This window comes from Halomonas sp. HL-93, assembly GCF_900086985.1.
Lineage (GTDB): Bacteria > Pseudomonadota > Gammaproteobacteria > Pseudomonadales > Halomonadaceae > Vreelandella.
Map to the genome: position 1 here is coordinate 458,462 of NZ_LT593974.1, position 457,804 is coordinate 916,265.

At 56.3% G+C, this 457,804-nt stretch carries 408 protein-coding genes, 7 tRNA genes, 3 rRNA genes and 2 pseudogenes (2 of these 420 cut by a window edge); 246 read left to right on the plus strand and 174 right to left on the minus strand.

Annotated elements, in window-relative coordinates; translation table 11 throughout:
- The 7 genes from GA0071314_RS02010 to GA0071314_RS02045 form a co-directional block, all read right to left on the minus strand.
- On the minus strand, window positions 1-410 hold the 5' end (the start) of the coding sequence (locus GA0071314_RS02010; protein ID WP_074395075.1) for a helix-turn-helix domain-containing protein. The gene continues 535 nt to the left of window position 1, outside the view; only the first 410 of its 945 coding nucleotides appear in the window; its start codon is at window positions 408-410; its stop codon lies off the left edge, out of view.
- A gap of 123 nt (window positions 411-533) precedes the next feature.
- Window positions 534-1,718 (minus strand): MFS transporter, encoded by a 1,185-nt coding sequence (locus GA0071314_RS02015; RefSeq protein WP_074395076.1) that lies wholly within the window; start codon window positions 1,716-1,718, stop codon window positions 534-536.
- Complete coding sequence (locus GA0071314_RS02020) at window positions 1,715-2,989, minus strand: metal-dependent hydrolase family protein (RefSeq protein ID WP_074395077.1); 1,275 nt, start codon at window positions 2,987-2,989, stop codon at window positions 1,715-1,717. Before GA0071314_RS02020 ends, GA0071314_RS02015 begins: the two co-directional genes overlap by 4 nt.
- Window positions 2,989-3,714: a type 1 glutamine amidotransferase domain-containing protein gene (locus GA0071314_RS02025; protein WP_074395078.1), complete on the minus strand. Its 726-nt coding sequence runs from the start codon at window positions 3,712-3,714 to the stop codon at window positions 2,989-2,991. The genes GA0071314_RS02020 and GA0071314_RS02025 overlap by 1 nt, the downstream gene beginning before the upstream one ends.
- A 3-nt stretch (window positions 3,715-3,717) precedes the next feature.
- Window positions 3,718-4,500, minus strand: a complete 783-nt coding sequence (locus GA0071314_RS19305; RefSeq protein ID WP_082934178.1) for a cupin domain-containing protein — start codon at window positions 4,498-4,500, stop codon at window positions 3,718-3,720.
- Between the two features lie 11 nt (window positions 4,501-4,511).
- Window positions 4,512-5,864 (minus strand): pyridoxal phosphate-dependent decarboxylase family protein, encoded by a 1,353-nt coding sequence (locus GA0071314_RS02040; protein ID WP_074395079.1) that lies wholly within the window; start codon window positions 5,862-5,864, stop codon window positions 4,512-4,514.
- Window positions 5,857-6,378 carry a hypothetical protein gene (locus GA0071314_RS02045; RefSeq protein WP_074395080.1) on the minus strand — a complete coding sequence of 174 codons (522 nt, stop codon included), beginning with the start codon at window positions 6,376-6,378 and terminating at the stop codon, window positions 5,857-5,859. The genes GA0071314_RS02040 and GA0071314_RS02045 overlap by 8 nt, the downstream gene beginning before the upstream one ends.
- A 75-nt stretch (window positions 6,379-6,453) precedes the next feature.
- On the opposite strand from GA0071314_RS02045, the gene GA0071314_RS02050 reads away from it, so the two are divergent.
- Window positions 6,454-7,446, plus strand: a complete 993-nt coding sequence (locus GA0071314_RS02050) for an IS30 family transposase (protein WP_074394883.1) — start codon at window positions 6,454-6,456, stop codon at window positions 7,444-7,446.
- A gap of 59 nt (window positions 7,447-7,505) precedes the next feature.
- On the opposite strand, the gene GA0071314_RS02055 is transcribed toward GA0071314_RS02050, so the two are convergent.
- Window positions 7,506-7,961 carry a hypothetical protein gene (locus GA0071314_RS02055; RefSeq protein ID WP_074395081.1) on the minus strand — a complete coding sequence of 152 codons (456 nt, stop codon included), beginning with the start codon at window positions 7,959-7,961 and terminating at the stop codon, window positions 7,506-7,508.
- A gap of 369 nt (window positions 7,962-8,330) precedes the next feature.
- On the opposite strand from GA0071314_RS02055, the gene GA0071314_RS02065 reads away from it, so the two are divergent.
- Complete coding sequence (locus GA0071314_RS02065) at window positions 8,331-8,789, plus strand: nucleotide triphosphate diphosphatase NUDT15 (RefSeq protein ID WP_074395083.1); 459 nt, start codon at window positions 8,331-8,333, stop codon at window positions 8,787-8,789.
- A 23-nt stretch (window positions 8,790-8,812) separates the two neighbouring features.
- Here GA0071314_RS02065 and GA0071314_RS02070 read toward each other — a convergent pair whose 3' ends face one another.
- On the minus strand, window positions 8,813-9,265 hold the full coding sequence (locus tag GA0071314_RS02070) for an Lrp/AsnC family transcriptional regulator (protein ID WP_074395084.1): 453 nt from the start codon (window positions 9,263-9,265) through the stop codon (window positions 8,813-8,815).
- Between the two features lie 132 nt (window positions 9,266-9,397).
- On the opposite strand from GA0071314_RS02070, the gene GA0071314_RS02075 reads away from it, so the two are divergent.
- The 3 genes from GA0071314_RS02075 to GA0071314_RS02085 all read left to right on the plus strand — a co-directional run bounded on the left by GA0071314_RS02075 (window position 9,398) and on the right by GA0071314_RS02085 (window position 11,941).
- Window positions 9,398-10,339 carry a hypothetical protein gene (locus GA0071314_RS02075; RefSeq protein WP_074395085.1) on the plus strand — a complete coding sequence of 314 codons (942 nt, stop codon included), beginning with the start codon at window positions 9,398-9,400 and terminating at the stop codon, window positions 10,337-10,339.
- A gap of 143 nt (window positions 10,340-10,482) precedes the next feature.
- Entirely contained in the window at window positions 10,483-11,022 is a 540-nt protein-coding gene (gene abiEi, locus GA0071314_RS02080) for a type IV toxin-antitoxin system AbiEi family antitoxin (RefSeq protein ID WP_074395086.1), read from the plus strand.
- On the plus strand, window positions 11,009-11,941 hold the full coding sequence (locus tag GA0071314_RS02085) for a nucleotidyl transferase AbiEii/AbiGii toxin family protein (RefSeq protein ID WP_074395087.1): 933 nt from the start codon (window positions 11,009-11,011) through the stop codon (window positions 11,939-11,941). The genes abiEi and GA0071314_RS02085 overlap by 14 nt, the downstream gene beginning before the upstream one ends.
- 137 nt (window positions 11,942-12,078) lie before the next feature.
- On the opposite strand, the gene hpxO is transcribed toward GA0071314_RS02085, so the two are convergent.
- On the minus strand, window positions 12,079-13,299 hold the full coding sequence (hpxO, locus tag GA0071314_RS02090) for an FAD-dependent urate hydroxylase HpxO (RefSeq protein ID WP_074395088.1): 1,221 nt from the start codon (window positions 13,297-13,299) through the stop codon (window positions 12,079-12,081).
- 318 nt (window positions 13,300-13,617) lie between these two features.
- Between hpxO and GA0071314_RS02095 the strand changes: the two genes are divergently transcribed.
- Together GA0071314_RS02095 and GA0071314_RS02100 are read left to right on the plus strand one after the other, a co-directional pair.
- Window positions 13,618-14,079: an Hsp20/alpha crystallin family protein gene (locus GA0071314_RS02095; RefSeq protein ID WP_074395089.1), complete on the plus strand. Its 462-nt coding sequence runs from the start codon at window positions 13,618-13,620 to the stop codon at window positions 14,077-14,079.
- Between the two features lie 36 nt (window positions 14,080-14,115).
- On the plus strand, window positions 14,116-14,514 hold the full coding sequence (locus GA0071314_RS02100; protein WP_074395090.1) for an Hsp20/alpha crystallin family protein: 399 nt from the start codon (window positions 14,116-14,118) through the stop codon (window positions 14,512-14,514).
- Window positions 14,515-14,617: 103 nt separating this feature from the next.
- Here GA0071314_RS02100 and GA0071314_RS02105 read toward each other — a convergent pair whose 3' ends face one another.
- Together GA0071314_RS02105 and GA0071314_RS02110 are read right to left on the minus strand one after the other, a co-directional pair.
- Window positions 14,618-15,484 (minus strand): PhzF family phenazine biosynthesis protein, encoded by an 867-nt coding sequence (locus GA0071314_RS02105; protein WP_074395091.1) that lies wholly within the window; start codon window positions 15,482-15,484, stop codon window positions 14,618-14,620.
- Complete coding sequence (locus tag GA0071314_RS02110; RefSeq protein WP_074395092.1) at window positions 15,471-15,683, minus strand: DUF1127 domain-containing protein; 213 nt, start codon at window positions 15,681-15,683, stop codon at window positions 15,471-15,473. The genes GA0071314_RS02105 and GA0071314_RS02110 overlap by 14 nt, the downstream gene beginning before the upstream one ends.
- Window positions 15,684-15,845: 162 nt before the next feature.
- Here GA0071314_RS02110 and GA0071314_RS02115 point away from each other — a divergent pair, with 162 nt between their 5' ends.
- The 3 genes from GA0071314_RS02115 to GA0071314_RS02125 all read left to right on the plus strand — a co-directional run bounded on the left by GA0071314_RS02115 (window position 15,846) and on the right by GA0071314_RS02125 (window position 19,022).
- Window positions 15,846-17,297 (plus strand): aminotransferase-like domain-containing protein, encoded by a 1,452-nt coding sequence (locus tag GA0071314_RS02115; RefSeq protein ID WP_074395093.1) that lies wholly within the window; start codon window positions 15,846-15,848, stop codon window positions 17,295-17,297.
- Between the two features lie 32 nt (window positions 17,298-17,329).
- Window positions 17,330-17,947 (plus strand): class I SAM-dependent methyltransferase, encoded by a 618-nt coding sequence (locus GA0071314_RS02120; protein WP_074395094.1) that lies wholly within the window; start codon window positions 17,330-17,332, stop codon window positions 17,945-17,947.
- A 103-nt stretch (window positions 17,948-18,050) separates the two neighbouring features.
- A complete protein-coding gene (locus GA0071314_RS02125; RefSeq protein WP_082934179.1) occupies window positions 18,051-19,022 on the plus strand; it encodes a zinc-dependent alcohol dehydrogenase family protein in 972 nt (323 codons plus the stop codon).
- 8 nt (window positions 19,023-19,030) lie between these two features.
- Here GA0071314_RS02125 and GA0071314_RS02130 read toward each other — a convergent pair whose 3' ends face one another.
- The 3 genes from GA0071314_RS02130 to pcsA are packed head-to-tail and all read right to left on the minus strand — an operon-like array spanning window position 19,031 to window position 20,806.
- A complete protein-coding gene (locus GA0071314_RS02130) occupies window positions 19,031-19,435 on the minus strand; it encodes a VOC family protein (protein WP_074395096.1) in 405 nt (134 codons plus the stop codon).
- Window positions 19,436-19,463: 28 nt separating this feature from the next.
- Entirely contained in the window at window positions 19,464-20,066 is a 603-nt protein-coding gene (locus GA0071314_RS02135; RefSeq protein ID WP_074395097.1) for a DNA-3-methyladenine glycosylase I, read from the minus strand.
- 14 nt (window positions 20,067-20,080) lie between these two features.
- Window positions 20,081-20,806, minus strand: a complete 726-nt coding sequence (pcsA, locus tag GA0071314_RS02140) for a phosphatidylcholine synthase (RefSeq protein WP_269449424.1) — start codon at window positions 20,804-20,806, stop codon at window positions 20,081-20,083.
- A 160-nt stretch (window positions 20,807-20,966) separates the two neighbouring features.
- Between pcsA and GA0071314_RS02145 the strand changes: the two genes are divergently transcribed.
- A complete protein-coding gene (locus GA0071314_RS02145; protein WP_074395098.1) occupies window positions 20,967-21,416 on the plus strand; it encodes a GNAT family N-acetyltransferase in 450 nt (149 codons plus the stop codon).
- A 23-nt stretch (window positions 21,417-21,439) separates the two neighbouring features.
- Here GA0071314_RS02145 and GA0071314_RS02150 read toward each other — a convergent pair whose 3' ends face one another.
- The 4 genes from GA0071314_RS02150 to GA0071314_RS02165 form a co-directional block, all read right to left on the minus strand.
- A complete protein-coding gene (locus GA0071314_RS02150) occupies window positions 21,440-21,916 on the minus strand; it encodes a YbaK/EbsC family protein (protein WP_074395099.1) in 477 nt (158 codons plus the stop codon).
- Between the two features lie 52 nt (window positions 21,917-21,968).
- On the minus strand, window positions 21,969-23,222 hold the full coding sequence (gene codA / locus GA0071314_RS02155; RefSeq protein ID WP_074395100.1) for a cytosine deaminase: 1,254 nt from the start codon (window positions 23,220-23,222) through the stop codon (window positions 21,969-21,971).
- A 16-nt stretch (window positions 23,223-23,238) separates the two neighbouring features.
- Window positions 23,239-24,504, minus strand: a complete 1,266-nt coding sequence (codB, locus tag GA0071314_RS02160; protein WP_074395101.1) for a cytosine permease — start codon at window positions 24,502-24,504, stop codon at window positions 23,239-23,241.
- Window positions 24,505-24,570: 66 nt separating this feature from the next.
- Window positions 24,571-25,194, minus strand: coding sequence for a TetR family transcriptional regulator (locus tag GA0071314_RS02165; RefSeq protein ID WP_074395102.1), 624 nt, complete (start codon window positions 25,192-25,194; stop codon window positions 24,571-24,573).
- 95 nt (window positions 25,195-25,289) lie between these two features.
- On the opposite strand from GA0071314_RS02165, the gene GA0071314_RS02170 reads away from it, so the two are divergent.
- From GA0071314_RS02170 to GA0071314_RS02180, 3 genes are all read left to right on the plus strand, one after another.
- Window positions 25,290-26,447, plus strand: a complete 1,158-nt coding sequence (locus tag GA0071314_RS02170) for an efflux RND transporter periplasmic adaptor subunit (protein ID WP_231896499.1) — start codon at window positions 25,290-25,292, stop codon at window positions 26,445-26,447.
- A gap of 1 nt (window position 26,448) precedes the next feature.
- On the plus strand, window positions 26,449-29,493 hold the full coding sequence (locus tag GA0071314_RS02175) for an efflux RND transporter permease subunit (RefSeq protein ID WP_074395103.1): 3,045 nt from the start codon (window positions 26,449-26,451) through the stop codon (window positions 29,491-29,493).
- Window positions 29,494-29,929: 436 nt separating this feature from the next.
- Window positions 29,930-31,609, plus strand: a complete 1,680-nt coding sequence (locus GA0071314_RS02180) for a methyl-accepting chemotaxis protein (RefSeq protein ID WP_074395104.1) — start codon at window positions 29,930-29,932, stop codon at window positions 31,607-31,609.
- A 128-nt stretch (window positions 31,610-31,737) separates the two neighbouring features.
- On the opposite strand, the gene preA is transcribed toward GA0071314_RS02180, so the two are convergent.
- The 4 genes from preA to GA0071314_RS02200 are packed head-to-tail and all read right to left on the minus strand — an operon-like array spanning window position 31,738 to window position 36,860.
- Window positions 31,738-33,072: an NAD-dependent dihydropyrimidine dehydrogenase subunit PreA gene (preA, locus tag GA0071314_RS02185; protein ID WP_074395105.1), complete on the minus strand. Its 1,335-nt coding sequence runs from the start codon at window positions 33,070-33,072 to the stop codon at window positions 31,738-31,740.
- Complete coding sequence (locus GA0071314_RS02190; RefSeq protein WP_074395106.1) at window positions 33,069-34,448, minus strand: NAD(P)-dependent oxidoreductase; 1,380 nt, start codon at window positions 34,446-34,448, stop codon at window positions 33,069-33,071. The genes preA and GA0071314_RS02190 overlap by 4 nt, the downstream gene beginning before the upstream one ends.
- Window positions 34,449-34,506: 58 nt before the next feature.
- Window positions 34,507-35,946 carry a dihydropyrimidinase gene (gene hydA, locus GA0071314_RS02195; protein ID WP_074395107.1) on the minus strand — a complete coding sequence of 480 codons (1,440 nt, stop codon included), beginning with the start codon at window positions 35,944-35,946 and terminating at the stop codon, window positions 34,507-34,509.
- 47 nt (window positions 35,947-35,993) lie between these two features.
- Window positions 35,994-36,860, minus strand: coding sequence for a nitrilase-related carbon-nitrogen hydrolase (locus tag GA0071314_RS02200; RefSeq protein ID WP_074395108.1), 867 nt, complete (start codon window positions 36,858-36,860; stop codon window positions 35,994-35,996).
- Between the two features lie 532 nt (window positions 36,861-37,392).
- Between GA0071314_RS02200 and GA0071314_RS02205 the strand changes: the two genes are divergently transcribed.
- Window positions 37,393-38,913: an NCS1 family nucleobase:cation symporter-1 gene (locus tag GA0071314_RS02205; protein ID WP_074395109.1), complete on the plus strand. Its 1,521-nt coding sequence runs from the start codon at window positions 37,393-37,395 to the stop codon at window positions 38,911-38,913.
- 79 nt (window positions 38,914-38,992) lie between these two features.
- Here GA0071314_RS02205 and GA0071314_RS02210 read toward each other — a convergent pair whose 3' ends face one another.
- The gene (locus tag GA0071314_RS02210; protein ID WP_074395110.1) at window positions 38,993-39,895 is read right to left on the minus strand and encodes a LysR family transcriptional regulator; all 903 of its coding nucleotides are present in this window, start codon (window positions 39,893-39,895) and stop codon (window positions 38,993-38,995) included.
- A 160-nt stretch (window positions 39,896-40,055) separates the two neighbouring features.
- Between GA0071314_RS02210 and GA0071314_RS02215 the strand changes: the two genes are divergently transcribed.
- Window positions 40,056-42,746: a bifunctional diguanylate cyclase/phosphodiesterase gene (locus GA0071314_RS02215; protein ID WP_074395111.1), complete on the plus strand. Its 2,691-nt coding sequence runs from the start codon at window positions 40,056-40,058 to the stop codon at window positions 42,744-42,746.
- Here GA0071314_RS02215 and GA0071314_RS02220 read toward each other — a convergent pair.
- The 5 genes from GA0071314_RS02220 to GA0071314_RS02240 are packed head-to-tail and all read right to left on the minus strand — an operon-like array spanning window position 42,743 to window position 47,466.
- Window positions 42,743-43,765 (minus strand): CobW family GTP-binding protein, encoded by a 1,023-nt coding sequence (locus GA0071314_RS02220; protein WP_074395112.1) that lies wholly within the window; start codon window positions 43,763-43,765, stop codon window positions 42,743-42,745. The two genes, GA0071314_RS02215 and GA0071314_RS02220, sit on opposite strands and share 4 nt — an antisense overlap.
- Window positions 43,765-44,757 carry a GTP 3',8-cyclase MoaA gene (moaA, locus tag GA0071314_RS02225; protein ID WP_074395113.1) on the minus strand — a complete coding sequence of 331 codons (993 nt, stop codon included), beginning with the start codon at window positions 44,755-44,757 and terminating at the stop codon, window positions 43,765-43,767. Before moaA ends, GA0071314_RS02220 begins: the two co-directional genes overlap by 1 nt.
- Window positions 44,754-46,001: a molybdopterin molybdotransferase MoeA gene (gene moeA, locus GA0071314_RS02230; RefSeq protein ID WP_074395114.1), complete on the minus strand. Its 1,248-nt coding sequence runs from the start codon at window positions 45,999-46,001 to the stop codon at window positions 44,754-44,756. The genes moaA and moeA overlap by 4 nt, the downstream gene beginning before the upstream one ends.
- Window positions 45,998-46,609, minus strand: coding sequence for a molybdenum cofactor guanylyltransferase MobA (gene mobA, locus GA0071314_RS02235; protein ID WP_074395115.1), 612 nt, complete (start codon window positions 46,607-46,609; stop codon window positions 45,998-46,000). Before mobA ends, moeA begins: the two co-directional genes overlap by 4 nt.
- A complete protein-coding gene (locus tag GA0071314_RS02240; protein ID WP_074395116.1) occupies window positions 46,606-47,466 on the minus strand; it encodes a formate dehydrogenase accessory sulfurtransferase FdhD in 861 nt (286 codons plus the stop codon). Before GA0071314_RS02240 ends, mobA begins: the two co-directional genes overlap by 4 nt.
- A gap of 109 nt (window positions 47,467-47,575) precedes the next feature.
- Between GA0071314_RS02240 and GA0071314_RS02245 the strand changes: the two genes are divergently transcribed.
- From GA0071314_RS02245 to GA0071314_RS02295, 11 genes are all read left to right on the plus strand, one after another.
- A complete protein-coding gene (locus GA0071314_RS02245; protein ID WP_074395117.1) occupies window positions 47,576-48,016 on the plus strand; it encodes a DUF3305 domain-containing protein in 441 nt (146 codons plus the stop codon).
- Window positions 48,013-48,657: a DUF3306 domain-containing protein gene (locus GA0071314_RS02250; protein WP_074395118.1), complete on the plus strand. Its 645-nt coding sequence runs from the start codon at window positions 48,013-48,015 to the stop codon at window positions 48,655-48,657. Before GA0071314_RS02245 ends, GA0071314_RS02250 begins: the two co-directional genes overlap by 4 nt.
- A 250-nt stretch (window positions 48,658-48,907) precedes the next feature.
- Window positions 48,908-50,665 carry a 4Fe-4S dicluster domain-containing protein gene (locus GA0071314_RS02255; protein ID WP_074395119.1) on the plus strand — a complete coding sequence of 586 codons (1,758 nt, stop codon included), beginning with the start codon at window positions 48,908-48,910 and terminating at the stop codon, window positions 50,663-50,665.
- A gap of 3 nt (window positions 50,666-50,668) precedes the next feature.
- Window positions 50,669-51,283, plus strand: coding sequence for a TorD/DmsD family molecular chaperone (locus tag GA0071314_RS02260; RefSeq protein WP_074395120.1), 615 nt, complete (start codon window positions 50,669-50,671; stop codon window positions 51,281-51,283).
- 98 nt (window positions 51,284-51,381) lie between these two features.
- Window positions 51,382-51,582: a twin-arginine translocation signal domain-containing protein gene (locus GA0071314_RS02265; RefSeq protein ID WP_082934180.1), complete on the plus strand. Its 201-nt coding sequence runs from the start codon at window positions 51,382-51,384 to the stop codon at window positions 51,580-51,582.
- Between the two features lie 24 nt (window positions 51,583-51,606).
- Window positions 51,607-54,462, plus strand: a complete 2,856-nt coding sequence (locus GA0071314_RS02270; RefSeq protein WP_074395122.1) for a formate dehydrogenase subunit alpha — start codon at window positions 51,607-51,609, stop codon at window positions 54,460-54,462.
- A gap of 65 nt (window positions 54,463-54,527) precedes the next feature.
- Window positions 54,528-55,142, plus strand: coding sequence for a formate dehydrogenase FDH3 subunit beta (gene fdh3B / locus GA0071314_RS02275; RefSeq protein ID WP_074395123.1), 615 nt, complete (start codon window positions 54,528-54,530; stop codon window positions 55,140-55,142).
- An 11-nt stretch (window positions 55,143-55,153) separates the two neighbouring features.
- Window positions 55,154-56,248, plus strand: a complete 1,095-nt coding sequence (locus GA0071314_RS02280; RefSeq protein ID WP_074395124.1) for a formate dehydrogenase subunit gamma — start codon at window positions 55,154-55,156, stop codon at window positions 56,246-56,248.
- An 89-nt stretch (window positions 56,249-56,337) separates the two neighbouring features.
- Window positions 56,338-56,661: a DUF1244 domain-containing protein gene (locus GA0071314_RS02285; RefSeq protein WP_074395125.1), complete on the plus strand. Its 324-nt coding sequence runs from the start codon at window positions 56,338-56,340 to the stop codon at window positions 56,659-56,661.
- 4 nt (window positions 56,662-56,665) lie between these two features.
- Window positions 56,666-57,187 (plus strand): molybdenum cofactor biosynthesis protein B, encoded by a 522-nt coding sequence (gene moaB, locus GA0071314_RS02290; protein ID WP_074395126.1) that lies wholly within the window; start codon window positions 56,666-56,668, stop codon window positions 57,185-57,187.
- Window positions 57,180-58,385, plus strand: a complete 1,206-nt coding sequence (locus GA0071314_RS02295) for a molybdopterin molybdotransferase MoeA (RefSeq protein WP_074395127.1) — start codon at window positions 57,180-57,182, stop codon at window positions 58,383-58,385. The genes moaB and GA0071314_RS02295 overlap by 8 nt, the downstream gene beginning before the upstream one ends.
- Before the next feature lie 86 nt (window positions 58,386-58,471).
- On the opposite strand, the gene GA0071314_RS02300 is transcribed toward GA0071314_RS02295, so the two are convergent.
- Window positions 58,472-59,857: a GGDEF domain-containing response regulator gene (locus GA0071314_RS02300; protein WP_082934181.1), complete on the minus strand. Its 1,386-nt coding sequence runs from the start codon at window positions 59,855-59,857 to the stop codon at window positions 58,472-58,474.
- Between the two features lie 506 nt (window positions 59,858-60,363).
- Here GA0071314_RS02300 and GA0071314_RS02305 point away from each other — a divergent pair.
- A complete protein-coding gene (locus GA0071314_RS02305; RefSeq protein ID WP_074395128.1) occupies window positions 60,364-61,959 on the plus strand; it encodes a solute:sodium symporter family transporter in 1,596 nt (531 codons plus the stop codon).
- 80 nt (window positions 61,960-62,039) lie between these two features.
- On the opposite strand, the gene GA0071314_RS02310 is transcribed toward GA0071314_RS02305, so the two are convergent.
- From GA0071314_RS02310 to dctP (GA0071314_RS02330), 5 genes are all read right to left on the minus strand, one after another.
- The gene (locus GA0071314_RS02310) at window positions 62,040-63,563 is read right to left on the minus strand and encodes a malonate--CoA ligase (RefSeq protein WP_074395129.1); all 1,524 of its coding nucleotides are present in this window, start codon (window positions 63,561-63,563) and stop codon (window positions 62,040-62,042) included.
- Window positions 63,560-64,915, minus strand: coding sequence for a malonyl-CoA decarboxylase (locus GA0071314_RS02315; RefSeq protein ID WP_074395130.1), 1,356 nt, complete (start codon window positions 64,913-64,915; stop codon window positions 63,560-63,562). Before GA0071314_RS02315 ends, GA0071314_RS02310 begins: the two co-directional genes overlap by 4 nt.
- Window positions 64,916-64,928: 13 nt before the next feature.
- On the minus strand, window positions 64,929-66,263 hold the full coding sequence (locus tag GA0071314_RS02320) for a TRAP transporter large permease (RefSeq protein WP_074395131.1): 1,335 nt from the start codon (window positions 66,261-66,263) through the stop codon (window positions 64,929-64,931).
- Window positions 66,264-66,265: 2 nt separating this feature from the next.
- On the minus strand, window positions 66,266-66,787 hold the full coding sequence (locus GA0071314_RS02325; RefSeq protein WP_074395132.1) for a TRAP transporter small permease subunit: 522 nt from the start codon (window positions 66,785-66,787) through the stop codon (window positions 66,266-66,268).
- Window positions 66,788-66,853: 66 nt separating this feature from the next.
- Window positions 66,854-67,849, minus strand: a complete 996-nt coding sequence (gene dctP, locus GA0071314_RS02330) for a TRAP transporter substrate-binding protein DctP (protein WP_074395133.1) — start codon at window positions 67,847-67,849, stop codon at window positions 66,854-66,856.
- 157 nt (window positions 67,850-68,006) lie between these two features.
- On the opposite strand from dctP (GA0071314_RS02330), the gene GA0071314_RS02335 reads away from it, so the two are divergent.
- The 5 genes from GA0071314_RS02335 (at window position 68,007) to GA0071314_RS02355 (ending at window position 71,908) form a co-directional block, all read left to right on the plus strand.
- Complete coding sequence (locus tag GA0071314_RS02335) at window positions 68,007-68,690, plus strand: GntR family transcriptional regulator (RefSeq protein WP_074395134.1); 684 nt, start codon at window positions 68,007-68,009, stop codon at window positions 68,688-68,690.
- 96 nt (window positions 68,691-68,786) lie between these two features.
- Entirely contained in the window at window positions 68,787-69,791 is a 1,005-nt protein-coding gene (locus GA0071314_RS02340; RefSeq protein WP_074395135.1) for a GlxA family transcriptional regulator, read from the plus strand.
- Window positions 69,782-70,966 (plus strand): MFS transporter, encoded by a 1,185-nt coding sequence (locus tag GA0071314_RS02345; RefSeq protein WP_074395136.1) that lies wholly within the window; start codon window positions 69,782-69,784, stop codon window positions 70,964-70,966. Before GA0071314_RS02340 ends, GA0071314_RS02345 begins: the two co-directional genes overlap by 10 nt.
- Window positions 70,967-70,979: 13 nt before the next feature.
- Entirely contained in the window at window positions 70,980-71,558 is a 579-nt protein-coding gene (locus GA0071314_RS02350) for a YgjV family protein (RefSeq protein ID WP_074395137.1), read from the plus strand.
- An 83-nt stretch (window positions 71,559-71,641) separates the two neighbouring features.
- Window positions 71,642-71,908 carry a DksA/TraR family C4-type zinc finger protein gene (locus tag GA0071314_RS02355; RefSeq protein ID WP_027336913.1) on the plus strand — a complete coding sequence of 89 codons (267 nt, stop codon included), beginning with the start codon at window positions 71,642-71,644 and terminating at the stop codon, window positions 71,906-71,908.
- 8 nt (window positions 71,909-71,916) lie between these two features.
- Here the strand turns inward: GA0071314_RS02355 and GA0071314_RS02360 are convergent, their stop codons facing one another.
- From GA0071314_RS02360 to GA0071314_RS02400, 9 genes are all read right to left on the minus strand, one after another.
- The gene (locus tag GA0071314_RS02360; protein ID WP_074395138.1) at window positions 71,917-72,201 is read right to left on the minus strand and encodes a YrhK family protein; all 285 of its coding nucleotides are present in this window, start codon (window positions 72,199-72,201) and stop codon (window positions 71,917-71,919) included.
- 154 nt (window positions 72,202-72,355) lie between these two features.
- Window positions 72,356-73,036 (minus strand): RES family NAD+ phosphorylase, encoded by a 681-nt coding sequence (locus tag GA0071314_RS02365; RefSeq protein ID WP_074395139.1) that lies wholly within the window; start codon window positions 73,034-73,036, stop codon window positions 72,356-72,358.
- Entirely contained in the window at window positions 73,033-73,434 is a 402-nt protein-coding gene (locus GA0071314_RS02370) for an MbcA/ParS/Xre antitoxin family protein (RefSeq protein WP_074395140.1), read from the minus strand. Before GA0071314_RS02370 ends, GA0071314_RS02365 begins: the two co-directional genes overlap by 4 nt.
- A 95-nt stretch (window positions 73,435-73,529) precedes the next feature.
- Window positions 73,530-75,368 (minus strand): DNA helicase RecQ, encoded by a 1,839-nt coding sequence (recQ, locus tag GA0071314_RS02375; protein ID WP_074395141.1) that lies wholly within the window; start codon window positions 75,366-75,368, stop codon window positions 73,530-73,532.
- A 64-nt stretch (window positions 75,369-75,432) separates the two neighbouring features.
- On the minus strand, window positions 75,433-76,275 hold the full coding sequence (locus GA0071314_RS02380) for a carbohydrate ABC transporter permease (protein WP_074398396.1): 843 nt from the start codon (window positions 76,273-76,275) through the stop codon (window positions 75,433-75,435).
- The gene (locus tag GA0071314_RS02385) at window positions 76,275-77,159 is read right to left on the minus strand and encodes a carbohydrate ABC transporter permease (protein ID WP_074395142.1); all 885 of its coding nucleotides are present in this window, start codon (window positions 77,157-77,159) and stop codon (window positions 76,275-76,277) included. The genes GA0071314_RS02380 and GA0071314_RS02385 overlap by 1 nt, the downstream gene beginning before the upstream one ends.
- 60 nt (window positions 77,160-77,219) lie before the next feature.
- On the minus strand, window positions 77,220-78,503 hold the full coding sequence (locus GA0071314_RS02390; RefSeq protein WP_074395143.1) for an ABC transporter substrate-binding protein: 1,284 nt from the start codon (window positions 78,501-78,503) through the stop codon (window positions 77,220-77,222).
- Between the two features lie 11 nt (window positions 78,504-78,514).
- The gene (locus GA0071314_RS02395; RefSeq protein ID WP_082934182.1) at window positions 78,515-79,666 is read right to left on the minus strand and encodes an ABC transporter ATP-binding protein; all 1,152 of its coding nucleotides are present in this window, start codon (window positions 79,664-79,666) and stop codon (window positions 78,515-78,517) included.
- Window positions 79,667-79,778: 112 nt separating this feature from the next.
- Entirely contained in the window at window positions 79,779-81,197 is a 1,419-nt protein-coding gene (locus tag GA0071314_RS02400) for a sigma-54 interaction domain-containing protein (RefSeq protein WP_074395144.1), read from the minus strand.
- 220 nt (window positions 81,198-81,417) lie between these two features.
- Between GA0071314_RS02400 and speB the strand changes: the two genes are divergently transcribed.
- The 7 genes from speB to hpaI all read left to right on the plus strand — a co-directional run bounded on the left by speB (window position 81,418) and on the right by hpaI (window position 89,960).
- The gene (gene speB, locus GA0071314_RS02405) at window positions 81,418-82,368 is read left to right on the plus strand and encodes an agmatinase (protein ID WP_074395145.1); all 951 of its coding nucleotides are present in this window, start codon (window positions 81,418-81,420) and stop codon (window positions 82,366-82,368) included.
- A gap of 145 nt (window positions 82,369-82,513) precedes the next feature.
- Complete coding sequence (locus tag GA0071314_RS02410) at window positions 82,514-83,896, plus strand: YjiH family protein (protein ID WP_074395146.1); 1,383 nt, start codon at window positions 82,514-82,516, stop codon at window positions 83,894-83,896.
- A 10-nt stretch (window positions 83,897-83,906) separates the two neighbouring features.
- On the plus strand, window positions 83,907-85,565 hold the full coding sequence (locus GA0071314_RS02415) for a 5-guanidino-2-oxopentanoate decarboxylase (RefSeq protein ID WP_074395147.1): 1,659 nt from the start codon (window positions 83,907-83,909) through the stop codon (window positions 85,563-85,565).
- On the plus strand, window positions 85,555-86,865 hold the full coding sequence (locus GA0071314_RS02420; protein WP_074395148.1) for a purine-cytosine permease family protein: 1,311 nt from the start codon (window positions 85,555-85,557) through the stop codon (window positions 86,863-86,865). The genes GA0071314_RS02415 and GA0071314_RS02420 overlap by 11 nt, the downstream gene beginning before the upstream one ends.
- Window positions 86,862-87,596, plus strand: a complete 735-nt coding sequence (locus GA0071314_RS02425; RefSeq protein WP_096300227.1) for an MBL fold metallo-hydrolase — start codon at window positions 86,862-86,864, stop codon at window positions 87,594-87,596. The genes GA0071314_RS02420 and GA0071314_RS02425 overlap by 4 nt, the downstream gene beginning before the upstream one ends.
- Before the next feature lie 13 nt (window positions 87,597-87,609).
- Window positions 87,610-89,088: an aldehyde dehydrogenase family protein gene (locus GA0071314_RS02430; protein ID WP_074395149.1), complete on the plus strand. Its 1,479-nt coding sequence runs from the start codon at window positions 87,610-87,612 to the stop codon at window positions 89,086-89,088.
- A 104-nt stretch (window positions 89,089-89,192) separates the two neighbouring features.
- Window positions 89,193-89,960: a 4-hydroxy-2-oxoheptanedioate aldolase gene (gene hpaI, locus GA0071314_RS02435; RefSeq protein WP_074395150.1), complete on the plus strand. Its 768-nt coding sequence runs from the start codon at window positions 89,193-89,195 to the stop codon at window positions 89,958-89,960.
- 18 nt (window positions 89,961-89,978) lie between these two features.
- Here the strand turns inward: hpaI and GA0071314_RS02440 are convergent, their stop codons facing one another.
- From GA0071314_RS02440 to GA0071314_RS02450, 3 genes are read right to left on the minus strand one after another with little or no spacing between them, the layout of a single operon-like run.
- On the minus strand, window positions 89,979-91,403 hold the full coding sequence (locus GA0071314_RS02440; protein WP_074395151.1) for an FAD-binding oxidoreductase: 1,425 nt from the start codon (window positions 91,401-91,403) through the stop codon (window positions 89,979-89,981).
- On the minus strand, window positions 91,403-92,704 hold the full coding sequence (locus GA0071314_RS02445; protein ID WP_074395152.1) for an L-fuconate dehydratase: 1,302 nt from the start codon (window positions 92,702-92,704) through the stop codon (window positions 91,403-91,405). Before GA0071314_RS02445 ends, GA0071314_RS02440 begins: the two co-directional genes overlap by 1 nt.
- Before the next feature lie 52 nt (window positions 92,705-92,756).
- A complete protein-coding gene (locus GA0071314_RS02450; protein ID WP_074395153.1) occupies window positions 92,757-93,920 on the minus strand; it encodes a fumarylacetoacetate hydrolase family protein in 1,164 nt (387 codons plus the stop codon).
- A 215-nt stretch (window positions 93,921-94,135) separates the two neighbouring features.
- Here GA0071314_RS02450 and GA0071314_RS02455 point away from each other — a divergent pair, with 215 nt between their 5' ends.
- The 8 genes from GA0071314_RS02455 to nanR all read left to right on the plus strand — a co-directional run bounded on the left by GA0071314_RS02455 (window position 94,136) and on the right by nanR (window position 101,176).
- Window positions 94,136-94,900 (plus strand): SDR family NAD(P)-dependent oxidoreductase, encoded by a 765-nt coding sequence (locus GA0071314_RS02455; protein ID WP_074395154.1) that lies wholly within the window; start codon window positions 94,136-94,138, stop codon window positions 94,898-94,900.
- The gene (pdxA, locus tag GA0071314_RS02460; protein WP_074395155.1) at window positions 94,897-95,916 is read left to right on the plus strand and encodes a 4-hydroxythreonine-4-phosphate dehydrogenase PdxA; all 1,020 of its coding nucleotides are present in this window, start codon (window positions 94,897-94,899) and stop codon (window positions 95,914-95,916) included. Before GA0071314_RS02455 ends, pdxA begins: the two co-directional genes overlap by 4 nt.
- Window positions 95,913-96,068, plus strand: a complete 156-nt coding sequence (locus GA0071314_RS19460; protein WP_156524087.1) for a hypothetical protein — start codon at window positions 95,913-95,915, stop codon at window positions 96,066-96,068. Before pdxA ends, GA0071314_RS19460 begins: the two co-directional genes overlap by 4 nt.
- A 162-nt stretch (window positions 96,069-96,230) precedes the next feature.
- Window positions 96,231-97,232, plus strand: coding sequence for a sialic acid TRAP transporter substrate-binding protein SiaP (locus GA0071314_RS02465; protein WP_074395156.1), 1,002 nt, complete (start codon window positions 96,231-96,233; stop codon window positions 97,230-97,232).
- A 56-nt stretch (window positions 97,233-97,288) separates the two neighbouring features.
- Entirely contained in the window at window positions 97,289-97,831 is a 543-nt protein-coding gene (locus tag GA0071314_RS02470) for a TRAP transporter small permease (protein WP_074395157.1), read from the plus strand.
- A gap of 42 nt (window positions 97,832-97,873) precedes the next feature.
- A complete protein-coding gene (locus GA0071314_RS02475; protein WP_074395158.1) occupies window positions 97,874-99,253 on the plus strand; it encodes a TRAP transporter large permease in 1,380 nt (459 codons plus the stop codon).
- Window positions 99,254-99,309: 56 nt separating this feature from the next.
- Complete coding sequence (locus tag GA0071314_RS02480; RefSeq protein WP_074395159.1) at window positions 99,310-100,386, plus strand: Ldh family oxidoreductase; 1,077 nt, start codon at window positions 99,310-99,312, stop codon at window positions 100,384-100,386.
- Between the two features lie 64 nt (window positions 100,387-100,450).
- Window positions 100,451-101,176: a transcriptional regulator NanR gene (gene nanR, locus GA0071314_RS02485; protein WP_074395160.1), complete on the plus strand. Its 726-nt coding sequence runs from the start codon at window positions 100,451-100,453 to the stop codon at window positions 101,174-101,176.
- A gap of 103 nt (window positions 101,177-101,279) precedes the next feature.
- On the opposite strand, the gene GA0071314_RS02490 is transcribed toward nanR, so the two are convergent.
- From GA0071314_RS02490 to GA0071314_RS02515, 6 genes are all read right to left on the minus strand, one after another.
- Window positions 101,280-102,914: a UxaA family hydrolase gene (locus GA0071314_RS02490; protein ID WP_074395161.1), complete on the minus strand. Its 1,635-nt coding sequence runs from the start codon at window positions 102,912-102,914 to the stop codon at window positions 101,280-101,282.
- Window positions 102,915-102,935: 21 nt separating this feature from the next.
- Window positions 102,936-103,781: a fumarylacetoacetate hydrolase family protein gene (locus GA0071314_RS02495; RefSeq protein WP_074395162.1), complete on the minus strand. Its 846-nt coding sequence runs from the start codon at window positions 103,779-103,781 to the stop codon at window positions 102,936-102,938.
- Between the two features lie 84 nt (window positions 103,782-103,865).
- Window positions 103,866-104,615, minus strand: a complete 750-nt coding sequence (locus GA0071314_RS02500) for an SDR family oxidoreductase (protein WP_074395163.1) — start codon at window positions 104,613-104,615, stop codon at window positions 103,866-103,868.
- Window positions 104,616-104,940: 325 nt separating this feature from the next.
- Entirely contained in the window at window positions 104,941-106,224 is a 1,284-nt protein-coding gene (locus tag GA0071314_RS02505) for a TRAP transporter large permease (protein WP_074395164.1), read from the minus strand.
- A 3-nt stretch (window positions 106,225-106,227) separates the two neighbouring features.
- Window positions 106,228-106,821 (minus strand): TRAP transporter small permease, encoded by a 594-nt coding sequence (locus GA0071314_RS02510; protein ID WP_074395165.1) that lies wholly within the window; start codon window positions 106,819-106,821, stop codon window positions 106,228-106,230.
- Window positions 106,822-106,904: 83 nt separating this feature from the next.
- Complete coding sequence (locus GA0071314_RS02515; RefSeq protein WP_074395166.1) at window positions 106,905-107,993, minus strand: TRAP transporter substrate-binding protein; 1,089 nt, start codon at window positions 107,991-107,993, stop codon at window positions 106,905-106,907.
- A gap of 329 nt (window positions 107,994-108,322) precedes the next feature.
- Between GA0071314_RS02515 and GA0071314_RS02520 the strand changes: the two genes are divergently transcribed.
- From GA0071314_RS02520 to GA0071314_RS02535, 4 genes are read left to right on the plus strand one after another with little or no spacing between them, the layout of a single operon-like run.
- Window positions 108,323-110,125: an IlvD/Edd family dehydratase gene (locus GA0071314_RS02520; protein WP_074395167.1), complete on the plus strand. Its 1,803-nt coding sequence runs from the start codon at window positions 108,323-108,325 to the stop codon at window positions 110,123-110,125.
- A 1-nt stretch (window position 110,126) separates the two neighbouring features.
- Window positions 110,127-111,074 (plus strand): DMT family transporter, encoded by a 948-nt coding sequence (locus GA0071314_RS02525; RefSeq protein ID WP_074395168.1) that lies wholly within the window; start codon window positions 110,127-110,129, stop codon window positions 111,072-111,074.
- 31 nt (window positions 111,075-111,105) lie between these two features.
- Window positions 111,106-111,876: a FadR/GntR family transcriptional regulator gene (locus GA0071314_RS02530; protein ID WP_074395169.1), complete on the plus strand. Its 771-nt coding sequence runs from the start codon at window positions 111,106-111,108 to the stop codon at window positions 111,874-111,876.
- 36 nt (window positions 111,877-111,912) lie between these two features.
- Window positions 111,913-112,839, plus strand: coding sequence for a Gfo/Idh/MocA family protein (locus GA0071314_RS02535; RefSeq protein ID WP_074395170.1), 927 nt, complete (start codon window positions 111,913-111,915; stop codon window positions 112,837-112,839).
- Between the two features lie 19 nt (window positions 112,840-112,858).
- On the opposite strand, the gene GA0071314_RS02540 is transcribed toward GA0071314_RS02535, so the two are convergent.
- The 3 genes from GA0071314_RS02540 to GA0071314_RS02550 all read right to left on the minus strand — a co-directional run bounded on the left by GA0071314_RS02540 (window position 112,859) and on the right by GA0071314_RS02550 (window position 116,566).
- Window positions 112,859-114,433 carry an aldehyde dehydrogenase (NADP(+)) gene (locus tag GA0071314_RS02540; RefSeq protein WP_074395171.1) on the minus strand — a complete coding sequence of 525 codons (1,575 nt, stop codon included), beginning with the start codon at window positions 114,431-114,433 and terminating at the stop codon, window positions 112,859-112,861.
- Window positions 114,434-114,477: 44 nt separating this feature from the next.
- Entirely contained in the window at window positions 114,478-115,464 is a 987-nt protein-coding gene (araD1, locus tag GA0071314_RS02545) for an AraD1 family protein (protein WP_074395172.1), read from the minus strand.
- 160 nt (window positions 115,465-115,624) lie between these two features.
- Window positions 115,625-116,566 (minus strand): LysR substrate-binding domain-containing protein, encoded by a 942-nt coding sequence (locus tag GA0071314_RS02550; protein ID WP_074395173.1) that lies wholly within the window; start codon window positions 116,564-116,566, stop codon window positions 115,625-115,627.
- Between the two features lie 168 nt (window positions 116,567-116,734).
- Here GA0071314_RS02550 and GA0071314_RS02555 point away from each other — a divergent pair, with 168 nt between their 5' ends.
- The 6 genes from GA0071314_RS02555 (at window position 116,735) to GA0071314_RS02580 (ending at window position 124,267) form a co-directional block, all read left to right on the plus strand.
- Window positions 116,735-117,976: an aldose epimerase family protein gene (locus tag GA0071314_RS02555; protein WP_074395174.1), complete on the plus strand. Its 1,242-nt coding sequence runs from the start codon at window positions 116,735-116,737 to the stop codon at window positions 117,974-117,976.
- Window positions 117,977-118,041: 65 nt separating this feature from the next.
- Window positions 118,042-119,037 carry an arabinose ABC transporter substrate-binding protein gene (locus GA0071314_RS02560; RefSeq protein WP_074395175.1) on the plus strand — a complete coding sequence of 332 codons (996 nt, stop codon included), beginning with the start codon at window positions 118,042-118,044 and terminating at the stop codon, window positions 119,035-119,037.
- A 44-nt stretch (window positions 119,038-119,081) separates the two neighbouring features.
- A complete protein-coding gene (gene araG, locus GA0071314_RS02565; protein WP_074395176.1) occupies window positions 119,082-120,575 on the plus strand; it encodes an L-arabinose ABC transporter ATP-binding protein AraG in 1,494 nt (497 codons plus the stop codon).
- 62 nt (window positions 120,576-120,637) lie between these two features.
- On the plus strand, window positions 120,638-121,654 hold the full coding sequence (gene araH, locus GA0071314_RS02570; protein WP_074395177.1) for an L-arabinose ABC transporter permease AraH: 1,017 nt from the start codon (window positions 120,638-120,640) through the stop codon (window positions 121,652-121,654).
- 52 nt (window positions 121,655-121,706) lie between these two features.
- Entirely contained in the window at window positions 121,707-123,452 is a 1,746-nt protein-coding gene (locus GA0071314_RS02575) for an IlvD/Edd family dehydratase (protein ID WP_074395178.1), read from the plus strand.
- A gap of 38 nt (window positions 123,453-123,490) precedes the next feature.
- Window positions 123,491-124,267, plus strand: a complete 777-nt coding sequence (locus GA0071314_RS02580) for an SDR family oxidoreductase (RefSeq protein ID WP_074395179.1) — start codon at window positions 123,491-123,493, stop codon at window positions 124,265-124,267.
- A 47-nt stretch (window positions 124,268-124,314) separates the two neighbouring features.
- On the opposite strand, the gene GA0071314_RS02585 is transcribed toward GA0071314_RS02580, so the two are convergent.
- Window positions 124,315-125,541, minus strand: coding sequence for an ROK family transcriptional regulator (locus GA0071314_RS02585; protein ID WP_074395180.1), 1,227 nt, complete (start codon window positions 125,539-125,541; stop codon window positions 124,315-124,317).
- A gap of 202 nt (window positions 125,542-125,743) precedes the next feature.
- Between GA0071314_RS02585 and GA0071314_RS02590 the strand changes: the two genes are divergently transcribed.
- From GA0071314_RS02590 to GA0071314_RS02670, 17 genes are all read left to right on the plus strand, one after another.
- Window positions 125,744-127,255: a sugar ABC transporter ATP-binding protein gene (locus tag GA0071314_RS02590; protein ID WP_074395181.1), complete on the plus strand. Its 1,512-nt coding sequence runs from the start codon at window positions 125,744-125,746 to the stop codon at window positions 127,253-127,255.
- Entirely contained in the window at window positions 127,248-128,264 is a 1,017-nt protein-coding gene (locus GA0071314_RS02595; RefSeq protein WP_074398398.1) for an ABC transporter permease, read from the plus strand. The genes GA0071314_RS02590 and GA0071314_RS02595 overlap by 8 nt, the downstream gene beginning before the upstream one ends.
- 82 nt (window positions 128,265-128,346) lie before the next feature.
- Window positions 128,347-129,300: an ABC transporter substrate-binding protein gene (locus GA0071314_RS02600; RefSeq protein WP_074395182.1), complete on the plus strand. Its 954-nt coding sequence runs from the start codon at window positions 128,347-128,349 to the stop codon at window positions 129,298-129,300.
- A gap of 75 nt (window positions 129,301-129,375) precedes the next feature.
- On the plus strand, window positions 129,376-130,428 hold the full coding sequence (locus GA0071314_RS02605; protein WP_074395183.1) for a sugar phosphate isomerase/epimerase family protein: 1,053 nt from the start codon (window positions 129,376-129,378) through the stop codon (window positions 130,426-130,428).
- Window positions 130,429-130,443: 15 nt separating this feature from the next.
- Window positions 130,444-131,607, plus strand: coding sequence for a Gfo/Idh/MocA family protein (locus GA0071314_RS02610; protein ID WP_074395184.1), 1,164 nt, complete (start codon window positions 130,444-130,446; stop codon window positions 131,605-131,607).
- Between the two features lie 50 nt (window positions 131,608-131,657).
- On the plus strand, window positions 131,658-132,428 hold the full coding sequence (locus GA0071314_RS02615; protein WP_074395185.1) for an SDR family NAD(P)-dependent oxidoreductase: 771 nt from the start codon (window positions 131,658-131,660) through the stop codon (window positions 132,426-132,428).
- A 266-nt stretch (window positions 132,429-132,694) separates the two neighbouring features.
- Complete coding sequence (locus GA0071314_RS02620) at window positions 132,695-133,054, plus strand: hypothetical protein (protein ID WP_096300278.1); 360 nt, start codon at window positions 132,695-132,697, stop codon at window positions 133,052-133,054.
- A gap of 409 nt (window positions 133,055-133,463) precedes the next feature.
- A complete protein-coding gene (locus GA0071314_RS02625) occupies window positions 133,464-133,766 on the plus strand; it encodes a hypothetical protein (protein ID WP_082934183.1) in 303 nt (100 codons plus the stop codon).
- A gap of 556 nt (window positions 133,767-134,322) precedes the next feature.
- Window positions 134,323-134,583: a hypothetical protein gene (locus tag GA0071314_RS02630; protein WP_074398401.1), complete on the plus strand. Its 261-nt coding sequence runs from the start codon at window positions 134,323-134,325 to the stop codon at window positions 134,581-134,583.
- Window positions 134,584-134,776: 193 nt separating this feature from the next.
- The gene (gene opgC, locus GA0071314_RS02635; RefSeq protein WP_231896500.1) at window positions 134,777-135,913 is read left to right on the plus strand and encodes an OpgC domain-containing protein; all 1,137 of its coding nucleotides are present in this window, start codon (window positions 134,777-134,779) and stop codon (window positions 135,911-135,913) included.
- Between the two features lie 22 nt (window positions 135,914-135,935).
- Window positions 135,936-137,033 carry a serine hydrolase gene (locus tag GA0071314_RS02640; RefSeq protein WP_231896501.1) on the plus strand — a complete coding sequence of 366 codons (1,098 nt, stop codon included), beginning with the start codon at window positions 135,936-135,938 and terminating at the stop codon, window positions 137,031-137,033.
- Window positions 137,034-137,123: 90 nt separating this feature from the next.
- Window positions 137,124-138,065, plus strand: coding sequence for an ABC transporter ATP-binding protein (locus GA0071314_RS02645; RefSeq protein WP_074395187.1), 942 nt, complete (start codon window positions 137,124-137,126; stop codon window positions 138,063-138,065).
- The gene (locus GA0071314_RS02650) at window positions 138,062-138,823 is read left to right on the plus strand and encodes an ABC transporter permease (RefSeq protein WP_074395188.1); all 762 of its coding nucleotides are present in this window, start codon (window positions 138,062-138,064) and stop codon (window positions 138,821-138,823) included. The genes GA0071314_RS02645 and GA0071314_RS02650 overlap by 4 nt, the downstream gene beginning before the upstream one ends.
- A 53-nt stretch (window positions 138,824-138,876) precedes the next feature.
- The gene (locus GA0071314_RS02655) at window positions 138,877-139,881 is read left to right on the plus strand and encodes a nucleoid-associated protein (protein ID WP_074395189.1); all 1,005 of its coding nucleotides are present in this window, start codon (window positions 138,877-138,879) and stop codon (window positions 139,879-139,881) included.
- 36 nt (window positions 139,882-139,917) lie between these two features.
- Window positions 139,918-140,382: a tellurite resistance TerB family protein gene (locus GA0071314_RS02660; RefSeq protein WP_074395190.1), complete on the plus strand. Its 465-nt coding sequence runs from the start codon at window positions 139,918-139,920 to the stop codon at window positions 140,380-140,382.
- On the plus strand, window positions 140,375-140,968 hold the full coding sequence (locus tag GA0071314_RS02665) for an exopolysaccharide biosynthesis protein (RefSeq protein WP_074395191.1): 594 nt from the start codon (window positions 140,375-140,377) through the stop codon (window positions 140,966-140,968). The genes GA0071314_RS02660 and GA0071314_RS02665 overlap by 8 nt, the downstream gene beginning before the upstream one ends.
- A gap of 27 nt (window positions 140,969-140,995) precedes the next feature.
- Entirely contained in the window at window positions 140,996-141,553 is a 558-nt protein-coding gene (locus GA0071314_RS02670) for a YqhA family protein (RefSeq protein WP_074395192.1), read from the plus strand.
- A 3-nt stretch (window positions 141,554-141,556) separates the two neighbouring features.
- Here the strand turns inward: GA0071314_RS02670 and GA0071314_RS02675 are convergent, their stop codons facing one another.
- Complete coding sequence (locus tag GA0071314_RS02675) at window positions 141,557-142,591, minus strand: serine hydrolase domain-containing protein (RefSeq protein ID WP_074395193.1); 1,035 nt, start codon at window positions 142,589-142,591, stop codon at window positions 141,557-141,559.
- Window positions 142,592-142,941: 350 nt separating this feature from the next.
- Entirely contained in the window at window positions 142,942-143,247 is a 306-nt protein-coding gene (locus GA0071314_RS02680; RefSeq protein WP_074395194.1) for a hypothetical protein, read from the minus strand.
- A gap of 213 nt (window positions 143,248-143,460) precedes the next feature.
- Between GA0071314_RS02680 and GA0071314_RS02685 the strand changes: the two genes are divergently transcribed.
- From GA0071314_RS02685 to GA0071314_RS02710, 6 genes are all read left to right on the plus strand, one after another.
- The gene (locus GA0071314_RS02685) at window positions 143,461-144,783 is read left to right on the plus strand and encodes a UDP-glucose dehydrogenase family protein (protein WP_074395195.1); all 1,323 of its coding nucleotides are present in this window, start codon (window positions 143,461-143,463) and stop codon (window positions 144,781-144,783) included.
- Window positions 144,784-144,980: 197 nt separating this feature from the next.
- A complete protein-coding gene (gene fliD, locus GA0071314_RS02690) occupies window positions 144,981-146,312 on the plus strand; it encodes a flagellar filament capping protein FliD (RefSeq protein ID WP_074395196.1) in 1,332 nt (443 codons plus the stop codon).
- Between the two features lie 174 nt (window positions 146,313-146,486).
- The gene (gene fliD / locus GA0071314_RS02695; protein ID WP_074395197.1) at window positions 146,487-147,857 is read left to right on the plus strand and encodes a flagellar filament capping protein FliD; all 1,371 of its coding nucleotides are present in this window, start codon (window positions 146,487-146,489) and stop codon (window positions 147,855-147,857) included.
- 138 nt (window positions 147,858-147,995) lie between these two features.
- Window positions 147,996-148,877, plus strand: a complete 882-nt coding sequence (locus GA0071314_RS02700; RefSeq protein ID WP_074395198.1) for a flagellin N-terminal helical domain-containing protein — start codon at window positions 147,996-147,998, stop codon at window positions 148,875-148,877.
- Window positions 148,878-149,208: 331 nt separating this feature from the next.
- Window positions 149,209-152,640: a glycosyltransferase gene (locus GA0071314_RS02705; protein WP_074395199.1), complete on the plus strand. Its 3,432-nt coding sequence runs from the start codon at window positions 149,209-149,211 to the stop codon at window positions 152,638-152,640.
- 11 nt (window positions 152,641-152,651) lie between these two features.
- The gene (locus tag GA0071314_RS02710) at window positions 152,652-153,602 is read left to right on the plus strand and encodes a glycosyltransferase family 2 protein (RefSeq protein WP_074395200.1); all 951 of its coding nucleotides are present in this window, start codon (window positions 152,652-152,654) and stop codon (window positions 153,600-153,602) included.
- Window positions 153,603-153,763: 161 nt separating this feature from the next.
- Here the strand turns inward: GA0071314_RS02710 and GA0071314_RS19955 are convergent, their stop codons facing one another.
- A complete protein-coding gene (locus GA0071314_RS19955) occupies window positions 153,764-153,994 on the minus strand; it encodes an integrase core domain-containing protein (protein WP_074395201.1) in 231 nt (76 codons plus the stop codon).
- A 256-nt stretch (window positions 153,995-154,250) separates the two neighbouring features.
- Here GA0071314_RS19955 and tnpB point away from each other — a divergent pair, with 256 nt between their 5' ends.
- Together tnpB and tnpC are read left to right on the plus strand one after the other, a co-directional pair.
- Window positions 154,251-154,607: an IS66 family insertion sequence element accessory protein TnpB gene (gene tnpB / locus GA0071314_RS02720; RefSeq protein ID WP_074395202.1), complete on the plus strand. Its 357-nt coding sequence runs from the start codon at window positions 154,251-154,253 to the stop codon at window positions 154,605-154,607.
- 45 nt (window positions 154,608-154,652) lie between these two features.
- Window positions 154,653-156,146 (plus strand): annotated as a pseudogene (gene tnpC, locus GA0071314_RS02725) (IS66 family transposase).
- Between the two features lie 33 nt (window positions 156,147-156,179).
- Here the strand turns inward: tnpC and GA0071314_RS02730 are convergent.
- The 13 genes from GA0071314_RS02730 to rfbB form a co-directional block, all read right to left on the minus strand.
- The gene (locus GA0071314_RS02730) at window positions 156,180-156,608 is read right to left on the minus strand and encodes a DDE-type integrase/transposase/recombinase (RefSeq protein WP_156524088.1); all 429 of its coding nucleotides are present in this window, start codon (window positions 156,606-156,608) and stop codon (window positions 156,180-156,182) included.
- A gap of 26 nt (window positions 156,609-156,634) precedes the next feature.
- Entirely contained in the window at window positions 156,635-156,946 is a 312-nt protein-coding gene (locus GA0071314_RS02735) for a DUF1153 domain-containing protein (protein WP_074395203.1), read from the minus strand.
- Window positions 156,947-157,046: 100 nt separating this feature from the next.
- Entirely contained in the window at window positions 157,047-158,057 is a 1,011-nt protein-coding gene (locus tag GA0071314_RS02740; RefSeq protein ID WP_074395204.1) for a cyclase family protein, read from the minus strand.
- Window positions 158,050-159,402 carry a class-II fumarase/aspartase family protein gene (locus GA0071314_RS02745; protein ID WP_074395205.1) on the minus strand — a complete coding sequence of 451 codons (1,353 nt, stop codon included), beginning with the start codon at window positions 159,400-159,402 and terminating at the stop codon, window positions 158,050-158,052. Before GA0071314_RS02745 ends, GA0071314_RS02740 begins: the two co-directional genes overlap by 8 nt.
- Before the next feature lie 55 nt (window positions 159,403-159,457).
- Window positions 159,458-160,690 (minus strand): ATP-grasp domain-containing protein, encoded by a 1,233-nt coding sequence (locus GA0071314_RS02750; protein ID WP_074395206.1) that lies wholly within the window; start codon window positions 160,688-160,690, stop codon window positions 159,458-159,460.
- Window positions 160,691-160,721: 31 nt separating this feature from the next.
- A complete protein-coding gene (aepY, locus tag GA0071314_RS02755; RefSeq protein ID WP_074395207.1) occupies window positions 160,722-161,858 on the minus strand; it encodes a phosphonopyruvate decarboxylase in 1,137 nt (378 codons plus the stop codon).
- Between the two features lie 19 nt (window positions 161,859-161,877).
- Window positions 161,878-163,233 carry an MmgE/PrpD family protein gene (locus GA0071314_RS02760; protein WP_082934187.1) on the minus strand — a complete coding sequence of 452 codons (1,356 nt, stop codon included), beginning with the start codon at window positions 163,231-163,233 and terminating at the stop codon, window positions 161,878-161,880.
- A gap of 36 nt (window positions 163,234-163,269) precedes the next feature.
- Window positions 163,270-164,220, minus strand: coding sequence for an aldo/keto reductase family protein (locus tag GA0071314_RS02765; RefSeq protein ID WP_074395209.1), 951 nt, complete (start codon window positions 164,218-164,220; stop codon window positions 163,270-163,272).
- Window positions 164,220-165,113: a peptidase gene (locus tag GA0071314_RS02770; RefSeq protein ID WP_074395210.1), complete on the minus strand. Its 894-nt coding sequence runs from the start codon at window positions 165,111-165,113 to the stop codon at window positions 164,220-164,222. The genes GA0071314_RS02765 and GA0071314_RS02770 overlap by 1 nt, the downstream gene beginning before the upstream one ends.
- 52 nt (window positions 165,114-165,165) lie before the next feature.
- Window positions 165,166-166,308, minus strand: a complete 1,143-nt coding sequence (locus GA0071314_RS02775) for an HpcH/HpaI aldolase/citrate lyase family protein (RefSeq protein WP_074395211.1) — start codon at window positions 166,306-166,308, stop codon at window positions 165,166-165,168.
- Window positions 166,305-167,399: a DegT/DnrJ/EryC1/StrS family aminotransferase gene (locus tag GA0071314_RS02780; RefSeq protein ID WP_074395212.1), complete on the minus strand. Its 1,095-nt coding sequence runs from the start codon at window positions 167,397-167,399 to the stop codon at window positions 166,305-166,307. The genes GA0071314_RS02775 and GA0071314_RS02780 overlap by 4 nt, the downstream gene beginning before the upstream one ends.
- Window positions 167,400-167,440: 41 nt before the next feature.
- Complete coding sequence (gene rfbA / locus GA0071314_RS02785; RefSeq protein ID WP_074395213.1) at window positions 167,441-168,310, minus strand: glucose-1-phosphate thymidylyltransferase RfbA; 870 nt, start codon at window positions 168,308-168,310, stop codon at window positions 167,441-167,443.
- A complete protein-coding gene (rfbB, locus tag GA0071314_RS02790; RefSeq protein WP_074395214.1) occupies window positions 168,307-169,377 on the minus strand; it encodes a dTDP-glucose 4,6-dehydratase in 1,071 nt (356 codons plus the stop codon). The genes rfbA and rfbB overlap by 4 nt, the downstream gene beginning before the upstream one ends.
- Window positions 169,378-169,454: 77 nt before the next feature.
- Between rfbB and GA0071314_RS19465 the strand changes: the two genes are divergently transcribed.
- Window positions 169,455-169,640: an adenylyl-sulfate kinase gene (locus GA0071314_RS19465; protein WP_197668823.1), complete on the plus strand. Its 186-nt coding sequence runs from the start codon at window positions 169,455-169,457 to the stop codon at window positions 169,638-169,640.
- Window positions 169,641-169,939: 299 nt separating this feature from the next.
- On the plus strand, window positions 169,940-170,548 hold the full coding sequence (locus GA0071314_RS02795; protein WP_156524089.1) for a hypothetical protein: 609 nt from the start codon (window positions 169,940-169,942) through the stop codon (window positions 170,546-170,548).
- An 87-nt stretch (window positions 170,549-170,635) separates the two neighbouring features.
- Here the strand turns inward: GA0071314_RS02795 and GA0071314_RS02800 are convergent, their stop codons facing one another.
- Complete coding sequence (locus tag GA0071314_RS02800) at window positions 170,636-171,052, minus strand: helix-turn-helix domain-containing protein (RefSeq protein ID WP_074395216.1); 417 nt, start codon at window positions 171,050-171,052, stop codon at window positions 170,636-170,638.
- Window positions 171,049-171,198: a type II toxin-antitoxin system HigB family toxin gene (locus tag GA0071314_RS19960; RefSeq protein WP_074398403.1), complete on the minus strand. Its 150-nt coding sequence runs from the start codon at window positions 171,196-171,198 to the stop codon at window positions 171,049-171,051. Before GA0071314_RS19960 ends, GA0071314_RS02800 begins: the two co-directional genes overlap by 4 nt.
- 162 nt (window positions 171,199-171,360) lie before the next feature.
- On the opposite strand from GA0071314_RS19960, the gene GA0071314_RS02810 reads away from it, so the two are divergent.
- The 20 genes from GA0071314_RS02810 to GA0071314_RS02905 all read left to right on the plus strand — a co-directional run bounded on the left by GA0071314_RS02810 (window position 171,361) and on the right by GA0071314_RS02905 (window position 190,607).
- The gene (locus GA0071314_RS02810) at window positions 171,361-173,019 is read left to right on the plus strand and encodes a methyl-accepting chemotaxis protein (RefSeq protein ID WP_074395217.1); all 1,659 of its coding nucleotides are present in this window, start codon (window positions 171,361-171,363) and stop codon (window positions 173,017-173,019) included.
- Between the two features lie 11 nt (window positions 173,020-173,030).
- Window positions 173,031-173,849: a hypothetical protein gene (locus tag GA0071314_RS02815; protein ID WP_156524090.1), complete on the plus strand. Its 819-nt coding sequence runs from the start codon at window positions 173,031-173,033 to the stop codon at window positions 173,847-173,849.
- Window positions 173,850-174,016: 167 nt separating this feature from the next.
- Window positions 174,017-174,787, plus strand: coding sequence for an amino acid ABC transporter substrate-binding protein (locus tag GA0071314_RS02820; protein WP_074395219.1), 771 nt, complete (start codon window positions 174,017-174,019; stop codon window positions 174,785-174,787).
- A gap of 69 nt (window positions 174,788-174,856) precedes the next feature.
- Window positions 174,857-175,525 carry an amino acid ABC transporter permease gene (locus GA0071314_RS02825; RefSeq protein WP_074395220.1) on the plus strand — a complete coding sequence of 223 codons (669 nt, stop codon included), beginning with the start codon at window positions 174,857-174,859 and terminating at the stop codon, window positions 175,523-175,525.
- On the plus strand, window positions 175,522-176,277 hold the full coding sequence (locus GA0071314_RS02830; RefSeq protein ID WP_074395221.1) for an amino acid ABC transporter ATP-binding protein: 756 nt from the start codon (window positions 175,522-175,524) through the stop codon (window positions 176,275-176,277). The genes GA0071314_RS02825 and GA0071314_RS02830 overlap by 4 nt, the downstream gene beginning before the upstream one ends.
- Before the next feature lie 85 nt (window positions 176,278-176,362).
- Window positions 176,363-176,818, plus strand: coding sequence for a helix-turn-helix domain-containing protein (locus tag GA0071314_RS02835; RefSeq protein WP_074395222.1), 456 nt, complete (start codon window positions 176,363-176,365; stop codon window positions 176,816-176,818).
- Complete coding sequence (locus GA0071314_RS02840; RefSeq protein WP_074395223.1) at window positions 176,818-177,390, plus strand: PIN domain-containing protein; 573 nt, start codon at window positions 176,818-176,820, stop codon at window positions 177,388-177,390. The genes GA0071314_RS02835 and GA0071314_RS02840 overlap by 1 nt, the downstream gene beginning before the upstream one ends.
- Window positions 177,391-177,674: 284 nt before the next feature.
- Window positions 177,675-177,941, plus strand: coding sequence for a 30S ribosomal protein S20 (rpsT, locus tag GA0071314_RS02845; protein WP_074395224.1), 267 nt, complete (start codon window positions 177,675-177,677; stop codon window positions 177,939-177,941).
- A 79-nt stretch (window positions 177,942-178,020) separates the two neighbouring features.
- Complete coding sequence (gene murJ / locus GA0071314_RS02850) at window positions 178,021-179,598, plus strand: murein biosynthesis integral membrane protein MurJ (protein WP_074395225.1); 1,578 nt, start codon at window positions 178,021-178,023, stop codon at window positions 179,596-179,598.
- Window positions 179,599-179,689: 91 nt separating this feature from the next.
- On the plus strand, window positions 179,690-180,727 hold the full coding sequence (gene ribF / locus GA0071314_RS02855; RefSeq protein ID WP_074395226.1) for a bifunctional riboflavin kinase/FAD synthetase: 1,038 nt from the start codon (window positions 179,690-179,692) through the stop codon (window positions 180,725-180,727).
- A gap of 7 nt (window positions 180,728-180,734) precedes the next feature.
- Window positions 180,735-183,566: an isoleucine--tRNA ligase gene (gene ileS / locus GA0071314_RS02860; protein WP_172822081.1), complete on the plus strand. Its 2,832-nt coding sequence runs from the start codon at window positions 180,735-180,737 to the stop codon at window positions 183,564-183,566.
- The gene (gene lspA / locus GA0071314_RS02865) at window positions 183,559-184,122 is read left to right on the plus strand and encodes a signal peptidase II (RefSeq protein WP_074395228.1); all 564 of its coding nucleotides are present in this window, start codon (window positions 183,559-183,561) and stop codon (window positions 184,120-184,122) included. Before ileS ends, lspA begins: the two co-directional genes overlap by 8 nt.
- A 4-nt stretch (window positions 184,123-184,126) precedes the next feature.
- Complete coding sequence (fkpB, locus tag GA0071314_RS02870) at window positions 184,127-184,573, plus strand: FKBP-type peptidyl-prolyl cis-trans isomerase (protein WP_074395229.1); 447 nt, start codon at window positions 184,127-184,129, stop codon at window positions 184,571-184,573.
- Between the two features lie 64 nt (window positions 184,574-184,637).
- Window positions 184,638-185,630, plus strand: a complete 993-nt coding sequence (ispH, locus tag GA0071314_RS02875; protein ID WP_074395230.1) for a 4-hydroxy-3-methylbut-2-enyl diphosphate reductase — start codon at window positions 184,638-184,640, stop codon at window positions 185,628-185,630.
- Between the two features lie 81 nt (window positions 185,631-185,711).
- Window positions 185,712-186,116, plus strand: a complete 405-nt coding sequence (locus GA0071314_RS19855; RefSeq protein ID WP_074395231.1) for a type IV pilin protein — start codon at window positions 185,712-185,714, stop codon at window positions 186,114-186,116.
- Window positions 186,117-186,119: 3 nt separating this feature from the next.
- Window positions 186,120-186,683 (plus strand): pilus assembly FimT family protein, encoded by a 564-nt coding sequence (locus GA0071314_RS02885; RefSeq protein WP_074395232.1) that lies wholly within the window; start codon window positions 186,120-186,122, stop codon window positions 186,681-186,683.
- Window positions 186,680-187,102, plus strand: coding sequence for a type IV pilus modification PilV family protein (locus GA0071314_RS02890; RefSeq protein WP_074395233.1), 423 nt, complete (start codon window positions 186,680-186,682; stop codon window positions 187,100-187,102). The genes GA0071314_RS02885 and GA0071314_RS02890 overlap by 4 nt, the downstream gene beginning before the upstream one ends.
- Entirely contained in the window at window positions 187,099-187,737 is a 639-nt protein-coding gene (locus GA0071314_RS02895; RefSeq protein WP_074395234.1) for a PilW family protein, read from the plus strand. The genes GA0071314_RS02890 and GA0071314_RS02895 overlap by 4 nt, the downstream gene beginning before the upstream one ends.
- Window positions 187,734-189,524, plus strand: a complete 1,791-nt coding sequence (locus GA0071314_RS02900; protein ID WP_074395235.1) for a DUF7305 domain-containing protein — start codon at window positions 187,734-187,736, stop codon at window positions 189,522-189,524. The genes GA0071314_RS02895 and GA0071314_RS02900 overlap by 4 nt, the downstream gene beginning before the upstream one ends.
- A gap of 60 nt (window positions 189,525-189,584) precedes the next feature.
- Window positions 189,585-190,607 carry a tryptophan--tRNA ligase gene (locus tag GA0071314_RS02905; protein WP_074395236.1) on the plus strand — a complete coding sequence of 341 codons (1,023 nt, stop codon included), beginning with the start codon at window positions 189,585-189,587 and terminating at the stop codon, window positions 190,605-190,607.
- 102 nt (window positions 190,608-190,709) lie between these two features.
- Here the strand turns inward: GA0071314_RS02905 and GA0071314_RS02910 are convergent, their stop codons facing one another.
- Entirely contained in the window at window positions 190,710-191,558 is an 849-nt protein-coding gene (locus GA0071314_RS02910; protein WP_074395237.1) for a Tim44 domain-containing protein, read from the minus strand.
- 131 nt (window positions 191,559-191,689) lie between these two features.
- Between GA0071314_RS02910 and GA0071314_RS02915 the strand changes: the two genes are divergently transcribed.
- Window positions 191,690-192,265 (plus strand): isochorismatase family protein, encoded by a 576-nt coding sequence (locus tag GA0071314_RS02915; protein WP_074395238.1) that lies wholly within the window; start codon window positions 191,690-191,692, stop codon window positions 192,263-192,265.
- Between the two features lie 8 nt (window positions 192,266-192,273).
- On the opposite strand, the gene yaaA is transcribed toward GA0071314_RS02915, so the two are convergent.
- Entirely contained in the window at window positions 192,274-193,053 is a 780-nt protein-coding gene (gene yaaA / locus GA0071314_RS02920) for a peroxide stress protein YaaA (RefSeq protein WP_074395239.1), read from the minus strand.
- Window positions 193,054-193,147: 94 nt separating this feature from the next.
- Window positions 193,148-194,179, minus strand: a complete 1,032-nt coding sequence (locus tag GA0071314_RS02925) for an NADP(H)-dependent aldo-keto reductase (RefSeq protein ID WP_074395240.1) — start codon at window positions 194,177-194,179, stop codon at window positions 193,148-193,150.
- A 250-nt stretch (window positions 194,180-194,429) separates the two neighbouring features.
- On the opposite strand from GA0071314_RS02925, the gene GA0071314_RS02930 reads away from it, so the two are divergent.
- On the plus strand, window positions 194,430-194,918 hold the full coding sequence (locus tag GA0071314_RS02930) for a tetratricopeptide repeat protein (RefSeq protein WP_074395241.1): 489 nt from the start codon (window positions 194,430-194,432) through the stop codon (window positions 194,916-194,918).
- A gap of 34 nt (window positions 194,919-194,952) precedes the next feature.
- On the plus strand, window positions 194,953-195,453 hold the full coding sequence (locus tag GA0071314_RS02935; RefSeq protein WP_074395242.1) for a hypothetical protein: 501 nt from the start codon (window positions 194,953-194,955) through the stop codon (window positions 195,451-195,453).
- A gap of 18 nt (window positions 195,454-195,471) precedes the next feature.
- Here GA0071314_RS02935 and GA0071314_RS02940 read toward each other — a convergent pair whose 3' ends face one another.
- The 5 genes from GA0071314_RS02940 to GA0071314_RS02960 all read right to left on the minus strand — a co-directional run bounded on the left by GA0071314_RS02940 (window position 195,472) and on the right by GA0071314_RS02960 (window position 197,865).
- Window positions 195,472-196,014, minus strand: coding sequence for a TIGR00730 family Rossman fold protein (locus GA0071314_RS02940; RefSeq protein ID WP_074395243.1), 543 nt, complete (start codon window positions 196,012-196,014; stop codon window positions 195,472-195,474).
- 11 nt (window positions 196,015-196,025) lie between these two features.
- Window positions 196,026-196,547, minus strand: coding sequence for a DUF501 domain-containing protein (locus GA0071314_RS02945; RefSeq protein ID WP_074395244.1), 522 nt, complete (start codon window positions 196,545-196,547; stop codon window positions 196,026-196,028).
- A 36-nt stretch (window positions 196,548-196,583) separates the two neighbouring features.
- Window positions 196,584-196,877, minus strand: a complete 294-nt coding sequence (locus tag GA0071314_RS02950; protein ID WP_066316720.1) for a hypothetical protein — start codon at window positions 196,875-196,877, stop codon at window positions 196,584-196,586.
- A gap of 39 nt (window positions 196,878-196,916) precedes the next feature.
- Window positions 196,917-197,324 carry an acyl-CoA thioesterase gene (locus GA0071314_RS02955; protein WP_074395245.1) on the minus strand — a complete coding sequence of 136 codons (408 nt, stop codon included), beginning with the start codon at window positions 197,322-197,324 and terminating at the stop codon, window positions 196,917-196,919.
- Between the two features lie 109 nt (window positions 197,325-197,433).
- A complete protein-coding gene (locus GA0071314_RS02960; RefSeq protein WP_074395246.1) occupies window positions 197,434-197,865 on the minus strand; it encodes a hypothetical protein in 432 nt (143 codons plus the stop codon).
- A gap of 39 nt (window positions 197,866-197,904) precedes the next feature.
- Between GA0071314_RS02960 and GA0071314_RS02965 the strand changes: the two genes are divergently transcribed.
- The gene (locus GA0071314_RS02965; protein WP_074395247.1) at window positions 197,905-199,068 is read left to right on the plus strand and encodes a MalY/PatB family protein; all 1,164 of its coding nucleotides are present in this window, start codon (window positions 197,905-197,907) and stop codon (window positions 199,066-199,068) included.
- A gap of 4 nt (window positions 199,069-199,072) precedes the next feature.
- Here the strand turns inward: GA0071314_RS02965 and GA0071314_RS02970 are convergent, their stop codons facing one another.
- Complete coding sequence (locus GA0071314_RS02970; RefSeq protein ID WP_074395248.1) at window positions 199,073-200,017, minus strand: co-chaperone YbbN; 945 nt, start codon at window positions 200,015-200,017, stop codon at window positions 199,073-199,075.
- Between the two features lie 251 nt (window positions 200,018-200,268).
- On the opposite strand from GA0071314_RS02970, the gene GA0071314_RS02975 reads away from it, so the two are divergent.
- Together GA0071314_RS02975 and GA0071314_RS02980 are read left to right on the plus strand one after the other, a co-directional pair.
- A complete protein-coding gene (locus GA0071314_RS02975) occupies window positions 200,269-201,480 on the plus strand; it encodes a YeeE/YedE family protein (RefSeq protein WP_074395249.1) in 1,212 nt (403 codons plus the stop codon).
- A gap of 179 nt (window positions 201,481-201,659) precedes the next feature.
- A complete protein-coding gene (locus GA0071314_RS02980; RefSeq protein ID WP_074395250.1) occupies window positions 201,660-203,339 on the plus strand; it encodes an NAD-dependent malic enzyme in 1,680 nt (559 codons plus the stop codon).
- Between the two features lie 71 nt (window positions 203,340-203,410).
- Here the strand turns inward: GA0071314_RS02980 and acnA are convergent, their stop codons facing one another.
- On the minus strand, window positions 203,411-206,143 hold the full coding sequence (gene acnA, locus GA0071314_RS02985) for an aconitate hydratase AcnA (protein WP_074395251.1): 2,733 nt from the start codon (window positions 206,141-206,143) through the stop codon (window positions 203,411-203,413).
- 265 nt (window positions 206,144-206,408) lie between these two features.
- On the opposite strand from acnA, the gene trxB reads away from it, so the two are divergent.
- Window positions 206,409-207,362 carry a thioredoxin-disulfide reductase gene (gene trxB / locus GA0071314_RS02990; protein WP_074395252.1) on the plus strand — a complete coding sequence of 318 codons (954 nt, stop codon included), beginning with the start codon at window positions 206,409-206,411 and terminating at the stop codon, window positions 207,360-207,362.
- 26 nt (window positions 207,363-207,388) lie between these two features.
- On the opposite strand, the gene GA0071314_RS02995 is transcribed toward trxB, so the two are convergent.
- On the minus strand, window positions 207,389-207,937 hold the full coding sequence (locus GA0071314_RS02995) for a GspH/FimT family pseudopilin (RefSeq protein WP_074395253.1): 549 nt from the start codon (window positions 207,935-207,937) through the stop codon (window positions 207,389-207,391).
- 127 nt (window positions 207,938-208,064) lie between these two features.
- On the opposite strand from GA0071314_RS02995, the gene thiO reads away from it, so the two are divergent.
- Window positions 208,065-209,159 carry a glycine oxidase ThiO gene (thiO, locus tag GA0071314_RS03000; RefSeq protein ID WP_074395254.1) on the plus strand — a complete coding sequence of 365 codons (1,095 nt, stop codon included), beginning with the start codon at window positions 208,065-208,067 and terminating at the stop codon, window positions 209,157-209,159.
- 6 nt (window positions 209,160-209,165) lie between these two features.
- On the opposite strand, the gene GA0071314_RS03005 is transcribed toward thiO, so the two are convergent.
- Window positions 209,166-209,450: a PP0621 family protein gene (locus tag GA0071314_RS03005; protein WP_074395255.1), complete on the minus strand. Its 285-nt coding sequence runs from the start codon at window positions 209,448-209,450 to the stop codon at window positions 209,166-209,168.
- A 120-nt stretch (window positions 209,451-209,570) separates the two neighbouring features.
- Between GA0071314_RS03005 and GA0071314_RS03010 the strand changes: the two genes are divergently transcribed.
- On the plus strand, window positions 209,571-211,205 hold the full coding sequence (locus GA0071314_RS03010; protein WP_074395256.1) for an NAD+ synthase: 1,635 nt from the start codon (window positions 209,571-209,573) through the stop codon (window positions 211,203-211,205).
- A gap of 16 nt (window positions 211,206-211,221) precedes the next feature.
- On the opposite strand, the gene GA0071314_RS03015 is transcribed toward GA0071314_RS03010, so the two are convergent.
- The 3 genes from GA0071314_RS03015 to GA0071314_RS03025 form a co-directional block, all read right to left on the minus strand.
- Window positions 211,222-213,378 (minus strand): putative bifunctional diguanylate cyclase/phosphodiesterase, encoded by a 2,157-nt coding sequence (locus GA0071314_RS03015; RefSeq protein ID WP_074395257.1) that lies wholly within the window; start codon window positions 213,376-213,378, stop codon window positions 211,222-211,224.
- Between the two features lie 104 nt (window positions 213,379-213,482).
- The gene (locus GA0071314_RS03020; RefSeq protein WP_074395258.1) at window positions 213,483-215,198 is read right to left on the minus strand and encodes a methyl-accepting chemotaxis protein; all 1,716 of its coding nucleotides are present in this window, start codon (window positions 215,196-215,198) and stop codon (window positions 213,483-213,485) included.
- Between the two features lie 255 nt (window positions 215,199-215,453).
- Window positions 215,454-216,260, minus strand: coding sequence for an outer membrane protein assembly factor BamD (locus GA0071314_RS03025; RefSeq protein ID WP_074395259.1), 807 nt, complete (start codon window positions 216,258-216,260; stop codon window positions 215,454-215,456).
- 159 nt (window positions 216,261-216,419) lie between these two features.
- On the opposite strand from GA0071314_RS03025, the gene rluD reads away from it, so the two are divergent.
- From rluD to GA0071314_RS03075, 11 genes and pseudogenes are all read left to right on the plus strand, one after another.
- On the plus strand, window positions 216,420-217,379 hold the full coding sequence (rluD, locus tag GA0071314_RS03030) for a 23S rRNA pseudouridine(1911/1915/1917) synthase RluD (protein WP_074395260.1): 960 nt from the start codon (window positions 216,420-216,422) through the stop codon (window positions 217,377-217,379).
- Window positions 217,376-218,131 carry a peptidoglycan editing factor PgeF gene (gene pgeF, locus GA0071314_RS03035; protein WP_074395261.1) on the plus strand — a complete coding sequence of 252 codons (756 nt, stop codon included), beginning with the start codon at window positions 217,376-217,378 and terminating at the stop codon, window positions 218,129-218,131. The genes rluD and pgeF overlap by 4 nt, the downstream gene beginning before the upstream one ends.
- Window positions 218,132-218,279: 148 nt before the next feature.
- The gene (gene clpB / locus GA0071314_RS03040; RefSeq protein ID WP_074395262.1) at window positions 218,280-220,874 is read left to right on the plus strand and encodes an ATP-dependent chaperone ClpB; all 2,595 of its coding nucleotides are present in this window, start codon (window positions 218,280-218,282) and stop codon (window positions 220,872-220,874) included.
- Window positions 220,875-221,331: 457 nt separating this feature from the next.
- Window positions 221,332-223,056: an acetolactate synthase 3 large subunit gene (locus GA0071314_RS03045; RefSeq protein ID WP_074395263.1), complete on the plus strand. Its 1,725-nt coding sequence runs from the start codon at window positions 221,332-221,334 to the stop codon at window positions 223,054-223,056.
- Window positions 223,056-223,547 carry an acetolactate synthase small subunit gene (gene ilvN / locus GA0071314_RS03050; protein ID WP_030074339.1) on the plus strand — a complete coding sequence of 164 codons (492 nt, stop codon included), beginning with the start codon at window positions 223,056-223,058 and terminating at the stop codon, window positions 223,545-223,547. Before GA0071314_RS03045 ends, ilvN begins: the two co-directional genes overlap by 1 nt.
- 233 nt (window positions 223,548-223,780) lie before the next feature.
- Window positions 223,781-223,909 (plus strand): annotated as a pseudogene (locus tag GA0071314_RS19470) (ketol-acid reductoisomerase); the annotation flags it as partial.
- A gap of 135 nt (window positions 223,910-224,044) precedes the next feature.
- The gene (gene pssA / locus GA0071314_RS03055) at window positions 224,045-224,917 is read left to right on the plus strand and encodes a CDP-diacylglycerol--serine O-phosphatidyltransferase (protein WP_074395264.1); all 873 of its coding nucleotides are present in this window, start codon (window positions 224,045-224,047) and stop codon (window positions 224,915-224,917) included.
- Window positions 224,918-225,372: 455 nt separating this feature from the next.
- Window positions 225,373-226,905: ribosomal RNA gene (locus GA0071314_RS03060) — 16S ribosomal RNA — on the plus strand.
- A gap of 310 nt (window positions 226,906-227,215) precedes the next feature.
- Window positions 227,216-230,207 (plus strand): 23S ribosomal RNA (locus GA0071314_RS03065).
- Between the two features lie 131 nt (window positions 230,208-230,338).
- A 5S ribosomal RNA gene (gene rrf, locus GA0071314_RS03070) occupies window positions 230,339-230,454 on the plus strand.
- Together the 16S, 23S and 5S rRNA genes form the textbook arrangement of a ribosomal RNA operon.
- Before the next feature lie 363 nt (window positions 230,455-230,817).
- The gene (locus tag GA0071314_RS03075; protein ID WP_074395265.1) at window positions 230,818-231,009 is read left to right on the plus strand and encodes a hypothetical protein; all 192 of its coding nucleotides are present in this window, start codon (window positions 230,818-230,820) and stop codon (window positions 231,007-231,009) included.
- Window positions 231,010-231,087: 78 nt separating this feature from the next.
- Here GA0071314_RS03075 and GA0071314_RS03080 read toward each other — a convergent pair whose 3' ends face one another.
- Window positions 231,088-232,113, minus strand: coding sequence for a Fe(3+) ABC transporter substrate-binding protein (locus GA0071314_RS03080; RefSeq protein ID WP_074395266.1), 1,026 nt, complete (start codon window positions 232,111-232,113; stop codon window positions 231,088-231,090).
- Between the two features lie 199 nt (window positions 232,114-232,312).
- Here GA0071314_RS03080 and GA0071314_RS03085 point away from each other — a divergent pair, with 199 nt between their 5' ends.
- A complete protein-coding gene (locus GA0071314_RS03085; protein ID WP_074395267.1) occupies window positions 232,313-233,434 on the plus strand; it encodes an ABC transporter ATP-binding protein in 1,122 nt (373 codons plus the stop codon).
- A 15-nt stretch (window positions 233,435-233,449) separates the two neighbouring features.
- On the opposite strand, the gene GA0071314_RS03090 is transcribed toward GA0071314_RS03085, so the two are convergent.
- The 4 genes from GA0071314_RS03090 to dctP (GA0071314_RS03105) all read right to left on the minus strand — a co-directional run bounded on the left by GA0071314_RS03090 (window position 233,450) and on the right by dctP (GA0071314_RS03105) (window position 238,308).
- Window positions 233,450-235,063: an ABC transporter permease gene (locus GA0071314_RS03090; protein ID WP_082934190.1), complete on the minus strand. Its 1,614-nt coding sequence runs from the start codon at window positions 235,061-235,063 to the stop codon at window positions 233,450-233,452.
- A 236-nt stretch (window positions 235,064-235,299) separates the two neighbouring features.
- Entirely contained in the window at window positions 235,300-236,634 is a 1,335-nt protein-coding gene (locus GA0071314_RS03095) for a TRAP transporter large permease (RefSeq protein ID WP_074395269.1), read from the minus strand.
- Window positions 236,631-237,134 carry a TRAP transporter small permease subunit gene (locus tag GA0071314_RS03100; RefSeq protein ID WP_074395270.1) on the minus strand — a complete coding sequence of 168 codons (504 nt, stop codon included), beginning with the start codon at window positions 237,132-237,134 and terminating at the stop codon, window positions 236,631-236,633. The genes GA0071314_RS03095 and GA0071314_RS03100 overlap by 4 nt, the downstream gene beginning before the upstream one ends.
- A 70-nt stretch (window positions 237,135-237,204) precedes the next feature.
- Window positions 237,205-238,308 carry a TRAP transporter substrate-binding protein DctP gene (gene dctP / locus GA0071314_RS03105; RefSeq protein WP_074395271.1) on the minus strand — a complete coding sequence of 368 codons (1,104 nt, stop codon included), beginning with the start codon at window positions 238,306-238,308 and terminating at the stop codon, window positions 237,205-237,207.
- A 324-nt stretch (window positions 238,309-238,632) separates the two neighbouring features.
- Here dctP (GA0071314_RS03105) and GA0071314_RS03110 point away from each other — a divergent pair, with 324 nt between their 5' ends.
- Together GA0071314_RS03110 and GA0071314_RS03115 are read left to right on the plus strand one after the other, a co-directional pair.
- Window positions 238,633-240,810: a tRNA(Met) cytidine acetyltransferase TmcA gene (locus tag GA0071314_RS03110; RefSeq protein ID WP_074395272.1), complete on the plus strand. Its 2,178-nt coding sequence runs from the start codon at window positions 238,633-238,635 to the stop codon at window positions 240,808-240,810.
- Between the two features lie 32 nt (window positions 240,811-240,842).
- Window positions 240,843-242,306, plus strand: a complete 1,464-nt coding sequence (locus GA0071314_RS03115; protein WP_074395273.1) for an aminoacyl-histidine dipeptidase — start codon at window positions 240,843-240,845, stop codon at window positions 242,304-242,306.
- Between the two features lie 74 nt (window positions 242,307-242,380).
- On the opposite strand, the gene GA0071314_RS03120 is transcribed toward GA0071314_RS03115, so the two are convergent.
- Window positions 242,381-242,857, minus strand: a complete 477-nt coding sequence (locus GA0071314_RS03120; RefSeq protein WP_074395274.1) for a Dps family protein — start codon at window positions 242,855-242,857, stop codon at window positions 242,381-242,383.
- 162 nt (window positions 242,858-243,019) lie between these two features.
- Window positions 243,020-244,156 (minus strand): glycerate kinase, encoded by a 1,137-nt coding sequence (locus GA0071314_RS03125; protein ID WP_074395275.1) that lies wholly within the window; start codon window positions 244,154-244,156, stop codon window positions 243,020-243,022.
- Between the two features lie 92 nt (window positions 244,157-244,248).
- Here GA0071314_RS03125 and GA0071314_RS03130 point away from each other — a divergent pair, with 92 nt between their 5' ends.
- The 4 genes from GA0071314_RS03130 to GA0071314_RS03145 all read left to right on the plus strand — a co-directional run bounded on the left by GA0071314_RS03130 (window position 244,249) and on the right by GA0071314_RS03145 (window position 246,783).
- Window positions 244,249-244,794: a hypothetical protein gene (locus tag GA0071314_RS03130; protein WP_074395276.1), complete on the plus strand. Its 546-nt coding sequence runs from the start codon at window positions 244,249-244,251 to the stop codon at window positions 244,792-244,794.
- Window positions 244,791-245,150 (plus strand): hypothetical protein, encoded by a 360-nt coding sequence (locus GA0071314_RS03135; protein ID WP_074395277.1) that lies wholly within the window; start codon window positions 244,791-244,793, stop codon window positions 245,148-245,150. Before GA0071314_RS03130 ends, GA0071314_RS03135 begins: the two co-directional genes overlap by 4 nt.
- 77 nt (window positions 245,151-245,227) lie before the next feature.
- Window positions 245,228-245,818 carry a DUF1007 family protein gene (locus GA0071314_RS03140; RefSeq protein ID WP_231896502.1) on the plus strand — a complete coding sequence of 197 codons (591 nt, stop codon included), beginning with the start codon at window positions 245,228-245,230 and terminating at the stop codon, window positions 245,816-245,818.
- A gap of 38 nt (window positions 245,819-245,856) precedes the next feature.
- A complete protein-coding gene (locus tag GA0071314_RS03145) occupies window positions 245,857-246,783 on the plus strand; it encodes a nickel/cobalt transporter (RefSeq protein ID WP_231896503.1) in 927 nt (308 codons plus the stop codon).
- A 4-nt stretch (window positions 246,784-246,787) separates the two neighbouring features.
- Here the strand turns inward: GA0071314_RS03145 and GA0071314_RS03150 are convergent, their stop codons facing one another.
- Complete coding sequence (locus tag GA0071314_RS03150) at window positions 246,788-247,204, minus strand: HIT family protein (protein ID WP_074395279.1); 417 nt, start codon at window positions 247,202-247,204, stop codon at window positions 246,788-246,790.
- 145 nt (window positions 247,205-247,349) lie between these two features.
- Between GA0071314_RS03150 and GA0071314_RS03155 the strand changes: the two genes are divergently transcribed.
- Both GA0071314_RS03155 and GA0071314_RS03160 read left to right on the plus strand, forming a co-directional pair.
- Window positions 247,350-247,481 (plus strand): entericidin A/B family lipoprotein, encoded by a 132-nt coding sequence (locus GA0071314_RS03155; protein ID WP_074395280.1) that lies wholly within the window; start codon window positions 247,350-247,352, stop codon window positions 247,479-247,481.
- Window positions 247,482-247,567: 86 nt separating this feature from the next.
- On the plus strand, window positions 247,568-247,924 hold the full coding sequence (locus tag GA0071314_RS03160; RefSeq protein WP_074395281.1) for an I78 family peptidase inhibitor: 357 nt from the start codon (window positions 247,568-247,570) through the stop codon (window positions 247,922-247,924).
- On the opposite strand, the gene GA0071314_RS03165 is transcribed toward GA0071314_RS03160, so the two are convergent.
- Window positions 247,921-248,526: a LysE family translocator gene (locus GA0071314_RS03165; protein ID WP_074395282.1), complete on the minus strand. Its 606-nt coding sequence runs from the start codon at window positions 248,524-248,526 to the stop codon at window positions 247,921-247,923. The genes GA0071314_RS03160 and GA0071314_RS03165 overlap by 4 nt on opposite strands.
- A gap of 97 nt (window positions 248,527-248,623) precedes the next feature.
- Here GA0071314_RS03165 and GA0071314_RS03170 point away from each other — a divergent pair, with 97 nt between their 5' ends.
- Entirely contained in the window at window positions 248,624-250,018 is a 1,395-nt protein-coding gene (locus GA0071314_RS03170) for an aminotransferase-like domain-containing protein (protein WP_074395283.1), read from the plus strand.
- Between the two features lies 1 nt (window position 250,019).
- On the opposite strand, the gene GA0071314_RS03175 is transcribed toward GA0071314_RS03170, so the two are convergent.
- The 7 genes from GA0071314_RS03175 to GA0071314_RS03205 all read right to left on the minus strand — a co-directional run bounded on the left by GA0071314_RS03175 (window position 250,020) and on the right by GA0071314_RS03205 (window position 257,096).
- Complete coding sequence (locus tag GA0071314_RS03175) at window positions 250,020-251,024, minus strand: hypothetical protein (RefSeq protein ID WP_074395284.1); 1,005 nt, start codon at window positions 251,022-251,024, stop codon at window positions 250,020-250,022.
- Between the two features lie 45 nt (window positions 251,025-251,069).
- Entirely contained in the window at window positions 251,070-251,591 is a 522-nt protein-coding gene (locus tag GA0071314_RS03180; protein WP_074395285.1) for an acyl-CoA thioesterase, read from the minus strand.
- A 77-nt stretch (window positions 251,592-251,668) separates the two neighbouring features.
- A complete protein-coding gene (locus GA0071314_RS03185; RefSeq protein ID WP_074395286.1) occupies window positions 251,669-252,979 on the minus strand; it encodes a short-chain fatty acid transporter in 1,311 nt (436 codons plus the stop codon).
- Window positions 252,980-253,075: 96 nt separating this feature from the next.
- Window positions 253,076-254,365 carry an MATE family efflux transporter gene (locus GA0071314_RS03190; protein ID WP_074395287.1) on the minus strand — a complete coding sequence of 430 codons (1,290 nt, stop codon included), beginning with the start codon at window positions 254,363-254,365 and terminating at the stop codon, window positions 253,076-253,078.
- Between the two features lie 9 nt (window positions 254,366-254,374).
- Window positions 254,375-254,623 (minus strand): YfhL family 4Fe-4S dicluster ferredoxin, encoded by a 249-nt coding sequence (locus tag GA0071314_RS03195; RefSeq protein WP_074395288.1) that lies wholly within the window; start codon window positions 254,621-254,623, stop codon window positions 254,375-254,377.
- A gap of 71 nt (window positions 254,624-254,694) precedes the next feature.
- Window positions 254,695-255,213, minus strand: a complete 519-nt coding sequence (gene coaD / locus GA0071314_RS03200; RefSeq protein ID WP_074395289.1) for a pantetheine-phosphate adenylyltransferase — start codon at window positions 255,211-255,213, stop codon at window positions 254,695-254,697.
- Complete coding sequence (locus tag GA0071314_RS03205) at window positions 255,213-257,096, minus strand: beta-ketoacyl synthase (RefSeq protein WP_074398405.1); 1,884 nt, start codon at window positions 257,094-257,096, stop codon at window positions 255,213-255,215. The genes coaD and GA0071314_RS03205 overlap by 1 nt, the downstream gene beginning before the upstream one ends.
- Before the next feature lie 303 nt (window positions 257,097-257,399).
- Between GA0071314_RS03205 and trmB the strand changes: the two genes are divergently transcribed.
- Genes trmB through GA0071314_RS03235 form a run of 6 tightly spaced genes read left to right on the plus strand, consistent with a single transcriptional unit; the run spans window position 257,400 to window position 264,195 of the window.
- Window positions 257,400-258,065: a tRNA (guanine(46)-N(7))-methyltransferase TrmB gene (gene trmB, locus GA0071314_RS03210; protein WP_074395290.1), complete on the plus strand. Its 666-nt coding sequence runs from the start codon at window positions 257,400-257,402 to the stop codon at window positions 258,063-258,065.
- Window positions 258,062-258,391: a DMT family transporter gene (locus GA0071314_RS03215; protein ID WP_074395291.1), complete on the plus strand. Its 330-nt coding sequence runs from the start codon at window positions 258,062-258,064 to the stop codon at window positions 258,389-258,391. Before trmB ends, GA0071314_RS03215 begins: the two co-directional genes overlap by 4 nt.
- Before the next feature lie 10 nt (window positions 258,392-258,401).
- The gene (gene dacB, locus GA0071314_RS03220) at window positions 258,402-259,877 is read left to right on the plus strand and encodes a D-alanyl-D-alanine carboxypeptidase/D-alanyl-D-alanine endopeptidase (RefSeq protein WP_074395292.1); all 1,476 of its coding nucleotides are present in this window, start codon (window positions 258,402-258,404) and stop codon (window positions 259,875-259,877) included.
- 24 nt (window positions 259,878-259,901) lie between these two features.
- The gene (locus GA0071314_RS03225; RefSeq protein ID WP_074395293.1) at window positions 259,902-260,273 is read left to right on the plus strand and encodes a diacylglycerol kinase; all 372 of its coding nucleotides are present in this window, start codon (window positions 259,902-259,904) and stop codon (window positions 260,271-260,273) included.
- Between the two features lie 22 nt (window positions 260,274-260,295).
- Window positions 260,296-263,250 (plus strand): bifunctional [glutamate--ammonia ligase]-adenylyl-L-tyrosine phosphorylase/[glutamate--ammonia-ligase] adenylyltransferase, encoded by a 2,955-nt coding sequence (glnE, locus tag GA0071314_RS03230; RefSeq protein WP_074395294.1) that lies wholly within the window; start codon window positions 260,296-260,298, stop codon window positions 263,248-263,250.
- A gap of 51 nt (window positions 263,251-263,301) precedes the next feature.
- The gene (locus GA0071314_RS03235; protein WP_074395295.1) at window positions 263,302-264,195 is read left to right on the plus strand and encodes an AEC family transporter; all 894 of its coding nucleotides are present in this window, start codon (window positions 263,302-263,304) and stop codon (window positions 264,193-264,195) included.
- 45 nt (window positions 264,196-264,240) lie between these two features.
- Here GA0071314_RS03235 and GA0071314_RS03240 read toward each other — a convergent pair whose 3' ends face one another.
- Window positions 264,241-264,615, minus strand: coding sequence for a hypothetical protein (locus GA0071314_RS03240; RefSeq protein ID WP_074395296.1), 375 nt, complete (start codon window positions 264,613-264,615; stop codon window positions 264,241-264,243).
- Between the two features lie 160 nt (window positions 264,616-264,775).
- On the opposite strand from GA0071314_RS03240, the gene GA0071314_RS03245 reads away from it, so the two are divergent.
- Window positions 264,776-266,401: a BCCT family transporter gene (locus tag GA0071314_RS03245; protein ID WP_074395297.1), complete on the plus strand. Its 1,626-nt coding sequence runs from the start codon at window positions 264,776-264,778 to the stop codon at window positions 266,399-266,401.
- A gap of 27 nt (window positions 266,402-266,428) precedes the next feature.
- On the plus strand, window positions 266,429-266,575 hold the full coding sequence (locus GA0071314_RS19610) for a hypothetical protein (RefSeq protein WP_172822082.1): 147 nt from the start codon (window positions 266,429-266,431) through the stop codon (window positions 266,573-266,575).
- 53 nt (window positions 266,576-266,628) lie between these two features.
- On the opposite strand, the gene GA0071314_RS03250 is transcribed toward GA0071314_RS19610, so the two are convergent.
- Genes GA0071314_RS03250 through GA0071314_RS03260 form a run of 3 tightly spaced genes read right to left on the minus strand, consistent with a single transcriptional unit; the run spans window position 266,629 to window position 269,406 of the window.
- Window positions 266,629-267,894, minus strand: a complete 1,266-nt coding sequence (locus tag GA0071314_RS03250; protein ID WP_074395298.1) for a GGDEF domain-containing protein — start codon at window positions 267,892-267,894, stop codon at window positions 266,629-266,631.
- Window positions 267,891-268,613 (minus strand): substrate-binding periplasmic protein, encoded by a 723-nt coding sequence (locus GA0071314_RS03255; protein ID WP_082934193.1) that lies wholly within the window; start codon window positions 268,611-268,613, stop codon window positions 267,891-267,893. The genes GA0071314_RS03250 and GA0071314_RS03255 overlap by 4 nt, the downstream gene beginning before the upstream one ends.
- A complete protein-coding gene (locus GA0071314_RS03260; protein ID WP_082934194.1) occupies window positions 268,603-269,406 on the minus strand; it encodes a substrate-binding periplasmic protein in 804 nt (267 codons plus the stop codon). Before GA0071314_RS03260 ends, GA0071314_RS03255 begins: the two co-directional genes overlap by 11 nt.
- A gap of 213 nt (window positions 269,407-269,619) precedes the next feature.
- On the opposite strand from GA0071314_RS03260, the gene GA0071314_RS03265 reads away from it, so the two are divergent.
- The 4 genes from GA0071314_RS03265 (at window position 269,620) to GA0071314_RS03280 (ending at window position 273,964) form a co-directional block, all read left to right on the plus strand.
- Window positions 269,620-270,900: an MFS transporter gene (locus tag GA0071314_RS03265; protein ID WP_082934310.1), complete on the plus strand. Its 1,281-nt coding sequence runs from the start codon at window positions 269,620-269,622 to the stop codon at window positions 270,898-270,900.
- Between the two features lie 65 nt (window positions 270,901-270,965).
- Complete coding sequence (locus GA0071314_RS03270) at window positions 270,966-271,145, plus strand: PLDc N-terminal domain-containing protein (RefSeq protein ID WP_074395300.1); 180 nt, start codon at window positions 270,966-270,968, stop codon at window positions 271,143-271,145.
- Between the two features lie 444 nt (window positions 271,146-271,589).
- Complete coding sequence (locus GA0071314_RS03275; RefSeq protein ID WP_074395301.1) at window positions 271,590-272,348, plus strand: winged helix-turn-helix domain-containing protein; 759 nt, start codon at window positions 271,590-271,592, stop codon at window positions 272,346-272,348.
- 20 nt (window positions 272,349-272,368) lie between these two features.
- Window positions 272,369-273,964, plus strand: coding sequence for an ATP-binding protein (locus GA0071314_RS03280; RefSeq protein ID WP_074395302.1), 1,596 nt, complete (start codon window positions 272,369-272,371; stop codon window positions 273,962-273,964).
- On the opposite strand, the gene GA0071314_RS03285 is transcribed toward GA0071314_RS03280, so the two are convergent.
- A complete protein-coding gene (locus tag GA0071314_RS03285) occupies window positions 273,927-274,865 on the minus strand; it encodes a LysR family transcriptional regulator (RefSeq protein ID WP_027336751.1) in 939 nt (312 codons plus the stop codon). The two genes, GA0071314_RS03280 and GA0071314_RS03285, sit on opposite strands and share 38 nt — an antisense overlap.
- A 99-nt stretch (window positions 274,866-274,964) precedes the next feature.
- Here GA0071314_RS03285 and metE point away from each other — a divergent pair, with 99 nt between their 5' ends.
- Window positions 274,965-277,262, plus strand: a complete 2,298-nt coding sequence (gene metE, locus GA0071314_RS03290; protein WP_074395303.1) for a 5-methyltetrahydropteroyltriglutamate--homocysteine S-methyltransferase — start codon at window positions 274,965-274,967, stop codon at window positions 277,260-277,262.
- A 63-nt stretch (window positions 277,263-277,325) separates the two neighbouring features.
- Here the strand turns inward: metE and ppk1 are convergent, their stop codons facing one another.
- Both ppk1 and hemB read right to left on the minus strand, forming a co-directional pair.
- A complete protein-coding gene (gene ppk1 / locus GA0071314_RS03295) occupies window positions 277,326-279,518 on the minus strand; it encodes a polyphosphate kinase 1 (protein WP_074395304.1) in 2,193 nt (730 codons plus the stop codon).
- 139 nt (window positions 279,519-279,657) lie between these two features.
- Window positions 279,658-280,671: a porphobilinogen synthase gene (hemB, locus tag GA0071314_RS03300; RefSeq protein WP_074395305.1), complete on the minus strand. Its 1,014-nt coding sequence runs from the start codon at window positions 280,669-280,671 to the stop codon at window positions 279,658-279,660.
- Between the two features lie 160 nt (window positions 280,672-280,831).
- Here hemB and elbB point away from each other — a divergent pair, with 160 nt between their 5' ends.
- On the plus strand, window positions 280,832-281,491 hold the full coding sequence (gene elbB / locus GA0071314_RS03305) for an isoprenoid biosynthesis glyoxalase ElbB (protein ID WP_074395306.1): 660 nt from the start codon (window positions 280,832-280,834) through the stop codon (window positions 281,489-281,491).
- Between the two features lie 116 nt (window positions 281,492-281,607).
- On the opposite strand, the gene tatC is transcribed toward elbB, so the two are convergent.
- The 13 genes from tatC to GA0071314_RS03370 all read right to left on the minus strand — a co-directional run bounded on the left by tatC (window position 281,608) and on the right by GA0071314_RS03370 (window position 293,897).
- On the minus strand, window positions 281,608-282,393 hold the full coding sequence (tatC, locus tag GA0071314_RS03310) for a twin-arginine translocase subunit TatC (protein WP_074395307.1): 786 nt from the start codon (window positions 282,391-282,393) through the stop codon (window positions 281,608-281,610).
- Window positions 282,390-282,812, minus strand: coding sequence for a Sec-independent protein translocase protein TatB (tatB, locus tag GA0071314_RS03315; RefSeq protein WP_074395308.1), 423 nt, complete (start codon window positions 282,810-282,812; stop codon window positions 282,390-282,392). The genes tatC and tatB overlap by 4 nt, the downstream gene beginning before the upstream one ends.
- Before the next feature lie 3 nt (window positions 282,813-282,815).
- Window positions 282,816-283,091 carry a Sec-independent protein translocase subunit TatA gene (gene tatA / locus GA0071314_RS03320; RefSeq protein ID WP_074395309.1) on the minus strand — a complete coding sequence of 92 codons (276 nt, stop codon included), beginning with the start codon at window positions 283,089-283,091 and terminating at the stop codon, window positions 282,816-282,818.
- A 42-nt stretch (window positions 283,092-283,133) separates the two neighbouring features.
- Complete coding sequence (locus tag GA0071314_RS03325; protein ID WP_074395310.1) at window positions 283,134-283,496, minus strand: phosphoribosyl-ATP diphosphatase; 363 nt, start codon at window positions 283,494-283,496, stop codon at window positions 283,134-283,136.
- A 21-nt stretch (window positions 283,497-283,517) separates the two neighbouring features.
- A complete protein-coding gene (gene ubiB / locus GA0071314_RS03330) occupies window positions 283,518-285,140 on the minus strand; it encodes a ubiquinone biosynthesis regulatory protein kinase UbiB (protein ID WP_074395311.1) in 1,623 nt (540 codons plus the stop codon).
- On the minus strand, window positions 285,137-285,775 hold the full coding sequence (locus GA0071314_RS03335; protein ID WP_074395312.1) for a ubiquinone biosynthesis accessory factor UbiJ: 639 nt from the start codon (window positions 285,773-285,775) through the stop codon (window positions 285,137-285,139). The genes ubiB and GA0071314_RS03335 overlap by 4 nt, the downstream gene beginning before the upstream one ends.
- A 22-nt stretch (window positions 285,776-285,797) precedes the next feature.
- Window positions 285,798-286,553 carry a bifunctional demethylmenaquinone methyltransferase/2-methoxy-6-polyprenyl-1,4-benzoquinol methylase UbiE gene (gene ubiE / locus GA0071314_RS03340; RefSeq protein WP_074395313.1) on the minus strand — a complete coding sequence of 252 codons (756 nt, stop codon included), beginning with the start codon at window positions 286,551-286,553 and terminating at the stop codon, window positions 285,798-285,800.
- Between the two features lie 121 nt (window positions 286,554-286,674).
- Entirely contained in the window at window positions 286,675-287,058 is a 384-nt protein-coding gene (locus GA0071314_RS03345) for a gamma-butyrobetaine hydroxylase-like domain-containing protein (protein ID WP_074395314.1), read from the minus strand.
- Window positions 287,059-287,136: 78 nt separating this feature from the next.
- Window positions 287,137-288,459 carry an ATP-dependent protease ATPase subunit HslU gene (gene hslU, locus GA0071314_RS03350; RefSeq protein WP_074395315.1) on the minus strand — a complete coding sequence of 441 codons (1,323 nt, stop codon included), beginning with the start codon at window positions 288,457-288,459 and terminating at the stop codon, window positions 287,137-287,139.
- A gap of 11 nt (window positions 288,460-288,470) precedes the next feature.
- On the minus strand, window positions 288,471-289,004 hold the full coding sequence (gene hslV, locus GA0071314_RS03355) for an ATP-dependent protease subunit HslV (RefSeq protein ID WP_074395316.1): 534 nt from the start codon (window positions 289,002-289,004) through the stop codon (window positions 288,471-288,473).
- Window positions 289,005-289,139: 135 nt separating this feature from the next.
- On the minus strand, window positions 289,140-289,868 hold the full coding sequence (locus tag GA0071314_RS03360; RefSeq protein ID WP_074395317.1) for an SPOR domain-containing protein: 729 nt from the start codon (window positions 289,866-289,868) through the stop codon (window positions 289,140-289,142).
- Between the two features lie 3 nt (window positions 289,869-289,871).
- Complete coding sequence (argS, locus tag GA0071314_RS03365; RefSeq protein WP_074395318.1) at window positions 289,872-291,557, minus strand: arginine--tRNA ligase; 1,686 nt, start codon at window positions 291,555-291,557, stop codon at window positions 289,872-289,874.
- Window positions 291,558-291,674: 117 nt separating this feature from the next.
- Window positions 291,675-293,897: a primosomal protein N' gene (locus GA0071314_RS03370; RefSeq protein WP_074395319.1), complete on the minus strand. Its 2,223-nt coding sequence runs from the start codon at window positions 293,895-293,897 to the stop codon at window positions 291,675-291,677.
- A 143-nt stretch (window positions 293,898-294,040) separates the two neighbouring features.
- Here GA0071314_RS03370 and rpmE point away from each other — a divergent pair, with 143 nt between their 5' ends.
- The gene (gene rpmE, locus GA0071314_RS03375) at window positions 294,041-294,256 is read left to right on the plus strand and encodes a 50S ribosomal protein L31 (protein WP_074395320.1); all 216 of its coding nucleotides are present in this window, start codon (window positions 294,041-294,043) and stop codon (window positions 294,254-294,256) included.
- Between the two features lie 318 nt (window positions 294,257-294,574).
- Window positions 294,575-295,846: a malic enzyme-like NAD(P)-binding protein gene (locus GA0071314_RS03380; RefSeq protein ID WP_074395321.1), complete on the plus strand. Its 1,272-nt coding sequence runs from the start codon at window positions 294,575-294,577 to the stop codon at window positions 295,844-295,846.
- Between the two features lie 125 nt (window positions 295,847-295,971).
- Here GA0071314_RS03380 and GA0071314_RS03385 read toward each other — a convergent pair whose 3' ends face one another.
- Entirely contained in the window at window positions 295,972-296,787 is an 816-nt protein-coding gene (locus GA0071314_RS03385) for an acyl-CoA thioesterase (protein WP_074395322.1), read from the minus strand.
- 85 nt (window positions 296,788-296,872) lie between these two features.
- Here GA0071314_RS03385 and tadA point away from each other — a divergent pair, with 85 nt between their 5' ends.
- On the plus strand, window positions 296,873-297,364 hold the full coding sequence (tadA, locus tag GA0071314_RS03390) for a tRNA adenosine(34) deaminase TadA (protein ID WP_269449432.1): 492 nt from the start codon (window positions 296,873-296,875) through the stop codon (window positions 297,362-297,364).
- Here the strand turns inward: tadA and GA0071314_RS03395 are convergent.
- Both GA0071314_RS03395 and mltF read right to left on the minus strand, forming a co-directional pair.
- Window positions 297,342-299,300 carry a sensor domain-containing diguanylate cyclase gene (locus tag GA0071314_RS03395; RefSeq protein ID WP_074395323.1) on the minus strand — a complete coding sequence of 653 codons (1,959 nt, stop codon included), beginning with the start codon at window positions 299,298-299,300 and terminating at the stop codon, window positions 297,342-297,344. The genes tadA and GA0071314_RS03395 overlap by 23 nt on opposite strands.
- A 12-nt stretch (window positions 299,301-299,312) precedes the next feature.
- Window positions 299,313-300,776, minus strand: coding sequence for a membrane-bound lytic murein transglycosylase MltF (gene mltF / locus GA0071314_RS03400; protein ID WP_074395324.1), 1,464 nt, complete (start codon window positions 300,774-300,776; stop codon window positions 299,313-299,315).
- Between the two features lie 184 nt (window positions 300,777-300,960).
- Between mltF and purL the strand changes: the two genes are divergently transcribed.
- The 8 genes from purL (at window position 300,961) to nadA (ending at window position 311,094) form a co-directional block, all read left to right on the plus strand.
- On the plus strand, window positions 300,961-304,896 hold the full coding sequence (purL, locus tag GA0071314_RS03405; protein ID WP_074395325.1) for a phosphoribosylformylglycinamidine synthase: 3,936 nt from the start codon (window positions 300,961-300,963) through the stop codon (window positions 304,894-304,896).
- Between the two features lie 46 nt (window positions 304,897-304,942).
- Complete coding sequence (locus GA0071314_RS03410; RefSeq protein ID WP_096300400.1) at window positions 304,943-306,751, plus strand: DEAD/DEAH box helicase; 1,809 nt, start codon at window positions 304,943-304,945, stop codon at window positions 306,749-306,751.
- A 109-nt stretch (window positions 306,752-306,860) separates the two neighbouring features.
- Window positions 306,861-307,859 (plus strand): segregation and condensation protein A, encoded by a 999-nt coding sequence (locus tag GA0071314_RS03415; RefSeq protein WP_074395327.1) that lies wholly within the window; start codon window positions 306,861-306,863, stop codon window positions 307,857-307,859.
- Window positions 307,856-308,674, plus strand: coding sequence for an SMC-Scp complex subunit ScpB (scpB, locus tag GA0071314_RS03420; RefSeq protein WP_074395328.1), 819 nt, complete (start codon window positions 307,856-307,858; stop codon window positions 308,672-308,674). Before GA0071314_RS03415 ends, scpB begins: the two co-directional genes overlap by 4 nt.
- On the plus strand, window positions 308,661-309,524 hold the full coding sequence (rluB, locus tag GA0071314_RS03425) for a 23S rRNA pseudouridine(2605) synthase RluB (protein WP_074395329.1): 864 nt from the start codon (window positions 308,661-308,663) through the stop codon (window positions 309,522-309,524). Before scpB ends, rluB begins: the two co-directional genes overlap by 14 nt.
- 103 nt (window positions 309,525-309,627) lie before the next feature.
- Window positions 309,628-309,703: transfer RNA gene (locus tag GA0071314_RS03430), tRNA-Lys, on the plus strand.
- A gap of 40 nt (window positions 309,704-309,743) precedes the next feature.
- A tRNA-Lys gene (locus GA0071314_RS03435) sits at window positions 309,744-309,819 on the plus strand.
- 246 nt (window positions 309,820-310,065) lie between these two features.
- Complete coding sequence (nadA, locus tag GA0071314_RS03440; protein WP_074395330.1) at window positions 310,066-311,094, plus strand: quinolinate synthase NadA; 1,029 nt, start codon at window positions 310,066-310,068, stop codon at window positions 311,092-311,094.
- A gap of 60 nt (window positions 311,095-311,154) precedes the next feature.
- Here the strand turns inward: nadA and GA0071314_RS03445 are convergent, their stop codons facing one another.
- Window positions 311,155-312,612: a M48 family metalloprotease gene (locus GA0071314_RS03445; protein ID WP_074395331.1), complete on the minus strand. Its 1,458-nt coding sequence runs from the start codon at window positions 312,610-312,612 to the stop codon at window positions 311,155-311,157.
- A gap of 150 nt (window positions 312,613-312,762) precedes the next feature.
- On the opposite strand from GA0071314_RS03445, the gene GA0071314_RS03450 reads away from it, so the two are divergent.
- Window positions 312,763-313,026: a sulfurtransferase TusA family protein gene (locus GA0071314_RS03450; protein ID WP_074395332.1), complete on the plus strand. Its 264-nt coding sequence runs from the start codon at window positions 312,763-312,765 to the stop codon at window positions 313,024-313,026.
- Window positions 313,023-314,126, plus strand: a complete 1,104-nt coding sequence (locus GA0071314_RS03455; RefSeq protein WP_074395333.1) for an AI-2E family transporter — start codon at window positions 313,023-313,025, stop codon at window positions 314,124-314,126. Before GA0071314_RS03450 ends, GA0071314_RS03455 begins: the two co-directional genes overlap by 4 nt.
- 59 nt (window positions 314,127-314,185) lie before the next feature.
- On the opposite strand, the gene GA0071314_RS03460 is transcribed toward GA0071314_RS03455, so the two are convergent.
- Window positions 314,186-314,659 carry a peroxiredoxin gene (locus GA0071314_RS03460; RefSeq protein WP_074395334.1) on the minus strand — a complete coding sequence of 158 codons (474 nt, stop codon included), beginning with the start codon at window positions 314,657-314,659 and terminating at the stop codon, window positions 314,186-314,188.
- A 252-nt stretch (window positions 314,660-314,911) separates the two neighbouring features.
- Between GA0071314_RS03460 and dapA the strand changes: the two genes are divergently transcribed.
- From dapA to purC, 3 genes are all read left to right on the plus strand, one after another.
- A complete protein-coding gene (dapA, locus tag GA0071314_RS03465; RefSeq protein WP_074395335.1) occupies window positions 314,912-315,796 on the plus strand; it encodes a 4-hydroxy-tetrahydrodipicolinate synthase in 885 nt (294 codons plus the stop codon).
- Between the two features lie 82 nt (window positions 315,797-315,878).
- On the plus strand, window positions 315,879-316,874 hold the full coding sequence (bamC, locus tag GA0071314_RS03470; RefSeq protein WP_074395336.1) for an outer membrane protein assembly factor BamC: 996 nt from the start codon (window positions 315,879-315,881) through the stop codon (window positions 316,872-316,874).
- 32 nt (window positions 316,875-316,906) lie between these two features.
- Window positions 316,907-317,623 carry a phosphoribosylaminoimidazolesuccinocarboxamide synthase gene (purC, locus tag GA0071314_RS03475; protein WP_074395337.1) on the plus strand — a complete coding sequence of 239 codons (717 nt, stop codon included), beginning with the start codon at window positions 316,907-316,909 and terminating at the stop codon, window positions 317,621-317,623.
- On the opposite strand, the gene tsaA is transcribed toward purC, so the two are convergent.
- The gene (tsaA, locus tag GA0071314_RS03480) at window positions 317,620-318,357 is read right to left on the minus strand and encodes a tRNA (N6-threonylcarbamoyladenosine(37)-N6)-methyltransferase TrmO (RefSeq protein ID WP_074395338.1); all 738 of its coding nucleotides are present in this window, start codon (window positions 318,355-318,357) and stop codon (window positions 317,620-317,622) included. The genes purC and tsaA overlap by 4 nt on opposite strands.
- Window positions 318,358-318,473: 116 nt before the next feature.
- On the opposite strand from tsaA, the gene GA0071314_RS03485 reads away from it, so the two are divergent.
- On the plus strand, window positions 318,474-318,995 hold the full coding sequence (locus GA0071314_RS03485) for a GNAT family N-acetyltransferase (protein ID WP_074395339.1): 522 nt from the start codon (window positions 318,474-318,476) through the stop codon (window positions 318,993-318,995).
- Window positions 318,996-319,005: 10 nt separating this feature from the next.
- On the opposite strand, the gene nadC is transcribed toward GA0071314_RS03485, so the two are convergent.
- On the minus strand, window positions 319,006-319,860 hold the full coding sequence (gene nadC / locus GA0071314_RS03490; protein WP_074395340.1) for a carboxylating nicotinate-nucleotide diphosphorylase: 855 nt from the start codon (window positions 319,858-319,860) through the stop codon (window positions 319,006-319,008).
- 83 nt (window positions 319,861-319,943) lie between these two features.
- On the opposite strand from nadC, the gene ampD reads away from it, so the two are divergent.
- From ampD to GA0071314_RS03525, 7 genes are all read left to right on the plus strand, one after another.
- On the plus strand, window positions 319,944-320,546 hold the full coding sequence (gene ampD, locus GA0071314_RS03495; protein WP_074398409.1) for a 1,6-anhydro-N-acetylmuramyl-L-alanine amidase AmpD: 603 nt from the start codon (window positions 319,944-319,946) through the stop codon (window positions 320,544-320,546).
- A 351-nt stretch (window positions 320,547-320,897) separates the two neighbouring features.
- On the plus strand, window positions 320,898-323,570 hold the full coding sequence (gene aceE, locus GA0071314_RS03500; protein WP_074395341.1) for a pyruvate dehydrogenase (acetyl-transferring), homodimeric type: 2,673 nt from the start codon (window positions 320,898-320,900) through the stop codon (window positions 323,568-323,570).
- A gap of 57 nt (window positions 323,571-323,627) precedes the next feature.
- Window positions 323,628-325,667 carry a pyruvate dehydrogenase complex dihydrolipoyllysine-residue acetyltransferase gene (aceF, locus tag GA0071314_RS03505; protein ID WP_074395342.1) on the plus strand — a complete coding sequence of 680 codons (2,040 nt, stop codon included), beginning with the start codon at window positions 323,628-323,630 and terminating at the stop codon, window positions 325,665-325,667.
- Window positions 325,668-325,906: 239 nt separating this feature from the next.
- Window positions 325,907-326,560, plus strand: coding sequence for an adenylate kinase (adk, locus tag GA0071314_RS03510; protein WP_074395343.1), 654 nt, complete (start codon window positions 325,907-325,909; stop codon window positions 326,558-326,560).
- A 114-nt stretch (window positions 326,561-326,674) separates the two neighbouring features.
- The gene (tsaB, locus tag GA0071314_RS03515; protein ID WP_074395344.1) at window positions 326,675-327,373 is read left to right on the plus strand and encodes a tRNA (adenosine(37)-N6)-threonylcarbamoyltransferase complex dimerization subunit type 1 TsaB; all 699 of its coding nucleotides are present in this window, start codon (window positions 326,675-326,677) and stop codon (window positions 327,371-327,373) included.
- Window positions 327,370-328,077 carry a class I SAM-dependent methyltransferase gene (locus tag GA0071314_RS03520; RefSeq protein ID WP_074395345.1) on the plus strand — a complete coding sequence of 236 codons (708 nt, stop codon included), beginning with the start codon at window positions 327,370-327,372 and terminating at the stop codon, window positions 328,075-328,077. Before tsaB ends, GA0071314_RS03520 begins: the two co-directional genes overlap by 4 nt.
- 21 nt (window positions 328,078-328,098) lie before the next feature.
- Window positions 328,099-329,220, plus strand: a complete 1,122-nt coding sequence (locus GA0071314_RS03525; RefSeq protein WP_074395346.1) for a phospholipase D-like domain-containing protein — start codon at window positions 328,099-328,101, stop codon at window positions 329,218-329,220.
- Here the strand turns inward: GA0071314_RS03525 and GA0071314_RS03530 are convergent, their stop codons facing one another.
- Window positions 329,221-329,883, minus strand: coding sequence for a YecA/YgfB family protein (locus GA0071314_RS03530; RefSeq protein ID WP_074395347.1), 663 nt, complete (start codon window positions 329,881-329,883; stop codon window positions 329,221-329,223).
- Window positions 329,884-329,931: 48 nt separating this feature from the next.
- On the opposite strand from GA0071314_RS03530, the gene GA0071314_RS03535 reads away from it, so the two are divergent.
- The 3 genes from GA0071314_RS03535 to GA0071314_RS03545 all read left to right on the plus strand — a co-directional run bounded on the left by GA0071314_RS03535 (window position 329,932) and on the right by GA0071314_RS03545 (window position 333,550).
- Window positions 329,932-330,492: a SprT family zinc-dependent metalloprotease gene (locus GA0071314_RS03535; protein ID WP_231896504.1), complete on the plus strand. Its 561-nt coding sequence runs from the start codon at window positions 329,932-329,934 to the stop codon at window positions 330,490-330,492.
- Window positions 330,493-330,672: 180 nt separating this feature from the next.
- The gene (gene acs, locus GA0071314_RS03540; RefSeq protein ID WP_074395348.1) at window positions 330,673-332,622 is read left to right on the plus strand and encodes an acetate--CoA ligase; all 1,950 of its coding nucleotides are present in this window, start codon (window positions 330,673-330,675) and stop codon (window positions 332,620-332,622) included.
- Window positions 332,623-332,887: 265 nt separating this feature from the next.
- Window positions 332,888-333,550, plus strand: coding sequence for a LuxR C-terminal-related transcriptional regulator (locus GA0071314_RS03545; protein WP_066318388.1), 663 nt, complete (start codon window positions 332,888-332,890; stop codon window positions 333,548-333,550).
- Between the two features lie 123 nt (window positions 333,551-333,673).
- On the opposite strand, the gene GA0071314_RS03550 is transcribed toward GA0071314_RS03545, so the two are convergent.
- From GA0071314_RS03550 to GA0071314_RS03565, 4 genes are all read right to left on the minus strand, one after another.
- Window positions 333,674-337,618 carry a hybrid sensor histidine kinase/response regulator gene (locus GA0071314_RS03550; RefSeq protein WP_074395349.1) on the minus strand — a complete coding sequence of 1,315 codons (3,945 nt, stop codon included), beginning with the start codon at window positions 337,616-337,618 and terminating at the stop codon, window positions 333,674-333,676.
- Between the two features lie 106 nt (window positions 337,619-337,724).
- Window positions 337,725-338,240: a hypothetical protein gene (locus tag GA0071314_RS03555; protein WP_074395350.1), complete on the minus strand. Its 516-nt coding sequence runs from the start codon at window positions 338,238-338,240 to the stop codon at window positions 337,725-337,727.
- A 106-nt stretch (window positions 338,241-338,346) separates the two neighbouring features.
- Window positions 338,347-340,128: a sodium:solute symporter family protein gene (locus tag GA0071314_RS03560; protein ID WP_074395351.1), complete on the minus strand. Its 1,782-nt coding sequence runs from the start codon at window positions 340,126-340,128 to the stop codon at window positions 338,347-338,349.
- 6 nt (window positions 340,129-340,134) lie between these two features.
- Entirely contained in the window at window positions 340,135-340,395 is a 261-nt protein-coding gene (locus GA0071314_RS03565; protein WP_074395352.1) for a DUF4212 domain-containing protein, read from the minus strand.
- A 662-nt stretch (window positions 340,396-341,057) separates the two neighbouring features.
- On the opposite strand from GA0071314_RS03565, the gene GA0071314_RS03570 reads away from it, so the two are divergent.
- From GA0071314_RS03570 to ttcA, 3 genes are all read left to right on the plus strand, one after another.
- The gene (locus tag GA0071314_RS03570) at window positions 341,058-342,887 is read left to right on the plus strand and encodes a putative nucleotidyltransferase substrate binding domain-containing protein (RefSeq protein ID WP_074395353.1); all 1,830 of its coding nucleotides are present in this window, start codon (window positions 341,058-341,060) and stop codon (window positions 342,885-342,887) included.
- A complete protein-coding gene (locus GA0071314_RS03575) occupies window positions 342,884-343,525 on the plus strand; it encodes a DNA polymerase III subunit epsilon (protein ID WP_074395354.1) in 642 nt (213 codons plus the stop codon). The genes GA0071314_RS03570 and GA0071314_RS03575 overlap by 4 nt, the downstream gene beginning before the upstream one ends.
- A 77-nt stretch (window positions 343,526-343,602) precedes the next feature.
- Window positions 343,603-344,526 (plus strand): tRNA 2-thiocytidine(32) synthetase TtcA, encoded by a 924-nt coding sequence (ttcA, locus tag GA0071314_RS03580; RefSeq protein WP_074398411.1) that lies wholly within the window; start codon window positions 343,603-343,605, stop codon window positions 344,524-344,526.
- Here ttcA and fnr read toward each other — a convergent pair.
- Window positions 344,523-345,263, minus strand: coding sequence for a fumarate/nitrate reduction transcriptional regulator Fnr (gene fnr, locus GA0071314_RS03585; RefSeq protein ID WP_074395355.1), 741 nt, complete (start codon window positions 345,261-345,263; stop codon window positions 344,523-344,525). The genes ttcA and fnr overlap by 4 nt on opposite strands.
- Before the next feature lie 62 nt (window positions 345,264-345,325).
- Window positions 345,326-346,744, minus strand: a complete 1,419-nt coding sequence (gene hemN / locus GA0071314_RS03590) for an oxygen-independent coproporphyrinogen III oxidase (RefSeq protein ID WP_074398412.1) — start codon at window positions 346,742-346,744, stop codon at window positions 345,326-345,328.
- Between the two features lie 133 nt (window positions 346,745-346,877).
- On the opposite strand from hemN, the gene GA0071314_RS03595 reads away from it, so the two are divergent.
- The 6 genes from GA0071314_RS03595 (at window position 346,878) to GA0071314_RS03620 (ending at window position 348,308) form a co-directional block, all read left to right on the plus strand.
- On the plus strand, window positions 346,878-347,603 hold the full coding sequence (locus GA0071314_RS03595; protein ID WP_074395356.1) for an alpha/beta fold hydrolase: 726 nt from the start codon (window positions 346,878-346,880) through the stop codon (window positions 347,601-347,603).
- A 107-nt stretch (window positions 347,604-347,710) separates the two neighbouring features.
- Window positions 347,711-347,786, plus strand: a tRNA-Val gene (locus GA0071314_RS03600).
- A gap of 63 nt (window positions 347,787-347,849) precedes the next feature.
- A tRNA-Asp gene (locus GA0071314_RS03605) sits at window positions 347,850-347,926 on the plus strand.
- 41 nt (window positions 347,927-347,967) lie between these two features.
- Window positions 347,968-348,044, plus strand: a tRNA-Asp gene (locus tag GA0071314_RS03610).
- A gap of 44 nt (window positions 348,045-348,088) precedes the next feature.
- Window positions 348,089-348,164 (plus strand) — tRNA-Val (locus GA0071314_RS03615).
- Between the two features lie 67 nt (window positions 348,165-348,231).
- Window positions 348,232-348,308: transfer RNA gene (locus tag GA0071314_RS03620), tRNA-Asp, on the plus strand.
- 116 nt (window positions 348,309-348,424) lie between these two features.
- Here the strand turns inward: GA0071314_RS03620 and GA0071314_RS03625 are convergent.
- The 4 genes from GA0071314_RS03625 to glcD form a co-directional block, all read right to left on the minus strand.
- A complete protein-coding gene (locus tag GA0071314_RS03625; RefSeq protein WP_074395357.1) occupies window positions 348,425-348,826 on the minus strand; it encodes a heme-binding protein in 402 nt (133 codons plus the stop codon).
- 77 nt (window positions 348,827-348,903) lie between these two features.
- On the minus strand, window positions 348,904-350,133 hold the full coding sequence (gene glcF, locus GA0071314_RS03630; protein ID WP_074395358.1) for a glycolate oxidase subunit GlcF: 1,230 nt from the start codon (window positions 350,131-350,133) through the stop codon (window positions 348,904-348,906).
- Between the two features lie 14 nt (window positions 350,134-350,147).
- Entirely contained in the window at window positions 350,148-351,248 is a 1,101-nt protein-coding gene (glcE, locus tag GA0071314_RS03635) for a glycolate oxidase subunit GlcE (RefSeq protein ID WP_074395359.1), read from the minus strand.
- Window positions 351,249-351,281: 33 nt separating this feature from the next.
- Window positions 351,282-352,781 carry a glycolate oxidase subunit GlcD gene (gene glcD, locus GA0071314_RS03640; protein WP_074395360.1) on the minus strand — a complete coding sequence of 500 codons (1,500 nt, stop codon included), beginning with the start codon at window positions 352,779-352,781 and terminating at the stop codon, window positions 351,282-351,284.
- Window positions 352,782-352,970: 189 nt separating this feature from the next.
- Between glcD and glcC the strand changes: the two genes are divergently transcribed.
- A complete protein-coding gene (gene glcC, locus GA0071314_RS03645; RefSeq protein ID WP_027336690.1) occupies window positions 352,971-353,750 on the plus strand; it encodes a transcriptional regulator GlcC in 780 nt (259 codons plus the stop codon).
- 11 nt (window positions 353,751-353,761) lie between these two features.
- On the opposite strand, the gene GA0071314_RS03650 is transcribed toward glcC, so the two are convergent.
- Entirely contained in the window at window positions 353,762-354,442 is a 681-nt protein-coding gene (locus tag GA0071314_RS03650; protein WP_027336689.1) for a GntR family transcriptional regulator, read from the minus strand.
- A 236-nt stretch (window positions 354,443-354,678) separates the two neighbouring features.
- On the opposite strand from GA0071314_RS03650, the gene GA0071314_RS03655 reads away from it, so the two are divergent.
- The 9 genes from GA0071314_RS03655 to GA0071314_RS03695 all read left to right on the plus strand — a co-directional run bounded on the left by GA0071314_RS03655 (window position 354,679) and on the right by GA0071314_RS03695 (window position 365,193).
- Complete coding sequence (locus GA0071314_RS03655) at window positions 354,679-355,140, plus strand: GlcG/HbpS family heme-binding protein (protein WP_074395361.1); 462 nt, start codon at window positions 354,679-354,681, stop codon at window positions 355,138-355,140.
- 359 nt (window positions 355,141-355,499) lie between these two features.
- Window positions 355,500-356,420 carry a TRAP transporter substrate-binding protein gene (locus GA0071314_RS03660; RefSeq protein WP_442905971.1) on the plus strand — a complete coding sequence of 307 codons (921 nt, stop codon included), beginning with the start codon at window positions 355,500-355,502 and terminating at the stop codon, window positions 356,418-356,420.
- 86 nt (window positions 356,421-356,506) lie between these two features.
- Window positions 356,507-357,025 carry a TRAP transporter small permease gene (locus tag GA0071314_RS03665; RefSeq protein ID WP_027336686.1) on the plus strand — a complete coding sequence of 173 codons (519 nt, stop codon included), beginning with the start codon at window positions 356,507-356,509 and terminating at the stop codon, window positions 357,023-357,025.
- Window positions 357,022-358,302 carry a TRAP transporter large permease gene (locus tag GA0071314_RS03670; protein ID WP_027336685.1) on the plus strand — a complete coding sequence of 427 codons (1,281 nt, stop codon included), beginning with the start codon at window positions 357,022-357,024 and terminating at the stop codon, window positions 358,300-358,302. The genes GA0071314_RS03665 and GA0071314_RS03670 overlap by 4 nt, the downstream gene beginning before the upstream one ends.
- A 29-nt stretch (window positions 358,303-358,331) precedes the next feature.
- Window positions 358,332-359,117, plus strand: coding sequence for an enoyl-CoA hydratase/isomerase family protein (locus GA0071314_RS03675; protein WP_074395363.1), 786 nt, complete (start codon window positions 358,332-358,334; stop codon window positions 359,115-359,117).
- 24 nt (window positions 359,118-359,141) lie between these two features.
- Window positions 359,142-360,329 (plus strand): CaiB/BaiF CoA transferase family protein, encoded by a 1,188-nt coding sequence (locus GA0071314_RS03680; RefSeq protein ID WP_074395364.1) that lies wholly within the window; start codon window positions 359,142-359,144, stop codon window positions 360,327-360,329.
- A gap of 78 nt (window positions 360,330-360,407) precedes the next feature.
- Entirely contained in the window at window positions 360,408-361,619 is a 1,212-nt protein-coding gene (locus GA0071314_RS03685) for a pyridoxal-phosphate-dependent aminotransferase family protein (protein ID WP_074395365.1), read from the plus strand.
- Between the two features lie 19 nt (window positions 361,620-361,638).
- On the plus strand, window positions 361,639-364,641 hold the full coding sequence (locus tag GA0071314_RS03690; protein WP_082934195.1) for an FAD-binding and (Fe-S)-binding domain-containing protein: 3,003 nt from the start codon (window positions 361,639-361,641) through the stop codon (window positions 364,639-364,641).
- Between the two features lie 27 nt (window positions 364,642-364,668).
- A complete protein-coding gene (locus tag GA0071314_RS03695; RefSeq protein ID WP_074395366.1) occupies window positions 364,669-365,193 on the plus strand; it encodes a gamma carbonic anhydrase family protein in 525 nt (174 codons plus the stop codon).
- Window positions 365,194-365,267: 74 nt separating this feature from the next.
- On the opposite strand, the gene GA0071314_RS03700 is transcribed toward GA0071314_RS03695, so the two are convergent.
- Window positions 365,268-366,959: an L-lactate permease gene (locus tag GA0071314_RS03700; protein ID WP_074395367.1), complete on the minus strand. Its 1,692-nt coding sequence runs from the start codon at window positions 366,957-366,959 to the stop codon at window positions 365,268-365,270.
- Window positions 366,960-367,334: 375 nt separating this feature from the next.
- Here GA0071314_RS03700 and GA0071314_RS03705 point away from each other — a divergent pair, with 375 nt between their 5' ends.
- Entirely contained in the window at window positions 367,335-368,030 is a 696-nt protein-coding gene (locus GA0071314_RS03705) for a glutathione S-transferase family protein (RefSeq protein ID WP_074398414.1), read from the plus strand.
- 128 nt (window positions 368,031-368,158) lie between these two features.
- Window positions 368,159-368,515: a phasin family protein gene (locus tag GA0071314_RS03710; protein WP_074395368.1), complete on the plus strand. Its 357-nt coding sequence runs from the start codon at window positions 368,159-368,161 to the stop codon at window positions 368,513-368,515.
- Window positions 368,516-368,616: 101 nt separating this feature from the next.
- Here GA0071314_RS03710 and uraD read toward each other — a convergent pair whose 3' ends face one another.
- Window positions 368,617-369,162 (minus strand): 2-oxo-4-hydroxy-4-carboxy-5-ureidoimidazoline decarboxylase, encoded by a 546-nt coding sequence (gene uraD / locus GA0071314_RS03715; RefSeq protein WP_074395369.1) that lies wholly within the window; start codon window positions 369,160-369,162, stop codon window positions 368,617-368,619.
- Window positions 369,163-369,271: 109 nt separating this feature from the next.
- Between uraD and uraH the strand changes: the two genes are divergently transcribed.
- The 3 genes from uraH to GA0071314_RS03730 are packed head-to-tail and all read left to right on the plus strand — an operon-like array spanning window position 369,272 to window position 371,576.
- Window positions 369,272-369,625 carry a hydroxyisourate hydrolase gene (uraH, locus tag GA0071314_RS03720; protein ID WP_074395370.1) on the plus strand — a complete coding sequence of 118 codons (354 nt, stop codon included), beginning with the start codon at window positions 369,272-369,274 and terminating at the stop codon, window positions 369,623-369,625.
- Window positions 369,626-369,640: 15 nt separating this feature from the next.
- Entirely contained in the window at window positions 369,641-370,843 is a 1,203-nt protein-coding gene (locus GA0071314_RS03725; RefSeq protein ID WP_074395371.1) for a urate hydroxylase PuuD, read from the plus strand.
- Window positions 370,844-370,859: 16 nt separating this feature from the next.
- Window positions 370,860-371,576 carry a GntR family transcriptional regulator gene (locus GA0071314_RS03730; protein ID WP_074395372.1) on the plus strand — a complete coding sequence of 239 codons (717 nt, stop codon included), beginning with the start codon at window positions 370,860-370,862 and terminating at the stop codon, window positions 371,574-371,576.
- Window positions 371,577-371,631: 55 nt separating this feature from the next.
- Here GA0071314_RS03730 and ilvY read toward each other — a convergent pair whose 3' ends face one another.
- Window positions 371,632-372,510 (minus strand): HTH-type transcriptional activator IlvY, encoded by an 879-nt coding sequence (gene ilvY / locus GA0071314_RS03735; protein WP_074398415.1) that lies wholly within the window; start codon window positions 372,508-372,510, stop codon window positions 371,632-371,634.
- A gap of 191 nt (window positions 372,511-372,701) precedes the next feature.
- Between ilvY and ilvC the strand changes: the two genes are divergently transcribed.
- The 3 genes from ilvC to GA0071314_RS03750 all read left to right on the plus strand — a co-directional run bounded on the left by ilvC (window position 372,702) and on the right by GA0071314_RS03750 (window position 375,918).
- Entirely contained in the window at window positions 372,702-374,174 is a 1,473-nt protein-coding gene (gene ilvC, locus GA0071314_RS03740; RefSeq protein ID WP_074395373.1) for a ketol-acid reductoisomerase, read from the plus strand.
- A 109-nt stretch (window positions 374,175-374,283) separates the two neighbouring features.
- Window positions 374,284-375,786 (plus strand): molybdate ABC transporter ATP-binding protein ModF, encoded by a 1,503-nt coding sequence (gene modF / locus GA0071314_RS03745; protein ID WP_074395374.1) that lies wholly within the window; start codon window positions 374,284-374,286, stop codon window positions 375,784-375,786.
- A 63-nt stretch (window positions 375,787-375,849) separates the two neighbouring features.
- The gene (locus GA0071314_RS03750; RefSeq protein WP_231896540.1) at window positions 375,850-375,918 is read left to right on the plus strand and encodes a CopG family antitoxin; all 69 of its coding nucleotides are present in this window, start codon (window positions 375,850-375,852) and stop codon (window positions 375,916-375,918) included.
- A gap of 157 nt (window positions 375,919-376,075) precedes the next feature.
- On the opposite strand, the gene GA0071314_RS03755 is transcribed toward GA0071314_RS03750, so the two are convergent.
- The 3 genes from GA0071314_RS03755 to GA0071314_RS03765 form a co-directional block, all read right to left on the minus strand.
- Entirely contained in the window at window positions 376,076-377,548 is a 1,473-nt protein-coding gene (locus GA0071314_RS03755) for an NCS1 family nucleobase:cation symporter-1 (protein ID WP_074395375.1), read from the minus strand.
- Between the two features lie 54 nt (window positions 377,549-377,602).
- On the minus strand, window positions 377,603-378,973 hold the full coding sequence (locus GA0071314_RS03760; RefSeq protein WP_074395376.1) for an NCS1 family transporter: 1,371 nt from the start codon (window positions 378,971-378,973) through the stop codon (window positions 377,603-377,605).
- A 120-nt stretch (window positions 378,974-379,093) separates the two neighbouring features.
- A complete protein-coding gene (locus tag GA0071314_RS03765) occupies window positions 379,094-379,852 on the minus strand; it encodes an aspartate/glutamate racemase family protein (protein ID WP_074395377.1) in 759 nt (252 codons plus the stop codon).
- A 303-nt stretch (window positions 379,853-380,155) separates the two neighbouring features.
- Between GA0071314_RS03765 and puuE the strand changes: the two genes are divergently transcribed.
- The 6 genes from puuE (at window position 380,156) to GA0071314_RS03795 (ending at window position 385,117) form a co-directional block, all read left to right on the plus strand.
- Window positions 380,156-381,085, plus strand: coding sequence for an allantoinase PuuE (gene puuE / locus GA0071314_RS03770; RefSeq protein WP_074395378.1), 930 nt, complete (start codon window positions 380,156-380,158; stop codon window positions 381,083-381,085).
- A gap of 21 nt (window positions 381,086-381,106) precedes the next feature.
- Window positions 381,107-381,988, plus strand: coding sequence for a MurR/RpiR family transcriptional regulator (locus GA0071314_RS03775; protein WP_074395379.1), 882 nt, complete (start codon window positions 381,107-381,109; stop codon window positions 381,986-381,988).
- A gap of 262 nt (window positions 381,989-382,250) precedes the next feature.
- Entirely contained in the window at window positions 382,251-383,069 is an 819-nt protein-coding gene (locus GA0071314_RS03780) for a transporter substrate-binding domain-containing protein (RefSeq protein ID WP_074395380.1), read from the plus strand.
- An 8-nt stretch (window positions 383,070-383,077) separates the two neighbouring features.
- The gene (locus GA0071314_RS03785; RefSeq protein WP_074395381.1) at window positions 383,078-383,755 is read left to right on the plus strand and encodes an amino acid ABC transporter permease; all 678 of its coding nucleotides are present in this window, start codon (window positions 383,078-383,080) and stop codon (window positions 383,753-383,755) included.
- Window positions 383,752-384,408 carry an amino acid ABC transporter permease gene (locus GA0071314_RS03790; RefSeq protein ID WP_074395382.1) on the plus strand — a complete coding sequence of 219 codons (657 nt, stop codon included), beginning with the start codon at window positions 383,752-383,754 and terminating at the stop codon, window positions 384,406-384,408. Before GA0071314_RS03785 ends, GA0071314_RS03790 begins: the two co-directional genes overlap by 4 nt.
- A complete protein-coding gene (locus GA0071314_RS03795; protein WP_074395383.1) occupies window positions 384,389-385,117 on the plus strand; it encodes an amino acid ABC transporter ATP-binding protein in 729 nt (242 codons plus the stop codon). The genes GA0071314_RS03790 and GA0071314_RS03795 overlap by 20 nt, the downstream gene beginning before the upstream one ends.
- 51 nt (window positions 385,118-385,168) lie before the next feature.
- Here GA0071314_RS03795 and GA0071314_RS03800 read toward each other — a convergent pair whose 3' ends face one another.
- Window positions 385,169-386,617: a YfcC family protein gene (locus tag GA0071314_RS03800; RefSeq protein WP_074395384.1), complete on the minus strand. Its 1,449-nt coding sequence runs from the start codon at window positions 386,615-386,617 to the stop codon at window positions 385,169-385,171.
- A gap of 293 nt (window positions 386,618-386,910) precedes the next feature.
- Between GA0071314_RS03800 and GA0071314_RS03805 the strand changes: the two genes are divergently transcribed.
- The 7 genes from GA0071314_RS03805 (at window position 386,911) to GA0071314_RS03835 (ending at window position 392,899) form a co-directional block, all read left to right on the plus strand.
- Window positions 386,911-387,741, plus strand: coding sequence for a bifunctional allantoicase/(S)-ureidoglycine aminohydrolase (locus GA0071314_RS03805; RefSeq protein WP_074398416.1), 831 nt, complete (start codon window positions 386,911-386,913; stop codon window positions 387,739-387,741).
- 9 nt (window positions 387,742-387,750) lie between these two features.
- Window positions 387,751-388,242 carry an ureidoglycolate lyase gene (locus tag GA0071314_RS03810; protein WP_074395385.1) on the plus strand — a complete coding sequence of 164 codons (492 nt, stop codon included), beginning with the start codon at window positions 387,751-387,753 and terminating at the stop codon, window positions 388,240-388,242.
- 82 nt (window positions 388,243-388,324) lie between these two features.
- Complete coding sequence (gene pyk, locus GA0071314_RS03815; RefSeq protein WP_074395386.1) at window positions 388,325-389,809, plus strand: pyruvate kinase; 1,485 nt, start codon at window positions 388,325-388,327, stop codon at window positions 389,807-389,809.
- Between the two features lie 3 nt (window positions 389,810-389,812).
- Window positions 389,813-390,595 carry a molybdate ABC transporter substrate-binding protein gene (modA, locus tag GA0071314_RS03820; RefSeq protein ID WP_074395387.1) on the plus strand — a complete coding sequence of 261 codons (783 nt, stop codon included), beginning with the start codon at window positions 389,813-389,815 and terminating at the stop codon, window positions 390,593-390,595.
- Window positions 390,596-390,651: 56 nt separating this feature from the next.
- The gene (gene modB, locus GA0071314_RS03825) at window positions 390,652-391,263 is read left to right on the plus strand and encodes a molybdate ABC transporter permease subunit (protein ID WP_231896506.1); all 612 of its coding nucleotides are present in this window, start codon (window positions 390,652-390,654) and stop codon (window positions 391,261-391,263) included.
- A complete protein-coding gene (locus GA0071314_RS03830) occupies window positions 391,256-392,362 on the plus strand; it encodes an ABC transporter ATP-binding protein (RefSeq protein WP_074395389.1) in 1,107 nt (368 codons plus the stop codon). The genes modB and GA0071314_RS03830 overlap by 8 nt, the downstream gene beginning before the upstream one ends.
- Window positions 392,363-392,377: 15 nt before the next feature.
- On the plus strand, window positions 392,378-392,899 hold the full coding sequence (locus GA0071314_RS03835) for a DUF192 domain-containing protein (RefSeq protein WP_074395390.1): 522 nt from the start codon (window positions 392,378-392,380) through the stop codon (window positions 392,897-392,899).
- Here GA0071314_RS03835 and GA0071314_RS03840 read toward each other — a convergent pair.
- A complete protein-coding gene (locus GA0071314_RS03840; RefSeq protein ID WP_074395391.1) occupies window positions 392,896-393,756 on the minus strand; it encodes a DMT family transporter in 861 nt (286 codons plus the stop codon). The two genes, GA0071314_RS03835 and GA0071314_RS03840, sit on opposite strands and share 4 nt — an antisense overlap.
- Window positions 393,757-393,981: 225 nt before the next feature.
- Here GA0071314_RS03840 and GA0071314_RS03845 point away from each other — a divergent pair, with 225 nt between their 5' ends.
- From GA0071314_RS03845 to GA0071314_RS03890, 10 genes are all read left to right on the plus strand, one after another.
- Window positions 393,982-394,992 (plus strand): DctP family TRAP transporter solute-binding subunit, encoded by a 1,011-nt coding sequence (locus GA0071314_RS03845; protein WP_074395392.1) that lies wholly within the window; start codon window positions 393,982-393,984, stop codon window positions 394,990-394,992.
- Between the two features lie 72 nt (window positions 394,993-395,064).
- The gene (locus GA0071314_RS03850) at window positions 395,065-395,544 is read left to right on the plus strand and encodes a TRAP transporter small permease (RefSeq protein WP_074395393.1); all 480 of its coding nucleotides are present in this window, start codon (window positions 395,065-395,067) and stop codon (window positions 395,542-395,544) included.
- A complete protein-coding gene (locus GA0071314_RS03855; RefSeq protein ID WP_074395394.1) occupies window positions 395,534-396,841 on the plus strand; it encodes a TRAP transporter large permease in 1,308 nt (435 codons plus the stop codon). Before GA0071314_RS03850 ends, GA0071314_RS03855 begins: the two co-directional genes overlap by 11 nt.
- Window positions 396,842-397,121: 280 nt before the next feature.
- A complete protein-coding gene (locus GA0071314_RS03860) occupies window positions 397,122-398,114 on the plus strand; it encodes a TAXI family TRAP transporter solute-binding subunit (RefSeq protein WP_074395395.1) in 993 nt (330 codons plus the stop codon).
- A gap of 138 nt (window positions 398,115-398,252) precedes the next feature.
- Window positions 398,253-400,856 (plus strand): TRAP transporter permease, encoded by a 2,604-nt coding sequence (locus GA0071314_RS03865; RefSeq protein ID WP_074395396.1) that lies wholly within the window; start codon window positions 398,253-398,255, stop codon window positions 400,854-400,856.
- Between the two features lie 11 nt (window positions 400,857-400,867).
- Window positions 400,868-401,296 carry a universal stress protein gene (locus GA0071314_RS03870; protein WP_074395397.1) on the plus strand — a complete coding sequence of 143 codons (429 nt, stop codon included), beginning with the start codon at window positions 400,868-400,870 and terminating at the stop codon, window positions 401,294-401,296.
- Window positions 401,297-401,495: 199 nt separating this feature from the next.
- Entirely contained in the window at window positions 401,496-402,008 is a 513-nt protein-coding gene (locus GA0071314_RS03875; RefSeq protein WP_331710469.1) for a molybdopterin-dependent oxidoreductase, read from the plus strand.
- Window positions 401,998-404,241: an ATP-binding protein gene (locus GA0071314_RS03880; protein WP_074395399.1), complete on the plus strand. Its 2,244-nt coding sequence runs from the start codon at window positions 401,998-402,000 to the stop codon at window positions 404,239-404,241. Before GA0071314_RS03875 ends, GA0071314_RS03880 begins: the two co-directional genes overlap by 11 nt.
- Window positions 404,222-405,385 (plus strand): nitric oxide-sensing protein NosP, encoded by a 1,164-nt coding sequence (gene nosP, locus GA0071314_RS03885; protein ID WP_082934196.1) that lies wholly within the window; start codon window positions 404,222-404,224, stop codon window positions 405,383-405,385. Before GA0071314_RS03880 ends, nosP begins: the two co-directional genes overlap by 20 nt.
- On the plus strand, window positions 405,357-406,745 hold the full coding sequence (locus tag GA0071314_RS03890; protein ID WP_074395400.1) for an ATP-binding response regulator: 1,389 nt from the start codon (window positions 405,357-405,359) through the stop codon (window positions 406,743-406,745). The genes nosP and GA0071314_RS03890 overlap by 29 nt, the downstream gene beginning before the upstream one ends.
- 9 nt (window positions 406,746-406,754) lie before the next feature.
- Here GA0071314_RS03890 and GA0071314_RS03895 read toward each other — a convergent pair whose 3' ends face one another.
- The gene (locus GA0071314_RS03895; RefSeq protein ID WP_074395401.1) at window positions 406,755-407,444 is read right to left on the minus strand and encodes a LuxR C-terminal-related transcriptional regulator; all 690 of its coding nucleotides are present in this window, start codon (window positions 407,442-407,444) and stop codon (window positions 406,755-406,757) included.
- Between the two features lie 117 nt (window positions 407,445-407,561).
- Between GA0071314_RS03895 and exaC the strand changes: the two genes are divergently transcribed.
- Together exaC and adhP are read left to right on the plus strand one after the other, a co-directional pair.
- Window positions 407,562-409,082, plus strand: coding sequence for an acetaldehyde dehydrogenase ExaC (gene exaC / locus GA0071314_RS03900; RefSeq protein ID WP_074395402.1), 1,521 nt, complete (start codon window positions 407,562-407,564; stop codon window positions 409,080-409,082).
- A gap of 137 nt (window positions 409,083-409,219) precedes the next feature.
- Window positions 409,220-410,248, plus strand: coding sequence for an alcohol dehydrogenase AdhP (adhP, locus tag GA0071314_RS03905; RefSeq protein WP_172822083.1), 1,029 nt, complete (start codon window positions 409,220-409,222; stop codon window positions 410,246-410,248).
- A gap of 75 nt (window positions 410,249-410,323) precedes the next feature.
- Here the strand turns inward: adhP and dauA are convergent, their stop codons facing one another.
- Window positions 410,324-412,075, minus strand: a complete 1,752-nt coding sequence (gene dauA, locus GA0071314_RS03910; protein WP_074395403.1) for a C4-dicarboxylic acid transporter DauA — start codon at window positions 412,073-412,075, stop codon at window positions 410,324-410,326.
- A 160-nt stretch (window positions 412,076-412,235) separates the two neighbouring features.
- A complete protein-coding gene (locus GA0071314_RS03915; RefSeq protein WP_074395404.1) occupies window positions 412,236-413,129 on the minus strand; it encodes a LysR substrate-binding domain-containing protein in 894 nt (297 codons plus the stop codon).
- 165 nt (window positions 413,130-413,294) lie between these two features.
- On the opposite strand from GA0071314_RS03915, the gene GA0071314_RS03920 reads away from it, so the two are divergent.
- The 6 genes from GA0071314_RS03920 (at window position 413,295) to GA0071314_RS03945 (ending at window position 419,880) form a co-directional block, all read left to right on the plus strand.
- On the plus strand, window positions 413,295-414,305 hold the full coding sequence (locus GA0071314_RS03920) for a hydroxyacid dehydrogenase (RefSeq protein ID WP_231896507.1): 1,011 nt from the start codon (window positions 413,295-413,297) through the stop codon (window positions 414,303-414,305).
- 72 nt (window positions 414,306-414,377) lie between these two features.
- The gene (locus GA0071314_RS03925; RefSeq protein ID WP_074395405.1) at window positions 414,378-415,058 is read left to right on the plus strand and encodes an RraA family protein; all 681 of its coding nucleotides are present in this window, start codon (window positions 414,378-414,380) and stop codon (window positions 415,056-415,058) included.
- A gap of 5 nt (window positions 415,059-415,063) precedes the next feature.
- Entirely contained in the window at window positions 415,064-416,344 is a 1,281-nt protein-coding gene (locus tag GA0071314_RS03930; protein ID WP_074395406.1) for an MFS transporter, read from the plus strand.
- 334 nt (window positions 416,345-416,678) lie between these two features.
- Window positions 416,679-417,635, plus strand: coding sequence for a Bug family tripartite tricarboxylate transporter substrate binding protein (locus GA0071314_RS03935; protein WP_074395407.1), 957 nt, complete (start codon window positions 416,679-416,681; stop codon window positions 417,633-417,635).
- Between the two features lie 157 nt (window positions 417,636-417,792).
- A complete protein-coding gene (locus GA0071314_RS03940; protein WP_074395408.1) occupies window positions 417,793-418,365 on the plus strand; it encodes a tripartite tricarboxylate transporter TctB family protein in 573 nt (190 codons plus the stop codon).
- Window positions 418,366-418,374: 9 nt separating this feature from the next.
- On the plus strand, window positions 418,375-419,880 hold the full coding sequence (locus GA0071314_RS03945) for a tripartite tricarboxylate transporter permease (RefSeq protein WP_074395409.1): 1,506 nt from the start codon (window positions 418,375-418,377) through the stop codon (window positions 419,878-419,880).
- Window positions 419,881-420,014: 134 nt separating this feature from the next.
- On the opposite strand, the gene betT is transcribed toward GA0071314_RS03945, so the two are convergent.
- A complete protein-coding gene (gene betT / locus GA0071314_RS03950; protein ID WP_074395410.1) occupies window positions 420,015-422,054 on the minus strand; it encodes a choline BCCT transporter BetT in 2,040 nt (679 codons plus the stop codon).
- A 250-nt stretch (window positions 422,055-422,304) separates the two neighbouring features.
- A complete protein-coding gene (locus tag GA0071314_RS03955) occupies window positions 422,305-422,679 on the minus strand; it encodes a hypothetical protein (RefSeq protein ID WP_074395411.1) in 375 nt (124 codons plus the stop codon).
- A 139-nt stretch (window positions 422,680-422,818) separates the two neighbouring features.
- On the opposite strand from GA0071314_RS03955, the gene GA0071314_RS03960 reads away from it, so the two are divergent.
- The gene (locus GA0071314_RS03960; RefSeq protein ID WP_074395412.1) at window positions 422,819-423,751 is read left to right on the plus strand and encodes an alpha/beta hydrolase; all 933 of its coding nucleotides are present in this window, start codon (window positions 422,819-422,821) and stop codon (window positions 423,749-423,751) included.
- An 18-nt stretch (window positions 423,752-423,769) separates the two neighbouring features.
- On the opposite strand, the gene GA0071314_RS03965 is transcribed toward GA0071314_RS03960, so the two are convergent.
- Genes GA0071314_RS03965 through GA0071314_RS03980 form a run of 4 tightly spaced genes read right to left on the minus strand, consistent with a single transcriptional unit; the run spans window position 423,770 to window position 430,216 of the window.
- Entirely contained in the window at window positions 423,770-424,465 is a 696-nt protein-coding gene (locus tag GA0071314_RS03965) for a response regulator (RefSeq protein ID WP_074395413.1), read from the minus strand.
- A gap of 32 nt (window positions 424,466-424,497) precedes the next feature.
- Window positions 424,498-425,913 carry an ATP-binding protein gene (locus GA0071314_RS03970; RefSeq protein ID WP_074395414.1) on the minus strand — a complete coding sequence of 472 codons (1,416 nt, stop codon included), beginning with the start codon at window positions 425,911-425,913 and terminating at the stop codon, window positions 424,498-424,500.
- On the minus strand, window positions 425,913-429,011 hold the full coding sequence (locus GA0071314_RS03975) for an efflux RND transporter permease subunit (protein ID WP_074395415.1): 3,099 nt from the start codon (window positions 429,009-429,011) through the stop codon (window positions 425,913-425,915). Before GA0071314_RS03975 ends, GA0071314_RS03970 begins: the two co-directional genes overlap by 1 nt.
- Entirely contained in the window at window positions 429,011-430,216 is a 1,206-nt protein-coding gene (locus GA0071314_RS03980) for an efflux RND transporter periplasmic adaptor subunit (protein WP_074395416.1), read from the minus strand. The genes GA0071314_RS03975 and GA0071314_RS03980 overlap by 1 nt, the downstream gene beginning before the upstream one ends.
- Window positions 430,217-430,432: 216 nt before the next feature.
- Between GA0071314_RS03980 and GA0071314_RS03985 the strand changes: the two genes are divergently transcribed.
- Window positions 430,433-431,023 carry a TetR/AcrR family transcriptional regulator gene (locus GA0071314_RS03985; protein ID WP_074395417.1) on the plus strand — a complete coding sequence of 197 codons (591 nt, stop codon included), beginning with the start codon at window positions 430,433-430,435 and terminating at the stop codon, window positions 431,021-431,023.
- Between the two features lie 27 nt (window positions 431,024-431,050).
- Here GA0071314_RS03985 and GA0071314_RS03990 read toward each other — a convergent pair whose 3' ends face one another.
- On the minus strand, window positions 431,051-431,854 hold the full coding sequence (locus GA0071314_RS03990) for a helix-turn-helix domain-containing protein (protein ID WP_074395418.1): 804 nt from the start codon (window positions 431,852-431,854) through the stop codon (window positions 431,051-431,053).
- Between the two features lie 191 nt (window positions 431,855-432,045).
- Here GA0071314_RS03990 and GA0071314_RS03995 point away from each other — a divergent pair, with 191 nt between their 5' ends.
- From GA0071314_RS03995 to GA0071314_RS04015, 5 genes are all read left to right on the plus strand, one after another.
- A complete protein-coding gene (locus tag GA0071314_RS03995; protein ID WP_074395419.1) occupies window positions 432,046-432,933 on the plus strand; it encodes an alpha/beta fold hydrolase in 888 nt (295 codons plus the stop codon).
- Window positions 432,934-433,353, plus strand: coding sequence for a hypothetical protein (locus GA0071314_RS04000; RefSeq protein ID WP_074395420.1), 420 nt, complete (start codon window positions 432,934-432,936; stop codon window positions 433,351-433,353). It abuts the gene before it with no gap.
- Between the two features lie 160 nt (window positions 433,354-433,513).
- Window positions 433,514-435,697 carry an OsmC domain/YcaO domain-containing protein gene (locus tag GA0071314_RS04005; protein ID WP_074395421.1) on the plus strand — a complete coding sequence of 728 codons (2,184 nt, stop codon included), beginning with the start codon at window positions 433,514-433,516 and terminating at the stop codon, window positions 435,695-435,697.
- Between the two features lie 249 nt (window positions 435,698-435,946).
- A complete protein-coding gene (locus GA0071314_RS04010) occupies window positions 435,947-437,410 on the plus strand; it encodes an alanine/glycine:cation symporter family protein (protein WP_074395422.1) in 1,464 nt (487 codons plus the stop codon).
- Between the two features lie 39 nt (window positions 437,411-437,449).
- Window positions 437,450-438,472 carry an asparaginase domain-containing protein gene (locus GA0071314_RS04015; RefSeq protein ID WP_074395423.1) on the plus strand — a complete coding sequence of 341 codons (1,023 nt, stop codon included), beginning with the start codon at window positions 437,450-437,452 and terminating at the stop codon, window positions 438,470-438,472.
- Between the two features lie 13 nt (window positions 438,473-438,485).
- Here the strand turns inward: GA0071314_RS04015 and GA0071314_RS04020 are convergent, their stop codons facing one another.
- From GA0071314_RS04020 to GA0071314_RS04040, 5 genes are all read right to left on the minus strand, one after another.
- Window positions 438,486-439,418 carry a lysine exporter LysO family protein gene (locus GA0071314_RS04020; RefSeq protein ID WP_074395424.1) on the minus strand — a complete coding sequence of 311 codons (933 nt, stop codon included), beginning with the start codon at window positions 439,416-439,418 and terminating at the stop codon, window positions 438,486-438,488.
- Window positions 439,419-440,132 carry a hypothetical protein gene (locus GA0071314_RS04025; protein WP_074395425.1) on the minus strand — a complete coding sequence of 238 codons (714 nt, stop codon included), beginning with the start codon at window positions 440,130-440,132 and terminating at the stop codon, window positions 439,419-439,421.
- Between the two features lie 52 nt (window positions 440,133-440,184).
- A complete protein-coding gene (locus tag GA0071314_RS04030; RefSeq protein ID WP_074395426.1) occupies window positions 440,185-441,534 on the minus strand; it encodes a nicotinate phosphoribosyltransferase in 1,350 nt (449 codons plus the stop codon).
- Window positions 441,531-442,097: a nicotinamidase gene (locus tag GA0071314_RS04035; RefSeq protein ID WP_074395427.1), complete on the minus strand. Its 567-nt coding sequence runs from the start codon at window positions 442,095-442,097 to the stop codon at window positions 441,531-441,533. The genes GA0071314_RS04030 and GA0071314_RS04035 overlap by 4 nt, the downstream gene beginning before the upstream one ends.
- A gap of 80 nt (window positions 442,098-442,177) precedes the next feature.
- Window positions 442,178-443,113, minus strand: coding sequence for a 2-hydroxyacid dehydrogenase (locus tag GA0071314_RS04040; RefSeq protein WP_074395428.1), 936 nt, complete (start codon window positions 443,111-443,113; stop codon window positions 442,178-442,180).
- 268 nt (window positions 443,114-443,381) lie between these two features.
- Between GA0071314_RS04040 and doeA the strand changes: the two genes are divergently transcribed.
- Genes doeA through GA0071314_RS04055 form a run of 3 tightly spaced genes read left to right on the plus strand, consistent with a single transcriptional unit; the run spans window position 443,382 to window position 446,110 of the window.
- A complete protein-coding gene (gene doeA, locus GA0071314_RS04045) occupies window positions 443,382-444,581 on the plus strand; it encodes an ectoine hydrolase DoeA (protein WP_074395429.1) in 1,200 nt (399 codons plus the stop codon).
- 12 nt (window positions 444,582-444,593) lie between these two features.
- Entirely contained in the window at window positions 444,594-445,625 is a 1,032-nt protein-coding gene (gene doeB / locus GA0071314_RS04050; RefSeq protein ID WP_074395430.1) for a N(2)-acetyl-L-2,4-diaminobutanoate deacetylase DoeB, read from the plus strand.
- A gap of 8 nt (window positions 445,626-445,633) precedes the next feature.
- Window positions 445,634-446,110: an Lrp/AsnC family transcriptional regulator gene (locus GA0071314_RS04055; protein WP_074395431.1), complete on the plus strand. Its 477-nt coding sequence runs from the start codon at window positions 445,634-445,636 to the stop codon at window positions 446,108-446,110.
- Window positions 446,111-446,129: 19 nt separating this feature from the next.
- Here GA0071314_RS04055 and GA0071314_RS04060 read toward each other — a convergent pair whose 3' ends face one another.
- From GA0071314_RS04060 to GA0071314_RS04085, 5 genes are all read right to left on the minus strand, one after another.
- On the minus strand, window positions 446,130-446,780 hold the full coding sequence (locus GA0071314_RS04060; protein WP_074395432.1) for a DUF1523 family protein: 651 nt from the start codon (window positions 446,778-446,780) through the stop codon (window positions 446,130-446,132).
- 335 nt (window positions 446,781-447,115) lie between these two features.
- Window positions 447,116-448,384, minus strand: coding sequence for a DUF6638 family protein (locus GA0071314_RS04070; protein WP_074395434.1), 1,269 nt, complete (start codon window positions 448,382-448,384; stop codon window positions 447,116-447,118).
- Window positions 448,381-450,390 carry an AAA family ATPase gene (locus tag GA0071314_RS04075; RefSeq protein WP_231896508.1) on the minus strand — a complete coding sequence of 670 codons (2,010 nt, stop codon included), beginning with the start codon at window positions 450,388-450,390 and terminating at the stop codon, window positions 448,381-448,383. The genes GA0071314_RS04070 and GA0071314_RS04075 overlap by 4 nt, the downstream gene beginning before the upstream one ends.
- Window positions 450,391-450,447: 57 nt before the next feature.
- Window positions 450,448-451,539: a hypothetical protein gene (locus GA0071314_RS04080; RefSeq protein WP_197668825.1), complete on the minus strand. Its 1,092-nt coding sequence runs from the start codon at window positions 451,537-451,539 to the stop codon at window positions 450,448-450,450.
- Between the two features lie 167 nt (window positions 451,540-451,706).
- Window positions 451,707-452,789: a hypothetical protein gene (locus GA0071314_RS04085; RefSeq protein ID WP_074395437.1), complete on the minus strand. Its 1,083-nt coding sequence runs from the start codon at window positions 452,787-452,789 to the stop codon at window positions 451,707-451,709.
- Between the two features lie 390 nt (window positions 452,790-453,179).
- On the opposite strand from GA0071314_RS04085, the gene GA0071314_RS04090 reads away from it, so the two are divergent.
- Together GA0071314_RS04090 and GA0071314_RS04095 are read left to right on the plus strand one after the other, a co-directional pair.
- The gene (locus tag GA0071314_RS04090) at window positions 453,180-454,676 is read left to right on the plus strand and encodes an NAD-dependent succinate-semialdehyde dehydrogenase (protein WP_074395438.1); all 1,497 of its coding nucleotides are present in this window, start codon (window positions 453,180-453,182) and stop codon (window positions 454,674-454,676) included.
- Between the two features lie 153 nt (window positions 454,677-454,829).
- Entirely contained in the window at window positions 454,830-456,263 is a 1,434-nt protein-coding gene (locus GA0071314_RS04095; RefSeq protein WP_074395439.1) for an aminotransferase, read from the plus strand.
- Between the two features lie 69 nt (window positions 456,264-456,332).
- Here GA0071314_RS04095 and GA0071314_RS04100 read toward each other — a convergent pair whose 3' ends face one another.
- Window positions 456,333-457,804, minus strand: the 3' portion of a protein-coding gene (locus GA0071314_RS04100) for a TonB-dependent receptor domain-containing protein (RefSeq protein ID WP_197668826.1). It continues 427 nt past the right edge of the window; 1,472 of the gene's 1,899 nt are visible here — the last part of the coding sequence; its start codon lies beyond the right edge, outside the window — the gene reads right to left on this strand; it ends in the stop codon at window positions 456,333-456,335.

Consider the following 457,804-nt stretch of genomic DNA (forward strand, 5'->3'; position numbering starts at 1 on the left):
ATAACAGGGTTCGCCTGGCCAAAGCATTCAATTGCCTTTAAGTGAAGAAGTTCAGGTGACAAGTGTATTCGGCAAATACAGGGTGTTTGACTCGCTTCTCCAGAGTGCGGTTTCCAGTAAATCTGGTTTTCTAGTGCAGGCGCGATAAACCAGTCATGTTTTCGCTTTCGATAAGTACGCCAACCGCCATTATTGTACTGATACTCACCAATTTCCTCGTTAGCGCTATACAAAACGAATTGATGTTCTTCTGTGGCAGGGCGTAAGCTTTCCTCGGGATCGCGGGGCTGAGTGTGCCAGCCGACATAATAACTCCCCAATTGTGAATTGGATGAGCTAAGTGCCATTTCGCCTGGAATATATTTCTCGTAATCATCTCCGCGAACCGGACTGGAGCTGACGTTCCGCATAGTCATCATCCTTGGATCAGGACATCAACCTAAAGCCTAGCATCTTTGATTAGGATGCGTGCCAGATTATAACGCATCGAATCTGATTGCCGAGGGAAGCGCGTCACAAATATGTTGGCTGGTTCACCAGGGCGGTTGGCCAAGCCTCACAAAGCCACCGCACTGCCAAACACTGATTAGAAAAGCGGTCAGGCATAGGGCTGCTGCGGTCAGAAGCAGTATGGGGAATTGCCCCAATTGGTACAACCAACCGAAAGTAATTCCTGCCACCATGGTTCCTCCGTAGGCCACGGCACTATATATTCCCATAAGCCGCACCCGTTGCCGTTCATCGAGCTGCGTGAGAATAGAAACTAGGCAGTTGAGTCCTATCTGGTTGACGATGCCCCAAAGCATACACCCTAGTACCAAGCTCCAATATTGCTGAGCTAGGAGTAGAAACCCCAGGTAGATGCCAGCAATGGCCAGGAGGACGGTTCTGATTAATTTCTGAGGTGTCCAAATATCGAGAAGGCTCCCACACATACCAGCCAAGCCAAACCCAAGACCGTAGGCCAATACCGCAAAGCCTGCATGAGCCGCTGCTAGATCCAATCCTTGCTGAACTTGGCTTCCAAGAAATGTGTACGTGCCATAGAAGCTCACCATATATAGGAAGCTGATCATCAATGTTGATTTTGCTTCTGGGATGGCCAAGGCCTGAACCAGTGTTGTGGATCCACCCGCGACGCTTGCCCTCCCTGGAGGAAGACGAGAAAAGCCCAGAGTGGCAAGGAAGGTCAGGAGGAAGACTAAATAATAGGCGTAGCGCCATGATAGTAAGTCTGAAACAAATGCGCTCAATGGAACACCGGCCACCATAGCTAAAGACCACCCAGTGATGACCTTCCCCAGTGTGGCTGATTCATGCCCTTTAGGGGCAATAATCGCCGTCATCGAGTACAGTGTTGGCAGCATTATGCCCGCTCCCACGCCAGCCAACGACTGGGCTAAAATCAGTATCGCCCAGTCGGTTGCTAGCCCTGAGGCAAGAATGCCTGCCGCTAGAGTGCAGCCTGACAATTGAAGCGTCAGGCGATACTCGAGGCGTTGAGCTAACCCTGTCAGAAACAGCCCAGCCATTGCCGTTGAGCCGCCGTAAGCAGACACAGCCCAGGCTACCTGAGCAACGCTGGCCCTCAGTGAGTGGGCTATATCATTCAGAATGGGACTCATGAGGAACGCGTTAGAGCCAATGACTGCCACACCAAGCATAAGGACGATCGTACGGAACGTAACGTTATCCTCCAGATTCTGAGAGACCGTCATGAGGCCCCCTGGTGCCCATGTCGGAATGGTATCAGTTGAGTAAGCTCACCAGCCTTCACGACATGCTCAAGGTTCTGAGGATTATGAATAGAAGCAAATCCTTTTGCAGGATCCTTGTTCACTACGATAAGATCAGCCATATAGCCTGGGGCAAGCGCGCCTAGCTTCCCTTCCAAGCCTAAGGTCAAGGCGTTGTCGCTTGTGGCTGCCTTGATGGCCTCCTGAGGCGATAGGCCGGCATATTCCATCAGCAAGTCCATTTCCAGCGCATGGTACTTTCCGTATTGCATGATTTGGCTGTTTCCGGTGTCCGTCCCGCAAAGCAGGGTTATTCCATACTCTCTACTCAACTCGAGCATGGCGATGGCGCAGTCTCGGTTTAGTCGAACCTGATCAATGATGGGTTGGGGGATACCGTACTCTGCCCCATGGCGGCAGATCACTTCCAGAGCGGCAAGGGTAGGCATTATTGGTGTTCCCCGCTCGGCGACAGTTACCAGTTCTTCTGCACGTGCATAGTCTGCATGCATGATCCAATCGACTCCAGCTTCTGCAGCAATACGAGTTGAACCAGCGCCACGAGCGTGAATCGTTACCCGTTTGTTGCGACGGTGAGCTTCGTCCGTGATGGCTTGCAGCTCCACCAGTGAAATCATCTGTTCATTACCCCAGGGGCTATCTCCAACTTTGATGAGATCCACGCCATTTTTGGCTTGGCGTCTTACTTCCGCGACCATCTCTTCTTTGGTGTTTGCGAGAATTCCGATGCCATGTTCTGGAGTGCCGATAGAGGAAGGGTCTGGATCGGCGATGGTGTCATATGTCGAAATAAATCGCCCCCCAGCAAAAATACGTGGCCCTTGAGTTACTCCAAGATTGATTGCATCACGAACCGCGACGTCAGCGAACCAAGCACCTCCAGGAACTGAGATGCCGGTTACGCCGGAGGCCAGCACTGCCTTGGCATTTTCTATTGCCCGTAACGTACACAGTTCTACTCTCGAAGTGCTGCCATCGGGTAGAGCCTGGCCCCAGCTAGGATGCCCGAAAGTGAGATGGCAATGTCCGTCGATAAGTCCTGGCATAATCCATCGATCAGTAGCATCAATGGTATGGATTGAAGGGTTTTCTAGCATCGACTCAAGCTCAGTGGGGTGGATATCCATGCGCATGATGATACCTTGCTCAACGAGTATCCCGGTGTTATTGGTCGCGGGGTCTCCGAGTCCGTTATAAAGCTCTCCACCATATATGAATAATTTACTCATCATTAAGCTTCCTTAAGTAAGGTATAGAAAGTCTGCATCACCGCATGCGTAGACTGAGTGTTTTGGCCCGTGACCAGCTCACGATCCTTGACGGTAAAGGAACTCCAGCTCCCCCCGTTGCGGTAAAGGCAGCCAGCTTGGGTCAAAGCAGTTGGGGCATCTTGCACAATAACTCGCCCTAGCTCCGTGTCAGCTTCCTCCTGTTGGCTGAATGCAGTAACTGCATATCCTTCATACGCAAAGCCTTTTTGAGTCCTCCCCGTACTAAGTAGGGCTATTGGGCCATGGCAAAATAAAGCTGTTGGAAGCCCCCGGCAATGAAAATGCCATAACACCCTGCCTACAGATTTATTACTAGCTAAGTCGACCATCGGGGCATAACCACCAGGCACAAAAACCCCTTTGTAGGCGTTTAGATCAGTACTTGAAAGATCAGCAAGAGAAGCAAACATCCGTTCGTCCTTGAAAAGGCGGTGAAGTTGTAAGCCATACTGGAACTGATCTGGTTGTTCCCAGTTCTTGCATTCACCAGCGCCATCGACATCCAAACTGGCTGGATCAGGTACGGGGAGCTTACCGGTGGGCGTGGCCACAGTTATATCGATACCTCTTTGCGTCAGGTATTGATAAGGTAATGCAAATTCCTCTAACCAATAACCTGTCTCACGATTGAGTCCATCACTACCCTGAATATGTGTAGCTTCGCTGAGGATTATTAAAACTCGCATAAGCTATCTCTTCCTCAAGCTGGCCGTGTCATTACTATTGAGGCGATACCCATAACACCAGTGGTTCATCGAATCGCTATTGTTATGGACGGTGTGTGTAGCTCCTGCGGGTACAAATATCTCTTGCCCGGGTTCGACACGTATATATTCTCCATCAACAACAAAGACCAATGTTCCCTGGATCAGATAAACGACTTCATCGACGGGGTGAATGATAGGAGGCCAATTCTTCCCAGGAGGGTCACGCCACTCAACAAAATTGAAGCCATCTGCAGCCCAGCGTGATTGAATTTCTTTAAGTCTTGAATCGATCGTGTCACTGTCTTCTCCAAATCTTTTTCTCGAATGGGTGGGAAGGGATGGGATGGGGGTTGCAAGTTGGTCCAATATTGTTCCCAGGTCATAATAGAGGCGAATGTCGCTGATCTTCTCTTGTCGCTTCTCAATAACAATGCAAGCAGCCCAGGAGACCTTGCGGCCAGTGGCAGGTATCTTTCCATCCTCAACTATAAAGCCGCCTTGCTGGTGGCCTTCAAACAGAAGTTCACCGATGTCTACTTTCTCAGCGAAATGATGTGAAATGAGGGTTGCTCTCAGATCAGGGAATGAGCTGACCCATTGCTGTAAACTGTCCACGCTTTTTTGGATATCGCTGGTGGCATTAGAAGTAGCCATATCTTTAAAACAAACTTGGTAACCGCAGCGTGCGATGACTCCTGACCAGTCGCGAGCATTGAAGTCGTCGACCAAAGCGCGAGCAGAAGTCGCCAAAGCGATAAATGACATAAGAGTCTCCTTTATTTACTAACACAATCCATGGCTGCGCTAATGCGCTGCCATATCTCGTCGAGATAGTTGAGGTGTTCAGGCTTCATGAGGCATGCACGAAGGCAGGTGACATGGTCTATATCCCACTCCAGCTTTGGAGCTCGGATGGATACCATAGCTTTTGGAACCTGAAACAGAGCTAGGTGAATTTCCTGAGTAGCACAGCTCTGTAACAGGGCTTGGGATAACTGTGACACCTCACTAGCTTTAGCCCCTTTGGGCATCCAAACTGCAATATCCAGATCCGGTACCCAGGCAGTGAGAAATCGACAATCGGCGTGTACAAGAGATACAAGCCGCTGTGCAGCCTGCCTACTTCTGGCTAGGCGTTGACCCAATTCCCCTCCGGGTTTTAATGGAAACGCCTGCATTGTCGCGTAAAGGGCAACTGCCGAGGCCCCTGCCCGAGAGCACTCGAGGCTTATTTCTCCCAGATGTAGTTCATCTGAGCTGAAATAGGTATATGGCGATTCGTGCTGGTAGTGTCTGCCTACGAGAGGGTCTGAAAATAGAACGCACCCACAGCCGTATGGTTGCAGGCCATGTTTATGTGGATCGATGACAACAGAGTCGGTAAACTGAATGCTGCTAAAATGTCGCCTGATCGACTCATCAAGAGATTCATCGAGCATGAAGTAACCGCCATATGCGGCATCGACATGTATCCGAAAGTCATAGTGTTTCCGAAGCTGAAGCACCTCAAATAATGGATCAATGGCGCCGAATCCTGTTGTTCCAAGCGTTACTACGACAGTACCTATTGTTCCGTCGCCAAGCATTTTATCCAAGGCTTGAATGTCCATGCGCCCTATCGAGTCGCTGGGTATCTCCCTAAACTCCAATCCCAATACACCACTGATCCGCTGGTGGGTATAGTGGGCCTGATCTGACGCGGCAATAGCTTTTCCGGGATGTTCCAGGTTTGCAATCCACAGAGCCTCAAGATTGGCCATTGTTCCACCACTGGTTAGATGACCAAGGTAGTGGGTAATCTCGAACATTTCAGCTATACCTTTCACTGCCTCCTTTTCCATGGCAGAACTGGCAATGCCTCCGTCAAGTGCATGATTATTGGGATTGATGTGCAGAGCGAGCTGGTAGGCCAAACGGGCAACGTGATGTGGAGGCTTAAGCATCTGGCCTAAATAGTAAGGATGAAAGTAGGGGTAGTTATCGTGGAGTCTCTCGGCGACATCTCGCAAAATTCTTGACATATTTACAGGATCGTTTGACTCCTCTGTCTTGGGTAAGTGACTATAACCTTCTTCTAAAACCTTGAGGCTTTCATGAAGAAGTTTTGTTTCCCGAGAGAAGCTATTCATTGGGAACTCCTTCAGTTGAAAGTTTCGATAAGTCCGCATCAATAGTTGAAAGTCGCTTCCTTTTGAAATTTTTGAGTACTTCGCGGGCTGGTGATGCCGATGCCTTTGTTCGGAGGCTAGTCTGTTCTTGTACAAACTGGTCACAGACATATGCATGCGCTTCATAAGCTTTGGCTAGAGCATTATCGAAGGCCTCCTTCGCGTCTGAAAGATCGTCTGGAAGATCTAGAAAATAGGGCCGCAATGCTTTCATCTGTCTTACAAGCGCATTGTGGTCAGATGAGTCCAATCCACTGAAGCGATTTGGCATAGAGGGCCTAATCACATTTATATAATTATCACGGCTGAAATCCGCTGCAAATTTCATAGAAAACGACGAAACCTCCAAAAGCGCTGCTGCATCCAACAGCTCTCCTTTGGCCCTGGAGGTGTTTCCAGCTTTTAAGTTGTTTTCAAAGCGGGATAGACTAATAAGAGTCCCTTGAATCCTGAATTCATAGAATAACTGCAGCACTTTGGATCATACGGTAGAGGCAGGAGGGCCAGCAGCGGTACCCTCTCCGCCTTACCGACCAAAGTGAAGCAGAGTATGGGATACCGACAACTGACCCAGGCACAACGATATCAAATTTTTGCCCACAGGGATGTAGGGGTGAGCCAACGTCAGATTGCTCAACAGCTTGGCATTCACAGCAGTACCGTGAGCCGTGAGCTGAGACGTAATTCAGGTGCCAAGGGATATGAACCCGCAAAAGCGCAGCGTTACAGCGATCAGAGACGCCGCTCTGCTTGGAAGTGGACAAAGCGACTCCCTAGCCTGATCAATGCCGTAGCTGACAGGCTTAGGGAAGAATGGAGTCCAGAGCAGATTAGCGGTTTTATGGCGCCGTTGACGGGTATAGGGGTGAGTCATCAATGGGTCTATTCGTTGATCTGGGACGATAAGGCCAAGGGTGGCGATTTGTGGCGACACCTCCGCCAGCCCAAGCGTCGCAGTAAACATCGTGCCAATGCCAAAAGCGCAGGACTAGGCAAGATTCCTAAGCGTGTGGGGATAGAGCATCGGCCGCCTGCTATCGAAAGACGCCTCACCATCGGTCACTGGGAAGGCGACACGGTGCTTTATGGGCACAAGCAAGCGGGGATAGTGACGTTGGTAGAGCGACGAAGTGGCTACTTGTTGGCGGCACGTCTTCCAAAGGTAACGGCAGAACTAACGCAGAAAGCCATGGTTCGGTTACTTAAGCCTCGTCGGGGCGCGGTGAAGACGATCACGCTAGACAATGGCTCGGAGTTTGCAGACCACGAGACGGTCGCAAAAGCGGTTAGCGCCTCCGTGTATTTCTGTGATCCTTACTGCTCAGGCCAACGTGGGACAAACGAGAACACCAACGGCCTGATCAGGCAGTATTTTCCGAAAGGTACAGACTTCCGGAAGGTGACTAATGTAGAGCTGCGACGCGTTGTTCACAAGCTGAACGATAGACCCAGAAAGCGGCTGGGATACCGAACCCCAGCCCAGGTGTTCTTAGGAGAATATTCAGGAGCGCTAGAAACCGCGGGTGCTGCACTTATTAGTTGAATTCAGGATTAGAGAAATAAAAAGATGATGGCCTGTTGTCCAGCGCTTTAGATGTGTGTTCATTGGGCAAGAGCCTCCTCTTGATTGCCAGTTATGTCAGTGTTGTCTTGGTCGAGTATTTTTCCAACAATCAGGGGAAGCATTCTCATTATCTGTTGCCACTCATCATGAGGAAGCTGCGAACCATTCTGCTGAGCATCAATGATGGCGCTACGAAAAGCCAGGAGATGAGACTTTATAGCCGCCTCAATATTGCGACTTTGTATGCGGCGTATGCGGAAGTAATTATCGAAAAGAGCATAATTGGCAGCAGGTGCATATACTTCTTTTACCTCAAAAAAACTGATTTTATCGATCATGTTATTTAATGCGGCTATCTGTGCCTGGCTGCTGATTTTGTTAAATCCGCTCAGTGATTCGATAGCTATTTTTGAGGTGAGTTTTGACTGCCTGAGGTAGCAAAATGTTTTGATATCTTCAGGAAGAAATGTCTCTATATAGTCTACATTCTGCATATATGTATCCTCCTTGTGCGACGTTTATTAAAATCCTAGTTCAGTTTAAAATGGCTGAGTTGGCTAAAGTTGCTTTAGTTTTTCAGTTTGTTGCGTATTTGGCGGTTGTTTCACTTATCAATGGTCGGAGCGCCCATCAAAGATTTACATGGATTCGCAGCTTGGATTCCACCGATGAGGTCAGCTAACCGGATTAAGTCTCGCCAGAGTATGCTTATTCCTGGCGGGTAATTGCTTGAATGGATCCAGATGAACAACACCATCATTTGGCAAATGGTCGTTTGCCTAAAGACGAAATGCCCGCGTCAATGCTAATCTCAGTACGAAGAAGATCTATAACCCCTAATTTCATCAAGAGATAAAAGAAAAATGGAGAGTTATACCGGACAGCCTGTTATCGGTGTTGGCGCTATTCTTGCCCGGCCTGACGGCGCTGTGCTGCTTGGCTACCGCGATAAGCCCGGTGAATCGCCATGCTGGTGTTTACCCGGCGGCCATGTTGATGCGGGAGAATCATTTGAAGCGGCGGCTGTTCGCGAAGTTGCTGAAGAAACGGGTATTTCCGAGCTGCAGCGTCCAAAATTGCTGGCGGTTACCCAGAACTTGAATAGTGCAGCCTCTATCATAACAGGGGCAGTGCTCGCCAACGTGGAACAGGAGGCTGACGCATTGGTGCTTGAGCCGGAAGTATTTACTCAATGGCGCTGGTTCAGAGCCGGCGCGCTTCCCACGCCGTTATTCCCGGCCAGCCAGGCGGTACTTGCCCACTGGCGGGGTCATGAGCCGCCAACCGGCTGGCTGACGTATCCCATCGTTCCAGTAGCGTAAATCACGCGATGTAGAGCGAGATTTTATATCGGCACCGACGTCTCAAACTTATGCTGCTTACGCGACAGTAACGTGCGGAACTTGCGTAGGTTGTCATCGCTATAGAGCACTCGGTCAAGGAAACGGTCGTACTCATCTAAATCAGCCACCGTCACAATCAATACAAAGTCACACTCACCGGTCACTTGGTAACATTGCTTAACCTCCGGTGCGCTCAGAGCGGATGTCAAAAAGCGCTGGTAGAGCGACTTGTTATCCCGCTCCATTGTCACCTCCACCACCATATGTAGGCACTGCCCCAAGGTGTTGGGGTTGAGCAGCGCCACCTCCCGCTCGATGATTCCCGCGTCGCGCAACCGCTTAACCCGCTTTAAACAGGCAGAGGGAGAGAGCCCTATCTCATCCGCTAACGCTTGATTGGTCAGGCTGGCGTCACGCTGTAGCTGGTCAAGGATTCGTCGATCAATGGCATCCATGAAATAAAATGCTCTCCCTGCGCTTATAAAGAACGAATAGTGATCGTTAGTGCGGTATTGAAAAGAAGATTCTGCATTGCCTCTTTTACAATAACGATTATTCAGACGATGGCAATGGAGAGCCAGAGGTGTATGAGCATTTATCACCTATTAGGTAGCTTATCTAGCGTTCTCAAAGATGCGCTGCGCGTATACATGACGCTACTCAAAATCCTGATCCCGGCGTTGCTTATCGTCAAAGGATTAGAACTGCTAGGTGTGGTCGGTTGGTTGGGCGCCGTATTGGCCCCTTTAATGAGCGTGCTGGGATTGCCCGAGCAAATGGGTATTGTTTGGGCGGCGGCGCTCTTCACTAATTTGTACACCGCCATCGCGGTATTTTTCCAAGTTGCTGGTGATACGCCCTTGAGTTGCGAGCAAGTAACCGTGCTAGGTGCGTTAATGCTGGTAGGACACTCGATCCCTGTTGAGGGGGCGGTTGCCAAGCGTGCGGGTGTACCCTGGTGGGCTACGCTAGTGCTGCGTGTCGGTGGGGCTTTGTTGTTTGCTTGGCTTTTACACTGCTTCTATTCGTATTTTGATTTGTTACAAGCGCCTGCAGCATTGGTATGGCAGCCAAGTTTTTCGACAGCGCCAACGCTAAGTGGTTGGGCAGTGGCTCAGCTTGAAACGCTAACACTTGTTTTTGTCATTATTTTAGCGCTGATTGTGCTCCTGAAACTTCTGAAAAAGATTGGCCTGGAGCGCTGGATTCATCTTGGGTTGCTACCGCTACTCAAGCTATTAGGCATCGGCCGTTCGGCCGCTAATGTAACGGTGATTGGGTTCACGCTGGGGCTAAGCTATGGCGCGGGGCTGTTGATTCGTGACGTGCAAAATGGGGTGCTTAGCAAGCGAGAAAGCACATTAGCGCTTTGCTTTCTCGGCCTCTGCCACAGCGTTATAGAAGATACGCTGCTGATCTTAATGCTCGGGGCCGATATAGCGGGCATTTTGTGGGCAAGGTTGCTGTTTGCCGTTGTGGTTGTCGCGATTATCGCTCGCTGGCCCAAAGCCACGGTAACTAATAAATAAGCAAGTACGCCCTAGAGGTGCTTTGAGCTGGTCGCCTCGGTAATTATGAGAGGGATCGGGCTAACGGCTTAAGCTAGGGAAGAAGATTTGAAAATCTGTAAGTATACACCTAGACTATGAATATATAGTCCAGGTGTCTACTTATGGATCAAATGCTCGCTCGCCAACGCTTGGATGCTTGGGATCGTCGGGGGCGCACTATCTTTACGCTGCGAGATATCGCCAAGCTGTTCCACGAGGATAGTCCGAAAACGCTGCAAGAAGGCGTAAACCGACTCCGTCGTCATGGGGTGCTTGAAGGTGTTGCGCGAGGTATCTACCGCTATACCCTGTCTCGAACCCCAGATGCTTACCGGCTGGAGCGTATCGCTCGTGCCATGCGGCGTGGTGAATACAGCTATGTATCTTTAGAGTCTGCCTTATCAGAATACGGTGCTATCTCACAGATTCCGGTTGATCGACTGACCGTGATGACGACCGGCCGAAAGGGAACCTATCACACACCTTATGGCACCATTGAGTTTACCCACACAAGCCGCCCAATCACTGAATTGATGGAGCGAATGAAGGATATCGGCCGCCCCCTCAAAATCGCGACACCTGAAGCTGCCTGGGCTGATCTAAAACGTGTAGGGAGAAATACCCATCTAGTCGATATCGAGGTGCTAAATGAGCCGGATTGAGCCGGGTGATTATGAAAAGCTGGTGGCGCAAGCCATGGAGGATCCAGCGCGTAAAGCCATGCGCCCGGTGATTGAAAAGGAACTGCTCCACTTCGATATTCTATATGCCCTTGATAGAGAAGGACTGCTTGATGCACTAACGTTCCAAGGGGGAACGTGTTTGCGACTTTGCCGGGGGGCACCAAGATTTAGTGAAGACCTGGATTTCGCGGGAGACCGACACTTTAAGCGTGAAAACTTTACGCGGATCAAAGAATGTATTGAAGATTACATGAGTAGCCGCTATCGTCTTGAGGTCACAGTGAAAGCACCAAAAGAACTCAGAGACGATCCTCGATACGCTGATGTAAGAGTCGATAAGTGGCAGGTTGCCGTCGTAACCGCACCCATGCGACCAGACATTCCGAAGCAGCGAATCAAGCTGGAGATCGCGAACATTCCTGCTTATACCCGCGAGGCGCATGCCATCAAGATTCACTATCCTTTTCTGCCTGATGGGTACAGTGATCTATTGGTCGTCACTGAAAGTAACGATGAGATCATGGCAGACAAGCTCGTCTCGTTAGTGAACACCAAAAAGTATGTGCGTCACCGGGATATCTGGGATCTGCAATGGTTAAAGCAGCAAGGCGCGACACTTAAACTTGATTTACTCCAGCGCAAACTCAATGATTACAGCGTTGAGAATTACGCAATCAAGGCGCGCGGCATGATCGAGCAACTGCCCAGTATTATTTCAGGCACTGCTTTCTATTCAGAAATGACGCGATTTCTCCCCACTGACACGCTGGAACGAACGCTGGATAATCCGTTATTCGGCAACTTTCTGTCGCGAGAACTGACAACAATGCTTAGTTCGGTTGTCGCAACGCTAGACGGGCCTGAACCAAATACACCGCCTCCAGAATTTACGCTTTAACGTGCCCATCGACACCCCCAACGCTTGACGAACTACAGTTCGAAAAAAAAGCGGTGCAGTCGGTGACTTCCGTGATCTTGAGAGGGATCGGGCTAACGGCTTGAGCTGGGCAGATCCCCTCTTCAAGTCAGTTGGGGTTATCTCAGCGGTCCGCCGGTAACCGTGGTCTTCAAGCCATCAATGATGGCTTGGCCGTCTTCGTTCTTGAGCTCGTCGTACCAGGCTTGGGTGTGAGTGGCGTCGTGCCCATGGATCATCGCTGCGCGCTTGCGGGCGCGTTGGACAATTTCCCCCACCCGGTCGACGCGCGCCCTATCATACTGCGTTAAGGCGCTGGCAATGGCCGCCGACGTGTCCGCGTTTTCTTCAAGTGACCGCTGTACCGCTTGGGCAAGCACCCAGGCATCTTCCATGGCTTGGCAGCCGCCCTGGCCGAGGTCTGGCGCCATGCCATGGGCGGCGTCGCCAAGCAGTGCGACGCGGGGCGCGGTTAGCGAATCGAGCGGTGGGATATCGTAGATTTCCACGCGTGCCATGCGCGCCGGGTCAAAGCGTTCAATCAACGTCTGTACGGGCTCGGCCCAGCCTGCGAAATGCCCACGTAACTCATCGCGATAGTGATTGGCGTCGTTGGTAGTGCCAGCGGGGAGGGGCACATCAAAGAAGCAATAAAACTCCTGAGCACCTTCCTCATTACCACCGCTACCCATGGGCATAAACGAAACCCGCTTAGCGTCGCCGACATACTGGTCCCAATGGCTCAGCGGTGCCAAGGCTTCATCAGCGGGCACGCGAACATTCCAGTTCACGTAGCCAACGTATTGGCGCTCAACGGGGTGACCCACTACTTTGCCGCGTAGTTTTGAGTGTGTGCCTTCGGCCACTACCAGCAAGTCGGCATGTAGGCTTTCGCCGTCGTCAAAATGTGCCGACACGCCGTCCTGCGTTAACGTGTAATCATCGCAACGGCGGCCAAACTGGATGTGCTCGGACCCGACGGCCTCCAGCAGTGTTTGTTGAAGCGCGGCGCGGGCAATCGGGCAGGCCCGCTGGCCCACATCGCCAAACAGCGGTGCAAGACTGAAGTCGGTCAAGGTTTGCCCGGTGTGGGTGAGATAACGCATCTGGGTCATCTCACCGCTCAGGCCTTCGATGGTTTCGCCAAGCCCCAGCTGATGCATGACTTTGACGCCGTTAGGCCATAGTGAAATCGCCGCGCCCACTGGGCGGATGGTCGCCACGCGCTCGACAACCCTGACGTGGTGCCCTTGCTGCTGGAAAGCGAGGGCCGTGCTCAGTCCCCCAATGCCCGCGCCGATAACGAGAATGTTGAGAGGGGTTGGGTGTGGGCGGGGCATGACAAACTCCTTAAAACGGTAAAATAGCGCGATGTTGACGAGCAGGCGCAGTTTACGACCTCAGCCAACCGCTGTGACTAACTGTATACAAAATTGAGTCGTAATGTACAAGCATCAGCAATGCCAAGCTAAGTAGGCGTGTTGGAGAGTACTTGCTGGACAATGGCGATGCTGCAAACCAGGGCGAAAAAACCTCTAAAAAATTGCCTATGAGACCCTTGAAAGCCGCTCAAATGATCCTATTTTCAGCTTGTAGAGGCCAGTGCGACGGCATGAAGGCCTCTTACCACAATCTGCTTAACGTAGGAGGTGTTCGATATGTTCGATGATCTCAAGCGTTTTGACGTAGGCTCGCCCCAACGGCTGGATTGGTTCCGGCAGTTGTTGGACGACTTCCTGCCTAATGATGCCGCTGCGGACATTCGCGCGGTGCCGCATGGCAGCTTTCCAATGATCAACGTAGCGCGTAGCGATGAAGCCGTACACGTTTATGTGTTTGCGGCGGGGCTAGACGCTTCGGACCTCACTATTGATGTCCAAGACAATGTGCTCACGCTGCGCGGTAAGCGTGAATCTGTCATCGGCAATGGCAACAACGGCAACTCGCGTCCGGTCTTTCGCCGTGAACGCGTTAACGGTGACTTCGTGCGTGCCATTGCATTGCCGGATGGCGTGGATGCCGATCGCGCCGAAGCACGTTATGCCCATGGCGTATTCGAGATAGTACTGCCCAAGCGCGAGGAGCTTAAGCCGCGTCGCATTGATGTCCAAGCGGCTTGATCATTGTTTATTAAGCATTTTAGGAGGTGATAAGCCATGAATAAGATGGTTCGTTCATCCGATAATCAAGCGGTTCAGCAAGGTGGCGAAGAGAAACGCCGTGAAGAGACATTGTTGCCAGCGGTCGACATTGTTGAAGAGGCTGATGCCCTCAAACTGGTCGCTGATATGCCCGGCGTGACGCATGAATCGCTTAACGTAGAGCTCGACAATAACGTACTGAGCCTGGAAGGGAATATCAGCCTCAACATGCCGGAGGGGCTGAGTGCACTTCACGCCGAGGTACGTGGGCAGCGCTTTGCACGACGTTTCAACCTCAGTCACGAAGTCGACGGTGATGCCATTACGGCTCGTATCGTCAATGGTGTACTGACGGTAACGCTGCCGAAAAAAGATAGCCATCGAACCCGGCGAATAGACGTCCAAGCTGCTTGAGGGACGTGAGTATCCTTCCTCTATGTTTTGTTGAGCCTTTTAATAGCTTCAGCTAGGAGTGCCTGTGATAAAGCAGGCACTCTTTTTTATTCTCAATGAGGCTTCACTTATAGAACTCGCCTTTCCCCGCCACTACCGCGTTACCGCCAACCTGAACGAAACCGGGCTTGATATCGCCATTGGCGGCGGTGTGAATAACACTGGGGCGGTTCATTTCAACGCCTTGGTGAATCTGCCAGCTTAAAACGTTTGGTTGTATCGGTGCCAAGTAGCCAGTCAGGGCTGCTGCCGCGCTACCGGTAGCGGGGTCTTCACAAATGCTTGCGTGCATGGAAAACATGCGGCTATGAATCGTTGTGTCAATTTCGTCTCGCTGTTTATTCACATAAAGGTAGATCTGTTCCACGTTGCTCGGGGTGATGGCATTCGCCCAGCTCGCCGCCGAAATACAAACGGACTCCAAGGCGTCCTGATCGGTAAGCTCAATCAAATGAAAGGGCAGGCCGCAGGAGGCTATCACCGGGTCGCCCATCACCTGATGCTCCTTGATACCTAATAGCTCGGCGGCGGTAGCGTAATCAAGTGTGCTCGCCATCACCGAGGCAGGCTTAGCGGTAGTAAACGTCGCTCTTCCTTGCTCATAGCGTACCGCCAGTTCGCCGATAGGGGGCTGAAGCACGATGGTTTGCTCGCGATTGACGAGATTTAAATCTGCCAATAGATGCGCGGTGCCGACCGTAGGGTGGCCGGCAAAGGGCAACTCTCGGGTGGGCGTAAAGATCCTCATTGGGTAGTGGTTCGGCCCAGTGGCAGCGCCCAAAAACACCGTTTCGGCAAGATTCAGCTCGTTGGCCAACGCCTGCATGGTGTTGGTTGCTAACCCACCGGCATCTAGAAACACCGCCAAGGGGTTGCCTGCAAACGGCTGGTCGGTAAATACATCTAGCAAATAATACTCAGTGCTCTTCATTCGGTCTCCCTTTACATGACGAGTGTTGCCAAAACGGCTTATGGCCCTCTTTTTGCGCCTGGACGCGGGTAATGCCGATATCCTCCAGTAGCCGGTCATCCAGCGCCAGTAGCTGACGGCGGCTACGGCGATAGTGATGATATTGACACAGTTGATAACTTAACTGACAGCGAAGCTGGTTGAGGCTGAAACGCGGCATAACGCTCCCTCCGTGTTGTATGTCCAACCAGATTACTCAGTGCTACTATTTGAATACAGATATAGAAATTATTATTTTAAGGATACAGAGAGGCGTGTTATTCCTCTGTATGCTGGTTAAGAAGCGTATCTGTATCGTTTATGGGCTGTGGGGTAGGGTGTTATGACGCGCTATGAAGAGGTCGCCAATGTATTGCGGGAGCGTATCGAGCATGGCATTTACCGTGTAGGCGACCGCTTGCCTTCTATCCGCGCGGTGTGCCAGGAGTTGGATGTCAGTATCTCGACAGCTCAGGAAGCCTATCGACAGCTAATGGATGCGGCACTGATCGAGTCACGGCCAAAATCGGGTTACTTCGTGCTGCCGAGCAGGGTGCCGTCGGTGCTGCCGTCGGTTTCTCGCCCGGCACAACGGCCTCTGGATATTTCTCAATGGGACCAGGTGCTGGAGCTTGTTGCCACCCAGCGAGATGACATCCGACTTCTACTCGGGCGTGGCGTGCCGAATCTTGAGTATGAGACGCTGCGGCCATTGTCGAAAATCCTAGCGGGTCTGCATCGCAGTGCGGATATTAACGGGTTTAATTATGACAAGCTGAGCGGTAGCCCCGAGCTTCGCCAGCAGGTGGCGCGGCTGGCCATCGCATCTGGCTGTTTGCTGCACCCGGACGACATCATGATTACCACCGGCTGCCAGGAGGCGCTGGCCATTTCGCTGCGCACCCTCACCCAGCCCGGCGATGTGGTCGCCGTGGATTCGCCCAGCTTCTACGGCACCATGCAGATTCTTAAAGCCAACGGCTTAAAAGCGTTAGAGATTCCCACTGACCCGCAAACGGGCATCAGTCTGGAAGCCCTGGAACTGGCGTTGGAACAATGGCCGATCCGCGCCATACAAGTCACGCCAACGTATAATAACCCGCTTGGCTACACTATGAGTGAGGCGCGCAAGCGGGCGCTTTTTCAGCTCGCCCAGCGTTTTGATGTGGCGATTATCGAAGACGATATCTACGGCGACTTGTCTTTCACCCTGCCTAGGCCGCGCACAGTGAAATCCTTCGATGACGACGGGCGTGTGATGCTGTGTAGCGGCTTTTCCAAAACGGTGGGGCCTGGGCTGCGGGTGGGCTGGCTGGCACCGGGTCGTTACCGTGATCAGGCGCTGCATATGAAGTACGTCTCCACCGGCGCTTCGGCGACGCTGCCGCAGCTGGCGGTGGCGGAGTTCGTGGCTAAAGGGCACTACGAGCGCCACCTGCGTTTCGCTACCCGCCAGTATCAGCGCCAGCGGGACATCATGATCAGTTGGGTGCAGCGTTACTTCCCTAAGGGCGCGGGTATCAGTTATCCCCAGGGCAGTTTCTTGCTATGGGTTGAACTACCCGCCGCCGTGGATTGCGTGCGCCTAAATGAACACTTGGCAAAGCGCGCCATCCACGTGGCCCCCGGATCGCTGTTTTCAGCCTCGGGTAAGTTCCGCCAATGCCTGCGCTTGAACTACGCCTTTACCCTCACGCCTGCCATCGAAGATGCTGTGCGCACGGTGGGTGAGCTAGCCGCTGAGATGGTGGAAGAGGAGGAGCGGCATGCGCTGGAAGATAGGGTGATAGAGTAATATTAGCTGTTTAACACGATGGGAGAGCCATCATGCAATCCAAAGAACACTGGGAGAAGGTCTACACCAAGAAAGCGCCCACAGAGGTCAGCTGGTTTCAGGAATATGCGGCACTTTCCGTAAAGCTTATTCGCGATGCTACCGTTCCCGCGTCAGCATCAATAATTGACGTGGGTGGTGGTGCCTCAACGCTGGTGGATGACCTGTTAGCGCTTGATTATGAAAAGATAACCGTGCTGGATTTATCGTCATCCGCGCTGGCCACAGCCAAAAAACGGCTTGGCAAGCGTGCATCACACGTCCTATGGCGTGAAGAAAATGTGCTGGAGGCTGAGTTTACTGAGCATGGCTATGATGTTTGGCATGATCGCGCCGTTTTCCATTTCCTGACGAGTGAAGAAGAGCGTCATCGTTATGTACAACAAGTGATGGGGGCTGTTAAACCGGGCGGGCTTGTGATGGTGGCTACCTTTGCCGAAGATGGCCCAACTCAATGCAGTGGGCTCCCCGTGATGCGCTACAGCGCTGGCGCGTTGCACGCAGAGTTTGGTGAGCCGTTCGAGCTTATCGGTCACGAAAGAGAGTCACACCAAACGCCAGATGGCAGTGAACAAAAGTTTATATACTGTCTTTGTAAGAAAATGAAGTAACGACGCCTTTATTTAACAGACCGTTAAAACTGTTTCAGTTCCTGCTCAACATATCCTCAACTGTTTTTGCAATATTTACATTAGTTAAACGGAGTTTGTCTCTGTGTTCAAAGTACCCCTGCGGCGCCATGCTCTCATTTATCGCTCGCTCGGAGCGCCGCTGGAAACATTGAAAATGGAAGCATCGGATGTTCCAGGCCTCAGTGAAGGCAAGCTCAGGGTTCGGATGTTGTGTGCCCCGGTTAATCCCTCTGATTTGATCCCCATCACCGGTGCCTATTCGCATCGTATCAAGCTGCCCGCTGTCGCCGGTTACGAAGGTGTTGGTTGTGTTATGGATGCTCCGCGAGAGTACTCCTACTTGGTCGGGAAGCGAGTGCTGCCATTGCGAGGCGATGGTACTTGGCAGACTATTTTGGACTGTGATCCAGCGCTCGCTGTGCCCGTGCCCGATACTATTTCTGACATCACCGCAGCTCGCGCTTACATTAATCCCTTAGCCGCCCTAACCATGCTCGAAACGTGGCCTGTAAAGGGGAAGCGTGTTCTTCTCACTGGAGCCGGTTCGAACTGTGCTGAATACCTTGGAGCATGGGCATATCAGCACGGCGCCAAGGACGTCGTTGGCATATACCGTTCCGAGAGTAGAGTTGCCCGCCTGGAAAAGCTCGGTATCAAACCGGTATCTATCCAAAATATGTCCCAGATTTCGTATGTGGCCCATGAGTCGGACATGGTGTTTGACGCCTTAGGAGGGCCGGTTGCGGCAAATATATTGCAACTAATGGTATCGGGAACGACGTTTATTGCTTATGGACTATTAACGGGGCAGGCAATTCAATTGGATTCCAAACCCCGCGCTCACTTCAGAAGGTTTCATTTGCGCGATAGTTTGGCCAGGGTTTCTGCAGAAGCTTGGCAGCATAAATTCTCGGCTATCTGGAAACTGTTAGGCCAGTCAGCGATGCCTGATTATCAAGTGCTTCCAGGTCAAAAGTGGCGACAAGCTATCGAGATGGCATTTCGCCCTAGCGCTCAGAAGGTGCTTCTGAACTTCTCCACTCTTGGGCAATGAGAATTGCCTCACGTCAAATCCATAAACGGATTGTAGGCGACTTCCCAGTAGTGGCCTTCTGGATCGCGAAAGTAGCCGGAATAACCGCCCCAGAATACCTCTTCCGCTGGTTTGATCAGTTCAGCGCCTGCGGCAACCGCTTGTTCAAGCACCTGATCAACGGCATCTTGGTTGGCGACATTATGGGCAAGCGTCATACCGCTGAAACCGCTCGGCGCATCATCCGCGATGCCGATATCGCTGGCCAGTGCCTTACGTGGGAAAAGCGATAGCCAGGCACCTTCCGTTTTGAAAAATGCGACCTCCTCGCTATCCGTTGCGTGCTCCGGAAGGCCTAATCCATCACGGTAAAAGCGGATGGCGCGTTGCAGGTCATGCACACCCAGGGTGATCAGGCTGATTTTGGGCTTCATGGAAGTCGCTCCTAATTCGTTAATTATGCTAGCTGGGCCGCTGAAACTGCTGCCGCGCCTGCTCTGCGCGTTCGCGCGTGATGCAATTAAGCGAGTGATCGTTGAGCAACCCCATGGCCTGCATAAAGGCAAAAGCGGTGGTGGGGCCGAAAAATTTCCAGCCGCGCTTTTTTAACTCTTTGGCTAGGGCAATGGATTCGGGCGAGGTGGTCTGGGTTTGGGGTGCGACTAACTCGCCAGGCTCATAGCGCCAGAAGAATGCGGCCAGCGAGCCTTCCTGCTCGACCATTTCCTGCGCGCGTCGGGCGTTGTTGATTGTCGCTTCTATTTTGCCGCGGTGGCGAATAATGCCCGCATCCTGCAATAAACGCTGCACATCGTGTTCGCAAAAACGGGCGATGTGATGGAAGTCGAAGTGGTGAAAGGCGGCGCGAAAACTGTCGCGCTTATTGAGAATGGTGCGCCAGCTCAAGCCCGACTGAAAGCTCTCCAGGCAAAGCTTCTCGAACAACCGCTGGTCATCATCTACCGGGAAGCCCCACTCGTTATCATGATAGGGCAGAAACTCCGCTGCCCCGCCACACCATTGGCAGCGGGGATGTCCATCGGGGGCAATAAAATCGTTGGCCATCTGCTACTCGCCTATTAATCGAACCATTCTTGGGCAGTACGCCATAGGCACATACCGATGAAGTAGACGGACGCAATGCCCCACCCCCACAGTGCCCAGGCCGCGTGCTCGGGGCTTGAGAGCACCAATGACGTGGCACACGCACACCACACCAGGGTGACGGCGATATTGAGCGGCATGAACAGGCGCACCCGAAACGGGTGTAAAAACTTCATCCGTGTCACGGTAAGAAGGGCCAAAAAGGTGATAGTGGCAAACGTAAGGAAGGGCGGGAAATCGAGGATATAAAAATAAGCAGCGGCGATGTTCCAGGCGGCAGGAAAGCCTACGAAGTAATTATCCTGGCTTTTCATATCGACGTTGCAGAAACAGAACATCGATGACAGTAAAATGATGAAGACTGATATCAGTCCTAAATAAGGTGGCAACTCAATAAAGAAGTAGATAAACAGAGCGGGGATAAAGGCCCAGGTCAGATAATCGATGACCATGTCGAGCGTCGAGCCATCAAAATGGGGCAGTATGGCTTTCACTTCATACTTGCGCGCCAGGGTGCCATCCACGGCATCGACCATCATCGCAGCCCCCAGCCAGAGCAGACAGGCAACGGGATTATTGTCGACCAGGGCGAGCAGCGCCATGGTGCCGAGCAGCACGCCACTGGCGGTGAATACGTGTACGCTCCATGCCTTCCATATCGAGGCGCGGGAGTCTGCAGGCGAAGAAAGCGATTGAACCACGTTAACCCCATTGGGAACGTGTGTCCCCTTTGCGTTTGGTTGATAGATAAGCCTGTAAAGAACGATACACTACTACAGGACGGCACCCAGAGAACATGCTGGCCTGTCATCCCTTGCTATATAGTCTAGTGCAAGGCCAAACGTATGAAGGAGATTGCTGATGAAGAGGGTACGCACGGCCACTGTTGGTGACCTTGAGGCCTTAACCGAGCTTTTGGATGGCTACCGTCGGTTTTATGCGCAGCCGAGCGATAGGCAAGCCGCGCGTGATTTTCTGCGTCAGCGTTTTGGTCAGGCAGATTCGCGCATCCTAGTCAGTGAAGACGCTGAAGGGGCGCTCACCGGCTTTGTTCAGCTTTACCCTGGGGTTTCCACAGTGGGCTTGAATGCCCGCTGGACCTTAAACGACCTGTTTGTGCTGCCGGAATGCCGTGAAAAGGGCACCGGTAGGGCCTTAATGGAAGCCGCCACAAAGCTAGCTCGCGAGCACGGCGTTGCACGTTTGATACTCATGACGCAGGTCGAAAATGCGCGTGCCCAGCACCTTTATGAATCCCTGGGTTGGCAGCGCAACACGGCGTTTTATGGGTATCTATTGGATCTTAAGTAGGCGCTAAGAAGTGAGGTCGGCGGTTAGCTGACCTTCTCCGGCAGCTTACATACATCCAACCACTGCGCGCCGACCAGCTCGGCCAGACGCTTGGGGCTCAGGCGCACGGCGCTGTTGGGCGAGCCGGCGGCGGGCAACACTTCGTCATAAGCGTGGAGCGACTCGTCGCAGTACACCGGCAGATTGGTGGCAAGGCCAAACGGGCAGACGCCGCCCACCGGGTGGCTGGTGAGCTCCATCACCGTCTCGGCGTCGAGCATCTTGGCCTTGCCGCCAAAGGTAACGCGAATCTTACGGTTGTCGATACGCGCGTTGCCGCTGGCCACGATCAGCAGCGGTTTTTCACCGACCTTGAACGCCAGGGTTTTGGCGATCTGCCCGGGTGCCACGCCGTGGGCCTCGGCGGCCAGCGCTACCGTGGCGGTGCTGGTTTCAAGTGCCTCGATGGTGATATCCGGCGCGTGCTCGGCAAGAAACTGGCGAACGGTCTCGACGCTCATCGTGAAATCCCTTTATTGACTGAGTGGTTAGCGTAACGCGCTTTTGGCTGAATCAGCCAATCCAAGGCGGTGTGGTGATCGTTGCGGGCTCGCGCTGCATGATGACCTCGCCGTGGCGAACCGAAAGGAGCACTTCCCCCTGGGTACGCAATACGCTGTAGTCATCCTCGCCGTCCAGCAGGTTGAAGCTGGCGGGCTTGCCTACCTCAATGCCGTAACGGCCTTCAATATTAAGCGTGCGCGCGCTGTTATCGGTAATTAGTGAAAGCGACTGGCTGAAGTCCTGGTAGCCCATCATGTGGCAGATATGCAGGCCAAAATCCAGCGTGCGCAATAGCTTGCCGTTGCCCAGCGAGTACCAGGGGTCGACGATGGAGTCCTGGGCCAGGCACACGTTGATGCCCGCTTCGTTGAGTTCCTTCACCCGGGTCACGCCGCGGCGTTTGGGGTAGCTGTCGAACCGCCCCTGCAGATGAATGCTTTCGGTAGGGCAGGAGACAAAGTTGATGCCCGAGCGCTTGAGCAGTAGAAACAGCTTGGAGCAGTAGGCGTTATCGTAAGAGTGCATGGCCGTGGTGTGGCTGGCGGTAACGCGGCTACCGAGGTCATGCGTCAGCGCTTCATGGGCCAGCACTTCAAGAAAGCGTGAGTTGGGGTCGTCGATCTCGTCGCAGTGGACGTCCACCAGCCGATCGTATTTGATCGCCAGTTCGATCACCTGCTTCATGGAGGCCACCCCCAGCTCGCGGGTGTATTCAAAATGAGGAATGCCGCCGACCACATCGGCACCGATCTCAAGCGCTTCTTCCAGCAGTTTGTCACCGCCGGGGTAGGAGAGCAGGCCGTCCTGCGGAAAGGCCACCACCTGGATGTCGATTTTATCTTTCAGCTCGTCGCGCAAGGCGCACAGCGTTTTGATGCCGACGAGGCTGGGGTCGCTGGTATCGGCGTGGGTGCGCACAAATTGCACGCCGTTACTGATCAGCAAGTTCAGTGTTTTCAGCGCACGCTCGCGAATGTCGGCCTCCGACAGCATGGGTTTGCGCTCCCCCCAACGTTCAATGCCTTCGAACAGCGTGCCGCTCTGGTTCCAGTTGGGCTCACCCGCCGTCAGCGCCGCATCCAGGTGGATATGGGGCTCGATGAAGGGGGCACACAGCAGTTTGCCGCCCGCGTCGATCTGCCCTTCGCTGGGTTTTTGCGGCGCATCCTGAACGGTAATGGCGCTGATGATGCCATCTTCTATCTCGAGGCGATAAAGCGCCGGGAGTTGGCGCAAACGGGCGTTGATGATCTGCATGCTCATATAAAAAACGGCTCACTTATTGCTTGGCGGTCGAAGGAAGGCTATCGCCAAGCGTAGCGTGATTTACGCGCAGCAGCACGGCATAGCTGCCGGCGGCCACGGCCACCCCGACAAGCGGCGGCAGCAACGGCGAGAAGTAGGCAGCCCCGGCGCCCAGCGCATAGGCCGCCAAACCCCGGCGGTTGAAGTCGGGCAGTTGGGCGGTATCCAGGGCGGGATAGCGACCTTTATGTTTGAGCCAGAAGTCCGCCATGATCACCCCGCCCATGGGCGGAATAAAAGTGCCCAACAGCACCAGGAAGGGAATCAGCAGGTTATACATGCCGCCGACCGCCAGCACGGTGCCAATTGCCGCACCGCCCACGGTGACCAGGCGGCGTTTTTCGGTGCGCAGCAAATTGCAGCCCGCCACGGCGAAGTTGTAGATGGTGTTGTCCTGGGTGGTCCAGATGTTCAGAAACAGCATCAGCACGGCGATGGTGACAAAGCCCTGGGCGATCAGCACATCGACGATATCCGCCTGCTGATAGATCATGGTGCCCAGCGCGCCGGTCAGCACCATCAAACCGTTGCCTAAAAAGAAGGCCGCCATGGTGGCGATGACCGCAATTTTGGGTGTCTTGGCGAAGCGGCTCCAGTTGGTCGCCTGGGTGCCGCCGCTGATAAAAGTACCAATGATGACGGTAACCGCCGCCGCCACGCTCATGCTCTCCGTAGGCGTTTGCTGGCTTAGCCCTGTAAAGCCGCGCACATCCACCAGCCCGGTAAACAGGCTGATGAGGATAAACAGCATCATGGCGGGGACGGCAAAGCGCGAAAGCCAGTCCATTCCCTTATAGCCGATCATGGCGGTCACGCAGAAACCCAACCCAAACAGCACCATTAAGGGGATTTCCAGCCATTCAGGCATCCCGGTGGTGCGAACCAGTACCAAGGCAATCGTTGCCGTGCCCCAGGCGTACCAGCCGATCTGGGTAAAGCCCAGGATAAAATCAGACAGCTTGCTGCCCTTTTCACCAAAGCAGAAGCGCCCCATCAGCACGGACGTAAGCCCGCTTTTACATGCAATGTAGGCCAGGGCCGCCGCATAAGCGCCGAGCAAAAAATTGCCCAGCACAATGACCCACAACAGCTGGCCAATGGAGAAGGCTTGGCCCAAGGTGCCACCCGCCCACATGGTGGCGGTGAAGAACGTAAAGCCAAGTAGCACGGCAGACGTGGAAAGCAGGCCCTTGCGGGCGTTGAAAGGCACTTCCGTTAATGGGTAGTCAGAGGGGTGCATGGCAGGCTCCAGGAAAAAGACATTCACCCAGTATAGGAAGCAAGCCGTGTGCCAGTGTGGCAAATATTAGCGCTTCTGCTCTACCAACAGCCCGCGCATCAGCGTTTCGACAATACTGTCGCGGTCATCATCCAGCGAATACTGGTGGGTGTCTTGCAGCCAATCAAAGCAGGTGCCGATCAAAAAACCGTGAAACTGGCGGCGGGCGCTTGCGGGCGTCAGGTCGGCGCGTAGCTGGCCGTGGTGCTGGACCTGTTCGAAAAGCTGCTCGACCCGGGCTTCGGCATGCTCTGAAAGCCGTGTGATCATGCAGATCCGCGGGTGCTCGTCTTCCAGCTTCTCGCAGCGGTGCAGCACAATGGTGGCCGCGCGCTGTAGGGAAATATCGTGACAGATGCCCGCCAGCGAGCGCTGGGCAATGTTACGCAAACAATCCACCGGCGTCATGCCAAGTTGGTGCACGGCGTCGTCGACAATTTCATCCAGCGGAATACGCACGCGTTCAAGCAGCGCATCAAACAATGCCGCCTTGTCCTCAAAGTGCCAATAGATCGCCCCGCGGGTCACACCCGCCGCCTGGGCAATATGTGCCAGAGTGGTGCGGGCAACCCCTTGGGCGAGAAAGGTGGTTTCTGCCGCGTCCAGAATGGTTTCCCGTGTGCGTTCGGCGTCGGCCTTGCGGCGAGTCATGGCGGCTCCTGAATGAATGCGTTGTAATATTCTGGCATTGATGGATAGCAAAGTCGCCAGTAGGTGATTAGTATACACATAACTGACATTCATGAATGTCAGTGAATGAAGCCTACTTCCGTTATCTACTCTGGATGGCCGTTGCCAAGGAGCTTACCGTGCCCGTTACCCTCATTCGTTTATTGCCAGGGCTGCTGGTGCTATTGGCCCTGGCAGGCTGCGAGCCGTCTCAGGCAGAATCAGAAAGCACCGTACACCCGGTCAAGCTGTTAACGCTGGAGTCGGCCAACGCCGCGGCACAGCGACAGTTTCCGGGGCGAGTCGAGGCCACTACGCGCAGCAACTTATCGTTTCGTATGGCGGGGGAGTTGATTGAGCTTAACGTTAGCCCCGGCCAAAAGGTCTCCGAAGGAGAGGTAATCGCACAAATCGATAATCGCGACGCGCAAAGTGAGCTGGAAAGCGCGCGTTCGCGGCTGGAGCTTGCCGACGCAACCCTTGAGCGAATGCGCTATACCCTGGAGCGTGGTGCGGTCAGCCAGGCCCAGTTTGATGAAGCCGAAAGCGAAGCGCGGGCGGCGCGGTCAACCTTTGAGCAGGCCGAAGAACAGCTCACCCACACGCAACTGCGCGCGCCCTACGACGGGGTGATCGCCCAGGTGCCGGTGGATAACCGCCAGATTGTCCAGGTGCAGGAAACCGTCGCGGTCATCCAGCAGCCGGGGCAGTTGGACGTGGTGTTTCACCTGCCGGAGCAGATCGTTCAGCGCATGCCGCGTGGCGACGATCAGCCCTTTGGCGACGAACTGGCCTTCGAAGTCCGTTTTGGTAACAGCGATAAGCCCTACCTGGCCCAGCTTGCGTCTTACACCACCCAGGCCAGTGAGCAAAGTTTGGCCTATGAGGTCACGCTGACGTTACCCCAGCCTGACGATATCACCCTGCTCGATGGTATGAGCGCCAACGTGCGCCTGGATTTGAGTAGTTTGCAGTCCGATCAAACAGCGCCGCTTTGGCACCTTCCCCCGGACGCCGTCAGCTATTCAGGCGATGACCCTGACCAGGCCCAGGTATGGCGGTTCAGTGAGCCAGACCGCGTTGAGGCGGTGACCGTCGAGGTGGGCCGATTGACGTCAAACGGGCTGGAAGTCAGCGGAGAGTTGGCCGCCGATGAACGCATTGTGGCCGCTGGCGCACACCGGCTGAAGGCCGATATGCGTGTAACCCCATGGGAAAAAGAGCAGGGGCTATAACATGGTGGACTACTTTTTACGCCACCGGGCGGCCAGCTATTTAATGACCGTCGTGCTGCTGGCAGGCGGCGCGCTGGCATTTTTGGGTATGGGGCAACTGGAGTTCCCTGAATTCACCATTCGCAACGCGCTCGTGACCACTCAGTACCCGGGGGCAACGCCTGAAGAGGTCGAGCAGGAAGTCACCTCGACCCTTGAGCAGTCCATCCAGGAAATGTCATCGATCAAGCGCGTAAGCTCGGTCAGCTCAGATGGCCTCTCGCAGATCACCGTGGAGCTTGAAAGCACGGTGCAAAACGAAGAGCTCGAGCAGCTATGGGATTCGCTGCGCCGTAAAGTGGAAGATGCCCAGGGCCGTTTACCGCCAGGCGCCAGTGAATCGAACGTCAACGATGATTTTGGCGATGTGTTCGGCCTGATGGTCAACCTGACCGGTGAAGGCTACAGCATGCCCGACCTGGCCGACCATGCGGATTTTCTTAAGCGTGAGCTGGCGCTGGTGGAAGGCGTCGAAAAAGTATCGCTGGGCGGTGAGCACGAAGAGCGCATTTATATCGAAGTTGACCGCGAACGCCTGCGCGCGCTGAATATTCCGCTCACCCGCCTGCAACAGTTGCTCGACACGCAAAATGCGGTGGCCGATTCAGGCCACCTTCAGCAGGATGGCCGCCGCTTTCGCATCACGCCCACCGGCAGCGCGGCCGACATCGACGACCTGCGTGCGCTGAGTGTCAGTGAAGGCGAGGGCGAGCTGGTGCGGTTAAGCGATATCGCGGATGTATCGCGCGGGCTCGCGGAGCAACCACAGCAGCTCTACCGCGACATGGGACGGCCGGCGATTTCGCTCGGGGTCTCGTTTGAAAGCGGCGTGAACGTGGTTGAGGTCGGCGAGCGCTTGCAACAACGCCTTGCCGAGCTAGAGGAGCGCACCCCGCTGGGTATGGAGCTCAACGTGGTCTACGACCAGCCCCAGGTGGTCGATGAGGCGGTATCGGGCTTCCTGGTCAGCCTGATACAGGCGGTGGCTATCGTCATCGTGGTGCTGATGCTGTTCATGGGCTGGCGCAGCGGCCTGCTAATGGGCTTTATCCTGCTGATCACCATTATCGGCACCTTCATGATGATGCGCATCCACGGCCTGCAGCTGGAAAAGATCTCCCTGGGGGCGCTGATTATTGCCCTCGGTATGTTGGTGGACAACGCCATTGTGGTCACCGAAGGCATGCTGGTGGGCTTAAAGCGCGGCCACAGCATTCGCGCCTCGGCCCACCAGGTGATTCGCCAAAACGCCTGGCCGTTGCTGGCGGCCACGCTGATCGCGATTGCCGCCTTCGCCCCCATTGGCCTGTCGCCGGATACCACCGGCGAGTTTATCGGCTCGCTGTTTTTCGTGCTGCTTTACTCGTTGCTGCTGAGCTGGATCACCGCGCTGACGCTTACGCCTTTCTACTTCAAGCTGTTCTTTCGCAACGTGGCCCCCGGCGACGGCCAGGAAGATCCCTACAAAGGGGTCGTTTATCGGCTGTTCAGTCGCATCATTATCGTCGGCATTCGCTTTCGCTGGGTCACCATCGCCCTGGTGGTTGCCATCTTGATCGGTGCGGGTATCGGCTTTGGCTCGGTCAAAAACGCGTTTTTTCCCGCGTCGAACACGCCGATCTTTTTTGTCGATTACCGAACGCCCGAAGGCACGGACATTCTCGAAACTCAGCACCGTGTCAGCGAGCTTGAAGATAGCGTGATGGAGATGGACGGTGTCCGCCATTTGACCACCACCGTGGGCGGCGGGGCGCAGCGTTTTACCCTCACCTACTCGCCGGAAGATCGCTATGCCAGCTACGCGCAGTTGATCGTCGAAACCGATGATAAGGCCACCCAGCGCGAACGCATGGCCGAGGTGGAGAAGGTGCTAAAGCGCGACCATGGCGATATTGACTATAAAATCGCCCCGCTTGAAGTCGGCCCCGCGCCCAAGGCCAAGCTGGAAGCGCGCTTTTACGGCAGCGACCCCGAGGTGCTGCGCCAGCTTGGCGAACAGGCTGATGACATCTTCCGCGATACACCCAACATGACCAGCGTGCGCACCAGCTGGCGCAACCGGGTGCAGGCGATTGAACCGGCGTTTTTGGAAGACACCGCCCGGCGTTTGGGCGTTACCCGCCAAGACCTGGCGGATACGCTCGCCTTGAACACCAGCGGTAGCCAGGTGGGCGTTTATCGCGATGGTAGCGATTTGATCCCCATGGTGGCGCGGGCGATCCCCGGCCAGCGACACGACATCGATAACCTTGGCTCGCTGAACGTATGGAGCGAGGAGCGCGGGCGTTATATCAGCGCCGATCAGGTGATGGGTGACGTCACCACCCAGGTCGCCGACCCGCTGGTAATGCGCCGCAATCGCGAACGCATGCTGGCGGTATATGGCGAACCGGACCCGCTAAGCGGCGTCACGGCGGCCAGCGTATTGGCCGAGGTGCGCGACCGCGTGGAGGCCATTGAACTGCCCAGCGGGTATCATCTTGAGTGGGGTGGCGAGTACGAGACCGCCGGTGAGGCACAAAGCGGACTGTTTTCCTCGCTGCCGCTGGGGCTGGCGATGATGTTCATTATCACCGTGGTGCTGTTTAACAACTTCCGCCAGCCGCTGGCCATCTGGTCGCTGGTGCCGCTGACCATTATCGGCGTGGTGGGGGCGCTGCTGCTCACCGGCCTGCCGTTCTCGTTCATGGCGCTGCTCGGCACGCTAAGTTTGATTGGCATGGTGATCAAGAACGCCATCGTGCTGGTGGAGGAAATCAACGTACAACTGCCGCTGCATCAGGACCGCTACCACGCGGTGGTGCGCGCAGCGGTCAGCCGCGTAAGGCCTGTCGCCATGGCCGCGCTGACCACCATGTTGGGCATGATCCCGCTGATCAGCGATGCCTTCTTCGCCAGCATGGCGGTCGCGCTGATCGGGGGGCTTGGCGTCGCCACCTTGCTGACGCTAGTCGTGCTGCCGGTAGTCTACTGCGTGCTGTACCGGATCAAGATCCATGCGGATTAATAATCCCTAGACGCCTGTTTCATTACACCGCCTTGGCTAGCCCAGTCGAGGTGGTGTAATCCACCCGCAGAGCCTCAACCTCACGCCTTTGCTGTACCTTCATAACCATTTCTTACGCCCAAGCACTGAGCTTGGCGTAGACCCTGCTCGTAAATCTTAAAGTTGCTCCATGTAAAATTATTTAAAGCGATAACTCAGGTTAAGTTATTTAATTTTTTTCTTTTATTAATGTGAGTTTTTTAAGCTAACCGTTATTAAATAGTGCGTTAACCATAAATATTGTTAACTTAGACTAAAGTAGGTGTTTTTCAGGCCGATAATTTTTCTCGCTCACAAAAGCATGGCAATTTTAATGAATCTAAAATCGCTGGTCTGTCTCCAGCTAGGTTTTAAATTGCCACTAGCTAATATATCCAGCCTGGAGAAATACCACACGATGAACCGTCTACTTAGCAATGTTTCCGTCAAAATGGGGTTAACCCTCGTTCTCGGCATTTTCTCACTGTTAATTATCATTATCGCGTTTCTCGGTTATCAAGCAGGCGAAGAGGGTAGCTCGTCGCTTAGAGAAGTCGATCGTGGTGCAGATCAAATGCGTTCGGTCAATCGTGGACAACTGTCCATTGCGAACGCTCAACTTTTTTACGTGAATAGCTATGTTGCGGCTTATGAAGGTGATGCTCGCGCAGCGAGTGATTACCTGACTGAAGCACAGGAAATGCAGCAGCAGGCTCAGGAGTACTTTTCGCAATTTGAGTCAATCGCTATTCAGACGCCTCTTGTAGAAACGTTGATGACCAGTTTCCAGAGTTTGATAGAACAGGGAGTGAGGCCCCAGGAAGTGGCGTTGGCAGAAGGCGATGAGGAACAGTTTCGTAACTCAAGAGAAGCGGCCAGCGATTTAAATCAGCAGTTTATCGAGGCAAGCACTGCCTACAACGATTATATGGCGGACCAAAATGGGCTGATGGTTGTTGACTATGAAAGGGATATGCAGCTGATTGGCTATATCGATATCGCCGTGTTGATTTTTGCCGCGTTAATGGTGTTGTTTGTGCGTATTGCCATGGTTGGGTCGATTGTCAAACCGCTCAACGAAGCGGTTGCGCATTTTGAGCGTATTGCCCAAAACGACCTGTCGGGTAAGGTAAGAGACCGCGGACGTAACGAAATTGGCAAGCTGTTCAGTGCCATGCAGCATATGCAGAGCAATTTGGTTAAAACCGTGACGGAGGTGCGCAATAGCAGCGGTTCGATTCATATTGGCGCGCGGGAAATTGCTTCCGGCAACGCGGACCTCTCGTCACGCACCGAGCAGCAGGCGGCATCGCTGCAAGAGACAGCCGCGAGCATGGAGCAGTTAACGACGACGGTGAAACAGAATGCCGATAACGCCCGCCATGCGACGCAGCTGGCGCAGGATGCCTCCACCACGGCAAGCAGCGGCGGCGAGGTGGTGGAAAAGGTGATTACCACCATGCACGGCATCTCGGACAGCTCACAAAAAGTGTCGGATATTATCAGCGTTATTGATTCCATCGCCTTCCAGACCAATATCCTGGCGCTCAATGCCTCGGTAGAGGCAGCGCGAGCGGGCGAACAGGGGCGCGGTTTTGCGGTTGTAGCAAGCGAAGTGCGTAACTTGGCCAGTCGCAGTGCCGACGCCGCCAAAGAGATCAAGGCATTGATCGAGGCGTCATCGACCCAGGTAAAAGAAGGTTCCGTCCTGGTCGAGAGCGCAGGTAAAACCATGAGTGAAGTGGTCGCTTCCGTGCGGCGGGTGACCGATATTATGGATGAAATCTCGGCGGCGTCACAGGAGCAAAGCTCGGGCATTGAGCAGGTCAACCAGGCTGTCGCTCAGATGGACGAGGTCACCCAGCAGAATGCCGCGCTGGTCCAGGAGGCATCCTCGGCGGCCAGCTCCCTGGAAGAGCAGGCGGCACGACTTGAAAGTGTGGTGTCTGCTTTCCGCCTGGTGGAAGGCGAGAGCCGCACCCAGCATGCACCTCTGACCTCCCCCCAAACGCAGCCGGCGCTTTTGCGGCCCGCCACCCAAGGGGGTGGGAAGTCGAAAGCAGCGGCAAGCGCGGACCAAGAGTGGGAAGAGTTTTAAGGATCAATGCCGCAAGTTGTCTGATGAGCTCTTGGTTTAAGACGGCAGGCGCTGGATAACGATTCAGCGCCGACAAAAACGCCACCGCCCTCACTCTGTGGGGGCGGTGGCGTTTTGCAGGACATTAATCAAGAGGCCGCGCGGAAGGGGTTGCGCGGGTCGTCATCCCAGGCCAGGAAAGGCTTGCCGGTTTCCTGCGGCACCATGGTGATGCAGTTTTCCACCGGGCAGGTGATCTGGCAAAGGTTGCAGCCCACGCACTCTTCTTCGATCACTTCGTAGCGGCGCGCGCCGTCTTTTTCGGTGAGCTTGGCAATCGACTGGTGGGAGGTATCCTCGCAGGCGATATAGCAGCGGCCGCACTCGATACACAGGTCCTGGTCGATCTTGGCGATGGTCTTGAAGTTGATATCCAGATGTTTCCAGTCGGTGGTCTGGGGGATCGCCTTGCGCGAGAAAGCCTCGATCGAGTCGTAGCCTTTTTCCGCCATCCAGCGGGAAAGCCCGTCTTTCATCTCCTCCACGATGCGAAAACCGTTGAGCATCGCCGCGGTGCACACCTGCACGCTGCCCGCTCCCAGAGCGATAAACTCCGCCGCATCCCGCCAGGTGGATATGCCGCCAATACCGGAAATGGGCAGCGTGGGCGTCGCCGGGTCGCGGGCGATTTCCGCCACCATGTTCATGGCGATGGGTTTGACGGCGCTGCCGCAGTAGCCGCCGTGGGTGCTCTGGTGGCCGACGGTGGGCTTGGCGACCATGTTGTCCAGGTCGATGCTTGTGATCGAGTTAATGGTGTTGATCAGCGATACCGCGTCGGCGCCGCCGCGCAGCGCCGCCTGAGAACCCGCGCGGATATCGGTGATATTGGGCGTCAGCTTTACGATCACCGGTTTGGAGTAGTGCTTCTTGCACCAGTAGGTGACTTTCTCGATTAGGTCCGGGTTCTGACCCACCGCCGCGCCCATGCCGCGCTCCGGCATACCGTGGGGGCAGCCCAGATTGAGTTCGATGCCGTCCGCGCCGGTGGCTTCCACCAGGGGCAGGATATAGGCCCAGGCTTCCTCGTTGCAGGGCACCATGATGGAGACGATCAGGGCGCGGTCGGGCCAGTCCTTTTTCACCTGGGTGATTTCTTTCAGGTTGATCTCAAGCGAGCGGTCGGTAATCAGCTCGATGTTGTTAAAGCCGATCACCTCTCGGTTCTTGCCGTAGTGGGCCGAGTAGCGCGACGAGACGTTCACCGCTGGCGGTTCTTCGCCGAGGGTTTTCCACACCACGCCGCCCCAGCCCGCTTCATAAGCGCGCACCACGTTGTAGGCTTTGTCGGTGGGCGGGGCGGAGGCCAGCCAGAACGGGTTGGGGGCTTTAATACCGGCAAAGTTCACCGACAAGTCAATGCCATTGACCACGCTGGCGCCGCTGTCGTGCTTGCCCGGTGGGGTAAAGTTGAGGGTATTCATGCGGCCTCCTGCTTGGCGGTAAGCGCCTGATGAATGGCGTGGGCGGCCAGCTTGCCGTGCTGGACGGCCTGTACGGTGAGATCCTGACCGGGCTTGATGCAGTCACCGCCGGCGTAAACGTTAGGTAGCGAGGTGCGCAGCATGTCATCCACCTGGATGCGTTCGCCGTCACGGGCGAGCTCAGCAGCGGTAGCGTCGCTGAGACTTTCACCGTCAAAGCCCTGACCGATCGCCTTGAAGATGGCGTCGGCGGGAATCTCGAAGGTGTCGTCGGTGGTCGTCAATTGCCCCGCCTGTTCCCGGGTCTTGGCGAATCGCATACCCGCTACGCGTCCTTCTGAATCCAGCAGAATGTCATCGGGCTGCGCCCAGGTGATCATGCGCACGCCGTTGGCTTTGGCGATCTCCTGCTCATGATCGGTGGCGGACATCGACTCGACGCCGCGGCGGTAGACCAGCGTCACCTCGGTGGCGCCCAGGCGGGCCATTTGGGTGGCCATATCGATGGCGGTATTGCCTGCGCCAATCACGATGCAGCGCTTGGCGACTGCCAGGCTGCCCAGGTCGTCGGTTTGGCGCAGGGTCTTGATGTAGTCCACGGCGGGCATCAGGCCTGGTGCATCTTCCCCGGTGAGGCCCAAGGCGCGGCTGGCACCCAAGCCCAAGCCGAGGAATACGCTGTCGTACTGTTTGTGCAGATTAGCGAGTTCAAGGTTGTCGCCCAGGCGCTTCCCATACTGAATATCGATGCCGCCGATCTCAAGCAAAAACTCGACTTCCTTGCGGGCAAAGTCGTCGGTCATCTTGTAGCGGGCAATACCGTATTCGTTCAGCCCGCCAGGCTTTTGCTCGGCTTCAAAAATGGTCACCTGATGGCCCAGCATCGCCAGGCGATGCGCGCAGGAGAGCCCCGCTGGCCCGGCACCCACTACGGCCACATGACGGCCGGTGGTGGCCGCCCGTTTGAACGGGTGACCATCGAACTGCATATGGTCGGTGGCGTGGCGCTGCAGCAGGCCGATCAGCACCGGCTGGCACTCGGCATCGTGGTTGCGCACGCAGCTACGCTCGCAAAGAATTTCCGTCGGACACACCCGGGCGCAGCTGCCGCCCAGGATATTGGCTTCCAGGATGGTTTCCGCCGCGCCGTTGACGTTGTTTTCGCTGATCTGGCGAATGAAGCTCGGGATGTCGATCTCCGACGGGCAGGCCTCCACGCAGGGCGCATCGAAGCAGTAGAGACAGCGCTGACTTTCGATCATCGCCTGGCGATGGGTCAGCGGCGGGTGCAGGTCGCTAAAGTTGCTTGCCAGCGTATTCGGGTCGTAGGTGCCGACCTCTTTTGCGCTGGGTAGGTGGTTCAGTGGGCTAGTCACAGTAGAGCCTCCGCTGTTGTTATGGGCACAGCTGTTGGTCTTGGTCGTTCTTTATGGGTCAGCGCTTGACCGCCATCGGCGCATTCAGCTCGGCGCGTTTGGCCAACAGCTCGAAGACACCGGGGTAGGCGGGACGCTCCAGATAGCGGCCCGCACCGCGCTCGGCGCGAAGGTCGCCGTCGCGCCATACCCATTTGCCGCGGCTGACGGTATGGCGGGCGATACCGCGCACCGTCTTGCCTTCGAAGATGTTGAAGTCGACGTTCTGGTGGTGGGTCTTGGCGGAAATCGTCCGCGTGCCGTTGGGGTCCCACACCACAATATCGGCGTCGGCACCCACCTGAATGGCGCCCTTGCGCGGGTAAAGGTTGAAGATCTTGGCGGTGTTGGTCGACGTCAGGGCGACGAATTCCTGGGGCGACAGCTTGCCAGTGTTGACGCCTTCATCCCACAGTACGGCCAAGCGGTCCTCGACCCCGGCGGTGCCGTTGGGAATCTTGGTGAAGTCATCCTTGCCCGCGGCTTTCTGATCGGCGCAGAAACAGCAGTGGTCGGTGGCGGTGGTTTGCAGATTGCCCGACTGCAGGCCGTGCCAGAGCGCTTCCTGGTGGCCCTTGGGGCGGAAGGGCGGGCTCATTACGTGGGCGGCGGCGCGACCCCAGTCGGTATCCTGATAGACGCTGTCGTCGATCAGCAGGTGGCCGGCCAGGCATTCACCGTAAACCGGATGACCCTGCTGGCGGGCATAGGCAATTTCATCCACCGCATCCTTGGTGGAGACGTGCACCAGATAGATCGGCGCGCCCAGCGTGCTGGCAATACGGATCGCGCGGCTGGCGGCTTCGCCTTCCACCTGGGGCGGGCGCGAAAGCGGGTGGGCTTCAGGCCCGGTGAGGCCCTGGGCGAGCAGTTTCTGCTGCATGTGATAGACCAGCTCGCCGTTTTCGGCATGCACCGTCGGCACCGCACCCAATTCCAGGCAGCGCGAGAAGCTTTCCACCAGAATATCGTCGGTGGCCATGATGGCGCCCTTGTAGGCCATGAAATGTTTGAAGCTGTTCACGCCGTGTTCATGCACCAGGGTGCCCATTTCCTCCCGCACGCTATCGTCCCACCAGGTGATCGCCACGTGGAAGGCAAAGTCGGTGGCGGCTTTTTCCGCCCAGCCCTGCCAGGTCTCGAAGGCTTCCATCAATGACTGGCCCGGCTGCGGAATCACGAAATCGATAATCGAGGTCGTGCCGCCCGCCAGGGCCGCGGCGGTGCCGGTGTAGAAATCTTCGCTTGCCACGGTGCCCATGAAGGGCAGCTGCATGTGGGTGTGGGGGTCAATGCCGCCGGGCATCACCAGCTGGTCGCTGGCATCGATGGTTTCGCAGCCCGAGGGGACGTCCAAATCGGTGCCGATGGCGTGGATTTTGCCGTCCACACACAGCACGTCGGCGCGGTAGGTATCCGCGTGGGTGACGACGGTGCCGCCCTTGATCAATACGCTCATGGTTTGCTCCTGTTATGTTCTCTCGGCAGATGCACAAGCCGATCGCATCATTCTCCGTCGGTCAGGCGGGTATAGGTCTCGGGGCGGCGGTCGCGGAAGAACTGCCAGTTGTTGCGCACCTCACGCACCATGTCCAAATCGATCTCGTGGATCAGCAGTTCATCGTCGGTTTCGCTGGCCTGGGCCTCGATCTTGCCGCGCGGGTTGACGATATAGCTGGAGCCGTAAAAATTGCCGATATTCCAGGGGGCTTCTGTACCTACCCTGTTGATGGCGGCGATAAAGCAGCCGTTGGCCGCGGCGGAGGCAGGCTGTTCCAGCTCCCACAAGTATTGAGAAAGCCCGGCCACGGTAGCGGAAGGATTGAAAATTACCTCGGCGCCGTTGAGTGCCAGTGCCCGCCAGCCTTCGGGGAAGTGACGGTCGTAGCAGATATACACGCCGATCTTGCCGTAGGCAGTATCGAATACCGGCCAGTTGGATTTGCCCGGTTTGAAGAAGAATTTCTCCCAAAAGCCTGCAATCTGAGGGATATGCGTTTTGTGGTACTTGCCCAGATAGCTGCCGTCGGCATCGAACACCGCGGCGGTGTTGTAGTAAACGCCGGTCTCGGTTTCTTCATACACGGGGACGATAATCACCATACGGTGCTTGGCGGCCAGTTTTTGCATCATCTGGCAGGTCGGGCCTTCGGGTACCTTCTCAGCGGCGGCGTACCATTTGCCGTCCTGGCTGGGGCAAAAATACGGCTGGTTAAATACTTCCTGGAAGCACAGCACCTGTACGCCCTGAGCTGCCGCTTGCTCAATCATCGGCAGGTGCGCTTCGTTCATGGCGTCACGAATCGCCGTGGGTTCTAGGTCAGTGCTGGTTTTCAGGCCCATCTGGATAAGGCCAATTTTCATCTTCTGCATTAGAGACTCCCCCGTTATCAGTGTTAGCTCACGGCATTAGCATTCATTAATATTTAACTGATGGTGTAGAGATTTAAAGCTGACTATGAGGACAGCTTTTAAGAAAGTATCGTCAGGATGTGAGTTTTAGCAAGTCGGCTGGATGTTTTTTTAATAGATTGTTTAACTTGTTGAGTTAATTTGAATTTTTTATTTCCGAGAGGCGTTTTCACTAATGTGGTGATACGATGCACCTTTTTGATATTTTTAAATAACCTTTTTTAATCATACGCTTATATTTTATTTAGGAAGTTGCTAAGTGGTTTTTATGTTTAAAGTTGGTGCAAATATTTTTTTTGTTCTAGCCTTTTTGAGTCCACCGGGTGTTAGTTTGCCCAAAGGTCGCAAAGATGATGACAACAATAAAATTCTTGTCCTAGAAGACAGTTTTGATCAATAGGTTACATGTCATTAATGGCGTAGTCGGCATGCTTATTGCTTAAAAGCTCAGACCGTGAGTGTTTTCTGGGAACGGATGACTGAGGAGAGACCAATGACGAAAACAACCTCTCAGATGGTAGATCGAGCAGGGCTGATTGAATTGGATGTGGGGGATAATGTTCGCAATAGCTCGCGTTTTAACGAGGATATTGCGCCGACCCAAGCAAGCGAGCGAACGTGGACGAAATGGAATATTGCAGCACTGTGGGTAGGGATGGCCATCTGCGTGCCCACCTACACGCTGGGGGGCGTGTTAACCGCCTATTTTGGTTTGAGCGTGGGTGAGGCCTTGTTCGCTATATTCTTGGCGAATGTGATTGTATTGATTCCGTTAACGCTCAACGCCTTTCCGGGCACAAAATTCGGTATCCCCTTTCCCGTGGTGCTGCGCTCGTCGTTCGGGATTTTTGGCTCCAACGTCCCGTGTTTGGTGCGAGCGCTTGTCGGCTGTGGATGGTTCGGTATTCAAACGATGTTCGGCGGTTTGGCAATTCACCTGCTGCTATCGGAATTGATACCGGCGTGGGCCGCACTGGGCGGTGTCGGCGAAGTCATCGGTTTCTTTGTGTTTGGCGCGATGAACCTGTATGTGGTCATCCGTGGTGCAGAATCGATCAAATGGCTTGAGACATTTGCCGCTCCCTTATTGCTGGCGGTAGGTATCGGGCTGATGGTATGGGCGTGGCCACATACGTCAATGACCGAGTTGCTGGCGCAGCCGCCATCGCGCCCTGAAGGGGCGTCGGTGTATGGCTATTTCTTTGCCGGGTTAACTGCCATGGTAGGCTTTTGGGCCACGCTATCGCTGAATATTCCTGACTTCAGTCGCTTTGCCAAAAGCCAGAAAGACCAAATTGTCGGCCAGGTGATTGGGCTGCCGCTGACGATGTTTTTCTTTGCTGCGTTGGGCGTGGTGATGACCGCTGCCTCTGAAACCTTGGTAGGACAAACCGTGGCCGACCCCGTACGTCTGATCGGCTTTATCGATAATCCCTTCTGGGTAGTGTTGGCGATGCTGTTGATCATTATCGCCACCATTTCTACCAATACGGCTTCAAATATCGTCTCGCCCACCAATGATTTCCAGAATATTGCACCGAAGTTTATCGATCAGACTCGCGGCGTGCTGATGACCGGTGCGGTGGGGGTGCTGCTGATGGGCTACGACCTGTTGCAAAAAGCCGGGATCATTCCGCCGGGAGTATCGCTTGAACAGATGTACTCCAACTGGCTGCTGGGGTACTCAAGCCTGCTTGGGCCGATCGCCGGGATTATGGCGGTAGATTACTTCCTGATTAAAAAGCAGCGCCTGGATGTGCCCAGTCTGTATATGGATAACCATGCTTATCCGGCCGTCAATATCGCCGGCTTTATCGCGTTTGGCGTGCCCGTGGCGCTGACCTTAATAGCACTAACGACAGGTACGATGTACTGGTTCTACGATTACGGTTGGTTTACCGGTTCGGCGCTGGGGGCGATTGTTTACTATATCGCCAGCCAAGTGCTTTCTACGGTGCCGTCAGTTGGACCGTCGCCAGTAGCTGATAGGGAACCTACGGAGCAACTGCCCTAGACGATACGCTGCTGTTCGACCGTTCATCCCAACACCCGGCTATCTGTCGGGTGTTGTTATATGTGGAGGGATATTCGTGTTAAGGCGTATCGATAAAGCTTAAAAAGGCATCAACAACCCGATTGGGGCGGCGGTCACGGCGTGAAATGAGCGCAAAGGGAATACGGTAGTGTTGGCTTGTGCTATTCAGCGTTCGCATTTTGCCTGCTGAGACCCACTGCGCTGCCACATGCTCAGGGAGAAAACCAATAAAACGCCCGGTGAGAATCAAAAAAGCCGCGCCCTCGCGGTCAGAGGCAGAGGCGCGTAGGTTGAGTGCCTCGTGGGCTTGGCGTGCTGCAGCGGGTAGCGGATAGCGCGGCGATATCGCAGGATGGCGCGCAATGTCTGACAACCCTAGGCTGTCACTCTCCTCATTAAAAAGCGAGTGCCCAGACGCACAATACAAGTAAGAAGGCTCATCGTAGAGGTGCTGGGTGTCTAAGCTCGTGGGCAAATTGACTCCTGGCACTACGCCGACGTGCAAGTGGCCATCCATCACGCCGCGAATCACCGCGTCCGATGGCTCCATATGAATGTTCAGCGTGACATCGTGCTCCGGCGCGCTGAGTTTGGCCAGCGCATTGGTAACGTGCATCGCAGGCAGGGTCACCAAATTGTCGGTAATGCCGATGTTAAGTTCGCCTTTGATCGTTTGGTGCAGGGCGTTGACATCGCTTTTGAAGGTCTCAAGGGCGGAGAGGAGGGTAAGCCCTGCCTGATAAATTTCTTTACCTTCCTCGGTTAAGCTAAATCCCCCGCGTCCGCGCTGGCAGAGCGAAAAGCCTAGCCGTCCCTCCAAATCGTTCATATGCTGGCTAATCGCCGACCGGCTGATGCCCAGCGTGGTTTCTGCTGCCGTAAAGCCACCGCACTCCACTACTGTTCGAAAAATACGAATTAGGCGAATCTCATAATCGCTCATTTGACCAAGCGTTGGCATGGCAAGCTCTCATGGCTGTTAATCAGTTGATTTTATGATAAGAGAGTTGAAAAGGGCCGATATACTTTTCAAAAATAACCCTTCAATATCATCGACGTTTAGGCTTATGTTAAGGCGATTACATTTGTTTAATGCCACTTTATGACAAGGCGTCCGCGCAATGCCACAACCTGTTACTCCGTTATCGGCCGATTTGGCGAAAAAGTATCGCCAACAGCGCCATGGTGCGTTGACGCTTTACGGGGTAGCGCTTTTGCTGCTTCTAAGTATCTTCGCGTGGATACTCTACGAACAATATCGCCAAGAAATTCATGCCCTTGAAGCACGCAATGCCGCCCGAGCGGATGTCGTGGTCGAGTGGGCAAAAGGCGTCTTTGCGCAAAGTGACCAGGCATTATTGAGCATTGCAGAGCTGATCGAGCTTGAGGGTATGCCGACCCAAGGCGAATCTCAGGTGTTAATGCGTGCCTTACTCAACCGTAGCCGCTATGTGGATTGGATTGATGATATTGGTGTGATTGATGCCGAGGGCATTTTGCAAGCCAGCACAATTAGAACGGATATGGTAGGCCGCGATCTGAGCGATAGTGCCTTTTTTCAAGCCTTTCGCGACCAGCCGGAACGCACCAAGCTGGTGACGCCGCTCTACTTGGCCTCTCACGATGATCGTTACTTTCTCTATCAAGCGCGACGGTTAACACGCAGCAACGGTGAGTTTAATGGCATTGCAGTGGCGCGTATTTCCCCTGGGGTGTTCGAGCGTGCCTTGCAACGCCTGGGTATTGCGGAAGGTGAAAGCATTGCCCTGGTCGACGCTGAGCTTAAGCTGATCGCACGGTTGCCCGCGCTGGATGACCCCTTGCCATCCGGATGGCAAGTCGACAGCCCCGAAACCCTGACGATGATTGAGCGTGGCGACGAGAAGTGGTCGCTGCAATTAACCTCGCCGCTGGACCAGCGCGAGCGACTGTTTCAAATGCAGTGGATAGAAGCGCTGCCGCTGCTTGTGGTTGTCGGCGAAGACGTCCAACTGCAATTGGCCAGTTGGCGGCAACGAGCCGGCATACTGGCTGGTGTCATGGTGTTGATTGCCCTGTTGGGCGCTTGGGGGGTGCGCCATTATCTGAATCGGCTACGTTTTGAACATCGGTTGTCTCAAAGTGAAGCGGAACTGCGGATTTCTGCCACGGCGTTCCAGACCCACTTGGGCATGTTGATTGCCGATGACAAAGGGCGCATTTTGAAGGTTAACGAGACCTTCACGAGGATTACCGGCTACAGCGAAGACGATGTCGTGGGTAAGAGCACACGCATGCTCAACTCGGGTCGCCACGACGCCTCGTTTTACCGCAAGATATGGCGGCGAGTGCAGTCCACCGGCAGTTGGGAAGGAGAAATCTGGAACCGGCGCAAAAATGGCGATGTATTTCCCGAATGGTTGACCATTAGCGCCGTCTACGACCCGCAAGGCGCGCTGACCCATTACGTGGCGACCATGAGTGATATTAGTGAACGTAAAGCAGCAGAGCAGGAAATTCATCAACTGGCGTTTTACGACCCTCTCACCGGGCTTGCCAATCGCCGGCTGTTCATGGACCGCATGGAGGCCGCGCTTAAGGACGTCAACCGGTATGCGCACTGTGGTGCCTTGCTATTCATTGATATCGATAACTTCAAGCAAATCAACGACACTCTAGGCCATTTCGCCGGCGACCAGTTGCTACAGCACTTGGCACGCATAATGGGGCATATGCTGCGTGAAACCGATACCCTGGCGCGGCTGGGGGGAGACGAATTTGCCGTGCTAATCGAAGGATTGGGCAAAAATCGTGAGCATACCGCCGAGCTTGCCGAGAGTATTGCGCAAAAACTACAAGACGTGATTCAACAGCCAATTGCCGTTCAAGATGAAAGCCTAAGCGTGACGGCAAGCATTGGTATAACGGTGGTAAGTGATCATGCAAGCTCGGTAGACGATTATTTACAGCAGGCCGACATGGCGCTTTTTCAAGCCAAAAGTAGCGGCCGCAGTGCGCTGAGCTTTTTCGATCCCGCCATGCAAGCCGAACTGTTGGCACGAGTACGCTTGGAAAACGAGCTGCGCCAAGCGCTCGCTAATCAGGAGTGGCGACTGTACTACCAGCCTCAGGTCGACCAAGACGGTCGCTGCATAGGTGTCGAAGGGCTGTTGCGCTGGCAGCATTCGGAACGCGGACTGGTCATGCCCGACGAGTTTATTCCCCTACTGGAATCGACCGAACTGATTAACCCAGTGGGTGATTGGGTGCTCGAGGCTGCCTGTACGCAACTGGCGCAATGGGCCAGCCAGCCTGCGTTTGCCGAGCTGAGCGTGGCAGTTAACGTAAGCCCGCTGCAGTTCCAGCAGGCAGATTTTGTCGCCAAAGTGGAGGGCATATTGCAACGTACCGGCGCGCCTTGGCACAAGCTTAAGCTGGAGGTAACCGAATCTTTATTTGTCGAAGCGCGTGATGATGCCCGTGACAAGATGCAGCAGCTTAAACAGCGGGGTGTGCGTTTTGCGCTGGACGACTTCGGTACCGGTTACTCGTCGCTTGCGTATGTTGCGCAGTTGCCTCTCGATCAATTAAAAATCGATCAGTCCTTTGTAAAACAGGTAATTGACAGCAAGGCGAATGCCGCGATTGTGGAAAGCACCATTGCGCTGGCGCAAAGTCTGTCGCTTGAAATCATTGCCGAAGGCGTTGAGAGTGAAAAGCAGCAGGCGTGGCTGCTGACCCACGGGTGTCATACCTACCAAGGCTTTCTATATGGAAGGCCGATGCCGCTAGACGTGCTAGAGGCGTGGTTAAAAGGTGGACATTTGCCTTAAACTATCGAGGTATCCGCGAACGCGGCTATGAGGATGTCAGCGTCTGGCAGGTGCGAGGCTGACAACTCAGCTGCAATGACCTCCACACGTGAATCCTGCCGCCAGGCAGATGGCGTAACGCTCAGCGTGCCGCCCGCACGATTAAGCTGCCGCCAGCCATTATGAGTGTGAAATACCCCTTTAACACGAACATCCCCATGTAGCTCGCCAAGATAGGCCGCCAAGCGGTCAAGGTCGAAGCAATCGCTAGGGTGCCAGCGCAATCCAGTGCTGGTGTAACCCAGTGACGAGCCGGTTTCGCACTGTGGTTTGCCAGGCGCTGGCGGGAAGTCGAAAAAACCACCTTCCAAACTCGGTGGCGCAGATTGCGGCTGGTGGGCGTCCGGAGTGGTGCTGCTGCCCTGAGCGTGTCCGCCTTCCAGCAGGCGTGACAGCGGCAGATGGCCGTCGTGCACCTCATGGACCCACTTACGCGGTGGCCAGCGCTCGGCAATGAAGGCATGTGCCGCGCTGAGCTGTTCGGCGGTACATTGATTGCGCATGGTCAGAGCGACAGCGTCGGCAATTTCCAACTGGTCGCGGAAGGTCTCGTGGGCGACAACGCGGGGTTCATCCAGGCGGCGCGGGTCCAGGGTTGCGATAATATCGCGCACCTCCACGGTTCCCTGAAACGCCTCGCCGCGCAACAGGTCGACCAAACCGGCGGGGTGGCCAAGACCGGAAGGTTCGATGATCACCCGGTCGGGACGGCTGCGTGCCAGCAAATTGACCAGGGCGGCCTGGAGGACAAAGGCCAGCTGGCAGCATAGGCAGCCGCCGGGTAGGCCTTTCACTACCACGTCATCGCGGGTTTCAAACATCGCCTGGTCGATACCGATCTGGCCAAACTCGTTGACCAGAATCGCCCACTTTTCATCCACAGGCTTTTGTTCGATCAGGCTGTGGATAAGCGTGGTTTTTCCGCTTCCCAAAAAGCCGGTAATGATGTGCACCGGTACATTGGATAATTCTTGCAACATTAGCCGCCGGTCATGTTCATAAAGCGCACTACCTGCACATCGCCGTCGGTGGTGAAGTGGTGGCGCTCGGGTTTAAGCGGGAGGGCATTAATAATCGCGTCTTTCAGCGCCTGCATATTACCTGGGTGACGACGCAGTACCGCGCGTAAGTCCACCGAGTGCTCGTTACCCAGGCAAAGCAGCAATCGCCCTTCGACGGTGACGCGCACTCGGTTGCAGGTATCGCAGAAGTTATGGCTGTGCGGCGAAATAAAACCGATGCGACTGTTGCTGTCGGCCATGCGGAAGTAGCGCGATGGGCCGGGCGTTGTTTCCGGGGTGGCGATCAACGGGTAACGCGCTTCTATCAGCGCTTGAACGTCGTCGCTGGAGTAGAAGGTTTCCGCACGCGAGTGGTCGGAAACATCGCCTAGGGGCATTTCCTCGATAAAACTGATGTCCAGCGCTTCACGGCGGGCAAAGTCGACCAGATCCAGCACTTCATCGTCGTTGCGCCCTTTCAAAATGACCGCATTAAGCTTGATACGCTCAAAGCCTGCTTCTTGAGCGGCATGGATACCGTCGATCACTTTGTCCAGGTCGCCGGTCCGGGTGAGTTGCTTGAAGCGTTCCGCATCAAGTGAATCCAGGCTGATGTTAAGCCGCCGTAACCCGCCCGCGTACAGTTGCTTGGCATGCTTACGCAGGCTGGCGCCGTTGGTGGTCATCGTGAAGTCGTTAAGGCCCGGCATGGAGCCGATTTCATCAACCAGTTGGGTAATGTCACGGCGTACCAGGGGCTCACCGCCCGTCAGACGGATCTTCTCGACGCCTAGCTCGGTAAAGGCGCGGGCGACCATGGCCAGTTCTTCCAGCGTGAGAACCTGCGCGCGAGGAAGAAAAGTCATTTCCTCGCTCATGCAGTAAACGCAGCGGAAGTCGCAGCGATCGGTCACCGAGATACGCACATAGCTAATGCGGCGGCCAAAGTCGTCAATCAGTTGCTCGGTCATAGCCATTCCGTTAGTGGTTGTATGCTGACTACCTCGCCTGGTTGTACGCCGTCCTGGTCATCGGCGAGCTCAATCAAACAATTAGCTGCCACCATCGAGGTTAAAATACCCGACCCTTGGGCACCGGTGCTACGCACGTGTAGCTGTCCATTCCTATCACTATGGTAGACCCCACGAATAAAGTCTGTCCGTTGAAAGCGGCTTTTCAATGTTTCGTCGGCAATCGCCTGGAGGCGGCGGGGGGGGTGAATCGGCTGCCCTTGAAGCCGCTGTAACAGCGGTACGACAAATTGTAGAAAGGTTACCATGACCGCCACGGGATTGCCGGGCAAGCCGACGAAAGGCGTGCGTGATGCACCCAGCCAGCCGCAAGCCATGGGGCGTCCCGGTCGCAAAGCCACCCGCCAGAAGGCCAGCCGCCCCAGTTTTTCCAGTGCGGCGCGGGTAAAATCCGCATGGCCCACCGATACGCCGCCGCTGGAAATCACCAGGTCACTTCTCGCCGCGGCGTCTGCCAGCGTCTCCGTCAATGCGTTGAAGTCGTCCGGCAGAATGCCCAGGTCGACGACGTCGGCACCGTGCTCGTTGAGTAGCCCGGCCAGCGTAAAGCGGTTGGCGTCGTAAATACCGTCACCAGGCAAGGCATCGCCAGGCGCGGTGACTTCATTACCGGTCGAAAAAACTGCCACTTTTGGACGTTGGTAAACGGACACCTCAGCCCATCCCAGTGACGCTATCAGTCCCAGGGCGGCGGCGTCCAATCGCGTGCCTGCGGGCAGAGCAATGCTGCCTTTGGTAATGTCCTCGCCTGCTTGGCGCACGTTTTGGCCGCGTTTGACGCGCTCGGGGGCGTCAATCACCACGCGGCTTCCATGCTCGCTCAGCTGCTCGCGCATGATCACCGTGTCGGTCCCCGGCGGCAGCGGGGCGCCGGTGGTAATGCGCACGCACTGTCCGCTGGCAACGCGGCCTTCGAAGGCCTGCCCGGCAAAGGCATCGCCAACCAAGGCCCAGTCGGTTGGCGCGTCCTGTGTCCAGGCCAGCGCCACGCCGTCCATCGCGGCGTTGGTATTCTGCGGCACGTTGATGGCCGCCGTGATGGCCTCGGCCAGCCGTCGACCATGGGCCTCGGCCAGTGCCACCTGCTCGCTACCCACGGGGCGTTCGACCAGCGTGGCCAGCGCCGTCCGCGCTTCCTCCACGCTGAGCATCTGTTCGCCGAGTTCAAAGCAGGACAGGGTCATGGCGTCGCCGGTTTTGTCTTGGGGGCTAAAGCGGCTTCCAGGCGGAATTTCTCTTCCTCGGTGTTGAGATTGGCAAAGGCGTCCGGGCAGTCCGACATATCCACCTTGCACCACGCGTGGCGGGCGTACCAACGGTCGATCTTGCGCTCGCCTTCGCCAAGCGTCGCGGCGAGATCATCGGCAAGCGCAGTGCGTAGCAAGGCCACCACGGGGTGAAGGCGCTCGCCGTCGAAGGCAACGCCGATATCATGCTCGCCAATGCCCGCGACCATGCGTGCCACCAGGTCGTCGGGCAGGGCGGGTGAGTCGCAGGGAGCGACCAGCAGCCAGGGTGTTTTGGCGGCGCGAAAGCCGCTGTAGATGCCCATCAGTGGCCCTTTGAAGCCACTTTCGGCGTCGGCAATGACGCTGTCGGCAAACATCCTATAAGCATCGGCGTTGCGATTGGCGTTGATCAGTAACTCGGCCACGCGTCCGTTAAAGCGCTGGGCCACGTGGGCCACCAGCGGCAGCCCGGCGAAGGGCTCGAGGCCTTTGTCGCGGCCACCCATACGGCGGCCTTCGCCGCCAGCGAGAATCATGCCGGTTAGGTCATGGGTGGGAATCATGTGCGCGCCTCTTGATGGGCCGCGCGAGCGCGGGGCGGGCGCGGCGGAATGGCATCCAGGGTGAGTCGGCCTGCGGCATTGATGGCCTGAAAGTGCTTACCCTTGGCGCGGGCAATCAGCATGACGCCAAAACGCTCGGCCAGCTCGACGCCTTTCTGGGTGACGCCCGAGCGCGACACCAGCACGCTGATGCCCATTTGGGCGACTTTAAGCACCATTTCCGACGTTAAACGCCCGGTGGTGTAAAAAATATCGGCATCGGCGCTATCTGCCTGCTGCAACCATTGGCGGCCCGCCAGCGTGTCCACGGCGTTATGCCGCCCCACATCTTCAACGAAATCCAGCACGTCGCTTTGACGACATAGCGCGCAGCCATGCACCGCCCCGGCACTGCGGTAAGTTTCATTATAGGCGTTGAGGTTTTTCAGCAGTTGATAAAGCGTTGTCTGGTTCAGACGGGTATCGGGCAATGCGGTCAGGTCGGTCTGGTCGAGCAGCTTGCCGAACACCGTGCCCTGGCCGCAGCCGGTGGTCACGGTGCGCGTGCTCAGGCGCACTTCCAGATCCTCGGGCAGATGGTCGGTAACCACCACGGCGGCTTCCACCTCCCAGTCGACCTGAACGACGGACAGGTCGGCGGCGGCGCGCAGCAGCCCCTGGTTGCGCAAGTAGCCAACCACCAGCGCTTCCGGGTCGTCGCCCAGCGTCATCAGCGTGACGATTTCACGCTTGTTGAGATAAACGGTCAAGGCCCGCTCAGCAGCGATGGCCTGCCGACGGGTATCACCAAATTCGTCTACCACGTCTATCTCGGTGGTGGCCGGTAAGCGGGCTCGGCTTAACTCCAGGGCGGGCATCCGCGATCCTCATGGTGCGTACAACGTTTGAGTTGACGATGATGGCGCTCGAAAGGCTTACTTGTCTACCCGAACCTGTCTTTCCAAATAACGCATAAGGGCTAATGTGATGACCGATAATCTCCGCCCGCTAAGCATTACGCTGGTCGCCGAGACCAAGCATATTAACCGTTTTAGCCAAACGCAGTGGCGTATCGGTGAACTGACGCTAGGCGAGCAAGGCCCGTATGTGTTGTTTTTGCAGTTGTCCATGACCGAGCGGTCGGCATACCGCTTCAACCTGACCGCCGCCACGCCACGGCTATTTGTGCGCGCCGGATTTACCGGCCAAGCGCCTGAGCCTGCCGCTATTACGGCGAGTCAAGATGTCGCAGCCGGTTGGATGGACGGTGAGCAGCAGGTGCTGGAAGTGGCGATGCCGATGGCAATCCAGATATGGATCGAAAGCTACCTGGCTCGCCATGGCGAAGCGCCGATGGAAATACGCAAGAAGAAACGCAAAGGGGCAGGGCGCGCTAAAGAAACGCCCACCCAGGAGAAACCACAATGAGTCGTTTAGAGCGCTGGTCACGCATCAAACGGGGGATCGAGCCTGACGATCCGGCTCCGGACGCAAAGCGCGATGAGCCAACGCAGCGCGATGCTCCGTCGTCGCCATCGTCAGACGAACCGCAGCCTTCGCAAGAGCCCTCCTTGGAAGACGCGCTTGAAAGCCGCAACAGCGACGATGCCGACGAGTCTGACGCGCCAGCCAAAGCGCCACCGCCTCCAGGAAGCCTGGATGATACGTTGCCTGATCCTGAAACACTGGTCGCTGGCAGCGACTTCAGTGGCTATATGGTGCCCGGCGTAAGTGCAGCGCTGAGACGGCGGGCGTTGAAGCGTCTGTGGTCGACAGGCAACTACAACGTGCGCGATGGGTTGGACGACTACGACCTGGATTACCGCCAGCAGTTGAAGCCCATGGCGTCGGAGCTGGCGGGCAAGCTACGTCGTTGGGTTAAAAAAGCCGATGATAGCCTGGACAAAGCTGCCGAGGAAACACCTGTAAACGAACCAGCCGCGTCTACGGTAGCCGAGAACGAGACCCTGCCGTCAGAGGCCAGCGATGGAACAGCTGCCGCTACGTCAACGAATGAGCAGAAGGCGACACTAGACGACCAGTCTGATAACGCTCAGACCAAAGCATAAGGATAGGCGTTAGCCTAGTAGAAACAAGATGTTGTGGTGGTAGCGGGATAACAGCGTTGAAAGTGCCGGGTGCAAATGCCTTGGCAAAACCTGCTCAGTCACCATACGCTTATGAACATGAGTAACGGGGCGATCAAATGAGGACTGATCGGCTAAGCAAGTGCTAGGTATTGGCACAGCCGTTATGCCACAATAGTAAAAAAGTATGATCAACTATTATAAAAAAATGATCCTCTGACCGTGAGAATGCATGAACCAACGAATCCAGCTGGCGTCGCTAGACGACCAGCGTAACGCTGAAGCCAGAGAAGCGGTACGCCAACGCATCTCGTGGCCAGCGAACTTAACGCCAGCCAACGTGACCTATCATAGCCGAGGTCATGCGATGGTGATTGGCTCAGCTAGCGACGCTGAGCAAGCGGGTCGTGCTCTTCAGAACAGCGGGCTTGCCTCAATCACATTGCTGATGGCTAATGCCGACGACCCGGCAACGCAATCGCCAGAGGCGTCGCCGCAAACTGAAACGCCGCTAGACACATCTCCACAGGGCCACGCCCAACCGCTCGTTCGCCATGTAATGACCCCCGGCCAGATCACTGCGTTACGTATTTCAGGTCACCTGGGTGCATTTGATGTTCAGCTCGATGACGATGTTGAGGCTCCGCTCAATCTGGCCCGGGCGTTTATCGATCGTGACCACTTCGACGTGGTGTTGGATCTGAATGCCAATCCGGTGATGGCTGCCGAGCTGCCGCCCCCCGGCTACGTGCTCCTCGACTGGACGGACGTCGACCGCCGCCGCGACGCGGTGGATGCGGTCGCTGAGCTGGTCGGCGAGTTCGACAAGCCGCGTTATTTCCAGGTCAACAGCGATCTCTGCGCGCATTCCTCCAGCGGCAACACCGGCTGCACCCGCTGCCTGGACGTGTGTCCCGCCGATGCTATTAGCAGCCACCAGGGCCGCATTGAATCGCAGATCGAGATCGATCCCTACCTTTGCCAGGGTGTGGGCAGCTGTACCAGCGCCTGCCCCACCGGTGCCATTGAGTTTCGCTTGCCTGACACGCGCCGTCAGCAGGACACGCTGTCCACGTGGCTTGCTGCCTACCGCGAGGCGGGTGGCCAGGCGCCTGTGCTGCGCTTTATCACCCACGACTCGCAGGACGCTGAACAGGCGGCCGGCGTCACGCCCGCCGGGCACGTGTTAGATATCCCTTTAGAAGAGCTTGGGGCGGCCGGGCATGACCAGTGGCTGACCGCTCTGGCCAGCGGCGCTGCCGAAGTGCGCATTCAGCAGCATGCCGATATGCCCGCCCGGCTGAGTGCCTTTTTGGCTGACCAGGTGCGCCAGGCCCAGACGTTGTTGACCGCCTTGGGGCACGACCCTGATCGCGTGCAACTGCTGGCCGACGACGATGCTCAGGCACGCGACGCGTTGCCCATGCTGACGCCGTTGACCGACCAGCCGCTGGCGCTGAACGAGCCCAATAAGCGCGCCCGTCTGAATATCGTGTTGGCACGCCTGGCCGAACTGGGTGCGCCTAGCGGTCAGCGCCACGCCATGCCGCAAGGCGCGGCGTACGGGAGCATTCAGGTCGACAGTGACGCCTGTACGCTGTGCCATGCCTGTGTCAGTAACTGCCCGACGCCGGCGCTTTCCTCCGGTGGCAAAGCGCCTTCGCTGAACTTCCGCGAAGCGGATTGTGTGCAGTGTGGGCTCTGCGAGCAGGCCTGCCCTGAAGATGCCATTACGCTGATGCCGGGCTTTTTGGCCGCTGACGAGCGTGAAACGCTTCAGGTGTGTCACGAAGAAGCGCCCTTCGAGTGCATCGGCTGCGGCAAACCGTTCGCCACGGCAAGCACGGTCGCTAACATCAAGGCCAAGTTGGCCGATCACCCCTATTTTGCAGGCGATGCCATGCTGCGCCTGGAAATGTGTGAGGACTGCCGGGTGAAAGACGTGTGGAAAACCATGATCCGTGATCCTGACGCCCAGTTGAGGATATAAGCCATGACGCAAACTGCCCCAGCGCTGAATGAGGCCGATGCTTTACGCGCTGATATCTATCGGCTGCTGGCCGCGCTCCTCCGTGAAGTGCCTAGCGAGGAACTGCTCGGCTGGCTGGCCTCGCTGGACATCGAACAGGACGGAAGCCGTCTGGCCGAGTGCTGGCGCGGGCTTAGCCAGGCCGCTGACAGTGCCGACACCGCGCCTTTGAAACGCGCGCATTTCGGCCACCTGGTGGGCGTGATTCAGGGCGATGTCGTGCCCTATGCCTCCTGGTACCGCAACGGCGAATTGATGGAGGCAGCGCTGGTGGCGCTGCGTCGCGATCTTGGTGCACTGGGCTTCGAGCGCAGCGAGCACACAAAGGACCCTGAGGATCACCTGGCCGCGCTCTGCGAGGTGATGGCCATGCTGATCGACGCGACGAGCGCGGACCAGGCGCACTTCTTTATGCATCACCTTGCCCCTTGGGCAAGCGACTGTTTTAACGACCTAGGGCAGGTCGACACGGCTTTTTATGCAGCGCTCGGGCAGTTGGGTAGCGCTTTCATGGAGAGCGAAGAGGCTCGCTTAGCCATTGAGGCGAGCCATGCCCCGGTACGAATCGTAGAACCTTGACGTGACGCGCTAATGCGTAGATTCACCGTCGGGTGGGCGCGCGGCAGCCATAGCATAAGACAAAACGGCCAAAGGCCATGGCAAGAGAGGAGAACACCATGCAAAAGTCACACAATCCTGAGCGCCGCCGGTTTATGAAAACCGTGGGGTTGGGAACAGCCGCAGCGGGTGCTGCCGCTGCGGTGGGCCATGTCACCTTGGCGCAAGCCGATAGCGCACCCAGCGACGCTGAAAAACCGACAACAAATTACCGTGAGACCGATCACGTCCGTGCTTTTTACGCCACCTTGCGTGACTGACGGCGGAATGCCAGGAGAATTGCCATGCGTTTAACTCGCAAAACAGACACTCCCAAAGCGCCCGGCCTGGGTATTTCGCGCCGCCAGTTTATTCAACGCAGCGGTGCAGCGACCGGTGGTGTGGCCGCGCTAGGCTTTATGGGCGCGCCCATGATGCGGCGTGCCGAGTCGGCGGACAAAACCCCGGTGCTCGACTCGCCAGTGGAAACCAAGCGCACGATCTGTTCGCACTGCTCGGTGGGCTGCGGCGTGTACGCCGAAGTGCAAGAGGGTATTTGGACCAAGCAAGAGCCTGCCTTCGACCATCCGATCAACCGCGGTGCGCACTGCGCCAAAGGGGCTTCGTTACGCCAGCACGGCCATTCCAGCCGCCGTTTGAAATACCCCATGAAGTTGGTTGGCGGTGAATGGGAACGCATGAGCTGGGACGACGCCATTGAAGAAATTGGCGACAAGCTGCTTGAGCTTCGCGAAGAGCACGGTCCTGATAGCGTTTACTGGTTGGGTTCAGCCAAGTTCAGCAATGAGCAGGCGTACTTGATGCGCAAACTTGCTTCCATGTGGGGGACTAACAATACCGACCACCAAGCGCGTATTTGTCACTCAACCACGGTTGCCGGGGTAGCCAATACCTGGGGCTACGGAGCGATGACCAACTCGCTTAACGACATGCAAAAGAGCAAGTCGATGCTGTTCATTGGCTCGAATCCGTCAGAAGCCCACCCGGTGGCGATGCAGCACTTCCTGATTGCCAAGGAGCGTAACAACTGCGACATCATCGTCGCTGATCCGCGCTTTACCCGCACGGCGGCCAAAGCCAATAAGTTCGTGCGCATTCGCCCGGGTTCCGATGTGGCGTATATCTGGGGCCTGCTATGGCACATCTTTGAAAACGGCTGGGAAGATAGCGAATACATCAGCCAGCGCGTTTACGGCATGGATGAGGTGCGCGAAGAAGTCGCCAATTTCCCGCCGGACGTTGTGGAAGACATCACTGGCGTTAGCGAAGAAGACATGCGCGACGTTGCCAAGCGGCTGGCCGACAATCGCCCCGGCTGTGTGGTGTGGTGCATGGGCGGTACCCAGCATACTACCGGCAACAACAACACCCGCGCCTACTGCATTCTAGAGCTGGCGCTGGGCAACATTGGCAAGTCGGGTGGCGGGGCCAATATTTTGCGTGGCCACGACAACGTTCAAGGCGCCACCGACCTGGGCCTGGGTTCTGACTCCTTGCCGGGTTACTACGGCCTGGCAGAAGGTGCCTGGCAGCACTGGGCCAAGGTATGGGACGTTGACTACGACTGGCTGAAAGAGCGTTTCGACGACAGCGAATATGCTGACGGCAAGCCCATGAACACCAGCGGTATTACCGTATCGCGCTGGGTTGACGGGGTGCTGGAGGAAGACGAAAACATCTCCCAGCGCACCGCGCTCAAAGCCATGTTCTATTGGGGCCATGCGGTGAATTCCCAGACCCGCGGCGTCGAGATGCAACAGGCGATGAAAAAGCTTGAAATGATGGTCATCGTCGACCCCTACCCGACGGTTGCGGCTGTTATGCACGACCGTACGGATGGTGTGTACCTGCTGCCGGCAGCGACCCAGTTCGAAACCACCGGCAGCGTGACGGCGACCAACCGCTCACTGCAGTGGCGCGATAAAGTCATCGATCCGCTGTTCGAGTCCAAGCCCGATCACGAGATCATGTACCTGTTCGCTCGCAAGCTCGGGTTTGGCGAAGAGCTGGTGGCCAACTACGAAATGAACGGCGATGAGCCGCTGATCGAAGATATCCTGCGCGAAATTAACAGCGGCATGTGGACGGTCGGCTACACCGGGCAGAGCCCGGAGCGGCTGAAAGAGCACCAGAAAAACTGGCATACCTTCAGCTTCGAGAACCTGCGCGCCCAAGGTGGCCCGGCCGATGGCGACTACTACGGCTTACCCTGGCCCTGCTGGGGCACACCGGAGTTTAAGCACCCAGGTTCGCCCAACCTTTACGACATCAGCGTACCGGTGATGGAAGGCGGTATGGGTTTCCGTGCGCGTTTCGGTATCGAACGCGATGGGGTCAATCTGCTGGCCGAAGGTTCGGCACCGGTTGAGGGCGACATTGACGACGGCTACCCAGAGTTTACTGATCAACTGCTCAAAGACCTTGGCTGGTGGGATGATCTCACCGACGAGGAGAAAGAAGCGGCGGACGGCAAAAACTGGAAAACCGATTTATCCGGCGGCATACAGCGCGTGGCGATCGAGCACGGCTGTGCGCCCTATGGCAACGCCAAAGCCCGCGCGGTGGTGTGGACCTTCCCCGATGGCGTGCCCAAGCACCGCGAGCCGCTTTACTCAACACGCCGTGACCTGGTCGATAAATACCCGACCTGGGACGACTTTGACTCCATTATGCGACTGCCGACGATGTACAAGAGCGTACAGGATGGCGCACCCTCGGTGGATGACTATCCCATCATCCTTACCTCCGGGCGTTTGGTGGAATACGAAGGCGGTGGTGAAGAAACGCGTTCCATGTCGTGGCTGGCTGAGCTTCAACAAGAGATGTTCGTTGAGATCAATCCTGCCGATGCGAATGATTTAGGCATCAGCGACGGCGACGAGGTATGGGTCGAAGGCGCCGAAGGCGGCCGGGTGAAAGTCAAAGCGATGGTCACTCCACGCGTGGACCGCAAGGTGGCCTTTATGCCGTTCCACTTTGGCGGCATGTTCCAGGGCGAAAGCCTGGAAGGCATTTACCCAGAAGGCACAGCGCCCTACGTCATTGGCGAAGCGGCCAATACCGCGACCACTTATGGCTACGATCCGGTGACACTGATGCAAGAGACCAAGTGCACCATCTGCCGTATCGAGCGTGCCTAAGGCCCGCCCAGACCTGACAGCATCCACGGTGTGGGCGACATCCCGCACCGTATGAGGAGAACACCATGGCTCAAATGAAATTTATGTGTGACGCCGAACGCTGCATCGAATGCAACGGCTGCGTTACCGCCTGTAAAAATGCCAATGATGTCGAATGGGGCATTCAACGTCGTCGCGTTGTGACACTAAATGACGGCGAAGCCGATGAAATGTCCATTTCGGTTGCCTGCATGCACTGTGACGACGCGCCTTGCATGGCAGTGTGCCCCACTGACTGCTTCTATAAAACCGACGACGGCATCGTGTTGCACGACAAAGACCTGTGTATCGGCTGTGGCTACTGCCTGTACGCCTGCCCGTTCGGCGCCCCACAGTTCCCGCAGCAGGATGCGTTCGGCGAGCGTGGCAAGATGGACAAATGTACTTTCTGTGCCGGCGGCCCAGCCGAAAGCAAAGAAGAAGAGTACGAGAAGTACGGCTCCAACCGCATCGCCGAAGGCAAACTACCACTGTGCGCGGAAATGTGCTCCACCAAGGCGCTGCTGGCGGGCGACGCCCAAGACGTTGCCGATATTTTCCGTCAGCGCGTGGTGCATCGCGGTCACGAGGATGGCGCCTGGTCTAACAACCCTCAGGCCAGTGCCGACAACCTAGCCTATGATGCTGCCCGTAAAGGGTAAGGAGGCTTTCCATGAACCAGTTGACTGCTCAGGCGCCCGGTGGGGTGCCGCATCTGAACCTCTGGCAAGGGGTTTGGCGCTGGCTATTGTTGGCTTTTGTGCTGGTGCTGAGTCTCGGCGTGACACAGGTGGCGAGTGCCCAGGCCGACCCTGACCGGGAGATGGGCACGGCAGCGCCGGGTATCGATGCTGACCAGTGGCGGGAAGTGCGCAGCGGCGAAACCGATGCCAACTATCGCGACTCGCGTTACGAGAGTAACTACAATCTGATCAATTCTAGCGGGGAAACCTGGCGTCAATGGCGTAATCGCTGGGTGTCACCTTTCGGGTTGATCGTGATTGGCGGCATGATCGGGATCATTACGCTGTTCTACCTGATCATTGGTCGCAAGCATCTTGAGGAACCCCGAACGGGACGCAAGCTGTTCCGCTGGCCGCTTTTCATGCGTGCCTTGCACTGGTCGGTGGCATCGCTGTTCATTGTCCTGGCGCTTACTGGGCTTAACCTGCTGTTCGGCAAGTTCGTCTTCCGCGGCCTGTTTGGCGATGCCTTTTGGGGATGGATGGTTTCCTCCTCCAAGGTGCTGCACAACTATCTGGGACCAATCTTCGGTATCTTGCTGGTCATACTGCTGGTCAGTCTAATCAAAGACAACCTACCCAAAAAGCACGACCTGGAATGGTTCAAGAAAGGTGGCGGCCTTGTAGGTAAAGGGCACGTGGACGCCGGTTTTGCCAACGGTGGCGAAAAAGCCTGGTATTGGCTATTGGCCACGGTTGGGCTTCTGGTGGTTGCCAGCGGCTTCGTGCTCGACTTCCCCAACTTCGGTCAGGGACGCGACACCATGCAGTGGGCTAATCTCGTTCACGCGGTGGGCGCCCTGGGGCTGACGGCCGTGTCGATCGGTCACATCTACATCGGCACCCTGGGCACGGAAGGCTCGCTTGAAGGCATGACTACCGGCTACGTCGATGAAACCTGGGCCAAAGAGCACCACAACTTGTGGTACGAAGAGGTCAAGGATCAGGCAGTTTCCGAGCAGGATCTGGCCGATCGGAAAGCTTCAAAAGACTCCGGTGAGTCTCCCGCCACACGCTCCTCGTAAGGCGCGTTGGAATGTTGCAAAAGACACCGCCTACGGGCGGTGTCTTTTGTTATGCTGAGCTTAATTTCACTCCATAGAGGTCAAAGGCGATGGATAAGTTTGACGACACCACCCGTACCGAACTCGAAGCAGCGGCGTTTCGCCGTTTGCTGCAGCATCTTGATGACAATAAAGACGTGCAGAATATCGATCTGATGATCCTGGCTGACTTCTGTCGTAACTGTTTGTCCAAATGGCTGGTTAGCGCGGCGGAAGCACGGGGCGAGCCGCTTACCTACGAAGAAGCCCGTGAATACGTTTACGGCATGCCCTATAGCGAATGGAAAGAGCTCTATCAAGCGCCAGCGACACCCGAGCAGATGGCGGCCTGGGAAGCGCACCACGCCAAAAAGAAAGCCGCCAAACAGGGGTGATGCCATGAACGAGCTAATGATTCCGCTGCGTATCGCCGTACTGACGATTTCCGATACGCGGACCGACGAGACGGATCGCAGTGGTCAGGCGTTGGTCGAGCGACTCACCGAGGCTGGGCATGAACTGGTGGAAAAACGCATCGTGCCGGACGACGTGTATACCATTCGTGCCGTCGTAGCCCAGTGGATTGCCGATAGCAATGTGCAGGTGGTGATTACCACCGGCGGCACCGGCTTTACCGGCCGCGACTCTACCCCAGAAGCGGTAGGCGTTCTGCTGGATAAGCGCATCGAAGGCTTTGGCGAGCGCTTCCGCCAGCTCAGCGGTGAGGAAATCGGCAGCTCGACGATTCAAAGCCGCTGCCTCGGCGGGCTGGCCAACGCCACGGTGATCTTCTGCCTGCCGGGCTCGACCGGCGCCTGCCGCACCGGCTGGGACGGTATTCTGGCCGAACAGCTCGACAGCCGCCACAAGCCGTGCAACTTTGCCAACCTGGTCATCCCCGAGCGGGGCCAGCATGGCTGAGCTGCACTCAATTGAGGACGCTCTGGCCGCGCTGCTGGCGGATGTCACGCCCGTGACGGCGGAGCGTGTGGCGCTTACCGACGCGGCCGGGCGGGTGCTGGCTGAAGACGTTACCGCACAGCTTGATGTGCCGCCCTACACCAACAGCGCCATGGATGGCTACGCACTGCGCGCTGCCGAAGCCGGTCGGCGCCTTGAAGTCAGCCAGCGTATCGCGGCGGGCACGCCGGCCACCCCGCTGGCGCCGGGCAGCTGCGCGCGCATTTTTACCGGCGGTGAAATCCCCCCGGGGGCCGACTGTGTGGTCATGCAGGAGCGCGTTGAGGTGGATGGCAATGCTGCCCACATTCCAGCGGATATTCCCGCCGGCGACAATGTGCGTCTGAAAGGGCGCGATGTGCGTCAGGGTGATGTGCTGTTAAGCGCCGGTGAACGTCTGGAAGCCGCCGCCCTCGGTCACCTGGCCGGGCAGGGGGTCACAGAGGTTGGCGTACGCCGTCGGCCTCGGGTGGCGCTACTATCTACCGGCGATGAAGTGATTGATCCCGGTACACCGCTCAAGCCCGGGCAGTTGTATAACTCCAACCGCCCCATGCTCACCAGGTTGCTGGAAACCTTTGGCGCTGAGGTAGTGAGTCAGGTCAGCGTGCCCGACGATGCCGAGCGTACCCGTGAACTGCTTGCCCAGGCGGCGGAAGACGCCGACGTGGTCGTTAGCACCGGCGGTGTCAGCGTCGGCGAAGAGGATCACGTGAAAGCTTCGCTTGAGGCGCTTGGCGAACTTACGATGTGGAAACTCGCCATTCGGCCGGGCAAGCCATTGGCCCTGGGTCGCTTACCTAGGCGGGGCGGTGGTCAGGCGCGTTTTGTTGGGCTGCCAGGCAATCCAGTATCGGGGTTTGTCGGCGCGTGGCTCTTTTTACGCCCGTTGATGGGCGCGTTATTACGCTGCCACGATCTGAGGTCGCTGCCCTGCGTCACTGCACGGGCGGGGTTTTCAACGTCGACGGGTCCAAGGCAGCACTATATGCGCGTAACCCTAACGTTTGATGACCAGGGCGCGAAAGCCATGGCCTTCGACGATCAGAACTCTTCAGTGCTTTCCTCGTGCATACAGGCCAATGCATTGGCAGTGATTCCACCTCACAGTGAACTTGCGATGGGGCAGCCGGTGGCATGTCTTTGGCTTATGAGCTAAGGGGTTACGCACTTAAGGCTTGCAGACCATCGCCGGGTATCCAGCAGTGGCACCGCTGATAGTGGCTAAAAGTAAGCTTTTAGCTTTCATGGCGCTAGATCCATGTGGATAGCCACTTGATTGCGACCCTGTTGTTTGGCGCGGTAGAGCGCTTGGTCGGCGGCTAAACGCAACGACTCTGTTGCGGGGTGGTCAGGAAAATCGCTTATCCCAGCGCTGAAGGTGCAGCGAAAATGGTTGCCGTGGGCATAAAAATCAACTGACCCAAAATCCTCGCGAAGCCCGTCGATCAACTCGGCGGCACGTTGCACATCCACGCCTTTGAGCAGCACTACAAACTCTTCCCCGCCGTAGCGGCCAATAATATCCGAGAGCCGTAAGCGGCTCTTTAGTAGTCGAGCCAGGGTGATAATGACTTGGTCTCCCGCCAAGTGACCGTGGATGGCATTGACCTGCTTAAAGTGGTCAATATCGATCATCGCCATGGCGTGCTGGCTATCGTCTCGATGCGCCTGGGCGAGGGCCTTGTTGATAAAATCGGTAGTGGTGCTGTGATTGTAAAGCCCGGTCATGCTGTCGTGGCTCATTAATGAGTGCAGCATGCGCAGCCGCTCGCCCCGCAGTCGTACAGCAGAGATCAGTTCAGCGGGTTGTACTGGCTTGGTAATCAGCGCCTCGACTTCGGAGGCCATCGCCGAAAGCTGCTTTTGACTGTCGGCGCTGCCCGTTAAATAAACGATTGGTAGGCCAAGGTACTCGGGCTGATGGCGAATCATCGTCGCCAGCTCTTCACCGGAGCAGTCAGACATAAACATATCGACCAGCAGCAAATCCGGATTAAAGCGCTCCAGCGCGATGAGCGTCTCGGCGGGGTGGTGAACTTGCTGGACGATCATGCCCGCGCCTTTAAGCAGCAGCGCGTGGTATTCGGCGGCGTCGACTTCATCATCCACTACCAGCACGCGTAGTGGCTCCTTTTCTATCGGGGTGGTCAATTCGTCGATGGCCAGCATTAAGTCGAGCGGTTTAACCGGGTGTGTGAAATACCCCTGGCAGCCTGCGCGTACCGCGCTCAAACGCGATGAAAAATTGCCGTAGGCCGACAGTACGATGGCGGGCATCTGCGATCCGGTTAGCCTGTTTAATTCGGCCAGCGTATCGGTGCCATCGGTTTGGCCCTTGGGAAAGTTTACATCCATGATCACTACATCAGGGCGGCGCGTCAGCGCAGCATCAAAAAACGTCTCGGTATCTTCAAAGGACACCACCTCGTGGCCGAAGCAGTGCAAGTGATGAACTAGAATGCCGCTGTGCTCAGGGTCATCACCGCACAGGTAAATCAGCCGCTGTCGCTTGCTGCGTACTTGGCTGGAAGATGGGTTGGGAGACAGCGCTTGCAACTGTTCCTCATCGATATAACGCTGACGCCGTTGGCTCAGCTTGTGATGCGGCGGTTTGGAGGAGTGAGACATCAAGCGACCTGGGTAAGTGAGCGTGCGGGGCGAGCTATTTCAGCACTGAAGATCCCTTTCACAGCTTACAATTCACAATATACGCATCGGTATCGACCTCACCATTAATAGTCGATCTTAATAGCGTTCATATTCGCGCAATCTAGCAATGAGTGCAAAGCTGCCCAGGTTAGGGTAAGTGGCCAATCAGAGAAGCATGTCTCGGCACACACCATAGGGCATGTCTTTGCGAAGCGCTGAAGCGCCTTTGCCATACCTCAGCAAGGCGGGCGGTCACCGATCTAATCGAATTGTTCAAAGAGAACATGTTACAAATGTCTGATATTTAGAAAAATTTGTTAAGAAAACACGCCATTAGCATCATTAATTCGACTAAAGACCAATAGTAGAATCGAGTCACCCAACTACAATCCATCGCCAATCGGTAAATTTACCTAAATCCACTGCGCTGGCAATTCGTACACTTACGTACACGAGCATGCGCGACCGCCCCGAAGGATGTTCTTATGCATGCCCTCACCCTGGCGTCATTTCTATTCTTCACTTGTTTAGTGGCCTTTATCACCTGGCGCATCACGCGACGGGATGATCACAGCAGTACCAGCGGTTATTTCCTGGCAGGGCGAACGCTAACGTTCCCGTTGATTGCTGGGTCGCTATTGATGACCAATCTGTCCACCGAGCAAATGGTAGGCTTGAATGGCTCGGCATTTAGTGATGGCTTGAGTGTGATGGCCTGGGAAGTGGTGGCGGTCATAGCCTTGGTGGCGTTGGCCCTGTTCTTCCTGCCGCGCTTCTTGAAAAGCGGTATCGCGACCTTACCGCAGCTGCTGCTGATCCGCTTCGATAAAGGCACGCAGTTGATAGCCAACGTGATCTTTTTGATCGCCTACGCGGTGATTTTGCTGCCGATTATCCTTTATTCTGGCGCGGTAGGGCTTCAGGGCATGCTCGACTTGCCCGCACTGACCGGCATCGAATCATCCACCACGCTACTCTGGTTAACCGTTTGGATCGTGGGCATCATCGGTGCGGTGTACGCTCTATTTGGCGGGCTGCGCACGGTAGCCGTGTCCGACACGCTTAACGGCGTCGGTCTGCTTATCGGTGGTTTTGTCATCGTCTACTTTGGTCTGCAAGCGGTGAGCGATGGCAACGGCATCGCGGAAGGCTGGAATATCCTTAAAGAAAGCAATCCCGATAAGCTTAACTCCATCGGCGGTGACGACCAGCAGGTGCCGTTCTTTACGCTGTTTACCGGTGTCTTCTTGATCAATCTGTTCTATTGGACGACGAATCAGCAGATTATCCAGCGTACGTTTGCCGCTAAAAACCTCGCTGAAGGTCAGAAAGGCGTACTGCTGACCGGCTTCTTCAAGCTGTTGGGCCCACTTTACCTGGTGCTGCCGGGGATCATCGCCTACCACCTGTACGCTGATGACGGCATCCGTGCCGACGAGGCCTATGGCCACCTGGTTTTCAACGTGCTGCCGCCTTATCTCACCGGGTTCTTCGCGGCGGTGATGGTCGGTGCCATTCTGTCATCGTTCAACTCCGCGCTAAACAGCACCACGACCATCTTCAGTCTGGGTATTTACAAGCAGGTTCTCAATAAAGACGCTAGCGAAGAACAGGTAGTGAAGTCGGGCAAGGTGTTTGGCTGGATCATGGCAGGCATTACCATGACCATCGCGCCGCTGCTGGCGGGTCAGGATAGCCTGTTTGGTTATCTGCAGAAGATGAATGCTATCTACTTTATTCCCATTCTGGCCGTAGTGCTGGTGGGACTTTTGACCAAACGGGTACCGCCGATGGCCGCCAAAATCGGCTTGGTGGGGGGCTGTTTGCTGATCGCGGCGGGTTACTTCGTGCCGCCGTTCAACATGTTGCCGACGATCATGCACGAGTTCCACTTTGTGGCGGCGGTATTCGTGCTGCTGGTCGCAATGATGCTGGTGATTGGCAAGCTGCGCCCCCGGGAGACCGACTGGGTTCAGGAATACTCGGGCGACGTTGATCTCACTCCATGGAAGGGCGCGGTGCCTACCGGTATCGTGTTGGTGGTGCTGGTGATTATTATGTACGCCTCGTTCGCTGGGTAATGCGTTGGCTAAATAAATAACCCGCGATCGCTTAACGCCCCATGACCACTAATGCTGGCATGGGGCGTTTTCGTTGCGCCTTATGCGGGCTGATAGGTGTCGTGGAAGCGTTTGCGCAGCTCGTTTTTTTGCACTTTGCCCATCGTATTGCGCGGCAGGCTGTCGATAAAGAACACGCGCTTGGGCTGCTTGTATTTGGCAAGCCGACCCTGCAAGTGAGCCAGTACGGCGGCTTCGTCGAGGCGTGCACCCGGTTGGGTGACCACAGCGGCGGTCACACCTTCGCCAAAGTCCGGATGTGGCAGTCCGATCACGGCGGATTCTGATACGCCTTCCAGTTCGTCAATCACCTGCTCGATTTCCTTGGGATAGACGTTATACCCCCCAGAAATTACCAGGTCTTTATCCCGCCCGACGATATGCACATAGCCCTGCTCGTCGACCATGGCCAGATCACCGGTAATGAAAAAGCCATCCTCCAGCAGCTCTTCGCGGGTTTTTTCCGGCATTCGCCAGTAGCCAATAAACACGTTAGGGCCACGAATCTGTAGCATGCCAATCTCGCCGGGGGCGACCTCGGCGCCGGTTTCCCGATCGGTGATACGCATCTCCACGCCGGGCAGCGGCATACCCACCGTGCCTGCCCGTCTTGCCCCCTCATAGGGGTTAGAGATGTTCATATTGGTTTCGGTCATGCCGTAGCGCTCAAGAATGGCATGCCCGGTCTTGGCCTCGAAGGCTTCGTGGGTCTCAGCGGTCAGCGGCGCTGAGCCCGATACAAACAGGCGCATATTGGTGGTGACCTCGGGCGTCAGGCGCGGGTCTTGCACAAGGCGCGTATAGAACGTCGGCACGCCCATCATCACACTTCCACGGGGCAGTTCCTCGAAAATCACATCGGCGTCGAACTTAGGCAGAAACAGCATGCTGGCACCGGCCATCAGGGTGACGTTGCACGCCACAAACAGACCGTGGGTATGAAAAATCGGCAGCGCGTGGATCAGACGGTCGTCAGCGCTGAAGTGCCAGGCCTTGACGAGTGTTTCGGCATTGGAGGCCAGATTCTGGTGGGTCAGCATGGCGCCCTTGGAGCGCCCGGTGGTGCCCGAGGTGTATAAAATCGCCGCCAGATCACGCGCTTGAAGCTCGGCGATGTCGTTATGAGGGGTGACGCTCGCGGCTTCGTCCATCAGGCTGCCGTCGGCTGCGCTGCCCAAGGTCACAACGGCGGGGCAGCCGGTATCGCTGGCGATTTGGCGGGCCTCATCGGCTACAGCGGGTCGGCAGACAAACAGTGCCGGTTCAGCATCGCCCAGAAAATAGCGAATTTCATCGCCGGTGTAACCGGTATTGAGCGGCAAATAAGCCCCGCCAATTTGCAGGCAGGCAAGGTAGAGCAGAATAGCTTCGGGGCTTTTATCTACCTGGACCGCCACGCGGTCGCCCTGACGTACGCCAAGAGCGATAAGCGCCCCGGCCAGCCTGGCACTTTGGTTCAGCGCATCCGTGTAGGAGTAGCGCCGGCCCTCGCGGGTGGTGATAAAATCGGCCTCCCCGCGCTCATGCATTTGCGTGGCAAAGGTGGCAAACAGGTTATGGTTCATTTGGCAGTTTCTCCCTTGGCCAGCTTGCGCGCGCGCTTGGCGAGGTCACGCACATCGTTTGAGCAGGCAATGGTGCCCTTGGAGGTGTAATTTTCGTGGTTTCGCTCAATGTCATCGAGCACATAAAGGTAATTGACCATCAGCCCAGCCGCTTGTTTAAGCCCTTTATCGGATATGTCGCCAAGCCAGTTGATACGGTGCAGTTTGGCCCCATTGCCCAGGTGAAAGCGTGCCACGGGGTTGAGCGGGAGGCCATGGCGGTTTTTTTCGTCTACCAGATAATGAGCCGCCAGCGGTTGTAGCGTTGTTCTGAGCCGCTCCTGGCGGAGTTTGTCCTGGTGCCAGCCCGGTGTCTCCAGCTCGGCCAGCGTTTCACGCACGCTGGGTGGCCACTGCTCGCTATCACGCTGCTCGTTAAGCCATTGGGCGAAGCCTGGTACGGGCGAGAGGGTGACAAAATACTTGAGCTGCGGCAGTTCCTGGGAAAGCTCCTGTACCACCTGCTTGATCAAAAAGTTACCGAACGATATGCCGCGCAAGCCGGTCTGGCAGTTGCTGATGCCGAAGAAGGCGGCGCTGTCAGCGTCTTCGGGGTCGTCAACACCGCTATCTTCACCGGAGAGAATCGGTTGAATGCGGCTGGGCAGCCCCTTGTGCAACGCTACCTCGACGAAGATCAGCGGCTCATCGCCAATCGCCGGGTGAAAAAAGGCGAAGCAGCGCCGATCGCGGGCATCCAAGCGTCGGCGCAGGTCGTCCCAGTCTTGAATTTCGTGGACCGCTTCGTAGCGGATGATTTTTTCCAGAATCGATGCTGGCGTATTCCAATCGATGCGCTTGAGCATCAGGAAGCCGCGGTTGAACCAGGAGCCGAACAGGTGGGCAAAGTCGTCATCGATGGGTGCAAGTTCGGGCTGCTCGCGTAGCAGATCAAGCAAGTCCTGACGCATATTGACCAGCTCATAAGTGCCATCACTGGCAAAGTTCAACCGTCGGAAAAGCTCCTGGCGTAGCGGTTCGCAGGCTTCAAACAACTGTTGCAGTGTGCGGTTATCGCGCGTGTCGCGATAGGCGGCGTAGGCTTGGTCAATCTGCTCCGGCTCTGCTGCAAAGTCGTCTGCCAGACGCTGGAAAAAGCGTTGTTTTTCCGTGTCTGAAAGGCGCTGGTAGATGGCAAGCGCGCGGCTTGCCAGGGCAATGCTTGAGGCTTCCCCGTCGCTTGCCAGCAGCGCCTGGCAGGCCTTGATCAAGTGGTCGTGGTCAACGGCCAGGGTGCTTGGGTCGCGGCGACGCAGCAGGGCATCGCGTTGGGTAATGTTGTTAAACAGTTCCTGAAGAAAGGTCATGTTCATAGCGATGCTCCTTTTAGCCCATGATCAGGTTGGGCAGCCACAAAGCCAGGCCGGGGAACAGGCACAGCAACAAGATACCCAGCACCATGCATAGCGCATACGGGAGACTGCCCATCAGCACGTTGCGGAGCGAAATATCTGGCGCGATGCTGTTGATGATAAACAGGTTCAGCCCCACTGGTGGCGTGATCAAGCCGATCTCCAGGTTGATGGTCAGGATGACCGCGAACCAGTAGGGGTCGAAGTTCGCCGCCAGGATGACCGGCATCAGGATCGGCGCTGTCATCACGATCACCGCCACCGGGGGCAGGAAAAAGCCGGCCACCAGCAGGAAGAGGTTGATCAGGGCCATCAGCACCCAGCGGTTGACCTCCAGGTCGGCGATGCCGCCAGCCACGGTCTGGGTGATGAACAGCGACGACAGGGCATAGGCGAACACCTCCGCGGCGGCGATCACCAACATGATCATCACACTCTCGCGCAACGAGTCACGCATAATCAGCTTGAGCGGCTTCAACTGCCACATGCGGTAGATGATTATCGCCAGCGCCAGGCACATAAAGGCGCCGACGCCGGCGGCCTCGGTGGGGGTGGCCACCCCGCCGTAGAGGGCGAAGAGGATGAGGCCCACCACCGCCAGGAAGGGCAGCACGCGCACCAGCGCCTTGAGGTTGGCGTCGACGTTCTGGCGCAGCGTCTGCTTGACCGCTTCGGTGTTGATGGCCATGGGGTTCTGGTAGCCGCCTGCCAGCTTGCAGGCGATCAGCGTCCAGATCATGAACAGCCCGGCGAGCATGAACCCTGGCACCACGCCGGCGATGAACAGCCGACCGATGGAGGTCTCGGTGGCGATGCCGTAGATGATCATGGTCACCGAGGGTGGAATCAAGATGCCCAGGGTGCCGCCTGCGGCGATGCAGCCGGCGGCCACGCCATCGGGATAGCCACGGGCACGCATCTCGGGGATGCCCATCTTGCCGATCGCCGCACAGGTTGCGGGCGAGGAACCGGACAGCGCGGCAAAAATCGAGCAGGCGCCGATGTTGGAGATTGCCAACCCCCCTGGCAGCTTGCCCAGCCATAGGTCAAGCGAACGGTAGAGGTCGCGCCCGGTAGGCGACGACGCCACAGCAGCGCCCATCAGGATAAACATAGGGATGGCAATGAAGCCGAACTCGGCGATGCGATCGTAGAAGGTTTCGCCGAAGTAGGTCAGCTCCGAGATGCCGCGGCTGGCGACCAGCGCGATCAGCGAGACGCCGCCCAGCGCAAAGGCGATGGGCGTGCCGATGGCCATCAGCACGATCAGGCCGATGGCGACGAAAATACCGGCGGTAACAGGATCCATGCTCAGTTCTCCCCACGCATGATTTCGGCGACGTATTGCAACGTCAGTTGAGTGGTGCCCACGGCCATGGTCAGCACAGGTGGCCACAGAGGGGGATTCCAGACGGTGCCGGTGGTCCAGCCCCCGTGCCAGGCCTCGAACACGTAGACCCAGGCGGCGTAGGCCAGGCAGGCACAGAACCCCAGGCCAACCAGGGAGGCGACCAGGTTCATAATTCGTTTGGGCGTACCGCCAAGCTTATCGGGCAGCACGGTGACCGCCACGTGGCCGCCGGTCATCAGCACGTAGGGGCTACCCAGCAGCATGGCAGCGGTGACCGAGAAGACGGTGAATTCGGTCTGCCAACTGGTGCTGACGCCGATCACGTAGCGCATGAAGACCATCTGGCAGATCACGAAGGTGCCAGCGACGAACAGCGCTGCGGCGAGGTAGGCCATCCACCGCGAGATGCGATCCATCAGCCGGACATAGCCGTGCCGTGGTCCGCCACGGGAGTTGGCCGTGAAAGAGGGCGAGTGGGTCATGAGGCTCTCCGAGAAGGCAGGAAGGCCGCCCCGGCGGGGCGGCCGATCGTCAGGGGGCTTGCGGGATCACTCCACCTCAAGGGCGGCGTCGATGATCGCCTGACCGTTCTCGACATTCTCGGCGAAGTTTTTGTAGGAAGTCTCCTTGGCGATCTCAAGCCACGCCTCGTAATCTTCCTCGGACATGCTGACTACCTCGACGCCTTCTTCCTCGAAGACCTCGACCATTTTATCATCGAGTCCCGCTGCCTCACTGGCGAAGAACTCCTCGGCCTCCTCGGCGGCGGCGGTCAGCGCTTCCTGCTGCTCCTCGTTGAGTTTCTCCCAGCTCTGATTAGAGATCAGGATCGGCTCGTACATGAACCACAGGGCGTAGTCGCCGGGTTCGGTCAGGCACTCGACCTGCTCGAAGAGGCGGAAGGAAACGAACGACATCGAGGAGGTATTGGCGGCGTCCAGCACGCCGGTCTGCATGCCGGTGTAGATCTCTGAAGAAGGCATGGACGCGATTGATGCACCGGCTTCCTCAAGCATTTCTTCAAAGGCTGGCCCGGCGGCGCGGATGTTCTGGCCCTCCACCGTGTCCGGTGAGGTGATGCACTGCTCACTGGAGGCGAAACCGCCGGCTAGCCATGCATCAGCCAGCACCTTGGCACCGCCCTCGTCGATCACGTCCTTAATCATCTCCATGTATTCGGAGTCGTTTAGGCGCTGGGCGTGATCATGGTTACGCACCAGCCCCGGCATCAGGGTGGCGGAGAATTCCGGATGGCGGCCGCTGGCGTAATCGAGCGGCAAGGCGGTGATGTCCAGACGGCCGCGGACCAAGGCGCCCCACTGCTCGTCGGCCTTGAACAGCGACTGGCCGGGGTGGACCTCGATCTCGAGGCCGACGTCGGCCTCGGCGACCTTTTCGGCGAGCATTTGAACCATCTCGTCACGCACATCGCCCTTCCCGCCGGGGAACTGGTGGGAAGCACGCAGTACGGTATTTGCCGAGGCATGAGAAGCGGCGATCATCAGGCCCAGGGCAGTGGCGGTGATTAGATGTTTACGTTGCATGTGGCGTCTCCAACAATTGTTGTTGTGTGCTTGGATTAGCTTAATGTGTTTATCAGTCGAGCTGATATATATATCAATAGGCGCTGCGTATGCTAATGTCAACTTTATGACATATGCTTTGTGTAAAATATTGCGCTGCTAAATAAGGAGGTGACGCATGCCAGACTCAAAGCGCTCCAACGCCCAGCGGCTCAAGGATTCATTGGAAAATGACATCATTAATGGGCGCCGGGCGCCCGGCGAGCGGCTTGACCCTGAAACACTAGGCAAGCAGTTCAGCGTTTCGCGCACGCCGGTCCGCGAGGCGATTCAGCAGTTGGTGGCCAGCGGCCTGGTCACGGTATCGCCTAAAAAGGGCACCTTCGTTGCTAAGGTGGGGATTGACCAACTGATTGAAATGTTTGAAGTGATGGCTGAGTTGGAAGGCATGTGTGGGCGACTCGCCGCGCGACGCATTACCGAGCAGGAACTTGCAGCTCTGCGCGACGCCCATCAGCGCTGTGAAGCCGCCGCCCAGGCAGGTGATACCGACGAATATTATTACGAGAATGAAGGGTTTCACGACTGTATCTACACGGCGAGTCACAATAGCTTTTTAGCCAGCGAGGCGCGCCAGCTCAAGCAGCGCTTGAAGCCTTACCGGCGTTTGCAGTTGCAGGTTCGTCAGCGCATGCACAACTCGCTTAGCGAGCATCAGACGATCTTTGACGCCATTGAACGCGGCGATGCGCCGGGCGCCCAGCAGGCGCTTAGTGATCACGTACTTATTCAGGGCGAGCGTTTCAGCGACTTTGTGTCCAGCGTGCGGCGTATGGAAGCGCCCATCTCACAAACGGGATAGTACGAGTATGTCTTTATCGGTGGGGTAATGGTCCTTGCCGACATGGGGCGTAGCGCCGACACTCTCTCTATCGCTTGAGTATCGCGGAGAGAGACTGTGACTCGCCATATTGCCCTACTTGCCTATCCCGACTGCCAGTTGCTGGATGTCAGCGGCCCTTGGCAGGTGTTTGCCAGCGCCAATGCGTTGAGCCCCCACCCGTTGTATCAGTTAACGCTTGTCGCCGATGACGTCGGCCCGGTCGCCACTAACGGCGGCTTAGCGGTGCACGCCACGCACACCTACCGTCAGCTCAATCATTTAGTGCCTTTGGATACGCTTCTGGTCGCGGGCGGTAGTGGCGTGATGCAGCAGCGTGACATCGCCGCTGTGAAAGAGGTGCTGTGTGGGGTTGCGCCTGAGGTTAGGCGACTTGGTTCTATCTGCTCCGGGGCGTTTTTGTTAGCCGCCGCTGGGCTGCTGGATAGCTGTCGCGTGACGACCCACTGGCGACATGCTCAGCAATTGGCTGATGAATACCCCGCGCTAAGCGTCGAACCGGATGCGTTGTATATTGAAAGCAATGGCCGCTACACCAGCGCTGGCATAACGGCAGGCATTGATTTGGCGCTCTCTTTAGTGGAAGCGGATTATGGGGCGACGTTAGCCGGGCGAGTGGCCCGCGAGCTGGTGGTGTTTCTGCATCGCCCGGGCGGGCAATCGCAGTTCAGCGAAGCGCTGCGCCACCAGCAGGATGCAGGCTCTCTGCGTCGGCTAATTGATCAGTTGCATGCGGATCCTGCTGCCGACTACTCCCTTGAACGTATGGCCGACGTTATGGCTGTGACGCCGCGTCATCTCACTCGGCTGTTTAGGCGCCACTTGCAGATCACCCCAGGGGCGTATGTGACGCAATTACGCTTGGAACAAGCTCGCCTGGCGCTACTCAACGAGCGTGGGCAGTTATCACTTGAGCGCCTGGCGCAGCGCTGGCGCCTGGGCGGCGCTGAGCAACTGCGTCGCCAGTTCCAGCGCTACTACGGCGTATCGCCCTCGGTCTATCGTCAACGATTTGCTTCTTCCTGCGCTGACTCCCCAATGGAGCATCTATCATGCCTTTAACCGTCACTTTACTATCGCTTTGCCAAGCGTTGTTGGTCACCGGTAATGTCTTACTGATCGCCGTCTCACCACTGATAGGGGCATCTTTGGCCCCCAGTGCATCATGGTCGACCGCGCCGGTCGCCACCCAGTGGCTGGGGCTGATGTGCGCGACGATTCCCGCCTCGCTGATCATGGCCAGGCTGGGCCGTAAGCGCGGCTTTATTCTGGGCAATATCGTTGGCTTGGTGGGCGCGCTGGTCGCCGTGCAGGCGCTGATGAGCGAACGCTTTGGGTTGTTTCTGTTAGCCACGTGGCTGATCGGTATCGGCATTGGCTTTGGTCAGCTGTATCGCTTTGCTGCGGTGGAGGCCGCTCCCGCGCAGCTGCGTGACCGGGCGATTGGTTTGGTGATGGGGGGCGGTGTGCTGGCGGCGTTTGCCGGGCCGTGGTTGTCTAGGGTGAGTCGTGAGATGGGCGAGGTGCCATTTCTGGGCAGCTTTATGGGGTTAGCCGCGATCTACGCACTGGCGCTAGTGGTGCTGATGCTGACGCAACTACCGCCTGCTTCCCGCACCCATGGCGAAGGCATCGCACTGCCGCTGGGCAAGATACTCCGCCAGCCTGGATTTATTGTGGCGGTAAGCGCGGCGATGGTCGGTTATGGCGTGATGAACCTGGCCATGACCGCCACGCCGCTTGCCATGGAGGGGGCCGGGCATCACTTTAACCACGTATCAATGACCATTCAGTGGCACGTGGTGGCGATGTTTTTACCCTCGTTCTTTACTGGCCATTTGGCCACCCGCTTCGGCGCCAAGCAGGTCATTGTGGCAGGCTGCCTGCTGCTGGTGGCAAGCGCTTTGGTCGCCCAGTGGGGTATCGGGTTAGCCGGTTTCAATGTGGCGCTGATTCTGCTGGGTCTGGGCTGGAACTTTACCTTTCTGCCTGCCACCGGGCTGCTCACCGAGAGCTACCGCCCGGTGGATAAAGCGCGCACCCAGGCCGCCAACGAGTTTTTAGTGTTTGGTACCGCCGCCACGACCGCCTTGCTTGCCGGGCCCTTGGTTAACGGGTTGGGCTGGGCGACGCTTAACCTCGTGTTGATTCCTATTGCTCTGGTGCCGATCCTCGCCATCGCCTGGCAGCGGTACCGCCAGCAAGATGATAGCCTGGGGGCTCAACCCCGCCCCTAGGAGCCTAGCCGCCATGCTTGAATCGTTCAGCCAGAGTGCCCTGGCAGGCCAGTGTTTTGGTCTGGTGGCGCTTGTGCTTTGCCTGGTGGCGTTTTCAAGCAAGCACGACGATCGGCTGCTCGTGATACTCATCTCCGCCAATGTCGCCTTTGCGCTGCAGTTTGTTTTCTTCAAGAGCTGGACCGCCGCTGCGCTAACCGTACTGGTGATCGTACGTATCGTGCTGGCCCGCCGCTATCTGGGCAGCAAGCCGGTCATGGTGGGGGTGCTGGTGATCAGCGGTATCGTGGCATGGCTGACCTGGCAGAGCTGGGTGGATGTGCTGCCCTTGACTGCCATGGTGCTGGGTACCGTTGGTATGTTTCTGCTGCGCGGTATCAGTATGCGGGTATTTCTGGGGCTCGCCGCCCTGGCGTGGATGCTCAATAACCTGCTGATAGGCACCATAGGCGGCACGATGGCAGAAGCGCTCATCGTAGTGACCAATATCATCACTATCATTCGGTTGGCGCGGGCCAAGCGTAAATACCCCGAGGCGTATCAAGAACCGGAAGTGCTTGAAAACCCAATAAAGCGTGATCCTGCCAATTAGCCAGCGGTATTTGCCCGCGCTACCTTAGGTGTTGTGGCTGCTATGCTCAAAAGATGATGTGACGTTAAGCGAGGAAGACGACGATGGCCGGCGGATGGGCAAAAGACGGTGCCGAACAAGAACAGATGGAGAGCACGCTGAACGATGCGGTTCAGCGCGCCCGCAGCCAGCTTCCCCGTGGCGAGAGCCTGGAGCTATGCGAAGAGTGCGGTGACCCTATTCCCGACGCGCGCCGTAACGCCATTCCAGGCGTTCGGCTGTGTGTCGTTTGTCAGGCTGAGCTGGACAAAAAGCAGTCGGCCTTTAGCGGCTACAACCGGCGTGGCAGCAAAGACAGCCAACTGCGTTGAACGTGGGCCTAGGCGTCGTGATCGGTGTCCGGCAACCGCTTGAAATAGACATAGCGGTGAAGACGAATCGTCGGACGAATCAGTAGCTGCAGGCTGCCAATCACAAATAACCACACCCCGACGGTTTGAACGGCGCCTTGGTAAAAGAAACATACACTCCCGATCGTGAACCATATCCCCAGCAGGAAATCGTTGATCATGCTCAGCACCTCATAGCGCTGATGCACGATTAATTCACGATGCCCTATCGTGAAGATCCAGTCGCGGGTTTTTGCGTCCTGCTCTCTTTGCATGGCGTCCCTCCTGGCATGGTGATTAGGCTTAGCCTTGCAGGATATTAGCATTGATGGCGCTTGATCAGGTGTAGTGGTATCCCGCTCTACTTTACTGAATGATCCGTCTGTAGTGTCTGTTCATGCAGATTGGTGACCCGCCGTACTGGGATGGTTAACACAATACCGTTAATTCATAAACATGGCGGATACGCTGACCATCCCAGTCATAGCCGAGATGACGCCCTTGCCGTGTTGCGGAGAGCACGGGAGGGCGAAGCACCGCAGCACATTCGCCCTCCGGGTCGCGAACGCTTTGGTAAACGATACCGTCCGCTTGTTCTTCCCAGGCTTTTCTCCCCAAGGTTTGCCCGGCTGCCCAGCTATCCGGCGTTAGCAGCGGTTGGGCCGTATCCTGTTCGCGTAAATCAATCAGTTGGCCCGACAAATCCGACAGGTAAACACGCTGCTGAAGCATCATGGGCGGCTCGTTTGACTCTCCCATAAAGCGCTCTGCATGGTAAACGGTTTCGGCGATGGCCGTGGCTTCTGTTAACGCACAGTAGTAGGCGCCAAAGGTGCCATCGCTAAAACGCGAACCGGTTTTGGGGAAGTGGCAGAAGGCCGCCATGACGGGCGTCCAGCCTGGGCCGTAGCGACGGTCATCATCACGGACGAGGTGTATGGCGCCCGCTTCCTCGCGTAGCCTTGCGGAGGTTTCACCCTCGAGCTCATTGAGCAAGTCCCAGTCATCAGGGTTGCTGTTGACGCCTTCAAACAAATCAATGGGTGGGAAGCGCGAGGGAATAATGCGATAGCTGGGGTGCCACGTGACCTTGCTTATTGGAAATGTCATGCATGGCCCCCACCACGCGTGGCATCTAAATGTTGGCGAACAACGTAGAGATCGGAGACTTGTCCGTTTAACAGACGCTCCATTGGTGTATGACCGGCAAAAAGGGGATTGCGGTTGGCGCGCTGCAACCAGCTGTCAGCCGCTTCTTTACTGGGCAACAGTATATGCAGTGCTTTATAGATGCCGAGAATCAACGACATTCGCTCCAGGTGGTTAGCGTCCAGGCGGGCATTCTCTGGTGCCTGTTTCCAGCGCCGGTAGGTGGAATCAGGCACCCCGAGCAGCAGAGCGGCTTCGCTCTCTTTCAAACCCCATGCGTGTGAAATGTTAGGGTAAGTGCGCATCGCAGCGGCCCCCATTTCGCGGCGCTTGTCGGCGGTTTTGTGCTGAATGGCCATATAGTTTCCTCCTCAATGATGTATAGTTTACGCCAGTTGAGCGGTTATTGAAAATATCGACCATTTGATCTTTTTTTGAGCCCTGGCACGCTGGTTCAGCCGCTTTGCTCGGTTTGCCGATGCGCCAGAATGACGTCCAAAAACCCCTCGCCGTAATCCGCCAGCTTGCGCGCGCCGATACCGGAGATGGCGCCTAATGCCTCCAGAGTTTGTGGGTTCTGCTCGACCAGTTCGGCCAAGGTGGCGTCGTGGAAAATCACATAGGCGGGTACGCCCTGAGCCTCGGCCAGTTCCCGGCGATGCTGGCGCAGCGCATCCCACAGCGGGCCGTGGCCCTGGGGCGCAGAGGCGCTTTTGCTTCCCCGTCGCGCGGTTTTAGCTTTGCTGGGTTTGTTGCTGGGCTTGCGCAGCGTGAGGCTCTGCTCGCCGCGCAGCACCGGCTTGGCATTGGCAGTGAGCTTGATGCCGCCGTGGCCCTCCATGTCCACGCTCAAAAAGCCGCTGGCAATCAGCTGGCGAAAGAGCGCTTTCCATTCGTTGGCCGCGAGTTCTTTGCCAATACCGAAGGTGCTTAAGCGGTCGTGGCCAAAGCGGGTGATACGCTCGTTGTGCTTGCCCAGCAATACGTCCACCAGATAAGTCACGCCGAAGCGCTGCTCGGTGCGGTAGACACACGACAGCGCCTTTTGCGCCGCCACGGTGGCCTCCCAGGTCTCGGGCGGGGTCAGGCAGTTGTCGCAGTTGCCGCAGGGGGCGTCCAGGTGATCGCCAAAGTAGTGGAGCAGTGCCTGGCGGCGGCAACTGATGATCTCGCACAGCCCCAGCATGGCGTCGAGCTTCTGCTGTTCGATGCGCTTTTGCTGGTCGGCGGCGCTGGAGTCCTGCTGCATCTGGCGCAGGGTGATCACGTCCTGAAGCCCGTAGGCCATCCAGGCGTTGGAGGGCAGGCCGTCGCGCCCGGCGCGGCCGGTCTCCTGGTAATACGCCTCGATGCTCTTGGGCAGGTTGAGGTGGGCCACAAAGCGCACGTCCGGTTTGTCGATGCCCATGCCGAAGGCGATGGTGGCCACCACGACCACGCCATCTTCACGCAGAAAACGGGTCTGGTGCTGCTGGCGCTGCTCGGCGGGGAGTCCTGCGTGGTAGGGCAGTGCGGTCAGCCCCTGGCGTTCCAGCCAGGCGGCGGTCTCCTCCACCTTGCGCCGGGAGAGGCAGTAGACGATACCTGCCTCGCCGTCGTGGTGCTCGCGGATGAAGCGCAGCAGCTGTTCCTTGGCGTTGCCCTGATTTTCGGCGATATGGTAGCGGATGTTGGGCCGGTCAAAGCCGCTGTTGTACAGCGCCGCCGCCTGGAGCTGCAGATGCTCCATGATATCGCCACGGGTAGGCACATCGGCGGTGGCGGTCAGGGCGATGCGCGGCACCTGGGGGAAGCGCTGATGAAGCTGGGAGAGCTGGCGATACTCGGGACGAAAATCGTGGCCCCACTGGGAAACGCAGTGGGCTTCATCAATGGCGAATAGCGCGATCTGAGTCTGTTCCAGCAGCGTCTGCATACGCGGTGTGGCCAGCCGCTCGGGCGCGACGTACAACAGATCCAGCTCACCCGCCCGCAGGCGGTTTTCCACCTCGACCGCCTCATGGTAATCAAGGCTGGAGTTGAGGTAGGCCGCCTTGACCCCGTTCTGCTGAAGTGCTGCCACCTGATCCTGCATCAGCGCGATCAGCGGCGAGATCACAATCGCGGTGCCGTCGCGCAGCAACGCCGGAATCTGATAGCACAGCGACTTGCCGCCGCCGGTGGGCATTAATACCAGCGCATCGCCGCCGGCCATTACATGTTCGATGATCGCCTGCTGCGGGCCGCGAAAGCTATCGTAGCCAAATACCGACCGCAGCACCTTGAGGGCTGCCGGGTGAGGGTCGCCGTGCATCAATGCTCTCCTTGTCTGGTGCCTGAGGGAGGATTGTCGCACGAAAAACCCGAGGGGCGTCTGCCTAGCGAATCCCCGCCCGTAAAAACGACTGCACGAACTGGCGCTGGAAGAGCAGAAACGCCACCAGCAGTGGAGCGATACTGAGCAGCGTGGCGGCGCTTACCGTCGCCCAGTTGACGCCGGTTTCCGGTGCCGAGAAAACGCCGAGGCCAACGGTCAGCGGGCGGCTTTCCACCGAGTTGGTGACGACTAATGGCCACAGGAAGTTGTTCCAGTGGTGGCTGATCGACACCAGCCCGTAGGCCAAGTAGGTGGGCTTGGCCAAGGGTATGTAGACCTTCCAGAGGATGGCAAGCCAACCGCAGCCTTCAATGCGCGCGGCGTCCTCAAGCTCACGGGGGATGGTTTTAAAGGTTTGGCGGAGCAGGAAAATACCAAAGGCACTGGCCACGTAGGGCAGGCCAATCCCGGTGATGGTGTCGATCAATCCCAGCCCGCTGGCGATGCGGTAGTTTTCGACAATCAACACTTCGGGAAACACGAACAGCTGAATCAGCACCAGCATGAACAACACGTTTTTGCCAGGCACCGGAAAGCGCGCAAAGGCAAACGCCGCCAGGGTACACACCACAAACTGGGCCAATACCACGCCGGTGACCAGCGCAAAGGTATTGAGGTAGTAGCGGGCAAAGGGCGCCTGGGTCCAGGCGTTGACGAAGTTTTCAAGCGTCAGCGGCGCCAGGAACTCAAAATTGACCATGAACTCGCTGGCATGAAAGGCGGCCCAGAAGGCGTACAGCAACGGAAACACCCAGATGATCGCCAGCAGCCATGCCGCGACCGTATCGAGCGACGGCACTGAAAGGTAACGAGAGCGAGGCGCATAAGTCGTTGTTTGATTCATCATTGATAATGCGTCCTGCGGTCGAGAATCGTGAACTTCAGTGTGGCCACCACCGCCAGCACCAGCAGAATGACCATCGTGATGGTCGCCGCCGTGGTGCGGTCAAAGAACGAAAAGGCATTCTCGTAAACGTAATAAAGCAGTAAGTTGGTGGCGTTGTTGGGGCCGCCTTTGGTCAGGATGAACAGGTGATCCACCACCCGCACGGCGTTGATAAGGGCGTTGATCAGCACGAACAGCGTCGTCGGCATCAGCAGCGGAAAGGTGACCCGCCAGAAGAAGCTCCAGCGGCTGGTACCCTCCAGGTCAGACGCCTCTTTAAGTTCCGGTGGGATACTTTGAAGCGCGGCCAAATAGAAAATCATAAAAAAGCCGGCTTCCTTCCATACCGACATCACAATCACCGAGCCAAGCGCCACGCTTGGGTCACCCAGCCAATTCACGCCGGAAAACCCCAGTGCGCCGAGCAGCTTATTGAACAAGCCGATTTGCGGGGCGTAGAAAAACATCCAGATATTGGCCGCCGCGACCATCGGCAGAATGGTGGGCGTAAAATAGGCCATACGCACAAAGCCGCGCCCCGGCAGCTTGCCGTTGACGAACAGCGCCATGCCTAAAGCCAAGGCAATAGAAGTGGGAATAGTGCCCAGCGCATAGAGCAGATTGTTACGCGCCACCTTGCAGAATGTGGGGTCGTCAAACAGCACCTGGTAGTTCTCGACCCCGACAAATTCGGCGGGCGCACCGCGAAAGCCAGGTAAAAACAGGCTGTTGATCACGGTCATCACCGTGGGTAGGTAGGCGAACGTAGCCAAGAGCACGGCAGCGGGCAGTAACAACAGCGCGCCGTACAGCTGCATTTTGCGATGGGCAGTTAAGGTCATAGCTGAATGCCGCAAGTCGGATAAAGCCGGGGCGGGCCCCGGCAAGCATGGAAAAGTGCGTTAGCGAGCGTAGCGGCGCAGTACGCCTTCGGCTTCCTGCTGTGCTTGGCTAAGCGCTTCTTCCGGCGACATTTGCCCTGTTAGCGCGGCCTGAACAGCATTATCCAGCGCGCGGCGCACGCGGCCACCCTGGTAGGTGGAAAGCTCCGCTGTACCGTGTTCAAGCTGGTCGCGAGCGACTGCCGCTGGTGCGAATTCTTCCACATAGTCGCGCAGTGCCTCGGTCTCGTAGGCATCGGGGCTGACGCCCATGTAGCCTGTTTCGATCGACCAGGCAGCTGCCCGCTCGGGATCGGTCATCCAGCGGATAAACGTCATCGCCGCACGCTGTTCTTCTTCTGTCGCGTCTTCAAAAACATAGAAATTACCGCCGCCGGTGGGGCTGCCACGTTGGGTTTTCATCGGTAGCATGGCGACGCCAAAGTCAAAGTCGGCCTCACTGCGAACGGCCGTCAGGTTGCCGGTGGTATGCCACATCATGGCAGTGGACTCTTCGATAAAGTTCTGGCGTAGCGTGCCCCATTCAATAGTACCGTCGGGCATTGCCGCGTGCTCATCCGCTAGGGATACCCAGTATTCGAGCGCCTCCACAGCGGCGGGGTCGTCAAAGTACACCTCGGTGCCGTCTTCGCTCATCAGGCGGTGGCCGTTTTGAAACGCGAAGGCCTGAAACATCCAGTACGGATAGCCGGTGGAGGGCACCATGACACCCCACTGCTCCTCGTCGGACGCCTCTCGCACGGTGGCCGCCATCTCGGCCATTTCTTCCCAGTTTTCAGGGGGTGTCTCGGGGTCAAGGCCAGCGGCTTCAAAGGCGTCTTTGTTCCAGAACAGTACGATGGTCGAGCGCTGGAAAGGGATGCCGTAGGTTTTGCCGTCCAACTGGCCGTTTTCCATTAGCCCTGGGTAGAAGCTGTCGAGCCATTCGCGTTCTTCGTTGGTCTCAACCAGGTCATCGAAGGCCACAATAGCGTCTTGCTCAAGCAACTCGTACAGGTCGATGGAAAACAACACCGACAGCTGCGGCGTATCGCCGGCTTCAATGGCTGACATTGCGCGTACACGAGTGTCGTCGTAGTTGCCAGCGTAGATAGCGTCCACGTCGATATCGGGATGCTCGCTTTCAAATTCGTCAACCAAATCGTCAACCACATCGGTAAGCGCACCGCCTACCGAGACGGGGTAGTACATGGTCAGTTCAATCGGGTCGTCGGCGACAGCCTGGCCAGCGCTTAACAGGCCCGCGGTGAGCGCGGAAAGGGCAAACGGTATTCGTGCACGCATGGGGTAACTCCTCAACGAGGGGGGTGGAGTACAGCGTCTTGAAATGAGCTGAAGGGCGAGGCACTGGTGGCCGTCGTTTCAGCGGTGGGCATCAGGTGATAAGGCGAAAGGTCATCACGGCGCAGCCCATCGTCACCGAACAGGTGAGCGGCGTGGGCGGGCCAGCCAATCCGGCATGTCTGGCCGGTGATCGCGTGGCGACCGCTCAGCCGAATCCTCAAGGTGTGTTCGCCTACCGCTAAGTGGGCGATGGTGTCGGCGCCCAAATATTCATCGTTCAACACCCTTGCAGTGACACCGTGGGCGGCTGAGTGACGTAGTTCGATATCTTCCGGACGAACTCCCAGTTGCCCGCCGACGGCTGCCAGGGGCGCTACGGGCGTGGTCGGTTCACCCTCAATAACGGCGCCGTTGTCACCTGCCACCAGCGGTAGCAGGTTCATGGCCGGGCTGCCGATAAAGCTTGCGGCGAAGGCGCTGGCGGGGCGGTTGTAAAGCTCGTCGGGCGTACCGTCCTGCACAATGTGACCGTGCTGCATCAGAATCACACGGTCACCCATACTCATGGCTTCCACCTGGTCGTGTGTGACGTAGACCACCGTCATATTCAGGCGGCTCTGTAGTGCTTTTATTTCCCGGCGCATATCGCTGCGTAGGCGAGCGTCCAGATTGGAAAGCGGCTCATCCATCAGGCAAATCGGGTGTTCGGAAATGACGGAGCGCGCGAGGGCAACGCGCTGGCGCTGGCCACCAGACAGTTGAGCCGGTTTGCGGTGCAGGTAGTCGGTTAGGTCGACTAATTCAGCGACTTTGGCCAACCGCTCGCGCTGTTCTGCCTTGGGGACCTTGCGGCTGCGTAGGCCAAATACGATGTTGTCGGCCACGTTCAAGTGCGGAAATAGGGCATAGGACTGAAACACCATGCTCAGCCCGCGATCGCCGGGCGGTAAGCGGGTTACGTCGCGCTCACCAATATAAATATGCCCGTCGCTGGCTTCTTCTAAGCCCGCGATCATACGCAATGTGGTTGATTTACCGCAGCCCGACGGCCCCAGCAGAATGACGAACTGCCCTGGCGTCACGTCGAAAGAAATATTATCGACAGCGGCGGTCGCATCCCAACGTTTAGTGACGCGTTCCAGGCGGATACGCGATTGGTTCATAACACACATCACCGGCTGTTGATTGTTATTGGTACAGCTTGTGTTGAAGGTGTTGCACTTGCATGACACTTATATGGATGGGTTGTTACGTTAGCTGTGTCAAGCGAAATATTTACCGAGTGACTTTAATACCGTAGCGCTGCAGGCGTCGAACGACGCTGGATTGGCTGATGCCCAGCCGCTCGGCGATGGCATAGGTGCTGGGTAACGTCGCGCTGAGCTGTGTGAGCGTTTCCCGCTCCAGCCGCGCGAGATATTGCTTGAGGGTTTCGTGGGGCTCGATGGGTGCTGCGTCGGCAGTAGGCGAGGCGCTTTGCACATTCATCGACGATTGCTCGGTATAGGGGTGAGCGCCGGGAGCTTCGATTTGATCGCTAGGACTTGAAAGCCAGACTCTTTCCAACCAGTTTTCCAGCTCGCGCACATTGCCCGGCCACTCGCTTCCCATCAGCGTCGACCATACTTGATTGCCCAGAATTTTTTGTCGGCCGTAGCGCTGGTTCAGCCGGTTCAAACAGGCATCGACAAGGTCAGGGATATCCTCTCGGCGGTCGCGCAGTGGCGGTAGAGTGACGGGAATTACGTTAAGGCGGTAGTAAAGATCCAGCCTAAAGTGCCCGGCTTCGACCTGTTTGCCTAAGTCCTGATTGGTGGCCACTACCAAACGAAAATCAACCCGGCGCGGGCGCGTATCGCCTAAACGGGTCAGGCTGCCGTCCTGAATTACTTTGAGTAGCTTGGTTTGCATCAACAGCGGCAGCTCGCCGATCTCATCCAAAAATAATGTGCCGCCTTCGGCCTGTTCTAATAGGCCCGCTTTACCTTGCCTTGCGGCCCCACTGAAAGCGCCAGGCTGATAGCCGAACATCTCGGATTCGAAAAGGTTTTCGGGGATGGCTGAACAGTTGACCTCGATAAACGGGCCATCGCGTCGGCCACTCCAGCGGTGTAACTGCTTGGCAAAGGCGGTCTTACCCACGCCGGACTCGCCAAGCATCAGCACGTTGGCATCGGAAGGGGCAACCCGCTTAAGCAGCAGGGCAATTTCGCGCATGACATTACTTCTGACCTGGAGATTATCCAGTGCGTCATCTAATGCCTGTTCTTCGGCGTCGGGCGCGGCGTGGCTGCGTTTTAAGTGTTCGCTGAAGCGTTTTTGCAGCAGAGCATATTCGTCTTGTAGTAACTGCAAGTCGGTTAGGTCCCGCGAGCGGCTAATAATGCGCTCAAGTTTGCCGTCCACAAACACTGGATAGGCTTCAGCAATTACCCGGCGCCCCGTCCCGGTAACCTGCATAAGCTGCGCCGGCCTTCGCGTGCGCATCACTTCCAGGGTGATCGACGGCTTTAATATCCCTGCTTGCTGCAGTTGCTGAACCGTGCTGGAAAGCAGCTCTTCTCGGGAGACACCGTAAACCGCTTCTGCCCCGGGGCTAATATCCAGCACGCGACCCTTGCCACTAACAATGAAGAAGTGGTCGTTGGCCGTCTCCACAATCGTTTGCAGCACGCAACTGTCGATGTCGCTCACCGGCTGGCTCCTATGATGCGTTTTTGAATCGATGATTCATTATTGAATCGGCAGGCGGATTGTTTCAATGCATTTTTGCATCAAATAGCTGGCGGTAGCGCCTATTTAGCGGTTTCGGCGACTTGGCACGCTCTGTGCACTATTTATTAACAGTTAAATAGCGCTTTAAAAGCGATCGCATTGCGATTCAATAATTTCCAAGAAGATCGAGGAGAGATGCATGTCGGACTTCAACCAGCCGCTGGGTGGCAACACAATGCCCCGCTTTGCGGGGCCCACCTCTATGATGCGCCTGCCCACGCAGGAGACTGCCAAGGGACTCGACGCGGCGTTTATTGGCATTCCGATGGACATTGGTACCTCGAACCGCCCCGGCACACGTCTCGGGCCGCGCCAGATCCGTGATGAGTCACGCATGCTTCGTCCTTATAACATGGCGACCCGCGCGGCTCCCTTTGAGAGCCTGCAAGTGGCCGACATCGGTGACGTGCCTATCAATACCTTTCACCTGCCAAAAAGCGTCGACATCATCACCGCGTTTTACGATGACGTGCTCAAGCACAACTGCATTCCACTTACGCTCGGTGGCGAACACACACTGACACTGCCTGTATTGCGTTCCATTGCCAAAAAGCATGGCCCAGTAGGGCTGATCCACATCGATGCCCACGCCGATGTGAACGAGCACATGTTCGGCGAACCAATTGCCCACGGCACGCCGTTTCGCCGCGCCCAGGAAGAGGGGTTATTAGCCCATGGCAAGGTGGTGCAAATTGGCCTGCGCGGCACCGGCTACGCCGCTGAGGATTTTGACTGGTGCCGCGACCAGGGTTTTCGCGTGGTCCCGGCGGAGGATTGCTGGTACCGCTCGCTGGCGCCGCTGATGAAAGAGGTGCGCGAGCAGATGGGCAACATCCCGGTGTATATCAGCTTCGACATTGACGGGTTGGATCCGTCGGTGGCCCCCGGCACCGGAACGGTGGAAATGGGCGGGCTGACCTCTGCCCAGGGGCTGGAAATCGTGCGTGGCGCTGCGGGCTTAAATATTGTCGGCGGCGATCTGGTGGAAGTCTCTCCTCCTTATGACACCAGCGGTAACACCGCACTAATGGGGGCCACGTTGCTGTATGAAATGCTCTGCGTGCTGCCAAGTGTAAAGCGTAGCGATTAAACCGATGACGTCAGGAAATTGCGATAGAAAAGCGTCGGCTTAACAAGGCGCAGTCGATAAATAGACAAGCTAAAGCAGCGGCGCTTGTCGCCGCGACCAACGCCGCCAACTCACCTCCAATAAACCTTCAATACAGGTGAATTTTATGTCCTCCTCGCATATGCAGCTAGACGAGCCAAGCGCCGATGAGCCGATCCAACGGCGCCATCTGCTTAAATTCTTAATTCCTTCCTTGATCGGGGTGCTGTTGTTTCTGGTGCCGTTCCAAGTGGGTGACACCATTAATATCGGCATGGGCCTAATGGCCGATGGCTTGCAAACATTACTGGGCTCGGCATTGCCTGCGATTGCAGTAATTGTGCTCTGCCTATCGGTGGTGGCGACGCTTTACGTCAAGCTGGTCGATCCCAGTTGGGCGAAAGTCGGCGTACTGCAGGAGATGTTTCACGTCGGGTCGGTATGGCTTGCGATGCGCATACTAGGTGCGATATTTGCTCTGATGACTTATTTCCAGTTTGGGCCTGAGTTTGTCACTGCGTCGTTTACCGGTGGGGTGATGCTCAACGACCTGGCGCCGGTTCTACTCACCTTCTTCTTCTTTGCCGCGCTGCTGCTGCCTTTTCTGGTGGAATTCGGCTTTATGGAGTTTATCGGCAGCCTGGTGCGCAAGCCGTTCCGGATTATTTTTAATTTGCCGGGGCGCAGCGCCATCGATGCCACCGCCTCATGGATGGGGTCGGGTACCGTCGGCGTGCTGATCACTACGCAGCAGTATGAGCAGGGCTATTATAACGGTCGTGAAGCGGCGGTGATTGCCACCAATTTCTCTGTGGTATCGATTGCCTTTGCGCTGCTTGTGACCAGCTTTGTGGATATCAACCACCTGTTTGTGCAGTTTTACTTCACAGTAGTGGTTGCGGGATTAATCGCGGCGGTAATTGTGCCTCGTTTGCCGCCATTGTCTCGTAAAGCCAATGACTACTACGAGCCGGTGGGCTGTCAGCTAAGCGAAAAACGTACCGCAAAAATCGGCCTGTTTCGTTATAGCCTATTGCAGGCAACCCGCCGCGCCGCTGGTGCCCCAGGGCCTCAGAAGTTAGCGCGATTAGCGCTGCTTAACGTAATGGATATCTTCCTTGCGCTGTTGCCTCTGGTGTTTGCGATCGGCACGGTGGCGCTGATTCTAGCGGAATTTACCCCGCTGTTTACCTGGCTTTCCTACCCCATGGTGCCGGTGCTCGAGCTGCTGCGGATTCCTGAAGCGGAAGCTGCCGCGCCCGCGACGCTGGTGGGCTTTGCCGATATGTTCCTGCCCGCGGTGCTGGCGACCAACATCGAAAGCGAACTGACCCGCTTTGTGATTGCCTGCCTGTCGCTCACCCAGTTGATCTACATGTCGGAAATCGGTGCGCTGCTGCTCAAGTCGAAAATCCCCATCAAGCTCTGGGAGTTGGTGGCGATCTTCCTGCTGCGTACCGCTATCACGCTGCCGATTATTGCCTTTATGGCCCACACGTTTTTCTTCTAAGGGGGCTGTAATGAGCGATGCCAATGAGAGAACGGCAACGACCCTGACCTGCGCCGAGCTACTGATCCGTCTGCTGCGCGATACCTACGGCGTGAGGACATTGTTCGGCATTCCCGGTGTGCATACGGTGGAGCTTTACCGAGGGCTTGAAAGCAGCGATGTACAGCATGTCACCCCGCGCCATGAGCAGGGCGCGGGGTTTATGGCCGATGGCTATGCCCGGGCCAGCGGCCAGCCGGGGGTGTGCCTGATTATCACCGGGCCGGGAATGACCAATATCGCCACCGCCATGGGCCAGGCCCTGGCGGACTCGATCCCCATGCTGGTGATCTCAAGCGTAAACCGTCGCGATACCCTGGGCATGGGCCAAGGGCGGCTGCACGAGCTGCCCAGCCAGCAGCAGATGATCAGCGGCGTGGCGCGGTTCAGCCACACGCTGCTGGATGCCAGCACCCTGCCTGACGTGCTGGCCCGCGCTTTTGCCGTGTTTAACGGCGCGCGTCCAGGGCCGGTGCATATTGAAATCCCCATCGATTTGTTCAATGCGCCGGTGAGTGTGCCTGTGAGTTGGCAGGCACCTACGCTTTATCGAGCCGCCCCCGACCCAGAAGGGCTTGCCGAGGCTGCACGCTTAATAAAAGCAGCGAAGCAGCCCTTGGTGCTGCTGGGCGGTGGCTGTGTACCGGCGCCGGAGGCGGCACAGGCATTGGTCAACAAACTTGATGCCCCCACGGTAACGACCATCAACGCCAAAGGCCTGCTAGGCCGCGACCACCCGCTGGATTTAGGCGCTAACGCCGCGCTGCCACCCGTGCGTGAGTTGGCGGCCAACGCCGATGTGATTTTGGCGGTAGGCACTGAACTGGGTGAAACCGACTACGACGTGGTGTTTGACGGTGGTTTTCAGCTCAACGGCACGCTGATTCGCATGGATCTAGACCCTGAACAGTTAGTACGCAACCAGCATACAACGCTTGGACTGGTGGGCGATGCGGGGCGGAGCCTTGAGCTGCTACTGGCTTACTTCCCGGATCAACTACAGCGTAATGGCGTTGAGCGAACCGCCGCGGCCTTGAGCGCGTTGAACTTGGAACATGATCCGGCGTTTAGCGACTTTGTGCCGCTGTATACAACGCTTGCCGAGTATCTTCCCGACGCCATTCTGGTCGGCGACTCCACAGCACCGGTATATGCCGGCAACCATCTGGTCAGTCAGCCAGCGCCCAGGCGCTACTTCAACGCCTCAACTGGCTACGGCACCTTAGGCTACGGCCTGCCAGCCGCGTTGGGCGCGCAGCTGGCCCGGGCGGACCTGCCGGTGGTGGCTCTCGTCGGCGATGGCGGGGTGATGTTTACCCTCTCCGAGCTTGCCACGGCGGTAGAAGAACGCTTAGCGGTGGTCATTGTGCTGTGGCACAACGCCGGTTTTGAGGAGATTCGCCGCTATATGGACGCTAACGGCGTGGCGCGCTTGGGCGTGGATATTCAAGCGCCTAACTTTCTCACTCTGGCCGAAGGGTTTGGTTGCCCCGGCGTTCTGGTGGAAAGCCCCAAAGAGCTTGCCAAGGCACTAGCCAATCGCGCACCTACCGGACCTCTGATGATCGAAATTGACGCCGTTGCCTGGCAGAGAAATCTAATAAACTTGGGAGACACCCATGAAGACTGATCGAATTGTAGGCCAGGATACGCTGTCGGCAGACAACGTCGAGCATAGCCTCGGACTGCCCGGAACCTTCGCGCTGTGGTTGGGCGCTAACGTCGTTGTTACCACGATTCTAACCGGCATGTTTCTGGTGCCAGATCTCACCTTCCAGCATGCCATGCTGCTGATCGCGGTAGGCTCGGCGATTGGTATTATCCCACTGGTGTTGATCGGGGTCATGGGCCAGCGGACCGGTATGACCACCATGGTGCTCGCGCGCGGTACCTTCGGTAGAAAAGGCGCTTTTTTTCCCGCCTGGGTGAACCTGCTGGCGCTGATTGCCTGGAGCTGGATCCAGGCGCTGCTCGCCGGCATGAGCCTGGACTACGCGGTGGAAAGCCTGACGGGGTACTCCAATGTGGCACTCTTTACCGTCATCTGTGAGTCACTGGTGGTGCTGATTGCCCTACGTGGCCACCTGGGTATCGAGAAGGTCGAGAAAATCGCGGCGCTGTTGATGGTGGGGCTATCGGCGGTGGTGCTGTTCGCACTCAACCGTCATTACGACCTGCCAAGCATTACCCAGTTGGAACCGGAAGGCGTGCTGGGCGGCGGCGTGATTTTCGATATCGTCGTGGCCACTGCTTTTTCCTGGATACCGCTAGCGGCGGACTATAATCGCCACTGCCGTACGTTGAAGGCAGCGGTCGTCGGTACCTGGGGCGGCTATGTCACCGCCACCTTGATTGCCATGGGGCTGGGCGCAACGGTCTCGGCGCTATCCATCGCCGAAGGCATGGAGCAGACCTACGATCCCACTGCGCTGCTGAGCGGTTTTGGGTTTGGGCTGCCGGCGGCGCTGGTGATTTTCTTCTCGGTGCTGACCACCAACGTGATGTGTGTCTACAGCGCGACGCTTTCGTTCATGAGCGTGCGGCCCAAGGTGCCGTTCTGGAAGCCTGCGCTGATCATTGGCGTCGTGTCGGTGGTGGGTGCGTTGATCCCTGGCATTCTCGATCAGTTCCAGAATTTTCTGCTGATTATTGGCAGCGTCTTTATTCCTGCCTTTTCACTGATGATCGTGGACTACTTCCTGTTGGGTCGCCAACGCTACACATCGGCTCAGTTGATTCATGGCGCCGAGAGCCTTCCCGCCTTTAACTGGTTCGCCCTGGGCAGCTATGCGGTCGGGGCCATGTTGGCTTACTACTGGAACTGGGTGGCACCGCTGGACTTCGGCGCCTCGCTACCGGTGTTTGTGATTACCGGTGCGCTTTATTACGTTGTCAGTAAAGTGGCCATTAGCAAGCGGGTAACGGCATGAGGCTGACACGTATCAACGAACGGCAATGGTACCGTACCGCCACCCAGGCGGACGGTATTACGCTGATTGACGAGCCGTGGATCAAGCCGTTTTATCGCTGCAATATCTGGCATGTCCAGGGCAGCAAGCGGGGCATGGTCGTGGACTTTGGCCTGGGCGCGGTGCCGTTGCGCCAGCACGTGGCGCAGCTTGCCGAGCGTGATCTGTTAGCGGTGGCCAGCCACACGCACTTTGACCATATCGGCGCTGCCCATGAGTTTGGCTGTTGCCATGTGCATGCCGCCGAAGCCGATATTCTTCGCTCACCCGACAACAACCGTACGCTGGCAGCGCAGTTTCTCAGCGATGATATGTTTGAAGCGCTGCCTCCCGAGCCATATTCCCACGAACGATACTGCATTACCGCGCCGCAGATGGTATGCCCGTTAGAAGATGGCGAGATACTTGATTTAGGCAATCGCCAGTGGCAAGTCATTCATACGCCGGGGCATTCCCCCGGCGGTATCGCCCTGTGGGAAGCGGCTACCCAAACCTTGATCTCGGGCGATTTAATTTACGATGGCCCGTTGATTGAAGATCTATGGCACAGCAACCTCACCGACTATGCCGCCAGTATGCGACGGCTTAACGAGTTGCCGGTGCGCACGGTACACGGCGGCCATTTTCCCAGTTTTAGCGGCCAGCACCTCAAGCAACTAATCGATGACTGGCTTCGCCAACACGCCCTTTAAAGGAGTCACCCCGGTGCCTACTTCCTCAAGCGCAGACCATCCAGCGCTGTTAGATAAACAATTTATTAACAATCAATGGATTGCCTCCAAAGGCACGCGTCTGCTCGACGTGATGAATCCCTATCGTGAAGAGCGCATTGCTCAGGTCACCGCCGGAGATGCTGCGGATGTAGACGCTGCCGTTCAAGCCGCGCAAAGGGCGCAGCCTGCTTGGCAGGTGCTGGGTGGAACTGCTCGTGCAAACTACCTTGAGGGGTTTGCCGATGCGCTGGAAGCCCGTCGGGAAGCGCTCATGGCGCTTTCGGCCACCAATAACGGCAAGCCGCTGGCGGAAGCGGGCATCGACCTCGACGATGCCATTGCCTGCTACCGCTACTATGCCGGGCAGGCCAGGGCGCTGGATGATCGCCAGGGCCAGCGGGTCAGCGTGGAAATGGAAGGAGTTGAGGCGCGCACCTACCACGACCCCGTTGGCGTCGTGGGGCTGATTGCGCCGTGGAACTTCCCTCTGGTGACCAGCGCCTGGAAGCTCGCGCCTGCCCTGGCAGCCGGCTGTACCGCGGTACTCAAGCCGTCGGAAGTGACGCCGCTGCCCGAGCGTGTGCTGGCGGAGATCGCGCTGGAAATCGGCTTGCCAGCAGGCGTGCTCAACCTGCTCAACGGCGACGGTGAAGGCATAGGTGCGCCGCTGACGAATCATCCAGGCGTGGACAAAATTTCTTTTACCGGCAGCAATCGGGTCGGCGAAACGGTGATGCAGGCCGCTGCCGCACGCTCTGCCAGCGTATCCCTGGAGCTAGGCGGTAAATCACCAATTCTGGTGATGGAGGATGCCGACCCCGCCCAAGCCGCTGACTGGGTGATGGCGGGTATCTACTTCAATGCCGGACAAATCTGCTCGGCCACCTCACGCCTGCTGGTCCATGAAAACGTAGCCGAGGCGCTTTACGACGCCCTTGCCGAGCGTATGGACGCGCTAACCCTGGGTGACCCTCTCGCCGAAGGCACTGATCTTGGCCCAATGACCAGTGCCAAACAGCGCGACGCCGTGCAGCGCTATTTGGATATTGCCGAACAGGAAGGCCTTGCGGCAGTGCGCGATGTAAAACACCGCGCCTTGCCAGAAAAAGGCTACTTCCTGGCGCCCACGCTTTACCGCGATGTGCCGGTAGAAAGTCGGTTATGGAAAGAAGAAATTTTCGGCCCGGTACTTTGCGCGCGCAGCGTCGCCAGCGAAGCCGAAGCCATTCAGCTTGCCAACGACAGCGTCTTTGGCCTAGCGGCTACTGTCATCAGCGGGGACCCAGAGCGGGCGAAGCGCATTGGGCGTCAGCTTAAAGCCGGTAGCATTTGGTACAACAGCGAACAGCTGGTGCTACCCGAAACCGGTTGGGGCGGTTTCAAGCGCAGCGGGATCGGCCGCGAACTTGGCCCCTGGGGGCTAAGCGCTTATCTCGAAGTGAAGCATGTGATTGGGCCTGCAGAAGGTTAACCCGACATCATGGGTCTTTATCCTTGCATCGCGGGGTGTTTGGCGCTTAGCTGGATGCGATGTCCCAGGTATTGTCAACAGAGCCAGCATGCAAGGGAGCCCGTATGAAAATGCCGCACAACGCTTTTAAGCGACAGCTACTGGCGGGCCAACCCCAAACGGGGATTTGGATCGGGCTGGCGAGTGCCTATTCGGCCGAGATCGCCGCCACGGCAGGCTTCGATTGGCTGCTGCTTGACGCTGAACATGCCCCCAATGATGTGTCGAGCCTGCTTGCCCAACTCCAGGCGCTGGCACCTTATACAAGTCATCCGGTGGTTCGCCCGCCCACCGGCGATGCCGTGCTGATCAAGCGCTACCTGGATATTGGCGTGCAGAACCTGCTGATCCCCATGGTGGAAACAGCCGACCAAGCCGCCGAGCTAGTCGCGGCCACGCGCTACCCACCCCGGGGCAGTCGCGGTGTGGGCCATGTGCTGGCACGCGCCTCGCGCTGGGGGCAGGTGGAAGACTATCTCACCCGCGCCGATGAGGAAGTCTGCCTAATGCTGCAGGTGGAGAGCCCCCAGGCGCTGGATAACTTAGCGGCCATTGCCGCCGTAGAAGGCGTCGATGGAGTATTTATTGGCCCGGCGGATTTGTCGGCCTCAATGGGGCATCTCGGTAACGCTGACCATCCCGAGGTGACAGCGGCGATCAGCGATGCCATCACCCAGATACGCGCCGCGGGCAAGGCCGCGGGTATCGTCACGGTAGATGAGCAGGCCGCCCGCAGCTATCTCGCGGCGGGCTGCACCTTCGTTGGCGTGGGGATTGATACGCTGCTTTATGCAAACGCTCTGCGTGGGCTGGCAGAGCGTTTCAAGCGCTAATGGCATCTCAAGCCGGAGCTACTTATCAGTAGGCAAAATCCGCCCGGGGTTCATCAGTCCCTTGGGATCAAATAGTGCTTTAACGCCGCTGATCAGTTCCCGTTCAATAGGTGATAAGCGCGCCATATAATGCGTTTGCTTGGTGCGGCCAATGCCATGTTCGGCGCTGATGCTGCCGTGGAAGTCGTCGAGCACGTTAAAAAGCCGCTCCTCCAGGTCGTGTAGGTGGGCTTTTTTATCGCTATCCGCCATTGCCGTAGGCGGCAGGATATTAAAGTGCAGGTTGCCGTCGCCCACATGCCCGTAGGCAATAATTTCGCACTCGGGGGAGGCGGCCATGACGACCTCACTCGCTTGGCTAACAAAGTCCGCAATTGCCGAGATGGGCACCGAGATATCGGTGCGCAGATGCTCGCCACGCCGCCGTTGGCCTTCCAGCATGCTCTCGCGGAACTGCCACAGCTGGGCGGATTGGGTGTCGCTTGATGCCAGCGCGCCATCCAGCACCAGCTCGCGCTCCATGCCGGTTTCCAGCAGTTGCTCCAGCATTGAGCCGAGATCTACCGGCCCCGTGGCCGCCACTTCCATCAACACGTACCAGGGGTAGGCGCTGTCCAGCGGGTCGCGCAGCTCGGGCGTTGCTTCAATGGCCAGCTCAATGCAGCGGCGGGGGATCAGCTCGAAGGCGGTCAGCAGGTCGCAGCAGTCGCGGCGCGCTAGACCATACAGGTCGATCACTGCCTGAACAGAGGGCAGGCCAAGTAACGCGGTGCGGCTCTGGGTAGGGCGTGGTGACAGTTTGAGTACCGCACCGGTAACAATGCCCAAGGTGCCCTCACTGCCCAGAAACAGCTGTTGAAGATCGTAGCCGCGGTTGTCCTTATGCAGGGCATTAAGGCCATCCCAAAGGCGCCCGTCGGGGAGTACCACTTCAAGACCCAGCACCAGCTCGCGCATCATGCCGTAGCGCAGCACGTTAAGCCCACCCGCATTGGTGGCGATGTTGCCGCCAATTTGACAGCTACCTTGAGCGCCCAGCGAGAGCGGGAAATCGCAGTCATGCTCAAAAGCCGCCAGCTTAACGTTCTCAAGAATGCAGCCCGCGTCCACCGTAATGGTAAAGTTGACCGGGTCAATGGCGCGCACGGTGTTTAAGCGCTCCAGGCTGATTACCAATTCCTGCCCGCTGGCGGCGGGCAAGGCGCCTGCCACCAAGCCGCTATGGCCGCCCTGGGGCGTCATCGCTATTCCATGCGCATAACAGCGCTTGGCGACCTCGGCGACTTCCTCGGTAGTCGCCGGGCGTGCCACGGCCAGCGGCGTGCCTAGCGTATCGCCTGCCCAGTCGCTGACGTAGCGCGCCATGGCCTCTGGCTCGCGGACTAAACCCCGCTCGCCGAGCAGGGCAGTTAGCTCATTTAGAAAGGGGGTGGTGTCTGTCATTAACGCTCTTCCTGCCAGGCCGCGCCCTCGGGGAAGCGGTGCTGTGCTTGAGACTGCGCGTGCATGGCAATACTGTAACCCGGCGCTTCAGGCACCTGGTAGCGGCCACGCTTGATGACCACTGGGTCGATAAAGTGATCGTGAAGGTGGTCCACGTATTCAAGCACACGACCTTCAAGACTGCCGGAGACTGCGATGTAGTCGAACAGCGAAATGTGCTGGGTATACTCGCACAGCCCGACGCCGCCGCCGTGGGGGCAAATGGGTACGCCGAATTTGGCGGCCATCAGTACCACCAAAATGACTTCGTTAAGCCCACCCAGGCGTGCCGCATCGAGCTGGCAGTAGTCGATGGCGTCGGCCTGGAAGAACTGTTTGGACATCACCTTATTGTGGCAGTGCTCGCCGGTGGCCACGCCGATAGGCGCAACGCGGTGACGAATCTCGGCGTGGCCAAGAATGTCGTCAGGGCTGGTGGGCTCTTCGATCCACAGCGGGTCGAATTCCGCCAGGCGACGCATCTTGGTGACCGTCTCGTCGACTTCCCATACCTGGTTAGCGTCCATCATCAGCACGTTGTCCCAGCCGATCTCTTCGCGCAGCAGCGCTGCACGGCGGGCGTCCTCTTCAATATCGCCGCCAATCTTCTGTTTGAAATGCGTCCAGCCTTCGGCTAGCGCCTCCCGGGCCAAGCCGCGCACTTTTTCGTCGCTATAACCCAGCCAGCCCGCAGAGGTGGTGTAGCCGGGGTAGCCATCGCGGCGCATTTCGGCTTCGCGAGCTGCTTTGCCGGGGGCCTGGCGGCGCAGTAGGCAGATCGCTTCTTCGGGCGTCAGCGCATCGGTGACGAAACGGAAGTCGAGGCAGCGCACCAGTTGCTCCGGCGTCATATCCACCAGCAGTTTCCATACCGGCTTGCCTTCGTTTTTGGCCCACATATCCCACACGGCATTGACGATGGCGGCGGTGGCTAAGTGTATCGCGCCTTTATCGGGGCCAATCCAGCGTAGCTGACTATCGCCGGTGATCTCCCGCCAGAAATTGCCCATGTTGTCGGTAATTGAGGCAAGCGTTCGCCCTTCAATCAGCGGTGCCAGCGACTGTACGGCGGTAACCAAGATCTCGTTGCCGCGGCCGATAGTAAAGGTTAAGCCGTGCCCTTCGGGGCTGCCGTCATCGGTGTGCAGGATGACGTAAGCAGCGGAGTAGTCCGGCGCGGCATTCATGGCATCCGAGCCATCTAGCGAGCGCGAAGTAGGGAAACGAATATCCTGGATCTCGACGCGAGTAATGGTTGTCATTGTGCTCTCCTTGGCGTTGAGGTGGTTGGTGTATTGATTAACAGAAACAGTCTTAACGGTGCGATAGATGACGCATCAGTTCGCGAATGCCATACGTCCAGGGCGGCAGTTGATCGCTTCTGCCTACCTTATTGACCAAGGCGCCGAGCGCTGGCGTCGCAATGGTGACGCGGTCATTCATATGATGGGTGAAGCCCTGGCCTTTGCCGTCGCGGTCCTGAATTGGCGAGAACATGGTGCCGAGAAACAGCATAAAACCGTCTGGGTATTGATGATGGTCGCCAATGGTTTGACTTACCAAGTCGAGCGGGTCGCGGCTGATCTCGCGCATATCGCTCTCGCCCTGGAGTAGGAAGTCGTCGTCTTCGCCTTCGATCCGCAGCGAGACCTGGCAATTGCGTACGCTGTCGATATCGAAGTGGTCATCGAACAGACGGATGAACGGACCCATCGAGCAGGAAGCGTTATTATCTTTCGCCTTGCCTAACAGCAGGGCGCTGCGCCCCTCAACGTCACGCAGATTAACGTCGTTGCCCAGGGTAGCACCGCGCACTTGGCCACGGCTGTCCACCGCCAGCACGATTTCCGGCTCGGGGTTATTCCATTTTGAAGACGGGTGCAACCCCACCGGGGTGCCAAAACCCACCGATGAGAGCGGCTGGGATTTGGTAAACACCTCCGCATCGGGGCCGATGCCGACTTCCATATATTGTGACCACCCTCCGCGGGCCTGGAGCGCTTTTTTAAGCGACATCGCTTCGTCAGAGCCTGGCTTAATCTTGGAAAGATCTTTGCCGATCAGCGCCTGCAAATCGTCACGCAGCTCCGCGGCCTTGGCCGGGTTGCCGCCTGCCTGCTCCTCAATCACACGCTCCAACAGGCTGACGGCAAAGGTGACGCCGCATGCTTTAACGGCTTGCACATCGCAGGGGGCAAGCAGGTAGGGGGCTTGGGGTTGTGGTAACTGAGAGTTAGCCAGCAGCGCTTCAATACTGCCTAGATGGGGGCCCTTTGCTCGCTGCACTACCTCCAGCAAATCGTCGCGCTCTAGCAGGTCCGCCATGGTCGGGCCAAACTCGGTGATATCGATCACCTGGCCGTTGTTTACAGTAATCAGTGCGGGCCCAGGCCGTTGGCCATCCCGCCATACGCGGCCGACGAGCAGCGCTTTGTCCACGTCATCGGGAAGAGTGTCGGTGTGTGACAGTGGTTGCATGCGTGCCTCCAGAGTAGTGGAAATTAGTCATGGCGACTGGCGGTTGGTGCGCTATCGCCTATCATGTTATGGATGTTGTGTTGTATGACAGGTATGCCAGATCATGCCTTACTCTAGCGCACCGCTGTATTTCAGGTCGATAGGCAAATTTGCCTAGTTGATGGTGATTTCACTGAGCGTGGGCCTTCAAAACAAAAAGCGTTAAGGAGCCTTGCATGTTAGACGAGTGGAAAGGAAAACGAGTACTGATTACCGGTGCCAGCCGGGGCATAGGCGCGGCAGTCGCCAAGCAGTTGGGGGCGCTGGGTGCCCATGTGGCGGTGCACTACCACAGCAGTGACGCACCCGCCGAAGCGGTGGTCAAGGCGATCAACGAGGCAGGCGGCGAGGCCTTTACCCTCAAGGCCGACGTCAGCCAGTCAAGTGAAACAAAGCGGCTGGTCGATAACGCCGCCGAGCGCCTGGGCGGTCTGGATGTGTTGATCAATAACGCCGGTGACATGCTGGGGCGGGTTGGTCTAGCCGAGATGGACGATGACCAGTACGACCGGGTGATGGATCTCAATGTGCGCTCGGTGGTTATGGCCAGCCGCGCGGCGCTGCCGCATTTCCAGCGTGCGGGGGGCGGTAATATTATTCACACCACCTCGATTGCTGCGCGTAATGGCGGTGGGGGAGGTGCAGGCCTGTATGCCTCGGCGAAGGGCTTTGTGAGCACCATAACGCGCAATATGGCCAAGGAGTTGGCCGGGGATAATATTCGTGTTAACGCCGTGGCCCCCGGCACCATTGCCACCGACTTCCACGAGCGTCACTCAAGCGAAGGGCATTTGTCGGCCGCCCGTGCATCGATTCCCATGGGCCGCCTGGGCACGGCGGATGAGTGCGTGGGGGCCTATGTTTTCCTCGGCACGGATGCATTAAGTGGCTATGTCACCGGACAGATCATTGAAGTCAATGGCGGGCAGTTGATGCCATGAGTAGCTCGACACTTAATGCTGAACGTCACAACTGCTATGACATTGTTATCACCATGGGTGACCCTGCCGGTATCGGCCCGGAGATCATTTGCCGTGCGCTGGATGCCATGTCCGCCGCCGAGCGCGCCACTGCCATGGTGGTTGGTGACCCGGCGATTTATCGCCGCGCGGCGGCGAGTATTGGCGCTAAGCTTGAGTTCGTGCCGCTGGAACAGGTTGAGCGTGGCGAGGATTGTGTGGCTATCGGCGTGGTTGACGTGCCGGAGGGCGTCAATATTCCCGATGGTCGGGTTAGCGCCGGTGCTGGTGATATGGCGTTTCGCTGTGTTCAAAAAGCCGTCGAACTGGTGCAGGCGGGGCGCGCCCGTGTGATTGTCACCGCGCCGCTGAACAAGGCGGCGCTGCATGAAGCCGGGCACCACTACGATGGTCACACTGGGATGCTTGCATCGCTGACCGGTGCGCCCTCATCGTTTATGCTGCTGGCGTCAGAGACGCTCTCGACACTGCATGTTTCCACCCATGTCTCGCTGCGGGGCGCCATCGACCGGGTGACCCCCGAGCGCATCATCGCCACGGTTGAAGCCGGTCATGCGCACCTTGTGGCGCTGGGCTTGCAGGCGCCGCGCATCGCCGTTGCTGGGCTCAACCCGCACTGCGGCGAAGGCGGGATTTTCGGCGATGAGGATAGCCGCTGCATCGCTCCGGCGGTTGATCGCTTACGCGAGCGCGGCTTTGATGTGAGCGGGCCGATCTCGGCGGATACGGTGTTTTACCGCGCCGCGCAAGGCGAGTTCGATCTGGTGATTGCCCAATACCACGACCAGGGCCATATCCCCGTCAAACTGATCGCCTTTGACACTACGGTGAATGTCAGCCTTGGCTTGCCACTGCAGCGTACTTCGGTGGACCACGGCACCGCCTTCGATATTGCCTGGCAGGGCAAAGCCGATGCCACCAACATGGGATCAGCGGTTGCCTACGCCCGACGACTCGCCAGTGGCGCTAAATCATGACGGGCTGTCGATTGGTGGTTATTGCCGACGATCTATCGGGTGCGCTGGATGCTTCTGCCCCGTTTGCTGCGTACGGGGCGGATGCCTTTGGTGATCCGCAATGGCTAGTCCGCTTGCACGCCCAGCTCAGGCCAAACGGTGGAGCGCGCTAACCTCGACTAAAAACCCTTATCTGAATGGTTGCGCGATTGCAGGCGACCAACTAGGTTTGAAACTGGTGGTATGATACGTATACAGCAAGATGGTCGGTTACTTCGGCTGAAGCCACCCGCACAATGACCAACAACAAATTCAGTGGTTGTGAGGAGTACACGATGAGCCACAAACGCCAACACCGCCTAACTAAGACCCGCCTGCTGACTGCCACGCTAATTGCAGCGGGTATCGGCATTGCCGGGACCGTCCAGGCCGCTGAAGAGCTTCGCTTCGCCCACGTCTATGAAACCTCTGAGCCCTTCCACGAATGGGCACTGTGGGCTGCAGATGAAATCGAAGAACGTACCGATGGCCGCTACACCATGAAGGTGCACCCCGCCTCTTCGCTGGGTAAAGAGGAGGATATCAACGAGGGGCTGGAGCTTGGCACGGTGGATGTTATTTATACCGGCACGCAGTTTGCGGGCCGTGCCTATGGACCGATTGGCATTGCGGGGGCTGCCTATATGTTCCGCGATTTCGATCACTGGCAGGCCTTTGCCGATAGCGACCTATTCCAGGAAATTGCCCAGGGCTATGAGGATAAAACAGGCAACGTCCCCATCGCGCTCAACTACTACGGTGAACGCCATGTCACCTCCAACGAGGCGATCAATGAGCCAGCGGATATGGAAGGTCTGAAAATCCGTGTTCCCAACGCGCCGATGTATATGATGATGCCGGAAGCAGTCGACGCGAATCCTACGCCTATTGCATTTGACGAGGTGTATCTTGCGTTGCAACAAGGCGTGGTGGATGCACAGGAAAACCCGCTACCGACCATCCGTGCCAAGGCATTCCACGAAGTACAGGATTACATCAACCTGACCGGCCACATTACCGACTCGTTGATCACCATTGTGGGCGGGCCTCGCTGGGATCAGCTGTCGGAAGAGGATCGTGAGATCTTCCGGGAGGTTTTCCAGGAAGCCGCCGAGAACAATACCAAGGATATCCTCAAGTCCGAGGAAGAATTGGTCGCCTGGTTCGAGGAGCAGGGCAACACCGTCAACGAAGTGGACCGCGAGGTCTTTCGTGAGGCTGTTGTGCCTGAACATAACGGCGATGCCGCCACCTGGGACGAAGAAACCTACGAGCGACTTCAGGAAATCGGCAAGTAATCTTACTCTTCGACAGCACTCCGCTCTGGTGAGCGGAGTGCCTGGAGTCTTGTGCCATGAATGACACGCGAGACGATTCCCCGCCCATCGGCGATCCGATGATTGATTTTGAGGCTGGCTTCGACGATACCCCGTTCAGACTAAGCGACTACCGGCTTGAGGATCTGGTGACCCTGATCCTGTTTTGGGCACTGATTCTAGTCGTATTTGCCCAGTTCTTTAGTCGCTACATACTGGGTGACTCGATTGGCTGGACCGAGGAAATCGCCCGTTATCTGCTGATCGGGGTGGGTTTTCTGGGCAGTGTGATGGCCGCCCGTAATGGCAGCCATATTATGGTGGAGTTCTTCTACCACTATATGCCGGGGTGGCAGGCGCGCTTGATGGAAGGTTTGGTCAATATCGTCAGCTTGATCTTCTACATCGCGATGGCCTGGGTAACCTTTCAACTGGCATCGCGCACCAACAGCCTGATGGTTTCCATCGACCTGCCCAAGAGCATTATCTATTTCACGGTGTGTGCTGCGTTTGTATTAATGGCCATGCGCACCGTTCAGCGGCTTTATCTGAAATATCGGACGCGTCCCCATGACGTATGAGGGATGGTTTCCCGCCGTGCCATTTTAATCGAGAGGCCTGCTATGTCCCGACTTTCCGTGATGCGCTGGCAAAAGCCGCTGATATCACCACTTCTGACGGTGTTGGCGGTGCTGGGCTGCGTGATATTACCGCTGATGGGCTACCATCTTGCCTTTCTGTTTTTCGCGCTGTTTACCATGCTGGTGCTCGGGGTGCCCATCGCGATTAGCCTGGCGGGTGCCTGTTTGATGTTTGTGCTGATCACTGGGCAAATACCCAACATCGTCGTTGCCCACCGTATGATTAACGGCATCGACAGCTTCCCGCTGCTGGCGATTCCGTTTTTTATTTTCGCTGGCAGTTTAATGAACAACGGTGGCATTACCGAGCGGATCTTCAATTTCGCCAAGGCCCTGATGGGCTGGATGCGTGGTGGCCTTGGGCATGTCAATGTCGGCGCCAGCATCGTGTTCTCAGGCATGTCGGGGGCGGCAGTCGCCGATGCCGGTGGCCTTGGCATGATTGAAGTAAAAGCCATGAAAGACGCCGGGTACGATGAAGAGTTCGCGGTGGGGATTACCGCCGCTTCCTCCACTATCGGGCCGATTATCCCGCCTAGCTTGCCCATGGTGATTTACGGGGTCATGGCGTCCGCTTCGGTGGGCCAGCTGTTTGCAGCCGGGTTGCTGCCGGGGCTGCTGATGGGTGCCATGCTGATGCTGATGATCTTTATTATCTCGCGTCGGCGTGGTTATCAGCGCGACGCGGTATTCTCAATGCGCGTCCTTGGCCATACCTTCACGCGGGCTTTTTTATCGCTACTGACCCCGGTCATTATCGTTGGTGGCATTATTACCGGGGCTTTCACACCCACCGAGGCGGCGGTGGCCGCCGTGTTCTACGCGCTGCTACTGGGCGTGGTGGTTTATCGCACACTGACCTGGCGCAAGCTGCTTAAAGTCAGCATGGAAACCATCGAAACCACGGCGGTGATTCTGTTGATCGTCTCTTCAGCGTCGATCTTCGCTTGGATACTTACCAGCAATCAGGTTACTCAGAATGTGATTGCCCTGATGGGCCCCTTCGCCGACAGCAAGGTTGCGGTGCTGATGATGGCCAATATCGTGCTGATTATCGTCGGCTGCTTTATGGAAACCATTGCGGCGATCACCATTTTGGTGCCAGTACTTCTTCCGATGGCGGTAGCAGTGGGCGTAGACCCGGTTCACTTCGGCGTGATCATGGTGCTCAATCTGATGATTGGGCTGCTGACCCCGCCGGTGGGCATGGTGCTCTACGTGCTGTCCAGAGTCTCCAACGTCAGCTTTGAGCGCTGTATGCGCGGTACGATGCCGTTTTTGATTCCGCTGGTGATCTGCCTGCTATTGGTGACCTTTATCCCGGCGATCTCAATGTGGTTACCCACGCTGATCTACCGCTGATAACGGGCTTGCTTCGCCCCGATGCTCGGCATACTGCGCCAAGGAGAAATCGAACAATGACGGACACTTCGCTTGATTTTCGCGTCGCCCGTGAAGACCTCACTCGCTTTATGCAGGCAGCACTCGCCGCCGCTGGGGCTAACCAAGTCTCAGCAGATGCGGTAACCCGCGCCCTGGTAACGGCCTCGCGCATGGGCACTGATAGCCACGGCCTGCGCTTGTTGCCCCACTATTTGCGGGCGCTCCAAGGCGGGCGTATCAAAGGCACGCCCAACATGGTGTTTCATCAGCGCTTACCCGCCACGGGCTTTTTAGATGCGGACGATGGGCTGGGGCATCTGGCGGGCTACACCGCCATGGAGCACGCTATGGCGATGGCGGAAGCAGTGGGCATGGGCGCCGTTGCCGTGGGTAACTCATCGCACTTTGGCGCGGCGGGCTGCTACGCGCTAGCGGCGGCGGAGCGTGGTTATGTGGGAATGGCGTTCTGCAACTCGGATCCCTTTGTGCTGCTTCACGATGGCGCCAAACCTTTTCATGGCACTAACCCCATTGCCTTTGCGGCGCCGGTGGCGGGGGAGTTGCCCTACCTGCTGGATATGGCAACCAGCGCGGTACCCTGGAATCGCGTGCAGCAGTTTGACGCCATTGGCCGTGAGTTGCCCGATCAAGTTGCCGCTGATGCCACCGGGGAGGTCAGCCGCAATCCCAGCGAGGTGGCGGCATTACTGCCGCTAGGGGGCCGCGACTTTGGCTTTAAGGGCGCAGGGCTCGGTGGCATGGTGGAGATACTGAGTTCGATGCTGTCGGGAATGCAGCACGGTTTTAAGCTTCTTCCCATGGGGGGGCCGGATATGTCGACGCCCCGAGGAGTGGGGCACTTTTTTCTGGTTATGAAACCCGACGCATTTGTGGATGAGGGCACATTTGCGCGAGGGCTGGCTGCTTATCTGGCTGACCTGCGTGCCCAACCCGCCTCTGCCAATGCCAGGGTAATGGCGCCGGGAGATCGGGAATGGCGCTGCCAGGCAAAACGCGATGCTGAGGGGATTCCCTTGGATTCTGCCAATCAGTTAGCCTACGTCGAGATCGCTGAACAGTATCGAATATCGACGCTCTCTCGACTCGGTTGAAGGATAATGATCAGAAATGCAGTAAAATGGCGGCGAATTTCAGGTTAACCAGGGGTGACTGCCTATGAGCAGATACCGGATCGAGCGTAAAACGCTGTCCGAACAGGTGGCCGAACAGCTCGAGGCGGAGATCCTCGAGGGGCGGCTAAGTGAAAATGATCAATTGCCTTCAGAAAGAGAGTTGATGGAGCAGTTTGGTGTTGGCAGACCCGCGGTGCGCGAAGCGCTGTTTCATCTTCAACAGCTTGGGCTAATTGCCATCAACAGTGGCACTCGCGCCAGAGTGATTCGCCCCACTGCCGAGGCGGTCATGGCCAGGCTATCCGGGGTAACCCGGCAACTGCTTTCCAAACCCGATGGTCAGCAGTATTTTCAGGAAGCGCGGGCCATGTTCGAGATTTCGTTGGCTCGCTATGCCGCTCGCAATGCCAGTGACGAAGACCTGGCGCGGCTGCGCGGTGCGCTTGCCGATAACCGCGACGCCATCGGTGACGAAGCACGCTTCAAGCGTTCCGACAATGAATTCCATGGCGTCTTGGCGAGCATCGGACGCAACCCGATTTTCGACGCTATTCATGTGGCGCTGTCGGAATGGCTGGACGACCGGCGTGCCCAGGTGTTGCAACAGAAGGACGAAGACAAGGCGGCCACCGCCGCGCATACTGATATCGTCGAGGCGATTGAGTCGCGTGACCCGGATGCGGCCGAAGCGGCGATGCGCCGTCATTTGGACCGTCACTATGGCACCTATATGCAGCTCAAACAGCGCTTGGCCCCAGCCCCTGATTGACACGGTCACCACCTGCCAGTATCAAGCTAGTATGCCCTGTAGCAATACGGCCCGCCTAAAGCGGGCCGTATCGTTTCCTACCCACGTTTACGCCATAGCAGGCCTACAGCGAGACGCCGCGCTTCCAGGGAATGAAGTCATACTGAGCAAGCGTCACCGCACGTGGCCGGTAACGCCCAGACGCCGTCTCGATGCACATTTCCAACAAGCGGTCAGCCAGTTCGCCGATTTCTACCTCACCGCGAATGATCGGGCCGGCATCAAAGTCGATGATGTCACTCATGCGTGTGGCAAGCGCGCTGTTGCTAGCGATTTTGAGCACCGGCGTGACCGGGTTTCCTGTCGGCGTGCCAAGCCCAGTGGTGAACATGATCAGGTTGGCACCGGATCCGGCAAGCGCGGTGGTCGATTCCACGTCATTGCCCGGGGAGCACAGCAGACTGAGCCCCGCACGTGTTTGTGGCTCGGTGTAGTCGAGCACGTCGACCACCGGGCTGTCGCCGCCTTTCTTGGCGGCGCCAGCAGACTTCATGGCGTCGGTGATCAGGCCATCGCGGATGTTGCCAGGCGATGGGTTCATCGAAAAATCGGCACCCACCAGCGCCGCATGACGCTGATAGGCCTCCATCAGCTCGCTGAACCGCTCGGCCACCGCATCGTCACTGCAGCGGGCGATCAGCTCGTGTTCCACGCCACATAGTTCTGGAAACTCGCTGAGGATGCCGCTGCCGCCTAGCGCCACCAGGCGGTCGATCACCGCGCCAACCAGCGGGTTGGCGGAAAGCCCGGAAAAGCCGTCCGAGCCCCCGCATTCCACGCCGATGCTGAGCTTCGACAGTGGCGCGGGGGCGCGTTCGACCTGATTGGCCGTGGCTAACCCATCGAAGATAGTGGTCAGGGATTCGCGTATCAGCGCCTGCTCGCTGAGACTTGCCTGCTGCTCGAGATAGTGCACCGGGCGTAGCCCCTTGGGGTCGCGCGCATCAACGGCGGCCTTGATCATGTCGATCTGCGCTTTCTGACAGCCGAGGCTGAGTACCGTAGCGCCGGCCACGTTGGGGTGGCAGATATACCCGGCGAGCAATTGGCAGAGTGCCTGGGCGTCGCCATCCGTGCCGCCGCAGCCGAGGGTGTGGGTCAAGAATCGCACACCATCAACGTTGGGAAACAGTCGCTCGCGGGGCGACGACGACTCGCCCGCATCTCCGTGCAGTAGCTCGCGGGCAAGCTGCTTGTACTCGCGGAACGGGTCTTCGCCCAGGGCATCGGCGACGCACTGGCGCAGCACCTCGATATTGCGATTCTCACAAAACACCAGTGGAACGACCAGCCATACGTTGGCGGTGCCGACTTGGCCATCCGGACGATGGTAACCATCGAAGGTGGCGCCATGAAAATGCGAAACGTCTGGCGCCTGCCAGTTGCCGCGTTTCGCCTGAGGCACGGTGCTAGCGGTGCTGTGCTCGACATTGTCGGTAGTGATGGCCGCACCTTGGGCGATGGGCTGGGTAGCGCGCCCCACGGTAACGCCGTACATGATCACGGTATCGCCGGGCTCAAGGGGCGTGAGAGTGAACTTGTGCTTGTGGCGAACCATCTCGGTGAGCGTGATTCGCTGCCCACCGTCGATGATCTCGGCGCCGGCGGGCAGGTCCTTCAGGGCGACACGCACATTGTCGGCGGCATGGACGCGCAGGGTGGCCAGCTGGCCGCTATCATTGGCAATGGTCTGGCTCATGGCAAGGCTCCTCGCACAGCGCTAGTGATCGGCAACGACGGTCTGGTGCTGCTCGCCGAGCCCTTCGATGCCCAGGCGCATGCGTTGGCCGGGCTTGAGATAAACCGGCGGCTGTTGACCCATGCCGACCCCCGGTGGGGTGCCGGTGGAGATCACATCGCCCGGCTGCAGGCTCATGAAACGGCTTAGATAGCTGATCAAAAAGGGGACCTGGTAGACCATGGTGCGGGTGTTGCCGTCCTGGTAGCGCTTGCCATCCACCTCGAGCCACATATCGAGCTGGTGAGGGTCTGCCACCTCGTCGGGGGTAACCAGCCAAGGGCCGAGCGGTCCGAAGGTGTCGCAGCCCTTGCCCTTGTCCCAGGTGCCGCTGCGTTCGAGCTGGAACTCGCGCTCTGAGACATCGTTGACCACACAGAAGCCAGCGACGTGCTGCATAGCATCGGCTTCGTCGATATAGCGGCCGGGCTTGCCGATTACCACGCCGAGTTCGACCTCCCAATCGGTTTTCTGGGAATCGCGGGGGATGATCACCTCGTCATTCGGGCCACAGATGGCGCTGGTCCATTTGTTGAAGATCACTGGCTCCGGGGGAACCTGGGCACCGGTCTCGGCGGCATGGTCTGAATAATTCAAGCCGATGCAGATGAACTTGCCCACGCCGGCAACGCAAGGGCCGATGCGCGTATCGGCAGGCACTTCCGGCAGGCTCGTGGCGTCCAGCTCGGAGAGCCCCTTGAGGGCCTGACGGTCGAGATAATCTCCGGCGAGGTCGGTGACATGGGCCGAGAGGTCGCGGACAACGCCGTGGTCATCCAGCAGGCCGGGCTTTTCATGGCCGCGCGGGCCGAAGCGTAACAATTTCATCGGTCGGTTCCTCGATTGTCTTGATAGCAAGTGGTTTTGCGAACCTTAGCCGCGTTGGCAAGGGGCGGTTCGGCATCCAAGAGGTCAGATTAGCCAGCCGCCATCGATGATCTGGGCGGTACCGGTGGTATAGGCCGACTCGTCGGCAGCCAGATAGGTGGCAAGGGCGGCAATTTCTTCCGGGCTGCCGAGCCGACCCTGGGGCTGCCTGGCAATAAATTCGGCGTAGACATCATCTTCCAGTCGACCCTGCCGCTGGGCTTGTTCGCCAATGCGCTGGCGCAGCGAAGGGGAGTCCACGGTGCCGGGGCAGATGGCGTTGCAGCGTATCCCTTGCCCGATGTAGTCGGCGGCCACTGACTTGGTCAGGCCGAGCACCGCGGCCTTGGTGGTGCCGTAAGCGCAGCGGTTGGGCACGCCCTTGAGACTTGAGGCCACCGAGGCCATGTTGATAATGCTGCCACCGCCGTTGTTGAGCATGGCCGGTAGCAGGGCGCGAGTGATGCGCATCATGGCCATCACATTCAGCGAGAGCGACAGCTCCCAGTCGTCATCGCGGCCATCCAGCAGCGAGCCGTTGGCCACGAAGCCGGCGCAGTTGAAGAGGATGTCGACCGCGCCAATGTCGGCGGCTAACGCCTTGATGGCAGCGGTGTCCAGCACATCAAGTTGGCGCGTGGTGATGCCGGAGGTGTCGGCCAATTCAGCGAGGCTCTGGGCATTGATGTCGGTGGCAATGACCTGCGCGCCCTCGGCAGCGAAACGCAGTGCCGTAGCCCGGCCGATGCCCTGGCCGGCGGCGGTGATCAGGGCCGTCTTGTTGTTGAGTCGCATGGCGGTTCCCGGTGCTGTTGTTGTTGATCCGGTGATGATCGCTCATCGGTCTGTTGCAATAGCCACTGCGAAGGTGGCGGTCATCGCGTCACTAACGATACGTCATATGGTATGACAGGATGCTAGGATGACGTTTATCCAAGTATGGCCTAGTTACTCGCCGTTGCCAACATCCTGGGATCTGCCATAAAACGTAAAAGGGACGGCCGAAGCCGTCCCTGATAGTTCCTCTGATGATTTTCTTGAAAGCTCTCCTAAGCGTGCCGGATGACGAAGGCTTAAAGCGCGCGGATAGGCGGCGGCGTGGCTAGTATTTCGAAAGCTATCAGTTGCCGCTTACGTCAGTAAGGTTAGGCAGCCACGTCACAATACCGGGGAACGCGATCAGGATGACCATCACCACTAGCAAGGCAGCGTAGTAGGGCAGCATGGCCTTAACGAGCTGTTCCATGGAAACTCTGCCAACCCCGCAACCGACGTACAGGCAGGTGCCCACGGGTGGTGTCAAAAGACCAATGCCCAGGATAAATGCCATCAATACGCCGAAGTAGACTGGGTCGATGCCGACCGATTCGACAATGGGCGTTAGCATCGGTGCCATGATCACCATGGCGGGGGTCAGGTCCATGACAAAGCCTACCAGCAGCAGCAGGCCCGCAACGATCAGCAATAGCAGGAAGGGGTCCTGGGTAATCGCTTGCACTTGGGTGACCAGCGTTTGCGGTACCATGTTAATGGTTAAAAACCACGCGATAACGGTGGCAAAGGCCAGCAGCAGCAATACCATGCCGGTCAGGCGGGCGGTGCGGATCAGCATGCCCCATAGTTCAGTAATCTTAAATTCGCGGTAGACCACCAGTGAGATAAACAGCGAGTAAAGCAGCGCTGCGACGGCGGCCTCGGTGGCGGTAAAGACGCCCGCAATAATGCCCCCGATAACGATGAACGGTAGCACCAGCGCCAGCCACGCCGCTTTGAAGGCTTGCCATAGTACATCTAAGCGGAACTTACGGGTCTGACCGGCGTGCCCTATGCTGGCCATGATGAACGTCGTGACCATTAGCCCAAAACCGATCAATATCCCCGGCACAATGCCCGCTATAAACAGGCGGCTAATTGACGTTTCGGTCACAATGCCAAATAAAATCAATGGAATAGAGGGCGGGATAATAATGCCGATTACCGACGAAACGGTGTTGATCGCGGTGGCTTGCGGTGCGGTGTAACCCTGCTTGGTCATGGAGGGAATCATCATCGCCCCAGTGGCGGCGGTGTCGGCCACGGCTGAACCGCTAATCCCACCGAAGAACATAGAGCCAGTAATCGCCACCTGACCTAAACCGCCGCGCACGAAGCCTACCAGGGCCCCCGCTAATTCCATTAATCGGCGGGCGATACCACCGTTGCTCATTACTTCGCCGACCATGATAAAGAACGGTATCGCCAGCAGCGGAAAGCTATTGACCCCGCGAACCGACTGCTCGATCAGGATTGACAGCGGAATATCAGAGATAAAAGCCATAACAACGGCAGCAATGCCTAGACCAAACGCAATAGGCAGGCCCAGAGCTAGCGAAGCAAAAAGAATGCCGAGAAATATCCATAGCATGGTCTAACGGCCTCCATCGGGGGTAATCGCAACATCAGGCGAGCGTATTTGTTGAATGCTCTGCCAAGCGCGCCAAATCGCCACGGCGGCAATAAAGATCGCACAGAGTACTACCGAGACGTTGACCAGACTCCAGGGCACATTAAGGATGGCGGTCCGTCCAGAAGCGCGCACCATCACCAGCGAACCGCCCCAAATGATGACACCCATTAACAGCGTGATAATCACGTGCTGAAACAGATACAGCATATGTGCTGCACGAGGAGGAAGACGGCGTACTAAAATATCAACGGCAATATGCTCATAACGCGCGAAAGCCGCGGCGGCACCAATAAAAATCAGCCAAATAAACAGCATGCGGGCCAGTTCATCGGCCCAGGGCACGGAGTTATTCAAGACGGCGCGACCCACCACATTGATCGACACCGAGACGATTAACGCTAACAGCAAGGTGGCGATCACATGTTCCATGGCTAGGGTCAACCAGCGAAACAGCGCAGGCCCCCGGCGCTGCTCGGTGTCGATCTCCAGCGGTCGGCGTTGTGGGTCGTCTAAAAAGACCGCCGTATCAGGGATTTGCGTTTCGGGTATATCCATGAGTTCTCCACAGAGACAGATAACAACACGACAAGAGGCGTTAGCCTCTTGTCGTATCTAACAGCAGGAAGACAGTGCGACGCTTATTCGTCTTCGTCCGACATTGTCGATTCGACGATATCCTGTATTTCAGCGACTAGATCTTCACCGATTTCCGGTGTCCATTCGTCGTAAACTGGCTGAACAGCTTCCTGAAAGGCTTTGATTTGCTCATCATCAAGGCGGGTGATCTCCATACCTTTCTCTTCAAGCTGATCACGCGCCCATTCGTCGTACTCAGTGGCGAGCTGGATTTCATAGGCGGCTGCCTCTTGAGCGGCCTCTTCAATCAGCTCTTGGTAAGCCGGATCAAGGTCATCCCAGGTACGCATGGACATCATGATGATGAAGGGGGTATAGACGTGGCGTGTTTCAGAGCCGTAGTCCTGAACCTCGTTGAAATTGGAGGTCAGGATGGTGCTCCAAGGGTTTTCCTGACCATCAATGACGCCTTGTTCCAGGGCGGAGAAAACCTCGCCAAATGCCATCGGCGTGGGATTGGCGCCCAGTTCTTCCCAAATGCTCAATTGCACCGGGTTTTCCATGGTACGGATGGTGAGGCCGCTGACATCAAGGCCAGCCACGTCTTCAGGCGACTTGACAGGCCGCTCACTATTGGTCAACTGCCGGTAGCCGTTCTCATGGTAGGCTAACGCTTTAATGTCGGAGTCTTCGAATTTATCCAGCAAATCAAGGGCAACATCGCTTTCCAGTACCTCTATGGCGGCTTCGCGCGTGGGGAACAGGAAGGGTAGATCGAAAACGGCCAGTTCCTCGACATAGCTGGTGGCGGGTGAGGTCGATGGAATCGTCATGTCCAGCGTCCCCGTTTGTAGCATCTCCATCATTTGAGCATCGTCGCCCAACTGACTGTTTGGAAATATATCAACCGTCAGCCGCCCCTCGGTACGCTCGGAAAGGATGTCACCGAAATGCTGCGTAGAGATATACAGCGGAGAGGACTCGGCTAAGCCAATACCAACACGGATATTATGCGAACCGAGATCCTCGGTGATCACATCTCCCTCGATGTCTGGCGGGTCGGATAGGTCAGGCGTTTGCGCGTAAACGGCCGTTGAGCTGAACAGTGTGGCACCGGTCATTAACAGGGTGCGCTTCCAAAGGTTTGTCATAGTTATCACTCTCCTGGCGTGCTGCAGTCCGCTTTGCTAAGGGGATCTTTCAAGCGAGCTACAGCGTGGTGGCTATTGTTGTTGTATGTAAGCGGCACTTTCTCAGATGGGAGTAATGCCGCAACCCTTAGCTAAATGTCTAACGTTTTGGTTATATGTTCAACATATACTTTTGTATGTATCGACGTTTCTAGGAAGAAAGCGTACCGTCATAGCGACTACTTACGCGCAATTCAGTAGGCGATTAAACGACAATGTTGGCGGCGCAGCTTTAGTGGTTGATGCACGCTTTCTATCCTTTGCTTTTACTCTAGGCGTGGAGCGGCACCATGGCCAATTTTCAGCGAATAACTCCAGAGCAGTTGCGTTCACGTTATTGGTTCGACAACCCAGATCACCCCGGCACTACGGCGTTATGCATTGAGCGTTACCTTAATTACGGCATTACCCTGGATGAGCTAACCAGCGGTAAGCCAATTATTGGTATATGCCAGTCAGGTTCTGATTTAACGCCGTGTAATCGTCACCATATTGAGCTGGTTAAACGGGTGAAAGACGGTATTCGCGCGGCAGGCGGCGTGCCGTTTGAATTCCCCATGCACCCGATTCACGAGAACGTCCGGCGTCCTACCGCCGCCCTGGATCGTAATCTCGCCTATCTAGGCATCGTTGAAGTGCTGCACGGCTATCCGCTGGACGGCGTGGTATTGACCACGGGCTGCGATAAGACCACGCCCGCAGCGCTGATGGCCGCGGCAACGGTGAATATTCCTGCCATTGTGCTGTCTGGCGGGCCGATGCTGAACGGCTGGCGCGGCGCCGAGCGGGTGGGCTCGGGCACGATTATCTGGGAGCTTCGCAAGCGCCTGGCAGCGGGTGATATTGACTACGCCGAGTTTCTTTCCCGGGCCAGCGATTCAGCACCCTCCATTGGCCACTGCAATACCATGGGCACCGCCTCGACCATGAACTCCATGGCGGAAGTGCTGGGCATGAGCCTGCCAGGTTCAGCGGTAATTCCCGCGCCCTATAAAGAGCGCGCCATGGTGGCCTATGATACCGGCACGCGGGTTGTTGATATGGTCTGGGAAGACCTGCGCCCGCTGGATATTCTGACTCGTGAAGCGTTTGAGAATGCCATTGTGGCCTGCTCGGCCCTGGGCGGTTCCTCAAACGCACCGGTGCATATCAATGCCATCGCCCGCCATGCGGGCATTGAGTTGGATAACGATGACTGGCAGCGGCTGGGCCATGAAATTCCTTTGCTTGCCAACGTCATGCCGGCGGGCGCCTTCCTGTGTGAAGAGTTCCACCGCGCCGGGGGCGTTCCTGCGATTCTTCATGAGTTGCAGGCGGCAGGTAAGCTGCACGGCGATGCGCTGACGGTGAATGGTCGTTCATTAGGCGATAATCTACAGGGCCGCGAAACCCAAGACCCGGATGTGATTTGCCGTTACAGCGATCCGTTGGTGGAGCACGCAGGGTTCCTCAATCTCAAGGGCAATCTGTTTGATTCGGCGCTGATGAAAACCAGCGTCATCTCGCGGGACTTCCGCGAGCGCTTCCTGAATGATCCCGACGACCCGGACGCCTTTGAAGGCAAAGTGGTGGTATTCGATGGTTCCGAGGATTACCACGCGCGTATTGATGACCCAGCGCTCGACATCGACGCGCGCACCATTCTGGTGATGCGCGGGGCCGGCCCGGTAGGCCACCCCGGCGGTGCCGAAGTGGTCAATATGCAGCCGCCGGAAGCACTGATCAAACAGGGCATCGAATCGCTGCCGTGCCTGGGCGATGGCCGTCAGTCGGGCACCTCCGGCTCACCGTCGATTCTTAACGCTTCTCCCGAAGCCGCCACCGGTGGCGGCTTGGCGCTGCTTGAGAGTGGCGACTGGCTGCGGGTCGATCTCAAGCGCAGCGAGGTACAACTGCTGATTGAGGCCAGTGAGCTGGAGGCGCGCCGCGAGCGTTTAGCTCAGCAGGGCGGTTACCGCTACCCAGGCCACCAAACCCCCTGGCAGGAGATCCAGCGTAGTATGGTCGAGCCGCTAGATCGCGGTATGACATTGGAACCTGCCACCAAGTATCGCGATGTGGCTCGCCAACATCCGCCCAGGGATAATCATTAAAATGAGTCACTTTAGTACCTTGTCGCATCGCCAGCAGGGCCTGCTGTTAACCGGTGGCGGGGCGCTGATTATGGCACCAGATGCCCTGCTGATTAAAGTAGCCGACCTGCCCGATGCGGAGATACTGATGTGGCGCGGTTTCCTTTCGGGCCTGGGCTTTTTGCTGATTGCCCTGCTGCGCTATGGGCGTGGCACGTTGGCAGCCTATCGCCGCTGTGGTTGGACGGGTATCGCCGTGGCGCTGCTGTTCAGCCTTACCACATGCGGTTTTGTGTTGGGCAACCAGTACACCAAGGCAGGCAATGTATTGCTGATTCTGGCCAGTTCGCCGCTTATTGCTGCCGCTCTTTCCTGGGTAATACTTAAAGAGCGTTTGCCTAGGCGAACGTGGCTGGCGATTGTGCTGTGTATGGCGGGTATCGCCATGATCGCGCTGGATGACGCAGGCGCCGGCTCTTGGGTGGGCAATGGTTTTGCTTTAATGGCGGCGACGACGCTGGCGATTAATTTTACCCTTTGCCGAACCCGCCCAGGCGTGGATATGAGCCCGATGCTGGTGTTCAATGGCATTATTGTGGGTAGCGCCGCCGGGCTGTTTTGGCTGGCAGGGAGCGAGCCGTCACTCCCTACCGTCAACCAGCTAAGCGTGGTGGTCCTGCTGTGCCTGTTCATTGTGCCCTGCGGGGTGACGCTGCTGCAGCGTGGACCACTTTACTTGCCTTCCGCTGAAGTGGGCTTGCTGTTGTTGCTGGAAGTGGTGGTGGGGACATTGTTGGCTTGGTGGGTGCTGGCCGAGCAGCCAGCGCCAATGGCATTGGTCGGCGGCACCCTCGTCTTAGGTACGCTATTTGTCAAAGGGCTTTATGAACGGCGGCTGGAATTGAGACTGCGTACGGGTATCAGCGAACCGAAGCCCCAAGTAACAGTAGACCGGTCAAGTACGGTATGATTGGCAAGCATTTAAACAGGGGCCCATCTTAGTGACGTCATCTCTTAGCAAGCCACTGACTCGACCTAGCATTGCCGAATATCTCGCCGAGGAGATCTTCGGTGGGCGTTATCATCCTGGCGATTTTGTTCCTCGTGAACTGGATTTATGCGAGCGCTTCTCGATTAACCGCTCAGCGGTGCGCAGTGACCTGCGTCAGTTGGTCGATGCCGGTATTATCGAGCGTATCTCCGGCCATGGCTCCAAGGTGCGTGAGTACTCGGAGTGGCATATTCTCGACGCCCAGGTGACCGACTGGTTGACCCGTTACGCGGCGCCCAACCCGGATATTCAGCGCGAAATCCTCGCCTTCCGCCTGGATGTGGAGCCCTATGTCGCCATGACCGCCGCTAAGCGCGCCAAAGCGCGTGATCTGGTTGCCATCGAGGAGGCCTTTGAAGGGCTGGGGCAGAATCTGCGCAATGCCACCTGTGAAGAAGAGCGGCGACTGCACAGCGAGTGCGATTTCGCCTTCCATGAGGCGATCTTCAAGGCGACCCATAATATTGTCTGGGCGCAGTTATCGCATATTCTGCGTCCTTCCATCTACATGCTGATCTCGATGTCCAATGAAAATGCCGCGGATCCTGAAGAGAGTCTGGAGCGTCACCGCCAACTGATGGAGAGCATTCGGCTACGCCGCCCTCGGGAGGCGTTTTTAGCCTCCCAAGCGGTGTTGGCAGGCACTGCCGCAGCACTAGGGCTTGAGCACAGCGTCAGTTCATTGGGGCGCAGCGTTGAACTTCCCCACACCGCTCCCTAATGTCTATGTTCATTAGCAAAAAACAAAGGCAAGCGTATGTCTGACTTCACCCTCGGCTTGGTAGGCGTGGGCAAAATTGTCCGCGACCAGCACCTCCCCGCGATAGCCGCCACCTCGAACTGCCACCTTGCCGCCACGGCGGATCCCCACGCTTCGCTGCCTGATCTACCCGCCTATCAAGACCTGAAGGCGATGCTTGATGCTTGTCCAAATATTGACGCCGTAGCGGTCTGCACGCCGACGCACTTGCGCTACTCCCAAGCGCGGGCCGCGCTGATGCGTGGTAAGCACGTGCTGCTTGAAAAGCCGCCAGGGGCAACGTTAAGCGAAGTGGAAGACTTGGTTGCGTTAGCTTCCAAGCAGGGCGTTAGTCTGTTTGCTGCCTGGCACTCGCGGTTTGCCCCCGGCGTGGCGAAGGCCAAACGGTGGTTGAGTGAACGTCAGGTGCAGCGGGTTGAGATCGAGTGGAAAGAGGATGTGCGGGTATGGCATCCAGGGCAGGCGTGGATCTGGCAGCCCGGTGGTATGGGCGTTTTTGATCCCGGTATTAACGCGCTGTCGATTGCCACCGAGATTCTGCCTCAGCCGTTTTTCTTGCAACAGGCGCGGCTGCTAGTGCCAAGTAACGCGCAAACCCCGATTGCCGCCGAGCTATCGTTTACCGACCCGGAAGGCGCGGCGATTGAGGCAGATTTTGACTTTCGTCAGAGTGGTCCACCCACCTGGGATATGCATATCGAAAGCGATGGTAGCCGCTTGAGCCTCACCCAGGGTGGCTGCCGATTGATGATCGACGACGAACTTATCATCGACGCTGAAGAGCGCGAGTATCAGGGCCTCTACGCACGCTTTGCCGAGCTGATCGCAAACAAACGCAGCGAGGTGGATGTCGCCCCGCTGCGCCAGGTCGCCGATGCGTTTCTATACGGTCATCGTGAAACCACCGACGCCTTCGTTGAGTAACGGTTTGAGTGACGCGCGTTTATTCGCGCTTGCCGTCGACCAAGCGTGACACCCCATAGGGGTTACCGTCACGAATGGCCTCGGGCAATAGTCCCTCCGGCAGCGCCTGGTAGCACACCGGGCGCAGGAAGCGGAAAATTGCCGCGCTGCCCACTGAGGTAGTGCGCGAATCCGAGGTCGCTGGGTAAGGCCCGCCGTGCACCATGGCATGGCATACTTCCACACCGGTTGGCCAGCCGTTGGCCAGAATACGGCCCGCCTTGCGCTCGAGGGTGGGCAGCAGTTGCTTGGCGGTCGCCAGGTCGCCGTCATCCATGTGTAGCGTGACGGTCAACTGGCCTTCCACCTGAGAGGCCACGCGGTGCATCTCGTCCACATTGGCGCAAGCGATCACCAGCGAGGTCGAACCAAACACCTCTTCCTGGAGGGCGGGGTCGCTGAGGAACGCCTCGGCCTGGGTCACGAACAGCCCTGCCTGGCACGGGTTGGCCGAGTCACCCGCCTGGCCACGTGCGGCCTCGGTAACCTTGGCATGGTTGGCCAGTCGATCAACGCCCTGCTGGTAGGCATCGTGAATGCCCGGGGTGAGCATGGTCTGGGCGGCGCTGCCCTTGACGGCCTCACCGGCCGCCTCAACAAAGGCATCCAACTCAGGGCCCTGAACCGCAATCACCAGCCCTGGGTTGGTGCAGAACTGGCCGGCCCCCATGTTGAGCGAGCCGACAAACCCTTCGGCGATCGCTTTGCCGCGTGCCTTGAGGGCTTCCGGCAGCAGAAATACCGGGTTGATGGAGCTCATCTCGGCGTAAACCGGGATCGGCTGAGGGCGTGCCTGGGCGGTGGCCATGAGTGCCGTGCCGCCGCCGCGTGAACCGGTAAAGCCCACCGCTTGGATGCGCGGGTCGGCGACCAGCGCCTGGCCAATCTCTTTACCGGAACCAAACAACAGCGAAAAGACGCCCTCTGGCAGTTGGCATTTGGCAACGGCGCGCTGAATGGCGCGACCGACCAGCTCGGACGTGCCGGGGTGGGCGGAATGGCCCTTGACGACCACCGGGCAGCCAGCAGCCAGCGCCGAGGCGGTATCGCCACCGGCAACGCTAAAGGCCAGCGGGAAGTTACTGGCGCCAAACACTGCCACCGGGCCCAGGGCGATATGCCGCTGGCGCAGGTCGGCACGCGGCATGGGTTCGCGGTCGGGCAGTGCCGGGTCGATGCGCACATCCAGCCACTCGCCAGCCCGGACTACGTTGGCGAACAACCGTAGCTGACCGCAGGTGCGTCCCCGTTCCCCCTGCAGGCGGGCTGCGGGCAGACCGGTTTCGGCGACGCCGCGCTCGGTTAGCTCATCACCGATCGCGTCGATTTCGCTGGCGATGGTTTCGAGGAATACGGCCCGGTCCTCAAGCGAGGTTTCCCGGTAGGTGGCGTAAGCCGCTTCGGCCAATTCACAGGCGCGCTCGACCTCGGCCTTGCTGCCGCCAGCGTAGGTGGGTTCAAGCTTTTCGCCGGTGGCGGGATTAACGGCTTGAATGTCAGCCTGTTGGCCGCTGACGGCCTGCTGACCAATAAGCAGTTTGCCTTCCAGATTCATACCATCTCCTGCTGGGCTAGTTCGTTTGCGTTAGCGTGTTTGAATTAAAGAGGTTTGACGCGAATGGCGGGTGCGTCTGCTTCCACGCGCAGCGGGTTGCGTAGAGCACGGCCGAAATCGCTGATATGGATCTCAAAGCGATCCCCTTCGCGTACCTTAATGCCGTCGGCGAAGCTCAGTGTTGCGGTACCGAAAAAGTGCACATGCACATCGCCGGGGCGGCGGAAGCCTGGGTATTTAAAGTGGTGGTACTCCAGGTTGGCGAGGCTATGGGCCATGTTGCCCTCGCCGGTGAGGAAGGGCTTCTCCCACACTGTTTCGCCGCTGCGCTGGATACGGCTGGTGCCTTCCAGATGGTCAGGCAATTCGCCGATTAATAGCTCGGGACCAAAGCTGCAGGCACGAAGCTTGGAGTGGGCCAGCCACAGGTAGTTGAAGCGCTCGGTAACATGGTCAGAGAACTCGTTGCCAAGGGCGTAGCCCACCCGCCAGGGTTGACCATCGTCGCCAATCACGTAGAGGCCCGCCAGTTCCGGCTCCTCGCCTGCATCCTCGGCGAAGGCCGGAGAGGGAATCTCTGCTTCCGGTGCCACGACACATTGGCCATCGCCCTTGTAGAACCACTCAGGCTGCGCGCCAACTTTGCCGTCGCCGGGCTTGCCGCCCTCCACGCCCAGCTTGAACATGCGCATGGAGTCGGTCATATCTTCTTCCGCCGCTTGAGCTTTTGCGTGCATCGCCGAGCGGGTGTCGGCACTGCCCAGGTGGGTAAGGCCGGTACCGGTCACCAGACAGTGCGCCGGGTCGGTATGCGTTAGCGGCGGGAGCAGGCGCTTAGCGTCCACTAACTGCTGATAATTCAGGCGCGTATCGGTCAATGCTGCCGTTAACGTATTGCTGAGCGGCTGACCGGCGTTAATCGCCCGGTGGGCCAGGGTGTAGGTATCGCAGTCAAGCAGCCTGACCTGCTCTTCGCTCTCCACCAGGGCGGCGCGCACTTGGCCCTGATGGTCACACTGAATTAGTCGCATTGAGCTATTCCTAACGTTTATTGTTATGCGAGATAGGGTGGACACAATATTTTAGAGCCACATGAATCGCATAATGTTGAACATTTGCATTAATTGTTCAACATAAACTTTTGTATGGTAGCTCAAGGGTGTGGGTTTGTCGCCTAGCGGTCATTGCCCGTTAAGCATCCTGCGCAATAATCGTGCGCAGGGTGCTCATTAATGCGGCGGCCCCCGGTGAAAGTCGTTGATGGCGCAAGCTCACCAGCCCATACGGCTGCACGCTAAGCGTCTCGTTGAAAGGCAGCAGGTGAAAGCGTTGTGGGTTGCACAGTAGGTCCGCGGCTTCACGGGTGGTGACCGTGATGGTGTCCGATTTATCAACCAGCGCCAACGACAACAGCAGGTCTGCGGTGTCGACGACCTGGCGAGGTAACGCGACCTGATGATGCAGGAACAGGCTATCCACCCGCTGACGCATCAGGGCGCCGGTGGGCTGGAGCGACCACGGATAGGTCGCCATATCCGCCAGGCTTAGCGGTGTTTTATCCGCTAAAGGGTGCCCTTTGCGGCACACGAAACACAATTCCTCCTCGCCAATCTCTTCAAACACAAACCATTCGGCATCCACGCCTGCAGGTATACGCGTAATCGCGAAATCCAGCTCACCTTCGAGCAGACGCGGTACCAGCACCTTGCTGACGTCCACATCCACGCTGATCTTTAATCCCGGTCGGTCTCGGTGAACCTGCTCAATTGCACTGGTGAGTAGCGTTACCGCTGGCGCCATGACCGTGCCTACCGCCACCATACCTGCATTGCCCTTCTGTAACGCATTCAACTCCTCGCCGGTGTGGCGGAGTGCCGACAGCATGCTGTGCGCATGGCGAATCACCACTTCGCCGTACCAGTTAGGCGTGAGCCCGCGGGGGTGGCGTTCGAACAAACGAATTCCCAGGTTGGCTTCCAGATCCTTCAGTAGTTTTGACGCGGCGGGTTGGCTCATATTGAGCTGAGCGGCCGCTCGGTGCAGGTTGCGGTGCTCATCAAGTGCTAAAAAAAGCTGGAAGTGACGCAACTTTAGTCGTGCGCCGAGAAACCAGTTTTCGTCAAGAACGCCCATGGGATAAGCCTTACGGTGCTTTTGATAACCATAAGCATATCAAGATTGCAGGGTTTATGTATTGGATGGTTATGTCAGGCGTAGCTACTGTAGGGACTGTATCGGCAATGATGCCGAGCGAATAACAACAACCGAACAACAATAACGATGCCCTCAAGGAGGAATATCATGCCTCTCATAACTGCGCAGATAGATGCTCAGCGACTCCGCACTGGCTCGACGCTGCTGCTGAGTGCCGGTATCGCTCTGCTGATGGTCAGCACGGCTCAAGCACAAAGCGAGACGAAAACGACCGCCGGAAGTGATGCCGAAAACGGCACCGAGAAATCGGTGTTTGGTCAATTGCCGGATGGCCGACAGGTCGATGTCTATCGGTTGAGCAACGCCAACGGTATTGAGCTACAGGTAACCAACTATGGCGGTATCATACTGTCATTGAAGACGCCCGATGTAGACGGCGAATTCGACGATATCGCCCTGGGTTTCGACTCGCTTGAGGCCTACCTCTCCGACGAATACCGCCAGGCCAATCCCTATTTTGGTGCCATCATCGGGCGTTACGGCAATCGCATTGCGGGTGGTCAGTTCTCGCTCGATGGCGATACCTACTCACTGGCCACCAATGACGGTAACAATCATCTACACGGCGGCGATCAGGGCTTCGATAAAGTGTTGTGGCAGGCCGAGCCGTTCGAGAGCGATGCAGGTACGGGACTTGTGCTGCGCTATACCAGCGAGGATGGCGAAGAGGGCTATCCCGGTAAGCTGGAGACCGAAGTCACCTACACTTTGACCGATGATGACGAGCTGATGGTCGATTATCGGGCGGTGACCGACAAAGCCACCCCGATTAACCTTACCCAGCACAGCTACTTCAACCTCAAGGGAGAGGGTAGCGATAGCATTCTTGACCACCAGTTGATGATCAACGCCCCCGAATTTACCCCAGTGAATGATTCGCTGATTCCCACCGGCGAGCTTCGCGCCGTAGAAGGCACGCCGTTCGACTTTACTCGGGCGACCGCCATCGGCGAACGGATCGATCAGGACAACGAGCAGCTCGAATTCGGCGGCGGCTATGACCACAACTTTGTGCTTGCCCGCGATAACGCGGCGTCAGATGAGTTGGTGCTGGCCGCCAAGGTATGGGAGCCGCAAAGCGGGCGCATGGTAGAAATCGAAACCACCGAGCCGGGCATTCAGTTCTACTCGGGCAATTTCCTCAACGGCAGTCTGACCGGCAAGCAGGGCGAGGCCTATGAACACCGCTCCGGCTTTGCCCTGGAAACCCAACATTTTCCTGACTCACCCAATCAGGAGGCGTTTCCCAGCACTACTCTAGCGCCGGGCGATACCTATCGCTCCCGCACGGTGTACCGCTTTTCCGCCAAGGAAGCGTTTGACTCATAACAACACCTGTTAGCGAAACACACTTCGCAATAACAACAACCGCCAAAACGGCAGGAGATACGACCATGCAACTCACAGCGACATTCAATCGTTTAGCTCTCGGTAGCGTCATCATGCTGGCTTCATTAGGGACGGCCCAGGCGCAGGAAGACGACGTCAAGATTGGCTTTATCGTCAAGAAACCCGAGCAATCCTGGTTCATCAATGAGCAAGAAGCAGCCACCGAGTTAGGCGAAGAGATGGGCTTCGACGTGGTGCGGCTGGGCGGCGAAGACGGCCAGGAAGTGCTCAGCGCGATTGATAATCTTAACTCCCAGGGGGCAGACGGGTTTGTGATTTGCCCGCCTGATGTACGCCTCGGGTCTGCGATTATGAATCGCGCCGAAGAGTACGGCATGAAAGTGATTACCGTGGACGATCAATTTGTCACCTCCAGCGGTGAGCCTATGGAAGGTGTGCCACACCTGGGCATGTCAGGTACTAAAATTGGCCAGCAAGTGGGCGATGCCATTGCTGAGGAAATGGAAGCTCGCGGCTGGGACCCAGAAGAGGTTGGCGCACTGCGCATTACTAATGAAGAGCTACCCACCGCCGTCGAGCGAACCGACGGCGCTACTGAATCGCTGCTGGCATCAGGCTTTCCTGAAGATAATATTTTTGATGCACCCCAGAAGAGCACCGACACCAGTGGGGCTTTCTCGGCAGCGTCTCCCGTGTTTTCAAAGCAGGATGATTTCGAGCATTGGGTGATTTACGCCCTTAACGAAGAGAGTGTGCTGGGTGGCGTCAGGGCGTCTGAACAGTATGGTTTGGATGCTGAGGATGTGATTGGCGTGGGTATCAACGGCTCGGGTGCTGCCTTTGCGGAATTCTCCCGCGACAACCCCACTGGCTTCCATGGCACCGTGGCGGTGAGTTCCACCATGCACGGTCGTCAAACGGCGGAAGATCTCTATCGCTGGATTACGGAGGACAAAGAACCGCAGGCCAACACTGAGACCTCCGGTACGTTGATGACGCGCGATAACTGGGAAGAAGTGCGTGAAGAACTCGGCCTATAAAGCACGGTGTCTGTAACGGCAAGCGTCTGCGGGAGAATTGAAGCATGTCAGATCCATATCTACGTTTCGACGGTATTAGCGTCGTTTTTCCCGGCGTACGCGCACTGGATGGCGTGAGCTTTGCCGCTCACGCCGGTCAGGTGCATGCCCTGATGGGCGAGAACGGTGCGGGTAAATCCACACTGCTTAAAGTGCTAAGTGGCGTAAACCGGGTGGCTGAAGGCGCGCTGTGGATCGATGGCCAACGCCACGTGTTCAGCAACGCCCGGGAAGCGCTGGGCGAAGGGGTCGCCATCATCTATCAGGAGCTTACGCTCTCGCCCAATATGTCGGTGGCCGAAAACCTGCTGCTGGGGCAACTGCCCACGCAGCGGGGATTTGTTAACCGTCGCCAGCTGCGCGAAAAGGCGCTGGCGATTCTTGACGACCTTGGCGAGGGGGATATCCACCCCTCCACCAAGGTGCGTGAGCTTTCCATCGGCCAGCAGCAGATGATTGAGATTGGCCGTGCCTTGCTGCGAGACGCCAAGGTCATCGCCTTCGATGAGCCCACCAGTAGCCTGTCCATCCAGGAAATTCGCCAGCTTAAGCGCATCATTAAACGGCTGCGCGACGAAGGGCGGGTGGTGCTCTACGTGACCCATCGCATGGAGGAAGTGTTCGAGATGTGCGATGCGGTCACCATCTTCCGCGACGGCAAGCACATCCGCACCCACGAGGGTATGTCGACGCTGACCCACGATCTTCTGGTGAGTGAGATGGTCGGCCGCGATATCGAGGATGTATATGGCTTTCGCGAGCGCCCGTTGGGTGACGTGGTATTTGCGGTAGACGGCATTGAAGGGCGTGGCCTGAAAGCTCCTGTGAGCTTTTCCGTCAAGCGCGGTGAAGTCTTTGGACTGTTTGGTCTGGTAGGGGCGGGGCGCAGCGAATTACTGCGCTTGGTCTGCGGTGTTGAAGAACCCAAGGCAGGCAGTGTGACCTTCCACGGCGAATCGCGACGCTTCAAAAACCCTGGCGAAGCGATTCGCGCCGGTATTGCCATGTGCCCCGAGGACCGCAAGTCCCAGGGCATCTTCCCGGTCGCAAGCGTAGCTGACAACCTCAATATCAGCTGCCGACGTCTATTCAAGCGCTGGGGGCTTTTTCGCCACCCCGGGCGGGAGCGGCGCAATGCCGAGTCTTACATCCAGCAACTGAGCATTAAAACGCCAGGCCCCCGCACGCCTATCGGCACCCTGTCGGGAGGCAATCAGCAAAAGGTCATTCTGGCGCGCTGGCTGGCCGAAAAGATCGACCTGTTCGTGATGGATGAGCCGACCCGCGGGATCGATGTCGGTGCGCGGCGGGATATCTACACCCTGCTTTACGACCTGGCCGAGCAGGGCAAAAGCGTGGTGGTGATCTCCAGCGACCTGGCGGAAGTCAGCTCCATCTGCGACCGCATTGCGGTGATGCGCGACGGCGAGCTGGTGGACGTCGTACCACGCGAGTCGGCAACGGCTGAACGCCTGCTGGGGCTGGCGCTGCCGGCCTGAGCGCGGCGCTTCATAGATTTTTCAACATACCGCTCTTCGAAACAGTTTTCAGGACAAACACCATGACAACTAACAATGTAACCCAGGGTGAGGAAAATGCCGCACCTGCGCGTCCAGCGGGGCGCCAGGGACTTATCAAACCGCTACGTACGCTGCTGGATACGTCGGGGCTGATTGCTATTTTCTTGCTGCTGTTTGTGGCACTCGCGGTGCTCATCCCCGACTTCCTAACCGGCCGCAACATGGTTGGGCTGCTGCTTTCGATTACCCTGATCGGCAGCTTGGCCACCACCATGATGCTGGTGTTGGCGCTTGGGGAGGTGGATCTCTCGGTGGCCTCCACGGTGGCCTTCGCGGGGGTGGTCGCCGCGGTGGTGACCTCGACCACCGGCAGCGTCTTTATTGGCGTGATCGGCGGCATTGTCGCTGGCGGCGCGGTGGGGGCCTTTAACGGTTTAGTCATTGCCAAGTTCGGCATTAATTCCTTGATTGCCACCTTGGCGGCGATGGAGTTCGTACGTGGCCTCGCCTACATCACGGCGGGTGGTGACGCCGTAATGATTACCGTGCCGGCCTTTTTCGACCTGGGCAGTACGGCCTTTCTCGGCCTGACCCTGCCGGTTTGGACCATGCTGGCCTGCTTTTTGATCTTTGGCGTGGTGCTCAACATGACCAGCTTTGGGCGTAATGTGCTGGCCACCGGCGGTAACTCGGAAGCCGCTGCGCTTGCCGGGGTTAACGTGCGCCGTCTCAAGATTATTGTCTTCGGCCTGCAGGGCGTAGTGGCAGGCGTTATCGGCGTGCTGCTGGCCTCTCGCATGGGGCTTGGCGATCCCAATACCTCCATGGGGCTCGAGCTGGCGGTGATCTCTGCCTGTGTGCTGGGCGGCGTGGCGCTGTCGGGCGGCGTGGCGACGATCACTGGCGTCCTCGTCGGCGTGCTGATCATGGGTTGCGTGCAGAACGCCATGGGTCTGCTCAACGTGCCCACCTTTTATCAGTATCTGGTGCGTGGCGCGATCCTGTTGATGGCGGTGATGTTTGACCGTTGGAAACAGACCCGCCGTCAGGGCACCTGACGCTTCAGCCTTCTTTTATTCCCATTTTCCCGGTTTTTTACGGAGACTCATCATGTCCGAGCGCCAGCGCCCCTTACGCTCCGCCGAGTGGTTCGGCACCGCCGACAAGAACGGCTTTATGTACCGCAGTTGGATGAAAAATCAGGGCATTCCCGACCATGAGTTTCAGGGCAAGCCAATCATCGGGATCTGCAACACTTGGTCGGAGCTGACGCCGTGCAACGCTCACTTTCGCAAACTCGCAGAGCACGTGAAGCAGGGCATTCTGGAGGCGGGCGGCTATCCGGTCGAGTTTCCGGTGTTCTCCAACGGCGAATCCAACCTGCGCCCCACGGCCATGTTTACCCGCAACCTGGCCAGCATGGATGTGGAAGAGGCGATTCGCGGCAACCCCATTGACGGGGTGGTGCTGCTGGTGGGCTGCGACAAAACCACCCCGGCGCTGCTGATGGGCGCGGCGAGCTGCGATATTCCCACCATCGTGGTTACCGGCGGGCCAATGCTCAACGGCAAGCACAAAGGCAAGGATATCGGTTCCGGCACCGTGGTCTGGCAGCTTTCCGAGCAGGTCAAAGCGGGAGAGATTTCACTCCACGACTTCATGGCTGCCGAAGCGGGCATGTCGCGCTCGGCGGGCACCTGCAACACCATGGGCACCGCCTCCACGATGGCCTGCATGGCCGAGTCGCTGGGCACCTCGCTGCCCCACAATGCGGCAATTCCGGCGGTGGACTCCCGCCGCTACGTGCTGGCGCACCTCTCCGGTAATCGCATCGTCGAGATGGTGAATGAAGACCTCAAGCTCTCCAAAATCCTCACCAGGGAAGCCTTCGACAACGCCATTCGTACCAACGCCGCGATTGGCGGTTCTACCAACGCAGTGATCCACCTCAAGGCGATTGCCGGGCGTATCGGGGTAGACCTGACGCTGGATGACTGGAGCCGGGTCGGGCGCGGCACCCCCACGGTGGTGGATCTGCAACCCTCAGGGCGCTTTCTGATGGAAGAATTCTACTATGCCGGTGGCCTGCCAGCGGTACTCAAGCGCCTGGGCGAGGCCGACCGCTTGCCCTTCAAGGACGCGCTCACCGTCAACGGCAAAACGCTGTGGGAAAACGTCCAGGACGCGCCGCTGTATAACGACGAGGTCATCCGGCCGCTAGATAACCCGCTCACCGCGGATGGCGGTATCTGCGTGGTGCGCGGCAACCTGGCGCCTAACGGCGCGGTGCTCAAGCCCTCGGCCGCGAAAGCCGAACTCATGCAGCACCGCGGCCGCGCGGTGGTCTTCGAAGACTTCGACGACTACAAGGCGCGTATCAACGACCCGGACCTGGATGTGGAAGCCAACGACATTCTGGTGATGAAACACTGCGGCCCACGGGGTTATCACGGCATGGCGGAAGTCGGCAATATGGGCCTGCCGCCCAAGATCCTCGCCCAGGGGATTACCGATATGGTGCGCATCTCTGACGCCCGTATGAGCGGCACCGCCTACGGCACCGTGGTGCTGCACGTGGCACCCGAAGCCGCCGCCGGTGGCCCGCTGGCCGCCGTCCGCAACGGTGACTGGATCGAACTCGACTGCGCAAGCGGCCGGCTGCACCTGGAACTCAGCGATGAAGAGCTGGCCTCGCGCCTGGCCGAAAGCGACCCCACCGCTGCTTCAACGCTGATTGCCAGCCAGGGCGGCTACCGCCAACTCTACATTGAGCGCGTCCTTCAGGCCGATGAAGGCTGCGACTTCGACTTCCTGGTCGGCTGTCGAGGGGCTGAGGTACCGCGGCACTCGCATTGATGGCTGGCGGGCCAGCTTAAAATAAAAAAGGTAGCGCGATGACCACCAGATTAAACGCTAAACACATCCTGGTGACCGGGGCTGCAAACGGGATAGGCCGCGCCATTGCCGAGGCTTGCGTCCAGGAAGGTGCCACAGTGGCGTTGTTGGATCGGGATGGTGAAGGCATCGAACGCCTGGTGGCTCAGCTACGTGGCGAAGGCCACAAGGTCCAGGCGTTGGTCGCTGATATTGCTGACCGCGATGCAGTGGAGGCCGCCGTGACTCAGGCATGCAAGTTCGCTGGGCCCTTGACCACGCTCGTCAATAACGCAGGGATGAATGTCTTTCACGAGCCGTTAGCCATGCCGGACGAGGCTTGGCAGCGTTGCCTCTCGGTCGATCTGGAAGGCGCCTGGCACTGCAGTAGGGCGGTATTGCCGGGTATGCTCGAGCAAGGCGGTGGTGCGATTATCAACGTTGCCTCCACCCATAGCTTCTCGATCATTCCGGGCTGCTTTCCCTACCCAATAGCCAAGCACGGTTTGATTGGTTTGACGCGGGCGCTCGGCATTGAGTATGCCTCGCGTGGCGTGCGGGTTAATGCCATCGCGCCGGGCTACATTGCCACTCCGGCAGTAGAGGCGCATTGGCAGTCATTCGATGATCCTGCAGCGGCGAAGGCTCGCATCGAAGCACTACTGCCGCCTGGTCGGCTAGGGCGCCCCGAGGAGGTGGCTATGACGGTCGTTTTTCTGGCGTCGGATGAAGCGCCCTTTATCAATGCAAGCTGCTTGACCATCGACGGTGGGCGCAGTGTGGTCTACCACGATTGACGCAGCACTACTCACCCCACCTTGCTGGCTGCTGCGCGCTACGCTGATTAACTTACCGACTTGGTCTGGCTATCGAAAAGGGTCTCTGCATCGGTGGCGGTTAGCGTCATGGCGATGCCGCCCATGCAGGTCATATCGCGATCCCAGGCGCAGCTCTCGATACGGGTAGTGCCCTTCAACTCGGCTACCAGAGCGTCATCAATGGCGCCGTGCATGGCGGTTTGCATAGCCTCAAAGCCGCGCACGCCGGAGCCGGTAATCAGCACTAAATCAGGGTTGAACAGTGCCATTACATTGGCAACACCGATACCCAGCGCACGGCCCGCCTCTTCATAGATGCGCTGAGCCACGGGATCACCCTGCAGTGCCAGTTGGGTTAGCGCCTGCATTTGTTGCTCAGAAGGGTGGGCGCTGTCGCCAGCAGGCAGTGCTAAATGATCGGCGGCGGCGCGATAGAGCGCGTAGTCGCTTGCGTAGGCTTCAATGCAGCCCCGGCGCCCACAGGCGCATAGCGCGCCACCCGGCTGGTATTTGCTATGCCCAAATTCGGCCGCTGAGCCATTGGCACCCAGAAACGGCACGCCGTTAATCAGCACCGACATGCCGATGCCGTAACCCAGCATAATGACCACCAAGTTGGGGCAGTTCATATAGGCGGGCTGGCCTGCCAGCAAGCTGGCGATGCAGTTGGCATCATTCTCCAGCAGTACACTGCAGTGAAAACGTTTCGCTAATTGTGCCGATATCGGTGCGTTACGAAAGCTTAAAGCGGGCGACCAGATAATCGTACCGCTCTGCGACGACACCACCCCCTGTACCGCCAAACAGATCCCCGCCAAGTGCTGAAAACCGTTTAGCTGTTGAGCGCAAACAGCGCTGATTTTCTCTTCCAGCAGTGTTTCCAGATCGTTGGCGTCGAGCGTCAAGGTGGCCACCGCGTGGTGCTCGCTATGGCGTACCTGACCCGAAAAGTCGCCCACCACCAGTTGGATCTCATTAATAGATAGTTTGATGCACACCACGCAGGCGGCATGCGGGTTGAGCTGTATCAGGGTTTTAGGCCGACCACGCCCGCTGGGGCGGGGTGTTTCAGGAGGACGCTCCTGAATCAACCCCTGTTGAAGCAACTCGGCGCTGATGGAGGTGACGGTGGCGGAACTGATGCCGTTTAGTGTGCCCAGGTCGACGCGTGCCACTGGCCCTTGGTCGCGCAGGGTGCGAATCACCGCCAACGTATTATCGTGGCGGCTGGTGTCAGTGGACGGAAGGGGCATAGATATCGCCATTGTTGAGTAACGCAGAACAGTCGATTTGCGTTCACATCCTGGCCTGTTCGCTCAAATGTCAAAACACGACCTAAGTTGCATATGCAGGTATTTATTTTAGCGCCTAAAGTAAATAAAACATCATTCAATAAGAATGAAAAGTGGGTAAGCCCCATACGCATAATAACAACAGCAATAAAATAGGTGGCCCATGCTCTTATCGGCGCGGCGAATCTGCCGCTCGTTTGGTGAAAACCAGGTGTTATTCGACGTTGACCTTGACCTGCAGGCGGGCGAGGTGCATGCCCTGCTGGGCGAGAACGGCGCCGGTAAATCGACCCTGGTAAAAATCCTTGCTGGCTATCTTCGCCCCACCTCGGGCGAGGTGTTTCTCGACGGAAAACAACAATACTACCGTTCAAGCGGCGAGGCAGAGGCCGACGGGGTGGTGATGATCCACCAGGAGCTGGCGTTAGCGGAACAGCTTAGCGTGGAAGAGAACATCTTCCTGGGCCGCGAACTACGCTGTGGATTGCTGCTGGATCGTCGCACCATGCGTGAGCGTAGCCGGACGGTATTGGCGGAGCTTGAAACCCATGTAGATCCCCGCGCCCGAGTGAAAGATCTCAGTACTTCAGATCAGCAGATGGTCGAGATCGCCAAGGCGATCACTCGCGATGTGCGCGTGCTGATCATGGATGAGCCGACGGCCACCCTGACGGAAAGCGAAGTGAAGGTGCTTTTCGAATTGGTTGCCCGCCTGCGAAAGCGGGGCGTAGCGATTCTGTATATCTCTCACAAGCTGCGCGAAATTGAGCAGATTGCCGACCATGTAACGGTGCTGCGCGACGGCCATTTGGTGGATAGCGGGCCTATGGCCGGGCGCAGCAAAGAAGAGCTGGCGCGGCTGATGGTGGGCCGCGAAATTAACGAGATGTATCCACCGCGTACCCACCTTCCGGCCGATGCGCCAGTGGTGCTGGAAGCGCGGGAGTTTGTGGTGCCGGGCGCCGTTAAGCAGGCCAGCTTTACCCTGCGGCGAGGTGAAGTGCTGGGGTTCGGCGGGGTCGTGGGTGCAGGTCGAACGGCGCTGATCGAAGCAGTGCTTGGACTGCGCGGCAAAAGTGCCGGCCAAGTGCTGCGTAACGGGCAGCCGATAGTGTTGCGCCACCTGCGCGATGCAGTACATCAGCGTATTGCCTACCTCACCGAGGATCGCAAAGGCAAAGGTTTGGTGCTCAATATGGACTTGCGCTCCAACGTTACCCTGCTCAATTTACGCGCTCATTGCCACCCGCTGATTGACCGCCGCCATGAAGAGCAAGCCTTTCAACAGGCCATTCAGCGCTTCGATATCCGGCTGCGCACGGCGACACGCACCGCCTCCGAACTCTCCGGCGGCAACCAGCAGAAGCTACTGCTCGCCAAGGTAATGTCCATCGAGCCCGAAATCGTGATTATCAACGAGCCAACCCGGGGTATCGATGTGGGAACCAAGCACCAGATTTATCACTTTATCCACGAGCTTACCGAGGCGGGCTGCTCGGTCATTTTAATCTCTTCAGAGATGAGCGAGCTGATCGGGCTTTCCCACCGCGTGGCGGTAATGTGCGCTGGCGTGCTCACCGGGGTGCTTGAAGGCGAGCAAATTAACGAACAAGAAATCATCCAGTACGCATCCGGCATTAAGGGAGTAGGGGTAGATGAGCAGCGTCATGCCTAATAACAAAACGGCCAACAACAAAAACATCAATTCGAAGGGGTTCTCCGTTGACCTGAAAACCTGGGGGCCGTTTGTGGCGCTGGTGGTTCTAGCGCTGCTGGGCGTGCTGATCAATCCGGCATTTCTAGGGCTGGATAACCTCTCGAACATGCTCACCCGCAGTGCTTTTATCGGCATTATTGCCATTGGCGCTACCTTCGTGATTACCGCCGGCGGGCTGGACCTTTCGGTGGGGTCGATGGCGGCGTTTATCGCCGGGGTGATGATCATTCTGATGAACAGCCTGGTTGACCAGTTTGGGCCAGGGTTGACCACCGTGCTGTGTGGCGTGGGTGCCTCGCTGTTGTTGGGGCTATGCGCTGGTTTGATTAATGGCATGGTAACCACCAAAGGCAAAATCGAAGCCTTTATCGTTACTCTCGGCACCATGGGGATTTACCGCTCGCTGGTTACTTACCTGGCCGATGGCGGCACCCTGACGCTTGATTGGGCGGTGCGCGATATCTACCGCCCGGTCTATTACGGCAATTTTTTAGGCATCACCTTTCCAGTCTGGGTGTTTCTGTTTGTCGCCATTGTTGGCTACATCCTGCTTAACTACACCCGTTTCGGGCGCTACTGTTTTGCCATCGGCTCCAATGAAAAAGTCGCCGAATACAGCGCCATTCACGTTGACCGCATCAAAACCATGACCTACATGCTGCAAGGCGTTTGTGTGGCCTTGGCGACGATTATCTATGTGCCGCGGCTGGGTTCTGCATCTGGGGCTACCGGGGTGCTATGGGAACTTGAGGCGATTGCTGCGGTGATCATTGGCGGCACCATGTTGAAAGGTGGCCACGGTCGCATCTGGGGCACGGTGGTGGGCGCCATCATGCTCACCATGATCGGCAATATTCTTAATTTGACCGACGCCATTTCCAACTATCTCAACGGTACGGTGCAGGGGATCATCATCATTGTGGCCGTCTACCTGCAGCGTGCCTCGTGGAGGAAAACTGGGCCGTAGGGCCACTTAAAAACCGCAACAGCGAGTGCAACATCGAAGGCTTCAACCGCATAACAAGTACAAACACAAAAGGAGCATCATTATGCCAACTATCAAAACAGCAGTGGCAACCTTTGTCACCGCAGCCGCACTGGGGCTTTCCGGGGCCGTGGTGGCCCAGGAAGTTACCATCGGGGTCTCGATTCCGGCCGCTACCCATGGCTGGACCGGCGGGGTCAACTACCACGCCGAGGAGGCCAAAGAGCGCCTTGAGGAATTGTACCCCGATATTGAAATCACCATTTCCACGGCGAGCACGCCAGGCGAACAGGCCAACGATCTGGAGGACCTGGTGTCGTTGCGTGATATCGATGCCCTGGTCGTATTGCCGTTCGAGTCGGGCCCGCTGACCGACCCGGTGCGCCGCGTTAAAGACTCTGGCGTGTTCGTTACCGTGGTAGACCGGGGACTCAATGAAGAAGGCATCGAAGATCTCTACGTGGCGGGTAATAACCACGAGTTAGGCCGCGTTTCGGGCGAGTACATCCGCGAACAGCTGGATGGTGAAGGCGACATTGTCGTGTTGCGCGGCATTCCTACCGTGATTGACGACGAGCGCGTGGAAGGCTTCGAGGAGGCAATTGAAGGTTCTGACGTCAATATCCTCGATATGCAGCACGCCAACTGGAATCGTGACGATGGCTTTGAAGTGATGCAGGACTACCTGTCGCGTTTCGATAATATCGACGCCGTTTGGGCTCAGGATGACGACATCGCGCTTGGTGTGATTGAAGCGGTACGTCAGGCGGAGCGCGAAGACGAGCTGTTTATCGTCGGCGGCGCGGGCATGAAGGACATTATCAAGCGCGTGATGGACGGCGATGAACTGGTGCCGGTAGACGTGCTGTATCCGCCCGCCATGATCGCCACGGCCATGGATCTGACCGTGCAGCACTTCGTCTCTAATGGCCCGGTATTGGGCGAGTACATTCTAGGCTCGCCGCTGATCACCGAGGAGAACGCCGAGCAATACTATTTCCCCGACTCGCCGTTCTGAGCTGACAAAAAAGGCGCGGGTGACGCCGCCCGCGCTCCTCTATTCATATCAATTAGATTTCACAGAGAGAGTCCTATGAAAACCATCAAAGGGCCCGCGCTCTTTCTCGCCCAGTTCGCCGGTGACGACGCCCCCTTTAATAGCCTCGACAGCATTGCCGCCTGGGCGGCGGGGCTGGGGTATCAGGGTGTGCAGATTCCCAGTTGGGATGCGCGCATGATCGATCTCAAGCGTGCCGCCGAGAGCCGCACCTACTGCGACGAGATCAAAGGCACCTTGGCCAAACACGGCCTGGCGCTCACCGAACTCTCCACCCATCTTCAGGGCCAGTTGGTCGCCGTGCATCCGGTTTACGACGAGATGTTCGACGGCTTCGCGGTACCCGAAGTGCGCGGCAACCCCAAAGCGCGCCAAGCGTGGGCGGTGGATCAGCTCAAGCTGGCTGCCAAGGCATCGCAAAACCTTGGCCTTACCGACCACGGCACCTTTTCCGGGTCACTGGCGTGGCCGTTTATTTATCCTTGGCCTCAGCGCCCCGCAGGTTTGGTCGACACCGCGTTTGACGAGCTGGCTAAACGCTGGCGGCCGATTCTGGATGCCTTTGACGAGGCGGGCGTGAACCTCTGCTACGAGATTCATCCCGGCGAAGATCTCCACGACGGCATCACCTTTGAGATGTTCCTCGAGCGGGTCGGCCACCACCCGCGCTGCCACATTCTTTATGACCCCAGCCACCTGATTCTGCAGCAGCTCGACTACCGTGGCTTTCTGGACGTGTATCGCGAACATATTCAGATGTTTCACGTTAAGGACGCCGAGTTTAACCCCAGCCCCAAACAGGGCGTGTACTCCGGCTATCAGTCGTGGACGGAGCGCGCGGGACGATTCCGCTCGCTGGGCGATGGCCAGATCGACTTCAAGTCGATCTTCTCCTGGATGGCGGCTAACGACTATCACGGCTGGGCGGTGCTGGAGTGGGAGTGCTGCCTGAAACACCCGGAAGTCGGCGCCCGTGAAGGCGCGACCTTTATTCGCGACCACATTATTGAGGTCACCGAGCGGGCGTTTGACGACTTCGCCGACGGCGGCTCCGACCAAGCCGCCAATCGCCGCATTCTGGGTCTTTAAGGAGGGCAATACGACATGAGCACTCAACACGACACGCCGCGTCGGCTGCGCTTGGGCATGGTCGGCGGCGGCCAAGGGGCGTTTATTGGTGGGGTGCACCGCATCGCCGCCAGATTAGACGACCACTACGAGCTGGTCGCCGGGGCTTTCGCCTCTGACCCCGAGCGTAGCCGGGCCGCCGGCGCGGAACTGCACGTGGCGGATGACCGCGCTTACCCTGACTACCAAACCATGGCTGAGGCGGAGCGCAAGCGCCCGGATGCCATCGATGTGGTCGCCATTGTGACCCCCAATCACATGCACTTCGACGTGGCACGCACTTTTCTGGAAGCGGGCTTTCACGTCATCTGCGACAAGCCGATGACGATCACCCTGGAAGAGGCCGAAACCCTCGCCGAGCTGGTGGAACGGACGGGACTGTTCTTCGGTTTGACCCATAACTACTCCGGCTACTCGCTGGTTCGCCAGGCTCGGGAGATGGTGGCCAACGGTGAGCTGGGCGAGCTGCGCGTGGTGCAGGTGGAGTATCCGCAGGATTGGCTTTCCACCCGCCTGGAAGACAGCGGCGTTAAGCAGGCCGAGTGGCGCACCGATCCCAAGCGCAGCGGCCCCGCGGGCTGCTTGGGCGATATCGGCACCCACGCCTATCACCTGGCGCGCTATGTGACCGGCCTGGAGCTCGGATCCCTCGCCGCCGATATGCACACCTTTGTGGAAGGCCGCGCACTGGATGACAACGTGCATATGCTGCTGCGTTTCAAGGGCGGCGCACGGGGCATGCTGTGGTCGAGCCAAGTGGCACCCGGTAATGAAAATGGCCTGCGGATCCGCGTTTATGGCAGCCAAGGTGGTCTTGAGTGGCGCCAGGAAACCCCCAATCAGCTCGTGCATTCGCCGCTGGGCGAGCCACCACGCATCCTGACGCGCAATGGCCCTGGCCTGTGCGATGCAGCGCTGGCGGCGGCGCGCATTCCACCGGGGCATCCGGAAGGCTATCTCGAAGCTTTTGCGCAGCTTTATCGTGATTTCGCGGTGCAAATCCATGCTCGCCAGAACGGCGCAAGCGCCAATGCGCTTGCCGCACTAACGCCGGGGGTGTCCGATGGTGTTGATGGTCTGACGTTTATCACCCGAGCATTGGCCTCGTCCGCCGCCGGGGGGCAATGGGTAGACGTTTAGGCAAGGCGAATGGGGTTCTGTAATAACAATAAAGCGGCGTAGGAATCGACATGAATCAACATTCAGCGCGTTATGCGAGCCTAGAACAGCGAGTGGTCTTGATTACCGGGGGTGGCAGTGGCATTGGGGCTGCTCTTACCCGTGCCTTTCATCGTCAGGGCGCGCGGGTGGTGTTTGTGGATATCAACGACGAGGCCAGCCAAGCGCTGGTCGCAGAACTCAGCGACGAAACCGGCCAGGCGCCGCTTTACCACCACTGCGATATTCGCGACGTGGCAAGCCTACAGCAGGTGATCGCGGATACCGGCCAAAATGTCGGGCCGATTCATACCCTGGTGAACAATGCCGCCAACGATGATCGTCATGCCTGGCAGAAGGTGGATGTTGCCTACTGGGATGAGCGTATGTCACTTAACCTGCGTCCGATGTTCTTTGCTGCCCAGGCGGCGGCTGAACAGATGATAAAAGCAGGCGGTGGCTCGATCATTAATTTTGGCTCGGTCAGCGTGCAAATGGCGCTGGGCGGTTTGCCCCTTTACGTTACTGCCAAAGCGGCAGTGCACGGTTTAACGCGCAGCCTGGCGCGGGACCTGGGGGAGCACAATATTCGCGTTAATACGCTAGTGCCTGGCGCGGTGATGACCGAGCGGCAGTTGGAAAAATGGATCGGCCCCGACGACGAAGCCGCCATTCAAGCGCGCCAGTGCTTGAAGCTGCGTCTTCAATCCCAACACATTGCCCCCGCCGTGCTGTTTTTGGCCAGCGCCGAAAGCCAGGCCATCACCGGCCAGGAGCTGGCGGTGGATGCCGGCTGGGCTTAGATAAGCAGCCGTTAATAACGAAAGCGGGCTTGGCGTTTGCGGAATCGAGGCCAATATAGATTTGGATAGTTCCTTGATGGACGACTACATTGTTATTTGCCGTACGCGTTTATGGTGACCTTTCACCTTTTGCAGTTGAGGGGAAACTTAAATACGGCTTGGTATGACTTGACTGATACATAATCATTTACTAGTGTAAGAGTTGTACAGGTAAGGGCGGCTAGATGTTCTCACCTGGGAAGTAAAGCCAAATAGGAGATGGTATTATGATGAAGAAGGATTTTTCCAAAAAACTAGGCATTCTAGGCGTATCGTTTGCTTTGATGGCCAGCCCACTCGCCTTTGCCGACATGCATGAAGATGACGAGCCAAAGACTGGCACTAAGCAAGAGGCTGATCTGGATGAAGGTCAAGATACGGCGGGCTCTTCGGGTTCAGATAGCGGTGAGCCTGTAGCGGGTGAAGAGGAGAATGATTCAACGACGGGTACTCAAGAAGAATCTGATTTAGACGCAAGTCAAGAGTCCACGGGTTCCTCTGACTCTGACGACCCCGTTGTAGGTGAAGAAGAAAATGACGCATCGACCGGCACCCAGCAAGAGTCCGAAGTTGACGAAGATGAATAAGTCATTACGGTTTTGAGGTAACAGGTACTGTTATGTCTCAGCTGTCTTAACTCTCTCATTTCGTATATGAGCTCTAAATGCCCCGCTAATGCGGGGCATTTTCATTTAGCGATGAGCCTCAATTAAGCAACATAAGCCGCTAGATACTATTCATTTACTCAATCACTTGCCCCTCACGGCAGAGTCCCTCGGGCGCATGTGCCACGGTTAAACAGCCAAAAGCCGCTAAGTTGATCCGGGCTTGGCATGAACTGGCACGCCTTTTTTTCAGTATGATGTTGAAATTGAATAATTTTTTATTTTTATAAAAAAAATGGCATGGTGACTGCAATCATTAGGGCAAGAACGGACAGGTAGGACGACCTAACGTTCTTGTCCAGAAAGTGAAGCCAAGATAGGAGGCAGTATCATGTTGAAGAAGGATTCTCTCAAGAAGCTAGGCATCCTCGGCGTATCTTTCGGTCTGATGGCCAGCCCGTTAGCTTTTGGCATGGATGAAGAAGAGGAGCAAGAGCCTGCACCGCAAGAAGAGACGACGCAGGATGAAGATCAAGGTTCCATGAATTCATTCGACTCAGAGGAAGAGGAAGACACTTCTACTGAGTACGAGGAAGAGGAAGAAGAGAAAGACTTCTCTTACGAAGATGAGGAAGAAGAGGAAGAAGATTGGGAAACTGAGGAAGACGATTCTGAAGAAGATTCAGATTGGTAATCCCCATCTTGATGGAAGATTAACTCTTCAGTTGATGGAAGATTAACTCTTCAGATTCAAGGATGAATCTTAAATGCCCCGCTACTGGCGGGGCATTTTGCGTGTGCTTGCCTAGCGCACAGTGAATAACGGGCGTTGAATGTCACGGCGTGCCCGGCGCAGTGATGATCGAACGGCAAGTGTAAAAGTGGATCTGCCCCGACGACCAAGCGGCAATTCTCAAGCCAGGCAGCACCACAAGCTGCGTCTCAAATCTCAACATAGTGCCGCCACCTTGCTGTTAGTAGTCAGCGCCGAAAGCAGGCAATTACCGTTTAAGAATTGGCCGTGTAATGCGGGCTCATGTGCCGGAGTTAAACAGCAAAAACGTCCTTCAAGCGGTAGGTTGGCAAGCATTGGCATGACGATTAATTTTTTATCATCATGATTTTATGAGACTTTTTATTTTATTGTGAAAACTGGCATGCCAGCTGCAATTATCTGGGTAAGAACGGACAGGTAAGACGACCTAACGTTCTTACCCAGAAAGTGAAGCCATATAGGAGGCAGTATTATGTTGAAGAAGGATTCTCTCAAGAAGCTAGGCATCCTCGGCGTATCTTTCGGTCTGATGGCCAGCCCGTTAGCTTTTGGCATGGATGAAGAAGAGGAGCAAGAGCCTGCACCGCAAGAAGAGACGACGCAGGATGAAGATCAAGGTTCCATGAATTCATTTGACTCAGAAGAAGAGGAAGACACCTCTACTGAGTATGAGGAAGAAGAGGAAGAAGATTGGGAAACCGAGGAAGATGATTCAGAAGAAGATTCTGACTGGTAAGCCCGTCTTCAATGAAAGGTTAACTCTTCAAATTCAATGATGAGTCCAAAATGCCCCGCCGTTTGCGGGGCATTTTTGCGTGGGTAGATATCAAACTGTTACTAGTCTCTAGGTGTACAGCGTTGAAGCAGAAACATAAGGGTGGGTTCATATTCGAGGCCAAATAAGGTAATACCGTAAGGGTCAATGTGGGATGATCACTGGAAATAAGGATATGCCGATGGCGATTGCCTGGAACGAGACGCCCCACCTGCCCAAAACGGAAGGCCGCATTGAGGCGATCGATTTAGCTCGCGGCATCGCAATCGGGTTAATGATCGTGAGCCATTCCGTCAGTGGGCTAGTGGGCATTCCTAACGTGCCCGAGTGGGGTATGGTGCCCATTCACTTTCTCACCAAGTTTTCTTCGTCGCTGTTTATCCTGGTATTTGGTATCGCGCTGGCGGTGGCGTTTTTGCCCCACGTGCATCGCGATGGCTGGCCCAAACGCCGCCTTAAATTGTGGTTGCGCGCGGTAGAGGTCTGGTTTTGGTACAAGGCCCTGCTGATTTTTGAAATGTTGCCGTTTAACACGCCGAGCGAAATCGTCGATGCGCTGCTCTACGGTCGCTTTGGCATCTGGGTGGAAATTCTCGGGTTTTACGCCATCGCGCTGTTGTGGGTGCCGTTAATACTGCCACTTTGGGCACGAGCGCCCCTTTGGAGCCGATTGGCCGTTATCGCCGGGCTGACCTCGCTCGCAGCGTGGTTGCAAGGGCTTTCATTTGGCGGTAACGATATTCTCAAGGCGCTGCTGGTAGACCACGAGGATCACTATGCCTGGGGCCAGCTCAGTCGTGCGCCACTTATTTTGCTGGGGCTTTTGTTGGGTGAAGCGTTACTGCGCTGCGTGGGCGACCCGGCGCTAAAACGCCGTCTGATCTTTTCGCTGCTTGGCGTAGGAGCGCTACTGGTCGCTGGGTTTTATGTGCTGGCGTTGGCCGGTGGCGATGTCCATGCCGCCATGCTGGCGGTGGCCAATAACCAGGGTAAACATCCGCCGGGGCTTGCGTTTATGCTGTTTAGCCTGGGTGGCGCGCTGGTGCTATTAGCCCTTGCGATAGCCGGTGGCACCAAAGCAGCCAAAGCACTGATGCCCCTCACGCTGGTGGGCTCGGATGCGCTCAAAGCGTTTATCTTTCATATCGTGGTGATTTTTCTGATGCTGCGTTTTTTGTGGGAAGGCGAGGGTATGTATAGCTATCCACAGGCGCTTGGCGTTGGTGGCCTGTTAATCCTTGGGGCAGCCGCGTGGATTTGGCTGACTCGCTGGATGAATGCTCATCGCTAATTCAATCTTAGGAGTTGGTACGTTGCGACACTGGTTTTATGGCAGCTTGGTCGTGGTAGCGCTGCTTTTTGTGCTGCCTGCCCACGCGGGTGGATATGACGCGCATTGGTACCATGAGGTGGACAAACAAAGTGCTTGGCAAAGCAACCTGGATGCCCGAATGACCGCAATAGCAGAGCGCTTTGCGGGCAATATTGGCGTTTATGTGCAAAACCTTACCAGCGGCGAAGCCTACAGCTGGCGCGCCGATGATCCTTGGTATCTTGCTTCGCTCATCAAAGTGCCGGTCGCGGCGGAGGTGTTGGGCAAACGTGTGCCGACCAGCGAGCGGTTGACGCTGACCCAAAGCGATTATGTAGATGGTGCGGGGCCCACCAACTGGCACGACCCTGGCACGCCGATATCGGTGGGGTACTTGTTGGAGCATATGATCACCGTGAGCGATAACACCGCTACGGACATGCTGATTGAGCGCGTCGGCCTGGATAACGTCAACCAACGCGCCCGCGCCATGGTGGCGGCCAATGGCGGGGACCCTGATACGCTAGGGCCGATATCCAAATTGGTGGGTGTGCGCCAAGGCGTTTACGGCGAACTGCATTCAGAGGCGCGCTCATTGGACGGTATGGATTTTATAGCGCTGCGTGAATCCCCGGTAAGTCAACGCACTCAGGCGCTAGCCAAGCGGCTAAATGTTTCCCCTGAGACGTTCAATCAGCCCGATTACCATCGCGCCTTTGATGCCTACCAAGAGAGGGGCGAAAACGCAGGCACTTTGCGCGCGTTCGGCGATGTACTGGCGACGCTTTACCGAGGTGCCATGCCAGACCTTCAAGGTTCGCCAAGCGATGAGGTGCTCGCCTTAATGGCCAACACCCGCTCCGGCGAACAGCGGCTAAAGAAAGGCTTTGGCGAGTCAGTCAGCTACGCACACAAAACCGGCACCCAGGACCGCCGCAGCTGTGATGCCGGGTTGGTAGAGCGCAAGGAACAGCCCAACGCCGCCTGGGCGGTAGTGGTCTGCACTCAGGGCCCGGACGAGGTCAGCGACCATGAGCGCGCCCTGGTAGGCGTGGGGCTGGCGCTGCGCCGCAGCGGTGCGCTGGGGGCGCCCTGGTAGTCAGCCGTTTTTGTGTCCTCCGTGCTAAACTAGCCATCGCGCCACTCGCTATCAGCGGCCGCCCGATGGCCGCTTTTTCAGGAGCCTGCCTTGAACGACCCCATTATCGAAATCCGTGGTCTGAATAAAACCTACCAAGGAGGATTTCAAGCGCTTAACCGTGTGGATTTGCAGATTCAACGCGGCGAAATTTTTGCCTTGCTAGGCCCCAATGGGGCGGGCAAGACCACGCTGATTAGCGTGGTATGTGGCTTGGTTACGCCCAGCGAAGGTCAGGTATTGGTCGATGGCTTCGACAATGTAACCGAGTACCGCCAAGCCCGCGAGCGCATTGGCCTGGTGCCCCAGGAGCTAACCAATGAAGCTTTTGAGACGGTATGGAACACGGTTAGCTTTAGCCGTGGCTTGTTTGGCAAGCCGCCTAACCCTGATCATATCGAAAGCGTGTTGAAATCGCTGGCGCTGTGGGAAAAACGCGATAACCGCTTGATAACGCTATCGGGCGGCATGAAACGCCGCGTGTTGATCGCCAAGGCGCTCTCCCACGAGCCGCGCATCTTGTTCTTGGATGAGCCCACCGCTGGCGTTGACGTCGAGCTACGTCGAGAAATGTGGCAGGTGGTGCGCGAACTGCGCGATAACGGCGTAACCATCATTTTGACCACACACTATATCGAAGAAGCCGAGGAAATGGCCGACCGCATCGGGGTAATTAACCGGGGTGAAATCGTGTTGGTCGAAAATAAGCACGCGCTGATGAGCAAGCTGGGCAGCAAGCAACTGACGCTTTACCTCAACGAGCCGTTAGCGATGCTGCCACCTGCGCTCGACCGGCCTGAACTCAGCTTAATGGCTGAAGGTTATGAACTGGTCTACACCTACGATGGCCACCAGGAAGAGGATGGCCATGGTATTCCGGCCCTACTCACAGCGCTTGAACGTGAGGGCATCACCTTCAAGGACCTACACACTCGGCAAAGTTCGCTCGAGGATATTTTTGTTGACTTGGTGAATCCTAAGGAACACGCATGAACCTCTATCCCGTTCGCGCTATTTACATGGCCGAAATGGCGCGCACCCGGCGCACGTTGCTGCAAAGCATTGTGTCGCCGGTAATTTCCACTTCGCTCTACTTTGTGGTGTTTGGTGCGGCGATTGGTTCGCGGATTAGCGAAGTGGACGGCGTTAGCTATGGTGCGTTTATCGTGCCGGGGTTGATCATGTTAATGCTGCTGACCCAGAGCGTCTCGAATGCCTCGTTTGGGATTTTCTTTCCCAAGTTCTCTGGCAGCATTTATGAACTGCTCTCCGCGCCTATCTCGCACCTGGAAATTGTCGTCGGCTATGTGGGGGCGGCGGCGTCCAAGTCGATTTTGCTAGGGCTGATTATCCTCGCTACCTCCGGGTTTTTTGTGCCGCTGGAAGTCGCCCATCCGATATGGATGCTAACCTTTCTGGTGCTCACCGCGATCACTTTCAGTCTGCTAGGTTTTATTATCGGTATCTGGGCGGAAGGGTTTGATCGCTTGCAGTTAGTGCCGTTACTGGTGATTACCCCGCTGACGTTTTTAGGCGGTAGTTTCTACTCCATCGATATGCTGCCACCGTTTTGGCAGGGCGTCACGCTGCTTAATCCGGTGGTGTATCTGGTCAGCGGTTTTCGTTGGAGCTTTTACGGCATCAGCGATGTCAGCCTTGCGGCCAGCGTTATTATGATATGTCTGTTCCTGGCGGCTTGCCTGGCGACTATTGGCTGGATTTTTCGCACCGGCTACCGTCTCAAACCCTGATCGTGAATTAACCCGCGTCTTAAAACGTCAACTCAGGAAGCTAGTAAACCTTTATGCCGCTACTGCACAGTATCGTCCACCGCCTGGACCCGACGCTTGATGGCGAGCGCCTAACGCTGACCGCGGCTCCTGCCGAGGCCGATAACGTCGAGCCCGTGATGGAAAGCCTGGTCAGCGCGCTCAACGACACCTACAACACCAAGCCCAAAGGTTGGGGATGCTTCGCCGAAGAGGGCGAGCAAGCCGGGCCGCTGTCGGTATGGTTGCGCGACTATTTAGCTGGCGAGAAGCGCTTTGACGAGTTGGCCACCGCGCTTGCCGAAAGGCTTGCAAGCCAGCTTCAAGAGCAGCTGTCAGTGAGTGGTTACTTGGTGATCAGTCATCAGCGCCAGGGCGATACCGAAACCCTGTTTATGGGGCTTGTTCACCAGCGCGAGGGCATTGGCATTAACGATGCGCACCAGGCAGTACCCGCCGCCCAGCTCAATACCCGCCAACTGACGCTGGCGGCGCGGATTAACCTCAGCCAATGGCAAAGCGATTCGCCGGATGCTCAGTACGTGTCGTTTTTGAAAGACCGCGGCGGTAAGAAGCTAGGCGAGGGGATGATGGCGCTGCTGGGTATGGAAGAAGGCATTGACGCGCCCACCGAAACCCGCACGCTGCTTAAAGCCTTCAGTGACTACGTCGAAAAAGAAGACTTCGACGACGAGGCCAGCCGTGAAAAAACCGACACCCTGGTAGGTTACGCCAACGACCAGCTAAGCCGAGGGGAACCCATGACGCTCGACGAACTCTCAGCGCTGGTCGATGAAAAGCAGCCCAAGGCCTTTTACGAGCACATTCGTAATGCTGATTACGGCCTGTCGCCGGAGATTCCACCGGATAAGCGCACCTTGAATCAATTTAGGCGCTTCACCGGGCGTGCGGGCGGCGTGTCGATCAGTTTTGATTCACACCTGCTTGGCTCAAGCATTGAATATGATGCTGCCCAGGATCGACTGATTATCAAGCAGGTACCCAAACAGCTCAAAGAGCAGCTTACCAAGCAGGAATAAGGCCGCAACAACGGCTTGCCGCCCGAGGAGACCCCCATGCTGGATACTATCCAACAGTTTTTTCAGCGCACGCTTTCGCAACCTGAGCAGCGCGACAATCAAACTCTCACGCTGGAGTTGGCTTCGGCGGCGTTGCTGTTTGAAATCGCCCGCGCTGACCACGATACCAGCACCGCCGAGCTTGACGTCCTGCGGAGTATGCTGCTTGAGCGCTACCAACTGAGCGAAACCGATGTTGACGAGCTGATGGCGTTGGCGCGGGACGAAGTGGAAGACGCGGTCGATCACTACCAGTTCGTCAGCCTGATTAAAGAGCACTACGGCTACGATCAGCGCTGCGAACTGGTAGCGCTGATGTGGCAACTGGCATGGGCCGACGGCAGCGTGGATGCGTTGGAAGAACACCGTATTCGTCGCTTGGCTGATTTACTGCACGTCAGCCACAGCGATTTTATTCGCACCAAATTATTAACCGAGGAGCGTGTAAACCAAGATGGATGATCGCAACGAAGGCTCAACATTAATGGATCTGATTGCGTCAATGGAGCGTATGGAGCAGGAAGCTCAGCGAGTCAGCGTTGACGATGTGGTTCAGGCAATAGGGCGGCGTTCGTTTGGGCCGCTATTGCTGGTCGCTGGATTAATTACGCTTACCCCGATCATCGGCGATATACCCGGTATGCCAACGCTTATGGCTGCGCTGGTGCTGCTAGTATCGGTGCAGCTATTAGCCGGACGGGAGTCTTTCTGGTTGCCCGGTTGGATGCTCAAACGCTCTCTCTCACGCCAGAAGTTCGATAAAGGCATCAAGCTGATGACAAAGCCCGCACGTTGGATTGACGGGCTATTGAGGGTACGCCTGCCGTGGCTAACCGGCTATATTGGCATCCGGGTGACGGCGGTTGTGTGCTTGTTGATTGCTCTGGCCATGCCGCCGATGGAGTTTATTCCCTTCTCAGCCAATGGCGCGGGCTTGGCGCTGGCGCTGTTAGGCCTGGGGTTGGTAGCGCGGGACGGCTTAGTACTGCTATTAGGATTTGCCCTCATAGGCGCAACCGCCGCGCTCGTTTTGGTTAACGTACTTTAATCCGGCATTATTCATAGGAGCCTCATTATGACCGATACGCCGCCGACACCCCCAAAGCTGCCGGAAGAACAGAGCTCTTGGGAGCGCCGAGTGGAAACCGCCCTATGGAACTCGCGGTTTTTGGTCATGCTGGCTGTGGTGCCGAGCCTGTTGGGCGCGGTGATGCTGTTTGTGGTGGGCACCGCTGATATCTTTAAGGTCGTGATACGCACGCTGCATTACTATTTTGTCGACAGTAGCGTGGATATCCACGAAAGCCTGGTGCCCGATATCATCATTGCTGTGGATATCTATTTGATTGCCATCGTACTGATGATATTTGGGCTAGGCATCTACCGACTGTTTGTGTCGCGCATTGACCAGGCGGAAGCCCGAAATCCCAATCACCCCTTTAACGTTGCCTCGCTTGACCAGCTAAAGGATAAAATCGCCCGGGTGGTTATTCTGGCGGTGATTATCGAATTCTTCCGCGCGGTGGTGGATATCCGTTTTGCTACCCCGTTAGAGGCAATTTACCTGGCGCTTTCAATACTGGCGTTGGCCGCCGCGCTCTATCTGATGAGTCTGGGGCACAAAAAAGAATAGCGGCTAGCCATCAGTCAACAGGTCCTCTACTAGGTCATGCAAACGTTCCTGAAACTGCCCGCCGGGCGAGGGCGGGCTTGGGTCCGCCGTAATCACGATGGTTAACTCCCGCTCTGGGATTACGTACAACGCCTGGCCGCCGAACCCGCGCCCGTAGTAGGCCTCTTCGCCGCCCAACTGGGTAATAAACCAGCCGTAGCCATAGCCGTCGCCGGTCCAGCGCGAGGTGCCCCGTGGCGTCCACGATTGCGCTACCCAGCCTTCCGGCAGCACGCGCTGGCCGTCTCCGTTGTTATCAAAAACCATGCCATCGTTGCGATACAGCTCGCCGATTTCCACCAGCGCCCGCGGCGAAAGCTGCATGTCGTTGCCACCGAAATAAACTCCCTGCGGGTCGCGCAACCAACCAGGAATGGCAATGTTAAGTGGCTCGGCCAACAGGCGCTGGGCCAGGGCGTGGGTAGACTCGCCGCTGGTATACGTCAGCGCGGCGGAAAGCAGATGGCTAGAGCCAGTGGAATACAACATGCGCCCGCCGGGGCGGTCGACAAACGGCCGCGTCAGGGCATCCTCCACCCAATTGGGGCTGGCCACCCAGGAAGCGTAATTCTCACCAGAGGTGCGCTCAAGCCCCGCCTGCAGCGACAGCAGATGGCTCACAGTAATATCGGCGACTTCCGGGTCCGCCGACTCGGGCACGCGATCGCCAAGCAACGACACCAGCGACTGATCGGTCGACTCGATAATATTCGCCTCAATCGCAGCACCGACCAACGCCGCCAACACGGTTTTGGATAACGATTTGATGTTTGCCAGGGCATCAACGCCTGGCCCGCCCTGGTGGTGCTCGTGAATCACCTCACCCTGATGAGCGACCACAATGTTGTGCAAACGCGAATAGCCGCGGGCATCCTCGCTCAGGGTTTGTAGCGCGGCGGCGCTGGGGGCAGTGGATGAGGCTTCTTGGGCAAGTACGGGGGAGAAAAATGGCGTAGCAGCTAAAAAACTGATGCAGGCAGCGGATAACAGCGAGCGCATGACAAACCCTCAGCGAATGGGAATCCCTTTGAGCCTACCATCATCCCAGGGTTCCAGCCCCGTCATGGTAAATCGTGTAAATCAAGTAACGTCTTGAATACGCAAAGTTTGAAAAGGCCTGCTAGGCTTTAGGGGGTAAGCGATAATCGCAATACGTATTCCAACCGCGCAACACGCAAGGAGCGACGCAATGAATAGTATTATTTACATCGTAGGACTGGTAGTGGTCGTGCTGTTTATTCTTTCAATTCTCGGCCTACGCTAAAAAACACTGACTAACTTCGCGCTCATCCCGTTAATCAGGATTTTTCAAACCGTATGGGTCATCGCAAGCAGTTTTGGTACAACGACTAGGCGCAGTCCGCTGCGCCTTCCCCAAACATATCAAACATCAGCTCGCGCCCCATGGGCGTTAATACGAAGCGGCCTTGCTCATTGCGAGTGGCCGCTTGGCTGGTTTCCAATACCTGCTGGCAGGTGGCCCATCCGGGAGCGTTTTGGCTTAGCGACTGCAGTTCCTTCCGATTGAGGCCGCGCTGGGCCAGCGTAATTGTCTCCAACACATGGCCATTGTCATAAAGTAATTCGGCCACCACGGCCAAACACTGGCGTAAGCTGCGCTGAACGTGACTGGCGGTGGATATGTCGCTGGGCATTCCCTTCTCCTAATACGTTAGCTCGGCAGGGCACTGGCATCTAAAGCCTGATTGCCAATGACGATGTGTTGCAGTGCATTATAAACCAAAGTCGATATTAGACCAACGTCTAGCCTACGTTTTTCACTGGCCGCCCCGTCATCAAAACGTGGATGACGTGATAAGCTCGTCTTTATCTTCGTCACCCCGTATAGATGAGTGAGTTAACACGGCATGCATATCAGTGTTTTTGGAAGCGGTTACGTAGGATTGGTGGCAGGCGCCTGCCTGGCCGATGTAGGGCATCAAGTGACCTGTATGGACGTCAATGCCGAGCGAATCGCCCAGCTTAATGCCGGTGAGGTGCCCATCTTTGAGCCAGGGCTGAGCACCCTCGTCGCGCATAACATTGAGGCGGGGCGGCTACGCTTTACCACCAACGCAGAACAAGCCGTTCTGGAAGGCGAACTGTTGTTTATCGCCGTTGGCACTCCGCCGGATGAAGACGGAAGTGCCGACCTACGTTATGTGTTGGATGTCGCGCGTACCATTGGCCAGCACATGAACGATTACAAGCTGGTGATTGATAAATCCACCGTGCCGGTGGGCACCGCTGAGAAGGTGCAAGCGGCGATCAGCGACACCCTCGTCGCCCGCGGTGCCGATGTGCCCTTTGATGTGTGCTCTAACCCCGAGTTTATGAAAGAAGGCGCGGCGATCGAGGACTTTACCCGCGGCGCGCGGATCATCGTCGGTACCGAGAGTGAACGTGTGAAAGCCCGCATGCACGAGTGCTATGCGCCCTATAACCGCAACCACGACAAGCTGATGTTCATGAGCGTGCGCGCCGCCGAGCTCACCAAATACGCTGCCAACGCCATGCTGGCCACCAAGATCAGCTTTATGAACGAGATGGCCAATCTGGCCGAACGCCTCGATGTAGATATTGAAGACGTACGCCGGGGCATTGGCAGCGACCCGCGTATTGGCTACCACTTCATTTACCCAGGCTGCGGCTATGGCGGCTCGTGCTTTCCCAAGGATGTACAGGCACTAGAGCGCACTGCCCGCCAGCTAGGCTACACCCCGGCGTTACTTAGCGCCGTAGAAACGGTCAATTTGCAGCAAAAGCAAACGCTGTTCACCAAACTGCAAACTGTATTGGGTAACCTAAGCGGCAAAACCATCGCGGTATGGGGGCTTGCCTTTAAACCCAACACTGATGACATGCGCGAAGCGCCCAGCCGCACGCTGATGGAGGCGCTATGGCAGGCGGGCGCCAAGGTGCAAGCCTTCGACCCCGAAGCCATGGCTGAATGCCGCCGGATTTATGGCGAGCGTGACGACTTACTGCTCGCCGGCGACCGCATTCAGGCAGTGAAAGGCGCTGACGCTCTGGTGATCTGTACCGAATGGAAAGCGTTTCGCAGCGTCGACCTTGAATGGCTGGCCAACCAGTTGAATGACAGACTGGTGGTGGATGGGCGCAACCTGTTTACCCCCAGCGCTGCGGAGGCGGCGGGGCTGATGTATGTTGGGGTAGGGCGGCGCAGTTAACTTCTGCTAATAGCAAACATTCACGGTGAGGAAACACATCGTTACGAAAAAAAAGGCTATGGTAGTTAAAGTTACTTATAAATAAGCCGACGGGTTTAGGTAATACGAGAAGTAAGTGCTGCGCGAGGCTTCAAGGCGTAATAGAAGCATTGGCATGATTAGCGCAGCAAAATGCATCAGACAAGGCGCATGTTGTTATGTCTTCTATTTCTTCACTCGGTGTTGGTTCAGGCCTAGACCTGAACGGACTACTCGGCCAGCTACAAGAATCAGAGCAGGCAAAGCTTGAACCGATCCAGCAGCAAGCTGAGACGGAAGAAGCGCAAATTTCTGCCTATGGGCAATTGAAGAGCGACCTTTCGCAATTTCAAAGTGCAGCTGAAAAGCTCAATGACCCAGCTACGTTTGAAAGCCTCTCGACGGATGTTGAAGGCAGTGGTGTTAGCGCGGTTAGTAGCGATGATGCCCAGCCGGGTCAATATAACGTTCAGGTCGATCAACTTGCCTCTGCAGGCAGCTTGGTTACTGAGCGTTTAGATACTTCCGACGAAGCGGTTATTGATGGTGATCAATCGCTTTCGTTTAACTTGGCCGAAGGTGATATCGACCCTATCAGTATTGCAGACGGTAGCTCACTGGAAGACATGCGCGACGCTGTAAACACCCAAAGTGATGGCCGTCTGAATGCCTCCATCGTTAACGACGGTGATGGTTACCGTTTGGCTGTGAATTCAACCGAAACCGGTGCAGCTTCCAGTATTGAAAGCACCAACTTTTCCGATATCCTCTCAGCCGATGCGCAAACAAGCGATGCACAGGTTGTGCAGGCAGGCGAAGATGCTGCCTTTAACGTTAACGGTATTGATATCACGAGCCCTACTAACCAAGTAGAAGATGCGATCCAGGGAGTTACCCTGAACCTAACCGAAGCAGGTTCTTCAAGCACCGTAACGGTTGAGCAGGATAGCGATTCGATTCGTGAACAAGTTACTGCTTTTGTTGACGATTATAATGCTCTCAAAGGCACTATTGGCGAGCTAACCGCCTTTGATTCTGAATCTGGTGAAGCGGCTGATTTAAGTGGTGATAATGCTACCCGTGCCGTTGAGTCCTCTCTGCGTACAGCACTCAGCAGCGTGGTGGACGGTGATGGTTTCAATGTGCTGTCTGATGCGGGTATTTCGCTAGAGCTCGATGGGACGCTTGCTATCAATGAGGACGAACTAGACAGCGCGATTGCCAATCAGCCCAATGAGCTTGCCAGCTTTTTTGCCGGTGATAGCGAAAACAGCGGCTTGGCAGGCCAGGTAAGCACCGCGATTGAACAGCAAATTGGCACTAATGGTCGGCTGGAAGGCGCTATCACGTCTTCTGAAAGCCAGCTAGAGCGGCTGGGTGAGCGTTTTTCAACCACCGAGGAGCGTATCAATACAACGGTTGAGCGTTACCGTGAGGAATTCTCTGCCCTGGATAGCATGGTAGGCGACATGAACCAGACAAGCGCTTACCTGACTGAACAGCTTGGGTGATAATGGGTGCAGCTATCAGGCTGATAAATAGTTAAATATCCGCAGTAAAAAAGTCCGGCATGTAATGTCGGGCTTTTTTTTGTTCGTTCAGGAGGATTTTCCTAAAGTTATCGCGGTTGGTGCCGATTAATTAAGCCATCTACCTCAACATAAATTCACTAGGAGCTGTCCAACATGGCAACCATTACCTCACTCGGCGTTGGTTCTGGCCTTGATCTCAACGGCTTGTTGGATCAGCTCCAGTCGGCGGAGCGACAAAAGCTTACACCGATAATCGAGCGCCAAAACAATGAGCAAAGCAAGATTTCTGCCTATGGACGCCTTCAGTCCGCAATGGGCAGAGTGCAAGACGCTGTCGCCACGCTGAACGATGTTGCTTCTTTTAAGCAGCAAAAAGCCACCGTCAATGGCGACGGTGTGATAGCGACCGCAAGCGAAACCGCTAATGCGGGCCGCTATAATATTAACGTAACCCAGCTTGCCAGTGCAGGCAGCGTTGCTTCAGGTAGCGTGGCGCAAGGTACCGTGGTGGCAACTGCCGATACCACCTTGACCCTTAACTTCGGGGCAACGTATACCGGCGGCGAGTTTGACGTAAATGCTGAGCCACTAAGCACTCATACGCTCGAGGTTGCCGCAGGCAGCACGCTCGAAGATGTGCGAGACCAAATTAACGAAGATGCAGAAGCTGGTGTCACCGCCTCCATCGTTAACGATGGGTCGGGCTATCGCTTGGCGCTCAGCACAAAAGATACTGGGGAAGAGGCCTCTATCATTGGCTTTGAGGGGTTGGATCAACTCAATATGGATGATGCCACGCTTCGTGCGGGGCAAGATGCTGAGTTGGATGTAAATGGTATTACGATCACCAGTAAAACCAATCAGGTTGAAGAAGCTATTCAAGGGATAACGCTTAACCTCACAGCTGTCTCTGAAAACCCTGTTTCGCTGGTGATTGAGCGTGATGAAGAAGCGCTGAGAGGAGCCATTGATGAGTTTGTCAGTAACTACAACGAAATGAAGTCCACGGTTGGTCGAATGACCGCCTACAACGGCGAAGGCGAAACCTCGGGCGAGCTAGTGGGCGACCGCACCGTTCGTACCATTGAAGACCGCCTACGCCGGGATATCACTGAAAACTTCGGAACCAGTGATATTTCACGTCTTTCGCAACTAGGTATCGCTATTGATGAGCGTGGGCGGTTAGCCGTTGATGAAACCAAGCTAGATGATGCTGTAGCCAACAACCCTGAAGGGCTCGCCGCCTTTTTTGCGGGCGATACGGATGAAGGCGGCTTTGCAGGGCGATTAAATTCAACGCTTGAAACCATTACGGCGGATGAGGGCATCATTCAAAGCTCGTTGAGTAGTGCTGAGCTCCGAATTGAAAGCCTGGATGAACGCAAGCTGCGTATGGAAAACAGTATCGAGCGAAGCGTGGAGCGCTACCGCAAGCAGTTTGGCCAGTTGGATGGCCTCGTGGCTCAGATGAATCAAATGAGTTCCTACTTGGCCCAGCAGCTTATGGGCTTAAATACGCAATAAACGGCTGGTTACTTTATTTTACAAAAATAGCGGGCTGATACCTAAAGTATTTCCCTGACAAGCCGTTAGTTAATATAACGGCGACAACGGCGCCGCAAACAGGCCTGATTGGCCAAGTAATCCCCAAGGAGTTATCTCATGTCTGTAATCAACACGAACATTACGGCCCTGATCGGCCAGAACAACCTGTCCAACTCTCAGTCCATGTTGGCCAAATCTCAAGAGCGCCTGTCTTCTGGCCTACGCATCAACAGCGCATCAGACGACGCTGCTGGTCAGGCTATCGCCAACAAAATGAGCGCCCAGATCAAAGGTATGGACCAGGCTAGTCGTAACGCTAGCGATGGCATCTCTCTGGTTCAGACCATGGAAGGCGGTCTTGACCAAATTAACGACAACCTAGGCCGTATTCGTGAGCTAGCGGTTCAGGGTGCCAGCGACACGAACACCGATGAGGATCGTGCAGCCATTGAAACCGAAATCAATGAGCGCCTTGAAGAGATTGATCGTGTTGCTAACAGCAATAACTTCAATGGTACCGACTTGTTGAACGGAGGCGGTAGCGGTGGGTTAAGTATTCAGGTTGGTTCTAACACTGAAGATGAAGATGTTATTGAAGTGGCAACGGTTGATGCTACTGTCTCGGGCCTTGGTTTGAGTGGTGGCGGTATCTCTGGTAGTGAATTTACAGCTGGAGATTCTGATGATGCAACTGCTACCAGTGGTAGTACTGCACAACAAAACTTCCAAAGTTTAATTGATTCAGTTGATAGCGCCACTACGGAACTTGATACCAATCGTGCGACCTTGGGTGCTACGCTTAACCGCTTCGACTCGGTAATCGACAATCTATCGACAACTTCTACCAATCTTTCTGAAGCCCGCTCGCGTATTGAAGATGCTGACTACGCCGAAGAAGTATCTAACATGACGCGTTCTAACATTCTTCAGCAGGCCGGTACCTCTATGCTGGCGCAGGCTAATCAGACGCCACAGTCTGTACTGTCTCTGCTGGGCTAATGGCTTAGTCGCTAAGGTTTATAAGAAAGTAACGACGGGGCCAGTTGGCCCCGTTTTTTGTTGTTAAACCTGTCGTTAAATGAGCTTTATAACAGGCTATTAAGCTTGTTTCAGCCTCTTATCGAGCCTAATCGTTAGAATAGCTACTCAAATATGGGTGCATTCGCGCCTTTGCTGGCAGCGCAAGCAAAGTAAGCTAGGCACACTGCAAATTTTCCGTGCGAGCTGCTTCATGGTCAACAATACTTCCTCGTCTACTACTCAAAAACGCAAGCCCCGCATACTTTGGGCTAACCCTTTCTGCTTATTAGATACGTCCAGCGGTGCTAGCATGACTGTGCGCCAAATGTTGTTGCAATTGGTAGCTCGTGGCTATGAAGTTCAGGTGCTAGGTGCGACTGTTTTCGATAACCCCAAAGGAATGGGGCGGCTGAAAGAACAATTCCCTGATCTCAACGCTCATCTGCACCAGCTAGTCGAAGTTGAAGATGGCCCGTTGACGCATCAATTGGTGGTTGGCTGCAGCCACAACCGTAATCATTTTACGACACATGAGGAGGGACTTTGGCACAGCCAATACCTCTATTTGCTGGATTCCTTCAAGCCGGATGTTGTGTGGTTCTATGGTGGCCAAACTCTGGATATGTTGATTGCCGATGAAGCTCGTGACCGCAGTATTCCAGTCGCTTTCTACCTGGCCAACGGCAACTATAAAGCGCCACGCTGGTGTCGTGATGTGGATTTGATCCTTACCGACAGCCAGGCTACGGCTGATATGTACCGCAATACGACCGGTTTTATCTCCAAGCCGGTGGGCAAGTTCATCGCCCCGGAAAACTTTATTGCCGAGCACCATGAGCGTAAGCGCCTTGTGTTTGTTAACCCGAGCTGGCAAAAAGGTGCCAGCGTGTTTGTGCAATTGGCAGTAAAGCTGGAGCGGGAGAGGCCCGATATTGAGCTTGAAGTGGTAGAGGCGCGAGCCGACTGGACAGCCGTGCTGCAGGAGGCTACACGCCGAATGGGGGGGCAGCGTAGCTCATTGAACAATGTGACCGTCACTGCTAATACCAGCGATATGCGCGGGCCTTACGGTCGGGCCCGAGTAGTGGTTGCTCCTAGCCTATGGTGGGAAAGCTCCGGGCGCGTGCTGGCAGAGGCCATGCTCAATGGCATTCCAGCGCTAATTACAAATCGTGGTGGTATGCCTGAAATGGTTGGCGATGCCGGGATTACCTTTGACTTCCCAGATGCTTGCTATGAAGAACCTTATCAACACCTGCTAAGCGACGAGGAGCTTCAACCGCTCGTTGATTCAGTTATCAGTTTTTTCGATGATGAAGTACTTTACAAGGATTATGTGGCTCGTGCTTGGCAGGTAGGCGAAGACAAGCATCACCTTGATCGTGCTACTGATAGGCTGATCACCGCACTAACACCTTTGGTACGGCAACGCGCCGGTAACAAAGATTTTTCAGTCAGCCAGAAAAAACGCCACTGTCAGCGCTTAGCCAGCCGTGCGACCAAACCAGAGTTTAAAGTCGATAAATCTTTACAGCAGTTAGTTAGCGCCAATGCTGGGATCAAACAGGGCACTGAACCGCAAGCTAACCGTTTGTCGCTTACCAATGATTTTACCTGGCAAGTTAAGGGCAAGGTCATGGTGCTCGACAACCGAGCCAGTCTGATCAAAAGTGGCCTTGCCGACCAGATGGCAGCAACACAGGCATTCGGCATTGTTGCTTTCGACCCCGCCAGCGAAATAAAGGATGCCAAACAGTACGAGGGCAGCGAAAACATACAACTGTTTCAGCACGCCTTGTTAGGCGATGGGCAAGCGACAATGCTTCATGCATGTGTCGACCCAGAAATGACCAGTGTTCTCGCACCGTTACCGGCTGAAAAACTTTCCAAACGCCATCAATTGGCCGCCAAGCCGCTGGCAGAACTGCCTATTAATACTGTGGCCTTGGATAGCATTGAAGGATTGGGGAACCTCGACTGGTTGATCCTCGATGAACTGAGCGACGCCATGGCGGTGCTGGAGCATGGAAAAAAATCACTCACAGAGACGTTGCTAATTCAGTCGCGAGTTGCCTTCCAGCCAACCCATGAATGCCAACCCAGCTTTGCTGAACTACAGCACTGGGCCAGCCGCAATGGATTTCGATTCTATCGTTTCCATAATATTCAGCATCACAGCCATTTGCCGGACGAGCTGAACGCACGTGTTCCTTGCGCTACTGAGCAGGAAAGCGCCGATGTGCTATTCCTTCCTAGCCAAGGCCGGATGGCTGCCCTAAGCGACGAAAGCAAGACCAAGCTTGCTTTTATACTTAGTGCAGGTTTTGCAGCGCATGACATGGCTTTTGAGTTGATAGCCGACGTTAGCCAGGAGAAAGCGCTAGAGTTTCTAGAAGGACAGTCGTTTTTGCCTAAACTTCCAGAAAAGGCTTCTTCGCCTGTATCAACCGTTGAAAATTTAAAAGAAGAGGTATCTAAAGCGCCACTTTCAAGAATTAAAGCAAACCATCCTCTACCAGGCCACTTAATTGTATCTCTGGCCTCTTATACACCACGTTTTGAAAACCTTCACCTAACTTTGCGTAGCTTGTTATTACAGGGCATGAAGCCAGATGTTTTTATTTTGTGGCTTGCCGAGGAAGAAAAGTCAGAGATTCCTCAGGCTGTATGGCAGTTGGAAGAATATGGCTTGAGTATTCGCTTCTGTGAAGATATTCGCTCTTATAAAAAAATAATCCCCACGCTACGCGAATTCCCTAACAGTTTTATTGTTACTGCTGATGATGACCTTTACTATGAGCCCAACTGGCTTAAAGGGTTGTTGGATAGCTGGGGTGGTGATTATAAAACAGTCGTTGCACACCGTGCCCATAAAATTCGCCTTGATAATAAAGGTAATCCAAAACCCTATCGCCAATGGAAATGGGAAGTTGGGCCTGATGAGCTTTCAGATGGTTTGATTTTTCCAACTAGTGGGGCAGGTGTGTTATATCCCCCGCGAATTTTTCATCAAGATATTACTAATCAAAAGCGGTTTATGGAGATTTGCTCGACAGCAGATGATATTTGGCTATTCTGGATGGCTTCGCTGAACCGCGCTAAAGTCAAAAAAACAAAATATAATTTTAAGATAATTGAGTGGCCTTCCCTAGCTAGCGGCGAAACCGGACTTTGGAAGGAGAATATATACAAGGGAGGCAACGATCTCGCAGTCAAAAAGTTGATGGCTGAATATGGCTTTCCTGCAAGCAATTTTTTTAAAAAATCAGTTAATAAAAAAGTAAATAATGCTGCTATATTTTATGGCAATGAAGATTTTTTCTATGAGTGCTTCACACCACCGATTACTAAGAAGAAAATGAATCGCATGAGTCTTAGCGATATATGCAAAAAGTTTTCAAGGCTAAGTCCTTCGTGTGTCCAAGATGAGCGGCTCAAGCTTGAAATTATTATTAATGAGGCCGATATAATTTTTCTGGATAAAAAATGTAGCGTTTTGAACGTTTTTAATACTTTAGCTAAAGAAGGTGTAACCTGCACATTGATAATTAAGCACTTGCTTAATCAGGTTGGTGGGGATACGTTGCGTGAAATCATTGCCCATGCGAGTGAATTTGGTTTTGGTGTTTCCCATATCCACAATATTAAGAGAAAAGAAAAATTGGATTCATATCGTATGCGGTTGAGGTTTTCCGAGCACGCCGAAGAGATTTTAATAGCTTTTACAAATAAAATTAACTGAGATATATCCACATGATATCTAGTTTACCTACTCAAGATAGTGTGAAGAGTGCTTGGGAAAGTGGTCAAGTGAAAGTGACTTGCTTGGTTAGTTGTTATAATCATCAAAACTATATTTTTGACTGCCTAAAAGGGGTGATTACACAAAAAACCGATTTTGCTTTTAAAGTTGTTATATATGATGATTTTTCAACGGACGATACCCGAAATATTTTAAGTCTCTTTGAAGAGAGATATCCGGATATTATAGATATATACTATGCTGAATTTAATCATTACGGCGTTGCGATAAAAGAAGAGCATTTAAATCGGCTTGAAGGCGATTATATCGCTTTGTGTGAAGGTGATGATTACTGGATTGATAGACTTAAATTAAAAAAACAGTATGAAGAACTAAAAAAAAGTAGTGCCTTTTTTTGCGTTCATCCTGCTGTTATTTTTCTTGAAGAATCGAGTCTAGAAGACGTTTTTTGTTATTATGGAAACGAAAAAGTTGTTCTGCCTCAAAGTCTTGTTTTCGGGTTGAAAAATCAGTTTGCTCCAACTGCATCGTATTTTATGAAGCTAGAAAAATATTTTGATTATATTGATCTACGAAAAAAGCTTAATGGGGGGCCTGGTGATTTTTTCATGGAAGTTTCGGCTTCTGATAAAGGAATCTCCTATTTGCCTGATATTATGTCATCTTATCGGAGAGGTGGCGCTGGATCTTATAGTAAAAAACAAGCTGGTTTAACAGTAGATGATGTTCATAGTGAATTAAAGCGGTGGTATGGCAATCTAGATGTTTTGTTAGCATATAGGCCTCACTTAGAAAAATTTATTATAGTAAAGAAGAGCTTGGTAGAAATTGACTGTTTACTAAGAATGCATCAAAAGACTAGTCATCAAGGTAAAAGAAATGAATATGTGGATAAAGTAAATAATTTGTTAAAAGCTCTTGGGCCACTTACATATTATTAGCCTTTTAGTTAGGGCGTTTTTAGAAGATGTGCGTGTTCTGCATCATAGTGAAATTTTTAATGCTTAATTTATGTGAGGAGGGATCCGATATACTGCCCCAAAAAGAAGGTGATCATTTCCTGATTACCTTTGACTGTAATGACCCCCTGATTTTGCACACCCTACGCAGCTATTGCAGGGTGTGCTCGGGGCGCCACATAGCCTAGTGACTGATGTGGCCGCTCTTCGTTGTAGTACCACATCCAGCGCCCTAGAACCGCTCTAGCTTGGCCCAACGACTCAAATCGATGCTGCCAGATGCACTCCTCCTTCAATGATCGGAAGAAGCGCTCGACAAGCCCGTTCTGCTCCGGTGTATAGGTAAGCGCGCCATAAACCCCATCTACCCACATTAACGTTGTCTGATCACACTGATGGTCTCTTTTGCTTTGGAGATCATCATGAGCCGCGAACTCAATCCCACTCAAGCGTTTTGGTTAGGGCATCTGTCTTATGCTGCCGCGTTGCAGATGCCGTTAATGCGTATGCTGAAGCGCAAGCCGTGACACTGGCCGACCTGATGGCGTGGGAAAATCGGTTAATCGTGCAGGGCTTTCCCGTGCCACCGCGTTGTCGTCCCGCCCGGTTTGTCGCGGTGGAGGTGGTCGCATGATTCGTCCAGGCACTGACCTAAAGGTTTACCTGTGCCGAGAGCCCGTGGATATGCGTAAGCAAATCGATGGCTTGGCACTGCTGGTTCAGGAAGCCATGGCCTTGAACCCGTTCGATCAAGCGCTGTTCGTGTTCGGTAATCGCCAGCGGGATAAAGTGAAACTGCTGTTCTGGGAACGTAGCGGTTTTGTGGTGTGGTACAAGCGCCTGGAGCGTGAGCGGTTTAAATGGCCAACGCACCTTAATGGCGAGACCGTGACGTTAACCGGCCAAGAGCTTAACTGGCTGCTGGATGGCTATGATTTAAAGGCCATGAAGCCTCACAAAGCACTGAATTTTCAGCGAGTTGGCTAACAAAATCGCCTCCTATTTTGGCGGCGCTTTTGTATACTACGCGGTATGAAAAACACGGCCTCTTCCTCGACGACGGTTACCCAGCTTGAGCACAAGCTGGCCGCTGCTGACGCTGAAAATGCGCGGCTGTTGGCGTTGATGGAAAAAAGGAAGCGCAGTGGGAAGCCACCAAACAGTCGCTATTTGAACAGTTCCGGCTTGCCCTGGAGCGTCAGTTCGGCCCTTCCACCGAGAAGTACCGTGTCGACCAGCGGGATCTGCTTATCAATGAAGCGGAAGTGTCGGTTGACGAGGAAGATGCATCGGAGAGCACCACGGCTGATGACGCGACGAGCGAGACCGCCACGCCTACTAAACGTCGCACGCGCGGCGGGCGTGTTGCGCTACCGCCGGAGCTGCCGCGTATCGAGGTCGCCCATGAACTGCCCGTCGATGCTCGCCACTGCCACGATGACGACACCGCACTGAAGGTCATCGATGAAGAGGTCAGCGAGGAGCTGCATGTGGTACCCGCCCGGATCGAGGTGATCCGTAATGTGCGACGCAAATATGCCTGCCCGCTATGCGAAGAGGGCGTCAACACCGCCCCGGCACCCGCCAAACTGTTACCCAAGAGTAATGCCAGCGCCACGCTGCTCGCCTATATCGCGACCGCTAAATACCAGGACGCGCTACCGCTTTATCGGCAAAGCCAGGTTTTTGCCCGCCATGGCGCCGAGATCTCTCGTAACACCTTGGCGCGCTGGATGGTGCAGGCGGGAGAACGCATCACCCCGTTGATCGACACGTTGCGCCAACACCTCTTAAACGCCCCGCTGATCCACATGGATGAGACGACGCTCCAGGTGAATCAAGAAGTGGATCGTGCCGCCAGTGCCACCTCGTATATGTGGGTGCAGCGCGGTGGTCCGCCGGGACAACAAGTCGTTCTGTTCGACTACGCCGCCAGCCGCGCCGGGCGTGTGCCCGTTGACCTGCTGGGCGCATGCCCGGCGTAAGTTCGTCGAGGCCCAGAAGGTGCAGCCCAAAGGAAAAACCGGTAAAGCGGACTGGGCGCTGAACCAGATCCGTAAGCTGTACGGCGTGGAAAAACAGGCCAAAGCGTTTGAACCCGAGGCGCGTCACGCGCTGCGTGACCAGAAGAGCCGCCCGTTAATCGATCAACTCCACACCTGGCTCGACAAGTCACTGGCCCAGGTGTTGCCCAAAAGTGCGCTGGGTAAAGCCTTGCACTACCTGGATAACCAGTGGCCCCGGCTGACCCGGTTCCTGAAGGATGGCTTGATCCCGCTGGACAACAATCCGGCAGAGAACGCTATCCGCCCGTTCGTGGTGGGGCGTAAAAACTGGCTGTTCAGCCACACCCCGAGCGGTGCTCACGCCAGCGCGGCGATCTACAGCCTGATCGAAACCGCCAAAGCCAATGGCCTCTCGCCTTACGACTACTTGCAGTACGTCTTTGCGAAACTGCCCGCCCTCGGCGATGATGAGCTCCACAAGCTGCTGCCCTGGCAGTGGAAAGAGACATTACCGGTCTAAGCGACGCCTGCATAGATGGGGTTAGTGGAGCGCTTACTTGCTGCTGCCATTGTCCGACAATCGCCAACCGAGAATTTCTCGCGTGCAGCAATCGATGATCACCGCCAGGCTGCCCCGTCGGTCCTTACCGCACCAAACGTGCGTCAGATCGGTGGCCCAACGCTCATCCGGTCGTGTGGTCACTGAAGGCAGACTTCGGGCACGCGGCCGGAAGCCCTGCGGTCGCTTGCGTACCTGCCAGTTCTTCAGCTGCAGGATGCGCTGGATCGGTTTGCGGTTCTCACCCAGCACACACGCCAGACGACGATAGCCATAGGTGGGGAATCGCTCCAGAGCCAGCTTTACCCGAGCGGCCAGATCGGTATTGATCACCCGGCGACGCGGTTTGGGACGATAGTACAGCGTCCGCCGGGGGAGCCCCAGCCACTGGCATAGCTTGACGAGTGATACCACGTGGCCCATCTGGGCCAGTTCCGCCTACGACGACCTTACGAGTTCTCGTCCTCGTCGAGCAGGCGTTTGAACTTTTTTAATGCATAGATCTGCAGGTGAGCCTCGCCCAGCGCCTCCTTGGTTTCCCGCAGATCGGACTCGTACTGCTCGCGGATATCCTTGAGCCGGGCTCGGAACCCGTTCTCCATGTCGCGTTGGGCCTCTTCGATCCAGCCCTCGACTTCCGAGACGGTGAGGTCATGCTGTCGAGCCACCTCTGCGACGGTGGTCTTGCCCTTGAAGATATCCATGACCACAGCGGCTTTGCGCTTGGCGGTCCAGCGTTTGACTGAGGGTTCGTTGCTCATCTCATCCTCCTGAAAGCTGCACTATAGCCTATGCAGCTCTGGAGGGGGTCACTTCATGACTACCTTAAGAATTAATAAGATGGCAACCAGGATTGAGCCTTCATACAGTAGCTATTGGTGTGACGGGGGAGCCCACAGCCCCCGTCAGCCTTAATGGAGGAGCGGTCAACATAAAACGTGAACGTCCGTTTGCTTTAAGCCAGGCAGCTAGCTCTGCAAGGTGCCAAAGTTCACCTAAGTGAATACCTAGTTTAAAAAGGCAGTGCTCATGCAATGGCAGGGCAGTTGTACAACAATCCGGTACTGCCTTGCCAACATTCTCGACTGCTAGGTTGTCTGAGACAATTGCGGCAACCCCGCTGTCTATGACCCACTGAAGTAACTTCTCATCCCTGCCATCCAGAACGGCGCAAGCTTCCTTGAGCGAGGCATCCGGTTTTTTGTTCATGCTAAGGATTAACTGATCCAGGCCTGTCCAGAGGCAGAGGATGTCACCCGGCTCGACCGTCACCTTGTCCTTTTCCATTATGACCATAAGATCGTTGTAGCCAATTTCCTTTCTTGGGAATTCTCCAGCGTAAGAGTGTAAATCAATCATTACTCCTCGTCCTTGTACGCCCTGTTTGGCCATGTTCTCAATTCCAAGAGCATTGGCACCAACACCCGAATCATCCATTTTGATGTCTTCGCCAGCACGGAAGCCGTTGTAATAGACAGGGATGGCGTGGCCATCGCCGTTTACATCAAACACTGAGCCGCGATGAGCAAGGCTGTCCCACTGGGTTGAATACTGGGTATGCAACAGAACAGCATCATCTGCCGCAACATCCGTTAACTTTGGATCTTTTTTTCGCCATTCGTAGTTGTAATAGGGCTCATCATTTCGGATGACGGGACGCAATTTCGGTGGGTGTCTCACCGGGCTCAGCAAATTACCCCCCGGGTAATCCAGGGGCAGGCTCAGGCAAAAGGTTTTTCCAACCTTAACTTCCGCGACACCCTGAAGCACCTTATTGTGATCAAGAAGGTTCAGGCGGCCCAACTGATCGTTCTCTCCCCAGTCACCCCAGTTTGCCCCTTCTGGCCTGGCTTTCCAGCGTGGATTAGTCATGATTTACCCTTCCCAAAACCTTTGTAATCATTTTTTCCGTGGACCCTGTGTAGTTTGCAGGGTTTATAAGCCGATCTACATCGTCAACAGAAAGGTGCTGACGAATCCGGTCATCCGTCAGCAAGGCATCACGCAAGGTAATGCCTTGGTCCCATGCTTTACCAGCTGAGCTGTATACCAGATCATGTGCCTGGTTACGGCCAATAATGGGAGCAAGGCCCATCATAACGGCCTCAGCCATGAGCAACCCGCCACCCAAGTGAAGATTTTCCAGCATCTTCGCCCGATCTACCGTGAGCCCACTGAGCATGGTGATTGAATGCTGTAAGCTTCCGGAGAGCAATACAAAAGCTTCTGGTATCACCATCCATTCGAGGGGCATTGCGGCCACTGCCCTTTCATGCTCCTGAATCATGGCAGTCAATTGCGAGCCAACGTGCTCCCGGAGCCGGTTACCGATAGCCATGATTATCGGGCACGCCACCGGGTTCCTTTTCTGAGGCATGGTACTGCTTCCGCCCTTGCCCGGCGTGTATGGCTCGCGAACCTCATCCACTTCAGAACGCATCAGCGTGGCAACCTCGGTCGCAATTTTGGCGAGCGTTCCACCCACCATCGCCAACCAGAATACCGCCTCTGCCCAGCCATCCCGTGCGGTATGCCAGGAAATAGGCGGCTCTTCAAGCTCCAGTTCCCGGGACAGCACTTCCAGGACATCGGTACCACGGTCCCCCAGAGTAGCCAGGGTGCCGACAGCACCACCGAACTGACAAACCAGTGCGCGTCGCTTTACGTCGGGAAGCCGTTCGCGGTGCCTGAGCAGCTCATCGAGCCAGACAGCAGCCTTGAAGCCGAAGGTAACTGGCGCAGCCTGCTGCTGAAATGTCCGGCCGGCCATGACGGTTGCCCTGTGATCTTCCGCAAGTTTCGCGACAGCATCAATCACTTCGTCCAGCTGCCGGGCCAGTATGTCGAAAGCTTCTTTCATCTGCAGAACCATGCCCGTATCGACAATATCCTGAGTCGTCGCTCCCCAGTGGACCCAGCGGGCGCTGTCTTTATCACAGGCGTTCGCCAGTTGATGCACAAGAGGGAGTATTGGAAACCCAACCTTCTGGTATTCCTCAGACATGGCCGCAATATCGAGGTTTTCGACTTTGGCCGCCATCGTTATTGCTTCTGCTGCTTCTTCCGGAATCAGTCCCAGCCGCGCCTGTGCGCGAGCCAAGCCGGACTCTACGTCCAGCCATGCCGCGAAGCGGCTTTTATCCGAGAAGATGTCGTGCACTACAGAGTCGCGAAAAGTGCTGCCGAAGTAGGCGGAATCAACGATAGATGAAGTCATAATCAGAAGTTTCTTTTAGAAAGGTCGGAATTTGCCAGGTATGCAGCTAAAACGATCAGTAGATTTCTCGTCGGAAAATGGATTGCCCATGGATATCAATGACATCTATATTTTCCAGTGCATCGCGAGTAATTGTTTCAATTTCTTCAGGTTTCCCTGATCGCACGATAATGGCACCAACGCGGTTGTTACTGGAAAGTTCGCTGCCAATAGCCATTCCCGCTGTTTTATAGGTATTCACACATACAACGTTACTATTCTGATGAACAATTTCTGGGTTGTATACAATTTTTCCAAACGCACCCTGGCTTGCATAGAGGAAGGTTTCAGCATAGGTTTCCTGGCATTGGTCAACTAATACTGTGGGAGGCACCTCACCAAGAAACGAATTCACCGAAATCTCAATAATGTCAACGCCTGTCATTGCTTCGATAATGGTGCAGCTTTCCCCACCACCAAAACGTGCAGCAAATTCAATTACACTTATCTTGTCGTCGTGAACGATTGCCTGAATCATCAACGGGCAACTTGTGATCCCCAGTGACGTTGCAATACTGGATGCCACACGCTGTATTTCCTGCTTAACACTATCAGAGACTTTGGCAGGCCATGTGCACCCATATATCTGCTGAGCCGAATCCTTCTCTGCGGGAATTTTTCGACGCTGTTTCGTCATCAAAACAGACGCCCTTTGCGCTTGTACAAAGCAATCAATGCCGATCTCTACACCTTCTATAAATTCTTCAACTATGGCTACCCCCGATCGGCTCAGAGCCAGGGCATCCGCTACCGCAGACTTGAGTTCGTCTAAGCGATCAATACGCCTGACACCCTTGGAGCTATTGCTATCGGAAGGCTTTACGATCAATGGAAAGCAAAGATTTTCCGGCACATTCTCAACCGGGACCTGAACAGAGATGAAACGAGAAGTTGGAATTCCATTCGCCAACATGAACTTTTTCATCAACGATTTATTAGTGACGACGTTGGCTGTTTCAGTACTGTAGGGGTGAGGAAGTCCAAGCTGCTCGGAAACGCTACATGCTATTACATTGGCTTGGTCTACACAGGAGCTAATGACCAGAGACGCTTCCCTTGTTCGGGCTATTTGCAGAACTTTTTCAACATCCAGTGTACTCGCGCGGATGTGCTCATCCGCGAGGTCAGCGGCGTAGGGGCGCTCATGGTAGTCGATAAGGAGAGTTCGATATCCACGTGCTTTAAGATTCTCTATTAGTCTTCTGTGGGGAAACGTACCCCCCAGAACAACGGCTACATCTTGGTCCATTCGTCTACTCACAAAGCTATGAATATTCGGATCAACAAGTCATATCTTTGATGAAACGATTTTTTTCGTCATTGGTATCAACGCGAAGAACAGGCATATCACTACGCATCCCTTTGCGAACGCGAACCTCAAGGAACGCCGGCCCTAAGCTGGAAGTAAGTTGCAAGAAAGTGTTTTTAAGTTCTTCACGGCCTGCCACGAAACTGCTAGCTGTCTGGTAGCCGGCGCCTTTACCTATTGCTGTTAGGTCTGCTGCATAGCCTACACTGTTCTGGCCCCCAACAGACTCATGAGCTCCGTTGTTGAGTATTACTTGTAACAAATTGGGTAGCTCAAGGTGGGCGGTAACAGGCATGCTTCCCATATGCATAAGTACAGCTGCATCACCATCAAGACAGATCACTAGCCGTTCAGGTTTAGCTGCCGCAATTCCAGAGGCGATGGAAAGCGTGTGCCCCATTGCACCAACATTGAGAAAATCGCAATTATGTGGCTGGTCGAGCGACTCGCGAATAGCATGAAGTTCCCGAGTAATTCTGCCGGTAGAAGCAATAAAAATGGCGTTGTCGGGCGCATTTTTAAGCAGCTCACGTATTGCATCTTCGCGGCTCATTGCATATTGCTGCTCGTCAGCGTCAAAACCGGCCTTTTCTTTTCGGGCCAGCACGTTCTTGCGAACAAGAAGTGCAGTAGGCTGGTTCAATTCCCGGGCACGAGAAACCGCCCACTCGATTGCATCTGATACAGTTTCCTCATCTTCATCCAGGACTTTGAAGGGGATATTCAGTGCATCAAGCAGAACCGGTGATAATTCCCCCTGTCGCTGGTGCTGAGGCCAATCACCGCTGCCCGGCTCACCGCGCCAACCAATCATCATCACAAGCGGGATGGAGTAAACGCATTTGTCAGTAAGAGAAATCAAGGGGTTCATGGCGTTGCCCATACCGGAGTTTTGCATATAAACCAACGGTACGGTGTTGGTGGCAAGGTGATAGCCTGCGGCTAGAGCAATTGCATTTCCCTCGTTCGCTGCAAGAACATGTCTGTTCTTATCCCATGAGGTATCGAGTCCAAGGCAGAAATCATTCAACAGGGTGTCAGGCACACCACTAATAAATTCGACACCATTTTGTTTAAGAACTTGATAGACATTTTTAAGATCGATCATGAAAAGCCTTTAGAAGTACTTAATTTTGTAGTAAGCGGTGGAACGCTTTGAGGTCTTGAGGCAATTGCCATACTTCATTTTTCAGCAAATCACTTTTCTCTACAGCTACACCTCCATAACCGGCGAGATTCGTAAATTTTTCCTCTAGTTCCGCATCTGTAAGCGGATTTTCGGGCTCTCCTTTCGGGAAGGTCACTAACTCCCTATATACGGTGCCATCATTTGTTTCAAGCCGCAGCTCAGCTGCCCGTTGATCAGGGACACGATCCGTATACTTTTGATCTGCTGAGATCGTCACCTTTCGTGCCAAGGCACGAATTTCGGCGTCGTCAACGGTCTCCTGAGTAAATTCATTGATACCTGCAGAGCCCGTTTTTATTGCCAGGGCCACACTAAAGGGAACACTCATTCGCGCAGCCGAAATATCTGAAACTTCCTTGTGATCATGGCGTCCTGCCAGGCCGTGGTAGGTGGTGATATGTATGTTCTTTATATCCACAGGAAGCACATGGGCCTTCTCCAGTATACGAATCGTACCTTCAATTGACGGATGAGCATGTCGGCATGCTGCGTAAGGCTTTACGTATACGCTGTGAATCCAGTAGCCGCTCGGGCCGTTTGCAAGAATTAACTCCTCCCTGTATTCATCTGTCGTCATTCTCAGAAATCCGGTGTCTCCGTTTAATGCGTCCTCCGGAGCACTAAAGCCAGCACGCGCCATGATCGCAGAGTGGACAGCTAAAACAGCCGCTCGCCCTACACTGTAGGGTTTTAACTCAGATCCTTTGTCGACAACTTTAAGGCTACCAGTTGCAGACACTGACGCTGCCGCCAAAGCATTCTCCATTTCCTGAGCATTGAACCCCAGCATCGCAGCAATGCCCATGGTTGCGCCAATGGCTCCACAAGTGGCCGTCGGGTGATAGCCTCGCCTGTAGTGTGTTGGCTGCATGGCGCTGGCTAACCGAAGGGCCGCATCGTAGCCCACCAACACCCCACGAATAAAGTCGTTCCCGGTCACGTTTAACTTTTCAGTCATTGGAATTAGGGCTGAAAATATAGGAGCGCCTGGGTGAATCATGCCGAAGCGAACACCATCATCCATTTCGGCAACATGGGAACTCAATCCGTTTATCAGTGCGGCGGTTTCTATACCGATTTTAACCGAGCTGCCAATAACGCCGACACCATCCTTATTTTCGCCCGCCATGCCAATGATTTTGCCAACCCGCGGCTCAAGAACCCTGGCACCGGCCAGTGCAGCACCCAGGTAATCAAGTAGGCACCGTTTAACCTGATGCCGGGCGGCTTCATCCGGCTCTTGAATCATGATCCGCTGCAAGTCTGCGACTAACCGTTGAGTCAAATTACTCATTATTTATGCTTGAACTGTCGTGGAGTGAAGTAGGTTTCAGCCTGTCGTTCTGAAGTACGGAGGAGCCTCCGACCTTGCATGGTGCCAAGCCGACTCAAAAGCGTCGAGTACCGCTGGAGGAAGAGCGCCACGCTTGAGAATATCAAGGTTTTCCTGCAACTGACTGAGGCTTGAAGCACCAATGAGAAGGCCATCGCCCTTTTGAGAGTCCAGGGCTGAGTGTTCAGATAACCATCTTAATGCGCCTTCCACCATTGTAATGCCCGTATCATGGCACGCATCCTGGAGCACCTGCAGCGCATTGAAGAACTCTTTCTTCCAATAACGCTGCTTGTAATTAGGGCGGTGAGTGAACCGGCCCGGGCTTGGTTCAGAGTCGAAATTTGAATAATTACCCGCCAAGATGCCACCAGCAAGAGGATTATAAGCGTAGAAACTCATATCCAGTTCCCGCAGCGCGGGAATGAGTTCACTCTCAACGTTCCGGCTTAGGCCATTATATAGCCCTTGATAAACTGAAGGGAGCGTCCAGCCATTTCTATCGCATATATGCCAGATATGAGCGACTTCCCAAGCGGCGTAATTACTGAGCCCTAACTTCTCAAAGTAACCCTGCTGACGTAATTCAGCACATGCTTTCAGCGTTACTTCCAAGGGCGTACTCGGATCAGGAAAATGAAGATACAGTGTTTCTACAGAAGGCTGTTGTAGTCGTTCAAGTGAAGTAAGCAATTGCTCTTTGATCGATTTTTCGTCCAACTTCCCGGTCACTCGTGGATTGACCTTCGTGGCTATTTTCAGTCTTTGTTCAGTTAGCTGTTTGCATGCCTGTCCCAAAAATTTCTCACTATCACCGGAGTTGTATACATAGGCCGTATCCAATTCATCATTACCCCGGCTTGTGAAGTGCTCAGTCATTTCAACACTTTCATCTAGAGTAACCTGGGGGCCAAATGTCATAGTGCCCAGGATTGCCTTAACAGGCATTATTTACCCTCCGCTTTAGGTGAGCGCTTTGCTTCCGGATAGTACTGATCAATCATTCGCTGAACTAAATGAACCTGTTTTATCCGTTTTTTTGCATCCTCTGAACTGGTGTCCCATGAGTGGGTTTTAGCGACTGATCCCCCAGTTTTGAGATATATGGGCGACGCGACCCTAATCATCTCTGGAACTTCGTAATGACGAATGAATCCACCAGTGGAGGCTGGGTTCTCAGTATGAATGTCTACCGGAACGTTAATTGTTTGGCGAATGGCTGCCAGCATCTGGAGCTGGATATCGCGCACCGGATTGATTGAATCGGCACCATTAAGTTCCAACAGCCTTGCTGAGCATGGGTTGCCATGTCCGGTATGGGCCGAAATTTTGAATCTACAGGCTTCCGGGATTTCCCCAGCTTTGCGCATTTCATTTAATACCCAGAGATGGCCTTCGTCATAGAGCAGGAACGATCGGCACCCGAGCATTGCCGCGCGCTTTATGTCTTCAATAGCCCGTACGATTTGATCCTGCCCACGAAGGCGGTAGCCCATGCGTTGACCTTCTGGGGTGTTTACTGAGGCGCTGGTGTCGTATGTTGCCCTGGGGCCAACCGATAGCACCAAGTCCACCTTATGCTTGCCAGCGAGTGAAACCATCTCACTGATTTCCGCATCCGACAGCAACATGATGCCTTTGGTTTGCGTCACTCTGTGGATGACCGCTCCTGTCTCTTTCGCTTCTTCGAGTAAGGTTTTCATTACACCTGGCCCTTGAATGCCGGGAACTTCGAAGCGATATTGGCCACCATCGGGAAAGCGTTTTTCAGAAGAACTCAGAGCGAAATCATCTCCCTGCGGCAGACCTATTTTTTTGAGGAAGTCCTGCGTTGCTTTCATGGTATCTTTCTCTTGGTGGCAATCGTTAGAAAATCAGGTGGTGAAGTCAAGTTTAATGCTTGAACAGTTTCAGATAGCATGACTCTTCTTCAATTACCCCGAACGCCTTGGCACACTGAACGACCTTCTGGGCCCAATTTCGGTGTGGGTTTATTTCATTCATTTTGTTGGATTTTTTACTCTTTATCACCCCACCGCTGGCATCAAGAACTTGCAAAGCGTCCTCGTACTCTTCTAGCGTCACGGCCTGCATCGCATTTACATACTTTAGATGCGAAGGATGGATAATGGTCTTTCCGATAAATCCATTTGATTTATCCAGAATCACCTCTCTGAGCAGGCCGTCAATCGCATCATTTACAATAGGCTGGCGATTGACCAATGAATGGTGAATATTCTGCTCGATAATATCGTCGATATTGTCGCCTGAAGAGGCAAGGAAATACTCCCATACCGGAGCAGAAACGATGTAACCATCGGTGGCGCGATTAAAAAAGTTCAATATGTCTGAAAGACAATCTCGAACCACAAGAATGTCGTAAATAGATGAATTCATGCCCCTACGGACACCAAACAACGATGAGAAATCCGTAGCACCCACGCGAATGTTGAGAATAAGGTCCCGGAATGGTTCTAGCGTGTTCTTGAGCAGTCTGAGCTCCATTGTTCGGGTTTCATGAAAGGCTATTGCCGAGCCTTCCAGAATGGGCATGCCGTATAACCTTACGCCAAGACGCTGGTTCAACTTTGCCAAATGATTCAGAAACAGAAGGCTGTTTTCGGAGCTGAATTTTGGAAAAACAAATCCTGTTAGTAGGTCAGCCTCTTCCGCTATCAAACGATCAGTAAAACTAATGAAGTGTTTTTCGTTTCTAACCCTAAGAAAAATTAACGGGATGTCTGACTGACCAATTTTCCCTGCCCGAATCGCTCCAGCAAGCGACCGAAGATGCCTGAGAACATTATCTTCCGCTTCCGGCAAGTTTTCTTCAGTAATCGCATCCTCGAAGCACATAACCATGGACGTAAGATCATTAAGGTCTTGGCTCAACAGCTTATTAATTACTTGCCTGGTTGCTGGCATATATAAAGTGCCACCAAGACAATACTGGAGAAGATTTTTTTCGGTATATTTGTCAAACTCGACTGGAGTGTGGACAAATGGGAAGTCTGGCTTGTGTCTGTGATGCTTCATGCAACGCTTCTTATCAGATCAATGATACGTTGAGATGCTGATGGTGTTATGCCTACGTAGAGGGGTAGGCAGATAATTCTATTTGCTAAATTTTGTGAATTGATACAAGTTTTTTGACAACTTGATTGAAGTTGGGCCAATTGGTTGAGCGAAGGATAGAAATACCTTCTGGCCAGTATGTCTTCACCCGCCAATACGTCCAAGAGCTCTTTCAGTTGAGTTTCGCTTTTTAATGCTAAGGGGAAGTAGGCACAGTTTTGTGTCGCATGCGGGCTCCAGGCCTGAAGCTGCCCGCATGGCTTCAAGCCACGCTCATACGCCTTCCAAACTGCCACTCTCGCGTCATGGTTACTTTCCTTTTCATCCAGTACACAAAGCCCCATCGCCGCATGTAGCTCGCTCATTTTAGCGTTGATGCCTAGTTCTTCGATTGCCTCTGGCCCAGTGATGCCGAAATTGATCATTTTCTTGGCACGCTCGAGGTCTTCTTTCTTCTTGAATACAATCGCGCCGCCTTCACCGGTGTGAAATAGCTTGGTGGCATGGAAGCTAAGCGTAGCTGCATCCCCATGTTTGAGAAGGCTTTCGCCTTTGTAGTTCACACCAAAGGCGTGGGAGGCGTCGTATATTACTTTCAGGTTATGCTGGCTTGCAATTTCGTCAATGGCTTCCACGTCACAGGCGTTGCCAAAGACATGTACGGGAACAAGGGCGCGCGTGCGTGGGGTAATGGCCTCTTCGATGAGGCTTGGATCTAAACACCAGGTATTCGGGTCAATATCTGTAAAGGCAGGATACACGCCTTCCCATTTTAGCGAGCTTGCGGTAGCTACAAAGGTGAATGGCGTGGTGATCGCCTCGGTAAGCTCGCTACGACCACTAATATCCAGTGCTCGGTAAGCAATCTGCAAGGCTAAGGTGCCGTTGGCGACAAGCAAGAGGTTTTCTACCCCGAGGTATTCTTCCAGGCGCTGAGTAAGTTGTTGCACTAATTCGCCGTTGTTCGTGAGCCAAGCGCGCTCATAAATGCCATCTATATAGCGGTCGAGCTTTTCACGGCTAGGCAAGTAGGGCTTGGTCACAGGTATCATAGTAGGCCTTTCATCACGCATGAATGATGCGACAGGGTTGCTTATGCATCACTCACCAATTGCTGTAAGTAAGCGCCGTAGCCGCTCTTTTCCAATGCCTTGCTTAGGTCCATCAACATCTCTTGGTTGAGCCAGCCTTGATTGAAGGCGATTTCTTCAAGGCAGGCAATTTTGTAGCCTTGGCGCTTTTCAATGGTTTCAACAAACTGCGCAGCTTCCAATAAGCTGGCATGAGTACCTGTATCCAACCAAGCAAAGCCGCGACCAAGCAGTTCAACGTGTAAATCTCCGCGCTCCAGATACGCTTGGTTAATACTGGTGATTTCAAGCTCGCCTCGAACTGAGGGCTGCACCTGCTTGGCAATATCAATTACATCATTATCGTAAAAATACAAGCCTGTTACGGCATAGTGTGAGCGCGGTTTTTTGGGCTTTTCTTCGATACTCACCGCACGTCGTTCTGAGTCAAACTCCACGACTCCGAAGCGTTCCGGGTCTTTTACTTGGTAGCCAAACACAGTTGCTCCGCTATCTCGAGCAGCCGCTTGACGAAGCTTGGGTGTAAAACCTTGACCATAGAAGATGTTGTCGCCGAGCACGAGGCAGACATTGTCGCCACCGATAAATGTTTCTCCGATGATAAATGCCTGTGCTAAACCTTCTGGATTGGGCTGTACTGCATAATTTAGGTTAATGCCAAAGCGGCTGCCATCGCCGAGCAGGCCCTGAAAGCTCGCCTGGTCATGGGGTGTGGTGATAATCAACACATCCCTAATGCCTGCCAGCATCAGTACTGACAATGGGTAATAGATCATCGGTTTGTCGTAAATTGGCAGCAACTGTTTGGAAACGCCCATGGTGATAGGGTAAAGCCGGGAGCCGCTGCCCCCTGCTAAGATGATGCCTTTCATGCTTTGCCCTCGCCCAATACTGGTATTGGCTTATCGGCCAACAGCGAAGGTTCTTTATCTTGGTGATTCGCTGCGGCATGCAGTGTCCACAGGACTGTCTTGCGTAACCCGCTACCAAAGCTTTCCAGAGGGCGCCAGCCTAACTCAAAAGTGATTTTGCTGTTGTCGACCGCGTAACGCAGGTCGTGCCCCGGACGGTCTTCCACGAAGGTGATTTGTTCGATATATGAGTTCTGACCACGGGGTGCTAGCTCATCCAGCAATCCGCAAATTCGGCGAACTGTTTGTATATTACTATGCTCGTTGTTGCCGCCGATGTCGTACGTTTCTCCCAGGCGACCTTTGGTCAGCACCAAGTGCAAAGCGCGAGCGTGGTCTTCCACATAAAGCCAGTCACGGATCTGCGTACCGCTGCCGTATACCGGTAGCGGTTTGCCACTTAGCGCGTTTTTTATGGTGAGGGGAATGAGCTTCTCTGAGTGTTGCCAGGGGCCGTAGTTGTTGGAGCAATTGGTGATCACTACGGGCAAGCCATAGGTGCGGTACCAGGCGCGAACGAGATGGTCTGAACTGGCTTTGCTGGCAGAGTAGGGCGAGCTAGGTGCGTAAGGAGTCGTTTCATTAAATGCAGGTGCGTCGGGGGTTGCTAAATCACCGTACACCTCATCGGTAGAAACGTGATGAAAGCGGAAGTACTTACGTTTTATTTCAGCAAGCCCTTGCCAGTAGTCCCGGGCGGCTTCTAAAAGCGTGTAGGTGCCCACAATATTGGTTTCTATAAAGGCGGCTGGTCCACGAATTGAGCGGTCAACGTGGCTTTCAGCGGCTAGATGCATGATGGCATCGGGGTGGTGTTGTTGAAACAGCCGATCAATCGCTTGCCGGTCGCAAATATCTACTTGTACGAGTTGGTAGCGTTCACTTTGCGCTGCACCTTCTAGCGCGTTGAGGTTGGCGGCATAGGTGAGCTTGTCAGCATTGATGATGTCCCAGTCAGTATTCGCCATCAAAAAGCGTATAACGGCGCTGCCAATAAAACCTGCACCGCCAGTGATGAGTAGCTTCATCTAAATGCCTTAGAATAGTTTTATCACGTTAGGTACAGTGTGCCTGAGATTTCTGCAGCAAAACGCTTGAAATGCGCATGTTTTTGTTCACAGACGCATCAATTAAAAGTTTTGATGATGGGAAAAGATCACAAGCCTCGTTAGGGGAAGCTGATTGTTCTTGTCCTCACCGCGATTTAGGCTTCACCGATGCTGACCGTGTTGAAAACGTACGCCGGATAGCGGAAACCGCCAAGCTTGCGGGATATTCATCTCAATACTGAGATGATGAACCCTGAAGCTGCCGCTGATACAGTAATGGAAGCGTTACGCGAGCGTGGAATGATTGGCTAGGCAATACTGGATATAGTCGACAGGGCCGTGAAGTATCAACATGTGCAAACACGAGTAGTGCCAGGAGCATAACAGTTGTAGTCTTCCCCTCTCACACAGGTCTGTCCTATGGATAGAAGCAGGGCGAGTAACTTAGTGTATGATTTTCGTCTGATGTATACTTGTTGGCTGCGCAGTTCAGGCGGCTCGCAAGGCAGCGCTCACCACACTAATTAGAAGAGAACCGGCAGTGGATTCCACAGACTTGATACTCATGATCGCCATTTTGTCGGTCTGGTTCAGCCTTAACTGTGGCTTGGTGTTGTTGTATTTGCTGCTCAACGGAGAAGCTCCGAAGTTCAGGTTCCGCTCTGCTAAGCGTTCTAAATCCTTGCCTGTTGCCCCGTCCAATTCAGCAGAGCCAGATGATGCGCCGGTTCTTGTGGATGAAAACGCTAGTGCGTGGGGGCTGTTTGTGATGTTTGATGAGCCGACGATGGCTAGCAATGAGCGCTTAAGCATCGTGCTTTTATCTTCTGGCGCGGTGTATGAAAGCAGCACTAAGTCTTTCACCCTGGCGGGAGACTCACCCCGCAACCCGATTCATATTGCTAACGCCTACCCACCTGCCTCACTGCCTTCCTTCAACCAGGATAACGGTCAATTCCCTGTGAAGGGCGTGGCGTTGAAAATGATCAAGAAATCGCGTAGTGCCACGCCCAACAAACTTCAGCTGGTGCGCTTGGTAAAGTTAGCCAAAGAACTCGCACGGATTGGCGGAAAGGTCGTGGATGCCGACAAGCAACCAGTGACCCCCAGCGGTTTTCAAGCAGTGATCGACGGGAAGGCGAAAGTGTAGGTGTTTCTCAGAAGTGGAGCAGTTGCTTAGAGTAGAGAGACAGCGCCTTATTTACCTGATTTTGTATGCGCTGTATGCCCCAAAAGCTCAATGGAAAAAGAGGGCAGGGCTCACGCCAAAGCGTTTGGCGAGCGCCTCGATATGGCGGCGGGTAAGGTCGCGTCCCTTGCGGTTGAGTATTCTGGAAACCAGCGACTTGCTGCCTATTTCGGGTAGGTCTGCGACACCAAGCCCGTGCTGGTCCATCAGGGACCTGAGCATATCCACCGCATCCTGAGACTGAACACCGGCATTGAACTCGGTAAATTCTTTGGAGGCATTTTCCCACTCCTCAATGGCATCGGTAAGGCGCTCAATAAGGGCGATATTGTTATCGACGTCGTCAATCAGCTCGCCGACCATGGTCAGCGCCTCTTGATACTCCGCCTCAGAGTGGATATGAGACAAGAACGGTACGGCGTGGAAAACAGCCTTGGCCTCTTCGAGGTAGGGGGTGGCATTCATTTATCGGCCTCCTTGGCATACCGACGACAAAGCTTGTCGTATTCGGAATGCGTAGTAATGTGCTTCACGTACAGAATCTGTTGCTCGAACGAGATAAACGCAATTAGTCTCAGGCCTGAGAAGATTGCCAAGCCACTAGCTTTCACGCGACCACTGAGCGAGCCGCCAGCTTTTATTGTATGCAATATTACTCGCCCCTGTGCCTCAAGCCCTTCCCCCCGCAGCCGATACTATAAAAGATAGGATGCATCTTAATCCCGCCAGGGTCGGCTTCACCATTATAAGTATTACAATCAGCAGGTGATGCAATGCTGGAGAAACTCCACAAGATCAATGTGAAATACACCCTGGCGTTTATCCTGGTGGCCTTGTCGCTGCTGGGCGTTGTAGTGGTCGATAGCCTGCTAGTCCAATCCATACGCGAGCGCATGACGGCGTTCAGCGGCTCGTTTAATCCGGCGGTGTCAGCGGTGCTCAATGCGGACCGTGATTTGTATCAGTCGCGGGTAGCAGAGCTTGAAGTGCTGCGCGAAGAATCGGGTAGTCAGGCGGCTAGCGCCCAGTACGACGATTACCTTGAAAATGCCGAGCAGGCGTATGACCGGATGCATGACTTCCTCACGTTACTGGACGCGTATCCGCAGGTGAGCGAGGGGCTTGAGCCGTTCGAGGATCGCTTTACGGCCTGGGAGGCGGCGTCCCTGCGTGTCTTTGAGCTTCATGCGGACGGCGAAGTTGACGCCGCTGAGGAGCAACTGGAAGGTGACTCGCTGACGGCCTTTAACTCCTTGCGTGAGCTATACAACATCGCCGGTGAAAGTGCTGATGCGCGTGGCTTGGCCCTTGAGGAAGAAACGCTGGCCCAGGTGGCCGTGCAGCAGCGCTGGGTGATGGGCTTCACCGCCTTGGTGCTCCTTGCCACATTGGTTATTGCCTTGATGGGGCCGAACCTGATGTCCCGGGCACTTCGTCAAGTCAGCGGTCGCATTCGCGATATTACCCAGGGGGAGGGCGACCTGACGGCGCGCATTAATAGCCAGCGTCGCGACGAGATCGGCGAGCTGGCCCGCGAGTTTGATGGCTTCATTGCCCGTATGGATGTCAGCTTCCAGGCGGTGCGAGATGGCGCCCGCAATGTCAATGTGGCATCGAATGAGATTGCCACCGGCAGTGAGGATCTCGCGTCGCGAACGGAAGAGCAAGCTTCGGCGCTGCAAGAGACGGCGTCCAGCATGGAGGAAATGTCCTCTATCGTCCGCCAGAACAGCGAGTCGGCCAGCAATGCCGATACGCTTTCCAGTCAAGCCTCCGAAAAAGCCGAGAAGGGTGTCAAAGAGGTCCAGCACTCGGTGGCCTTGATGCGCGAGCTTGAGACCAGTTCGCGCCAGGTGGGTGAAATTGTCGAAGTCATCGATTCGATTGCCTTCCAGACTAATATCCTGGCGCTTAACGCCTCGGTCGAGGCGGCGCGTGCGGGCGAACATGGCCGTGGCTTTGCGGTGGTGGCCAGCGAAGTGCGCAACCTCGCCAGCCGCAGCGCGGACTCATCCAAAAAAATCCGTGAGATGATTACGGATATTAGTCAGCGCATCGCCAGCGGGGCCGAGCAAGCGGTACGCAGCGGCGAGGGCATTCAGGATACGGTAGAAGCCATCCGCCAAGTCTCGGGACTAATGAACGAGATTTCGCTGGCCGTACGCGAGCAGGAATCTGGTATTCAGCAGGTGGGCACGGCGCTAACACAGATGGATTCCGCCACGCAGCAGAACGTCACGCTGGTGTCGCAAACCAGCGGCTCGGCGGCCTCCCTTCAGCAGGAGGCCAACCGCCTCACGCGCCTGGTGGATGCGTTCAAGCTGAGTGGCGATAGCTCAGATACCGCTTCTTCAGCGCTACCCAAGCCGGCTTCCCAGCAGGTAGCGCAGCGCAACCCGATGAAAAACGAACCTGAGTGGGAAGCTTTTTAGATGAGTTGTCAGTGCTCGACCCGTCACGGGTCTGGGCCAAAATTGATTTTCCTGGTTTTTGTTCGATAATGAGAGGCTTTACATGGCGCCCCTGGGGGATGGGGCGCTCAGTTCCTCTTTCAGCAGGGAATCAACGCATGGACCCGCATAAACTGGCGGTAGCCTTGGCCATTGCAGCAGGCTGGCTAAGTTTTAACAGTCTTATCCTCTCAATGTATTTCATACTAAGTAAAAGAGGGATATTGGAAGTCGACGGTTGGAAAATGGGCGAGTGGCTGAAGCTTGGGCGACGATTATCACCTGTTGCCGAGCGGGACGTATTGCCATCCCGGTCGCCTGTCGCGGATATAAAGGTGAACACCTCCTCTACGCTACCTAGCCATGAAGATAGTGTAGAGGAGGTGGCTCCTGAAAAGGGCAAGGCTGGCGAATACAGCGCTGTGCATGTGCTTTTTGTCATGTATAGCCAGCCCAATATCGCAATCAATAAAAAACTCCAGCTGTGCTTACAAAACTGGGAGGCCCACTACGATGCCGATCTTAAGGTTTACATCGTGCCTGGGGTTACCCCGCAGAACCCGTTACGCATTGCCAACGCTTACCCGCCTGGGGAAATGCCTTCCCTGGAGGCTTTTCAGCAGACGGAAAACCTGATTAGCGGCGTGAGCGTGATACTCGAAAAGCCGAAGCGTAAGCGTGGTTTTGATAAGGTCCAGTTGGAAAAGCTTATCATCTTTACGCAACAATTAGCCGCCTTAGGCGGCGAGATACTCGATGCCCAGCGCCAAGTCGCTACGCTTAAAACGTTCAACGCTATACGGTACAAATAGTCCACCAACGAGGCTGGCTGTATATTCAATAAAAGAATAAAAAGTGGCTTTAATATTCTTTTGTTCGCTTTTTTCGATGCGCTTAAAATAGCCATCATCAACGCCACATGGCTTTCTGTGCGGCTATTTGAATCGTCGGAATATCGACCTAACGAGGTAACAGATTCATGCGACTAACACGCACGCTGAATATGACCCTGGGCGCGTTTGCATTAAGCATTGCCAGCGGGTTATTTGCCGCCACTACCCAAGCCGATACGCTGAAGGTTGGCATGTCGGGCGGTTATTTCCCCTTTACCTTTGTGGAGCAAGACGAACTCAAAGGGTTTGAAGTCGATGTCATGAACGCCGTAGGTGAGATAACCGGCGATGACATCGAGTTCGTGACGGCAAGCTTTTCTGGCTTGGCCGGTATGCTGGAATCTGGACGGATCGATACGATTGCCAACCAGATTACGATAACTGAAGAGCGCCAAGCGAAGTATGCATTCACCTCACCGTATGTTTACGATGGTGCGCAGGTAGTGGTTCGGGCAGGTAACGACACCATTCAAGGCGTTGAGGACTTATCCGGTAAAAGCGTCGCCGTGAACCTCGGGTCTAATTTCGAGCAACTGCTACGTGAACTGCCCAATGCTGATGAAATCGATATCCGCACCTACGAGTCTAACGTCGAGCAGGACGTGGCGGTTGGCCGGGTGGATGCCTTCGTGATGGATCGAGTGAGTGCCAGCCAGGTCATTAGCGAGCGCAATTTGCCGCTTGAGTTGTCTGGGCAGCCATTCAATACCATCGAAAATGCGCTACCGTTCCGTGATGATGAAGAAGGCCGTGCCCAGCGCGACCGTGTTGACGCAGCGCTCGAAGAACTGCGCGATAACGGAACGCTAGCGGATATATCGCAGAAATGGTTCGATACTGACATCACCCAACCATAATCGAGGCTCTCGCCTGTTGATGGCGGCCGTGGCAATGCCACGGCCGTTTTGCTTATAAGCGACGTAACTATGCTGAATGTGGAGTATATGTGGGGCCTGCTGCCGGTCCTGTTAAGGTATTTACCGTTAACGCTGCAGATGGCGACTATCGCCATGCTGTTTGCGCTGATTATCGCCTGTCTGTTAGCGGTAGTTCGAGTCTCGCGGATACCGGTGCTGAATGGTGGGGCACTGCTGTTTATTTCGTTCTTCCGCGGAACGCCGCTGCTGGTGCAGCTGTTTCTGTTTTACTACGGCCTACCGCAACTGATTGATGCGCTCATTTCCATTAATGGCGTGACCGCTGCCGTGCTGGGTCTAACGCTGCATTTCTCCGCGTACATGGCGGAATCCATTCGTGCGGCCATTGTAGGTATTGACCGGAGCCAGACCGAGGCGGCGCTTTCCATCGGCATGACCCAGTCGCAATTGATGCGCCGTATTATCCTGCCCCAGGCAACCCGTGTGGCAACGCCGACGCTGATGAATTATTTCATCGATATGATCAAGGCCACCTCGCTGGCGTTTACCCTGGGTGTCACCGAGCTAATGGGCGCTACCCAAAAAGAGGCCTCAGGAAGCTTTCTCTATTTGGAAGCGTTCTTGCTAGTGGCGATTATTTACTGGGTGGTGGTGGAGGTACTCTCATGGGGCCAGCGCCGTCTGGAAACGTATCTGAATAAGGCGTATCAGCGATGATCACTCTGGAATCTGTCAGCAAGCGATTTGGTCAGCAGCCAGTGTTTACAGACATCAATTTGCATTTAGACCAGGGTGAAATCATTGTCATTATCGGCCCATCGGGGACCGGTAAATCAACTCTGCTGCGCTGTATTAACTTTCTTGAACGCCCGGAAGCGGGGCATATCACGGTAGGCAACTTACGCGTCGATGCACGCCAAGTGAGCCGCGCCGATATTCTGGCACTGCGGCGAAGAACCGCCTTTGTGTTTCAGAACTATGGTCTGTTTGCGAACAAAACGGCGTTGGAAAACATTAGCGAAGGCATGATTGTGGTAGACAAGCTGCCCAAGGCTCAAGCCGACGCGCGGGCGAGGGATATTTTGGCGCGGATTGGCTTGGCGGATAAAGCGGATGCCTACCCGGCGTCGCTTTCCGGTGGCCAGCAGCAACGGGTTGGTATTGGTCGGGCGATGGCGGCCAATGCCGATGTGATTCTGTTTGATGAGCCTACTTCGTCGCTTGATCCCCAATGGGTAGAGGAAGTGTTAAGCTTGATGAAGCAGTTGGCGGTAGAGCGGCAGACGATGATCGTCGTCACCCACGAGATGCAGTTCGCCCGTGACGTGGCGGATCGCGTGGTATTTATGGACGAGGGTGGTATTGTCGAGCAGGGCCCGCCCGAGGAACTGTTCACGGCACCCAAGGATGAGCGCACTCGCCACTTCCTGCGCAAGATTTTGGCGCCCATGGGGCAGACAGTGCCGTGAGTGTCGATAGCATTATGGTTTGCGAAAATTTCGAATAATGCTACTCTGAAGGGTAAGTCCCTTGTGTTTTTTAGGAGGAGAGGCAATGGTCTCGCTTACCGCCATGCTGCCCAGCCAAGAAGAGGCCGCGCTTGCTAAGCTATCAAGCCGGGAATTAGCTGCGTCTGTGGAAACAAAAGCCTCCACGCAGCAGGTAATGCTTTCCGGCAAGGATGGTCATGCGCATCACGTTGAAGTGCCCGTAAGCGCGCTTCGTTTGTTGGTAGATATTCTGACGGAGCTAGGTGAAGGTAATACCGTAAAGCTGATCCCTGTTCATGCAGAGATGACCACCCAGGAAGCGGCCGATTTGATGAATATGTCGCGTCCGACGTTTATCAAGTTATTGGACGAAGGAAATATTCCTTACCATCGAGTCGGGAATCGTCGCAAAGTTAAGTACACGGATGTGATGGCTTATAAGCAAGAGGTTGATCAGCAGCGGCTTGAAGCCCTTGATGAGCTGTCATCGCTGGATCAGTCACTCGGTCTGGGCTATTGATGAGTTCGTATTACACAGTGGTTTACGATGCCTGTGTCCTTTATCCGGCGCCGTTAAGAAGCTTTCTCATTCATTTGGCAATAACCGATTTGTATCGTGCTCGTTGGTCGCGTCAAATACATGAGGAATGGATGCGAAACCTGCTGGCTCAGCGTGATGACCTGTCATGGGAAAAGCTTGAGCGCGTTCGTGAGCTAATGGATAGGCACACACGCGATGCAGTCGTGGAAGGTTTTGAGTCTTTGATTGATGGGTTGACGTTGCCAGACCCAAATGACCGCCATGTGCTTGCTTGCGCTATTCATAGCGGGGCTGAGGCGATTATTACCTTTAATCTCAAAGACTTTCCAGACGCTGTTCTGGCTCAGTACGATATTAGATCGATACATCCTGATGAGTTTTTATCGGACATGTTGGCGTTAAGTCCAGGTGATGTTATCCAGGCAGCTCAGCGCCATAGACAAAGCTTGAAGAGCCCACCCTTTAATGCCGAAGAATATCTTGATTTGCTATTAAATCAGCGGCTTCCTGAAACGGTCAGTGAGCTTAGGCGCTATCGTCTAATGCTTTGATGCTTAGCGTGGTGTGTTGGCGGCGGACTTTTTACGCTGTTGAAACACCCTAGCAAGCCCGCATTCTGCGTGATAGACTATGCCATCCTCTCAGACAAGACCCGTGAGCGGGCAGCTGAAATGAACTGCTCGCTACACTAATTTGGCCGGGCTATTGCACAAAAATAGCTGCCAAATCAATTGGTTGTTACGGAAGCGTCGTATTGTCCGAGTCGGCGTGCGACGAACACATAGTTAATCCGTTGCCCTTTAATCGGCAACCTTATTCTCCAAGGAGATACCCAGTGGCGAACAGCAAGCAAGCTCGCAAGCGCGCCCGTCAGGCCGAGAACCGTCGCGTCCTGAAAGCTAGCCAACGCAGCATGGTCCGCACCTACATCAAGCGTGTGATCAAAGCGATCAACACCGGTGACCATGGCAAGGCGATGGAAGAGTTCAAGGCAGCGCAGCCGGTCATCGACCGCATTGCGGATAAAGACGTGCTTTCCAAGAAGAAAGCCGCGCGTCTGAAAAGCCGCATGAACAAGCGCATTAAAGCACTGGCGGCGTAAGCCGGCAGGCGCCTTAAAAAACCGGCTGCGGCCGGTTTTTTTGTGTCTGTGGATTGCCAATGGAAGGGTGACGAGGGCGATGACCACAAATTCGCAGCCGGAAGTCCACGAGCAGCCCCCCCGGCGTGGGTTGATGCGCTCGGGGTTGATTGTCAGCGCCATGACCATGCTCTCGCGGGTCATGGGCTTGGTGCGCGATGTGGTAGTGGCCGCATTGCTGGGCGCGGGTGACGGGGCCGATGCGTTTTTTGTGGCCTTCAAAATCCCCAATTTTCTGCGTCGCTTGTTCGCCGAGGGAGCGTTCAACCAGGCGTTTGTGCCGGTGCTTTCCGAGTACTCGACCCAGCGTGACAAGCAGGAAATCCGCGAGTTGCTCAACGCCGTGGCGGGCAGTTTAACGGCCATTCTGGCACTGATTTCGGCGCTTGCCATGCTGGGAGCACCCTGGCTGATTTGGCTGTTTGCACCGGGGTTCGGGCGAGACCCGGAAAAGCTCGCCATGACGGCGGACATGCTGCGGTTAACCTTTCCCTATTTATTGCTGATCTCGCTCACCGCCTTTGCCGGTAGCGTGCTGAACACCTGGAACCGCTTTGCAGTGCCAGCGTTCACCCCGGTATTGCTCAATATATCGCTGATTGGCGCGGCCGTGCTGCTAACGCCGTTGATGCAAGAGCCCGCCATGGCCCTGGCCTGGGGGGTGTTAATCGCCGGCGTCGCCCAGTTGGTGTTCCAGGTGCCGTTTTTGCTGCGCCTGGGGTTGATGCCGACCCCATGGCCCAACCTGGCCCATGAGGGCGTGCGGCGGATTTTGAAGCTGATGGGCCCGGCGCTGTTTGGCGTGTCGGTGTCGCAGATCAATCTGCTGCTGGACACCGTATTGGCTTCTTTGCTGGCCGCAGGCAGTGTCTCGTGGCTGTACTACTCGGATCGTCTGGTTGAACTGCCGCTGGGGGTATTTGGCGTGGCGATTGGCACGGTGATCTTGCCAGCGCTTTCCAAACGGCATGCTGACCAGTCAAACGTGCACTTTGCCGCCATGCTGGACTGGGCGATCCGCATGGTGCTGTTGCTGGGGTTGCCCGCCGCCCTGGCGCTGGTGGTGCTGGCCGAGCCGCTGTTGATCACGCTGTTTCACTATGGCGCGATGACCGATACCGATATACAAATGGCGGCGATGAGCCTGCGCGCCTACGCCGTGGGGCTGGTGGCCTTTATGCTGATTAAGGTGCTTGCGCCGGGCTTTTTTGCCCGCCAAAACACTAAAACGCCGGTCAAGGTGGCCATTTTTGCCATGGCCGCCAACATGCTGTTCAACCTGATACTGGTTTGGCCGCTGGCCCATGCCGGGTTGGCGTTAGCCACGGCGCTGTCGGCGTTTTTGAATGCTGGGCTGCTGGGTTACCTGCTTTATAAAGAGGGTGTGCTGGTGTTTCAGCCGGGCTGGGGGCGCTTTGCGGTGCAACTGGTGGGCGGCTGTGTCCTGATGAGCCTCGCGCTGTATTTTGTCGCGCCCGAATGGACGGCATGGCTTGCCATGAGCCTATGGCAGCGGGTCGCCTGGGTGTCAGGGCTGGTGGCGCTGGGCGCGGGGCTGTACTTTACCTGGCTGGGGGCGTTGGGTTTACGAATACGGCATTTGAAAATGCGTGCCTAACGCTGCACGGCAGCGGCTAGGTTCGTTATAATCAAGGGCTTTGCTGCCTGCTTCTTGGGCGGGTAAGCGGGCTAGCAACGGCTGAGGTGCCATGCGGGTCATTCGAGGTTTGCACAATTTAACGGTGTCTTCGCGGGGCTGCGTGGCGACCATCGGCAATTTTGATGGTGTGCACCGTGGCCATCAGGCGATTTTGCAGCAGTGCCGCGAGCACGCTGCCCGCCTGGGGGCGCCGTTAACCGTGGTGGTGTTTGAACCCCAACCGCGTGAGTTTTTTGCCGGCGACCAGGCACCGCCAAGGCTTACGCGGCTGCGCGAAAAGGTCCGCCTGCTGGGCCAGCACGGCGCCGAGCAGGTGCTGTGCCTGCCGTTTAACGATGCGCTGCGTAGCCTCACCGGCCGTGAGTTTATCGATCAGGTGCTGATTGACGGGCTCAACGTAAAACATCTGGTGGTCGGCGACGACTTCCGCTTTGGCTGTGATCGGCGTGGCGATTTTACCCTGCTGGAAGCCGTGGGCCGGGAGTACGGTTTTGGCGTTGAGCATACCCGTACCTTTACCGTTGACGACGAGCGCGTGTCCAGCTCGCGGGTGCGCACGCTGTTGGCCAGCGGCAATTTTACCGCCGCCGAGCGCCAGTTGGGTCGGCCCTATTCAGTCGATGGCCGGGTGGTGCGCGACCAGCAACTGGGGCGTACCATCGGCGTTCCCACTGCTAATTTGCCGATGCTGCCCCAGCCGCTCACGCTACGCGGCGTGTACGCAGTGGTGAGTGAGCTGGAAAACGGCAAGCGCTACTTCGGCGTAGCCAACGTTGGGTTTCGCCCCACGGTAGGCGCCAAGCGGCCGACCTTGGAGGTGCACCTGTTCGATTTTTCAGGCGACCTTTACGGCCAGCGCATGACGGTAGTGCCTTGCGCACGGCTGCGGGGCGAGGTGAAGTTTGACGATATTGAGGCACTGAAAGCGCAGATTGAGCGCGATCAGCGCCAGGCGCGGCGCTATTTTGCGGCCGCCGCCGCTGGCAAAAGCGCAACATTACCGCTGGCCTCGGCCCCGCTCGGGCGAGAGACCGCTTCTTCTGATTCTTCCTTGGCGGGCGATTCCGCCGATGATAACGACGGCTGACCGGATTATGGATTATAAGCACACGCTAAACTTGCCAGAAACCGACTTTCCCATGCGAGGTATGCTGCCTAAGCAGGAGCCAGGGCGCGTGTCCGCATGGCAGGATATGAACCTTTACCAGCGCCTGCGCGAAGCACGCGCGGGAGCGCCGCTGTTCGTGCTGCACGATGGCCCTCCGTATGCCAATGGCAGCATTCATATCGGTCACGCCGTTAACAAAATTCTTAAAGATATTATCGTCAAATCGAAGAACCTGGCGGGTTTTGATGCGCCCTACGTGCCGGGCTGGGACTGTCACGGCCTGCCCATTGAGCACAAGGTGGAAACCACCCACGGCAAGCATCTGGCGCCAGATACTGCCCGCGAGCTATGCCGCGAGTACGCCGCCGCACAGATTGAAACCCAACTGGCTGACTTTGTGCGTCTGGGTGTAATTGGCGATTGGGACCACCCCTACCGCTCGATGGATTTCGCCAACGAAGCGGGCGAGATCCGCGCGCTGGCCGAGATGGTCGACGCGGGCTACGTCTTCAAGGGCTTGAAGCCGGTCAACTGGTGTTTCGACTGTGGCTCGGCGCTGGCTGAAGCCGAGGTCGAGTACGCCGATAAAAAATCTGACGCCATCGACGTGGCCTTCCCGGTGGAAGACGCAGACAAGCTGGCCGCGGCCTTTGGTTTGAAGGCGCTGCCCAAACCCGCCGCCGTGGTGATCTGGACCACTACGCCCTGGACCATCCCGGCCAACCAGGCGCTCAACGTTCATCCCGAGTTCACCTACGCGCTGGTCGATACCGGCGAGCGCCTATTGCTGTTGGTGGAAGATCTGGTCGAAAGCTGCCTGGAACGCTATGAACTGACTGGCGAGGTGATCGCCACCACCAAGGGTGAGGCGCTGGATTTAATCAATTTCCGCCATCCGTTCTATGATCGTCTCTCGCCGGTATACCTGGCCGATTACGTCGAGTCCGAAGTGGGCAGCACCGGTATCGTGCACTCTGCGCCGTCCTACGGTATGGACGACTTCATTACCTGCCGCGAGCATGGCATGGAGTTCGATGACATGCTCAACCCGGTGCAGGGCAACGGCGTGTATGCGGACGACCTGCCGTTCTTCGGCGGCCAGATGATCTGGAAGGCCAACCCGCATATCGTCGAGAAGCTGCGTGAAGTGAACGCCTTGATGGCCCACACGCCGATCAAACACAGCTACATGCACTGCTGGCGGCATAAAACGCCGGTGATTTACCGTGCCACCGCCCAGTGGTTTGTGGGCATGGATATCCAAGGTAAGGACGGCAAAACCCTGCGCGAACGTGCGCTGGAAGGCATCGAGGCGACGCAATTTACCCCTGCCTGGGGCCAGGCGCGCCTGCACAGTATGATCGCCAATCGCCCGGACTGGTGTATTTCCCGCCAGCGCAACTGGGGCGTGCCAATCCCGTTCTTCCTGCACAAGCAGACCGGCGAGCTGCACCTGCGCACCGTGGAATTGATGGGGGAGGCTGCCAAACGCGTCGAGCAGCAAGGCATCGACGCCTGGTTTAAACTCGACCCGGCGGAGCTGCTAGGCGCGGAAGCCGACGAGTACGACAAAGTCACCGATACGCTGGATGTGTGGTTCGACTCCGGCACCACTCACCGCCACGTGCTGCGCGGCTCGCACCCGCATGGCCACGAGAGCGGCCCGAGGGCGGACCTGTACCTGGAAGGCTCCGACCAGCACCGCGGCTGGTTCCATTCGTCACTGTTGACCGGCTCGGCCATCGACGGCCACGCGCCGTATCGCCAGCTGTTGACCCATGGCTTCACCGTGGACGCCCAGGGTCGCAAGATGTCCAAGTCGATCGGCAACGTGGTTGTGCCGCAAACGGTGATGGATAAGCTGGGCGCCGACATTTTGCGCCTGTGGGTGGCGTCCACCGATTACTCTGGTGAAATGGCGGTCTCCGATGAGATTTTGAAGCGCACTGCGGATGTTTACCGGCGTATCCGTAACACCGCGCGCTTCCTGCTCTCTAACCTTAACGGCTTTGATCCCGCGAAGGACCAGGTGGCGTTTGGCGACATGCTGGCGCTGGATCAATGGGTGGTCGACCGCGCCGCGCAGTTGCAGGGGCGTATCGACACCGCTTATGACGAATACCGCTTCCTGGATGTCTACCAGCAGGTGCACGGCTTCTGCGCCCGTGAACTGGGCGGCTTCTACCTGGATGTGATCAAGGATCGCCAATACACCACGCAAGCCGATTCGCTTGCCCGGCGCAGCGCGCAAACGGCGCTGTACCATGTGGTGGAAGCGCTGAGCCGCTGGGTGGCGCCGATTCTGTCGTTCACCGCCGAGGAGATTTATGAGCATATCCCCGGTGAGCGCGGCGACAGTGTCCTGCTGGAAACCTATTACACCGGCCTTGATACCCTGGATGATAACGCCAAGATGGGTCGTGATTTCTGGGAGCAGGTGCTTGAGGTCAAGCACGCGGTTAACAAGTGTCTGGAAGATGCCCGCAACGCCAAGGTGATCAAGGGCAGCCTGGCGGCCGAGGTGACGCTTTTCGTGAGTGACGAGCTCAACATGACGCTGACCAAACTGGGCGATGAGCTGCGCTTTGTGATGCTGACCAGCGAGGTGCACTTGAAACCGCTGGCCGAGGCCGAAGATGCCGAAGCCACCGAGCTTGAAAGCCTGAAGGTCGTGGTCTCTCAAAGTGAGCACACCAAGTGCGAGCGCTGCTGGCACCATCGTCCGGATGTGGGCACCCATGCGGCGCATCCCGATTTATGCGGCCGCTGTATCAGCAACTTGCCCGAAGGCAGCGGAGAGATTCGTTACTATGCCTAATGATACAAGCCCAGCAAACGCCCACCCCTTACAGCGGCCGCCGATGCACCGGCCGCTGCGCTGGTTGTGGTTGGCGGCGGCGGTGATCGTGCTCGACCTGGCCACCAAGTACCTGGCGACGAGCATGTTGAACTACGCCCAGCCGGTCGAGGTGCTGCCGTTTTTCAATCTCACGCTTTTACACAACACGGGAGCGGCGTTCAGCTTTTTATCAGAGCACCCGGGCTGGCAGCGTTGGTTCTTTGCGATTGTTGCGATTGGGGCGAGTATTGGTCTGAGCATTTGGCTGTCGCGTATCAGGGCCGATGAAAAGCTGCTGGCTGTCGCGCTACCACTGATTATCGGCGGCGCGCTGGGCAATCTTTATGATCGGCTTGTTCACGGCTACGTGGTCGATTTTCTGTCTTTTCATGCGGCGGGCTGGTACTACCCTGCATTTAATGTGGCAGATATAGGCATTACCCTAGGGGCGGTCGGGCTAATTTGGGAATCGGTAATGGGCGAGCGGCGGCGCAAAAAAGCCCAGCGGACTTCGTCTACCTCCAACAGCGAGTAACGCAATGAGCGACTATTTAATTGATGACGGCATGGAAGTGACTCTGCACTTCACGCTCAAGCTGGAAGACGGCACCGTGGTGGACTCGACCAAAGAGAAAGTGCCCGCTACCTTCCAGTATGGAGATGGCAACTTGCCACCCGGTTTTGAGCATCCGATTAAAGGCATGGCGGCGGGTCAAGAGGGCAGCTTCGAGATTACCCCCGAACATGCCTTTGGTCAGCATAATCCGCAGAACATTCAAACGCTGAAGCGTGATGACTTCGGCGATGAAGTGCCGGAGATTGGTATGGTCATGTCATTTGCCGATAAAGCGGGAACGGAATTGCCAGGTGTGGTCAAAACCATTGAAGGTGATCGGATTGAGGTCGACTTTAATCATCCCTTGGCGGGGCGTACCCTTACGTTTGAGGTTGAAGTGCTCGACGTGAAGCCGGTCACGACGCACTGAGAGATCACTTACTGACAGGCGGCTGAATTCATCCAACGGTGCTCTGTACCAAGGCGCGAGACTCATGTTGTCAAAACCGCAATCACAGCAGCAAACACACCCCATCGAAATCAAGCTGGCCAACCCGCGTGGCTTTTGCGCAGGGGTCGACCGGGCAATCGATATTGTTAACCGGGCGCTGGATGTGTTTGGGCCGCCGATCTATGTCCGTCATGAAGTGGTGCATAATCGCTTCGTGGTTGAAACCCTGCGTGAGCGCGGCGCGGTATTCGTCGAGGAACTGCACGAAGTGCCCGACGATGTGATTGTGATTTTCTCGGCCCATGGGGTTTCCCGTGCAGTCCAGCAAGAAGCCGAGCAGCGCGGCCTGAAAGTGTTTGACGCTACCTGCCCGTTGGTCACCAAGGTGCACATTGAAGTGCTGCGATATGCCAAGCGCGGCCAGGAGTGCATCTTGATCGGCCATCAGGGCCATCCGGAAGTTGAAGGCACCATGGGGCGTTACGATACTTCCCACGGTGGCCGTATTTACTTGGTGGAAGACGAGCACGATGCCGCCAACCTGGACGTCAAGGACCCTTCGCAACTGGCCTTTGTGACGCAAACCACGCTGTCGATGGACGACACCGCCAAGGTGATCGACGCGCTGCGCGATAAATTCCCCGCGATTCAAGGCCCGCGCAAAGACGACATCTGCTACGCCACGCAAAACCGTCAGGATGCAGTGCGTGAACTCGCCGCCGACAGCGATCTGCTGTTGGTGGTGGGTAGTCCTAATAGCTCCAACTCGAATCGTCTACGCGAGCTTTCCGAGCGCATGGGCACGCCCGCTTATCTGATCGATAACGCCGAGCAGATCGTTCCCGAGTGGCTGGACGGCGTCAGCTGCGTAGGCGTTACCGCCGGTGCCAGTGCCCCGGAAGTACTGGTCAAAGGTGTGATCGAGCGCCTTCAATCCATGGGCGCGACCGTGCCACAAGAGCTTCAAGGGCGTGAAGAAACGATTACCTTTTCGATGCCCCGTGAACTGCGTGAACGGGTGATTGCCAGCGGCTAAACAAAGACTTCGTGATGCAAAGCGTATGGGTTTACGACATACTGAAATAGTATGAGTTAACCAATACAGGAGCAGAGCCGCGTGTCTTATGTTTCTCATCCTTCCTCCGGCCGCATTTCATCAGGCGGCCAACGCGGCTTTACCCTAATTGAACTGATGATTGTGTTGGCCATCATCGGCATCGTGGCGGCCATTGCCTACCCCAGCTATACCCGCTACGCACAAAAATCGCTGCGAACGGATGCCCATGCGGGGCTCATGCAAGCGGCATCTGCGCTTGAGCGCTGTAACACTCAGTCCTATACCTACGACAATTGCGATGACGTACCGGCCACCTCGCCAGAAGGGCACTACACCATTGAAGTGTCGACCGGCAGTCAGAATGGCGGCTATACGCTAACGGCCGAGACCGACCGAGACGATGGCTGCGGCGAGCCGTTGATCCTGGATGCCAGGGGCAGACAATCACCCGATGGATGCTGGTAGCCTATGCGTCAACGCGGTTTTACCCTTATTGAATTGATGCTGGTACTGGTTATCGCGGCGTTGTTAATGCTAATCGCCGTGCCCTCCTTTTCTACGTTTATGGCCCGCCAGCAACTGGCCGGTGATGTTAACCAACTTCAATCGGTGATGACCTTTGCGCGCAGCGAAGCCATCAAGCAACGCCAGCCGATCACCGTCAACTTCTCACCGCCTGACACAGCAACCTCGATACGCCGTCCTGATGAATGCCGCGACGAAGAGCGGATTGATGAAAGTGGCGACGATGGTCCCCGGTACGTTTACAACGCTTGGTGTTACTGGGCCGAAAGCCCGCAGAATGGCGGCGAGGCGGCTGTTATGCGAGTAGGGCAAACGGCCAATATTACCAAGCCCCAAGGCAATTTCTCGTTAGTGTTTGAAAGCCTGGGCGACGCGGATATCAGCGATTGTGACGATGGTGAGGGCCAATGCGAGATTACGCTCGCGCCAGCCGACTCGGAAGACGATATTGACCCGGTGACGATCCGTGTTCGTGAAACCGGCAGCCTGCGCAAGGTGACCTCATGACGTCGCAGCGCGGCTTCAGCCTTGTCGAGGCACTGATTGCGCTACTGGTGCTGTCGCTTGGCCTGGTGGGCGTGGCAGCCATGCAGCTGAAAGCACTGCAAAGCGCCTCGCTTGGCTACCAACGCTCAGTGGCAAGCGTGGCCGCCGCCGATGCACAGGAGCGCCTGTGGGCAACGCTTGAGCCTGGACAAGGCTGCGATGCTATTGACGTTGGGGCGGTTCAAACAGACTGGCGAGATCAATGGTTTGAGGATAGCGACCACACCCCCTTGCGTAATGCCATTGAAAGCGACAGCGGCATCGAGAAAGACAGTGATGAAGGTGCGTGTCGGTTTACCGTCACCCTTGCACTTAGCGAAGACGCTAATGACCAGCTTGACTATACCTTCCGCCTGCCCAGCCTGGAGGGAGTGCAATGAGGCATTCCCAACGCGGGTTTACTCTGGTAGAGCTGATGGTGGCGATGGTGATCGGCACCATCATCATCCTGGGGGCGGGGCAGCTGTTCTTGACGACCTTTCAAACCTTCCAAAACGTTGACACGATTAGCCGTAAGCAGGAAAACCTGGTGTTTATCGCCCAGCGCGTGACAAGTGAGATTCGCCAGAATGGGCCAGGGCGCTACACGCTTGAATGCGAGACAGAGCAGGTGCAGGAAAAAGACCAGTGCACCTGCACCGTGGCCGATACCGACGAAGGCAATCAGCCGCTGGTCAGCTTTCCCAAGGGTAGCTCCGGTGGTGACAGCCATTGCACGGAAGACGCTCACGAGTTGGGTGATCCCGTTCTGGATAACAACGCCCTTTATCGCGTGTCACTGCCGATTGAAAATAACGGTGAGTCGATTGTCTTCCATGTCACCCACCGCACTGCTGTGCTGGGTACTGAGCAAAATGGCGACGATAATGATGGCAACGATGATAATGACACCCGGGACCCCGACCCTAATAACCCCGGTTACTACATGAATGGTGACCAGATGTATAACGATCGGTGTTATGTTCCCGGGAATGGAAATTTGAACACCAATCGAAATGGATGTAATGCACCATGAAACAACAAGGCGCGGCGCTAGTGATCGTTATGGCGCTGCTCGCCGGTGCCATGACGCTGGGCCTTTCGGGCATGCAAACCGCGCTGGTGGATGAGCGCTTGGCGGGTAATTATCGTGCTTCGACTCAGGCGCAGATGACCGCAGAAAATACCTTATCAGCGTTGGTCGACCCAGATAACACAACGCGCCGCAACGAATATCTTAATGATCTATTAGCTAATAACGAATTAGTTTCTGTCGGGCAAACCAAAAGTCTACGCGGGCGAGAGGTGGAAGCATTGCTCGAAGAAGGTGCATTGGATGATTTTTTCAAACAACTGCTGCCCAACAATTATGAGGAGCTAAGCTCAGAAGACCAAGCCGAAATACACGGTACGCTGGTGGAAAATTTTGTATTGGAATTTGAGCGACTAGAGGGCGATCAAATTGCTATTACCGCCTTGGATGATGGGTTACGCCAAAGTGCGCGCGGTCAATCGAGATTAGTTTATGCCCTAGGTGAAGGTTCGGGCAACCCAACGCCTTTTCAATCTCCTGTAGTGGGTTGTGAGGGGGTATCATCAGGAGGTGGCTCCATCATTAGCAGCTATCGTTCTAGCGATGGGGGATGGAGTGGGGAGCCGGGGCGGTTTGCCAGCGATGATTTACCACTACTAAGAACGACCACTGAAAACGCCAATGTTGAACTGGGCGGGAATGAACAACTTCACGGTGGAATAGAGGCCTTGGGCAGCGTGACAATGACTGGTTCGTCCCAGGTGTTTGGTAGCATATTGGCCAACCAAAATGTCAATCTGAACGCTGGGGGTGGGCGCGTCAGAGGGAACGTTGACAGCTTGTCCAATGTATTGTTCGGCAGTAGCACGCGGGTGGATGGGGAAGTTCGCGCTGAACAAGACATTAGGTTTAGCAATTATGCTGCTAGCGTAGGAGAGGCTATTTACGCTGGGGGCGATATTATATCTAGCCGCGACCCCGTTTCGGACCACTTAGATGCCGCCAATCGGCAGAATTTTATGACCAATGCCGAACTTTCTTTAACGCCGATAGCCGAGCAAGACTGCGATCCCATCGATTTTAACGGCAAGAGTCTCAAAGATGAGATCGTTCGCTATCAAGATGAAATACCCACTATTGGTGATGTCACAGTTGGTAGTTATCCCAATGAACAATGGCGCTTCACGCCAACTGCCATGTCACGTTTTGATAAAACATGGAACGTTAATCGCTGGGTTGAGCATGCTGAACCAACTTCAAATACGCTAATGGAAGAACCGACAAGTTTCTATCGAGTTAATCATCTTCGTCTAACGAGCTCACCATCCTTGCGCGTCAGCGGTGGTGATATAGCGGTCATTGTGGATGGTGACTTTACTATGGACGGCGGTGGTGCAGGCTTAGTGATTGATGACGACAGTAGCTTGACTATTTTTGTCTCTGGCCGGGTTGATTTTGGGAGCGTATTAAATATGCCCGAAGCGAACTCGCTGAATAATCAAGGTAACCCAACGTTTTCGATATTTTCAGGCTACTCCGGCAATCAAACTGGAGTGAACTTTAGTGCCAGTAATCGCGTAGTGGCCAATGTATACGCACCCTACACCGATATATCAGTAAACTCGGGATCCGATTTTTTCGGGAGTCTAAGAGGTCAGCGTGTAACGGTGAGCGGTAGTGGTAGCATTGTTTATGATGAATTGTTAGCTAGCGCCTTTTCAGAATCTATATCTGGGTCAGGATCAGGGGACAGTACTCGCTCAGGGTGGCAGCTTGTCGATTGGCAGTAGTGACCACTGACACAAGGCCGCGTTATCATAGCGCTATTTGCCCAAGAGCTTGAATGCCTTATGAGTCAGTCACCCAAAACCCGTGTTCTAACCGGTATCACTACGTCCGGTACGCCCCATCTGGGCAACTACGTGGGGGCGATCAAACCCGCCATTGAGGCGAGCCAGGATCCCAGCGTTCAGTCGTTCTACTTTCTGGCCGATTTCCACGCGCTGATCAAGTGCCAGGATCCCGAGCGCGTTCAGCAGTCGCGCCTGGAAATCGCCGCGACCTGGCTGGCCCTTGGGCTGGATACCGATAACGCCATTTTTTACCGCCAGTCGGATATTCCAGAAATCCCCGAGCTAACCTGGATGCTTTCCTGCGTATGCGCCAAGGGGCTGATGAACCGCGCCCACGCCTATAAAGCCGCTGTGGCTGAGAACGAGGAAGCAGGTAATCAGGATCCGGATAAAGGCATCACCATGGGGTTATTCGGCTACCCCGTGCTGATGGCGGCGGATATTCTGATGTTTAACGCCAACAAGGTGCCTGTGGGCCGCGACCAGATTCAGCATATCGAGATGGCGCGGGATATCGCCGGGCGCTTCAATCACCTATATAAAGGCGAGTATTTCATCCTGCCCAACGCGGTGGTGGATGAAAAGAGCCAGGTGCTTGGCGGGCTGGACGGGCGCAAAATGTCCAAGAGCTACAACAACACGATTCCGTTATTCGCGGCTGAGAAAAAGCTGCAAAAGCTGGTGCGTAAAATCAAAACCAACTCGCTGGAGCCCGGCGAGCCAAAAGACCCTGATACCTGCACGCTGTTTCAGATTTATGCGGCCTTTGCCTCGGCCGAGGAAACCGCGACCATGCGCCAGCAGTACGCCGAGGGCATTGGCTGGGGTGATGCGAAAAATCAGGTGTTTGAGTATCTCAACGCCCATCTTGAAAAACCCCGCGAGCGTTACAACGCGCTAATGGAAGACCCTGGGCATATTGAAACGGTACTCCAGCGCGGGGCAGAGCGCGCACGCGAGGAAGCCGCGGTGACGATGGATAAGTTGCGTACCGCTGTGGGTCTGGGGCGCTTTATTTAAGCTCTCATCTTCGCCCCTTTCGTGGTATTGCTACTAAAACGCCCCGCTTTATTTAAAAGCAGGGCGTTTGTTTTTTAACGCTATCCGTTATGGCCTGAGTGGTTAAGCACCCGGATTTTGCTCGATGCCTTGCAGGTACCAGGGGGCATCGTCGCGCATCGCCCGGGTTAAGTGCCAGGTCTCGTTGAACTCGGTTTGTTCTCCGTTTTCTTCCAGTAGGCCGTGGAAAATGACCGTCGCTTCGGCCTGGTCGCCCACTTCGGCAACATTACCCAACTCGGCGAATAAGCGCACAATCTCGGTACGGTTATTGGCGGGCTGCTGGGCGCGTTCTTCGCGCAGCACGTTGTAATATGCGGGCGTTACGTACTCCTGAATGCGGCTGAAGTCGTTATTGTCCCAGGCGCGCTGCAGGGTCATGAAATGCTCTTTGGCGCCACTCAAGAAGCGTTCTTTATCAAACCACTCAGGCGTTGTTGCGCCTGAGTGGCTGTCGGTTGCAGCGCTGCTGCCTTCTTGCGCGTCGAAACGTGGTGCAGAGGTGGGGCCGCTCGACCGTGCATGACCCGAAGACGAGGGTGCGGGCGCTCGCTGCTGGCGCATTGCCCGGAAGGCCATGACTGCCAGCAGAGCGACGCCTGCCATGACCAGCAGATCCATCAAGCGCAACTCATCAAAGGCGCCGCCAAAGAACAGCGCGGCCAAAAGTCCGCCGGCCAATAAGCCTCCGAACATGCCGCCCATTCCGCCGCGACGGGCCGCTGCTGAACCTGCTTGGCCCTGGTCGTTGCGCTGTGCCTGCTGTTGCTGGGTAGCCGCCGGACGATCTGCCGAGCGCGACATGCTGCCGCTGCTGGCGCCGCCACCGAAGCGTCGTGCGTCGGCGGACTCGACCGCCAGGCCAAAGCCCATTGCGCCTACCAATAAGATGACGAAAAACTGTCGCAACATTGTGTGTCTCCGGATTAACAAGCGCCGCTGGGGCGCGAAGGTGATGCAATGAACCAAGTTTAACGCCTATACGCATCGTGCGTCGTCTGTTTCAATCTGTCTTTGTATAAAGACAATAATGAGGTGGCATCGTGCGCTTGCAACGCGATAAAAGTTTACTGCTGATGGTCGATTTCCAAGCGGGCTTACTGCCAGCGATTGACGGCGGTGAGGCCGCTATAAGCGAGGCTCATTGGCTGTTTGGCGTAGCCGATGCGCTGGCAGTGCCCGTATGGCTAACTGAACAAATGCCCGAGAAACTTGGGGGCACGGCACTAGCGTTACTGGAAGCCCGACAAGCGCCCACGATATGGCAAAAGCAGCACTTCGGGATTATGGAGGAAGCCGTGTTTCGTGAGGCGCTGCATGCGTCGGGCAGGCATCAGGTGGTGTTGTGCGGCACCGAGGCGCATATTTGCGTACTGCAAACGGCACTCGGGCTATTAGCCGAAGGCTATGCGGTCTATTGGCTCAGCGAGGCGACGGCAAGCCGCCGGGCCGAGGAAGCGATGCTGGCGCGCGAGAGGGCCTGTGCCTTGGGGGCGCAGGCGGTCTCGGCGGATATGGTGGCCTACGAGTGGCTTCACCGCTGTGATACAGCGTCTTTCAGCGCGGTCCACCAGCAGTTTTTGAAGCCTCGTGCGGCGAAAGCAGTGCGTTTTTTCTAGGCGTGTGTTTAACGCTCGGCTTCGCGCCGGGTGAAGACAAAGGTATCGCCTTGTGACGCGGCGGCATCGAAGCGGTAACCGGCAACATCAAATGCTTTTAGCGCCTCGGGGTCGTTAATGTTCTGACGAATTATCCAGGCGCTCATCAGGCCGCGCGCCTTTTTGGCGTAGAAGCTGATGATCTTGAAGGTGCCATTTTTTTCATCTTTAAATACCGGCGTGATGATCCGGGCATCCAGTTTCTTGGCATCAACGGCTTTGAAATACTCGTTGGAAGCCAGGTTAACCAGCACCTTTGAACCGCTTTCGGCAATAGCTGCGTCCAGCGCTTTGGTTAGCGTGGGCTTCCAGTAGGCATAGAGATCCTTGCCTGCCGAGTTAGCTAGTTTGGTGCCCATCTCAAGCCGGTAGGGCTGGATCAGATCCAGCGGGCGCAACAGGCCATAAAGACCTGAGAGAATACGCAGGTGCTGTTGAGCAAAGCGATTCTCACTGTCGCTGAACGTGTCAGCTTCAAGCCCCGTGTACACATCACCCTGAAAGGCCTGGGCGGCGGGCTTGGCGTTTTCCAGCGAAAACGGCGGCTGCCATTCGGTAAAGCGGGCCGCGTTCAAGCCTGCCAGTTTGTCGCTAATGCCCATGAGGTCGCTGATCTGCTGCGGTGAATAGTCGCGCAGGATATCGATGAGTGCTTGGCTATCAGCCAGAAAATCCGGCTGACTGACGTCTTGGGTGGTTGACGGGGTTTCAAAATCCAGCGTTTTGGCCGGTGAAATAACGCTCAACATGGCAGCTTCCTTGGGACATCGTCGATGTAATGGACCACATTATACCAAGCCTCGGCGATGGCCGAGGCTATGAGATCGATAGCGTAATCTTCTATCAAGGGCAGGGGTTGGGCATGCGGTGATGGATATCGTCGATTGCTTCCAACAGGTCGTCGTCAAGCTTGAGACTTTCGCTGGCTAAGTTGCTTTCCAACTGTTCCATGGTGGTGGCGCCAATGATGTTGCTGGTCAGAAAACTGCGCGAATTGACGAACGCGAGGGCCATTTGCGCTGGGTCGAGGCCGTAATCCCGCGCCAGCGCTACATAGGCGTGGGTGGCGGCTTCGGCTTCTGGCGATGTGTAGCGCTTGAAACGTTCGTACAAGGTGAGGCGCCCTTTAGGCGGCCGTGCGCCATTCAGATATTTACCCGAGAGCACGCCAAAACCCAGCGGCGAGTAGGCCAGTAGCCCGACGTCTTCGCGGTGGGCGATTTCCGCCATACCCACTTCAAACGAACGGTTGAGCAGGTTGTAGGGGTTTTGGATCGAGGCAACCCGCGGTACATCGAGCTGGTCGGCAAGCTGAAGGGCGCGCATGGTGCCCCAGGGGGTATCGTTTGACAGGCCGATAGCGCGAATTTTACCGGCGTCGACGAGCTCTTTCAGGGCGCTCAAGGTCTCCTCAAGCGGTGTGGCATCTTCTTCTTCGTTATGCGTATAGCCCAGCTTGCCGAAAAAGTTGGTGCTGCGATCGGGCCAATGCAGCTGGTAAAGGTCGACGTAGTCGGTTTGCAGGCGCTCAAGGCTTGCGTCGATCGCCTTGAAGAGGTGTTCGCGGGTCAGACGCGGCCCACCGCGTATATGGTCAAGCCCGGGGCCGGCAGCCTTGGTGGCGATAATGACGTCGTCGCGTTCGCCGCGCTGCTTGAGCCAGCTACCGATATAGTGTTCGGTTAACCCCTGGGTCTCGGCCTTGGGCGGCACTGGGTACATTTCGGCAGTATCAATAAAGTTGATGCCAAAGGCGACGGCGCGATCAAGCTGTTCGTGGGCCTCGGCTTCGCTGTTTTGTTCGCCAAACGTCATGGTGCCCAGGCAAAGACGGCTGACGTCCATCCCGGTTCTGCCCAATGGTCGCGTTTGCATGATGGTCTCCTTGTATGAATACGATTACCAGCGGGATGCACACCGATTTCAGTGCATCGCGACGGGGGTTGTGTGGCATGTTAGCGAGGCGTTCGCCAAGCAGCAAATCAGAGGGGTTGAGTCGTTGCCACGGCAGGCGTATGCTTGCCAGCCCATTGACCGGCCAAGGGCCGGTTTATCGCGTGGTTGGTTGTCTCATAGGGAGTGACGGCTAGCCCAATGTTTCAACAAACAGGCAGAGTCGTTTGCCATGACACAGGCATCATCTTTGTTTACTCGGCTGGAGTTTCGGCTAGCCGAGCGGCTGTTTCAAAATCGTTGGTTATTGCCACGCTCGCCGCGTACCCAGCGGTTAACGCTGCGCTTGTTTAAGCGCTGCGCCGAGGCGGGCCATCCCGATGCACTTTCCGTTTACGGCCACATGCTGTTTCAACGTAGCTTATCGCCCCAGGATAAAGCGCGTGGTGCACGCTATGTGCTGGAAGCTGCCCATGCAGGCGATGTAAAGTCTCAGTATCAGGCAGCAAAAATTTACGAGCACGGCTGCGTGCAGTATCCGCGCCGTGATGATTATGCGGTCACCTGGTATGCCCGTGCGGCGCAATCCGGCCACTCGTTAGCGGCTGAGCGTCTTGCGCATGCTTACCGGGTTGGTGAGCTGGGCTTAACGGCCGATGCCGACCAGGCCGCTTACTGGCAAAGTCTGGTGCGTCAGCCGTCCGACCCTGTCGCGGCATGATGTGCCGTTGCCTTTTTCGCAAGTGAGGCCGTCCGTGTCCGAGACGCTACCTACCGTGTTGGATATTGAAGCGTCCGGTTTCGGGCGCGGTAGCTACCCGATTGAGGTGGGAATTGCCCGTGCCGACGGCACCAGCTGCGCGTTTCTGATTCAACCGCTTGAAGAGTGGACGCACTGGGACCCCAAGGCTGAGTTGCTACACGGCATTGCGCGCGAGCGCTTAATGCGTGAAGGCTATCCGGTGCGCCAAGTGGCGCGCTGGCTTAACGACGAGCTAAGTGGCGAGGGTAAGGCGTATAGCGATAGCTGGGGGTACGACAACACCTGGCTTTCGCTGCTGTTTCATCACGCGGGGATGCTGCCGGGTTTTCGTCTGGAAGCGTTGAGAATCTTGCTTAGCGAAGACCAGCAGGCGCTGTGGAGCGATACCAAGGAAGCCGTCATTGCCGAGCGCGGTATTCACCGCCACCGCGCCGGTGAGGATGCGCGGCTACTGCAGTTGACCTACCAGCGAACCCGCCAGCTTTGCCAGTAGATGGCTCGCCGCGCCCCTCTATCCTTGTGCTTCTAGCGCCTCAAGCAGCGCGTCGGGGGTCTCGGCATCAAGTAGCATGTCACGGGTTGCTTGTGCCATGAACCCTTGCTCGACGGTGCTATTCAAAAATGTCAGTAGCGGCGTATAGAAACCCTCAATATTGAGCAGCCCCAGCGGTTTTTCATGTAAGCCCAGATAGCCCCAGGTCCACGTCTCGAACAGTTCTTCAAAGGTGCCAATGCCGCCGGGCAAGGCGATGAAACCATCGGCGTTAGCGGCCATGGTGGCCTTGCGTTCGTGCATGTTGGGTACGCGGATTAACTCGCTGAGGCCAAAATGGGCCTGCTCGCGCTCTACCAGATGGTCCGGCATGACGCCGATAACTTCGCCGCCCGCCTCCAGTGCCGCATTGGCTAGCACGCCCATCAAACCAACCCGGGCGCCCCCGTAAACCAGCGTGTGTCCGCGAGCCGCAAGGGTTTGTCCAAGTGTTTGGGCGGCATGACGGAAGGCGGGGCTGTTACCTTCCCGCGAGCCAAGGTAAACGCAAATTCGAGACATCTCACTTCCTTTTAAGCTAGGCAGGTGTTGACGTGATGGTGGGTATCCAGCCATTGGCCAATGACATTATTGCCGCACAGGTGGTGCGCGTACTGGGTGTGTAAACAACGTACCTGATGCCAGTTGCTAATGCCGCCGATGCCGCGCTTGGTGAGTACGTCCGTGTAACCGCGCTCAGCGACCTCGGCGCGCTGTGCCTCACTCATCAACGCCCAGCGCGTCTCAACATAGTCACGGTGGCTTTGCTGGTAGGCGGCCAGGAAGTCAGGCTCGTCCTGTAACTGCTGTTCCAGTGACTTGATGACGCCCACGGCTTCGATGCGCGAAATCTCGACTTTAAGTACATCGGAGCATAGCCAGTAAAGCGTCGGGAAAGGTTTGCCTTCGACAATCGGTGCCATACGCAGCACCAGCGGCGTGTTGTTGCTATCCACGGCGGCCACGGCCTCAATGCCTTTTGGTGGGCGGCCAAGCTGTTGGGTAATAATCGCCAGTTGGCGCTCGTCTGGGGCATGATCGGTGCGAATCACCATGGGCGGGTCTCTTACTGGCAGTATTGTTGTGCAGGATTATTCCCGAACAAACTTGGTGGAGCGGCCAACGGCGCGAAAAAAGCAGCGGTTGAGCTGTTCCGGAGACGCGACATAATGCCAGGTACGTTCACAGTATTCAGCCGCTCGCGCCATTAGCACATCGTAAAGTCGGTTGAACGGCGCATCATAATCGTAGGGGTCGGCACCGAACAAGCGGATATGCGGATAGTCTGCAAAGCGCTCCATAAAATAGCGCTCAAGGTCCGCCTCAACGGCGCGGTGTTGGGCAGTGTTGTCCGGGTCTAGCCATAGATTGTAGCGGATCGCCATGGGGCACTCCTGGCCGCCCCGTTGCCGGGGCGTAGCGGTTCAGGCGGGGGCGGGCGCTTCTTGCAGATGGGCTTCGAGCGCTTCCCGCAAATCGCCTTCAATGGGCACGGTGCATTTGGCATGATGATCGTATTGCACCAGGATCGTATGCCCAACATTGGTTAACTTGCCGTGCTGGCGCGCCTCCTGGGTGACGGTAAATGAGCTGTTGCCCAGGCGCGTCAGGTACGTACGTAATTCGATATCGTGACCGTAAAACAGTTCAGCACGGTAGTCGACCTCCATCCGCGCCATGATCAGCCGCCACGCTTTAGGGTTCAGGTCGGGGGTGAATAACCTGAACAGGTCGTTGCGAGCTAGCTCAAACCAGGCGGGAAGACGGGTGTTATTGATATGGCCAAGGGCATCGGTGTCATAAAACGCCGGTTCGATGATACGGGTAAACATTGGCGCCATCCTTTAATTTTATTAGCAGCGTAGGGGATAAACCAGAAGGTTGGTTAAGCGCTCAAGGATTACCCCAAGCAAGCGCTTGGTCAAGTCTAGGCGGTGCGCATTACACTAAACGAAGCCCTTGCTGGTCACGCCAGGCAGCTGCCAGCGCGCTTTTCAGGGGTGCCTGCAAATGCGCGGGCAACGCCCGTTGGGCATCTTCCAAGTGGTCAAAATGGCGGTTGCGCAGCCAGCAGTAGGCCCAGGCGCAGGCTTCAGAGTCGCTGTCTGGTAGCGGCTTGGCCGGCATCTGGTTTAGCAAGAACACGGCCGTGCGTGGTGCCCAGAGCGGGATATCGACGTTCTTGGCCTGGCTCCAGGCATCCAGTGTGGCCCCGGTGGGCGTCTCGCTGGGTTCGCCGATTTTAGCGACCCGCGCCGTCTCGGCAAGAATCAGCGCGAGGCCGTCGGCATCGGCCTGTCCGAGCGCTCGCCATTGGCGCAACAGCGCCGGACATCCCTCGCGCACCTTGGTATAAAAGTCATCTTGCGGCATGCTCTATAGCACCCCCGTATTAGATAAGTGAGAGCAATAATGGCATTTGATTTTGCCACGCCCATTGAGCGACGCCACCCCGCTGAGGGTTGGGCATCGCAAAAATGGCACCGCTATGGTGACGACGTGCTGCCCTTGTGGGTCGCAGATATGGACTTTCGATCGCCGCCTGCGGTGATTGACGCCCTGCACGCTAGGGTGGCGCACGGCGTTTACGGCTACGGTGAAGTGCCTGCCACGTTAACAGAAACCCTATGCCAGTGGAGCGCTAACCACTACCAGTGGCCGATCCAGGCTGAGTGGCAGCAGTGGCTGCCGGGCGTGGTGCCGGCGTTGCATCTGGCGTCCTTGGCGCTGACCGCACCAGGGGACGGCGTACTAACCGTCACGCCGATCTATCCGCCGTTTCTGGCCGTGGCCGAGCGCACCGGCCGGTTGCCCCAGCAGGCGGCATTGGCCACACCGATCAGCTCAGACGATAGCTGGCGGCTGGATATCGGTGCGCTGGAGGCCGCCGTCACCCCGCAAACCCGTTTGCTACTCTGGTGTCACCCGCATAACCCCACCGGCCGCGTGTGGTCGCATGGTGAGTTGGCCGCGCTTGCTGCGTTTGTCGAGCGTCACGATCTATGGGTCGTGTCGGATGAGCTGCATTGCGATTTGCTGCTTGACGAAGGGGCGCGTCACCAGCCGCTGGTGGCGGCTTTCCCTGAGTTGGTCAAGCGCACCATTACCCTCTGGGCGCCATCGAAGACGTTTAATCTGGCGGGCCTTACCACTGCCTGCGCGGTGGTCCCCGACCCGAGCCTGCGTAAGCGTTTCGCCCAGGCGACCAAAGGCCTGCTGCCCGATGGCAACGTGCTTGGGTTGGTGGCAGCGGAGGCCGCCTACCGCGATGGCGAGCCATGGCGTCAAGCATTGTTGCAGGTGCTGCGAGAGCATCGAGCAACGCTTAAGGCACATGTCGCTACTTGGCCTGGGGTCGACATGAGCCCGCCGTCGTCGACCTACCTAGCGTGGTTGGATATGCGCCAAGCCAGCCTTGGTGAATCGCCGCAGGCGGCGCTGCTTGAACAGGCGGGCGTTGCTCTGTCAGACGGCGCGGCCTTCGGTCATCCTGGATTTGTGCGGCTCAATTTTGGCACTACCGCCCCGCAGTTGGAGGCGGCGCTAGCCCGGATGGATGCGTTACTGGCTCGCTGAGCAATTAGTAAAGCAGGGCGAATAGCTTGCGGCGATAGGCGACGGTGAGCGGGTGGTCGGCGCCCAGCGCGTCGAATGCCTGCAACAACGTCTTGCGCGCGGCATCGTCGTTATAGGCACGGTCCTGCTTCATCAGCGCAAGCAGGGCATCGAGTCCGGCTTCGTAGTGGCCATCTGCTACTTGGCGTAGGGCGCGCTGGTATTGTGCTTCGCTATCAGTGCGATCGCCAAACGCGGCAATTTCTTCGCCGGAAAGTGCTTGTTCGCCAAACTCGATGCTGGCCCGAACGCCGCGAGCGGGGGCTGCATCGCGTTCTTCCGGCGGCAGGTTATCCAGCAGGCTGCGGGCTTCGTCGCGGCGCCCTTCGGCGACCAGCGCACGGGCGAGGCTGACCTGATAGGGGTAGTGGTCCGGGTATTGGCTGATCAGCGTTTGATAAATTTCCCGTGCCCCGGCTGGGTCGCCAGCGTTGAGTGCCGCTTCGGCCTGTTCTTCGGGGCTGGGGGGTGCGTCTTCGGGAGCAGGGAAATAGCGGTTTAGCCACTCACGGATCTGTTTTTCAGGCAGCGCGCCTTGGAAGCCGTCTACCAAGCCGCCCTGGCTGATCAGTTTGACGTCAGGAACCGATTGCACTCCCAGCTGACTGGCGATTTCCGGGTTGGCCTGAGTATCCAGTTTGGCGAGCAAGAACGCCCCACCGTACTCGACCACCAGCGTTTCCAATACCGCCATGAGCTGCCTGCACGGCTCGGAGTCTGGTGTCCAGCAATCCATCAATACCGGGACTTTCATTGAGGCTTCAAGAACTTGCTGGATATTGCCCGCATTAAGGTCAATGATGACCTCTTCGGGGCGAACCGGTGGCCGGTCAGCGTTCGCTTGCCCGTCGTTACCAGCATCAGGGGTGGTTAATGCTTCACCGGTGCGAGGATCAATAATGGACGACATAAACGTGCTCATGAATGAGGAAATTTAGCTATTGATATGCAGCCGAACGCGCGAGGATTCAAGGTGGACTGGCTAAAAAAGCGGTCATGCCGCGCCGTAAGTTTCTTATATATGCCATAATGATATAAAAGGCGATGAATAAAGCATTTCACGCTATCTTTTGCCAGCGGTAGGCTTACCGCTGTTGTCCATATCGTCCAAAAGCGCCTGTTGCCCCGACAGGCGTTTTTGGTGTTGCTGAAGGTGAGTGTATGTCTACAACGACTGTAACCCCGTCCGCTAGCAATCGCGTGCCACTCATTGTGGCGGCGGCAATTGTACTGGGTGCGCTGGTCATCGGCGTGGTATTTGAAGCCAATACCGGCCTGTTAATGATCGTCGGTGGGCTGTTTGGCATGGTGCTTTATCACGCCGCGTTTGGCTTTACCTCCGCCTGGCGTGTCTTCATTAAAGAGCGGCGTGGGCGTGGCCTTCGAGCACAAATGATCATGCTGGCGCTGGCCGTCATATTGTTTTTCCCGGCGCTTGGCGCCGGCACGCTATTCGGCCGAGAGGTGGCTGGGTTTGTGTCGCCAATTGGTATCTCAGTGCTGGTTGGCGCGTTTCTGTTCGGCGTGGGCATGCAGTTAGGCGGCGGCTGCGCCTCGGGCACCTTGTTTACAGCTGGGGGCGGGAATGCGCGCATGGTCATTACCCTGGTGTTTTTCATTGTCGGGTCGGTAATTGGTACCGCGCACTTTGCCTGGTGGCAAAGTCTGCCTGCCTTCCAGCCAGTGTCTCTGGTGAATGTGGCGGGCGCCGGTGGTGGTATCGCCATCAGCTTGGTGCTATTTGCGGCGATTGCAGCGTTTACTGTGGTGATGGAAAAAGGCCGTCATGGCAAGTTGGAAAAAGCGCCGTTGGTTGAGAAGCACGGGTATCAACGCTGGTTAACCGGTCCGTGGCCGCTGGTAGCCGGGGCGGTAGCGCTGGCGGTGTTGAACTTTGCCACCTTGGCGCTGGCAGGTCGACCTTGGGGTATTACCTCGGCATTTGCGCTGTGGGGCGCTAAAGGCTTCGAATTGGTCGGCGGCGATGTTTCCCAGTGGGGCTATTGGCAGTCTGCAGGCAACGAGGCGGCTCTGGCATCCAGCGTGTGGGGCGATGTGACCACGGTGATGAATGTGGGCATCATGCTAGGAGCGTTAGCGGCTGCCAGCCTGGCAGGGCGGTTTGCGCCAAACTTCAAGATCCCGCTGCGCTCGGTGCTGGCGGCAATTATTGGCGGCCTATTACTTGGTTATGGCGCGCGGTTAGCGTTTGGCTGCAATATTGGCGCGTATTTCAGTGGGATCGCCTCGGGCAGCCTCCACGGTTGGGTGTGGCTAGTTGCGGCGTTTGCGGGCAACATAGTGGGCGTTAAACTACGTCCGTTATTTTTTACCGGTGAGGCGGCTAAGCAGCCTACTGCTAAAACCTGCTAATTAACCTCGCTTTTAGGTCATTTTACTCTTTGCGCCTCAACTTCGGTTGGGGCGTTTTTGTCGCTTTAAAACGCCTGTTTGCTACCTTTGTCGAACGAGCATGTTACATTACGCCCAATGACTGCAGACGCGCTATGTTGCTGCATTGCAATAGAAATTTGCGAAAAAAGAGAGTGCTTATGACCACCGCGAGCAAACGCCCCTTATACCTTCCTTATGCCGGTCCTTCCCTTCTTGAAATGCCGCTATTGAATAAAGGCAGTGCGTTTACTCAGCAGGAGCGGCTAGCGTTCAACTTGATCGGCCTATTGCCCCAAAAGGTCGAGACCATCGAGGACCAACTCGAACGCGCCTATCGCCAGTACCAGCAGTGTCATAGTGACTTGGAGCGCCACATTCACCTGCGCGCCATTCAGGATGATAACGAAACGCTGTATTTCCGCCTTGTGTCGCAGCATCTAGAAGAAATGCTGCCGATTATCTACACGCCTACGGTGGGCAAGGCGTGTCAGGAATTTTCCAATATCTATCGCAACCACCGCGGGCTGTTTATCAGCTACCCCGACCGCGAGCACATGGATGACATTCTGCGCAGTGCCACCAAGGATAACGTCAAGGTGATCGTGGTGACCGACGGCGAGCGGATTCTGGGCCTGGGTGACCAAGGCATCGGCGGAATGGGTATTCCCATCGGCAAACTAGCGTTATATACGGCCTGCGGCGGCATTAGCCCAGCGTACACGCTGCCCATCATGCTTGATGTGGGTACTAACAATAAGGCTTTGTTGGATGACCCTATGTATATGGGTTGGCGGCATGAACGGGTCAGCCAGGACGAATACAATGAGTTCATGGCGACGTTTATCGCTGCGGTCAAGCGTCGCTGGCCCAATGTATTGCTGCAGTTTGAGGATTTTGCTCAGGCCAACGCAATGCCGCTTTTAGAGCAGTACCGCGACCAGCTGTGCTGTTTTAACGACGATGTACAGGGGACCGCCTCGGTGGTTGTCGGTACGCTCATGGCTGCGTGTCAGGCCCGCGAGCAAACGATTGCCGATCAGCGGGTGGTGTTTGTGGGTGGCGGGTCTGCCGGTTGCGGCATTGCCGAGCAGGTCGTGGTGGCGATGCAGGCCGAAGGCTTGACCGAAAGCGAAGCCCGCGCGCGCATTTATATGGTGGATCGCGAGGGCTTGATGACTACCGACCAGCCCTGGCAACGCGATTTTCAACGCCGCTTGGCCCACGATGCTGCCTTGGTAGCCAACTGGAACGGACAAGGGCTCGAGGAGACCATCGCGCAAATCAGTCCGACGGTATTGATTGGGGTGTGCGGCCAGCGGGGGATTTTCACCGAGCAGGTGGTGCGCACCATGCACGCGAGTTGTGAGCACCCGGTGATTATGCCGCTTTCCAACCCGACGTCTCAGGCGGAAGCGGTACCGGAAGATGTCATCCGCTGGACGGAAGGTCAGGCATTAGTGGCAACCGGCAGCCCGTTTGCACCTGTGGTGTTCAACGGCCGCACCTATCCCATCGCGCAGTGTAATAACGCCTATATCTTCCCAGGTATTGGCTTGGGCGTGGTGGCGGCTAAAGCAACCCGGGTGACCGATGAAATGCTGATGAGTGCCTCGCGGGCGCTGGCTCGGGAAGCTCCGCTGGTAAAAGAAGGCAAGGGCGCATTGCTGCCGCCGCTATCGCGTATCCGCGATATTAGCAAGTCGATTGCCTTTGAAGTGGCGGCTCAGGCGCAACAGAATGGTGTGGCCCTCAAAACCGGTGGTACTGAGTTGCGCGATGCTATCGAGCGCGCTTGCTGGGCTCCAGATTACCGTGTCTACCGGCGTCGTGCCTTTTAGTAACGCCGACCGTCCGCGCAAAAAAAAGCCCCCACCAAGTGGGGGCTAGCAAGCATTGGTCGGTTTCCCGATTAGGCTGCGCCAATCATATTACGCAGCACGTAATGAAGGATACCACCATGACGGAAGTACGCCAGTTCATTTACCGTGTCAATTCGGCACTTGGCATCAACGGTTCTTTCGCCATCGGCATTTTTTATGGTCACTTTGACGTTGCCGCCCGGCGTTAAATCGCTCAGCCCGGCAATGGATACCTCTTCATCACCCGTGAGTCCCAGTGTCTTACGGCTCTCACCTTCGGGGAACTGCAACGGCACCACCCCCATGCCGATCAGATTGGAACGGTGGATGCGCTCGAAGGACTCGGCGATTACCGCGCGCACGCCGAGCAGGCGCGTGCCCTTGGCGGCCCAGTCCCGCGAGGAGCCGGTGCCGTACTCTTTACCGGCGATCACCACCAGCGGCTTGTCTTCCTCTTTATATTTCATTGCCGCGTCATAGATGGCCATTTGCTCGCCGCTGGGGACGTGGCGGGTTTCGCCGCCGACCACGCCGTCGAGCATTTCGTTTTTGATCCGCACGTTGGCAAAGGTGCCGCGCATCATCACTTCGTGGTTACCACGGCGCGAGCCGTAGGAGTTGAAGTCGACCGGTTTAACGCCGTGCTCTTGAAGGTAACGTCCAGCGGGGCTATCGGGTTTGATGGCACCGGCCGGTGAAATGTGGTCGGTGGTTACCGAGTCGCCCAGCATGGCGAGCACGCGGGCGTTGTGCACATCCTCAATGGCGTCCGGCTTGCGGCCCATGCCTTCAAAAAATGGCGGATGCTGGATGTAGGTCGATTCGGGCCACTGGTAAACCTTGCTTTCCGGCACCTTGATGGCCTTCCAGATATCGTCGCCTTCAAAGACGGCACCGTACTCCTTGTGGAACATCGCGGTATTGACCTGCTCAACGGCCGTGGCAATTTCCGCTTGGCTTGGCCAGATATCCTTGAGGTAGACCGGGTTGCCGTTGTCGTCCTCACCGAGCGGGTCGTTGCTCAGGTCGCACTGAACATTGCCGGCCAGGGCGTAGGCCACCACCAGCGGGGGCGAGGCCAGCCAGTTGGTCTTCACCAGCGGATGCACGCGCCCTTCAAAGTTACGGTTACCCGACAGCACCGAGGCGACGGCCATGTCGCCGTCGGAGATGGCCTTTTCGATCTCATCGGGGAGCGGACCGGAGTTGCCGATACAGGTGGTGCAGCCATAACCGACGAGGTTGAAGCCCAAGGCGTCCAGGTCGTCGTTCAACTCGGCGGCCTCCAGGTAATCGGTGACCACCTTGGAACCCGGGGCAAGGGAGGTTTTTACCCAAGGCTTGGTGGTGAGGCCTTTTTCGCGTGCTTTACGGGCGAGCAGGCCGGCCGCCATCATCACGCTGGGGTTAGACGTGTTGGTGCACGAGGTGATAGCCGCAATCACCACCGCACCTGGGTCGAGACTGAAGTCGTGGTCATCAAGCTTCACGGCCTGACTGGTGTCATGTTTAAAGCTGCGCGCAATCCCCACAGCGGTTTGGCCGCCTTCAGAAGACAGTTTTCCCTTGGCGGTCGGGTCCGCTTTGGTATCTTCCTGCAGGAACTTATCAAAGGCAGCGGCCATATCCTTGAGGGCAACACGATCCTGGGGACGTTTGGGCCCTGCGAGGCTGGCTTCCACCTCGGTCATGTCGAGGTGCAGCATGTCGGTGAAGACTGGCTCGTCGCCCGGCTCGCGCCACAGGCCCTGAGTCTTCGAATACGCCTCGACGAGGTCGATTTGCTCGTCGTCCCGGCCGGTCAGGCGCATGTAGGTAAGTGTTTCGTCATCAACCGGGAAGAAGCCGCAGGTGGCGCCGTATTCGGGGGCCATGTTGGCGATGGTCGCGCGGTCGGCCAGCGGCAGGTCCTTCAGGCCGTCGCCGTAGAACTCGACAAACTTGCCGACCACGCCTTTCTTGCGCAGCATTTCAGTGACGGTCAGTACCAGGTCGGTGGCCGTGATGCCTTCGCGCAGCTTGCCGGTCAGCTTGAAGCCGATGACCTCGGGAATCAGCATCGAGACCGGCTGGCCGAGCATCGCCGCTTCGGCCTCGATACCGCCAACGCCCCAGCCGAGGACGCCCAGGCCGTTGATCATGGTGGTGTGGGAGTCGGTGCCCACCAGGGTGTCCGGATAGGCGAGGGTGCGGCCGTCTTCTTCCTTGGTCCACACGGCTTTACCCAGGTACTCCAGGTTGACCTGGTGACAAATGCCGGTGCCGGGCGGCACGACGCGGAAATTATCGAAGGCCTGCTGCCCCCAACGCAGGAACTCGTAGCGTTCCCGGTTGCGCTGCATTTCAATGTCGACGTTTTCCTGGAACGCGGCGGCATTGCCGAATTTGTCGACCATCACCGAGTGGTCGATGACCAGGTCCACCGGCGACAGCGGGTTGATCTTGGCGGGGTCTTCGCCGAGTTTTTCAACGGCGGCGCGCATGGAGGCAAGATCGACCACGCCGGGTACGCCAGTGAAATCCTGCATCAGTACGCGGGCAGGGCGGTAGCCAATCTCACGGCTTGATTTGCCTTCTTTTTGCCAGTCGACCAGCGCTTGCATGTCATCCTGTGAAACGCTTTCATCGTCGGCAAAACGTAACTGGTTTTCGAGCAGAATTTTGAGCGTCTTGGGTAGCCGGTCGATGGTGCCGAGGGTCTGGGCAGCGTCGGGCAGGCTGAAGTAGTGGTACTGTGTGTTGCCAACCGTTAAGGTCCTTTCCGTATCGGGAAGCTTGCTCATGCGATTCTCCTCTATTGCTTGGCATTGCGCGTTGCGCGCCGGTCACGGTCTTTTTTTCGTATAGCTAATATTAGTATGGCTCATCTGAGTCGCTACACCCGAACATCATGACCTCCAACTATTACGAGAGATGGGTATGTGAGGGCGGGGTTTCAAGTTAGGCCCGTCTTTTTGCGCCAAGTTGGCCTTGCAATCTCTTGTACTTGACGCCATTTCAGGCAGACTCTGTGCAAAATTATCAGCCGACTCTTTACAAGGTGGTGTCATGCAAACACGTCACGAGCGCTTAATCATCCTGGGATCTGGCCCGGCGGGCTACACGGCAGCTGTCTATGCGGCGCGGGCCAATTTGAAGCCCTTACTGATTACCGGGATGCAAGCGGGTGGGCAGTTAACCACCACCACCGACGTGGATAACTGGCCCGGTGATGCGCAAGGCGTGCAGGGGGCCGAGCTTATGGAGCGCATGAAACAGCACGCCGAGCGTTTCAATACCGAAGTGCTTTTTGACCATATTCACGAGGTTAGCGTAGGCGATAAACCCTTTACCTTGAAAGGCGACAATGGTGTATATACCTGTGACGCCTTGATCGTTGCCACCGGCGCCAGCGCTCGCTATCTCGGTTTGCCTAGCGAACAGCAGTTTATGGGCCAGGGGGTGTCGGCCTGTGCGACCTGCGATGGGTTCTTCTACCGTAATCAAGAGGTTGTGGTCGTCGGCGGTGGCAATACGGCGGTCGAAGAAGCGCTTTACCTGTCGAATATTGCTTCCAAAGTAACCCTGGTGCATCGCCGCGACACGCTGCGGGCCGAGAAAATTCTGCAAGATAAGCTGTTTGAAAAAGTTGAGGCAGGCAAGATCGCGCTGGAATGGTTCCAGCAGGTAGAGGAAGTGCTGGGTGACAACACCGGCGTGACCGGCGTGCGGGTCAAATCAACCAAGGACGGCTCGGTTAAAGATATCCATGCGCCGGGTTTGTTTATTGCCATCGGCCACAGCCCCAACACCGGGATCTTTGACGGCCAGTTGGATATGAACGGCGGCTATATCAAGGTGAAGTCCGGCTTGGAAGGTAACGCTACGGCGACCAGCGTGCCCGGCGTCTTTGCCTGCGGCGATGTGATGGATCATATCTATCGCCAGGCGATTACCTCCGCGGGAAGTGGGTGTATGGCTGCGTTGGATGCTGAACGTTATCTGGACGGCATCGCGGGCTGAGCGGCAATGCCAATCAGCTTCTCAGCTTAGTGTGGGCATTCGGCGGGTGCGTTAGCCATCCGCCAGCGCCCAAGCTGGCTGAGCACCAAGGTGCTGCCCTTAGCGCGAGACGTATCGCTTGGTGGGCAGAGAGTGAAACGCCCGTTGAAGCCGCTGGTGTGGCCTAGCGCATCGTAGCGTATCCGCCGCCATCCCCTGCTGTAGTTAACGTCGACGCGTTCAGTGGCTGGGAAGCTGCGTAGCACGTCGGCCGATGAGATACCCTCCGTTTGATCCCCACGAATCACCATCAGCGTCTGGTTCCATTGGTCGCCGCAGCGCGTGGTATCTTGTGGACCGTGGATTGGGCAAAGCGTGATGGGGTGGCGCTGGCTAATTGCCGTTTGTCGAGCGAAACCCAAAGCTGTTTGCAGACGGCTGGCTTCCCCGGTGCGTGCGCTACGCTCGCCCAGCGCCTGAAAGCTGGGTATGCCCCAGGCAGCGATGATCCCCATGATGAGTAGCGTGACCAATAGTTCTAAAAGAGTAAATCCCTGTGCCTTAGCGCCGCTCACGCAGCGTGTTGACTGATGCATCTTGCCTCCTTGCGCTTGACCCCTTCGCTCCCACCGTTATGCTCATTGCGTGCTTGGCATGCGTTTGAGTGTCTTTATCCTAGGCGCTGCTGATATTTTTTGATGTAAGCCATAGTGGACAAAACGTGTGAGCGATTTCTTAATTGTGGGGGGCGGTGTTATCGGTATGATGACCGCGCTCCAGCTAGCCGACGCCGGGCAGCGAGTCAGTCTGGTCGAGCGTGGAAACTGTGGCCAAGAGGCTTCATGGGCGGGGGGCGGCATCGTTTCGCCACTGTATCCGTGGCGCTATGCCCCGCCGATTTCTCAGCTATCGCGCTGGTCGGAAGGCGCTTACCCCAGCTTGTCGCTACGTTTGTTGGAAGAGACAGGTATTGACCCTGAGTACCGTCAAAAAGGGCTTTTGTACTTAAGCGTGGATGACCCAGAGGCGGCGCTTACCTGGGCGCGGCAAATGGGCAAGCCGCTTGAGCGAGTGAGCGCCGATATGGTGCGCGCTAAAGAGCGTTCCCTGCCACCCGCCGATGGAGCGCTTTGGATGCCGACGCTTGGGAGTGTGCGTAATCCTCGCCTCGGCAAAGCGTTGCGCGCCAGGCTGTCCGCGATGCCTCAGGTGACACTGCATGAGCAATGTGAGGTGAATGGGTTTATCCGCCATGGCGAGCACATTCAGGGCGTACACACTCCCCAGCGGACGATCACCGCGGGGCATACGATTATTTGTGGTGGGGCGTGGGCGGGGACGTTACTTGAAACGCTGAATGTTTCGCTGCCGGTGCGGCCGGTAAAAGGTCAGATGATTGCCTATCAAACGCCGCCTGACTTGGTGCGGCGGGTAGTGCTCAAGGCAGGCCGTTACGTGATTCCTAGGGCCGATGGTGTGTTACTAGTGGGGTCGACGCTTGAGGAGTGCGGCTTCAACAAAACCACCGATCAAGAGGCCTTGGCGTCACTACGGCAAAGCGCGGAGGATATTGTGCCAGCGCTTGCCAACTATCCGGTGGCGTACCACTGGGCGGGCTTGAGACCAGGCTCACCGGATGGTGTGCCGTTCATCGGCGAGCTGCCCGGCTGGCAGAATATATCGGTAAACGCGGGCCATTACCGTAATGGGTTGGTACTTGCACCGGCGTCAACCCATCTGCTGGTGGATCAGTTGCTTGGGCGCCCGCCGTTGATCGACCCGACACCTTATCAAATGACGCCGGAGCGGCTCGGCTAGATTAGGCTAGGCATCCTTATCATTGTCGCGCGGGTCTTGTTTTTGTTCCTGAAGGAAACGATCGCGATGTGCGCTGGAGCAAAACCACTGCTCCGCATCGCGTAGCGCTTCGTCTTCCGGTAGGTGCACCTCGCACCAGCGACAGCGCACCATATGGCCGCCGTTTTGTTGTTGCTCTTGGCGTTCTTGAGTCAGGCGGTCACGTTGCCGCTGTCGGTACATGCCGTAAAGCTTGAGCCCTGCATAAAGCAATACCGCGAAAATGAGTAGCCGAATAATCAAAAGGTTCATCCTGTTGTCGCCCCCATGCAATATGCAAGCGCAGCCTTTGCCTGCGAGCGGCCCTTGCGGGACAATGCGGGTTGATGGTGTGCATCTATTCTAAAAGATTCTCAAGAGATTTTATCGCCCATGCAAGATTTAACCCTGGTCATGGCCCAACTCGACCCCTTGGTCGGGGATATTCCCGGCAATGCCGCGCGCGCTATTGAAGCCGTGCGCGAAGCGCGCATCGAGCACGGTGCTGACATTGTGGTATTTCCTGAGTTGTTTTTATCGGGCTATCCACCGGAAGATCTGCTGCTGCGCCCTTCCATGGAAACGCGCCTGCGTGAAGCACGCGCCACTATGGCCGAGAAAATGGTACGGGACGTCTTGGTGATCATCGGCTATCCCGGCATGCGTGAAGGACAATGCTACAACCTGGCCGGTGTGCTGTATAACGGCCAGTGGGAGGCCGAGTACGCCAAGCAGGCGCTACCCAATTATCAAGTATTCGACGAGCAGCGTTATTTCGCGCCGGGCACCGAACCGCTGGTGTATGAGCACAAGGGCGCTAAGCTGGGCCTGTTAATTTGTGAGGACTTATGGGAAGGCGCACCGGTGCAAGCGGCGACCGCGGCGGGTGCCGAAGTGCTGATCAGCCTGAATGCCTCGCCCTATCATCAGGACAAGCCCAGCGAGCGTCTGCGCTTGCTCGAGCAGCGCGCTCAGGATGTCGAGCGGCCGATCTTTTACGTCAATACCATTGGCGGCCAGGATGAACTGGTGTTTGACGGCGGCTCATGCTGCGTTAATGCCCAGGGGCAATTACAGGTATTGGCGCCTTATTGGCAGGTCGGCTTGATGCCGGTGCAGTTACTGCAAACCAGCGCCGCCACCTGGGAGCCTCAAGCCGGGGAAATCGAACCCGAGGTTGAGCCCGAGGAGAGCCTCTATTGCGCCTTGGTCACCGGTGTACGTGATTACGTCAACAAAAGCGGCTTTGACGGTGTCGTGCTGGGGCTTTCCGGCGGCATTGATTCGGCCCTGTCATTGGCGATTGCCGTGGACGCGCTGGGGCCGCAGCGCGTTCAGGCGGTGATGATGCCCTATCACTACACCGCCGATATCTCCAAACAGGACGCCGCCGAGCAGGCCAAATTATTGGGCGTGCATTACGACATCATGCCCATTGAGCCGATGGTGGAGGCGTTTATGGGCACGCTTTCGGAAAGCTTTGCGGGTACTGAGCGCGATACTACCGAAGAAAATTTGCAGTCCCGCTGCCGTGGCGTGCTGCTGATGGCAATCTCCAATAAAAAAGGCCTAATGGTGTTAACCACGGGCAATAAAAGCGAAATGGCGGTGGGCTATGCCACGCTGTACGGCGATATGGTGGGCGGCTACAACGCCATCAAGGACGTTTATAAAACCTGGGTGTACCGACTGGCCCGCTGGCGTAATACGCAATCAGCGGCTATTCCAGAGCGCGTGATTGAGCGTCCGCCCAGCGCCGAGCTGGCACCCGATCAGCAGGATAGCGACTCATTGCCTGACTATGATGTACTTGACGCCATCCTGGCGCGCTATATCGAAGGCGATATGAGTGCCGAGGCGATCATTGCCGCAGGCTTTGCCCGTGAGGATGTTTATCAGGTGGTTAAGCTTGTTGACCGCTGCGAATACAAACGCCGTCAGGCACCCGTAGGTGTGCGGGTCACGCCACGCGGCTTTGGTCGCGACCGTCGCTATCCAATTGTTAACGGCTGGCAGCCCGGCGAATAGCCGGGCACTGCGAGGCCTAGGTCAGCATCGGTGGCGGCGTCAGGCTACGCTTTACCATCTCGACTGCGGATAACGGTTTGCAGAAATAATAGCCCTGGTAAGCGTGGCACTGGTGATCATTGAGATAACGCCAGTGTTCGAGGGTTTCGACTCCCTCCGCTATTACGTTTAACCCCAGCGCCCGCCCCATGGCAATAATGGTCTGCACAATGGCCATATCATCTGGGTTTTGATGAAGATCGCGCACAAAGGACTGATCAATTTTGATTTGATCTAGAGGAAGCCGCTTCAGGTACTGCAGTGACGAGTAGCCGGTGCCAAAATCATCCATCGCGAAACTGATGCCAAGGGCCTTGAGTTGATGCATGCGAGCAATGGTGTCGTCTACGCTGCCGATCACGGTGCTTTCGGTCAGCTCCAGCTTCAATCGTTGCGCCGAAGCTCCGCTATTGGCCAAAGCGCCGCGGACGGTGTCGACAAAATCGGGTTGTTGGAACTGTTTGGCGCTGACGTTTACTGCCAGTACAAGATGGTCAGTGCTGGTGTCGTTGGCCCAGGCAACCAGCTGCGCGCAGGCCGCTTCAAGTACCCACTGGCCAATCGGTACGATTAGCCCAGTTTCTTCCGCCAAGGGGATAAACGTACCTGGCGAGATAAAGCCTTGTTGAGGATGCTGCCAGCGAATCAATGCTTCCGCGCCAATCGCCCGTCCTTTGCTGTCTACCTGTGTTTGGTAAACCAGTACAAACTCCTGTCGCTCGATGGCCAGGCGCAGGTCACGCTCTAACTCGGTTTTGGCTTCAAGTTCAGCCTGCACCGCCGGGTCGTAAAACCGGAGGCCGTTGGGGGCTGACTGCTTGGCAAGGTTGGCGGCGGCGCTGGCGTATTGAAATAGGTTGTCAACGTTATGTTCAGAGTCCCCGAACAACGCAATGCCGATGCTGGCGCTAAGATAATGTTCCTTTTGTCCCCATTGGTAAGGTTGGCCGAGGGAGTGTTGTAGTTGTTCAGTCAGCCGTTCGGTTTTCTCGGCCGCTTTTAGCAGGTCTGCTGGCAAGCCATCGACAATCATCACAAACTCATCCCCGCCCACGCGACCTAACGTTGCGCCGTCGATGTTAAGGGCTGATAGCCGCTCGGAGAGTTCCTGAAGCAGGCAATCACCCGCTCGGTGGCCGCAGCTGTCGTTGATGCGTTTGAAGTTGTCTATATCTAAGTATACGAGAGCGCCAAACGTATCGGTTTGCTGATTGGTGTCAATGGAAAGCTGTAGGTGTTCTTTCATCAGGCGCCAGTTGGGCAACTGGGTCAGCGTATCGTAGTAAGCTAGTCGATGTACCTTACGCTCGGCCTCGCGGCGCTTTTGTTCGGTTTTCCGAAACGAAAGCAGAGCGGTGGCAATATGTTTTAAAGGACCACTATGGCGCTGGCTTATGCGCTGGATATCGTCAAAGTCAGGAATAGTCTGGTGGGAGGTGGATAAGTCGAGGATGGCATCGCCGATTATCATTAGCCGTCGATTGATACGCCAAGATGCAAAGGCGGCGCCGCCGATGAGGACGCATACTAATCCCAGTCCAAACCATACCAAGGTGCCGATGGACCGGCTTAAGGCTTGAAAGGTTTGTTGATGGCGCTCGTTAGCTCGTTCGGTGAGCGCTTCAAAGGTGCGCTGGGTAAATATGATGAACCGGTTGAAGTTGGCCTCCGCTTCTTGCATGAAGTCACCGACGTTGTTCTGGTTCAACGTTGCCGCCTCGTTTGCCATGTCAATAAAGCGCCGGTATTCCTGGAAGGATAAGAGCAACGTTTCAGCGTTGTCGGCATGTAAATCGTCAATCAGGCCGGATCCGGCTAAATGTTCAATACGCTCGCCCATTTCGTCCAGCTGTAGGTCGATATAACTGTATTCGCTGTAGCGATCCAATTTGCTGGGGTGGTTGTTTTTTGACTCATTAAGCGCTTGGGTCAGGCTTTCATGTAGGTTGCCGAGGCGGCGCTCAAAATTGGCCATTTCAACTAGCGTCGCAAGGTCGGCTGACTGTATGCGGTAACTGTCGAGTGCTTTTTCCCTGGCAATGGTTAGCGCGAAGGCGCCGAGTATTAGCGCAGGGACAATGATCATTAGAACAGGCAACAGAAAAACCATGAGTAGGCTTTGGGTGGGCTTCATAATCGCCTCAATACAGAGGGGCTAAAGTAGTGGCTCCCTTCCACTCGGGAGCCTTCCTTTTGGTGAGCGCTTATCATGTGGCAATGAAGAGTAGCGTTGTGTGCTTAGAAGCTTTCCCACTCGGGTTCTGGCTGCTGTTGTGTTGTGGCAGGTCGAGGTTTTGTGAGGGAGCTAGAGGTGGTGGCAGATAAGCCTGCCAAGGTGAGGGCATGTTCACGGCCGCTGCTGGGCAGTTTGAAGACCGCCATTGAATTGATTAGCTTATGTGCATTGTCGCGCAGGTTATTGGCCGAGCGAGCGCTTTCCTGCACCAAACCGGCATTTTGTTGGGTAACTTGATCCATCTCGGTGACTGCTTTGCCAACTTCTTGAACCCCCTTGCTTTGCTCAGCGCTGGCATAGCTGATTTCTTTCATGATGTCGGTGACTCGGCTGATAGCTGCCACAATCTCTTCGGTTGATTTACTAGCCTCAGCAGCGCGCTCGTTACCATGATTGACACGCTCCAGGTTGCTGGAAATCAGGTTGTTGATTTCGCGTGCGGCATCGGCGCTGCGTTGGGCAAGTTTGCGGACTTCTTCGGCTACCACAGCGAAGCCACGGCCATGCTCCCCAGCGCGTGCGGCTTCCACCGAAGCATTCAGCGCCAAAATATTGGTCTGGAAGGCGATGGAGTCGATGGTCGAGATGATGCCAGCAATTTCCTGAGAGCTTTTGTTGAGATCGTTCATAGTGGCGACCACCTGGTGAACCGCTTCGCCCCCTTGTGTGGCGGTAGTGGATGCGCTGGAGGCTTCCTGGCTGGCCTGTTCGGAATTGTCGGCGTTGAGCTTGACCGTGCTGTTTAGCTGTTCCATTGCCGAGGCGGTTTCCGCCAGTGCGCTGGCCTGTTGTTCGGTACGCGACGATAGGTCGTTGTTACCTTCGGCAATTTGCTCACTATTGCTGGCGACGGCCTCGGCTGACGCGCGTACCTCGGCAACGATACCTTGTAGCTGGCGTGCCATTTCCACCTGAGACGCCATGATGCTGCGCTTATCACCCTTCTTTAAGCGTCCTTGGCTGTCCAGTTCGCCACGGCCGATGGCTTCCGCGAAAGCCTTGACTTCATGGGGCTCAGCGCCGAGCTCACGCAGGAGTTGACGAGTAAGGAACACGGCAATGATCCCGCCAACGACTAAGGCGAAAAGGGTTAAACCAAGCATCTGTATTTGGAAGCCGGAAGCTGTGTCTCGCGCGGCAGCTGTCACCGCGTTGTTTTGCTGTTCTTGAAGATCGATAAACTGGTTAATGCGGTTAAGCCACTCAGCATAGGCAGGCCCGGCTTCAGCCAGCAGTAACTCTTGAGCCGATTGATAATTTCCTTGTGCATGGGCGCTTAATACCTCGTCGGTGAGCGCTCGAGTCGAATCTGCTTGCTCTTCAATACGGCTGAGTATTGATTGTTCGTCGTTAACGTTTTGGCTTTGACTATTGTCTGCATTATCCGCAATAACCGTCTGCATACCTTCTGAGGCGCTTGCGTAGTTATCCTGCAATTGCTGCATGGTGTCTTGGAGAGGGGTAATGTCGCCTTCGCCTGTCATCACGATGTCGCGTAACGCAATGGCTCGATCGTGGACGCTGCCGCGCCAGTCAATCGCGTGGCGCTGTTTTTCGCCGTTAACATCGTTGATGGTGGTAAGGCCACGATCGATTTGGTTGACCTGATAGATACCGATGCCCGTCAATATCACCAGAAGGGCGAGCAGTGCCGAAAAGCCAAGGGTAAGGCGCGTACTTATCTTGGTTCCCGAGAACCGTGCGCTAGACAAGAACATTATATTTCTCCTTAGGCACCGTTCAGGTGCTTTATTATGTCGATATTAGGATTCTAATCATCGGTATAGTTTTTGTACAACTTTATTTTGGTTCAAGGGGCGTGCGATTATTCATAAACAAGCATGAATATCCCGTAAGAATCTGATATAAAATAAAAAAGCCACGCTCGGGCGTGGCTTGAAGAAAAATCTTCTTTTGTGAAACTTGTACAAGCTAGGCGCTATGCTTAATGCTCATTTAGCGAAGTCTCAGCGTTAGTCGAGATGTTTTGGTGCAAATCGATTGCCATCAAGTTGGTCATGGTCGGGAGCATTTTCACGCAGCACGGCGAGTACTTCCTCTGCGCGGTCATCCATTTCCAGTCCCTGGTAGCCCTCAACCATAGTGGCAAGCGCGTCGTGACTGGCATTGGATTCGGGATAGTTCTCGACTACCCAGCGTCCGCGTTCAACGGCGGCGAGGTAAGCGCCACGCCGCAGGTAGTAATCAGCAACGTGTAGTTCGTGGCGAGCAAGCAATTCGCGCAGATACACAATCCGCTGCTGCGCGTCGGGGGCGTACTCGCTTTCCGGGTAGCGTTGAATCAGCTCGCGGAAATCGCTGTAAGCGTCTCGTGTTGCGCCAAGATCGCGCTTGGAGATATCAATCAAGCGAAGACGCTCAAGGCTGAAACGCCCTGCCTGCCATGCTGATAAACCGCGCAGGTAATAGGCATAATCGACCTGTGGGTGGTCGGGGTGCAGGCGAATAAAGCGGCTGGCTGCGGCGCGAGCCTCTTCCCAATCGCTATTTTCGTAGTAGGCGTAGATGATCTCTAACTGAGCTTGCTCAGCGTGTTCGCCAAACGGGTAGCGTGTATCCAACGCTTCTAACCGTTCGATCGCAATGTTAAAGCGATTATCATCTAGGGCGTCGCGAGCTCGGTCGTATAGCTCACGTTCATCGACGCCAGCGTATTCATCCTCCTCTTCGGAGGTCGTATCGTTGCTGGCACAGCCGGCCAGCAAGGCAAAGCTTAAAGCTAACACGCCAAAGCGATTGGCAGCGGAAAAAACGCGCATCATCATCCTCGTTGCAAACAAGCCTCAATCATCGAAAAGCGACGATGGCCATAAGTAGAAATGGTAGAATAGGTCGCAGTTCGTCCACTATAAATCACCTCGGCGCAAAACGCAGGCTTCGCATTACGTTGTCGAGGTGTCGTCAAAGGAAATTATCCCATGCCTCGCAGTGTTGAAGCTACGCAACGCGTGCCGACATCATTGGCAGGTGCCCGCTTGGACCAAGCGGCGGCCGAGTTGTTCAGTGATTACTCCCGTGAACGTTTAAAAGCGTGGATCAATACCGGCGAATTGACCGTAGACGGCAAACCAGCCAAGCCGAAAGTCAAGCTCCACGGGCATGAAATGCTGGTGTTGCAAGCGACACTCGAAGAGGATACCCGTTTTGAGCCGCAGGCCATACCATTGGATATCGTATTTGAGGATGATGCGGTGATGGTGGTCAACAAGCCGGCCGGTATGGTGGTTCATCCGGCGGCGGGCAACCCAGATGGCACCTTATTGAATGCGCTCTTGCATCATCACCCTGCGTTGGCTGAAGTGCCACGAGCTGGCATTGTGCATCGGCTTGATAAAGACACCACCGGGTTAATGATGGTGGCAAAAACGCTGCCTGCGCAAACCACTCTGGTCGAGCAATTGCAGGCGCGCAGTGTTTCCCGTCAATACGATGCAGTGGTGATTGGCAAGCCGATCGCCGGTAGCACTATCGATGCGCCGATTGGACGCCACCCCAAAGACCGTAAGCGGCAAGCAGTCAACGCTTCGGGAAAGCCCGCGGTGACCCATTTTCGTGTGGTGGAGCGTTTCCGGGCCCATACGCACGTTCGCTGCCAGTTGGAAACCGGGCGTACCCACCAAATTCGTGTGCATATGGCGCATGCCCGCTACCCGCTAATTGGCGACCCCTTGTACGGTGGCCGGGCCAAGCTACCGCCGGGAGCTGCTGGGCCCTTGAAAGAAATTCTGCGTGAATTTCCCCGTCAGGCGCTACATGCGCGCAAGCTGCGTTTCGTTCATCCCGTTAGCGGCGAAACGCTTACTTTCCACGCTGGTCTGCCCGATGATCTACTACTGTTATTGGACTACCTGCGTGACGATAGCGAGACCATGCAATGAGCGATGCCATCGACCTGAGGCCCACGTTGCTGCTACCCGACTGGCCGGCGCCGAGCAATGTGCGGGCGTTTGTCACCACGCGTGAAACAGGGCCAAGCCAAGATAATTTTGCTGCTTTTAACCCAGCGTCTCATGTGGGCGATAACGCTGATCACGTGGCGCTGTGTCGGCGGCTTATGGGAAAAGAAATTGGCGATGAGCGCCCGTTTTTGTGGCTTAAGCAAACCCATGGCGCGCGGGTGCAACAGGCCTTCCAGGCCGATGTTCCGGAAGCAGATGCGTCGATTGCTAACGGTAATGACTATGCTTGCGTGGTGCTAACCGCCGACTGTTTGCCGGTATTGTTTTGTAATCGCCAGGGCTCCCAAGTGGCTGTTGCCCACGCGGGTTGGCGTGGTTTAGCAACCGGTGTGCTGGAAGCCACCGTGGCGGCGATGAACAGCGACCCGGATGATATTCTGGTTTGGTTGGGACCTGCGATTTCCAATGCTCAGTTCGAAGTAGGGCCGGAAGTGTATGGCGCGTTTGTCGCCGTTCAGCCTGAAACGGCTGAAGCGTTCGATCACAGCCCTTACCGCTTAGGTCATTACATGGCTGATCTTTACCGGTTGGCTCGCTTTCGCCTTGAGGCGTTGGGAATTCATCAGATCAGCGGTGGCCATTTCTGTACTGCCTGTGAATCACGTTTTTATTCCTATCGTCGTGATGTTGGCAATACCGGAAGGATGGCGAGCGTGATCTGGATCAAATAAACCGGCTGGCTGCTACCACGTCCCCTTGAAACCTCCTGGAATTGACGCCATTTAACTTGTCAAGCTAATCGTGATTAGCACGTTTAACAGACAGGTTGTCGGGATACGCCGCGCGTCCAAACGCGCGGTCACCCCCAGGAGGAACTGCATGAGATTCGATAAATTTACCGCCAAGCTCCAGGCCGGCATTGCCGAAGCGCAGTCGCTTGCGGTAGGCCGTGGGCATAATCAGCTTGAGCCTGCTCACCTGCTGCTGGCGCTGCTGGACACTAAAGATACCGGCATCAAAGCGCTGATTGAAAAAGCCGAGGGCAGCAGCTCACGTCTGCGCGATGGTTTAGTGCAACAGTTGGATGATTTGCCCAAGGTGGGCCAGTTCGATGGCGAAGTGCAGCCATCGCGGGAGTTCATCAAGCTATTTAACTTAACTGACCGCGAAGCGCAGAAGCGCGGCGACCAGTTCATCGCCAGCGAATTGGTGCTGCTGGCAGCATTGGAGATGAATTCGGCGGTCACCAAGCTGCTCAAAGCAGCAGGGATTGATCGAAAGTCACTTGAGGCTGCGATTAACAGCTTGCGTGGTGGAGAAACCGTCGATGATCCTAATGCGGAAGATCAGCGTGAAGCGCTTAATAAGTACACACTGGATCTGACCCAGCGCGCCCTGGACGGCAAGCTTGATCCGGTAATCGGCCGTGACGACGAAATTCGCCGTACCATCCAAGTGCTGCAGCGGCGTACCAAAAACAACCCTGTTTTAATTGGGGAACCCGGTGTTGGTAAAACCGCCATCGTTGAAGGTCTGGCGCAGCGGATTGTCGATGGCGAGGTACCCGAAGGCCTTAAAGACAAACGCGTGCTGTCGCTGGACATGGGCTCGCTGTTGGCGGGCGCTAAATTCCGTGGGGAATTTGAAGAGCGCCTAAAAGCGGTGCTTAAAGAGCTTTCCCAGGAAGAAGGTCGGGTCATCCTGTTCATTGATGAGCTCCATACCATGGTGGGCGCCGGTAAGGCGGACGGTGCCATGGATGCGGGTAATATGCTCAAGCCGGCGCTAGCGCGGGGCGAATTGCACTGCGTCGGTGCCACCACGCTGGATGAATACCGCAAATATATTGAGAAGGATGCCGCGCTTGAGCGCCGCTTCCAAAAGGTGCTGGTCGATGAGCCCACGGAAGAAGATACCGTAGCGATTTTACGCGGTTTGAAAGAGCGCTACGAAGTGCACCATGGCGTGGATATCACCGACTCGGCGATTATTGCCGCAGCGAAGCTCTCTACGCGCTATATCACTGATCGCCAACTGCCCGACAAAGCTATCGACCTGATCGACGAGGCGGCTTCTCGTATCCGCATGGAGCTGGATTCCAAGCCCGAAGAGATGGACAAGCTCGATCGCCGCTTGATTCAGCTCAAAATGGAGCGCGAAGCGCTTAAAAAAGAGACGGACGAGGCGACCAAAAAGCGCTTGGAAGCACTCAATAACCAGATCCATGAATTGGAGCGCGAGTACGCGGATCTGGATGAAATATGGAAAGCCGAAAAGGCCAGCATTCAAGGCGCTGCGCAGTTCAAAGCCGAGCTGGAGCAAGCCCGGATTGATCTTGAGCAGGCCCGCCGCCAGGGCGACTTAGGCCGCATGTCGGAAATCCAGTACGGCAAGATTCCCGAGCTAGAGAAGAAAATTGCCGAAAGCGGCGAAGGCGAAGCAGATACCTCAAGCCATCAATTGCTGCGCTCCAACGTGACAGAAGAAGAAATCGCTGAGGTTGTCTCCCGCTGGACCGGTATTCCCGTCTCCAAAATGCTGGAAGGCGAGCGCGATAAGCTGTTGCGCATGGAAGAGGCATTGCACGAGCGGGTGATTGGGCAAGATGAAGCGGTCGGGGCGGTAGCCAATGCGGTACGTCGCTCTCGGGCAGGCCTTGCCGACCCCAATCGTCCCAACGGTTCATTCCTGTTCCTAGGCCCCACCGGCGTAGGTAAAACCGAGCTATGTAAGTCACTGGCTAACTTCCTGTTCGATACCGAAGAGGCCATGGTACGTATCGATATGTCCGAGTTTATGGAGAAGCACTCCGTGGCTCGCTTGATTGGTGCGCCCCCTGGCTACGTCGGCTATGAAGAGGGAGGTTATTTAACCGAAGCCGTGCGCCGTAAACCCTATTCGGTGATGTTGCTGGATGAGGTAGAGAAAGCCCACCCGGATGTGTTCAATATCCTGCTACAGGTGTTGGAAGATGGCCGCCTAACCGACGGCCAGGGCCGTACGGTGGACTTCCGCAATACTGTGATCGTCATGACCTCGAACATGGGCTCGGATATTATCCAGCGCATGGGCGGTGACGTCAGTGCTGATAAGGATAGCGACTATGAGTCGATGAAGAGCATGGTCATGGAGGTGGTGGGTAACCACTTCCGACCTGAGCTGATCAACCGCATCGATGAAGTGGTGGTCTTTCACGCGCTTGGTCAGGAGCAAATTCAAGCGATTGCCGGCATCCAACTGGAACGCCTTAAAGCGCGCCTGGCTGAGCACGAGCTAAGCCTGGAGGTGAGCGACGACGCCATGGCGCAGTTGGCCGTGGTAGGCTTCGACCCTGTCTATGGCGCAAGGCCACTCAAGCGGGCCATTCAAAGCCGTATTGAGAACCCCTTGGCGCAGGATTTGCTAGCCGGTAAGTTCTCGCCGGGTGACACTATCCATATCAGTGCACAAGACGGCAAGTTAGTGTTCAGTTAATACCACCGCCGTGTTGTTAAGCTCCGTTGGGCGTTGCCAGCGGGGCTTTTTTTATGCAAGTACTAGCCGTTTATGGCCTTTAACCTGATCGGAGGTTGACAGGCTGAGGATGCTAATGGAATCTTGTGGGTTCCTGATTTGCGGGCGCGGAACCAACGGGTAACCCCCAATCCCCGCGCGAAGGGTAGGCGAAGACCTTTACCCGCCGAAGGATTTCCGGGCTTGGGCTAACCGCCCGAACCTGGCCAACGCCCCGACACGGCAAACCGCCGTGAAAGGGGATCGCTGATTTGTGCTCGCATAAATCAGGGTTCCCGATGAGAGTGCAGGCCCTAACCGGGCCATATGCCAGGGTTTGGCATCAGGTGCCGGCATGGACCGGCAGCGGCATACCGCCGCACTCGACACCGCAGAATCGTCTGCGGATCGCACTCGAGACCTCCAGGGGAGAAATACAGTGGAATTGCTTTCCGGCGCAGATATGATCGCCCGCTTCTTGCAAGATGAGGGCATCGAATATATTTATGGTTACCCCGGCGGTGCAGCGCTGCATATTTATGATGCGCTCTTCCGTCAGGACAAAGTGAAGCACATTCTGGTGCGTCACGAACAAGCGGCAACCCACGCTGCCGATGGTTACGCCCGTGCCTCGGGTAAGCCCGGCTGCGTGCTGGTCACCTCTGGCCCTGGTGCGACTAACGCCGTGACCGGCATAGCCACCGCCTACATGGACTCGATACCCATGGTGGTGCTATGTGGTCAGGTGGCTAGCCACCTGATCGGTGAAGACGCTTTCCAGGAGACTGATATCGTCGGTGTGACGCGGCCTATCGTGAAGCACAGCTTCTCGATACGTCACCCGTCTGAAATTCCTGAAGTGCTGAAAAAAGCCTTCTATTTAGCCGCAACGGGTCGGCCTGGCCCGGTAGTGGTCGATATTCCAAAAGATATGACCGCGCCCACCGAGCGCTACGAGTACGTCTACCCGAAAAAGGTCAAGATGCGCTCGTATAACCCGGTCACCCGGGGGCATACCGGCCAGATCAAAAAAGCCGTTGAGATGATGCTCAAGGCCAAGCGTCCGGTGTTTTACACCGGCGGTGGTGTGGTGACAGGCAGGGCAAGCGAGGGCTTGACCGATCTGGTCAAACAGCTGGGTTTTCCGATCACGACCACGCTGATGGGGATCGGCGCCTATCCCCAGAGCGACCGGCAATGCCTGGGATGGTTGGGTATGCACGGCTCGTATGAGTCAAACATGGCCATGCATCATGCGGATTTGATTATTGCCGTTGGCGCGCGCTTTGATGATCGTGTGACTAATAATACATCGAAGTTTTGCCCTACGGCGAAGATTATCCATGTGGATGTCGACCCGAGCTCGATATCCAAAACCGTGCGTGCCGACGTGCCGATCGTTGGGCCGGCTTCGAGCGTTATTAACGAAATGATTAGCCTGGTGCAGGGGCAAAGCATTGCTAACCCTGAAGCGCTGACCGACTGGTGGCAGAAAATTGACGGCTGGCGTGCCGACCGTGAAGGCAAGCTTTACGAGCCAGCCAAGCCCGGTGAGCCGCTCAAGCCCCAGGAAGTGGTAGAGGCACTGTGTCGCGTGACGCGTGGCGAAGCCTACGTCACTACCGATGTTGGTCAGCACCAGATGTTCGCAGCGCAGTACTACAAGTTTGAGAAGCCCAACCGGCTGATTACCTCGGGTGGTTTGGGCACCATGGGTTTTGGCTTTCCTGCCGCCATGGGTATCAAGCAGAACTTTCCGGATGATGATGTGGTGTGCGTCACCGGTGAAGGCAGTTTCCAGATGATGATGCAGGAGCTCTCAACCTGTAAGCAGTATGGTATCGGCGTCAAGATCGTCAACCTTAACAATGCATCACTTGGTATGGTGCGCCAGTGGCAGGACTTGAACTACAAGTCTCGCCACGCCCACTCCTACATGGAGTCGCTGCCTGACTTCCATATGTTGATCGAGGCCTATGGATTTACCGCGATCACCGTTAATACCTTGGATGAGTTAGAGCCAGCGCTAGAACGGGCGTTTGCCGACAAGCATGAGCTGGTATTTCTTGACGTGAAGGTCGACCCTTTTGAGCACGTCTATCCGATGCAGGTGCCGCTGGGTGCCATGCGCGACATGCTGCTGTCTAAAACGGAGCGTACCTGATGCGTCATATCATCTCGATTCTGATGGAAAACGAACCGGGTGCGCTGTCGCGTGTGGTCGGGCTGTTTTCCCAGCGAAATTTCAACATCGAAACGCTTAACGTGGCACCCACAGAAGACCCGTCGCTCTCGCGTCTGACGGTGACCACCGTGGGCGACGACCGGGTGATTGAGCAAATTACCAAGCATCTTAATAAGCTGATTGATGTGGTCAAGCTGGTGGATCTCACCGAAGGCAACCATATTGAACGTGAGCTCATGCTGGTGAAGGTAAAAGCGCTAGGTGCTGCCCGCGACGAGGTGAAGCGCACGGTGGATATTTTCCGCGCGCAAATCGTCGACGTTACGCCGAGCCTCTACACCGTGCAGATCACCGGTGATGCCTCGAAGCTGGATGCTTTCCTGCAGGCGATGGCGCCGGTGGGCATCCTTGAGGTCGCCCGTACCGGGGTCTCTGGCATTGCTCGTGGCGATAAAGTGCTATCTCTGTAAGTCGTTGACTTAATCTAAGAAGGCCGCCCTTACCCAGGGCGGCTTTTTTATATGCGAAGGCTTTTCTAGCGCGCTAACGGTTGCCAAAAAAACACTAACGGTGAGCGCTTGAGCGATTTAAAGGCCAGCGCACTTGGCGGTATACGCGATACGCGGGCGAGGTTATTGCCATATCGTCAGCGCCATCCAGTACGCGGGTCATGACATCGGCGGGGTCGCCGGTGTGTAGCTATAGTAATTACCCATCGATGACCGCACGCCGCCTCAACGCAGAGCATGAAATCGGGCAGGTAGGTGCTAAGCTGCGCGGCATAATGCCTTGGATTGCGGCCAACCAGCTGGTTGATAAATCTAAGAACTAAGTGGTCACTTAGTTTAACGGGGCGCGCCTCGTTGCGTTTGGTAGGTACGTCGGTAATTGACTGGCTGAGTGCGTCACACCGTGTAGAATGAAATAGACGCTTTGCATGTCACTTCATATTCAACGGATGACTTCTATGACTCAGGATGCTCGTGATCAAGAGCACGAATCTACCTCGCGGCCAGATGGCCAAGAGGGCCGCAAAGGCGAAAGCAGTGAGGCGGTTGGTAATGAAGATTTGGCCGCTGCTTTTCTGCGAGAAACCGAAGTGGTTGAAGAGGCGGTAGAGGATGGTAAGAAAGTCCGCCGCAAGGGAATTTATCTACTGCCTAATTTATTCACCACTTCAGCACTGTTTTCAGGGTTCTTTGCTGTGGTGGCGGGTATCAATGGCGACTTTACGGCGGCGGCTGTTGCCATTTTTATTGCCATGGTGCTCGACGGTTTGGACGGCCGAGTTGCGCGAATGACCAATACGCAAAGTGCTTTCGGTGCCGAATACGACAGCCTGGCCGATATGATCTCCTTTGGCATGGCGCCGGCCCTGGTGGCCTTTACTTGGATTTTACAAGATATCGGTAAAACCGGCTGGGTCGTGGCGTTTCTCTATGTTGCCTGTGCGGCCCTGCGCTTGGCGCGTTTTAACGTGCAGATTGGTAGTGTGGACAAAAAATGGTTTATCGGCTTGCCCAGTCCTTCTGCGGCAGCCTTAGTGGCAGCCAGTGTATGGACATTTCACAGCTTTGACGCGGATGCCTTCGGCTTCAAATTGTTGATGCTGGTCGTGGTGGCGGCGGCAGGCGTCCTTATGGTGAGTAATATCCGCTACTACAGCTTTAAAGATCTCGACTTTAAAAAGCCGGTGCCTTTCGTTGTATTGTTGGCGGTGGTGCTAGGCTTTGTGATGATCTCCGTTGAACCATCTGTCATGCTGCTTTTGCTGTTCGGCGCCTATGTGCTCTCGGGGCCTGTACTGGCTGTTATGCGCAAGGCAAAGCCGAAAAGTTAGAATTTTATTGCCGAGGTTCTTGCTAACCTGTCTTTAAAACCGTAAAGTACGCATCCGCTGCCGGGGACGCCAAGCGTTGCTGGCGGTGGAAGGGGTTAAAAACCCTCGGTTTGTCAGTGAGTTAGGTTGCTGATGGTGACAGTGGGTTTGCATCACCTCGCGCCAATTAGTCATTGACAACCACCTGGAAGTACGTAGAATACGCCTTCCTCGCTGAGGCCAAACCGTTCACCGGTTGGCCGGTTTTGTAAAGCGAAACGCTCTTTAATAATTTGATCAGGTAATTCATGTGGGCGCTTGCCGATGAGGGTGATAAATCACCTATTATCAAGGCAAGCGACTCAAGCACTACGGCTTTTCGAAGCCGATATTGAATGAATTCGTTTGACCCTTGAGCCAAGTTTGGTTCGCTTTTGCTGCCCTTCGGGGTAGTGAGTAAGAATCACAATGATTTTAAACTGAAGAGTTTGATCATGGCTCAGATTGAACGCTGGCGGCAGGCCTAACACATGCAAGTCGAGCGGTAACAGATCCAGCTTGCTGGATGCTGACGAGCGGCGGACGGGTGAGTAATGCATAGGAATCTACCCGGTAGTGGGGGATAACCTGGGGAAACCCAGGCTAATACCGCATACGTCCTACGGGAGAAAGGGGGCTTTGGCTCCCGCTATCGGATGAGCCTATGCCGGATTAGCTGGTTGGTGAGGTAACGGCTCACCAAGGCGACGATCCGTAGCTGGTCTGAGAGGATGATCAGCCACATCGGGACTGAGACACGGCCCGAACTCCTACGGGAGGCAGCAGTGGGGAATATTGGACAATGGGGGCAACCCTGATCCAGCCATGCCGCGTGTGTGAAGAAGGCCCTCGGGTTGTAAAGCACTTTCAGCGAGGAAGAACGCCTGGTGGTTAATACCCGCCAGGAAAGACATCACTCGCAGAAGAAGCACCGGCTAACTCCGTGCCAGCAGCCGCGGTAATACGGAGGGTGCAAGCGTTAATCGGAATTACTGGGCGTAAAGCGCGCGTAGGTGGCTTGATAAGCCGGTTGTGAAAGCCCCGGGCTCAACCTGGGAACGGCATCCGGAACTATCAGGCTAGAGTGCAGGAGAGGAAGGTAGAATTCCCGGTGTAGCGGTGAAATGCGTAGAGATCGGGAGGAATACCAGTGGCGAAGGCGGCCTTCTGGACTGACACTGACACTGAGGTGCGAAAGCGTGGGTAGCAAACAGGATTAGATACCCTGGTAGTCCACGCCGTAAACGATGTCGACCAGCCGTTGGGTGCCTAGCGCACTTTGTGGCGAAGTTAACGCGATAAGTCGACCGCCTGGGGAGTACGGCCGCAAGGTTAAAACTCAAATGAATTGACGGGGGCCCGCACAAGCGGTGGAGCATGTGGTTTAATTCGATGCAACGCGAAGAACCTTACCTACCCTTGACATCTACAGAAGCCGAGAGAGATCTTGGTGTGCCTTCGGGAACTGTAAGACAGGTGCTGCATGGCTGTCGTCAGCTCGTGTTGTGAAATGTTGGGTTAAGTCCCGTAACGAGCGCAACCCTTGTCCTTATTTGCCAGCGGGTAATGCCGGGAACTCTAAGGAGACTGCCGGTGACAAACCGGAGGAAGGTGGGGACGACGTCAAGTCATCATGGCCCTTACGGGTAGGGCTACACACGTGCTACAATGGCCGGTACAGAGGGCTGCGAGCTCGCGAGAGTCAGCGAATCCCTTAAAGCCGGTCTCAGTCCGGATCGGAGTCTGCAACTCGACTCCGTGAAGTCGGAATCGCTAGTAATCGTGAATCAGAATGTCACGGTGAATACGTTCCCGGGCCTTGTACACACCGCCCGTCACACCATGGGAGTGGACTGCACCAGAAGTGGTTAGCCTAACTTTGGAGGGCGATCACCACGGTGTGGTTCATGACTGGGGTGAAGTCGTAACAAGGTAGCCGTAGGGGAACCTGCGGCTGGATCACCTCCTTAAACGATGCATTATCCTCGCGGTAAGCGCTCACAATGAATTACCTGATCAAGAAACTGCCGATACGCAGTGATAAGCGTTGTCTTCACATTGAAAAAAGAAAAAAGACCTTTTTTTAAAGACCTTTCTTTTTCTTTTAAAGTGAAAAAAGCATCCGCTTATCACTGCGCATAGCAGTCGCTCTTTAAAAATGTATATCATGCTGACAGGAACGTGTTTTGAACACGTTCCTACGTAATTGTTTTGTGATACGTCTCAAGCGTATCCGGCAATCGTTATCATTGCGAGATACCAGACTCCTTCGGGTTATAGGGTCAAGCAATGAAGCGCACACGGTGGATGCCTAGGCAGCCAGAGGCGATGAAAGACGTGGAAGCCTGCGATAAGGCTCGGCGAGGTGGCAAACAACCTGTGACCCGGGCATTTCTGAATGGGGAAACCCACCGATCACAAGATCGGTATCCTGTCCTGAATCTATAGGGCCAGGAGGCGAACCAGGGGAACTGAAACATCTAAGTACCCTGAGGAAAAGAAATCAACCGAGATTCCCCCAGTAGCGGCGAGCGAACGGGGACCAGCCCTTAAGCATGTGACTGATTAGGCGAATGCGTTGGGAAGCGCGGCCGTAGCGGGTGATAGCCCCGTAGTCGAAAGTCTGATCATGTGAAATCGAGTAGGTCGGGGCACGAGAAACCTTGACTGAAGACGGGGGGACCATCCTCCAAGGCTAAATACTCCTGGCTGACCGATAGTGAACCAGTACCGTGAGGGAAAGGCGAAAAGAACCCCGGAGAGGGGAGTGAAATAGATCCTGAAACCGTGTGCGTACAAGCAGTAGGAGCCCCATCACTAAGCTTCTTCGTGATGTGGAACACCATCAGCCCCCGCTTGACGGTTAACGTTGCTTGCAACGTTCAACCCACCCAAACAAGCAGAGGTGGCTTAGTGATGGGGTGACTGCGTACCTTTTGTATAATGGGTCAGCGACTTATATTCAGTGGCGAGGTTAACCGTATAGGGGAGCCGTAGGGAAACCGAGTCTTAACTGGGCGACGCAGTCGCTGGATATAGACCCGAAACCGAGCGATCTATCCATGAGCAGGGTGAAGATTGAGTAACATCAATTGGAGGCCCGAACCAGGATCTGTTGAAAAAGATTTGGATGACTTGTGGATCGGAGTGAAAGGCTAATCAAGCTCGGAGATAGCTGGTTCTCCTCGAAAGCTATTTAGGTAGCGCCTCACGTATCACCGCCGGGGGTAGAGCACTGTTTCGGCTAGGGGGTCATCCCGACTTACCAACCCGAGGCAAACTCCGAATACCGGTGAGTGCGAGCGTGGGAGACACACAGCGGGTGCTAACGTCCGTTGTGAAAAGGGAAACAACCCAGACCGTCAGCTAAGGTCCCGAAATCCTGGTTAAGTGGGAAACGATGTGGGAAGGCTCAGACAGCTAGGAGGTTGGCTTAGAAGCAGCCATCCTTTAAAGAAAGCGTAATAGCTCACTAGTCGAGTCGGCCTGCGCGGAAGATGTAACGGGGCTAAACCAGGTACCGAAGCTACGGGTGCGTTCTTAGGAATGCGCGGTAGAGGAGCGTCGTGTACGCCGATGAAGGTGGATTGAGAAGTCTGCTGGAGGTATCACGAGTGCGAATGCTGACATGAGTAACGATAAAGGGAGTGAAAAACTCCCTCGCCGGAAGACCAAGGGTTTCTGTTCGACGCTAATCGGAGCAGAGTGAGTCGGCCCCTAAGGCGAGGCCGAAAGGCGTAGTCGATGGGAAACGGGTCAATATTCCCGTACCGGACATGGTTGCGATGGGGGGACGAAGAAGGCTAGATGAGCCAGGCGTTGGTAGTCCTGGTGAAAGTCCGTAGGCTGAGGGTTTAGGTAAATCCGGACCCTTAAGGCCGAGAGACGAGACGAAGACACCACGGTGTTGAAGTCATCGATGCCACGCTTCCAGGAAAAGCCTCTAAGCTTCAGATCATGTGCGACCGTACCCCAAACCGACACAGGTGGTCAGGGTGAGAATCCCAAGGCGCTTGAGAGAACTCGGGTGAAGGAACTAGGCAAAATGGTGCCGTAACTTCGGGAGAAGGCACGCCGGCGTATTGTGAGAGCCCTTGCGGCTTAAGCGAGAACCGGTCGAAGATACCAGGTGGCTGCAACTGTTTATTAAAAACACAGCACTCTGCTAACGCGCAAGCGGACGTATAGGGTGTGACGCCTGCCCGGTGCCGGAAGGTTAAATGATGGTGTTAGGATTCGTCCGAAGCTCTTGATTGAAGCCCCGGTAAACGGCGGCCGTAACTATAACGGTCCTAAGGTAGCGAAATTCCTTGTCGGGTAAGTTCCGACCTGCACGAATGGCGTAATGATGGCCACGCTGTCTCCACCCGAGACTCAGTGAAATTGAAATCGCCGTGAAGATGCGGTGTACCCGCGGCTAGACGGAAAGACCCCGTGAACCTTTACTATAGCTTCACACTGGACGCTGATGTTGCCTGTGTAGGATAGCTGGGAGGCTTTGAACTTTGGACGCCAGTTCGAAGGGAGCCAACCTTGAAATACCAGCCTGGCATCATTGGCGTTCTCACTCAGGTCCGTTATCCGGATCGAGGACAGTGTGTGGTGGGTAGTTTGACTGGGGCGGTCTCCTCCCAAAGCGTAACGGAGGAGCACGAAGGTACCCTCAGCACGGTCGGACATCGTGCAATGAGTGCAAGAGCATAAGGGTGCTTGACTGCGAGACAGACACGTCGAGCAGGTGCGAAAGCAGGTTCTAGTGATCCGGTGGTTCTGTATGGAAGGGCCATCGCTCAACGGATAAAAGGTACTCCGGGGATAACAGGCTGATACCGCCCAAGAGTTCACATCGACGGCGGTGTTTGGCACCTCGATGTCGGCTCATCACATCCTGGGGCTGAAGTCGGTCCCAAGGGTATGGCTGTTCGCCATTTAAAGTGGTACGCGAGCTGGGTTTAGAACGTCGTGAGACAGTTCGGTCCCTATCTGCCGTGGGCGTTGGATGTTTGAGAAGGGCTGCTCCTAGTACGAGAGGACCGGAGTGGACGCACCTCTGGTGTTCCGGTTGTCACGCCAGTGGCATTGCCGGGTAGCTATGTGCGGACGGGATAACCGCTGAAAGCATCTAAGCGGGAAGCCCCCTTCAAGATGAGACATCCCTGAGGCCTAGAGCCTCCTGAAGGGCCCAGCGAGACCAGCTGGTTGATAGGCACGGTGTGGAAGCGCTGCAAGGTGTTGAGCTAACGTGTACTAATGGCCCGTGAGGCTTGACCCTATAACACCCAAGGGGTCTGGTCGTGATGATAATGATGAAACCGGATACGCGCACTGAGCCAAGTGTTTAAGGCACAGGGCTTGGTAAGAGAGACGCCACAAAACACAGCATGATAGACATTTAAAGTTACGCCTGACGACCATAGCAAGCGTGAACCACCTGATCCCATGCCGAACTCAGCAGTGAAACCGCTTCGCGCCGATGGTAGTGTGGGGTCTCCCCATGCGAGAGTAGGTCATTGTCAGGCACTTATTTAGCGAAGCCCCGGCCGTTTGGTCGGGGCTTTGTGTTTAGGGGTCTCCCCATGAAGAGTATCGGAGCGCCGACCGGGTAACCGTCAGGTACTTATTTAGAAAAGCCCCGAGCACAGTGTGTTCGGGGCTTTTTGTTGCGCGGAAGAAAAACAGGGTCTCTCCCCATGGAGCGTCGCGGAGTGCCGGCCGACGGAAGGCCGCTCTGGTCGTCAGGTGCCTATATCACCGCAGAAACCCAGGCCAATAGGCTGGGGTTTTTACGTTATAAGTGATTTGTTACTGGCGGTGTGTATGTATGGCATCTAATATTAAGCAGCAATTGATTTTTTTATTACTGTGATAAAAGGAGCTTGATTATGTATAAAGGACTGAAAACGATTGGAGTTGCTATCTTGTTAGCTTTTCTGGCAGTTGGGTTAGCCGCCTGTGAAGATGAGCAAGGGCCAGCAGAAGAGGCTGGTGAAAATGTTGATGAGAGTATGGACGATGCCGGTGAAGAAATGGAAGAAACCGGAGAAGAGATGGAAGAAGCTGCTGAGGAAGAGTAAGCCTCTTATCTAACCTTATAAATACTGAAAGCCCTACTGCGTATACAGTAGGGCTTTTACGTTGTTAAACGCTAAAAATTAACGCCAGTCGACCCGATCAAAAATGCGGATGGCTTCTGGGTTGTTTTCTCCCAAGGCGTTAATATTCACGTCGTCTTTCTTAAAGTTGCCCCATGACTCAAGGACGGGATCACGCTTAACGCTATCCACGACGGGGAACTCATTGTTACCCGAGGCGAAAATCTCCTGGGCGGTATCGGATGCTAAAAACTCAAGGAATTGAACAGCATTTTCTTGGTTTGGAGCACCATCAACGACACCGGCACCACCAACGTTGACATGGGTGCCTCTTTCATCCTGATTGGGGAAGATAATGCCAACTTTGCGGGCAGCTTCGCGATCCGACTCATCATCTGATTTAAGCAGGCGAACATAATAATAATGATTAGCTACCGCGAGATCGCATTCCCCGCTGGCAACGCCCAGGATCTGGTCGGTATCACCGCCTTCTGGATCGCGTGCCATATTATCGACAATGCCCTGAGCCCACTCTTCGGCTCCTTCTTCGCCGTGATGCTCGATCATCGAAGCGAGCAGCGACTGGTTGTAGATATTGTTGGAGGAGCGAATGCATACGCTGTAATCAAGATCGTCGCTGGCCAGGTCTTCGTAACTGCTGATCTCGCTGGGGTCGACATTTTCACGATTGTAATAGATCGCCCGTGCACGCTGGCTAAAGCCGAACCAACGACCTTCGGGGTGGCGCATTGATTCGGGCAGGCGTTCATCAAGCACGTCTGACTCAATGCCTTGGAAAATACCATCCTGCTCTGCACGCCAGAGCCTGCCAGCATCGACCGTCAGCATAATATCGGCGGGGCTTGCAGCACCTTCGCGCTGGATGCGCTCGATCAACTGATCGGAATCGCCTTCCAAGATATTGACTTCAATACCGGTTTCTTCAGTAAATGCATCATACAGGCGCTCATCGGAATCGTAGTGACGAGCAGAGTAGACATTGAGCTCATCAGCTAACGCATGGCTAGCAAAAGCAGAGCTTGCGATAGCAACCGCGATAGGCGCGGTAAGGCGTGCAGTCTTCATGGGTGATCTTCCTGTTGTATGAATGATAATAAGTTGCATTATTAACGTGATGATTGAAGCGTTTCGTGCCGTTAACGTCAAGCCTATTAGCGTTGAAGCGTGCATATAGGACAAATAAAAAATAGAATGTTAATTACTTTCAAACGTATTCAGTGGTTCGCATTTCGTACAGGCGGCCCTCCAATAGAATGGTGGCGCAATGACGGCAACGATGACAGCTAAGCAAAAGGCGCTTAATGAGACCGCGCTTACGATGCATCAGGTTCAGCACGCTTTTGACCATCATATCGTTGTGGAAGGTGTGGATTTGACGGTAGCACCTGGAGAAGTGGTGTGCCTACTGGGCCCCTCAGGCTGCGGTAAAACCACATTGCTGCGTATCGCAGCGGGTTTAGAAACATTACAAGAGGGTAGCGTCAGCCTGCAAGATGAACAAATTGCAGCCCCAGGGTTGCGCCACGTACCGCCAGAGAAGCGTAACGTTGGGTTAGCGTTTCAAGACTCTGCGCTATTTCCCCATTTATCCGTGTTGGAAAACGTCACCTTTGGGCTCAAGCACCTATCCGCCAGCGATAGGCGAGAGCGTGCCGAGGAACTGCTATCGCAGTTAGGAATGGCGGACTATGCATCGAGCTACCCCCATATGCTCTCAGGCGGGCAACAGCAGCGTGTGGCGCTTGCTCGGGCTTTAGCCCCGGAACCACGTCTGATGCTTTTAGATGAGCCATTTTCAAGCCTTGATGCTCGACTACGAGACCGTATACGCGATGATACATTGCACGTCTTAAAAAAGGTCGGGGCCGCGACCTTGCTTGTTACCCACGACCCTGAAGAAGCGATGTTCATGGCTGATCGAATTGCGCTTATGCGCGATGGGCGTATTGTCCAGACAGGCACTCCGAGAGAGTTATATTGCTCACCCAACGACCCTTTTGTGGTGACGTTTTTTGGTGAGGTCAATGAGATTGAGGGAGTAGTGGAAGATGGGCACGTTGCAACGCCTGTTGGTTGGGTACCGGCTGAGGGGTTTGCCAACGGCACTGGCGTTAGGGTGATGATTCGCCCTGAAGCCTTGCGTGTCATTGAGCGTGACTTACCCACTAATATTCATACGCATAGTCATATTGTGATGGCCAAGTTGCTAGGTCGCAGCAGCTTGCTGCATTTATGCGCACATGCAGAGAATGGCCAGGAAGCTCACCTGCACGCACGGGTGCCGGGGGTCTTCCTTCCAGCCGAAGGGCAACCTATCGATATTCATTTGGATTTGTCGCAGGTATTTGTGTTTCCCCGTTCAGCCGAGGATAGCTTGCCACACTAAAATAGTGTTTAGGTGTTACGGCGACGCCCCTGGGCGTGAGCGCCGCATAGCCATACTAAGCAGTATCACCGGCAGGATGCCGACCACAACGATGGCCAGTGATGAGGTGGAGGCCTCAGCTAGGCGCTCATCAGACGCTAGATTATGCGCTCTCACCGCTAACGTATCGAAATTGAACGGTCGCAGAATGACGGTGGCGGGAAGCTCTTTCATGACATCGACAAACACCAAAATGCCTGCTGCGAGTAAGCTGCTGCGCATTATAGGGGTATGTACATAACGCAGCGTGCCGCCGGCGGTTTGGCCCAGGGTGCGAGACGCGGCATCCATGCTCGGGGTGACTTTGCCGAGACTGGCTTCAACGGCATTAAAAGAAACCGCAAGGAAGCGCACTAGGTAAGCGTAGAGTAAAATAAATGCTGAGCCGCTAAAGATTAGGCCGACGATCTGACCGTTATAAGCCTGCAAGCCTGTATTGATGACGTTATCCAACCACGCAAATGGAATTAAAATGCCTACCGCGACCACCGAGCCGGGAATCGCATAGCCCATTGCAGCAATACGGGTGGTAAATCGCGCGAGCGGGGTATCGTGTACCCGAACGCCATAGCTGAGTAGCACCGCTATGCCGACTGCTATCAAGGCTGCTATAGCCGACAAACTGAGGCTATTCCACGCAAAACCAATAAAGCGTGGCCCCCATAGCGTATCCCCTTCAGTAAGCGCTAAGTTAAGCAGGATGCCACTAGGCAGCAGAAATCCAATGGTGATTGGTATGGCACAAGCTACGGTAGCGGCTATCGCCCGCCATCCGTGAAGCGCGTATTCGGGCAATTGCTGGTACCGGTTGGTGGTGTGGAAGTAGCGCCGTTTGCCGCGTGACCAGCGTTCCAGTAACACCAAAACAATGACGAAGCTGAGTAAGCACGCAGCCAGCTGGGCAGCTGCCACGGGCTCGCCCATACCAAACCATGTGCGGTAGATACCGGTAGTGAAGGTATCTACCCCGAAAAACTGTACCGCACCAAACTCATTGAGTGTCTCCATAAGTACCAGCGATACGCCGCCTACCAATGCCGGGCGTGCTAACGGTACTGCAATGCTGAAAAATAGCCGCCACGGGCCGCGCCCTAAGGTGCGGCCGACATCGAGCACACATACCGATTGTTCTAAAAAGGAAGCGCGGGCTAATAGATAAACATATGGATACAGAACGACAGTGATAAGCGTAGCGGCGCCGCCTAACGAACGGACATTGGGAAAATAGTAATCGCCGTGTTGCCAGCCAAATATTTCGCGCAAAAAGCTCTGAAACGGGCCTGCAAACTGAAGAAAATCGGTATAAGCGTAAGCGATTACATAAGTGGGGACCGCTAAGGGGAGTAGCAATGCCCATTCAAATAATCGCTTGCCTGGGAAACGGCACATAACAACGAGCCAAGCGGTACCCGTGCCGATAATCAGGGTTCCGATACCCACCACCAGAACAAGCCAAAAGGTGTTGTTCAAATATCGCGTTAAGACAGTGCTGGCGAGATGCTGCCAGACGCCATCGGTAGGCAGCGCGATATGAGTGAACACGACAATGACGGGTAGCGCGACCACGAGTGCGACACCGGTTAACACCATGGTCCAGAGGTTCCAGTTTTGCTGAGGCCTGCGCCGCTTTGCGGCTAACTCACCAGGAGTAGAGCGGGACAAGAGAAGGCTCCTTGCAAAAGCAAACGGACATCGCAGCGATATGCGGCGCACACGGCGTGGAATAGTACCATTGGCAGCCGCAAGCTGCAGCCGCTTAGGAAGCACCGGAGGGCACAAAAAAGCCCGGTAAAGTACCGGGCTGAACTTAGCTTAGCGACGTCTGGTTAGTAGCCGACCATTAAGCTTGGCAGGCCGGTAATCAACCAGGGGAATATGGCCATTAGCACACAGGCCAGTAAGATCAGGGCAACGAATGGTACCACTGCTTTGTAAAGGTCAAGCGTCTCAACGCCGGGCGGAGCCACGCCTTTTAAATAGAACAGCGCGTAACCGAACGGTGGTGTCAAAAATGAGGTCTGTAACACCACAGCTACCATGACCACAAACCACAGCATGTCGACTCCCATGGTTTCCACGATCGGAAGCATGATCGGAAAGCTCAGCAGCACGATGCCGGTCCAGTCCAGAAACATGCCCAGGATAAACACCAGGAAAAGCATCAGAATTAACGCGCCAATGGTGCCTCCAGGCATTGCTAGCACCAACTCGCTGATAACATCCATGCCACCGCCGCGTGAGAAGACACCGGTGAAAGCGGTAGCGCCCACCAGCACCAGCATTACCATGGTAGTGGTTTTGCTTGCTTCAATAAGGGTGTTGAAACACGTTTTAAGCTGGCGATCACCAAAAATCATAAACAGCATGAAGGCGATAAAAACACCAATTGCCGAGGCTTCGGTGGCTGTGGCAATGCCGGTGAAGAGTGCACCAAGTACCCCTAGGATCAGCGACATGGGTGGCAGTACATATTTCGCTAGCATGATGAGCAGCTCGCGAGTGCTAACACCTGCCCGTTCCTCAGCGGGTACAACAGGCCCATATGATGGCTTTAGATGACAAATAATCAGCACGTAGAGCGCATACATGGCCCCCAGCATTAACCCGGGCACCAGGGCGCCAGCAAACAACGCGCCCACGGAAACCGGCGAATAGCTTGCCATCAAGATCAGCATAATGCTGGGCGGAATCAATATGCCCAAACAACCACTCGCCATGATAACGCCGGTACTTAATCCTTTGTGGTAGCCATATTTGAGCATGGGGACCAGGGCAATCATGCCCATCACCGCAATGGAAGCGCCCACGATGCCTGTCGTCGCAGCAAGCAGCACCGAAACCACTACGACTGTCAGTGCTAACCCACCACGTAGGTTGGCGAGCAACAGGCGCATGGCGTCAAACATTTTTTCGGTAACGCCTGAGTCGTTCAAAAAGCGTGCCATGAGGATAAAGAGTGGGATGGCGACAAGAACGTAATTATCCATGGCGTTGCCATAAACGTTATTGATCAACGTCCCCATAACTTGTGTGCCTGGACCTAAAAATGCGCCAACTACTGCGACACCACCCAGTACAAATGCCAATGGGTGGCCCATGAAAAGGCCAATCATCAAGCCACCAAACATTACTAACGTCAGCATTTCGGGGCTGATGTTCATGTCGTGGCCTCCTCGCGTAATTGGATAATGGCGCGTAGCACAATCGCGATCGCTTGAAGTAAAATTAGCACTGCTGCGACCAAGATAACTCCCTTAACGGGATACACTGGAATTGACACCATGCCGTAAGTGGTTTCACCGCGACTGAAAGAGCGTATGAAGAAGCTCCAGCCCTGATTGATAAACATCCAGATGAAGGGCACGAAAAACAGCGCGTAACCCACAAGTGTCAAGACCGCCTGTTTGCGGTTGGATAACAGCCTTTTCAGCACATCGACTTCAACATGCACATGGTGGCGCAATCCATAAGCAGCCATCAGCATGAAATGGGCACCAAACAACATTTTGGTGACATCGAAAGCCCAGTCGCTGGGGCGCCCGAGAAAAAAGCGCATCGCCACGTCGTACAGCACGATCAGCGTTATCAGCGCAATTAACGGTGCCACGATACGTCCAAACAGCTCATTAAACGTATCGATGGCTTTAGCAATCGCATACATGGAGGTTCTCCAAGTTCCGCACTTAAGATCGCCTCAGCGCACTGCGCTGAGGCGATCTTTTAACCAGGGTTTAGAGGCAGGCTTCGATTTCTTCGAGGTCGGGAAGGTTGCTGATAGAGCGACTCATGTTGAAGGGCACCGTGAGATCACGCCAAGTGGCGTAGTGCTCCATGTAGCTCACCATTGAATGGTAGATCTTGGCGTGCATGGGGTCTTCGCAAGCGCCTTCGACAATCACCCGGTTGGTGATGTTTTGAATTTCTTCAAGGTCTTCGGCGGGCAGCGGGTGGATTTCCATGCCGTCTTCGATGAATTTTTCGGTAGCTTCGGTGGACTCACGCTCAGACCAGGCAAGTGACCAGGCCATGGTGGCTTCTGCGGCGATTTTTAGCGCTTCTTGGGTATCTTCCGACAGCTCATCCCAGGCGTCTTTGTTGATCATTACACCGAAAACACTGGCAGACTGGTGCCAGCCTGGCACTGACCAATGCTCAGCAACTTCGCCAAACCCAGCCTTATAGTCGACCCCCGGCGTTGAGAATTCGCCAGCGTCAATCACGCCGCGCTCCAGCGCTTGGTATACTTCACCACCCGCGAGGGTGACTTGTGAACCGCCGAGTTCTTCAAGCACCCGACCCTGGTCGCGGCCAGACAAGCGCAGCCGTTTGCCGTCGAGGTCGGCAATGCTTTCAATAGGCGTGCCACCCATGAAGCCTGATTCGTTATTGGTAATGCCGTAAGGCAAATACACCATGTTGTAGTCGCCATAGACTTCTTGATAAAGGTCCCAGCCGCCCCACTGCAGGATCCAGTTCATGTAGTCCACGCCGTTAAACAAGCTTGACGTAGTGGCTAGGGGTGAGAATGCCGGGCTGCGGCCTGCCCAGTAGCCGGGCCAATCGCCAGCGGCTTCAATGCTGCCGGTTTCTGTGGCATCAAATACTTCGGTACCAGGCATCAGTGTGCCGCCTGAGCGGAAGTTGATTTCAAGCTCATCACCGACCAGGCGATTAACCAGATCAACCCAGTGCTCATCAATTTTGATCAAATCCAGGTTGTCAGGCCACGTGGATGTCATGGTCCATTCTTGTTGGGCGTGAGCGGTCGAGGAGATTGCCGCCAGTGCAACACCGGCCGCTAGGCTTGTAATGGCAAACTTGGCAGTTTTTTTCATGTTGTAGGTCCTGTTGGTTGCCGTTTTGATTTATTTAGAGTTTTTAGATGCAGTTAGTGCAGTTGGCATGCGTTACGTTTACGTAAAGGGGTATGTTGCCCTGCATGGTTAAATTAGCACACTCAGGCCATTGCAATGCAATATCAGTGATTGGCTAAATCGAGGGTCAAAAAATGCTTGTTGAAACATTATTTTTCTCATAAAAAACATTTTGTTAGCGTTTTTTATAGCGCCGGTGGCGAAGGCTTCTAAGTGTGAAAAACGTTGAAAGGGGCGCTTAAGTGCAACCAAAGTTGTAAGCTGTTTGCCTATTGAGGAGACTTTATGCCGCCTTTATTTAATGACACTGAAGTGGTGTCACGATCAATCGCGCTGCTGGTTCGGCATGCAGAGCGATTAGCGAGGCGGCGCTGGCGTCAGCTTGTCTGGCTACAGGGCGATACAGAGCGTTGCCAAGCGCTTGCTGTCGCACTGTGGCAGGCGCAATCTTGGTGCTCGCCCTTGTGGGTGGCCGAAGGTGCCCCTGTCACTCCTGCGCTCAAAGCTGGTCGGTCCACTACCCGGTTAGGCTCTGAGCATCAGCTTGTGGTTGTTGATGCTCACTCTGCCGCTGGTGGCTTCAATCCTGATGCGCTGGGTGCAATAGGGGGAACGTTGGCAGCAGGCGGGCTATTGGTGCTGATAACACCCCAAGGCTGGGGGCAGCAGCCTGATCCTGACTACGCTCGTATTGCTGATTACCCCTGGCAGTGGTCAGCGCTTTCGTCTCATTACCTAGCACGCCTTGCCAATCAACTGGCCACATCGGCGGATATTATTCACTGGGCCCCCGATACCTTCCCAAGGCTTGGTCGGCTTCGCGCCGCTCCGCAAGCCTTTGAAACTCCTTTAGATACAGAGTGCATTACCAGGGATCAAGCGGCCGCCGTTAGCGCCTTGGTGAGTCTTAAACGTCGTCGGCCTTTGGTGATGACAGCCGATCGGGGGCGAGGTAAAAGCGCAGCGTTGGGCATAGCCTGTGCCCGATTATTGCAGACGAAAACATCGCGGGTGGTTGTCACCGCGCCGGGCCTAGCCGCAGTGGACAGCATGTTTGCGCGAGTAGCGGCCCTGTGTCCAGACGGGCAACGTATCGCCACTGATCGATTTGTTCTCGCCAACGGAGCAGAGCTTCTGTTCATGAAGCCCGATGCGCTTAGCGAGCAGGTAAAAGCCGGCATCTTAGGCGGCGATGGCAGCTATTTAATGGTCGATGAAGCCGCTGCGCTTCCGCCGGCGTTATTGACGCAGTGGTTGGCGGCCTTTCCAAGAATTGCCTTTGCGACCACCGTGCACGGCTACGAAGGTTCGGGGCGGGGGTTCGCATTGCGCTTTCGTCACGTGCTGGATGCTCAGACGCCGGATTGGAAGGCGATAACGCTTAACACGCCGGTACGTTGGCAGGCAGAGGACCCCCTAGAAGCAACGCTTAATCAACTATTGTTGTTGAAAGCCCCGTTGCCAGCAGCAAGTACAGTGTTACCGGCATTGCCTTCATCGCAGGAAGTGAGCAGGGAGATGCTGGCCCAGCACGAGGGAGAGCTTGCTCAACTGTTTGGTCTTTTAGTGCAGTCTCATTATCGCACTACCCCAAGCGACTTACGCCAGTTGCTGGATGGCCCCGACATGGGATTGCGCGTTGTTGGTCAACGCTCTCAACCACAGGCGGTGCTGGTGACCCGGGAAGAGGGCGGTTTTGCGCCAGCGCTTGCCGAACAGGTTGCGCGCGGTGAGCGTCGGCCCCAAGGGCATTTGATGGCGCAGTCGCTGGCGGCGCATTCAGGCTGCCGTGAGGCATTGACGGCACGCTGGCGGCGTGTAGCGCGGATTGCCTGCCACCCAAGCCATCGTCGTCAAGGATTAGGACGAGCGCTACTGCGCGATGATCAACGCCAAGCCGCCCATCAGGGCATTATGCTGTATGGCGCGACCTTTGGTGCCGATGCCGGGCTGGTACGTTTTTGGCGCGCCCTAGGGTTCGTCACAGTACGTCTAGGGGTGACACGTGAAGCGTCAAGCGGCGAGTTTGCGGTCATGGTGGCATGCGCCTTGAATCAGGAGGGAGAGAAGGTGCTGAATACTCTGCGCGAGCGGTTTGCCGCCTTGCTGCCTAGCTTACTCGCCTTTGAGCTGTCGCGTTTACCCGCAGCGGTTGTGAGCTTGGTGATTAACGAACTGCCTGAAAAGCCGTTAACCGAGGTCGAGTGGCAGGATATTGATGATGTGGCGACAGCATACCGGGCGCCGGCACTGGCTCGGGCGTCCTTGCAGGCTTTGGCGCGCGAAGCGAGTCGCTGGCCGCTAACGGATGCGGGTCAACTAGCACACCAGCAACTCGCCACCTGGGCCTTCCAGAATCAACCGCTAGCCGATGCGCCGGGCGACTCCGTACGAGCTCTGCGGGAGGTTGTAAAAACGTTAAGGGCCCAACGGCCGCTTTCCCCCACCGCCGTGGACCGTTAAAGTAAATGGGTTATCCATGATAAAGAGTTCCCATGAACGAACATCTTGACTCGCTTAGCCCTGTGCTTGTGTGGCGGCACTTTCGTACGCTGTGTAATACTCCCCGTCCATCCGGGCATGAGGCGCACCTTGTCGCCGTGCTGGAGAAATGGGCCGAGTCGCAGGGCATTGCCCATGATCGTGACGCCTTTGGTAATTTACGCCTGTGTAAGGCGGCTACTCCAGGGTATGGTCATATCCCAGGGCTTATTTTGCAGGGCCATCTGGATATGGTGGCCCAAGCCAATGCCGGGCACGCGCATGACTTTCAACGGGATCCGATTGCGACCTATGTCGCCGATGGCTGGCTGCATGCCCAGGGCACAACGCTCGGGGCTGATAATGGCTTGGGGGTAGCCGCGATTTTAGCGCTGCTTGAAGACCCTGAACTCACACATGGTCCCCTGGAAGCTTTATTTACGCTTGAGGAAGAAAGTTCAATGGGCGGTGCGCTGCACTTGGCCGATGATTGGCTCGAAGGAAAGCAACTGCTGAATCTGGACAGCGAGGATCATGGCGAGGTGTTTATTGGCTGTGCGGGTGGGGCCGATGTGGTCGTGAATGCACAGTTGCCCACCGCCGAACTGAGGACTGACGAGTGTGTGCTAAAACTGTCGCTAACGGGGTTGAAGGGCGGCCATTCAGGCATGGATATTCATCAGCCGCTGGGTAATGCTAATCGGCTGTTGGTGCGCGTACTGCGGGCGCTGGAGCAAGTCGATGCCAGGCTGCTCAATTATCAGGGCGGTACATTACGCAACGCGATACCCCGGGAAGCCTTTGCCGACATCGCGCTGCCCGCTGACGAGCAGCAGGAGGCAGTGGGGATTGTCAGTCAACTAGCGCAAACCTTGCAGCGTGAGTTGGGCAGTGGCGATGCAGGTCTGCAGCTCGTCGCTGAGCCGGTTAGCCCTGCAAACGCCGAGCCGCTTACGTTGGACGCCAGCACCATGCTGGTCGCGGCGTTGCATGCCGCTCCGTGCGGTGTCGAGCGGATGAGCGCCGACGTGCCCGGTGTGGTCGAGACGTCTAATAATCTTGGGGTCGTAAGCCTTGAAGCGGGGCGTTTTCATCTCTGTGCGCTGGTGCGTTCGCTACACGACAGCGCCGTGGCGGCTATGGCAGACCGCTTTAAAGCACTGTTTGGACTGATTGGCGCGCGGGTCAACGTTGAAAATGCCTATCCCGGCTGGGCGCCCAATCCGGATGGCGCGCTGCTCAAGCGCTTTAAAGTCTGCCACCAGGCGCTCTTGGGGCAAGCCCCCGCGGTGAAAGTCATCCATGCAGGGCTTGAGTGCGGTATTCTAGGCAGTAAGTACCCGCATCTCGATATGATTTCGTTTGGTCCGACGATTCGCGGCGCGCACTCCCCGGACGAGCGGGTTGAGTTGGCAACAGTGGATGAGTTTTGGTGCTTGTTGCGTGCGCTGGTGGAAGATCTAGCGAATAAACCCTAACTCAAAACGGCACCCTCTGGGTGCCGTTGGCGTATTGATGCAGTGATTTCCCACACTTGGTTACTGGAACAGGCTTATTTGCTGAGATAAGCGTTGAGCATCCAGACGGTTTTTTCCTGCTCGCGAATGTAGTCACTTGCTTGCGATGCGGTGCCCTCGTCGTCGGCGTCTGACGCGATGGATAGCAGTTCGCGCTGGAGTTCGATCAGCGCTTGATAGCCGCGTAATACGCCGTTGACGCAGGCAGTGCCGTCGTGAACATCCTTATCTTCCTGGATACGAGAGAGCTTCACGTAGTCGCTGTAGGCATGAACCGGATTATGGCCCAGGGTGAGGATACGCTCGGCAACTTCATCAACCTTGGTGAGTAGGTCGGTGTAAAACTCCTCGAATTTGGCATGCAGTTCGAAAAAATCGTTACCCCTTACATTCCAGTGATAACCGCGAACGTTCATGTAAAAAATTTGATAGTTGGCTAGCAGGTGGTTGAGTTTTTCTGCCAACTGGCTGGCACTGCCTTCGTGAAGGCCGATGCTGTTAGTATCGGACATATCCTGCCTCCTTAATGGGCGTCGCTAAGCGGCGACTAATGTTAGTCATTAGGGTAAGGGGTGACGGTATCGCTGCAAAGCAAGCTTTTTGCATGGCAGCCATAGCGCCAGCCCATTACCCATCAACCGATACTTATTCAATGCTGGCGAGGCCGCTGCTTTTCAAGGGTAGGACGCCTGCCATAGTCGAATCAGGCTTTCACAGCGTGCTTCAAGCAGCTCTGCTGTGCGCGGCAACGCCTCGGTTAACGTCATGGGGCCGTCGACAAGCGCAAAAGCGGCGGTGACGCCTTCCTGCAAGCAGGCTTCCCAGCCATCGCCCAGACTGCCCGCTAATACAATCACCGGTGTTTGTTGCTGCGCGGCCGCCCGCGCAACGCCGATAGGGGTTTTGCCAGCGAGGCTTTGGCCGTCCAGGCGACCCTCACCGGTAATCACCAAGTCCGCCCGGTCGAGCAAGGTGGCAAAGCCGGCTTGCTGCATCAGCATCTCAATGCCTGGCCTTAATCTGGCGTTAAGAAACGCCCGCGCGGCAAAGCCCATGCCGCCCGCAGCGCCCGCGCCGGGAAGCTCGCGGTGATCATCACCTAACACCTGGGCGGTTATGTCGGCAAAGTGACTCAGCGCTTGATCAAGCTGTTTCACTTGGGCGGGCGTCGCGCCCTTTTGCGGGCCAAAAACAGCGCTTGCCCCACGATCGCCTAATAGCGGGTTATCGACATCCACCGCGGCTTCAACGTCCAACTGTCGGAGCCTTGAATCCAGCCCCTCTAACGATAGTGACGCCAAGTCGGCGAGTGCCGCTCCGCCGGGCGACAGCGGTTGTCCATGGGTGTCGAGCAAGCGAGCGCCAAGCGCTTGAAGCATGCCAGCGCCACCATCGTTGGTGGCGCTGCCACCTAACAGCAGCAGTGCTTTTTCTGCGCCTTGATCGAGTGCCGCAAGGAACAGTTGGCCTACGCCATAAGTAGAGGTATAACGGGCATCGCGTTCGTTATCGGCAAGCGGTTGCAAGCCGCTGGCTTCTGCCAGTTCAATAAACGCGGTACGCTGGTCAGCAAGCCAGCCCCACGAAGCTAAGCGTGGGCGCCCCAGGGCATCCTGTACCGTTTGTTGGCGGCGTTCTGCACCCGTCGCTGCGATCAGTGCGTCAAGGCTGCCCTCTCCACCATCTGCCAGCGGGCAGATGAGCGGCTGAAGGTGAGGGGCGGCCCGTGCTGCGCCTCGGGCCATAGCGAGTGCTGCGTTTTCGGCGCTCAGTGCATCTTTAAAGCTATCGGGACAAAATAGGATATGCATGGGCACCCTCTTCGTCGAACATGGTCTATAGGCTGAGCTTAGCGCGCAGTGCTTTGGCAAACCAGCATCATCCTTCAATCCAAGGAGCGGTCATGAAGTTAACTCCTATTAGTTTCATATGCATGCTCGCCCTTGGCGGATGCCAGGCCATTCCGTCATCGCTGCCCAGTGCCGAGCCACCGCCGGCTGAGTCGTGCTACTTCCCAATCGAAGATCCTTCAACCTTAACTGCCAGTGTCGATGTGCTGACGGAGTGGGGCTTCAGCTTGGACGCGAGCGATACTCAGTTAGGCCTATTGAGCGCCAGCCGTGAGAAAGAGTTGTATGGCTACTCTGAACTTTACGCCTCGCCGCATTATCGTTCGCGCTCTTCAATGAGTGTGTTTGGTGGTGTGGGCGGTGGCGGTGGAACGCGGCTCGGGGTCGGCTTGAGTGGTGGCTTTGGCCAATCTCCTACCGAGATAGAGCGGGTATCGTTGCTATGGGATCGCGAGCATATGCGGGTGTCGCGCGATATCCGCCGGTTTGATCAATACGGCAGTTTACGCGAGGGGCGTAGCGCGAGTACTGAGGCGTTCTGCCAGCGTTTACAGCATGCCCTCGACGCGCATGCGGCCACAGGAGAGCGTTCACCATGAGATGGATTCACTGGATCGCGCTGGGTGCGCTAATAATGCTTAGCGGTTGCGCGGTGACGCCGACCCCGGAGCCACGCGAGCTGGTCTATCAGGCCCCTCCTGAAAAAACCTTTCGCGCGGCGGTTGGCCTAATGTTGGAGCAAGGCTATGTCGTGCGTCATGCTGATTTATCGCTAAGGCGCGCCGAAGGCGTATTGGCACGCTGGCCGGGCTACCGGCTAGTGCTCGACGTGAGTGAGGTGGGCAGTGAAAGCTACGTAAGCGTCTCGGCATGGCGCGGCGGGCAGCCGTTGCCGCCGAACCGATTAGACCCCTGGTTAGTGGCCCTTCAAGGTCGGCTGGGGTTGGCGCCGTGAGGTTCGTTTACCATTGGTTGACTCCTAAGTGGGCCAGCATCTTCGGTGCGTTGAGCTTGCTGGCAAGCGCGAGCGTCATGGCTCACCCCCATGGCTGGATTGATATCAGCGTTCGTATCCTTACCGATGATGAGGGCCGGGTAACCGGCCTGCACCAAACCTGGCAGATGGATCCTTTTTACAGTCTAGTTGTATTTGACGAGCTGCAGCGTGTCGAAGGAGCAACGCTGGACGAGGGACTCGACCAGTTGGGCGGTGAAATACGTAATAATCTCGCAAGCCAGGGGTACTTTACCGAAGTGCGAGTGGAAGGAGAGCGTCTGCCGCTGGGAGAGGTGAGGGAATACACCGCTATGCAACGCGATGACCGTCTGACGTTTATTTTTATCCTGCCGTTTTCATCCACGCCAGCGTTAAGTGGTAGCACTCTAACGTATCAAGTATATGACCCGACGTATTACCTTGAGGTGGTGCATGAAGCAGAAGGCGACGAGCCTAGCGACGATGCCCTTGTGCTACGTAAGATGCCGCAGTGTGAGCTAAGCGTGCTGCCCGCAGACCCCGACCCTGAAAGGGTCATGGCGGCGTCACGTTTGGACGCGGATGAGAGCGGCGAGCCTGGTTTAGGGCGTTATTTCGCCGAAACAGGTCGAGTGGTTTGCCCATGACATCTCGGCGTATACCGTGGGGTCTGGCGGGCCTCATAATGCTTGCGGTCGCCGTACTCGGCTACGTGGTGTGGCAGGGTGGCCTAACGTCGATAAGCTATACCCTGCTTGGCTGGCAGCGTGAGCTACACCGCGAGCTTACCCTGACACTCACAGCACTGTCTGAACAGTCGGCGATAGCAACTTGGACGGCACTGCTCGGCGTGAGCTTTGGTTACGGCGTGTTTCATGCGGCGGGTCCTGGGCATGGTAAAGCGGTGCTGGCGACGTTTTTGATGTCTCACGGCGGTGCCGTAGGGCGTGCACTGGGTCTCTCGTTTGCCGCGGCGCTGCTTCAAGGGGTAACCGCCATCGCGTTAGTCGCCATACTGGTTTACGGCCTTGGCTGGGTGACACGTCAAGCGATGGGCAGCGTCGTGTGGGTGGAATACGCCAGCTTTTTGCTTGTGGCTGCACTGGGGGCATGGTTGTGCTGGCGAGCCATCGGCCAATTGCGGCGAGCTTATGCTGTGAACGACCACGACCACGACCACGCATGCTGCGGTGGGCACCATATAAGCCCTCAGCAGTCGCTGGATTGGCGCACGGCGCTGATGACCGTCGGTGCCATCGGCATGCGGCCATGCAGTGGGGCCGTGCTTATGCTCGGCGCGGCGGGCTTATTAGGTAAGTTTGCCGTGGGCGTGGCCGCCGTCGCGGCGATGTCGCTGGGCACAGGACTAACGGTATCGATGCTTGCACTGGCCAGCGTCGTTGCACGAGGGTGGGCGCAGCGGCGTTTAGCACGGCAGGGTGCGACGCAGCGGCGTGCTCAGCGGGCGGCCGGCTGGGCCGCGCTCGCCGGCGGGTTGATTATTGTTGTGCTAGGTATATCGCTGTGGGCAGCGGGAGCCGCTCAACCCTTGGGCGACCCCATGTTGGGCGAACCGCCCGCTCAGTCAGGCAATCCTCTTACGGGCGATTAGTGGACTAGCTAAGCGCTTCCAGCAGTTCTAAAAGATGCGCTTGCACAGCTCTCTGATGGCTGGGTGAATAAGGCTCTGCAGCGCCATTGCCCCACACGGGGGCGGGCCAAACATCGTCATCTTGACGGCGAACGACCACGTGCACATGTAGCTGGCTCACTACATTACCCAGGGTGGCGATATTGAGTTTGTCCCCGTTAAAGGCGGTTTTCATCGCCTCGCCTAACTGGCTTGCTTCCTTCCAAAGTTGTTGCTGCTCGTCAGCAGTAAGCTCAAATATCTCGCTTAGTGCTTCACGGCGCGGGACTAAAATCACCCAAGGATAGCGCGCGTCGAGCATCAATAGCGCCCGGCAAAGCGGCAAGTCTGCCAGCAACTGTGTATCGTTAGCCAAGCGTTCGTCGAGTACAAACGTCGTCATTGCAGCGTCCTTTGTTGTGGGTGCCTAGCGTTCGGCTCAAAGTAGGCACTATCTTAAAAAGCCTGTTACGCTAAAAGTGCTATTCGCTCAAACATGCTGAGTGGCAGCATCTCGATAGTGAATGTATATGTTAAGGAGAACACGGATGAAAAAACTACTGGCAATGAGCTTTATTCTTTTGATGTCGGCTGGCGCGCTGGCAGGTTGTAATACCATCGGTGGTGCAGGTCAGGATGTAGAAGAGGGCGGTGAAGCCGTCCAAGACGCCGCAAGCTAAGCAAAGCGGCACTTAGCGGGCCGACCATTAGCGTCGGCCCGCTGCGTTATAATTACTTTTTCATCGGTTTTAGGGGAGTTTCAAGGATGATGTGGCGTCTTTTCTATCGGCTTATTGCTGTTGCAGTTTTGCCATTATTTGTGGTGGCGTGCGCGCAAACACCAGGCGCTGGTGGCGAAGCCCCGAGCGCACCCCCGCCGCCGGAGGTTGATGATACTCAGGCCGCAGATGATGGCGGTAATTCCTGCCGTTTGGATGATATTCAGTCTGCGGTGGGCTCGCCTCTCAGCGAGACCTCAAGAGAAGCGCTTAAGCGTCAAAGTGGTGCTGAAAAAGTTCGCGTATTGCGCCCAGGTGATGCCGCCACACTCGACCACCGGCCAGAACGGCTCAATATCCATCTAAATGATAACGATGCGATCGAGGAGGTTAGCTGCGGCTAGCCGAGAATAAGCACCACACAGGCTGCCGTGAGAAGCCCCATCGTGATATTAAACGCGCGCCAAGCGCCATCGCTTTTAATCCATTGACCTATTGCGGTGCCAAAGGCGGCCCATAGGGCTATACAAGGCAGTGCCACCATTTCGGCAAAGCTCGCCAGCACCAGCGCGTTAATCACCGGTTGACCGCTTTCAGGTAAAAAGCCGGCCATTAGCGCCAGCCCCATCACCCACGCTTTGGGGTTGGCGAACTGAAACATGGCCGCTTGCCAGAATGTTAATGGTTTGCCCTGTGCTGTGCCGTGAAGATCCGGCGGCGGGGCGCTGGCAATTTTCCATGCCAAGTAGAGCAGATAGGCGCTGCCGATCCAACGTAGGGCTGTTTGAACTGCCGGGTAGCGCTCAAACAGCACGCCCAAGCCTAAAGCTATGCCCGCAAACAGCAAAAAGCAGCCGCCTAAAATCCCCCACATATGCGGCATGGTGCGCTTGAAGCCAAAGTTAGCACCCGAGGCGGTGAGCATAACGTTATTCGGCCCAGGGGTAAGCGTCATCGACATCATATAGAGCGCAGCCGGACCGAGGATTACCCATTCGCTGTTCATTTATTGTATCCATACAATTAAGGGTGAAAGATTGCGTTTAAGGCACTATTGTTAGCATAATGGGGTTTAAATTAACGTCAAAGGTTTTATTGTCACCATGACAATCTGGGTGCCTTCACTGGCTGAGTTTTCTGGTTCACGCTACCGTGCTATTGCCAGCGCCATTGAGGCTGCTGTTCAGACAGGAGAGCTACTGCCTGGGGAGCGTTTGCCGCCCCAGCGCCGTTTAGCGGATGCGCTAGGTGTGACCATCGGCACGGTTACCCGGGGGTACGCTGAGGCTGAACGCAATGGCTGGGTGTCGGCACGGGTGGGTAGCGGCACCTATGTAAAGAGCCAAACCCAAGACAGTGCTTTTAGCCTGACATTTCCTGCCGATGACTCGGCAGGTGTGATCGATTTAAGCCTTAGCCTGCCGCCTCCCCATCCGCTACGCCAGGCGCTTTTAAGTGAAGCGCTGCTCGCCTTAAGCCAGTCCGGAGCGGCATTAGCGCGCGGCGTTACCTACCAAGGAGCCCAGGGGCGCCGTGAGCATCGCGAGGTGCTCGCTCGCTGGTTAAATACCTTAGGTATGCCATTGATGGCCGATGAACTGCTTATCACCCAGGGCGGCCAGCACGGCATTAGCCTGGCACTCAGCACTCTGCTGCGGCCGGGCGAGCTGCTGGCCGCCGATGCCTTGACCTACCCCGGTGCGATCAGCGCAGCGCAGCAGGGCCATCTTAAGTTGGTAGGCATTGGTCAAGACAGCGAGGGTATGCGTATGGATCTGCTTGAGGCGCAGTGTGCCCGGCAGCCGCCCAGAGCGATTTACCTGACCCCGGAACAGAACAACCCTACCGGTGCGTGTTTAAGCGAATCGCGTCGCGAACGTTTAGTAGCGCTGGCGAGGCGCTACGATATTTGGCTGCTTGAAGATGGCGTGCAGTATCTGCCCGCTGAGCAGCGTGGTACGCCTCTTTATAAACTTGCGCCGGAGCGCACGCTATTTGTGTTTAGTACCGCTAAAGTACTGGCGGGTGGGCTGCGAATTGGCGTGCTGCGTGCACCTAAACCTTTGCACGAGCGGCTCGCGACAGGCCTACGTGCCCAAAGTTGGATGGTGCCGCCGCTAATGGTTGACGTAGTTTGCCACTGGATTAACCAGTCCGAGGCTGAAAAGCTACTCGCCTGGCAAACCCAAGAGCTGGTAGAGCGTCAGCGGTTGGCTGCCGAATGGCTGCAAGGGTTTACCCTCAGCGGTCGTTCACATAGCAGTAATGTCTGGTTGACGCTGCCAGAGGGGAGTCGAGCCGTAGAGCTATGCGACCGGCTACTGCAGCGGGGCGTTAAGGTAAGCAGCGCAGAGCCCTTTTGTGTAGGCAGCACGCCAGCGCCTCAAGCGATTCGTCTCTGCATTGGGGCCGCCGCGGATCGCAGCGAGCTCGTTCAGGCATTGAGTATCGTTGCTGCCTCCCTAACCGAGCGGCCGTTAGCCCCCGCGACGTTGTGAATTATTCATAGCGATCCTTCCAGCGTTGGCGGTTGACCTGTTCTTTGAGTAATTCCAAGACGTCGTAAAGCACCTGCTCGGTGACCCGGTCACTGCCTTCATCAGGCGTCAGCCAGCTATCAAAGCCATTCTCCGCCGCGCCTTCAACAAGCCGTTGAAACTCGGGTGAATGAATCGACAGGGCGACTTCATCCACTAGCCGTTGGGCAACGCCGCTTAATGAGGCTTCCATGGCGCTGGCAGCAGGGTCGCCCATGGGCAGGCGTCGCAGCCGTTGAATTTCGGGGCTTTCACGCAGCGTACGGCTGACCAAATCGCTAATCGCCGCCATGATGGCGTGTCGGTTGTGTTGGTAGGCAGTGCCCACCGAGGTCTCCAATCGCTGGGCAATTTCCTGAATAAGTTGCTGTTTGCGGGGCATGACGACGCGGTCAATCACCCTTTCGGTCAACGAATCGCTGGAACGGATCTGCTGCTGAACGTTGCCCAACAGGCGCAGGGCGATACGGTCGGAGAGCTCTTCCAATAGGATATCGTAATATTTGCCCAAAAACTGGTATGCCGACCAGCGTTTGACGTTGATAAGGCGTAAGCGATGAAGGCGATGCAGCAATGATATGACCCGCAGAATGCGTAGCCAGCGAAGTCCACTTAGCGGAATGCAGCCCAGTACGTCGTACCAATGCACAAAGGGGTAGAAAAACCAGCGATGGTAGCGACGCTCGGCGACCGCCACGGCCCATCCCAGCAACACATCGGCGATAAAAATGCCGACAAAATACAGATCAATGGTAATAAAGCGGCTGTGAATGGTTGTATCGTAGGCGCTATGAAAGCCCGGTGATATCGCCTCAATTCCCTGGTTGACGGGCGCCAGTAAAAACAGCGAATCAAACAATAACAAACCAAGGTTGATGACCACGGCGGCCAGAATGAAAAAGTCCCAGCCGATATGCGCGTACTCAACGCCTTTGGGAAGGTTGTGGTGACGCTCCCTGACCGGCATGGCAACTCCTTTGGCTTTAGTGTGGCGGTGTCGCGCGAGACAGGATCAAGGCGGTGTTTGTGATTGATGCTGCTGTTGGGTCAACAGCTCTTCATGCTCGGCTTGCTTACGCATTTTTTTGCGTAAGGCGGCTTTCTCAAAGCGTAGCTGTTGCAATGGCGTTGCCAAGGAAAGCGGCGGAACGCTGGCGGGGTTTCCTTCGGCATCCACAGCGACCATGGTGAGGTAGCAGCTATTGGTGTGGCGAATCAGTTTATCGCGGATATCTTCAGCGACAACCTTGATGCCAATTTCCATCGACGAACGGCCCACGTGATTGACGCTGGCCAAAAAAGTTACCAGTTCGCCAACGTGAATGGGCTGTTTGAAGAGCACTTGGTCGACCGACAGTGTCACTACGTAATGGCCAGAATAGCGACTGGCGCAGGCGTAGGCGACCTCGTCGAGTTTTTTAAGAATCGCACCGCCGTGGACTTTTCCACTGAAATTTGCCATGTCAGGCGTCATTAAGACGGTCATGGACAGTTCGTGCTGACCGGGCAGCGCGGTTATAGAGGTATCCGACATGGGCTCTGTGCCTTTAGGTCGTTACGTTATACGGACCGCGCCTGCCACGGAGGCAGGCGCTGACATCTTCCTAGGGTTTAAAACCACACTAAGCCAACCGAAATGATGACGCCGGTAATAAACAGCTGAATCAAACAAAAGCCCATAATGTCCTTGGCTTTTAAGCCAGCAATGGCCAGTACGGGCAGTGCCCAGAACGGCTGTAGCAGATTGGTCCAGGCATCGCCCCAGGCAACGGCCATGGCAACGCGTGAAATATCCGCCCCCAGTGCTTCCGCCGCGGGTAGCATGACCGGCGCTTGAACGGCCCACTGGCCACCACCTGAAGGCACAAACAGGTTGACGATCCCGGCGCTGATGAACGACCAGAAAGGCAGCGACGTCTCGGTAGCAAACGATATCAGCCACTCTGACATGCTCTGCGCTAGGCCCGACTCGACCATGATCGCCATAATGCCGGCATAAAATGGGAACTGGATAACGATGCCAGCGCCACCTTTGATGGCTTCTTGCAAGCTAGTGAGCAGATTTCGCGGGGTGCGGTGAAGCACAATGGCGAGGAATAGGAACAAGAAGTTAACGATGTTCAGGTTCAAGCTGCCGCCACGCAGCAGGAAATGATCAGCCAGAAATAGCAGCCCTGGAATGCCCACCAGCCATGCCAGCGAGGTGCTGTTTTCTAGTTTCTCAGCGGGGCGGGTAATGCGGCCTTTGGCCTCTGGCTCATCGTCCAGCAGCTTGGTGTCGACATAAACGCTGTCTTTTTCGTCCGGCATCATTAGCCGGTTAACCAGCGGAGTGGAGATAAACAAGCACGCGACGATCGCTAGGTTAAAAAACGCAAATACCGTCGAACCGGTACCGATAACGCCTATATCATCGGCAGCAAAGTGGCCTTCGGTAGCAATGGTAAGCGGAATCGAGCCCGCAAGCCCCCCGTGCCAGACGACAAAGCCGGAGTAGGCACTGGCGACCAGCAGGCGGTAATCGACCCGCACTAAGCGCGCCAGCTCCTTGGCAAATAGTGCGCCGACCACCAGGCCGAAGCCCCAGTTGATCCAGCTCGCCGTTAGCGACACCAGGGTCACCAGTATGATCGCGCCGCCGGGGCTTTTTGCGGTACTGGCGAGCCGTTGCAACAGACGTTTGACCGGTGGCGAGCTGGCCAGCATAAAGCCGGTCACCAGTACCAACAGCATCTGCATGGAGAAGGTGAGTAATCCCCAAAAACCGTCGCCCCAAAAGCGCAGCACTGCCAGCGGTGTTTGGCGCTCGATGGCAATCGCTGCGGCAGCCGCAATGAGGGTAAGCAACAGTACAAAAATATACGGGTCGGGAAGATAGCGTTCGACCATCTTCACTGCCGGTTTGGATATCATTTTCAGCATGGCAGGCTCACATTTTCATTATTAGGAAGTGCACCGCTAATATACGGGGCCAGAGGATCTTTTTCACTTTAATAAGTGGATTTGACATGCGCTTGATTAACGCCAGCGGGTATGGCGATAGTGACGATAATAACCTATTAAAACTGCTGAACGGACGCAGGTAAATGCTGTAAAGGCGAGCCACAAGCCGTGGTTGCCAAGCCCCTGAGTTAGCCACCAGGTGGGCAAATAAACCGCCAGGCCAATAAAGATGCTGTTTCGCATGGCGGTAATGGATGTCGTACCGATAAACACGCCGTCCAGCAAATAGCTCCATACGGCAATTAGCGGCATTGCCACCATCCAGGGTAAGTAAGTCGCCGCGGTGGCTCGCACCTCTTCAAGGCCAGTGAGTAGCGCAATTAGCACATTGCCACCCAGTGCAAACAATAATGCAGCGCTAGCGGCGGTCCACCATGAAAAGCGTGCTGCCGCTCGCACCGTGGCAGCGAACGCTTGCCAGTCGTGACGCCCATAGGCACGCCCCACCAAGGACTCCGCGGCATGGGCAAAACCGTCCAGGGCATAGCTGGTCAGCATGATAAATTGCAGTAGTACGGCGTTGGCCGCGAGCGCTGTATCACCCTGGCGTGCGCCCTGTGCGGTAAAAAACGCCATGGCAAATAGCAGCCCGAGCGTGCGAATAAACAGGTTAGCGTTAACGTTAAATAACGCCTTATAGGCGGAAAGTACCCACAGCCGGCTACGCAGGAAATGGCCCTTAAGCGTGCCTAACTGGCGCAATACAAGATAGCCACCAAACCCCAGGGCGCAATAGTCGGCAATCACACTGGCCCACGCCACTCCATCGCTCGTCAGGCCCAGGCCCATTACGAACCAGACATCCAGTACGATATTGACGCTATTGGTCAGTACCAGAATCATCAACGTGACGCGGGCGTTTTGTTGGCCGAGGAACCAGCCCAAAATAGTGTAATTGGCCAAAACGGCGGGGGCTGACCAAAGACGTATTTCGGCGTAGCTCCTCGCCAGCAAGGTGGCGGCCTCGCTGCCGTCGAGTAGCCATAGCCCGAGGGAGATAATGGGTGATGCGAAGATAATTAACAGACTGCCGATAACGACAGCCATGATTAGCGATTGGCCGAGTAGATTGCGCACGTCGCTGTCGCTTTCTCGGCCTACTGCCTGGGCGACTAAACCGGTGGTGCCCATGCGTAGAAAACCGAACCCCCAATAAAGGAAGCTAAACAGCGTTGCACCGAGAGTCACGGCGGCTAGATAGCGGGAGTCAGGTAGATGACCCACCACGGCTGTATCCACCAGTCCAAGTAGCGGAACAGTGATGTTGGAGATGATGATGGGCCAGGCGAGCTGCCATATACGCACTTAGGTAGCCTATGCGGCTGTGATGATACGGTACTTCTTCATCAATTGGTCGTGCGTTTCAGGCCGTTCTGGGTCGAGCGGAATGCAGTCGACTGGGCAAACCTGTTGGCATTGGGGTTCGTCAAAGTGGCCGACACATTCGGTGCATAGGTTTGGGTCGATCACATAAATTTCTTCGCCCGGCGAGATGGCGTCGTTGGGGCATTCGGGTTCGCAGACGTCACAGTTAATGCACTCGTCGGTAATCATTAAGGCCATGGGGAGTACCTCGCGAATAACGGGTCGATTGGATGCCGCAATGCGCCAGCCAATCAACCGCGTGTCAGGGTCTAGGTTTCAGGAGGCGTCTTAGGGGGCGTAGTGTAGTGCTTACGCAACGTCTCTGCGACCTTAGGGTGGACCAACGGTGATACATCGCCGCCAAGCTTGGCAATCTCCCGCACGATCGTGGAGGAAATGTAGGAGTTTTCCACCGCTGGGGTAAGAAAAACACTCTCAAGCTCCGGGTTCTGAGCGCGGTTCATATTGGCCAACTGGAGCTCATATTCAAAATCGGAGACCGCCCGCAAACCGCGCAAAATAATGGTGGCGCCCTGTTCGTGCATCATGGTGGTGAGTAGGGTAGCAAAGCCAATCACTTTTACATTGGGTAGCGAGGCGCAGACCGCTTGGGCCAGCTCAATACGAGTGGGTAAGTCCAGGCTCGGGCGTTTGCCGGGACTTGCGGCGACGGCGATCACAACCTTGTCGAACATGCGGGCGCCGCGTTCAATAAGATCGAAATGCCCGTTGGTGATTGGGTCGAAGGTACCCGGATAGACAGCAATATTGACGCGTTGGCCCTGCATCACGTTGGTTCCTCGTCGTCCAGACGGCCGAAAGGATTATCGCTTTCAAGAGAAACGGCGTGGGTGTAGCCCGGAATATGGATGCGGTCCGCCTGAATATCCAGCTCCGGGCCTTCAAGCACCGCTTCGCCAAATTGATAGCGGGGCGCGTAGTGGCCTTGGTCAGCGTCGTTGAGATACGCGGCGGCGTTTTCGCGCACGCTTTCGCGGCGTATTTTCCAAGCCCGGATGGCCTCAACACCGTGGCGCTGCGTCAGTAAGCGCTCGGTCACAGCAGGTGATAGCACAACCCCGGTAGCATTGTTGCCACCGAATCCCTTGGCGTTGATGAAGGCCGCGTCGACGTTAAACGGCTGCGCAATTGACGAAAACCGTAGACGGTCGGCGTAAACATCGTCGGCCACGGCGTCCAATGTCGGAATGCCCGGCAATAATTGATGGGCAAAGCTGCCTAGCGCGCTGACCAATTGGTCGCCCGCCGCGCTACCCTGGGAATGGCCGATAAAGGCCTTAATCGCGACTACCGGCCAATCATTAATGCCATTGGCACGGGCAATCTCATCGAATACGTGGGATTCGGTGATGCGGTTTTTGGGCGTGCTGGTGCCATGGGCGTGCAAAAAGCTGCGCGAGCGCAATGCATTGTCGCCCAGCATGTTGCGCACCAGCGATGCTGCCTTTCCTAAGGTAATGTAGTTGCCGATGCCGGGGGCCGAAATAGACCGCTTGTAGCCGTCGGCGTTGACGAATACCTCTGGCACAGCACCTAAAATATCGGCACCAACCTCAAGAGCGAGGGCGTCGTCCATTAGCAGCACGAATTGGCTGGCCTCGGCCATTGTAAAGCCGCAGTTGCGCGCAAACGGGCGACAAGCGCGCTGGTAGTCTGTGTCAGTGAGAAGTTCTAAAGCATCCAGGGCCTTTAAACTGGCGTCATCGGCCAGTGCGCCCATGGCCCGGAAGCCTTCGATAATCTCCGGAGTGATTGGCGCATCGGCGGTACCGACCATCACTACGCGGCGCCGGCCAGCGCGAATGTCATCAATGCCCAGCCGTAGATTGTAAAGAAAACTCGCGCAGGCGCCTAACGCGGCGCCGGTACCACCAACGCTGCCTAGCACGTAAGCATTCAAGAAATCGGCGGGCATTTGGCCGTAGCCTAACGGCATCTGTTTCGAGGTGGCACGCTGGCCGCTCACCAGGCTTTTCAGCAAGCCCCCCCAGCCCTGGTCGTCAAGTTGGCCAATCGAATTACCCGCGTAAACGGCGATATGGTCCGGGTTTAACTGTTGACGCAGGTGCTCCCACGAGAGGCCGCTAGCGCCCAGGCAGTCACTGGCTCCAAAAACCGTCATCGCCAAACCGCGCGGGTGATGCACGCTGCGGTATAGGCTGGTGGGGTCGAAGCCAGTGGGTAGCTGGGCTGCCGCGCGCACCTTCGGGGACTGCGCATCGGGCAGCAGTGCGTCCATTTCGCCTGCCGGTACGGTTATTTCCACTGTGCGAGGGTCGATATCCTGTACCTGCCAATGGCTGGGCAGGTGCTCAGGCAATTGCCGGCGACGGAGCCTAAATCGTAGTGGTTCGGCGAGCTCCATGCTCACTTGGCGATTGGCCGGCAGCCCAGGCGCACTAAAGCGTGGGTCTTCGTTGCGGCGAATCAGCGTGTGCTTGAGAATGTGTTCGCGTAACGTATCAGCTGGGGACGCCATGGGCTGCCCTGTGCTGTCGTTCCACCCCTGTGGAGACGGCGAAGCCAAGCGCATCAATGTCGCTAGGCCTTCTATTGTCTGGCGTTGCTGATCAGCGGTGAGCGCATCAAGCACGGTGCGGCGGAAGGCCTGATGGCCAGAGGTTCTGCCGGCGGGATTGATGCCGCCCATGCCGACAATCACCGGTAAGTGTGACAAGCCGGGTTCCTCGTGGTGCGGTGGTTTAAATAACAGTTATCGGTAATGCTAGCAGGTTATATAAAGCATGATGCTGATAAGCAAAACGTCTTACCTGCCGCGTTACACTTAATAAATATGACAAAATGCGTATTACTGCCAATGATCATATCACCGGGCGAGCCGCGGCGTCATGCCGCAACCACACTGGACTGGTAGAATCACATTTTTTGCGTAGTTTCTTGCGCGATGGCATCAATGAGATTGCCAAGAAACGAGAGTCTTAAGAGAGTAAATATGCAGCAGCCTTCGCGTCCGGTGATATCTAACCAGCCGGGGCCCCACCATGATTTAGCGCGCCGGGTCAGCCGTGGGCTAACGCACCCGTTGCGCAAGCCTATTGCAGCGCATACCCAGCAGGCGTTTGAGTTGGCGGCTGAATGGCGAGAAACTCAATCGGGCCCTCTGATATTGGATGCGGGCTGCGGTGTGGGGCTATCGACCCGTCGGCTGGCCGAGCAGTTTTCTGATCATATGGTGATCGGAATCGACCGCAGTGAGAGTCGGCTAACGCGGGTTCATGGAGAGCTGCCAGCCAATGCAAAATTGGTGCGTGCCGATCTTGTCGATTTTTGGCGGCTAGCGCATCAAGCTGGCTGGGCGCCCGAACGCCATTATTTACTTTATCCTAATCCTTACCCTAAGGCGTCTCACTTGAAAATGCGCTGGCATGGGCATCCGGTATTCCCCACACTGTTGGCGATTGGCGGCTTGCTCGAGGTTCGCTCTAACTGGCAGCTTTACGTTGAAGAGTTCGCCCTGGCGGTTTCTCAGGTAACTGGCCGGCAGGCTGAGGTGGGCGCATGGGCCCCTGACGGCGATTATTTAACGCCCTTCGAGGCCAAGTACCATCAAAGCGGCCAAGCATTATGGCGTTTACGCGTTGCTTTGGAGCCTACATGACCTTTGTTTATTTGGTGCTGGCAATCATTGCCGAGGTGGTTGCCACCAGCGCGCTAAAAGCTTCCATGGGGTTTACGCGGCCGTTGCCAAGCCTGCTGGTGGTTGGTGGGTATGCAGTGGCCTTCTATCTGCTGAGCCTAGTACTGCGTAGCCTGCCCGTGGGGCTCACCTATGCTATTTGGGCGGGGCTGGGCATCGTACTGGTCACGCTGGTGGGCGTGGTGGTTTTCGGTGAAAAACCGGATGCGCCGGCTGTGGTAGGGATTGGCTTGATTGTAGCCGGCGTTGTCATGCTGCAAGTATTTTCGAAAATGAGCGTGCACTGAGGAGAAGCGGATGTTCCGCATTGGCTGGCGGCGTTGTATTGGCAGGCACTGGGCATGGCGGTCGGCCGTGGGGATAGTGAGCGTATTGGTGAGTTGTCCGCTATGGGCCGACTTTACCCGCGTGGGGCAACTGCAGAGCAAAGGCTTTGCCGTTAGCGCCGAGGCACGCTTGCTCAATGATGACGCTAACACAGCACCGCTGGCGAGTATTGAGCCGACGAGACAGCTCTCTCCCGCATCGGTTAGCAAGGCGTACTTGGCCGCCGCTGCGTTACAGCGCTTTGGGCCCCAACATCGCTTTACCAGTCGACTGGTAAGTGCTGGGCGTCTTGACGATGGCGTTCTGCGCGGTGATTTAGTGTTTGAGGGAGGCGGCGACCCGGGGCTGACCACCGAAGACATGTGGCGCTTGGTGCAGCGGTTGCAGCAGGCGGGTGTTCGTGAGGTTGAGGGTGCATTAGTGGTTAACCAGTGGCGCTTTGGCCCTGTGGAGTGTATTACCACTGACCGCTGCGATGCGTTATCGCGTGTAGCAAATGCTTACAGCGCTCCACTATCGTCGGCAGGTGTTAATTTCGGTAGCTGGTGTGCCAACGTGGCTCCCGCCTTGGTGCCCGATACGCCGGCGCGTATATCGCTATGTGACGGCCAGTTATTGCAGATGACGATTGAAAACCGGGTAGTGACTAAGCCCGATAACAGCGGCACTGAGATCAACGCCGAACGGATTACCACCGAAAACGGGGATGTGCTGCGCTTGAGTGGTCAAATATCAACCAATGCTCAGGCGCGGGATGTCTATCGTGGCGCGGGCGACGCGGCTGAGGCCACCGCTGAGGTGCTGATGGGAATGCTCCGTCAGGCAGGCATTAACGTTCGCGATACGTGGCGACTGACATCAGAGCGACCGCCCAGTAATGCCCAGCGGCTTGCCGAAGTAGATAGCAAGCCCCTGCAAGAGTTGCTGTTGCGCATCATGAATTACTCAAATAACTATATGGCCGATGTGTTGACCCTCAATCTGATAGAACCCCCTCAGGCACAGCTTCGCCAAGCAGGAGGAGCGCTTGAACGTTATGCTCAGAGCCTGCCAGGGCACGGCCCTGTGACCTTGCACAGTGGCAGCGGCTTGACCACTGAGAATCGCACGTCGGCGCATGGCATTAATGTGATGCTGGCCGAGATGTACCATGAAAGCCCGCTCTTCCCGAGCTTTATTGCGACCTTTCAATCCCCCGCTAACGGCGTGATGCGTTTTATCAGAAGAGGCTCCGATACCTTTCAACACAACGTCATGTTAAAAACCGGTACGTTAAACCAGCCGTTTGCTGTGCGCGCTGCCGCCGGTTACTTTCGTACCGCGCAGGGGCGCTGGGGGGTATTCAGTGTGCTGGTTAACGGTAATGCCAGCACGCCCTATTTAAACTGGTCACAAGTGCTGGATCCGCTGTCGAAAGATCTTGATGCGATGATACTCGCGAATTGACGACTTTATTTTGAGGCAACTGCCATGAAACCAGGGCATACCGGCTTGACGCATTTGGCGCACTCCACGCGCTATTCTTTGAAAGGATTGAAAGCGGCGTTTCACAACGAAGCCGCATTTCGTCAAGAGGTTGCTATTACCGCCATTTTGCTACCGCTAGCCTGGTGGATTGGCGATGGGCCAGTGAGTTGGCTGCTGTTGGTTGGCAGTTGCTTTATCGTATTGATCGTTGAGTTGCTCAACAGTGCGATTGAAAACGTCGTGGATCGCATTGGTACTGAGCACCACGAACTCTCTGGACGGGCTAAAGATATTGGTTCAGCCGCAGTGATGCTGTCATTGATGCTCGCGGGGCTCACCTGGGGGCTGCTAGGCTGGCAAAAATTCATCGGCTAGCCTCTAGGGCAGCGAGGTCATTATGCAACTCAATGAAGCGTTTTTACCGTTTGACACCTTACCCAAAGCGCTTCAACCGGTGACCGAGAAAGCGTGGCAGCGGTTATGTGAGGCGCTTTCACAGGCGGATAACGTGGCCGAAATGAGCGATCAGCCGCTGCCATCCGCTGACTGGTCAGCCCTTTCAGCCGAGCGTCGTAGGTCGTTGGCGCGTGTATTAGCCATCTCTCGCTTTGCGCTGGATACGTTGATCCGTTATCCCCACTGGCTGGCGACGCTAGACAGCGGCGGCGAGCTGGATGCCACGCCCACTCGAGAAGACCAGGCCCGATTACTCTCTGATGCGTTAGACGAGGCCGACGATGAGGACGCCATGCAGCGCGCCATTCGGCGCTTTAGACGTGCGCGTATGCTGGCTATCGTATGGCGCGACCTCAACCGGCCGGCGGGTTACACCATGTGGGATACTGCCCGTGCGGTTTCCCAGCTGGCAGAAATTTGTCTTGAGGCGGCGCTTGCCTGGCTCGAGCAGTTTTATGCCCCGCGCTGGGGATTGCCAGCGCTAACCTGTGATGGTGAACCCCAGCGTCTGGTAGTGCTTGGCATGGGCAAGCTAGGCGCCGGGGAGCTTAATTTATCCTCGGATATCGATCTTATTTTTGCGTTTGCTGAAAACGGTGAAACCCAGGGCGGCCGCAAATCATTGGAGCACCAAGAATATTTCACCAAATTAGGCCAGAAATTAATCGCTGCTTTGGATGCCATGACCGCTGATGGTTTTGTCTTCCGTGTCGACATGCGCTTACGTCCGTTAGGTGACGGTGGGCCACTGGTGGGCAGTTTTGCGATGCTGTCCAGCTACTATCAGGATCAGGGCCGCGAGTGGGAGCGCTATGCCATGCTCAAGGCGCGTCCGGTAGCAGGGGATACCTCGGCAGGTGCAGAGCTACTCGCGAGCCTGCGGCCCTTTGTTTACCGCCGGTACCTGGATTTTGGAGCGATTGAATCGCTGCGTGAACTAAAGGCGATGATCAATCGTGAAGTAAAGCGCAAGGGTATGCAGCACAACATCAAACTGGGGCCTGGCGGTATTCGTGAGGTCGAGTTTGTGGTTCAGGCGTTTCAACTGATTCGCGGCGGGCGTGACACCGAGCTTCAGGTGGCCTCGTTATACGTAGCGTTAACGCGCTTGCCGGCACTTGGGCTTCTGCCTCAAACGGTGGTAGACGACCTGCTACCTGATTACGCATTTCTGCGTGATATCGAGCACGCGCTGCAAGCTCTGGAAGACCGCCAAACACAAACGCTGCCCGACGAGGAAGCCGACCGTGAACGGGTGGCGTTTGCCATGGGGCACGATGATTGGCCAAGTCTGGTTCACCAGTTAGAAGAAGTGCGCGAGCGCGTCCGCCAGCATTTCGATGCGGTGATTGCCGAGCCCGAGGAGGAAGTAGAAAACGCCAGCGACGAACAAACGCTTGGGCTTGACCAGTGGCGGTTGCTATGGCGCGGTGAGTTGGAGCAAGAAGATGCTTTGGCCCAGCTGGAGCAAGCCGGCTTTAAGGCGCCAGACAAGATACTCACTCGGCTGTCTCGTCTGTATCAATCGCGCCAAGTGCAAAGCATGCAGCGGATTGGCTTTGAGCGTTTGGATGCGTTAATGCCACTTCTGTTGGATGCCGTTGCCGACAATGACACCCCCGATACCGCGCTTTCGCGCGTTCAACCGCTTATTGAAGCCGTTCTGCGGCGTACGGCATATTTGGCCCTGTTGCGCGAGAATCCTCACGCGCTTGAGCACTTGATGCGGCTATGCGCTGCTAGCCCGTGGATTGCCGAGCAGCTGGCCCGTTACCCAATTCTGTTGGATGAATTGCTGACCCCCGACACCTTGTATACGCCAGCCGACAAAGGCCGCTTGGCGGATGAGCTGCGCCAAACGCTGAACCGGCTTCCCGAGGATGATGAAGAAGCACAGCTAGAGGCGTTACGAGTCTTTAAACATGCTCAAATGCTGCACGTGGCAGCCTCTGATATCGCGGGCACCCGGCATCTGATGAAAGTAAGTGATTACTTAACTTACATCGCCGAGGTCATTCTGGATGCTGTCTTGGCGATGGCCTGGAAGCACCTTGCCACTAAGCATGGCGTGCCGAGTGGCTATAGTACGCGGGAACCCGCGTTTTTGATTATCGGCTACGGCAAGCTAGGAGGTATTGAACTGGGCTATGGATCTGATCTGGACTTGGTCTTCCTCCACGACAGCGATGGCAAGGGAGCAACCGATGGGCCACGGCCTATCGATACGCCGGTATTTTTTACCCGGCTAGGCCAGCGGATTATTCATTTGCTGACGGCTATCACCCCAACAGGCAGCCTCTACGAAGTTGATATGCGCCTTAGACCCTCGGGTAATTCCGGCTTGCTGGTCACCTCGCTTTCGGCCTTTGCCGAGTATCAGCGTCAGCAAGCCTGGACCTGGGAACATCAGGCACTGGTTCGCGCGCGGGTGGTTGCGGGTAATGAGACGCTGGCGGATAAGTTTGACCAACTGCGTGGGGACATTTTAGGGCGCGAGCGGGATACTAACGCGCTGCGCGATGATGTGGTCAACATGCGCCACAAAATGCGCGAACACCTTGCCACCAAAACTGAGGACGGCAGCTTCAACCTGAAGCACGATGCCGGTGGCATGGTGGATATTGAATTCCTCTGTCAATACGCGGTGTTAGCACTTGCTAACCAGACACCTGCGCTGCTGACATATCGTGACAATATCCGCATTTTAGAGACCTTGGCTGAGAGTGAGCACTTACCGCAGGAAGAGGCAGAGCGGCTGCGCGAAGCGTATTTAGCGTACCGTAGTGCCACCCATCGGGCCGCGTTAACCGGTGATAAAGCGGTTGGCCGGGCCGCTGATTATGAGGCTCACCGCGAGGTGGTGACCTCGCTATGGCAGCGTTTTCTGGAGCCTTAACGGCACGCAAGGATATTCGATGAACGGCAGGTTACAGGGAAAGAGGGCGCGATGATTGGCAACATTCTCGCTACGTTGCTGCCCGTGTTTTTAATTGCTGGGGCAGGTGCAGCATATGGGCGTTTTCGCACCCCGGACATTCGCAGCTTAAACACGCTGAACATGGAATTGTTTGTACCGCTTTTGGTGTTTGCGGTACTGGCCGACCGACAGGCACCATTGGCTGATTACGCCTGGCTGGCAGGCGCTGCCGTGATGGTGGTATTGGGGTCTGGCGTGCTGTTGTGGCCGCTCGCCCGCTGGCTGCATCTGGATGTTAAAACCTTTCTGCCGCCGATGATGTTCAATAACGCCGGCAATATGGGCGTTCCTTTGCTAGTGCTGGCTTTCGGTGAACAGGCACTTCCGGCGGCGGTGGTGGTGTTTATCGTCGAAATGTTGTTGCATTTTTCGGTGGGGCTTTACATGCTCAATCCACGTACTTCACTGTGGCGTTTGCTACGCATGCCGATTGTGGCAGCGAGTCTGGCGGGGCTGGCTATCAATATAAGCGGGCTGCCCCTGCCAGTGTGGCTATTAGACGCCATGAATATGCTAGGCGGGGTATGTATCCCGTTAATGCTGTTTGCCCTTGGGGTGCGATTACTCGATATTGACTTCAGCGATTGGCGTACCGGTCTACTCGGTGCGTTGCTTTGCCCGTTATCGGGACTCGTCATTGCACTACCGTTAATTGTACTGTTGCCGCTTAATAGCTTACAGGCGGCTGTGCTGCTGGTATTTGCTGCATTACCGCCTGCCGTGTTGAATTACTTAGTGGCCGAGCAATATCGTTTAGCCCCCCAGAAAGTGGCTTCCATCGTATTGATCGGCAACCTGGGTAGTTTAATCGTGATGCCACTGACGCTTGCAGCCGCGTTCATTTGGCTTCACGCGCCTCAATAGTCAGTTCTAGCCGCGATATCATAGGGCGAGTATCAACCGTCGGCGTTATTTTGTGTCATTGCCCGCTTTCTCTGCCGCGTCGTTTTTAATTTCGTACTGTCCTTCCAAAACGTCATGGCGGCCAGTGCCTGATGAGGGCCCAGAGCGGTTTCCACCGATATCCTGGGCTTGTTGGGCGCGCATCTGCTCCATACGTTTTTTCATCTTATGGCGGACAAACGGCATCATTGCCCAGCCGATGAGTAGGAAAAACAAACCCAATACGACGCCGACAATCATCAGCGCGCCAAACGCCAGCCAAGTGAATAAAAGCTTTAGGCTGCCCATGACGCCATTTGGCTGGGTCTTTGCAGCTCGGGCGCGCCACTGATGAGCGGCCTGCCAAGCGGCGTTACGTTGATCTCGATTCATTTGTGGCATTGATGCCTCCTCAATCGGTACAGCCTTTGGAACGCGTCCGTTGGGGAGAGTTCAGGCAACGCGTTAAATCGCCGTTACATGCAATGCGGCCATGCAGGTGTTACGATTTTCATCAGGCGCAAGTAATTGGCGCCCCATGTTTATCTGACAGGGTGTTTATATGGCGAATCATGGAGGAAAGTCGGTATTTATCGCCTCGACGGTAATTATCTTTGGCTTGGTGGTTATAGGGGCGTCCTTTCCCGAAAGCTTTGGCAGTGCTGCCGAAGCCGCATTAACCACCATTACCGAGCTATTTGGCTGGTTTTATCTATTTTCTGTTTTTGGCTTTGTGGTGTTTTTGTTTGGCCTGGCGCTTAGCAAGTACGGCAAGGTGCGCTTGGGGCCGCAGGATAGTCGGCCTAGCTACAGCTTTTTTTCCTGGATCAGCATGCTGTTGGCCGCCGGGTTTGGTGTTGGGCTTGTGTTCTACGGTATGGCCGAACCCATGCTGCATTATATCGACCCTCCTTATGGAGATATGTCGGCAGAAACCGAAGCCTCAGCGCGCTATGCCATCCAATACAGCTACTTTAACTGGGGCATTCATCAGTGGGCCGCGTTCTCTGTGGTGGGGCTGATCATTGCCTACTTTCAGTTTCGCAAGGGCCAAGCGGGGCTGGTGTCGTCAGTGCTTTCCTCGGTAACGGCGAAGTATCCCAACGTCCGCCCCTATGCCTCATGGCTCGATGTGTTTGCCGTTGTTGCTACGGTCATGGGGGTGGCGACTTCTTTAGGCCTTGGCGTTTTGCAAATGAACGGCGGGTTGAATGCCGTCTTTGGGTTGCCGGAAAACGGCTTTTGGCAGTTTGTTATCCTGTTTGTGATGTTTTGCGCCTACATGCTCTCTACGTGGTCGGGGCTCGATAAAGGCATTAAGCGTTTGTCGAACCTTAACATGATCCTGTGTATCGGCTTGATGCTCTATGTGCTGGTTACCGGACCGACCATCGCCATCCTTGAAACCATCACAGTAGGCATTGGAGACTATCTGCAAAACTTTATTGGTATGAGCTTGCGCACCGCACCCTATAGCGATGAGACCTGGGCCAGCAGTTGGACCATTTTCTACTGGGCATGGGTAATTGCCTGGTCGCCGTTTGTGGGTACGTTTGTGGCTCGCGTATCGCGGGGGCGTACGATCAAGGAATATGTGTTTGGCGTGCTACTGGTGCCACCGATGCTCGCTTGTTTGTGGATCGGGGTGTTTGGCGGTGCTGCGCTTAACATGGAAATTGTCGGCAACGACATTGGTTTGGCAGCGGCTACCCAGGACAATATCACTGTGGCGCTGTTCGAAATGTTTGATCTGATGCCGTTTTCCGGGGTGCTGTCAGTCATCGCTATCATGCTGATTTTTATCTTCCTGGTGACGTCCGCTGATTCGGCGTCTTATATCGTGGCGCAAATGACCGATAATGGCTCTATCAATCCACCGCTGTATAAGCGCGTGATATGGGGTGTCCTGATCGCTGCGATCTGCTTTACGCTGATTGTGGCGGGAGGGCTCACCGGGTTGCAGTCGGCGTCGGTGCTCTCGGCGCTGCCCTTCACTTTTATTCTTTATATGATGGTAATTGTACTGGTGCGTGAGCTACGAGCTGACCGCAAAGCGATGCTTACTCAGCTATACCGTCGTTACGGTGAAACCCCCGTGGGTGCCGACGCCTTTGAAGCAGAAGAGCTGGGCGAAGAAGAACGCTTACGCCGTGCACCGAACGTTGTTAACCGGCGCATAAATCATTAGAGGACATCCCATGAAGGGTAACGATTGATGGCCAAGCAAGCGCGGCACGGCGCGACGCGGAGGAAGTCCAAAGGGGCCGTGTTTGATCGCTGGCTAGACCGTGCCGTGTGTGTCGCTGTTATTACGGCGCTGGTCGTTGGGCTTGCCGCTGTGATTGCCCATTGGTGGCTTTGATTCACTTATATTGGCGTTGACCGGCGCGTTATGCCCCGTTTGTGTATCGCCCTTTACGCGATACGCGGGCGGGCTTCTATGCGGTTTCGCCCCAGGTGCTTGGCGTGATACAGATGCTGGTCAGCTTGAGCCAACAGTGCCGTTGCACTAATAGTGGCGTGGGTCGATGTGCTGGCGACGCCCATGCTGGCGGTTAAGTGCGTGTGCGTACTCGAGTAAGCATGAGGGATGGATAGTGACAGCACCCCTTGGCGTAAACGCTGAGCAACTCCCAGCGCTGCCTTTTCATCTTTGTTGGGTAATACGCACACAAACTCTTCCCCGCCATAGCGCGCCAGCAGGTCAGTTGCCGGATCGATGCAGTGATTAAGCACCTGCGCTACTGCGCGCAGAGTGTCATCGCCCATGGCATGGCCGTAATGGTCGTTAAATTCTTTAAAATTGTCGATATCGATAAAGATAATCGCTAACGGCTGCGCGTGCTGTTGAGCGTGTTGCCATTGCTGCTGATAAAACAGGTCGAAATGACGCCGGTTGGCAACACCGGTGAGTCCATCAATATGGGATAAATGATGGAGCTGGTCGCGTTGGTGTAACCCCTGCTGAAATGCCTGCAATAAATCGTCGAGACTATCGACCAAATGGCCCAGCTCATCATGGCGATGACCCGGCAGTTGCGGTTTAGCCCACTGACCAGGGCGCTCAGGGTCGGTATGCGTGATGGCATCATGCACCTTGAGCAGCGGGCGGGTAATGAAGTAATGGAAAAAGGCAATAATTAGCAGGCTTAAAATAAACGCTTCCATCACGCTCGACCCTACCACCGAGATGCTGCGCTCCAGGAATTGTTGAGTCAGGCTCTGTTCATCGAGCCGAAGCTCGACCTCACCCACCACGGCGTCTGGCAAATCGGCGCCTACAAAATAATTGAGCGGAACACGGTAGTCCAGCATATCGCCAAACAGCCGTTGGCTGAGCCAGCTCGACTCAACCGGCGTGCTGGGCGAAAACTCGGCAAGTGTGCTGCCGAAATCATCGCGGATCGCCACTTCGGCGATTTCGTTATCGCTGAATAATCCATAGGCGATTTGGTGGGCCAAGTCCGGGTTCAATTGAAAAGCGGCTTCGGCGGCGGCCCCATTGATGATGGCGAGCTGTTGCTCAACGCGCTGAGCCACATCCTGGCGCATCGAGGACACGTGATTAAAAAGCTCCGTACCGCCCGCTATGGCGCTGATTAAGATAGCCAGCAGCAAAGTGAGTATCGCTTGCTTGGACGTTAGGCTGCCCAAGCGAATTGGCATGCGTGTTTTATTCATGGCGAGGAGGCCTCGCTAAGAGCAGGAAGATGATGCTGTAGTCGCGTGATCACATGCTTGGGCACGCTGGGGTGGCAGGCAAGGTACAGCGGAGCGCGATAAAACGTAAACAAATGCGTTAATGCGACGTCTTGAGCATTGGCCAAATATTCGCCAGTCGCTTTGCCCGTTACGATGATATCCACCAGGCCAGCGCTTAAGCGTGCTAGGTTCTCGCGTTCATTACGAGCGCGCAGAACCTTGATGCCTTGAGCGGCAATGTAATTACCCACGGCGTCTTCGCGGAAACTACCTACGCGAAAGTTAGCTAATTCGTCCGTTGAGCTTACCTTAATGTCGCGGCCAGTAAGACGGAACGCCGCCCACTCGTTCACTGCCAGGGGGCCTGCCCAGCGGAAAAGAGGCTCGCGTTCAGCGGTTCGAGTCGTGGAGTAAACGCAGTGCTGCTCGCGCAAGCGTGCAGCGGTATAGGCTCTTGCCCATGGCAGCAGTCGAAACTCAGCGTCGATATCCGCCGAGCGTAACGCCGTGCGTAATACCTTGGTGGCGCTGCCAATAATCTGTCCTTGCTCGCTTGCATAGTTAAAGGGTGGGTAATCTTCAGTATTGATGACCAGTGACGCAGCGCTGAGCGGCAGGCTCACGGCCAATAGCAGCGGCCCACATAGCGCTACCCAGCTTCTAATGACGCGGTTGCGAGGTAACCGGCTAGTCTCCATGGTGGGTAACCTCGCGATCTGTTGGCCCCGCACGAACAGCGTCAAATGCTTGCTGCAGCCGATCAACCAACGCTTGGTCAGTGGCCGGGTTAATAGCAAAGTATAAGTCTGATTCGCTTAACGTATGCACGGCGTTTAACTGCTTGGCGTCAAGGCCCTCCTGGCTGGCAATCCAGCGCGCTACTTCAGCGCTGTAGGCCCATAAATCGACCCGACCACGTTGCAACATGTGAAGTGCGCTGCGGTTATCGATGGCCGGGCGGAGTAATTCGGCGGGGTAACCGGCCTCGCTCAATGCGTGGGCGCCGATGTCTTCGCGGATGATGGCAACGCTTAACTGTTGGCGAATTGCGTCGTCCAGCGAGGTGAGGCGTGCTACCTCGTCTTGCCATGCCAACAGCACTACACGGTCGCGGGCGATGGGGCCAATCCAATTGAAGTGTGATTCTCGAGAGGGGGTGCGGGTGGTTGAAAAGAGCACAGTGTTGGGTTCGCTTTGCGCTAACTCGTAGCCACGTACCCAGGGATAGTAAAGGATATCCCGACGCTTAAACGGCGAGCCTGCGTGTTCAAACATTGTCTCAAGCAGCGTTACCGCACGGCCTTTTAACTGGCCGGTCTGTTCGTCGAGATAATTGTAAGGGGGGTACTCTTCAGTCACAAAGGTGAGCGATGTGAGGGCAGCAGGAGCGCCATTAGCGAGCGCTAACGGCGCAAAGAAGCACAGCAGCCCAACTAGCCACTGCCCCTTTACGGACTTTCGAAGACAACTCAGCACCCCTGCTCTCTGCATGTGTCCACGTCCCTGTTATTATCTAGTCAATCAAACTTAGAGCAAGCGGCAGTAACTGTCATCTCTATTCTTCCAACGTTAGATGTGTCGCTTTTACACGCCAACCTGATACGCTAAGTGCCTTGCTAGCTGGTGAGAGAAACCAACGTGCGCGCTCAACCTAATATTGCTGCTTCTGGCTTTGCTTCGCGCCGTGAAATTTTCGGCTGGGCGATGTTCGATTTTGCCAATCAAGCCTATACGTTGCTGATCATTACCGTGGTGTTCGGCGAATTGTTTACCACAGTGATCGTCGGAGACCGTGGTGATGATTTTCGTCTTGCTAATCTGTTGTGGAGCCTCGCTCTCGCCATTAGTTACCTCTTGGTGGTAGTGACTGCACCACTATGCGGCGCAGTTATGGATGCGCGTGCCGAAAAAAAACGTTTTCTATTTTTTAGCTATTTAGCCACCGTTGGCGCCACCGCCATGCTGTATTTCGTTGCGCCAGGTTATGTGGTGCTGGGGCTTGCGCTCATCATCATTTCGAATTATGCCTATTCAATGGGTGAGTCGTTTATTGCGGCTTTTTTGCCTGAGCTGGGCCCGCCCAATGCGTTGGGTAAGATTTCTGGGTTTGGCTGGGCGCTAGGGTATATTGGTGGGCTGTTTGCGGCAGGCTTTACGCTTGTAGTGCTGGGGGAGGCGAATGAAGAAAACTTCGAACGCATTCGCTGGGTAGGGCCCTTCGCAGCAGGCTTTTTCCTGATAGCGGCGATCCCGACCTTTATTTGGTTGAAAGAACGTTCGACCCCGCAGCCCCATACGGACGCTTATTGGCAGATGGCGTATCGGCGTGTGGCCACTACCTTTCACGAACTAAAACACTTCAGAGACTTATCGGTCTTTCTGGTGTCGCTGCTATTTTCCATGGCGGGGGTCTATATCATCATTGCCTTCGCCTTTATTTATGGGGCGCAGGTGATTGGTTGGGAGGCCAGCGTGCGCAATATTATGTTCATTATTGTGCAAATCACTGCAGCAGCGGGTGCATTGGGGTTTGGCTGGATTCAGGACCGTCTCGGTGCCAAGCACACCTATCAAATTACCCTGGCGCTATGGGTATGCGCCATTGTCGCTATCTGGTTGACACCACAGTTTACCGATTGGGTGAACCAGGCCACCGATTGGCAATGGCAAGCCCAGTACGTCTTTTTGTTCGTTGGGTGCTTGGCAGGGCTAAGCCTGGGTTCCAGCCAGTCGGCAAGCCGAACATTAGTGGGCCTATTCTCGCCCACCACCAAGTCAGCGGAGTTCTTTGGTTTTTGGGGACTGGCCAACAAGTTGGCGGGTGTTATCGGTATTATATTGTTGGGAGGGCTGCAGGCATTGGTAGGCCTCCAGGCGTCTATTTTACTGTGTGCGGTATTGTTCGGCGTGGCGATGCTGATTTGTGCGAAGGTTAATGAAGCTCGCGGCCGTCAAGCGGCGCTTAATTGGCAGCCGTCTCTCTAGCGGCTTGTGTCGGATGTATCGATATGCTTAGCTGCATAGCACAGATCCCAACATAAGGAGTTGATATGGGCATTGAAGTCGGTGGACTATTAGGGCTTATCTGGCTTGTAATTATCGTTTGGGCCATCGTTAAGGTGGCGAAAAGTTCAGCGGGGGGCTTAGCCAAGTTACTGTGGATATTGGCATTGCTATTCTTTCCGCTGGTCGGGCTGATAGTGTGGTTTTTGCTAGGCCCTAAGGGGTAGCGCCACATTTTTGGCGAGGTAGATATGAATAAGGCAGGCCTGAGGCCTGCCTTATTAAGTAAATTAACACGTTAATCGCGGTTAGCTTTGCTCTTCACCAGGAGGCGCTTTGTAATGCCCAGGGATTTTAAGTTTCTCTCCGTTAGGCAGGTCGCGCACTTGGGTAGGAACGTATACGCGTTTAATAACACTTTTTGGCTTGCCACTTCCCATGGCGGTTTCCTCCTGTCAGATTGTCGACAGTTTGCAACACTACATTAGCTGTCGTTGTGACAAGAATCAAGCCATGGCCACTGGGCTAAATAGATAAGAATAGGCAGATTGCGTCGCTTAGCAGGCGCTGGGGCACTTTTGAGGTATCCTGGGAACAAACACAAGCAGCCTGCTTTTGTGTGGGGGAGGCAGGCGATAAGACATATAGCTTAAGCGGAGTTGACAACTAGGATGGTGGACCACTTAGAAGAACAGTTTCAGGCGCTTGGAAGCCAAGAATCACAAAAGCCTGACTACCCTGACCAGGATCACGTGCTCATTATTGAGGATGACCAGCGCTTGGCAGAGTTGACGCGTGATTACTTAGAAGCCAACGGCTTTCAGGTCACATTGGAGGCTGATGGGGCAAAGGGTGTCGATCGCATCTTGACCCTGCAGCCGGATCTAGTGATTCTTGATTTAATGTTACCGGGGGAAGACGGCCTAGCCATTTGTCGTCGCGTGCGGCCCAATTTCTCGGGGCCAATTATGATGCTGACGGCGCGCACGGACGATTTGGATCAGGTGTTAGGTCTAGAAATGGGCGCTGATGACTATGTGCCTAAACCCGTTCAGCCGCGGGTGCTTTTAGCCCGGATGCGGGCACTATTGCGTCGCGCCGATGGGCCTGCCCCCGGGGGGGAAATACGCCTCCGATTTGAGAATCTTGAAATCGATAATGCCACCCGTGAAGCCTGGCTATCGGGAGAGCGAATCGACTTGACCAGTGCCGAGTTTGACCTGCTCTGGTTACTGGCGCGCAATGCTGGCCGAGTGCTCACTCGGGAAGAAATTTTCAATGATCTTCGAGGCATCAAATACGACGGACAGGACCGCTCGATCGATGTTCGCGTGTCGCGTATTCGTCCCAAAATTGGTGATGACCCCAATCAGCCCCACCGTATCAAAACGGTGCGCAGTAAGGGCTATCTGTTTGTAAAAGACAGTTAATTACACAGAAGGACAGCCTCATGCGAGGGGTGCTCAGCCACGGCTCGTTTTTACGTTTTTATTTGCTGCTGGGTGCCGCACTGTTAACGGTGTTTTTAATTGCTTTAGGCGGGCGCGCTTTTATCGAGCAGATCAGCCGCGAAGATTATCGTGAGGCACTAACGGCACTGCCGATGTCGTTAATGGCGCAGCAACTTGTTGATAGTTCGCCGCAAGAACGCCAAACGCAGCTAAACGTTTGGGGTGAGCAACTTGATATGCAGTTAACCTTGGTGCCACTGGAAGACGCCTCGCTGAGCTACTTTGAACGCGCCCGCTTGGAGCAGGGAAAAGTATTGGTAGCAACGTCCCCCTGGCGGCTACAGCGGCGCCTCCCCGACCAACCCTGGCTGTTACAGGCCGATTTTTCTTCCTGGCGCGAGCAACAATGGCACGCCACCATCGTGATGCTCGGCGCCTGGCTTTCGCCGCTTAGCGTTAGTGAACGTCAAGACAAGCTTGGGGGTTTGCAGCAGGGTAGCTGGCCACTGGCGCTTTCAAACCGACCGCCTAGCGGGTTGAGCGAGGCACAGCAGGCTCAGCTCGCTCGTGGTGAAGTGGTAACGCGGTTAAGCGGTGAGCAACTGTCCATAAGCTTTGTTTATCAACTACCTGACGGCTCGCAGTGGATTGAAGCGGGGCCCGAAACGGGGGGCGCCAACCTGCCGTTTAACCTTCAATTGCCATTGCTGATGGCCTTGATGGTCGTACTGGCGCTGATTATCTATCTGGTAATGCGCAGTATCGAGTCGCGCATGGCGCGACTCGAACTCGCCGCCACGCGTATCGCCAGCGGACGCCTGGAAACACGCGTAAAGGTCGAAAGTGGCGATTTCCTGGGGCGCCTGGGCATGGCCTTCAACGGCATGGCCAATCAGGTGCAGTCGCTGCTACGCGGCCAGCAGGAAATGATCCGGGCCGTGTCCCACGAACTGCGCACGCCGGTGGCGCGCATTCGCTTTGCGGTACAAATGGTCGATGACATGACCGACCAGCCTGCCATCAGGCGCCAACTGCAGGGGATCGATGCCGACATCGCCGAGCTTGATGAGCTGGTCGATGAAATTCTCACCTATGCCCGCCTGGGGGGTGAGACGGTCAACGGGGCGGAGCTCGAAATGTCGCTGGTCGAATGTCGGGCGATGGCCGAGCGGGTGGTGGAGGCGCTCTCGCCGCTCCACGAAGGCTTGGCAATCACCCTGGCGCCGGGGCCTGACATCGAGCTGCTCGGCGAACCGCGCTATCTGCAGCGCGCACTGCAAAATCTGGTCAGCAATGCCTGCCGTTACGGCCAGTCCAAGGTGGTCATCGGTCTGTGGGATGAACCCCATCTGGTGCGCATTGACGTGGAAGACGACGGGCCGGGGATTCCTGCCGATGCCCGGGCCGATGTGTTCAAACCCTTTGCCCGCCTGGACGACAGCCGGGCGCGCAGTTCCGGTGGCTATGGGCTTGGGCTGTCCATTGTGCAGAAGATCATGGCCGGCCACGGCGGCAGCGTGACGGTGGATACCAGCCCCTCCCTGGGCGGCGCGCGGTTTACGCTGCTGATTCCGCGTCGCGAGTCGCCGGTTTGATACCACTCAATACGGCAAACGAGGTTTCTTTCGCCGTGCGCAGAAAATCCTGCATCCACGGCGCCTCCAGCGTCTCCTCCCGAACGGCCGCGTAGAGCGTACTCCACACCCCCTGTTCGCCGAGTTTGACCGCGCTGACGTAGTCGCGCTCCAGGTATTCGGTGAGCGCCCAGTTGGGCAGCGCGCAGACACCCCGCCCGCTGGCGACCAGCTGCATCATCATGATCGTAAGCTCGGCCGTGCGGATTTCCCGCGGGCGTACCTCGGCGGGTGTCAAAAACTGGGTGAAAACGTCCAGCCGGGATTGCTCGACCGGGTAGGTGATCAGGGTTTCCTCGGCCAATGCCTCGGGCGTGACGAAGCTATACGCGGCAAATGGATGCTGACGGGCAACCGCCAGTAACCCCTCGTAGCGGAACAGAGGCGCGTAGTGAACGCCGTCCAGGGGCTGTGGGTCGGCGGTGATGACCAGGTCCAACTGCTCGCGTGCCAGGGCGGGTAGCGGGTCGAAATGATGGCCGCTGGGGATGTCGATTTCCACCTCGGGCCAATGGTCGCGAAAGTAATCCACCGTGGGCATCAGCCACTGAAAACAGCTGTGGCATTCGATAGCCATGTGCAGCCGGCCAAGTTCCGTCCCCGCCATGCGTGCCAGGTCACGCTCGGCTTTGCGCACTTCGGGCAGAATCTGGTCGGCGAGTGCCAGCAGCCTTAGCCCGGCGCGGGTAAATTCAACCGGACGGGTCTTGCGTACAAACAGCGGGCTATCCGCACGGTTCTCTAGGTCTTTCAGCTGGTGCGAGAGTGCCGACTGGGTGAGGTGTACCCGCTCAGCGGCCTCAACCAGTGAGCCGGTCTCGCGCAGCGCGAGGAGGGTGCGTAAATGGCGCAATTCAATCATGGTGAAATTTTTTCATGGTTGGTATTAGAATCTTTAGTTTGATTCACCTATCGGTGGTGCCCAGACTGTACGAAATCATTCACGTTGCAAGGTTTCATCATGACAGTTTCTCATATTCTCGGCTATCCCCGTATTGGTGCCCAGCGTGAGCTTAAAAAAGCCACCGAGGCCTACTGGCAGGGCGACTGCTCTCGTCAGACCCTCGAAGCGACCGGCCGTGAGCTGCGGCTACGCCACTGGCGCGACCAGCAGGCCGCCGGGCTTGATCTGGTCAGCGTCGGCGATTTCGCATTTTATGATCAGGTGCTGAATGTTTCCGTACTGCTGGGTGCGGTGCCCGAGCGCTTCAATGCGAGCCGCGAAGTGGCGGCAGGCGACGTTGACCTGGATGCCGCCTTTCGCATGGCACGGGGGCGCGCACCCAGCGGTGAGCCTGCGCCCGCCTGCGAAATGACCAAGTACTTCGATACCAACTATCACTACCTGGTCCCCGAGCTATACGAAGGGCAGCGCTTTGCGCTTTCCTCCAGTCGGCTCTTCGACGAAGTCGATGAAGCCCTGCGCGCCGGGTTTACCCCCAAGGTCACCCTTACCGGACCGCTGACCTGGTTGTGGTTAGGCAAAGCCAAAGGCAGTGAGTTTGATCGCCTGACGCTGCTCGACAGCGTCCTGGACGTTTACAGTGAAGTGCTGGCACGGCTTGCCACCCAGGGCGTTGAGTGGGTGCAGCTGGATGAGCCTGCGCTGGTGCAGGACCTGCCCCCAGCCTGGCAACAGGCCTTCGAGCGCGCCTACCATCGATTGCAGTCCGCACCCTTGAAGCTGATGGTGGCCAGCTACTTTGGCGGCCTGGACGATAACCTGTCGCTGGCAACCCGGCTGCCGGTGGAGGGGCTACACATTGATGCGGTGCGCGCGCCGCAACAGGTCGACCAGGTGATTGACCGTCTGGGGCCTCATCAGGTGCTGTCGGTGGGCGTTATCGACGGGCGCAATATCTGGCGCGCCGACCTTGCGGCGCTGCTTGAGCGCTTGCGCCCGCTCAAGGTACGCCTGGGGAGGCGGCTCTGGCTGGCGCCCAGCTGTTCGCTGCTGCACGTGCCCGTGGACCTGGCCCAGGAAACCGAACTCGATGAATCGCTGGTCAGCTGGCTGGCCTTTGCCCGCCAGAAACTTGATGAGGTGGTGACCCTGGCCCGCCTGCTCGATCACCGGACGACCGACCTGGACAAGCAGCGGTTAGCGGCGGCCACCCAGGCGCTGGATGCCCGGCGTGATTCAGCGCGCATCCACCAGGCAGCGGTGAATCGACGCGTGGCGGCGGTGACGCCCGGCGACAGCCAGCGTCGCTCTGTTTATGCCGAGCGGGCGAAAGTACAGCGCCGGACGCTGGCGCTGCCGCTGTTTCCGACTACCACGATTGGCTCGTTCCCGCAGACCCATGATATCCGTGCGGCGCGGCGGGCGTTCAAAGCCGGCTCCTTGAGCCAGGCCAACTACGAAGCGCAGATGCGTGCAGAGATTGCCTATGCCGTCGAGCGCCAGGAAGCCCTGGGCCTTGACGTGCTGGTGCACGGCGAAGCCGAGCGTAACGACATGGTGGAATACTTTGGCGAACAGCTGGATGGCTTTGCCTTTACCCGCTTTGGCTGGGTGCAAAGCTACGGCTCCCGGTGCGTCAAACCGCCGATCATCTTCGGCGATGTGACGCGCCCGGCGGCCATGACCGTGCGCTGGAGTGCGTACGCGCAAACGCTCACCGATAAACCCATGAAGGGCATGCTGACCGGCCCGGTGACCATCCTGCAGTGGTCCTTTGTACGCGACGATCAGCCGCGTGAGACCACCTGCCGGCAGATCGCTCTAGCGCTGCGCGACGAAGTCTTGGACCTGGAACGTGCGGGTATCCGGATCATTCAGATCGACGAGCCCGCACTGCGCGAGGGGCTGCCGCTGCGCCAGAGCGCATGGCAGGGCTATCTGGACTGGGCGGTGGAATGCTTCCGGTTAAGCGCCGCCGGCGTTGACGATGCCACCCAAATCCATACGCATATGTGCTATTCGGCGTTCAACGATATTATCGGCGCGATCGCGGCACTGGATGCCGACGTGATCACCATCGAAACGTCGCGCTCGGATATGGAGCTGCTGGAGGTCTTCCAGGACTTTGCCTATCCGAACGACATTGGCCCCGGCGTTTACGACATCCACACGCCGAATATCCCCGACGTGGCCTGGATGGTGGCGCTGATGGAAAAAGCGCTGGACAAGCTTCCCGCCGAGCGGCTGTGGGTCAACCCGGACTGCGGCTTGAAAACCCGTGGCTGGGCGGAAGTGGAGCCTGCGCTGGCCAATATGGTCGAGGCGGCCAGGCAACTGCGCGCGCGTTACGCCTGAGCATAGGGGGCGCGACCCGGTGACGTTAAACCCGGCTCGCGGCCGGGGTTGGTCTGGGACGTGTCAGCTCTTGGTGGCGTAGGCGTAAAGCAGCGTTTCCTGAGCGCTAATGGCATCACCGCCGCCCGGGTCCTGAAGATGGTAGCTGCCGTCGCTCTGGAGCAGCCAGCTTTGGCAGTTATCCACCAGGTAGGTTTCCAGGTCCTTGCGGACCCGGGTGGCGAGCTTCTTATCGAGCAGGGGAAAGCAGGTTTCCACGCGGTGAAACATGTTGCGTGACATAAGGTCAGCGCTCGAGCACCAGATTTCCGGCTTGCCGTCGTTATGAAAATGGAAAACCCGGGTGTGCTCCAGAAAGCGTCCAATGATCGAGCGAACGCGAATGTTGTCCGACACCCCCGGTACGCCGGGCTTCAGGCAGCACATGCCGCGAATGATCAGGTCGCACTCCACGCCTGCCTGGGAAGCACGATAAAGCGCCTTGATCAGCTGCGGCTCGGTCAGCGAGTTGCACTTGATGATGATATGGGCGCGTTTTCCCTTGCTTGCCACCTGGGCTTCACGGTCGATCATTTCCATTAACCGGTCGTGTAGCGTAAACGGCGCGTGGAGCAGCGTATCGATCTTGCGCGCGCGGCCCATTCCCGACAGCTGCTGAAACACCCGATGAACGTCGGCGCACAGCGCCTTGTTGGCGGTCAGCAGACTGTAGTCGGTGTACAGTTTGGCGGTCTTGGAATGGTAGTTGCCGGTGCCCAGGTGCGCGTAGTGGCGCAGTTCGCCCCGCTCGCGGCGCACGATATGCAGCATCTTGGCGTGGATCTTGTAGGCCATGATGCCGTAAATCACGATGGCGCCGGCTTCCTGAAGGCGCGAAGCCAGTTGGAGGTTGTCGGCTTCATCAAAGCGTGCGCGCAGCTCGATGACCACGGTGACTTCCTTGCCCTGGCTAGCGGCATCGACCAGCGCACTGACGATGGGTGAGTCGGCGCCGGTGCGGTAGAGTGTCTGTTTGATGGCCAGAACGTCAGGGTCGCGCGCGGCCTCGCTTAGCAGGTCCTCGATGGGTGAAAACGACTGAAAAGGATGATGCAGCAGCAGGTCCTGTTTGGCGATGGCGTCAAACAGACTGCCGCCTTTCAGCGCCTTGGGCACGCCGGGCGAGTAGGGCCTGTAGAGCAGCTCGGGGCGGTCGACATCGCCCAGCACCGACATCATCCGGGTCAGGTTGACCGGGCCTTGCACGCGGTACAGGTCGCCGTTCTCGAGGCTAAACTGGCGCAGCAGGAAGTTGGTCAGGTCGTCCGGGCAGTTATCGGCGACTTCCAGCCGCACGCCACTGCCGTAGCGCCGAGCCAACAGTTCGCCACGCAGCGCCGAGGCCAGGTCGGAGACCTCTTCCGGATCGACGCTCATGTCGGCATTGCGCGTCAGGCGGAACTGGTAGCAGCCGCGCACCTTCATGCCCGGGAACAGCTCCTCGGCATGGGCGTGAATCATCGAGGAGAGGAATACGTACTCAGTGAAGCCTTCGCTGCACAGGTGCTTGGGCAGGGCCATCAGGCGCGGCAGCGAACGGGGGGCGGGCAGAATCGCCATGCCCCCGGCACGGCCGAAGGCATCCTTGCCTTCAAGCTCGACGATGAAGTTGAGGCTTTTGTTGACCAGGCGCGGGAAGGGATGCGAAGGGTCCAGCCCGATAGGGCTGATCACCGGCATGATGTCGTTGTTGAACAGTTCCTGGACCCAGTCCTTTTGCGCCTTGGTCCACTGATCGCGGCGGCGAAACCGCAGACCTTGGGCTTCCAGGGCGGGCAGCAAGGTATCGTTGAGGATTTCATACTGCCGGACGATTTGCGCGTGGGCGATGTCGGAAATTTCGGCAAGCACCGCCTTGGGAAGCCGCCCATCAGCGCCCGTCGTATCGTCGCCCAGGGCGATTTGGTGCTTAAGCCCGGCGACACGAATTTCGAAGAACTCATCCATGTTGGATGAGAAAATCAGTAAGAACATCAGCCGGTTGAGCAGTGGGTGCGCGTCATCAAGCGCCTGTTCCAATACGCGAATATTGAACTGCAGGTGCGATAGCTCACGGTTGAAATAGAGTTGCGGATCGTCCAGGTCGGTTTCTGGCAGTGCGTCGCGCGCCTGCACACCCGTGGGCGTGCGATTGACGCGCAGCGGGGAGGACTCATTATCACCGCCGCCATGATCATGGAGTGGGTAGGGCGAATTATCAGTGACCTGATCGTCCATGGTGACTGCCTCCGGCGTTAGTCATCTCTGAGCATATCATTGCCTGATACGCGCCTGTTAACGCAGTATGGCGGAGGAAGATGACAAAGACGTGTCACGGCATTGTCATCTACTGTTAGCTTGCCTCAGACACATAGCGTCAACGCTTGGCCGTCAGCAGTCGCGCAGCGTCCAGGGCAAAGTAGCTTAGGATGCCGTCTGCACCGGCGCGCTTGAAGCACATCAGGGACTCCAAAATGACCGTGTCGGCATCAAGCCAGCCGTTGTCGAAAGCGGCGCGATGCATGGCGTATTCACCGCTTACTTGGTATGCGTAGGTAGGAACGCGTAATTCGCTTTTGACCCGCCGCACAACATCCAGGTAGGGCATCCCAGGTTTGACCATCACCATATCGGCCCCTTCGGAAATGTCCATGGCCACCTCATGAAGCGCTTCGTCACTGTTGGCCGGGTCCATCTGATAGGTGCGCTTGTCAGCTTTGCCCAGGTTGGCAGAAGAGCCCACGGCGTCGCGGAAGGGGCCATAATAGTGCGACGCATATTTGGCGCTGTACGCCATGATACGCACGTTATGAAGATGCTCTTGCTCTAGCACCTGGCGAATTGCACCAATACGCCCGTCCATCATGTCCGAGGGAGCGACCACATCAGCACCGGCCTCGGCGTGAGAAAGCGCCTGTTTTAGCAGGGTGTCGACGGTGCGATCATTGATTACGTACCCATGTTCATCGATGATGCCGTCCTGCCCGTGAATGGTATATGGGTCCAGAGCAACATCGGTGATAATGCCCAGCTCAGGTAGTGCCTCTTTAAGTGCGCGTACGCTGCGCTGAACGAGGCCGTTGGCGTTGTAGGCCTCTTCGGCGAGTTCGCTTTTCTGTTCACCGCCGACGACCGGGAACAGCGCGATGGCGGGAATGCCCAATGCATAGGCATCGCGGGCTTGCTCGATCAACAGGTCAATCGACAAGCGCTCTACCCCTGGCATGGAAGCGATGGCCTCGCGCTGCTGGCTGCCTTCCAGCACGAACACCGGCAGAATAAGATCACCAGGCGTCAGCGTTGATTCGCGCATCAAGCGGCGGGAGAAGTCGTCGCGGCGCATGCGTCGCAGACGAGTCGCGGGGAAGTGACGAGGTGTTGGTGTACTCAACGGTATTCTCCACAAAAACTCGCAAATGAGGGTGTCTGTTGGCCTTGGCTGAGTATATCAGCCTTGACCTGCACCGAAAGCCGTCTTGTGGCGCGCCTCAAGACTGACTAAAGTGGCGCAAACGCTGCTGAACGAGCAGGCCCTGCATAAGGAGATAAGCATGACCAAACAGGTGGCAGTGATTCTCGCTGGCTGTGGTGTATTCGACGGGTCAGAAATTTACGAAACGACCCTGACATTGCTGCGCTTGGACCAGTTGGGAATAGGATATCGTTGTTTTGCTCCGGATATCGAGCAACACCATGTGGTAAATCACCTCACCCAGGAGGCCGACGCGGACGAACGGCGTAACGTGCTGGTGGAATCGGCTCGTCTGGCCCGAGGTGAAATAAGTCCGCTGACTGACCTGGCGGCCGATGAGTTTGACGCGGTGATTGTGCCGGGTGGTTTTGGTGTCGCCAAGAATCTGTCGGATTTCGCCACGGCGGGAGACAGCATGCAGGTGCTGGAGTCATTCAAGGAGGTCCTATCGGGCTTTCGCGAAGATGCCAAGCCGATTGGCTTGATCTGCATTGCGCCGGTGTTGGCGACGCGCTTGCTAGGCGATGGTATAGCGGTGACGGTGGGTAATGATCCCAGCATGTCTGGGGCGATCAGCGCCATGGGAGGCCTGCACCGCAGCTGTAGCGTCGAGGATATCGTCGTGGACCTGGAGCATCGCGTGGTTACCACGCCTGCCTATATGCTGGCGACGCGGATTAGCGAAGCGGCAACAGGTATTTTTAAACTGGTTGATCGTATTGATGAAATGATGGACTAGTTTCCAGCCCCATCCTGCCAATCGCGCGAAGTTGCGCGAAGGCTGTCCGTACAAACGTACAAGCCGCTGCTCTATGGCAGCGGCTTGTTGTTGTAAGCGCAGCGCAGGCGGTGATGTTATTCCTCGCTCGGCTCCTCGGCGGCTTTTTCGTTGCGCCGTTTGCGTACCAGGCGACCAAATAACAGGCCAACCTCGTAGAGCAGGTACATGGGAATGGCCAGCAGACTCTGCGAGATAACGTCAGGTGGAGTGAGTACCATGCCAATAATAAAGCACCCTAAAATGATATAGGGACGCTTCTGGGAGAGGCTCTCGACTGTGGTGGCGCCGGACAGAATCAGCAAAAACGTGGCCACCGGAATTTCGAACGCCACGCCAAACGCAAAGAACAGCTTGAGCACGAAGTTCAGGTACTGATTGATGTCGGTCATGACCGTGACGTTTTCCGGCCCGGTCTGGGTGAAAAACGCAAACAGCAAGGGGAACACCACGTAATAGGCAAACGCCGCGCCGGCGTAGAACAGCAGGATGCTGGACACCAGTATCGGAATCGCCAGCGCTTTCTCGTTATCGTAAAGTCCCGGCGCGATAAACGACCACGCCTGGTGGAGTACGAAAGGAATAGCGAGAAACAACGCCGTCACCAGGGTCAGTTTAAATGGGGCCAGAAACGGTGATGCCACCTCGGTGGCAATCATTTGCGACCCCGGGGGTAACAGCGCCATCAACGGTTCGGCGACGAAAAGATAGATATCGTTTGAGAACGAATACAGCGCCAGGAAAACAACCAAAATAGCAATAACCGCGCGCATCAGTCGTGAGCGTAACTCAATAAGATGCTCGATTAGCGGCGCTTGCTTCTGTTCATTGTTGGGCTCCTGCGAATCACCAGACGTACTCATGGTTGCTTGCTGTCCTTGGTAGATGACTCGGCGTCGGGCGACGCTGGCGCTTTCTCGTGGACGGTCTCCAGCGCATCATCCAGATGCGAGGCAGCACTGGCGGCACGCTGTTCCGTCGACGTTGACGTATCGCGAGACGGCGCCGTTGGTTTTTCGGGGTCGTCCGCAATCCGCTCCACGTCTTGTTTGGCTTTGCGTAGGCTCTCATCGAGCTTTTTTTGCTGGTCGGTGAGCTTTTGGCGCAGCTCTTCCGCCTCTAGCTGAGCGCTGATTTCACGCTGCATGCCCGAGACGGTGCGTTTTATTTTTCCTATCCACAAGCCTGCCGTGCGTGCGGCGCGCGGCAGGCGTTCAGGGCCCAAAACCAAAAGCCCTACGATGCCAATGACTAGAATTTCAAAAAAGCCAAAGTCGAACATGGCTTATTTGCGCTCGTCGTTGTTATCAGCCGCTTGTTTTGCTTTCTCTTCTGCCTGAACGTCGTAAGTATTGCCTGACTCGTCGTGGCGAACTTTTGCTTGGGGTTGTTCTTCGTCTTGTTTCTCGCTGTCCTTCTCGTCTTCATGAACGGCTTTTTTGAAGCCTTTAACGGCCCCGCCTAAATCCGAACCGACATTGCGAAGCTTTTTGGTGCCGAAAATCAGGATGATGATGCCTAGCACAATCAGCAACTGCCAAATACTGATACCACCTAACATATGCGTGTCCTCGTGATGGGGGTACGTTGCAAAGCCCGTTGATTAGCGCTTGCGCGCCGCTTTTTCATCGTGACCGGAAATACCGAATCGGCGCGCTAACTCGTTGAGTACGTCTTGGTGATCCATGCCCAAATGCGACAGCATCACCAAGCTATGAAACCATAAGTCAGCTGTTTCAGCGACCAGTGCCTGACGCTCGGCCAAACTGCCATGTTCGGCGTCTTTGGCGGCGATCAGCGTTTCTGTGGCTTCCTCGCCCAGCTTTTCGAGTATCTTGTTCAAACCCTTATGATGCAAGGAGGCAACATACGAATCGTCCGGCGAGGCGTGGCGACGCTTACGTAATACCTCGTCGAGCGCATCCAGTACAGGCGCATTATTGGGGGTAGGCGTCGTCGTGTCCATGGGGATCCTTAGGTTCTTCAACTATTGCCACGCCAACAGTAGCAGGCCAATCGCAGCGGCAGCCAGAACGGGCCATTGTTGACTGCTAGCCCACTGACTGAGCGGCTGCCAAGCGAGCGCTAACCCTAACAGAATCAAGCCAATGCGCAGACGATGCTGGCGCTTGCCCTGCCGCGACAACTGCTGTCGCATGGCGCTGATAGCGGAGGCTTGCTGATGGCGTTGGCGGTGTTCGTGTTCCATGCGGCTAAGCGCCTGGTGTGCCAATACTGGCAGCTCAGGTAACTGATGTGAAAGCTCTGGTGCCTGGCGTTTTAGTGAGCGCCACAGCCCACCCAATCCTGCACGCTCTTTCATCCACTGCTCTAGATAAGGTTTTGCTGTGCTCCATAGGTCTAGGTCTGGGTAAAGCTGTCGACCTAGGCCCTCAATATTAAGCAGCGTTTTTTGCAGCAATACCAACTGGGGCTGAACTTCCATATTAAAGCGTCGGGCGGTTTGGAACAGCCCCAATAACACCTGACCGAAAGAAATATCTTTCAACGGTTTTTCTAAAATAGGTTCACACACGGTTCGAATGGCCGCAGCAAACTCGTTGGCGCGGGTATTTTCACTTACCCAACCCGACTCAATGTGCAGCGCGGCGACTTCGTAATAATCCTGATGGAAAAACGCCAGCAGGTTGCGTGCCAGGTAATCTTGATCCTCGCGCGTCAGGCTGCCAACAATGCCACAGTCAATGGCGATATATTGAGGGTCTTCCGGGTTGTCGCAGTTGACGAAAATATTGCCGGGGTGCATATCGGCATGGAAGAAATTGTCGCGAAACACCTGGGTAAAGAAGATTTCCACGCCGCGTTCGGCAAGCTTTTTTAAGTTGGTACCGCTGGCTTTGAGGGTGTCGAGGTCGGCCACGGGGACGCCGCGGATACGCTCCTGCACCATGACGTGGCGACGCGTGTAGGGCCAGTAGATGGTGGGTACAAACAGCAGCGGAGAATCCTTGAAATTACGCTTAAGCTGCGAGGTGTTGGCGGCTTCCTTGTACAGGTCAAGCTCGTCGAAAAGCGTCGCCTCGTAGTCTCTGATCACTTCCACCGGGCGCAGACGACGCGCCTCGGGCACCTTGGCCAGTAGTTTGGCCACCTGGTACATCAGCGCCATGTCCTGACGCATGATGCGGTCAATGCCGGGGCGAATGATTTTAACCACCACGTCTTCGCCGCTATGCAGTCGGGCGACATGGACTTGCGCGATTGAAGCCGATGCCAGGGGAGCAGGGTCGAAAAAGGCGAAGGCTTCACTGAGTGGCATTTCGAGTTCTTTTTCGACCCGGGTCACAGCTTGCTCGCCTGGAAAAGGCGGTACCTGGTCTTGCAGTCGCCTCAGTTCATCGGCGATGTCTTCAGGTAGCAAGTCTCGGCGGGTGGAGAGCATCTGGCCGAACTTGATGAAGATCGGCCCCAGCGTCTCTAGTGCGAGGCGAAGGCGTTCGCCTCGTGAGCGCTGACCGATAGGCATCAGGCGCAGCGGCGAGAACCACAGCAGAAAACGCAGCCACCAGGGGAGTCTATCAAGCGGCAGGAGCGTATCCAGGCGATGACGGGCAATGACCCAACTGATGCGTAAAAGCCGCAAGCTCATTGATTCGCCTCCGCTCGAAGTCGTCGGTCGAGGCGCTTAAAGCGAGCTTCTAAGCGGTCGGTGGCCACCTCAAGCGCAGTGAGCTGGTCGCGTAATACATCACGCTGTTGTCGTCCAGGCAGCAACCGGGCCTCTTCAAAGACATATTCTGAAACGTCCTGCACTAGCTCCTCTTTGGTGCGCAGCCCCCAATCAGCAGCCCGCCGTAACCCTTCGGCAAGAGAATGAGCGGGGGTGTCGCCCAGCCAGCGCGCCAGTTCGTTTTCCCAGTCGAGATCCAGGTCAAGCAGCAGCGTACGCGTGGCTTCCAGTAAATGTACTTGACCACGCATTGCCAGTTTACCTTCAAACATCAGCTGCTCTACTGATGCGCCACTCAGCCATCTCGACAGCGTTTCAGGTGTCAGTTCCACGACCGCATCAACGTCGTTGTCGCCCAGATCGTCGGCGCGCAACAGGTCAATACCCGCGGCATGGTAGTGAAGTACCAGCGCAAGTTGGGGCTGTTCGAAGCGCACCAGCAGGCGGCTACCCGAAAGCTGCGCAAGCCGTGCAGGCGACGCCGGGTCTCGGGCGAGCAAGGCGTTCAACGTGCGTTCACATCCGGCCAGCAATAAGGTCGGGGTTACCAGCATGCTGACCTCTCGGTGGTTGATGTCATAACTTGATGCCGCGGTGAAGCGCGACAATGCCGCCGGTAAGGTTGGTGTATTCGACCCGCTCAAGACCCGCGTGCTCCATCATACTTTTCAGCGTCTCCTGGTCGGGGTGCATGCGGATCGATTCGGCTAAATAGCGGTAGCTATCGCCGTCTCCTGCCACCCACTCGCCCATTTTCGGCAGCAGGCGGAACGAGTATTCGTCGTAGGCTTTCGACAGCAGTGGGTTGTTGGGCTTGGAAAACTCTAGCACCAATAACCGTCCACCGGGTTTGAGCACCCGTGTCATCGAACGTAGCGCGGCGTCTTTGTCGGTGACGTTACGCAAGCCAAACGCAATGGTGATGCAGTCGAAGCTATTGTCGGGGAACGGCAGGCACTCGGCGTTGGCCTGGACATACTCGACGTTGCTGCCCACGCCGTTGTCCATCAGCTTGTCGCGTCCCACGTTGAGCATGGAGGCGTTGATATCGGCCAGCACGACCTTGCCCCGGGGGCCGACCAGGCGCGAGAACTTGAGCGTCAAGTCGCCGGTACCGCCGGCGATGTCAAGGACGTGGTGACCGGGCCGCACGCCTGCACGCTCAATGGTCAGGCGCTTCCAGACGCGGTGAATGCCCATCGACATAAGGTCGTTCATGACGTCATAGCGTGCGGCGACCGAGTGAAAAACATCGGCCACCCGAGAGGCTTTTTCGTCGAGAGGGACTTTCTGATAACCAAAATCAGTAGTGCGTTTATCCGTGGGGCTCATGGGGCTCTGGCTCCAGAGTTCAAGGCGATGAGCGTCGACCCAGCGGTCGTCGCATTAAAAGATTGACGACATTGTAGCCCTGTCCGCCCCGACTTGTCTGCGTTTGCCCTGGGGCGCGACGTCACAGCTGTTTGAACTGGATGCTGGCAGGCTCGCGGGAGGCGCCGGCGTCTTCAAGCCGTTGCAGGTAGTTTTCCCAGTAGGCCGTTTGATGCTGGGCGAGATCATATAGATAGTTCCAACTGAACAGGCCGCTATCGTGGCCGTCGTCAAAGTGCAGCTTGAGCGCGTAGTTGCCCGCTGGGGTGATGTTCTGCAGCCCCACATCTTTTTTGCCGACCTGCAATACAGCGGTATCTCCGCCGTGGCCGCGCACCTCGGCAGAGGGCGAGTAAACGCGTAAAAGCTCCACCGGCAGGCGATAGCTTTCGCCATTGGCATAACCAAGCTCAAGTTCGCGGGTCGGCTTATGATAGTGAACGCGGGTGGGGGTGGGAGCAGTCATAACACACCTCAAAAGTGGCTGGGTGTCGGCGGCCAGTGGTGGCACACCAAAACTCGGCATCCTTGCCGAGCCAGTACGTTACAGAATATAGCGCGATAGATCTTCGTCGACGGCTAGTTCACCCAGTTGAGCATTCACATAGTCGGCGTCGATCAACAGCGGGCTTTCCATATCGCCTCCTTTGAACGAAGCCTCTTCCAGCAGCCGCTCCATCACGGTATGCAGGCGACGCGCACCTATGTTCTCGGTACCTTCGTTGACCTGCCAGGAGATTTCGGCGATGCGCTCAATGCCATCCGGAGTGAACTCAACATCAAGCCCTTCAGTGGCCAGCAATGCCTTGTACTGCCGGGTCAATGAGGCAGACGGCTCGGTCAGAATGCGCTTGAAGTCACCGGGTGTCAGCGCATCCAGCTCAACGCGGATGGGCAGGCGGCCCTGCAGCTCAGGTATCAGGTCCGACGGCCGCGACAGATGGAAAGCCCCCGACGCGATGAACAGGATGTGATCAGTCTTGACCATGCCGTACTTGGTCGAGACGGTCGACCCTTCGATAAGCGGTAGCAAATCGCGCTGCACGCCCTCGCGGGAGACTTCGCCACCGCTTGATTGGCCGCTGCCCTTGGCCACCTTGTCGATCTCATCCAGGAAGACGATACCATGTTGCTCGACCGCTTCCACGGCGCGGGCCTTGATTTCCTCTTCGTTGACCAGCTTGCTGGCTTCTTCGTCGCGCAGCAGGCCGAAGGCTTCTTTCACCTTCACGCGGCGGGTTTCGCGCTTTTGCTGGCCCATGTTGGAAAATAGGCTTTGCAACTGGCTGGTCATTTCCTCCATGCCCGGCGGGGTCATGATGTCGATGCCTTGGCCCTGGGCAGACACTTCGATATCGATTTCTTTGTCGTCCAGTTGCCCCTCGCGGAGTTTTTTGCGGAAGGTCTGGCGAGTGCCGCTATCGTCGCGGGGCTTATCTTCCTGACCACGGGGCGGTGGTAGCAGTGCATCGAGAATGCGGTCTTCGGCGGCGTCTTCGGCCCTGTGACCAACCTCTTCCTTGGCATGTTCGCGGACCATTTTGATGGCCGATTCCATCAAGTCGCGAATAATCGACTCGACATCGCGGCCTACATAGCCCACTTCGGTGAACTTGGTGGCCTCAACCTTAATAAAGGGCGCACGCGCCAGTTTAGCCAAACGGCGAGCGATTTCGGTTTTACCTACGCCGGTGGGGCCGATCATCAGGATGTTTTTGGGCGTGACTTCTGGGCGTAATTCATCGTCCAGTTGCATGCGGCGCCAGCGATTGCGTAGTGCAATGGCGACGGCACGTTTGGCATCCTGTTGACCAATAATGTACTGGTCCAGGGCGTGGACGATTTCACGGGGTGTCATCTGGGTCATAAAAAGGGGCCTCAGCGTTCGTTGGTGTTCAGCTCTTCAAGCGTGATGTGGTGATTGGTGAACACACAGATGTCACCGGCGATAGCGAGGGATTTTTCGGTAATCTCTCGGGCACCCAGTTCAGTATTTTCCAACAGTGCCCGAGCGCTTGCCTGGGCAAAGTTGCCGCCAGAGCCAATCGCGATAATGCCGCGTTCGGGCTCAACGACATCACCGTTGCCGGTGATAATCAGCGAAGCGCTGTGGTCGGCCACCGCCAATAGCGCTTCCAGGCGGCGCAGCGCTCGGTCGGTGCGCCAGTCTTTGGCAAGCTCAACGGCAGCTTTGGTGAGGTGGCCCTGGTATTTTTCCAGTTGGGCTTCGAAGCGCTCAAATAGGGTGAACGCATCGGCGGTGCCGCCGGCAAAGCCCGCTAGCACCTTGCCGCGGTAGAGGCGGCGTACCTTGCTGGCGTTGCCTTTCATTACGGTGTTGCCAAGCGATACCTGGCCGTCACCCGCCAGGGCGACTTGGTTTCCGCGACGCACGGATACGATGGTGGTCATGGAGGTAACTCCTTGGGGGAGGCGAGCTCCCGATGACGGTCGGGTCGGGGTGCGACCATTATTAAGCGGTTCACAACAAAATGCGGGCGGCCGATAAAAAATCAACCGCCCGCGCACCATTGGGGTGTGAGTTTCTCAGTTTTGTAGTTGGATCAGCAGTGGCTCAATACCCTGCGTGGTCATTAGATCCTGAGCGCGATTGAGTTCGCGGGTGTCGTCGTAAGGGCCCACCTGCACTCGGTGCCAAGTACTGCCATCGGCTTGGATCTCGCTGATTTGCGCCAGCAGACTTAAGTTGCGTAGCCGCTGCTGAAGCTGCTCCGCGTCATCAAGCTCGCGGAACGAGGCGGCTTGTAGTACATAGCGTGCATCCTCTTCATTGGCTGCTTGCTGTGCGGTGGTGACTTGTTCTTCCGGTCGCATATTGGCAGCGATGACCTGGGCAATGGGGTCGTCAACGGTATCGTCGTCGCGATTGGACGCATCCGCATCCGCTTCGGCAGCGGCCGGCTGTTCAACGCTGGAAGGAGGCGTGACGCCGGGCGCAATGACTTCGGTTTCAGGCAGCAGGGTGTAAAACTCGAACGTTGGCATGGACGACTCAGACGATGACTCGGTTTCTCGTGCGGCCTCGCGTGCTTCTCGCTCCTCAGCGGTTGAGTCAGACGTCGTTTGGGCGTTGTCATCCGGCGTGTCCTGCCAGGGGGCGGTGCCATGCTGATGCTGGGCAAGAAAGAAACCGGCCGCCACACCTGCCAGTGCCCATAACCAGCCGGGCAAGCGGAACCCACCGCTGGAGCGGCGGGCAGCTTTGCGTTGGCTCGTGGCACCGCGGCGGGCGGGCTTTTTACGCGGACTGGCCATGGATTACATCTCCTCGGGGGCGCTGACCCCCATTAAATCCAAGCCATTGCGCAAGACTTGGCGGGTCGCCAGGCCCAGCGCCAGACGTGTGTTGCGTAGTGTGTCGTCGTCGACCATGACCTTGACGGCGTTATAGCAGGTATGGAAATCGCCCGCGAGGTCTAGTAAGTATTGGGCTACCTGCTGGGGTTCACGGTTGTTAGCGGCATTTTCGACCACCTCCGGGTAGCGGGCCAAACGGTTGAGCACGGCGCGTTCCTGGTCGCTGTCCAGTAGGGCTAAATTGGCCATGGCAAGGGGGTGATCGAAGGGCTGCCCGGCTGCTTCGGCCTTGCGCAGCATGCTGCACACCCGGGCGTGGGCATACTGGATGTAATACACCGGATTATCGTTGGACTGCGAGCGCGCCAGGTCGATATCAAAGGTCAACTGTGAGTCGGCGCGGCGGGCGGACAGGAAAAAGCGCGTGGCGTCGCGGCCCACTTCGTCGATCAGGTCGCGCACGGTGACATAGCTACCGGCGCGCTTGGAGAGTTTTACCTCGACGCCTGAGCGGGTCACCATGACCATTTGGTGCAGCACATAGTCGGGCCAGCCTTTGGGAATGCCGACTTCCAGCGCCTGCAAGCCTGCACGCACGCGGGTCACGGTCGAATGGTGGTCGGCACCCTGTTCGTTGATCACCGTCTTAAAACCGCGCTGCCATTTGTCGAGGTGGTAAGCCACGTCGGGCAGGAAATAGGTGTAGCCGCCTTCGCGTTTGCGCATCACGCGGTCTTTATCGTCGCCAAAATCGGTGGTGCGCAGCCACATCGCGCCGTCTTCTTCATAGGTGTGGCCCGCCGCGATGAGCTTCTCAACGGTGGCATCCACCTTGCCGTCGGCATATAGCGAAGATTCAAGAAAGTACACGTCGAACTCGACGCCAAAGGCTTTGAGGTCCAGGTCCTGTTCGCGGCGTAGCCAGGCCACGGCAAAGGCCTGAATCGCGTCAAGGTCGTCGGCGTTGGCATTGGCGGTGACTTCTCGGTCATCGGCGGTGACCGTTTCACCCGCCATGAAGTCCTTGGCGACATCGGTGATGTATTCGCCGCGATAGCCGTCTTCCGGCCAGCTTGGATCGTCGGGGCCGAGGCCCTTGGCGCGGGCTTGCACCGAGCGCGCCAGATTGACAATTTGCGCCCCCGCGTCGTTGTAGTAGAACTCGCGGGTCACGTCATAGCCGCTGGCATTAAGCAGGCGGCACAGGCAATCGCCGATCGCGGCGCCCCGGCCGTGACCCACATGAAGCGGCCCGGTAGGGTTGGCCGAAACGAACTCCACCTGAACTTTTTGACCCTTGCCGATCAGGCTGCGGCCAAATGCATCGCCGCTGTCGAGTACCTGAGCCACAATTTGTGCGACGGCATCCGAGGCGGCAAAAAAGTTGATAAACCCAGGGCCGGCGATCTCGGTTTTTTGGATAGCGTCGCTTGCAGGCAGCGCCGCAACCAGAACGTCCGCCAGTTCGCGGGGTTTCATGCCGGCCGGTTTGGCGAGCATTAACGCCAGGTTGGTGGCGTAATCGCCGTGGGATTTGTCTTTGGTGGGGTCCACCTTGATGGTGGGCTGTAGATCAGCGGGCAGCACGCCTTGGTGCTTGAGCGCGGAGACCGCGCCGTCGAGCAGTGAACTAATCGTGTCTTTCATTTAAGTATCCGGGTGTTATCAGTGGCGGCGTGTACATGCACGCATCGCTATGCGGCGGCAAAGTGCCCCATTATCGGCAATTGGCGCGCAGTTTCAAAGCGGTGTGTGCGCTGGCGACTAGGACAGACTTTGTGGGTCGATGTCGATTGACCAACGAACCCGCCGCGCCTCGCGGTTGGCTTCAAGCCATTGCACCATCCAACTAGTCGCAGCATGTAGCTGACTGCGTTTATCCGCGGCGAGCATCACCTGCAGATGGTAACGGTTTTGGCGACGCTCCATAGGCGCGGGTACCGGCCCTAGACAACGTACTGGGGAGCCGGCTTCGCCTAGCCATTGGCGTAGTGCCTGGGCGGCCTGCTGGGCCAGGCTAAGAGCCGCCTCTTCTTTAGGACTTTCGACCCGCAGTAGCGCCATAAAACAAAACGGCGGCAATTGGGCCAGGCGGCGCTCTTCCAGCAAGTTACGTGCCAGTGCCCCATAACCGTGTTCGGCGAGCTGACCCAGATGCGGGTCATCGGGGTGAAGCGTTTGTACCAGCACGCGGCCGGGGTGGGCCGCCCGCCCAGCTCGGCCGGCCACTTGTTCGAGCAACTGAGTGCTGTGCTCAAGGGCGCGGAAGTCCGCCGCGTAAAGACCGCCGTCGGCATTGACCACCACTACGAGCGTTACGTGGGGCAAATGGTGGCCCTTGGCAAGCATTTGCGTGCCCACCAGCAGGCAGGGCTCGCCACGTTGAATCTCTTTAAGCATTTTCTCAAAGCTGTCTTTGCGCCGCGTGCTATCACGGTCGATGCGTTGCACCGTGGTCTTGGGAAACAGGCTTTGCAGCGTTTCTTCGGTACGTTCTGTACCGCTGCCCAGGGCGCGTAAATCACCGCTACCGCATTGGGGACAAGCGTCCGGCAGGGCGCGGCGGCTGTCGCAATGGTGGCAGGCCAGTAGCGGTGGCTGTCGATGCAGCGTCATACGGGCATCGCACTGGCCGCATTCAGCCAGCCAGCCGCAGGCATGGCAGGCAAGCGTTGGCGCAAAGCCTCGCCGATTGATAAAAATCAATACCTGCTTGCCGGCAGCCAGGGTGTTTTTGATGGCGGTTAACACTGGTGGTAATAACCCGCCCTGACGACGTTGGTGGCGCATGTCCACCAGCTCGAGTTTAGCGGGTGGGTGGCTGCTGGGACGCTGGGTCAAGCGTAAGTGGCGGTAAGACCCCGCCAGTGCCTGTTGCAGACTTTCAAGGGACGGCGTTGCACTGCCCAGTAACAAGGGAATTTTATGTCGGTGGGCGCGGGCGACGGCCAAGTCCCGCGCATGGTAGCGCAGGCCGTCCTGCTGCTTGTAGGAACCATCGTGTTCTTCATCGACGATAATCGCCCCTGGGTTGGCTAGCGGCGTGAAAATCGCCGAGCGAGTACCAATGATGATCAGCGCCCGTCCGCTGGCAGCGGCCTCCCAGACGTCCAGGCGCTCAGGGTCGGTGAGCCCTGAGTGCAGCGCCAAAACCGGCACGCGAAAGCGGCTCTTAAAGCGCGCAAGCGTTTGTGGGGTCAGGCCAATTTCCGGCACCAGTACTAGCGACTGCTTACCTTTGGCGGCCACCGCTTCAATTAGCTGTAGGTAAATTTCCGTTTTGCCGCTGCCGGTGACGCCCTCTAGCAAGCAAGGGTGATAGCCATCGAGCTTTTCGTGTAATGCAGCAAGCGCGGTGGCTTGTTCGCGATTAAGTGGCAGCGCCGGGCTCGCCAATAAGCTGCCGCTGGGTGGCTTGGGGGCGGTAAGAGTAATGTCCTGGGCATGGGCGAGGCCTTTTTTTTCCAGGGCAAGCAGTTGGTCGCGGCTAAAACCATGCGCGCTGACCGCACGGCCCGGCAATCCGTGAGGGTGCTGGCGCAGTAGCGCGTGTAACTCTGCCTGCTTGGGAGCACGGCTCAGGCGTTCATCGTTGGAGGGGCCTTCTGCGTGCCAAAGAGTTTGCGTGCGCCCCGCCATCGGGTGGCCCTGGCGTAGCCGTGCAGGCATCGCCATGGCCAGCGTGTCGCCCAGGCTATGCTGGTAATAGCGTGCTGTGAATTGGCAAAGCCATAACCAATCGGCGGGCAGAGGGGCGTCGTCTAATATTTCGCTGACGCTGCGCAGTTGGGACTGCGGCAGGTCACTGTGGTCGGCCAGTTCAACGACCACCCCGACCACCTCTCGACGACCAAACGGGACGCGGACGCGTAGCCCCGGCTGCCAGCCATCAGGCGGCGCTTGGCGGCTGGGCAGGTAGTCAAACAGACGCCGCAGTGGCGACGGCAAGGCAATTTTAAGCACCTGAGCGGAAACAGCGTTGGGCAATTGGCCTCCGGCATTAGTTTTGCTAGAATATGCGGCCGCTCCGACTTTAAACGAAGGAGCGATTAACCGGTTAGTCGTTTTTAAACCCGTATGCGGTGCCTGGCACGAGATCAGGTGGCGGCATACCGCTGATGAGGCTCAAGATGAAACAAGGTATCCATCCGAATTACAACACGGTCACCGCCAACTGTTCTTGCGGTGCTACCTTCGAGGTAGGCTCGACCTCGGGCCAGGGATTTTCTCTGGACGTGTGCTCCAACTGCCACCCTTTCTACACGGGTAAGCAGAAGCAAGCGACCACTGGTGGCCGTGTAGAGCGCTTCAACAAGCGTTTTGGCGCTGCAGTCAAGCGCGGCTAATCCACGCAGGATTTGCCTTCTTGTCAGTGCTTCGGTGCTGTCAACAAAACCCACGCACTGGCGTGGGTTTTTATTTGCCTTGATATTCTTGTGGAAAAAATTTCCACAAAATGTTGCGTTGCATCAGTAAGGTAACTGTTATAACTGAAGCGGTTACATATAAGTTTCATTAAATATATTCGAAATGTTACGAAGTTGGGGTTAAAGTCGGTTAAACGACCGTTTTTATGTTGGGTTTACCGCTCGCTTGAGCGGGCTGGGATTTTTCTATATTCTGGCACCACTTATCCTCACATTAACGTAACTGGACCCTTTAACATGACCGATGCAAACAAGCAGGCCGCTTTGGATTATCACGCTAAGCCGATCCCCGGTAAGCTGTCGGTGGAGTTGACCAAACCCACCGCCACAGCAAGGGATCTAGCGCTGGCGTATAGTCCTGGCGTTGCCGAGCCGGTCAGGGAGATTGCCCGTGAAGCCGAGAACGCCTACCGCTACACGGGGAAAGGGAATCTAGTCGCGGTGATTTCCGACGGCAGCGCGATTCTTGGATTAGGTAACCTTGGGCCGCTGGCTAGCAAGCCCGTGATGGAAGGCAAGGGTGTATTATTTAAGTGCTTCGCCGGGATTAACTCGGTGGATATCGAAGTTGACGCTGAAAGCCCGCAGGCGTTTATTGATACCGTGGCGCGTATTGCCGATACCTGGGGCGGTATCAATTTAGAAGATATCAAAGCGCCCGAATGTTTTGAAATTGAGAAAGCACTGATTGAGCGCTGTCGTATTCCGGTATTCCATGACGACCAGCATGGCACGGCAATTGTTACCGCTGCGGGTATGCTCAACGCACTGGATATCGCAGGCAAGGCTATCGAGAACGTGAAGATCGTTTGCATGGGGGCGGGAGCCGCCGCGATTGCCTGCATGCGTTTGCTGGTAGCCTGTGGAGCGAGCAAAGACAACCTGATTATGCTCGACCGCCGCGGGGTTATCCACGGTGACCGCGAGGGCATCAACGAATATAAAGCCGAGTTTGCGCGGGATACGGACATGCGCACCTTGGATGATGCCATCGACGGCGCCGATGTGTTTATTGGTTTGTCAGGCCCTGGGCTGCTGTCGGCGGAGCAGGTGAAGAAAATGGCGGCGGATCCGGTGATTTTTGCCTGCACTAACCCTGATCCCGAGATTCACCCTGATGTTGCCCGCGAGGCGCGGCCTGATGTCATTATGGCGACCGGCCGCTCGGATTTCCCCAACCAGGTGAACAACGTGTTGGGCTTCCCATTTATTTTTCGTGGTGCGCTCGATGTTCGCGCGACGCGCATCAATGAGGCCATGAAACTGGCGGCGGTGCATGCGCTCAAAGATCTGGCCCGCGAGCCTGTTCCCCAGGAAGTCCTGGATGCCTATGAGCGGACCGATATGCAGTTTGGTCGCGAGTATATTATCCCGACACCCGTCGATGTACGCCTGCTGGCACGTATATCCTCGGCGGTGGCCCAGGCTGCTGTGGACTCAGGGGTGGCGCGTAAGCCGTATCCAGCCCATTACCCACTCGGTTCCATCAACGACGTATATGGCGACTAGCCCGCGATATCCGCTATCACCATTGCCAACGCCCGCTATCCAGCGGGCGTTGGTGTTCCAGGGTGGCTAATTGAAAAAAGCTAGAAGCGCTCAATGTGCCTGCCCCCTGGTATTTTTATCTACGATTACGGTGAATAGCGTGTCAGGCCTTCCTGAGCGGTAGAGGCGATTAAAAGGCCATCGCGCTGGTAGATATGCCCCCGCGCCAGTCCACGGGCGCCGCCCGCCCAAGGTGAATCGATGACGTACAGTAGCCAATCATCCAGCCGTGTGTCTTCATGCAGCCATAGTGCATGGTCAAGGCTCGCAATGCGTAATTGCGGATCGGTGAAGCGGATGCCGTGGGGTACCAGACTGGTGGTCAGCAAATTAAAGTCTGACGCGTAGGAGAGCAAGTGGCGGTGAAGGGCGGCGTCGTCGGGTAGACTGCCAGCCAGTCGAAACCACAGGCACTGGCCCGTCGGCATCGCCTGGTCTGGATTACCCTTGAGGTGCAAAAACTCGATCGGGTGGCCAGGAAAGCGAGCGTGCTTGACATCACCGCTTTCCATCAAGGCCTCGGGCGAGAGGACTTCGGGCATCGCCCGTTGATGGCTAAAGCTTGCCTCGGTGCTTTGGAACGAGGCGCTGCAGAAAAAGATCGGGCGGCCCTTTTGAATGGCTGTCACGCGGCGTGTGGTAAAACTGCCGCCATCGCGGATGGTATCAACCTGATAGACCACCGGACGGTGAGGGTCACCAGGGCGAAGAAAGTAGCCGTGCTGAGAATGCGGGCGGCGCTCATCGGGCACGGTACGACTGGCGGCGGCGAGTGCCTGCCCGAGGACCTGCCCGCCGTAGAGTTGGGGTAAGCCTAAATCTTGGCTCTGGCCGCGAAACAGAGTGTCTTCCAGAGTTTCTAGCTCAAGCAAATTGACCAGCGTATTCAGCGCGTCTGCCATTCTCGGTATCCTATGGTCTCTTATCAAGCGGCGCTGGAAGCACCGTTCATACGATCGTTTTGTTACCTTAACGGAGTTTGCCGTGATACGCAGCGATGAATTTTATATGCATCGGGCCCTGGACCAAGCGCGCCTAGCGGCAGAAATGGGCGAAGTGCCGGTAGGCGCGGTGGTGGTCGACGCAAAGGGCCAGGTGATTGGTGCGGCCGGCAATGCCCCCGTTACTAGTTGCGACCCCAGCGGCCATGCGGAAATTCGCGCGCTGCGCGCAGCGGCCCAGTATGCAGCTAACTATCGTCTGGCGGGCTGTACGCTATTCGTGACGCTTGAACCCTGCATGATGTGTGCCGGTGCGATGATTCACGCACGCATCAGCCGCCTTGTGTACGGTGCTCCCGAGCCGCGCACGGGGGTGGTTGAGTCCAAAGCCAACCTGCTGGCACAGCCTTGGTTTAATCATGCGATTAGCGTGCAGGGTGGCGTGCTGGCGGTACCCGCAACCAAATGTTTAAAAGCGTTTTTTGCCGCTAGGCGGGGCGAGGCTGATGGGGAGCTTAGTCAGCGGCTCGACCGGTAGCCACTCGGTTGCGGCCTTCCCGTTTAGCGCGATACAGCGCTTCATCGGCAGTTTGCATCATAAGCGTCATGTTGAGCGGTTGCGGGTCGTTAACGCTGACCACACCAGCGCTAAGGGTGATGGGCTCGCCATTCGCATGAGCCAAATGAGCACCAACGAGTTGCAAGCGTAGCGTATCAGCCACCTTGTATGCGGTGTCTAAGTCTAACCCAGGCAGCCAGGCGACAAATTCCTCACCACCGTAGCGCGCAAAAATGCCGCCGTAGTGCCCGATCAAGGCTTCTCCCAACACGGCCATGCGTGCTAAGTAGTCGTCGCCCACCAGGTGTCCCAACTGATCGTTGACGCGTTTGAAATGGTCGATATCAAACAATGCCAGGCTGAGCGGCCGTTGGTTCTGATGCTCATTGACATGGTCGAGAAAGTGTCGGCGATTAGCAATGCCGGTTAACTCATCGTGGCGCGCCAGCCATTCGACCTCGCGCTGCAATTTGCTGCGGGTCTTTATTTCTTGCTGAAGTGACTGATTGCTTTCCTGTATGGCGCGGTGATGATGGCCTAACCGCTTAAAGGTATAGATTACCAAGTACACCAAATAGGCGAATGTCAGACCTAGCACGAGGCTTAACGTAGGCAGCCTGGGGAGTTGGCTCAGTAGGTACTGCCGTCGCGGCTGGTCCGAGAGCGTCAGTGTTTTATCGCCTAGCGCTACCCGGTGTTGATACGCCCATGGACCAGGGTGCGAAGCATCTCCGTGTTCGGCGAGGATCTGTTCGCCATCGCGCCACTGAATCAAACCTTCGGTATCGGTTAGCCGCTCAAATAGGGTGTCAGCCAGCTGTGAAAAGCTCACCACCATTGCCGCTGCGCCTATCGGAGTTTGTTGCTCGTTGTTCACGGGCAAATAGTGGATCATGCCCGCTTCGCCTTGCAGCAGCTCAATAATATCGGTGCTGCCTTCACGCTCACCGCGAAGTGCCGGTTCCAGCGCGGGACGGCCTGCTGGTTGCACGTCGAAAAGGCGTAGCCCAAGGGTGCTTAAGTTAACCGGGGTGGCGGGGTAGACTTGGCGAATACCGCTATCGGGTGTGATGAAGGCCATATTGATCAGGTAGCCAAAGTCGCGTTGATATCCTTCAGCCTGATGCACCCATTGACGGTAGCTGGGTGGCGCCGATTGTAGCTCCCAAGTGCGCGCAAAACGGCGCATGGCGTCAAGGTGGGCGGTAATCTCGCGACTCAACTGGCTTGTCACGGTTTGCACGCGGGCTTCAGCACGCTGGTAGAGCGTGCGCTCGGCCTGGAGGTGGAGCTGCTGCCAAAGCAGCAGGGTTACGCCTACTAAGCCGAGGGTCGACCATAGCGACGTGGCAAGATAGCGCTTGCCATACCAGTAAGGGCTGGCGTAAACGGCTTGGGCGAGCAGCAGCGTTGCATGGAGGAGTAGTGAAGGCCAAGTCGCTGCATAGTGAAGCAAGGGGGTAAAGCCAGAGTACAGGGTAGAACCAATGCTTTGTAGGCCCAGCAAAAGGGCGGCCGCAATGACCAGTAATGGAGCGCCAAGCCGCGCGCGTAAATCTAACAGCAGTGCCAGCGCAGTCAGTTGTAGGGCGATGCTGGTGAGTAACGGTGCGCGGAGTGTTTCGAGCGTCGCGCCCGGTAAAACGCGTTCGGCCAGCAGTTGCCAGGCGGCGGTGGGCAGCCAGGCTTCGGGCAGCAGGTAGCTGAGCATGCCTGGGGCGAGTAATGCGAAGGCGCCGGAGGCGAGCAGGCATGCCAATGGCCGGGTTCCACGCATCGTTGCCAGTTGAGCGAGGCCCAGTAACCACAATGCCAGGGAGGTGATCCCCGGTGCCAGCATCAAAAGTGCTGCCGCGCCGACCATGACGATGACAGCAAGACTTAGCGCGGTGCGATTGAAAAGCGTTTGAGGCATTAAGGTCTCGACTTAATCAAGCGACGGTATAGACTCAAACATTACCAGCGGGTCTGCGTTGACAGGCGTTTGGCCTAGTTGAAAAAACTGCTGGCGGCTGCGCTCAACATACTCAATCATCTCGTAATAACGGCGAATATTGCGCACGTAAATCACCGGCTCGCCGCCGCGGGCATAGCCAAAACGTGTTTTGCTGTGCCATTCGCGCTGTTGTAGCAGGGGCAGGGCCTCGCGAACGTCTGCCCAGCGGTTGGGGTTGCCGTCGCGCATTTCGGCGATATCGCGGGCGTCATAAAGGTGGCCAAGGCCAACGTTATAGGCTGCCAGCGCCATGTAAAGACGGTCATCACCGGTGATGTCGTCAGGCAGCCGGTCTTTGAGGCTGCGCAGGTAGCGCGAGCCGCCATCAATGCTTTGCGCGGGGTCGCGGCGATCATCAATGTCCATTTCCTCTGCGGTAGGGTGGGTCAGCATCATCAAGCCGCGCACGCCGGTGGGGGAGACGGCGTCAGGGTCCCAATGGGACTCCTGGTAGCCAAGCGCCGCGAGAAGCTTCCAGTCGAAACCGGTGGTTTGGGCGGCTTGTTTGAAGTCGTCGGTGTAACGAGGCAGCCGAGCATCCAAGTGAGCAAGGAAGGTTCGGGTGCCGACATATTCCAGGTAATCATCGTGGCCAAAGTAGCGCTCCATCAGCTGGTCGAGCATGCCCGTCTGCTGCAGGTCTTCTATAAAGCGATTGGCCGCCTCAAGCAACCCAAGCCCGCGTCCGCTGGGCACCGCCCACGCCATTGATACCGGTTCGCCCAACGCGAAGCCGTGCTCAACATTAGGGAAAAACAGTCGGTTAATGCGGAACTGGTGGTCAAAAATCACCGCTGCATCCAGGCTGCCGTTTTCAACCTGAGCCAGTAGCTCGGCAACTTCGAGCTCCTGGGATTCACGCCAGCTTAATTCTGGGTAATCGCGCTGAAGCTCACGTAATGCTTTGCCTGTTCCGGCGCCGCTTAACGTACCCAGTGACAGTTCGACTAAGTCACTTGGCGCATTGATGCCGTTGATTCCGCGACGGTAAACCACGAGCGGCTGCATATTGATAATCGGGCGGGTGTAGTGAATGCCCGGCGTGTCAGGGAGCAGTGGTAGCGCGGCAGCCCCCAAATCTCCTCTTTCGCGCACCGTGGAAAGGATGCTTTCCGGATGATGCTGGGCTTCAATGTTAAGGCTGACACCCAAGCTATCGGCAAACCGACGCATGAGCTCATACTCAAACCCTGTTGGTCCGTTGCGCCCTTCATAATAAGTGAAGGGGGTATTGCGCGTATGGAGGGTAATAAAGTCACGCTGACGAACTTGCTCCAGGTGCTCGCCTTCCGGCACAAACGAAAAGGTAGGCATCATCACCAACAGCGCAATGGCCGTTAGCGCGAAGTAATGGCTGGAGCAAGCGATAAAATGTCGGCAAATCAACGTCAGCATGGCGTCTTGTCGGCACAGGGTAAGCTGCCACGATACCCAGCCGCTAGCAGGCTGTCACCTTGTTGATTTCGTGTGGCCGACGCTTTCCAGTATCATAGCCGCTAATTAGTGTCACAAAAGACGGCCGCATGGCGGCCTGTTGATTTGTCTGCTCGAATTCTTCCTGCTCTAGAGGCTTCTGGATATGCTCGAACTGCGAGGCGCGCCCGCCCTTTCTGCCTTCCGTCATGCTCGGTTATTAGCGGTGCTGCGTGAACGTGTTCCCGAGGTCGAGGCGCTATCCGCCGACTACGTTCATTTTATTGACCATCACGACGAATTGGATGAGGCTGCCCACGAGCGGTTGGCGCAGCTGTTGGATTACGGCCATGAGGAAGCGGTTGAGCCACCCAAGGGCGCACGGCGTTTTTTGGTGGTGCCGCGCATTGGCACCCAGTCTCCCTGGTCGTCTAAGGCCACCAATATTGCCCATAATTGTGGCTTGATGGGCATTTCGCGGATCGAGCGCGGTATTGATTATCGCATTGCATTTAGCTCATCACCCGACGAAGACGCATTTAACGCGGTGGTGGCCTGCCTTCATGACCGGATGACCGAAAGCGTGCTGACCGATGCCTCGGATGCCGCCAAGCTGTTCGCCCGTCACGACCCGGCGCCGTTAGGCAGCGTGGATATTCTCACTGGCGGCCGCGAGGCCTTGGCCACGGCTAACCGTGAGCTGGGGCTGGCGCTGGCGGATGACGAAATCGATTATCTGGTGGAAGCGTTTAATGAGCTGAACCGCAACCCAAGCGATGTTGAGCTGATGATGTTCGCCCAAGCGAACTCCGAGCACTGCCGCCATAAAATCTTCAATGCCGACTGGCTGATCGACGGCGAGCCGCAAAGCCATTCGCTGTTCAAGATGATCAAGAACACCTTCGCTACGTCGCCGGAAAATGTACTCTCCGCCTACAGCGACAATGCAGCCGTCATTAAAGGCAGTCAGGCGGGACGCTTTTTCGCCACCCCATTGACGGGTGCCGATAACCAGCGCGCCCTTTACGGCACGCATCAGGAACCTATCCACATCCTGATGAAGGTGGAAACCCATAACCACCCCACGGCCATAGCGCCCTTCCCAGGTGCGGCGACGGGGTCGGGCGGTGAAATTCGCGATGAAGGGGCGACCGGTATCGGCGGCAAACCCAAAGCGGGGCTGTCAGGTTTTACCGTATCCAATCTGCGCATTCCCGAATTTGTTCAGCCTTGGGAAGCTTTCGATTACGGTAAGCCCGAGCGCATGCAGTCGGCGCTTTCGATTATGCTCGATGGCCCTATCGGCGGCGCGGCCTTCAACAACGAATTTGGTCGCCCTAACCTGACCGGTTATTTCCGCACTTACGAGCAGGATGTGCTGAGTGACGACGGGATTGAACGGCGTGGTTTCCACAAGCCGATCATGATCGCCGGCGGTTATGGCAATATCCGTGCCCACCATGTGCAAAAAGGCGACATTCCGGTGGGTGGCAAGCTGATCGTCATGGGCGGCCCGGCGATGTTGATTGGTCTGGGCGGCGGCGCGGCCTCCAGCATGGCTTCGGGTGCGTCGAGCGCCGATTTGGATTTTGCCTCCGTACAGCGGGAAAACCCGGAAATTGAACGCCGTGCCCAAGAGGTCATCGACCGCTGCTGGGCGCTGGGTGACCATAACCCCCTTCGCTTTATTCACGATGTAGGCGCCGGTGGGCTTTCCAACGCGCTGCCCGAACTGGTTAAGGATGGCGGCCGCGGCGGCCTGTTTGATTTACGCGCGGTGCCTAATGCCGAGCCTGGCATGAGTCCGTTGGAAATCTGGTGCAACGAAGCGCAGGAACGCTATGTGCTGGCCGTGGCACCCGAGGATATCGCTACCTTTGATGCACTTTGTGCCCGTGAGCGCTGTCCCTACGCTGTGGTGGGCGAAGCCCTTGAACAGCACTATCTGGAAGTGCGCGACGGCCACTTTGAAACCAAGCCGGTGGATTTGCCGATGAGCGTGCTATTTGGCAAACCGCCCAAAATGCTGCGTGAATTTAACCGCCAAACGCCCGCCACCTCGAGTGTAATGCTCGATAACCTGGACCTGCGTGAAGCGATGGATCGCGTGCTGCGACTGCCGACGGTGGCTTCGAAAAGCTTCCTGATCACCATTGGCGACCGCTCTATTACCGGCCAAGTGGCGCGTGACCAAATGGTCGGCCCATGGCAGGTCCCAGTGGCCGATGTGGCGGTGACCACTGCGAGCTTTGATACACACACTGGCGAGGCGATGGCCATGGGCGAACGTCCCCCGGTGGCTCTGATTGACCCTGCCGCAAGCGCCCGGCTGGCCGTCGCTGAGGCGATCACTAACTTGGCAGCCGCACCGATTGCCAAACTGGGCGATATCAAACTCTCGGCTAACTGGATGAGCGCAGCCGACTACCCCGGCGAAAACCAGGCGCTGTTTGATGCGGTGCATGCGGTGGGCATGGAATTATGCCCGGCGCTGGGGATTGCTATTCCAGTGGGCAAAGATTCCATGTCAATGCGCACGGCTTGGCAAGCCGACAATCCGCAAGGCGAAAAAGAAGACAAAAGCATTACCTCGCCGCTCTCACTAGTGGTCACCGGTTTTGCTCCTGTGACCGATGCGCTGGCGACCCTAACGCCGCAAATTAATCTCGAACAGGACGAGTCCGATCTGATTTTGATCGACCTGGGCAACGGCCAGAACCGTCTAGGTGGCTCGGCATTGGCGCAGGTGTATGGCCAAGTGGGCGATGAATGTCCCGATGTAGATGACGCCGAAGACATCAAGGCGTTCTTTGAAGTCATTCAAGGCCTAAACCGTGACGGCAAGCTGTTGGCGTACCACGATCGCAGCGATGGTGGCCTGCTGGTGACGCTGTTGGAGATGGCCTTTGCTGCCCACGCGGGGCTTGAGATCAAGCTCGATTGGCTGATTGATGAGCCGGTGGAGGCGTTTAGCGCGCTGTTTTCCGAAGAACTGGGCGCGGTAATCCAGGTCAACCGTGAGCACACCGAAGAAGTGCTGACCCAGTTTGCCGTGGCCGGTATTGAAACCTGCGGCGTGATCGCGCGTCCGCGCTATGATGACCAAGTACGCGTGACGCTATTTGAAGAGCCGCTGCTCGAAACCACGCGTCAATTGACCCAGCGTACCTGGTCAGAAACCAGTTATCGCATGCAGGCGCTGCGCGATAACCCAGAATGTGCGAAAAACGAATTCGACAACCTGCTCGATATTCGCGATCCCGGACTTAGTGCATCGCCTACCTTTGATATCAATGACGATGTCAGCGCGCCGTTTATCAACACCGCAAAACCGGCCATGGCCGTGTTGCGTGAGCAGGGCGTCAATGGCCAAGTGGAAATGGCCTGGGCGTTCGATAAAGCCGGTTTTGACGCCGTAGATGTGCATATGAGTGACATTCTTGAAGGACGGGTGTCGCTTGATGATTTCAAAGGCTTGGTGGCCTGCGGCGGTTTCTCTTATGGCGACGTGTTAGGCGCAGGTGGCGGCTGGGCGAAGTCAGTGCTGTTCAACGAGCGTGCCCGCGAGCAGTTTGCCGGGTTCTTCAAACGTGATGACAGCTTCTCGCTAGGCGTTTGCAACGGCTGCCAAATGCTTTCGCAACTGAAGTCGTTAATACCCGGGGCAAAAGACTGGCCCGACTTTGTGCGCAACGAATCCGAGCAGTTTGAAGCACGTGTTTCTATGGTGCGGGTCGAAAAGAGCCCCTCCATTTTGCTGGCGGGCATGGAAGGCTCTCAGTTGCCGATCGCAGTTGCCCATGGCGAAGGCCAGGCGGCATTCCGCGACAGTGCCCACCTACGCCGGATGCAGTCGAGCAGTCAGGTGGCACTGCGTTACATCGACAATTACGGCCAGGCGACTACCCGCTACCCGTCGAATCCCAATGGGTCACCGTCGGGTATTACCGGGCTGACCACGCCCGACGGGCGCGTCACGATCATGATGCCGCACCCAGAGCGCGTGGCGCGCGCGGTTACCAATTCCTGGCGCCCCAGCGAATGGACCGAGGATGGCGCCTGGCTGCGCTTGTTCCGCAATGCGCGCACTTGGTTGGGTTAATTGTTGAGATCATCCAGTTGACGTCAGTCAAAACACTAGGTGAATGATGACACACCCTGAAAAGGCGGCCTGCGGGCCGCCTTTCGGCGCTGGCCCTGCAACACCCACACTGCGGCCTTATCAAACCCAGGCGGTTAGCCGCGTGGTGGCGCATTTTCGTGCCTCCCACGAGCCGGCGGTGGTGGTATTGCCGACCGGAAGCGGCAAGTCATTGGTGATCGCCGAACTCGCCCGGCTGGCGCGGGGCCGTGTGCTGGTGTTGGCCCACGTGCGTGAGTTGGTCGAGCAGAACCACGCCAAGTACCAGGCCTACGGTCTGAAGGCGGATATTTTTAGCGCCGGACTCAAGCGCAAGGACGCCCAGCGGCAGGTGGTGTTCGGCTCGGTGCAGTCGGTGGTGCGCAACCTGGATCGCTTTGCCGATGGCCGCTTCACCTTGCTGGTGGTTGATGAATGTCATCGTATTTCTCTGGATGAGGACGCCAGCTATCGCCAGGTAATCGACCACCTGCAGCAGCAAAATCCACAGCTTAAAATACTTGGCCTTACGGCAACGCCCTATCGCCTGGGCCAGGGGTTCATCTATCACCGCCATTATCACGGCATGGTGAAAGGTAGAGATGACTGTTTCTTTCGTGACTGCGTGTTTGAGCAGCCACTTAGATTAATGGTCAAGCAAGGCTATTTGGCCGAACCCAAACGGCGCGATATGGCGGTCGAAGGGTATGATTTTTCGCGTCTAGCGCCGTCAGCTAATGGTCTTTATAGCGAGGCGGCGCTGAACCAGGTGGTGGCGGGCAGTCGCGCCACGCCGGGCATTATCCGCCAGGTCGTCGAGCTGGCGGAGGGGCGCCAGGGCGTGATGATTTTTGCCGCCACCGTGGCCCATGCGGAAGAGATCATGGGCTATCTGCCGGTGGGGCAAGCGGCGCTGATTACTGGAGGCACTGTCTCTCAGGACCGCACGGCAATTATCGACGCCTTTAAAGCCCAAACGCTTAAATACCTGGTCAACGTGGCCGTGCTGACCACCGGGTTCGATGCTCCACACGTTGACTTGATTGCGATTTTGCGGCCTACCGAGTCGGTCAGTCTGTATCAGCAGATGGTGGGGCGGGGGCTGCGCCTGTCTCCCGGCAAGCAGGATTGCCTGGTGCTCGACTACGCGGGCAACCCTTGGGACCTGTATGCGCCGGAAGTCGGTGAACCTAAGCCGGATAGCGATAGCGAGCCGGTTCAGGTGGAATGCCCCGCTTGCGGCCATGCCAACCTGTTTTGGGGCAAGCGCGACGGTGAGCTGGTGATCGAGCACTTTGGCCGCCGCTGCCAGGGGTTGATCGAGGATGAGGCGGGCAAGCGTCGCCAGTGCGACTTTCGATTCCGCTTTAAAGTCTGCGGCGAATGCGGCGCGGAAAACGATATTGCCGCCCGCCGATGTCATGGCTGCGAGACGCTGCTGGTCGACGCTGATAACAAGCTTAAGGATGCCCTAAAGCTGAAAGATGCCAAGGTGCTAAGGGTCAGCGGTATGGCGCTGGAAGCCACCACCAACGGGCGGGGCTTACCACGCCTCAAAGTCACCTACTATGATGAGGACGGCGCGAGCTTGGCGGAATGGTTTGCGCTTGAGACGCCGGCCCAGCGTCGCGCGTTCTACATCGCCTTTATGCGCGACCACTTGCGCGCGCCTGGAACGCCTTGGCAGCCCGTCACGCCCCAAGAGGTGGTCAGCGAGCAGCGGCGCCTGCGCCATCCCGATTTTGTGGTCGGCCGTAAAGTGGGTCGTCACTGGCAGCTTCGCGATAAGCTGTTTGATTATCATGGACGCTACCGCAAAGCCGCGGAAGCGGGGTAAAGTGGCCCCAGGTCACGTCGCTCAGTGACTTTGTTACACTGCGCTTTGTATGAACTAGGTGACAACGATGCTATTTAACCCGCGTGATTAACCAAGGAAACCGACCCGCGTGAGCGAGACGCCAAGCGCTAATGCTCCCCTCTTAAGCACGGACACCTCGGACACAGCGCCGGTGGCCGAAGCACTGGGGCGGCTATTTAACGAACCGATCACTCAGATGCCGGAGGATTTATACATCCCCCCGGAAGCGCTGCGCGTTTTTTTGGAGGCGTTTGAAGGACCGCTGGATCTCCTGCTTTACCTGATTCGTCGCCAGAACCTGGATATTCTGACCATCAATGTAGCCACCATTACCCATCAGTACATTGAATATGTGGAACTGATGAAGGCCATGGAAATTGAGTTAGCGGGTGAGTACCTGCTAATGGCCGCTATGTTGGCCGAGATTAAATCGCGCACGCTACTCCCCCGCCCGCCTAAAGCGGAAGGCGAGGAGGAAGAGGATCCGCGAGCAGAGTTAATCCGACGCCTGCAAGAATATGAGCGCCTCAAGGAAGCCGCGGAATCGCTGGATACCCTGCCGCGGGTGGGCCGCGACTGGTTCAGCGTGCAGGCGGGTTTGCCACCGCTGGAAGCGCGGGTCATTCATCCGCCGGTCGAGCTGGACGAGTTGCTGGGCGCGCTGGCCGATATTCTCAAGCGCGCCGAGCTTACCCAGGCCCACCATATAAGCCGGGAGGTATTGTCCACCCGTGAACGGATGCTCGCGATCATGGAACAGCTCAGCGGAGAGGGCGCCGCGCCGCATTATATCCCCTTCGCTGCATTGTTTACCTTGGAAGAGGGTAGGGCTGGCGTGGTGGTGACGTTTATGGCGATTTTAGAACTGGCCAAAGAGGCGATGATCGATATCGTGCAAAACGCGCCGCTCTCACCGATCCATGTGCGCGCAAGGCCTGCGGCCATAAACGACCACGATGATCCTGAAGGCGCGTTTGAGATGGATGACATTGGCGAGAATAGTCTGGAAGAAAGCGCGTTTGAAGCGCGCACCGACGAGCAAGCGTCGCGCCGGGCAGATGAGCCCGCCGATAGGGAAACGCCATGAGAGAAGTCAACTCGGCACTGGACGAGATACTCGAAGCCGCGTTATTGGCGGCGGGTGAACCGCTGCCCCTGGAGCGCCTGGAAACGCTGTTTCTGGATGGTGAGTGCCCATCAAAAAACGAGCTGCGCGAGGTGCTGGCACGTCTGGACGAACGCCACAGGCAAGGTGCCCTTGAGCTCGTTGAAACCGCTTCAGGTTATCAACTGCGTATTCGTCCGCGGCTATCCCGGTGGGTATCCCGTCTATGGGACGAGCGACCGCAGCGCTACTCCCGGGCGCTGCTCGAAACCCTGGCACTGATTGCCTATCGGCAGCCGGTCACCCGCAGCGATATTGAAGATGTGCGTGGGGTTAGCGTTAGCAGTTCGATCATGCGCACGCTGATGGAGCGTGGTTGGGTAAGAGTAGTCGGGCATCGCGATGTGCCGGGAAGGCCTGCGGTGTATGCCACCTCGCGAAGCTTTCTGGATGATTTTGGGTTAAAAACGCTCGATGAGCTGCCGCCGATGCACGAGCTGGTTAGCGGGGAAGCCGACTGGCAAGATACGCTTGGCGAAAACGACGAGCAACCCCTGCTGCAGGCCCCTCCGACGCCTGAAGCGCAAGAAGGACTGGACGACACGCCTGAAACCGTGCAGGATGCGCCACCCGAAACGGCCGATAGCGCCGATACGCACGCCGAGACGGCGTTAACCCAGCCGCTGAGCTTTGCCGATTTAGAGGCACGCTTGACGGCACGTGCGCAGCGCTCCAGTGATCAAGGTGCGCGCACGCAGACCCATGATGAGAGGTCAGACGACCATGAGTCAGAGTAATACTCCCCCTACCAGCGAAAAGCTGCAAAAAGTACTTGCCCGTGCCGGATTCGGCTCGCGGCGTGAGATGGAAACCGTCATTGCGGATGGCCGCGTCAAAGTTAACAATCAGGTCGCCAAGCTGGGCGATCGCGTTGAAGCACGCGACAAAGTCAGCGTTGACGACCGGCTGGTAACACTGCGAGCAGAAGACGAAACACCCCGCCGGGTGATCATGTACAACAAGCCGGAAGGCGAGTTGTGCACCCGCAAGGATCCCGAAGGCCGTCGTACCGTGTTTGATCGGTTGCCGCGCTTGAAAGGCGAGCGTTGGATTGCCATCGGCCGTCTGGATATCAATACCAGCGGGCTTTTGCTCTTCACCACTGACGGCGAACTGGCTAACCGCTTAATGCACCCCTCGACGCAAGTCGAGCGTGAATACGCGGTGCGGGTGATGGGCGAGGTTAAGCGCGAGCATATCGTGGCCATGGTCGACGGCGTAATGCTGGAAGATGGGCCCGCCCGGTTTACCGATGTGCAAGAGTTTGGTGGCGAAGGGATTAATACCTGGTTCCACGTGGTCATTTTGGAAGGTCGTAACCGCGAAGTCCGTCGCCTTTGGGAATCACAGGAACTGACAGTAAGTCGTTTGAAACGGGTCCGATACGGCAATATCTTCCTTGATAAGCGCGCTAAAGCGGGCGAATGGGTTGAGCTTTCTCAGGATGAGGTGGATGATCTTGCCGCGCTTGCTCAACTTGAAACTCGCAAAGTGCCTGAGCTTACGCCAGACGAGAAAAACCGCTGGAGCCGCGATAAAAACAAGCGTCGTCCGGTGCAAGCGATGCGCAAGCCCAAACGGCGTTAAGGGCTGTTTAATACAGGTGTGAGTCGGCCAGCGGTTGAGGCAAAAGTTCAAAAAAGACTTGCGGATAGCGTAGCTCGTCCGTAAGATATGCATCCGTTCGGGCGGGTCGTTAGCTCAGTTGGTAGAGCAGTTGACTTTTAATCAATTGGTCGCAGGTTCGAATCCTGCACGACCCACCAGCCGAACTGTATTATCATTTGCCACCGCCGCGTGAGCGCCGGGTCGTTAGCTCAGTTGGTAGAGCAGTTGACTTTTAATCAATTGGTCGCAGGTTCGAATCCTGCACGACCCACCAAATTCAACACCCCTGGCAGTTCGCTGCCAGGGGTGTTTTGCTATGAGCGATTTGTCGGGGCTTAATAATTGGGCTTGCCGTCGGCAACCATTTCCCGCCAAAATGGTCTTATTAACGATGAATACCGGTAAGGCCCATCGCGAAAGACGCAGCGGTTCTTGCCATCGAGAGCGGCGCGTGCGGAGCGCATACGCCGTGACTGGTGTTTAACAGGGGGATACCCTGTTCGTCACAGTGGTAGACACGATGACTATTATGACTTCCCAAGCCGAGCTTGATGCTCCGCTCCCCAGCCCGTACTGCCCGACCCGCATTCCCGCCGAAGATCAGGCGCGCGTAGCGGAAATCAAACAGCTACTGAAACAGCACAACGCTGTACTGGTGGCGCACTATTACACCGATGATGCCATTCAACAGCTCGCGGAAGAGACCGGCGGTTGTGTGGCTGATTCGCTGGAAATGGCCCGTTTCGGTGCGCGCCATGACGCCACTACGCTGGTAGTGGCCGGGGTGCGCTTTATGGGGGAAACGGCGAAAATCCTGTCGCCGGATAAACGCGTCCTGATGCCGACGTTAGAGGCTACCTGCTCGCTGGATATCGGCTGCCCCGCCGATGAGTTCAGCGCCTTTTGCGATGCTCACCCTGATCGCACCGTGGTGGTCTATGCCAATACCTCGGCGGCCGTTAAAGCACGTGCCGATTGGGTAGTGACGTCGTCTATTGCCGTCGACGTCATCGAGCATCTCCAGGCAAAAGGCGAAAAAATTCTTTGGGCGCCTGATAAACACCTGGGCAGCTACATTCAGAATAAAACCGGTGCCGATATGCTGATGTGGGATGGCGCCTGCATCGTCCACGAGGAATTCAAAGCGAAAGGCGTCGAAGATCTAAAGCGACTTTATCCGGATGCCGCTGTACTGGTTCATCCTGAATCACCCGCGCCGGTGGTCCAGTTGGCTGATGTGACGGGGTCAACATCCCAATTAATCAACGCCGCCAAAAGCCTGCCTAACGAACAATTGATTGTGGCAACCGATCGCGGGATCTTCTTCAAAATGCAGCAAGCGGTGCCCAACAAAACGCTGTTTGAGGCGCCGACGGCGGGTAATGGCGCTACTTGCCGCAGCTGCGCGCATTGCCCGTGGATGGCAATGAATGCCCTTGATAATCTCGCGGGTGCATTGCGTGAAGGCAGCGGTGAAGTTTTCGTGGATAATGCACTGCGTCAGCAGGCACTCAAGCCGCTGGAGCGAATGCTGAATTTCAACGCCTAGCTATCTGACCTCGCACGGCTGGCTTTAAAGCCCCGCCGTGCGCACATTGTTTTGTAGCGCCTAAAACTGTTCCAAGGCCTCGCGATAGTCCATGAAATCTTTGCGCCGCTGTTCGATGCGTGCCAGCGCCTGTTGGTCGTTTTCACGCTCGGCGGCGTCTTCGGCAATATCCAACTGGCGAATGCCGCGATCCATGCGGCCGGTCAACTGAAGATATTCTGCGCGTGCCAAATGGCCCCAGCCGTTGCGTCCGCTGCGGCCAGCGGCTTCTGATAGCAGATTAAAGCCTTGCGGATTTTCAGGATGTTGTGAGGTGACGTCGCGTAGGACATCGTAGGCCGCGTCAGGATCCCGCTGAAGCTGCGCCTCGGCCAGCACCAGTTGGGCCGGTAAGTAGTTGGGCATTAAGCGCAGCAACTGCTGGCTGCGTTGGATCGCTTCATCGTAACGCTGTGCCTGAAGTGCAACGTCCGCCGCCGAGCCAGGCAGCATGGCAAGGTCTGGCTGTTCATCGCTTAGTTGATCAAGCGCTTGTAGCGCGTTATCGACTCGCCCGCCCTTGGCATCCACTAAGGCGGCTACATAGCGTTGTGCAGTCTCATCGGCATCTTCCTGAGCCAGGCGAGAGCTGGCCTGCTGGGGAGACTGTTGATGGATCTGCAGCAACGCACGGCCGCGAATCATGTCGTAGAGCGTGTCGCTTGAGTAGGCTGAGGCAATATTCATCTGGGCGGCGCGAGATTGGGCGTCACTTAGCCGAGACTCCGACACCGGGTGGGTCAATAAAAACTCCGGGGGCGTACCGCCTTGGAGACTGGCCATGCGCTGCAGGGTGCGGAACATGCCCACCATGGCCTCAGGGTCGTAGCCGGCATCGGCCATGGCCTGAAGGCCCACGCGGTCTGCTTCCTGCTCATAGCGGCGCGAGTAGGTAAGCTGGTCTTGAATGAGAGCTGCTTGAGAGCCCATAACGGTGGCAATGCCTGCATTACCGCCGCCCCCCGCCGCGATCAGTAGTCCGGCCAGCATGCCGGCCATAGCGGGAAGCTGTGTCTGTTCAGCACGCTCACTACCGCGCGCATAGTGGCGTTGGGAAAGATGCCCCAGTTCGTGGGCGATGACCGATACAAACGCTCCCTCGTCTTCTGCAAAGGCGAATAGCCCGGCGTTGATGCCGATGACACCACCGGGGACAGCAAATGCATTGAGCGTTCGGTGGTCGACCATGACGGTGGTGACGTCCAGGTCGCCCAACTGGCTATGCGGGGCTAACCGATTAATCAGGCTGTTTAAATAATCGTTGGCAATCGGGTCCTGCCATTGGGGGGCCTGAGCGCGGAATTGGCGTAGCCAAGCGCGGCCGAGCCGGTACTCTTCGCTGCTAGCCGACGAAGAAGAACTGCCTAGACTGGGTAACGACTGTTCGTTACTTACGGCAGGCAGGGGTATTAACAACGTGCTACAGGCGAGCGCTAAGGCGCGCGTCCAGCCTGCAGAGACGATACAAAATCGCGGCATGGCATCCTCATCGGTGATGGAAAGCGCTGAGTCATTACCTATGACATTGATTCACGATGTGAAGTGCCGTTAAATCAAGTGCGCAGAGAATACTGCACAGTCTATGCAACAATGGCTGATACGTGCAGGGTCTTTTTTAAGGGGATAAGAATGATGGAACAAACAACGCGCTTACAGCCCGATACCGTGCTTGACGCCTGCGGGCTTCACTGCCCGTTGCCGTTGCTAAAGGCCAAGCAGGCATTGGCGGGGCTTGCCCCTGGCCAGTTACTGGAAGTGCGTGCCACTGATGCGGGCTCATGGCGCGATATTGAAGCCTTTGCCCAACAGAGCTCGCATTGCTTGGAAGCCCGCGAACAGCACGGAGATATTTACTACTATTGGCTTCGTAAGGCTGAAGGTGAACACTCATGACTATGCGTGCGATCCTGAAAAGTTGGGTGGATCGTTATTTTTCGGATGAAGAAGCCCTTATTCTACTCGTAGTGCTCATCGCTGGGTTTGCCGCGGTCATCTGGTTTGGCCGTATGCTGGCGCCTTTTTTTACCGCGTTGGTCATCGCGTTTTTGCTCCAGGGGATGGTGGGGGCCTTGACCCGCCGTGGCATTCCTCATTTACTATCGGTGATAGTGGTTTTTCTTGCGTTTGTCAGCGTGTTGCTGGCCTTGGCGTTTATTTTGCTGCCGCTAATATGGAATCAGTTGATTGGCCTTGTGCAGGAAACACCGCGGATGTTTGCAAGCGGGCAGAGCTGGCTGGATGAGCTGCAGTCGCGCTATCCCAACCTGATTACCCCGGACCAAATGCAAAACTGGATTGGCGTCGCCAGCCGCGAAATAAGTCAGTTGGGCCAGCGTGCGTTGACGTTGTCGCTGGCATCGTTGGGCAATATTTTATCGCTGATTATCTATCTGGTGCTGGTACCTATTTTGGTCTTTTTCATGCTTAAGGACCGGGAGGCGCTAGTCGGTTTTACACTGTCGTTACTGCCACAGAAGCGCACCTTGATGGCGCGTATCTGGCGTGAAATGGACGATCAGATAGCCAACTATATTCGTGGCAAGTTTATCGAGATTATTATTGTCGCCATCGTCACCTTTATTACATTCTCGTTCTTTGAATTGCCATACACCGCACTGCTAGCTGTATTGGTTGGCTTTTCTGTACTGGTCCCCTACATCGGTGCGGCAGTCGCGACACTTCCCGTCGCGGCGGTAGCCGGGTTTCACTTTGGGCTAAGCGAGTCGTTTGCTTACGTGCTGGTTGCTTACGGGGTTATTCAGGCATTGGATGGCAACGTGCTCGCCCCGGTACTATTCTCGGAAACCAACAATATTCACCCGGTGTCGGTGATTGTGGCAGTGTTATTCTTCGGCGGGATATGGGGGTTCTGGGGCGTGTTTTTTGCCATTCCGCTCGCCACGCTGCTGAAGGCGTTGGTGCATGCGTGGCCGCGGGGGATGAAAGGGCGCGATGAGCGTCACCATGTTCTCGTCAACGAAGAGTCGCTGTAAGGGAAGACAGCTCGCTAGCTTGGTGTCTACCCATCCGCCTGGCGGATGGGTAGGGTGGTTTAACGCGCGTTAAGTGCCTGAGCCGTCGCGAGCACTTCATCGACGTGACCGGGCACTTTGACGCCACGCCAGGCTTGAGCGAGCTTGCCTTCGCTATCAATTAAAAAAGTGCTTCGCTCAATGCCCCAATGCTCCTTGCCGTAGAGCTTTTTGAGTTTGATAACGTCGAATAATCGGCAAACGGTTTCGTCTTTATCCGACACCAGCGTAAAGTTAAAATCCTGCTTGGCTTTGAAGTTCTCCTGGGCGCGTAAGCCGTCCCGCGAAACGCCGATAATTACCGTGTTAGCCTCATCAAAGTCGGCTTTGCGGTCGCGGAAATCGCCGCCTTCGGTGGTACAACCCGGTGTGCTGGCTTTGGGATAGAAATAAATAACGACCTGCTTGCCGCGAAGCTCGGATAACGTCAGGGTGGTATCACCCGTTGCCGGTGCCGAAAAATCGGGGACCGGTTGGCCTACGTCAATAGACATATAAAGCTCCTAATGTGTAGTGGCTTTCAAGGGCGATTACACGCAAGCTTGTGGTGCATGTCAAAGGAGAAAACATCTTTGGGTCAAAACTTGCCGCGCTTTCCGCTGTACAGGGTCGAGCCGCCTGAGTACCATTTGCCCTTTGTGGATTCCTGTTGAGATGATGGCAGGCTGCGTCATGCATTAACTCGGCTCCTTATCTCGTGAGTCATAGACGCTTGATTTAACCCTTTAGCAGGTGAGGAAATACGGATGATCACAGGCAGCATCGTCGCCCTGGCGACGCCGATGAAAGTCAATGGCGACATCGACTGGGAGGCGCTTCGTCGTCTGGTGAACTTCCATCTCGAAAACGGTACCGATGCGATTGTGGCGGCGGGCACCACCGGTGAGCCGACGACCATGTCATTTGCCGAGCACTTCGACGTAATACGCAGTGTGGTCGAGGAAGTAAACGGGCGCATACCGGTAATTGCTGGCACCGGGGCCAACGCCACGTCGGAGGCTGTTGAGCTGGCACGCTATGCGGGCGAAGTTGGCGCTGATTACTGTTTATCCGTATGTCCTTACTATAACAAGCCTACCCAAGAGGGCTTGTATCAGCACTTCAAAGCCGTGGCCGAGGGCAGCAAACTGCCGGTGATCCTCTATAACGTGCCCGGCCGGACCTGTTCAGACCTCTATAATGAAACCGTCGTAAGGCTGGCTGAAGTCAAGAATATTATTGGCTTGAAGGATGCAACGGGCAACCTGGAGCGTGCCGAGGATCTGATCATTCGCCTCAAGGGCAGTGATTTTATGCTCTATTCGGGTGACGATGCCACTGCCTGTGATTTCATGCTAATGGGTGGGCATGGCGATATTTCGGTAACGGCTAACGTCGCCCCGAACGCGATGCATGAATTATGCGCCGCTGCGGTAGCGGGCGATGCGGATAGAGCACACCAAATCAATACGCGCTTGATGCCTCTGCATACCAATCTGGGGGTTGAGTCCAATCCCATTCCGGTAAAGTGGGCGTTACATCGAATGGGATATGCCGACGCGGGTATTCGCCTGCCGCTGACGTGGCTGTCGGAAAAGTACCACGCCACGGTCAGTGAAGCCCTACAACTCGCGGGGGTAGTTGAAGAATAACCCGCAAAAGACCCTTTGCTACCTGGCGAGGTAATGCTTCATAGCGCCAGGTGACCGATCTGTTGACTGTTAAGGTGGCTTAATGAGCTCTGTGCTTGAAAAACGTGCGCTTAAATGGATACCGCTGGCCCTGGTGGCGGCCGTAACGCTTGCTGGTTGCGCCCGCGATGAAGGCTTCTACCATGATCGCAATTTGGACTATGTAGACGCCAAGCCCGCGTCACCGTTGGTATTGCCCGATACCCGCAATACCCAACGCTACCGTGATGCGCTGCCGGTACCCGACGTTGCCAATCAAAGCGAACAGGATGACGTCGCCGAGGTACAGCCACCTCAGCCACTCGGCGTGGGGAGTGGCTTGTCGCCTGATTACGTCGAAGTTCGTGAAATCGGCGACCAGCGGTGGTTGGTGGTAGACGCTGAACCGAGTAGCGTATGGACGCAGTTGGAAAGCTTCGCACAAGCGCGTGGTTTGGATGTTCAGGAAAGCCGTTCCTCTGAAGGCATCCTGGTCACCTCGCAGGCTGAGCTCCGCTTGCAAAGCGCTCTGCGCGAGGGAAGCAGTGAAATTCGCTGTGAACGTGGTGGCCAGAGCATGGACAGCTGCATAGATGCATTAGCCACCTACTTGGATGACAGAAGCGCCTCTTCTGTTTCTTCTGATGCGTCATCTTCTTCATTAAATGCCCAGCGCCTGGAAGACAGTGACGAGGTAGCGCTTCGTCAACAAGGTGATGATTGGCTAGTGGCAGTCTCGCATCCGGTTGAGCGGGTTTGGGCTGAGTTGAATCACTACTTGGAGCTCGATTTTGACCAGGAAGGGGAGCGTGATCTGCTGGCTTCTGATCCGGATAATCGCTCGTTCACTGTTGAATACATGACTGAAAAGGAACGCAATCGTAACCCCCTTCAGATTGTGTTTAGCGCGGATGTACGTCGCATGTCTCAAGAAATACGTTTGGAGCTTCAACCTGATGGCAATGGTTCGGTTCTGCGAGCAGTTAACGCAAGCGACCGCTCGTTCAGTGAAGACGATCAACGCGAGCTTCTTGAGCGTGTAGCCGGCTATTTACGTTAATTCAATGATCTTTGTCTTTTTGCGGAGCTCCCATGGAAAAGCGCCAAGAACTCTACGCCGGTAAGGCAAAATCTGTATACACCACCGATGATCCGGACCTGCTGGTACTTGAGTTCCGTGATGATACCAGCGCCTTTGATGGCAAGAAAAAAGAGTCGCTGGCGCGCAAGGGGATGGTTAATAACCTCTTTAACGCCTTTATTATGGAGCGCTTAGAAGACGCCGGTATCCCAACGCATTTCGAGAAACAGCTTTCTGACACGGAAAGCCTAGTCAAGAAAATGCATATGATTCCGGTGGAATGTGTGGTGCGCAATATTGCGGCAGGTGGTCTCGTGAAGCGCCTTGGCGTTGAGGAAGGCATTACCTTGACGCCGCCTACGTTCGAGCTGTTCTTGAAGAATGACGACAAAGGCGACCCGATGATCAACGAGTCACTGGCAGAGACCTTTGGCTGGGCGACGCCTGAGCAACTTGCCAAAATGAAGACACTCACCTTCAAGGTCAACCACATACTTAAGCAGCTGTTTGCAGAAGGCGATATGCTGCTGGTGGATTACAAACTTGAGTTTGGTGTATTTAACGGCGACGTCGTGTTAGGCGATGAGTTTTCTCCCGATGGGTGCCGGCTATGGGACGCCAATACCCGAGAAAAACTCGATAAAGACCGCTTTCGTCAAGGCCTGGGTGGCGTCATCGAGGCTTACGAAGAAGTAGGCCGCCGCTTAGGTATTACTTTTCCCCGTTAACGTTGAGCCGTCAACGTGTCGATAGCCACCACCTCCAACGTGGTGGCTTCGCCGTTTTGGCGTGGGTAAAATTTGACGTCCACATCGCGTAGCCGCACCCCGTATACCCGTTCAGCAGGCCGGCTTTGCTGGTAGGCAGGGCGAGGGTCTTGGCCCAGTACCTGTTCGATCAACGTCCTGAGCGAGGCTTGATCATCGCGCGTTGCCAACTGGGCCAGAGCAGCGGCACTGAAATGCACCGCTAGCCGAGCGGGGGCCTCGGGGGCAAAGCCGGCCTGGGCATCCGGGCGCGCTTCAGCCCAGGGCAGATAGGGTTTAATATCCACCACGGGCGTGCCGTTAACCAAATCGCAGCCTGACAGGATCAGGCGCACGCCCTGGCGGGTATCGATGCCACTCAGTTCGACCAGCGAAAGGCCCAGCCGGTTGGGACGATGCGTGCTGCGGCTGGCAAACACACCCACTTTGCGGTTACCGCCTAATCGTGGGGGTCTGACGAGTGGCGACCAGCGCTCGGGGCTTTGATGAAACACAAAGCTGATCCATGCATGGCTGAAAGCGTCCAGTCCACGCACGGCGAGTGGATCGTCGTAGGGCGGACTAAGCACAAGTTGTGCATTGGCAGCAGGCGCAAGCCCAGGCTGGCGGGGCACGCCAAATTTATCGGCGTAGTCGCTTATTACATGGCCGATAGGTGTCAGCGCAAAAGACTCGCCGGGTGGGGCATCGTGCATCACACTGCCTCATCAAAGGGAAAAATAGATAGCCGAGTATAATGCAGCCGTGTTCTCAGCGCAGTGGCGCAGGGCATGCCTTGAAAAAGAAAGCGTTAACGCCCACAAGGTGAAACATGACAGACGATCAGACTGTAAAGCCCTCGACGGCCCGCGTGACCTATCGCCTGGCGCGCGCACGCGATGCCGCCGATCAGGCGGAAGTGTTTTACCATGCCGTGATGCAAGGGGCCGCAACGCGTTATAGCCTGACGCAGCGGCGCGCATGGGCAAGCGTCTTGCCCCGTGAGGCCACCGCCTGGTCCGCTCGACAAGCGCTGTATACGACCCTTGTCGCGAGCTGTGACGGGCGCTGCGTGGGATTTATAGAGCTTGATGTGCCCGCTGGGCGAGTCGAAACGTTATACGTCTGGCCGGCACTCAATGGTCGAGGGATTGGCACCACACTATTAATTCACGCCGAACGGCTGCTGTTGGAACAAGGTGTTGACCGCATCCATATTGAAGCGAGTTTGACGCTTTACGAGCGGCTGATGCGACGAGGCTGGCAGAACCTGGGCGAACAGTGGGTCGAACGAGGTGGTGAGCCACTTCAGCGGTTTCGTCTTCAGAAGCGGCTCAACGCCGTCGAAACGTAAACGTTGCCGGTTACGGGGTCGCTTGACGGGTGACGCGCATCGACAGGTCAATGGCCTTGATGTCTTTGGTCAGCGTGCCGCAGGAAATACAATCCACGCCTGTTTCGGCAATCGCGCGCAGGGTCGTGGTATCGACGTTACCCGAGGCTTCAAGAGTGGCGTTGCCCGCCGTGAGCTCCACCGCCGTGCGTAGCTCATCCAGGCTGAAGTTATCCAGCATGATGACATCCGCCTTGGCCGCCAGCGCCTGCTCAAGCTCGGCAAAATTTTCGACTTCCACCTCAACGGGAAGCTCGGCGGCCAGCTTGCGCGCCTGTGTTACCGCGGCCTGAATGCCGCCACAGGCGGCGATATGGTTTTCCTTGATCAGAAACGCATCCCACAGCCCAATGCGGTGGTTGTGGCCACCGCCACACATGACAGCGTATTTCTGCGCCAAGCGCATGCTGGGTAGTGTCTTGCGGGTGTCTAGCAGGCGCACGCCGGTATCGGCGATAAGATCCACGTAGGCGCGCGTAACCGTTGCTGTGGCCGAGAGTGTTTGCAGCACGTTGAGCGCGGCACGCTCACCTGTTAGTAGGCTGCGTGCAGGGCCCTCCAGGGTGAGAAAACACTGCCCGGCGTCTAAGCGGTCCCCATCGGCGGCTTGCCAGCGAAGCGCGACGCGGCTGTCCAGGCGGCGGAAAATATCGTCGACCCAGGCAACCCCGCAAAGTACGGCAGGCACTCGGGTAATAACCTCCGCGGTTGCCCATTGGTGATCTGGGATCAGCTGGGCCGTTATATCGCCAGGGCCAACGTCCTCGGCGAGCAGGCGAGCAGCGCTGGAACGGATTTCTTCGGCAAGTGCGGTTTGGTAATGCATAGCGATCAATTCTCTGGGCGTTTAACGTCGATGCACGGCATTATAGTGAAAGAGCGCGCCAACGTAGAGGAGTCCTTCGCGTGATTGACCCAAAATCTTCTCCTGGCTGGTGGCAAGGCGCACGTCATGTGGTGTCGCCGAATGCAGATCAACGACCCCTTGATGAGGTGTCGTTGCTGTTGATTCATGCTATTAGCTTGCCGCCTGGTCAGTTTCAGGGCCCCGCCATTGAAGCGTTATTCACCAATCAGTTAGCGCCTGAAGCACACCCTTATTTTGCGGCTATCGCCCATTTGCGGGTTTCGGCCCATCTGCTGATTCGCCGTGATGGCGAGTGCGTACAGTTTGTCGATACTGACCAGCGTGCCTGGCACGCTGGTCGTTCACGCTGGTGGGATCCACGCCAGGCACGCTGGCGACAAGCGTTAAATGACTTTTCGGTAGGTGTGGAACTTGAAGGTGACGAAACAACGCCCTTTACCAAGGCTCAATATTCGACATTAGCCGAGGCAGTTCAGTGGCTATTGGATCGTTATCCTGCGCTTACCACTGCCCGCATGACCAGTCATGCACGGGTGGCGCCATTGCGTAAAACCGACCCCGGGCCTACGTTTGATTGGGCCTATTGGCGCCAGGCGTTAGCGACTTTAAAAAGCGATTTAAGTCATGGTGAAACAAGGAAATGAAACGGTAGTTTGACTACATGGGTTAGGGCCTTGGTCGTGCCGACCAATGTCTTAACAATGCCTTATGTTGCGGTGCAATAGTTTGTTTTCGATAGCCTTTTCCGTCTTACTGGAATTGGCAGCGTGGCGACTTTGCGGTATCTTCACCTATACAAAAGGCTAACTTTTACAACACTTATGTAGCTTTATTACATTTGGCGGCGTGTAGCTTGTTGAATGTAGAACGAAAACCCCAGGCGACGCTCAGGCGTCGGCTACTTGCATGCCTGTGGTGGCGACACACCACAGCCGCCCCTGACCCGGTGGGTTAGCGGGGCTGACTGTCATTTATCGTCATTCGGAGAGACCTCTATGAGTCTGGAGACAAGAGAAGATCTCGATCCGGTCGAAACCACGGAATGGATAGATTCCCTGGAGTCGGTGCTGGATCGTGAGGGCGAAGATCGTGCCCGCTACCTGATGACCCGCCTGGCGGATCGCCTGCGCCGGGACGGGATGAAGGTGCCCTTCTCGGTGACAACCCCGCACCGCAATACGATTCCGGTTCATCGTGAAGCGCCGATGCCCGGTGATTTGTTCATGGAGCGGCGTATTCGCTCTTTGATCCGTTACAACGCCATTGCTCAGGTCATTCGCAATAACCGGGCCAAGCCGGGCCTTGGCGGGCACATTGCCAGTTTCATGTCGTCGGCGACGCTTTATGATGTGGGCTTTAACCACTTCTTCCGCGCTCCTCAGGGCGACTTTGAAGGCGACCTGATTTACATCCAAGGCCACGTGGCGCCAGGCATTTATGCGCGTTCGTATCTGGAAGGCCGCCTCAGCGAAGCGCAGATGGATAAATTCCGTCAGGAAGTTGATGGCGACGGCCTGTCTTCTTACCCGCACCCGTGGCTAATGCCGGATTACTGGCAGTTCCCCACGGTATCCATGGGCCTTGGCCCGATCCAGGCGATCTATCAAGCCCACGTGATGAAGTACCTTCATCACCGTGAGCTGAAGGATATGTATGACCGCAAGATCTGGTGCTTCATGGGTGACGGCGAGTGTGACGAGCCGGAATCCCTGGGGGCTATTTCCCTGGCGGGTCGTGAAAATCTCGACAACCTGATCTTCGTCATCAACTGTAACTTACAGCGCCTTGACGGCCCGGTGCGCGGTAACTCCCGCGTGATGGACGAATTCGAGGGCGTCTTCCGTGGTGCTGGCTGGAACGTTATTAAGGTCGTTTGGGGTCGCCACTGGGATCCGCTGTTCGAAAAGGATAAGAAAGGCATCCTTCAGAAGCGTATGGACGAAGCGGTCGACGGCGAGTACCAGAACTACAAAGCCAATGGCGGCGCGTACACCCGCGAGCACTTCTTCGGTAAATATCCAGAAACTGAGGCGATGGTCAAGGATCTCTCCGACGAAGATATCTGGAAGCTCAACCGCGGTGGCCACGACCCGTTCAAGGTATACGCGGCGTACAACGAAGCGGTTAATACCTCAAACGGCAAGCCGACGGTGATCCTGGCGCACACGGTTAAAGGCTACGGCATGGGTAGCGGCGATGGCGAAGCAGCCAACGAAGCGCACCAGGTCAAGAGCATGGAATACGAAGCGCTGAAGACATTCCGCGACCGCTTCGGCATTCCATTGACCGACGAGCAGCTCAAGGAGGTCCCGTATTACAAGCCGGAGGATGATTCTCCTGAGCTGAAGTATATGCATCTGCAGCGCGAGCGCCTGGGTGGCTACCTGCCCAGCCGTCGCAGCGACTTTGACGCGCTGGAAATTCCGACCCTGGAAGACAAAGCCTTTGCCTCGCAAATGGGCGGTTCCAAAGGGCGTGAAGTGTCTACCACCATGGCCTTTGTGCGCGTGCTTAATGGGCTGGTCAAAGACAAGAAAATCGGCAAGAAAGTGGTGCCGATCATTCCTGATGAAGCGCGTACCTTCGGCATGGAAGGCATGTTCCGTCAGTTGGGGATCTACACCTCTGAAGGCCAGAAGTATGAGCCGGTCGATAAAGGCCAGATCATGTTCTACCGTGAGGATCAGAAGGGTCAGATTCTCGAGGAAGGTATTTCGGAAGCAGGGGCCATGTCGGCGTGGATTGCCGCGGCGACCTCCTACAGCAACAATAATGTCACGCTACTGCCGTTTTACGTCTATTACTCGATGTTCGGCTTCCAGCGTATCGGCGACCTGGCCTGGGCCGCAGGCGATCTGCAGGCGCGTGGCTTTATGGTGGGTGGCACGGCGGGGCGCACGACGCTCAACGGCGAGGGCCTGCAGCACCAGGACGGTCACAGCCTGATTCAGGCATCGACCATCCCTAACTGCAGAAGCTATGACCCGACCTATGCCCATGAAGTGGCGGTGATTCTGCAGGACGGCTTGCAACGCATGTTCGCCAACAAGGAGAACTGCTTCTATTACCTCACGGTCATGAACGAGAACTACGAGCACCCTGAGCTCGACGACGTGCCCACTGAGGACATCGTCAAAGGCATGTACCTGCTGCGCGAAACCAAGGGCGATAAGGGCCGCGTCCAACTGTTGGGCTCGGGTACCATCCTGCGCGAAGTTGAAGCGGCCGCTGAACTGCTGGAAAACGACTGGGGTATCGGTGCCGATATCTGGAGCGTCACGAGTTTCAACGAGCTGCGTCGTGAAGCGCTGCTGCTGGAACGTGAAGCCTTCCTTAGCCCGGAAGCCGATGCCAACAAGCCCCACGTCACCAAGTGCCTGGAAGGCCGTGACGGGCCGGTGATCGCGTCTACCGACTACATGAAGCTTTACGCGGATCAGGTGCGCGCCTGGGTGCCGAGTGATTACACCGTGCTCGGCACAGACGGCTTTGGTCGTTCCGATACCCGCGAGAAGCTGCGTTACTTCTTCGAGGTAGATCGTTACTTCGTGACCGTCGCGGCCCTGCGCGCGTTGGCTGACCGTGGCGAGATTGATCGCAAGCACGTTGGTGAAGCACTGAAGAAGTACGGCATCGATGCCAATAAGCCGAACCCGCTGACCAGTTGATCCGCTGCCCGGCGGGCAGTGCCCGCCGGCTCGATCCGATTTTAAAGGAGCGCGACCTTGAGTAGCGAAATCATCAAAGTTCCCGATATCGGTGGCGATACCGATGTCGAAATCATCGAGATTGCGGTGTCGGAAGGCGATGTCATCGAAGCGGAAGACACCCTAATCACGCTTGAATCCGATAAAGCCAGCATGGACGTCCCCGCTCCTAAGGGCGGCAAGGTAGTCAAAGTGCTGGTCAAAGAGGGCGATACTGTCTCCGAAGGCGACGATATCGTTGAGCTGGAAGTCGAAGGAGGCGGCGACGAGAAGCAAGAAAGCTCGTCGGACAGCCAGTCTGAAGAGGCCCCAGCGAAACAAGATAAGCCGAAAGAGCCGTCTCAAGAGCAGAAGCCCGCGGCTAAAAAGTCCGCAGGCGGTAAGCAGACGGTGGATATCAAAGTGCCCGATCTCGGCGGCTCGGACAGCGTCGAAATTATCGAAGTTGCGGTCAGCGAAGGCGATGAGGTCGAGGCCGAAGACACCCTGATCACCCTGGAGTCTGACAAAGCCTCAATGGACGTGCCTAGCCCCCATAGCGGCAAGATCGTCAGCTTTACCGTGAAAGAGGGCGACACCGTCTCGGAAGGCGATGTGATCGGTAAGATGGAGATCGCAGGCGAAGGCGGCGACGATAGTGAAGATGCACCGCAAGAAAGCGCTTCTTCTGAGCAGTCGTCTAGCAAAGCCAGCAGCGAGCCCGAAGAGTCGGTAGAGGAAGACGATCAGGAAGAGGCCGCTAGCGGCGAACCGGAGCGCAAAGAGATTCGTGTGCCGGATCTTTCAGGCTCTTCTGATGTGCCGATTATTGAAATCGGCGTTTCGGCCGGTGACGAGGTCAACGAAGAAGACCCGTTGATCACGCTGGAGTCCGACAAAGCCTCCATGGACGTGCCCAGTCCCTATAAAGGCAAGCTCATTGAGCTGACGGTCAAAGAGGGTGATACGGTCTCTGAAGGCGATGTGATCGGTTATATCGAAGTCGCTGGCGCCAAGAAATCAGCCCCCAAAAAAGCCCAGCCGGAGAAAGCCCAGCAGAGCAGCGCTAGCCAGCCAAGCGCCAAATCTGCCGAATCGCCCGCCGGCACACCAAGCCCGGAAGCCCAGATGGCGTCGCACAAGCCGCGTGATGGCAAGTTGGTGCATGCAGGCCCCGCCGTACGCATGCTGGCGAGGGAGTTAGGCGTGGACCTGGGCCTCGTTAAGCCCAGCGGCCCGAAGGAGCGCGTGCTTAAAGAAGACGTGCAGGCCTATGTGAAGCAGGCGATTGCCAATCAGGGTAAGGCTCAGGCTGGCGCTGCCCCCGCCGCTGCCGGTGGCGCAGGTATTCCGCCGGTACCGGAGGTCGATTTCAGTCAGTTTGGCGAGGTCGAAGAGAAGCCGATGGGACGGCTGCTCAAAATGGGCGCCACCAATCTGCATCGCAGCTGGCTCAACGTGCCTCACGTTACCCAATTTGATGAAGCGGATATTACCGAGCTTGAAGCCTTCCGTAAGTCGATGAAGGCCGAGGCCGAAGCCCAGGGCGCGAAGCTGACGCCGCTGCCGTTTTTGGTCAAGGCGTGTGCCTTTGCGCTGCGCAAGTTCCCGCAATTCAACGTCAGCCTGAAAGGCGATGGCGAAACGCTGGTATGGAAAAACTACGTGCATATCGGCATCGCGGTGGATACACCGGAGGGACTGATGGTGCCGGTACTGCGCGACGCCGACAAAAAATCCTTGATTGAGATTGCCAAGGAAATGGCGGAGCTAGGTAAGAAAGCGCAAACCAAAAAGCTCAAGCGTGACGAAATGACCGGCGGTTGCTTTACCATTTCGAGCCTTGGCTCGATTGGCGGTACCGCGTTCACGCCGATCGTCAATGCACCAGAAGTGGCGATTTTGGGCGTCTCCAAGTCGCAGATGAAGCCGGTGTGGGATGGCAGTGACTTCCAGCCGCGCCTGATGATGCCGCTGTCGCTTTCCTACGATCACCGCGCCATCAACGGTGCGGATGCAGCACGTTTTACCGCGTTCCTGGCGGACGTGCTGACCGATATTCGACGTCTACTGCTGTAAGTGGCGAAGGTGGGTCTCATGAGCGGCGCCCGATAGGGCGCCGCTTGTGTTTGGGCCGCTGCCGTTTGTGAATAAGAGGACGACCAAAGTACAAGTTGGGCGTCACTTGGCTGTTTTTATTTAAAAAAAATGCCTTCAGGGCAGTGATTTCAGGCTTTTGGGTAGTTGTGTCGCCTGGAAGGCGCGGTTATTGTCGGCTAATTGATTTTTTGCATTTCTATCATTCAAGGAGCAGTGCCATGCGTTTAATCCTGTTGGGTGCCCCCGGCGCGGGGAAGGGGACTCAAGCTCAATTTATCTGCGAGCGGTATAGCATCCCCCAGATTTCCACCGGAGACATGCTGCGCGCGGCAATCAAGGATGGTAGTGAGCTGGGCCTTAAAGTGAAAGAAATCATGAACAGCGGTGGCCTGGTGTCGGACGATATCATCATCGACCTGGTCAAAGAGCGTATCAGCCAGCCCGACTGCGAAAATGGTTTTCTGTTCGACGGCTTCCCGCGCACTATCCCCCAGGCGGATGCCATGAAAGAAGGCGGCGTTAAACTCGATCACGTGCTGGAAATTGCCGTGCCCGACGAAGAGATTGTCAATCGTTTGGCGGGGCGGCGTGTACATCCTGCCTCGGGGCGGGTTTACCACGTTGAGCATAACCCACCCAAAGAACCGGGTAAGGATGACGTGACGGGTGAAACGCTGATCCAACGTGAAGATGACCAGGAGTCTACCGTGCGCAATCGTCTGGCGGTGTATCACGACCAAACCGCCCCGCTGGTGGATTACTATCAGCAGTGGGCCAAAGATGATCCCCAAGCGGCTCCACAATACCACCGCGTTGAAGGGGTTGGCAGCGTGGATGAGATTACCCGCCAGGTGAAAAACGCGCTGAGTTAAGCCCTGTTAAAGGCTGACCTGCGAATACGTGATGGCTCGCCAACGGCGAGCCATCGTCGTTTGGGCATGGCAAAGGTACAATGCCCGTTTATTGTTTACGAGTGCTGAACCGTTATGTCGCTATATCTGCTTGCTCTCGATGCGTCATCCAGTGCCTGCTCGGCTGCTTTGCTTCGTAAGGACGCTGACCACAGCGAGTGCGTGGCGCGCTTTGAGATGACCCCGCGGGGGCATACGCGGCGGCTGATGCCGATGATCGATGACGTATTGGCCGATGCACAGCTTTCCGCAAGCCAGTTGGATGCGGTTGCCTATGGTTGTGGTCCTGGCGCCTTTACCGGGCTGCGCATTGCGGCTGGGGCGGCTCAGGGCCTGGCGTTTGGGCTGGACCGCCCGCTGCTGGGCATTTCTACGCTGGAAGCGCTTGCTCTACAGGCCCATCGTCGCTATCACTTGCGCCATGTCGTAACGGCGCTGGATGCCCGCATGGGGGAAGTCTATGTGGCAATGTGGCACTGTTTGAATGACAGCCTGCGGCGTCAGGGCGACGAGGCCGTGTTGGCTCCCGAAAGGGTGACCCTGCCCGACGAAGAAACCGACTGGGTGGGGGTGGGGTCGGGCTTTACGCTTTGGGAGCAGTTCAGCACGCCGCTGCAGGCCGCGATGACGCATCATCTGACCGATCTGGAACCGCGAGCTGAAGAAATGGCCTGGCTGGCCGCTCGGGATTTCGCCGCCGGCCTTGGGCAACCCGCCTACGCCGTGCAGCCGGTTTACCTGCGCAACCAGGTGGCCTGGAAAAAGCCGGCATGACGCTGTCCGATGTCGGTACATTGCCCGCTGGGTTAACGCTTGCCTACCACGATGGCCAATTGGTGTTAGCCGGCGATGAGCGACAGTTCGGCAAACCGCTCAGCGTTGATTTTGTTACCGGCCGGGCGGCGCACCGGCGCCAGTTTGGCGGCGGGCGTGGTCAACTAATTGCCAAAGCCTGCGGGCTGAGCAAGGGCGTAAGCCCCAATGTGGTGGATGCCACAGCGGGGCTGGGGCGTGATGCCTTTGTACTGGCAAGTCTGGGCGCATCGGTATTGATGATCGAGCGCGTGCCGGCCATTGCCGCACTGTTAGACGATGGCTTGACGCGTGCGGCTAACACTGCGGAAACCGCACCCATCGCCGCGCGGATGACTTTTCGCCATGGTGATGCCGCCCAGGCATTGGCCATGCTAGTGGCTGACGCTGCTTTTGATCCTCAGGTGATTCATCTTGACCCCATGTTTCCCCACCGCGAAAAATCTGCGCTGGTTAAAAAAGAAATGCGCCTGTTTCGGGCGTTGGCCGGGGACGATGATGATGCGCCGCGTCTACTGGAAGCCGCTTTAGACGTCGCGACGCACCGTGTGGTGGTTAAACGCCCTCGTAAAGCGCCGCCGATTGCCGGGCCCACACCTCAGCACACGCTACAAGGCAAAACCAGTCGCTACGACATGTATGTTCATCGCGCCCTGACCCGCTAGCAACGCCACCAAGGAGGGCTTATGTCGCCGAAGTGGCGAGACAGCAATCGCTTTACCCTGCTTCCCGAAGCCTCGCGTTTTTTACCCGCGATGCTTGGGGCGATTCATCATGCCCAGCATTATGTACTGGTTGAGCTCTATTTGATGGAGTCGGGCAAGCTGGCTGACCAGGTTAGCGAGGCGCTGATCAAAGCCGTAAAGCGGGGCGTACCGGTATGTTTGCTGCTAGACGGGTTTGGCTCAATGGGCTTGGCGAGCGAAGACCGCCATCGCCTGATGCAGGCTGGGGTGCAACTGCGCTTTTTTAACCCTCTGGGTTTTCATTCTCTGGCGCGCAACTTGAGTCGTGACCATCGCAAAATCGTGGTGGTAGACGGGGAGGTGGCATTCACCGGCGGGTTTGGCGCGGTGGATGAGTTTCTTGACGCATGGTACGAAATCGCGGTGCAGGTTGAAGGTCCGGTAGTCGCTGATTGGGAAGCGTTGTTTAGGCGGCTATGGCGGTCGCGGCTGGCTCGCCCTGATAAAGCCCAGACGCGCATTCAAGCGTTGCCCGACCAGCGTACGTCACCTAGCTATGCCGATGGTGCGCGCGGGCGAGTGGTGTCGGCAAGAGGCTATCGCTACCAGGCAATTCGTTATTCGCTACACCAACGCATAGGGCAGACAAGGCAGCGACTATGGCTGTGTACGCCCTATTTTGTGCCGACATTTCGCTTACGTCGGCGCTTGATGCGTGCCGCCAAACGCGGTATCGATGTGCGGCTTTTGCTGCCGGGTGCCCAGCACGACCATCCTGGCGTGCGCTATGCCGGGCAACGGTTTTATCATGCGATGCTCAAGTCTGGCGTGCGCATCTACGAGTTTAAACCGTCGTTTATCCACGCTAAATTTGTGCTGGCCGATGAGTGGGTAAGTATCGGGTCGTGTAATTTCGACCATTGGAATCTCCACTGGAACCTCGAGGCAAATCAAGAGGTTGATGATCCCAGGCTGGCTCAACAAGTATGCGAGCTTTTCGAGCGCCACTTTGCCGCGAGTGACGAAGTGGATGCCGCCAAATGGGCGGCGCGGCCCTTAAGGCAGCGCGCTAAAGAATGGCTCTATGGGTTGCTGGACGCCTTGGTGATGCGGCTCAAGTAACTACCGGCGTGGTTTGCCTTTGGCCGGTGTTTTTTTGCGTGGTTTGGGCTTGGGAGTTTCCGGCGGTACGCGGTAATGTAGATATAGATCGAGTACCAGCTCCGGCAACTGCGCTACCAGAGTTTCCTGACGCTCCAAGTCGTTGGCCATGTCGGCCATATCCGGCTCGTCGTCAAATAGCCCTGAAAGCAGCATAAAGGGCAATAGCAGCGTGGCCGCAGTTTCTTCATCGTCTTGGAACCAGGCGCTCTCATCGCAGAACACGCCTTCCATGAAGCCAGCGCACCAGTCGCCTATGGGGGTCTCTTCGGCAGAAATACCGGCAAGCGTCAGCTCGAAGGGGAGTTCGGGCAATCCGCCTTGCTCCAGTACAGACATGGCGTTATCGCGTAGCAGCGTGAGCAGATGGGTGATCTCATCGCGCTGTTCATTGTCGGCATAGCGAGGCACGCCATGAAACAGCTCTGCAAGCCATTGGCTAGGCGGTACTTCGCTTGGGCCGACCGCCAGCGCAACGAGAAATCCATGCGCTGAAATCAGGTCGAGCGCATCTTCGTCGACCTGGTCGGAATCGAGAAAATCGTCCAGCTTATCGAGTTGTTCATCGTCAAGCAGCGGCTGCGGCGGAATAGCCTCTTCGGGCGTGTTGGGGGGCGCTGGCATAAGAAGCCTCGTCAATGAGCAGCGGAAACAAACAGTCAAAAAGACATAATGACCACTAGTTTATCACTAATGAATACTAAGCCACTCCCCCCTTGGCCGGATGCAGCACTTGCGGCTTTATCGACGCAAGCACTGCACCAGGCTGCCCGTGAGCGAGCCGATCTTGCCTGGCAGCGCTGTCGCGAGGTCTACCCCGAGCTGCCTCGGCCAGCGGTATGGTTTGATTTAAAGGGGGCGTCCGCTGGACAGGCGCATCTCGGCCGTGGCGGGGTAAGGTTTAATCCGGTGCTGCTGAATGAAAACCGCCGTGCATTTTTTGACGAGGTGATCCCTCATGAAATGGCCCACTGGCTGGTGTTTCATCTCGCCGATGGGACACGCCTAAAGCCGCATGGGCGCGAATGGAAAACCGTGATGCGTGACCTGTTTGGTCTGACGCCCCGAGTAACTCATCGCTTTGATATCGGTCGTGCTCAGCCGGCCCCTTATCGCTATCGGTGTGGGTGTCAGCATCATCAGTTGACGGCGCGGCGTCATGCTTTGGTGGTAAAAGGTCGTCGTTATCGCTGTCGCCACTGTGCTGAGACCTTGGTCTACTGTGCGGAATAGAGTCGCTGTTTCTATTATAAGTTATTGTAATTTATATTAAAAATGTTAATACCAATGTCTAAAGGGAAGCTCACGCTGAGAGGTTTATGCTAGGGTAACAATATGTGGTGCCGGTAACGTTAAATATTATATCGGCTACATTCCTTTAGAGAGTGCATTTCCACGGACAGAGGCAATTTCATGAGCGAACAGCAGAACGTCTATCCGGTGCGCGAGGATATCGCCGCCAACGCGTGGGCTGACGAAGCCACCTACCAGGCCATGTACCAGCAGTCGGTAGACGATCCGGAAGGCTTCTGGGCCGAGCAGGCCAAGCGGCTTGACTGGATTAAGGCGCCCGCCACCATCAAAAGCACTTCCTTCGCGCGTGATAATGTCGATATTCGCTGGTTTGAGGACGGCCTACTCAACGTCGCCGCCAACTGTTTGGACCGGCATCTTGAGAAGCGCGGCGACCAGACTGCGATTATCTGGGAAGGCGATGACCCCAATGAGTCCAAACACATCAGCTACCGCGAGCTTTACGAGCGTACCAATCAACTGGCCAACGGCCTGAAAGAACTAGGTATCGGTAAAGGCGACACGGTCACCCTGTACATGCCGATGATTCCTGAAGCGGCAATGGCCATGCTGGCCTGTGCGCGCATCGGGGCGGTGCATTCGGTCGTGTTTGGTGGTTTCTCCCCCGACGCCGTGGCGCAACGGGTTATCGGGGCCGACTCAAAACTTGTGATCACCGCCGATGAATCGGTGCGTGGTGGCAAGCAGGTGCCGCTGAAAGACAATGTCGACGCGGCACTGACCCGTGAGGGCACCGATGTCTGCAAAAACGTATTAGTCGTCAAGCGCACCGGTGGCGAAATCGAGTGGAATGAGGGCCGCGATCTATGGTTTGACGCCTTGGTCGACAAGCAGTCCACCGAGTGTGAACCCGAAGCAATGGGCGCTGAAGATCCTTTGTTTATTCTTTACACATCCGGGTCTACCGGCGCGCCCAAGGGGTTGAAGCACACTACCGGCGGGTACCTGACCTACGCGGCCATGACCCACCAGTACGTGTTTGATTATCAGGACGGTGAAGTTTACTGGTGTACCGCCGATGTCGGCTGGGTCACCGGGCACAGCTACATTGTTTATGGTCCGCTGGCCAACGGGGCCACCACGCTGATGTTTGAGGGCGTTCCCAGCTATCCGACCCACGGGCGGATGGGCGACATCGTCGACAAGCACAACGTCAATATTCTATATACCGCACCCACTGCCGTGCGTGCGTTGATGGCCCATGGTGAAAACGTCATGGACTCAAGCAAGCGCGACTCACTCCGCCTGCTGGGTTCAGTGGGTGAGCCGATCAATCCTGAAGCGTGGGAGTGGTTCTATCGCGTCATCGGTAACGAAAAGTGCCCGATCGTGGATACCTGGTGGCAGACCGAAACCGGCGGCATCATGATCTCGCCGCTGCCGGGGGCTACGCCGCTCAAGCCAGGGTCGGCCACCAAGCCGTTCTTTGGCGTTCAGCCCGCCCTGGTGGATAACGACGGTAAACTGCTCGAAGGCGCCGCTGAAGGCAACCTGGTCATTCTGGATGCTTGGCCCGGCCAGGCACGGTCAATCTGGGGCGACCATGAGCGCTTTGTGCAGACCTACTTCTCTACGTATGACAACATGTACTTTACCGGTGATGGCTGTCGTCGTGATGAAGACGGTTATTACTGGATCACCGGACGGGTTGACGATGTCCTGAACGTCTCCGGCCACCGGATGGGGACCGCCGAGATCGAATCGTCGCTGGTTGCCCACTCTGCCGTGGCCGAAGCCGCTGTGGTGGGCTTCCCCCACGATATTAAAGGCCAGGGCATCTATATTTACGTGACCTTGAACGATGAGGTCGACCCGACGGATGAGCTGAAAAAAGAACTGACCCAGTGGGTTCGCAAGGATATCGGTCCGATTGCCTCGCCGGATGTCATTCAGTGGGCGCCGGGCCTTCCTAAAACCCGCTCAGGCAAGATCATGCGTCGTATTCTGCGCAAGATTGCGGCCAATGAATGCGATGGATTAGGGGATACCAGCACGCTGGCTGATCCTTCGGTAGTGGATGAGTTAATCGAACATCGCGCTAATCAATAGTCCATTCACCGGCCCTGTGGTGGTCACCGCTGGGCCGGTGAGAGGGGGTAGGCTAAGCTTTTTGGCTCCTCTCCTAAGGGCGATGAAATGTCAGTGCCGGCCAACGCGCCGGCACTGCTATGTTGAGTGTGATGAAGAATCCATTACAAATTGTGCATGTGATGCTTGGGCATGACGAAGTCCATGGGGTACCATGCTTCAACCGTATGAGCCTAGCGTCGCGGCAGCAGCAAACCCCGCTGCTTGAGGAACCGGAGGAATATCCATGGCAGTAGCCCACAAGTTTATCGTCGCAGACGACCACCCGCTGTTTCGTGCAGCGCTCACCCAGGCGTTACGCCAACTGGCCCCGCAGGCAGAAATCGTCGAAGCCGATACCATGGAGGCGACTACCGAGGTGGTCAACCGACACCCGGATGCTGACCTTATCCTGCTGGATTTACACATGCCAGGTGCCCATGGTTTTTCAGGCCTGATCCAGCTGCGCGGGCAAATGCCTGATATTCCCGTAGCAGTTGTGTCAGGTAGTGACGAGCCATATGTGGTGCGTCGTGCCATCGACTATGGTGCATCAGGCTTTATTCCTAAATCGTCGTCGCTGCAGCTTATCGCCGAAGCGGTCAGCGAGATTTTGCAGGGTGAGGTATGGTTGCCCGAGGCGTTGGCGGGTGTATTGGAAGAGACCAGTGAAGAAGAATCGCGCTTTGCCGAAGCGATTGCTTCGCTAACGCCACAGCAATTCCGGGTGCTCAACATGCTCACGGAAGGGTTGCTGAACAAGCAGATCGCCTACGAACTTAACGTTTCCGAAGCGACCATCAAGGCGCACGTCACGGCGATTTTGCGTAAGCTAGGCGTGCACTCGCGCACCCAGGCGGTGATTGCAGCGCAAAAACTGGAAGTCGAGCCGCCCAAAGTCGAGTCCTGATGGGCTTCGCCCGGAGCTAGTAGCTGGAAGAGCGGCGCTTCGCGCCTGGCAGCGAGAAGGAAAAACTGCCTCCGTGGTCTTGCCACGGAGGCAGTTTCATTCAAGCTGTCATCCAGCTTCCAGCTAGGCCTTACCCGCTCGGCTGGCCTGCAGCGTACGCGTCAACAGCGCCCGTAGGGCTGCAGGTCGTACCGGCTTGAGCAGCAGCTGATACCCGGCACGCTTGACCTCTTCGGCTACCGCCTCGGTGCGGTCGGCGGTAATCACGATGCCGGGGACGGCGCCAACCAGACGCTCGCTTAAGGCTTCCAGCGCCATCAACCCGGTGACCTCGTTATCCAGGTGGTAGTCGGCCAGGATGGCGTCTGGGTCACCGTCCATGTTGCGCAGGATCGACTTGGCGCCGCCGATGCTGGTGGCGGTGAATACCTCGCACCCCCAGCCGCTGAGCATGGCAGTCATGCCTTCGAGAATCAGCGTTTCGTTGTCGATGCACACAATCCGGGTGCCGGTCAGCTTGTTGCCGCTGCGCCGTGGCCCGTGTTCCTCATCCTCGGCGCTGGGCTCGCGTGCTGCAACGTGCGGCACGCTCACCGAGAAGACGGTGCCGGTTCCCACCCATGAACGCACCTTGATGGGATGATCAAGCACACGGCTCATGCGATCGGCAATGGAAAGCCCCAGACCGAGGCCTTTTTCACTCTCTTTGTGCCGCGATACCTGGTCGAGACGACGAAACTCTTGGAAAATCTCGCTGAGCTTCGAGTCAGGAATCCCGGGACCGCTATCCCATACCTCAATCACCAGCCGCTCGCCTTGGCGTCGACAGCCCAGCAGTACACGGCCCTCCTGGGTATAGCGAATCGCGTTGGAAAGAAAGTTCTGCACAATGCGGCGCAACATTTGCGGGTCCGAATCGACCCACTGCTGGGTGGGGACCACGACCAGGTCAAGCCCGCGGTCGTCGGCCATCACTTCGAACTCTGCGCGCAGCGGCCGGAAGATATCGGCCAGCGCGAAATGGCTGCGCCGCGGCGTTAGAGCGCCTGCGTCGAGTTTGGAAATATCCAGCAGCGTACTGAGCAGTTCTTCCGCCGCTTGCAATGAATTATCGATATGGCCAATGGTGCGCTGGGTATCCGGCACGGTGACATTTTGCATCAGCGCCGAGGTGAATAGGCGGGCGGCATTCAACGGCTGGAGTAAGTCGTGGCTTGCCGCCGCTAAAAAGCGCGTTTTTGAGGCGTTGGCATCTTCGGCCAACTGCTTGGCCTGGCGCAGTGCCTGCTCGGCTTCAGCGCGGACACGATTCTCCTGACGCAGGGCGGCGTTGGCTTCGGAGAGCGCCTGGGTACGTTCACGTACGCGTTCTTCAAGGGTTTCGTTGGTTTCCTTAAGCGCAATCTCGGCCTGTCGGCGTTCGGTAATGTCCTGATAAAGCGCAAAGAACCCGAGAATCGACTGGCTGTCACCGAAGTGGGGCGTATAGGTGACCAGCATGTAGCGCATGGCGTCATTCAACTGCATGGCTACTTCAAAGCTTACTCGCTCACCGGCCAATGTAAGGGCTACCCAGGGCGCTCGCTCCTGGGCCTGCCGTTCTGGCAGAACATCTTCGTAGCGCTTGCCGATCACCGCGTTACGGTCGATACCGAAGGCCTGTTCATAAGCGCGGTTGGTGAACAGGTAACGACACTCTTTATCGAAGTAGGCGATCAGCGCGGGAACGTTATCGGTGTAAATACGGATGTTGTTTTCGGAGCGAATCAGCGCTTCTTCGATGCGTTTCTGCTGGGTAATATCCTGATAGGTATACACGAAGCCGCCACCCGGCATCGGGTTGCCCTGCACTTCGAGCACGCTGCCATCCTGCCGGTAACGAACGTAGCGGTGCGGCTGGCCGTCGCGAATGTTGTCGAGCAGCAGCTGAACGTGCTCTTCGGGATCGCCTGGGCCGTACTCGCCGTTGTGGGCGTTGTATCGGAAGATGCGGTCCATCGGTGCGCCCACGCGTATCAGGTGGTCGGGAAAGCGAAACAGTTCTAGATAGCGCTGATTCCATACCACCAGACGTAGGTTTTGATCGACAACGCTGATGCCCTGGTTAATGTTCTCGATGGTGGCCTGCAGCAGCGCGCGGTTGAATTCGAGCACCTGGGAGGCTTCATCGACGATCGAGATGACGTCGGAAATGCCGATCCCGCGCCCCTGGAGGGCAGAGTTGACCACGATCCTTGCCGACGATGCGCCAAGCACTGAAGCGAGAAAGCGCTCGGTGAACTGGATCACATCGATAGAGGCACGGGTGCCATCATCCAACGGTTTGCCCGCCCGTCGTGCATAGTCCTCAAAAGCGCGGCCCACCTGCCCGGCGCCCAGAAAACGCTCACAGAGCACCTTCAAATCGCCCACTGTGGTGGCCCCCGTCCAGGGGCGGTTAACCGAGGTTTGGCGGGTCTCAACGCTATCCACAAACAGTGACGCCTGAATACGCTCGACCACGCGCTGTGACGTCACCTGGGAAACAAAGATGTAGCAGAATAAATTGACGCCCAGCGATAGCATTACCCCATGAGTAAAACTGTCGCCCAGATTCAGGCCAAACAGCGCCGTGGGCGAGAGCCACGCGAGCCCTAGGGGGCCGCCATCCAGCCAGTTGGCCGGCAGCACATCGGCGTTAATCATGGCGGGCATGAGCAGGCTATAAACCCAAATGGCAAAGCCGGCATTCATGCCGACGATAACCCCAAGCCGGTTACCGCGCTTCCAGTACAGGCCGCCGATCAGCGCAGGAGCGAATTGTGCCGCCGCCGCAAAGGACAGCATGCCAATCGACGCCAGCGAGGTGAACTCGGCGATCATCTGGTAGAAGCCGTAGGCCATGGCCAGGACAGCGACAATGGTCAGTCGTCTCGCACGCAGGACCAGGCGACCGTAATCGCGCGCCTTGGTGTCGAACCAGCGCAAACGGAAAAGCGCAGGAATGACGATTTCATTGGAGATCATGATCGACACGGCGACCGCCGCCACAATGACCATGCCGGTCGCGGCGGAAAACCCGCCAATGAACGTCAGCAGAGTCAGCCATTCATGGCCGGACGCCATGGAAAGCGCCAATACGTAGGTATCCGGTTCAACCGAGGTGTCGGAAAACAGCATTAGGCCGGCGGCCGCCAGCGGCACGACGAAAAACGCGATCACGATCAGGTAGAGAGGAAACAGCCAGCGTGCTTTCGTCGCATCGTCGTGGTGGGTGTTCTCGACGACCGCCACATGGAATTGGCGGGGCAGGCAGAGAATCGCCAGCATGGCCAGCAGGGTTTGCGCCCAGAAGCTCTGACCGAAGTCCTGGTTGGCCAGTTGGCGCTGTAACTCCAGATGCGTTTCTGCATAACCCATCAGCTCGCCCAGGCCGTCGAACATCCCCCAGGTGACGAACACCCCGAGCACCACGAAGGCGAGCAGCTTGACCAATGACTCGAAGGCGACCGCGTGGATTAAGCCTTCGTGGTGCTCGGTGGCATCGGTATGCCGCGTACCGAACAGGATGGCGAAAATAGCCATCACCACGGCCACATAAAAGGCAGTATCGCCAAACAGTGGCGCATTGGTCATGTCGCCTTCGTCGGTTAATACGCTGAAAGTGGTGGAGACAGCTTTTAACTGAAGGGCGATGTAGGGCAGGGTGCCCACTAGTGCCACGAGGCTGGCGAAGGCTGCCAACGACTGGGTTTTACCGTAGCGCGAGGCGATAAAGTCGGCGATAGAAGTGACGTTTTGGTGCTTGGCCACGCGGATCATTTTCGCAAGCACAGGCCAGAACAGTAAAAACGTAAGCACCGGCCCGACAAAGATACTGGCGAACGACCAGCCGGCCGTCGCGGCTTGGCCTACAGCCCCATAAAACGTCCAGGAGGTGCAATAAATCGCCAGGGCAAGGCTGTAAATAATAGGGCGGCGGCGTGTTGCTCCGACTTTTCGAGCACGACGGTCACCGTACCAGGCGATAGCGAAGAGCACCGCGATATACAAAAGCGATACCGCGACTAACAGTCCGCCATGAAACATAGCCTTCCCCCGCCTGTTGCCTATCGATCAAGCCGCTATGGGCTACTCGTCCAGCGCCCCATTCTAGGCGAAATGAGATGGGGCGTCAGGCGTGAAATGCGAAGGCTTACACGCCGTCGCAAACATTGTTAAGCAGTGGTGAGGTGTCACGTAGTGTGCGCATTTGGTCGACTTGCGGCTCGCGGGTTTCTGGCTCAAGGGGAACCAGTTCACGGCTATCGCAGTTGAGCAAATACGGCTGATGGGTGACGACATCGGTATAATGGCGTTCAAACTGGTAGAGAATAAATTGCGCCAGACGGTCATCGCCGCTGGTGCCGAGTTTGATATTCTCGCTATCCACCACGCTGAACTCGGTGGTCATAGGAAACATAAAGGTCCAGGGTCGCCAGACCTGTTGGCTAGTGTCGCTGGAAATAACCTCGGCGGTTTCAGGAAGCTGTTGTTGCTTATGTTCAAACCAAGAATACTCGACATAGATTTGATAGCTGAGCATACCCAGCCCGCCGAAGACCGGCACGATCCATTTAGGCAGTCGCTTGCCACTCAACGTACGCAGTAATAGACCAATCCCTGCCGCCGCCAAGCCAGCAAATACGGCGGCAATCAAATGCCAAATCATAATACGTCCTTCTAAAAAGCCATCGGGCCTCCCGGAGGAAGCCCGATGGCGGGTCGGTTCCAAAGCCTGTGACACTTGGGTCAGCAGGTTAGGGAAAGATTATGACTTAGTGGTCGACGGCAACGCCAGCACCTTTCGGGTAGCGAACGCTTTCGACCAGTTCCTGGATCTCCTGCGGCGGTGCTTTGGTCACGCTGCAGACCGCAAAGGCCACGGCGAAGTTGATCATCGCGCCTATCGCACCGAAGGACAGCGGTGAAACCCCGAATATCCATTCTGCAGGTTCGTTGGCCAGCATATTTGTGCCGGGGACGAAGAACCAGCCCAAGTAGGTGAAGATGTACAGCAGGGTACAGATCAGACCGCTGAGCATGCCGGCGACAGCGCCTGAGTTGTTCATCTTCTTGGAGAAGATACCCATCATCAGCGCGGGGAACAGCGACGCACCGGCGATACCGAAAGCCAACGCCACGGTTTGCGCCGCAAACCCGGGTGGGTTAAGCCCCAGATACGTGGCAAGTAATATCGCCCCGGCCATGGAGATTCGCGCCGCCAACATCTCGCCTTTCTCGGATATCTTGGGGTTGATCATGGTCTTGATCAAGTCGTGACTGATCGCGGACGAAATCGCAAGCAACAGACCCGCCGCCGTGGATAGCGCCGCGGCGATACCGCCTGCTGCAATCAAGCCAATGACCCAGCCGGGTAAGTTGGCAATTTCGGGGTTCGCCAACACCATGATGTCGTTGTTGACGTCCAGTTCGTTGCCTTCCCAACCACGATCTTCAAAGTCTGAATCGTCGTTGTAGAACTGGATGCGGCCATCTTCGTTCTTGTCTTCAAACGTCAGCAGACCGGTGTCTTCCCAGGTGCGGAACCATTCCGGACGATCTTCGTAGCGCAGGGCTTCTTCGGAGGCGTCGGCGTAGTTTTCCGTTTGACCGGCCATCTCTGGATAGACCGTGGTCATCAGGTTCAGGCGCGCCATGGACCCAACCGCCGGTGCGGTGAGGTACAGCAGGGCAATGAACACCAGCGCCCAGCCGGCTGACCAGCGAGCATCCGCCACTTTCGGCACGGTGAAGAAGCGAATGATAACGTGGGGCAGACCCGCAGTACCGACCATCAGCGACAGGGTGAACAGCACCATGTTGAGCTTGTTGTCGACGTCGGCGGTATAGTCCTGGAAGCCCAGTGCACTGACTACGTCATCGAGCTTGGTGAGCAACGGTACGCCCGATTCGGTATGCGTACTGAACATGCCGAACATGGGAATGGGGTTGCCGGTGAGCTGCATGGCGATGAATACCGCCGGGATGGTGTAGGCAATGATCAGTACGATGTACTGCGCCACCTGGGTATAGGTGATGCCCTTCATGCCGCCGAAAACGGCGTACAGGAAGACGATAAAGGCCGCGATCCAGATGCCAGCGGTGTTAGGCACTTCCAGGAAGCGCGAGAACGCCACGCCCGCACCGGTCATTTGACCGATAACGTAGGTCACCGAGGCCACTATCAGACAGATAACCGCCACAAGACGGGCCGTGTTGCTGTAGAAACGGTCGCCAATGAAGTCGGGTACCGTGAACTTGCCGAACTTACGCAGGTAAGGGGCAAGCAGCATGGCGAGGATAACGTAACCCCCGGTCCAGCCCATCAGGAAGGTGGAGTTGGCGTAACCGCCCGACGCCAGCAGGCCAGCCATTGAGATGAACGATGCCGCTGACATCCAGTCGGCAGCGGTAGCCATCCCGTTGGTGATCGGGTGAACACCACCCCCGGCGACGTAGAAGTCTTTCGTCGATCCCGCGCGTGCCCAGATCGCGATGCCTATATACAAGGCAAAGGAGGCACCCACGAAAAGTAGGTTGATTGCAAATTGGCTCATACCGGCTTACTCCCCAAGGCCAAATTTTTCATCAAGCTTGTTCATTTTCCACGCGTAGAAAAAGATCAAGACGATGAAGGTGAGAATTGACCCTTGCTGAGCAAACCAAAAGCCCAGGTCGGTACCACCGACTGGAATAGAGGCAAGTAGCGGGCGGAATAGAATAGCGCAGCCGTAAGAAACGAATGCCCAGACTACCAAACATCCAATAATGGTACGGACGTTGGCTTTCCAGTATTCAGCAGCATTGGATTTGTCGTCTGCCATTGTGTTGCTCTCCACTTGTGTTTTTAGGTTGGAAAGTTCACTCGAAATAGCGGTTGAACCATCAGATCAATCGCACGTTTTTGGAACCACTCGCTATAGTGATGTCATGAATCAGCTGTTAGTTAACACGTCACCTGGCAAAAGGTGGATTTCGAGTGGTGCAATGACGTGCGATTACCCTGCATGACTCACTGACAATAGTGGGCAATAAATGCGAAAAAATAAATCCCAGACTTTGGTATCAATAAACTTTGGTGGTGAGCAAAAAGTAGCCAATCAGTTGAAAATGAGCTTTTTTATGGACTTTTAGTGTATTCATATAAGTTTTACTTAGCGCCATGGGACGATGGTCTAGGTGGGGGGGATACGGCAATGTTTGCTATGTTCAGAAACTGGCCTAGACATGTTTTTAATAATTCAAAAAGTGGCGACATGTTTTGCCTTTTTCACAACACCGAAGTGAATAAAGGTAGTTAGACATTAGCGCAATAACCCAAAGTAGTAGTCGGGTAATGAATTTCCTTAACGCCAGTTTTTAACCCAATGGCGAATGATGCCTTAAACGTTAGACTGCTTGACATTATTAACTAACACGCCTTGGACAACCATCCTCAGGTCAACGAGGTTCGCTTACACCGCATCATAATAACGAGGTCATGCTCATGGTAGATGTCGACCTTTCCCAGCCACCGTTTTCGCTGCTGGATGCCGAGGGGAAGGAGCACGTGCGTCGCGGCATGGACCTTGCCTATTTTGAGCGTCACGACATCATTGTCGAGACAGGCCAAGCGGGCGAATACGTGTATGTGATCCATAAGGGGGAAGTTGCCGAACTAGACCCCACCTTACCGTCATCAGTATCGCGCATTGGGCATTACACTGCAGGCGATTTATTTGGTGCCATTAGCATATTGAACGGCAAAAGCCGCTACCGGTTTCAAGCGGAACAGGAATGCTTGTGTTATCTGATGCCCAAAGCGCTATTCAAGACACTGTGCCATGAGTATCCCGAATTTAGTCAATTCTTTCGCCAGTCGTTGGCTCATAAAGCACGCCTGTTAACAGAAAAGCGCGCCGAAGGCGGCGTGACGATGGCAGGGTTCATGCTGGCCCGCGTCAGTGAGTGCATGCGCGCGCCCTTGTTACTGCCCGCCGATGCGGATGTCGCCACCGCCGTGCGCACGCTCAATGATAGTCATGCTGACAGCTTGCTGGTTGATGCATCCAGTCAACTGGGCATGGTGACTAAAACCGACCTGCTAAACGCCATTGTGCTGGGGGAGCATCCCGTAACCACACCGCTTGTTGATATCGCCCAATATACTCTGGTAACGGCGACGCCCGACCAATACTTATTTGAAGCGCTGGTCAGTATGACGCGCCATAAGGTGACGCGGGTCGTGGTGATGGACAATGCCCAGGCCGTTGGTGTGGTCGAACTGACCGACGTACTTAGCTATTTCTCAAGCCGCAGCTATGTGGTCAGCCTTCAGGTGGAGCAGGCCGGTGATTTGTCGGCGCTGGCCGCAGCTAGTCACCGTACGCCGGAGCTGGTCAACGCCTTGATGGCGCAGGGGGTGAAGCTACGTTTTGCCATGGATCTGTTGGCAGCCTTGAATGGCCGCATCATGAGCAAGGCTTGGGAATTCACTATTGATGCGTCACATCAGCAGCACAGCTGCATGATGGTCATGGGCAGTGAGGGGCGCGGCGAGCAGATTCTCAAAACCGACCAGGATAACGGCTTGATTCTGGCCGACGACGCTGAGTGGCCCGCTGTTGGGGATGACATGCAGCGCCTCACGGCCACCCTTATTGAGCTGGGTTACCCGCCTTGTCCGGGCAATATCATGGTGTCGAACCCGGATTGGGTGGCCACGGTAAGCGAATGGAAAGGGCGCATTGCGCGCTGGGCCAGCGCACGTGACGGCGATAGCCTGATGAAGCTGGCGATCATGCTCGACGCCCACGGCGTGGCGGGCAACCCGAGCCTGCTGGAAAGCGTCCGTGAGGAGCTGTTCGAGCGTTGCTCCCGGGACGAGTTGCTGCTGTCGTATTTCGCCCGCACTGCGCTGCGTTTTTCTACTCCCTTGACGCTGTTTGGTTCGCTTAAGAAGCCCCAGCACGGCATCGATATAAAAAAAGGCGGTATTTTTCCCATCGTTCACGGCGTTCGCACCATGGCGCTTGAGCGGCGTATTCACGACACCTCGACGTTTGGCCGGTTGGATGCGCTGGCCGAGGACGGGCGTCTCAACCGGCGCTTTGCTGACGACCTAGGCGAAGCCTTAGCGCTGTTTACCGAGTTGCGGCTTAAGCAGCAGCTCAATGATATCGCCGACGGATCATCCGTTAACCAACCGGAGCGCTCCAACCGGGTCGTCGTGCAGGAGTTATCGTCGTTGGAGCGTGATTTGCTTCGCGAAGCGCTGCACATCGTTAAAGATTTCAAACAGCGTCTCTCGCATCGTTATCACCTGGAGTATTCGTGATCAGTCGACACTATTTAGATGCCCCCTTTGGTTGGCTTGGCGGCCTGCTGCGCCGGGGAAGCGAGCGCCGCCGCTATGCAGCTTCTCCCTATGCGTGGCTTTTCCAACCTTACCTAGGAAATGAACTGGTGGCGCTTTCGTGTTTTGCCCACCATGGGGTAATGAGCATCGCGGCGGTAACGCTGCGTCATCACCAAATCCTGACCAGTCGCGCATGGGTTGCAGCGCTGAGCGAAGGCGCGCGAGGAAGCGACGCCGCCGAGCGCCGTCATCAGTTGCTGTACAACGTGGAGACCACGCTACCGCTCGATGTTGAAAGCCTGCGTTCGCTAGTCGAGTTTATCGGCAACCGGCCGATCGTCGGCTGGCAGCTTGAGCAGCGCCTCGCGCCGCTCGAGCAGGCGCTACGCCGCCATCTAGGGTTTGGCCTGCCCAATGCACGGGTGGATGTCACCAAGCTGCACCAGCGCCATCTGCGCCGCTTACACCCCCAGGCTGAGCAAGAAGATGAGCTAGCCAGAGCGCTAAACTGTTGGCAAGTGCCCAGCCAGGCGCCTCAGCGGGCGCTTGAAGATGCCACCGCCAGCGCGCTGCTGTATCTTCGCTTGCAGCGTACGGAGGTGGATGCTGCCCTGTAGTGGCAAGCAGTTGGGCGCTGGCGCTGGGAGTTGCTAGAATAGCGGTTGCTTCTTTTACCATCGGCAGTGCTTATACCATGCAACATCACCTTGATCATTTTGACCCAGCGTTGGCGACCCCTAATGCGGCACCCGGCTTCCCCGAAGCGGCTGTCGCTTCTGAAGCCCACGCAGCCAAACAAAAACGCGAGTTCAATAAGCTGCAAAAGCGTCTTCGCCGCGAAGTGGGCAACGCGATCATTGACTATCGCATGATCGATGAGGGCGATCGCGTTATGGTCTGCCTGAGCGGCGGCAAAGACAGTTATACAATGCTGGAGATGCTGCTCAGCCTGCAGCGCAATGCGCCGGTGAACTTCTCGCTGGTGGCCGTCAACATGGACCAGAAACAGCCGGGCTTTCCTGAGCATGTGTTGCCGACCTATCTCGAGCAACGCGGGGTGGAATACCACATTCTGGAGCGTGATACCTATTCGGTGGTGAAAGAGAAAACCCCGGAAGGCAAAACCACTTGCGCGCTATGTTCGCGCTTGCGCCGCGGTTCGCTGTACGGCTTTGCCGAAGAAATCGGTGCTAACAAGATTGCCCTGGGCCACCATCGGGAAGACATTCTTGAAACGCTGTTTTTAAATATGTTCTTCGGTGGCACGCTAAAATCAATGCCGCCCAAATTGCTTTCTGACGACGGCAAGAACATCGTTATCCGACCGCTGGCGTACTGCAAAGAGGCGGATATCGTTGAGTACGCCCAGCAAATGGCGTTCCCTATTATCCCTTGCAACCTTTGTGGCTCGCAGCCCAACCTACAGCGTCAAGTAGTGAAAGATATGCTGGCGGATTGGGATAAAAAACATCCCGGCCGATTGGAAAGTATGTTTAAAGCCGTCACCAATGTTGCGCCCTCGCAGCTTGCGGACCGCGATCTGTTTGACTTCGCCGGGCTAGAAGCCAAACAGGCTGAGTTAATGGCGGGGCGCATTCAGGCGCTCACTGTTGGCTAGGGAGCGGCGTCTTCTTCGGCAAGCTGCTGCAGTCTCGCTATATCAAGAATGCGTACCTCGCGGCCTGACACGTCCACCACTTCCTGAGATTGGAAGCGGCTTACAATCCGGCTGACGGTTTCCACAGCGAGCCCGAGATAGTTGCCGATATCCGCTCTGGGCATTGAGAGTCGAAAACTGTAGGGCGAGTAGCCCCGGCGGCGAAAACGGTCGGAAAGCGTGATCAGAAAGCTTGCCAGGCGCTGGTCGGCGGTTTTGCGGGACAGCAGCCGCATCATTCGCCGGTCATTACGCAGTTCTTTGCTCATGCTGCGGTATAGCTGGCCGCGTAGCTCGGGCAGCTTTTCAGACAAATGATCCAGTTGGTCAAACGGAATCTCGCATACCGTGGTGGTTTCCAGCGCGACCACGCTGCCGGGGTAATGGGGTTCATCGATAGCATCTAAGCCTACCAGTTCACTTGGCAGATAGAAGTTGGTCAGCTGTTCAAAGCCACCGCCTTCGCTGGTGACCTGTTTTAAGCTGCCTGAACGCACGGCATATACGCTGGTAAACGGCTCCCCCTGGCGAAAAAGCTGCTCGCCTTTTTTGAGCGGGGCGCGTCGCCGAATAATCGCATCAAACTGGTCTATATCTTCCAGTTCGAGCGCTAATGGCAGGCACAGCGAGCTTAAGCTGCAGGTTTGACAGCGTGCCTCATGTAGGATGGCACGCCGTTGGAGCATTGGTTCCAGCATGAGAGTCTCCGTCAGTGGCGCATGGCTTCATTATGTAAGCTGGAGCATATGGGCAGCAACCGTCAAACTATTTTTGAATAGCGCTGTTCGCTCTGATTAGCCAGGCGAGCATCAAACGCCATGGCTAAATGGCGAATTAGCAATCGCCCTAAAGGGGAAACGCGCAGCTTGTTGCCCTGTATATCCACTAATCCATCGCGCTTTGCCTGGTCGAGAGAACTAAGCGCTAGGCGGAAATACTGGTGGGCATCAATCTGCCAGCGCTTGCCGAGCGCCGCCAAATCCAACTGCATGTCACACATCAAGCGCTCAATGGCATCGCGGCGAATCAGGTCGTCGCGACTTAGGCATACGCCACGCTGTGTGGCTAGCTGCCCTTGATCAATGGCTGACTGGTAAAGATTGAGCTGGCTGCTGTTTTGCGCATAACAGTCGTCAAGGCGTGAAATGGCCGATACACCAAAGCCAATCAGATCGCACTGGGCGTGGCTGGAATAGCCCTGGAAGTTGCGCTGCAGCGTGCCGTTTTGCTGGGCAAGAACCAGGCTGTCGTCCGGTCGGGCAAAATGATCCATGCCGATATGCACATAGCCGGCATCGGTGAGCATGTCGATGGTGACGCGCAGCATGGCTAGTTTCTCGTCGGCGTCGGGCAGGTCCTGCTGGCGAATGCGCCGCTGGGGCGGAAAACGCTCCGGAAGGTGGGCATAGTTGAACACCGACAGGCGCGCCGGGTTCAGTTCGATGACCTGGCGAAGCGTCTGTGCAAAACTGTTCGCCGTTTGCAGTGGTAGACCGTAGATAAGGTCCAGGTTGAGCGAGCGGAAGCCCAGTCGCTGGGCTTCGTCCATCAGCGTTTCGGTGAGTACCCGTGGCTGGTCACGGTTAATCGCTCGCTGTACCTGAGGATCAAAGTCCTGCACGCCCAGGCTCAGCCGGTTAAAGCCCAGCGATTGCAGATGACGCAGGGTTAACACATCGGCTTCGCGCGGGTCGATTTCAATGGCGTAGTCGCGCTCGGGGTCGCTGGAGAGGCCGAAGCGGGCATCCAGGCGGTCAATCAATTCGCTCATCTGGTCAAGCGTTAAAAAGGTTGGTGTGCCGCCACCCCAGTGCAGTTGCCTCACCGGTCGCCGGGTGTCGAGAGGCTGCGCTGCCAGCGCCATTTCACGGTCGAGCCTTGCCAGATAGGGTTCGGCAAGTGCGGTGTTCTTAGTGGCGATCTTGTTACAGGCACAGTAGAAACAGATCTTCCGGCAGAACGGAATATGTACATACAGCGATAGCGCTCGTTGAGCGTCGTTGCTGCGTGCCAGGGCAGAGGTAAAATCGTCGGCCGTAAACGCCTCGTCAAAGGACAGGGCGGTGGGGTAAGACGTATAGCGGGGGCCGCTTATTGCGTAGCGCTGGAGTAATGCGTCGCTCCACGTTGAAGTGGTCAAGGTGCTATCAGAAGCAGCATCATTCACGGTGGTAGGCATGGGACCATGCTCCAGGTCAAAGGGTTGACGCAAGGGTAGCGGCTGCCAGGCAATCTCGTGTTGAGCTACGTCAAGAAAAGCAGCGCCAGGTGGATGTTGGCGCATTCAGTCAAACAGCCCGGAGGGCCGCGTTGTGGAAACCCACTGGCCGCAGGAAACAAGCATCGATAAGCAGACGCTGGCGGAGGTGGTCGCCCAGCAGGTCAGCGGCTGTTTTTGGCTTGAGGGGATGGGGCCGCTCAGGCTTTATGGACAGGCAAGTCACGGCTGCCTGCTGTTGGCCCATGGCGCTGGCGCCGGGCACCGATCCGCTTTTATGCAGCAGTTTGCCAGTGCGTTAGCGAAGCATGGGTTGCAGGTGATTACGTTTGATCTTGGCTATATGCAGCAAATGCAGGCCACGGGAAAGCGCCGCCCTCCGCCCGCCATTGATCGCACGGTGGCCGAGTTGGCGCGTTGGTATGACGGCCTTGCCCCGCTAACGGCTAAGCCGCTTTGGCTCGGCGGCAAGTCGATGGGTGGCCGCGCGGCAAGCATGTTGGCCAGTCAGCAAGCTTGCCCGGGGCTAGTGATCGCCGGTTATCCGTTTCATCCGCCAAAAGCACCCGACAAACTGCGCCTGGCGCATTGGTCAGACGTGCAGGTGCCTTCACTGATACTTCAGGGCGAGCGTGATCCTCTGGGCAATCACGCAGAGGTATCGAGCTACGCGCTGCCGCATAACACCCAGGTGATGTGGCTTACCGATGGCGATCACGACTTTAAACCCCGCCGTGCCTCGGGGGTAAATCAGACGATTTTGATTGACGAAGCCGCCGCTCATGGGGCATCCTTCGTGCGCGCTCAATCGCTGCAGTGAGGCGTTTGGAAGGGTGCGTTTAAAGCCGTCTGTGGAAGCACAGTATTTGAACGTAGTGTGTTGACTTCCTTCGCGTCTACTGTAGAATGCAGCGCCACGTGACCAGCGGGTGGTTAGCTCAGTTGGGAGAGCACCAGCCTTACAAGCTGGGGGTCACTGGTTCGAACCCAGTACCACCCACCATCGTATGATGGCCTGGAAACGTCGCAGTAAGGAAAGCACCTAGCGTTAATAGTGCAATACAGCGGACCGGTAGTTCAGTTGGTTAGAATGCCGGCCTGTCACGCCGGAGGTCGCGAGTTCGAGTCTCGTCCGGTCCGCCATCGTTGCATTACCCGCCTGTTTTCCATGTTTTGTCGTATGTGGACCGGTAGTTCAGTTGGTTAGAATGCCGGCCTGTCACGCCGGAGGTCGCGAGTTCGAGTCTCGTCCGGTCCGCCACGATAAACACGTAACATAGCAAATATTGGCGATGCCAATAACCTGGGTGGTTAGCTCAGTTGGGAGAGCACCAGCCTTACAAGCTGGGGGTCACTGGTTCGAACCCAGTACCACCCACCATTTGAAATACTCGACGTGCTCAAATGGTCAAAACGCAAGACCCTGCTAGATGTAAGTACACTACAGCGGACCGGTAGTTCAGTTGGTTAGAATGCCGGCCTGTCACGCCGGAGGTCGCGAGTTCGAGTCTCGTCCGGTCCGCCATTATGCAGTCTACATTTCAGCAGTGATCATTATCGGTGTTATACCGAACGAATTTAAAAAAACCCCGGATCATCGATCCGGGGTTTTTCGTTTGCGCGGCGTTTACATGTTTATGTTCAGCCAATCGCGCTGACGCCAGCTTTGGCGACTTGAACGTCCTGGTCCGGTTTGACACCAGAAATGCCCACCGAGCCAACCACATGGCCATCGACGATAATCGGTACACCGCCTGAAAGCAGCCCCTGAAGCGGCGCAGAAACAAATGCCGTACGACCACCGTTGATCATCTCTTCAAAAACCTGGGTTTCTTTGCGGCCGACAGCCGCGCTGCGTGCTTTTTGGGTGGCAACGTCGGCGCTAAAAGGTGCCGCACCGTCCAGGCGACGTAGCGCCAGCAGGTGGCCGCCATCGTCGGCGACGGCAATGGTCACCGCCCAGCCATTGCTGTCAGCTTCTTTTTGAGCGGCATCAAGCACGCGAATAACGTCCGATTGGGATAAAATCGCTTTGGTTTGCATAGCGTGTCCTTTGGTCAGTTTTACAATTTAAAACGCCACTACCGACAGCGTGTTGGCAGTGGCAGCTTAATGGGTCTTCAGTGTAGCGCAGCGTCGACGATTTCTACCCAGTGGCGAACCGGCGTTCGGTTCGCACCGGCTAAATGGGTTTGGCAGCCGATGTTGGCCGTGACAATCATTTCCGGATTGCCCGCTTCCAGCGCGTTGAGTTTATTGTCGCGCAGTTGGGTCGCCAGTTCAGGCTGGGTGATCGAGTAGGTGCCCGCCGAGCCACAGCAGAGGTGCGCGTCCTGCACCGGGGTCAGCGCGAAGCCAAGCTTGGTCAGCACGCCTTCTACCGCGCCGTTGAGCTTTTGAGCGTGCTGCAATGTGCAGGGGCAGTGAAACGCCAGCCGCTGGCTGGCCTGAACATCCAATGCTTCCAGTGGTTCGTCGCGCAGCACTTCGACGATGTCCTTTGCCAGGGCGCTGATTTTCTCGGCCTTGTCGGCATAGTCAGGGTCATCCTTGAGCATTTCGCCATACTCTTTGACGAAGGCGCCGCAGCCGCTGGCGGTTTGCACGATGGCCTCTGCGCCTTGTTCAACGTGGGGCCACCAGGCGTCGATATTGGCGCGCATGCGGGCACGTCCGTCTTCCTGGGCGTTGAGGTGGAAATCAATCGCACCGCAGCAACCAACCTCTGATACCGTCGTTACGCTGATGCCCAAACGGTCCAATATGCGTGCGGTGGCAGCATTAGTGTTGGGTGATAACCCCGGCTGTACACAGCCTTCCAGCATGAGTACCTGACGGCTGTGCTGGGCGCTGGGCCGCTGGCCCGCATCGACCGGCGCGCCGGGCATTTTGCTGCGCAGCTTGCCCGGCACCAGTGGCTTGAAGGTTTGTCCCAGCGCCAGTAGCGCCTTGAAACGCTTGGGGTCGACCAGCATTTTGCGTAACGCATAACGCTGCGCACGCTCGGCCGCTGGGCGGGGTACGCGGCGTTCGATTTCGGCCCGGCCAATGTTGAGCAGCTTGTGATATTCCACACCTGACGGGCAGGTGGTCTCACAGTTAAGGCAGGTGAGGCAGCGGTCCAGGTGCAGGCGGGTTTCTTCGGTGACCTGATCGTCGTCATCACGACTCTCAAGCAACTCCTTCATTAAATAGATGCGCCCTCGGGGGCCGTCCCGCTCATCGCCCAGCAATTGATAGGTGGGGCAAGTGGCGTTACAAAAGCCACAGTGCACACAGGTGCGCAAAACGCGTTCGGCTTCCTGGATATGCGGCTTTTCAAGGTCGGCATCGGTAAAGTGCGTCTGCATGTCAGCTCTCCTGATTAAAACGCCGCATAGAGACGTCCAGGGTTAAAAATACCGTGGCCGTCCAATTCCGCTTTCAAGTTGCGGTGGTATTTTTCCACCACGCTTGGCAACGGTGTAAAGGGGCTTTGCGCGCCGCCCTGAGTATAGGGGGTATAGCAGGTGGCGTGGCCACCGGCGGTGCGGCAGGCGTCGCGCAGCGTATCGGCATCCAGCGAGGTTTTTACCCAGCGTTGGCTGCCTGCCCAGTCGTAGAACACATCACTGTCTGGAATATTCAGCGTTAGTGGCGGCGTGTTGGGCGGCAGTGACAGCCGCCATAGTGCCTGGCCTTCACTCAGAGTGAAAAACGCGTGCTGATGGTCGCGTAACTGTTGCCAGAAGCTGGCATCAAGATCGTCACCCCCCAAGCGCTCGCGGGTGGCTTTTACTGAGCTATTGCCGCCTTCCAGACGAATAAACAGTTCATTCTGGTGCCATGCTGCGGCAGTGATTGGCAGCGGTTGACGGCCCAGTTCGGCAAGCTTCTTGAGTGCATCGTCGATGCCCATGGACAAGCGTAAGCTGTGGCTGGCGCTGGGCAATGGCAGTACCTTGAAAGAGATATCCGCCAGTACCCCAAGCGTACCCTGCGCGCCTGCCATCATGCGCGAGAGGTCGTAGCCGGCGACGTTTTTCATTACCTCGCCACCAAAGCGCAACAGTTTGCCTTCTTGGGTAATAATCCGCGTGCCGAGCACGAAGTCGCGGGCGGCACCGGCCCATGGACGGCGTGGACCTGAAAGCCCGGTGGCGACGGCACCGCCGATGGTGCTGGCGTCACCGAACGCGGGAGGCTCAAAGGCGAGCATTTGGTGGTTATTGGCTAACTCGGCGTCTAGCGTGCTTAACCGGGTGCCAGCGCGAACGGTGACCACCAACTCGACGGGATCGTAATCGACAATGCCGCTATGGTCGGCAAGATTGAGCGTTTGGCCTTCCACCGGACGGCCGTAAAAGGCACGGGTGTCGCCGCCGACAATCCGCAGCGGAGTACGGGAGGCATGGGCCTCGCGGACCTGGTCGCACAGCGCCTCGGCGATGTCGCCATTCGCAGTGTGAGTCACGGTGTTAGTCATGGTCTTTCCTAGTCAGGGTCTTTGCCTGGCGCATCAGAAACGCGGCAGTTCAGGATGCGGTAGCTCGTTATTGTGCACGTGCATTGCACCGAACTCGGCGCAGCGCGCCAGCGTCGGAATGTTCTTGCCCGGATTGAGCAGCCGCTGCGGGTCAAACGCCGCTTTCAGGGCATGGAAAACGGTCAGTTCGTCGGGCTGGAACTGGCTGCACATCTGGTTGATCTTTTCCCGGCCCACCCCGTGTTCACCGGTAATCGACCCGCCGGCGGCGACGCACAGCTCGAGGATCTTGCCGCCGACGTCTTCCGCCAGTGCCAGCTCACCTTCCTTGTTGGCATCGAACAGGATCAGCGGGTGCATATTGCCGTCGCCGGCGTGGAACACGTTGGCCACCAGCAAGCCGCTTTCTTCGGAAAGCGCGGCGATGCCCTTGAGCACACGGGGCAGCTCACGGCGCGGGATCGTGCCGTCCATGCAGTAATAATCCGGCGACATCCGCCCAACTGCCGGGAAGGCGTTCTTCCGGCCAGCCCAGAATTTGGCGCGTTCTGCGTCGTCGCGGGCCTGCTGAATGTTGGTGGCGCCTGCGTCGGTGAGCACGCGGCGAACGGTGGCACAGTCGTCGTCCACGTCGGCTTCCACCCCGTCGAGCTCGCACAGCAGAATGGCTTCGGCATCCAGCGGGTAGCCGGCTTTGACGAAATCCTCGGCGGCCTTGATAGCCAACTTGTCCATCATTTCCAGGCCGCCCGGGATAATGCCCGCGGCGATGATATCGCCCACCGCGCGGCCGGCTTTTTCGACGTCGTCGAAGCTTGCCATCAGGACTTTGGCAGTTTCGGGCTTGGGTAGCAGCTTGACGGTGATCTCGGTGACCACCCCGAGCATTCCTTCAGAGCCGTTCATCAGGGCGAGCAGGTCGAAGCCCGGGGCATCAAGCGCCTCGGAGCCCAGCGTCATGCGCTCTCCCTCGATGGTCATGATATCCACGCGCATGACGTTGTGGACCGTCAGGCCGTATTTCAGGCAGTGCACGCCGCCGGCATTCTCGGCCACATTGCCGCCGATCGAACAGGCGATCTGCGACGAAGGGTCCGGCGCGTAGTAAAGCCCGAAAGGCGCGGCGGCCTCGGAAATGGCCAGATTGCGCACGCCGGGTTGCACCCGCGCCAGGCGCGCCTCGGGGTCGACCTTGAGAATTTGATTGAAGCGCGACATGACCAGCAACACACCACGTTCCAGCGGCAGCGCGCCCCCGGAAAGCCCGGTGCCCGCGCCGCGCGTCACAACCGGCACGCCGAGGGCGTGGCAGCGTTTGAGCAACCCTTCCACTTCGTCAAGCGTCTCGGGCAGCGCCACCAGCATGGGCAGGATGCGGTAGGCCGCCAGGCCGTCGCATTCAAACGGATGTAGGTCTTCTTCGCGGTGAAGTAAGGTAAGCGACGGCACGGCTTGCTGCAGGTCGGTCAACACCTCGGTTTTATCGCGGCGAACCAGTTCGCCGTCGAGGCGCTCATCAAAGAGGATATTCATAAGGACACCCCTAACGGTTTAGTTTTTAGCCTTTTTCACTTAAAAAGTGATAGCCACGGTGCTTAGGCATTTTGCCCAATCTGGGCTTTTTTTGTGCGTCTGTCTAGGTTGTGGTGCAATGGTCAGACCAGTAATTAGTCGATAGCCAGTCAAGCGCTAGCAAAGCCAACACCACCCATAGGAGGCTGCATGGCATTTAGCAATGATGAAATACCAATGGGCCGACGCACCCCCGAGCATGTGGCCGCCAGGTTGGAAGAGCTGATTTTAGAAGGCGTTTTTCGGCCAGGGCAGTTGCTGCCCTCGGAGCGACGTTTGTGTGATCGTTTGGGCGTTTCCCGTGCATCGCTGCGCGAGGGATTAAGAATCCTACGCAGCAAAGCCATCATCGATACCCGGCAAGGGCATGGTTCTACTGTGGCCTCGCTGTTGCCGGTAGACCCGCAAAGCCCGCTGATGCACCTGTTTCGCGACCACCCACGTACTTTGTTTGACTTGTTGGAAGTCCGCTCGTTACTGGAAGGTGAGTCGGCTTATTTGGCTGCCAAACGCGGTACCTCCATGGACCGCGTGCTGATTACTCGCCGCTACCAGGAAATGGCCGACTATGCCGCACAGCCTGAAGCGTTGGACGTTGAGCGACTGGCGCGGCTGGACCATGCGTTTCACCTGGCGATATCACAGGCTTCGCACAATCCGGTATTGGTTCATACGCTGCAGAGCTTGACCGACTTACTGCTAAGTTCGGTGTTTGCCTCAATGAAGCACTTGTATCACCGCCCCGGCCCGCGCGAAATGATCAATCAACAACATGTGCAGCTTCACGATGCCGTGGTCAGTGGAGACGCCGAGCAGGCAAAACGGATCGCCCTGGAGCATTTAACCAGTATTAGCGAGTTGCTGCGCGAGCTGGAAGCCGAGCATCATCGCCTGGAGCGCTCAGCTATGCGCTTGGAACAGTGGCAGTAGCGTTTAACGCCTTAAGAATTCGCCACGCTCAAACGGTCGTCTTCGATCACGCCGGCCAGGGTCGCGACCTCCAGTTTATTGCACAGGTGGTCGCGTAAAATTTGCCCCAGTAGCCGACCGTCGCGTTTCTCAAGTGCGGCCATCATGTTCTCGTGGTCTTGCACCGCTTGACTCCAGAACGTTTGGGTCATTTTTTTGGAATAGCGAACCCGTTTCACTCGCTGGCTTAAGTTGCTGTACATCTCCTGAAGCAAGTCGTTACGCGATGCCGCCAGAATGCTTTCGTGTATTTGCCGGTTGACCTCGAAATAGGTCATTAGCTCTCGATTACGGTAATGCGTCAGCATCTCCTCATGCAGCCTGCGAATGTCAGCGATTTCTGCATCGCTGATGTATTGGCAGGCCAGCTCCCCGGAAAGACCTTCCAAGGCGGCCATCAGGTCGTAAGTATCTTTGACTTTTTTGAACGTTAAGCGAACCACTCGCGCACCACGGTTAGGCAGTAATTCAATTAGCCCTTCGGTGGCGAGCACTTTGAGCGCTTCTCGCAAGGGCGTGCGCGATACCCCGAATTTCTCGCACAGCTGCTTTTCTGAAATACGCTCCCCAGGCGCGAGTTCCCCGTGTTCAATAAGATCGCCGATACGGTCGGCCACTTCACGATATAGATTGCGTTGCAATATCTTGGTCATATTCGTTTCTCTTCACCTGAAGGCGCATATTGTGCATTACCAATCCCTTGGCTACCCAATATTACCGAAACCGTATGCGGCTATGGAGGTTCGGGTTGCGCCAGTACGTTAACGAGTATGATCTATAAAAAATATTATGAATTCAATATTCTTTGGTTGTGGTCAAGTGACACAGTTGCTATTTCTGTTATTTCGGAAGTTTAGCAAATATTCACTTAACACAAACGGAGCACAATATGGCTGGTCAAGTATTTAAATGTAGCGTGCAGCTCACGCGGGAGCAGGCGCGTCAGATGATCGATGCCGCCATTATGAAGGCGCGAGCGTTAAATATACCGCCGTTAACGCTGGTGGTGCTGGACGGGGGTGGCAATCTTGTGGCCGCCGAGCGCGAAGACGGCTGCGCGCCGCTTCGCCACCCGGTGGCCCAAGGTAAAGCGTATACCGCCCTGGGCATTGGTGTTGCCAGTGGTGTGGTTGGGGCTCGCAATGCGCAGCGCCCCGCCTTTGTGTCCAGCGTTTCGGCGGCTTCCCAAGGCCATTTTGTGGCGGTTGCAGGCGGCGTGCCTGTGCTTGATGCGCAAAGCTGTGTTATCGGGGCGATGGGCGCTAGCGGCGCGTCGTCGGACGAAGACCAGCAGGTCGTTATTGCAGGTATCGAGGCTGCCGGGCTCAAGTGGGGGCTTGAGCCCGAATAATCCCTTTCTGCTTTATTGCTAATTTTATTTCGCTTATTTCGCCAATCCATTGAGGGAGAAACATTATTTGTTTCGCCTCATGGCTTGTCGACTAAAGTTTAATACCTAATTTTGCATTTTGAATTCAAGTTGAGTGTATGACGATTTGATTCGCCGCTTCGCCAGAAGGGGAGAGACGAGTCGGTTCGTCGTCGCGCTTCCCAGGCGACAGCCACGATACCCAAACAACCTCAAAGGAGCGCTGACCTGGGCAACACGCGCACAACAACAACAAGCCAGCACTGGAGTACCCAATGAAAAACATCAAGACAGCATTCGTCACCGCCTCACTGGCGTTGAGCCTTACGCCAGGGCTCGGTATGGCTCAGACCGAGCTGCAGTTCGGGCACGTAGGCAATCCCGGTTCGTTGTTCGATACGTCCGTGAAGGAATTCGCCAAGCTGGCCAACGAGCGTCTGGGTGACGACTACAAGGTAGAGCCATATGGATCGAGCCAACTGGGTGGTGACAGCTCGATGATGCAGAAGCTCAAGCTCGGCCAGCTCACCTTTACGCTGCCCTCTACGGTGATGTCCTCGGTGGTGGACGAGTTTGGTCTGTTCGAGATGCCCTATCTGATTAAGGACCGCGACCACATGAAGCGGGTCATCGATGAGGTCATCGAACCCGATCTCTACCCACTGGTGGAGGAAGAGGGGTACAAGGTTCTGGCCGTCTGGGAGAATGGCTTCCGCCAGATCACCAACAACGAGCGGCCCATTGAGACGCCCGAAGACCTGGACGGTTTGAAACTACGCACCCCAGAAGGCAAGTGGAGGGTGCGTATGTTCGAGGAATACGGCGCTAACCCCTCACCCATGGCGCTCTCGGAAGTCTTCACGGCGCTGCAGACCGGTACTATGGATGGCCAGGAAAACCCTCTAGTACAGATCCATTCCCAGAAGTTCCAAGAGGTGCAGGACTACCTCTCCATGACCAATCACGTTTACACCCCAGCCTATGTAGTGGTCTCAAAGAGCCATTGGGAGGACTTGCCAGAAGACGTGCGTGAGGTTCTGGAAGAAACCGCTCAAGAGGTTCAAGACTTCGTCTACGAGACGGCCGCCAAGCAGGACGAGGAACTGCTGGGCGAGATGGAAGAGGCCGGCATGGAAGTCAACGAGCCTGACCTGCAGTCCTTTATCGATGCCAGTGGTCCGGTCTATGAGCGCTTCGACGAGGAAGTGGAAGGTGGCGGCGACCTAGTCGACCGCGTGTTGGAGCTGGGTGAGGAAGACTGAGCCTCACTTCAGTCTGAACCCTTCTGAACCCACCCAAGGACCGCCCCTGACGGGCGGTCCTTCCTCTGATCGACGGAGTGGCTTTAATGTCCCTTTTGAAACTTCGATCCGGATTCGAGTGGCTGCTCGAGGTCATCACCATGTTTCTGGTGGTTGCCTTGACGGTCGTGGTGTTGCTCGGTGTCAGCTTCCGCTATACCGGCAATTCCCTGGGCTGGTATGACGAGGTCGCCGCCGTGATGCTGGCGTGGGTGACCTACTACGGTGCCGCCCTTGCCGCCCTCAAACGTGCGCATATCAGCGTTCCCGGTTTCGTCTATTCGCGCCCGCGGGCCGTTCGCGTGGCGCTGGTCGTGATCGGTGAAGTAATCACCATTACTTTCTTTGTGCTGCTGGCTGTTTATGGCGTCTACATTATCGGCGTTCTCGGTGGCTCTACCATGGTCAGCGTGCCGATTCCCACCGCTGTTACTCAGTCCACCATTCCTATTGGCGCGGCGCTTTATGTCATCGCCGAGTTGCTTAATCTGCCGGACATCCTGCGCGAAGCCTGGGATGGGCGCAGTCCGCCCTCGGAGCAGGATATTGTGGAGGAATTGCAATGACGACGGCTTTGATTCTGCTGGCCGGCCTGGCCATGATCTTTATTAACATACCCATCGCGGTGGCCCTCGGCGCGATATCTATTGTCGCCATGCTGGTGCTGCAAGGCACGAACAGTCTGCTCGGCTTCCCGCTAGTGCTGTTCGAGGGGGCGACCAAGTTCCCACTGATCGCCATTCCGTTGTTCGTTCTGGCCGGTGCCATTATGAATACCGGCGGCATCTCCCGGCGGTTGATCGACTTCGCCTCTGCACTGCTCGGCTTCATTCGTGGCGGCCTGGCCATGGTCAACGTCGGCACCTCGCTATTCTTCGCCGAAATCTCCGGGTCTGCGGTGGCCGATGTGGCGGCGCTTGGCTCCATTCTGATTCCGGAGATGAAGCGCAAAGGGTATCCCGCTCCGTTTGCTGCGGCCATCACGTCGTCTTCGGCATCGCTTGCCATCATCATTCCGCCGTCGATCCCGATGATCCTGTATGCCGCTATGGCCGACACCTCAGTCGTGCAGCTCTTCGTTGCCGGTATCGTACCCGGCATTGTTGGCGGGCTGTTGATGATGGCACTCGCCTGGTACTTTGCGGTCCGCTACAACTTTCCCGTGGAGCAGACCTTCAAGCTGAGCCGGGTGTGGAGCACTTTCAAAGCGGCGGGCCTTGCCTTCTTGCTCCCCATGATCATTCTGGGTGGCATCTTTGGTGGCTTCATGACCGCGACCGAAGGCGCTGCGCTGGCGGTATTGGCTGCGCTGTTGATCAGTTTCCGCTACGGCGAGCTGCGCTGGAAGAAGCTACGTGCAGCCATGGTAGAGGGCGGTGTTCAGACTGCTGTGGTCATGCTGTTGGTGGCAAGTTCTGCACTGCTCGGGGATTTCCTGACCCGCGCCCAACTGCCGCAGATGCTGGCGGCGATGATCGGCGACTTCACCAGCAACAAGTACGCGGTGCTTGCATTGCTCAACATCTTCCTGCTGTTGATCGGCATGATTCTGCACTCGGCGGCGGCGATCATTCTTACGGTGCCTATCGTCATGCCATTGGTGATGATGGTCGGTATCGATCCCGTCCACTTCGGCATGATCGTGACGCTGAACCTGGCGATCGGCCAACAGACGCCTCCGGTGGCCAGCGTGCTGATGACCGCCTGTTCGGTAGCTAAGGCGGATATTTGGGATGTATCCAAGGCCAATTTGCCGTTTGTCGCGCTGCTGTTCGTGCTGCTGATGCTGGTGACCTACGTGCCGATCTTCCCCATGGGCCTGGTGGAACTATTTTACCGGTAAGCCCGATTGATGTTTAGGAGGACACGCTTATGTCCGACGAGACGCTGATTTTTCGGCGGGAGGGCAACCTCGCCTGGCTCGGTTTCAACCGGCCCGCGAGCCGTAATGCCATGACGTGGGACATGTACAACGCTCTGGAGGCCAGTTGCGTGCAGCTGGCCGAGGACGACAGCGTACATGCCGTGGTGCTGCACGGTGTCGGTGGCGAAGCCTTCGTGGCGGGGACCGACATCACCCAGTTCGCCAACTTTACCAAGCCCGAGGATGCGCTTGATTACGAGCGCCGCATCGAGCGGGTGGTGAGTGGCCTTGAAACCCTCAACAAACCGACCATCGCGATGATCGAGGGGTTCTGCGTTGGCGGTGGCGCGGCGCTCGCCATGGCGTGTGATTTCCGCTACTGCACGCCGTCGCTGAAATTCGGTGTGCCGATCGCCAAGACCCTGGGTAACACGCTGTCGATCACCAATGTGTCGCGGCTGATGGATATGGTGGGGGTCGCGCGCACCAAGGAAGTGCTAATGCAGGCGAAGCTGTTGTCTGCCGACGAAGCCTACCAAGTGGGGTTGATCAATCAGGTCTTTGCGCCCGACACCATTGCCGCCGCCGTGACGGAGATCGCCAATGAATTCTCACGGCGTGCACCGCTGACACTCCAGGCCAGCAAGGCGCTGGTAGGGCGCGTCCAGGCCCAGCGCCGGGCGTCACTCGAGGCGGGTGACGATTGGGTCACTACCTGCTACATGAGCGATGACTTTAAGGCAGCCGTCGACAAGTTCGTCAACAAGACGTCTTTCGAATGGACGGGGCGTTAAGTCATCCAGAGAGGAATTCAGCCAATGCTGCCACTACAGAATGTGAAAGTGCTGGACATCTCGCAGATCATGGCCGGGCCCTACTGCACGATGGTGCTGGCCGACATGGGCGCGGATGTTACCAAGGTTGAGAAGGTCCAGGGCGGCGATGATAGCCGCCAGATGGGCCCCTATATCAACGACGAGTCGACCTGCTTTTCGCAGATCAACCGCAACAAAAAGAGCATATCGCTCAACCTGAAGGATGAGCGGGCCAGAGAGATCTTCTATCGCCTGGCCAAAGACGCCGATGTCATCGTCGAGAACTACCGCACGGGCGTTACCAAGTCGCTGAAGATCGACTACGACACCATCAAGGCGATCAATCCGGGGATCATCTACTGCTCGATCTCCGGCTATGGCCAGACCGGCCCCTATAGCCATCGCGGTGGCTTCGACCTGGTCGCCCAAGGCATGACCGGGTTGATGTCGATGACCGGCGAGAAGGGGCGGCGACCGCTCAAGACCGGTATTGCCGTCTACGATATTGGTGCCGGTATTACGGCGGTGTACTCGATTCTCGCGGCCTATATCCACAAGGCCAACAGCGGTGAAGGCCAGCATATTGATATCGCCATTACCGAATGTGGCCTGCCCTGGTTCGCCTGGGAGGCAGCAGCCTACTTTGGCGAGGGCACGCTACCCGAGCCTACCGGCTGGCGGCACCGCGTCTCGGCACCTTATCAAGCGGTCAAGGCAAGCGATGGCTACATCATGCTGGGCTGCGCTAACCAGCGTACCTGGGAGCGTTTCTGCCAGGACGTGCTCGCGCGTGAGGACCTCATGGCGGACCCTCGGTTTCTGACCAACTCCGACCGTGGCCAGCACGTCGAGGAACTCGAGGCGGTGCTGGAAACGATCATGGTTGAGCGGGACATGAATCATTGGCTTGCGCTTTGCGACAAGGCGGGTGTGCCGGCCGGTCCGATCAACAATTTCGCCCAGGCCATGCAGGACGAGCATTACCTGGCGCGGGGTATGGTGCAGGAAATGGATCACCCGGTGATCGGCAAGATGAAAACCATTGGCTTTCCAAGCAAGTTTTCGCTGACGCCCTCGCAGATTCGCAGCCCGGCCCCGCTCCTCGGTCAGCATACCGATGAAGTGCTCGATACCCTGGGCGTCTCGCCCGATCAACTGGAAAAGCTGCGGTCCGAAGGCTGTATCAAGTGATTTTTTAAAAAACATGATTGAATTCATTATCCAGTTTGCGGTGGCATCTGCTCCGCAACAACAATAGGAAGCGACCGAATGTTAAATCTCGACTTTCACCCCTCCGGCCGTCATTTTCTGCAAATTCCTGGCCCGTCCCCGGTGCCAGACCGTATTTTACGGGCGATGAGCCTGCCCACGATCGACCACCGCGGCCCAGAGTTCGGTGCCCTGGGGCTTGAGTTGCTGAGCAAGATTCAAAAAATCTTCAAAACCGAGAACCCGGTGATTATCTACCCTGCGTCCGGTACCGGTGCCTGGGAAGCGGCACTGGCCAATACCATGTCGCCCGGTGACAAAGTGTTGATGTTTGAGACCGGCCATTTCGCCACGCTATGGCACAAAATGGCGCTACGTTTGGACGTGCAGCCCGAGTTTTTAGGTTTGCCCGGCTATGAAGGCTGGCGCAATGGTGTACAGGCCGACATGATCGAAGCGCGCCTGAAAGAGGATACCGGCCACGAGCTGAAAGCCGTCTGCGTGGTGCATAACGAAACCTCAACCGGCGTGACCAGCGATATCGCCGCCGTGCGTAAAGCCATCGACGCCGCCGGCCACCCCGCGCTGCTGATTGTCGATACCATTTCCGGTTTAGCCAGCGCCGACTACCGCCACGATGAGTGGGGCGTTGATGTCACCGTCTCCGGCTCGCAGAAAGGCCTAATGTTGCCACCGGGCATTAGCTTTAACGCGCTGTCGCCAAAAGCGATTGAAGTCAGCAAGCAGGCGAAATTGCCGAAAAGCTTCTGGGCCTGGGACGAAATTTTAGAAGCCAACAAAAACGGCTACTGGCCCTACACACCGAGCACTAACCTGCTTTATGGCCTTAACGAAGCCTTGGATATGCTGTTGGATGAAGGCATGGAGCAAGTGCTGGCTCGCCATCAGCGCTGGGCCGCTGGGGTTCGCTGCGCAGTAGAAGCCTGGGGGCTTGAGATTCAGTGCCTGGATCCGTCCGTTTACTCGCCTGTGCTCACCGGCGTGGTAATGCCAGAAGGCGTCGATGCCGATGCCGTGCGCAAGATTATCTACGAGCGTTTTGATCTATCGCTGGGCATGGGGCTGGGTAAGGCCAAGGGCAAAATGTTCAGGATCGGCCATTTGGGCGACTGTAATGACCTTACGCTGATCGCCACCCTGGGCGGCTGTGAGGCGGGCATGAAGCTCGCGGGCGTTAACCTCAAAGGCAGCGGCGTGACGGCAGCGCTGGACTACTTCGCCACCAACCCGCTTAACGTAGGCAAGCGCTAAACCGACGGGGGAGAACCATATGACGTCTCTGACGAACCAACACCCGTCCCGTGATGCCAAGATTCAGCCGCTCGGCGAATTCGCCGAGCGGTTATCCCGAGAAATGTCGGGTGAGGTGCTGTTTGATCAAGCCACCCGGGGGCGCTATTCCACCGATGCTTCTATTTATCAGGTGACGCCGGTGGGCGTGGTGATTCCCCGCCATCAGCAGGACCTGAAAATTGCCCTGGATATTGCCCGTGATGCCAAGGTGCCGATATTGGCTCGCGGCGCAGGCACCAGCCAGTGTGGCCAAACCGTCGGTGAGGCGCTGGTGATCGACACCACTCGCTGGCTCAATGACATCGTTGAGTTCGACGCCGAGGCGCGCACCGTGGTGGTCGAGCCCGGCATGGTGCTGGATCATCTCAACGCTTGGCTAAAACCCCACGGGCTCTGGTATCCGGTGGATGTTTCCACCAGCGCGCAGTGCACCATCGGCGGTATGGCGGGCAATAACTCCTGCGGCTCGCGTTCGATCTTCTACGGCAACATGGTGCACAACGTGCTGGGCGTGGAGGCGCTATTGGCTGACGGCAGCGCGGCGAGTTTTGGTTTTGTCGATAGCCTCGCGGAAGGCTCTCAAGAGCAGCGCCTCGCTCAAAAGGTGAGGGCGATCGCCGAGCGCGTTGCCCCGGAAATTCGTGATCATTTCCCTAAAGTGCTGCGCCGGGTGGGTGGCTACAACCTGGATTTGTTCGACTGCCAGAACCCGATGCCTTACGACCCAGACCACCGCTCCAACCTGGCCCACCTGCTTGTGGGTTCGGAAGGAACGCTAGGGGTAAGCCAGCGCATCAAACTCCGGCTGTCACCGCTGCCCGAGCAGAAGGTGCTGGGAGTTGTGAACTTCCCGACCTTCTATCAGGCGATGGATTTCACCCAGCATATCGTCAAGCTCGGCCCCACGGCGGTGGAGCTGGTTGATCGCACCATGATCGATCTTTCGCTTGAGAACCCTGCGTTCCGCCCGGTCATTGAAAAAGCGCTAATCGGCAAGCCGGAAGCCATTCTTCTCGTGGAGTTTGCCGGTCAGGATCATGCAGCGCAGCTTGAAGCGCTACGCGGGCTTAATGAATTGATGGGTGATCTGGGCCTACCGGGCAGCGTCGTGGATATGCCCGAAGCCGCCGAGCAGAAAGCGCTATGGAACGTGCGCAAAGCCGGGCTCAATATCATGATGAGCATGAAAGGCGACGGTAAGCCGGTCTCCTTTATTGAAGACTGTGCGGTGCCGCTGGAGCACCTGGCTGAGTACACCGACAAGCTCACCGAGGTGTTCAACCGCTACGGAACGGAGGGTACCTGGTACGCTCACGCCGGTGTCGGCACGCTGCACGTGCGGCCGATTCTCGATATGCGCCGGGATGGCGCAACGAAAATGCGCGAAATTGCCGAGCTGGCCTCCGCGTTAGTGCGTGAATACAAAGGCGCCTACTCCGGCGAACATGGCGACGGCATCTGCCGTGGCGAGTGGGTGGCATGGCAGTTTGGCGAAACGGTCAACGATGCTTTTCGCGAAATTAAGCAGCTGTTTGACCCTGAAAACCTGTTCAATCCAGGCAAAATCGTCGATACCCCCAAAATGGATGACGAGCGCTATTTTCGTTTTCCTAAAAGCTACACCACAATTCCACTAACCCCGGTATTTGATTGGTCTGCCTGGAACGTGAAGCGAGACCCACTCACCGGTGAGCAAACACCGCCTGGCTCAGGCGGCGATGCCACCCACGGCTTGGCCATGGCGGTCGAGATGTGCAACAACAACGGCCACTGCCGTAAGTTTGATGCAGGCACTATGTGTCCGAGTTTCCGCGTTACCAAGGATGAGCAGCACTTGACCCGAGGCCGGGCCAATACGCTGCGCCTGGTGCTCTCGGGTCAGTTGGGAGAGGCGGGGCTAGCCAGCGACGATGTAAAAGAAGCGCTGGATCTCTGTGTGTCATGCAAGGGCTGCAAGCGGGAATGTCCCACCGGCGTGGATATGGCGAAGTTCAAGATTGAAGCCCGCACCGCTCGCGCCCGCGTCAAAGGCTTATCGCTACGTGACCGGATGGTTGGGGAAATGCCGCGCTACGCGCCCTGGGCTAGCAAGTTTTCATCGTTGGTCAACGGCGTTGAGCGCGTGCCCTTCCTGGCTAAACAGATCAAGCAGGCGCTAAAACTCGCTCCCCAGCGCTCGCTGCCGGTGTTTAACGGTAATTTCCTTGCCAGTGCCGAGGCGTCTAACCACACCGTTACCTCAGAGCGTGAAGTGCTGCTGTTTGTGGATACCTTCAATAACTATATGGAAGGTGACAACGCCAAAGCGGCCAAGCGGGTGCTGGAAGCCGCGGGGTACCGTGTGCATCTCAACGTGACCCAAGGAAAGCGGCCACTCTGCTGCGGGCGAACCTATTTATCATCGGGTCAGTTTGATAAGGCCAAGGCTGAAGCCAAGCGTACCCTTGATCACCTGATGCCGTTTGTAGAGCGGGGCGTGGCGATAGTAGGCCTGGAGCCCTCTTGTTTGCTCAGTATGCGTGATGAGTTTCTGCAGTACGGATTTGGCGAAGAAGCGAAGGCGTTGTCGGAATCCGCCTATCTGTTTGAAGAGTTTTTGGTCAAAGCGCGTGCGGCGGATCAGCTTCCCCTTGAACTTAAGCCGCTAAACTACGAACGGGCGATGCTACACGGCCACTGCCATCAAAAGGCGTTTGATGCGCTGCGTCCCGTCGAGCAGGTGCTGGGCTGGATACCGGAATTGAAGGTCGAAACGATCGAGTCCTCCTGCTGCGGGATGGCCGGCAGCTTCGGCTACGAAGCCGAGCACTATGAGGCGTCGCTGCAGATGGCGGAGCTCTCGCTCCTGCCTGCGATTCGTCAGGCGGATAGCAATGCGGTACTGATTGCCGATGGCACCAGCTGTCGCCATCAGATTCATGATGGCAGCGGTCGGGAAGCGATGCACGTTGCTCGATTGCTGGAACAAGCGCTAGCCTGAGTACGAACAATAACCCAGGAGGTCAATGTGGCCATTTATCAATACGGAGAGCATCGCCCAGATATTCAGGACGACGTATACATCGCCGAAACGGCGGATGTTATCGGTCAGGTGACCTTAAAGGCACGCTCAAGCGTGTGGTACCAGGCGGTGTTACGTGGTGACACTGAGCACCTTGAGGTGGGCGAAGAGAGCAATATTCAGGACGGCGCCGTACTGCACGCGGACCCAGGCTTTCCGCTTAAGGTGGGCAAAGGCGTGACGGTCGGGCATCAGGCCATGCTGCACGGCTGTACCGTTGGCGATGGCTGCTTAATCGGTATTCAGGCGGTAGTGCTCAATGGTGCGGTGATTGGTGAGAATAGCCTGGTGGGTGCCGGTGCCTTTATTAAGGAAGGCGCGGTATTTCCGCCTAACTCGTTGATCGTTGGCTCGCCTGCCAAGGTCGTGCGGGAGCTTTCCGAAGAGGCCGTGGCCGGTATGAAGAAAAATGCTCAGGGCTACGTCGAGCGAGGTCGGCGCCACGCCGATCAGTTGAAACGCATCGGCTAATTTTTCATTGCGTATAAAAAACCCCAGGCCTTGGCCTGGGGTTTTTGTTTTGCTCATAAAACAGGGATTCAACATCACATGAGCGCGTCGGTAACCCCCAATACATAGAAGGCGATCAAGCCAATCAGGCCGGTAAACACCAGGTAATAGATAGTCGGCAGGATCGTTTTACGGATCGTCGCCCCTTCGCGGCCGAGTAGGCCAACAGTGGCGGATGCCGCGACCACGTTGTGGATCGCAATCATGTTACCTGCTGCCGCACCTACCGCTTGCAGTGCCACCATCATCGCAGTGGACAGCCCGAGAGATTCAGCAACGCTGAACTGGAACTCGGCAAGCATCAGGTTGGAGACGGTGTTCGAGCCGGCGATAAAGGCCCCCATGGCGCCGACTGCAGGTGCAAAGAACGGATATACACCGCCAACACTATCAGCCACCGCCTGGGCCATCATTACCGGCATTGAGACGAGGTCTGCGCCGTTAACGCCCGAGTTGATCAGTATGCGCACCATCGGCACGGTGAAGATCAATACAAAGCCTGCGCCAAATATCGTTTTGGTCGACTCTGAAATCGCGGCACTAATCTTGCGGCCATTCATCTGGTGCAGGAAGTAGGTGATAAACACCACCGCAAGAATGATACCGCCCGGCAGATAAAACGGCTCAACGCTGCCGCTGATGCCTTCCTCGCCAAGGATGTTTGTCCAACCCAGGCTCAGCGAGTTCAGTGCGGCTTTCAGCGGTTCAATGGTGCTTGAAGCGACCAGGAACAGCGCCAGCAGTACGTAGGGTATCCAACCTTTAAAGGTGGACATGGGAGCTTTGCCTGCAACGTCATCAAGCTTGATTTGCAGGTTGCCGATCCACTCGTCGGGCCAGGAGCTGGCTTCAGGAAAGTCCCAGGTGTCTTTAGGTAGCAGGAAGCCCTTGCGCGCGGCAGGGACCACAATTGCCAGACCGACCATCGCCCCGATCATCGAGGGGAATTCCGGGCCGAGGAACACGCCCACCAGCATGTAAGGCACTACAAAACAAATGCCGGTAAAGATGGCGAAAGGAGTAATTGAAAGCCCTTCTTTCCACGACTTGTTGGCACCGAAGAAGCGGACCATCACAGTGACCAGAATCAGCGGCATTAAGATGCCTACAATACCGTGGGTGATGGCCACTTCGCTGGTCACTAGCTGGAAGAATACGTCCCATGTAGAGCCAGCTGATTCCAAGTCAGAGGTGATGCCTGCGCGGTCAAGGCCGCTACCCACACCTACGACAATCGGCGTGCCGACGGCACCAAACGATACCGGCGTGGACTGGATCATCATGCCCACCACGACAGCTGCCAGCGCTGGGAAGCCCAAGGCTACCATCAGCGGTGCAGCCACAGCGGCAGGGGTGCCGAAACCAGAGGCACCTTCAATAAAGCAACCAAACAACCATGCGACGATCAGCGCTTGAACACGACGGTCGGGGCTGATCCCCGAGAACCCGTTACGGATGGCGGTGATGCCACCTGAGTGCTTAAGCGTGTTGAGCAGCAGGATCGCACCAAAAATAATCCACAACAGCCCCGCCGTTTGGATAAGTCCTTGGATGGTTGAGGCGACAATCCGCGAAAAGGACATATCCCAAGCGGTAAGGCCGATGATGGCCGCAGTGATAAAAACGATGGGCATGGCTATCTTGGCCGGTATTTTAAAGCCAATAAGCAACACCCCCGCTAACAGCAGCGGCGTGAATGCCAGAAGTGCAAGGATTGATTCATTCATGGGACGAACTACCCCTTGTTATTGATCGTATGCTCCACAATGATGACAAGCCGCATCGCGGCTTTTGGCGTCACTGTGAAAGATACGGCGCTGCTGGAGAGATGACTACTATTGGAAAATTGGTAATACCAATAGAAAACACGCTAAACGTTAAGTTTTAATTAAGGGTTTAGTTTATAACTTATTGTTTTTATTTGGCTTTAAAGGCGTACGGTGAGTAAGTTTCGAGTGCTATCCATTAGACTAATAGACAGTCCTCGTGAGCGCCTATTATCGAACGTTAATGGCATAGCGTGGTAAAACGAATGACCCATAGTGAATGCTATTGTTCATTTAGAGGTATGACGGGACTCTTTCAACCAAGAGAGATTTATGATGCCAAGACAGCTTTATGATTTATGCGGCCGTGACGAGCGGTTACGGTTCTCGCCTTTTTGCTGGCGGGTACGGATGGCACTGGCCCATAAAGGTCTCGAGTTTACCACTCGGCCTTGGCGGTTTCTGGAGAAAGAAGCACTGGCGTTCGCCAAGCACGATAAAGTGCCGGTGCTCGTCGATGGTGAGCAAGTCGTTACCGATAGCTTTGATATCATGCGCTATCTGGACGATGCCTATCCCCAGGCGCCGCTTTTTGGCCAAGGTGCCAGCTATCAACGGGCACGCTTCTTCAAGCATTACGTCGAACGTAGCGTGACGCCAGCGCTGTTTAAGATTGTTGCGCTGGATTTACTGGCGGCGATCCATCCCGACGACCGTGACTACTTCCGCGAAACCCGCGAAGCGCGATTTGGCTGCACACTGGAAGCGTTCCATCAGCCAGAGCAGGGGCGTGCGCAGCTCAAGCAAGCGCTGGCCCCGGTTTATGCCCAGCTGAAAGAAAGCGACTTTCTTGATGGTGATACCCCAAGCGGTGCTGATTACTTGTTATTTGGCAGTATGATGTGGGCTTACACTGTGTCGCTTGAGGCGCTGGTAGAGGCAGGAGATGACATTGATCAGTGGTTTCAACGCATGTTGGCCGTTCACGATGGCCTTGCCAGTAAGGCCACTACAGTGAGGGATTTAGCCTAGTACTAAAATTTATGTTGCACTGCACAAAAGTGACTGCTAACGTGTGGTGTAGCAAAGGCGCCGACCTTATCGATGTTCCCATTTCAAGGCGCGCCTATGTCGTTACTCACTCCTAAGGAGATAGTGCAATGAACAAAGCCGCCGAAAAAACCAGCCAGCAAGTCGAGTCCATCTTTGTATCGCCGATGCGTTCTTACACGCTGACGGCACTGGACTACTACGATCAGATCGTAAGCGCGCAGCTCGACGCTGTTCGTGCTTACTCGGACCTGAGTGTTGCCCAGGCCCGCACTTGGCTGGACGTGAAAGATGCCGACAGCTTCAAAAAGGCACTGGAAAGCCAGCAGAAAACTGCCAGTGATCTTTTGGAGCGTATGAAAGGCGATGGCGAGAAAGTTACTTCCATCAGCCAAAGCTTCATGAAAGACAGCCAGAAAATGGCCGAAGACACCACCAAGAAAGCGGTAGAAACGGCTAAGCAGTAAGTCTAGCCGCTAACGCTTAATCGCTTGGGTTAATCACTGCGCTCTTTTAAGGGCGCAGTTTTTGTATATCCGTATATAAAGTGAGCAGAAGGGTAAGTCTCTTACGCTTTTTGCTCTGCTCGCGCACGCAGTCGCAGACGCGCGATACGAATGATTTGCTCAATGGCAGTTCTCCGTTCCGTCGCGGCGTCATTATCGAGGCGCTCGGCAAACGCCTGTAAGATGGCGTGTCGATCAAGACCTTTAACGGCGATTACGAAAGGAAAACCGAATTTTTCCTTGTAGCTGGCATTAAGCGCCTCAAAGCGGGCAAACTCTTCTGGGGAGCATTGATCAAGCCCCGCGCCTGCCTGTTCGCTAGTAGAATCCTGCGTCAACTCGCCTGCTAAAGCCGCCTTGCCTGCCAGGTCCGGGTGGGCCTGAATGACACTAATCTGCTGCCCGCTTCTTGCCTGCTGCAGTTGGAGTCCCATTAAGTCAGCAAGCGTATCGGGGGCGTCGTGGGCGGAGGTTAGCCCGGCTTCCCAAGCGGCTTGTGCCACCCAGGGTGAATGCTCGTAGATGTCGCCATAGTGGTCGATAAACGCATTAAGCGATAACTCACTTGGGCGGGGGTGTAAACACAACGCGGCGTGATGTGACGACATGGTGGCTCCAGGCTAAGCTAAGTCTGTGATGGCTCTATGTATACAATAAAGCAAGCTGACGGTACTCTAAAGCCATCCATATAATACACAATAGCAATAAGGAGCCATCATGGGACGTCTGACTACCCACGTGTTGGATACCGCACGCGGCTGCCCTGGCCAAGGTATTGCCATCGACATCCTACGATTGAACGGCAGCGAACGTCAGCATATACGCACGGTGACCACCAACCAAGATGGTCGTTGCGATGCGCCGCTCCTCGAGGGTGAGGCCTTAACGCCCGGCGAGTACGAACTTTGCTTTCATGCGGGTGACTACCTTCGCGCGCAAGGGGTGGAGGCCACTGAGCCGCGTTTTCTCGACGTCATCCCCATCCGCTTCGGTGTAGCGGACGCTCATCAGCATTACCACGTGCCGCTATTGCTTTCGCCGTATGGCTACTCGACCTACCGTGGCAGCTAATAGCGGAGGCCTTTGATGCAAGCGTATTTGATCGACGCGGTTAATGTCCTGCTGCGGTGGTTGCATGTTATTGCAGCGATCGCCTGGATTGGTGAATCCATCTACTTTGTGATGCTGGATAACAGCCTGCGCACGCCAAAGGCAGAAACGGACCGCCAGAAGGGGATTTTTGGCGAGATGTGGGCCGTACATGGCGGCGGCTTTTATCATAACCAGAAGTACACTACGGCACCTGACAAACTTCCCAACGACCTACATTGGTCGTTCTGGAAAGCCTATACCACCTGGCTTTCCGGATTTGCCCTGTTTGTCATCCTCTACATGGTCAATCCTGGCTTTTATCTGGTAAACCCGGATAGCCCCTGGCAGTGGGCCGCCAGCATGACCGGCTGGCAGGCTAATCTACTGGCGTTGCTTTTCTTATTCGGCGGCTGGGTGGTGTATAACGAGTTGTGCAAGCGCATTAGCCCCAATATGGATCGTGACGGCCTGCTTAGCGTAGCGGTTGCTGTAATGATGGTTGTGGTTGCCTACCTAAGCACGCAAATGTTCACCGGCCGTGCGGCTTTTCTGCTTACCGGGGCGGTGATGGCGACGGCGATGTCGGCGAATGTCTTCTTCTGGATTATTCCCGGCCAGCGCCGCATGGTAAAAGCCATGAAAGCAGGCGATGCGCCTAACCCGCTGGATGGCAAGCGCGGCAAGCAACGCTCGGTACACAACACTTACTTCACGCTGCCGGTCGTGCTGTTGATGGTGAGTAATCACTATTCGTTTATCTACTCCCACGAGCTTGCATGGGTCGTGATGGTACTGTTCATTTTTGCCGGTGCGTTGATCCGTCAATTCTTTGTCTTGATGCATGCAGGCAAAACCCAGCCGGCGTATTCCGCTGTCGGTGTGGGGCTTATTGTATTAGCGTTTTGGGTAGCTGCACCCAGTGCTTCCGCGCCTGGTGACGCTGACGGTAGAGAAGGGCCAGATCAGGCGCAAATCAGCGGTTTGATTGAGCAGCACTGCGTGCAGTGTCACGCACGCGATCCCGAGCATGAGGGTTTCTCAGCCCCGCCGGCCGACTATGCGTTCGATGACTGGGACGACATGCTGGCCCAGAAAGAGGCTATTCAGCAGGTCGTCGAGAGTCGTTACATGCCGCTAGGCAACTTAACCAAGATGAGCGATGAAGAACGCGATACCATTGCCGCCTGGGAGGAATGAACCACGAGGAGAATCCATGAGCGATGCGCAGGCGGTTGTTAAGCGACCCGCGTCGAAAGCGGAGGGCGATGAGCGTCACGAAGCGATTTATCGTGCGGTAAGCGACGCCATTGTAGAACAGCGACTGAAGCCCGGTGCAAGGCTGCGCGAAGATGCCCTGGCCGATGTGTTTGACATCAGCCGTACCGGGATTCGCAAGATATTGCAGCGGCTGGCGCTGGAGCAGTTGGTGACCCTAACGCCGCGCCGCGGTGCCAGTGTTACCCGACCCACCGCTGATGAAGCGAAGGATGTGTTCGACGCGCGCCAGTTGATCGAGTGCGGATTAATGCCTGACGTGGCAAGGCGCATCACTGAGCAGGACGCCCGCGAACTTCGCGATATGGCTCAGCGCGAGCGCCAGGCGTTGCGAAACGGCGAGCAGAGCGTCGCCATTCGACTCTCGGCGGATTTTCACGTGCGCTTAGCGCAGCTTTCGGGCAATGCGACCCTGGCGGCCTTTGTTGAACGGCTTTGTTCTCGCTCGTCGCTGATTTTGGCCGTCTATGGCCACCCTGGCCACTTGGGCTGTGAATCCCACGACCACGACGATCTTATTGGCTATCTGGAATCAGGCAGCGATGAGCGCGCCCGAGCCTTTATGAGCCGGCATCTGAAAGCCATCGAAGCCTCGCTCTCGATGGTCGAGGAAGAAGACACCGTACCGGACCTGCAGCAGATATTTGGGGGGTGAGAGCGGTTGTGTCGGATCGCTAAAAACTGCGCTCAGGGCTTAAATTAAGTAGGCCTTACATCAAGCGCCAAAACGCGTCGACCAACGGGTTTTTTAGGTTTTTCGTTAGGGTAAACAAACCAATATCGTAGGGCTCCAGTTCCGGCGTCACGTCGAGCACACGAATGCGATCTACCAAGGGGCTGTTGTCGAGGACGATTTTGGGCACCACGCCAATGCCAAAGCCTAAACTCACCATACTCACAATGGCTTCATTACCGGTGACCTGGGCATAAATGCGTGGGGAGACATCCAACTGGCGAAACCACTCATCCACACGGGCTCTGGAGACACCACTCTCCGATAGAATCATCGGGATGCTCGCCCACTCTTGCGGTGTGGTTGGCGTGCTCGTTGGTACATTCGGCACCTGCTGATCAAGCGGGGCAATAAACAGCAAAGGCGACGTGGCAATGGATTTAAACGCCAGGCCACGCGGCAAGTTGGCAGGCTGGGCCGCGATGCTAAGATCCTCTTTACCGTCCAGAACATGCGCAATAGCGTGTTCTGGATCCCCCGTGCGCAGCTTGATTTCAATGATCGGGTAGGCAATGCGAAAGCGCCGCAGCAGTTCGTGCAAAAAGCTGTAGCTGGCGGTGACGGAGCCATACAGGCTGATTTCACCGCTTAATTGATCAGGATTGTCGGTTAATTCATGACGAATCAAATTCCATTGGCTGCTGGCATCGCGGGCGTACTTGAGAAACTTCTGCCCCTCTTGGGTCAACACCACGGTACGGTTGTCGCGATTAAACAGCGACACGCCCAGCTCCTCTTCCAAATGCCGGATGTTGCGCGACAGGGCAGAAATACTGACGTAGCACTCATCGCTTGCGCGCCCAAAATGCAGGGTTTCTGCCAAGGCAAGGAACTGTTTTAAAATTTTAAAATTCATAAACGCCATGATAATTGAGTTTTGCAAAAAAAGGGACATGCTGTTGCAAATATATCAATTTAAGAAATGGTCGTGTTTCGGTAGATTGGCTTTACTAACATGGCGCTGAAGCCTGTATGGAGCGGCCGTGTCACACTTCGCGTGTCGGTGTAGCGACATCGACCGTACGATCACCAATCAGGACGTTAAAGATGGCTAACTATTTCAATACCTTATCTCTGCGCGAACAGCTGGAGCAGCTGGCGAAATGTCGTTTCATGTACAGCTCGGAATTCGCCGATGGGGTCGACGCGCTGAAAGGCAAAAAAATGGTCGTTATCGGTTGTGGCGCCCAAGGCCTTAACCAAGGCTTAAACCTGCGCGACAGCGGCTTAGATGTCTCTTACGCACTGCGCCCTGAGGCCATTGAACAAAAACGTCAGTCTTGGAAAAACGCCACCGAGAACGGTTTTGTTGTAGGTACCTACGAGGAGTTGATCCCCACGGCAGACGTTGTATTGAACCTGACGCCCGATAAACAGCACTCGTCTGTCGTAACGGCGGTCATGCCGTTGATGAAAGAGGGCGCTTGCCTGTCTTACTCCCACGGTTTCAACATCGTGGAAGAGGGCATGAAAATCCGTGATGACTTAACCGTCATCATGGTGGCGCCCAAGTGTCCAGGCTCTGAAGTTCGTGCTGAATACGTGCGTGGTTTTGGCGTTCCCACTTTGATCGCTGTTCACGAAGCCAACGATCCTAAAGGCGAAGGCCTTGCCCTGGCAAAAGCCTACGCGGTGGGTACTGGCGGTCACAAGGCCGGCGTATTGATGTCCTCTTTCATCGCGGAAGTTAAGTCCGACCTGATGGGTGAGCAAACGATCCTTTGCGGCATGCTGCAAACCGGTTCTCTCCTTTGCTTCGACAAAATGATCGAAGAAGGCATCGAACCTGGCTACGCCGCTAAGCTGATTCAGTACGGCTGGGAAAACATCACGGAAGCATTGAAATACGGCGGCGTGACCAACATGCTGGATCGTCTTTCTAACCCAGCGAAGATCAAAGCCTTTGATCTTGCTGAAGAGCTGAAAGACATCATGCGTCCGCTCTACAACAAGCACCAAGACGACATCATGAGCGGTCACTTCTCGCACACGATGATGGAAGACTGGGCGAACGATGACGCTAACCTTCACAAATGGCGTGCCGAAACCGCAGAAACCAACTTCGAGAAAACCCCTGCGGGTGACGTAGAAATTACCGAGCAGGAATACTTCGACAACGGCATCTTGATGGTAGCAATGGTTAAGGCAGGCGTTGAGCTGGCTTTCGAAACCATGACGGCGGCGGGCATCATCGCCGAGTCCGCGTACTACGAGTCGCTCCACGAAACGCCGCTGATCGCCAACACCATCGCGCGTAAGAAGCTGTACGAAATGAACGCGACCATCTCTGACACCGCGGAATACGGTTGCTACCTCTATAACCACGCGTGCGTGCCGCTATTGGCTGACTTTATGAAAGGCATCAAATCCGATGTTATCGGTAAAGGCCTGGATGTAGACGACAACGGCGTTGATAACGCGCGTTTGATCGAAGTCAACGAAGCGCTTCGCGCCCACCCGGTAGAAGCCGTTGGCGCAGTGCTTCGCGGCCACATGGCGGACATGAAGAGGATCGTTTAATCGGCTGATTAAATGATAGACCGCTAAGTCATCTATAAAGCCGAGATATCGCCACGATATTCTCGGCTTTTTTGTCTCTGATTTATTTAACACCGTAAGGAATATATCGATGGAGCCTTCAAGCCGCTTAGAGCGTATTCAGCTAAACAAAGCGACAATCAGTTTTGATGATCGCTTCACCCTAAGCGAGATTGATTGGATCATCGAGGCCCACCAGCATTGGGTCATTACGGGCACCAATGGCTCAGGCAAATCGGCCCTGGCGGCGGCGCTGGCTGGCGTTGGTAAAATTGAATCGGGCACGGTTCAAGGGCTTCCCAACAACGTTGGGTTGGTCTCTTTCGAAGCGCAAGCCGAGCTTATCGCCAAAGAGCTGAAAAAAGACGATGCCGATATCATGGATGTCATTTCACTTGGCACACCCGTTAGTGAAATGATTTTCGAGCAGTGCCAAAACCCTGAGCTCGCAAGCGAGCTGGTCGAAAAGTTCGGGCTGACCAAACTGCTCGACCGCGCCTTTCGTAAACTCTCCACGGGCGAAACCCGCAAGGTCATGCTGATTCGCGCGCTGGCGAGCAAGCCGGACTTGCTTATTTTAGACGAGCCGTTTGATGGTTTGGATGTCGACACCCTCGCCATGCTGCAAGCCCATCTTGCCTCCATCATCGACACCGTTCCCATGGTGATGGTGCTGAACCGCTTTGATGAAATGCCGGACTTCATCACGCATGTGGCCTATCTGGATAAAGAGCGCTTGGAGAAAAAGCCAGGGGATAAGAAGCCAGGGGATAAGAAGCGGGGAGATAGTGGACGACTAGCGTTCACCGTAGACCGTCAGGATGAAGCCGCCTTCAATGAGCTGTACCAATTGCTGCATCTGAAAACCGCCGACCTAAGCCTGCCCGAGGCCGACCCAGCCACTAAATTACCCGCCCTCGACCCCAGCCAGCCGTTAGTGAAGCTCAAACAAGCGACGATCCAATACGGCGATACCGTCATTGTCGATAAGCTGGATTGGACGATAGAGCAGGGCCAGCACTGGCAGCTGAGCGGCCCTAACGGAAGTGGCAAGACCTGCGTCTTGTCCCTGATCACGGGGGATCATCCACAGTGCTACACCAATGATATTTTCGTGTTTGGCTTCCAGCGCGGTAACGGCGAAAGCATCTGGCAGATCAAGCAGTTTATCGGCTATGTCTCCACCGCCCTGCAGTGGGAGTATCGCGTCAGCACCAGCTGCAAAAACGTGATTATTTCAGGCTTCTACGACAGCATCGGCGTATACACAAAAGCCACCGATCATCAGAAAAAAATCGCCGACCAGTGGCTCGAACTACTGGGCATGCAAGAGCGCGCCGATCAGCCCTTTAACAAACTCTCCTACGGCGACCAGCGACTGCTACTTATCGCCCGTGCCATGGTGAAACACCCGCCACTGTTGATTCTAGACGAGCCTTGCCTCGGCCTGGACGATATGAACCGCCAACTGGTTCTCGCCCTCATCGAGAAAATTTGTGAAGGCAAAGAAACCACGGTGCTCTACGTCAATCACCACACGGAGGACAAGATAAAGGAAATAGACAATCATCTGGCGCTGGAGAAGAATCACTAGTTGTAACCTCCGCCCGCTAGATGCACCGAAAGGAGAGGGCTGTTTATGAGCAACCTAAAAAAGATGCCTGAGTTCAAGAATGAGGCCGAAGAAAAAGAATTCTGGGAAACCCATGATTCATCAGACTATTAGCTGAGCATGAATACCGAAAAATGAGTTGCAAGATATGGTTCAGGCAGATTGCCGACAGTTTCCAAGGTAGCTAGTCAGCCCGCGCCAAAAAAAGCGCCATCGGCAAAACCGGTGGCGCTTGTATGCGCTTTTAATCAGCTAGTGTCGACCCGCTTGTCTACTGCTCAGCCAACGCAGGCGCAGCCTTAAACTGACGCATTAAACCGTAGTAGAAAAGCCCACCCAGGCCAGCGCCAAGCAGCCAGCCGTAGCCGTTGAGGCTGGCCAACGCTGGAACCAGTACGGTGGAAAGCGAGAACAGTGCCGCCACGCCAAAAGCGATCAGCGCACGGGTATTCCAGCCGTTGGTGTAGTAGTAGGCACCGTTGGGGTCGGATGAGAATAGCTCCTGCATATTCAACTGTTGGCGCTTAATCAGGTAGTAGTCAACCACGATGATGCCGTAAAACGGGGCAACAATAGCCCCCAGCGCATTCACAAACCCCGGTACGCCAATCTGGCTGATCACCGAGACCCACAGCGCGCCAACGAAAAACGCGATAATTGCCGTAATCAACCCACCAATCTTAAAGCTGATCTTGCTAGGGAACAGGTTGGCAAGGTCATAGGCGGGGGGGATAAAGTTGGCAACCAGGTTAATGCCCACGGTGGCGGCAAAAAAGGTTAGGGCGGCCACGATGGTTAGCGGCAGGCTGTCTACCCGCTCGACAATATCAGATGGGTTGGTCAGCGCCTCGCCAAACAGCACCAAGGTGCCCGCGGTAATGATCAGCGCGATAAACGAGAAAAACGCCACGTTGAGCGGCAAGCCCAGCAGGTTGCCCAATTTCATTTGCCGCTCGGTTTTCACAAAGCGGGTGAAGTCGCCAAAGTTAATTACCACTGCCGCAAAGTAGGCCACCATGGTGCCAACAATGGCGAAAAAAGCGTTAACGCCCGGGGTGGTATCGTCGGCCTCGGCACCGCTAAAAATCGTGCCAATCGCTGGCAAGAGTTCGCTACCCGCCTGGACCCAAACAATCATCATCAGCGCGATCATCACTAGGTAAACGAGTGGCCCCGCCCAGTTTAAAAAGTGCTTGATGCGCTCGATTCCCGACCAAAAAATCGCAATCTGAAACAGCCACACAATGACGAACGATATCCAGGCCATGGGGGATAAGCCCAAGAACGTAGCGTTGCCCTCGCCGCCGAACAACGCAGTGAGCAGCAGCGTCATGGCGGTGGAGGCAAAGTAGGTTTGCACGCCATACCAGAAAATCCCCACGATGGCGCGCAGCATGGCAGGCAGATTAGCACCGCGTACGCCCATGCTGGCGCGCACCATTACCGGAAAGGGAATGCCATATTTGACGCTGGGTTTGCCGGTCAGGTTAACCAGCCCCATCACGATAACCCCGGCCAAAATTATCGCCACCATCACCGCCCAACCATTCAAGCCGTAGCTGAGAAATAGCGAGGCGGCGAGGGTGTAGCCAAACAAACTCTGAATATCGTTTGACCACACGTTGAATATCTCAAACGCGCCCCAGGTTCGTGCTTCAGGCTTAAGCGGTGCCAGGTCTTGGTTGTAAAGCGTGGGGTCCATGTGTTGGATCGATAGCGAATCGTCGTGGTGTGTCTCGTTCATTGTGTTCACCTTGCTCGGGTGTGCAACGCCGCCAGTGCTTGGCGGCACCGGGGCTTACTGACAAAAACGTTGGCAAGGTGCCCAATGTTTCATCAGCAGGTAATAGGTCACGCCTGCGGGAATTAAGCTTGCGTACCAAGAAACCGCCGAGAACAGCAGGGCGGCCACGATGCCAACGGCGGTGGCAATCAGCGCGGCGATATTCACCCCTTGATACGGCCCGTTGGCGTCATACAGCTTGCTGATGTCCAGCGTGCGGCGACGAATCACGTAATAATCGACCACCAAAATGGCAAAGATGGGGCCAAGAAACGCCGAGTAGGTTTGCACGAAAAGTTGCAAGCCAGCGGCTGAGCCTGGCTGAACCAACTTCCAGGGGAAGGTGGCAAAGGCCAGCAGGCCAACAATCACGGTTGCAATCGGAAACTTGATCTTGAAGACGTCCATCAATACGTAGGTGGGCGGGACGACATTATTCAATACGTTGGTGGTGACCTGGGCAAAGGCGATAAACAGCAGCGTGGTCATCAACAGCGGCGTGTTATCCACCGCGTTGGCGAATACCTCGATAGGGTCGGCGGTGCCGGTGGCTTCCGAGACCATAAAGCCAATCAGGCCCATGAACAGCGTACAGGGCAGAATCGACATGGCGTAAAGGGTGGTGAGTAAGCCCGGCCCCGAGCCAGCTTTATGTTCACGCGAGTAGTCACTGACGTTGAGCATCATGGTGCTGTAGATGCCCAAAAACAGCATGGTCGCGCCCCAGAACGGCATGCCCCAGGAGCCTTCCATGGTCAGCATATTGGCCGAAAGCTCATCGCCATAGCGCTGAATTGTGGCCACAAACATGTACACCAGCGACACTAAAATGAAACCGCTGCCGATATTTTCCAGCCATTTGATGCCCTGAAAGCCGGTGACCGACAGGGCAATTTGCAGCAGTTGGAAGGCGATGAAGAAGAACACGACGTTATCAAAGCCAAACAGCGTGGCCGATACCATGTTCAGCGCGCCGGCCCCAATCCAGCTTTGAAAGCCGTACCACACAATTGCCGGTACTGCGCGAACCAGCCCCGGCAGGCGGGTACCCGCAAAGCCAAAAGCGCTGCGCGCCTGGACCATAAAGGGGATACCATATTTATAGCCAGCGGCACCGTTGAGCGCCAAGGCAATGCCGATCACAAAGCAGCCAATGGCAATCGCCAGCGTGGCCTGAATCAGGTTGAGCGTGCCGACAACACTTGACCCCATGGCGAAGGTGCCAATGGACACGCAGCCGCCAAACCAGGCCAGAAAATAAGAGGCGCGCCCCATTATCCGGGTTTTTTGCGGCGCGAGCGATTCGTCGCCTAGGCTTTTCCGCCCATCGCTGGGTGCGATGGTTGCTGGGTCGTCTGATGTCAGACCCGATGGTGATGCACTCATGGTGTCGTCCTCGCAAGATTGCTGTTATTGACCCTCAGCGATGCTGGGGATGCTTGCGGCTGGCGTGTGTTTCCGATGCTTTGATTGTTATTGGCTGGCATCGTGATGGTGTCGCGTGGGTTAGCCTCCGGGCGGTAGCGTTAGATTGGAGAAATCGGCAAACTGACCGGTAAACGGTTTGGGGCGCGGGTAAGCTAAATCGCCGTGCTTGCTGGTCGAGAGCCCCAGCCCGACCAGGGATTCGGCAAGCTTGAGCCCCGCGCTCACGCCTTCAACAACGGGCAGGCCTACCTCGCGGCTGATTTCCTGGGTGAGGTTTGCCATGCCCCCGCAGCCCAGCACAATGGCGCCAATGCCATCCTCGTCGCGGGCACGGCAGCACTCCTGCACAATGCGCCGATAGGCGGCTTCCGGGTGGTGCTCAAGGTCCAGTACGGGAATTTCAGCGGCGCGAATGCGTCGACAATGATGACGAAAGCCGTACTGTTCCAGCAGGTGCTCGGCAATAATGCCGGTTCGGCCGAGCGTGGTAACAATCGAAAATCGGGTGCTGATCAGCGTCGCCATATGAAACGCGGCTTCGGCAATGCCCACCACCGGAGCGCGGGTCAGTTCGCGGGCGGCAAGCAGCCCAGGGTCGCCAAAACAGGCCACAACGTAGGCGTCAATGTTGCCTTCCTGCTCGCCCTTGATGACTTCCTGAGCAACGCCGACGGCGCTGACGGCTTCATCAAAATGGCTTTCAATCGAGACCGGCCCTGCCTCCGGCTGACAGGCGCTAACGTGGGTTCCTGAGGCGGCATAGTCGTTGGCGGCACGATAAATCGAGGCCGTCATCGAGGCCGTGGTATTGGGGTTAATCAGTCGGATGTGGGCCACCCAGTTCTCCTTTTGGTCGCAAAGTACACAATATTAGGTGAACAATTTAAAAGTTATTGTATACAAAATAGGGTGATTTTTTGCCCACCGCAAGTAGCAAATCACGTCATATATCAATCAATTGGTTGACCGATTGTTCAACTTTTAGAAGGCTTTACGCTTGTTAAAAGACAAAAAATACTGTCAACTCAGACCGCTAGCGACCCTAAGCGTTGCGGTTGAGTTTTGAGCAGGCTATTTTGTATACAAATTGTTGGTTGCGTTATTCGTGACCAAAGACAGGATTAACGGAAGGAGCTGCCCATGACGTCCCGCGATTACCCCCGTGACTTGATCGGTTACGGGCGTACGCCACCCCACGCCAATTGGCCGGGTAAGGCCAAAATTGCTGTGCAGTTTGTCTTAAATTATGAAGAAGGCGCGGAAAACAGTGTCCTCCACGGTGATACTGGCTCAGAGCAGTTTTTATCAGAAATTATTGGCGCCCCGGCCTTCCCTGAACGTCATCTCAGTATGGAGTCCATCTACGAATACGGCTCCCGCGTTGGGGTATGGAGAATTCTGCGCGAGTTTGAGCGACGGGGGTTGCCGCTAACGGTATTTGGCGTGGCGATGGCGCTGGAGCGCAATCCTGAAGCGGCCATGGCATTTAAAGAGCTGGGCCATGAAATCGCCTGCCATGGCTACCGCTGGATTCATTACCAGGAAGTGCCCGAGCACGTGGAACGGGAACATCTGCAGAAGGCCATGGATATCTTCCAGCGGCTGTATGGAGAAAAACCGCTGGGTTGGTATACCGGCCGCGATAGCCCTAATACCCGGCGCTTGGTGTTGGACGAGGGAGGTTTCCTCTACGATAGCGACTACTACGGCGATGATTTACCATTCTGGACGCAGGTGGCCGATAGCCAAGGCCATGAGCATCAGCATCTAATCGTGCCCTACACGTTGGACAGCAACGATATGCGCTTTGCCGCTCCCCAAGGCTTCAATACGGGGGATCATTTCTTTAACTACCTGCGTGACGCCTTTGATGTGCTTTATGCTGAAGGGGAGGAGGCACCGAAAATGCTATCGGTGGGCATGCACTGCCGTTTGCTGGGCCGCCCAGGGCGTTTTCGCGCGCTACAGCGTTTTCTCGATTACATCGAAACCCATGACCGTGTATGGGTGGCGCGCCGGGTAGACATCGCCCGCCATTGGGCCGAGCACCACCCTACAGCGGACGATTGATAATTTGATAGACAGGAAGCCATGACGCCTCATATCGGACAGAGGATTGCCGCTCAGTACGATGCACTCAGCGCCCAGGAACAGCGCGTTGCTAGCTTCATACTCGACCATTTTGACGATTTAGCCGTGTATAGCGCGGCTGATCTGGCTCGCCTAACTGGCGTATCGAAATCCACGGTTAGCCGCTTATTTAAGCGACTGGGTTTTGAAAGCTACCGCACAGTAAAGGCGCACGCGCGACAGCTGCGTAATTTAGGTGTGCCACTGGTAATTGATGCCCAGGCAATGCAGGAAGACAGCGGCTCGCCATTTCAGCGTCATGTTCAGCGGGAGAAGGAGAACCTGCAGCGTTGCGTCAGTACGATTGTCGCTGCCGATTTTGCGGCGCTCACCAGCCAACTGGCCCAGGCTTCACAGGTGGTGGTGATTGGATTTCGCAATAGCTATCCATTGGCACTGCATTTTCGTCAGCAATTGATTCAAGCCAGACCAAAGGTGCGTCTGGCGCCCCAGCCCAATCAATCGCTGGCAGAGGATATTGTGGATTTAACCGCGCAGGATGTAGTGGTGCTATTTGGCTTCCGCCGCCGCCCGTCTGCGTTTGAAAGCCTGGTAAATGTGCTTGAGCGCTCCCCCGCTCAGGTCGTGATGATAGCCGACCCTACCGCGGTGAATTTTGCCCCCCAAGTTACCTGGTATCTGGAAACACCGCTGGAAAGTCTTTCGGCCTTCGATAGTTACGCTACTGCCAATAGCCTTATTTGCCTGATTGCCAATGCGGTGCTGCATCAACGTCTGGCGGAAGGGCGTGAACGCATTGGGATCATCAGCGACCACTATCACGAGCTGGATGAGCTCGAGTCCCATATCATGAGCGTCGATTGGAACGCTACGCCTTCCTAACGTGATCATTTAGTAGTGCAAGCTTGCTGGCTGAGCGTCAAATTTTGCACCAATTCGTTGCGTGAGCCAGCTGGGTGTTGCTGCAACAGCTGATCGAGAGATGCGTGCTTGATGCTTAATACTATGTTCTATAAGCATTGTTAATGCACTGGCCCTGCTTTTGCTTTGATGTGAAACGAACGTTTCTTGATGGCTTTATATGCAACAAAGCTTTCATTTAGCGTCATTGAATGTTTCAACTCAGTCACTGCAGGAGAGCTTCATGCGCCCCTTAACCCGCTACCTCAAATATAAGTCCCTTCGTCTCTTGGCGACGAGTATCGTCGCTTTTGGCGCGCTAACGACTACTGCTGCGCATGCTGATGCGCTGGAGGATATTGAATCGCGAGGCACTATCAAAATTGCGGTGCCGCAGGATTTTCCACCGTTTGGCTCGGTGGGTACCGATATGGAGCCACGTGGCTACGATATTGATATGGCCAACTATCTCGCTGAGGAGATGGGCGTTGAGGTGGAGCTAATCACCGTGACCAGCGCCAACCGCATTCCTTATTTAGAGACCGGTCAGGCGGATCTAGTGATTTCCAGTCTGGGTAAGAACCCTGAGCGGGAAGCGGCGATTGATTTTTCTGATGCTTACGCCCCGTTCTTTTTAGGCGTATTTAGCGCAGATGCGGATGAGAAAGTGGATGACCCAGAAGGCTTAGCCGACAAAACTATCGGTGTCACCCGTGGTGCCGTAGAGGATATGGAGCTTTCTGAGATTGCCCCAGACTCGACCACGGTGCAACGCTTTGAGGATAACGCCACGACTATTTCTGCGTTCCTTTCCGGCCAGGTCGACTACGTCGCAACAGGTAATGTTGTGGCCGCTGAGATCGCCGAGCGCAATAGCGACCGTGCGCCCTCGCTGATTTACCAGCTCAAAGACTCGCCCTGCTACGTAGGGATGAATAAAGATGAGCCCGCGTTGATGGAAGAAGTGAACCGCCTGATCGCTCAAGGATTGGAAGATGGCACCTTGAATGAGATGTCTCAGCGCTGGTTCAGCGCCGACCTACCTGAAAACTTCGGCAGCTGAGGTTTATCATGGGGCCAACGCTCGATTTTCTTACCCTGTTGCCCTACATCGGTCAGTTGCTTAAAGGTATTACCACCACGGTCATTTTGACCGTGGTGACCACCTTAACCGGGCTAGCGCTGGCCGTGGCCGTGGCATATCTACGCGTGAATGCGCAGCCATGGGTACGCTGGGGGCTCGGCGGTTATGTCGAATTGACCCGCAATACACCCTTTATCGTGCAGCTGTTCTTTATCTTCTTTGGGCTACCAGGGCTCGGCATCAAAATTGATGCCATTACCGCGGCGTTTATCGCCATGACGCTTAACCTGGCCGCCTACAGTGCCGAAATTCTACGCGCTGGAATTAGTGCAACGGCGATAGGTCAGTTAGAGGCTGGCCGAGCGCTGGGCATGACCACGCTGCAAAGCTATCGCCATGTGGTGCTTGTGCCCGCCTTTGCGCGGGTTTATCCCGCACTGATCAGCCAATCAATTATCGTCATGCTGGGCTCGGCGGTGGTGTCACAGATTTCGGTATTTGACCTCACTTACGCGGCGAATTTTATTCAGTCGCGTAACTTCAGAAGCTTTGAAGTCTACCTGTTGATCACGCTGATCTATCTGCTTCTCGCCTTTGGCATGCGGCGCAGCTTTATGCTGGTGGGCAAGCGCGTATTCGCCTATCAGCAAGGAGAGCAACGATGATTGAGTTCACCTTCTGGGATATTTTGCGCAACCTGCTGCTGGCGACTCGCTGGACCATACTGTTGTCGCTGATTGCCTTTTTAGGCGGTGCCACGGTGGGCTTGCTGTTGACCTTCATGCGCCTCTCAAGCAACCGCTGGCTGCAGCGTTTAACGTCACTCTATGTTGATCTTTTCCAGGGTACACCACTGCTGATGCAGCTGTTTTTGATCTTCTTTGGCGCTGCCGCCATGGGGCATCAGATTTCAGCATGGCTTGCGGCCTCCATTGCGCTTACGCTATTTACCAGCGCGTTTCTGTGCGACATCTGGCGTGGTTGTTTGGAAGCGGTCTCCAAAGGGCAGTGGCACGCGGCGCGGGTGCTGGGGATGAACTACTTCCAAACCATGCGACATGTCATTTTACCTCAGGCGCTACGCCTCTCGATTCCCCCTACGGTAGGCTTCTCGGTACAGGTCATTAAAGGCACGGCCCTGGCGTCGATCATTGGCTTTGTGGAGTTGACCAAGGCCGGCACCATGCTCAATAACGCTACCTTTGAACCTTTCACCATCTTTGCCCTTGTGGCTCTGCTTTACTTCGCGCTGTGCTACCCACTTTCCTGCTACGCGCGCTATCTGGAGAAAAAGCTCTATGACGCTGGTCTACGTTGATAACGTTCATAAAGCCTTTGGCGACTTGGAAGTGCTGAAAGGCATTAATCTTTCGGTGGCGCAAGGCGAAGTGGTGGCGATTATTGGTCGCAGCGGTTCGGGTAAAAGTACCTTGCTGCGCTGCCTGAATCAGCTTGAAAAACACGACAGCGGCCAGATTACCATTGCCGATAAGCAGTTGGATGCGACGTCGATGTCGCCCAAAGAGCTAAGTGAAAATGTTGGCATGGTGTTTCAAAGTTTTAACCTGTTTCCCCATAAAACCGTGGGAGAAAACGTCTGTATAGCACCCATTGTGGTGCGTGGTGAGGAGCGGGCTGAGGTTGAGAAAATCGCCCATGAAGTGCTTGAGAAAGTCGGCCTATCGGATAAGTATGATGCCTATCCGGCGCAGCTTTCCGGTGGGCAGCAGCAGCGGGTAGCCATCGCCCGGGCGCTCGCCATGCGCCCCAAAGTCATGCTTTGCGATGAAGTAACTTCGGCGCTTGATCCTGAGCTGGTCGGTGAAGTACTGCGCGTATTGGAAGCCCTGGCGGCCGAGGGTATGACGCTGATTCTGGTCACCCACGAGATGAGCTTTGCCCGTGACGTGGCCGACCGCGTAGTATTTATGCACCAGGGGCGCATCCATGAAGAGGGCGCCCCCAGCGAGCTGTTCGGCAATCCGCAAACGCCAGAGCTAAAGCAGTTTATTTCTGCAGTGCTCTAGCGTGTCGATAGCTCGCTATATAGACAAAAATAGAAGGGTGATGGCAGGCATCTATCCGGTCCACTGTGTCGCTTGAGCAAGAATAAGAAAACCTAACGCGATCAATATCCATACGCAAAAAAGTGGGAAGAAGAATTTGACCCACTTCTGCCACGGGACACCTGCCAGGGCCAGAGTTGCCATAAAGTAGCCCGAGGTTGGGTAGAGAATGTTGCCGATGCCGTCACCCAGCTGGAAAGCCAGCACTGACGTTTGGCGCGTTACGCCAATAATATCGGAGAGCGGTGCCATGAGCGGCATAGTGACGAGTGCTTGGCCGCTGCCGGAGGGGACAATAAAATTGAAGCCGAGCTGGGCGAAGAACATGCCAATAGCGGAAAGCAGGGTAGGCAGGCCGCCGACAAGATTGCCAAGCCCAAACACCAGGGTATCCATGATCTGGCCATCTTCCAGCATCACCGCCACGCCTCGGGCGACGCCCGCAATCATGGCGCCGACCAATACGTCGCGGAAGCCCTGGTTGAAGCCTGCACATATTTCGTCGGTGTCAAGGCCTGCAATAATTCCCACCGCAATGCCCATGATGATAAACAGGCCTGCCATCTCCATCATGAACCAGCCTTGCTGTAACACGCCATAGACGAGTACGGCGAAGAAGGCGAACGTTGCAATGGCTGCAAGTATCTGGCGAGTTGTTGCGATCAAAGCGGGGCTATTGTCAGCGTGTTGGTACAGACTACGTTTTTCGGATTCGCCAGAGTCTGTACTCAGTAGGCTGAGTGAAGGCTCGTGGCGGACCATGCGCGCGTAGCGCATGACGAAGAACATGGCCGCAGCTAACATGGCAATAAACGCCATGATGCGTAGGCCATAACCAGAGTAGAGAGGTAAGTCAGAGAGTTGTTGCCCAAGCCCCGTGTTGATGGGGTTGAGTACCCCCGTAGTGAAGCCAACAGTGGTGGCGCAAAGTGCCACCGCCGCTGCAGTGACAGAATCAAAGCGTAAGGCAATCATCAGCGGCAGGATGACCGGCACGTAGACCAGCGCCAACTCTTGAGTACCGATGATGGTTGCTATGACAGCAAATACCGTCATCAATACCGGAATCGTAAGTAGGCTCTGCCGCGCAAAGCGACGCGTCAGCTTATCCACACCAATCTCAATAATGCCGGTACGCCTTAATACCATGAACATGCCGCCAATCATGAACGTAAAAAACACCACTTCGCCAGCGCTCATCAATCCATTGGGTATCGCCAGCATGAAGTCGACCAGGCCAACTGGGGTGGCGGCAACGTGTTCAAACGAGGTGGGATCGATAGTGGTACGTCCGTCTGGGCCAGGAACACGTTCGAACTGGCCCGCAGGCACAAAATGAGTCGCTATCGCGGCCAAGCCGATAAATACGAACAGAACCACGTAAATATCAGGGATCCGGCACCAGCTTTTTTTAGGCTTTGGACCATTAGAGGGATCCGGAGGTTGAGTGTGTTGGGACATGCTGTACCTCGCGTTATAGGACCGCCATTCAGGGCGGCTATTGTTATAAATGTCTAATCTGAGTAACGCTATAGCCCATGGAAACAATGGGTAGAGGATAGCGAATGCTTACTGGGATATTGCTGCTGACCATGATTCGTTTGGCTTAAGCGATATGAAACGAAAGTTTCTATAGAAGTTACTATTGGGAGAAACGTTTCACAAGTATTCTGATGAAGATCCCTTTAATGTGTATGGCTAATCTTGTATACAAGATGCTTCTCTAATTTTTCATAAGTCATATGGGCTCAAATATGCCAGCTACCTACTACGCCCCCACCGGCGGGCATCCGCCGCAAACGCAGATAACCGCTGATCGTGCCGTCTTTACCGAGGCGTATGCGCTAATTCCTAAAGGGGTGATGCGCGATATCGTCACCAGCAATCTGCCGTTCTGGGAAGGCACCCGTTTATGGGTGCTGGCGCGGCCGCTGTCGGGCTTCGCCGAGACCTTCTCCCAATACATTATGGAACTGCAGCCGGATGGCGGCAGCGACAAGCCGGAACTGGACCCTCAGGCGGAAGGGGTGCTGTTTGTTGTCGAGGGTGAATTAACGCTAACGCTGGCGGGCGAGCGTCACACCATGCTCCCCGGTGGCTATGCGTTTATTCCCCCGGGGAGCCACTGGCAGGTGCGCAATGAATCTAGCGCACCGGTGCGTTTTCATTGGGTGCGCAAGGCCTATGAATATGTCGAAGGGCTCGACGTACCCAAGGCGTTTGTTACCAACGAGCAGGACATTGCCCCCATCGAGATGCCGGGCACCGAAGGCCGCTGGGCGACCACGCGTTTTGTCGACCCGGCGGATGTTCGCCATGATATGCACGTCAATATCGTCACCTTCCAGCCGGGCGGTGTGATTCCGTTTGATGAAACTCATGTCATGGAGCACGGCCTTTACGTGCTGGAAGGCAAGGCGGTTTATCACCTCAATCAAAACTGGGTAGAAGTCGAGGCGGGGGACTTTATGTGGCTGCGTGCCTTCTGCCCCCAGGCCTGCTATGCCGCTGGCCCCGGGCCGTTCCGGTATTTGTTGTATAAAGATGTTAATCGCCATGCTTCTCTAAAACTGTCATCGCGTTAAGGAGCTGCAATGTTGAAGCTAAAAGCCGAGCCGCTAACGGCAGAGGCCTTTGCCCCTTTTGGCGATGTGATTGATGCGCGTACCTCCGCGTCGTTTCCCATTAATGCCGGGCGTACCCAGCGCCACCATGATTTGGCCAAGGTGGAAACCCTGGGCGAAAACGCTCGCACGCTGATCAATATCTTCGTCAGTCAGCCGGTTACGCTGCCGTTGGAGCTCACGTTTCTGGAGCGGCATCCGCAGGGCAGCCAAGCGTTTATGCCGCTGCATCAGGAGCGTTTTATTGTCGTGGTCGCCCCGCCGGGAGACGTTATTAACCTTGACGATGTACGCGCCTTTGTTACCGATGGACGCCAAGGGGTCAACTATCGCGCGGGCACTTGGCACGCCATTCAGTCGGTTCTGGAGCGAGAAGGCGAGTTTTTGGTGGTGGACCGGGGTGGCGACGGCAACAATTGCGACGAATATCCGTTGTCATTGCGAATTCACCTCGCCGATTAACGCGGGGTGTTGCATAGCGGTCATGTTTCGCGCGTTATACTGTTAGGCTAGTGATCATCCACGTCAAGCGCCCGGGAGCTTTATGAACGCACTGCACCATTCCTTGATTCGCCGCACAAAAATTGTCGCCACCTTGGGGCCCGCTAGCGACCGCGAGGGTGTGCTAGACGCCATGCTTGCGGCGGGGGTCGATGTCGTACGGTTGAATTTCTCCCATGGCAGCGCCGACGATCACCGTCGTCGGCTTCAAGAAGTGCGTAAAGCCGCCGCCAAGCTGGGAAGGAGCGTAGCAGTACTGGGTGATCTCCAAGGTCCGAAAATTCGCGTCGCCCGCTTTAAAGAGGGCGCGGTGATGCTGCAAGAAGGCCAGCCGTTTATTCTCGATATGGCGATGGACGGCGAGGCGGGCGATAGCGCTCAGGTGGGCTGCGATTACAAGACGCTTGCCGATGACGTCACCGCCGGTGATCGGCTATTGCTTGATGATGGCCGTGTAGTGCTGGACGTCACCGGTGTCAAAGGGTCTCAGGTCCATACGGTGGTCGTGGTGGGCGGCAAACTGTCCAATAACAAAGGCATCAATAAGCAGGGCGGTGGTCTGTCGGCCCCGGCGCTTACCGAGAAAGACAAGCAAGACCTTAAAACCGCGGTTGAGATTGGTGTCGATTATCTGGCTATCTCTTTCCCCCGTCATGCTGAAGATATGCGCGAGGCACGCCGCCTGCTCGGTGAAAAGGGTGCCGAGATTGGCCTGGTGGCCAAAGTGGAGCGTGCCGAAGCGGTGGCCGATGACGCCACGCTTGACGGCATTATTGAAGCCTCGGAAGCGGTGATGGTCGCCCGCGGCGATCTGGGCGTTGAGATAGGCGACGCCCAACTGGTGGGTGTGCAAAAACGCATGATCAAGCGGGCGCGTACGCTCAACCGCGCGGTCATCACGGCTACGCAAATGATGGAAAGCATGATCTCGTCGCCACTGCCAACGCGTGCCGAGGTATTCGACGTGGCCAACGCCGTGCTGGATGGCAGCGACGCGGTGATGCTCTCGGCGGAAACCGCCGCGGGGGATTATCCCATCGAGACCGTCGACGCCATGGCACGCGTATGCCTGGGCGCCGAGCGCGAAAAGACTGCCCAGGAGTCGGGCCACCGTATCCACGAAGGCTTTACCCGTCCGGACGAAACCATTGCGCTTTCCGCGATGTATGCGGCGAACCATATGGAAGGCGTCACGGCCATCGCCTGCATGACCTCGTCGGGTTATACCCCGCTGATTGCCTCGCGCATACGTTCGGGGCTGCCGATTGTCGGCCTGGCGCACAACCCCATCGCTCAGCGGCGTATGGCGTTGTATCGCGGTGTGGTTTCGCTGCCGTTCGATACATCAGAGATGACGGCCACCGAACTTAACGACCGCGCCCTTGAGCTTTTGGTTAAGCAAGGCGTCGCCAAGCTTGGCGATTACGTGATACTAACCCGCGGCGATCACATGAATGCCCACGGTGGGACTAACACCATGAAAGTGATGGCCATCACCGAGCAGCATCTGCCTCCACAGGCGAGCTAAGCAATGCCTCGCTTGTGTCGGCGTGGCCTATGGATGGCGTGGCTGCTGATGGTCGCCATGCCCGCCTCGGCGGGGACGGCGACGGTCGCGGCAGCCTCGGATTTGCAATTTGCGCTTAAGGAGGCCGCCGAACGCTTTGAGGATGCCACTGGGCACACGCTGCGGCTAAACTTTGGCTCTTCGGGCAATTTTCGTCGTCAAATTGCTCAGGGTGCTCCCTTCGAGCTGTTTCTCTCAGCCGATGAGCGCTACGTGGAGGCGCTGCATGGCGAGGGGCATACCCGTGGTGAGGGCGTGATTTACGCCATCGGGCGGCTGGTTTGGCTGCAGCGGTCGGGACAGGCAGAGATGCCTGACGACGACGCGCCGCTGGCTGGGGTGGAGCAGGCCCTGGCGCACCACGCGAACGGCGAGCGGCCGCGCATTGCTATCGCCAACCCCGAGCACGCACCGTATGGCGTTGCCGCTAAGCAAGCGCTTACTCATGCAGGGCTTTGGGAGCAAACCGAACCGCTGCGAGTGCTCGGGGAGAATGTCTCCCAAGCAGCACAGTTTGCGCTCTCCGACGATGCCCAGGGCGGACTGGTGGCTTATTCCCTGGCGCTGGCACCGCCGTTGGCTGAACGAAGTGAGTATGTACTCATCCCCGAAGGCTGGCATGAGCCGCTGCGCCAACGTATGGTCCTCACCCGCCAAGCGGGGGACGCCGCCCAGGCGTTTTATGCCTGGCTCCAGCAGGAAGAGGGGCGGGCGATCTTTCAACACTATGGGTTTAGTACAGACTGATGGATGGGTCGGCGCTTTCAGTGTCATTCCGCCTAGCGGCACTCACGTGTGTTTTTTTGCTTCCGTTAGGTATCTTCCTGGGCCGCTGGTTGGCCGGAGCCCGCTTTCGCGGTAAAGGGCTTTGCGAAGCGTTGGTGGCGCTGCCGCTGGTAATGCCGCCGACCGTATTGGGGTTTTATCTACTACAAAGCTTTGGCCGCGAGGCGCCGGTCGGTCAGCTGTGGATGGCGCTCACCGGCGGTGGGCTCAACTTTACCTTCAGCGGTATTTTGCTGGCCTCACTGGTCGCCAATCTGCCCTTTGCCGTCCAGCCGATTCAGCGTGCCTTTGAAAACGTGCCTCACAACCTGCGCGAGGCGGCGTGGTGCAGCGGGCTAAGCCCGTGGCAAACGCTGCTACGCATTGAGTTGCCGCTGGTATGGCCGGGAGTTCTCTCCGCCACCGCGCTGACTTTTGCGCATACGCTGGGCGAATTTGGCGTCATTCTGATGGTCGGTGGGGCGATCGACGGCGAAACCCGCACGCTGGCGATTGCCATTTACGACCGAGTGCAGGCCTTTGACGAGCAGGGGGCCGCCCTGATGGCGGCGCTGTTGCTAGTGGTGTCGTTTACCACCCTAGGCGTGGTGTACGGCTTGGCAGGCCGTCGGAGGTGGGCGCGTGGCTAAGCTCTCCGTTAACGTACAACAAACAGGCCCGATTCCGCTGAACGCTGAATTTAATTGCATGCCAGGCGAACTGCTGGCGCTGGTGGGGCCTTCAGGGAGTGGTAAAACAACCCTGTTACGGACCATTGCCGGGCTGTATCGCCCGGATGAGGGGCGCATTGAATGCGCAGGGCAAACATGGTTTGACTCGCGAGGTAAGCGCTCGCTATCGCCCCAGAGGCGCCGGGTCGGCATGGTGTTTCAAGACTATGCACTATTTCCCCACCTAACCGCCTTGGCTAATATTGCGCTGGCGCTGCGTCATTTGCCGCCTGCCAAGCGACGCATTCAGGCTGAGCAATGGCTTGAAACGGTGCGCCTGAAAGGCCTGGAAAATCGCTACCCAAGCGAGCTTTCAGGCGGCCAGCGTCAACGTGTGGCCCTGGCCCGTGCGCTGGCTCGCGACCCACAGGTGCTGCTGCTCGATGAACCGTTTTCGGCGGTGGACCAGGTGACGAGGCGGCGCCTTCAGCGCGAGCTGGCCAGGCTTCGCCAGCAAATTTCCATACCCATTGTGCTGGTCACCCACGACCTTGAAGAAGCCGCCGCGCTGGCGGATCAAATATGCGTGCTGCATAACGGTCACAGTTTGCAGCAAGCCCCGCCTGAATCCCTGTTTAGAATGCCTGCCTCGCCGAATGTCGCACGGTTGTTGGATCGGCAGAACGTCTTTGAAGGCCAGGTGGTGGAGGTGGGAGGGGAGCGTCGTTTGCGTTGGGGAGACGATCAACTGGACGTTGCCTCAGGGCTTGAGGGGCTTAACATCGATGAGCGAGTGGCCTGGTACCTGCCACCTTCGGATATCGTTCTCCATCGTCGCGACCGCCCTTCGCTTGGCGAGCGAGAGAACCCCATTGCCGCCACGGTCGATGAGCTAGTCGTGCTGGGCGGCATAACGTCGGTGGCATTGCGCGTTCAACACGGCGATATGCTACGTTTCGATATTGCTACTCACGCGGCACGGCGTAACCAATTGACCCCCGGCGCAGCAGTGCATGTATCGCTGTTGGCAGAGGGCATTCATCTGATGCCAGGACACGGCGTTGATAGCGCCCGATGAGAAAAGGAAAACACCATGACCATGAACCGTCGGTCGCTGCTGAAAGCGTCGCTTATATTGCCGTTGTCACTGTGGCTACCTGGGACCTCATTATGGGCGCAAGCGACGCCAGACGATGCGGAAACCCTGTCATTGGCGATTCATACCGAGAAAGGCCCACATCGCTTGGACGTCGAACTGGCTGATACCTTGCCGAAACGTCAGCGTGGGTTGATGCAACGCGAACATCTGCCCGAAAAACGCGGCATGCTGTTTGTCTTTGACAGAGAACGGCCAGCCGACAGCGGATTCTGGATGTACCGCACGCTGATTCCGCTGGACATCGCCTTTATCGACGACGCAGGGCGCATTGTGGCGATTGAAACGATGCAGCCCTGCGAGTCATCGTCGCCGAGTAACTGCCGCTCCTATGCCCCTGGTGCTGCCTATCATGCGGCACTGGAAGTTAATGCAGGCTATTTTGCTGAACGTGGGATTGGCGAAGGTGACTGCGTATCGGTACCCGCCTTGAGCGGTTTTTGCCAGCCGGAAGATTAAGCGGGGCGAGGGCGATGACTGATATTAAGCACAATCAGGGCGATGCCCGCGATCACCAGCCCGCCGCCCACCAGTTTATGCACGCCCAGACTGTCGCCCATCAGCAGTGCTCCCAAGCCGACCGCCAATACCGGAACGAGCAGCGTCATGGGGACGACGCGATTGACCGGGTGGCGGCGTAACAGCGCGTACCAGATCCCGTAGGCAACGATTGATGACATCACGGCGGTGTAGATCATCGCCCCCCAGCCTAACCAGCTTGCCTGCTTTAGTGCTTGCCACTGTCCACTTTCAAACAGCCATGATCCCAGTGCTACCTGGGGCACCGCAAACAGCGCGACCCAGCCCGCCAACGCCAGCGGCGCAATAGGTGGGCCGCGTTTGATTAACAGTTGGGATACCGCCCAGCCCATGGCGCTGCACAACAGGATCGCCAGTGGCAGCGGAGAGGGCAGCGTTGGCCCACCGGCCAGCACGACCACACCGGCAAAAGAGAGCAGTAGCCCGACAATGCGTTTGGGGCCTAGCTTCTCTTTTAGAAAGATCACCGCTAATAGCGTGGCAAAGGGCGTTCCCATCTGCACTAACAGCGCTCCCGTACCCGCTTCTGCCTGGCCCAGACCAATAAATAGAAGGGCAAAGTGCAAACTGCCGAAGGTGATGGATAGCAGCAGCAAAAACGGCAGCTGTGCCCGCGCTACCGGGTAGAAGGGCACCAGTAAGACTGCGACCAGCGTAAAGCGTAGGGTAGTCATCAATAGCGGCGGAAGCTCCGCCACACCGACCTTGATGACAATGATATTCAGCGCCCAAATAGCGATAACAAATAGGCCGAGCAGCAAGTCGCGTAGAGGCACGTTGATGTCCGTAGGTAGATCGAAATTATTGCTATTGTATCAGCTTGGCTAAGTGCCAGACTGATAAGACAATAAATGTCCGCGTTCCCGTCTCTGATAGGTGCACGATGCCGACCTTCGGCGTCTTCCTTTTGGTAGTGGAGCGCTTACAATGACATGGGGCACTAACCACGGCGTTGCGCCGTTGGATACACCACCATAAAAATCGATAAAAAAGGATCTGTTATGACGCTGACACGCTCAATGGCTTTTATGTCTACCGGCTTGGCCGGTGTAATGTTGCTGTCTTTCTCCCTTTCCGTGCAGGCCCGCGAACTGTCTGTGTCGACAGTGCTGCCCGACGCCTTTCCCTGGGGGCAAGCGGCTGAAAAATGGGCGGATCTGGTCGAGGAACGTAGCGACGGTGAGCTAACTCTTCGGGTGTATCCCAACTCTCAGTTGGTATCGGGTGACCAGACCCGCGAGTTTTCGGCCATGCGCTCGGGGCTGATCGACGCGGCGGTAGGTTCGACCATCAACTGGTCGCCGCAGGTACCCGAGCTCAATCTCTTCTCGCTGCCGTTTTTCATTCCCGACGAAGCCGCGGTGGATGCGGTGACCGGTGGCGACGCTGGGGAAATGGTATTCGAGGCAATTGAGTCTCGCGGTGTGATTCCGTTGGCGTGGGGTGAGAATGGCTTCCGCCAGGTGTCGAATTCGAAAGGCCCGATTAGCGAGCCTGGGGACTTGGACGGTCTGAAAATCCGCGTGGTCGGCTCGCCGCTGTTCCAGGATACGTTCTCGGCCCTCGATGCCGACCCCACGCAAATGAGCTGGACCGATGCCCAGCCAGCGCTGACCACCGGCGCGGTGGATGGTCAGGAAAATCCGCTATCGGTATTTGACGTGGCGCGTATTGATCAAGTCGGCCAGGAGCACTTAACGCTGTGGAATTACATGAACGACCCGCTGATTTTCGCCGTTAACCAACAGGTCTGGGAGTCGCTTAGCGGAGATCAACGCACGCTGCTACGCGAGACCGCCAAGGAGGCGGGAGAGTGGGAAATCGCCATGACCCGTGAAGAAGAAAGCGAGCGGCTCGCCGCTATCAAAGAGCGTGGTGTCACGGTCACCGAATTAAGCGATGAGCAGTATCAGGCGTTCGTAGATGCCACTCAGTCTGTCTACGAGAAGTGGACGCCGCGTATTGGCGAAGAGTTGGTGGAAGCGGCGCAATCAGCCATTGACGAGCGCTAATCCAATATAACCAACGTTATTTACCTATACGATCACCGCCCTATAGGGCGGTGACGCTTGTGAGGCTGTTCCATGAAAGGCATTCCGGACGCGCGGCCCGAGCGTTGGTTGGGCGCGCTGGCATTGATTGTTATCTCACTGATTAGCCTGGGTAACGTGGTCACGCGTTACCTGACGGGGGGCTCTTTTTCGTTCACAGAAGAGTTGTCGGTGTTTCTACTGGTGGTGCTAACTTTCGCGGGTGCCTCGGTAGCGCTGCGTCGTCAGCGGCATATTCGCATCAGTTTTTTAGAGCGTTTATTGCCACCTCGCATGCGTAGGTTGCTAATCCTTTTCCAGGCGCTTTGTACGCTGGTGGTGCTGGGGTTAATTAGCGGCTTTGGCGGCCTGATGGTTTGGCAGGAATACCAGTGGGAGTCACTGTCGCCCGGCCTTGGCGTGCCGCAGTGGTGGTATCTGATTTGGCTGCCCATCCTGACGCTGGCGATGGTGTGGCGTCTCTTCCAGCAAACCCGTGACCGTTTGGCCGGGAGGGAAAGCGATGACGCCTGATGTATGGATGATTCTAGCCTTCGCCGGCTTGCTGATTGCGGGAGTGCCGGTGGCGTTTTCGCTGGCGCTCTCGGGAGCGGTGGGTATTGTTCTTGGTCTCTCCCCGGAAATGTTGGCGACGCTGGGGACCAATACCTACAACAGCATTGCCAAGTATCCGCTGATTGCGATTCCGCTGTTTATCTTGACCGGACTGATTTTCGAGCGTGCCGGTGTGGCGCTGCGTCTGGTGCGTTTTGCCCAGGCCTTGATTGGCCCGCGCCATGGCGGTCTGGCGCTGGTAGCGGTGCTGGTGTGCATGATTATGGGTGGTATGAGCGGGTCAGGCCCTGCCGATGCGGCGGCGGTGGCGATGGTAATGCTTCCGAGCATGACCAAGGCCGGCTACCCCAAGCCATTTTCGGCCACGCTGATTGCGGCGTCGGCTTCCACCGCCATTCTTATTCCGCCTTCTGTGGCGCTGATTCTCTACTCCATCGTGGTGCCGGGTGTTGACCTGCGCGCCTTGTTCGCGGCTGGCTTGTTCCCAGGCATATTAGCGGGTTTGTCGCTTTTGGTGCCGGCGCTGCTGGTGTCCAAGCGCTACGGTTGGGAAGGCGGTACACCGGTGGAAGGCGCCGAACGACTGAGTGTGAAAACAACGTTCAAACAGGCACTGCCAGCGCTATTCGCCCCGGTACTGATACTCGGCGGATTACGCTCGGGGCTGTTTACGCCTACAGAGGCCGCGGTAGTGGCGGTTGCCTACGGGGCTGCCGTTGGGCTTTTTCTGACCCGTGAGCTCTCCTGGCGGGATTTGTGGGAGCTATTTGGTGAAGCGGCGATTATTTCCGGCGTGGTCATGCTGATTATTGCCCTGGCGGGTATTTTTGCCTGGGCGGGGACGATGCTGGGTACTTTCCGCCACTTGGCAGAGTGGATTATCGGTTTGACCGATAACGGTGTGTTGCTATTGATCCTGGTCATGCTGGCAGTGCTAGTAGCGGGAATGCTGCTGGATGCGATCTCGATCTATCTGATCATGATGCCGATTTTGATTCCGGTCATGCAGCACTTCGAATGGAACCCCGTCTGGTTTGGCATTCTGCTCGCCATGAATATCGCCATCGGGCAGTTTACGCCACCGGTCGCGGTGAATTTAATGGTCACCACGGAGGTGGCAAAAATCCGCCTTGAGCATACGCTCGGCTGGGCGTTGCTATTTGTGCTTGCCATGAGTTGCGCACTGGCATTGGTGGCGATATTTCCCGGTATCGCGCTCTGGTTGCCGCGTGTTTTAGGCTATAACGTTGGCTAATGCCGTTTGCCCTATGCAAAAGCGGTATGACGGTTAACGCTCCCTAAACGGTGGATGTCGCTACACTGAATGGCATACGTTAAGAAACGATGTTTGCCGATTAACAATATTGCGCTTCGCCAATTACGTTTTTTTTCGCTAAAGTAGACAAAGCCGACAGACATTGTCGATGCTGATAACAGATTGTCTTGACAACGTTTTGGATCAATCCGCCTGGGGAACATCAAGCAGGCGGACCAAACGCACAACGCTCATAACATCAAGATAAAGAGGTGTGTTTATGAAACGCCATGCATTTTCTACCGCTGCTTTCTCCGGTGCGCTACTTGCTGCCGCTGCCTTTGCATCACCCGCAATGGCCGAAGAAGAAGACGGTGAAAACTACATTACCATTGGTACCGGTGGCCAGACCGGCGTTTACTACGTCGTTGGCCAGTCCGTATGCCGACTGGTAAACCGCGGCAGCGACGATCACGATATTCGCTGTAATGCGCCGTCAACCGGTGGCTCTGTTGCCAATATTAACGGCATTAAGTCTGGCGAACTGGATATGGGCGTTGCCCAGTCTGATGTTCAGTACCAAGCGTATAATGGCGAAGGTAACTTCGAAGACGAAGCTTTCGAGGATCTGCGTGCGGTATTCCGCATCCATGGTGAGCCGCTGACGCTGCTGGCTCGTGAAGACTCTGGTATCGAAACGCTGGATGACCTGGAAGGCAAGCGCGTTAATATCGGCAACCCGGGTTCTGGTCAGCGCAACACCATGGAAGTGGTGATGGACGCGAAAGGCTGGGACGAAGATAGCTTCTCGATGGTTTCTGAGCTGGATGCCTCTGAGCAGGCTGCGGCCCTGGCTGATAATAACATCGATGCCATGGTCTACGTAGTCGGTCACCCGAACGGCTCCATCCAGGAAGCCACTACTACCGTGGATTCGCGCTTGATTCCGCTGGACGATGAAGATGTTCAAGGCATCGTTGACGAGTATCCCTACTATACAAACTCGACTATCCCAGGCGGTCTGTACAAAAACAATCCTGACGACGTAGAGACGTTCGGCGTGTCGGCGACCTTTGTCTCCTCCGCTGAGGTAGATGAAGACGTGGTCTATGAAACCGTTAAGGCTGTATTTGACGACTTTGACCGCTTCAAGCGTCTACACCCTGCGTTTGAAAATCTGGATCAAGAAGAAATGGTGTCAGAAGGCCTCTCAGCACCGCTTCACGATGGTGCTAAGAAGTACTACGTAGAGCAGGGTTGGATCGAAGAATAAGGTAATCGGTTCAATGGTGATAATCATCCATTGAAAGATGCGCGCGGTCTCTCTTGGGACCGCGCGCTGTGTTTGGGATGCCACTAGGCATCAAGTTGGCATTCCACAGTGCCATCCATATTTCTGCAGGGCATGCTTATGACAGTGGACAACACTAAGGCCAGCGGGTCGAATGTTGATCTTGACGACCTTGTCGCCTCTACCGACTCCGGAGCGCGTAAACCAGCGGGCGTTCCAGGTAAGTTGTTGGTCAGTATTGCGGCGGCTTGGTCACTCTTTCAGCTATGGATCGCTTCGCCCCTGCCATATGTAGTGGGTTTTGGCGTATTTAATGCGACCCAGGCCCGTTCGATTCATTTAGCCTTTGCGCTGTTTTTGGCCTACATGGCGTACCCAGCGCTTAAGCATTCGCCTCGCGATCGTATCCCGGTATTGGATTGGGTCCTGGCGGCCGTCGCCGCGTTTTGCGGTGCTTATATGTTCATCTTTTACGAGGGCTTGTCGGATCGCCCCGGATCACCGCTGCTGATCGACGTTGTTGTCGGTATCGCGGGAATTGTATTGCTGCTGGAGGCCACACGGCGTGCACTTGGGCCGCCGTTGATGATCGTGGCAAGTGTGTTTTTAGTGTATTCCTTGGCGGGACCATGGATGCCGGGCATATTAGCCCACGGCGGAGTAAGTTTTAACGGGCTGGTCAATCATCAGTGGCTAACCACCCAGGGCGTATTCGGTATTGCGCTAGGGGTTTCTACCAGCTTTGTGTTTCTGTTTGTTTTGTTTGGCGCGCTGTTGGATAAAGCAGGCGCGGGAAACTATTTCATTAAAGTCGCATTTTCGATGCTGGGACATTACCGCGGTGGCCCTGCCAAGGCAGCAGTGGTGGCGTCGGGCATGACCGGTTTGATTTCGGGTTCTTCGATTGCCAATACGGTGACCACGGGCACCTTTACTATCCCGATGATGAAGCGCGTCGGTTTTTCATCCGAAAAAGCCGGTGCGGTAGAGGTGGCGGCTTCGGTCAATGGGCAAATTATGCCGCCGGTGATGGGGGCCGCCGCGTTTTTGATGGTCGAGTACGTGGGTATTTCTTACGTCGAGGTTATCAAGCACGCGTTCCTACCGGCAGTGATTTCCTACATCGCACTGATATATATCGTTCACCTTGAGGCCATGAAGGCCAATATGCAGGGGCTTCAAAGCAGCAACCCGCCTAAGCCGTTAGTGCGCAAGCTGGTTGGCTTTTTAAGCGGTTTGTTGCTGATGATGGTCACCGCACTGGTGGTGTATTACGGCCTTGGCTGGATGCAGCCAGCGCTGGGCGTGGCTGCACCTTGGGTGATTGGTGCCGGGCTGGTGGCGGTTTATGTGGGGCTTCTGAAGGTGGCTTCTGGTTATCCCGAGCTTGAATTGGATGACCCCAACGAGCCGGTGGTGACACTGCCGCAAACCCGGCCCACAGTGATGGTCGGCCTGCAGTATATCCTTCCCGTTATCGTGCTGGTGTGGTGCCTGATGGTTGAGCGCTTATCGCCTGGGTTGTCAGCGTTTTGGGCGACAGTGTTCATGATCTTTATCATGCTCACCCAACGCCCGATCACGGCGCTCTTCCGCGGTCGAAGTAACCTATCGGCTGACCTACGCGAAGGTGCTATGGACCTGTGGGACGGGCTGGTCACCGGTGCCCGAAACATGATCGGCATCGGCATCGCGACGGCAACGGCGGGTATTATTGTGGGCGCGGTTTCCCAGACAGGTGTTGGCCTGGTATTGGCGGAAGTAGTGGAAACCCTGGCGATGGGAAATCTGCTACTAATTTTGCTGTTTACCGCCATTCTCAGCCTGATTCTGGGTATGGGGCTTCCGACCACTGCCAACTACATCGTGGTTTCTGCTCTGCTGGCGCCGGTGATCATTCAGCTCGGCGAGCAAAACGGGCTGCTGGTGCCGCTAATTGCCGTGCACCTGTTTGTGTTTTACTTCGGTATTATGGCTGACGTGACCCCACCTGTGGGGCTGGCTTCGTTTGCAGCGGCGGCGATTTCAGGGGGCGACCCTATCCGCACCGGTTTTCAGGCGTTTTATTACAGCCTGCGTACTGCCGCGCTGCCGTTTTTGTTCATCTTTAACACCGACCTGCTGCTGATTGACGTCACCCCGCTGCAGGGGGTGTTGATCTTTATCGTCGCTACCGTGGCAATGCTTATTTTTGCCGCCGCCACCCAAGGGTATATGCTCACCCGTAACCGCTGGTATGAGTCGATTCTGTTGCTGGTGGTAGCTTTTGCGCTGTTCCGCCCCGGCTTCTTTATGGACATGATTCACGATCCCTACCGTTCCACGCAGCCTGCGGAGTTCGCGGACACATTGGGCGAGATGGATGAAGACTCTTCACTACGGGTGCAAATCAGCGGCTTGGATGATTATGGTGACCCTATGACGACCTATATTCGAGTACCAGTACCCGAAGGCGATAGCGGTCAAGAGCGGTTGGATAATCTCGGTCTGATGCTGATGACCGAAGACGATGAAACCATTGTTGATACCGTGACCTACGGTAGTGACGCGGCAGATTTAGGCTTTGATTTTGACCAGGAAATCGTGGAAGTCCTGGCCCCTGTCGATCGCTGGACGAAGGAGTGGATTTGGATACCGGCACTTGGCGTATTCGGCCTTATTGTCATGCTGCAGCGCCGTCGACGGGACGCCGATGGGCGTAATATCAAGGCCAATACTGTTTAAAGGGGGCTGCCATGTACCACAAAATCTTATTGCCCGTTGATCTCAACGAAGAGAGTTCATGGACAAAAGCGCTACCCACGGCCATCACGCTGTGTCAGACGTTTGATGCCTCGCTGCATGTGGTGACGGTGCTGCCGGAATTTAAGATGCCCATGGTGGGTGCTTACTTTCCGAAAGACTTCTCTAAAAAGGCACACGAGGCTGTTAAGGAAGCCCAGCACACCTTTATTCAACAACACGTACCGGAGACAATTAACACCCAGAGCGTGATTGTCGACGGCTCGCCGTGGGAGGCGATCATCAAAGTCGGAAAACAGCTGGATATCGACCTGATCGTTATGGCCTCTCATACTAAGCGTAAGTTTGTTGATTACGTGTTGGGGCCTAATGCCGAGCATGTGGTACACCACGCCAAAATGTCGGTCATGATTGTTCGCTAACGCGATGACCGTGAAACGCAAAGCTCCAAGCCTGGCTTGGAGCTTTTTTATTTTTCAAGCGTTGGTTGGGTTTGCTGAGTAACCCAGCGGGTGGCCAGCGAAAAAACTCGTATATGAACTGACCTTACCTATGAGATGGCGTAACCTTATAGGGTCTATTAACGTTTACCCGCGGATAACGCGGCAAGAGGAAATCGCAGTGAAATCGTTGTTAATGGGGTGCATCATGCTGGCGTTCAGCATTCCCCTGGCGGGGCTGGCGGCTACTTCAGATGACGGCCGCGCACCGACAGGGCCGGTGATTCTCAAAGTAGTGGGCGAGATTACCAACGCCAATGTCGCTGATGAGGCGCATTTTGATCGCCAGATGCTGCAGCAATTGCCGCAGCATGATTTCGACACGACCACGCCATGGACCGATAGCCGGAATCATTATGAAGGCCCCTTGATGCGAGACTTGCTGGCTCACTTGGGCGTAGAGGACGGCAGCATCAATGTATTGGCGCTCAACGGCTACGAAGCCGAAATTCCGGTGAGTGATTTTTATGACTACGATGTGATTCTCGCGCTCAAACGAGACGGTGAAGCGATTCCTATCCGAGAGTATGGTCCGCTTTGGGTACTCTACCCGTTTGATCAAGATGACGCCTTGCTGAGCGAAAAAATGCGCTTTCGCGCCGTCTGGCAGGTGATGCAAATTAATGTCCGTTAGCGCTCCTTTGACGCATTACCCCCGTTTGCTGCGCTATCCTCGGCGCTTCAAGCTGGTCGCCATGACGGCCGTGGTGCTATTCGCCGCGGCGTTGGTCGTGGCGACAATCGCCGCATGGCGCCAGGATAATCTTACCCAGTCCCTGCGCGAAGACACCTCCTGGGTGATTTACAAGCTGGATCGTGATGCGGTCCAACTGCTCAATCAGCTACTCAACGTGACTCGCGGGCCAATAGCGCCTGACGCCCAAGATGAGTTGGATCTAAGTTTTGAACTGCTTTATAGCCGAGTTACTTTGCTCAATGAAGGGGAGGTCAGCACGCTACTGGACCGTATTGAGCCAGCACGACAATTGCTAGAGGACATTCAGCAGCAGTTAGATGTCCTCGACCCGATGTTTGAGCCCCATGAAGACCTTGATCAGATGCCGATCACCGCGCTGGAAACCGAACTGCAAGCCTTAACGCGCCTCACCGAACGGCTGGTTATCACGATCAATGGCTACTTGGCTGAATCCGCCACTGAGGAGCGCGCGCAGCTCAGTCTGCTATATAAGCTGTTGATGAGCCTTATAGTGGCGATGAGTTTGGCCGCGCTGCTAGTCGTCGTTTTCCTGGTACGGGAAATGCGCGAGAGCGCGGCTGCGCGGCGAGATCAAGAACAGCTTAGCCGTCAACTGGAAGTCACCGCCAAGCAGGCCCAGGCGGCTAATCTCGCGAAGTCCGACTTTCTCGCGATGGTCAGTCATGAGATCCGAACGCCTCTGAATGGCGTCATTGGCATGAGCGAATTGCTGCGCGAGCCTGCTAATCGAGTTCAGGTAGAAGATTACGCCAACACGATTTACGAAAGCGCCAACCAGCTATTAGCAATGATCAATGAGATTCTGGATTTTTCCAAAATTGAAGCAGGTCATTTAAGCCTGGAAACGGCCCCAACGGCTGTTAAACCACTGGTAGATAGCGTTGTTGCTTTGTTTAAGCCCCGAGCCGAGGCTAAAGGCCTGGCACTCACCCTGCAGGTGGATGAATTGGTACCCGCTTGGGTGATGGTCGATGCTGGTCGGCTAAGGCAGATTTTGCTTAATTTAATTGCCAATGCCATCAAGTTTACAGATGACGGTAGCGTTTCTGTGCGTGTTTCCAGCACGGTTGACCGGTTACAATTTGACGTGTCAGACACCGGCTGCGGCGTAAGCGACGCGCAACAGCAGCATTTGTTTGAGCCTTTCCAGCAGGCGGATGCATCGGTTGCCCGGCGTTTCGGCGGGACCGGCCTGGGGCTTGCCATTTCCAAACGGCTAAGTGAGGCGATGCATGGGCAGCTAAGCGTTGACAGCCAACTTGGCGAGGGCAGCACCTTCAGCTGTCAACTACCGCTAATAGAGGCAGAGCCTTACCATCGTTCACCGCTGCCCTCACTGCCTGCTCAGCAGCATTTCCCTAGGACCTCGTTACTGCTGGTGGAAGACAATGCCATCAACCGTAAAGTCGCCATTGAATTGTTGTCGCGTTTAGGCTGCGACATCGTCTGCGCAGAAAATGGCCACGATGCGCTGGCGATGACCGCTGCTCAGCGCTTCCACCTGATTTTTATGGATATTCAACTGCCTGACATAGACGGGCTGGAGGTTACCCGAAAACTACGCGCTCAAGGCGGCTGGCTGGCCGAGGTGCCCATTGTCGCGATGACTGCAGGCGGTGTAGAAGATGACCGTCAGCGCTGCCTGCAGGCGGGGATGAATGATTATATTACCAAACCGTTATCCACCGCCGCGTTGAGCAATGTTCTAGCGCTTCAACTAGGTGATGCCGAAACCGAGACGGTTTCTTGGCCTACTGGGCCTACAAACGGCGAAAGTCTGCTGAATGACGACACGTTAAGCAGTCTTTACCAAACCCTCGGTGAGGATCACTTGCGTCAGCTCATAGCCCTCTATCACCGACAAGTTGAAGATTATCTTGCCCAATTGGCGACGTACCTCGGGCTTGAGGCGGAAATGCCGGCTGAACAGACCCAACAGATCGTCCGTTTGGCCCACCAACTGCGTGGAGAAGCGCTGAGTATTGGCGCGCAGCAGGTGGCGCAGCATGCCAAGCAGTTAGAAGTCTTGGCAAGGCAGGAAACGCCTTGTGCCAGCGAACTGAGCAACGCCTTTAGCGTGCTGCGCCAAACCTCCGCGCGCACCTACCCTGCGTTAGAGCGATGGCAACGTGATCACTTACCCCGCTAATCACGGCACCGTTGTCGTAGCCAGCCGGTCGGCAAACGCCAAGCAGGCAGTGCAAGCGCTGGCTGAGGGCCTCAGCCATGACCACCTTGGCGGCATTATTTTTTTCTGTAGCGCCGAGTATGATTTAGAGGGTCTAGCGGCCGCGCTGGTCAGCGCCTTCCCAACGGTAACTGTCAGTGGTTGTACCACGGCAGGCGAGATTACTCCCCAGGGGTATGATCGCGGCAGCATTGTGGCGATTGGCTTTGATCGGCGAGTATTCGCTCTTGAAACGGCGCTTGTCGATGACCTGGACCGGTTCGCGCTGAGCGATGCTCAGCCGTTAGTCGATGGGTTGATTGAGCGCTGCCGTCGTCAGGCGCTGGCCCCGGTTAACGAGCATAGCTTTGCACTGACGTTACTGGATGGGCTTTCAAGCCGCGAAGAGCAGGTACTGGCAACGCTGGACGCTGCCCTGGGGCGCATACCCAGCTTCGGCGGTTCCGCCGGAGACGACAATCACTTGGCCCACACCCACGTCTATGCCCGAGGGCGTTTTCATAGCCGCGCCGCCGTGGTGGTGATGATCAACACGTGCCTGCCGTTTGAAGTGTTTTCAACTCACCACCTCATGCCGCTTAGCCATAAACTGGTGGTCACCGAAGCGGATCGCGAGCGTCGCCGTGTGATGGAATTAAACGGACTGCCTGCGGCCAGGGTTTACGCCGACTTGGTGGGGATTGAGCCTCACACCTTAGGGCCTAGCGTATTTGCACGCCATCCGCTTGCGGTTCAACTGGGTGGGCAGCATTACGTGCGCTCCATTCAACGCGCCAATGCCGATGGTAGCCTAAGCTTTTACTGTGCGGTGGAAAACGGCATCGTGCTGACTGCCATGCAGCCTGCGCCTTTGCTTGACGATCTCAACAACATGCTGCAAGGCGTCACAGCGCGGTTGGGGCAACCCTCGCTAATGATTGGCTGTGACTGTTTCTTACGCCGCATGGAGCTTGAGGCCGTCCAACATGTCGAGCAGGCGTCGACACTGCTGCGCCAGTCGCGGGTGGTGGGTTTTAACACCTACGGTGAGCAGCACCACGGCATGCATGTGAATCAAACGTTTACAGGGGTGGCCCTTGGCACTCTTCCAACTCTCGGCAAGTGACGACGCATCGCTTAGCAGCGCTGCCTTACGCGAAGAAAATCGCCGCCTACGCAAAGTGTGTCAGGCACTGATGAGCCGTGTTGAATCAGGTAGCGGTGCGGATGGCGCACCTTATGCCGCTTTCGAGCGCTCTGTATTGCTAGCCGAACAGGTTAGGGAGCGCACTGATGCGCTGCACCGTGCCTTGGACGAATTGGGTCAGGCCAACATCCATTTGCAGGCGGCGAAAGCAGAAGCCGAAGCTGCCAACCTGTCGAAAACCAAATTTCTCGCCGCCGTCAGCCACGATCTGCTTCAGCCACTCAACGCAGCCCGTTTGTTCGTCAGTGCCTTGGAAACGCATCCCTTACCCGAAGCCTCGCAAACACTGGTTGGCCATGTGGGACGCTCGCTAAAAGATGTCGAAGGGCTTTTAGGCACGTTGGTGGATATTTCGCGTCTGGATGCTGGAGTGCTGCATGCCGATAAAGCACCGTTCGCGGTGAGCACCTTATTGGACGCACTGGCGGAAGAATACCGCCAGGTTGCTGCTGTGCGCGGCTTGAGTTTGCATTACGTGCCGTCGCGTGTGGTGGTGGAATCTGATTTGGCGCTGCTGGCGCGGGTGATTCGTAATTTTTTGAGTAACGCGGTGCGTTATACCGAGCACGGCCATGTGCTACTGGGCTGTCGTCGTCGTGCCGAGGGCGTCGAAATTATGGTGGGTGATACCGGCCCAGGGATTGCCGAGCAGCAGCGTGAGGCGATTTTTCTAGAGTTTCAGCGCGCTCATAATACTCAGCGTCAGCATAGTCGCGGGTTAGGGCTTGGCCTGGCGATCGTTGATCGTATTAGTGCCATGCTCGAACAGCCCGTCATGCTGGCCTCAAAGCCTGGGCGTGGAGCGTTATTTTCGATCACCGTGCCCTATGCCTCTTCCCATGCAGCCGCAGCCCAGGGGAGTGTACCGGCGACCGCCGTTCAGCCATACGACAATCCTGCGTCTCCACTTGCTGAATGCGTGGTGTGGGTGATTGATGACGACGCAGCGATTATCGACGGAATGCAAGCGCTTCTGGGTAGCTGGGGGTGTCGGGTGCGGGCGGCGGCGACAGCAAGTGCCTTAGAGGCGGCCAGTGATGGCGAGACGCCTGACGTGTTATTGGTTGACTATCATTTGGGTGAGCACCGCGAAACAGGGCTGACACTGGCGGCGCGACTGCGCCGTCGCTATCCAGGGCTCGCGGCGGTGGTAATTACCGCCAATCATGATGCAACCCTCAGCCGTGCCGCCCGTGAAGCGGGCATGCACTGTTTATTGAAGCCATTAAAACCGATGCGCTTGCGTATGCTGCTAGTCAGCCTTTTAACCCCCGCATAGCGGTAGAGCTTAACGCACCGTTCGGCTGGCCATATAAAGCGGCAGGTTAGCTTCGCCCGCCATCACAATGGCATGTACGCGGCTGGTGGCCCCCAGCTTGCGCAAGATGGCCGAGACATGGGTTTTAACCGTGGTTTCGGCAATGCTTAGTTCGCGGGCAATTTGCTTGTTCGACATGCCTTGGGTCATGCAATGCAATACCGACAGTTGTTTGTCGGTTAACTGAGCGAGCTGTTCTCCCGCTAAGCGCTCGGCGGCTTCAGGTGTATTGGCTTGAGGCGAAGGGGAGGTCGTCGGTGGACGACGCATGACCTCGGCGGGAAGGTATAGTTGCCCTTCAAGCATTTGGGTGAGCGCGTTGAGCAGTGCTTCTCTAGGCGTTGATTTGGGAATATAGCCTACGGCACCCAAGCTAATGGCATCCAACACTAACTGGCGCTCCTGATGCGCTGAAATAATGGCCACCGGCAGCCAGGGGTAGGTCTCGCGCACGCGGGTTAAACCGTCGAGGCCTTCCGCATCTGGCAGGCTCAAGTCCAGCAGCAATAAATCCAGGCCGTCGTGCTCGGTGATCAGGGGAATCGCGGCGGCGAGACTATCGGCTTCCAACAGCTGGCTGTTCGGCAAGCCGCTGCTGACCACGACCTGCAGCGCGTCGCGAAATAGCGGATGATCGTCTGCCACCAATAACGAATACATGGCGTCTCCTACCAAGGGATGAGGGCGCATCCTGCCAACGGGGTATATCGCGTTGCGCCCATCTGACCAACACTGCATGAGCACCTTTTAATAATCATAATACGCAGGAGCTCAATAATGATATACGCCAATCCTGGTGACACTGGTTCACTGGTGTCATTTGAAAAACGCTACGGCAATTACATCGGCGGCGAATTTGTTGCCCCGGTGAAGGGCCAATACTTCGATAACGTTAGCCCGGTGAACGGTCAGGTGTTTTGCGAAATCCCCCGCTCAAGCGCGGAAGATATCGACAAAGCGCTGGACGCGGCTCACGCTGCCGCCCCTGCCTGGGGCAAAACATCGGCGCAAGAGCGCAGCAATATTTTGCTGAAAATCGCCGACCGCATTGAACAAAACCTGGAAATGCTTGCCGTTGCCGAAACCTGGGACAACGGCAAAGCCGTGCGTGAAACGCTGAACGCCGATCTGCCGCTGGCGGTTGACCACTTCCGCTACTTTGCCGGCTGCATACGCTCGCAGGAAGGCACGGCGGCGGATATCGATGCCAACACGGTTTCTTATCACTTCCACGAGCCGCTGGGCGTAGTGGGCCAGATTATCCCCTGGAACTTCCCGATTCTAATGGCGGTTTGGAAGCTGGCGCCTGCACTGGCGGCGGGTAACTGCGTGGTGCTCAAGCCCGCCGAACAGACGCCGGCTTCGATTTTGAAAGTGGCTGAACTGGTCGGTGATTTGCTACCGCCAGGCGTGTTGAACATCGTCAACGGCTTTGGTGCCGAGGCGGGCCAGGCGCTGGCCAGCAGCAAACGCATCGCCAAAATCGCCTTCACAGGCTCAACCCCGGTGGGGTCGCATATTTTGAAATGTGCGGCGGAAAACATTATTCCTTCCACCGTGGAGCTGGGCGGCAAGTCGCCCAACATCTACTTCGCCGACATCATGAACGCCGAACCGACGTTTATTGATAAAGCGGTAGAGGGCTTGGTACTGGCGTTCTTTAACCAGGGCGAGGTGTGTACCTGCCCGTCTCGCGCGCTGATTCAAGAGAGCATGTACGACGAGTTCATGGCCAAGGTCATCGAGCGCACCAAAACCATCAAGCGCGGTAATCCGCTGGATACCGATGTGCAAGTAGGCGCGCAGGCTTCCCAGGAGCAGTTCGACAAGATCATGTCATACATGGATATTGCCCGCGACGAAGGTGCTGAATTCCTCACCGGTGGCAATAAAGAGACCATGGACGACAGCATCAATAGCGGGTACTACATTCAGCCCACGCTGCTGAAGGGTAATAACCAGATGCGCGTTTTCCAGGAGGAGATCTTTGGCCCGGTCGTGGCGGTGACTACCTTCAAAGACGAAGAGGAAGCGCTGGCAATCGCCAACGACACCGAGTTTGGCCTGGGCGCGGGCGTGTGGAGCCGCGATATCAACGTCGCCTTCCGTATGGGGCGCGGCATTCAAGCCGGGCGTGTATGGACCAACTGCTACCACCAGTATCCAGCCCATGCGGCATTCGGTGGCTACAAGAAATCCGGCGTTGGCCGCGAAACCCATAAAGTCGCCCTTGAGCACTATCAGCAAACTAAAAACCTGCTGGTCAGCTACGACATCAACCCGCTGGGCTTCTTCTAAGCCGTCAGCTTTTTTCTACTATAGCAAGCCACACCGTCCGGCATTAGCCGGGCGGTCGTGTCAGTTCCCTGGACGCTGACTCTATCAATATGAGTCGTTGTTAAACGGCTATATCGGAAACTATTAGGAGTTGTATCATGGATAGCACAATGCGCGCGGCGGTCGTTCGTAAGTTTGGCCAGCCGCTGGTCATTGAAGAAGTTGACGTACCTCGCCCTAAGCAGGGCGAAGTGTTGATGCAAGTGGCGGCCTCTGGCGTTTGCCATACCGATTTACACGCTGCTCACGGCGATTGGCCGGTAAAACCCTCACCGCCGTTTATTCCAGGGCACGAAGGCGTTGGGCATATAGTGGCGGTGGGGGAAGGTGTCTCCCACGTCAAAGAGGGCGATCGTATCGGCGTACCCTGGCTCTATTCGGCCTGCGGCTACTGCGAGCACTGCTTGGGCGGTTGGGAGACACTTTGCGAGTCCCAGCAAAATACCGGTTACAGCGTTAACGGCGGGTTTGCCGACTACACCTTGGCGGATGCGGGCTATGTAGGGCGATTACCCGATGCCGTCGATTTTATCGAAATAGCTCCGGTACTGTGTGCGGGAGTGACGGTTTATAAAGGCTTGAAGATGACCGATACCCGCCCCGGCCAGTGGGTGGTGATTTCGGGCATTGGTGGCCTGGGCCATATGGCGGTGCAGTACGCCAAAGCCATGGGGTTGAATGTTGCTGCGGTGGATATCGATGACGGCAAGCTAGCCCTGGCCGAGCGGTTGGGCGCCACGGTAACCGTCAACGCCATGAAAACTGACCCAGCGGCCTACCTGAAGAAAACCATCGGTGGTGCTCACGGTGCCTTGGTGACAGCGGTGTCGCCGAAGGCGTTTGATCAAGCGCAAAACATGCTGCGCCGTGGCGGTACACTGGTGCTTAATGGCCTGCCACCCGGTGATTTCCCGCTGCCGATTTTCAGCACGGTGCTTAACGGTATTACCATTCGCGGCTCTATCGTCGGCACGCGCAGCGACCTGCAGGAAGCCCTGGATTTCGCCGCCGAAGGTAAGGTTAAGGCCACGGTGGCAACCGACACGCTGGATAATATCAACGACGTTTTCCAGCGCATGATCGACGGCAAAATAGAAGGCCGTATTGTGCTCGATATGGCGAGTTGATCGCTGTTTAGTGGGTGCGACACAAGGGGAAGGACACTTCCCCTTTTTATTTGCAAGCTTGCCATTTCCTATCTGCTACTCAGCACTCACAGTAGCTCTATCACCCAGCCAGCGACGTGTCATGCGCTCGGCGTGGGCTAGATTGCTGACGACCGCTAACTTACCTGCTTCGCGCTTAATGCCCGCGCGTTTAATTTTTAGCGCCATACGCGGCGGCAGCCCAGCAAAAATAACGCCTACGTCTTGCTCTCCTAGTTCCCGGCGCAGGCTGTCCAGCGCCACCATGGCGGTGGTATCCAGGCTTGGCACATCGCGCATATCCAAAATGACAACCCGAACGCCGTGATCAATTACCCGCAGCGTGGCAATGGCCTTTTCGGCCGCGCCAAAAAACAGCGGTCCGCTGATTTTGTAGAGCGCTACTTCCGGAGGGAAGTGCTGGTCAGAATCGGGCGGATCTAAACGCTGGGTATGGGTCAGCTGTGCCATACGGCGGATAAATAGTGCTGCCGCTAGGCCAATACCCACGGCCACCGCGATGACCATGTCGAAAACCACCGTCAGCGCAAAGCAGATTACCAGCACTGATACATCGCTGGCGGGGGCACTTTTTAGCGTATGCAAAAAGTGGCGCGCCTCGCTCATGTTCCAGGCAATAATAAATAGCAGGGCGGCGAGTGCAGCCATGGGTACATATCCCAACACCCCCGCCAGGGCGACTACAGCGAGTAATACCACCACTGAGTGCACCAAGGCGGCGATAGGTGAGAAAGCCCCGCTTTTGATATTAGTTGCCGTGCGGGCAAGTGCCGCCGTGGCGGTAATGCCGCCAAAAAAGGGCACGACTAAATTGCCCAGCCCCTGGCCAATTAGCTCAGCGTTAGGGTCATGGCGTGTGCGGGTTAGTCCATCCGCCACCACGGCACACAGCAGCGATTCAATCGCTGCCAGTAGTGCAATCGCCAGTGCCGGGCCAAGCAGTGCCTGAATCAGAGCAAAGTTGATCTCAAGTGGAGCACCATCTGCGCCTGGAAAATGCCAAGGTGCGTTAAAACTAGGCGCAAAGGGTGGAATGCCGCTGCCGGTTTGACCTTCGAACTCCCAGCTAAACCGCGAGGCGATAGTATCGACCTCAACGCCACCCATCAGCAGCAGCGCTGCGGCCAGGGTACCCAGCGCCAAGCCAACCAGTGGGGCAGGGATTGGCGTGTTCAGGCGGGGCCAGATCAGCAGCGTTGCTAAGGTAACAAGCCCGACGCTGACCTCTGCTAGCGACAGGCTGGGCAGCGCTTGACCAATCAGCATTAGGTTGTGCAGGGTGCTATCGCCTAGCTCCACGCCAGCTAAGCCAAGAAAGTCAGGCAGTTGCAGCAGCGCAATGACCACGCCGATGCCCGCAGTAAAGCCCAGGATAACCGGGTAGGGAACGTACTGAATCAGGCTGCCCAGCCGCGACAGCCCCAGCGCCACCAAAATGGCGCCTGCCATTAGTGTGGCAATCAGCAGTCCACCCAGACCGTGGTTGGCCACAATGGGAAATAGAATGACCACAAAGGCGGCCGTGGGACCGGAGATGTTAAACCGCGAACCACCGGTTAAGGCAATCACTGCCCCCGCGACGATGGCGGTGTAAAGCCCATGCTGGGGCGGCACGCCCGTGGCAATTGCCAGTGCCATCGATAGGGGGACCGCTACCACGCCAATCGTCAGCCCCGCCATTACATCGCGCTTTAATGTGGCCAGCGTATACCCTTCACGCCAGGCGCTGACGAGCGCGCTGCCGGGCATGGGAAAGACGTATTCCTTGGTGTGATGGCGGCGGGACATGGGTGCAGTCTCTTGGGCGTTACGGAAATCAGACCTTTACGCTACTCTTACCGTTTAGTTCGCACAACAGGATGTTGTTTACAGAACTTATGCCCTATCAGGAAGGCTGAGTAGTTTCCTCCGGCGGTTCGCCAGTAAAGTCGGTGCTGTGAAAAAAGAGTTAGGTAGGCTCTCTCCGGAAGATACCGAACTCGCCAGCCATTTCGGCCAGCTTGTTATGCATCGCTACCAGCAGTTCCGATTTGGCCGATCCAGCCCGGTGAATCACGCCAATCTGGCGAAAAACCTGAGGATCGCCGAATGGCAGTGTCAGCATGTCACGCCCGTTCTCACGCACGGCGATATCTGGCACGATCCCCGCACCAAGCCCAGCTGCTACGCACTCTACAATGGCCGGTATAGTATCAATTTCGGCTATTTCCTCTATTTCGACCCCCAAGCGGGCTAATTCGTTGTTGATCAGAGCGGCTAACGGCACGTCGCTTCCGAACCGGACGAAGGGAAGTTCCTCCAGCAGTTGTTTGACAGGCATTTCCGGGGTGCCGGGCGGTGCAATAACCACCAGTGGTTCTCGGATGAACGGCGACCAGAGCATGTTGCGCGATACACTGGAATGTTCCGCTACTACCGCGAGGTCCAGCCTGTCGGCATTAACGTCGCTAATCAGCGACGAAGACATGCCAACGCGCAGATTTACATTGAGTTCTGGATATTCTTTACGTAGTGCGACGATGGCACGCGGCAGTAAGCCGATGGTACTGGTTCGTACTGAGCCGATGTTGAGCGTGCTGGTCATACGGCGTTCAGAAAGCACACCTCGTGTTTCATCCACCAAGCTCAGTACTTTCTTTGCGGTTTCTAGCATCTGCAACCCACGCAGGTTCAAGCTTGGCGGGCGTGAAGCTCGATTGAAAAGAGGGGTGTCCAACTCCTGTTCTAGTGCATGAATCTGTTGACTGACGGCTGAGGGAGTTAGATTTACTGCCTGGGCTGCCCGCGCAAAGGTGCCGTGTTCAGAAATCGCGATGAAAGTACGTAGTTGGCGTGTATCCATGTATCCGCCCCTTTGTGAAGTAAATCTTAATATTATGGAAAGTTTTATTCGCTTTAATAAATAAAATCTTCCTGTATTTTGATGATAGCACTTAAGGCAATCTGTTTTGGGGACATCTTATGGCCCGCTGGTTGATTGCTTCTACTAACAAAGGAGGATTCAGGCTTGGCGACGCAAAAGTCGATTCTGGTGACAGGCCCTCACTTAGCCCATAAGGCTCGGCAAATGGCCGAGTCTGCAGGTTACACCGTCATACACACTCCAGCTTATCCTTCTGAGGGGACGCTGGAAGAGTATATCGAACGTCACGATCCTGTAGGCGTCGTTTCCCGGATGGGGCAGTTTACTGCCAAGGCAGCGGCAGCGGGGAAATCATTGAGGGTGATCTCCAAGCACGGTGCGGGGGTTGACAATATTGATGTCAGCGCTGCAACGGCCCAGGGCGTACAGGTGTTGCGTGCTGCCGGGGCGAATGCCGTCTCGGTTGCCGAGCATACCGCTGCGCTGATTTTTGCCACCGTCAAGCAGATCGTTCCGCTTGATAAGGGCATGCGTGCCGGTCGCTGGGAGAAGCCTGATTTCGAGGGGCGGGAACTGGCGGGTATGCGGCTGGGGCTGATCGGGGCTGGTGCCATAGCCCAAGCCACCGCTCGGGTCGTTGATGGACTGGGATTCGAGTTAACGGTTTTCGATCCCTTTGCCTCGTCCGATTGCATTGCCGCCATGGGAGGCCGGCGGGCGGAGCATCTGGAAGATCTGCTGCGAGAGTCGGATATTGTCAGCCTGCATTGCCCTTTGACCGAACAGACTCATCATTTATTGAACGCCGAAACTTTGCGTCTCATACCCCGTGGCGGCTATGTCATTAACACGGCGCGTGGTGGCCTGATCGATGAGGAGGTGTTGCTTGAAGCGCTGGAGAATGGCCATCTCGCGGGGGCGGGCCTGGATACCTTTGCAGAAGAGCCACCCAGTAAAGTCAGTCCGCTGATGTGCTCCGAGCGCGTGGTGCTGAGCCCGCACATTGGCGGTGTTACCGAGGAAGCCGGTGCCCGCGTCGGTATGCTCGCCGTTGGCGGAATCATCGAACTGCTCGCAGGCCGCTCGCTGCCACCAGACCGTTTGGTCAATGACGTTTCCGGATTGCGCAACCTGTCGACCACTGCAGAGCAGTGACGGCCGCAAACGCTGCCGCAGTGTGGCCGCGCATACTCGCTGCAACCCATAACAAGACTTTAGGAGAGCCAGATGACCACCGGTAACAGAATCTTCAAACGTGTGCGTCGAGTCAATGCGCCGACCGTCCTCGACTATTCGGCACTGCCGGTCGCCAATGTCAGCGACTGCATGTCGCGCATCTTCGCCGGAGGGCCAGCGTTGCGGCCGATGCATCGCGAAGGTGTGCTAGCCGGGCCGGCGCTGACCGTGCGTACGCGGCCTGGCGATAACCTGATGCTGCACAAGGCAATCGATATGGCAGAGCCGGGTGACGTGATCGTCTGCGATGCCGGTGGGGATATGACCAATGCGCTGATGGGTGAACTGATGCTGGCCCAGGCCATCAAGCGGGGCGTGGCCGGTTTTGTGCTGAATGGTGCATTACGTGATCTTGACGCCTTCCGCGAGCTCAATCTGCCGACTTATGCAGTGGGTGTGACGCATCGCGGTCCCTACAAGAACGGACCGGGGGAGATCAATACCCCGATCAACCTCGGCGGCATGGTGATCGAACCCGGCGACCTAATCCTTGGAGACTCCGATGGCGTGTTGTCAGTTCCCTTCGTCGACCTCGAGGCGGTATTGGCGGCGGCCAAGGCCAAAGGCGCGGCGGAGGAGAAACAAATGGCCGCAATTGAGGCGGGTACCATTGACCGCACCTGGGTGAATCGGGCGCTGGAAGCCTCGGGTTGTGCATTTGTTGGAGACTGAATACCTTGCGCCTGCCTCGGGCTGCCTCTCCGTTGGCCCATGCTCCACTCCGTGCTTACCTCGCCGGCAATTTTGCGTCGGTAGTGGGCACGTGGGGGCAGCGCGTGGTATTGCTCTGGCTCGCGTGGGACATCACGCAGTCGACTTTCATGCTGGGACTGATGGCAATGGCCGACCTTTTGCCCTCGGTGATCGTGGCGCCCTTTGCTGGTTCTCTGGTGGATCGAAAGGACCGCCTGCGCTTGGCCAGGCAGTTGCAGGTCATGTCATTGGCACCGCCCTGCATGATGTTAGTAGCGACCCTGACCGGACTGCTCAATCCGGCGATGCTGCTGGCTGTGGCGACTCTCACCGGGGTAGTGAATGGCTTTGATCATCCCGTGCGTATGGTGGTTGTAGGCGGTATTGTGCCTCAGCCCGACGTTCCGGGTGCTGTGGCAATGAACTCGGTTGTCTTCAATCTGGCACGGATGCTGGGGCCCGCAGTGGGTGGCGTCACGATCGCACTGCATGCTATGTGGGCAATCTTTATTTTTAATGCAGTCAGCTACTTGATCTTTGCGTTGATCCTTTCGCGGTTGTCCAGGCGTAGGGCGGACTCAAGAAGCCTCTCTCCTGAGGAAACTGGCGTTGCCTCTGCAAGGCCGGAGACGGCCAGGACAAGAGCCCCATCAAGGGGCGAGGGCGAGGAAGACGGCTGGTCGACGGTATGGCGAGGTCTGACCAGACGGCACAAAGTTCTCCTGGTGCTTTTCGCGTTTCTGGCGCTGTGCTTTCGGCCTATCTTCGAGTTGTTGCCTACCTTTGCTGAGAGTTTGGCCCTGAGCGACGCCATGGCGGCACGAGCCTTCTCGCTGATGACCTCGGCGCAGGGAGCGGGGGCCATGATCGGGGCAGTGGTGGCCTCGGTGCTGCTCTCTCGTGGCCGTCACTTGACGCTCGCACTTGGCTTCGCGGTGGCCGGAGTGCTGGGTTGCGGGGGCTTTCTGCTCAGTAACTTTCTGTGGGTGGCCTTGGTGGCGCTGACATTTCTATCGGGGGTGATCCTTGCGAATGGAATCTGCACCCAGGTTGTCTTGCAGACGGAGGTGCCCGATCAAATTCGGGGTAAGGTGCTGTCGCTCTATACGATGATCTTCCGTGGCTTGCCTGCCCTCGGCGCGATGTCGATCGGCATGATTGCCGATACGGTATCCGAGCGTAAGGTCTTCGCAATTGCCTGCCTGCTTGTATTGGCGATCGTGCTAGTGCTGAGTCCGGTCTTGCGTCATGAGGCGAGTAAGTAATCAGCAGATAGCAATGTGGCGCCGACTCCATGATCTACCAACCCGCGTATTCGTTCGGCACCGTGCGAGTAGGTGACTTCCGTGGCAGTGGCATTATCCTTTGGTCGTATCTCAGGGACGCTGACTTATGAGCGTATATAAGAGCGGGTTGCCGCAACCCCAGAACTGACGGGCTTCGAGACGATCTGTGGCATCGATAATAATAGATTTAAAAATTTTAAATCTTCCGTGAAGAAGTATTCGCTTTAATTTAGCAGGGCTGTATTTTTTACTGGGTGCTTGAGGCTATAGCTTCCTCGAAATCACTTTCAACGTTAATGGGAGTAATAAAAATATGACAATCAAGATTCCGAGTATCGCCGCCGCTCTCCTAGTAGCTGCTGCAACCTCGACACAGGCATTTGCCGAATACCCCGAGGATAGAATCGAGGTGATCGTCGGTTTTGCGGCCGGTGGTGGTACCGATGTAATGGCCCGTACTATTGGGCCGTTCCTGGAAGAGTATCTGGGTAATGATGCTTCTGTTGTGGTCAAGAATAAGCCGGGGGCCAGTGGTCAGATTGGTATTACCGCTGTGGCCGAGGCCGATCCGGATGGCTATACGATCGGCACCTACAACCTGCCTGGTGTGATGGCTCGCACGCAGGATCGCGATGCTGATTACGACACGGAAAGCTTCACGTACTTGGCCAATATCGTGAACGATCCTAATGTGATCGTGACTCCCAAGGATAGCGACATCGATACCATGGATAAGCTCGTCGAAGCCGCACAGGAAAAGCCTGGCGCGGTCACTGTGGGCATGTCTAGCCTCGGTGGTGATGATCACTTCTTCCTGATCCGACTCACCGAGGAGACCGATGCCGAATATACCATCGTACCCTTTGAAGGCTCAGCTCCGGCACGAAGTGCCTTGATGGGCGGGCATGTCACCATGGGTATTATTAATCTTTCCGAGGTGGTCAATTTCCGTGATGAACTGAACGTAGTTGGCATTGCTACTAAAGAGCGTAATGAGCTGGCGGAAGATGTTCCGACCTTTTCCGAGCAGGGATATGACCTCTTTCATGGTGCTTTAAGGGGGTTTGTGGCCCCTGATGGTCTTCCTGCCGATGTCGAGGAAAAGCTGCTCTCCGCTTTTGAAAAGACCTTCGAAGACCCCGAGTTCAAGGAGGCTATGGAGAAGTCAGGCAATCCAGTGGAACTGACCCTGGGAGAGGATTTCCGTGAACTCAATGCCGAGCAGTTCGAGCTGGCAAAACGCGTCTGGGAAGACTCTCCCTGGAAGTGATGAGACTTTACATAAAACGCAATCAACCCGCGAGTTTAGGTCTATTACCCATCTCTTAGCGGAGATGTCGGCCGATAAGTTGTTCCAAGCGTGGTCTGTGGCGCCTTTGGTGGCGCTGCAGCCTAAGTCTCATGCCAGCAAGAATAGAGGAGACGTCATGAGCAGACCAGATAATGCCAACAGTGAAGACGTGAGAGATACTGATTATCGTGACGCTGACTCAAAAGATCAGGGTTCGTTATCGGGAGCAAATTTGAATGAATATTCAGGCGAAAAGAGCGTGCGCGGCCTACATCATGACTTGATTGTCGGGCTTGTTGTCATTGTAGGGGCATCCTACTTGCTGACTTTTGCCTTGGATATGCCGCCGATGAGCTCTGTGTTGCCGATCGCCATGCTGGGAGCGCTGATTGTGCTTTCGTTACTCATGGTGCTTCGTACGCTCATTAATATCAGGAATGGGCGCTCTATGGCGCATCGCTATCAAGTCTTTGTGAATAAGCGGCGATTTTTCGGCATTACTTTTGCCATCCTTGCTTATTCTCTAGGCGTGTCGCTAATAGGCTTTTATACGACCACGGCAATGATGATTCCGGCGGTTGCTTGGTGCTTTGGCTATCGACATATCAAGCGATTGCTATTGGCCGACCTGATTTTTACAGGCGGATTGGCAATCATCTTTGTGCTTCTCATGGGGCAAGACTTGCCCCCCGAATTCTTTATCCGCTAAGGGGGCTATATGTACGGAAGTCTTATCGATGCGCTCCCGGCGGTATTGTCCTTTGGGAATATAGCCGCTGTCGTAATCGGCGTGATTGCTGGCATCTGCGTTGGTGCCCTTCCGGGACTCAGTGCCACCATGGCGATCTCTGTCCTGATTCCCTTCACTTTTGGAATGGATCCGCTGGTGGCACTCGGAATGATGGCCGGGATCTATAACGGTGCCATGTATGGCGGCTCGATCCCTGCTGTGCTGCTTCGTATACCGGGTACACCTGCCGCCGTGGCGACGACTTTCGATGGTTATCCCATGGCGCAGAAGGGCGAGGGGGGGTATGCACTTCAAGTTGCGGTGGTGTCTTCAGCAATTGGAGGTATCGCTTCGGCACTGGTTTTGATGCTGTTGGCTCCCCCCTTGGCAAAGGTCACCTTGCTGTTCGGCCCTGCGGAAGTCTTCTGGGTGGCAGTCTTTGGCATGTCGGCGATAGTTTTCCTACTCGGAGGAGATGTTCTTAAGGGCCTGATAAGCGCTTGTTTCGGTATCTTTGTTTCCTTGATTGGTTCTGATTCCATAACGGGATATGACCGATATACCTTCGGTCATCTGGAATTGCTAGATGGTATCAATATCGTTGTGTTGTTAGTGGGGCTTTATGCCTTACCTCCGGCAATTGGTTTGTTGGAAGAGATTAAGGATATCGATGCTTCCAATGCCGGCCGTCTCAATACGATCAGCATATGGAAAGCGATTCCTGGCATGCTCAAATACTGGAAAACCTGGGTGAGGTCTTCGGTGATCGGTGTCTTCATCGGTATCCTGCCGGGTGCGGGAGGCTCGATGGCGGCCTTTCTGAGCTACAACGAGGCGCGTCGTGCCTCCCATAATCCCGATGAGTGGGGCTCGGGAGAGCCCGAAGGTGTCGCGGCATCAGAGACGTCCAATAATGCGGATACCGCCTCGGCCCTCATCCCTGCTCTGACGCTCGGGATACCGGGGACGGCCGTTGCGGCGGTAATGCTTGGTGGACTACTGATTCATGGCATGCAGCCTGGACCGATGCTATTCCGTGAAAACCCGGAAATCGTATTTGGTTTTATGTGGCAGTTCCTGTTCGCTGCCATCCTGTTGATTTTCCTTGGTGGTGCACTTGCCACGAACAGTTTCGCACAGGTGTTGCGTCTGCCTCGGCCACTGCTCGGCGCCATCATCATCGCCTTGGTCGTGGTAGGGGTCTATTCGATTAATGGGCGAATGTTCGATGTCTACCTTATGCTGGGCTTTGGTTTAATCGGATATTTCATGGAGAAGCTAAAGTTCCCGCTGCCACCGGTAGTACTGGGCTTAATTCTGGGAGGCTTCGCCGAACAGAATCTCCGACTGGCCCTTCGCATCGGAGGAGGCGATCTCTCGGTGCTGGCGATGAGTCCTACCTCCAAGGTTATCATCGCGATGACGCTGTTCGTCGTCCTGGTCCCGCTGATCATGCGGCTTATCCGGGGCAAGCAACAGATGAAGGTTGTTTGAATAAGTCCACTGATCTTTCCACTCAGGACGAGTCACTTCCATCCGGCTGAGGATAAAGTGGCGGCTAGACTGGTAGAAATAGCACGACGGGGGCGCTTCTTGGCTCCCCCGTCGTTGCATCCTGAGTATCTAGCTCAGCCCAAGTTAGCTGCTTCCGGCGGTTCGCCGATGGTGCCGGGCATTGCCTGCTGATGACCGGCCAGCGTCAAGAAGTGCAGATGGCGTTCGTACTCGCTTACCAAGTCACCAATTACCTGACCTCGGGTATAGCCGTTAAGGTCCTTGTCCTGCCCACCTTCAGCAAGATAGACATCCAATCGCACGTAGAAATCGTCATCTGCCGGAATAAAGCTAGGCGTACGCATGCGGTGGGGACATACCTGATAGACAAAGCTGGTGGCGGCGCCAAAGTCGACTTGCAGCGTCAGGTTGGGCAGTGATTCACCCTCAATGTTCTCTTCGGTGACGTTAGCGGTTTGTCCGCGGCTTTCAAGCTCCTGGGCAAACTGCGTCATTGCCGGGCGAATGGAGTGTTCAATTGTCGCGGCGGCACCCGCACGGTTAGACGTATCCAGGGCGCGATCCAAGCGCTCCTTCCAGTCGCCACCTGGGGCGCCACCGGCAATCATACGCCGCGCATCGGCTTTGCTGCCTTCAAGTTTGAGGGCTTTGACCATGCCGACCATGATGGCGAAAATCACCAGCGAGAAGGGCAGGGCGGTAATCACCACGGCACTTTGCAGGGCTTCCAAGCCGCCCGCCATCAGCAGGGCAATGGTGATAAGGCCGATAATCGCCGACCAGAAAATACGCAGTTTGACCGGCGCATCGTGGTTAACGTCACTGAGAATAGACGTAAAGTTGGCCAGTACCAGCGCGCCGGAGTCCGCTGACGTGATAAAGAACACAATCCCCAGCACCGTGACAACAGCAGCGCTGATGCCCACGTACGGGTAGTGCTCAAGTAGCGTGTAAAGGGTGGTTTGTGGTGTGTTAAGTGCCTGTTCACCAAGTTCGGCAACGCCCTGGTTGGCGACTAATTCAATGCCGCTGTTACCGAACACCGACATCCACACCATCATAAAGGCCAGGGGAATAAACAGCGCCCCGGCAACAAATTCACGAATCGTGCGGCCGCGCGAGATACGCGCTAGGAAAAGGCCAACGAAGGGTGTCCAGGCGATCCACCAGCCCCAGAAGAAGATTGTCCACCACATTTTCCACTCTTGGGCGTCGTCACCGGCAAAGGCGTAGGTGTCGAAGCTGGCCGCCACAAAGCCCGAGAAGTAGTCGCCTGCGTTGTTGACCACTTTATCGAGTAGCACCAAGGTGTCGCCGGAAAACAGTACAAACAGCATCAGGCCAAGGGCCAGCAGCATGTTGAACTCGGACAGGCGGCGGATACCTTTTTCCACCCCGGTGACCACCGAAATGGTGGCGAGGATTACTACCAGCACAATCAGCAACACCTGCACGGTCAGGTTTTCCGGCACGTCGAACATATAGTTCAGGCCGTAGTTGAGCTGCATCACGCCGATGCCCAAGCTGGTCGCAATGCCAAATACCGTTGATATCACGGCGGTAATATCCACTGCGTTGCCAATCGGGCCGTGGATCCGTTTACCCAGCAGCGGATAAAGGGCACTACGAATGGCCAGTGGTAAGCGGTGACGGTAGCTAAAGTAAGCCAGCGCCATACCCATCAACACGTACAGCCCCCAACCGGAGAGCCCCCAGTGCAGATAGGTTTGAACGACGGCGTTACGCATCGCGGCTTGGCTTTCGGGTTCCAGGTCGGGCGGTGCCAGGTAGTGGGCCACCGGTTCGGCGACGCTGAAGAATAAAAGGTCAATCCCGATACCCGCGGCAAACAGCATGGCCGACCAGGAGAGCAGCGAAAACTCTGGTCGTGAGTGGTCAGGCCCCAGCCGAATACTGCCGTAGCGCGACATGCCAATCAGCGCGACAAATACCAAATACGCGACGATCGCCAGCATGTAGTACCAGCCAAAAGTGGTGCTCACCCAGGCAAGGCCAGCATCAAAAAAGGCGCCTGCCTGCTCGGTGAAGAGCATGGTAAGTACCAGAAAGATCACGATACCCGCCACACTGCCGTGGAATACCACGGGGTTAAGGCGGTCCCGGGAGGGAAGGGTTGGGTTGTCTTTCGCCATGTAGGCGGACTCCTATTGTTAGACAAAATGAAGCGAGCGATTCAGGCAATTTTTTATTTTGAATGAACGTTCAAATAAAATACGCGCTTTAACACCCGTCTTCAAGTCTGTGTGTCAGCCCTATGTCGACTCTATGCTAGATATACGCACGATATTGAGGGTGTAAATCGAGTTATTTACCCAGTTTAGAAACAAAAAATGCCCGGCAGAGCCGGGCATTAGCAGTGTGGTAAACGCTAAATAAACATGTTTATTCGGCGTCTTGTTCCTCCCCATGATGATGCTTACCGTGACCTTCACGGTATTCTTTACGGGCTTCGTGCATGGCGTTGCGTAGCGCTTCCTGCTCTTCTTCGGTGAGAATTTCGGCCATCCGGTCTTGGTGGGCTTCGCGGACGTCTTTCATTTCATCACGAAAGGTTGCGTGAGCCTCGTCCAGCGCTTGCTGCTTATCGTCACTAAGTTCCGCGCGCTGGTAGATGTCCTGACGGTGTTCTTGCATGCGTTCTCGTTCTGGCCCATGTTTCTCGCCGCCGTGTTGGTTCGCCTGAGCGGTCATGGCTAAGGGCAGCATGGCAGTGGCGAACAGTGCCGATGCAACAAATTGACGAAGTGACAACGTCATAGCGTATCTCCTGGTGAGTTGACGATGTCAGTATTGCCCGAGCGGGTGCAAACCCTTTGCAGGGAGTGTGCAACAATCATGATCTTAGTAAGCTTGCTGGGGGGCGGGGGCTCATCAGAGGAGAAAGCCCATGAGGCGAATGGCTATGCGGAATAAATCGCTGTTGAAGTACTTGCAGTGCTTCGGTGGGGTTAGTGTCTTGACGTTGCTGCTGAGCGGTTGTGGGGTTACTCATCTTGCCAGCCAGGGTGAGGCCGCCAACGAGGTTGACGCTGCTGCCCAGCAGGCGACGCCTTATACGCGTCTCCCGCCCATGCCGTATACCCCCGATGCGTGGCCCGAGACCCTCAACGCCGAGGTCTATCTGCCCGATACGCCAACCCAGGCGCGTCGCCCGGCAGCGTTGATTGTTCACGGTGGCGGCTGGCGTAATCGCAGCCCCGAGGATATGCAGGGCATTGCCGAGGAATTGGCGGCGCAGGGCTATGTGGCGGTGAATATCGAGCACCGCTTTGTGCCGACCTATCGCTTTCCTGCCCAGTTACACGATCTACAGCAGGCGATGGCCTGGATTCATGCCAACGCTGATGCCTGGGCAGTCGATACTCAGCGCATCGTGGGCGTGGGCTTTTCGTCGGGGGCTCACTTGGTCAGCCTGCTGGCGTTGGCCGGGGTGGAAGGACCGCTGGCAAGCCCCCATGGCGGTGAACACGCTCGCTTGGCCGCAGTGTTGGTCGGTGGTCTACCCAGCGATTTGCTCAAATTTGATGACGGGCGCTTGGTGGTCGATTTTATCGGTGGTACCCGCGCTGAGAAAAATGAGGCTTACCGACTCGCTTCCCCCGAGCGTCAGGTAACGTCCAATGCGCCACCGTTTTTTATCTTTCATGGCACCTGGGACAGGTTAGTACCCGTCGACCATGGCGAGGACTTTTATCAAACGCTGATCGACAACGGTATTGAGAGCGAGCTTTATCTGCTGCACGGACGCGGTCACTTCGCGAGCTTTCTACTACGCGGCGGCGCGATAGAGGCGGGGATTGCGTTTCTCAACCAGCAGGTCGCGCCCTGACCTGAATCGCCGTGGGGCCTAGCCTTCGGGCTGGTACTTATAGCCGACCCCATAAACTGAGCGAATAATTTCCTGCTCGGGGAGTGCTTCGTGGATTTTTTTGCGCAGCTTTTTGATGTGGCTGTCCACGGTGCGCTCCGAGACGATGCGGTTGTCGCGGTACATGTGGTCCATCAGCTGCTCGCGGCTGAAAATTCGCCCAGGGGCCTGCATCATCACCCGCAGCAGCTGGAATTCGACGGCGGTCAGTCCCAGATCCTGTCCTTGGGCGAGGGCTTGCCAGCCGTCTTCGTCTAGCGTTACCAGCGCGTTGCTCACCGCTTGTGGGGCGTTCTCCGCCGCGGCTTGGCTACGTCGCAGTACTGCCTTGACGCGGGCGACAACCTCGCGGGGGCTAAAAGGTTTGCAGATGTAGTCATCGGCCCCTAACTCAAGCCCTAGCAGGCGATCCACTTCTTCAACCTTGGCAGTCACCATAATAACGGCGATATGCGGCCATTGCTGTCGAATCTCGCGGCATAGCGTCAAGCCGTCTTTGCCGGGCAGCATAAGGTCTAACAGAATTAGGCTTGGGGTCTGCTTGGTAAGCCACGGGAGGACATGGTCACCGTGGTCGAGTGTTGTGACTTCGAAGCCGTGGGTGGTCAGGTAGTCGGCCATCAGGCGGGCGATTTTGGGTTCATCTTCCACGACCAGTAAAGAGGCGTTATTCATAGGGCAAGCTCGCTTGAAGAAAAGGACCGGCGTTATTGATCGTTTAACAGCGGAAACCGTAGCGTCCAGCATAACCCACCCAGCGTCGAATGAGAGGCCGATAGGCTGCCGTCGTGGGCATTCGCCAGGGCGCTGGCGATGGAGAGCCCAAGCCCGCTCCCGCCGCTGGCGCGGTTGCGCGAGCCTTCCACCCGGTACAGCCGTTCGGTGAGGCGCACAAGCTCGCTGTCGGGGACCCCGGGGGCGCTGTCCTGCCAGGTGACCACGGCCTCTTCGCCTTCGCGGGCCAGGGTGACCGCAAGCTTTCCCGGGGCGTCGGTGTAGGCGCAGCTGTTGTCCAGCAGGTTATCCCATAGCTGGCGCAGGCGTTGGGCGTCGCCGCGGATCATCACGTCCGGCGCGATCTGCCGGGTTAGGCTCAGGTCGCTGTCGTTAAGCCAGCGGTCGGCGTCTTCCAGGCGACCGGCGAGGGAGTCGCTCAGGTTTAGCGGCGCCAGCTGGATATCCAGCGCGCCGGCATCGCTTTGTGAGAGCAGGCGCAGGTCGGTGACCAGGCGTTCCAACTGATCGACTTCCTGGGCGAGTGACGCCAGGCTTTCGTGGTTCAGCGGGCGAATGCCGTCCTGCATGGCTTCGATTTCACCGCGCAGCACGGCAAGCGGCGTGCGCAGCTCGTGGGCAGTGTCTGAGACCCAGCGCGCCCGGGCGTTGCGGCTGGCTTCCAGGGTGGCGGCCAGCACGTTGAAGTCCTTCGCCAGCCGCGACAGCTCATCGCGCCCGCGCTCGGGCAGGCGGCTGTGATAATTGCCCTCGGTCAAGCGTCGGGTGGCCATGGCCAGGGCACGGGTTCGCCGGCCCAGCCACCACGACAGCCCGCCGGCCAGCAGCAGCGACGCCACGCCCAGCGAGACCACGATAATCATGAGGTTACGCTGCTGGCGTTCGAGAAAGCGGTTTTCCATGCGTTCCATGACCTGCATGGGCGGACGAAACCCCAGCTCGCCGATGAGCTCGCCATCGCTGCGCAGAGGCAGCCAGTGCCAGTTGCTTTCCTGGCCGTTATGGGGCGGCACGATGAACTGCTGCTGGGGATCGCGCAGCACGAAGTCCTGTGCCTCGCCCAGCGGGCTTGGGCGGTCGCGGTGTTCCTGCCCCAGGGCATGGCGTACCACCATCGGCCAGCGTTCCGGCGAGCGCTCGAGCCATGCCCAGCTTTCCTGCGGCTCCCAGCGGTTGATCAGGCTGTCGGCCAGCAGCGTCGCGCGGCGTTCCTGGGCCTGGTTGAGGTATTCAAGAAACCCCCGGTCGATACTGAACGAGACCGCCAGAAAGACCCCGGCGGAAATGGCCACGTTGACGCTCAGGATGATCATGAACAGCTTCAGCCCCAGCCGCGAGAAGCGCCAGTTGAAACGGCCCAGTGTCGAGCGTGAGAGGGGAGGCGGCATTAGCGAACTCCTGGTGAATGGGGCTGGGGCGGGGTGCGAAACCGCTCGCGCAGATGCTCGAGGCTCAGGTAGAGGCAAGGTACCAGAATCAGCAGGATCAGCGTTGCGAAGAGCATGCCAAAGCCCAGCGAGATGGCCATGGGGATCATGAAGCGTGCCTGACGGGAGGTCTCCAGAATCATCGGTGCGAGCCCCAGAAAGGTGGTCAAGGTGGTCATCATGATCGGCCGCAGACGCCGGGTGGCCGCCGCCACAATCGCTTCGCGGGCGGCCATGCCCTCGCGGCGCTTGCGGTTGGCGTAATCGATCAGTACCAGCGCATCGTTGATCACCACCCCCGAAAGCGCCAGCATGCCCAGCAGGCTGATGATCGACAGGCCAAAGCCCATCAGCATATGCCCGCCAATTGCCCCGACGATACCAAAGGGGATGGCGGCCATCACCAGCAAGGGTTGCAAGTAGCTTCTAAACGGAATCGCCAGCAGGGCATAAAGTGCGGCGATCATTAGCCACATGGCCGTGCGCAGCGTGGCAAGATTGTCGGCGGTATCCTGCTGACGCCCGCCCATGGTGACATCGAGCCCTGACCAGTTGCTTTCCAGGTCGGGAAAAACGTCAGTTTGTAAGGTGGCAAGCACCTGGTTGATCGGCAGGTCATCTTCAGCATCGGCAGTGACGGTGATCACCCGCCGGCCGTTAATCCGCTCAATGCCGCTGGAAGCCTGGCTAAGCGATATGTCCGCGACTCTGGAAAGCGGCACGCTGAGCCCGTCGGGCGTGCGCACCGGCAGCCGGTAGAGCTCGTTCAAGCTATTGCGGCTATCGCTGGGCAGTTTTACTTCGACGCTGACTTCGCTGCGGCCGACAAACTGCTCCAGCGCGGTGGCGCCTTGAAGAGGCCCACGTAAGGCTTGGGCCAGGTCGCTTCCGGTGAGGCCCAATGAGCGCCCTTCAGATGAAAGGCGCATTTCCAACTGGGGTTTGCCATCGCCAAGCCCACTGTCGATGTCGGTTAATCCGTAGTTGCCTAGCGAGTCAGCCAGCTCACTGGCCGCCCCTTCAAGGACTTGGGTGTCGGGGTGTGAGAGGCGCAGGCTCAGTGCCGCTCCACTGCCTGGACCGCCCACATCTGATTCAAAGCGAACCGACTGCGCGCCCAGCAGGTCACCGGAGAGCGTGCGCCACTCTCGAGCGATACGCGACGGCGGCCACTCAGCCAAGCTGTCGCGGGCGATATCCAGTCGAACCTCAAGGCTCTCGCCGTCAAGGCGGCTGCGTGAGCTGGAAAATTCAAGCGACGGTTCCCGCTCGCTTAAGGCCTCGGCCGCTTCAAGCAACTGATCGCTCAGTTCGCGGCTGACGCTGATATGGGTGCCAATCGGCAGCGTGACCGTGGCCTGGACTTGGTCGGACTCGACCCGTGGCATCAGCGAGAAGCCAAGACGTCCGCTCATGCTCCAGGAAAGCGTCACCAGCAATATGACGATACCCAGCGCGACGGTCAGCCAGCGTACGTTGAGCGCCCGCTGCAAAAAGGGTTCGAACTGGTGATAGGTAAAATGATGCAGCCCGCCCTGCATGCGTTGGCGTAGGGCTTCCAGCGGGCGTTGCCAAAGGGGAGTCTTGCGGGGTTTACGGCTGTGGGACAGGTGCGCAGGTAGAATAAATAGCGCTTCGGCCCAGGAAATTAAAAATACCGTAATCACGACAACGGGCACGGTGGCAAAAATCAGTCCTAGAAAACCGGGTAAAAACAACAGCGGTAAAAAGGCGACGATGTTGGAAAGTATCGCAAACGTCAGCGGCGTGGCAATTTCTCGGGCACCTTTGACGGCCGCATCGCGCAGTGAGTAGCCTTCTTCGCGATAGCTGTAGATATTTTCACCAACGATAATCGCATCGTCGACGACAATGCCCAGTGCGATAATAAACGCGAACATCGACATCATATTCAGCGACACGCCGATCCAGGGCAGAAACAGCATCGCGCCTAAAAATGCCGTGGGAATGCCCAATGTGACCCAGAAGGCCAGTCGGGCTTCCAGAAACAGCGCCATCAGCACCAGCACCAGAGCCAGTCCCATCCAGGCATTTTTCAGCAGCAGGCTCAGCCGGTCTTCGTAAACTTCTGAGCTGTCGCGGGAAATATCCAGACTAACGCCTTCCGGCAAGCCAGCGCGCAGGCGTTCAAGCTCGCCGTTAACCGCCTCTGAAATACTGGTCGGTGTTTGATCGCCGATCTGGTAAACGTCCACCGACAGGCCAGGCTGACCATTATAGAATTCCTCACGGTCGGTTTCGGCAAAGCCCTCGCGCACGTTGGCGATATCGCCCAGTTTAATCGGGGCGCCCTGGGTGCTGGTAAGAACAGGCAATTCGGCGAAGGCATCGGCGCTGTTGCGGCGCCCCTGGTAGCGGATCAGCCATTCGCCTTCGTCGGTGGTCAACTGGCCGCTGGCTAAGTCTAAGGCTTCCTCGCCAATGATGCTGGCAAGTGCCTGATGATCCAGGCCGTAACGTTCAATGGCTTCATCATCCAGTAGCACTTGGATTTCCCGGTCGCGGTTACCGGAAAGCTCCGCACGGGAAAGGCCATCGGTGGCCTGTAGCTCCGCCCGGACATTTTCTGCGACATCGTGCAGCGTCCCCAGGTCGGTCTGGCCGTAAACCTGCAGGCTCAACACGCTGCGTGTACGCCCAGCCAGAGTGAAGCGGGGTGGGTCAGCAGCGCTGGGCAAGGTGGTGATCGCGTTAACCGACTGTTGGATATCCTGGTACGCGCGCATTACGTCGATGCCATCCACCAGCGTGGCGCTCAGGTTGGCGCTGCCTTCGCTGGCGCTGGCTGTCAGTTCATCAATGCCCTCGACGTCGGAAATAGTCGCTTCAACGGGCAGCAGCAGGCTTTGCTCAATATCTTCCGGTGTGGCGCCCGGGTAGTTAATGGTGACCTGGACAACTTCGGTTTCAAATTCCGGGAATATTTCTTTTTTGATGGCAAGCGAAGCCATGAGTCCGCCAACAATAAACAGGATCATCAACAGATTCGGGGCAACGCCGTGGTCGACCATCCACGCCAGGGGGCCTCTACGCAGCATCAGGTGTCACCTTCGCTGTCGCTTGAGGGTGTGTCGTCGCGTTGCCGTATGCGTACTTGCTGGCCTTCGCTTGGCTGTGCCAACCCCGCCGTCACGACGCGTCGGCCATCGGCCAGGCCGCTGCTGACCAGCGCATGTTCCTGGCCTCGATAGGCTAGCGTGACCTGGCTGCGCTGCAGGCGGTTATCGTCGTCGACCCACCACACCTGCTCGCCAGGCCGTAGCGCGGCGGAGGGCAGGGCGATGAGATTAGGCTTAGAGGTGGTTTCATATGAGGCACGTACAACATCGCCCAGGCGCAGGGCGGGCCCTTCTGTGTTCAGCGCGAGTGGGTCATCAACGGCAATCAAAAGCTGCGCCTGCAGGCCGTTTTCTTCAAGCGCAGGAAGCATGGACACCAGCGCGCCTTCGCGCTGTTCATCATCAGGCCAGCCACTACTGGTCAAGGTTACACGGCTGCCTTCTTTCAACCAGTAAAGCCATTCTCCAGGCAGCGATGCGCGCACCCAAAACTGCTCGACGCCTACTAAATGCAACACCTCAGTCCCCAGGCTCAACAGGCTGCCAGCGCCCACCAGACGCTCCTGCACCATGGCTCGCCAGGGCGCGCGCAGGGTGGCCCGCTCCAGATTCAGTGCGGCTTGGTCGCGGGCGACGCGTGCCTGGGACACCAGCGCTTGGGCCTGACGCAGCTGTGGCTCACGCAGCACCAAGGCCCTGCGTTCCGCCGAGAGTTGACGCCCAAACGACTCGTACTCACTGCGAGCGCGTTGCTGCTCGGCCTGCTCTAAGGCGAGCTGCGCCTCGGCATCCGCTAACTGCGCCTCAGCGTCTTCAAGGGCTAACTGTAAGTCGGCTTGGTCGATATAGGCGACGGGGGCATCTTGTTCCACCACTTGGCCGGGCAGCACACCGTCGGCGAATCGTTCTAGCTGGCCGGCGACCCGGCTGGCGAGCATGGCTTCCTGCTCCGCTTCAACGCGTCCATAGCCTTGCAAATCGGGTGACCGAGCGGATGATGATACGCTGACCACATCGACCAGCGGTGGCGTCGGCTCAGGTGGCGATTGCCGCTCTATACGTGGGGGTTGGGTCACGATCCACCATGCTAACGTAACCCCTGCAATCAGAACGAGCAGCGCGGCCACGGCGCTCAGCCGGATGCGACCATGCTGCGAAGTTGAGAAAGAGCGGCGGTATGTCATGGTCGCGGGTCATCCATTGGCGGAAAGCGAAACTTAGAGCGATAGGGGCGTATCATGCTAGCATCACCTATCGTCACGCAGCGATTAGGTAAGCAATGTGTAAATTGCGTGCAACTCGCTTTGCAAAGCGTCGATATTGTTGCAACGTGGCGTGAGGGGCTTTTGGGCTGACGCTTCACTTGATAATAATAGACTGACTGGTCTACTTTTAATGTTATGAAAAACACCGCTACGCGCGACAAACTTATTGAGACCGGTGCCGAATTGTTCGGCCAGCACGGTTATAATGCCACAGGTATCAATGCCGTATTGACAACCTGCGGCGTACCGAAAGGCTCGTTTTACCACTACTTCTCTAGCAAAGAGGAGTTTGGCCTGGCGGTGATTGACCAATTTGCGGCTGCCTACGACGCACAGCTTGCCGAGCTTCTGGAAGATTCCACGACGCCACCGCTTGAGCGGCTTAGGCGCTATTTTGCTGCCGGACGTGAGCACATGTGCAACTGTGATCACGCCACCGGCTGCTTGATCGGTAACCTTGGCCAGGAACTTTCCGGGCAAAGCGATACCTTTCGCGATGCCTTAGACCGCGTTTTTCAGCGCTGGGAGCAGCATTTGGTAGGCTGCTTGCAGGGCGCTCAGGAAGCCGGCGAACTAAGCGCAGCTGTGCCTGCTGACGCTCTCGCCAGCTTTATTCTCTCAGGCTGGGAGGGGGCGATTCTGCGAGCCAAGACGCTTAAGTCGGTGGTGCCGATGGAGCAATTTGAAGCGATTTTATTCCAGCAGGTGCTGGTGCCTCCCGCTTAGCGCTTGTCAGTCCACTTGCGCTTTTAGTTAGTGGCGAGCACGAAAGTGATGCTCATGAGTGGCTACATCGTTTTGAACTGCGGCTATCAGGGCGTCATCAAGTGAAGGGTCATCCAGCGTTATTAAACCGCACTGTGCCAGCGCTTCACGTAGCCTGATCTGCTCATCCAAGCGTTGATACACTACCCGAACACAGCAGGGCATGCGCTCGCTGTTATCCGCTACGCCTATTTTTAAGCCGGTTAAACGCGTCACTTGGCTCTGAAAGCTCGGAAATAGAATCGTCTGGGTGATTTCATGGCCATTGAGGGTTTCGTGGTCGACCAAAAATAGCCGATCCGCAAGCTTAACCGCGGTGCCCACATAGCGATTGTGGCACGGGCGGGCGTCGGGAGCAGTCTGCATCCGCTCGGTGCGCTGATAAACGACGCCACCCTCCCACTTTTCCAGGCAAACCAGGGTACGCATTAACTGCCCCGGTCGGGACATCGAATGATACAGCTCAAAGTAGCGGCCTATATAGCGCTCCATCCCTTCACTGCCGCGTTGCACCAGCGCGTTAGGCCAAGGCAGTGTTGCTGGGGATGCTTCTGACTTTAGTTGGCCGGTTTGTACCAGGGCACGAAAATCGTGATGGGCAAGAACAATGTCCTCAGTGGTGACACCAAAAAAGTGACAAATGCGCTGAAGTGCCGCGTGGCTGGGACGATAGCGCCCACTCAGGTAGCGGTTGAACTGAGCGCGGTTGATCGTTAAACGCCGACAAACCTCAGCAATGGACGGGTAGTAGCTGCATAGCAGGCGCAGGTTGGCCACAAAATCGTCATGCATGGGGTGACTCGATTCTCTTGGTGTCGTGGCTGCCTAATGTGATGGTTCACGCCCCAGAGTGCAACGCTTTCCCGTTTGCCGGGCAACCCTTGCCATCGAGGCTCAAAGCGTAAAAAGCTATGCTATAAGGGAGCCTGTTATATCACCAACATGCACAGCAAAAGGCTTTTGCAGTAAGCCAGGAGCACGCCATGTTTCAAGGATTTGAAAAAAATAAACGCCAGGTTAACGGCGTCGAGATCGCGTTTCGACAGGGCGGCAGTGGCCCTGCGCTACTGCTGCTCCACGGCCACCCGCAAACCCATGTGATTTGGCATAAAGTTGCGAAAACGCTTGCCCGTCACTTCACGGTAATTGCGGCGGATCTACGCGGGTACGGTGACAGCAGTAAACCCGACGACGACCCCAAACACGTTAATTATTCCAAACGTGCCATGGCGGCCGATATGGCTGAGCTAATGAGCGCACTGGGTTTTGAGCGATTTAAAGTATTAGCCCATGACCGAGGCGCGCGGGTCGCCCACCGATTAGGGATTGACCACGCTGAGCGTGTCGAACGTATGGTGCTGTTGGATATTGCCCCTACGCTTGCCATGTATCGGGGTACCACCGAGGCCTTTGCGCGTAGCTACTGGCACTGGTTTTTCCTGATTCGCCCTCAGCCACTGCCGGAAATGTTGATTCAGAGTGACCCCGCTCAATACCTGAAAAGCGTGATGGGCGCCCGCAGTGCCGGTATGGCGCCTTTCTCATCTGAAGCGCTAGCGGAATACGAGCGCTGCCTATCATTCCCTGGTACCGCCACCGGTATTTGCGGCGACTACCGCGCCAGCGCCACGATTGATTTGGAGCATGATCAGGCAGATATCGACGCGGGCCTAAAACTTAACTGCCCATTAAAAGTGATGTGGGGCGCTGAAGGGGCCATTGAAGCCTGCTTTGATGCCTTAGCAGAGTGGCGCAAGGTAGCCACTCAAGTCGACGGCAAAGCGCTCCCTTGCGGCCACTATATCGCCGAGGAGATCCCCGAACTATTGCTTGAGGAAGCGCTGCCGTTTTTGTCAGGAAATAATATATAGATGAATATTCGTCCTGAGTGCAAAGAAGTGAAACAAAATAAAGCGCAACCCCGTGCATTTATTAAAGCACTGATTTTAACACTGTTGGTTACTACATTGCCGCTGCTTCCGATCGTGCCTTTCGGTACCATGGTGGCCGTTGGTGCTTGGGTTTTAGGGCTTCCTCCTTTCATTATTTTAGCTTTGCCAATACTTATACGTATAGTTAGGAAACCGAATTTTAGTATCTGGGTAGGCATTCCAATAGGTTTTGGTTTGCATATTGTTGCTGCATGCGTTGGAGCTCTAGGGCTGTATTTCTTAGATTTTATGCAGGCCATTGATGGTTTTGTAATGATGGCGATGATCTTTGGTTTTATCTTCGCGCCGTTGTGGTGCGTGCTCTTTTTGCTGTTCTACCATACAAATTTACGGACATGATGCTGTAAAGCCAACCAGCGAGCGATAAGCATAGTTCTCTATGCTTTCTGAGTTTCCCGTGTCAGAAGCCAAGACGAACCGGGTAAAAAACTGGATAATGGCCGCCATCAGCCTATGGCCCCAAGGCCCTTAGCACATTTATCTATCCGGACGCCCGCTCATGGAAATCAAAGTCAACTATCTCGACAACCTCCGCCTGGAGGCCAAGTTCGACGATTTTACGGTCACCTCCGACCAGCCGATTCGCTACAAGGGCGACGGCTCGGCCCCTGGGCCGTTTGACTACTTCCTGGCCTCATCGGCCATGTGCGCCGCCTACTTCGTCAAGGTGTACTGCAACGCGCGCAATATTCCCACCGAGAACATCCGTCTGTCGCAGAACAATATCGTCGACCCGGAAAACCGCTACAAGCAGATTTTCAAGATCCAGGTCGAGCTGCCGGAGGACATCTCTGACAAGGATCGCGAGGGCATGCTGCGCTCCATCGATCGCTGCACGGTGAAGAAAGTCGTTCAGACCGGCCCCGAGTTTCAGATCGAAGTGGTCGAGAATATCGACGAAGACGCCCAGGCGCTTTTGATGGGCGCACCGGAAGGTAGCCGCACCTATATCGAAGGCAAGGACCTGCCGCTCGAGCAGACCATTGCCAATATGAGCGGGATTCTGGCCGACCTCGGCATGAAAATCGAGATCGCCTCCTGGCGCAATATCGTGCCCCATGTCTGGTCGCTGCATATTCGCGACGCGGCCTCGCCGATGTGCTTTACCAACGGCAAAGGCGCCACCAAAGAGAGCGCGCTTTGCTCGGCATTGGGCGAGTTTATCGAACGCCTGAGCTGCAATTTCTTCTATAACGACCAGTACTTCGGTGAAGAGATCGCGGGTAGCGACTTTGTTCACTACCCCAATGAGAAGTGGTTCAAGCCGGGCCCGAATGATGAACTGCCCGCTGAGATTCTTGATGAGCACTGCCTGGCGATCTATAACCCGGAAGGCGAGCTGTGTGGCTCCAATCTGATCGATACCAACTCCGGTCGTGAAGACCGGGGTATTGTCTCGCTGCCTTATGTGCGCCAGTCCGATGGCGAGACGGTTTACTTTCCGTCCAACCTGATCGAAAACCTGTTCCTCAGCAACGGCATGAGCGCCGGCAATACGCTAGTGGAGGCTCAGGTGCAGTGCCTGTCGGAAATCTTCGAGCGGGCGGTAAAACGGGAAATCCTCGAGCAGGAGTTGGCTCTGCCGGATGTGCCGCAGGAGGTGCTGGCGAAATACCCCAGCATTGTCGAAGGCATCAACGCTTTGGAAGCCCAGGGCTTTCCAGTGCTGGTTAAAGATGCCTCCATGGGCGGGCAGTTCCCGGTCATGTGCGTGACCTTGATGAACCCGCGCACCGGCGGCGTGTTTGCTTCCTTTGGGGCCCACCCAAGCTTCGAAGTAGCGCTGGAGCGCAGCTTGACCGAGCTGCTCCAGGGCCGCAGCTTCGAGGGGCTGAACGATCTGCCGCTGCCCACCTTTAATTCGCAAACGGTTGCCGAGCCGAACAACTTCGTTGAGCACTTTATCGACTCGGTAGGTGTGGTCTCCTGGCGCTTCTTCAGCGCCAAGCCGGACTTTGAATTCAGTGAATGGGATTTCTCCGGCAGCAACGAAGAAGAGGCCGAAACGCTATTTGATATCTTTGAGGAACTGGGCGCCGAAGTGTATACGGCGGTGCACGAGGATCTGGGTGCGCCGGTGTGCCGTATTCTGGTGCCGGGTTACTCGGAAGTTTACCCGATCGAAGACTTGATCTGGGATAACACCAATAAGGCGCTGGATTACCGCGAAGATATTCTCAATCTGCACCGCCTGGATGACGATCAACTCACCGATCTGGTCGAGCGCCTGGAAGACAGCCAGATGGACGACCACACCGATATCATCACGCTAATCGGGATCGAGTTTGATGAGAACACCGAGTGGGGGCAGCTTACGATCCTGGAGCTGAAGCTGTTGGTCTACCTAGCGTTGGAGCGTCATGAAGAGGCGCTGGACTGCGTGCAGATGTTCCTGCAGTACAACGACAACACCGTCGAGCGCGGCCTGTTCTACCAGGCAGTGAACGCAGTGCTGGAAATTGTCCTGGATGATGAACTGGAATTGGGTGATTACCTGCACAACTTCCAGCGCATGTTTGGCGAGGCGACCATGGCGGCCGTAGTGGGTTCGGTAAGCGGTGAGGTGCGTTTCCACGGTCTAACGCCGACCAACATGCAGCTCGAAGGCCTTGAGCGCCACCAGCGCTTGATCGAAAGCTATAAGAAGCTCCACGCGGCACGGGCGGCAACTGCCGATATGTAAACTACCCAGCTATTAACAGATCGCGAATCAAACGGCGCGCCTCTTTAACGGAGGCGCGCCGTTTTTTTATGGGTGATGCACTTTGATGCACCCGGTGATGCAGTGAGTGCACACAACTGCACCGCTGCGCCAAATTCAATCCTGCCCCAGGCTTGTTAAAACACTCCCCGCGGCGCGAATTCATAACGCGCGATAGCAAACGACGCCAATTCCAACATAACGCTAATACAAAAACGCGGAGAGAATCACATGCTCGATATGCTCAATGACCTCCTGTGGGGGAAGGTTCTGCTAGTGCTGCTGGTGGGGGTTGGCATCGGTTTTACCGTTGCGTCCCGCTTTGTGCAGTTTCGCTATTTCGGTGAGATGTTTCGTATCCTGGGTTCCGGTCAAGCCTTTAAGCGCAACAAGCATGGCCATCTAAGCTCGTTCCAGGCGCTGGTGCTGTCGGTGGCCGGTCGCGTAGGCGGCGGCAATATCGCAGGCGTGGCGGTGGCGATTACGCTGGGCGGCCCAGGGGCGATTTTCTGGATGTGGCTGGTGGGTTTGATGGGTATGGCCACCAGCTTTTTGGAGTGCACCCTGGCGCAGACCTATAAAGAGGCCGTCGGTGACGGCACCTATCGCGGCGGGCCTGCTTACTACATCGTTAAAGGGCTGGGTAAACAGTGGCGCTGGCTGGCAGCGTTCTACTCGGTACTGCTGCTGTTGACCTTCGGTTTTGCCTTTACCGCGCTGCAATCCTACGCGGTGGCAACCTCCTTCGGTGACGCCTTCGGCGTGCCGGTGCTGTATAGCGGTATTGCCCTGGCGATGCTGGTCGGGCTGATTATCTTCGGTGGTATCAAGCGTATTGCGCGTATTTCCGAGATTTTAGTGCCCTTTATGGCCATCGGTTATATTGCTGTCGCACTGCTGGTCATCGCCATGAATATTACCGAAATACCTGGCGTGATTGCGCTGATTGTGAAAAGTGCCTTCGGCCTTGAACCACTGATTGGCGGCGGTATTGGCGCGGCGATCATGATGGGTCTGAAGCGCGGCCTTTTCTCCAACGAAGCGGGCCTGGGCAGTGCGCCCAATGTGGCGGCGGTTGCTTACGTGCCGCACCCTGCCAACCAGGGCATCGTGCAGGCGTTTTCGGTATTTATCGATACGGTGATTATCTGTTCCGCTACGGCGTTTTTGATCCTGCTCAGCGGTGCGTATGACCCCGCTGCGGGCGCAGGTGTTGAGGGCATTGCGCTAACTCAAGCCGCATTGGCCGACCATGTGGGCGAATGGGGTCGCACCTTTGTCAGCCTGGCGCTGCTGCTGTTTGCTTTCAGCACCATTCTGTACAACTACTATCTGGGCGAGAACAGCCTCAACTTCTTCAGCCGCGATAACCAGAACCTGTTTAACGCCTTCCGCGTGGCCATCGTGCTGCTGGTGTGCTGGGGCGCAACCACCGATTTGGGCACCGTGTTCGGCTTTGCCGATGTCACCATGGGGCTTCTGGCCGTGGTTAACCTGATTGCGCTGATCATGCTGTTCATGCACGGCCTGCGCATTTTGAAAGACTTCGATGGGCAGCGTCGTCAGGGGATCAAGCAGCCGATTTTTGATGCCAACCAGCACCCGGATCTCGACCTGGATCCCAAAGCCTGGGAGCTGGACCCTGAAGAGGCTGATGCATTAAAGAAGCGCCTGGAAGGCGCGCCTGCGAAGTAAGCAATCATCCAGGTTGTAACGATAAGGCAAGGAGAGTCCATGCCCCGCGTACTGATGCTGTATACCGGCGGGACGGTGGGTATGCAGCCATCGCCACAAGGCTACGTGCCCTGCGCGGGGCTGGCCGAACGCCTGGCCGCGCACTTGGCCCTGGGCGATCCTTATCGGCTGCCGGCGTTTGATGTGATTGAAATGCAGCCGCTGATGGATAGCGCTGAGCTAATGCCCGAGGCCTGGAACCGCCTAGTGGCGCTACTGGAAAGCCATTGGCAGCACTACGATGCGTTTGTGGTGCTCCACGGCACCGATACCATGGTGTACAGCGCCGCGGCGCTGTCGTTTATGCTCGGTGCGCTGAACAAGCCGGTGATCTTCACCGGCTCCCAAATTCCACTGGGTGAGCCCCGCAGTGACGCGCTGAATAATGTCGTCAGCGCGCTGCAGCTGGCGGCGCATGCCGCGACACCTTGCGAAGTAAGCCTGGCCTTTCACGACCGGCTGCTGCGCGGTAACCGAGCGCGCAAGGTGCGCACTCAAGGCCTGGATGCCTTCGACTCACCCAACTTCCCTTGGCTAGCGGAGCTAGGCATCAGCGTAAGGTTTCCCCAGCCCTCAGCGTTGCTGAGCGGTATACCGAACTTCGCCCCTATCACGGTGGACGACGAGGCGGTCGCGGTACTGCCGCTGCATCCGGGGATGTCGCTGCGCCGTGCCAAGGCGTTGCTGGCTGATGAGAGTCTTAAAGGCCTGGTGCTTTACAGCTACGGCGTTGGCAACCCGCCCAGCTTTGCAGGCGAGCTGCTTGACGCCCTGAAAGCGGCCAACGAGCGTGGCGTCGCGCTGCTAAACGTGACGCAGTGTGCCCAGGGTGAGGTGGTGCAGGGCGCCTACGCCACCGGTGCCGCGCTCAATCAGGCCGGTGTTATCGCGGGCGGCGATATTACGCTGGAAGCCGCCCTGGCAAAGCTCACCGTTCTACTTGGCCGCGGGCTATCGGGTCTTGCACTGCGACATTGTCTGAAAAGCGCGGTAAGGGGGGAGTGCTGTCATACTGATCAATGATTGTCGGGTATGGCTAACCCGACAGCGACAGAAAAAACAGAATCAACGGCGGGGATAGTAACGAGAGAATAAACCCGCTGACCACGGCGATGGGCACGCAGGCCACGCCGCCGTGCTGTTGAATCACGGGCAGGGTGAAGTCCATTGAAGTGGCACCGCCATAGCCAATCGCCAATGCCGTGTGGCGATGAATGACCAGCGGTATCAGGATGAATGCCAGCAGCTCGCGGGTCAGGTCGTTGAAAAACGCCACACCGCCCATTAGCGGGCCTAGCTGGTCGCCGATCAGAATGGCCGAAAGCGAGTACCAGCCAAAGCCTGCGGCCATGGCGAGGCCTTCATTCCAGCTTAGCGAGAGTAGCGGGGCGGCCAGTAGACCTGCCAGCAGGGAGCTGAGCGCCAGCGTGACGGCAATCGCCAGCCCCAGGCGGTTGAGCAGAATCTGCTTGAGCGGCATGCCCGAGTTGCGCAGCTGGCAGCCGATCAGCGCCAAGAGGCAATACAGTACCCATTCAGCCAACAAGTCCGCCGTCGTGAACAGCGCTTCACCCAGGTGAGGGCCAGCCAGCAGTCCGAACATAACGCCGCCGGCTACCACGGCGACCAACAGCAGCGAGCCTTGCATCGCGGCGAGCTTGCTAGTAGGGGCATCTTTTACCACCGGTGAATTACCCGCCTTAAGAGCCACGCGGCGCGATAGCCACCACAGCGCTGTTAAGTTAAACAGCGTGGTAATGCTAAATAGCAGCAGGGCGTTGCCGCCCAACTTGGAAAGTTGGCTAGTAAGATTCTCAAGTCCAGCAAGGCTGATGCCCATCAGCAGTAGGATGATGTAAACGGCACTATTAACGGCATGGTTGATACGTTGCTGCCAGCGTAACGAGGGAACCCGCACCAAGTAACCCACCAGCAGCGGGAGCAGGACAATCAGTAATCCAGAAAGCATTTAAGGCGTTGCGCCCCCGTCTGGGTTGAATTCGGTCAAGGCAATCTGCGTTTCACGCTCGCCATTTTTGATGTATTGAGCCGATAGCACAAGCCCAGGCCAGTCTGGATGAAAGCTTAAGTGAAGCTCGCGATTACTTTTTTCTGTATTCAGCATGACCACATTCAGTGCGTCAAACTCACCGGCAGGAACACTGATCGGTGCTTGGCTATCCACATAATACTGGTAGTGTTCCTCTTCCCCTTCGTGGTCGAGGAAGCGAAGATCGCAAGGCGCCTCTTCGCTGCAGTTTTCCTTGCCCGCGCGGCGGGAAAGATCGAATAGGGCGGTTTGCCGGTCAAGTGTTGTAAGCTCGCTTTCCCTTAGCTGGTAGTCGTTGCCGATGCCAAACAACGAGTAGCGGCTGTTATAGAGCAGCGCGCGGGTGCTGTCGTCCGCGACGCTGAAACGGCTGCGCTCCTCGCCACTAACGACCGCAATTGAGAAGCGCATATCGCTACGCCAGTGGCTATCCGCCTTACTTAAGTGGTGGGTAATAGTGGCACTTGGCCAACCACTCACGCTCAAGCGGTACTTGGCCTCGAAGGGTTGCGGCGCGGTGAGTGCCGTACTGGACGCACTGGCATCGGATACGATGAGTCCTGTAAGGCAAAGTGTTGTCGCAGCGACAACGCATCGCGGGTAGTGACGATATTGAGATAGGGCGCATCGCATAGTGAGTCTCCCTGACAAGCGGTGGTCCAGCCAATTGAATAGCGTAGCGCTATCATACCGTGGACGATAGGTGTTTCAGGGCGTCACTCAGCTTCACTGGATAATCGCTTTCGCCTTTCTCTATTGCTGTCACTGAGGCAGGGAAGCGAGGTAATGCATCCGCAACGCGAGAAGTCGCCTGTTGTGTTTGCGCCATCGCATCGGGGACGACGACACCGTGTTGAACCACCGGACGTAGCAGGGCTTCTCCGGGGATGCCGGTTTCATCGCGCTGAGCAATCGTGTCGCCGATATACTGCCCAGCAGCATCCTGGTGACGGTATACCTGCTTGCGTGTCGGCAGGTTAAGCTTGCCGGGAGAGTGTTTAGCCCGCGGCTTTCCAGCGTATTCGACCAGTTTATACGAGAGGTCGATCACCGGCGCATCTGCCGACACGCCCATTTGGGTGCCGACACCAAAGGCATCGATCGGCGCGTCCTGGGCAATAAGCTCGGCAATGCCATGTTCATCCAAGCCGCTACTGGCAATAATCTTGATGGTGGTGAAACCGGCGTCGTCAAGTAACGCGCGGGCACTCTTGGCAAGAGTACCGAGATCGCCGGAATCGAGGCGAACGGCGCCAACCGATAAGTTTGGTGTTTCGCGCAGCATATCAATCACATGCCTGACGCCCTGTAGCGTATCGTAGGTGTCGACCAGTAACGTGGTGTTGGGATAGTGACCAGCGAATGCACGAAATGCCGATGGCTCATCGTCATGGGCAAGAATATAGCTGTGCGCCATGGTGCCATTTAGAGGTAAGTCATGACGCAGCCCGCCGAGCACATTACTGGTGCCGCTTAGTCCGGCGGTTTTGTAGGCACGGACGCCACGCACGGCGGCGTCAATACCGTGTACGCGCCGCATACCAAAATCCACTACCGGCCGACCTCCTGCCGCCCACACGATACGAGCGGCCTTGGAAGCGAGCACCGTTTCCACTTGCACCAGGTTCATGACCAGACTCTCAAGCAGCTGTGCCTCGGCGATGGGGGCGTCTACTTCAAGCAGCGGCTGATGCGGGAAAAGCGGCGTTCCTTCGGGTACGGCCCAGATGTCCCCCGAAAAGCGCCAGTTCGACAGCCAGCTCAGAAAATCGTCCTCAAAGCGCCCGGTCGAGGCGAGTTTTTTAATCGCCGTATCGTTAAAGCGCAGTTGGCTAAGCGTAGCCGCCGCGTGCTGCTGGCCGCAGGCGAGGATAAACCGACGCGATGAGGGGAGCTTGCGGAAAAACAGGCTGAAGGTGGCGGGCGTCTCATGCACCCCTTCTTTCCAGTACGCCTGAGTCATGGTTAGTTGATAAAGGTCGGTTAATAGCGCCAACTCGTCGTCTGCAACGCTCAACGATAACGGTTCATTCATGCGCGTACCCCGGCCCCAGCGTCCTGCATCTCATTGCAACAACGCTCGATCGCGTCAGGGTCGACTGCGGCGGATAACGTTGCTAATAGCAGGGTGGTAAAGCCTTCTCTGCAGGCTTCAAGTACTGTGGCGTGGACACATACATCCAGCGCCAGGCCGCAAACCACAACACGCTTGATGCCTTTTTCGCGTAAATAATCGCCAAGCCCAGTGCCATCGAACGCCGAGTAGGCATCGGCATTAAACGCCGTGGCTTTGCTGACGCGAATGACCTCGTCAGGCAGCGTGAGGTCGGGGTGAAATGCAGCCCCCGGGGTATCCTGAACGCAGTGGACCGGCCAGGGCCCGCCTCGGTGGGTAAAGCTGATATGGTCCACTGGATGCCAGTCGCGGGAAGCTACTACGCTGGCACCAGCGTTTAGGGCTGTGGCGATTTCGGCGTTGATGCCGGGCACCAGGGCGCTACCGCCGTTAATCGCAAGGGCGCCCCCTTCGCAAAAATCGCGTTGCATATCGACCACCAACAGCGCGTCATGGCGTTGATAATGGAGGGAGGACGTCATGAAGCGTTTCTCCTTCGTTTCCAATAGGTTAATAATCCCTTATCGGTATGAACAAGATGCCAATCCGAGTGTTTCAGCGCTCAGTACCCCGCCTCGGGGTCGATGGTCGTCACGGAATCCCCTGCTTCAAAGGCATGCACGTAAGCAATGACTTGGTCGATGGCGGCGCCGAGTGGCGTGGGGGCTGCCATATGCGGCGTGATAATAACTTTGGGGTGCTGCCACAACGGATGATCACCGGGTAGCGGCTCTTCTTCGAAGACGTCAAGCAATGCACCGCGGATATGGCTCAATTGGTTGCCTTTACCTAGCGCTTCTAGCAGTGCCTGCTCATCAATTAAGCTTCCCCGGCCAGGGTTAATAACGCTGGCACCCGGCGGTAATTGGGCAAGTCGTTCGGCGTTTAAAATATGCTGGGTTTCTGAAGTATCGGGCAGAATCGTCACGATCGTTTGCACTTGGCCAAGTAACTCGCTAAGCCCGTCATCACCATGGTAACACTGCACACCAGCGATATGTTTAGGCGAACGGCTCCAGCCGAGGACCGGGAATCCTGCCTGGTTAAGTGCATTGGCCACATAGCGGCCAATCGAACCCAAACCGAGTATCCCCACCGGCCACTGGGATTTTTCGACCACCGCCTGGGGTTGCCAAGTGGCGCTTTGCTGCTGTTGCGCATAGCGGTCCATGCTGCGGTAAAAATGCAGTACCCCGTACAGCACATAATCCGCCATTAGCTCGCCCATCCCTGCATCGCGCAGCTTTACGATGGGCACGTCAGTTGGCAGGCCAGGGGTTTTAAGCAGGTAGTCGACCCCCGCACCGAGGTTGATAATGCCTTTTAGCTGAGTTTGTTCCTTGATCAAGTGCGCAGGGGCTTTCCAGACGGCGAGGTAATCGGCGTTCTGTCGCTCCTCGGCTGGCGCGCTACTGGTCAGCACCTGGGCCTCGGGGAAGGCATCAGCCAACGCCTTTTGCCACTGCTCGGCTTCATCAATATGCACAACAATCTTCATGACGGCTTCTCTCGCTAGCGGATCTTTCTCTCAGGCTATCATGATAAGCGATGAACGCCGTGGTCGACTTGCTTAGTGCAAATTATGCTGCCGTATGCACATTTTGTCATAAAGGCTTTGACCGGCAACCAAGGGTGAGTGCTAGTATCGGCTCAAGACGACATTGGCGGGCCTACTGTGGCGGTGGCCAGGTCGATCCTGCGGCCCAGCGCCGCTTAATGATAAAAGCAGCGCTGGTTCTTAGTGATCTTTAATGGCGAATTGCCCGATGACTCAGGTTTCCCTGCCCTTCACCCGTGAAGAGTATGCTAACCGCCTCTGGAAGGTGCGTGCTGAAATGGCCGGTCGGGGCATTGACGTATTGATCGTCAGTGATCCCTCAAATATGGCGTGGCTTACCGGTTACGACGGTTGGTCGTTTTATGTGCACCAGTGCGTTTTGGTGGGCTTAGAGGGTGAGCCGGTGTGGTTTGGCCGCCGTATGGACGCCAATGGCGCGCTGCGCACCTGCTGGATCGACCCTGATAACATCACCTACTATCCGGATTATTATGTGCAGAATCCGGACATGCACCCGATGGAGTATCTGGCCCAGTCGATCATGCCCGACCGCGGCTGGCATACAGGCGTTGTCGGCATGGAAATGGATAACTATTATTTTTCCGCCAAAGCCTACCAGAGTCTGCTGCACGAGCTGCCCCATGCGCGTTTTATGGATGCCAACGCTCTGGTGAACTGGTGCCGGTCGATTAAATCACCGCAAGAAATCAGCTATATGCGCACGGCCGCCAAAATTGTGGAAGGCATGCATACACGTATTCTGGAAGTCATTGAGCCCGGCCTACCCAAAAGCAAGCTGGTGTCAGAGATATACCGCGTGGGCATTGAAGGCTTTGTCGATGAAAACGGCAAAGTGTTTGGGGGGGATTACCCTGCCATTGTGCCCATGTTGCCCACCGGCAAAGACGCCGCTGCGCCGCACTTAACCTGGGACGATACCCCGTTTCGTGAAGGCGAAGGCACGTTTTTTGAGATTGCCGGGGTATTTAAGCGCTATCACGCGCCAATGTCGCGTACGGTATTTCTGGGTAAGCCGCCAATGGATTTTATCCGTGCAGAGTCGGCGCTGCTCGAAGGCATTGATAACGGGTTGGCGGTGGCCAAGCCGGGCAACCGCACGGCGGATATTGCCATGGCGCTGGGTGCTGCCATGGATAAATATGGTTTTGACCGTGGTGGCGCCCGTTGTGGCTATTCGATCGGGCTTTCCTATCCCCCCGATTGGGGTGAGCGCACCATGAGCCTGCGCCCCTCGGATGACACCGTTCTGCGGCCCGGCATGACATTTCATTTTATGCCCGGCTTATGGGTGGAGGACTGGGGCCTGGAAATTACCGAAAGCATCTTAATCACCGAGAGCGGCTGCGAAACGCTGGCCAACTTTCCACGCCAGCTGTTTGTTAAGTAAAAGGAAGACACCATGACGATTCCCTCCAGCCAACAAAGGCCCAGTCCGATTTCGGCCACCGTGGACTTAGACGCTGATGGCGTGCAGCACGGCTTTTTAAAGTTACCTATCTCCACTGATGAATCCGCCTGGGGTGCGGTGATGATCCCGGTCACCGTGGTCAAAAACGGTGAAGGCCCCACGGCACTGCTCACGGGTGGCAACCATGGCGACGAGTACGAGGGCATTACCTCACTGTTGAAGCTATCTTCGACGCTTAAAGCGCAAGACGTCACAGGACGGGTGATTATTGTGCCCTGTATGAATACGCCAGCGGTGATGGCCGGTAAACGCACCTCGCCATTGGATAAAGGCAACCTCAATCGGAGCTTCCCCGGCGACCCTAACGGCAGCGTTACCTCGCAAATTGCCGACTACTTTACCCGCGTGTTGGTGCCGATGAGCGATGTGGTGCTCGACCTGCACTCCGGTGGCCGCACGTTGGATATTCTGCCGTTTGGTGCGTCCCACGTGCTGGATGACAAAGCCCAGCAGCAAGCCGCTTTGGAAGGCGCGAAAGCCTTTGGCGCCCCCTACGCCATGGTGATGTTTGAATTGGATGCCGAAAAACTCTTCGATACCGCCTGCGAACGGCAGGGTAAGGTGTTTGTGGCCACTGAGCTTGGCGGAGGTGGCACCTCCACGCCCCAAAGCATCGCCATCACAGAGCGAGGCGTGCGCAACTTTTTAGTCCATTACGGCCTAGTGGAAGGCGAGGTGGAAATGCCCGCAGGCGGTCAGGTATACCTCGATATGCCCGACGCCAGCTGTTACGTACAGAGCCAGCATTCTGGCGTGCTCGAACTGCTGGTGGCGCTGGGTGACGAAGTCAAGAAAGGCCAGACCATTGCCTATGTATACGACATGACCCGCAGCGGTACGGCGCCTGTGGCCTATAAAGCGGAGCGAGATGGCGTCTTGATGGCTCGCCGCGCGCCCTCGTTAATCAATATGGGGGACACCCTGGCGGTGGTTGCCGATGTTGTTGAACGCCTGGAGGCGTGACATTTGGCATGATGAAACTTGACCGTTATGACCTGAAAATCCTCGACATTCTCTCCCGCGATGGGCGGATCACCAAGTCGAAACTGGCTGAGGCAATTAACCTCTCGGTCAGCCCTTGCTGGGAGCGGGTAAAACGGCTGGAAAAAGCCGGGGTCATCCAGGGTTACAGTGCACGCATCGACGCCGAGGTGCTGGTGCCACGCAACCCCGTCTGGGTGCAGATTGAGCTTAAACAGCACAACGCCTACAGCTTCACCCGCTTTGAAGCGCTGGTCATGCAAACCCCAGAAGTTACTGAGTGTGTTGCGGTAGGCGGCGGTGTGGATTACCTGGTGAAGTTCGAAACCCGCACCATCGATAGCTACCAGCGACTGATGGATAAATGGCTGGTCTCTGATGCGGGTATCGAACGCTACTTTACCTATATTGTCACCAAAACCGTTAAGCGTGTGTCCATTGGCATTGATACTGACGATTTTGCGTAAATTTAGCGATTGATCTTGCCTAACGTTTTTTTGTCTTCCAGGTATCAAGCCATGCTTGAAAGCGGTTACGTTTCCTGGAAAAGGCATCGCCTGCGGCATTTAAATTATCGCCAACCTCTTCAAAAACGGGCGATAGACGTTCGCGACGAAAGCGTCGCCAGCGGTAATAACCGTACCCTGAGGCGGTCCCAAGTGTAATCAGAAATAATGTTGTGAACCAGTTGAAGGGCTTTTCCTCAGGTCCGTCGACGGGCGTAATTGAAATGGCGTTGGGGAAAATGGAAAAGAAGATACTCCTCCAACCAAAATACTTGATGGCGACCCACTGAGGGTCTGCTTTTGTGGAGACCAGGTCGCTGGCCTCGGTATAAAGATTGGCGGTATCGAATTTGAAATAGGGGGGCCAGCCCCAGCCGGTATCCTCATTGCGATAAACAATGGTGCGACCATTGCCACGGATACCCTGGATGAATTGCACGTCACGGTTCATCAATCGCTTCGATTGGGCGGTTGGGTCAGACCAGAAGATACGTGTCCAGTCATCCAGATCGATACGTTCCTCGTGAGTATTAACAATACGCACGACATCGTACTTGGGTAAGCTGTAGTGTAAAAACGCCCCGAACAGCGTCCAGAAAAAAATCAATAAAAACCATTTCACATAGACCATTGGGGTCGCCTCACATGTAATTGGTGACGTAGAGGATAAGCAAGACGGCACTCGGCGGCGTAACGTAGACCAAGTGAATCAACTTGCGCCGCAGTGAGCGGTCATATTGCTGCAAACCTTGTCGTATAAAAGCGTTTCGGCTAAGCAGCGGAGCTTCACGCTTCCAGCGCTTTTGTAACGCCAAGCGTTGACTGCAACGCATATAGGCTGCGAGCGCGTTGTATAGAATGAAAAGCGTCACAACGAACGTCAGAACGAGTCGCATGAAGGGAAGCAATGGGGGCTCCTCCGCTGAGCTTTTGGGTGGTGTTATTGGCTGCCAATCACACAACGGCTCACACCGATTCTGCGCCGAACAGGTAAGCGCGTGCGCCTGCTTTATCAGTCGCATACTCGCGTGAAAGAAAGTCACTGCAGTAGGCTTTTTTCGCCTCTGGCCACGTACGGTATCGGCGATAGAATTCGTTTTTATGGCAGATAAATAACTGGCGGGTATCGAGAGGCGATAGCTCCGCCAATAGCATATTGACTAGATCTCGGTTAGCCGTATTTGTGGCACGCAGCAGGTAGAAATAGCTGGGATGCTCCATCTCGATTCTGGGTTTGGCGCCGCGTGTCTCTGCCCATCGCAGCATGGCCGCTAGTCCGTCGTACTCATCGGGCAGTTCGTTTGCATACCGTGAGGCGCGACGTCGCATGTCGCTATAGGAGAGGCCGGTTACGTCCACCCCTTTATCCGTCAAGGTATCAGCCAGTATGAACGTCGTTTTCTGACGAAGAATATCGACTTCTTGATCGCTCCGCCCTTTGATAATCGGTTCGGCGAGTTTATTTTCTTGTAAAAACAGGCCTATCTTTTTACGTTCATCTAGGCTGAGTGTCTGTTTGACAGGGAACTTTCCTAGCGGCTTTTCGTTGCTGGCGATCAATGCCGAGCTGCCTATATCCTGAAAGAGGTAGAGGCCACCAAAATGCGACGTCCAGAAGTTCTTTTGCTCAAATACCTCATGTGCCAGGCGTACTGGATTGCGCGAAATATCGCCGGTGCGTTTGACGGTCTCGACCATGTCATCGATTAAATGACTATCAAACCAGCTATCTTCTTCCTCCATGAAGCGCTCGATAAGCGTCTCTAAGCGTGCCGCTTCTGCGATGGTCCCCGTAGTCGTGTCGGCTTCGACAATAATGCGGCGAATATCAAACAGCTGCTCAGGCACATCGACGCCCAATACCGAGTTTTCCAGCTCTCCCGCCACAGCATCGGTGGCCGTGAGAGCAAAAAGTTGCTGTTCATTGGCATCAATAAACCGCCGCAAGATGTCCCGGTTAGTGGAAAATTGGGCGTTTAGCAAAGGGCAATACTTTTGTTCAACCGTGAGAAGAATGAACTGTCGATTAACGCCGCCATGGTTCAAGTAGTAGTGATCCTCAAGCTCATCACCAATCTCCGGTGAGTAGCCGGAGATGTCGATATGAAACTCGCGCAGGGAGGTGGATTTCCCCGTTAGGTGCAGCAACGCACGGCCATAGCGCTCGACCAGTGCCTGAGAGCCGACATGAAAGAGGTTGCCAAACATCAGCCCCTTTTCAATCAAGCGTTTCATGTTTTCTGCCCCTCCAGGTAACGCTTACGCGCGGCTTCCTGAAGGCCTAAATCGCGAACCATGCTTTCGATGGCGGCGGCATCGGATTTACCCGCATAGCGGAACTCACTGTCGGCGTAGCGGTTAATCTCCTGTAGCACCATATCTGTGGTGATGGGCACTTTCAGTTCGTCAATCATGTTGGATTTAGTAACGTAATCCTTAAACAGAAATAGCTCTGGGTTTTCCATCCACTCATCTGGTAGCTCGAAGTCCATCGAGCGCACCTTGACTGCATCGGTGATGTTTTTAATAGCACGCCCGGTGAACCGTTCGTCGGCCTGCTGAATTGCTTTCAAGTAAGTGCCGAGCTTGGCGACGGTATCAAGTTCACCTATTTGAGAGTGGACGCGATCAAACACCGCCAGTAAGGTCTCCTCCTGGGGACGGCTATGTGATTGAAAAGATTGAGCTACCGCCTTCTGGATTTCCTGAGCGGCGTAAAGGTCATGCTCGCCCAAAGGAATCTGGTGGTTTTTACCTAGCAGCAGGTGGAGAACGTCAATGTAATCTTCTCGTGTTTGCGGCCCATCGACCAAAAAACGTGCGCCCGAACGCTGCCGCAAGGCATCATCGACGTTTTCGGGATAGTTGGAGAACATACCGAAAGTACAGTTGCCGCGGACAACCGTATTGGCACCCGCGAAGGCATCCATCAGCACGGCGGTAACCTCCTGCTGCCCCGCCGAAGACTGGCGGTCCCCCCGCTTGCCTGCAATCTGATCGATATCATCAACGGTGCCGAAGCCGATAACGCCTGGGTCCATCAGGTTGCTGATAAACGCTTTGGCGTTTTGACCAGACTTGCCCTGGTAGCTATCTATGTTGTCGATGCCGAAGTTCTGATAACGAAATGGATAGCCGGCCACTTGGCAGTAGTCGTGCAGGAGGCCCGCCATCATTTGAATCAAGGTGGTTTTACCCGTTCCTGGCTTGCCGTCGCCCATAAACGTGAAGATGAAACCGCCCATTTCCGCGAAAGGATTTAAGCGTCGCTCGAAATCGTAAGCCATCAGCATTTTGGCGAGCCGCAGAGACTGATACTTGGCTATGTGGTTGCCCACTACCTCATGCGGTTTTTTGAAGGCCATGGTCAGCGTTGGGGACTTTGCTTTGGTGGCCGGCTCGAATCCCCGCAGTGTCAGATCGTCAGCCTCTATGCGCCAAACGGCGTCGCTAAAGGGTGAAAGCCTTGGAGCGCTTTGCGCGCGCAGCGCGACTTTTTCCATGCATTGTTCGGCGAAGGCGCTAAGCGTTGCTGTTAATTGGCTCTCATTGCTGGCATGGCACGCAAGCTTTTGGTCGATTTCCCATAGCACGCCATTCAGAGCAAGCGACGCATTATCGGTCAATAGCTCGGCTACCTCGCCAATTTCGACGGTGGCGTCGCTAGTATGAGGCGCTATCAGGAAAGCGGTAGCATTGGCAAAGACATGCACGACGGTGAGCGCTTCACCTGCCAGTAGCTGGGTGAATTCAGCTTTGCGCTCCGTATTCAACGTACCTGCTAAATTAGCCCGTTTCAGCTCGGCAAGCCCGGATGAGGTTGCATAAACTTCGCCAACCGCCAATGCAATGGCCAATGCCCGTCGGAGTTGGTGAAGCGCTGTGGCTTGGAGTGGCGAGACAAGCGGGTCGTCTGTTTCAAACGCTTCAATACGGGCGCGCAAATGGACGCCTTCAGGTCGAGCGGTTGAACGGGTCACCAAACCCGGAGTGGTAGAGCGTAAACGGCGTGTCTGACTGATGCCGGGTGAGCGCTCTGGCGCGGTTGGTTGTCCTGAAGCTTCAGGTTTGGCTAGCCGTGGCGTATGGTCAATGCCTTCCAGCATGGCGGTGGCAGTGCCGTAATGCTTGCGAATATCCTCTTCGCGCAGTTCCATCTGGTCGCTAGTAAAACTCATGACATCCTCGTATGTAGGGCTATCCAGCCCCAATGACATTGCTCCGCTACCTTTGGTGCTCATTGATGCTGCTTAAGCGGTGAGCATTTATCAGGTAAATTTGGTGTACTGAACTGGACCTTAGAAACTCAATACTTGGCCCTTGGGGCTGACCACAAATTTGCGCACATCCAAAAAGCCGGGGGGATCAAGTTCAGTAAGCACTTGAAAGGGGTGCTGTGGCAGTATGATGGCGCGTTGTGTGTGCGAGGCGCCGGTATCTGCCCCGCGGCTGCCAAAAGGATCCAGCGCGAAGACCTCTCGTTCCACTTTGCTGAACCATCCAGCGCGCTCTTCACGTACTTGTTCGCTGGTTAATTGCTCGCATGTCCAGGCGAGCGCCCAATCCTGACCCTCTTGGCTTGCTGCTTGCTCAAGCACTTGGCGTAGCGGACCCGACTGCTCGGTATAAGCCGATGAGTACATTGGGCCAATGTGGTAGCGAGACAGCTGTTTGGGGTGTAGGTCGCGAAAATCCTTATCGAAGCCTTGTGCAATGGTCAGTAGCTTCAACCCCACAAGTGATTGCGACATTAGGTGTGCCTGTACCTGTGGCCAGCGGCTCTGATCCTCAAGCAAAGGGGTTCTGCCACTATCTTCTAATTCTACCAAGTAGATGACGGGCAGGTTGATTTGAGAGTCGTAAACCGCCCAGTGGATCAGAAACTGGCGGCGTCCGGTCTCGCTCGTGCCCTGCTCGATGAGAGTTGGATCGTTTTGTGCCCAAAACAAGTCGCCTTTTATCAGCGCCTCGTAATATAAGCGTTGCGATAGCGCAAACTGTAGTTTGCTTGGTGTTTGTCGCTCAGTGAGGATGGTGTGAAGCATCTGCTTCTTTAAAGCCTTCGCGGAAGGTGAGTTGGCAAGATGCAGGGCTGCTTGATGAACGTCGTTGCTCATGGTTAACAGCTCTGAGGCTACAGGAAATCCACTATCCCGTTTGTCCATAGTTAAACTGCCCAGCAGAGGGCTTTGCTCGTTGCCGACGAGCAGGTATTTCATGCTCAATGCTTTAAAGGTATGGTTCAGTCGAACAAGATACTCTGTCAGGACCTTGGCACTGGATTTGGTAAGTTTGCCTTCTGAGTGCAGTGTGACTGCCGTTCTAGACAGATAATGGATAATATCTTCGAACTTACGAAAATAGCGGCGTGAGGCAAAGGGGTCTGCCAAGTCAGTATGGTCGCGGCTAAGCTCAGTCATTGGGTGTCCCTGCCGAGAGCTGGGCTGCTCTCGATCGTCCTTTTATTGACCACGAGCGCCAATCAACACAGTGGATGAGTAAAGCATCTGATGTGTTAATTGATCGCTATTTAGCAACCGGAAAAGGGGTAGCGAGGTCAGCCGCCATAAAGGTTTTTATCGTGTTTTTCTACGATGGTTGAGAAACGCCGAGCAAAGCGCTCATCAGCCTTGGCTTTTTTCTCAATAATGTCGCGCGCAAATACCATGCTGTCTTCATGTGCTTCCATCATGTCGGCCATGCGTTTGTTCGTAGCCGCACCAATGCCTGCCATCGCGGTTTGGGCTTCCTTATCAGTTTCGACCCCGATTTCGTTGATGCGGTGAGCAACTTCCTGCTGCTGGGCGGTTTTGAGTGACTTTGTCAAAGCATCGTAAAGCACGACGCGCTGCTGGGTATCTGTCTGCAGCTTGTTGATCAATACCATTTGGGTAGCAGCCTGATTCTGCAAGCTATCAACCCAGGTTTTGCCCTTTTCAACATACCGTTCAAGGGTCTGAGATTTTGCGATCTTGACCTGCTCTAATTGCACCAGCGAATTGTATTTTTCATTCATGGCCGCCAATTCAGTTTCGAGGCGCGTCCTGGCAGTCGCATCCTGTTCCACGGAGATTTTATTCTCCAGCTCAACAATACCTGGATCGAGTTCCAGTAGTTCAGCGCGTACCGCTTCCAGCTCTTGTACCGTTGCTTCTCGATCATCCAGCGTTGCCGATAGGTTTTGTTGAACCTTGTCTTGCTGCTCTTTCAGTGTTTCCAACTGGTCCTGAAGAAGTGTAACGATAATGTCTGATTTTGAAATCAGATCTTGGAGTTTATCGTCGATATTAGCGCTACGAATTCGCTCTTGACGTAGCGACTCAGATTTTCCTTTGCTGAAAAAACCAACGAAGCTCTCCCAGCCCGACTTAGAGCGCATTTCATCGAAGTCTTTTGAGAAAGTCGCCGTCGTATCGTCCAAGCCCATGATAAGCTCGGCAATATTCGCGTTCATTAGCTCTGAATGGGCTTGAACGTCGTCAAGGGTGGCATTCTCGATGTCGAAACCTAGCTCATCGCCTGTCTCGATTTTTTCTCGCGCTGCTTCCATCGTCGAAGTAATCGAAGATATCTTCTCTTTAGAAGCGTTAACTTTTTCTTGCGAGTCTTGGATCATCTTATCGAACTGGGCAGTGCTCATAACTTTATCCTTAATGAATTATGATGAAGACCCTTAAAGAGTTAGCTTTATAGGTGATTTTTATTTCGATTTCAAATTTATAAGCACACCGTTTTTAATAGGCAAGTTATTGCTCGGGAGGGGCAATAACTTGCTTGCACTAGGCAATAGTTTGCCCGCTGGCGTAGGTGTTATTGTTTTTTAATGATGGTTAAATCATAAGAAAAAAATGGCCTTTTAAGCCTGCTTTCCCAAAAAAAATGCACGTTATGACCTCGCTTTCAAAAACACTTCGTGAGCGATCTCCCCTAGGCTAGACACATCGAATCACGAAGGCCGAGGCCGTCGTTTTCAATGTTAAACGAACAACGGTTTGTCACCCTCAGTGGGCGTCAGCCAGGGGAGGTTCCTATGACCACACTATCGACCACGCTCGCCAAACGCCTGGAAGACCCGCGCCTGTTCCGCCAGTACGCCTACGTGAACGGCAAATGGACCCACGGTGAAGGTGGCCGTGAAGAGGCAGTGCATGATCCCGCGACCAACGAAGCCATTGGTCATATTCCGCTGCTGGAAGCCGAACAGATTACCGCTGCGGTGGATGCCGCTGAAGCCGCTTTCGTAAACTGGCGGGCGCTGCGCGCTGACGAACGCTGCGAGCGACTGTTGGCTTGGTATGATCTGATTCAAGCCAACCGGGAAGATCTCGCTACCATCATGACGCTGGAGCAGGGCAAGCCGCTTCCCGACGCCCGTGGTGAGGTGGAGTACGGCGCCAGCTTCGTGCGCTGGTTTGCCGAAGAGGGCAAGCGCACCTACGGCGAAACTATTCCCAGCCATATCCCCAACGCGTCGCTTGGCACGATCAAAGAGCCGGTGGGGATTGCAGCGATGATTACCCCGTGGAACTTTCCGCTGGCAATGATTACCCGCAAAGCCGCTGCGGCATTGGCGGCGGGCTGTCCGGTGATTGTTAAACCGGCCAATGAAACGCCGTTCTCGGCGCTGGCACTGGCGGAACTTGCCGAGCGGGCGGGTATTCCTGAAGGCATTTTTAACGTGGTGCTGGGTGACCCGGCAGAGGTCTCCAAGATCCTGTGTGCTGAGCCGCGTATTCGGGCGCTGTCGTTCACCGGTTCTACCCGCGTGGGCCGGATTTTAATCGAGCAAAGCGCCAACACGGTCAAGCGGCTCTCTCTGGAACTGGGTGGCAATGCGCCGTTTATCGTTGGGCCGGATATGGATCCCAAAGAAGCCGCCTATGCAGCAGTGGCCGCCAAGTTCCAAACCGCCGGGCAGGACTGCCTGGCCGCCAATCGCATTCTGGTGCACGAATCCATTCACGATGAATTCGTCGAACAGTTCACTGAGCGCATGGCCGCACTCACTGTGGGTAACGGCCTGCATGGCGAAATTGATCTTGGCCCGCTGATCCATCGCCAGGCGGTGGAAAAAGCCGCCGCGATTGTCGATGACGCGGTGTCACGTGGTGCCACCATGATCGCAGGTGATCAAAGCCAGGCGCCCGGCGAGAACTTCTTTATGCCGGTGCTGCTGACCGGTGTGACGCCGCAAATGAAAGTGTGGCGAGAAGAAAACTTCGCCCCTGTGGCCGGTATTACGGCCTACAGCACCGATGATGAAGTAATCAAAATGGCCAACGATACCGAGTACGGCCTGGCTGCATATATCTACACCCACGATATCCGCCGCATCTGGAAGCTGATGCGCGCACTGGAATACGGCATGGTCAGTGTCAACTCAGTAAAAATGACCGGTCCGCCGGTGCCGTTTGGTGGCGTGAAACAGTCTGGCCTTGGCCGCGAAGGCGGCGCCACGGGTATCGATGAATACCTGGAAACGAAGTATTACTGCCTGGGTGCCTTGGGTTCGGTGTCCGGAAGCTAACCTCGACGTTATCACCCAGTGTACAAGGTGATAAACAGCATCGAACACGTCAATTGCCCAATGAGTTGGGCTCCTACAATGGCTTTGAAGCATGGGGGTTGTAGGAGTCCGACTTGTCGGGCGATATGTCCTTAATTGATAAGAGAGAACGCTATGAGCTTGCATCAGGATTTGATCGAACGCGACCGTAAAGTCACTTTCCACGCCTCTACCCACCTGCGTGACTTCGCCCACGGCGATTCGCCGGGCCGGGTGATCACCGGCGGTAAAGGCATTAACATCGTGGATAAGGACGGGCGCGAATTTATCGATGGCTTCGCCGGGCTTTACTGCGTCAACATCGGCTACGGTCGCACCGAAGTCGCAGAAGCGATCTACAAGCAAGCGCTAGAGCTCTCTTACTACCATACCTACGTGGGCCATTCTAACGAGCCGCAAATTGCGCTATCCGAGCGTATTCTGAAAATCGCCGGTATGAACATGTCCAAGGTGTACTACGGCATGTCCGGCTCGGACGCCAACGAAACCCAGCTCAAGATTGTGCGTTATTACAACAACGTGCTGGGCCGCCCGCAGAAGAAAAAAGTCATCTCGCGCATGCGCGGCTACCACGGTTCCGGCATCGCCTCTGGCTCGTTAACTGGCTTGAAAGCGTTTCACGACCACTTCGATCTGCCGATTGATACCATTCGCCATACCGAAGCGCCGCACTATTACCTGCGGGCGGCCGAGCAGCACGGTATGACCGAGCTTGAGTTCTCCGCTTTTTGTGCCGACAAGCTGGAAGCGATGATTCTGGAAGAAGGTCCAGATACCGTGGCCGCCTTTATCGGCGAGCCGGTGCTCGGCACTGGCGGTATCGTCCCGCCGCCGGAAGGCTACTGGGAGGCTATCCAAGCGGTGTTGGCCAAATACGATGTGTTGCTGATTGCCGATGAAGTGGTGTGTGGCTTTGGCCGTACTGGCTCCGAATTTGGCAGCCACCACTACAATATGAAGCCTGATCTGGTCACCATCGCCAAGGGCCTCACCAGCGCCTATCAGCCGCTGTCCGGCGTGATCGTTGGTGAGAAGGTCTGGCAGGTGCTCGAGCAGGGCACCGGCGAATACGGCCCCATCGGCCACGGCTGGACCTACTCCGGCCACGCGCTTGGCTGTGCCGCCGGGCTTGCCAACCTGGCGATCATCGAGCGTGAAAACCTGGTGGGCAACGCGGCGGAAACTGGCGGCTACTTCCAGCAGCAGCTCAAGGCCACCTTTGAAGGCCACCCGCTGCTGGGCGACGTGCGCGGCGTTGGCCTGATGGCGGCACTCGAGTTCTCGCCAGACGCCAAGCAGCGCCTGCACTTCGACCCGGCGCTCAAGGTCGGCCCACGAGTCGCCGCGGCGGCCATGGAAGAAAACCTGATTGCCCGCGCCATGCCCCAGGGCGATATTCTTGGCTTCGCGCCGCCGCTGACCATCAATCGTCGCGAAGTAGATGACATGATTGGCCGTGCCAAGCGCGCCATCGACCGCGTGACCGATGAACTTACTCGCTCGGGTGATCTGAAAACCGGCCAGCAAGAAGCCGCGTTTACGGTTTAAGTCGTACTTTCCTGCTTGAACGGCAGCGCCCGCCATTTTTAGGCGGGCGCTGTGCGTTTCACGGTAGGCTTAAAACCGAAGACTCACGCCCAGGCGAATATCACGACCGGGTTCGGCAAGTCCGACAATGCCTTCATAGCCCGGGATATGTTGGTAATCGGCATTGCTGGCATGGTCAAGATACTGCTTATCAAACAGGTTGTTGGCGGTAAGCGTAATGGCCAAATCCTCATCGCGTGTGGGAAGCCAGCGAACATAGGCATCGTGTACGCCGTAGCCGGGTTTGTCGATAGTGCCCACCGATGTTTCAAGATCGTCAATGCCTTCCACAAACTGGCTCCGCCAGCCTACTTGCCAATGGGGATTCACCTGGTAGTCCACGTTAGCGGTCCAGGTATCGCCCATGGTATTGCCCAGCCCGTTATATTCATAAACGGTAAGTGGCTGCCCATTGAGGTCGACATCATTGCGGTGGAAGCTGAGCCCTGCTGATAACGCCTGCCATTGATAATTGGCGCTTAGGATGAAGCCGTCAGAGGCCAGGTCGCCGACGTTTTCGTAGCGTATGGGCCCGCCGAGCGGGTCGGAAATCACGTCGTCAATCGTGGAACGGTAAACTTCGGCGTTGAGCTCCCATGGGCCTTGGGTAAACTGCACGCCCACTTCGCTATTGCGCGCCTGCTCGCCTCGCAGATCCATGGCATTGCTTGCGCCTTCCAGCTTGAAGGCATCGTGGGCTTTGGGGCCACGGAAGGCGCGGGCGTGGGAGGCGTTGACCATCACGTTATCGGTGATATCCCACTCTACCCCCAGGTTGGGGCTTATATCATCTTCGCGATAGGACAGGCCGCTGTTATCGGTTAGCCGGTAGCGGTCGTAACGCGCCCCCGCGCTCAAGCGTAAACGGTCGGTCAGCGTGATGTCATCCTGGACAAATACGCCCGCCACTTCGCCGCTTTCGTGCTCCTGCTCAGGATTGTCCGCGTAGCCGGCGGTGACGTCGTCGTCGCGGTAATCAACGCCGTAAGTCACCTGATGCCTGCCCACCCGCGAGGTGTTGGCAACACTGGCACCGGTGGACTCGGACTCTCCTAAATAGCGCCCCCAGCGGTCGGCAACATTCTGTTCGACATCAGCCGTGGTGTGGTAGAGCGAGGCTTCCAGGTCGAGCCACGCCTGGCCCTCGGGGCGAAGCTGGTAATTCAGCGTGCTGGTCTGGCGTTCCCCATCCAAGGCGTAAAGCGGGTTGAAGCCGCTTACTACCCACTGGGGGCGCTGGGTACGTTCGCCTTCGTCCTGGCGGATTTCGTGACTCAGCGTAAAGCGCTGGGCAGCGAAGTCACCGAGTAATTTAAACTGTCCCAGTTGCTGTTGGGCGTCGGTCCCGGCTTGTTTATTTCCATCGCCGTCTTCAAAACGCTGATGGTCGCGGTCTACAAGTGTCCCCATGGCGCTCCACTGGTCGTTGAAACGGCCAAACAGTGTGGTGCTGACCCGGTGACCTTCCGGATTGGTGCCGGTTCCCGCCGAGATTAGCCCGC

What these genes read in the sequence shown, in the direction of transcription:
- GA0071314_RS02015 (WP_074395076.1), bottom strand. Translation starts at nt 1,718, where the DNA reads ATGACGGTCTCTCAGAATCTGGAGGATAACGTTACGTTCCGTACGATC.
- GA0071314_RS02020 (WP_074395077.1), bottom strand. Translation starts at nt 2,989, where the DNA reads ATGATGAGTAAATTATTCATATATGGTGGAGAGCTTTATAACGGACTC.
- GA0071314_RS02025 (WP_074395078.1), bottom strand. Translation starts at nt 3,714, where the DNA reads ATGCGAGTTTTAATAATCCTCAGCGAAGCTACACATATTCAGGGTAGT.
- GA0071314_RS19305 (WP_082934178.1), bottom strand. Translation starts at nt 4,500, where the DNA reads ATGTCATTTATCGCTTTGGCGACTTCTGCTCGCGCTTTGGTCGACGAC.
- GA0071314_RS02040 (WP_074395079.1), bottom strand. Translation starts at nt 5,864, where the DNA reads ATGAATAGCTTCTCTCGGGAAACAAAACTTCTTCATGAAAGCCTCAAG.
- GA0071314_RS02050 (WP_074394883.1), top strand. Translation starts at nt 6,454, where the DNA reads ATGGGATACCGACAACTGACCCAGGCACAACGATATCAAATTTTTGCC.
- GA0071314_RS02055 (WP_074395081.1), bottom strand. Translation starts at nt 7,961, where the DNA reads ATGCAGAATGTAGACTATATAGAGACATTTCTTCCTGAAGATATCAAA.
- GA0071314_RS02065 (WP_074395083.1), top strand. Translation starts at nt 8,331, where the DNA reads ATGGAGAGTTATACCGGACAGCCTGTTATCGGTGTTGGCGCTATTCTT.
- GA0071314_RS02070 (WP_074395084.1), bottom strand. Translation starts at nt 9,265, where the DNA reads ATGGATGCCATTGATCGACGAATCCTTGACCAGCTACAGCGTGACGCC.
- GA0071314_RS02075 (WP_074395085.1), top strand. Translation starts at nt 9,398, where the DNA reads ATGAGCATTTATCACCTATTAGGTAGCTTATCTAGCGTTCTCAAAGAT.
- abiEi (WP_074395086.1), top strand. Translation starts at nt 10,483, where the DNA reads ATGGATCAAATGCTCGCTCGCCAACGCTTGGATGCTTGGGATCGTCGG.
- GA0071314_RS02085 (WP_074395087.1), top strand. Translation starts at nt 11,009, where the DNA reads ATGAGCCGGATTGAGCCGGGTGATTATGAAAAGCTGGTGGCGCAAGCC.
- hpxO (WP_074395088.1), bottom strand. Translation starts at nt 13,299, where the DNA reads ATGCCCCGCCCACACCCAACCCCTCTCAACATTCTCGTTATCGGCGCG.
- GA0071314_RS02095 (WP_074395089.1), top strand. Translation starts at nt 13,618, where the DNA reads ATGTTCGATGATCTCAAGCGTTTTGACGTAGGCTCGCCCCAACGGCTG.
- GA0071314_RS02100 (WP_074395090.1), top strand. Translation starts at nt 14,116, where the DNA reads ATGAATAAGATGGTTCGTTCATCCGATAATCAAGCGGTTCAGCAAGGT.
- GA0071314_RS02105 (WP_074395091.1), bottom strand. Translation starts at nt 15,484, where the DNA reads ATGAAGAGCACTGAGTATTATTTGCTAGATGTATTTACCGACCAGCCG.
- GA0071314_RS02110 (WP_074395092.1), bottom strand. Translation starts at nt 15,683, where the DNA reads ATGCCGCGTTTCAGCCTCAACCAGCTTCGCTGTCAGTTAAGTTATCAA.
- GA0071314_RS02115 (WP_074395093.1), top strand. Translation starts at nt 15,846, where the DNA reads ATGACGCGCTATGAAGAGGTCGCCAATGTATTGCGGGAGCGTATCGAG.
- GA0071314_RS02120 (WP_074395094.1), top strand. Translation starts at nt 17,330, where the DNA reads ATGCAATCCAAAGAACACTGGGAGAAGGTCTACACCAAGAAAGCGCCC.
- GA0071314_RS02130 (WP_074395096.1), bottom strand. Translation starts at nt 19,435, where the DNA reads ATGAAGCCCAAAATCAGCCTGATCACCCTGGGTGTGCATGACCTGCAA.
- GA0071314_RS02135 (WP_074395097.1), bottom strand. Translation starts at nt 20,066, where the DNA reads ATGGCCAACGATTTTATTGCCCCCGATGGACATCCCCGCTGCCAATGG.
- GA0071314_RS02145 (WP_074395098.1), top strand. Translation starts at nt 20,967, where the DNA reads ATGAAGAGGGTACGCACGGCCACTGTTGGTGACCTTGAGGCCTTAACC.
- GA0071314_RS02150 (WP_074395099.1), bottom strand. Translation starts at nt 21,916, where the DNA reads ATGAGCGTCGAGACCGTTCGCCAGTTTCTTGCCGAGCACGCGCCGGAT.
- codA (WP_074395100.1), bottom strand. Translation starts at nt 23,222, where the DNA reads ATGAGCATGCAGATCATCAACGCCCGTTTGCGCCAACTCCCGGCGCTT.
- codB (WP_074395101.1), bottom strand. Translation starts at nt 24,504, where the DNA reads ATGCACCCCTCTGACTACCCATTAACGGAAGTGCCTTTCAACGCCCGC.
- GA0071314_RS02165 (WP_074395102.1), bottom strand. Translation starts at nt 25,194, where the DNA reads ATGACTCGCCGCAAGGCCGACGCCGAACGCACACGGGAAACCATTCTG.
- GA0071314_RS02170 (WP_231896499.1), top strand. Translation starts at nt 25,290, where the DNA reads ATGTCAGTGAATGAAGCCTACTTCCGTTATCTACTCTGGATGGCCGTT.
- GA0071314_RS02175 (WP_074395103.1), top strand. Translation starts at nt 26,449, where the DNA reads ATGGTGGACTACTTTTTACGCCACCGGGCGGCCAGCTATTTAATGACC.
- GA0071314_RS02180 (WP_074395104.1), top strand. Translation starts at nt 29,930, where the DNA reads ATGAACCGTCTACTTAGCAATGTTTCCGTCAAAATGGGGTTAACCCTC.
- preA (WP_074395105.1), bottom strand. Translation starts at nt 33,072, where the DNA reads ATGAATACCCTCAACTTTACCCCACCGGGCAAGCACGACAGCGGCGCC.
- hydA (WP_074395107.1), bottom strand. Translation starts at nt 35,946, where the DNA reads ATGAGCGTATTGATCAAGGGCGGCACCGTCGTCACCCACGCGGATACC.
- GA0071314_RS02200 (WP_074395108.1), bottom strand. Translation starts at nt 36,860, where the DNA reads ATGCAGAAGATGAAAATTGGCCTTATCCAGATGGGCCTGAAAACCAGC.
- GA0071314_RS02205 (WP_074395109.1), top strand. Translation starts at nt 37,393, where the DNA reads ATGACGAAAACAACCTCTCAGATGGTAGATCGAGCAGGGCTGATTGAA.
- GA0071314_RS02210 (WP_074395110.1), bottom strand. Translation starts at nt 39,895, where the DNA reads ATGCCAACGCTTGGTCAAATGAGCGATTATGAGATTCGCCTAATTCGT.
- GA0071314_RS02215 (WP_074395111.1), top strand. Translation starts at nt 40,056, where the DNA reads ATGCCACAACCTGTTACTCCGTTATCGGCCGATTTGGCGAAAAAGTAT.
- GA0071314_RS02220 (WP_074395112.1), bottom strand. Translation starts at nt 43,765, where the DNA reads ATGTTGCAAGAATTATCCAATGTACCGGTGCACATCATTACCGGCTTT.
- moaA (WP_074395113.1), bottom strand. Translation starts at nt 44,757, where the DNA reads ATGACCGAGCAACTGATTGACGACTTTGGCCGCCGCATTAGCTATGTG.
- moeA (WP_074395114.1), bottom strand. Translation starts at nt 46,001, where the DNA reads ATGACCCTGTCCTGCTTTGAACTCGGCGAACAGATGCTCAGCGTGGAG.
- mobA (WP_074395115.1), bottom strand. Translation starts at nt 46,609, where the DNA reads ATGATTCCCACCCATGACCTAACCGGCATGATTCTCGCTGGCGGCGAA.
- GA0071314_RS02240 (WP_074395116.1), bottom strand. Translation starts at nt 47,466, where the DNA reads ATGCCCGCCCTGGAGTTAAGCCGAGCCCGCTTACCGGCCACCACCGAG.
- GA0071314_RS02245 (WP_074395117.1), top strand. Translation starts at nt 47,576, where the DNA reads ATGACCGATAATCTCCGCCCGCTAAGCATTACGCTGGTCGCCGAGACC.
- GA0071314_RS02250 (WP_074395118.1), top strand. Translation starts at nt 48,013, where the DNA reads ATGAGTCGTTTAGAGCGCTGGTCACGCATCAAACGGGGGATCGAGCCT.
- GA0071314_RS02255 (WP_074395119.1), top strand. Translation starts at nt 48,908, where the DNA reads ATGAACCAACGAATCCAGCTGGCGTCGCTAGACGACCAGCGTAACGCT.
- GA0071314_RS02260 (WP_074395120.1), top strand. Translation starts at nt 50,669, where the DNA reads ATGACGCAAACTGCCCCAGCGCTGAATGAGGCCGATGCTTTACGCGCT.
- GA0071314_RS02265 (WP_082934180.1), top strand. Translation starts at nt 51,382, where the DNA reads ATGCAAAAGTCACACAATCCTGAGCGCCGCCGGTTTATGAAAACCGTG.
- GA0071314_RS02270 (WP_074395122.1), top strand. Translation starts at nt 51,607, where the DNA reads ATGCGTTTAACTCGCAAAACAGACACTCCCAAAGCGCCCGGCCTGGGT.
- fdh3B (WP_074395123.1), top strand. Translation starts at nt 54,528, where the DNA reads ATGGCTCAAATGAAATTTATGTGTGACGCCGAACGCTGCATCGAATGC.
- GA0071314_RS02280 (WP_074395124.1), top strand. Translation starts at nt 55,154, where the DNA reads ATGAACCAGTTGACTGCTCAGGCGCCCGGTGGGGTGCCGCATCTGAAC.
- GA0071314_RS02285 (WP_074395125.1), top strand. Translation starts at nt 56,338, where the DNA reads ATGGATAAGTTTGACGACACCACCCGTACCGAACTCGAAGCAGCGGCG.
- moaB (WP_074395126.1), top strand. Translation starts at nt 56,666, where the DNA reads ATGAACGAGCTAATGATTCCGCTGCGTATCGCCGTACTGACGATTTCC.
- GA0071314_RS02295 (WP_074395127.1), top strand. Translation starts at nt 57,180, where the DNA reads ATGGCTGAGCTGCACTCAATTGAGGACGCTCTGGCCGCGCTGCTGGCG.
- GA0071314_RS02300 (WP_082934181.1), bottom strand. Translation starts at nt 59,857, where the DNA reads ATGTCTCACTCCTCCAAACCGCCGCATCACAAGCTGAGCCAACGGCGT.
- GA0071314_RS02305 (WP_074395128.1), top strand. Translation starts at nt 60,364, where the DNA reads ATGCATGCCCTCACCCTGGCGTCATTTCTATTCTTCACTTGTTTAGTG.
- GA0071314_RS02310 (WP_074395129.1), bottom strand. Translation starts at nt 63,563, where the DNA reads ATGAACCATAACCTGTTTGCCACCTTTGCCACGCAAATGCATGAGCGC.
- GA0071314_RS02315 (WP_074395130.1), bottom strand. Translation starts at nt 64,915, where the DNA reads ATGAACATGACCTTTCTTCAGGAACTGTTTAACAACATTACCCAACGC.
- GA0071314_RS02320 (WP_074395131.1), bottom strand. Translation starts at nt 66,263, where the DNA reads ATGGATCCTGTTACCGCCGGTATTTTCGTCGCCATCGGCCTGATCGTG.
- GA0071314_RS02325 (WP_074395132.1), bottom strand. Translation starts at nt 66,787, where the DNA reads ATGACCCACTCGCCCTCTTTCACGGCCAACTCCCGTGGCGGACCACGG.
- dctP (WP_074395133.1), bottom strand. Translation starts at nt 67,849, where the DNA reads ATGCAACGTAAACATCTAATCACCGCCACTGCCCTGGGCCTGATGATC.
- GA0071314_RS02335 (WP_074395134.1), top strand. Translation starts at nt 68,007, where the DNA reads ATGCCAGACTCAAAGCGCTCCAACGCCCAGCGGCTCAAGGATTCATTG.
- GA0071314_RS02345 (WP_074395136.1), top strand. Translation starts at nt 69,782, where the DNA reads ATGCCTTTAACCGTCACTTTACTATCGCTTTGCCAAGCGTTGTTGGTC.
- GA0071314_RS02350 (WP_074395137.1), top strand. Translation starts at nt 70,980, where the DNA reads ATGCTTGAATCGTTCAGCCAGAGTGCCCTGGCAGGCCAGTGTTTTGGT.
- GA0071314_RS02355 (WP_027336913.1), top strand. Translation starts at nt 71,642, where the DNA reads ATGGCCGGCGGATGGGCAAAAGACGGTGCCGAACAAGAACAGATGGAG.
- GA0071314_RS02360 (WP_074395138.1), bottom strand. Translation starts at nt 72,201, where the DNA reads ATGCAAAGAGAGCAGGACGCAAAAACCCGCGACTGGATCTTCACGATA.
- GA0071314_RS02365 (WP_074395139.1), bottom strand. Translation starts at nt 73,036, where the DNA reads ATGACATTTCCAATAAGCAAGGTCACGTGGCACCCCAGCTATCGCATT.
- GA0071314_RS02370 (WP_074395140.1), bottom strand. Translation starts at nt 73,434, where the DNA reads ATGGCCATTCAGCACAAAACCGCCGACAAGCGCCGCGAAATGGGGGCC.
- recQ (WP_074395141.1), bottom strand. Translation starts at nt 75,368, where the DNA reads ATGCACGGCGACCCTCACCCGGCAGCCCTCAAGGTGCTGCGGTCGGTA.
- GA0071314_RS02380 (WP_074398396.1), bottom strand. Translation starts at nt 76,275, where the DNA reads ATGAATCAAACAACGACTTATGCGCCTCGCTCTCGTTACCTTTCAGTG.
- GA0071314_RS02385 (WP_074395142.1), bottom strand. Translation starts at nt 77,159, where the DNA reads ATGACCTTAACTGCCCATCGCAAAATGCAGCTGTACGGCGCGCTGTTG.
- GA0071314_RS02390 (WP_074395143.1), bottom strand. Translation starts at nt 78,503, where the DNA reads ATGCGTGCACGAATACCGTTTGCCCTTTCCGCGCTCACCGCGGGCCTG.
- GA0071314_RS02395 (WP_082934182.1), bottom strand. Translation starts at nt 79,666, where the DNA reads ATGAACCAATCGCGTATCCGCCTGGAACGCGTCACTAAACGTTGGGAT.
- speB (WP_074395145.1), top strand. Translation starts at nt 81,418, where the DNA reads ATGTCGGACTTCAACCAGCCGCTGGGTGGCAACACAATGCCCCGCTTT.
- GA0071314_RS02410 (WP_074395146.1), top strand. Translation starts at nt 82,514, where the DNA reads ATGTCCTCCTCGCATATGCAGCTAGACGAGCCAAGCGCCGATGAGCCG.
- GA0071314_RS02415 (WP_074395147.1), top strand. Translation starts at nt 83,907, where the DNA reads ATGAGCGATGCCAATGAGAGAACGGCAACGACCCTGACCTGCGCCGAG.
- GA0071314_RS02420 (WP_074395148.1), top strand. Translation starts at nt 85,555, where the DNA reads ATGAAGACTGATCGAATTGTAGGCCAGGATACGCTGTCGGCAGACAAC.
- GA0071314_RS02425 (WP_096300227.1), top strand. Translation starts at nt 86,862, where the DNA reads ATGAGGCTGACACGTATCAACGAACGGCAATGGTACCGTACCGCCACC.
- hpaI (WP_074395150.1), top strand. Translation starts at nt 89,193, where the DNA reads ATGAAAATGCCGCACAACGCTTTTAAGCGACAGCTACTGGCGGGCCAA.
- GA0071314_RS02440 (WP_074395151.1), bottom strand. Translation starts at nt 91,403, where the DNA reads ATGACAGACACCACCCCCTTTCTAAATGAGCTAACTGCCCTGCTCGGC.
- GA0071314_RS02445 (WP_074395152.1), bottom strand. Translation starts at nt 92,704, where the DNA reads ATGACAACCATTACTCGCGTCGAGATCCAGGATATTCGTTTCCCTACT.
- GA0071314_RS02450 (WP_074395153.1), bottom strand. Translation starts at nt 93,920, where the DNA reads ATGCAACCACTGTCACACACCGACACTCTTCCCGATGACGTGGACAAA.
- GA0071314_RS02455 (WP_074395154.1), top strand. Translation starts at nt 94,136, where the DNA reads ATGTTAGACGAGTGGAAAGGAAAACGAGTACTGATTACCGGTGCCAGC.
- pdxA (WP_074395155.1), top strand. Translation starts at nt 94,897, where the DNA reads ATGAGTAGCTCGACACTTAATGCTGAACGTCACAACTGCTATGACATT.
- GA0071314_RS19460 (WP_156524087.1), top strand. Translation starts at nt 95,913, where the DNA reads ATGACGGGCTGTCGATTGGTGGTTATTGCCGACGATCTATCGGGTGCG.
- GA0071314_RS02465 (WP_074395156.1), top strand. Translation starts at nt 96,231, where the DNA reads ATGAGCCACAAACGCCAACACCGCCTAACTAAGACCCGCCTGCTGACT.
- GA0071314_RS02470 (WP_074395157.1), top strand. Translation starts at nt 97,289, where the DNA reads ATGAATGACACGCGAGACGATTCCCCGCCCATCGGCGATCCGATGATT.
- GA0071314_RS02475 (WP_074395158.1), top strand. Translation starts at nt 97,874, where the DNA reads ATGTCCCGACTTTCCGTGATGCGCTGGCAAAAGCCGCTGATATCACCA.
- GA0071314_RS02480 (WP_074395159.1), top strand. Translation starts at nt 99,310, where the DNA reads ATGACGGACACTTCGCTTGATTTTCGCGTCGCCCGTGAAGACCTCACT.
- nanR (WP_074395160.1), top strand. Translation starts at nt 100,451, where the DNA reads ATGAGCAGATACCGGATCGAGCGTAAAACGCTGTCCGAACAGGTGGCC.
- GA0071314_RS02490 (WP_074395161.1), bottom strand. Translation starts at nt 102,914, where the DNA reads ATGAGCCAGACCATTGCCAATGATAGCGGCCAGCTGGCCACCCTGCGC.
- GA0071314_RS02495 (WP_074395162.1), bottom strand. Translation starts at nt 103,781, where the DNA reads ATGAAATTGTTACGCTTCGGCCCGCGCGGCCATGAAAAGCCCGGCCTG.
- GA0071314_RS02500 (WP_074395163.1), bottom strand. Translation starts at nt 104,615, where the DNA reads ATGCGACTCAACAACAAGACGGCCCTGATCACCGCCGCCGGCCAGGGC.
- GA0071314_RS02505 (WP_074395164.1), bottom strand. Translation starts at nt 106,224, where the DNA reads ATGCTATGGATATTTCTCGGCATTCTTTTTGCTTCGCTAGCTCTGGGC.
- GA0071314_RS02510 (WP_074395165.1), bottom strand. Translation starts at nt 106,821, where the DNA reads ATGGATATACCCGAAACGCAAATCCCTGATACGGCGGTCTTTTTAGAC.
- GA0071314_RS02515 (WP_074395166.1), bottom strand. Translation starts at nt 107,993, where the DNA reads ATGACAAACCTTTGGAAGCGCACCCTGTTAATGACCGGTGCCACACTG.
- GA0071314_RS02520 (WP_074395167.1), top strand. Translation starts at nt 108,323, where the DNA reads ATGGCCAATTTTCAGCGAATAACTCCAGAGCAGTTGCGTTCACGTTAT.
- GA0071314_RS02525 (WP_074395168.1), top strand. Translation starts at nt 110,127, where the DNA reads ATGAGTCACTTTAGTACCTTGTCGCATCGCCAGCAGGGCCTGCTGTTA.
- GA0071314_RS02535 (WP_074395170.1), top strand. Translation starts at nt 111,913, where the DNA reads ATGTCTGACTTCACCCTCGGCTTGGTAGGCGTGGGCAAAATTGTCCGC.
- GA0071314_RS02540 (WP_074395171.1), bottom strand. Translation starts at nt 114,433, where the DNA reads ATGAATCTGGAAGGCAAACTGCTTATTGGTCAGCAGGCCGTCAGCGGC.
- araD1 (WP_074395172.1), bottom strand. Translation starts at nt 115,464, where the DNA reads ATGCGACTAATTCAGTGTGACCATCAGGGCCAAGTGCGCGCCGCCCTG.
- GA0071314_RS02550 (WP_074395173.1), bottom strand. Translation starts at nt 116,566, where the DNA reads ATGGGCGTTCTTGACGAAAACTGGTTTCTCGGCGCACGACTAAAGTTG.
- GA0071314_RS02555 (WP_074395174.1), top strand. Translation starts at nt 116,735, where the DNA reads ATGCCTCTCATAACTGCGCAGATAGATGCTCAGCGACTCCGCACTGGC.
- GA0071314_RS02560 (WP_074395175.1), top strand. Translation starts at nt 118,042, where the DNA reads ATGCAACTCACAGCGACATTCAATCGTTTAGCTCTCGGTAGCGTCATC.
- araG (WP_074395176.1), top strand. Translation starts at nt 119,082, where the DNA reads ATGTCAGATCCATATCTACGTTTCGACGGTATTAGCGTCGTTTTTCCC.
- araH (WP_074395177.1), top strand. Translation starts at nt 120,638, where the DNA reads ATGACAACTAACAATGTAACCCAGGGTGAGGAAAATGCCGCACCTGCG.
- GA0071314_RS02575 (WP_074395178.1), top strand. Translation starts at nt 121,707, where the DNA reads ATGTCCGAGCGCCAGCGCCCCTTACGCTCCGCCGAGTGGTTCGGCACC.
- GA0071314_RS02580 (WP_074395179.1), top strand. Translation starts at nt 123,491, where the DNA reads ATGACCACCAGATTAAACGCTAAACACATCCTGGTGACCGGGGCTGCA.
- GA0071314_RS02585 (WP_074395180.1), bottom strand. Translation starts at nt 125,541, where the DNA reads ATGCCCCTTCCGTCCACTGACACCAGCCGCCACGATAATACGTTGGCG.
- GA0071314_RS02590 (WP_074395181.1), top strand. Translation starts at nt 125,744, where the DNA reads ATGCTCTTATCGGCGCGGCGAATCTGCCGCTCGTTTGGTGAAAACCAG.
- GA0071314_RS02595 (WP_074398398.1), top strand. Translation starts at nt 127,248, where the DNA reads ATGCCTAATAACAAAACGGCCAACAACAAAAACATCAATTCGAAGGGG.
- GA0071314_RS02600 (WP_074395182.1), top strand. Translation starts at nt 128,347, where the DNA reads ATGCCAACTATCAAAACAGCAGTGGCAACCTTTGTCACCGCAGCCGCA.
- GA0071314_RS02605 (WP_074395183.1), top strand. Translation starts at nt 129,376, where the DNA reads ATGAAAACCATCAAAGGGCCCGCGCTCTTTCTCGCCCAGTTCGCCGGT.
- GA0071314_RS02610 (WP_074395184.1), top strand. Translation starts at nt 130,444, where the DNA reads ATGAGCACTCAACACGACACGCCGCGTCGGCTGCGCTTGGGCATGGTC.
- GA0071314_RS02615 (WP_074395185.1), top strand. Translation starts at nt 131,658, where the DNA reads ATGAATCAACATTCAGCGCGTTATGCGAGCCTAGAACAGCGAGTGGTC.
- GA0071314_RS02620 (WP_096300278.1), top strand. Translation starts at nt 132,695, where the DNA reads ATGATGAAGAAGGATTTTTCCAAAAAACTAGGCATTCTAGGCGTATCG.
- GA0071314_RS02625 (WP_082934183.1), top strand. Translation starts at nt 133,464, where the DNA reads ATGTTGAAGAAGGATTCTCTCAAGAAGCTAGGCATCCTCGGCGTATCT.
- opgC (WP_231896500.1), top strand. Translation starts at nt 134,777, where the DNA reads ATGATCACTGGAAATAAGGATATGCCGATGGCGATTGCCTGGAACGAG.
- GA0071314_RS02650 (WP_074395188.1), top strand. Translation starts at nt 138,062, where the DNA reads ATGAACCTCTATCCCGTTCGCGCTATTTACATGGCCGAAATGGCGCGC.
- GA0071314_RS02655 (WP_074395189.1), top strand. Translation starts at nt 138,877, where the DNA reads ATGCCGCTACTGCACAGTATCGTCCACCGCCTGGACCCGACGCTTGAT.
- GA0071314_RS02660 (WP_074395190.1), top strand. Translation starts at nt 139,918, where the DNA reads ATGCTGGATACTATCCAACAGTTTTTTCAGCGCACGCTTTCGCAACCT.
- GA0071314_RS02665 (WP_074395191.1), top strand. Translation starts at nt 140,375, where the DNA reads ATGGATGATCGCAACGAAGGCTCAACATTAATGGATCTGATTGCGTCA.
- GA0071314_RS02670 (WP_074395192.1), top strand. Translation starts at nt 140,996, where the DNA reads ATGACCGATACGCCGCCGACACCCCCAAAGCTGCCGGAAGAACAGAGC.
- GA0071314_RS02675 (WP_074395193.1), bottom strand. Translation starts at nt 142,591, where the DNA reads ATGCGCTCGCTGTTATCCGCTGCCTGCATCAGTTTTTTAGCTGCTACG.
- GA0071314_RS02680 (WP_074395194.1), bottom strand. Translation starts at nt 143,247, where the DNA reads ATGCCCAGCGACATATCCACCGCCAGTCACGTTCAGCGCAGCTTACGC.
- GA0071314_RS02685 (WP_074395195.1), top strand. Translation starts at nt 143,461, where the DNA reads ATGCATATCAGTGTTTTTGGAAGCGGTTACGTAGGATTGGTGGCAGGC.
- fliD (WP_074395196.1), top strand. Translation starts at nt 144,981, where the DNA reads ATGTCTTCTATTTCTTCACTCGGTGTTGGTTCAGGCCTAGACCTGAAC.
- fliD (WP_074395197.1), top strand. Translation starts at nt 146,487, where the DNA reads ATGGCAACCATTACCTCACTCGGCGTTGGTTCTGGCCTTGATCTCAAC.
- GA0071314_RS02700 (WP_074395198.1), top strand. Translation starts at nt 147,996, where the DNA reads ATGTCTGTAATCAACACGAACATTACGGCCCTGATCGGCCAGAACAAC.
- GA0071314_RS02705 (WP_074395199.1), top strand. Translation starts at nt 149,209, where the DNA reads ATGACTGTGCGCCAAATGTTGTTGCAATTGGTAGCTCGTGGCTATGAA.
- GA0071314_RS02710 (WP_074395200.1), top strand. Translation starts at nt 152,652, where the DNA reads ATGATATCTAGTTTACCTACTCAAGATAGTGTGAAGAGTGCTTGGGAA.
- GA0071314_RS19955 (WP_074395201.1), bottom strand. Translation starts at nt 153,994, where the DNA reads ATGTGGGTAGATGGGGTTTATGGCGCGCTTACCTATACACCGGAGCAG.
- tnpB (WP_074395202.1), top strand. Translation starts at nt 154,251, where the DNA reads ATGATTCGTCCAGGCACTGACCTAAAGGTTTACCTGTGCCGAGAGCCC.
- GA0071314_RS02730 (WP_156524088.1), bottom strand. Translation starts at nt 156,608, where the DNA reads ATGGGCCACGTGGTATCACTCGTCAAGCTATGCCAGTGGCTGGGGCTC.
- GA0071314_RS02735 (WP_074395203.1), bottom strand. Translation starts at nt 156,946, where the DNA reads ATGAGCAACGAACCCTCAGTCAAACGCTGGACCGCCAAGCGCAAAGCC.
- GA0071314_RS02740 (WP_074395204.1), bottom strand. Translation starts at nt 158,057, where the DNA reads ATGACTAATCCACGCTGGAAAGCCAGGCCAGAAGGGGCAAACTGGGGT.
- GA0071314_RS02745 (WP_074395205.1), bottom strand. Translation starts at nt 159,402, where the DNA reads ATGACTTCATCTATCGTTGATTCCGCCTACTTCGGCAGCACTTTTCGC.
- GA0071314_RS02750 (WP_074395206.1), bottom strand. Translation starts at nt 160,690, where the DNA reads ATGGACCAAGATGTAGCCGTTGTTCTGGGGGGTACGTTTCCCCACAGA.
- aepY (WP_074395207.1), bottom strand. Translation starts at nt 161,858, where the DNA reads ATGATCGATCTTAAAAATGTCTATCAAGTTCTTAAACAAAATGGTGTC.
- GA0071314_RS02760 (WP_082934187.1), bottom strand. Translation starts at nt 163,233, where the DNA reads ATGAGTAATTTGACTCAACGGTTAGTCGCAGACTTGCAGCGGATCATG.
- GA0071314_RS02765 (WP_074395209.1), bottom strand. Translation starts at nt 164,220, where the DNA reads ATGCCTGTTAAGGCAATCCTGGGCACTATGACATTTGGCCCCCAGGTT.
- GA0071314_RS02770 (WP_074395210.1), bottom strand. Translation starts at nt 165,113, where the DNA reads ATGAAAGCAACGCAGGACTTCCTCAAAAAAATAGGTCTGCCGCAGGGA.
- GA0071314_RS02775 (WP_074395211.1), bottom strand. Translation starts at nt 166,308, where the DNA reads ATGAAGCATCACAGACACAAGCCAGACTTCCCATTTGTCCACACTCCA.
- GA0071314_RS02780 (WP_074395212.1), bottom strand. Translation starts at nt 167,399, where the DNA reads ATGATACCTGTGACCAAGCCCTACTTGCCTAGCCGTGAAAAGCTCGAC.
- rfbA (WP_074395213.1), bottom strand. Translation starts at nt 168,310, where the DNA reads ATGAAAGGCATCATCTTAGCAGGGGGCAGCGGCTCCCGGCTTTACCCT.
- rfbB (WP_074395214.1), bottom strand. Translation starts at nt 169,377, where the DNA reads ATGAAGCTACTCATCACTGGCGGTGCAGGTTTTATTGGCAGCGCCGTT.
- GA0071314_RS19465 (WP_197668823.1), top strand. Translation starts at nt 169,455, where the DNA reads ATGTTTTTGTTCACAGACGCATCAATTAAAAGTTTTGATGATGGGAAA.
- GA0071314_RS02800 (WP_074395216.1), bottom strand. Translation starts at nt 171,052, where the DNA reads ATGAATGCCACCCCCTACCTCGAAGAGGCCAAGGCTGTTTTCCACGCC.
- GA0071314_RS02810 (WP_074395217.1), top strand. Translation starts at nt 171,361, where the DNA reads ATGCTGGAGAAACTCCACAAGATCAATGTGAAATACACCCTGGCGTTT.
- GA0071314_RS02820 (WP_074395219.1), top strand. Translation starts at nt 174,017, where the DNA reads ATGCGACTAACACGCACGCTGAATATGACCCTGGGCGCGTTTGCATTA.
- GA0071314_RS02825 (WP_074395220.1), top strand. Translation starts at nt 174,857, where the DNA reads ATGCTGAATGTGGAGTATATGTGGGGCCTGCTGCCGGTCCTGTTAAGG.
- GA0071314_RS02830 (WP_074395221.1), top strand. Translation starts at nt 175,522, where the DNA reads ATGATCACTCTGGAATCTGTCAGCAAGCGATTTGGTCAGCAGCCAGTG.
- GA0071314_RS02835 (WP_074395222.1), top strand. Translation starts at nt 176,363, where the DNA reads ATGGTCTCGCTTACCGCCATGCTGCCCAGCCAAGAAGAGGCCGCGCTT.
- GA0071314_RS02840 (WP_074395223.1), top strand. Translation starts at nt 176,818, where the DNA reads ATGAGTTCGTATTACACAGTGGTTTACGATGCCTGTGTCCTTTATCCG.
- murJ (WP_074395225.1), top strand. Translation starts at nt 178,021, where the DNA reads ATGACCACAAATTCGCAGCCGGAAGTCCACGAGCAGCCCCCCCGGCGT.
- ribF (WP_074395226.1), top strand. Translation starts at nt 179,690, where the DNA reads ATGCGGGTCATTCGAGGTTTGCACAATTTAACGGTGTCTTCGCGGGGC.
- ileS (WP_172822081.1), top strand. Translation starts at nt 180,735, where the DNA reads ATGGATTATAAGCACACGCTAAACTTGCCAGAAACCGACTTTCCCATG.
- lspA (WP_074395228.1), top strand. Translation starts at nt 183,559, where the DNA reads ATGCCTAATGATACAAGCCCAGCAAACGCCCACCCCTTACAGCGGCCG.
- fkpB (WP_074395229.1), top strand. Translation starts at nt 184,127, where the DNA reads ATGAGCGACTATTTAATTGATGACGGCATGGAAGTGACTCTGCACTTC.
- ispH (WP_074395230.1), top strand. Translation starts at nt 184,638, where the DNA reads ATGTTGTCAAAACCGCAATCACAGCAGCAAACACACCCCATCGAAATC.
- GA0071314_RS02885 (WP_074395232.1), top strand. Translation starts at nt 186,120, where the DNA reads ATGCGTCAACGCGGTTTTACCCTTATTGAATTGATGCTGGTACTGGTT.
- GA0071314_RS02890 (WP_074395233.1), top strand. Translation starts at nt 186,680, where the DNA reads ATGACGTCGCAGCGCGGCTTCAGCCTTGTCGAGGCACTGATTGCGCTA.
- GA0071314_RS02895 (WP_074395234.1), top strand. Translation starts at nt 187,099, where the DNA reads ATGAGGCATTCCCAACGCGGGTTTACTCTGGTAGAGCTGATGGTGGCG.
- GA0071314_RS02900 (WP_074395235.1), top strand. Translation starts at nt 187,734, where the DNA reads ATGAAACAACAAGGCGCGGCGCTAGTGATCGTTATGGCGCTGCTCGCC.
- GA0071314_RS02905 (WP_074395236.1), top strand. Translation starts at nt 189,585, where the DNA reads ATGAGTCAGTCACCCAAAACCCGTGTTCTAACCGGTATCACTACGTCC.
- GA0071314_RS02910 (WP_074395237.1), bottom strand. Translation starts at nt 191,558, where the DNA reads ATGTTGCGACAGTTTTTCGTCATCTTATTGGTAGGCGCAATGGGCTTT.
- yaaA (WP_074395239.1), bottom strand. Translation starts at nt 193,053, where the DNA reads ATGTTGAGCGTTATTTCACCGGCCAAAACGCTGGATTTTGAAACCCCG.
- GA0071314_RS02925 (WP_074395240.1), bottom strand. Translation starts at nt 194,179, where the DNA reads ATGCAAACGCGACCATTGGGCAGAACCGGGATGGACGTCAGCCGTCTT.
- GA0071314_RS02930 (WP_074395241.1), top strand. Translation starts at nt 194,430, where the DNA reads ATGACACAGGCATCATCTTTGTTTACTCGGCTGGAGTTTCGGCTAGCC.
- GA0071314_RS02940 (WP_074395243.1), bottom strand. Translation starts at nt 196,014, where the DNA reads ATGTCTCGAATTTGCGTTTACCTTGGCTCGCGGGAAGGTAACAGCCCC.
- GA0071314_RS02945 (WP_074395244.1), bottom strand. Translation starts at nt 196,547, where the DNA reads ATGGTGATTCGCACCGATCATGCCCCAGACGAGCGCCAACTGGCGATT.
- GA0071314_RS02950 (WP_066316720.1), bottom strand. Translation starts at nt 196,877, where the DNA reads ATGGCGATCCGCTACAATCTATGGCTAGACCCGGACAACACTGCCCAA.
- GA0071314_RS02955 (WP_074395245.1), bottom strand. Translation starts at nt 197,324, where the DNA reads ATGTTTACCCGTATCATCGAACCGGCGTTTTATGACACCGATGCCCTT.
- GA0071314_RS02960 (WP_074395246.1), bottom strand. Translation starts at nt 197,865, where the DNA reads ATGCCGCAAGATGACTTTTATACCAAGGTGCGCGAGGGATGTCCGGCG.
- GA0071314_RS02965 (WP_074395247.1), top strand. Translation starts at nt 197,905, where the DNA reads ATGGCATTTGATTTTGCCACGCCCATTGAGCGACGCCACCCCGCTGAG.
- GA0071314_RS02970 (WP_074395248.1), bottom strand. Translation starts at nt 200,017, where the DNA reads ATGTCGTCCATTATTGATCCTCGCACCGGTGAAGCATTAACCACCCCT.
- GA0071314_RS02975 (WP_074395249.1), top strand. Translation starts at nt 200,269, where the DNA reads ATGTCTACAACGACTGTAACCCCGTCCGCTAGCAATCGCGTGCCACTC.
- GA0071314_RS02980 (WP_074395250.1), top strand. Translation starts at nt 201,660, where the DNA reads ATGACCACCGCGAGCAAACGCCCCTTATACCTTCCTTATGCCGGTCCT.
- acnA (WP_074395251.1), bottom strand. Translation starts at nt 206,143, where the DNA reads ATGAGCAAGCTTCCCGATACGGAAAGGACCTTAACGGTTGGCAACACA.
- trxB (WP_074395252.1), top strand. Translation starts at nt 206,409, where the DNA reads ATGCAAACACGTCACGAGCGCTTAATCATCCTGGGATCTGGCCCGGCG.
- GA0071314_RS02995 (WP_074395253.1), bottom strand. Translation starts at nt 207,937, where the DNA reads ATGCATCAGTCAACACGCTGCGTGAGCGGCGCTAAGGCACAGGGATTT.
- GA0071314_RS03005 (WP_074395255.1), bottom strand. Translation starts at nt 209,450, where the DNA reads ATGAACCTTTTGATTATTCGGCTACTCATTTTCGCGGTATTGCTTTAT.
- GA0071314_RS03010 (WP_074395256.1), top strand. Translation starts at nt 209,571, where the DNA reads ATGCAAGATTTAACCCTGGTCATGGCCCAACTCGACCCCTTGGTCGGG.
- GA0071314_RS03015 (WP_074395257.1), bottom strand. Translation starts at nt 213,378, where the DNA reads ATGAAGCCCACCCAAAGCCTACTCATGGTTTTTCTGTTGCCTGTTCTA.
- GA0071314_RS03020 (WP_074395258.1), bottom strand. Translation starts at nt 215,198, where the DNA reads ATGTTCTTGTCTAGCGCACGGTTCTCGGGAACCAAGATAAGTACGCGC.
- GA0071314_RS03025 (WP_074395259.1), bottom strand. Translation starts at nt 216,260, where the DNA reads ATGCGCGTTTTTTCCGCTGCCAATCGCTTTGGCGTGTTAGCTTTAAGC.
- rluD (WP_074395260.1), top strand. Translation starts at nt 216,420, where the DNA reads ATGCCTCGCAGTGTTGAAGCTACGCAACGCGTGCCGACATCATTGGCA.
- pgeF (WP_074395261.1), top strand. Translation starts at nt 217,376, where the DNA reads ATGAGCGATGCCATCGACCTGAGGCCCACGTTGCTGCTACCCGACTGG.
- clpB (WP_074395262.1), top strand. Translation starts at nt 218,280, where the DNA reads ATGAGATTCGATAAATTTACCGCCAAGCTCCAGGCCGGCATTGCCGAA.
- ilvN (WP_030074339.1), top strand. Translation starts at nt 223,056, where the DNA reads ATGCGTCATATCATCTCGATTCTGATGGAAAACGAACCGGGTGCGCTG.
- pssA (WP_074395264.1), top strand. Translation starts at nt 224,045, where the DNA reads ATGACTCAGGATGCTCGTGATCAAGAGCACGAATCTACCTCGCGGCCA.
- GA0071314_RS03075 (WP_074395265.1), top strand. Translation starts at nt 230,818, where the DNA reads ATGTATAAAGGACTGAAAACGATTGGAGTTGCTATCTTGTTAGCTTTT.
- GA0071314_RS03080 (WP_074395266.1), bottom strand. Translation starts at nt 232,113, where the DNA reads ATGAAGACTGCACGCCTTACCGCGCCTATCGCGGTTGCTATCGCAAGC.
- GA0071314_RS03085 (WP_074395267.1), top strand. Translation starts at nt 232,313, where the DNA reads ATGACGGCAACGATGACAGCTAAGCAAAAGGCGCTTAATGAGACCGCG.
- GA0071314_RS03090 (WP_082934190.1), bottom strand. Translation starts at nt 235,063, where the DNA reads ATGGTGTTAACCGGTGTCGCACTCGTGGTCGCGCTACCCGTCATTGTC.
- GA0071314_RS03095 (WP_074395269.1), bottom strand. Translation starts at nt 236,634, where the DNA reads ATGAACATCAGCCCCGAAATGCTGACGTTAGTAATGTTTGGTGGCTTG.
- GA0071314_RS03100 (WP_074395270.1), bottom strand. Translation starts at nt 237,134, where the DNA reads ATGTATGCGATTGCTAAAGCCATCGATACGTTTAATGAGCTGTTTGGA.
- dctP (WP_074395271.1), bottom strand. Translation starts at nt 238,308, where the DNA reads ATGAAAAAAACTGCCAAGTTTGCCATTACAAGCCTAGCGGCCGGTGTT.
- GA0071314_RS03110 (WP_074395272.1), top strand. Translation starts at nt 238,633, where the DNA reads ATGCCGCCTTTATTTAATGACACTGAAGTGGTGTCACGATCAATCGCG.
- GA0071314_RS03115 (WP_074395273.1), top strand. Translation starts at nt 240,843, where the DNA reads ATGAACGAACATCTTGACTCGCTTAGCCCTGTGCTTGTGTGGCGGCAC.
- GA0071314_RS03120 (WP_074395274.1), bottom strand. Translation starts at nt 242,857, where the DNA reads ATGTCCGATACTAACAGCATCGGCCTTCACGAAGGCAGTGCCAGCCAG.
- GA0071314_RS03125 (WP_074395275.1), bottom strand. Translation starts at nt 244,156, where the DNA reads ATGCATATCCTATTTTGTCCCGATAGCTTTAAAGATGCACTGAGCGCC.
- GA0071314_RS03130 (WP_074395276.1), top strand. Translation starts at nt 244,249, where the DNA reads ATGAAGTTAACTCCTATTAGTTTCATATGCATGCTCGCCCTTGGCGGA.
- GA0071314_RS03135 (WP_074395277.1), top strand. Translation starts at nt 244,791, where the DNA reads ATGAGATGGATTCACTGGATCGCGCTGGGTGCGCTAATAATGCTTAGC.
- GA0071314_RS03140 (WP_231896502.1), top strand. Translation starts at nt 245,228, where the DNA reads ATGGCTCACCCCCATGGCTGGATTGATATCAGCGTTCGTATCCTTACC.
- GA0071314_RS03145 (WP_231896503.1), top strand. Translation starts at nt 245,857, where the DNA reads ATGCTTGCGGTCGCCGTACTCGGCTACGTGGTGTGGCAGGGTGGCCTA.
- GA0071314_RS03150 (WP_074395279.1), bottom strand. Translation starts at nt 247,204, where the DNA reads ATGACGACGTTTGTACTCGACGAACGCTTGGCTAACGATACACAGTTG.
- GA0071314_RS03155 (WP_074395280.1), top strand. Translation starts at nt 247,350, where the DNA reads ATGAAAAAACTACTGGCAATGAGCTTTATTCTTTTGATGTCGGCTGGC.
- GA0071314_RS03160 (WP_074395281.1), top strand. Translation starts at nt 247,568, where the DNA reads ATGATGTGGCGTCTTTTCTATCGGCTTATTGCTGTTGCAGTTTTGCCA.
- GA0071314_RS03165 (WP_074395282.1), bottom strand. Translation starts at nt 248,526, where the DNA reads ATGAACAGCGAATGGGTAATCCTCGGTCCGGCTGCGCTCTATATGATG.
- GA0071314_RS03170 (WP_074395283.1), top strand. Translation starts at nt 248,624, where the DNA reads ATGACAATCTGGGTGCCTTCACTGGCTGAGTTTTCTGGTTCACGCTAC.
- GA0071314_RS03175 (WP_074395284.1), bottom strand. Translation starts at nt 251,024, where the DNA reads ATGCCGGTCAGGGAGCGTCACCACAACCTTCCCAAAGGCGTTGAGTAC.
- GA0071314_RS03180 (WP_074395285.1), bottom strand. Translation starts at nt 251,591, where the DNA reads ATGTCGGATACCTCTATAACCGCGCTGCCCGGTCAGCACGAACTGTCC.
- GA0071314_RS03185 (WP_074395286.1), bottom strand. Translation starts at nt 252,979, where the DNA reads ATGCTGAAAATGATATCCAAACCGGCAGTGAAGATGGTCGAACGCTAT.
- GA0071314_RS03195 (WP_074395288.1), bottom strand. Translation starts at nt 254,623, where the DNA reads ATGGCCTTAATGATTACCGACGAGTGCATTAACTGTGACGTCTGCGAA.
- coaD (WP_074395289.1), bottom strand. Translation starts at nt 255,213, where the DNA reads ATGCAGGGCCAACGCGTCAATATTGCTGTCTATCCGGGTACCTTCGAC.
- GA0071314_RS03205 (WP_074398405.1), bottom strand. Translation starts at nt 257,096, where the DNA reads ATGGGCGGCATCAATCCCGCCGGCAGAACCTCTGGCCATCAGGCCTTC.
- trmB (WP_074395290.1), top strand. Translation starts at nt 257,400, where the DNA reads ATGCAGCAGCCTTCGCGTCCGGTGATATCTAACCAGCCGGGGCCCCAC.
- GA0071314_RS03215 (WP_074395291.1), top strand. Translation starts at nt 258,062, where the DNA reads ATGACCTTTGTTTATTTGGTGCTGGCAATCATTGCCGAGGTGGTTGCC.
- dacB (WP_074395292.1), top strand. Translation starts at nt 258,402, where the DNA reads ATGTTCCGCATTGGCTGGCGGCGTTGTATTGGCAGGCACTGGGCATGG.
- GA0071314_RS03225 (WP_074395293.1), top strand. Translation starts at nt 259,902, where the DNA reads ATGAAACCAGGGCATACCGGCTTGACGCATTTGGCGCACTCCACGCGC.
- glnE (WP_074395294.1), top strand. Translation starts at nt 260,296, where the DNA reads ATGCAACTCAATGAAGCGTTTTTACCGTTTGACACCTTACCCAAAGCG.
- GA0071314_RS03235 (WP_074395295.1), top strand. Translation starts at nt 263,302, where the DNA reads ATGATTGGCAACATTCTCGCTACGTTGCTGCCCGTGTTTTTAATTGCT.
- GA0071314_RS03240 (WP_074395296.1), bottom strand. Translation starts at nt 264,615, where the DNA reads ATGCCACAAATGAATCGAGATCAACGTAACGCCGCTTGGCAGGCCGCT.
- GA0071314_RS03245 (WP_074395297.1), top strand. Translation starts at nt 264,776, where the DNA reads ATGGCGAATCATGGAGGAAAGTCGGTATTTATCGCCTCGACGGTAATT.
- GA0071314_RS19610 (WP_172822082.1), top strand. Translation starts at nt 266,429, where the DNA reads ATGGCCAAGCAAGCGCGGCACGGCGCGACGCGGAGGAAGTCCAAAGGG.
- GA0071314_RS03250 (WP_074395298.1), bottom strand. Translation starts at nt 267,894, where the DNA reads ATGAATAAAACACGCATGCCAATTCGCTTGGGCAGCCTAACGTCCAAG.
- GA0071314_RS03255 (WP_082934193.1), bottom strand. Translation starts at nt 268,613, where the DNA reads ATGGAGACTAGCCGGTTACCTCGCAACCGCGTCATTAGAAGCTGGGTA.
- GA0071314_RS03260 (WP_082934194.1), bottom strand. Translation starts at nt 269,406, where the DNA reads ATGCAGAGAGCAGGGGTGCTGAGTTGTCTTCGAAAGTCCGTAAAGGGG.
- GA0071314_RS03265 (WP_082934310.1), top strand. Translation starts at nt 269,620, where the DNA reads ATGTTCGATTTTGCCAATCAAGCCTATACGTTGCTGATCATTACCGTG.
- GA0071314_RS03270 (WP_074395300.1), top strand. Translation starts at nt 270,966, where the DNA reads ATGGGCATTGAAGTCGGTGGACTATTAGGGCTTATCTGGCTTGTAATT.
- GA0071314_RS03275 (WP_074395301.1), top strand. Translation starts at nt 271,590, where the DNA reads ATGGTGGACCACTTAGAAGAACAGTTTCAGGCGCTTGGAAGCCAAGAA.
- GA0071314_RS03280 (WP_074395302.1), top strand. Translation starts at nt 272,369, where the DNA reads ATGCGAGGGGTGCTCAGCCACGGCTCGTTTTTACGTTTTTATTTGCTG.
- GA0071314_RS03285 (WP_027336751.1), bottom strand. Translation starts at nt 274,865, where the DNA reads ATGATTGAATTGCGCCATTTACGCACCCTCCTCGCGCTGCGCGAGACC.
- metE (WP_074395303.1), top strand. Translation starts at nt 274,965, where the DNA reads ATGACAGTTTCTCATATTCTCGGCTATCCCCGTATTGGTGCCCAGCGT.
- ppk1 (WP_074395304.1), bottom strand. Translation starts at nt 279,518, where the DNA reads ATGGACGATCAGGTCACTGATAATTCGCCCTACCCACTCCATGATCAT.
- elbB (WP_074395306.1), top strand. Translation starts at nt 280,832, where the DNA reads ATGACCAAACAGGTGGCAGTGATTCTCGCTGGCTGTGGTGTATTCGAC.
- tatC (WP_074395307.1), bottom strand. Translation starts at nt 282,393, where the DNA reads ATGAGTACGTCTGGTGATTCGCAGGAGCCCAACAATGAACAGAAGCAA.
- tatB (WP_074395308.1), bottom strand. Translation starts at nt 282,812, where the DNA reads ATGTTCGACTTTGGCTTTTTTGAAATTCTAGTCATTGGCATCGTAGGG.
- tatA (WP_074395309.1), bottom strand. Translation starts at nt 283,091, where the DNA reads ATGTTAGGTGGTATCAGTATTTGGCAGTTGCTGATTGTGCTAGGCATC.
- GA0071314_RS03325 (WP_074395310.1), bottom strand. Translation starts at nt 283,496, where the DNA reads ATGGACACGACGACGCCTACCCCCAATAATGCGCCTGTACTGGATGCG.
- ubiB (WP_074395311.1), bottom strand. Translation starts at nt 285,140, where the DNA reads ATGAGCTTGCGGCTTTTACGCATCAGTTGGGTCATTGCCCGTCATCGC.
- GA0071314_RS03335 (WP_074395312.1), bottom strand. Translation starts at nt 285,775, where the DNA reads ATGCTGGTAACCCCGACCTTATTGCTGGCCGGATGTGAACGCACGTTG.
- ubiE (WP_074395313.1), bottom strand. Translation starts at nt 286,553, where the DNA reads ATGAGCCCCACGGATAAACGCACTACTGATTTTGGTTATCAGAAAGTC.
- GA0071314_RS03345 (WP_074395314.1), bottom strand. Translation starts at nt 287,058, where the DNA reads ATGACTGCTCCCACCCCCACCCGCGTTCACTATCATAAGCCGACCCGC.
- hslU (WP_074395315.1), bottom strand. Translation starts at nt 288,459, where the DNA reads ATGACCCAGATGACACCCCGTGAAATCGTCCACGCCCTGGACCAGTAC.
- hslV (WP_074395316.1), bottom strand. Translation starts at nt 289,004, where the DNA reads ATGACCACCATCGTATCCGTGCGTCGCGGAAACCAAGTCGCCCTGGCG.
- GA0071314_RS03360 (WP_074395317.1), bottom strand. Translation starts at nt 289,868, where the DNA reads ATGGCCAGTCCGCGTAAAAAGCCCGCCCGCCGCGGTGCCACGAGCCAA.
- argS (WP_074395318.1), bottom strand. Translation starts at nt 291,557, where the DNA reads ATGAAAGACACGATTAGTTCACTGCTCGACGGCGCGGTCTCCGCGCTC.
- rpmE (WP_074395320.1), top strand. Translation starts at nt 294,041, where the DNA reads ATGAAACAAGGTATCCATCCGAATTACAACACGGTCACCGCCAACTGT.
- GA0071314_RS03380 (WP_074395321.1), top strand. Translation starts at nt 294,575, where the DNA reads ATGACCGATGCAAACAAGCAGGCCGCTTTGGATTATCACGCTAAGCCG.
- GA0071314_RS03385 (WP_074395322.1), bottom strand. Translation starts at nt 296,787, where the DNA reads ATGGCAGACGCGCTGAATACGCTGGTCAATTTGCTTGAGCTAGAAACT.
- GA0071314_RS03395 (WP_074395323.1), bottom strand. Translation starts at nt 299,300, where the DNA reads ATGCCTCAAACGCTTTTCAATCGCACCGCGCTAAGTCTTGCTGTCATC.
- mltF (WP_074395324.1), bottom strand. Translation starts at nt 300,776, where the DNA reads ATGCTGACGTTGATTTGCCGACATTTTATCGCTTGCTCCAGCCATTAC.
- purL (WP_074395325.1), top strand. Translation starts at nt 300,961, where the DNA reads ATGCTCGAACTGCGAGGCGCGCCCGCCCTTTCTGCCTTCCGTCATGCT.
- GA0071314_RS03410 (WP_096300400.1), top strand. Translation starts at nt 304,943, where the DNA reads ATGACACACCCTGAAAAGGCGGCCTGCGGGCCGCCTTTCGGCGCTGGC.
- scpB (WP_074395328.1), top strand. Translation starts at nt 307,856, where the DNA reads ATGAGAGAAGTCAACTCGGCACTGGACGAGATACTCGAAGCCGCGTTA.
- rluB (WP_074395329.1), top strand. Translation starts at nt 308,661, where the DNA reads ATGAGTCAGAGTAATACTCCCCCTACCAGCGAAAAGCTGCAAAAAGTA.
- nadA (WP_074395330.1), top strand. Translation starts at nt 310,066, where the DNA reads ATGACTATTATGACTTCCCAAGCCGAGCTTGATGCTCCGCTCCCCAGC.
- GA0071314_RS03445 (WP_074395331.1), bottom strand. Translation starts at nt 312,612, where the DNA reads ATGCCGCGATTTTGTATCGTCTCTGCAGGCTGGACGCGCGCCTTAGCG.
- GA0071314_RS03450 (WP_074395332.1), top strand. Translation starts at nt 312,763, where the DNA reads ATGATGGAACAAACAACGCGCTTACAGCCCGATACCGTGCTTGACGCC.
- GA0071314_RS03455 (WP_074395333.1), top strand. Translation starts at nt 313,023, where the DNA reads ATGACTATGCGTGCGATCCTGAAAAGTTGGGTGGATCGTTATTTTTCG.
- GA0071314_RS03460 (WP_074395334.1), bottom strand. Translation starts at nt 314,659, where the DNA reads ATGTCTATTGACGTAGGCCAACCGGTCCCCGATTTTTCGGCACCGGCA.
- dapA (WP_074395335.1), top strand. Translation starts at nt 314,912, where the DNA reads ATGATCACAGGCAGCATCGTCGCCCTGGCGACGCCGATGAAAGTCAAT.
- bamC (WP_074395336.1), top strand. Translation starts at nt 315,879, where the DNA reads ATGAGCTCTGTGCTTGAAAAACGTGCGCTTAAATGGATACCGCTGGCC.
- purC (WP_074395337.1), top strand. Translation starts at nt 316,907, where the DNA reads ATGGAAAAGCGCCAAGAACTCTACGCCGGTAAGGCAAAATCTGTATAC.
- tsaA (WP_074395338.1), bottom strand. Translation starts at nt 318,357, where the DNA reads ATGCACGATGCCCCACCCGGCGAGTCTTTTGCGCTGACACCTATCGGC.
- GA0071314_RS03485 (WP_074395339.1), top strand. Translation starts at nt 318,474, where the DNA reads ATGACAGACGATCAGACTGTAAAGCCCTCGACGGCCCGCGTGACCTAT.
- nadC (WP_074395340.1), bottom strand. Translation starts at nt 319,860, where the DNA reads ATGCATTACCAAACCGCACTTGCCGAAGAAATCCGTTCCAGCGCTGCT.
- aceE (WP_074395341.1), top strand. Translation starts at nt 320,898, where the DNA reads ATGAGTCTGGAGACAAGAGAAGATCTCGATCCGGTCGAAACCACGGAA.
- adk (WP_074395343.1), top strand. Translation starts at nt 325,907, where the DNA reads ATGCGTTTAATCCTGTTGGGTGCCCCCGGCGCGGGGAAGGGGACTCAA.
- tsaB (WP_074395344.1), top strand. Translation starts at nt 326,675, where the DNA reads ATGTCGCTATATCTGCTTGCTCTCGATGCGTCATCCAGTGCCTGCTCG.
- GA0071314_RS03520 (WP_074395345.1), top strand. Translation starts at nt 327,370, where the DNA reads ATGACGCTGTCCGATGTCGGTACATTGCCCGCTGGGTTAACGCTTGCC.
- GA0071314_RS03525 (WP_074395346.1), top strand. Translation starts at nt 328,099, where the DNA reads ATGTCGCCGAAGTGGCGAGACAGCAATCGCTTTACCCTGCTTCCCGAA.
- GA0071314_RS03530 (WP_074395347.1), bottom strand. Translation starts at nt 329,883, where the DNA reads ATGCCAGCGCCCCCCAACACGCCCGAAGAGGCTATTCCGCCGCAGCCG.
- GA0071314_RS03535 (WP_231896504.1), top strand. Translation starts at nt 329,932, where the DNA reads ATGACCACTAGTTTATCACTAATGAATACTAAGCCACTCCCCCCTTGG.
- acs (WP_074395348.1), top strand. Translation starts at nt 330,673, where the DNA reads ATGAGCGAACAGCAGAACGTCTATCCGGTGCGCGAGGATATCGCCGCC.
- GA0071314_RS03545 (WP_066318388.1), top strand. Translation starts at nt 332,888, where the DNA reads ATGGCAGTAGCCCACAAGTTTATCGTCGCAGACGACCACCCGCTGTTT.
- GA0071314_RS03550 (WP_074395349.1), bottom strand. Translation starts at nt 337,618, where the DNA reads ATGTTTCATGGCGGACTGTTAGTCGCGGTATCGCTTTTGTATATCGCG.
- GA0071314_RS03555 (WP_074395350.1), bottom strand. Translation starts at nt 338,240, where the DNA reads ATGATTTGGCATTTGATTGCCGCCGTATTTGCTGGCTTGGCGGCGGCA.
- GA0071314_RS03560 (WP_074395351.1), bottom strand. Translation starts at nt 340,128, where the DNA reads ATGAGCCAATTTGCAATCAACCTACTTTTCGTGGGTGCCTCCTTTGCC.
- GA0071314_RS03565 (WP_074395352.1), bottom strand. Translation starts at nt 340,395, where the DNA reads ATGGCAGACGACAAATCCAATGCTGCTGAATACTGGAAAGCCAACGTC.
- GA0071314_RS03570 (WP_074395353.1), top strand. Translation starts at nt 341,058, where the DNA reads ATGGTAGATGTCGACCTTTCCCAGCCACCGTTTTCGCTGCTGGATGCC.
- ttcA (WP_074398411.1), top strand. Translation starts at nt 343,603, where the DNA reads ATGCAACATCACCTTGATCATTTTGACCCAGCGTTGGCGACCCCTAAT.
- fnr (WP_074395355.1), bottom strand. Translation starts at nt 345,263, where the DNA reads ATGCTGGAACCAATGCTCCAACGGCGTGCCATCCTACATGAGGCACGC.
- hemN (WP_074398412.1), bottom strand. Translation starts at nt 346,744, where the DNA reads ATGCCTACCACCGTGAATGATGCTGCTTCTGATAGCACCTTGACCACT.
- GA0071314_RS03625 (WP_074395357.1), bottom strand. Translation starts at nt 348,826, where the DNA reads ATGCAAACCAAAGCGATTTTATCCCAATCGGACGTTATTCGCGTGCTT.
- glcF (WP_074395358.1), bottom strand. Translation starts at nt 350,133, where the DNA reads ATGCAGACGCACTTTACCGATGCCGACCTTGAAAAGCCGCATATCCAG.
- glcE (WP_074395359.1), bottom strand. Translation starts at nt 351,248, where the DNA reads ATGACTAACACCGTGACTCACACTGCGAATGGCGACATCGCCGAGGCG.
- glcD (WP_074395360.1), bottom strand. Translation starts at nt 352,781, where the DNA reads ATGAATATCCTCTTTGATGAGCGCCTCGACGGCGAACTGGTTCGCCGC.
- glcC (WP_027336690.1), top strand. Translation starts at nt 352,971, where the DNA reads ATGGCATTTAGCAATGATGAAATACCAATGGGCCGACGCACCCCCGAG.
- GA0071314_RS03650 (WP_027336689.1), bottom strand. Translation starts at nt 354,442, where the DNA reads ATGACCAAGATATTGCAACGCAATCTATATCGTGAAGTGGCCGACCGT.
- GA0071314_RS03655 (WP_074395361.1), top strand. Translation starts at nt 354,679, where the DNA reads ATGGCTGGTCAAGTATTTAAATGTAGCGTGCAGCTCACGCGGGAGCAG.
- GA0071314_RS03660 (WP_442905971.1), top strand. Translation starts at nt 355,500, where the DNA reads ATGGCTCAGACCGAGCTGCAGTTCGGGCACGTAGGCAATCCCGGTTCG.
- GA0071314_RS03665 (WP_027336686.1), top strand. Translation starts at nt 356,507, where the DNA reads ATGTCCCTTTTGAAACTTCGATCCGGATTCGAGTGGCTGCTCGAGGTC.
- GA0071314_RS03670 (WP_027336685.1), top strand. Translation starts at nt 357,022, where the DNA reads ATGACGACGGCTTTGATTCTGCTGGCCGGCCTGGCCATGATCTTTATT.
- GA0071314_RS03675 (WP_074395363.1), top strand. Translation starts at nt 358,332, where the DNA reads ATGTCCGACGAGACGCTGATTTTTCGGCGGGAGGGCAACCTCGCCTGG.
- GA0071314_RS03680 (WP_074395364.1), top strand. Translation starts at nt 359,142, where the DNA reads ATGCTGCCACTACAGAATGTGAAAGTGCTGGACATCTCGCAGATCATG.
- GA0071314_RS03685 (WP_074395365.1), top strand. Translation starts at nt 360,408, where the DNA reads ATGTTAAATCTCGACTTTCACCCCTCCGGCCGTCATTTTCTGCAAATT.
- GA0071314_RS03690 (WP_082934195.1), top strand. Translation starts at nt 361,639, where the DNA reads ATGACGTCTCTGACGAACCAACACCCGTCCCGTGATGCCAAGATTCAG.
- GA0071314_RS03700 (WP_074395367.1), bottom strand. Translation starts at nt 366,959, where the DNA reads ATGAATGAATCAATCCTTGCACTTCTGGCATTCACGCCGCTGCTGTTA.
- GA0071314_RS03705 (WP_074398414.1), top strand. Translation starts at nt 367,335, where the DNA reads ATGCCAAGACAGCTTTATGATTTATGCGGCCGTGACGAGCGGTTACGG.
- GA0071314_RS03710 (WP_074395368.1), top strand. Translation starts at nt 368,159, where the DNA reads ATGAACAAAGCCGCCGAAAAAACCAGCCAGCAAGTCGAGTCCATCTTT.
- uraD (WP_074395369.1), bottom strand. Translation starts at nt 369,162, where the DNA reads ATGTCGTCACATCACGCCGCGTTGTGTTTACACCCCCGCCCAAGTGAG.
- uraH (WP_074395370.1), top strand. Translation starts at nt 369,272, where the DNA reads ATGGGACGTCTGACTACCCACGTGTTGGATACCGCACGCGGCTGCCCT.
- GA0071314_RS03725 (WP_074395371.1), top strand. Translation starts at nt 369,641, where the DNA reads ATGCAAGCGTATTTGATCGACGCGGTTAATGTCCTGCTGCGGTGGTTG.
- GA0071314_RS03730 (WP_074395372.1), top strand. Translation starts at nt 370,860, where the DNA reads ATGAGCGATGCGCAGGCGGTTGTTAAGCGACCCGCGTCGAAAGCGGAG.
- ilvY (WP_074398415.1), bottom strand. Translation starts at nt 372,510, where the DNA reads ATGAATTTTAAAATTTTAAAACAGTTCCTTGCCTTGGCAGAAACCCTG.
- ilvC (WP_074395373.1), top strand. Translation starts at nt 372,702, where the DNA reads ATGGCTAACTATTTCAATACCTTATCTCTGCGCGAACAGCTGGAGCAG.
- modF (WP_074395374.1), top strand. Translation starts at nt 374,284, where the DNA reads ATGGAGCCTTCAAGCCGCTTAGAGCGTATTCAGCTAAACAAAGCGACA.
- GA0071314_RS03755 (WP_074395375.1), bottom strand. Translation starts at nt 377,548, where the DNA reads ATGAACGAGACACACCACGACGATTCGCTATCGATCCAACACATGGAC.
- GA0071314_RS03760 (WP_074395376.1), bottom strand. Translation starts at nt 378,973, where the DNA reads ATGAGTGCATCACCATCGGGTCTGACATCAGACGACCCAGCAACCATC.
- puuE (WP_074395378.1), top strand. Translation starts at nt 380,156, where the DNA reads ATGACGTCCCGCGATTACCCCCGTGACTTGATCGGTTACGGGCGTACG.
- GA0071314_RS03775 (WP_074395379.1), top strand. Translation starts at nt 381,107, where the DNA reads ATGACGCCTCATATCGGACAGAGGATTGCCGCTCAGTACGATGCACTC.
- GA0071314_RS03780 (WP_074395380.1), top strand. Translation starts at nt 382,251, where the DNA reads ATGCGCCCCTTAACCCGCTACCTCAAATATAAGTCCCTTCGTCTCTTG.
- GA0071314_RS03785 (WP_074395381.1), top strand. Translation starts at nt 383,078, where the DNA reads ATGGGGCCAACGCTCGATTTTCTTACCCTGTTGCCCTACATCGGTCAG.
- GA0071314_RS03790 (WP_074395382.1), top strand. Translation starts at nt 383,752, where the DNA reads ATGATTGAGTTCACCTTCTGGGATATTTTGCGCAACCTGCTGCTGGCG.
- GA0071314_RS03795 (WP_074395383.1), top strand. Translation starts at nt 384,389, where the DNA reads ATGACGCTGGTCTACGTTGATAACGTTCATAAAGCCTTTGGCGACTTG.
- GA0071314_RS03800 (WP_074395384.1), bottom strand. Translation starts at nt 386,617, where the DNA reads ATGTCCCAACACACTCAACCTCCGGATCCCTCTAATGGTCCAAAGCCT.
- GA0071314_RS03805 (WP_074398416.1), top strand. Translation starts at nt 386,911, where the DNA reads ATGCCAGCTACCTACTACGCCCCCACCGGCGGGCATCCGCCGCAAACG.
- GA0071314_RS03810 (WP_074395385.1), top strand. Translation starts at nt 387,751, where the DNA reads ATGTTGAAGCTAAAAGCCGAGCCGCTAACGGCAGAGGCCTTTGCCCCT.
- pyk (WP_074395386.1), top strand. Translation starts at nt 388,325, where the DNA reads ATGAACGCACTGCACCATTCCTTGATTCGCCGCACAAAAATTGTCGCC.
- modA (WP_074395387.1), top strand. Translation starts at nt 389,813, where the DNA reads ATGCCTCGCTTGTGTCGGCGTGGCCTATGGATGGCGTGGCTGCTGATG.
- GA0071314_RS03835 (WP_074395390.1), top strand. Translation starts at nt 392,378, where the DNA reads ATGACCATGAACCGTCGGTCGCTGCTGAAAGCGTCGCTTATATTGCCG.
- GA0071314_RS03845 (WP_074395392.1), top strand. Translation starts at nt 393,982, where the DNA reads ATGACGCTGACACGCTCAATGGCTTTTATGTCTACCGGCTTGGCCGGT.
- GA0071314_RS03850 (WP_074395393.1), top strand. Translation starts at nt 395,065, where the DNA reads ATGAAAGGCATTCCGGACGCGCGGCCCGAGCGTTGGTTGGGCGCGCTG.
- GA0071314_RS03855 (WP_074395394.1), top strand. Translation starts at nt 395,534, where the DNA reads ATGACGCCTGATGTATGGATGATTCTAGCCTTCGCCGGCTTGCTGATT.
- GA0071314_RS03860 (WP_074395395.1), top strand. Translation starts at nt 397,122, where the DNA reads ATGAAACGCCATGCATTTTCTACCGCTGCTTTCTCCGGTGCGCTACTT.
- GA0071314_RS03865 (WP_074395396.1), top strand. Translation starts at nt 398,253, where the DNA reads ATGACAGTGGACAACACTAAGGCCAGCGGGTCGAATGTTGATCTTGAC.
- GA0071314_RS03870 (WP_074395397.1), top strand. Translation starts at nt 400,868, where the DNA reads ATGTACCACAAAATCTTATTGCCCGTTGATCTCAACGAAGAGAGTTCA.
- GA0071314_RS03880 (WP_074395399.1), top strand. Translation starts at nt 401,998, where the DNA reads ATGTCCGTTAGCGCTCCTTTGACGCATTACCCCCGTTTGCTGCGCTAT.
- GA0071314_RS03895 (WP_074395401.1), bottom strand. Translation starts at nt 407,444, where the DNA reads ATGTATTCGTTATTGGTGGCAGACGATCATCCGCTATTTCGCGACGCG.
- exaC (WP_074395402.1), top strand. Translation starts at nt 407,562, where the DNA reads ATGATATACGCCAATCCTGGTGACACTGGTTCACTGGTGTCATTTGAA.
- adhP (WP_172822083.1), top strand. Translation starts at nt 409,220, where the DNA reads ATGGATAGCACAATGCGCGCGGCGGTCGTTCGTAAGTTTGGCCAGCCG.
- dauA (WP_074395403.1), bottom strand. Translation starts at nt 412,075, where the DNA reads ATGTCCCGCCGCCATCACACCAAGGAATACGTCTTTCCCATGCCCGGC.
- GA0071314_RS03915 (WP_074395404.1), bottom strand. Translation starts at nt 413,129, where the DNA reads ATGGATACACGCCAACTACGTACTTTCATCGCGATTTCTGAACACGGC.
- GA0071314_RS03925 (WP_074395405.1), top strand. Translation starts at nt 414,378, where the DNA reads ATGACCACCGGTAACAGAATCTTCAAACGTGTGCGTCGAGTCAATGCG.
- GA0071314_RS03935 (WP_074395407.1), top strand. Translation starts at nt 416,679, where the DNA reads ATGACAATCAAGATTCCGAGTATCGCCGCCGCTCTCCTAGTAGCTGCT.
- GA0071314_RS03940 (WP_074395408.1), top strand. Translation starts at nt 417,793, where the DNA reads ATGAGCAGACCAGATAATGCCAACAGTGAAGACGTGAGAGATACTGAT.
- GA0071314_RS03945 (WP_074395409.1), top strand. Translation starts at nt 418,375, where the DNA reads ATGTACGGAAGTCTTATCGATGCGCTCCCGGCGGTATTGTCCTTTGGG.
- betT (WP_074395410.1), bottom strand. Translation starts at nt 422,054, where the DNA reads ATGGCGAAAGACAACCCAACCCTTCCCTCCCGGGACCGCCTTAACCCC.
- GA0071314_RS03955 (WP_074395411.1), bottom strand. Translation starts at nt 422,679, where the DNA reads ATGACGTTGTCACTTCGTCAATTTGTTGCATCGGCACTGTTCGCCACT.
- GA0071314_RS03960 (WP_074395412.1), top strand. Translation starts at nt 422,819, where the DNA reads ATGGCTATGCGGAATAAATCGCTGTTGAAGTACTTGCAGTGCTTCGGT.
- GA0071314_RS03965 (WP_074395413.1), bottom strand. Translation starts at nt 424,465, where the DNA reads ATGAATAACGCCTCTTTACTGGTCGTGGAAGATGAACCCAAAATCGCC.
- GA0071314_RS03970 (WP_074395414.1), bottom strand. Translation starts at nt 425,913, where the DNA reads ATGCCGCCTCCCCTCTCACGCTCGACACTGGGCCGTTTCAACTGGCGC.
- GA0071314_RS03975 (WP_074395415.1), bottom strand. Translation starts at nt 429,011, where the DNA reads ATGCTGCGTAGAGGCCCCCTGGCGTGGATGGTCGACCACGGCGTTGCC.
- GA0071314_RS03980 (WP_074395416.1), bottom strand. Translation starts at nt 430,216, where the DNA reads ATGACATACCGCCGCTCTTTCTCAACTTCGCAGCATGGTCGCATCCGG.
- GA0071314_RS03985 (WP_074395417.1), top strand. Translation starts at nt 430,433, where the DNA reads ATGAAAAACACCGCTACGCGCGACAAACTTATTGAGACCGGTGCCGAA.
- GA0071314_RS03990 (WP_074395418.1), bottom strand. Translation starts at nt 431,854, where the DNA reads ATGCATGACGATTTTGTGGCCAACCTGCGCCTGCTATGCAGCTACTAC.
- GA0071314_RS03995 (WP_074395419.1), top strand. Translation starts at nt 432,046, where the DNA reads ATGTTTCAAGGATTTGAAAAAAATAAACGCCAGGTTAACGGCGTCGAG.
- GA0071314_RS04000 (WP_074395420.1), top strand. Translation starts at nt 432,934, where the DNA reads ATGAATATTCGTCCTGAGTGCAAAGAAGTGAAACAAAATAAAGCGCAA.
- GA0071314_RS04005 (WP_074395421.1), top strand. Translation starts at nt 433,514, where the DNA reads ATGGAAATCAAAGTCAACTATCTCGACAACCTCCGCCTGGAGGCCAAG.
- GA0071314_RS04010 (WP_074395422.1), top strand. Translation starts at nt 435,947, where the DNA reads ATGCTCGATATGCTCAATGACCTCCTGTGGGGGAAGGTTCTGCTAGTG.
- GA0071314_RS04015 (WP_074395423.1), top strand. Translation starts at nt 437,450, where the DNA reads ATGCCCCGCGTACTGATGCTGTATACCGGCGGGACGGTGGGTATGCAG.
- GA0071314_RS04020 (WP_074395424.1), bottom strand. Translation starts at nt 439,418, where the DNA reads ATGCTTTCTGGATTACTGATTGTCCTGCTCCCGCTGCTGGTGGGTTAC.
- GA0071314_RS04025 (WP_074395425.1), bottom strand. Translation starts at nt 440,132, where the DNA reads ATGCGATGCGCCCTATCTCAATATCGTCACTACCCGCGATGCGTTGTC.
- GA0071314_RS04030 (WP_074395426.1), bottom strand. Translation starts at nt 441,534, where the DNA reads ATGAATGAACCGTTATCGTTGAGCGTTGCAGACGACGAGTTGGCGCTA.
- GA0071314_RS04035 (WP_074395427.1), bottom strand. Translation starts at nt 442,097, where the DNA reads ATGACGTCCTCCCTCCATTATCAACGCCATGACGCGCTGTTGGTGGTC.
- GA0071314_RS04040 (WP_074395428.1), bottom strand. Translation starts at nt 443,113, where the DNA reads ATGAAGATTGTTGTGCATATTGATGAAGCCGAGCAGTGGCAAAAGGCG.
- doeA (WP_074395429.1), top strand. Translation starts at nt 443,382, where the DNA reads ATGACTCAGGTTTCCCTGCCCTTCACCCGTGAAGAGTATGCTAACCGC.
- doeB (WP_074395430.1), top strand. Translation starts at nt 444,594, where the DNA reads ATGACGATTCCCTCCAGCCAACAAAGGCCCAGTCCGATTTCGGCCACC.
- GA0071314_RS04055 (WP_074395431.1), top strand. Translation starts at nt 445,634, where the DNA reads ATGATGAAACTTGACCGTTATGACCTGAAAATCCTCGACATTCTCTCC.
- GA0071314_RS04060 (WP_074395432.1), bottom strand. Translation starts at nt 446,780, where the DNA reads ATGGTCTATGTGAAATGGTTTTTATTGATTTTTTTCTGGACGCTGTTC.
- GA0071314_RS04070 (WP_074395434.1), bottom strand. Translation starts at nt 448,384, where the DNA reads ATGAAACGCTTGATTGAAAAGGGGCTGATGTTTGGCAACCTCTTTCAT.
- GA0071314_RS04075 (WP_231896508.1), bottom strand. Translation starts at nt 450,390, where the DNA reads ATGAGCACCAAAGGTAGCGGAGCAATGTCATTGGGGCTGGATAGCCCT.
- GA0071314_RS04085 (WP_074395437.1), bottom strand. Translation starts at nt 452,789, where the DNA reads ATGAGCACTGCCCAGTTCGATAAGATGATCCAAGACTCGCAAGAAAAA.
- GA0071314_RS04090 (WP_074395438.1), top strand. Translation starts at nt 453,180, where the DNA reads ATGACCACACTATCGACCACGCTCGCCAAACGCCTGGAAGACCCGCGC.
- GA0071314_RS04095 (WP_074395439.1), top strand. Translation starts at nt 454,830, where the DNA reads ATGAGCTTGCATCAGGATTTGATCGAACGCGACCGTAAAGTCACTTTC.